The organism is Sphingomonas abaci (assembly GCF_014199625.1).
GTDB lineage: Bacteria > Pseudomonadota > Alphaproteobacteria > Sphingomonadales > Sphingomonadaceae > Sphingomonas > Sphingomonas abaci.
In genome coordinates this window covers 450697-912069 of record NZ_JACHNY010000001.1, presented here as the reverse complement: position 1 = coordinate 912069, position 461373 = coordinate 450697, and the positions used below count along the sequence as shown (strand labels likewise).

General features: G+C 69.5%; 404 protein-coding genes, 3 tRNA genes, 2 other RNA genes and 1 pseudogene (1 of these 410 only partly in view). 195 read left to right on the top strand and 215 right to left on the bottom strand.

Annotation, left to right across the window (positions count from 1 at the left end; translation table 11 throughout):
• The 5 genes from GGQ96_RS04070 to mmsB all read left to right on the top strand — a co-directional run.
• A protein-coding gene (locus GGQ96_RS04070) for a hypothetical protein (protein WP_184111722.1) crosses the window boundary here: on the top strand, window positions 1-251 show its 3' portion. Its footprint begins 262 nt before the window's first position; 251 of the gene's 513 nt are visible here — the last part of the coding sequence; the start codon falls outside the window, past its left edge; its stop codon occupies window positions 249-251.
• A 9-nt stretch (window positions 252-260) separates the two neighbouring features.
• Complete coding sequence (locus GGQ96_RS04065; protein ID WP_184111720.1) at window positions 261-1406, top strand: acyl-CoA dehydrogenase family protein; 1146 nt, start codon at window positions 261-263, stop codon at window positions 1404-1406.
• A gap of 220 nt (window positions 1407-1626) precedes the next feature.
• The gene (locus GGQ96_RS04060) at window positions 1627-2709 is read left to right on the top strand and encodes an enoyl-CoA hydratase/isomerase family protein (protein ID WP_184111718.1); all 1083 of its coding nucleotides are present in this window, start codon (window positions 1627-1629) and stop codon (window positions 2707-2709) included.
• The gene (locus GGQ96_RS04055; protein WP_184111716.1) at window positions 2702-3478 is read left to right on the top strand and encodes an enoyl-CoA hydratase; all 777 of its coding nucleotides are present in this window, start codon (window positions 2702-2704) and stop codon (window positions 3476-3478) included. Before GGQ96_RS04060 ends, GGQ96_RS04055 begins: the two co-directional genes overlap by 8 nt.
• A 247-nt stretch (window positions 3479-3725) precedes the next feature.
• Window positions 3726-4595: a 3-hydroxyisobutyrate dehydrogenase gene (gene mmsB / locus GGQ96_RS04050; RefSeq protein WP_184111714.1), complete on the top strand. Its 870-nt coding sequence runs from the start codon at window positions 3726-3728 to the stop codon at window positions 4593-4595.
• 39 nt (window positions 4596-4634) lie between these two features.
• Here the strand turns inward: mmsB and msrA are convergent, their stop codons facing one another.
• A complete protein-coding gene (msrA, locus tag GGQ96_RS04045) occupies window positions 4635-5171 on the bottom strand; it encodes a peptide-methionine (S)-S-oxide reductase MsrA (RefSeq protein ID WP_184111712.1) in 537 nt (178 codons plus the stop codon).
• A gap of 85 nt (window positions 5172-5256) precedes the next feature.
• Between msrA and galE the strand changes: the two genes are divergently transcribed.
• Together galE and GGQ96_RS04035 are read left to right on the top strand one after the other, a co-directional pair.
• Window positions 5257-6258, top strand: coding sequence for a UDP-glucose 4-epimerase GalE (gene galE, locus GGQ96_RS04040; protein ID WP_184111710.1), 1002 nt, complete (start codon window positions 5257-5259; stop codon window positions 6256-6258).
• Window positions 6255-7088, top strand: coding sequence for an HpcH/HpaI aldolase/citrate lyase family protein (locus GGQ96_RS04035; RefSeq protein ID WP_343058914.1), 834 nt, complete (start codon window positions 6255-6257; stop codon window positions 7086-7088). The genes galE and GGQ96_RS04035 overlap by 4 nt, the downstream gene beginning before the upstream one ends.
• On the opposite strand, the gene GGQ96_RS04030 is transcribed toward GGQ96_RS04035, so the two are convergent.
• On the bottom strand, window positions 7085-7750 hold the full coding sequence (locus GGQ96_RS04030; protein WP_221239756.1) for a phosphatase PAP2 family protein: 666 nt from the start codon (window positions 7748-7750) through the stop codon (window positions 7085-7087). The genes GGQ96_RS04035 and GGQ96_RS04030 overlap by 4 nt on opposite strands.
• A gap of 207 nt (window positions 7751-7957) precedes the next feature.
• On the opposite strand from GGQ96_RS04030, the gene GGQ96_RS04025 reads away from it, so the two are divergent.
• The gene (locus GGQ96_RS04025; protein ID WP_221239755.1) at window positions 7958-9304 is read left to right on the top strand and encodes a glycoside hydrolase 5 family protein; all 1347 of its coding nucleotides are present in this window, start codon (window positions 7958-7960) and stop codon (window positions 9302-9304) included.
• A 14-nt stretch (window positions 9305-9318) separates the two neighbouring features.
• Window positions 9319-10542, top strand: coding sequence for a glycoside hydrolase family 27 protein (locus GGQ96_RS04020; RefSeq protein WP_221239754.1), 1224 nt, complete (start codon window positions 9319-9321; stop codon window positions 10540-10542).
• 71 nt (window positions 10543-10613) lie between these two features.
• On the opposite strand, the gene GGQ96_RS04015 is transcribed toward GGQ96_RS04020, so the two are convergent.
• From GGQ96_RS04015 to GGQ96_RS04005, 3 genes are all read right to left on the bottom strand, one after another.
• On the bottom strand, window positions 10614-10910 hold the full coding sequence (locus GGQ96_RS04015; protein WP_184111708.1) for a hypothetical protein: 297 nt from the start codon (window positions 10908-10910) through the stop codon (window positions 10614-10616).
• Between the two features lie 55 nt (window positions 10911-10965).
• Window positions 10966-11169 carry a hypothetical protein gene (locus tag GGQ96_RS04010; protein WP_184111706.1) on the bottom strand — a complete coding sequence of 68 codons (204 nt, stop codon included), beginning with the start codon at window positions 11167-11169 and terminating at the stop codon, window positions 10966-10968.
• A 144-nt stretch (window positions 11170-11313) separates the two neighbouring features.
• Window positions 11314-11390 (bottom strand) — tRNA-Arg (locus GGQ96_RS04005).
• A 134-nt stretch (window positions 11391-11524) separates the two neighbouring features.
• Between GGQ96_RS04005 and cobS the strand changes: the two genes are divergently transcribed.
• The 5 genes from cobS to GGQ96_RS03980 all read left to right on the top strand — a co-directional run bounded on the left by cobS (window position 11525) and on the right by GGQ96_RS03980 (window position 17606).
• On the top strand, window positions 11525-12529 hold the full coding sequence (gene cobS, locus GGQ96_RS04000) for a cobaltochelatase subunit CobS (protein ID WP_184112237.1): 1005 nt from the start codon (window positions 11525-11527) through the stop codon (window positions 12527-12529).
• Between the two features lie 8 nt (window positions 12530-12537).
• A complete protein-coding gene (gene cobT, locus GGQ96_RS03995) occupies window positions 12538-14361 on the top strand; it encodes a cobaltochelatase subunit CobT (RefSeq protein WP_184111704.1) in 1824 nt (607 codons plus the stop codon).
• Between the two features lie 220 nt (window positions 14362-14581).
• Window positions 14582-15724, top strand: a complete 1143-nt coding sequence (locus GGQ96_RS03990) for an 8-amino-7-oxononanoate synthase (protein ID WP_184111700.1) — start codon at window positions 14582-14584, stop codon at window positions 15722-15724.
• Window positions 15721-16344 carry a dethiobiotin synthase gene (gene bioD, locus GGQ96_RS21300; protein ID WP_184111698.1) on the top strand — a complete coding sequence of 208 codons (624 nt, stop codon included), beginning with the start codon at window positions 15721-15723 and terminating at the stop codon, window positions 16342-16344. The genes GGQ96_RS03990 and bioD overlap by 4 nt, the downstream gene beginning before the upstream one ends.
• Window positions 16341-17606 (top strand): adenosylmethionine--8-amino-7-oxononanoate transaminase, encoded by a 1266-nt coding sequence (locus GGQ96_RS03980; RefSeq protein WP_184111696.1) that lies wholly within the window; start codon window positions 16341-16343, stop codon window positions 17604-17606. The genes bioD and GGQ96_RS03980 overlap by 4 nt, the downstream gene beginning before the upstream one ends.
• Here GGQ96_RS03980 and GGQ96_RS03975 read toward each other — a convergent pair.
• The 10 genes from GGQ96_RS03975 to GGQ96_RS03930 form a co-directional block, all read right to left on the bottom strand.
• Window positions 17590-19716, bottom strand: coding sequence for a TonB-dependent siderophore receptor (locus GGQ96_RS03975; RefSeq protein ID WP_246360025.1), 2127 nt, complete (start codon window positions 19714-19716; stop codon window positions 17590-17592). The genes GGQ96_RS03980 and GGQ96_RS03975 overlap by 17 nt on opposite strands.
• Window positions 19717-19802: 86 nt before the next feature.
• The gene (locus GGQ96_RS03970) at window positions 19803-22226 is read right to left on the bottom strand and encodes a hypothetical protein (protein ID WP_184111694.1); all 2424 of its coding nucleotides are present in this window, start codon (window positions 22224-22226) and stop codon (window positions 19803-19805) included.
• Window positions 22227-22451: 225 nt separating this feature from the next.
• On the bottom strand, window positions 22452-23159 hold the full coding sequence (locus tag GGQ96_RS03965) for a flagellar hook assembly protein FlgD (protein WP_184111692.1): 708 nt from the start codon (window positions 23157-23159) through the stop codon (window positions 22452-22454).
• A 12-nt stretch (window positions 23160-23171) separates the two neighbouring features.
• On the bottom strand, window positions 23172-25175 hold the full coding sequence (locus tag GGQ96_RS03960; protein ID WP_184111690.1) for a flagellar hook-length control protein FliK: 2004 nt from the start codon (window positions 25173-25175) through the stop codon (window positions 23172-23174).
• Between the two features lie 100 nt (window positions 25176-25275).
• Window positions 25276-27354 carry a flagellar biosynthesis protein FlhA gene (flhA, locus tag GGQ96_RS03955; RefSeq protein WP_184111688.1) on the bottom strand — a complete coding sequence of 693 codons (2079 nt, stop codon included), beginning with the start codon at window positions 27352-27354 and terminating at the stop codon, window positions 25276-25278.
• Window positions 27355-27368: 14 nt separating this feature from the next.
• The gene (locus GGQ96_RS03950; RefSeq protein ID WP_184111686.1) at window positions 27369-28658 is read right to left on the bottom strand and encodes a sigma-54-dependent transcriptional regulator; all 1290 of its coding nucleotides are present in this window, start codon (window positions 28656-28658) and stop codon (window positions 27369-27371) included.
• An 8-nt stretch (window positions 28659-28666) separates the two neighbouring features.
• Window positions 28667-29005 carry a flagellar motor switch protein FliN gene (fliN, locus tag GGQ96_RS03945; RefSeq protein WP_184112228.1) on the bottom strand — a complete coding sequence of 113 codons (339 nt, stop codon included), beginning with the start codon at window positions 29003-29005 and terminating at the stop codon, window positions 28667-28669.
• A 20-nt stretch (window positions 29006-29025) separates the two neighbouring features.
• Window positions 29026-30582, bottom strand: coding sequence for a flagellar basal-body MS-ring/collar protein FliF (gene fliF / locus GGQ96_RS03940; protein ID WP_184111684.1), 1557 nt, complete (start codon window positions 30580-30582; stop codon window positions 29026-29028).
• A 200-nt stretch (window positions 30583-30782) separates the two neighbouring features.
• On the bottom strand, window positions 30783-31466 hold the full coding sequence (locus GGQ96_RS03935; RefSeq protein ID WP_184111682.1) for a FliH/SctL family protein: 684 nt from the start codon (window positions 31464-31466) through the stop codon (window positions 30783-30785).
• Window positions 31467-31470: 4 nt separating this feature from the next.
• Complete coding sequence (locus tag GGQ96_RS03930; RefSeq protein ID WP_184111680.1) at window positions 31471-32496, bottom strand: flagellar motor switch protein FliG; 1026 nt, start codon at window positions 32494-32496, stop codon at window positions 31471-31473.
• A 100-nt stretch (window positions 32497-32596) separates the two neighbouring features.
• Here GGQ96_RS03930 and GGQ96_RS03925 point away from each other — a divergent pair, with 100 nt between their 5' ends.
• Both GGQ96_RS03925 and GGQ96_RS03920 read left to right on the top strand, forming a co-directional pair.
• Window positions 32597-35452, top strand: coding sequence for an NHL repeat-containing protein (locus GGQ96_RS03925; RefSeq protein WP_184111678.1), 2856 nt, complete (start codon window positions 32597-32599; stop codon window positions 35450-35452).
• 3 nt (window positions 35453-35455) lie between these two features.
• Entirely contained in the window at window positions 35456-35881 is a 426-nt protein-coding gene (locus tag GGQ96_RS03920; RefSeq protein ID WP_184111676.1) for a flagellar basal body protein, read from the top strand.
• Between the two features lie 73 nt (window positions 35882-35954).
• Here GGQ96_RS03920 and GGQ96_RS03915 read toward each other — a convergent pair whose 3' ends face one another.
• From GGQ96_RS03915 to GGQ96_RS03885, 7 genes are all read right to left on the bottom strand, one after another.
• Window positions 35955-37130, bottom strand: coding sequence for a helix-turn-helix domain-containing protein (locus GGQ96_RS03915; protein WP_221239752.1), 1176 nt, complete (start codon window positions 37128-37130; stop codon window positions 35955-35957).
• Window positions 37131-37222: 92 nt separating this feature from the next.
• The gene (locus GGQ96_RS03910; RefSeq protein WP_184111675.1) at window positions 37223-37735 is read right to left on the bottom strand and encodes a hypothetical protein; all 513 of its coding nucleotides are present in this window, start codon (window positions 37733-37735) and stop codon (window positions 37223-37225) included.
• 73 nt (window positions 37736-37808) lie between these two features.
• Window positions 37809-38705 (bottom strand): sigma-70 family RNA polymerase sigma factor, encoded by an 897-nt coding sequence (locus GGQ96_RS03905; RefSeq protein ID WP_184111673.1) that lies wholly within the window; start codon window positions 38703-38705, stop codon window positions 37809-37811.
• A 126-nt stretch (window positions 38706-38831) separates the two neighbouring features.
• Window positions 38832-39779: a peptidoglycan-binding protein gene (locus tag GGQ96_RS03900; protein WP_184111671.1), complete on the bottom strand. Its 948-nt coding sequence runs from the start codon at window positions 39777-39779 to the stop codon at window positions 38832-38834.
• Window positions 39776-40204 (bottom strand): hypothetical protein, encoded by a 429-nt coding sequence (locus GGQ96_RS03895; protein ID WP_184111669.1) that lies wholly within the window; start codon window positions 40202-40204, stop codon window positions 39776-39778. Before GGQ96_RS03895 ends, GGQ96_RS03900 begins: the two co-directional genes overlap by 4 nt.
• Entirely contained in the window at window positions 40201-41553 is a 1353-nt protein-coding gene (gene fliI, locus GGQ96_RS03890; RefSeq protein ID WP_184111667.1) for a flagellar protein export ATPase FliI, read from the bottom strand. Before fliI ends, GGQ96_RS03895 begins: the two co-directional genes overlap by 4 nt.
• Window positions 41553-41957, bottom strand: a complete 405-nt coding sequence (locus GGQ96_RS03885; RefSeq protein WP_184111665.1) for a flagellar biosynthesis repressor FlbT — start codon at window positions 41955-41957, stop codon at window positions 41553-41555. The genes fliI and GGQ96_RS03885 overlap by 1 nt, the downstream gene beginning before the upstream one ends.
• A gap of 207 nt (window positions 41958-42164) precedes the next feature.
• Here GGQ96_RS03885 and GGQ96_RS03880 point away from each other — a divergent pair, with 207 nt between their 5' ends.
• The 3 genes from GGQ96_RS03880 to GGQ96_RS03870 are packed head-to-tail and all read left to right on the top strand — an operon-like array spanning window position 42165 to window position 46501.
• The gene (locus tag GGQ96_RS03880) at window positions 42165-43460 is read left to right on the top strand and encodes a flagellar hook-basal body complex protein (protein WP_184111663.1); all 1296 of its coding nucleotides are present in this window, start codon (window positions 42165-42167) and stop codon (window positions 43458-43460) included.
• 17 nt (window positions 43461-43477) lie between these two features.
• Window positions 43478-45583: a FlgK family flagellar hook-associated protein gene (locus tag GGQ96_RS03875; protein WP_184111662.1), complete on the top strand. Its 2106-nt coding sequence runs from the start codon at window positions 43478-43480 to the stop codon at window positions 45581-45583.
• A 9-nt stretch (window positions 45584-45592) separates the two neighbouring features.
• On the top strand, window positions 45593-46501 hold the full coding sequence (locus tag GGQ96_RS03870; RefSeq protein ID WP_184111660.1) for a flagellin: 909 nt from the start codon (window positions 45593-45595) through the stop codon (window positions 46499-46501).
• A 227-nt stretch (window positions 46502-46728) separates the two neighbouring features.
• Here the strand turns inward: GGQ96_RS03870 and GGQ96_RS03865 are convergent, their stop codons facing one another.
• The 7 genes from GGQ96_RS03865 to GGQ96_RS03835 all read right to left on the bottom strand — a co-directional run bounded on the left by GGQ96_RS03865 (window position 46729) and on the right by GGQ96_RS03835 (window position 55006).
• A complete protein-coding gene (locus tag GGQ96_RS03865; RefSeq protein ID WP_184111658.1) occupies window positions 46729-49578 on the bottom strand; it encodes a M16 family metallopeptidase in 2850 nt (949 codons plus the stop codon).
• A 155-nt stretch (window positions 49579-49733) separates the two neighbouring features.
• Window positions 49734-49961, bottom strand: coding sequence for a hypothetical protein (locus tag GGQ96_RS03860; protein ID WP_184111656.1), 228 nt, complete (start codon window positions 49959-49961; stop codon window positions 49734-49736).
• A complete protein-coding gene (tgt, locus tag GGQ96_RS03855) occupies window positions 49958-51100 on the bottom strand; it encodes a tRNA guanosine(34) transglycosylase Tgt (protein WP_184111654.1) in 1143 nt (380 codons plus the stop codon). The genes GGQ96_RS03860 and tgt overlap by 4 nt, the downstream gene beginning before the upstream one ends.
• Complete coding sequence (locus GGQ96_RS03850) at window positions 51097-51627, bottom strand: EF-hand domain-containing protein (protein ID WP_184111652.1); 531 nt, start codon at window positions 51625-51627, stop codon at window positions 51097-51099. The genes tgt and GGQ96_RS03850 overlap by 4 nt, the downstream gene beginning before the upstream one ends.
• Window positions 51628-51636: 9 nt before the next feature.
• Window positions 51637-52662 carry a tRNA preQ1(34) S-adenosylmethionine ribosyltransferase-isomerase QueA gene (queA, locus tag GGQ96_RS03845; RefSeq protein ID WP_184111650.1) on the bottom strand — a complete coding sequence of 342 codons (1026 nt, stop codon included), beginning with the start codon at window positions 52660-52662 and terminating at the stop codon, window positions 51637-51639.
• Window positions 52659-53396 carry a peptidylprolyl isomerase gene (locus GGQ96_RS03840; protein WP_184111648.1) on the bottom strand — a complete coding sequence of 246 codons (738 nt, stop codon included), beginning with the start codon at window positions 53394-53396 and terminating at the stop codon, window positions 52659-52661. The genes queA and GGQ96_RS03840 overlap by 4 nt, the downstream gene beginning before the upstream one ends.
• Window positions 53397-53671: 275 nt before the next feature.
• Entirely contained in the window at window positions 53672-55006 is a 1335-nt protein-coding gene (locus GGQ96_RS03835; RefSeq protein ID WP_184111646.1) for a NupC/NupG family nucleoside CNT transporter, read from the bottom strand.
• Between the two features lie 194 nt (window positions 55007-55200).
• Between GGQ96_RS03835 and GGQ96_RS03830 the strand changes: the two genes are divergently transcribed.
• From GGQ96_RS03830 to GGQ96_RS03805, 6 genes are all read left to right on the top strand, one after another.
• Window positions 55201-55869, top strand: a complete 669-nt coding sequence (locus GGQ96_RS03830) for a queuosine precursor transporter (RefSeq protein ID WP_184111644.1) — start codon at window positions 55201-55203, stop codon at window positions 55867-55869.
• 57 nt (window positions 55870-55926) lie between these two features.
• Window positions 55927-56835: an acetylglutamate kinase gene (gene argB, locus GGQ96_RS03825; RefSeq protein WP_184111642.1), complete on the top strand. Its 909-nt coding sequence runs from the start codon at window positions 55927-55929 to the stop codon at window positions 56833-56835.
• Window positions 56836-56922: 87 nt separating this feature from the next.
• Window positions 56923-57228: a YggT family protein gene (locus GGQ96_RS03820; protein WP_184111640.1), complete on the top strand. Its 306-nt coding sequence runs from the start codon at window positions 56923-56925 to the stop codon at window positions 57226-57228.
• 13 nt (window positions 57229-57241) lie between these two features.
• Window positions 57242-57550: a DUF167 family protein gene (locus GGQ96_RS03815; RefSeq protein WP_343058912.1), complete on the top strand. Its 309-nt coding sequence runs from the start codon at window positions 57242-57244 to the stop codon at window positions 57548-57550.
• Window positions 57547-58413 (top strand): bifunctional methylenetetrahydrofolate dehydrogenase/methenyltetrahydrofolate cyclohydrolase FolD, encoded by an 867-nt coding sequence (folD, locus tag GGQ96_RS03810; protein WP_184111638.1) that lies wholly within the window; start codon window positions 57547-57549, stop codon window positions 58411-58413. The genes GGQ96_RS03815 and folD overlap by 4 nt, the downstream gene beginning before the upstream one ends.
• A 37-nt stretch (window positions 58414-58450) precedes the next feature.
• Window positions 58451-59074 (top strand): MarC family protein, encoded by a 624-nt coding sequence (locus tag GGQ96_RS03805; RefSeq protein ID WP_184111636.1) that lies wholly within the window; start codon window positions 58451-58453, stop codon window positions 59072-59074.
• Window positions 59075-59170: 96 nt separating this feature from the next.
• Here the strand turns inward: GGQ96_RS03805 and GGQ96_RS03800 are convergent, their stop codons facing one another.
• The gene (locus tag GGQ96_RS03800; protein WP_343058911.1) at window positions 59171-60955 is read right to left on the bottom strand and encodes a G protein-coupled receptor family protein; all 1785 of its coding nucleotides are present in this window, start codon (window positions 60953-60955) and stop codon (window positions 59171-59173) included.
• Window positions 60956-61293: 338 nt separating this feature from the next.
• Here GGQ96_RS03800 and GGQ96_RS03795 point away from each other — a divergent pair, with 338 nt between their 5' ends.
• Window positions 61294-61944, top strand: coding sequence for an Npun_F0296 family exosortase-dependent surface protein (locus GGQ96_RS03795; protein ID WP_184111634.1), 651 nt, complete (start codon window positions 61294-61296; stop codon window positions 61942-61944).
• A 446-nt stretch (window positions 61945-62390) separates the two neighbouring features.
• Here the strand turns inward: GGQ96_RS03795 and GGQ96_RS03790 are convergent, their stop codons facing one another.
• The 5 genes from GGQ96_RS03790 to rpmF form a co-directional block, all read right to left on the bottom strand.
• Window positions 62391-62798 carry a MerR family transcriptional regulator gene (locus GGQ96_RS03790; RefSeq protein WP_246360024.1) on the bottom strand — a complete coding sequence of 136 codons (408 nt, stop codon included), beginning with the start codon at window positions 62796-62798 and terminating at the stop codon, window positions 62391-62393.
• A gap of 19 nt (window positions 62799-62817) precedes the next feature.
• A complete protein-coding gene (locus tag GGQ96_RS03785; RefSeq protein WP_184111632.1) occupies window positions 62818-63126 on the bottom strand; it encodes an integration host factor subunit alpha in 309 nt (102 codons plus the stop codon).
• 95 nt (window positions 63127-63221) lie between these two features.
• Window positions 63222-64187, bottom strand: a complete 966-nt coding sequence (locus tag GGQ96_RS03780) for a beta-ketoacyl-ACP synthase III (RefSeq protein WP_184111630.1) — start codon at window positions 64185-64187, stop codon at window positions 63222-63224.
• Entirely contained in the window at window positions 64184-65209 is a 1026-nt protein-coding gene (plsX, locus tag GGQ96_RS03775; protein ID WP_184111628.1) for a phosphate acyltransferase PlsX, read from the bottom strand. The genes GGQ96_RS03780 and plsX overlap by 4 nt, the downstream gene beginning before the upstream one ends.
• A 25-nt stretch (window positions 65210-65234) precedes the next feature.
• On the bottom strand, window positions 65235-65414 hold the full coding sequence (gene rpmF, locus GGQ96_RS03770) for a 50S ribosomal protein L32 (protein WP_055841808.1): 180 nt from the start codon (window positions 65412-65414) through the stop codon (window positions 65235-65237).
• A gap of 160 nt (window positions 65415-65574) precedes the next feature.
• On the opposite strand from rpmF, the gene GGQ96_RS03765 reads away from it, so the two are divergent.
• Window positions 65575-67221 (top strand): M28 family peptidase, encoded by a 1647-nt coding sequence (locus GGQ96_RS03765; protein WP_246360023.1) that lies wholly within the window; start codon window positions 65575-65577, stop codon window positions 67219-67221.
• 165 nt (window positions 67222-67386) lie between these two features.
• Here GGQ96_RS03765 and GGQ96_RS03760 read toward each other — a convergent pair whose 3' ends face one another.
• From GGQ96_RS03760 to glmM, 11 genes are all read right to left on the bottom strand, one after another.
• Complete coding sequence (locus tag GGQ96_RS03760) at window positions 67387-68061, bottom strand: MBL fold metallo-hydrolase (RefSeq protein ID WP_184111624.1); 675 nt, start codon at window positions 68059-68061, stop codon at window positions 67387-67389.
• A gap of 30 nt (window positions 68062-68091) precedes the next feature.
• Window positions 68092-68976 carry a bestrophin family protein gene (locus GGQ96_RS03755; protein WP_184111622.1) on the bottom strand — a complete coding sequence of 295 codons (885 nt, stop codon included), beginning with the start codon at window positions 68974-68976 and terminating at the stop codon, window positions 68092-68094.
• A gap of 75 nt (window positions 68977-69051) precedes the next feature.
• On the bottom strand, window positions 69052-70131 hold the full coding sequence (gene folP / locus GGQ96_RS03750; RefSeq protein WP_343058910.1) for a dihydropteroate synthase: 1080 nt from the start codon (window positions 70129-70131) through the stop codon (window positions 69052-69054).
• Between the two features lie 72 nt (window positions 70132-70203).
• Window positions 70204-70872, bottom strand: coding sequence for a spermidine synthase (locus GGQ96_RS03745; RefSeq protein WP_184111619.1), 669 nt, complete (start codon window positions 70870-70872; stop codon window positions 70204-70206).
• Window positions 70873-70880: 8 nt separating this feature from the next.
• The gene (locus GGQ96_RS03740) at window positions 70881-71228 is read right to left on the bottom strand and encodes a DUF6481 family protein (protein WP_184111617.1); all 348 of its coding nucleotides are present in this window, start codon (window positions 71226-71228) and stop codon (window positions 70881-70883) included.
• 135 nt (window positions 71229-71363) lie between these two features.
• A complete protein-coding gene (locus GGQ96_RS03735) occupies window positions 71364-71570 on the bottom strand; it encodes a cold-shock protein (RefSeq protein WP_184111615.1) in 207 nt (68 codons plus the stop codon).
• Between the two features lie 322 nt (window positions 71571-71892).
• Window positions 71893-73041: a site-specific DNA-methyltransferase gene (locus GGQ96_RS03730; protein WP_184111613.1), complete on the bottom strand. Its 1149-nt coding sequence runs from the start codon at window positions 73039-73041 to the stop codon at window positions 71893-71895.
• Window positions 73042-73290: 249 nt separating this feature from the next.
• On the bottom strand, window positions 73291-73899 hold the full coding sequence (locus GGQ96_RS03725; RefSeq protein WP_184111611.1) for a ribonuclease HII: 609 nt from the start codon (window positions 73897-73899) through the stop codon (window positions 73291-73293).
• A complete protein-coding gene (gene thiD, locus GGQ96_RS03720) occupies window positions 73899-74756 on the bottom strand; it encodes a bifunctional hydroxymethylpyrimidine kinase/phosphomethylpyrimidine kinase (protein WP_343058909.1) in 858 nt (285 codons plus the stop codon). Before thiD ends, GGQ96_RS03725 begins: the two co-directional genes overlap by 1 nt.
• The gene (locus GGQ96_RS21295) at window positions 74753-74983 is read right to left on the bottom strand and encodes a DUF1272 domain-containing protein (RefSeq protein ID WP_246360022.1); all 231 of its coding nucleotides are present in this window, start codon (window positions 74981-74983) and stop codon (window positions 74753-74755) included. The genes thiD and GGQ96_RS21295 overlap by 4 nt, the downstream gene beginning before the upstream one ends.
• The gene (gene glmM / locus GGQ96_RS03715; RefSeq protein ID WP_184111608.1) at window positions 74983-76320 is read right to left on the bottom strand and encodes a phosphoglucosamine mutase; all 1338 of its coding nucleotides are present in this window, start codon (window positions 76318-76320) and stop codon (window positions 74983-74985) included. The genes GGQ96_RS21295 and glmM overlap by 1 nt, the downstream gene beginning before the upstream one ends.
• A gap of 66 nt (window positions 76321-76386) precedes the next feature.
• Between glmM and GGQ96_RS03710 the strand changes: the two genes are divergently transcribed.
• The gene (locus GGQ96_RS03710) at window positions 76387-77643 is read left to right on the top strand and encodes a dicarboxylate/amino acid:cation symporter (protein ID WP_184112216.1); all 1257 of its coding nucleotides are present in this window, start codon (window positions 76387-76389) and stop codon (window positions 77641-77643) included.
• Here GGQ96_RS03710 and GGQ96_RS03705 read toward each other — a convergent pair.
• Window positions 77621-78232 carry a flavin reductase family protein gene (locus GGQ96_RS03705; RefSeq protein ID WP_184111606.1) on the bottom strand — a complete coding sequence of 204 codons (612 nt, stop codon included), beginning with the start codon at window positions 78230-78232 and terminating at the stop codon, window positions 77621-77623. The genes GGQ96_RS03710 and GGQ96_RS03705 overlap by 23 nt on opposite strands.
• 26 nt (window positions 78233-78258) lie before the next feature.
• Here GGQ96_RS03705 and GGQ96_RS03700 point away from each other — a divergent pair, with 26 nt between their 5' ends.
• From GGQ96_RS03700 to GGQ96_RS03690, 3 genes are all read left to right on the top strand, one after another.
• Window positions 78259-78990 carry a cytochrome b/b6 domain-containing protein gene (locus GGQ96_RS03700; RefSeq protein ID WP_184111604.1) on the top strand — a complete coding sequence of 244 codons (732 nt, stop codon included), beginning with the start codon at window positions 78259-78261 and terminating at the stop codon, window positions 78988-78990.
• On the top strand, window positions 78987-79742 hold the full coding sequence (locus tag GGQ96_RS03695; protein ID WP_184111602.1) for a molybdopterin-dependent oxidoreductase: 756 nt from the start codon (window positions 78987-78989) through the stop codon (window positions 79740-79742). The genes GGQ96_RS03700 and GGQ96_RS03695 overlap by 4 nt, the downstream gene beginning before the upstream one ends.
• A 63-nt stretch (window positions 79743-79805) precedes the next feature.
• Window positions 79806-81032 (top strand): SAM-dependent methyltransferase, encoded by a 1227-nt coding sequence (locus tag GGQ96_RS03690; RefSeq protein ID WP_184111600.1) that lies wholly within the window; start codon window positions 79806-79808, stop codon window positions 81030-81032.
• 45 nt (window positions 81033-81077) lie between these two features.
• On the opposite strand, the gene GGQ96_RS03685 is transcribed toward GGQ96_RS03690, so the two are convergent.
• On the bottom strand, window positions 81078-81485 hold the full coding sequence (locus GGQ96_RS03685) for an EF-hand domain-containing protein (protein WP_184111598.1): 408 nt from the start codon (window positions 81483-81485) through the stop codon (window positions 81078-81080).
• A 112-nt stretch (window positions 81486-81597) separates the two neighbouring features.
• On the opposite strand from GGQ96_RS03685, the gene GGQ96_RS03680 reads away from it, so the two are divergent.
• From GGQ96_RS03680 to GGQ96_RS03670, 3 genes are all read left to right on the top strand, one after another.
• Window positions 81598-82827 carry an argininosuccinate synthase gene (locus tag GGQ96_RS03680; protein WP_184111597.1) on the top strand — a complete coding sequence of 410 codons (1230 nt, stop codon included), beginning with the start codon at window positions 81598-81600 and terminating at the stop codon, window positions 82825-82827.
• 84 nt (window positions 82828-82911) lie between these two features.
• Complete coding sequence (locus tag GGQ96_RS03675; RefSeq protein ID WP_343058907.1) at window positions 82912-83724, top strand: oxygenase MpaB family protein; 813 nt, start codon at window positions 82912-82914, stop codon at window positions 83722-83724.
• Between the two features lie 82 nt (window positions 83725-83806).
• Window positions 83807-85321: a sensor histidine kinase gene (locus GGQ96_RS03670; RefSeq protein ID WP_184111595.1), complete on the top strand. Its 1515-nt coding sequence runs from the start codon at window positions 83807-83809 to the stop codon at window positions 85319-85321.
• An 8-nt stretch (window positions 85322-85329) separates the two neighbouring features.
• Here GGQ96_RS03670 and GGQ96_RS03665 read toward each other — a convergent pair whose 3' ends face one another.
• Window positions 85330-86034 (bottom strand): hypothetical protein, encoded by a 705-nt coding sequence (locus tag GGQ96_RS03665; protein WP_184111590.1) that lies wholly within the window; start codon window positions 86032-86034, stop codon window positions 85330-85332.
• 10 nt (window positions 86035-86044) lie between these two features.
• On the bottom strand, window positions 86045-87262 hold the full coding sequence (locus tag GGQ96_RS03660) for a toxic anion resistance protein (RefSeq protein WP_184111588.1): 1218 nt from the start codon (window positions 87260-87262) through the stop codon (window positions 86045-86047).
• A gap of 214 nt (window positions 87263-87476) precedes the next feature.
• Here GGQ96_RS03660 and typA point away from each other — a divergent pair, with 214 nt between their 5' ends.
• Together typA and GGQ96_RS03650 are read left to right on the top strand one after the other, a co-directional pair.
• Window positions 87477-89315: a translational GTPase TypA gene (gene typA, locus GGQ96_RS03655; protein WP_184111586.1), complete on the top strand. Its 1839-nt coding sequence runs from the start codon at window positions 87477-87479 to the stop codon at window positions 89313-89315.
• A gap of 176 nt (window positions 89316-89491) precedes the next feature.
• Window positions 89492-89749, top strand: a complete 258-nt coding sequence (locus GGQ96_RS03650) for a hypothetical protein (protein WP_184111584.1) — start codon at window positions 89492-89494, stop codon at window positions 89747-89749.
• 329 nt (window positions 89750-90078) lie between these two features.
• Here GGQ96_RS03650 and treY read toward each other — a convergent pair whose 3' ends face one another.
• The 6 genes from treY to GGQ96_RS03620 form a co-directional block, all read right to left on the bottom strand.
• Entirely contained in the window at window positions 90079-92460 is a 2382-nt protein-coding gene (gene treY / locus GGQ96_RS03645; RefSeq protein WP_184111582.1) for a malto-oligosyltrehalose synthase, read from the bottom strand.
• Complete coding sequence (gene malQ / locus GGQ96_RS03640) at window positions 92457-94430, bottom strand: 4-alpha-glucanotransferase (protein WP_184111580.1); 1974 nt, start codon at window positions 94428-94430, stop codon at window positions 92457-92459. The genes treY and malQ overlap by 4 nt, the downstream gene beginning before the upstream one ends.
• Window positions 94427-96139: a malto-oligosyltrehalose trehalohydrolase gene (treZ, locus tag GGQ96_RS03635; protein ID WP_184111578.1), complete on the bottom strand. Its 1713-nt coding sequence runs from the start codon at window positions 96137-96139 to the stop codon at window positions 94427-94429. The genes malQ and treZ overlap by 4 nt, the downstream gene beginning before the upstream one ends.
• Window positions 96136-98256, bottom strand: coding sequence for a glycogen debranching protein GlgX (glgX, locus tag GGQ96_RS03630; protein ID WP_184111576.1), 2121 nt, complete (start codon window positions 98254-98256; stop codon window positions 96136-96138). The genes treZ and glgX overlap by 4 nt, the downstream gene beginning before the upstream one ends.
• Before the next feature lie 109 nt (window positions 98257-98365).
• Window positions 98366-99226, bottom strand: a complete 861-nt coding sequence (locus GGQ96_RS03625; RefSeq protein ID WP_184111575.1) for an alpha/beta hydrolase — start codon at window positions 99224-99226, stop codon at window positions 98366-98368.
• 22 nt (window positions 99227-99248) lie between these two features.
• Entirely contained in the window at window positions 99249-99860 is a 612-nt protein-coding gene (locus GGQ96_RS03620) for a class I SAM-dependent methyltransferase (protein ID WP_184111574.1), read from the bottom strand.
• A gap of 334 nt (window positions 99861-100194) precedes the next feature.
• Between GGQ96_RS03620 and GGQ96_RS03615 the strand changes: the two genes are divergently transcribed.
• Window positions 100195-100515 (top strand): antibiotic biosynthesis monooxygenase family protein, encoded by a 321-nt coding sequence (locus GGQ96_RS03615; protein WP_184111573.1) that lies wholly within the window; start codon window positions 100195-100197, stop codon window positions 100513-100515.
• Window positions 100512-101795: an MFS transporter gene (locus GGQ96_RS03610; protein ID WP_184111572.1), complete on the top strand. Its 1284-nt coding sequence runs from the start codon at window positions 100512-100514 to the stop codon at window positions 101793-101795. The genes GGQ96_RS03615 and GGQ96_RS03610 overlap by 4 nt, the downstream gene beginning before the upstream one ends.
• Before the next feature lie 57 nt (window positions 101796-101852).
• On the opposite strand, the gene GGQ96_RS03605 is transcribed toward GGQ96_RS03610, so the two are convergent.
• A complete protein-coding gene (locus GGQ96_RS03605) occupies window positions 101853-102308 on the bottom strand; it encodes a peptidylprolyl isomerase (RefSeq protein WP_184111571.1) in 456 nt (151 codons plus the stop codon).
• Between the two features lie 150 nt (window positions 102309-102458).
• On the opposite strand from GGQ96_RS03605, the gene mgtE reads away from it, so the two are divergent.
• Together mgtE and GGQ96_RS03595 are read left to right on the top strand one after the other, a co-directional pair.
• Entirely contained in the window at window positions 102459-103856 is a 1398-nt protein-coding gene (gene mgtE / locus GGQ96_RS03600; RefSeq protein WP_184111569.1) for a magnesium transporter, read from the top strand.
• 16 nt (window positions 103857-103872) lie between these two features.
• The gene (locus GGQ96_RS03595; RefSeq protein WP_184111567.1) at window positions 103873-104283 is read left to right on the top strand and encodes a DUF1489 family protein; all 411 of its coding nucleotides are present in this window, start codon (window positions 103873-103875) and stop codon (window positions 104281-104283) included.
• Here GGQ96_RS03595 and GGQ96_RS03590 read toward each other — a convergent pair whose 3' ends face one another.
• Complete coding sequence (locus tag GGQ96_RS03590) at window positions 104284-105021, bottom strand: TonB family protein (RefSeq protein ID WP_184111565.1); 738 nt, start codon at window positions 105019-105021, stop codon at window positions 104284-104286.
• Between the two features lie 91 nt (window positions 105022-105112).
• On the opposite strand from GGQ96_RS03590, the gene GGQ96_RS03585 reads away from it, so the two are divergent.
• A complete protein-coding gene (locus GGQ96_RS03585; protein ID WP_184111563.1) occupies window positions 105113-106972 on the top strand; it encodes an ABC-F family ATP-binding cassette domain-containing protein in 1860 nt (619 codons plus the stop codon).
• A gap of 174 nt (window positions 106973-107146) precedes the next feature.
• On the opposite strand, the gene GGQ96_RS03580 is transcribed toward GGQ96_RS03585, so the two are convergent.
• Window positions 107147-108184, bottom strand: a complete 1038-nt coding sequence (locus GGQ96_RS03580) for a mannose-1-phosphate guanylyltransferase/mannose-6-phosphate isomerase (RefSeq protein WP_281392614.1) — start codon at window positions 108182-108184, stop codon at window positions 107147-107149.
• Between the two features lie 51 nt (window positions 108185-108235).
• On the opposite strand from GGQ96_RS03580, the gene GGQ96_RS03575 reads away from it, so the two are divergent.
• Genes GGQ96_RS03575 through prsR form a run of 3 tightly spaced genes read left to right on the top strand, consistent with a single transcriptional unit; the run spans window position 108236 to window position 111838 of the window.
• Window positions 108236-108415 (top strand): hypothetical protein, encoded by a 180-nt coding sequence (locus GGQ96_RS03575; protein ID WP_184111559.1) that lies wholly within the window; start codon window positions 108236-108238, stop codon window positions 108413-108415.
• A 1-nt stretch (window position 108416) separates the two neighbouring features.
• Window positions 108417-110501 (top strand): XrtA/PEP-CTERM system histidine kinase PrsK, encoded by a 2085-nt coding sequence (gene prsK, locus GGQ96_RS03570; protein ID WP_184111558.1) that lies wholly within the window; start codon window positions 108417-108419, stop codon window positions 110499-110501.
• Window positions 110498-111838, top strand: coding sequence for a PEP-CTERM-box response regulator transcription factor (prsR, locus tag GGQ96_RS03565; protein ID WP_184111557.1), 1341 nt, complete (start codon window positions 110498-110500; stop codon window positions 111836-111838). Before prsK ends, prsR begins: the two co-directional genes overlap by 4 nt.
• A 216-nt stretch (window positions 111839-112054) precedes the next feature.
• Here the strand turns inward: prsR and recN are convergent, their stop codons facing one another.
• On the bottom strand, window positions 112055-113713 hold the full coding sequence (recN, locus tag GGQ96_RS03560) for a DNA repair protein RecN (protein WP_184111556.1): 1659 nt from the start codon (window positions 113711-113713) through the stop codon (window positions 112055-112057).
• Window positions 113714-113947: 234 nt separating this feature from the next.
• Complete coding sequence (locus tag GGQ96_RS03555) at window positions 113948-114922, bottom strand: outer membrane protein assembly factor BamD (RefSeq protein WP_184111555.1); 975 nt, start codon at window positions 114920-114922, stop codon at window positions 113948-113950.
• Between the two features lie 111 nt (window positions 114923-115033).
• On the opposite strand from GGQ96_RS03555, the gene GGQ96_RS03550 reads away from it, so the two are divergent.
• The 4 genes from GGQ96_RS03550 (at window position 115034) to GGQ96_RS03535 (ending at window position 118283) form a co-directional block, all read left to right on the top strand.
• Entirely contained in the window at window positions 115034-115858 is an 825-nt protein-coding gene (locus GGQ96_RS03550) for a class I mannose-6-phosphate isomerase (RefSeq protein ID WP_184111554.1), read from the top strand.
• Between the two features lie 91 nt (window positions 115859-115949).
• Complete coding sequence (pdxH, locus tag GGQ96_RS03545; RefSeq protein WP_246360021.1) at window positions 115950-116528, top strand: pyridoxamine 5'-phosphate oxidase; 579 nt, start codon at window positions 115950-115952, stop codon at window positions 116526-116528.
• The gene (locus GGQ96_RS03540; protein ID WP_184111550.1) at window positions 116525-117478 is read left to right on the top strand and encodes a cation diffusion facilitator family transporter; all 954 of its coding nucleotides are present in this window, start codon (window positions 116525-116527) and stop codon (window positions 117476-117478) included. The genes pdxH and GGQ96_RS03540 overlap by 4 nt, the downstream gene beginning before the upstream one ends.
• Before the next feature lie 4 nt (window positions 117479-117482).
• On the top strand, window positions 117483-118283 hold the full coding sequence (locus GGQ96_RS03535) for a PhzF family phenazine biosynthesis protein (protein ID WP_184111548.1): 801 nt from the start codon (window positions 117483-117485) through the stop codon (window positions 118281-118283).
• A gap of 148 nt (window positions 118284-118431) precedes the next feature.
• Here GGQ96_RS03535 and xylB read toward each other — a convergent pair whose 3' ends face one another.
• From xylB to GGQ96_RS03495, 8 genes are all read right to left on the bottom strand, one after another.
• Window positions 118432-119193 (bottom strand): D-xylose 1-dehydrogenase, encoded by a 762-nt coding sequence (gene xylB / locus GGQ96_RS03530; RefSeq protein ID WP_184111546.1) that lies wholly within the window; start codon window positions 119191-119193, stop codon window positions 118432-118434.
• Window positions 119190-120317, bottom strand: a complete 1128-nt coding sequence (locus GGQ96_RS03525; protein WP_184111544.1) for a fumarylacetoacetate hydrolase family protein — start codon at window positions 120315-120317, stop codon at window positions 119190-119192. The genes xylB and GGQ96_RS03525 overlap by 4 nt, the downstream gene beginning before the upstream one ends.
• Before the next feature lie 82 nt (window positions 120318-120399).
• Window positions 120400-120780 carry an SMU1112c/YaeR family gloxylase I-like metalloprotein gene (gloA2, locus tag GGQ96_RS03520; protein ID WP_184111542.1) on the bottom strand — a complete coding sequence of 127 codons (381 nt, stop codon included), beginning with the start codon at window positions 120778-120780 and terminating at the stop codon, window positions 120400-120402.
• A 17-nt stretch (window positions 120781-120797) separates the two neighbouring features.
• The gene (locus GGQ96_RS03515) at window positions 120798-121547 is read right to left on the bottom strand and encodes a nucleotidyltransferase family protein (RefSeq protein WP_184111540.1); all 750 of its coding nucleotides are present in this window, start codon (window positions 121545-121547) and stop codon (window positions 120798-120800) included.
• Window positions 121544-122422, bottom strand: coding sequence for a hypothetical protein (locus GGQ96_RS03510; RefSeq protein ID WP_184111538.1), 879 nt, complete (start codon window positions 122420-122422; stop codon window positions 121544-121546). Before GGQ96_RS03510 ends, GGQ96_RS03515 begins: the two co-directional genes overlap by 4 nt.
• Complete coding sequence (locus tag GGQ96_RS03505; protein ID WP_184111536.1) at window positions 122419-123435, bottom strand: diacylglycerol kinase family protein; 1017 nt, start codon at window positions 123433-123435, stop codon at window positions 122419-122421. The genes GGQ96_RS03510 and GGQ96_RS03505 overlap by 4 nt, the downstream gene beginning before the upstream one ends.
• Window positions 123436-123571: 136 nt before the next feature.
• A complete protein-coding gene (locus tag GGQ96_RS03500) occupies window positions 123572-124036 on the bottom strand; it encodes a DUF2141 domain-containing protein (protein WP_184111534.1) in 465 nt (154 codons plus the stop codon).
• 65 nt (window positions 124037-124101) lie between these two features.
• Window positions 124102-125433, bottom strand: coding sequence for a lipopolysaccharide biosynthesis protein (locus GGQ96_RS03495; protein ID WP_246360020.1), 1332 nt, complete (start codon window positions 125431-125433; stop codon window positions 124102-124104).
• Window positions 125434-125487: 54 nt separating this feature from the next.
• Here GGQ96_RS03495 and asnB point away from each other — a divergent pair, with 54 nt between their 5' ends.
• The gene (gene asnB / locus GGQ96_RS03490) at window positions 125488-127437 is read left to right on the top strand and encodes an asparagine synthase (glutamine-hydrolyzing) (protein ID WP_343058906.1); all 1950 of its coding nucleotides are present in this window, start codon (window positions 125488-125490) and stop codon (window positions 127435-127437) included.
• Here the strand turns inward: asnB and GGQ96_RS03485 are convergent.
• The 3 genes from GGQ96_RS03485 to GGQ96_RS03475 all read right to left on the bottom strand — a co-directional run bounded on the left by GGQ96_RS03485 (window position 127421) and on the right by GGQ96_RS03475 (window position 130459).
• Window positions 127421-128509: a CDP-alcohol phosphatidyltransferase family protein gene (locus tag GGQ96_RS03485; RefSeq protein WP_184111533.1), complete on the bottom strand. Its 1089-nt coding sequence runs from the start codon at window positions 128507-128509 to the stop codon at window positions 127421-127423. The genes asnB and GGQ96_RS03485 overlap by 17 nt on opposite strands.
• A 124-nt stretch (window positions 128510-128633) precedes the next feature.
• Window positions 128634-129743 carry a hypothetical protein gene (locus GGQ96_RS03480; protein ID WP_184111531.1) on the bottom strand — a complete coding sequence of 370 codons (1110 nt, stop codon included), beginning with the start codon at window positions 129741-129743 and terminating at the stop codon, window positions 128634-128636.
• Window positions 129740-130459 carry a phosphocholine cytidylyltransferase family protein gene (locus GGQ96_RS03475; protein ID WP_184111529.1) on the bottom strand — a complete coding sequence of 240 codons (720 nt, stop codon included), beginning with the start codon at window positions 130457-130459 and terminating at the stop codon, window positions 129740-129742. Before GGQ96_RS03475 ends, GGQ96_RS03480 begins: the two co-directional genes overlap by 4 nt.
• Window positions 130460-130637: 178 nt before the next feature.
• Here GGQ96_RS03475 and GGQ96_RS03470 point away from each other — a divergent pair, with 178 nt between their 5' ends.
• The 5 genes and pseudogenes from GGQ96_RS03470 to GGQ96_RS03450 all read left to right on the top strand — a co-directional run bounded on the left by GGQ96_RS03470 (window position 130638) and on the right by GGQ96_RS03450 (window position 137224).
• On the top strand, window positions 130638-133136 hold the full coding sequence (locus GGQ96_RS03470) for a penicillin-binding protein 1A (RefSeq protein ID WP_184111528.1): 2499 nt from the start codon (window positions 130638-130640) through the stop codon (window positions 133134-133136).
• Window positions 133137-133236: 100 nt separating this feature from the next.
• A complete protein-coding gene (gene prfB / locus GGQ96_RS03465; RefSeq protein ID WP_184111526.1) occupies window positions 133237-134364 on the top strand; it encodes a peptide chain release factor 2 in 1128 nt (375 codons plus the stop codon).
• Window positions 134364-135112 (top strand): annotated as a pseudogene (locus GGQ96_RS03460) (class I SAM-dependent methyltransferase). Before prfB ends, GGQ96_RS03460 begins: the two are co-directional and overlap by 1 nt.
• Before the next feature lie 75 nt (window positions 135113-135187).
• On the top strand, window positions 135188-136111 hold the full coding sequence (gene thyA / locus GGQ96_RS03455) for a thymidylate synthase (RefSeq protein ID WP_184111524.1): 924 nt from the start codon (window positions 135188-135190) through the stop codon (window positions 136109-136111).
• Window positions 136112-136156: 45 nt separating this feature from the next.
• Window positions 136157-137224 carry a GAF domain-containing protein gene (locus GGQ96_RS03450; protein ID WP_184111522.1) on the top strand — a complete coding sequence of 356 codons (1068 nt, stop codon included), beginning with the start codon at window positions 136157-136159 and terminating at the stop codon, window positions 137222-137224.
• A 12-nt stretch (window positions 137225-137236) separates the two neighbouring features.
• On the opposite strand, the gene GGQ96_RS03445 is transcribed toward GGQ96_RS03450, so the two are convergent.
• From GGQ96_RS03445 to GGQ96_RS03430, 4 genes are read right to left on the bottom strand one after another with little or no spacing between them, the layout of a single operon-like run.
• Entirely contained in the window at window positions 137237-138127 is an 891-nt protein-coding gene (locus tag GGQ96_RS03445) for an alpha/beta fold hydrolase (protein ID WP_184111520.1), read from the bottom strand.
• Window positions 138124-138594 carry an NUDIX hydrolase gene (locus GGQ96_RS03440; RefSeq protein WP_184111518.1) on the bottom strand — a complete coding sequence of 157 codons (471 nt, stop codon included), beginning with the start codon at window positions 138592-138594 and terminating at the stop codon, window positions 138124-138126. Before GGQ96_RS03440 ends, GGQ96_RS03445 begins: the two co-directional genes overlap by 4 nt.
• Before the next feature lie 2 nt (window positions 138595-138596).
• Window positions 138597-139331 carry a glutathione S-transferase gene (locus GGQ96_RS03435; protein WP_184111516.1) on the bottom strand — a complete coding sequence of 245 codons (735 nt, stop codon included), beginning with the start codon at window positions 139329-139331 and terminating at the stop codon, window positions 138597-138599.
• Window positions 139332-139619: a BolA family protein gene (locus GGQ96_RS03430; RefSeq protein WP_184111514.1), complete on the bottom strand. Its 288-nt coding sequence runs from the start codon at window positions 139617-139619 to the stop codon at window positions 139332-139334.
• Window positions 139620-139665: 46 nt separating this feature from the next.
• On the opposite strand from GGQ96_RS03430, the gene GGQ96_RS03425 reads away from it, so the two are divergent.
• Both GGQ96_RS03425 and GGQ96_RS03420 read left to right on the top strand, forming a co-directional pair.
• Complete coding sequence (locus GGQ96_RS03425) at window positions 139666-140271, top strand: DnaJ domain-containing protein (RefSeq protein WP_184111512.1); 606 nt, start codon at window positions 139666-139668, stop codon at window positions 140269-140271.
• Window positions 140272-140287: 16 nt separating this feature from the next.
• The gene (locus GGQ96_RS03420; RefSeq protein ID WP_184111510.1) at window positions 140288-141352 is read left to right on the top strand and encodes an NAD(P)H-dependent flavin oxidoreductase; all 1065 of its coding nucleotides are present in this window, start codon (window positions 140288-140290) and stop codon (window positions 141350-141352) included.
• A gap of 17 nt (window positions 141353-141369) precedes the next feature.
• On the opposite strand, the gene GGQ96_RS03415 is transcribed toward GGQ96_RS03420, so the two are convergent.
• Window positions 141370-143469 carry a RelA/SpoT family protein gene (locus tag GGQ96_RS03415; protein ID WP_184111508.1) on the bottom strand — a complete coding sequence of 700 codons (2100 nt, stop codon included), beginning with the start codon at window positions 143467-143469 and terminating at the stop codon, window positions 141370-141372.
• A gap of 272 nt (window positions 143470-143741) precedes the next feature.
• On the opposite strand from GGQ96_RS03415, the gene GGQ96_RS03410 reads away from it, so the two are divergent.
• Window positions 143742-146153, top strand: a complete 2412-nt coding sequence (locus tag GGQ96_RS03410; protein WP_184111506.1) for a bifunctional diguanylate cyclase/phosphodiesterase — start codon at window positions 143742-143744, stop codon at window positions 146151-146153.
• 4 nt (window positions 146154-146157) lie between these two features.
• Here GGQ96_RS03410 and GGQ96_RS03405 read toward each other — a convergent pair whose 3' ends face one another.
• Both GGQ96_RS03405 and GGQ96_RS03400 read right to left on the bottom strand, forming a co-directional pair.
• A complete protein-coding gene (locus GGQ96_RS03405; protein WP_184111504.1) occupies window positions 146158-146937 on the bottom strand; it encodes a sulfite exporter TauE/SafE family protein in 780 nt (259 codons plus the stop codon).
• 73 nt (window positions 146938-147010) lie between these two features.
• Window positions 147011-148219: an LL-diaminopimelate aminotransferase gene (locus GGQ96_RS03400; protein ID WP_184111502.1), complete on the bottom strand. Its 1209-nt coding sequence runs from the start codon at window positions 148217-148219 to the stop codon at window positions 147011-147013.
• Between the two features lie 157 nt (window positions 148220-148376).
• Here GGQ96_RS03400 and GGQ96_RS03395 point away from each other — a divergent pair, with 157 nt between their 5' ends.
• From GGQ96_RS03395 to clpS, 3 genes are all read left to right on the top strand, one after another.
• Window positions 148377-150068 carry a PHA/PHB synthase family protein gene (locus GGQ96_RS03395; RefSeq protein ID WP_184111500.1) on the top strand — a complete coding sequence of 564 codons (1692 nt, stop codon included), beginning with the start codon at window positions 148377-148379 and terminating at the stop codon, window positions 150066-150068.
• 93 nt (window positions 150069-150161) lie between these two features.
• Window positions 150162-151049, top strand: coding sequence for a phasin family protein (locus GGQ96_RS03390; RefSeq protein WP_246360019.1), 888 nt, complete (start codon window positions 150162-150164; stop codon window positions 151047-151049).
• A gap of 144 nt (window positions 151050-151193) precedes the next feature.
• Window positions 151194-151526, top strand: a complete 333-nt coding sequence (gene clpS, locus GGQ96_RS03385) for an ATP-dependent Clp protease adapter ClpS (RefSeq protein WP_125994753.1) — start codon at window positions 151194-151196, stop codon at window positions 151524-151526.
• A 206-nt stretch (window positions 151527-151732) separates the two neighbouring features.
• Here the strand turns inward: clpS and GGQ96_RS03380 are convergent, their stop codons facing one another.
• Window positions 151733-152458 carry a Crp/Fnr family transcriptional regulator gene (locus tag GGQ96_RS03380; RefSeq protein ID WP_343058905.1) on the bottom strand — a complete coding sequence of 242 codons (726 nt, stop codon included), beginning with the start codon at window positions 152456-152458 and terminating at the stop codon, window positions 151733-151735.
• Between the two features lie 130 nt (window positions 152459-152588).
• On the opposite strand from GGQ96_RS03380, the gene murA reads away from it, so the two are divergent.
• The 5 genes from murA to GGQ96_RS03355 all read left to right on the top strand — a co-directional run bounded on the left by murA (window position 152589) and on the right by GGQ96_RS03355 (window position 157893).
• Entirely contained in the window at window positions 152589-153872 is a 1284-nt protein-coding gene (murA, locus tag GGQ96_RS03375; protein WP_184111495.1) for a UDP-N-acetylglucosamine 1-carboxyvinyltransferase, read from the top strand.
• A gap of 65 nt (window positions 153873-153937) precedes the next feature.
• Entirely contained in the window at window positions 153938-154705 is a 768-nt protein-coding gene (locus tag GGQ96_RS03370; protein ID WP_184111493.1) for a hypothetical protein, read from the top strand.
• 216 nt (window positions 154706-154921) lie between these two features.
• Window positions 154922-155731: a glucose 1-dehydrogenase gene (locus tag GGQ96_RS03365; protein ID WP_184111491.1), complete on the top strand. Its 810-nt coding sequence runs from the start codon at window positions 154922-154924 to the stop codon at window positions 155729-155731.
• Window positions 155724-157556, top strand: coding sequence for a glycoside hydrolase family 15 protein (locus tag GGQ96_RS03360; protein ID WP_184111489.1), 1833 nt, complete (start codon window positions 155724-155726; stop codon window positions 157554-157556). The genes GGQ96_RS03365 and GGQ96_RS03360 overlap by 8 nt, the downstream gene beginning before the upstream one ends.
• Before the next feature lie 70 nt (window positions 157557-157626).
• Entirely contained in the window at window positions 157627-157893 is a 267-nt protein-coding gene (locus GGQ96_RS03355) for a hypothetical protein (protein WP_184111488.1), read from the top strand.
• Between the two features lies 1 nt (window position 157894).
• Here the strand turns inward: GGQ96_RS03355 and GGQ96_RS03350 are convergent, their stop codons facing one another.
• The 8 genes from GGQ96_RS03350 to GGQ96_RS03315 form a co-directional block, all read right to left on the bottom strand.
• Window positions 157895-159211, bottom strand: a complete 1317-nt coding sequence (locus tag GGQ96_RS03350; RefSeq protein ID WP_184111486.1) for a transporter — start codon at window positions 159209-159211, stop codon at window positions 157895-157897.
• Window positions 159208-159933, bottom strand: a complete 726-nt coding sequence (locus GGQ96_RS03345) for a hypothetical protein (RefSeq protein WP_184111484.1) — start codon at window positions 159931-159933, stop codon at window positions 159208-159210. Before GGQ96_RS03345 ends, GGQ96_RS03350 begins: the two co-directional genes overlap by 4 nt.
• A gap of 2 nt (window positions 159934-159935) precedes the next feature.
• Complete coding sequence (locus GGQ96_RS03340) at window positions 159936-160646, bottom strand: C39 family peptidase (RefSeq protein WP_184111482.1); 711 nt, start codon at window positions 160644-160646, stop codon at window positions 159936-159938.
• On the bottom strand, window positions 160643-160999 hold the full coding sequence (locus tag GGQ96_RS03335) for a hypothetical protein (protein ID WP_184111480.1): 357 nt from the start codon (window positions 160997-160999) through the stop codon (window positions 160643-160645). The genes GGQ96_RS03340 and GGQ96_RS03335 overlap by 4 nt, the downstream gene beginning before the upstream one ends.
• Before the next feature lie 82 nt (window positions 161000-161081).
• Window positions 161082-162599: a beta strand repeat-containing protein gene (locus GGQ96_RS03330; RefSeq protein ID WP_184111478.1), complete on the bottom strand. Its 1518-nt coding sequence runs from the start codon at window positions 162597-162599 to the stop codon at window positions 161082-161084.
• A 252-nt stretch (window positions 162600-162851) separates the two neighbouring features.
• Window positions 162852-163988, bottom strand: coding sequence for a helix-turn-helix transcriptional regulator (locus tag GGQ96_RS03325; RefSeq protein ID WP_184111476.1), 1137 nt, complete (start codon window positions 163986-163988; stop codon window positions 162852-162854).
• Window positions 163989-164228: 240 nt separating this feature from the next.
• On the bottom strand, window positions 164229-165281 hold the full coding sequence (locus GGQ96_RS03320; protein WP_184111474.1) for a 1,9-bis(guanidino)-5-aza-nonane synthase: 1053 nt from the start codon (window positions 165279-165281) through the stop codon (window positions 164229-164231).
• 190 nt (window positions 165282-165471) lie between these two features.
• Entirely contained in the window at window positions 165472-166707 is a 1236-nt protein-coding gene (locus GGQ96_RS03315) for a type III PLP-dependent enzyme domain-containing protein (RefSeq protein ID WP_184111472.1), read from the bottom strand.
• 139 nt (window positions 166708-166846) lie between these two features.
• Between GGQ96_RS03315 and GGQ96_RS03310 the strand changes: the two genes are divergently transcribed.
• Both GGQ96_RS03310 and GGQ96_RS03305 read left to right on the top strand, forming a co-directional pair.
• Window positions 166847-167821, top strand: coding sequence for a pyridoxal-phosphate dependent enzyme (locus GGQ96_RS03310; RefSeq protein ID WP_184111471.1), 975 nt, complete (start codon window positions 166847-166849; stop codon window positions 167819-167821).
• Entirely contained in the window at window positions 167818-167997 is a 180-nt protein-coding gene (locus tag GGQ96_RS03305; protein ID WP_184112282.1) for a hypothetical protein, read from the top strand. The genes GGQ96_RS03310 and GGQ96_RS03305 overlap by 4 nt, the downstream gene beginning before the upstream one ends.
• A 114-nt stretch (window positions 167998-168111) precedes the next feature.
• Here the strand turns inward: GGQ96_RS03305 and GGQ96_RS03300 are convergent, their stop codons facing one another.
• Window positions 168112-168768, bottom strand: coding sequence for an alpha/beta hydrolase (locus GGQ96_RS03300; RefSeq protein ID WP_184111470.1), 657 nt, complete (start codon window positions 168766-168768; stop codon window positions 168112-168114).
• A 129-nt stretch (window positions 168769-168897) separates the two neighbouring features.
• Between GGQ96_RS03300 and GGQ96_RS03295 the strand changes: the two genes are divergently transcribed.
• The 6 genes from GGQ96_RS03295 (at window position 168898) to ffs (ending at window position 172143) form a co-directional block, all read left to right on the top strand.
• On the top strand, window positions 168898-169917 hold the full coding sequence (locus GGQ96_RS03295) for a cysteine desulfurase family protein (RefSeq protein WP_246360123.1): 1020 nt from the start codon (window positions 168898-168900) through the stop codon (window positions 169915-169917).
• A complete protein-coding gene (locus GGQ96_RS03290; protein ID WP_184112208.1) occupies window positions 169914-170993 on the top strand; it encodes a cysteine desulfurase family protein in 1080 nt (359 codons plus the stop codon). The genes GGQ96_RS03295 and GGQ96_RS03290 overlap by 4 nt, the downstream gene beginning before the upstream one ends.
• Complete coding sequence (locus tag GGQ96_RS03285; RefSeq protein ID WP_184111468.1) at window positions 170990-171292, top strand: 2Fe-2S iron-sulfur cluster-binding protein; 303 nt, start codon at window positions 170990-170992, stop codon at window positions 171290-171292. Before GGQ96_RS03290 ends, GGQ96_RS03285 begins: the two co-directional genes overlap by 4 nt.
• Before the next feature lie 139 nt (window positions 171293-171431).
• Window positions 171432-171731, top strand: a complete 300-nt coding sequence (locus tag GGQ96_RS03280; RefSeq protein WP_184111467.1) for a hypothetical protein — start codon at window positions 171432-171434, stop codon at window positions 171729-171731.
• 24 nt (window positions 171732-171755) lie between these two features.
• Window positions 171756-171989 (top strand): hypothetical protein, encoded by a 234-nt coding sequence (locus GGQ96_RS03275; protein WP_184111466.1) that lies wholly within the window; start codon window positions 171756-171758, stop codon window positions 171987-171989.
• A 56-nt stretch (window positions 171990-172045) separates the two neighbouring features.
• Window positions 172046-172143, top strand: an RNA gene (gene ffs / locus GGQ96_RS03270) — signal recognition particle sRNA small type.
• Window positions 172144-172210: 67 nt separating this feature from the next.
• Here ffs and GGQ96_RS03265 read toward each other — a convergent pair.
• Window positions 172211-173017 (bottom strand): arginyltransferase, encoded by an 807-nt coding sequence (locus GGQ96_RS03265; protein ID WP_184111465.1) that lies wholly within the window; start codon window positions 173015-173017, stop codon window positions 172211-172213.
• Between the two features lie 177 nt (window positions 173018-173194).
• Here GGQ96_RS03265 and GGQ96_RS03260 point away from each other — a divergent pair, with 177 nt between their 5' ends.
• Complete coding sequence (locus GGQ96_RS03260) at window positions 173195-173440, top strand: hypothetical protein (RefSeq protein WP_184111464.1); 246 nt, start codon at window positions 173195-173197, stop codon at window positions 173438-173440.
• Window positions 173441-173517: 77 nt separating this feature from the next.
• Here the strand turns inward: GGQ96_RS03260 and GGQ96_RS03255 are convergent, their stop codons facing one another.
• Window positions 173518-174762, bottom strand: a complete 1245-nt coding sequence (locus GGQ96_RS03255) for a threonine ammonia-lyase (protein ID WP_184111462.1) — start codon at window positions 174760-174762, stop codon at window positions 173518-173520.
• 56 nt (window positions 174763-174818) lie between these two features.
• Between GGQ96_RS03255 and GGQ96_RS03250 the strand changes: the two genes are divergently transcribed.
• On the top strand, window positions 174819-176474 hold the full coding sequence (locus GGQ96_RS03250) for an amidohydrolase (RefSeq protein ID WP_184111461.1): 1656 nt from the start codon (window positions 174819-174821) through the stop codon (window positions 176472-176474).
• Window positions 176475-176687: 213 nt separating this feature from the next.
• Here GGQ96_RS03250 and ctrA read toward each other — a convergent pair whose 3' ends face one another.
• From ctrA to GGQ96_RS03235, 3 genes are all read right to left on the bottom strand, one after another.
• A complete protein-coding gene (ctrA, locus tag GGQ96_RS03245) occupies window positions 176688-177389 on the bottom strand; it encodes a response regulator transcription factor CtrA (protein WP_184111458.1) in 702 nt (233 codons plus the stop codon).
• A gap of 101 nt (window positions 177390-177490) precedes the next feature.
• On the bottom strand, window positions 177491-178630 hold the full coding sequence (locus GGQ96_RS03240) for an AI-2E family transporter (RefSeq protein ID WP_184111456.1): 1140 nt from the start codon (window positions 178628-178630) through the stop codon (window positions 177491-177493).
• A gap of 7 nt (window positions 178631-178637) precedes the next feature.
• The gene (locus tag GGQ96_RS03235; protein ID WP_184111454.1) at window positions 178638-179573 is read right to left on the bottom strand and encodes a LysR family transcriptional regulator; all 936 of its coding nucleotides are present in this window, start codon (window positions 179571-179573) and stop codon (window positions 178638-178640) included.
• 114 nt (window positions 179574-179687) lie between these two features.
• Here GGQ96_RS03235 and GGQ96_RS03230 point away from each other — a divergent pair, with 114 nt between their 5' ends.
• On the top strand, window positions 179688-180404 hold the full coding sequence (locus GGQ96_RS03230) for a pirin family protein (protein ID WP_184111452.1): 717 nt from the start codon (window positions 179688-179690) through the stop codon (window positions 180402-180404).
• A gap of 43 nt (window positions 180405-180447) precedes the next feature.
• Complete coding sequence (gene wrbA, locus GGQ96_RS03225) at window positions 180448-181050, top strand: NAD(P)H:quinone oxidoreductase (protein ID WP_184111450.1); 603 nt, start codon at window positions 180448-180450, stop codon at window positions 181048-181050.
• A gap of 234 nt (window positions 181051-181284) precedes the next feature.
• On the opposite strand, the gene rbfA is transcribed toward wrbA, so the two are convergent.
• The 6 genes from rbfA to rimP all read right to left on the bottom strand — a co-directional run bounded on the left by rbfA (window position 181285) and on the right by rimP (window position 187851).
• Window positions 181285-181680, bottom strand: coding sequence for a 30S ribosome-binding factor RbfA (gene rbfA / locus GGQ96_RS03220; protein ID WP_184111448.1), 396 nt, complete (start codon window positions 181678-181680; stop codon window positions 181285-181287).
• An 86-nt stretch (window positions 181681-181766) separates the two neighbouring features.
• Window positions 181767-184664 carry a translation initiation factor IF-2 gene (infB, locus tag GGQ96_RS03215; RefSeq protein ID WP_184111446.1) on the bottom strand — a complete coding sequence of 966 codons (2898 nt, stop codon included), beginning with the start codon at window positions 184662-184664 and terminating at the stop codon, window positions 181767-181769.
• Window positions 184661-185422, bottom strand: coding sequence for a DUF448 domain-containing protein (locus tag GGQ96_RS03210; RefSeq protein WP_184111444.1), 762 nt, complete (start codon window positions 185420-185422; stop codon window positions 184661-184663). Before GGQ96_RS03210 ends, infB begins: the two co-directional genes overlap by 4 nt.
• Window positions 185403-185627: a tautomerase family protein gene (locus GGQ96_RS03205; protein ID WP_184111443.1), complete on the bottom strand. Its 225-nt coding sequence runs from the start codon at window positions 185625-185627 to the stop codon at window positions 185403-185405. The genes GGQ96_RS03210 and GGQ96_RS03205 overlap by 20 nt, the downstream gene beginning before the upstream one ends.
• Window positions 185627-187279, bottom strand: a complete 1653-nt coding sequence (nusA, locus tag GGQ96_RS03200) for a transcription termination factor NusA (RefSeq protein WP_184111442.1) — start codon at window positions 187277-187279, stop codon at window positions 185627-185629. Before nusA ends, GGQ96_RS03205 begins: the two co-directional genes overlap by 1 nt.
• Window positions 187279-187851 carry a ribosome maturation protein RimP gene (gene rimP / locus GGQ96_RS03195; protein ID WP_246360018.1) on the bottom strand — a complete coding sequence of 191 codons (573 nt, stop codon included), beginning with the start codon at window positions 187849-187851 and terminating at the stop codon, window positions 187279-187281. Before rimP ends, nusA begins: the two co-directional genes overlap by 1 nt.
• A 181-nt stretch (window positions 187852-188032) precedes the next feature.
• On the opposite strand from rimP, the gene GGQ96_RS03190 reads away from it, so the two are divergent.
• A complete protein-coding gene (locus tag GGQ96_RS03190; RefSeq protein ID WP_184111440.1) occupies window positions 188033-189235 on the top strand; it encodes a PQQ-dependent sugar dehydrogenase in 1203 nt (400 codons plus the stop codon).
• Here GGQ96_RS03190 and GGQ96_RS03185 read toward each other — a convergent pair.
• The 9 genes from GGQ96_RS03185 to GGQ96_RS03145 form a co-directional block, all read right to left on the bottom strand.
• Window positions 189232-190551, bottom strand: coding sequence for a TadE/TadG family type IV pilus assembly protein (locus GGQ96_RS03185; RefSeq protein WP_184111439.1), 1320 nt, complete (start codon window positions 190549-190551; stop codon window positions 189232-189234). The two genes, GGQ96_RS03190 and GGQ96_RS03185, sit on opposite strands and share 4 nt — an antisense overlap.
• Window positions 190552-190562: 11 nt before the next feature.
• Window positions 190563-191108 (bottom strand): TadE/TadG family type IV pilus assembly protein, encoded by a 546-nt coding sequence (locus GGQ96_RS03180; protein ID WP_184111438.1) that lies wholly within the window; start codon window positions 191106-191108, stop codon window positions 190563-190565.
• A complete protein-coding gene (locus tag GGQ96_RS03175; RefSeq protein WP_184111436.1) occupies window positions 191105-191587 on the bottom strand; it encodes a TadE/TadG family type IV pilus assembly protein in 483 nt (160 codons plus the stop codon). The genes GGQ96_RS03180 and GGQ96_RS03175 overlap by 4 nt, the downstream gene beginning before the upstream one ends.
• A gap of 174 nt (window positions 191588-191761) precedes the next feature.
• Window positions 191762-192364, bottom strand: a complete 603-nt coding sequence (locus tag GGQ96_RS03170) for an SURF1 family cytochrome oxidase biogenesis protein (protein ID WP_184111434.1) — start codon at window positions 192362-192364, stop codon at window positions 191762-191764.
• Entirely contained in the window at window positions 192361-192753 is a 393-nt protein-coding gene (locus GGQ96_RS03165) for a DUF983 domain-containing protein (protein WP_184111432.1), read from the bottom strand. The genes GGQ96_RS03170 and GGQ96_RS03165 overlap by 4 nt, the downstream gene beginning before the upstream one ends.
• 22 nt (window positions 192754-192775) lie before the next feature.
• The gene (locus GGQ96_RS03160) at window positions 192776-193702 is read right to left on the bottom strand and encodes a cytochrome c oxidase subunit 3 (RefSeq protein WP_184111430.1); all 927 of its coding nucleotides are present in this window, start codon (window positions 193700-193702) and stop codon (window positions 192776-192778) included.
• Between the two features lie 282 nt (window positions 193703-193984).
• Window positions 193985-194530, bottom strand: coding sequence for a cytochrome c oxidase assembly protein (locus tag GGQ96_RS03155; RefSeq protein WP_184111428.1), 546 nt, complete (start codon window positions 194528-194530; stop codon window positions 193985-193987).
• Window positions 194527-194664: a hypothetical protein gene (locus GGQ96_RS03150; RefSeq protein ID WP_184111427.1), complete on the bottom strand. Its 138-nt coding sequence runs from the start codon at window positions 194662-194664 to the stop codon at window positions 194527-194529. Before GGQ96_RS03150 ends, GGQ96_RS03155 begins: the two co-directional genes overlap by 4 nt.
• Window positions 194661-195575, bottom strand: a complete 915-nt coding sequence (locus GGQ96_RS03145) for a heme o synthase (protein WP_184111425.1) — start codon at window positions 195573-195575, stop codon at window positions 194661-194663. Before GGQ96_RS03145 ends, GGQ96_RS03150 begins: the two co-directional genes overlap by 4 nt.
• A 169-nt stretch (window positions 195576-195744) precedes the next feature.
• Between GGQ96_RS03145 and GGQ96_RS03140 the strand changes: the two genes are divergently transcribed.
• From GGQ96_RS03140 to GGQ96_RS03130, 3 genes are read left to right on the top strand one after another with little or no spacing between them, the layout of a single operon-like run.
• Window positions 195745-196326, top strand: a complete 582-nt coding sequence (locus tag GGQ96_RS03140) for an SRPBCC family protein (protein ID WP_184111424.1) — start codon at window positions 195745-195747, stop codon at window positions 196324-196326.
• Complete coding sequence (locus GGQ96_RS03135) at window positions 196323-197507, top strand: alcohol dehydrogenase catalytic domain-containing protein (RefSeq protein WP_184111423.1); 1185 nt, start codon at window positions 196323-196325, stop codon at window positions 197505-197507. The genes GGQ96_RS03140 and GGQ96_RS03135 overlap by 4 nt, the downstream gene beginning before the upstream one ends.
• A gap of 15 nt (window positions 197508-197522) precedes the next feature.
• Window positions 197523-198308: an SDR family NAD(P)-dependent oxidoreductase gene (locus GGQ96_RS03130; RefSeq protein ID WP_184111422.1), complete on the top strand. Its 786-nt coding sequence runs from the start codon at window positions 197523-197525 to the stop codon at window positions 198306-198308.
• Between the two features lie 205 nt (window positions 198309-198513).
• Here the strand turns inward: GGQ96_RS03130 and GGQ96_RS03125 are convergent, their stop codons facing one another.
• The 5 genes from GGQ96_RS03125 to nusB form a co-directional block, all read right to left on the bottom strand.
• The gene (locus tag GGQ96_RS03125) at window positions 198514-200517 is read right to left on the bottom strand and encodes an alpha/beta hydrolase family protein (protein WP_184111421.1); all 2004 of its coding nucleotides are present in this window, start codon (window positions 200515-200517) and stop codon (window positions 198514-198516) included.
• Between the two features lie 104 nt (window positions 200518-200621).
• Window positions 200622-202775 carry a sodium-translocating pyrophosphatase gene (locus tag GGQ96_RS03120; RefSeq protein ID WP_184111420.1) on the bottom strand — a complete coding sequence of 718 codons (2154 nt, stop codon included), beginning with the start codon at window positions 202773-202775 and terminating at the stop codon, window positions 200622-200624.
• Between the two features lie 238 nt (window positions 202776-203013).
• The gene (gene thiL / locus GGQ96_RS03115) at window positions 203014-203931 is read right to left on the bottom strand and encodes a thiamine-phosphate kinase (protein WP_184111419.1); all 918 of its coding nucleotides are present in this window, start codon (window positions 203929-203931) and stop codon (window positions 203014-203016) included.
• A 22-nt stretch (window positions 203932-203953) separates the two neighbouring features.
• Entirely contained in the window at window positions 203954-204130 is a 177-nt protein-coding gene (locus GGQ96_RS03110) for a DUF4169 family protein (protein ID WP_184111418.1), read from the bottom strand.
• Window positions 204131-204133: 3 nt separating this feature from the next.
• A complete protein-coding gene (gene nusB / locus GGQ96_RS03105) occupies window positions 204134-204592 on the bottom strand; it encodes a transcription antitermination factor NusB (protein WP_184111416.1) in 459 nt (152 codons plus the stop codon).
• Between the two features lie 72 nt (window positions 204593-204664).
• On the opposite strand from nusB, the gene GGQ96_RS03100 reads away from it, so the two are divergent.
• Window positions 204665-205126 (top strand): hypothetical protein, encoded by a 462-nt coding sequence (locus GGQ96_RS03100; RefSeq protein ID WP_246360016.1) that lies wholly within the window; start codon window positions 204665-204667, stop codon window positions 205124-205126.
• Here GGQ96_RS03100 and GGQ96_RS03095 read toward each other — a convergent pair whose 3' ends face one another.
• Entirely contained in the window at window positions 205127-205960 is an 834-nt protein-coding gene (locus GGQ96_RS03095; RefSeq protein WP_184111412.1) for an SPOR domain-containing protein, read from the bottom strand.
• A 144-nt stretch (window positions 205961-206104) separates the two neighbouring features.
• On the opposite strand from GGQ96_RS03095, the gene GGQ96_RS03090 reads away from it, so the two are divergent.
• Window positions 206105-206311, top strand: a complete 207-nt coding sequence (locus tag GGQ96_RS03090) for a hypothetical protein (RefSeq protein WP_184112280.1) — start codon at window positions 206105-206107, stop codon at window positions 206309-206311.
• Between the two features lie 9 nt (window positions 206312-206320).
• Here the strand turns inward: GGQ96_RS03090 and GGQ96_RS03085 are convergent, their stop codons facing one another.
• Entirely contained in the window at window positions 206321-209683 is a 3363-nt protein-coding gene (locus GGQ96_RS03085) for a PAS domain S-box protein (protein ID WP_343058904.1), read from the bottom strand.
• A 201-nt stretch (window positions 209684-209884) separates the two neighbouring features.
• Between GGQ96_RS03085 and GGQ96_RS03080 the strand changes: the two genes are divergently transcribed.
• A complete protein-coding gene (locus tag GGQ96_RS03080) occupies window positions 209885-212386 on the top strand; it encodes a TonB-dependent receptor plug domain-containing protein (protein WP_184111410.1) in 2502 nt (833 codons plus the stop codon).
• A gap of 122 nt (window positions 212387-212508) precedes the next feature.
• Entirely contained in the window at window positions 212509-213723 is a 1215-nt protein-coding gene (locus GGQ96_RS21745; RefSeq protein WP_343058903.1) for a diguanylate cyclase domain-containing protein, read from the top strand.
• Between the two features lie 7 nt (window positions 213724-213730).
• On the opposite strand, the gene GGQ96_RS03070 is transcribed toward GGQ96_RS21745, so the two are convergent.
• From GGQ96_RS03070 to GGQ96_RS02995, 16 genes are all read right to left on the bottom strand, one after another.
• On the bottom strand, window positions 213731-214198 hold the full coding sequence (locus tag GGQ96_RS03070) for a helix-turn-helix domain-containing protein (RefSeq protein WP_184111408.1): 468 nt from the start codon (window positions 214196-214198) through the stop codon (window positions 213731-213733).
• A gap of 238 nt (window positions 214199-214436) precedes the next feature.
• A complete protein-coding gene (locus tag GGQ96_RS03065; RefSeq protein WP_184111407.1) occupies window positions 214437-215633 on the bottom strand; it encodes an HlyD family type I secretion periplasmic adaptor subunit in 1197 nt (398 codons plus the stop codon).
• A complete protein-coding gene (locus GGQ96_RS03060) occupies window positions 215630-217780 on the bottom strand; it encodes a type I secretion system permease/ATPase (RefSeq protein WP_184111406.1) in 2151 nt (716 codons plus the stop codon). The genes GGQ96_RS03065 and GGQ96_RS03060 overlap by 4 nt, the downstream gene beginning before the upstream one ends.
• Window positions 217777-219075: a TolC family protein gene (locus GGQ96_RS03055; RefSeq protein WP_184111405.1), complete on the bottom strand. Its 1299-nt coding sequence runs from the start codon at window positions 219073-219075 to the stop codon at window positions 217777-217779. The genes GGQ96_RS03060 and GGQ96_RS03055 overlap by 4 nt, the downstream gene beginning before the upstream one ends.
• A 188-nt stretch (window positions 219076-219263) precedes the next feature.
• Window positions 219264-226943, bottom strand: coding sequence for a BapA/Bap/LapF family large adhesin (locus tag GGQ96_RS03050; protein WP_184111404.1), 7680 nt, complete (start codon window positions 226941-226943; stop codon window positions 219264-219266).
• Between the two features lie 391 nt (window positions 226944-227334).
• Entirely contained in the window at window positions 227335-228204 is an 870-nt protein-coding gene (locus tag GGQ96_RS03045) for a hemerythrin domain-containing protein (RefSeq protein ID WP_184111401.1), read from the bottom strand.
• Between the two features lie 162 nt (window positions 228205-228366).
• Complete coding sequence (locus GGQ96_RS03040) at window positions 228367-229803, bottom strand: NAD-dependent succinate-semialdehyde dehydrogenase (RefSeq protein ID WP_184111400.1); 1437 nt, start codon at window positions 229801-229803, stop codon at window positions 228367-228369.
• A gap of 49 nt (window positions 229804-229852) precedes the next feature.
• On the bottom strand, window positions 229853-230941 hold the full coding sequence (locus GGQ96_RS03035) for a spore photoproduct lyase family protein (protein ID WP_184111399.1): 1089 nt from the start codon (window positions 230939-230941) through the stop codon (window positions 229853-229855).
• A gap of 251 nt (window positions 230942-231192) precedes the next feature.
• The gene (gene cobA, locus GGQ96_RS03030) at window positions 231193-231978 is read right to left on the bottom strand and encodes a uroporphyrinogen-III C-methyltransferase (protein ID WP_184111398.1); all 786 of its coding nucleotides are present in this window, start codon (window positions 231976-231978) and stop codon (window positions 231193-231195) included.
• Window positions 231968-234559: a molybdopterin-dependent oxidoreductase gene (locus GGQ96_RS03025; protein ID WP_184111397.1), complete on the bottom strand. Its 2592-nt coding sequence runs from the start codon at window positions 234557-234559 to the stop codon at window positions 231968-231970. Before GGQ96_RS03025 ends, cobA begins: the two co-directional genes overlap by 11 nt.
• Before the next feature lie 199 nt (window positions 234560-234758).
• Window positions 234759-235112 carry a nitrite reductase small subunit NirD gene (gene nirD / locus GGQ96_RS03020; protein ID WP_184111396.1) on the bottom strand — a complete coding sequence of 118 codons (354 nt, stop codon included), beginning with the start codon at window positions 235110-235112 and terminating at the stop codon, window positions 234759-234761.
• On the bottom strand, window positions 235109-237589 hold the full coding sequence (gene nirB / locus GGQ96_RS03015) for a nitrite reductase large subunit NirB (protein WP_184111395.1): 2481 nt from the start codon (window positions 237587-237589) through the stop codon (window positions 235109-235111). The genes nirD and nirB overlap by 4 nt, the downstream gene beginning before the upstream one ends.
• A 29-nt stretch (window positions 237590-237618) precedes the next feature.
• A complete protein-coding gene (locus GGQ96_RS03010; protein WP_184111393.1) occupies window positions 237619-238857 on the bottom strand; it encodes a nitrate/nitrite transporter in 1239 nt (412 codons plus the stop codon).
• 252 nt (window positions 238858-239109) lie between these two features.
• Window positions 239110-240429, bottom strand: a complete 1320-nt coding sequence (locus tag GGQ96_RS03005) for a hemolysin family protein (protein ID WP_184111391.1) — start codon at window positions 240427-240429, stop codon at window positions 239110-239112.
• Window positions 240430-240601: 172 nt separating this feature from the next.
• The gene (locus GGQ96_RS03000; protein ID WP_184111389.1) at window positions 240602-241813 is read right to left on the bottom strand and encodes an ABC transporter substrate-binding protein; all 1212 of its coding nucleotides are present in this window, start codon (window positions 241811-241813) and stop codon (window positions 240602-240604) included.
• Window positions 241813-242391: an ANTAR domain-containing protein gene (locus GGQ96_RS02995; RefSeq protein ID WP_184111387.1), complete on the bottom strand. Its 579-nt coding sequence runs from the start codon at window positions 242389-242391 to the stop codon at window positions 241813-241815. The genes GGQ96_RS03000 and GGQ96_RS02995 overlap by 1 nt, the downstream gene beginning before the upstream one ends.
• A gap of 136 nt (window positions 242392-242527) precedes the next feature.
• Here GGQ96_RS02995 and GGQ96_RS02990 point away from each other — a divergent pair, with 136 nt between their 5' ends.
• The 6 genes from GGQ96_RS02990 (at window position 242528) to grxD (ending at window position 247746) form a co-directional block, all read left to right on the top strand.
• Window positions 242528-244426 (top strand): copper resistance system multicopper oxidase, encoded by a 1899-nt coding sequence (locus GGQ96_RS02990; protein WP_184111385.1) that lies wholly within the window; start codon window positions 242528-242530, stop codon window positions 244424-244426.
• The gene (locus tag GGQ96_RS02985; protein ID WP_343058902.1) at window positions 244423-245349 is read left to right on the top strand and encodes a copper resistance protein B; all 927 of its coding nucleotides are present in this window, start codon (window positions 244423-244425) and stop codon (window positions 245347-245349) included. The genes GGQ96_RS02990 and GGQ96_RS02985 overlap by 4 nt, the downstream gene beginning before the upstream one ends.
• A 57-nt stretch (window positions 245350-245406) precedes the next feature.
• Window positions 245407-246747: an FAD/NAD(P)-binding protein gene (locus tag GGQ96_RS02980; protein WP_184111383.1), complete on the top strand. Its 1341-nt coding sequence runs from the start codon at window positions 245407-245409 to the stop codon at window positions 246745-246747.
• A gap of 104 nt (window positions 246748-246851) precedes the next feature.
• Entirely contained in the window at window positions 246852-247175 is a 324-nt protein-coding gene (locus GGQ96_RS02975; protein ID WP_184111381.1) for a DUF1476 domain-containing protein, read from the top strand.
• 2 nt (window positions 247176-247177) lie between these two features.
• Entirely contained in the window at window positions 247178-247408 is a 231-nt protein-coding gene (locus GGQ96_RS02970) for a BolA family protein (RefSeq protein ID WP_184111379.1), read from the top strand.
• A gap of 11 nt (window positions 247409-247419) precedes the next feature.
• Entirely contained in the window at window positions 247420-247746 is a 327-nt protein-coding gene (gene grxD, locus GGQ96_RS02965; RefSeq protein WP_184111377.1) for a Grx4 family monothiol glutaredoxin, read from the top strand.
• Between the two features lie 130 nt (window positions 247747-247876).
• Here the strand turns inward: grxD and GGQ96_RS02960 are convergent, their stop codons facing one another.
• The 4 genes from GGQ96_RS02960 to GGQ96_RS02945 form a co-directional block, all read right to left on the bottom strand.
• Window positions 247877-249574, bottom strand: coding sequence for a DEAD/DEAH box helicase (locus GGQ96_RS02960; RefSeq protein ID WP_184111375.1), 1698 nt, complete (start codon window positions 249572-249574; stop codon window positions 247877-247879).
• A gap of 64 nt (window positions 249575-249638) precedes the next feature.
• Window positions 249639-250799 carry an aminoacetone oxidase family FAD-binding enzyme gene (locus tag GGQ96_RS02955; RefSeq protein ID WP_184111373.1) on the bottom strand — a complete coding sequence of 387 codons (1161 nt, stop codon included), beginning with the start codon at window positions 250797-250799 and terminating at the stop codon, window positions 249639-249641.
• A 13-nt stretch (window positions 250800-250812) separates the two neighbouring features.
• Window positions 250813-250995 (bottom strand): hypothetical protein, encoded by a 183-nt coding sequence (locus GGQ96_RS02950; RefSeq protein ID WP_425506685.1) that lies wholly within the window; start codon window positions 250993-250995, stop codon window positions 250813-250815.
• A complete protein-coding gene (locus GGQ96_RS02945; RefSeq protein WP_184111370.1) occupies window positions 250992-251447 on the bottom strand; it encodes a GreA/GreB family elongation factor in 456 nt (151 codons plus the stop codon). Before GGQ96_RS02945 ends, GGQ96_RS02950 begins: the two co-directional genes overlap by 4 nt.
• A 120-nt stretch (window positions 251448-251567) precedes the next feature.
• Here GGQ96_RS02945 and GGQ96_RS02940 point away from each other — a divergent pair, with 120 nt between their 5' ends.
• Entirely contained in the window at window positions 251568-251957 is a 390-nt protein-coding gene (locus GGQ96_RS02940) for an acyl-CoA thioesterase (protein WP_184111368.1), read from the top strand.
• A gap of 213 nt (window positions 251958-252170) precedes the next feature.
• Here the strand turns inward: GGQ96_RS02940 and GGQ96_RS02935 are convergent, their stop codons facing one another.
• Window positions 252171-253055, bottom strand: coding sequence for a transglutaminase family protein (locus GGQ96_RS02935; RefSeq protein WP_184111366.1), 885 nt, complete (start codon window positions 253053-253055; stop codon window positions 252171-252173).
• Window positions 253052-255508, bottom strand: a complete 2457-nt coding sequence (locus tag GGQ96_RS02930; protein ID WP_184111364.1) for a circularly permuted type 2 ATP-grasp protein — start codon at window positions 255506-255508, stop codon at window positions 253052-253054. The genes GGQ96_RS02935 and GGQ96_RS02930 overlap by 4 nt, the downstream gene beginning before the upstream one ends.
• A 414-nt stretch (window positions 255509-255922) precedes the next feature.
• Here GGQ96_RS02930 and GGQ96_RS02925 point away from each other — a divergent pair, with 414 nt between their 5' ends.
• The 6 genes from GGQ96_RS02925 (at window position 255923) to GGQ96_RS02900 (ending at window position 260908) form a co-directional block, all read left to right on the top strand.
• Window positions 255923-257302: an MATE family efflux transporter gene (locus GGQ96_RS02925; RefSeq protein WP_184111362.1), complete on the top strand. Its 1380-nt coding sequence runs from the start codon at window positions 255923-255925 to the stop codon at window positions 257300-257302.
• Window positions 257303-257394: 92 nt separating this feature from the next.
• Entirely contained in the window at window positions 257395-257601 is a 207-nt protein-coding gene (locus GGQ96_RS02920) for a DUF5818 domain-containing protein (RefSeq protein WP_184111360.1), read from the top strand.
• 161 nt (window positions 257602-257762) lie between these two features.
• Window positions 257763-258050, top strand: coding sequence for a co-chaperone GroES (groES, locus tag GGQ96_RS02915; protein WP_125994968.1), 288 nt, complete (start codon window positions 257763-257765; stop codon window positions 258048-258050).
• A gap of 91 nt (window positions 258051-258141) precedes the next feature.
• Entirely contained in the window at window positions 258142-259785 is a 1644-nt protein-coding gene (groL, locus tag GGQ96_RS02910; protein WP_184111358.1) for a chaperonin GroEL, read from the top strand.
• Window positions 259786-259901: 116 nt separating this feature from the next.
• On the top strand, window positions 259902-260363 hold the full coding sequence (locus tag GGQ96_RS02905) for an SAM-dependent methyltransferase (protein WP_184111356.1): 462 nt from the start codon (window positions 259902-259904) through the stop codon (window positions 260361-260363).
• An 86-nt stretch (window positions 260364-260449) separates the two neighbouring features.
• On the top strand, window positions 260450-260908 hold the full coding sequence (locus GGQ96_RS02900) for a DUF3429 family protein (protein ID WP_184111354.1): 459 nt from the start codon (window positions 260450-260452) through the stop codon (window positions 260906-260908).
• Window positions 260909-260914: 6 nt separating this feature from the next.
• Here the strand turns inward: GGQ96_RS02900 and GGQ96_RS02895 are convergent, their stop codons facing one another.
• A complete protein-coding gene (locus GGQ96_RS02895) occupies window positions 260915-261475 on the bottom strand; it encodes a GNAT family N-acetyltransferase (protein ID WP_184111352.1) in 561 nt (186 codons plus the stop codon).
• Entirely contained in the window at window positions 261472-263427 is a 1956-nt protein-coding gene (gene sppA / locus GGQ96_RS02890) for a signal peptide peptidase SppA (protein ID WP_184111350.1), read from the bottom strand. The genes GGQ96_RS02895 and sppA overlap by 4 nt, the downstream gene beginning before the upstream one ends.
• Before the next feature lie 222 nt (window positions 263428-263649).
• Here sppA and GGQ96_RS02885 point away from each other — a divergent pair, with 222 nt between their 5' ends.
• From GGQ96_RS02885 to GGQ96_RS02835, 11 genes are all read left to right on the top strand, one after another.
• Entirely contained in the window at window positions 263650-263985 is a 336-nt protein-coding gene (locus tag GGQ96_RS02885) for an AtpZ/AtpI family protein (protein ID WP_184112201.1), read from the top strand.
• Window positions 263986-264054: 69 nt separating this feature from the next.
• Complete coding sequence (locus tag GGQ96_RS02880; RefSeq protein ID WP_184112199.1) at window positions 264055-264813, top strand: F0F1 ATP synthase subunit A; 759 nt, start codon at window positions 264055-264057, stop codon at window positions 264811-264813.
• A gap of 69 nt (window positions 264814-264882) precedes the next feature.
• Complete coding sequence (locus GGQ96_RS02875) at window positions 264883-265110, top strand: F0F1 ATP synthase subunit C (protein ID WP_184111348.1); 228 nt, start codon at window positions 264883-264885, stop codon at window positions 265108-265110.
• 55 nt (window positions 265111-265165) lie between these two features.
• The gene (locus tag GGQ96_RS02870; protein WP_184111346.1) at window positions 265166-265660 is read left to right on the top strand and encodes a F0F1 ATP synthase subunit B family protein; all 495 of its coding nucleotides are present in this window, start codon (window positions 265166-265168) and stop codon (window positions 265658-265660) included.
• On the top strand, window positions 265653-266273 hold the full coding sequence (locus tag GGQ96_RS02865) for a F0F1 ATP synthase subunit B family protein (protein WP_184111344.1): 621 nt from the start codon (window positions 265653-265655) through the stop codon (window positions 266271-266273). Before GGQ96_RS02870 ends, GGQ96_RS02865 begins: the two co-directional genes overlap by 8 nt.
• A 352-nt stretch (window positions 266274-266625) precedes the next feature.
• Window positions 266626-266946, top strand: a complete 321-nt coding sequence (locus tag GGQ96_RS02860; RefSeq protein ID WP_184111342.1) for a DMT family transporter — start codon at window positions 266626-266628, stop codon at window positions 266944-266946.
• Between the two features lie 58 nt (window positions 266947-267004).
• Entirely contained in the window at window positions 267005-268924 is a 1920-nt protein-coding gene (gene uvrC / locus GGQ96_RS02855) for an excinuclease ABC subunit UvrC (RefSeq protein WP_184111340.1), read from the top strand.
• A 78-nt stretch (window positions 268925-269002) separates the two neighbouring features.
• Entirely contained in the window at window positions 269003-271810 is a 2808-nt protein-coding gene (locus tag GGQ96_RS02850; protein ID WP_184111338.1) for a DUF3857 domain-containing protein, read from the top strand.
• A 59-nt stretch (window positions 271811-271869) separates the two neighbouring features.
• On the top strand, window positions 271870-272601 hold the full coding sequence (gene recO, locus GGQ96_RS02845; protein WP_184111336.1) for a DNA repair protein RecO: 732 nt from the start codon (window positions 271870-271872) through the stop codon (window positions 272599-272601).
• Between the two features lie 37 nt (window positions 272602-272638).
• Window positions 272639-273682 (top strand): 3-isopropylmalate dehydrogenase, encoded by a 1044-nt coding sequence (leuB, locus tag GGQ96_RS02840; protein WP_184111334.1) that lies wholly within the window; start codon window positions 272639-272641, stop codon window positions 273680-273682.
• A complete protein-coding gene (locus tag GGQ96_RS02835) occupies window positions 273682-274782 on the top strand; it encodes a glycosyltransferase (RefSeq protein WP_184111332.1) in 1101 nt (366 codons plus the stop codon). The genes leuB and GGQ96_RS02835 overlap by 1 nt, the downstream gene beginning before the upstream one ends.
• Before the next feature lie 7 nt (window positions 274783-274789).
• Here the strand turns inward: GGQ96_RS02835 and GGQ96_RS02830 are convergent, their stop codons facing one another.
• A complete protein-coding gene (locus tag GGQ96_RS02830; protein ID WP_184111330.1) occupies window positions 274790-276025 on the bottom strand; it encodes a phospholipid carrier-dependent glycosyltransferase in 1236 nt (411 codons plus the stop codon).
• Window positions 276026-276078: 53 nt separating this feature from the next.
• Between GGQ96_RS02830 and GGQ96_RS02825 the strand changes: the two genes are divergently transcribed.
• Genes GGQ96_RS02825 through GGQ96_RS02815 form a run of 3 tightly spaced genes read left to right on the top strand, consistent with a single transcriptional unit; the run spans window position 276079 to window position 278481 of the window.
• Window positions 276079-277287, top strand: coding sequence for a trans-sulfuration enzyme family protein (locus GGQ96_RS02825; RefSeq protein WP_184111322.1), 1209 nt, complete (start codon window positions 276079-276081; stop codon window positions 277285-277287).
• Window positions 277284-277682 (top strand): Co2+/Mg2+ efflux protein ApaG, encoded by a 399-nt coding sequence (gene apaG, locus GGQ96_RS02820; RefSeq protein ID WP_184111320.1) that lies wholly within the window; start codon window positions 277284-277286, stop codon window positions 277680-277682. The genes GGQ96_RS02825 and apaG overlap by 4 nt, the downstream gene beginning before the upstream one ends.
• A 10-nt stretch (window positions 277683-277692) precedes the next feature.
• Window positions 277693-278481, top strand: coding sequence for a LysR family transcriptional regulator (locus tag GGQ96_RS02815; protein ID WP_184111318.1), 789 nt, complete (start codon window positions 277693-277695; stop codon window positions 278479-278481).
• Between the two features lie 149 nt (window positions 278482-278630).
• Here the strand turns inward: GGQ96_RS02815 and argF are convergent, their stop codons facing one another.
• From argF to GGQ96_RS02800, 3 genes are all read right to left on the bottom strand, one after another.
• Window positions 278631-279548, bottom strand: coding sequence for an ornithine carbamoyltransferase (gene argF, locus GGQ96_RS02810; RefSeq protein ID WP_184111316.1), 918 nt, complete (start codon window positions 279546-279548; stop codon window positions 278631-278633).
• A gap of 92 nt (window positions 279549-279640) precedes the next feature.
• Complete coding sequence (locus tag GGQ96_RS02805; protein WP_184111314.1) at window positions 279641-280831, bottom strand: aspartate aminotransferase family protein; 1191 nt, start codon at window positions 280829-280831, stop codon at window positions 279641-279643.
• 165 nt (window positions 280832-280996) lie between these two features.
• Window positions 280997-281851 carry an ABC transporter permease gene (locus GGQ96_RS02800; protein WP_184111312.1) on the bottom strand — a complete coding sequence of 285 codons (855 nt, stop codon included), beginning with the start codon at window positions 281849-281851 and terminating at the stop codon, window positions 280997-280999.
• A 59-nt stretch (window positions 281852-281910) separates the two neighbouring features.
• On the opposite strand from GGQ96_RS02800, the gene GGQ96_RS02795 reads away from it, so the two are divergent.
• On the top strand, window positions 281911-282606 hold the full coding sequence (locus GGQ96_RS02795) for a GcrA family cell cycle regulator (RefSeq protein WP_184111310.1): 696 nt from the start codon (window positions 281911-281913) through the stop codon (window positions 282604-282606).
• 104 nt (window positions 282607-282710) lie between these two features.
• Here the strand turns inward: GGQ96_RS02795 and GGQ96_RS02790 are convergent, their stop codons facing one another.
• Window positions 282711-283562: an outer membrane protein gene (locus GGQ96_RS02790; protein ID WP_184111308.1), complete on the bottom strand. Its 852-nt coding sequence runs from the start codon at window positions 283560-283562 to the stop codon at window positions 282711-282713.
• A gap of 177 nt (window positions 283563-283739) precedes the next feature.
• On the opposite strand from GGQ96_RS02790, the gene parE reads away from it, so the two are divergent.
• The 4 genes from parE to queE all read left to right on the top strand — a co-directional run bounded on the left by parE (window position 283740) and on the right by queE (window position 288245).
• Entirely contained in the window at window positions 283740-285719 is a 1980-nt protein-coding gene (gene parE, locus GGQ96_RS02785; protein WP_184111306.1) for a DNA topoisomerase IV subunit B, read from the top strand.
• A gap of 122 nt (window positions 285720-285841) precedes the next feature.
• Entirely contained in the window at window positions 285842-286765 is a 924-nt protein-coding gene (gene hslO, locus GGQ96_RS02780; protein ID WP_184111304.1) for an Hsp33 family molecular chaperone HslO, read from the top strand.
• Between the two features lie 155 nt (window positions 286766-286920).
• Window positions 286921-287616, top strand: a complete 696-nt coding sequence (gene queC / locus GGQ96_RS02775; protein WP_184111302.1) for a 7-cyano-7-deazaguanine synthase QueC — start codon at window positions 286921-286923, stop codon at window positions 287614-287616.
• Window positions 287613-288245: a 7-carboxy-7-deazaguanine synthase gene (gene queE, locus GGQ96_RS02770; protein ID WP_184111294.1), complete on the top strand. Its 633-nt coding sequence runs from the start codon at window positions 287613-287615 to the stop codon at window positions 288243-288245. The genes queC and queE overlap by 4 nt, the downstream gene beginning before the upstream one ends.
• Window positions 288246-288369: 124 nt before the next feature.
• On the opposite strand, the gene GGQ96_RS02765 is transcribed toward queE, so the two are convergent.
• From GGQ96_RS02765 to lipB, 3 genes are all read right to left on the bottom strand, one after another.
• Complete coding sequence (locus GGQ96_RS02765) at window positions 288370-289065, bottom strand: hypothetical protein (RefSeq protein ID WP_184112197.1); 696 nt, start codon at window positions 289063-289065, stop codon at window positions 288370-288372.
• 246 nt (window positions 289066-289311) lie between these two features.
• Window positions 289312-289575 (bottom strand): hypothetical protein, encoded by a 264-nt coding sequence (locus GGQ96_RS02760; protein ID WP_184111292.1) that lies wholly within the window; start codon window positions 289573-289575, stop codon window positions 289312-289314.
• Between the two features lie 89 nt (window positions 289576-289664).
• Window positions 289665-290339 (bottom strand): lipoyl(octanoyl) transferase LipB, encoded by a 675-nt coding sequence (gene lipB, locus GGQ96_RS02755; RefSeq protein ID WP_184111290.1) that lies wholly within the window; start codon window positions 290337-290339, stop codon window positions 289665-289667.
• A 119-nt stretch (window positions 290340-290458) separates the two neighbouring features.
• Between lipB and GGQ96_RS02750 the strand changes: the two genes are divergently transcribed.
• Window positions 290459-291310 carry a hypothetical protein gene (locus GGQ96_RS02750; protein WP_184111288.1) on the top strand — a complete coding sequence of 284 codons (852 nt, stop codon included), beginning with the start codon at window positions 290459-290461 and terminating at the stop codon, window positions 291308-291310.
• Here GGQ96_RS02750 and GGQ96_RS02745 read toward each other — a convergent pair.
• From GGQ96_RS02745 to GGQ96_RS02730, 4 genes are all read right to left on the bottom strand, one after another.
• A complete protein-coding gene (locus GGQ96_RS02745) occupies window positions 291247-291873 on the bottom strand; it encodes a GNAT family N-acetyltransferase (protein ID WP_184111287.1) in 627 nt (208 codons plus the stop codon). The genes GGQ96_RS02750 and GGQ96_RS02745 overlap by 64 nt on opposite strands.
• Window positions 291864-292706 (bottom strand): oxygen-dependent coproporphyrinogen oxidase, encoded by an 843-nt coding sequence (gene hemF, locus GGQ96_RS02740; protein WP_184111285.1) that lies wholly within the window; start codon window positions 292704-292706, stop codon window positions 291864-291866. The genes GGQ96_RS02745 and hemF overlap by 10 nt, the downstream gene beginning before the upstream one ends.
• Before the next feature lie 58 nt (window positions 292707-292764).
• Complete coding sequence (locus tag GGQ96_RS02735; protein WP_184111283.1) at window positions 292765-293499, bottom strand: Crp/Fnr family transcriptional regulator; 735 nt, start codon at window positions 293497-293499, stop codon at window positions 292765-292767.
• Between the two features lie 136 nt (window positions 293500-293635).
• Window positions 293636-294073 (bottom strand): tRNA (cytidine(34)-2'-O)-methyltransferase, encoded by a 438-nt coding sequence (locus tag GGQ96_RS02730; RefSeq protein WP_184111281.1) that lies wholly within the window; start codon window positions 294071-294073, stop codon window positions 293636-293638.
• Window positions 294074-294261: 188 nt separating this feature from the next.
• Here GGQ96_RS02730 and petA point away from each other — a divergent pair, with 188 nt between their 5' ends.
• From petA to GGQ96_RS02705, 5 genes are all read left to right on the top strand, one after another.
• The gene (gene petA, locus GGQ96_RS02725; RefSeq protein ID WP_184111279.1) at window positions 294262-294846 is read left to right on the top strand and encodes a ubiquinol-cytochrome c reductase iron-sulfur subunit; all 585 of its coding nucleotides are present in this window, start codon (window positions 294262-294264) and stop codon (window positions 294844-294846) included.
• Window positions 294847-294857: 11 nt separating this feature from the next.
• Window positions 294858-296141 (top strand): cytochrome b, encoded by a 1284-nt coding sequence (locus tag GGQ96_RS02720; protein WP_184111277.1) that lies wholly within the window; start codon window positions 294858-294860, stop codon window positions 296139-296141.
• 27 nt (window positions 296142-296168) lie between these two features.
• Entirely contained in the window at window positions 296169-297011 is an 843-nt protein-coding gene (locus GGQ96_RS02715; protein ID WP_184111275.1) for a cytochrome c1, read from the top strand.
• Between the two features lie 153 nt (window positions 297012-297164).
• Entirely contained in the window at window positions 297165-297692 is a 528-nt protein-coding gene (locus tag GGQ96_RS02710; protein WP_184111273.1) for a hypothetical protein, read from the top strand.
• 175 nt (window positions 297693-297867) lie between these two features.
• The gene (locus tag GGQ96_RS02705; RefSeq protein ID WP_184111271.1) at window positions 297868-298050 is read left to right on the top strand and encodes a hypothetical protein; all 183 of its coding nucleotides are present in this window, start codon (window positions 297868-297870) and stop codon (window positions 298048-298050) included.
• 9 nt (window positions 298051-298059) lie between these two features.
• Here the strand turns inward: GGQ96_RS02705 and GGQ96_RS02700 are convergent, their stop codons facing one another.
• The 10 genes from GGQ96_RS02700 to GGQ96_RS02655 all read right to left on the bottom strand — a co-directional run bounded on the left by GGQ96_RS02700 (window position 298060) and on the right by GGQ96_RS02655 (window position 306431).
• Window positions 298060-298512: a MaoC family dehydratase gene (locus GGQ96_RS02700; protein WP_184111269.1), complete on the bottom strand. Its 453-nt coding sequence runs from the start codon at window positions 298510-298512 to the stop codon at window positions 298060-298062.
• Between the two features lie 51 nt (window positions 298513-298563).
• A complete protein-coding gene (locus GGQ96_RS02695) occupies window positions 298564-299853 on the bottom strand; it encodes an alkaline phosphatase family protein (protein ID WP_184111267.1) in 1290 nt (429 codons plus the stop codon).
• A 73-nt stretch (window positions 299854-299926) separates the two neighbouring features.
• The gene (locus GGQ96_RS02690) at window positions 299927-300628 is read right to left on the bottom strand and encodes an HAD family hydrolase (protein ID WP_184111265.1); all 702 of its coding nucleotides are present in this window, start codon (window positions 300626-300628) and stop codon (window positions 299927-299929) included.
• Window positions 300629-300946: 318 nt separating this feature from the next.
• The gene (ychF, locus tag GGQ96_RS02685; RefSeq protein ID WP_184111263.1) at window positions 300947-302047 is read right to left on the bottom strand and encodes a redox-regulated ATPase YchF; all 1101 of its coding nucleotides are present in this window, start codon (window positions 302045-302047) and stop codon (window positions 300947-300949) included.
• A 162-nt stretch (window positions 302048-302209) separates the two neighbouring features.
• Window positions 302210-302812, bottom strand: a complete 603-nt coding sequence (locus GGQ96_RS02680) for a TIGR02466 family protein (RefSeq protein WP_184111262.1) — start codon at window positions 302810-302812, stop codon at window positions 302210-302212.
• Between the two features lie 59 nt (window positions 302813-302871).
• Window positions 302872-303276: a hypothetical protein gene (locus tag GGQ96_RS02675; protein ID WP_184111260.1), complete on the bottom strand. Its 405-nt coding sequence runs from the start codon at window positions 303274-303276 to the stop codon at window positions 302872-302874.
• A 434-nt stretch (window positions 303277-303710) separates the two neighbouring features.
• Complete coding sequence (locus tag GGQ96_RS02670; RefSeq protein WP_184111258.1) at window positions 303711-303902, bottom strand: hypothetical protein; 192 nt, start codon at window positions 303900-303902, stop codon at window positions 303711-303713.
• A 201-nt stretch (window positions 303903-304103) separates the two neighbouring features.
• Entirely contained in the window at window positions 304104-304670 is a 567-nt protein-coding gene (pth, locus tag GGQ96_RS02665; RefSeq protein ID WP_184111256.1) for an aminoacyl-tRNA hydrolase, read from the bottom strand.
• A 95-nt stretch (window positions 304671-304765) separates the two neighbouring features.
• Window positions 304766-305392, bottom strand: a complete 627-nt coding sequence (locus tag GGQ96_RS02660) for a 50S ribosomal protein L25/general stress protein Ctc (RefSeq protein WP_184111254.1) — start codon at window positions 305390-305392, stop codon at window positions 304766-304768.
• A gap of 133 nt (window positions 305393-305525) precedes the next feature.
• Window positions 305526-306431, bottom strand: coding sequence for a TraB/GumN family protein (locus GGQ96_RS02655; RefSeq protein WP_184111252.1), 906 nt, complete (start codon window positions 306429-306431; stop codon window positions 305526-305528).
• A gap of 95 nt (window positions 306432-306526) precedes the next feature.
• Here GGQ96_RS02655 and GGQ96_RS02650 point away from each other — a divergent pair, with 95 nt between their 5' ends.
• From GGQ96_RS02650 to GGQ96_RS02635, 4 genes are all read left to right on the top strand, one after another.
• Window positions 306527-307366, top strand: coding sequence for a glycine--tRNA ligase subunit alpha (locus GGQ96_RS02650; RefSeq protein WP_184112195.1), 840 nt, complete (start codon window positions 306527-306529; stop codon window positions 307364-307366).
• 40 nt (window positions 307367-307406) lie between these two features.
• Window positions 307407-309617 (top strand): glycine--tRNA ligase subunit beta, encoded by a 2211-nt coding sequence (glyS, locus tag GGQ96_RS02645; RefSeq protein ID WP_184111250.1) that lies wholly within the window; start codon window positions 307407-307409, stop codon window positions 309615-309617.
• Between the two features lie 119 nt (window positions 309618-309736).
• Window positions 309737-312427 carry a pyruvate, phosphate dikinase gene (gene ppdK / locus GGQ96_RS02640; protein WP_184111248.1) on the top strand — a complete coding sequence of 897 codons (2691 nt, stop codon included), beginning with the start codon at window positions 309737-309739 and terminating at the stop codon, window positions 312425-312427.
• Window positions 312428-312669: 242 nt separating this feature from the next.
• A complete protein-coding gene (locus GGQ96_RS02635) occupies window positions 312670-313743 on the top strand; it encodes a mechanosensitive ion channel family protein (protein WP_184111246.1) in 1074 nt (357 codons plus the stop codon).
• Window positions 313744-313818: 75 nt separating this feature from the next.
• Here the strand turns inward: GGQ96_RS02635 and GGQ96_RS02630 are convergent, their stop codons facing one another.
• The 4 genes from GGQ96_RS02630 to GGQ96_RS02615 all read right to left on the bottom strand — a co-directional run bounded on the left by GGQ96_RS02630 (window position 313819) and on the right by GGQ96_RS02615 (window position 318884).
• Window positions 313819-315195, bottom strand: a complete 1377-nt coding sequence (locus GGQ96_RS02630; RefSeq protein ID WP_184111244.1) for an alpha,alpha-trehalose-phosphate synthase (UDP-forming) — start codon at window positions 315193-315195, stop codon at window positions 313819-313821.
• A complete protein-coding gene (gene otsB / locus GGQ96_RS02625; protein ID WP_184111242.1) occupies window positions 315192-315965 on the bottom strand; it encodes a trehalose-phosphatase in 774 nt (257 codons plus the stop codon). Before otsB ends, GGQ96_RS02630 begins: the two co-directional genes overlap by 4 nt.
• A 266-nt stretch (window positions 315966-316231) precedes the next feature.
• On the bottom strand, window positions 316232-317521 hold the full coding sequence (locus GGQ96_RS02620; protein WP_184111234.1) for a Gfo/Idh/MocA family protein: 1290 nt from the start codon (window positions 317519-317521) through the stop codon (window positions 316232-316234).
• A 16-nt stretch (window positions 317522-317537) separates the two neighbouring features.
• Window positions 317538-318884 carry a helix-turn-helix domain-containing protein gene (locus tag GGQ96_RS02615; protein WP_184111232.1) on the bottom strand — a complete coding sequence of 449 codons (1347 nt, stop codon included), beginning with the start codon at window positions 318882-318884 and terminating at the stop codon, window positions 317538-317540.
• Between the two features lie 114 nt (window positions 318885-318998).
• Between GGQ96_RS02615 and GGQ96_RS02610 the strand changes: the two genes are divergently transcribed.
• The 12 genes from GGQ96_RS02610 (at window position 318999) to GGQ96_RS02555 (ending at window position 333026) form a co-directional block, all read left to right on the top strand.
• Window positions 318999-320525 carry an acyl-CoA carboxylase subunit beta gene (locus GGQ96_RS02610; RefSeq protein ID WP_184111230.1) on the top strand — a complete coding sequence of 509 codons (1527 nt, stop codon included), beginning with the start codon at window positions 318999-319001 and terminating at the stop codon, window positions 320523-320525.
• 44 nt (window positions 320526-320569) lie between these two features.
• Window positions 320570-320860 carry a hypothetical protein gene (locus GGQ96_RS02605; protein WP_184111228.1) on the top strand — a complete coding sequence of 97 codons (291 nt, stop codon included), beginning with the start codon at window positions 320570-320572 and terminating at the stop codon, window positions 320858-320860.
• Window positions 320857-321087, top strand: a complete 231-nt coding sequence (locus tag GGQ96_RS02600; protein ID WP_184111226.1) for a hypothetical protein — start codon at window positions 320857-320859, stop codon at window positions 321085-321087. Before GGQ96_RS02605 ends, GGQ96_RS02600 begins: the two co-directional genes overlap by 4 nt.
• Complete coding sequence (gene mce, locus GGQ96_RS02595; RefSeq protein WP_184111224.1) at window positions 321084-321503, top strand: methylmalonyl-CoA epimerase; 420 nt, start codon at window positions 321084-321086, stop codon at window positions 321501-321503. Before GGQ96_RS02600 ends, mce begins: the two co-directional genes overlap by 4 nt.
• Window positions 321500-322282, top strand: a complete 783-nt coding sequence (locus GGQ96_RS02590) for an enoyl-CoA hydratase-related protein (RefSeq protein WP_184111222.1) — start codon at window positions 321500-321502, stop codon at window positions 322280-322282. Before mce ends, GGQ96_RS02590 begins: the two co-directional genes overlap by 4 nt.
• 40 nt (window positions 322283-322322) lie before the next feature.
• A complete protein-coding gene (scpA, locus tag GGQ96_RS02585) occupies window positions 322323-324539 on the top strand; it encodes a methylmalonyl-CoA mutase (RefSeq protein ID WP_246360015.1) in 2217 nt (738 codons plus the stop codon).
• A 47-nt stretch (window positions 324540-324586) separates the two neighbouring features.
• Window positions 324587-325624, top strand: a complete 1038-nt coding sequence (bioB, locus tag GGQ96_RS02580; RefSeq protein WP_184111220.1) for a biotin synthase BioB — start codon at window positions 324587-324589, stop codon at window positions 325622-325624.
• A 203-nt stretch (window positions 325625-325827) separates the two neighbouring features.
• A complete protein-coding gene (locus GGQ96_RS02575) occupies window positions 325828-327885 on the top strand; it encodes an ATP-binding protein (RefSeq protein WP_184111218.1) in 2058 nt (685 codons plus the stop codon).
• Window positions 327886-328075: 190 nt separating this feature from the next.
• Window positions 328076-329557 (top strand): efflux transporter outer membrane subunit, encoded by a 1482-nt coding sequence (locus tag GGQ96_RS02570; protein WP_343058899.1) that lies wholly within the window; start codon window positions 328076-328078, stop codon window positions 329555-329557.
• Complete coding sequence (locus tag GGQ96_RS02565; protein WP_184111216.1) at window positions 329557-330948, top strand: efflux RND transporter periplasmic adaptor subunit; 1392 nt, start codon at window positions 329557-329559, stop codon at window positions 330946-330948. The genes GGQ96_RS02570 and GGQ96_RS02565 overlap by 1 nt, the downstream gene beginning before the upstream one ends.
• On the top strand, window positions 330872-331660 hold the full coding sequence (locus GGQ96_RS02560) for an ABC transporter ATP-binding protein (RefSeq protein WP_246360014.1): 789 nt from the start codon (window positions 330872-330874) through the stop codon (window positions 331658-331660). Before GGQ96_RS02565 ends, GGQ96_RS02560 begins: the two co-directional genes overlap by 77 nt.
• A gap of 160 nt (window positions 331661-331820) precedes the next feature.
• Window positions 331821-333026 carry an ABC transporter permease gene (locus tag GGQ96_RS02555; protein WP_184111212.1) on the top strand — a complete coding sequence of 402 codons (1206 nt, stop codon included), beginning with the start codon at window positions 331821-331823 and terminating at the stop codon, window positions 333024-333026.
• Here GGQ96_RS02555 and GGQ96_RS02550 read toward each other — a convergent pair.
• From GGQ96_RS02550 to GGQ96_RS02530, 5 genes are read right to left on the bottom strand one after another with little or no spacing between them, the layout of a single operon-like run.
• Window positions 332995-333624 (bottom strand): nucleotidyltransferase family protein, encoded by a 630-nt coding sequence (locus tag GGQ96_RS02550; RefSeq protein ID WP_184111210.1) that lies wholly within the window; start codon window positions 333622-333624, stop codon window positions 332995-332997. The two genes, GGQ96_RS02555 and GGQ96_RS02550, sit on opposite strands and share 32 nt — an antisense overlap.
• Window positions 333621-334550, bottom strand: coding sequence for an XdhC family protein (locus GGQ96_RS02545; RefSeq protein WP_184111201.1), 930 nt, complete (start codon window positions 334548-334550; stop codon window positions 333621-333623). The genes GGQ96_RS02550 and GGQ96_RS02545 overlap by 4 nt, the downstream gene beginning before the upstream one ends.
• A gap of 24 nt (window positions 334551-334574) precedes the next feature.
• Window positions 334575-336818: a xanthine dehydrogenase family protein molybdopterin-binding subunit gene (locus GGQ96_RS02540; protein ID WP_184111199.1), complete on the bottom strand. Its 2244-nt coding sequence runs from the start codon at window positions 336816-336818 to the stop codon at window positions 334575-334577.
• A 1-nt stretch (window position 336819) separates the two neighbouring features.
• Complete coding sequence (locus tag GGQ96_RS02535; protein WP_184111197.1) at window positions 336820-337803, bottom strand: FAD binding domain-containing protein; 984 nt, start codon at window positions 337801-337803, stop codon at window positions 336820-336822.
• Window positions 337800-338336 (bottom strand): 2Fe-2S iron-sulfur cluster-binding protein, encoded by a 537-nt coding sequence (locus tag GGQ96_RS02530; protein WP_184111195.1) that lies wholly within the window; start codon window positions 338334-338336, stop codon window positions 337800-337802. The genes GGQ96_RS02535 and GGQ96_RS02530 overlap by 4 nt, the downstream gene beginning before the upstream one ends.
• A gap of 98 nt (window positions 338337-338434) precedes the next feature.
• Between GGQ96_RS02530 and GGQ96_RS02525 the strand changes: the two genes are divergently transcribed.
• Together GGQ96_RS02525 and GGQ96_RS02520 are read left to right on the top strand one after the other, a co-directional pair.
• Window positions 338435-339400: a glycerophosphodiester phosphodiesterase gene (locus GGQ96_RS02525; RefSeq protein ID WP_184111193.1), complete on the top strand. Its 966-nt coding sequence runs from the start codon at window positions 338435-338437 to the stop codon at window positions 339398-339400.
• Window positions 339393-339677, top strand: coding sequence for a hypothetical protein (locus tag GGQ96_RS02520; RefSeq protein WP_184111191.1), 285 nt, complete (start codon window positions 339393-339395; stop codon window positions 339675-339677). Before GGQ96_RS02525 ends, GGQ96_RS02520 begins: the two co-directional genes overlap by 8 nt.
• Here the strand turns inward: GGQ96_RS02520 and GGQ96_RS02515 are convergent.
• The 6 genes from GGQ96_RS02515 to GGQ96_RS02490 all read right to left on the bottom strand — a co-directional run bounded on the left by GGQ96_RS02515 (window position 339674) and on the right by GGQ96_RS02490 (window position 344276).
• Window positions 339674-340351 carry a TIGR02117 family protein gene (locus tag GGQ96_RS02515; protein ID WP_343058898.1) on the bottom strand — a complete coding sequence of 226 codons (678 nt, stop codon included), beginning with the start codon at window positions 340349-340351 and terminating at the stop codon, window positions 339674-339676. The genes GGQ96_RS02520 and GGQ96_RS02515 overlap by 4 nt on opposite strands.
• A gap of 188 nt (window positions 340352-340539) precedes the next feature.
• Window positions 340540-341469 (bottom strand): 50S ribosomal protein L11 methyltransferase, encoded by a 930-nt coding sequence (locus tag GGQ96_RS02510; protein WP_184111189.1) that lies wholly within the window; start codon window positions 341467-341469, stop codon window positions 340540-340542.
• Window positions 341459-342148, bottom strand: a complete 690-nt coding sequence (locus tag GGQ96_RS02505) for an SDR family NAD(P)-dependent oxidoreductase (protein WP_184111187.1) — start codon at window positions 342146-342148, stop codon at window positions 341459-341461. The genes GGQ96_RS02510 and GGQ96_RS02505 overlap by 11 nt, the downstream gene beginning before the upstream one ends.
• 32 nt (window positions 342149-342180) lie before the next feature.
• Complete coding sequence (locus GGQ96_RS21285) at window positions 342181-342393, bottom strand: helix-turn-helix domain-containing protein (RefSeq protein WP_184111185.1); 213 nt, start codon at window positions 342391-342393, stop codon at window positions 342181-342183.
• Window positions 342390-342821, bottom strand: a complete 432-nt coding sequence (locus tag GGQ96_RS02495; protein ID WP_184111183.1) for a hypothetical protein — start codon at window positions 342819-342821, stop codon at window positions 342390-342392. Before GGQ96_RS02495 ends, GGQ96_RS21285 begins: the two co-directional genes overlap by 4 nt.
• A 75-nt stretch (window positions 342822-342896) precedes the next feature.
• Entirely contained in the window at window positions 342897-344276 is a 1380-nt protein-coding gene (locus GGQ96_RS02490) for a methyl-accepting chemotaxis protein (protein ID WP_184111181.1), read from the bottom strand.
• A 252-nt stretch (window positions 344277-344528) separates the two neighbouring features.
• Between GGQ96_RS02490 and sdhC the strand changes: the two genes are divergently transcribed.
• Genes sdhC through GGQ96_RS02470 form a run of 4 tightly spaced genes read left to right on the top strand, consistent with a single transcriptional unit; the run spans window position 344529 to window position 347977 of the window.
• Complete coding sequence (gene sdhC / locus GGQ96_RS02485) at window positions 344529-344873, top strand: succinate dehydrogenase, cytochrome b556 subunit (RefSeq protein WP_425506687.1); 345 nt, start codon at window positions 344529-344531, stop codon at window positions 344871-344873.
• Window positions 344873-345250: a succinate dehydrogenase, hydrophobic membrane anchor protein gene (gene sdhD / locus GGQ96_RS02480; RefSeq protein WP_184111177.1), complete on the top strand. Its 378-nt coding sequence runs from the start codon at window positions 344873-344875 to the stop codon at window positions 345248-345250. Before sdhC ends, sdhD begins: the two co-directional genes overlap by 1 nt.
• Complete coding sequence (sdhA, locus tag GGQ96_RS02475) at window positions 345250-347052, top strand: succinate dehydrogenase flavoprotein subunit (RefSeq protein WP_184111175.1); 1803 nt, start codon at window positions 345250-345252, stop codon at window positions 347050-347052. Before sdhD ends, sdhA begins: the two co-directional genes overlap by 1 nt.
• A gap of 49 nt (window positions 347053-347101) precedes the next feature.
• Window positions 347102-347977, top strand: a complete 876-nt coding sequence (locus GGQ96_RS02470) for a M90 metallopeptidase family protein (protein ID WP_221239746.1) — start codon at window positions 347102-347104, stop codon at window positions 347975-347977.
• A gap of 180 nt (window positions 347978-348157) precedes the next feature.
• Here the strand turns inward: GGQ96_RS02470 and GGQ96_RS02465 are convergent, their stop codons facing one another.
• Window positions 348158-349165: an SDR family oxidoreductase gene (locus GGQ96_RS02465; protein WP_184111173.1), complete on the bottom strand. Its 1008-nt coding sequence runs from the start codon at window positions 349163-349165 to the stop codon at window positions 348158-348160.
• A gap of 112 nt (window positions 349166-349277) precedes the next feature.
• Between GGQ96_RS02465 and GGQ96_RS02460 the strand changes: the two genes are divergently transcribed.
• From GGQ96_RS02460 to GGQ96_RS02410, 11 genes are all read left to right on the top strand, one after another.
• Window positions 349278-349853 (top strand): ATP-dependent Clp protease proteolytic subunit, encoded by a 576-nt coding sequence (locus GGQ96_RS02460; RefSeq protein ID WP_184112186.1) that lies wholly within the window; start codon window positions 349278-349280, stop codon window positions 349851-349853.
• A gap of 89 nt (window positions 349854-349942) precedes the next feature.
• A complete protein-coding gene (locus GGQ96_RS02455; RefSeq protein ID WP_184111171.1) occupies window positions 349943-350734 on the top strand; it encodes a succinate dehydrogenase iron-sulfur subunit in 792 nt (263 codons plus the stop codon).
• A gap of 131 nt (window positions 350735-350865) precedes the next feature.
• Window positions 350866-351972 carry a cell division protein ZapE gene (zapE, locus tag GGQ96_RS02450; protein ID WP_184111169.1) on the top strand — a complete coding sequence of 369 codons (1107 nt, stop codon included), beginning with the start codon at window positions 350866-350868 and terminating at the stop codon, window positions 351970-351972.
• A 140-nt stretch (window positions 351973-352112) separates the two neighbouring features.
• Window positions 352113-353075 (top strand): malate dehydrogenase, encoded by a 963-nt coding sequence (mdh, locus tag GGQ96_RS02445; RefSeq protein WP_184111167.1) that lies wholly within the window; start codon window positions 352113-352115, stop codon window positions 353073-353075.
• Window positions 353076-353142: 67 nt separating this feature from the next.
• A complete protein-coding gene (locus tag GGQ96_RS02440) occupies window positions 353143-353439 on the top strand; it encodes a GIY-YIG nuclease family protein (protein ID WP_184111165.1) in 297 nt (98 codons plus the stop codon).
• Between the two features lie 55 nt (window positions 353440-353494).
• A complete protein-coding gene (gene sucD / locus GGQ96_RS02435) occupies window positions 353495-354379 on the top strand; it encodes a succinate--CoA ligase subunit alpha (protein WP_184111163.1) in 885 nt (294 codons plus the stop codon).
• Between the two features lie 108 nt (window positions 354380-354487).
• Window positions 354488-357451 (top strand): 2-oxoglutarate dehydrogenase E1 component, encoded by a 2964-nt coding sequence (locus tag GGQ96_RS02430; RefSeq protein WP_184111161.1) that lies wholly within the window; start codon window positions 354488-354490, stop codon window positions 357449-357451.
• 124 nt (window positions 357452-357575) lie between these two features.
• Window positions 357576-358781 carry a 2-oxoglutarate dehydrogenase complex dihydrolipoyllysine-residue succinyltransferase gene (gene odhB / locus GGQ96_RS02425; RefSeq protein WP_184111159.1) on the top strand — a complete coding sequence of 402 codons (1206 nt, stop codon included), beginning with the start codon at window positions 357576-357578 and terminating at the stop codon, window positions 358779-358781.
• A gap of 128 nt (window positions 358782-358909) precedes the next feature.
• On the top strand, window positions 358910-360313 hold the full coding sequence (gene lpdA, locus GGQ96_RS02420) for a dihydrolipoyl dehydrogenase (protein WP_184111157.1): 1404 nt from the start codon (window positions 358910-358912) through the stop codon (window positions 360311-360313).
• A 350-nt stretch (window positions 360314-360663) separates the two neighbouring features.
• A complete protein-coding gene (locus GGQ96_RS02415; protein ID WP_246360012.1) occupies window positions 360664-361533 on the top strand; it encodes a glycoside hydrolase family 16 protein in 870 nt (289 codons plus the stop codon).
• A 47-nt stretch (window positions 361534-361580) separates the two neighbouring features.
• Window positions 361581-361859 carry a GCN5-related N-acetyltransferase gene (locus GGQ96_RS02410; RefSeq protein WP_246360011.1) on the top strand — a complete coding sequence of 93 codons (279 nt, stop codon included), beginning with the start codon at window positions 361581-361583 and terminating at the stop codon, window positions 361857-361859.
• Here the strand turns inward: GGQ96_RS02410 and GGQ96_RS02405 are convergent.
• On the bottom strand, window positions 361835-365197 hold the full coding sequence (locus tag GGQ96_RS02405) for a class I SAM-dependent DNA methyltransferase (RefSeq protein WP_184111155.1): 3363 nt from the start codon (window positions 365195-365197) through the stop codon (window positions 361835-361837). The two genes, GGQ96_RS02410 and GGQ96_RS02405, sit on opposite strands and share 25 nt — an antisense overlap.
• A gap of 209 nt (window positions 365198-365406) precedes the next feature.
• The gene (radC, locus tag GGQ96_RS02400; RefSeq protein WP_184111153.1) at window positions 365407-366087 is read right to left on the bottom strand and encodes a RadC family protein; all 681 of its coding nucleotides are present in this window, start codon (window positions 366085-366087) and stop codon (window positions 365407-365409) included.
• A gap of 110 nt (window positions 366088-366197) precedes the next feature.
• Between radC and GGQ96_RS02395 the strand changes: the two genes are divergently transcribed.
• Genes GGQ96_RS02395 through GGQ96_RS02385 form a run of 3 tightly spaced genes read left to right on the top strand, consistent with a single transcriptional unit; the run spans window position 366198 to window position 369957 of the window.
• Window positions 366198-369374: an intermembrane phospholipid transport protein YdbH family protein gene (locus tag GGQ96_RS02395; protein ID WP_184111151.1), complete on the top strand. Its 3177-nt coding sequence runs from the start codon at window positions 366198-366200 to the stop codon at window positions 369372-369374.
• Window positions 369371-369577 carry a YnbE family lipoprotein gene (locus GGQ96_RS02390; RefSeq protein WP_425506684.1) on the top strand — a complete coding sequence of 69 codons (207 nt, stop codon included), beginning with the start codon at window positions 369371-369373 and terminating at the stop codon, window positions 369575-369577. The genes GGQ96_RS02395 and GGQ96_RS02390 overlap by 4 nt, the downstream gene beginning before the upstream one ends.
• An 8-nt stretch (window positions 369578-369585) precedes the next feature.
• Complete coding sequence (locus tag GGQ96_RS02385) at window positions 369586-369957, top strand: YdbL family probable chaperone protein (RefSeq protein WP_246360094.1); 372 nt, start codon at window positions 369586-369588, stop codon at window positions 369955-369957.
• 177 nt (window positions 369958-370134) lie between these two features.
• Here GGQ96_RS02385 and GGQ96_RS02380 read toward each other — a convergent pair whose 3' ends face one another.
• The 5 genes from GGQ96_RS02380 to yajC all read right to left on the bottom strand — a co-directional run bounded on the left by GGQ96_RS02380 (window position 370135) and on the right by yajC (window position 375021).
• Window positions 370135-371556 (bottom strand): S41 family peptidase, encoded by a 1422-nt coding sequence (locus GGQ96_RS02380; RefSeq protein ID WP_184112180.1) that lies wholly within the window; start codon window positions 371554-371556, stop codon window positions 370135-370137.
• Window positions 371557-371694: 138 nt separating this feature from the next.
• Window positions 371695-372069, bottom strand: coding sequence for an Mth938-like domain-containing protein (locus GGQ96_RS02375; RefSeq protein ID WP_184111147.1), 375 nt, complete (start codon window positions 372067-372069; stop codon window positions 371695-371697).
• A gap of 12 nt (window positions 372070-372081) precedes the next feature.
• A complete protein-coding gene (gene secF, locus GGQ96_RS02370; RefSeq protein ID WP_184111145.1) occupies window positions 372082-373062 on the bottom strand; it encodes a protein translocase subunit SecF in 981 nt (326 codons plus the stop codon).
• Between the two features lie 13 nt (window positions 373063-373075).
• Window positions 373076-374683, bottom strand: a complete 1608-nt coding sequence (gene secD, locus GGQ96_RS02365; protein WP_184111143.1) for a protein translocase subunit SecD — start codon at window positions 374681-374683, stop codon at window positions 373076-373078.
• Window positions 374683-375021 carry a preprotein translocase subunit YajC gene (gene yajC / locus GGQ96_RS02360; protein ID WP_184111141.1) on the bottom strand — a complete coding sequence of 113 codons (339 nt, stop codon included), beginning with the start codon at window positions 375019-375021 and terminating at the stop codon, window positions 374683-374685. Before yajC ends, secD begins: the two co-directional genes overlap by 1 nt.
• A gap of 148 nt (window positions 375022-375169) precedes the next feature.
• On the opposite strand from yajC, the gene GGQ96_RS02355 reads away from it, so the two are divergent.
• A tRNA-Pro gene (locus GGQ96_RS02355) sits at window positions 375170-375246 on the top strand.
• A gap of 92 nt (window positions 375247-375338) precedes the next feature.
• Here the strand turns inward: GGQ96_RS02355 and GGQ96_RS02350 are convergent.
• Window positions 375339-376343 carry an alpha/beta hydrolase gene (locus GGQ96_RS02350; RefSeq protein ID WP_184111139.1) on the bottom strand — a complete coding sequence of 335 codons (1005 nt, stop codon included), beginning with the start codon at window positions 376341-376343 and terminating at the stop codon, window positions 375339-375341.
• A gap of 114 nt (window positions 376344-376457) precedes the next feature.
• Window positions 376458-377084, bottom strand: coding sequence for a PEPxxWA-CTERM sorting domain-containing protein (locus GGQ96_RS02345; protein ID WP_184111137.1), 627 nt, complete (start codon window positions 377082-377084; stop codon window positions 376458-376460).
• A gap of 329 nt (window positions 377085-377413) precedes the next feature.
• Between GGQ96_RS02345 and GGQ96_RS02340 the strand changes: the two genes are divergently transcribed.
• The 3 genes from GGQ96_RS02340 to GGQ96_RS02330 all read left to right on the top strand — a co-directional run bounded on the left by GGQ96_RS02340 (window position 377414) and on the right by GGQ96_RS02330 (window position 383724).
• On the top strand, window positions 377414-380203 hold the full coding sequence (locus GGQ96_RS02340) for an endonuclease/exonuclease/phosphatase family protein (protein ID WP_343058897.1): 2790 nt from the start codon (window positions 377414-377416) through the stop codon (window positions 380201-380203).
• Between the two features lie 435 nt (window positions 380204-380638).
• Window positions 380639-382360 carry a type I secretion system permease/ATPase gene (locus GGQ96_RS02335; RefSeq protein WP_184112178.1) on the top strand — a complete coding sequence of 574 codons (1722 nt, stop codon included), beginning with the start codon at window positions 380639-380641 and terminating at the stop codon, window positions 382358-382360.
• Window positions 382357-383724, top strand: coding sequence for an HlyD family type I secretion periplasmic adaptor subunit (locus GGQ96_RS02330; protein ID WP_184111135.1), 1368 nt, complete (start codon window positions 382357-382359; stop codon window positions 383722-383724). Before GGQ96_RS02335 ends, GGQ96_RS02330 begins: the two co-directional genes overlap by 4 nt.
• 265 nt (window positions 383725-383989) lie before the next feature.
• Here GGQ96_RS02330 and ssrA read toward each other — a convergent pair.
• Window positions 383990-384356, bottom strand: a transfer-messenger RNA (tmRNA) gene (gene ssrA / locus GGQ96_RS02325).
• Between the two features lie 39 nt (window positions 384357-384395).
• Here ssrA and GGQ96_RS02320 point away from each other — a divergent pair.
• The 6 genes from GGQ96_RS02320 (at window position 384396) to GGQ96_RS02295 (ending at window position 390644) form a co-directional block, all read left to right on the top strand.
• Window positions 384396-384827, top strand: a complete 432-nt coding sequence (locus GGQ96_RS02320; RefSeq protein ID WP_184111133.1) for an RrF2 family transcriptional regulator — start codon at window positions 384396-384398, stop codon at window positions 384825-384827.
• A 49-nt stretch (window positions 384828-384876) separates the two neighbouring features.
• Window positions 384877-385464, top strand: coding sequence for a thymidine kinase (locus GGQ96_RS02315; protein ID WP_184111131.1), 588 nt, complete (start codon window positions 384877-384879; stop codon window positions 385462-385464).
• Between the two features lie 4 nt (window positions 385465-385468).
• Window positions 385469-386362, top strand: a complete 894-nt coding sequence (truB, locus tag GGQ96_RS02310; RefSeq protein WP_184111129.1) for a tRNA pseudouridine(55) synthase TruB — start codon at window positions 385469-385471, stop codon at window positions 386360-386362.
• Window positions 386363-386376: 14 nt separating this feature from the next.
• Window positions 386377-386646, top strand: a complete 270-nt coding sequence (gene rpsO, locus GGQ96_RS02305) for a 30S ribosomal protein S15 (protein WP_125995922.1) — start codon at window positions 386377-386379, stop codon at window positions 386644-386646.
• A gap of 159 nt (window positions 386647-386805) precedes the next feature.
• Window positions 386806-389172 (top strand): polyribonucleotide nucleotidyltransferase, encoded by a 2367-nt coding sequence (pnp, locus tag GGQ96_RS02300; protein ID WP_184111127.1) that lies wholly within the window; start codon window positions 386806-386808, stop codon window positions 389170-389172.
• A gap of 293 nt (window positions 389173-389465) precedes the next feature.
• Window positions 389466-390644 (top strand): GGDEF domain-containing protein, encoded by a 1179-nt coding sequence (locus GGQ96_RS02295; RefSeq protein WP_184111125.1) that lies wholly within the window; start codon window positions 389466-389468, stop codon window positions 390642-390644.
• Window positions 390645-390650: 6 nt separating this feature from the next.
• Here GGQ96_RS02295 and GGQ96_RS02290 read toward each other — a convergent pair whose 3' ends face one another.
• The 11 genes from GGQ96_RS02290 to GGQ96_RS02240 form a co-directional block, all read right to left on the bottom strand.
• Complete coding sequence (locus GGQ96_RS02290; RefSeq protein ID WP_184111123.1) at window positions 390651-392441, bottom strand: hypothetical protein; 1791 nt, start codon at window positions 392439-392441, stop codon at window positions 390651-390653.
• Complete coding sequence (locus tag GGQ96_RS02285; protein WP_281392602.1) at window positions 392438-393520, bottom strand: protein-glutamate methylesterase/protein-glutamine glutaminase; 1083 nt, start codon at window positions 393518-393520, stop codon at window positions 392438-392440. The genes GGQ96_RS02290 and GGQ96_RS02285 overlap by 4 nt, the downstream gene beginning before the upstream one ends.
• 3 nt (window positions 393521-393523) lie before the next feature.
• Window positions 393524-394372: a CheR family methyltransferase gene (locus GGQ96_RS02280; protein WP_184111121.1), complete on the bottom strand. Its 849-nt coding sequence runs from the start codon at window positions 394370-394372 to the stop codon at window positions 393524-393526.
• 190 nt (window positions 394373-394562) lie between these two features.
• Window positions 394563-395063: a chemotaxis protein CheW gene (locus GGQ96_RS02275; protein WP_184111119.1), complete on the bottom strand. Its 501-nt coding sequence runs from the start codon at window positions 395061-395063 to the stop codon at window positions 394563-394565.
• Window positions 395060-396763, bottom strand: coding sequence for a methyl-accepting chemotaxis protein (locus GGQ96_RS02270; protein WP_184111117.1), 1704 nt, complete (start codon window positions 396761-396763; stop codon window positions 395060-395062). Before GGQ96_RS02270 ends, GGQ96_RS02275 begins: the two co-directional genes overlap by 4 nt.
• Before the next feature lie 72 nt (window positions 396764-396835).
• Window positions 396836-398695, bottom strand: a complete 1860-nt coding sequence (locus GGQ96_RS02265; RefSeq protein WP_184111115.1) for a methyl-accepting chemotaxis protein — start codon at window positions 398693-398695, stop codon at window positions 396836-396838.
• Window positions 398696-398727: 32 nt separating this feature from the next.
• Entirely contained in the window at window positions 398728-399228 is a 501-nt protein-coding gene (locus tag GGQ96_RS02260) for a chemotaxis protein CheW (RefSeq protein ID WP_184112174.1), read from the bottom strand.
• Window positions 399229-399233: 5 nt separating this feature from the next.
• Window positions 399234-401222, bottom strand: coding sequence for a chemotaxis protein CheW (locus GGQ96_RS02255; protein WP_184111113.1), 1989 nt, complete (start codon window positions 401220-401222; stop codon window positions 399234-399236).
• Entirely contained in the window at window positions 401219-401587 is a 369-nt protein-coding gene (locus tag GGQ96_RS02250) for a response regulator (RefSeq protein WP_184111111.1), read from the bottom strand. Before GGQ96_RS02250 ends, GGQ96_RS02255 begins: the two co-directional genes overlap by 4 nt.
• A complete protein-coding gene (locus GGQ96_RS02245) occupies window positions 401584-401892 on the bottom strand; it encodes an STAS domain-containing protein (protein ID WP_184111109.1) in 309 nt (102 codons plus the stop codon). Before GGQ96_RS02245 ends, GGQ96_RS02250 begins: the two co-directional genes overlap by 4 nt.
• A 135-nt stretch (window positions 401893-402027) precedes the next feature.
• A complete protein-coding gene (locus tag GGQ96_RS02240) occupies window positions 402028-404523 on the bottom strand; it encodes a sulfite reductase flavoprotein subunit alpha (protein WP_184111107.1) in 2496 nt (831 codons plus the stop codon).
• A gap of 87 nt (window positions 404524-404610) precedes the next feature.
• Between GGQ96_RS02240 and GGQ96_RS02235 the strand changes: the two genes are divergently transcribed.
• Window positions 404611-406824: a TonB-dependent receptor gene (locus tag GGQ96_RS02235; protein ID WP_184111105.1), complete on the top strand. Its 2214-nt coding sequence runs from the start codon at window positions 404611-404613 to the stop codon at window positions 406822-406824.
• Window positions 406825-406854: 30 nt separating this feature from the next.
• On the opposite strand, the gene rarD is transcribed toward GGQ96_RS02235, so the two are convergent.
• Window positions 406855-407739 carry an EamA family transporter RarD gene (gene rarD / locus GGQ96_RS02230; protein WP_184111103.1) on the bottom strand — a complete coding sequence of 295 codons (885 nt, stop codon included), beginning with the start codon at window positions 407737-407739 and terminating at the stop codon, window positions 406855-406857.
• A 104-nt stretch (window positions 407740-407843) separates the two neighbouring features.
• On the opposite strand from rarD, the gene ligA reads away from it, so the two are divergent.
• The 4 genes from ligA to GGQ96_RS02210 all read left to right on the top strand — a co-directional run bounded on the left by ligA (window position 407844) and on the right by GGQ96_RS02210 (window position 415618).
• Window positions 407844-409988 (top strand): NAD-dependent DNA ligase LigA, encoded by a 2145-nt coding sequence (ligA, locus tag GGQ96_RS02225; protein ID WP_184111095.1) that lies wholly within the window; start codon window positions 407844-407846, stop codon window positions 409986-409988.
• 193 nt (window positions 409989-410181) lie between these two features.
• A complete protein-coding gene (locus tag GGQ96_RS02220) occupies window positions 410182-413568 on the top strand; it encodes a TonB-dependent receptor (protein ID WP_184111087.1) in 3387 nt (1128 codons plus the stop codon).
• Between the two features lie 113 nt (window positions 413569-413681).
• Entirely contained in the window at window positions 413682-414824 is a 1143-nt protein-coding gene (locus GGQ96_RS02215) for a sensor histidine kinase (RefSeq protein ID WP_184111085.1), read from the top strand.
• Window positions 414821-415618 carry a LytR/AlgR family response regulator transcription factor gene (locus GGQ96_RS02210; protein WP_125996570.1) on the top strand — a complete coding sequence of 266 codons (798 nt, stop codon included), beginning with the start codon at window positions 414821-414823 and terminating at the stop codon, window positions 415616-415618. The genes GGQ96_RS02215 and GGQ96_RS02210 overlap by 4 nt, the downstream gene beginning before the upstream one ends.
• A 33-nt stretch (window positions 415619-415651) precedes the next feature.
• Here GGQ96_RS02210 and GGQ96_RS02205 read toward each other — a convergent pair whose 3' ends face one another.
• The 4 genes from GGQ96_RS02205 to GGQ96_RS02190 all read right to left on the bottom strand — a co-directional run bounded on the left by GGQ96_RS02205 (window position 415652) and on the right by GGQ96_RS02190 (window position 420718).
• Window positions 415652-416302, bottom strand: coding sequence for a response regulator transcription factor (locus GGQ96_RS02205; protein ID WP_184111083.1), 651 nt, complete (start codon window positions 416300-416302; stop codon window positions 415652-415654).
• 60 nt (window positions 416303-416362) lie between these two features.
• Window positions 416363-416914, bottom strand: coding sequence for a phosphoribosyltransferase (locus tag GGQ96_RS02200; protein WP_343058896.1), 552 nt, complete (start codon window positions 416912-416914; stop codon window positions 416363-416365).
• Window positions 416915-417026: 112 nt separating this feature from the next.
• A complete protein-coding gene (locus tag GGQ96_RS02195; protein ID WP_184111079.1) occupies window positions 417027-418112 on the bottom strand; it encodes a purine nucleoside permease in 1086 nt (361 codons plus the stop codon).
• A 74-nt stretch (window positions 418113-418186) separates the two neighbouring features.
• Complete coding sequence (locus GGQ96_RS02190; protein ID WP_221239745.1) at window positions 418187-420718, bottom strand: TonB-dependent siderophore receptor; 2532 nt, start codon at window positions 420716-420718, stop codon at window positions 418187-418189.
• Between the two features lie 230 nt (window positions 420719-420948).
• Here GGQ96_RS02190 and GGQ96_RS02185 point away from each other — a divergent pair, with 230 nt between their 5' ends.
• A complete protein-coding gene (locus tag GGQ96_RS02185) occupies window positions 420949-421869 on the top strand; it encodes a LysR family transcriptional regulator (RefSeq protein WP_184111077.1) in 921 nt (306 codons plus the stop codon).
• On the opposite strand, the gene GGQ96_RS02180 is transcribed toward GGQ96_RS02185, so the two are convergent.
• The 6 genes from GGQ96_RS02180 to GGQ96_RS02155 are packed head-to-tail and all read right to left on the bottom strand — an operon-like array spanning window position 421848 to window position 430277.
• The gene (locus GGQ96_RS02180; protein WP_184111075.1) at window positions 421848-422963 is read right to left on the bottom strand and encodes a nucleoside hydrolase; all 1116 of its coding nucleotides are present in this window, start codon (window positions 422961-422963) and stop codon (window positions 421848-421850) included. The two genes, GGQ96_RS02185 and GGQ96_RS02180, sit on opposite strands and share 22 nt — an antisense overlap.
• Window positions 422963-424252 carry a guanine deaminase gene (gene guaD / locus GGQ96_RS02175; RefSeq protein ID WP_184111073.1) on the bottom strand — a complete coding sequence of 430 codons (1290 nt, stop codon included), beginning with the start codon at window positions 424250-424252 and terminating at the stop codon, window positions 422963-422965. The genes GGQ96_RS02180 and guaD overlap by 1 nt, the downstream gene beginning before the upstream one ends.
• Window positions 424249-425196, bottom strand: a complete 948-nt coding sequence (xdhC, locus tag GGQ96_RS02170; protein ID WP_184111071.1) for a xanthine dehydrogenase accessory protein XdhC — start codon at window positions 425194-425196, stop codon at window positions 424249-424251. Before xdhC ends, guaD begins: the two co-directional genes overlap by 4 nt.
• Window positions 425193-427511 (bottom strand): xanthine dehydrogenase molybdopterin binding subunit, encoded by a 2319-nt coding sequence (xdhB, locus tag GGQ96_RS02165; RefSeq protein ID WP_184111069.1) that lies wholly within the window; start codon window positions 427509-427511, stop codon window positions 425193-425195. Before xdhB ends, xdhC begins: the two co-directional genes overlap by 4 nt.
• Window positions 427511-428917: a xanthine dehydrogenase small subunit gene (xdhA, locus tag GGQ96_RS02160; protein ID WP_184111067.1), complete on the bottom strand. Its 1407-nt coding sequence runs from the start codon at window positions 428915-428917 to the stop codon at window positions 427511-427513. The genes xdhB and xdhA overlap by 1 nt, the downstream gene beginning before the upstream one ends.
• 4 nt (window positions 428918-428921) lie before the next feature.
• The gene (locus tag GGQ96_RS02155) at window positions 428922-430277 is read right to left on the bottom strand and encodes an NCS2 family permease (RefSeq protein WP_184111065.1); all 1356 of its coding nucleotides are present in this window, start codon (window positions 430275-430277) and stop codon (window positions 428922-428924) included.
• Window positions 430278-430557: 280 nt separating this feature from the next.
• Here GGQ96_RS02155 and GGQ96_RS02150 point away from each other — a divergent pair, with 280 nt between their 5' ends.
• The 11 genes from GGQ96_RS02150 (at window position 430558) to uraH (ending at window position 441309) form a co-directional block, all read left to right on the top strand.
• A complete protein-coding gene (locus GGQ96_RS02150) occupies window positions 430558-432054 on the top strand; it encodes an adenosine deaminase family protein (protein WP_184111063.1) in 1497 nt (498 codons plus the stop codon).
• Between the two features lie 148 nt (window positions 432055-432202).
• Complete coding sequence (locus tag GGQ96_RS02145) at window positions 432203-432367, top strand: hypothetical protein (RefSeq protein WP_184111061.1); 165 nt, start codon at window positions 432203-432205, stop codon at window positions 432365-432367.
• A complete protein-coding gene (locus GGQ96_RS02140) occupies window positions 432364-433722 on the top strand; it encodes an AtzE family amidohydrolase (protein ID WP_184111059.1) in 1359 nt (452 codons plus the stop codon). The genes GGQ96_RS02145 and GGQ96_RS02140 overlap by 4 nt, the downstream gene beginning before the upstream one ends.
• Window positions 433719-435302: a gamma-glutamyltransferase family protein gene (locus GGQ96_RS02135; RefSeq protein ID WP_281392601.1), complete on the top strand. Its 1584-nt coding sequence runs from the start codon at window positions 433719-433721 to the stop codon at window positions 435300-435302. Before GGQ96_RS02140 ends, GGQ96_RS02135 begins: the two co-directional genes overlap by 4 nt.
• Window positions 435296-436552, top strand: coding sequence for an allantoate amidohydrolase (locus tag GGQ96_RS02130; protein WP_184111057.1), 1257 nt, complete (start codon window positions 435296-435298; stop codon window positions 436550-436552). The genes GGQ96_RS02135 and GGQ96_RS02130 overlap by 7 nt, the downstream gene beginning before the upstream one ends.
• A gap of 37 nt (window positions 436553-436589) precedes the next feature.
• Window positions 436590-437771: a pyridoxal-phosphate-dependent aminotransferase family protein gene (locus GGQ96_RS02125; protein ID WP_221239790.1), complete on the top strand. Its 1182-nt coding sequence runs from the start codon at window positions 436590-436592 to the stop codon at window positions 437769-437771.
• Window positions 437768-438670 carry an allantoinase PuuE gene (gene puuE / locus GGQ96_RS02120; RefSeq protein ID WP_184111053.1) on the top strand — a complete coding sequence of 301 codons (903 nt, stop codon included), beginning with the start codon at window positions 437768-437770 and terminating at the stop codon, window positions 438668-438670. Before GGQ96_RS02125 ends, puuE begins: the two co-directional genes overlap by 4 nt.
• A gap of 8 nt (window positions 438671-438678) precedes the next feature.
• Entirely contained in the window at window positions 438679-439059 is a 381-nt protein-coding gene (gene hpxZ / locus GGQ96_RS02115) for an oxalurate catabolism protein HpxZ (RefSeq protein WP_221239789.1), read from the top strand.
• A complete protein-coding gene (uraD, locus tag GGQ96_RS02110; protein ID WP_184111049.1) occupies window positions 439056-439547 on the top strand; it encodes a 2-oxo-4-hydroxy-4-carboxy-5-ureidoimidazoline decarboxylase in 492 nt (163 codons plus the stop codon). Before hpxZ ends, uraD begins: the two co-directional genes overlap by 4 nt.
• The gene (locus GGQ96_RS02105; RefSeq protein WP_184111047.1) at window positions 439544-440971 is read left to right on the top strand and encodes an FAD/NAD(P)-binding protein; all 1428 of its coding nucleotides are present in this window, start codon (window positions 439544-439546) and stop codon (window positions 440969-440971) included. The genes uraD and GGQ96_RS02105 overlap by 4 nt, the downstream gene beginning before the upstream one ends.
• Window positions 440968-441309 carry a hydroxyisourate hydrolase gene (gene uraH / locus GGQ96_RS02100; protein WP_343058895.1) on the top strand — a complete coding sequence of 114 codons (342 nt, stop codon included), beginning with the start codon at window positions 440968-440970 and terminating at the stop codon, window positions 441307-441309. The genes GGQ96_RS02105 and uraH overlap by 4 nt, the downstream gene beginning before the upstream one ends.
• A 320-nt stretch (window positions 441310-441629) precedes the next feature.
• Here the strand turns inward: uraH and GGQ96_RS02095 are convergent, their stop codons facing one another.
• From GGQ96_RS02095 to GGQ96_RS02085, 3 genes are all read right to left on the bottom strand, one after another.
• The gene (locus GGQ96_RS02095) at window positions 441630-442508 is read right to left on the bottom strand and encodes an SDR family NAD(P)-dependent oxidoreductase (protein WP_184112169.1); all 879 of its coding nucleotides are present in this window, start codon (window positions 442506-442508) and stop codon (window positions 441630-441632) included.
• A 25-nt stretch (window positions 442509-442533) separates the two neighbouring features.
• Entirely contained in the window at window positions 442534-444060 is a 1527-nt protein-coding gene (locus GGQ96_RS02090; protein ID WP_343058894.1) for a class I adenylate-forming enzyme family protein, read from the bottom strand.
• 119 nt (window positions 444061-444179) lie between these two features.
• Complete coding sequence (locus tag GGQ96_RS02085) at window positions 444180-445115, bottom strand: LysR substrate-binding domain-containing protein (RefSeq protein ID WP_221239744.1); 936 nt, start codon at window positions 445113-445115, stop codon at window positions 444180-444182.
• 151 nt (window positions 445116-445266) lie between these two features.
• On the opposite strand from GGQ96_RS02085, the gene GGQ96_RS02080 reads away from it, so the two are divergent.
• The gene (locus GGQ96_RS02080; protein ID WP_184111043.1) at window positions 445267-448326 is read left to right on the top strand and encodes a TonB-dependent receptor; all 3060 of its coding nucleotides are present in this window, start codon (window positions 445267-445269) and stop codon (window positions 448324-448326) included.
• 15 nt (window positions 448327-448341) lie between these two features.
• Window positions 448342-449313: an alpha/beta hydrolase fold domain-containing protein gene (locus tag GGQ96_RS02075; protein ID WP_184111041.1), complete on the top strand. Its 972-nt coding sequence runs from the start codon at window positions 448342-448344 to the stop codon at window positions 449311-449313.
• 285 nt (window positions 449314-449598) lie between these two features.
• Here GGQ96_RS02075 and GGQ96_RS02070 read toward each other — a convergent pair whose 3' ends face one another.
• Window positions 449599-452121: a LuxR C-terminal-related transcriptional regulator gene (locus GGQ96_RS02070; protein WP_184111040.1), complete on the bottom strand. Its 2523-nt coding sequence runs from the start codon at window positions 452119-452121 to the stop codon at window positions 449599-449601.
• Window positions 452122-452385: 264 nt separating this feature from the next.
• Between GGQ96_RS02070 and GGQ96_RS02065 the strand changes: the two genes are divergently transcribed.
• Genes GGQ96_RS02065 through GGQ96_RS02040 form a run of 6 tightly spaced genes read left to right on the top strand, consistent with a single transcriptional unit; the run spans window position 452386 to window position 460453 of the window.
• Window positions 452386-454944: a TonB-dependent receptor gene (locus GGQ96_RS02065; protein WP_246360010.1), complete on the top strand. Its 2559-nt coding sequence runs from the start codon at window positions 452386-452388 to the stop codon at window positions 454942-454944.
• A gap of 3 nt (window positions 454945-454947) precedes the next feature.
• On the top strand, window positions 454948-455706 hold the full coding sequence (locus GGQ96_RS02060; RefSeq protein WP_184111038.1) for an SDR family oxidoreductase: 759 nt from the start codon (window positions 454948-454950) through the stop codon (window positions 455704-455706).
• A 13-nt stretch (window positions 455707-455719) separates the two neighbouring features.
• Window positions 455720-456523, top strand: a complete 804-nt coding sequence (locus GGQ96_RS02055) for an SDR family NAD(P)-dependent oxidoreductase (protein ID WP_184111036.1) — start codon at window positions 455720-455722, stop codon at window positions 456521-456523.
• A gap of 44 nt (window positions 456524-456567) precedes the next feature.
• Window positions 456568-457695 carry a DUF5938 domain-containing protein gene (locus GGQ96_RS02050; protein WP_184111034.1) on the top strand — a complete coding sequence of 376 codons (1128 nt, stop codon included), beginning with the start codon at window positions 456568-456570 and terminating at the stop codon, window positions 457693-457695.
• Between the two features lie 14 nt (window positions 457696-457709).
• The gene (locus GGQ96_RS02045; protein ID WP_184111032.1) at window positions 457710-459269 is read left to right on the top strand and encodes an AMP-binding protein; all 1560 of its coding nucleotides are present in this window, start codon (window positions 457710-457712) and stop codon (window positions 459267-459269) included.
• Entirely contained in the window at window positions 459266-460453 is a 1188-nt protein-coding gene (locus GGQ96_RS02040) for a lipid-transfer protein (protein WP_184111031.1), read from the top strand. The genes GGQ96_RS02045 and GGQ96_RS02040 overlap by 4 nt, the downstream gene beginning before the upstream one ends.
• 57 nt (window positions 460454-460510) lie before the next feature.
• Here GGQ96_RS02040 and GGQ96_RS02035 read toward each other — a convergent pair.
• Window positions 460511-460587: transfer RNA gene (locus GGQ96_RS02035), tRNA-Arg, on the bottom strand.
• Between the two features lie 60 nt (window positions 460588-460647).
• Here GGQ96_RS02035 and GGQ96_RS02030 point away from each other — a divergent pair.
• Window positions 460648-461367, top strand: a complete 720-nt coding sequence (locus tag GGQ96_RS02030) for a queuosine precursor transporter (protein ID WP_184111030.1) — start codon at window positions 460648-460650, stop codon at window positions 461365-461367.
• The last annotated feature ends 6 nt before the right edge of the window (window positions 461368-461373 follow it).

Below are 461373 nucleotides of genomic sequence, written 5' to 3'. Positions count from 1 at the left end.
GAGCGGACAAGGGCAAGCTGACCATCGCCGGCAACCGCCTGGCGTTCTTCGAATCGCGCGGCGATGCGACCAGGATCGTACAGACGCAGCCGACCCAGATCGCCTTCGACCTGCCGATGAGCGGCGAGGGGGCGAAATGGTCGGAGCGGACGACCCTGACCCTGCTGGAAGACGTCAAGATGCTGGTGCGCCAGAAGACGGTGCCGGGCGCGAAGCCAGAGACCATTCGCTACGTGCGCTGTCCCGCCTGAGAGATATCGATGCAAAATCAATTCGACCTGACCGACGACCAGCGCGAGATCCAGGACCTGGCGCGCCGCTTCACCGCCGACCGCATCACCCCCTTCGCGGCCGAATGGGACGAGAAGCACCTCTTCCCGCGCGACACGATCAAGGCGGCGGCCGAGCTGGGCTTCGCCGCCATCTACGTGTCCGAGGAATCGGGCGGCATCGCGCTCGGCCGGCTGGAGGCGGCGCTGATCATGGAGGCGATGGCCTATGGCTGTCCCTCGACCAGCGCGTTCATCTCGATCCACAACATGGCGTCGTGGATGATCGACGCGTTCGGGTCGGCGCGGGTGAAGGAGAAATATCTCCCGTCGCTGGTCACGATGGACCGGATCGCCAGCTATTGCCTGACCGAGCCTTCGTCCGGCTCCGACGCGGCGGCGCTGAAGACGCGCGCGGTGCGCGACGGGGACGGCTGGCGGGTGACCGGCACCAAACAGTTCATCTCCGGCGGTGGCGAGAACGATATCTATGTCGTCATGGTCCGCACCGGCGAGGAGAAGGCGCGCGGCATCTCGTGCCTGGTGATCGAGAAGGACATGGCCGGCGTCTCGTTCGGCGCGAACGAGCGCAAGCTTGGCTGGCATTCGCAACCGACCGCGCAGGTCATCCTGGAGGATGTGTTCGTGCCGGCCGAGAATCTGGTCGGTGCGGAGGGCGAGGGGTTCCGCATCGCCATGTCGGGGCTGGACGGCGGGCGGCTGAATATCGGCGCCTGCTCGCTGGGCGGCGCGCAACGCTGCCTGGACGAGACGATTGGCTATACGAAGGACCGGCAGCAGTTCGGCCAGCCGATCGCCGATTTCCAGAACACCCAGTTCACGCTGGCCGACATGGCGACCGATCTGGAGGCGTCCCGCGCGCTCCTCTACATGGCCGCCGCCAAGGTGACGGCGGGCGCGCCCGACAAGACCAAGTTCGCGGCGATGGCGAAGCGGCTGGCGACCGACAATGGCTCGGCGATCGTCGACCGTGCGCTCCAATTGCACGGCGGCTATGGCTATCTGATGGATTATCCGATCGAGCGCTTCTGGCGCGACCTGCGCGTCCATTCGATCCTGGAGGGCACCAACCAGGTGATGCGGATGATCATCGGTCGGGAGCTGACCCGGGCATGAGGGGGCAACCGCAAGCGGTGTCACCCTTTCACCGGCTGCCGAGGGGACGGTCGCGAAAGTCTCTACATCGACCCAGCCCCCGTATCACCCCGGCGAAGGCCGGGGTCCAGCTCCGGAGCGATCGTGATGATTCACTGGCGTCCCCCAACTGGACCCCGGCGTTCGCCGGGGTGGTCGGTTGGGTTGCGCAACAATCCCAGCCAGAGGGGGGGCGTGCGGCATGACCGGAGACCTGCTCGTCACCACCGAGCGCGCGGTCGGGCGGTTGCGGCTCAATCGGCCACAGGCGATCCACGCGCTCAATCGCGGCATGTGCGTCGCCATGCTGTCGGCGCTGGAGGCGTGGCGCGCGGATCTCAGCGTCGAGGCGATCATCCTCGACCATCTGCCCGCCCCCGATGGTGACCCGAAGCGGTCGCGGGGCTTCTGCGCGGGGGGCGACATCCGCCTGATCGCGGAGAGCGGCGCGGGCGACGGCGCGGCGGCGCGCGCCTTCTTCGCGACCGAGTACCGGCTGAACGCGCGGCTGTTCACCTATGCCAAGCCGATCGTCGCGGTGATGGACGGCATCACCATGGGCGGCGGCGTCGGCATCGCCATGCCCTGCCGCTATCGGATCGCGACCGAGAACACCCGGTTCGCGATGCCGGAGACGGGCATCGGCCTGTTCCCGGACGTCGGCGGCGGCTGGTATTTGTCGCGGCTGCCGGGGCATATCGGCGTCTATCTGGCGCTGACCGGCCACCGGCTGGACGGCGCGGAGGCCCATGCCCTGGGCCTCGCCACCCATTACCTGCCCGCCGCCGCGCTGGACGAGGCCAAGCGCCGCATCGTCGCCGCGCCGCAGGACATCGCGGCGATCCTGTCCGACCTGTCGGCCCCGCCGCCCGAGGCGCGCATCCTGGCCGACCGCGAGGCGATCGACCGGCTGTTCGCCGCCGACCGGATGGAGGAGATCGTCGCCGCGCTGGAGGCGGATGGCGGCGATTGGGCAAGAGCGCAGCTCGCCACGCTGGCCACCAAATCGCCCCAGGCGCTGAAGGTGTCGCTGAAGCTGGTGCGCGACGGCGTGACCATGCCGACCTTCGAGGACGAGATGGCCCAGGAATATGCGGTCGCGTCCCACGTCGTGCAGCGCCACGATCTGGTCGAGGGGGTGCGCGCGCTGATCGTCGACAAGGACCAGTCGCCGCGCTGGCAGCCGGCGACGCTCGACGGCGTCAGCGACCATCTGATCGACCAGATCTTCGCACCCCTGCCCGAGGCCGAGGCCTGGACCCCTTATGGAGACGATCATGGCTGAATATCAAACCCTGCTGGTCGAGCAGCGTGGCCCCGTCACCCTCGTCACGCTCAACCGGCCGGAGGCGCTGAACGCGCTCAACGCGCAGCTCCTGTCCGACCTGCTGGCGGCGATGGCGGTGTTCGAGGCGGATGCGACGCAGGGCTGCGCGGTGCTGACCGGCAGCGCCAAGGCGTTCGCGGCCGGCGCCGACATCAAGGAGATGCAGGCGCAGGGCTTCGCCGACATGTATGCGCACGATTTCTTCGCCGGCTGGGACCAGTTCACCCGCACGCGCAAGCCGGTGATCGCGGCGGTCGGCGGCTATGCGCTGGGCGGCGGCTGCGAAGTGGCGATGATGTGCGACTTCATCCTGGCGGCGGACAGCGCCAAGTTCGGCCAGCCCGAGATCAAACTGGGCGTGACGCCGGGGATGGGCGGGTCGCAGCGGCTGGCGCGCGCGGTCGGCAAGGCCAAGGCGATGGAGATGTGCCTGACCGGCCGGATGATGGACGCCGCCGAGGCGGAGCGCGCCGGGCTGGTCAGCCGCGTGATCCCCGCCGCCGATCTGGTCGAGGAAGCCGTCAAGACCGCCGCCACCATCGCCGGCATGGCGCCGCTCGCGATCCTGGCGAACAAGGAGATGGTCAACTACGCCTTCGAGACCGGACTGGCGGCGGGCGTGCAGTTCGAGCGGCGGCTGTTCCACGGCCTGTTCGGCTCGGCCGACCAGAAGGAGGGCATGACCGCATTCGTCGAGAAGCGCAGCGGGCAGTGGCGCGGGCGATGAGAGAGGCTTGAGGCACCCCTTCTTCCACCCCGGCGAAGGCGAGGCCTCTGCGAAAGCCCGTGACCACCATCGCGGCGAAGGCCGGGATTCAGGTAAGGGGCACTTGCACGTTATTCGGAACGTTCCGTGATTTGACCCTGGCCTTCGCCGGGGTGGTGCAAGGGCCGGGGCGGCGGTTCGTCCTGGCCCGCATATTCACATTGAAAGAGCCACCGCAACGACGGCGGCCGGAGAGAGGATCGACGACATGGCGCGCATCGCCTTTATCGGACTGGGCAATATGGGCGGCGGCATGGCCGCGAACCTGGCCGGGGCGGGGCATGAGGTCCACGCCTTCGACTTGTCGGCCGAGGCGCTCGCCCGCGCCGCACAGGCCGGCTGCCACCCCGCCGCCAGCGCGCGAGCGGCGGCGGACGGCGCGGAGGCGGTGGTGACGATGCTGCCCGCCGGCCGCCATGTCGAGACGGTGCAGGCGGAGATCCTGGGTGCGCTGGTCCCGGGCGCCTTGCTGATCGACTGTTCGACGATCGACGTCGCCACAGCCCGCAGCGTCGCCGAGGCCGCCGTCGCACGCGGCTTCATGGCGGTCGATGCGCCGGTGTCGGGCGGGATCGCGGCGGCGGCGGCGGGGACGCTGACCTTCATGGTCGGCGGCGCGCCGGACGCGTTCGAGCGCGCCCGGCCCTATCTGGCGGCGATGGGCAAGGCGGTGATCCATGCCGGCGGCAGCGGTGCCGGCCAGGCGGCGAAGATCTGCAACAACATGGTGCTGGGCGCGACGATGATCGCGACCTGCGAGGCGTTCCGGCTGGCGGAGAAACTGGGGCTGGAGGCGCAGGCCTTCTTCGACATCGCCTCGGTCAGTTCCGGGCAGAGCTGGTCGCTGACCAGTTATTGCCCGGTGCCGGGCGTCGGGCCGACCACGCCGGCCGACCATGATTATCAGGGCGGCTTCGCGGCGGCGCTGATGCTGAAGGATCTGCGCCTGGCGCGCGAGGCGGCGGCGCAGGTCGGCGCCGATACGCCGATGGGCGCCCGCGCCGCCGAGCGCTACGAGGCGTTCGTCGCGGCCCATCCGGATCCGATCGACTTCTCCGCCATCATCAAAAGCCTGTAACGGGGCGCGTCGTACGCGCCCCGCCCCGTCTTACCGCGTTCAGCCCGCCGCCGCGCGCGACCGGGCGGCGAAGCTCTTGCGCAGCTTCTGGAGCTTGGGCGGGATCACCGCCATGCAATAGGGATTGGACCGGCCCGAGGTCTCCCAATAATCCTGGTGATAGCCCTCGGCCGGATACCATTCGCTCATCGGCTCGATCGTGGTGACGATGCGGCCGTGATCCTCGCCGGCGCGCTCGATCGCCTCGCGCGCCTCGGCCGCCTGGGTCTCGTCGGCTGGGAAGATCGCCGAGCGATACTGCGTGCCGACGTCGTTGCCCTGGCGATTGAGCTGGGTGGGGTCGTGCGTCGCGAAGAAGATGTCGAGCAGGTCGGCATAGCGGATGCGGTCGGGATCGAAGCCGACGCGGATCGCCTCGGCATGGCCGGTATCGCCGCCGCAGACCTGCTTGTAGGTCGGGTTGGGCACCGTGCCGCCGATATAGCCGCTCTCGACGCTTTCGACGCCGATCACGTCCTTGAACACCGCCTCGGTGCACCAGAAGCAGCCTCCGGCCAGCGTCGCATATTCGGTCATGAAGATGGTCTCCTTTCCCCCCAGATAGGAACGCGCTAACGCCGCCGCAAAGGGCCCGTGCCCTTCAAGGCTCTGGAGGGAAGCGATGACGGTCGACGGCAAGGTGATGGTGACCGGCGGGGCCGGCTATATCGGCAGCCATGCGGTGCTGGCGCTGCTCGACGCCGGCTATGAGGTGGTGGTGCTCGACAACCTCGTCACCGGCTTCGATTGGGCGGTCGATCCCCGCGCGCCGCTGGTCCGGGCGGACGTCGCGGACGAGGTCGCGGTGCGCGCCGCGATCCGCGCGCACGGCGTGCGCGCGATCATGCATTTCGCCGGGTCGATCATCGTGCCGGAGTCGGTCGCCGACCCGCTCAAATATTACCGCAACAACACCGCCGCCTCGCGATCGCTGATCGAGAGTGCGGTGGTGGAGGGAGTGCCGCACTTCATCTTCTCCTCGACCGCCGCCACCTATGGCACGCCCGAGCGGATGCCGATCGCGGAGGACGATCCCAAGCGTCCGATCAACCCGTACGGCATGTCGAAGCTGATGACCGAGACGATGCTGGCCGATGTCGCGGCGGCGCATCCGATCAACTATTGCGCGCTGCGCTATTTCAACGTCGCGGGCGCGGACCCGGCCGGACGGTCGGGCCAGTCGACCGCGGGGGCCACGCACCTGATCAAGGTCGCGGTGGAGGCGGCGACCGGCAAGCGCGAGCATGTCGGCGTGTTCGGCACCGACTTCCCCACGCCCGACGGCACCGGCGTGCGCGACTATATCCATGTCACCGATCTCGCGGCGGCGCATGTCGCGGCGTTGCAGAAGCTGATCGACCGGCCGGGCGAGAGCCATGTTATGAATTGCGGCTATGGCCGGGGCTTTTCGGTCAACGAGGTGCTCGACGCGGTCGATCGGGTCACCAACCGGCGGATCGAGCGCCGCTATGAGGGGCGGCGCGCGGGCGATCCGGCGGAGCTGGTCGCCGACAATGCCAAGATCCTGGCGACGCTCGACTGGCGGCCAGCGCATGACGATCTTGCCGGGATCATCCGCGACGCGCTGGCCTGGGAACGGGCGCTGGCGGAGCGCGGGCGGTGACCTCGACGGGGACCTGGCGCTCGCTGCTGTTCGTGCCGGGCGACCGGCCGGAGCGGATGGCGAAGGCGGCCGGCTGCGGGGCGGACGCGCTGATCCTGGACCTGGAGGACTCGGTCGCCGCCAGCGCCAAGCCGGCGGCGCGCGAGGCGGTCGCGGCGTTTCTGCGGGAGCCCCGCGTGCTGCCGCTGGTCGTGCGGGTCAATCCGCTCGATTCCGGCCTGGTCGAGGACGACCTGGCTGCGGTGCTGCCGGCGCGGCCCGACGCGCTGATGCTGCCCAAGGCAGAGGGCGCGGCCTCGGTCGCGGCGCTGGCGACGCGCGCCGGCCTGCCGATCCTGCCGGTCGCGACCGAGACGCCGGCGGCGATCTTCCAGCTCGGCAGCTATGCCGGCGTGGCCCAGCATCTCGCCGGCCTGACCTGGGGCGCGGAGGACCTGCCCGCCGCGATCGGCGCGACGTCGGCGCGCGAGGCGGACGGCGGCTATACCGCGCCCTATCAGCTCGCTCGCGCGTTGACCCTGTTCGGCGCGCATGCGGCGGGCGTCGCGGCGATCGAGACGGTGTTTCCCGATTTCCGCGACCTGGACGCGCTCGCCGCCTATGCCGGGCGCGGGCGGCGCGACGGCTTCACGGGGATGATGGCGATCCATCCGGCCCAGGTGCCGGTCATCAACGCCACCTTCACCCCCAGCGACGCGGAGCGCGCGGCGGCGCAGGCGATCGTCGACCTGTTCGCGGCCAACCCGGGCGCGGGCGCGCTGCAGCTCGCCGGACGGATGGTCGACGCGCCGCACCTGAAACAGGCCCGGCGCATCCTGGGGCTGGCCTAGCGTTCGCCGCCGATCGTGGCGCGCATCCGGGCGGTCAGCCACCACCAGCCGAGCGCCCAGAGCGTGCCGAAGCTCCAGCCGGCGAGCACGTCCGACGGCCAGTGGACGCCCAGATAGACGCGGCTCGACCCGATCGCACCGGTCAGCAGGATCGCCGCGCCGAACAGATAGCGGCGGGTCGGCCGGTCGCGCACCACCTGCGCGGCGAGCGCGGCGAGGGTGAGATAGACGATCGCGCTGTTGGTCGCATGGCCGCTTGGGAAGCTGGCGTTGGAGACATCGACCAGGTGCGGCACCAGGTCGGGCCGGGCGCGGCCGATGGTCCGCTTGATCAGCCACACCATCTGCCCGCCGGTCGAGGTGGCCAGCACCAGCGCCAGCGCGGTCAGCCACAGCCGCTGCATCAGCAGGAAGCCGGCGACCAGCACCACCACCAGCGTCACCACCGTGCTGCCGCCCAGCGCGGTCAGGTCGACCGCCACGCCCGGCAGCCAGGCGGGGCCGCCCCAGGCGCGCAGGCCCTGGATGATCGAGCGGTCGAGCGCCAGCGGATCGGGCGCCAGCCAATGGCCGAACAGCAGGGCCAGCAGGGCGGCGATGGCGAGCAGCGAGATGGCGGCCAGCGGCTTGGGCAGCGGGCGGGTGGGGGGAGAAGAAGCCATGCCCTTGGTGTAGGCAGGGCGGGGGGCGGGCGCAAAAGGGAATGTCGCGTGGCGCCGGGCGTTTACGCCGCAAATACAACAAGCAACTTTCGGAAGTGCCGGCTATGCCTGTGATCATCGGATCACGGGATCACGGGATCACGGGATCACGGGATCACGGCACGGCCGGGTCGCGTGCATACCGGAAAGGCTGGAGAGGGGGCTGACATGAGCATGGGCAGGGGCATGGACCGTCGCGGCTTCCTGGGAGGCGCCACGCTGCTGGCGGGATGCGCCACCGTGCCGCGCGCGCCGGCGGCCGCGGCGCCCGGCTTCGTCCGGCGCGAGGGGATGCGGCTGATGCTGGGCGACCGGCCTTACCGCTTCGTCGGCGCGAACATGTGGTATGCGGCCTATCTCGGGGCCGACGCGCCCTATGGCGACCGGGCGCGGCTGGGGCGCGAGCTGGATACGCTGAAGGCGATGGGCGTCACCAACCTGCGCATCCTCGCCTCCGCCGAGGAAGGGCCGCTGCGCAACGCGATCAGGCCCGGCTTCCGCACCGCCACCACGACCAATGCGGCGCTGCTCGCCGGGCTGGACCATGCCCTGGCGGAGATGGCGAAGCGCGACATGCGCGTGGTGCTGTACCTGACCAATTTCTGGGAATGGTCGGGCGGGATGATGACCTACCTGTCCTGGGTCAATGGCGGCCGCTATCTGGACATGAACGATCCGGCGCATCCCTGGCCGGCCTTCGCCAATTTCAACGCGCAATTCTATGGCGATGCGCGCGCCACCGGCCTGTATCGCGACTGGATCCGGACGGTGGTGTCGCGGACCAGCAGCGCGACCGGTCGCCCTTATGCCGACGATCCGACGATCATGGCCTGGCAACTCGCCAACGAGCCGCGCCCGGCGGGCGACGTGGATCATGCCGATGTGGCGCAGTTCACCGCCTGGGTCCGCGACAGCGCCCGGCTGATCAAGTCGCTCGATCCCCACCATCTGGTCTGCACCGGATCGGAAGGGTTGAAGGGGACGCTGGAGCGGCCCGAGATCCTGCTCGCCGAACATGGCGTGGCGGAGATCGACTATCTGACCGCGCATATCTGGCCCAACAACTGGGACTGGGTCCGACAGACCGACCTTGCCGGCACCTATCAGCGCGGCGAGACGCTGACCCGGGATTATATCGCCAGCCATGTCCGCCTGGCCCGGCAAATGGACAAACCGCTGGTGATCGAGGAGTTCGGCTATCCCCGCGACGGCGGCAGCAACGATCCGAGGGTCGCCACCGGATACAAGGACCGGTTCTATCGGCTGATCTATGCGGCGGCGTTGCGCGACATGGGCGAAGGCGGGCCGATCGTGGGCACCAACTTCTGGGCGTGGAACGGCGAGGCGCGGGCCGAGCATTCCGACTATCGGTTCCGCGACGGTGACCGCCACTATATGGGCGACCCCCCGCACGAGCCGCAGGGCTGGTACGGCATCTTCACCGGCGACACGACGGTCCGCATCGTCGCCGACCATGCCGCCGCCGTCGCGCGATTGCCGCAGACCGTTCGGTAGAGGGAGGCTGCGCCATGCTCCGTGCCACGATGACGCTGGCAGCGCTGCTGCTCCAGACGGCGACGCCCGTGCTGGCGCAGGAAGTGCTGGACGCCGATCCCAACCTGCTCGCACCGTCCAAGGACCCAAGGCGCACCACCAACGGTCTGGCCCGGACTCCGCCCATGGGCTGGAACAGTTGGAATAAATTCGGCTGCAAGGTCGACGAGGCGGTGATCCGCCGCACCGCCGATGCGATTGCGGCGAACGGCATGAAGGAGGCGGGCTATGCGTATATCGTCATCGACGATTGCTGGCATGGCAGCCGCGACGCCGATGGCTTCATCACCGAAGATCGCCAGCGCTTCCCCGGCGGGCTCAAGGCGCTTGGCGACTATATCCATGGCAAGGGACTGAAGTTCGGCATCTATTCCGACGCCGGCACCAAGACGTGCGGCGGCCGGCCTGGCAGCCAGGGGCATGAATATCAGGACGCTTTGCGCTATGCGCGCTGGGGCGTCGACTATCTGAAATATGACTGGTGTTCGTCGGGCGTCCGCAATGCCGAGGACGCCTATGCGACCATGGCCGATGCGCTGCGCGCGACGGGGCGGCCGATCCTGTTCTCACTGTGCGAATGGGGCAATTCGAAACCGTGGCTGTGGGCGGCGAAGATCGGCAACATGTGGCGCACCACCGGCGACATCACCGACAAATGGGAAGGGAAGCACGGGCATAGCTGGGGCGTCGCGTCGATCGTCGACCTGAACGAACCGCTCTGGCCCTTCGCAGGCCCCGGCCACTGGAACGACCCTGACATGCTGGAGGTCGGCAATGGCGGGCTGAGCGACGCCGAATATCGCGCGCACTTCTCGCTCTGGGCGATGATGGCTGCGCCGCTGATCGCCGGCAACGATGTCGCCGCCATGTCGGACGCGACCCGCGCCATCCTGCTCAACCGCGCGGTGATCGCCGTCGACCAGGACCCGCTGGGCGCGCAGGGGCATCGGGTATGGCGGAGCGGCGCCCAGGAGGTCTGGGTCAAGCCGATGGCCGATGGCGGGCGCACGCTGCTGCTATGGAATCGCGGCGACGCCCCGGCACGGATCGCCGCCGACTGGCCCAGCCTGGGCCTGCCCGCGACGGTGCGGCTGCGCGGACGCGACCTGTGGGCGCACACGGATCTCGGCCGCCTGTCCGGCCGCTATGCAGCGGAGGTCGCGCCGCATGGCGTCGTGATGGTGCGGCTGGCGCCATGACGGCGGGGCGACAGGATCGTCGTTCCGCCTGCCACGACGGGGGCCGCGATGCCGCTATGGAATAAGGCGGCCTAATTCGTCCGATTGGCGATGTGTCGAGCGCCCGCCGCGAACAGGACAAGGCAAACTGCGCTACCCACGAATTGGACACTTCGAATGACGGCGTCGGGGCCGTGGGGTGAGCCGTTGAAGGAAAAATGACCGATCAGATATCCCAACCCCACGCAAAGCGCGGGAATGTCCTGTTTCTGTCCGGAGAGGAGAAATCTCAGGATCAGGCGAGCCAGAACAAGGATAAGGGCCGTTGTTGCCGCGGCGCCGACGAACGCCTGAAGATAGATCATCTCGACCACCGCTTTGATCGCCATTGGACCTGATTAAGTATGGCAGTTTGCTCAAGGTGATGGCTGGTGGTGAACGGCCTCAATCACGCTGGCGGAACGCGAAGTGCCGGGGATGATGTGCGGTCAGCACGAGCAACGCGGCCACGAACGGCGCCAAGCCGATCAGGGACGCCGCTTCAAAGCCAAGCCACCCGGCCAGATAGGCGACCGCCGTATATTGGCACCATTTGCCGATCACGACGCCCAAGGCGACGAACAGGATGGCATGAACGGACCGTCGCATAGCCTGTGCACTCTGATGCCGCTGGTTGCCGGAATATGCACGGGACGGAGCGGTGTTCAATCCCTGTTCAGAGATGGTCGCAGATCATCCGGCGATGCCTTGACCCAAGGCCATCTCCTCCGCGACAACCGCTGGTAAGGAAAATGGCGCGCCCGGAACGATTCGAACGTCCGACCCTCAGATTCGTAGTCTGATGCTCTATCCAGCTGAGCTACGGGCGCTTGGGAGGTGGCCCTCTAGTCCGGGGGCGATGGGCGCGCAAGCCCTTTGTTGCGGAAAAAATGCACGGGCCGCGCATGATCCAGCCGGTTGAGTAGGGAGCCGCGATCGGCTTAAGGCGTTTGTCGCCATGGCCATGACCGATATCCCCAACGCACAGCCCGACAGCCGGGACACCACCATCCTCGACGCCCCCGACAAGATGGTCGGCGTGCGCGAGATGTTCGGCATCGACCTCGACATGGAGGTCCCCGCCTTTTCCGAAGCGGACGAGCGGGTGCCCGATCTCGACCCCGCCTATGTCTTCGATCGCGACACGACGCTGGCGGTGCTGGCGGGCTTCGCGCACAACCGGCGCGTGATGGTCCAGGGCTATCACGGCACCGGCAAGTCGACCCATATCGAACAGGTCGCGGCGCGCCTGAAATGGCCGTGCATCCGCATCAACCTGGACGCGCATATCAGCCGCATCGACCTGATCGGCCGCGACGCGATCGTGCTGCGCGACGGTCAGCAGGTGACGGAGTTCCGCGAGGGGCTGCTGCCCTGGGCGCTGCAGACGCCGACCGCCTTGGTCTTCGACGAATATGACGCCGGCCGGCCCGACGTGATGTTCGTGATCCAGCGCGTGCTGGAGACGGAGGGCAAGCTGACGCTGCTCGACCAGAATCGCGTGATCCGCCCCAGCAAGTGGTTCCGCCTGTTCGCCACCGCCAACACGGTGGGCCTGGGCGACACCAGCGGCCTGTATCACGGCACGCAGCAGATCAACCAGGGCCAGATGGACCGCTGGAACATCGTCGTCACGCTCAACTACCTGCCCGCCGCGGTCGAGGCGCGGATCGTGCTCGCCAAGTCGGGCGAATATGACAAGCCCGACGGCAAGGCGGTGGTCGACAACATGGTCCGGGTCGCCGACCTGACCCGCAAGGGCTTCGTCAATGGCGACATCTCGACGGTGATGAGCCCGCGCACGGTCATCACCTGGGCGCAGAACGCCTTGATCTTCAACGATGTCGGCCTCGCCTTCCGCCTGTCCTTCCTGAACAAGTGCGACGAGGCGGAGCGGCCGCTGGTGGCGGAATATTACCAGCGCGTGTTCGGCAAGGACCTGCCCGAGAGCGTCGCGGCCAAGGCGTAACGCTGAAGGTGGCGAACGAAACCCCTCTCGACCGGTTCAAGGCGGTGCTGGGCGGCGCGGCCCGCGCGCTGGCCGACGCGCCCGATGTCGAGCTCGCCTATACCGCCGATGCGCCCAGTCAGTCGGGCAAGCATCTGAAGGTGCCGATGCCCGGCCGCACCCTGCCGCCCGAACAGGTGGCGGAGGCGCGCGGCTTCGCGGACGGCTATGCGCTGAAGCTGCGCCATCACGACGCCGGGCTGCATGCGCGCGGCGCACCGGTCGACCCGGTCGCGCGCGCGGTCTTCGACGCGGTCGAGACGGCGCGGGTCGAGGCGCTGGGCAGCCGGGGTTATGCCGGCATCGCCGCCAACCTGGACCAGGCGCTCGATCTGCGGATGCGATCCGATCCACTGACCCGCGCCCGCTCGCGCGCCGAAGTGCCGCTGTCGACCGCGCTCGGCCTGCTCGCCCGCGAGGCGCTGACCGGGCGCGAATCGCCGGCGGTCGCCCAGCCGGGACTGGCGCTGATCCGCGACTGGGTGGCGGCCAAGTCCGACCTGTCGGCGCTGGCGCTGGCGCTCGACGACCAGCGCGCCTTCCAGCAACTCGCCGCCCGGATGCTCGCCGACCTGGAGCTGGTCGAGGGCGAGCAGCAGCCCGACGAGGCGGACGAGGGCGAATCCGACGACGAGGGCAGCGACGAATCGCCCGACGAGGATGGCGACGAGGGCGACGAGCAGGGCGGCGAGGGCCAGGGCGAGGTCGAGGCGCGGGGCGAACAACGCGACTCGGACAGCGATGAGGGCGAGGGCCAGGAGATGGGCGAGGATTCGCCCGACGATCTCGACGGCGAACCCGGCGACGAGGGCGAGGAGGGGATGCAGCCCGTGCGCCCCAACCGGCCGTTCAGCGATTTCAGCCCGCAATTCGACTATAAGCCCTGGACGACCGAGTTCGACGAGGTGGTGACCGCGACCGAACTGTGCGACGCGGACGAGCTGGATCGGTTGCGGGGCTATCTGGACCAGCAACTCGCGCATCTGCAATCGGCGGTGTCGAAGCTCGCCAACCGGCTGCAGCGCCGGTTGATGGCGCAGCAGAACCGGAGCTGGGACTTCGACCAGGAAGAGGGGATGCTGGACGCCGCGCGGCTGGCGCGGGTCGTGGTCAGCCCCGGACAGTCGCTGTCCTATAAGGTCGAGCGCGACACCGAGTTCCGCGACACCGTGGTGACACTGCTGATCGACAATAGCGGGTCGATGCGCGGGCGGCCGATCTCGATCGCGGCGATCTCCGCCGATATCCTGGCCCGCACGCTGGAACGGTGCGGGGTGAAGACCGAGATACTGGGCTTCACCACCCGCGCGTGGAAGGGCGGGCAGGCGCGCGAGACCTGGCTGGCGGCGGGCCGGCCGCCACAGCCGGGGCGGCTCAACGACCTGCGCCACATCATCTACAAAAAGGCGGACGAGCCGTGGCGGCGCGCCCGGCAGAATCTCGGGCTGATGATGCGCGAGGGGCTGCTGAAGGAGAATATCGACGGCGAGGCGCTGCTCTGGGCGCACAATCGCCTGATCGCGCGGCCCGAGGAGCGGCGCATCCTGATGGTGATTTCGGACGGCGCGCCGGTCGATGATTCCACGCTGTCGGTCAATTCGGGCAGCTATCTGGAACGGCATCTGCGCCAGGTGATCGGCTGGATCGAGTCGAAGAGCCCGGTCGAACTGATCGCGATCGGCATCGGCCACGACGTGACCCGCTATTACGAGCGCGCGGTGACGATCATGGACGCCGAGCAGTTGGGCGGCACCATCATGGAGCAACTGGCGGCGCTGTTCGACGCGAAGTGACGGGGACGGGGGCACAACGGAGAGGGCCTTTCCCCCCACGCTCCACCCCGGCGAAGGCCGGGGTCCAGTGACGAAGCGGTGGTGGTAGCTAACCAGCGTCCCTAGACCGGATCCCTGCCGTCGCCGGAATGGTGCGGAATTCGCCTCGGAGTCTCGCGCCCCTGCGTGAGGCAGCCTCGACAATTCCCCTCAACCGGCATTTGCGCCTATGGCACGCGGCATGACGATCGAGCTTCTGTCCAATCCGCTCGCCGCGCAGCGCGCCGACCTGGCGGGCCTTGCCGAGCGGGCCCGGTTGCGCCGGCTGGCCCCGCGCGCCGGCGTGGATTTCGCCTCCAACGACTATCTGGGCCTGGCCGATTCGCCCCGCCTGCGCGCCGCCGTCGCGACGGCGCTGGACGAGGGGGTGCCGGTCGGCTCGGGCGGATCGCGGCTGCTGCGCGGCAATCATCCCGAGCACGAGGCGCTGGAGGCGGAAGCGGCGTCGTTCTTCGGGGCGGAGGCGGCGCTGTATTTCCCCACGGGCTTCGCCGCCAATGCCGCGCTGCTCGCGACGCTGCCGCAGCGGGGCGACCTGGTGGTGCATGACGCCCTGGTCCATGCCAGCGCGCATGACGGGATGCGCCAGGGGCGGGCCGCGCGGGTCGCGGCGGCGCACAATGATGCGCAAGGCTTCGACGATGCGATCCGCGACTGGCGACGCGCGGGCGGCACCGGCACTGCCTGGATCGCGGTGGAGAGCCTGTACAGTATGGACGGCGACCGCGCGCCGCTGGACGAACTCGCCGCCGTCGCCGACCGGCACGACGCGATGCTGCTGATCGACGAGGCGCATGCCACCGGCCTGTGGGGCGCGGGCGGGCGCGGCCTGTCCGCCGGACTGGAGGGGCGGCTGAACGTCGTCAGCCTGCACACCTGCGGGAAGGCGCTGGGCTGCGAGGGCGCGCTGGTCTGCGGGCCGGCGGTGGTGCGCGACTGCCTGGTCAATCGCGGCCGCGGCTTCATCTTCTCGACCGCGCCGTCGCCGCTGATGGCGCGCGCGGTGCGCGAGGCGTTGCGTATCGTCGTCGACGAACCGGCGCGCCGCGACCGCCTGTCCACGCTGATCGCCGCCGCCGGGGCCGCGCTCGCGCCGCACGGCGTCACGCCCAGCGGGTCGCAGATCCTGCCGCTGATCGTCGGCGAGGATGCGGCGACGATGCGGCTGGCGGCGGCGGTGCAGGCGGCGGGCTTCGACGTGCGCGGCATCCGCCCGCCCACCGTGCCCGCCGGCACCGCGCGGCTGCGCATCTCGCTGACGCTGAACGTGGACGAGGCCGATGTGCGGGCGCTTGCCGCAGTGTTGAGGGAGGCGCGGGCATGAGCCGCACGATCGTCGTCACCGGCACCGACACCGATGTCGGCAAGACCGTCTTCGCCGCCGCGCTGACCCGGGCGCTGGGCGCGCACTATTGGAAACCGGTCCAGGCCGGGCTGGATGGGGGCGGCGACGCGGACGGCGTCACCCGGCTGGGCGTGCCGCGCGAGCATTGCCTGCCCGAGGCCTATCGCCTGCGCACGCCCTGCTCGCCGCATCGCGCGGCGGAGATCGACGGCGTGATGATCGATCCGGCGCGGCTGACCCCGCCGGTCGTCGCAGGACCGCTGGTGGTCGAGGGCGCGGGCGGCGCGCTGGTGCCGGTGACGCGCACCCTGCTCTATGCGGACTTGTTCGCGCGCTGGCAGGCGCCGGTGGTGCTGGTCGCGCGCACCGCGCTCGGCACGATCAACCACAGCCTGCTCTCGATCGAGGCGTTGCGCGCGCGCGGCGTCTCGGTGCTGGGCATCGCGTTCATCGGCGAGAATGTCGAGGACAGCGAGGCGACCATCGCCGCGATCGGCGGGGTGCGCCGGCTGGGGCGGCTGCCGCGGCTCGATCCGCTGACGCCGGAGACCCTGGCGGCGGCGTTCCACGCGCAGTTCCGGCTGGAGGATTTCCGGTGAGCGGCTCGCCGGTCTGGCATCCCTTCACCCAGCATGGCCTGGGCGAGCCGATCCCCACGGTGGTCCGGGCCGAGGGCGCGGCGCTGCACACCGCGGACGGGCGGCGGGTGATCGATGCCATCTCCTCCTGGTGGGTGACGACGCATGGCCACAACCATCCGCGCATCGTCGCGGCGATCCGCGACCAGGCCGAGCGGCTGGACCAGATCATCTTCGCCGGCTGGACCCACGAACCCGCCGAGACGGTCGCACGCGACCTGGTGGCGCTCCTGCCGCCCGCGCTGACCCGGGTGTTCTTCTCCGATTCCGGTTCGACCAGCGTCGAGGTCGCGTTGAAGATGGCGCTGGGCTATTGGCTCAACCGGGACGAGCCGCGCCATCGCATCCTGGTGCTGGAGCATAGCTATCACGGCGACACGATCGGCGCGATGTCGGTCGGCGCGCGCGGCGTCTTCAACCAGGCCTATGCGCCGCTGCTGTTCGATGTCGGCACCATCCCCTTTCCCGCCCAGGGCCGCGAACAGGCGACGCTCGACGCGCTGGAGCGGGCCTGCGCGGCCGGCGACGTGGCCGCGTTCATCGTCGAGCCGCTGGTGCTGGGCGCGGGCGGGATGCTGATCTATCCGCCGCAGGTCCTTGGCCAGATGCGCGCCATCTGCATGCGCGCCGGCGTGCTGTTCATCGCCGACGAGGTGATGACCGGCTGGGGCCGCACCGGCACGTTGCTCGCCTGCGAACAGGCCGGGGTGGTGCCCGACATCCTCTGCCTGTCCAAGGGGCTGACCGGCGGCGCGGTGCCGCTGGCGGTGACGATGGCGACCGAGCCGATCTTCCAGGCCCATTATGGCCAGGACCGGGCGCGGATGTTCTTCCATTCGTCCAGCTACACCGCCAATCCGATCGCCTGCGCCGCCGCCGCCGCCAATCTGGCGATCTGGCGCGACGAGCCGGTGCTGGACCGCATCGCCGCCCTCGCGCGCCGCCAGGCCGAACGGTTGGCGCGCGTCGCGGATCGGCCGGGCTTCGCGGGCGCGCGATCGCTCGGCACCATCGCCGCGATCGATGTGGAGGGGCCGCCCGGCTATCTCTCGACGCTGGGGCCGCGTCTGCTCGAATATTTCCGCGCGCGCGACCTGCTGGTTCGGCCGCTCGGCAACACCGTCTATGTCATGCCGCCCTATTGCATCGACGATGCCGACCTGGACGCGGTGCACGACGCCATCGCCGCGGCGCCGGCCGCACTCCTCAATAATCGAGCGTGAGCGAGGCGCGCACCGTCCGGCCGAGCCCGGCATAGAGGGTGGTGCCGCCGGTCGCCCAATAGCGGGCATCGGTCAGGTTGTCGGCGTTGATCCGCGCGGTCATCGCTGGCCCGTCCCCCCGCCGCCAGCGGTAGCTCGCGCCCAGGCCGTAGGTCGTATAGGCGGGCAGCAGCGCGCGGTTCTGCGGGTCCGACCAGCGGCGGCCGGTATGATAGGCGCCGGCATTGACCGCGACGCCGGGCAGGAACGCCGGGCGATATTCCACGAAGGCGGAGCCGGCCCAGCGCGGCGTGTTCTCCACCTGCTTGCCGTTCTGCGCGGCGACGCCGGTGCGACGCTGCACCGCCTCCAGATACTGGCCCGACAGCAGCACCGAAAGGCCATGGCCCAGCCGACCCTGGAGCGACGCCTCCACGCCCCGGTGCAGCGCACGGCCATCGACCACCTGAACGTTGCGCAGGTCGGTATAGTCCAGCCCGCGATCGATCACGAAGCCGGCAAGCGAGGCGGTCGCGCCGGCGATCTCCAGTCGGCCGCCCAGTTCATATTGCCGGCTGACCACGGGGGGCAGGATGTCGCCGGCATTGGCGGTGCCGTCGGGCGCGGTGCCGGCGCTCTCCAGCCCCTCGATATAGGTGCCGTAGAGGCTGGATCGCGGGCCGGGGCGGAAGACCAGCCCGGCGGTCGGCGTCCAGGTGCGGATGGTGAAATCCGCCGGCGCGGCGCGCGTCGCGTAATCGACATGGCGCAGGCCGCCGATCGCCAGCCAGCGCGCGCCCAGATGCGCGATGTCCATGACATAGAGGCCGGTGTCGATATTGACGCCGCCTGGGCCGATCCGCATCGTCGAGGGGACGAGCGCGGCATAGTCGATGGTGCGCGGATCATAGAGGTTCTGCGCGACGTTGCGGAAGCTCTGCCGGTGCTGGTCGGACTGGAACTGGCGGTTGCGCGTATAGCCGAACAGCAATTCGTGGCGGATGCCGAGGGTCGCCACCGTGCCGGCCAGCTCGGCGCGGAGGTAGCCGTTCCGGTAATCCTGATCGGGCGTGTAGACGCTGACCAGCACGCCCGCGCCCGTCGCCAGGTCGATCTGGCCCAGATTGGATTGCGCACGCTGCCGCCGCGCCTGGGCGGTGCCGCCCTCCGCGCGCAGCGACCAGCCGCCGCCCAGCTCGTAATCGGCGCGCGCCAGCACGTTCCTGCCCCAGGTGATGTAGGGCGCGTCGCGGGGGGCCAGGCGCAGGCGCGGGTCCGGCACCGGCGGCAGCGTGATCGTGCCACCGATGCCGCGCACCGCGCCGACCGGCGCAGGCAGGCTGATGCCGCCCTGTTCGTCGGTGCTGCGGCGGTAATATTCGAGGTCCAGTTTCAGGACGAGGCGCGGCGTCGCCTGCCAGTCGAACGCACCCGCCGCCACCACCCGCCGGCCGTCGACGCCGTCGATCGGGAATGCCAGATGGCCGATCGCGCCGTTGATCCGCACGCCGAACGCCTGGGCCGCGCCGAACCGCCGGCCGATATCGACGCCGCCGCCGACGCCGCCCTCGGCATCGCCGGTGATCTGGAGCGAGGTGACCGGGCGCGGCCCGGCGCGCTTGGTGACGACGTTGACGATCCCCGAGGGCGTGCCGAGGCCGTAATAGAGCGCGGAGACGCCCTTCAGCATCTCGACGCGTTGCTTGTCCTCGATCGGGATGGGGGCCATGTTGACCACCTGCAGCCCGCCGTTCAGCCGGTAATTGGTGCGCGGGTTGAGGAAGATGCCGCGCGAGACGAAGCTGTTGGTGGTGATCGGACTGGTCGATTGCTGGGTGATCCCGGCGGCGTTGCGCAGCGCGTCGTCCAGTCCCTGCGCACCCTGCGCGTCGAGCAGGCTGCGCGTCATCACCGCCACCGTCGCCGGCGTGTCGAGCAGCGAGCGGTTGCGGAATGCGCCGACCTGCACGGTGTCGGCGCCGAAGGACGGCGCGCGGCGGCCGACGACCACCAGCTCCTCCCCGTCGAGCGCCACCTCGCCACGCTGCGCGTCCACGGCGGCCGGTGCCGGCTCCGCCGCGGGCGCGACGATCCCCCCGGCAGCCCAGGCCGCCAGTCCCACGATCATCATCCCGATATCCCCCGAACGACCGTTGCCCGGTCCGTTCGGCGGTGATACTAATGTTGAAAATCAATTGCAATAAGAAGTGATGTAGATCAGCCCGGCGCTGCCGGTCGGGTGGGACGATCCGGCCCGGTCGGCACGGTGGCGGTGGCGCGCTGGTCGGGCGCGTCGCGGAGCTGGACGACCAGCGTGCCGTCGCCGGGGGGCGGCACCTCGATCGCGCTGCCGGTGAAGCCGTCCGGCACCGGCACGCTGGCGCTGCCCGACTGGACCGAGGCCGCGAGATACAGGTCGCGCCCGGACAGTCGGCAGGGGCCGTCGGCGGCGCAGGTGAACCCGGTCAGCACCGGAAGGCGGACGAGCGTGCCGACCGGTAGCCAGTCGCTCGCCACCCCGTCCCTCACCACGCGCAGGCGCAACGGGCCATAGGCGGTGGGGCCGAGCAGCGCGCCCGGATGCAGGGTCACGATCGCGACCCGGTCCGATTGCAGGCTGAGCCCGCCATTCGCCGCGTCGAGCCGGACGGGCGGCCGGGCTTGCGCGGTCACGAGTTCGATCGTCTCGGTGCCGGCGAAGCCCGCCGCGCCCTCGGCGCGCAGCGACACGGTCAGCCGCGCGTCCTGCGCCACCGCATCGGCGCCGGCGAGCAGCAAGGGGACGGGGGCGGCCGGCCCGGTCCGCTCGGCGTTGCGCGCGATCACCATATAGGCGGGCCGCGCCGCCGTCACCGTGGCGCGGGTCGTCAGCGTGCGGCCGTCGACCAGGCGGACCCGCGCGGTCCTGGCCGCACCTTCGGTGAGCGAAGGCGCGGTATCGGTGGCGAGGTCAAGCTGGTCGCCGTCGCCGACCCGGCGCAAGCCCGCCGGGCGGAAGATCGTGCCGCCCAGGTCGAGCGTCGCCACCATGTCGAGCCGCGTGCCGCTCAGCACCCCCGTCCGGTCGCCGGCATGGAGCGTGAAGCCGTCGACCCGCCCCGCCTCGGCCAGCGCCTGGACGGCCAAGCGCTGCGGCTCAGCCTCGCCATAATGGCGGACCAGCAGGGTCAGCGCGCCCGGATCGACCCCGGCGAGCGGCAGCTTCACCGTCAGCCGGTCGGTGCCGGCCGCGTCCCAGGCCAGCGTCCGCGTCGCGCCGGAGGGCAGGCGGACCGAGACGTCGGCGACGCAAGGGCTCGCGCCGCCGGTCAGCGTGATCGCATTGTCGCGGCCGACCACCGCCGACCCGTCTTGCGCGATCCCCCAGGCCGCGCCGGCCTTGACCAGCCGGACGCGCGGACCGTCGAACGGCGTGAACCCCCAGACGCCGTGCAACACGCCCTCGCTCGCCGCGGCCAGGTCGGCGGTGGCCAGGCCGGTGCCGGCGACGACATAGCCACCCTGTTCCGGGTCGGCGGCGACCGGGATCTCCAGGTCGCGGCCGCTGCGATCCTTCAGCCGCAGCGCCATGTTGCGCGCATAGCCGGTGGAATAGATCAGCGGCGCCCCCTCCACCGGCAGCAACAGGCCGGGTCGGCCGGCGCACAGGGTCGCGCCCGGATCGGCGAGGCGCAGCGGCGGCGGCAGCGGCGTCTCGATCGGCGGCAGCGCCGCGACCATCACCGATTGCGGTTTGGCGAAGGAGGGCACGGCGTTGAGCAGCAACGCGATGCGATCGTCCTGATAGAGGCCGAGCGCGGGTATGTACTGGAATTGCGCGGTCTGGAACGCGCCCAGGATGCGCGCCACGTCGCGGACCACGCCGATATAGGGGCTGTAATAGCCATAGCCGCCCTGTGGCGTCGCGGCGACCTGCAGCGCCAGGTCGGTCGGCGTGCCGCTCAGCGTCTCCGCCAGCGAGGCGCTGTGGCCATCGGCGAGCACCAGCGAGTCGCGCCCCTGGGTCAGGCAGGCGGCCTGGAGATCGGGCTGCTTGAGCAGGCAGCCGCTGTCGAACTTGATCGCGAGGCTGCGCGCGAGAAGCGGCGAGACGGTGCTGAGCCGGTCAGGCCCGACGGCGTCGCCGCGCCGGATGCCGGCCAGGAACGCGTCGAGCCGCGACCGGTCGAGCGCCGCCTGGTTCAGGTCCTGCACCGCGCGGACGAAGGCGCCCGGCCGGCCGCGCACCGCGCCGGTCAGCGTCGCGAAGTCGCCGCCGGTCCGGGGGGCCAGGAACACCAGCGCCTGGCGCGCGCCCTTGGGCACGGTCAGCGTCAGCGTGTCGCGCTTGTTCTTCCACGTTTCGGCGCTGGTGAACCAGGCCTTGGGCGGCGGGTTGGTCGCGCCGCGCAGGAAGCCGCCGACCAGCAGATAATGGGTCGACTGATCGCCGGGCAGCGCGGCGGCGATGTGGAGCGTGTCGCCTGCCGCCAGGTCGGGCACCTGCGCGATCGGCAACGTCACGCCGCCGCGCGTCACCGTCACCTTCAGCACCGGCCCCTGCAGGTCGAAGGGTGCGGTCTCCGCCAGCACGGGGGACGCCGGGGCCAGCGCCACAAGGGCGAGGGACAAGAGGCGGGCGGCGACCGGACGCGGGAACATGGCCGCCGCTATAGGCGCGTGTCCCCCGGTCGCTCAACGGCCTCGCGCGGCATGGCTGGCGACGGTCCTGCGTGCGTGGCCGGCAATCGTCACAGCGGCCCAGGGCCCGCCCCATCCCAGTCGAGCGGGCCTTGGCGAACGTCGACGCGCCACTCCATCAGCGTCCACCCCCGGCGCGCGGCGGGGCCCTATGGTGGACATTGGCAGAGGTCCGGCGGACCAGGGTCAGCTCGATCCAGAGGTCGAACCGGACTGGGCGGCGGTCAGGCGGATCAGCGACGACATCGGCAGCTGCGCGCCGTTGATGCCGACGGTGACGACGCCGCCCTTCGATTGCACGTCGCCCACGGTGCCGATCGCGTTGATCGTCGCCGACACGGTCACGCCGCCGCTGTCCTGACCCTTCACGCTCAGCGTATAGGCGCCGTCCGCCGCCTGGCTGCCGTCGCTCTTCGTGCCGGTCCAGATCACTTCGCCCCTGCCGCTGTCGTCGTCGATCGTCTGGGTGGAGACGGTGCGGCCACTGGCGTCCTTGATCGTCGCGGTCAGCGGTCCGGTCATGCCGCTGTTGCTGTAGGTCCAGCGCGCCGGGCTCTTGCTGGTCAGCCCGACCGTGTCGCTGTCGAACGTCGCCTCGCGGCCGATCAGATTGGCGGCGGATGATAGGTCCTGCGTGCTGAAGCGCGACAGGATGTCCTTCAGCGTGCCGGTCTGTTGCAGCGACTGCTCGACCTGCGAAAACTGCGCGAGCTGCTGGGTATATTGGGTCGCATCGGTCGGATTCAGCGGGTCCTGGTTCTGCGCCTGGGTGGTCAGTAGCTTCAGGAACAGGTTGAAATCGGCCGAGGCCGTCTTGCCCGACGTCAGCGCGTCGGTGCCGGTGGCGGCGCCGGCCGCCTGGCCGGTGTTGGTGGTGGTGGTGGCTATGGTCATGGCGGTTGCTCCTCAGGCCATCAGGTCGACGCGACCGCGCGGCGACAGCATCGGGGTTTCGGCGGCCGGCTCGTCACCGGCGGTCAGCGTGGCGTACGGGCCAGCGGAAAAGGGGGTGCGGCGACCCTGGCCGCCGCCGCCGGATTGGCCCGGTGAGGCGAAGCCGCCCCCTGCGCCGCCGTCCGATCGGGTGTCGAAGCGCAGGCTGTCCGAATCGGCGCGCACCCCGGCGTCGCCAAGCGCGCGGACCAGCGAGTCGGTATCGCGGCGAAGCAGGTCGAGCGAGGCGGGCTGGTCGGCCGCCACCGTCGCGCGCAGCGTGCCGCCATCGTCGAACGCCAGCCGCACCTCGATCCGGCCGAGTTCGGCGGGCGCGATGCGGATGGTCAGCGACTCGCCGCCGTCCTGGGCGACATGGCGGGCGATGGCGATGGCGGTGTCGTGGCCGATATGGCTGGCCTGCGCGACCGGTACGGCGGCCGGCGCGGGCTGGCCAGTGGCGGATTGGGGGGGAACGGGCTTCGCCGCCGGCTGCACCGCGTCGACCTGCGCCCGGAACGAGGGCGCGGCCGGCGTCTGGTCTTTGGCCTCGCCCGTGGCGCGGTCGGGTGTCGCGGGTTCGGTCGTCACGGTCTTGGCGGCGGGTCTGGCGTCGCCGGCCATCGTGGCGCCATCGGCGGTCGCGGCGTCGGTCGCGTCGCCTGCGGCCGCGATCGGGGCGCTTGGGCCGGCGACCAACGCAGATGCCGGCAGGACCCGGGCGGCGGTGGACGGGCCGCCAGCCAGGCGCGTGCGCGCTTCCCGCTCCGGCATCGCGCCGTCATCGGCCGGGCTCCCGGCCTGTGGAGCAGGCACCATGCCGGCCGCGACGGGCGTACCCGGCGGCGGTACAAGCCCGGTTTCCGCCAGCAGGACCGGCGTGGCGGCGGACATGGCGTCCGCCCGTTTCGCCAGCCGCTCCTTGCGACCGGCGCTGGCGGTGTCCGCGTCCGGGCTGGAGACGGGTTCGGCGGGCTCCACGATCGCTGCCGGATCGGACAGCGCCGCCGGATCGGCCATCGCCGCCGGATCGGCCATCGCCGCCCGGGCGGTCACGAGCTGGCCGGCCGGGACGGCGACGCGACCGTTCGGCCGCGTCGTGGCCGCGACCCTGTCCCCGTTGCTGGTGCCGTTGCTGGCCCCATCGCTGGTCCTGTCGGTGGCGGGCGCGGGTGTCGCCCAGCCCGCATCCGACGCCGGAACCGGCGCGTCCGCGGGCGCGGCAGGGACCGCCATCGGATCGACGCCGTCGGACGGGGCGGCGGCCGCCGCCACCGCTGCGGTTGCGGCGATCATGACGGGTTGCACGTCCGCCGTCCCCCGGTCCGGCAGGCCGGCACCAACGACCGGCATTGTCTTCGGAACGAAGCCGCGCGGCGTGACGCCGTCCGCCGGCGGCGAGGCGATCGAGGTCAGCGGCAGGCGCAGCCCGGCCGTGTCGACGCCGCCGTTCGGTTTTGGGGCCGACGGCGTCGCCGGGGCACGGGCGAGCTCCGCCCGATCGGCGATGCTGGCGCTGCCATTCGGCGCCGTAGCGGGCGGCGTGGCCGCCGCGGGGGCCGCCGCGGGGGCCGCCACGGGGGGCGATGTGGGAGCCGGGGCCGGAACGAGCGTCGCCAATTCGGCGAGTCCGGCGCCGACGATCGGCTCCGCGGCCGGCGTCGCCGCCGATGTCGGGTCCGGCTCCGCCGTGACGGCGGTCCCGGTGCCGACGATCGCGGTCGAGACCAGGGGCGTCGCAAGGGCGGTGGCGGGCGGCGTCAACGGCTGGGCGACGCGCGGGGCCGGCGCGGCCGTCAGCATGGTGGCGACGGCACCGCTCGCCGACGTCGTCGCGGCCAGGCCCGCCGGCAGCCAGCCGGCAAAGCCGTCCAGGGCGGCCACCGTCTCGATCGGCGCGACCAGTCCGGCGCCCGCGACGGGCCGGCCCGCCGGCGCGGGGGCGATGAGCGTGGAGAATGGGCTGAGCGCGTTCATGCGGACCTCCTGGGGCGAGACGTGCCCGATTCATGTGCGGCGGAGCGGGGCAGGGGGGAGCGGGGCAGGGGGTAGCGGGGCCGGGCGGGGAGGGACCGGGTCATCCGACCGTCCCCAGCGAGCGGATGCGCGCCCGGGTATGAATTTCGGTCTGCGACAGCACGACGGTGGCCGGCCGGGCACGCTCGATGATCGAGCGGACGAAGGGTCGGATCGACGGGTTGGTGAGCAGGCAGGGGATCTCGCCGTCCTGCGCCAGCCGGTCGAACGTGTCGCGCACCGCCGCCAGGAAGGCGTGCAGGCGCGACGGAGCCATCGCGAGCTGCCGCTCGTCGCCATGCCCGACGATGCTTTCCGCGAACGCCTCGTCCCATTCGCCGGTCAGCGTGACGACCGGGATCACGCCGCCCCGCGCCTGTTGCGCCGAGATCTGGCGGGCCAGGCGGCTGCGGACATGTTCGGTGATCTGGGTCAGGTTGGTGGTGACCGGCGCGGCTTCCGCGATCCCCTCCATGATCGTCGGGATGTCGCGGATCGACACGCCCTCGGACAGGAGGTTCTGGAGGATGCGCTGGACGCCCGACACGCTGATCTTGGTCGGCACGATGTCGGCCACCAGCTTCTCGGACTCCTTGTGGACTTCGTTCAGCAGCTTCTGCGTCTCGGTATAGCTCAGCAGGTCGGCGATATTCTCCTTCACCAGCTCGGTCAGATGAGTGGTGATGATCGTGCCGCAATCGACCACGGTCAGGCCGCGCATCCCCGCCTCGTCGCGCAGGCCGCGGTCGATCCACAGCGCAGGCAGGCCGAACACCGGCTCGCGCGTCGGCTCGCCCGGCAGGGTCGGGCCATGGTCGTCGGGGTTGATGACCAGCAGCCGGTCGAGCCGGATGGTGCCGCGCGCCGCCTCCGTCTCCTTGATATGGACGACATATTCGTTGGGCTTGAGCGCGAGATTGTCGATGATCCGCACCGCCGGCAGCACGAAGCCGTAATCGGCCGCCATCTGCCGGCGCAGCGCGCGGACCTGGTCGTCGAGGCGCGGCTCGCGCTGCTCGTCGTTGATCATCGGCAGCAGGGCATAGCCGATCTCGATCCGAACCGCGTCGATCGCCAGCGTGCGGCTGATCGGTTCCTCCGGCGCGACCTCGGTGGCGGTGGCGGCGATCTCCTTGGCCCGGTCGGCCACGACCTTCGCCTTGGCGTCCTTGTCCAGCTTCCACGCCGCCCAACCGGTCAGCCCGGCGAAGATCGCGAAGGGCAGGAAGGGCAGGCCCGGGATCAGCGCCAGCCCGCCCAGCAGCACCGCGACGATGCCGAACGCCTTGGGATAGCGGCCGAGCTGATCGCCCAGCGCCGCGCCGGTCTTGCCGCTCGCGCCGCCTTTGGTGACCAGCAGGCCGGCGGCGATGGAGACGATCAGCGCGGGGATCTGGCTGACCAGGCCATCGCCGACGGTCAGCAGCGTATAGGTGTGGAACGCCTCGGCCAGCGGCACGCCGTGGACCAGCACGCCCATGATCAGCCCGACCAGCACGTTGATCGCGGTGATGAGGAGGGCGGCGACCGCGTCGCCCTTCACGAACTTCGACGCGCCGTCCATGGCGCCATAGAAGCCGCTTTCCTGCTCGACCTCGCTGCGCCGCTCGCGCGCCTGGGTCTCGTCGATCGTGCCGGCGTTCAGGTCGGCGTCGATCGCCATCTGCTTGCCGGGCATCGCGTCCAGGCTGAACCGCGCCGCGACTTCGGCGATGCGGCCCGCGCCCTTGGTGATGACGACGAAGTTGATGACGATCAGGATCATGAAGATCGTCAGGCCGATCACCGTCTCGCCGCCGATCAGGAACTCGCCGAACGCCGCGATCACGCCGCCGGCGGCATGCGCGCCCTCATGGCCGTGACCCAGGATCAGCCGGGTCGAGGCGAGGTTCAGGCCCAGCCGCAACATGGTCGAGATGAGCAGGATGGTCGGGAAGGCGGAGAGCTGGAGCGGCTTGTCGATGAACAATGAGGTCATCAGGATCATCACCGACAGGGTGATCGACAGGGCCAGGCCCAGATCGAGCATCCAGCCGGGCATCGGCAGGATGAGCATCCCGATGATCGCGACCACGCCGATCGCGAGCGCCATGTCGCGATTGGCGCCGATCCGCTGGAGAATATTGGTGAGGGCCGGCATCGTCTATCGTCCGGTCAGGCGGCGGGGACGGAAATGCCCGCCTCGATGAAGATCTTCAGCTTGTTGCGCATCGTCCGCACCGAGATGCCCAGGATGTTGGAGGCGGAGGTGCGATTGCCCCGGCACCGCTCCAGCGTCTTCAGGATCAGCGCGCGCTCCACCTCCTCGACGGTGCGGCCGACCAGCGGATCGATGCCGTCGGAGGGATCGGTCGCGGGCGACAGGCGGCTGCCGTCGGACAGCACCAGGTCCAGCGCGCCGATCCGCTCGTCGCGCGCCAGCACGGCGGCGCGGCGGACGACGTTCTCCAGTTCGCCGACATTGCCGGGCCAGCCGTGGCCGGCCAGCAGCGACAGCGCATCATCGGTCAGGGGGCGCATCGGCAATCCTTCGGTAGCGGCGACACGCGCGGCGAAATGATGGGCGAGAAGCGGGATGTCGGGCAGGCGCTCGGTAAGCGGCGGCAGCGCGATGCGCGCCGCGTCCAGCCGTGCCGCCAGGTCGGCGCGGAACCGCCCGTCCCGGACCAGGGCGGCCAGGTCGGCGGTGGTGGAGGCGATCAACCGGGTCGACGGCACCGAGGCCAGCGCCATGGCGAGCCGCGCCTGGAGGGCGGCGGGCAGCCAGTCGATGTCGCGCAGGAACAGCGTGCCGCCGCGCGCTTCGTCCAGCTTGCCGCAGCGATCGGCCACCGCTTCGGGGAACGCACCGGCCTGGTGCCCGAACAGGTCGGATTCGAGCACATCGGCCGGCACGCCCGCGCATTCGACCGTCAGCATCGGCCCCTGGCGCCCGGATTGCGCATGAATGGTGCGCGCCAGCAGCGCCTTGCCCGCGCCGACCGGGCCGGTCAGCAGCACCGGCATCCGCGCGGCCGCGATCGACCCGGCGAAGTCGACCGCGCGGCGAAGGGCGGCGTCCTGCCCGATGATGGTCGATCCCGGCCGCTCGGCGGCGGCGGCCAGCGCGGCGGCGATCATCGCCAGTTCGGGGGGCAGCGGCACATAGTCGTCGGCTCCGGCGCGGATCGCCGCCACCGCCAGCGCGGCCGGGGCATCGACGCCGCAGGCCAGCACCGGCACCGCGAACCGCTCGGCGCGGAGCTGGGCGATGAAGCCGGCGACATCCAGCGCGACGTCGATCATGACCAGAGCGACATGCGCCCGGCGCATCGTCGCCATCGCCGTGGTCTCGTCATGCGCCACCACCACCTCGGCACCGGCCTGGGCGGCGAGCGCGGCGGCCCGGTCCAGTTCGCTCGCCGGGCGGCCGATCAGCAGGATGCGGATCTCATGCGGGTCCATGCCGTGGCTCACTTCTCGGACTGCACGATTTCGGTGAGCGTCACGCCCAGCGATTCGTCGATCAGCACCACTTCGCCGCGCGCGATCAGGCGATCGTTGACGAAGATGTCGACCGGCTCGCCGACCTTGCGGTCCAGCTCGATCACCATGCCGGTCTGGAGCCGCAGCAGCTCGCCGATCGGCATCCGCGAGCGGCCCAGCACCGCCTGCACCCGGACGGGCACGTCGTGCACCGCCTCCAGCCCGTCGGCTAGGTCGCCCTCGCTCGAGGCCTGATCCAAATCCTCCAGATTCTCCAGGAAGTCCTGCGCCGAAGGATCGGCGACCATCGCGGTGTTGTCGGTCATGTCGGTCATTGCGGGCTCCATCACGCGTTCATCCACTGGCGGATGACGGCGGCGGCTTCGGGGGGCGAGGCGCCGACGGCATCGCCGACGCGTTGGAGGGAGGCGATCTTCACATCGCCATCGATATGGGCGAGGCCGGCATCGGCGGCGGGCAGGCGGGGCACGTCCGCACCGGCGGGCAGCTGGGGGACGCCTTCGAGCTCGGGCGCGGCGGGCGCGGCGGCCTCGGTGGCGGCGGCCGCCTTGTCGGCGCCGGGCGCGCGGATCATCTTCATCGCGACCAGGCCGACCGCCGCGATCAGCACCAGCTTGCCGAACCCGGCGAGCATGTCCACCGGCAGCTTCGACAACAGGCCGGGACCATCGTCCTCCAGCGTCTCGTCGGCGGCGAAGGCCATGCTTTCGATGACGACGCTGTCGCCGCGCTGCGTATCCGCGCCGACCGCATTCTCGACCAGCCGGGTCAGGCGCTGGATCTGGGGGGCGGGCAGGCCCTTGGCGCCGCCATCGACCATCACCGCGACGGTCAGGCGCTTGATCTTGCCCGGCCCCCGGGTGACGACGCTGTGCGTCTTGCTGTTCAGATAGGTGGTGTCCTCCGAGGTCTGGTCGTGCGCCTCGGTCTTGCCGTTGCCGTCACCGGTCTTGCCCTGCGCATCGGGCAGCTGGGTGGCGACGCTGGCGACCGCGGGAGCCGCGTTCGTCTCGTTCGACTGGTCCTTGCCGGCCACCGTCACGACATGCGCCACGACCTGCTTGTCGGGATCATAGACCTCGGATTCCTCCTGGGTCTGGTCGCGGTCGATCTCGGCCGACACTTCGGCGCGCACCTTGCCCTGGCCGACGATCGGCGACAGCAGTGCCTCGACCTCGTCGCGCATCCGGCCCTCGACCTGGGCCTGGCGCTCGTCCGTGGTGCTGGCGCCACCGGTCGCGGCGTCGCCGGCGCGGGCGAGCAGCGCGCCCGACTGGTCGACGATCGACACCGCCTCGGGCGAGAGTTCGGGGACGGAGGAGGAGACCAGATAGCGGATCGACTGCACCGCTTCGGCCGGCAGGCGGCTGCGCGTCTTCACGGTGACGGCGGCGGTCGCCTTGGTCGCGCTGGTCGCGAACATCGCCCGCTCGGGCATCACGATATGGACGCGCGCGCCGGTCACGTTCTGGAGGGTCTGGATCGAGCGCGACAACTCGCCCTCGATCGCGCGCGTCTCGTTCAGCTTGGCGCGGCTGGCGGAGACGCCGAACGGCTCCTCCTGGTCCAGCACCTCATAGCCGATCTTGCCGCCCAGCTTGTCGCCGGCCATCGCCATGCGCAGTTCGGCGAGCTTGCTCTCCGGGGCCATGATCGACGTGCCGTCGGCCGACAGCTGGAAGGGGATGCTCTGCCCCTTCAGCTTCTCCGCGATGCCCTGGGCCGACGAAGGGTCCAGGTCGGTGTAGAGGAACCCCATGCGCTCGTCGCCGCCGCGCAGGGCGACCATCGCCAGCACCGCAAGCATCGCTGCGGCGACGCCGCCCATCATCAGGAGGCGCTGGCGTCCGATCTGGGTCCAAAATGTTCTGACTTGATCCAAGATCCGTCCTGTCCGAGCCGGTGCCAATTGCTGGGTTCATTATAGGCGGGCAGGCGGTCGGCAGTTTGTGCCGGGCGGAAAAACTTGCCGTCGCGACGCATCAGACGGGCAGGCACTGCCGGGTGGCGGGAATGCGACGAGGCCCGCGGATCGCCGACGATCCACGGGCCTCGCAGGACGGAAAGGGGATAGGGGCGCGGTCAGCCGTCGTGCGGCGGCGGTCCAGACAACAGTCCGGCGAGCGCCTGACGGACGGCCTCGGCCCGCGCCGCGCCGTCCAGCACCACACCGCCGCGATCCCAATGGATATGCGCGTCGCCCTCCGCCAGCGTGGCGTCGCCGACCACGCTCAGCGCCAATCGTCGGCGATCGCCGGCCTGGCGCACCGCGATCAGCCGCTCGATCTCCGCGACCAGGCTCGGCGCGACCGAGACCTGGATTTCCTGCCCGCGCTGCACCTGTTGCAGCACGCGGCCGATCGCGGCATCGATCGCCGCGCCTGGCGCCTCGGCGATGGCGCGGGCGGCGAGCATCTCGGCGGCGGCATGGGCGACCTCGGCCGCCTCGCGCGTGCAGCGGTCGGCGATCGCGGACAGTTCGCCCTCGATCTCCTCGACGGTCGCATGGAGCGCATCGACGGCGGCGAGCAGCGCCGCCTCGCGCTCCAGCCGGGCGGCGGCGCGGCCGGCCTCATAGGCTTCGCCGCGCGCGTCGGTCAGCGCCGACTCGCGGTCCTGCCGCGCGACCACCAGATCGGCTTCGAGCACGGCGACGCGCAGGCGGAGCTCGTCCGCCGACAGCGCGTCGTTGCCGGACCCCGACGTGGGGGTCGCCTCGAACACGCGCTCGAACGCGAAGGGGCGGATGTGGAAACTATGGTCCATGGCGTCAGGCGATCATCGCATCGTCGTTCTTGGGATCGTTCAGCATGATCTCGCCGGAGTCGGCGAGCTGCTTGGCGAGACGGACGAGGCCGTTCTGCGCCTCTTCGCAGTCGCGCGCGCGGACCGGGCCCATGCCGGCCATGTCCTCGCGCATCAGCTTGGCGGAGCGTTCGGTCATCGTGCCCATGAACAGGTCGCGGATCCCGGTCGGCGCGCCCTTCAGCGCCAGCGCCATCTGCCGCTTGTCGGCGACGCGGACGATGGCGGCGATCGCGGTCGGCATCAGCTTGCCCAGATCCTCGAAGGTGAACATGAGCGAGCGGATCCGTTCGGCGCTGTCGGGCGAGGCATGGTCCAGCGCGCCGAGCATCGCCTCCTCGGTGGAGCGGTCCATGGCGTTGAACACCTCGGCCATCGCCTCGTGCGGGTCGCGGCGCTGGGCGCGCGACAGGTTGTTCATGAACTCGCTGCGCAGCGTCTGCTCGACCTGGAGCAGCACGTCCTTCTGCACCGTCTCCATGCGCAGCATCCGCTGCACCACGTCGACGGCATTGTCGCGCGGCAGCTTGCTGAGCACGCGCGCGGCATGGTCCGCCTTCAGCTTGGACAGGATGACCGCGACGGTCTGGGGATATTCGTTCTTCAGATAGCCGGCGAGCACCGTTTCGCTGACGTTGGACAGCTTGTCCCACATCGTCCGGCCGGCCGGGCCGCGGATATCCTCCATGATCTCGCGCACCTTCTCGCCGGGCAGCAGCCCTTCGAGCAGCCGCTCGGTCGTCTCGAACGAGCCGTGCAGCGAATTCATGCCGGACACTTCATTGGCGAAGGACCCCAGCAGATGCTCCGCGACCGAAGCGGGCACACGGCCGAGCGACGCCATCGCCGCCGACAGTTCCTTGATCTCCTCGACCGACAGATTGTCCCAGATTGGCGCGCCATGCTCCTTGCCGAGAACCAGCATCAACGTCGCCGCGCGTTCGATGCCGCTATAGCGTTTCAGCTCCGCCGGTTCGATCAGCATCGTCATGGTAACCTTCCCGTAAATTGCACCAGTTCGCGATCCCGAAAGGGCGAACCATCCTATTATAGGAGGGACCGGATCGACCGGGCGGGGGCGAGCGGAAATCATGGCCAACTACAGCGCGATGATCGGACTGGGGGTGCTGAGCGGCAATGCCGGCATCGCCAACAGCTTCGAGATGCCAAAGATCGAGACCAAGGCGCAGCGCCTCGCCAAGGCCGCCTTCACCACGCCGGTCATCACGGCGCCGTGGAAGGAGAAGCCATCGACCGCTTCGATCGGCATGCAAGTGTCGCAGATCAAGTCGATGAAATCTGTTGTCGATAAGCCGAGCGCCTTTATCGGCAAGATGCCTGACGATGTGAAAACCGTGTTCACGGCTTACAAGGCGAGCGAACGGTTGCGAATGCTGGCCGAGGCGGCAACCAAGCCCGGCGTTTCCGAGGCGGAACGCGCCGGGTTGCAAAAGGCGTTCGCCAAGGGACTTGCGGATATGAAGGCGTATCTGTCCTCGGCTCCCTCGGACAAAGTAGACCTGGCCTATGGCCGGGCGGCGCGGCAGGTGCAGAGCGTCGGTATTCAGACCTCGTCCACGCAATCCATGACCTCGGTCAAGGGCGAGCTCGTCGCCGACAGCGTCAACGCGCCGCTGTCGGGCTTGGTCGGCAACGAGAAATTCTCGATCACCCTCAAGCAATATGGCACGAAAGACACGGTGACGCTCGACCTGTCGAAGCTGCCGCAACCGCCCAGCCTGTCGGATGTGGTCAAGGCCGCCAATGCCGCAATCAGCGCAGTACCCAAGCTGAACGCGGACGGATCCGCCCTGACCGACAGTAAAGGCAACCAAGTATCGCGCTACGTCACCCGCTTCGCGACCTTGTATACGCCGACTCCGTCGAAAAGCCCGACCGCCACACAGGCGGAAAAGGATGCGGGACGCTACTCGCTGCAGATCCAGCAGGACGCCACGGAGTCGCTGACGATCGATCAGATCGGCGGTGACGATGCGGTGATGGTCGCGGCCGGGTTCACCGAGCGCACCATCAATACCGACACGAACCGCGACGGTACGCCCGTCAAGGTCGGCTCCACGACCAGCGCAGTTGCCGCCGCGCTGACCCGCTTCGACCGGGCCGGTAGCGATTTGGAGCGCCGCACCCTCACAACGCTGAACGCGACGGACCGCATCGCCACCGAGGGGGAGCAGCTCCGCCAGGAGAGCAGCGCCACCAGGACCAAGACCGGTACGAAGGACGCTACGGTGATGGCTGCGCTGACCACGCAGGCGATGGTCACCGATGCAGAGGGCAACAGCTATATCGTCGGCACCACCGCCGGCGACCTCGGCACGAATCGTGGGGACGGAAAAGACGATCTGGCGCTGATCAAGGTCAGCAGCGAGGGCAAGGTGCTCTGGCAGCGCACGTTGGGGACGGCCGGTTCGGCGCAGGGGGCCGCGATCACGCTGGCGCCGGACGGGGGGATCGTCGTCGCGGGCACGGTGACTGGCGGCGTGGATGCCGCCAACAGCGATGGCGACATGCTGGTGACCCGCTTCGATGCGGCGGGCGATAGCAGCTTCGAGACGGTGATCCGCTCCGGCGGCACCGATGTTGCGACGGCGCTGGCGGTCGCGGCCGATGGCAAGATCGTGGTTGGCGGTCGGCGCACCGGCAGCGACGGCAATGGCAATGGCTTCCTGGTCAGCCTGTCGGCGACGGGAGTGGAGCGTGGTCAGCGGACGATCGATGCAAAGGGCAGCGAAGCGGTGCGCTCGCTGGCGTTCGGGACCGATGGTTCGCTGGTCGCATTGACCAACGAATCCGGCCGTGCCGTGGTCCGCACGATCAATCTCACCTCGCTCGACACCGATCGGGCCAAGCTGGACCTGGGCATGGCCGATGCGCGCGCGCTGGCGGTGGCCAGCGACGGTACGATCGCAGTCGCCGGCGCGACCAGCGCCGAGGTTGCCGGCGGCAAGGTCAACACGATGGGGGGCGGGCGAGACGGTTTCCTGACCCGTATCGCTAGCGATCTGACCAGCGCCTCCACCAGTTATATCGGCACGAGCGGCAACGATCAGATCGACAGCGTGCGCTTCATGAACGGCGCCTTCTATGTGGGCGGGCGGACCGATGGCGATCTTGCCGGAAAGCGGAGCGGTAGCCTGGATGCCTTTGTGGCGAGGATAGGTGTCAGTGATGGCGCCATCGGTGCGACCCGGCAGTTCGGCAGTGAAAACCGGACCTATGAACCAGTGATCGTGTCGGCCGCTTCGGGCGGTTCGACCGTCTTGTCTGCGCTAGGCCTGCGACGCGGCACGTTGACCCCGGAAGACTCGACCGACCTGGAGGCGCAGACCGATATTCGGCCGGGCGACAGCTTCAAGGTCAAGGTCAATGGCGGCAGGGAGAAGGCGATCACGATCGCGGAGGGCGAGACGTTGTCCACCCTGACCGAGAAGGTCCGCAAGGCCACCGGCACCCGGTTCGCCACCGTGTCGATGAGCTATGCCGAGGGGGGGCGCGCATTGCGCATCGCCGCTCAACCAGGTCAGGAGATCGAGTTGATCGCCGGTTCCAATGGTCGCGACGCCCTGGCTAAATTGGGGTTGGACGCCCGCCGGATTACCGCACCCGCCACCGTAGCCAAAGGCGCGCCGCTGGTGACGCCAGGCGGCAGCTTCGGTCTTGATCTGAGCGACAGCCTGACGATCGCGACCAAGGACGATGCCAAGATTGCGCTCGCCCGCATGGAACAGGCGGTGTCCTACAGCCAGTCGGCTTATCGCTCGCTCTACTGGGACGACGCCAAGGCGGCGCGGGCGGATCCGCAGAAGAACAAGGGTGGTGGCGACGCCGCCGCTATCGCGCGGATCAACGCGCAGACCGCGAGCTATCAAGACGCGCTTGCTCGGCTGAGTTCCGCGTCCTCTTCCTCCTTTTCTTTCGGATTTTAAGCCATGGCCGACGGCATTCCCCCCATTCTTTCCGGCATCGCGCGCGAGATGCGGCATCTCGCCGAGCGGCAGAAGGTCGTGGCGCAGAACATCGCCAATTCCGAGACGGCCGGCTACAAGGCGCAGGACGTGGTCGCGCCCGATTTCTCGTCACTGCTCGACGTGCATTCGGGGCCGGCGACGATCGCCCGGCCGCAGGTCGCGCTGACCGCCGGGATGAGCGCGCTGGGCGCGCGACCGCTGCGCGGCAGCGGTTCGGTCATCATCGACCATGACGTCAGCGAGACCAAGCCCGACGGCAACAATGTGACGCTGGAGGACCAGCTGCTCAAGATGGGGCGCATCCAGTCGGACTTCGCCGCCATGACCAGCCTCTATCGCAAGCAGCAGGGCCTGCTGCGCACCGCGATCGGAAAGAGCGGCGGCTGAGCCCACGGACGCCAAGAGCGGGGACAGAATCCCGCGGGCGGCAACAGCGGAAGCTGATCCGCGCCGACCGCGGTCAGACGAACAGCGCCGCCACCACCGCCGCGACATGGCCCGGCGGCAGCGGGTCGAGCGCGATCTCGGTCTCCGGCACGACGCTGTACCCCCTCATCGCCCCATGGCGGTCGAGCGCCACCGACACCAGGCGATAGCCGCCCTCCACCTCGACCAGCGCCAGCCCGCCCGCCTGGGGATACCGGTCGGGATCGACGATCACCACCGACTGCCCGGGCAGGCCGCCGCCCAGCGTCGCCCGGCAGACACGCAGGGCGAAGGCGCGCGGGCCGGCGATGGCGGGGACCTCCGCGCGCATCCCCGTCGGCGTCATCGCGATCAGCCCGTCGGCCAGCGGCGCGCCGAACAGCGGCACCATGCGCTGGCCCGGCGCGACTGGAGGCGGCAACTGGCCGGGCGCGGCATCGACCGGGAAGGCGCCCGGCGTTCCGTCCGACAGCCGCGCCAGCTCCTGGCGGAGCGCCGCGATCCGCTGGCGGCTGCGCTCGTGGCGGCGCTGCGGCCCACCGATCGACGCCAGATAGGGCTCCAGCACGCCCTGCTCGTGCCAGGCGACCAGTTGCTTGCGCAAGGCGGCGTCATCGGCGACCTCGAACAGGCGGCACAGCGAATCGAGCGTCTGGCGGTTCCAGCGGTCCAGCCCCTTCTGCGCGTTCTCGATCCGCGACAGGATGACCGGCGGGATGTCATAGTCGCGGTCGAGCCGCGGCGCGCTGAGCCGCGGGTCGGTGGCGCGGCGGTGGCGCATCGCGGCGGCGAGCAGCAACGCCATCCGCGCCTCCGTCTCGTCGTCGCTCGCGGCTCCTTCGGCGAAGGGCGCGTACCAGCGCTCGATATCGAAATCAGGCGCGTCCATGTCGAGCAGCAGCGCGGTGGGCGGAACCTCCAGCGCGGCGGCGATCCGCACCAGTTCGTCGGCGCGCGCGAACACCTCGCCCCGCTCGATTTTCGACAGGCGGATATAGGGGATGTCGCGCAGCGTGGCGGCGAAGGGCAGCAGCTTCAGCTGGCCCCGCTCGATCCGCCGTTCGCGGATATGGTTGGGAAAGACGACGTTGCGGAAGCGATCGACCGGGATGGTGCCGGGCGGATGGACGGCGACGATCGGGTCGCCGCGACGGGTGCGCCGGCGACGCGGCGGTACATCGGCCTCGGCGGCCGAGCGGACAGGATCCATTTCCTACTTCCCAAGCTCAGACGGGCGCGCTGTCCCTTGCCAGGCCTGCATATCGGATGAACGCCGCTTTCGATAGGTGCGAAGCGGCACCGTCAGTGGAGCGTGGGGCGGTCCCTCGCCGCGAGCATCGGCCAGATGCCGTCGGTCGCCATCGGCAGGACGGGCAGGGCATGGCCGTCGCGGCCGGCCAGGCCGAGCAGCCAGGTCGGATCGCTCGTTGGCCGGTCATGGGTCAGCATCAGGCCGGTGCCGTCGGTCACCAGCGTGACCGCAGCCCCCATCCCAGGGGCGGTGGCGAGCCGGGCAAGCAACTGGCGCGCGGCGAGATCGAAGGCGACGACCGCCGGGCGCAGGACCGGGTCGCCGGTCAGCACGCGGGCGCGGTCCGGGCAGATGCGCGAGTCGGCGTTCCACAGCGTCAGCCGGCTGTCCGGCGTTCGTGCGAGCAGCGCGGCATCGCTGAGCGAGAGCAGGCCCCGCGCCACGACGATCAGGTCGCCGGCGGCTTGCTGGAAGTCGATGTCGACCAGCGCCATCAACGGGGCGATTCGCTTGTCCACCAGTTCGTCGCCCATCATCGATACGCTCTCCCGATCCGTGTTCATTCTAGGAGAGTTCCGCCCGTTCAGGGCGTAGGTCGCGGTTATTGCGATCGGGCGGCGGTGCGGCGGCACGGGATCAGCGGGCGGCGGCGGCGGCGGACTTGGTGATGCCGCGCGGCCGGGCAGGCAGGGCGGGGGTCCGGATGGCGTCGGCGAAGCGCGGCGTGCGCTGCGCTAGGTCGGCGATCGCCACCGCCGCCCGCTTCGCGACCTGGCGCGAGCGTTCGCGCGCCGCATCGTCGATCGTCGCGGGCGCGCCCTCGTCTTCGCCCAGGCCCAGCCGGCGCTCGATCGCCTCGCGATGGGTCGCGATCCGCTCCTCCAGCGCCCGCACCTCGGTGGGGTCGACCGGATAGAGGTCGGAGCGGAGGCGCGGGCCGGTGGTGGTGCCGGCGGCCGGAGCGCGGGTGCGGGCGCGGCGCTTGAGCTGGTCCATGCCGACGGTGCGCAGATGATCGACATATTCGCTGACCAGGCGGGTGCGCGTGGTGTCGGCCATATAGGAAGAGGCGCCCGATTCGGTCCGCTCCAGCGAGTCCTCGTCGAGCAGCATCGATTCCAGGCTGTTCTCCTCGCCCTCGCCGGTGGTGGAGACGGCATGGAGCGACACGGTGGTGGCGGCGACGCGCTTGGCCGAGGGGCGCTGGTCGGTCATCAGGCGGAAGCGCAGGCCCTGCAGCTCGCCGCGGATCTGCCAGTTCACGAAGGTGGTGAACTGCGCCTTGTCCGGGTCGTAGGCCTGGATGGCGCGGTGGACGCCGATCGCGCAGACCTGCTCGGCATCCTCCCAGTGCGCCAGCAGGCCGTACTGGCGGATGAAGTGGCGGATGCGCGGTGCGATCAGCTTCAGGATGGTCGCGAAGGCGCGCTCCGATTCGACGCGCTGCCGGTTCGTCTGCCGCTCGCCCTCGGCGGGCGTGGTGGCGATCACGGTGGCGACGGCGGCTTCCAGAGCGGCGGTGATCTTGGACATTGCAGGTTCCCCAAACCCAGGAGCGACGCTCGCTCCGTACGAGAACCTTAATGGCGGAGAATGGTTAACATCCTGTATGAATCCGTTAGGGATGTTTGTTATTCCTATAACGGAAGGTGGCGCGTTTCAGAGGGTTCGCGCGAAGCGCCCGGCGTCGATATGATGATCGACATAGCCGAGCAGCCAGTTGCGATGCGCGGCGGCGGCGGTGCCCGCCTGGGCGATTCGACGGCCACTGTCGCCGCTGCCGACCTGGGCATGGAGCAGGGTGCGGGCGCGATGCTCGTCCAGCCCGCCATGGCGCAGGAAGCGGATCGCGTCGCCCAGGCCCAGGTGATGCGCGAGATAGGCGAGGCGCGCCGTGCCCGATTCGGCCCGCTCGATGCTGACGCCGGCCCGTTGCAGCCCGTCGAGATTGCGGCGTGCGTAATCGGCGATACCGTTGATCGCGGCGGTGGGATCGTAGCGTAGCGCCAGCACCTGGGCACGCGCCCCGGCCAGCACCTGGCCACGTTCGCCCAGCCAGCCATTGGCGCCGGCGAGCGCGTTCAGCCAGGTGCCCGGAGTCTCGGCCATGCCTTCCCAGGTGCGGCTGAGGAACTGGCCGAGGCCGGCGGCGCTGGAACGGGGATTGCGGGACAGTGTCTGCCAGCGGCCGGACGAGTCCTTGCCCGCCTCCGCATCGACGATCGCGGCCAGCGCGGTGGCGGGTATGCCGGTGCGCGCGGCGGCGGTGCGCAACGCGGGCGCATAGACCTGGTTGGGGCCCAGCCCCTCGACCTCAATTGATTGCGTCGTCGGTGGCGCGGCGCTGGCCGCAGGCGTCGCCGGCGCGGCAGGGGTGGTGGGGGACTGGGGCCCCTCGCCGATCAGGGCGAGCAGCGAATCCAGATTGGCGCGGCGCGTGTCGCTGTCGAAGGACGGCAGGCGGCCGCCATCCTCCTGGTCGGACCGGCCGGCCGGCCCGAGCGCGGCGCGCCACAGGCGCTGCGACATTTCCGCCTGCGCCTCGCCATAGATCAGCGCCGCGCGCCGCGCGGGCGGCAGCGCCTGGAAGGCGAGGCGGTCGATCACGGCCGGGGACTGGCGCGGCGTAGCCGCCCGGCGCGTGCGCCGATGCGGTCGTCGGTCGCCATCTGCTCGGCAGTGGCCTCGACGCGCAGCGCTTCCTCGCGGAAGCTGTCGGCGGCATTCTCGATCGCGGTGCGCGAGCCATAGCAGTCCACCGCCTGGCGACGCAGGTCCTCCAGCTGCGCATGGGCCAGCGCCCGGCGTTCGCGCAGGCGCTGGCGGTCGGCGCGCGCGCGCACGAAGAAATGCTCGGTCAGCAGGCGATGGTCGCTGCCCGAAGCGGCGCTTTCGCGACGCATCGCGGCGTCGATCGCGCGCTGGGCCAGCTCGACGCGTTGCAGCTCCTCGATGGCGTGGCCGATCGCCGCCCGCACCTGGTCGAGTTGCCGGTCGGTGACGCGCAGCGCGGTGTCGTAGGGCGTCTTCATGCCGCTTCCACCAGCGTCGACGCGCCCTGGATCAGGGCGTTCAGGTCGGCGAAGATCTCATCGGCGCGGCCGCGGTCCTGCTTGCCCTGCTTCAGCAGCCCCTCGATCGTCGGCGCCAGGCGGATCGCGGTGTCCACGTCCGGGTTGGATCCGGGCTTGTAAACGCCGAGCTGCACCATCTCTTCCATGTCGCCGAAGGTCGACAACATGCGGCGCGCGGCCAGCCGCGTCTCGTTCTCGGCGGCGTCGTGGCAGTGCGGCAGCGTGCGCGACACGGATTTCAGCACGTCGATCGCCGGGTAGCGACCGCGCTCGGCGATCTTGCGGCTGATGACGACGTGGCCGTCCAGGATGCCGCGCACCGCATCGGCGACCGGCTCGTTATGATCGTCGCCGTCGACCAGCACGGTGAACAGGCCGGTGATCGATCCCTGACCCGCGCGGCCGGGGCCGGCGCGCTCCAGCAGGCGCGGCAGTTCGGCGAAGACGGTCGGCGTATAGCCCTTGGTCGCGGGCGGCTCGCCGCTGGCCAGGCCGATCTCGCGCTGCGCCATGGCGAAGCGGGTGACCGAGTCCATCAGGCACAGCACGTTGAGGCCCTGATCGCGGAAATGCTCGGCGATCGCCATCGTCGTCCAGGCGGCCTGGCGGCGCATCAGCGCGGGCTCGTCGCTGGTCGCGACGACCACGACGCTGCGCGCCAGGCCTTCCGGCCCCAGATCGTCCTCGACGAATTCCTGGACCTCGCGGCCGCGCTCGCCGATCAGGCCGATCACCGCCACGTCGCACTTGGTCCAGCGGGCCAGCATCGACAGAAGCACCGACTTGCCGACGCCGGATCCCGCGAACAGGCCGAGCCGCTGCCCGGTGCAGAGCGGTGCGAACACGTCGAGCGCGCGCACCCCCGTCTCCAGCTTGGCGCCGACCCGGGCGCGCTCGGCGGCGGGCGGGGGGGCGGCGCGGATCGGCCGCGCGACCAGGCCGGAGGGCAGGACGCCGCGGCCGTCGACCGGGCGGCCCAGACCGTCGACCATGCGGCCCAGCCAGGTCACGTCGGGGCGGACGTTGAACTGGCCGGCGGCCAGCACCGCGCGCGCGCCGGTGGCGATGCCATAGGGGTCGCTGAACGGCAGGCACTGGCACAGATCGCCTTCCAGGCCGGTCACCTCGGCCTCCAGCGTGCCCTTGTCATGGGCGATGCGCAGGCGCGATCCGATCGCGGCGGCGCCGGTCAGGCCGGCGACCTCGATCAGCGCGCCGCGCACCGACACGACGACACCGTAGCGGTCCTCGCGCGGCATGTCGCGCAAGGAAGCGGCGGCCATGGCGAAGGAGCTGTCCGGGCGCATCAGGCGGCCTCCCCCTGGATGCGGGCGAACACCGCCGCTTCATGGTCGATCAGCACGCGGCAAGTGCCGAGCGCGCGATAATAGTCGCTGACGGCGACGAAGCTGGCAAACTCCAGACAGGCGGTGCGTCCGCTCGGCGTCTCGAACACGCCCATCAGATCGGCGAGCATATCGACGACCTGAAGCCGATGGCCCGCGCGATTGGCCTCGTCGATATAGGCGAACATGGTCGCCAGATAGAGCCGACGGGCCGGGGTCGTGGCCTGGTCGGGATGCATCACCTCACGCGCGCGCAGCAGCGACACCTGATTTTCTATCAGCAACTCGGTGCGGCCTCGGGCTCGAAGGACCGCGCCGTTCACGATCATCTTCTCGCCATCGCGCAACGCAATCCGCAGGGTCATCGGTCGGCTCCATTCATGTGATGCCCGTCTTATAGGAAGCGTATGGGCAGGTTCGGGCGCGGCCCGGCAAATTTTGCCGTGGATCGGTCCGGGGGCGGCAAAACCGGCCCGGTGGCGACCGGACGCGACCGCCTCCCTCTATAACCGGTTAAGACGGGCATCGGCCCGCCGCTGTCCCCCGTCCTGTCCCGCATTGGAGACGCACAAGTGAGCCTTTATTCCGCCCTGTCGGCCGGCGTGTCCGGCCTCAACGCGCAGAGCAGCGCGATCGCGGCCGTCGCCGACAACATCACCAACATCAACACGATCGGCTACAAGGCCACCGAAACCCAGTTCAGCACGATGGTCGGCGAGGGGCGCGCGGGCGCGACCTATGTCGCCGGCGGCGTCAAGGCCGTCGCCCATTCGCTGATCAGCAAGGCGGGTCTGACCGTCTCGTCGAGCAACTCGACCGACCTGTCGATCGCCGGCGACGGCTTCTTCGTGACGCGCATGGGGTCCACCCCCGGCAGCTCGGTGTCGCTGACCCGCGCCGGCTCGTTCGCGCCGGACAAGAACGGCTATCTGGTCAACACCTCGGGCGCCTATCTGCAGGGCTGGCGGCTGGCGCCGGACGGCAGCTACACCAACACCGGCACGATGAACGGCCTGGGGCCGATCAAGCTCAGCGACCTCCAGGGCACCGCGAGCGCGACGACCACCATGACGATCAAGGCGAACTTTCCGACCACCACGGCGGCCTTCACTGGCGCCTATACCGCCGGGAACCTGGCCTCCGGCGCGGTGACGCCGGCCTTTACCCGGCCGATGGACGTGACCGACGCGCAAGGCGTGTCGCACCGCGTCAACTTCTCGGTGATCCGCACCGGCGTCAACACCTGGCAGGGCGAGATCTATGCATCGCCGGCCAGCGACGTGTCCGCCAGCGGCGGGCTGCTGGCGAGCGGCACGATCAAGTTCAACCCGGACGGCAGCCTGGACAAGGCGAATAGCAGCGCCGCGCTGTTCGGATCGATCACGCCGAGCTGGACCAACGGCTCGGGATCGTCGCCGATCGCGCTCAACCTGGGCGACAATGGCGGGGTGAACGGCCTGACCTCCTACGACACCGGCTATGCGGTGACGTCGACGGTCAATGGCGGCAAGCTGGGCACGATCGCCGCGATCGAGGTGAGCAAGGACGGCATCGTCAGCGCCAAGTTCGATGACGGCACCTCGCGCGCGGTGTTCAAGCTGCCGATCGCCACCGTCGCCAATCCCGACGGGCTGAACCGCACGCCGGGCAACGGCTTCACCGCCTCCAGCCTCTCGGGCGACTTCAAGATCGTCGCGCCGGGCGAGGGCGGCGGCAGCATCGCCTCCTATTCGCTGGAGGGCTCGACCTCCGACCTGGGCAAGGAGTTCACCGACATGATCCGCTTCCAGCGCGCCTACAGCGCCTCGTCGAAGATCATCACCACGGTGGACGACATGCTCCAGGAAGTCAGCAACCTGAAGCGCTAAGATAAGGAACGGACGCGGTGTCGCTCAGTCAGATCCTGTCATCGGCCCTGTCGGGCCTCAACGCGGCCCAGGCCGGCATCCGCACCGCGTCCAACAACATCGCCAACGTCAACACGACCGGCTATGCGCGCGAACGAGTGGCGCAGCAGACCGGCGTGGCCGGCGGCCGGACCAATGGCGTGGTGGTCGGCGAACCCGGCCGGGTCGCCGATCGCTATCTGGAGGATGCGGTGTACGCCCGGGCGGGCGATGCCGGCGCGGCGTCCACCGTGTCCGACTATCTGCAACGGCTGCAGGCGTTGCTGGGCGCGCCGGGGTCGGACTCGGCCCTGCCCGGCCGGTTGCAGGCGATCACCTCGACCACCACCGCGCTGGGCGGCACGACCGGCGGCACGACCTCGAGCACACAGGCCGCCGCCACCATGATCGGCTCGGTCGCCGATGCGGTGTCGACGATGCAGGCGCTGGGCAGCGACGTCGAGGCGATGCGCAGCGAGGTGGACCAGAATACCGCCCAGACCGTCGAGCGGATCAACACGCTGCTGCTAAATCTGCACGGGCTGAACGACGACGTCGCCCGCGCCGAGGCGCTGGGGCAAAGCTCGTCGGGCGCGGCCGACCGGCGCACCGCCGCGATCGCCGAATTGTCGGGCCTGATCGGCATCAACACGCAGCGCCTGTCCAATGGCCGCATCGAGATCGCGACCACGGCCGGCACCACGCTGCTGGACAAGATGCCACGCCAGTTGAGCTATGACAGCAACGGTTTCTCGACGATGCAGTCGGGCTATGCACCGATCTCGGTGCATTTCGCCGACCAGAACGGCAATATCACCGCCGCCACGGGCGAGACGCTGGACGGGCCGCAACTGGGCGGGACGCTGGGCGGCCTGATCGACATGCGCGACCGTCAGTTGCCGGCTTTCGCCGAGCGGCTGGGCTCGGTCTTCGCCGGCCTGGCCAAGGCGCTCAACGCCGCCAGCAATGCCGGTACGGCGGTGCCCGCGCCCAACCGGCTGGCGGGGCGGCCGACCCTGTTGTCGGGCAGCGACCGGCTGGGGTTCAGCGGCGGCATCACCGTCGCGGTCACCGGCAGCGACGGGACGCTGGTCAGCAAGGCCGCGATCAACCTGTCCGGCCTCTCCACCGTCGACGATGCGATCGCGGCGATCAACGCCGGGCTGGGCGGCACGGCGACCGCCAGCTTCAGCAATGGCACGCTGTCGATCGCGGCGGCGGGCAGCAGCAACGGCGTCGTCGTCGCGCAGGACGGCAGCAATCCCAGCGCGCGCGGCGGCGTGGGGTTCTCGCAATATTTCGGGCTGAACGACGTGGTGCGCAGCGACACGTCGCCGCTCGTCCCCTCCGGCTTCGTCGCCAGCGATGCGCATGGGCTGAACTTCTCCAGCGGCGGCACGGTGGAGATGGCGGTGCGCGACGCCAATGGCCGGATCGCGGCGACCTACAGCCTGACGGGCAGCGTCGGCGCCAAGGTCGGCGACCTGGTGACGGAGCTGAACGCCAGCCCGCTGGCGCGCTATGGGGCCTTCTCGCTCGACACCAATGGTCGCATCCGCTTCGCGGCCAGCACCGTGAATGCCGGCACCGAGGTGACGATCCGGCGCGACTCCACGACCCGCGGCACGACCGGCTTGGGTTTTTCCGCGATGGCCGGCTTCGGCGGGGCGGAAGCGGGGCTGGCCGGCGGCAGCGTCAGCGCGGCGATGGCGAGCGACGCGACGCGCGTGCCGCTGGCGCGGTTGCAGAATGTCGCGGTCGGGCAGAAGGCGCTGGGCATCGGCGATCGCTCGGGGGTCGAGGGGTTCGTCGATGCGCTGTCCACCGCCACCGATCTCGGCCGCGACGGGACCAGGAGCGTCCAGCAGCTCGCCACGGAGGTGATGGGCCAGGCGGCCGGCACCGCCAGTCGCGCCAAGGACCGCGCCGGCGAGACCGGCGACCGCCGCGATGACGCGGTGGCGCGACGCGACAGCTTCTCCGGCGTCAACCTGGACGAGGAACTCGGCCAGCTCGTCGTGCTCCAGAACAGCTATTCCGCCTCGGCCCGGATCGTCACGGTCGCGAACCAGATGTTCGATTCGCTGATCGGCATCATCAGATAAGGATTGGTCATGACCCGTATCGCCACCATCCCGCTTCAGCAGGCGCAGACGGCCGGCATGGCCCGCGCCACCGAAAAGCTGAACGACGTCCTCAACCAGCTCAGCTCGGGCAAGAAAGCGTCCGATCTCGCCGGACTGGGCAGCGACGCGGTCCGCTCGCTGTCGACGCGCAACATGCTGGCCCGCCAGGAGGCGCAGGGCAAGGCGGCGTCGCAGATCGGCACCACCCTGTCGCTCTACGCCACCAATATCGGCGCGATCGACGAGTCCGTGACCAGCCTGCGCACAGCATTGCTGACGGCCGCAGGCACGGGCAATGGCACAGGCGTGCAGGGCGCGATCACCAGTGCGTTCCAGCAGGTCCGCAACGCCCTGAACGCCAGCGACGGTGAAGTGTCGCTGTTCGCGGGCAGCCAAAGCCAGGGCGCGCCGTTCAAGCCGGTCACGCTGGCCGATACGGTCGGCGCGACCACCGCCACCGCCTTCGCCGATGACGGCGTGCGCGCCTCGGCGCGGGTCGGCGACGGGATCGAGATGACCTATGGCGTGTCGGCGCGGGATCTGGGCGGCGACCTGCTCCAGGCGTTCCGCACGCTGGCGGAGGCCGGTGACATCGGCAGCACGCCGACGGCGGCGCAGGTCACGGCGATGACGAGCGCGGCGGAGCAGATCCAGAAGGCGCTGGCCGGCGTACGATCGATCGACGGCGACAATGGCCGCAAACAGGCGCAGGTCGAATCGCTCGCGACCCGCGCCGACGAGCGCAGCACTCTGCTCAAGGGGGTGATTTCCGATGCCGAGGATGCCGATTACGCCCAGCTCTCCACCGAGCTGGACCAACAGCAGCAGGTGCTGAAGGCCAGCTACTCGGTGTTTAGCCAGGTATCGAAGCTGAGTCTGACCGATTATATCCGCTGATATGCCATGAGCTGGGTCCGGTCGCGAACCACCATTTCGGCGAAGGCGAAACCTTTGCAAGCGTCCGGGAAACGTGGTCGCGGAGACCTGGGCTCCCGCGAAGGCAGGAGCCCAGGGCCAGGCACGGCAACGTCTCGGGCTATGTGGAACCCAAGGCTCCTGCCTTCGCCGCAGCGGGACAGGGCGTTCCGCAAAGGCCCGGTACGGAGCCGCAGGGGATCCGTCCCCTATTTGGTCAGCGTCGCCCGGTCCAGGTCGAGCGATGCGGCCGGCACCACCTCCACCTTGGGATAGGCCTTGCGCAGCGGCTCCAGGAACTGCTTGGCGTCGCCGACCACGACGATGCTCGCCGCCTTGGGGTCGAGCAGCGCCGCCGCCGCCGACTGCACCGCCGCCGGATCGACGCCCTGCACCTCGCTGGTGTAGCGGCCCAGTTCGGTCAGCGGGAGCGCCTGCACGACATAGCCGCCGATCAGCCCGGCGATGCCGTCGGTCGTCTCCACGGTGCGGCCGAAATTGCCGACCAGCACCGCCTTGCGCGTGTCGAGTTCGTTCGACGGCACGGGTGCCTGGCCCATGCGCTGCATTTCGGCGGCGATCAGCGACACGACCTCGGCGGCGGTGGCGTTCTTGGTCTGGGTGCGCGCGGCGATCGCGCCCGGCTGGCGACCGGCGGCCAGGCTGCTGCCCGCGCCATAGGCCAGGCCCCGCTTGATGCGGATCTCCTGGTTCAGTCGCGACGAGAAGCCGCCGCCCAGCACCGTATTGGCGACCGCCAGCGGATAATAGCGCGGATCGGCGCGCGCGATCGCCGGGCGCGCGACCACGACTCCGGCCTGCCCGGCATCCGGCATGTCGACGACGATCACGCGCGGGGCCGGATAGCCGGCCTCGGCGGCCGCGGCGGTGGGGGCGTTGCCGGCCGGTCCGGTCCAGCCGCCGAACTGCCGCTGCGCCAGCGCCTGCGCGCGTGCCGGGGTGATGTCGCCGACTAGGATCAGCGCGGCGCGGGACGGGGCCCAGGTGCGCGCATAGGCGGCGGTCAGGTCCTGGCGGGTCAGCGCCTTGAGCGAGGCGGGCGTGCCCTCCAGCGGCGTGCCATAGGGCCGGTCGCCGAACACCGCGCGGCCGGCCACCAGTCCGGCGAGCTGGGCGGGATTCTTGTAGGCGACGGTGATGCCGTCGATCGCCTGGGCGCGGGCGCGCTCGATCTCCTCAGGGGAGAAGGCGGGATGCTGCGCCACATCGGCCAGGATGGTCATCGCCGGATCGATCTGGTCCGACTTCACCGTCAGATCGACCGAGGCGCCGTCGCGGGTGGCGTCGCTCTCGATCGCGCCGCCCAGCGACTCGACCGCGCGCGCGATCTCGGTGGCGGAACGGGTCGCGGTGCCCTTGGTCATCAGCGCGGCCGACAGGCTGGACGCGCCCGCCGCGCGCGCCGGATCGGTCGCCGCGCCACCGGTCGCGACCAGCGAGGCGGTGACCAGCGGCAGGTCGTGCCGCTCGACGGTGATGACGCGCAGGCCATTGGCCAGTCGCGTCTCGACCGGCCGGGGCAGGTCGGCGGCGACGGGCGCGGCGGGGGCGGGCGGCTGCACCCGCTGCCCCTCGGCTGCGGGGGTGAAGACGGTGATGTCGGCCGGCGCCTTGAGCGCGGCGACCTGCACGGTCGGGGCGATGCTGATCGGGTCGGCGGGCGCGTTCGTCGGCTTCTGCTCGGCCGGCAGATAGCGGATCGTCACGGCCTGCGCCTCGCCCAGATAGCGCCGCGCCACGCGCTGGACGTCGGCGGCGGTGACGCGCTGGATCGCCGCGAGCTGGCGATCGGCGGCGCGCGGATCGCCATCGATGATGACCGAAGAGGCGAGCGTCGATGCCTTGCCCTCCGCCGTCTCGCGCGCGCGGATCGCGCTGGTCAGGATCTGGTTCTTGGCTTCGGCCAGTTCGGCGGCCGACACGGGCGCATCGCGCAGCCGGGCGATCTCTTGCTTCAACGCCGCCTCGCCCTGCTCCACGGTCTTGCCGCCCGCCAGGATCGCATAGGCGACGAGGTTGCCGGTGCCCTGCTTGGTGTCGAAGAAGGTCTCCGCCGATTGGGCGAGCTGGTCGCGATAGACCAGGCTCTCATAGAGGCGCGAGCTTTCGCCGGTCGCCAGCACCGCGTTCAGCACCGACAGCGCGGCGATATCGGGATCGCGGTCGGCGGGAATGTGCCAGCTCATCAGCACGGCGGGCAGCGGCGTGTTCGCTTCATAGACGGTGCGAGCCACCGGCGCGGTGCGCGCCGGTTCGGTGACGGTCACGCGCGGGATCGGGGCGGTGGGCTTGGCAATCGGCGCGAAATACTGGTCGACCCAGCGGTCGAGCTGCTTGGGGTCGAAATTACCAGACACCACCAGCACCGCATTGTCCGGCCGGTAATAAGTGGCGTGGAAGGCGCGGACATCGTCGATCCCGGCCGACTGCAACTCTTCCAGGCTGCCGATGCCGGGCCGCGCATAGGGATGCCTGGTGTAGGACAGCTCGGGATAATAGATGGAGAACAGCTTGCCATAGGGCTGGGCAAGCGTGCGCTGGCGCAGCTCCTCCTTCACTACATCGCGTTCGGAGGCGAAGCTGACCGGCTCGACGACCAGGCTGGCCATCCGGTCCGCTTCCGCGAACAAGAGGCGTTGCAGGTGGTTGGCGGGCACCACCTCGAAATAATTGGTATAGTCGTCGTTGGTGGAGGCGTTGTTATAGCCGCCGACATCCTCGGTCAGCCGGTCCATCTGCTCCGGCACCAGATTGCGCGTCGCCTTGAACATCAGATGCTCGAACATGTGCGCGAAGCCCGAGCGGCCCTTGGGATCGTCCTTGGAGCCGACATCGTACCAGACCTGCACCGAGACGTTGGGCGTCGAGGTGTCGCGCATCGCATAGACGCGCAGGCCGTTGGGCAGGGTGCGCTCGGTGAAGTCGAGCGGCGTGACGCTGGCTGCGTTCGGGGTAGGCTTGGCGGGAGCCGCCTGCGCGAACAGGGGGGTGGGCAGCAGCGCGGCGCTCAGCAGCAGGCCGGCACGGATCAGACGCATTCGGGGCTCCGGGAACAGGGATGTGCGCCGGGAACCTTATATCATCGGCGTCCGCCGTCCAGCGGGATCGGGGGGTGTGAGCGGGGACCCTGCGAAACCCCCCTTACCCTCCCGGCGGGGGACGAGGCTTCGCAAAGGGCCTGCCCGGGCATCCTTCAGCCCTTATGCTTCGACCCCTTGCGGTCGGACGACTTGCCGCTCGACTGCGCATAGAGCACCGCCGCCGCGACGGCGGCCGAGCCGATGCCGACGCCCAGGCCGATCTTGGCGAGCGGCCAGTTGCGGGTCTTGGCGGCGACCGCGTCGGCGGCGGCCTCGGCATGGGCCTTCACCTCGGCGGCGGCGGCGAGGATCTCGTTCGGCTGGTCGGTGGTGTCGGTCATGCGGTCTCTCCTTTGCCAGCGCCGTCGTACAGCGCGCGGAAATCGGTCGCGAAGCGGGTCAGCCGGCCCTCCGCGATCGCCGCGCGCAGGTCGGCCATCAGCGTTTCATAGAACCAGATGTTATGTTCGGTCATCAGCATCGCGCCCAATATCTCGCCCGAACGCACGAGATGGTGGATATAGGCCCGGCTCCACGTCGCGCAGACCGGGCAGGGGCAGGTCGGGTCGAGCGGCCCCTGGTCCTCGCCGTGGCGGGCGTTGCGCAGGTTGAGCGGGCCGGTGCGCGTGAACGCCTGGCCCGTGCGGCCCGAGCGGGTCGGCATCACGCAGTCGAACATGTCGATACCGCGCTCCACCGCGCCGACGATGTCGGTCGGCTTGCCGACGCCCATCAGATAGCGCGGCTTGTCGGCGGGAAGCTGGTTCGGCGCGAAGTCGAGGCAGCCGAACATCGCCTCCTGCCCCTCGCCGACCGCCAGGCCTCCGACCGCATAGCCGTCAAAGCCGATATCGATCAGCGCATCGGCCGAGGCCTTGCGCAATCCCTCGTCCAGCGCGCCCTGCTGGATGCCGAAGATGGCGTTGTGCGCGGCATGGTCGCCGCCGTCGTCGAACGCGTCGCGCGACCGCTTGGCCCAGCGCATCGAGCGTTCCATCGCCGCCGCCTGCACCTCGCGCGTCGAGGTGGTCGGCACCAGTTCATCGAACGCCATGACGATGTTGGAGCCGAGCAGCCGCTGGATCTCGATCGAGCGCTCCGGGCTCAACAGATGGCGGGTGCCGTCGAGATGCGACTTGAACGCCACGCCCTCCTCGGACCGCTTGGTCAGGTCGGCGAGGCTCATCACCTGATAGCCGCCGCTGTCGGTCAGGATCGGCTTGTCCCAGCCCATGAAGCCGTGCAGCCCGCCCAGCCGGTGGACGCGCTCCGCGCCCGGCCGCAGCATCAGGTGATAGGTGTTGCCGAGCAGGATGTCCGCGCCCGAGGCGGCGACGTCGGCGGGCTTCATCGCCTTGACGGTGGCGGCGGTGCCGACCGGCATGAAGGCGGGGGTGCGGATCGTGCCGCGCTCCATCGCGATCGCGCCGGTGCGCGCGCGACCATCGGTGGCGGCAATTGTAAAGGTGAACCGGCTCATCGGCGGTCGCGCCGCTCCTTGCGGTCGCCGCGCCGGCCGGGCGCGGCGGGGTCTGGGACGGGGCCGTTGGCATCGGCCGCGGTGGTGCGGATCGTCAGCAGCTCGGCGCGGCTGAGCGCGCCGTCCTTGTTGCGGTCGAACCGGGTGAACAGGCGCGAGAAATGCGCCTGGAGCTCGTCGAGCGAAACCTGATTGTCGCCGTCGCGATCGACATCGAACGGGCTGGGCAGCGCGTTGCGGTCGCCCAGATAGCGCTCGGCCCAGTCGGCGAAGGGGAAATAGCGGAGCTGCCCGGTCTTGCCCGGGTCGAACGCCGCGAAGCTGCGCGCGACGCAGTCCTGCATCTCGGTCCGCGTCGTCTCGGCGTCGCCGTCCGCATCGCAGGCGGCCAGGAACATGCCGACCGGCTCGACCACCAACGTCGCGGGCGTCTGGCCGAACGCCTTGCCCGGCGCGGTGACGCGGATTTCGGGGGCGTCCTGCGGCGCGGGTGCGGCAGCCTGGAGCAGCAGGGCGAGGAACAGCATGGCGAACCCTCAGGGAATCAGCAGCGACGCGTCGCCATAGGAATAGAAGCGATAACCGCTCGCGATGGCATGGGCATAGGCGGCCTGCATCCGCTCGCGCCCCATCAGCGCCGAGACCAGCATGAACAGGGTCGAGCGCGGCAGGTGGAAGTTGGTCATCAGCCCGTCGATCGCGCGGAAGCGATAGCCGGGGGTGATGAAGATCGCCGTGTCGCCGGCGAACGGCGCGATCACGCCGTCCTCGCCAGTTGCGCTCTCCAGCAGGCGGAGCGAAGTGGTGCCGACCGCGATCACCCGGCCGCCGCGCCCGCGCACCGCGTTCAGCCGGTCGGCGACGACGGCGTCGATGCGGCCCCATTCGGCATGCATCTTGTGGTCGACGGTATCCTCGACCTTCACCGGCAGGAAGGTGCCCGCGCCGACATGCAGCGTCAGCGTCTCATGGCCGATCCCGGCCTCGGAGAGCGCCTCCATCAGTCGGGGCGTGAAGTGCAGCGCCGCCGTGGGCGCCGCCACCGCGCCCGGATCGGCGGCGAACATGGTCTGGTAATCCTCGGCGTCGCGCGCCTCGATCCCGCGCTTGGCGGCGATATAGGGCGGCAGCGGCATCCGCCCGGCGCGCTCCAGCAGCAGCTCGACCGGTTCGTCGCCGGCGAAGTCGAGCAGCCAGCTGCCATCCTCGCCACGCGCGGTGCTGGTCGCTTCGACGCCCGCGCCGAAATCGATCCGGTCGCCGTCGCGCAGGCGCTTGGCGCCCTTGACGAAGGCGCGCCAGCGGCGTGGCCCCTCGCGCTTGTGGAGCGTGGCGGCGATCCGGGCCTCGCCGCGCCGGCCCTCCAGCTGTGCCGGGATCACGCGCGTGTCGTTGAAGACCAGGCAGTCGCCGGGGCGCAAGGCCTGCGGCAGGTCGGCGACTGAGCGGTCGAGCGTCCGGTCGCCGTCGAGCACCAGCATCCGCGCCGCGTCGCGCGGGGCGGCGGGGTGCAGCGCGATCCGCTCGGGCGGCAGCGCGAAATCGAACAGATCGACGTTCAACGGGCGGGCGCAGCCTTGCGGGGGGCGGGGCGGGGCGCCGTCGCGCGGGCAGGCGCCGGCGCACGCTTCGGCGCGGCCGTGCCGGCGGGAGCGCCGGTGCCTGGAAGCGTCACCGGCGCGCCGAGCGCGGCGGGCGCGGGCGGCGGCGCGGGGACGTAGGCCGGCGGATTGTCGGCGGCGATATAGGCATGGACGATGCGGCTGGGATTCTGCGGCGGCTCGCCCCGCTCGATCGAGTCGACATATTGCATGCCGTCGATCACGCGGCCGAACACCGTGTACTTCTTGTCGAGCGCCAGGCGCGGCTGGAAGACGATGAAGAACTGGCTGTTGGCACTGTCATTGTCGTCGGCGCGCGCCGCCGATACTGCGCCGCGCACGTGCGGTAGATAGTTGAACTCCGCCTTGACGTTGGGCAGCGTCGAACCGCCGGTGCCGTCGCCCTTGGGATCGCCGCCCTGCGCCATGAAGCCGTCGATCACCCGGTGGAAGGTCAGGCCGTCATAGAAGTGCTGACGGGTCAGCGTCTTGATCCGCTCAACCATCTTCGGCGCGACATCGGGCCGCAGCCAGATCGTGACCCGGCCGCCGGTCGACAGGTCGAGCAGCCAGAGATTCTGCGGGTCGGTGACCGCCGCTGGCGCGGCGCGCGTCGTGGCGGCAGGCGCATCCTGCGCCAGGGCGGGAGCGGCGAGGCAGGCGGCGAACGCAAACAGACCGGCGAAAAGGCGCATGGACATCCACTCTTGGGTAATCGGCGCGGGCTGTAGAGCAATTGCCGGCTTGCGCCAAACTGAACATCGCCGTGCCCACAGGGTGTGAAGGGCGGCGATAGCGGGCGAGGGCGGCGAAATTGCGGCACGGCATGTCTCGGCCGCGCGCCTGCGGAGGCAGGAGCCCAGGAAGGCGCGCGCCGCTCTGCGCGGTGCCGTGATGGGCCCGGGGCTCCCGCGTCCGCGGGAGCACGGAAACGCGTCCTTCACCTCGGCAGGCGGCACGGGGGAAGGCTTTACCCGATCAGCAGTCCGGCCAGCGCCGCCGACATCAGGTTGGCCAGGCTTCCCGCCGCCAGCGCGCGCAGGCCAAGCCGGGCGATCATCGGCCGCTGGTTGGGGGCCAGGCTGCCCGTCACCGCCATCTGGATCGCGATCGACGAGAAGTTGGCGAAGCCGCACAGCGCGAAGGTGATGACCGCCACCGTGCGCGGCGAGAGCAGCGCCGCCTGCTTGCCGAGATCGATATAGGCGACGAATTCGTTCAGCACGATCTTCTCGCCGAACAGGCCGCCGGCGATCCCCGCCTCGTTCCAGGGCACGTTGAGCAGCACCATCACCGGCTGGAAGACATAGCCGAGCAGCGCCTGGAAGCTGAGGCCCGGCAGGCCGATCAGCCCGCCCAGGCTGCCGAGCAGGCCGTTGGCGAGCGCGACCAGAGCGACGAAGGCGAGCACCATCGCGCCCACCGCGACCGCCAGCCGGACGCCGGTCTGCGCACCCTGCGCCGCCGCCATGATCAGGTTGGCGGGCTTCTCCTCGTCGTGCGTCGCCTCGGGCAGCGGCTCGCCGGGGATCGCCTCGCTGGGCAGGGCGGCCGGGCCGGCGCCGCTCATCCGCGTCTCCGCGAGGGCGATCTGGCGCGTCTCGTCGGGCAGGTCGCCCAGCGGCAGCTCGCCCTCGGGGGGCACGCTGCGATCGGGCATGATGATCTTGGCCATCAGGATGCCGCCCGGCGCCGCCATGAAGCTGGCCGCCAGCAGATATTCGATGCGGATGCCCATCGAGGCATAGGCGGCCAGGATGGTGCCCGCGACGCCGGCCATGCCGCTGGTCATCACCGTGAATAGCTGCGGCGGGGTCAGCCCGGCCAGATAGGGGCGGATGACTAGCGGCGATTCGCTTTGCCCGACGAAGATGTTGGCCGCCGCGCACAGCGATTCGACCTTGGAGGTGCCGACCACCCACTCGATCGCGCCGCCGACCCAGCGCACGACGAGCTGCATCACGCCCAGATAATAGAGGATCGACACCAGGCTGGCGAAGAAGATGATCACCGGCAATGCCGCGATCGCGAAACTCTGCCCGCCCACCGCCGGGCTGGCGAGGTTGCCGAACAGGAACTCGGTGCCGCGCTGCGAATAGCCGAGCAGCGCCGCCACCCCGCCCGACGCGGTGGCCAGCGCCGCGCGGCCCGGCCCCCAATAGAGCACCACCACCGCGATCAGCGCCTGGAGCGCGAAGGCGGAGCCGACCACGCGCGGCCGGATCGCGCGCCTGTCGGTCGACAGCAGCACGGCAATCCCCAGGATCACAGCGATGCCCGCGATCCCGATCAACAGTCGTTCCATCAGCGCGACGCTCCGCAGACCATCCCGCCGTTCCTTGCCAAAGCCACGCCTTAATCCTTCTTGGGCAGGCGCAATCCGCGCCCGCATCCCATCCCCGGAACCGCGTGGTTCCGCCCATCGGGCCGTTCAAATCATAATTTCGGCACGGAGAACAGCCGATTGTGCAGGCGCGGTCGGTTCGCTAGCACTCCGCGATGGACTCTGCCCCCAACGATGCCCGTTCCCCTGTCGATGCAGGACGCGGCATATCCCGTTCGCTGTTCGGTTTCTCGATCTTCTATGGCGGCATGGTGTGCATCGCCGGCGTACTCGGCAACAAGCAGGTGGCGCTGGGGCCGCTGGCGGTGGAGGCGGGGATTTTCGCCTTCCTGCTGCTGGTCGTCACCTCCAGCGCAGTCGCCGAGCTGCATGGCCGCCAGATCGCCAACCGGCTGGTGCGGGTCGGTTTCGTGCCCCTGATCGTGTCGGTCCTGCTGTCGCTGGTGGTCCATGCGCTGCCCGCCTCGCCGGAGATGCAGCCGGTCAATCGCGACGCGATCCAGCTCGTGCTGGGCGGCACCTGGCGCATCTGGCTGGGCGGCATCGTCGCCTATGGCATCTCGCAGACACTGAACGTCACCATCTTCTCCTGGCTTAAGGGACGCGAGGGATCGACCCTGCTCTGGCTGCGCGCCGGGCTGGCCAGCATGTTGAGCCAGGTGGTCGATACCCTGCTGTTCGTCACCATCGCCTTTGCCGGCGTCTTCCCGATCGGCGAGCTGCTGCTCGGGCAGATGCTGGCCAAGGTGGTCCTGTCGGGGGTGCTGGTGCCGCCGGCCATCTATCTGTTCGTGGCGCTGGGCAGGCGGCTCGACCGCGGCTGATCCCGCGTCCGCGCGGGGGTCTGGCCTAGCCACCGCCACGACCCTATAGGCGCGCGCATGACCTATCACCGCCCCGACTCCGCCCTACTCGCCAAGGCGGAAACGCTGACCGAGGCGCTGCCCTATCTGCAGCGTTATGCCGGCAAGACCTTCGTGGTGAAATATGGCGGCCACGCCATGGGCGATCCCGAATTGCAGCGCGACTTCGCCGAGGATGTCGTGCTGCTCAAGCAGGTCGGCATCAACCCGGTGGTGGTGCATGGCGGCGGCCCGCAGATCGGCTCGATGCTGAAGCGGCTGGGCGTCGAGTCGCAGTTCGTCAACGGCCTGCGCGTGACCGATGCGGAGACCGCGAAGATCGCCGAGATGGTGCTGGCCGGATCGATCAACAAGGATATCGTCGGCTGGATCGGCCAGGCGGGCGGCCGCGCGGTCGGCATCTCCGGCAAGGATGCCGGTCTGGTGCTGGCGGAGAAGGTGGGGGTGCGCGATCCCGACCCGCTCCAGGGCATCGAACGGCATGTCGACCTCGGCTTCGTCGGCGAGCCGGTGGCGGTCGACCGCCGCATCCTCGACACGCTGTCGGCGGCGGACATCATCCCGGTGGTGGCGCCCGTCGGCATCGGCGCGGACGGCCAGACCTACAACATCAACGCCGACACCATGGCCGGCGCGATCGCCTCGGCGATGGGGGCGTCGCGCTTCTTCCTGCTCACCGACGTGGCCGGCGTGCTCGACAAGCAGGGTGACCTGATGAGCGACCTGTCGCCGGCCGACGTGCTGCGCCTGCAACGCGACGGCACCATCACCGGCGGCATGATCCCCAAGGTGCAGACCTGCGTCGCGGCGGTGCAGTCGGGCGTCGACGCGGCGGTGATCCTGGACGGCCGCATCCCGCATGCGATGCTGCTCGAAATCTTTACCCGCCAGGGTGCAGGAACGCTGGTCAGCGCCAGGGGGCGCTGAGGCCGGCGGGGCGGCAGGGGCCCGAAGGGGTTCTTTCCGGGCCGCGGGCTTCCTATAAGATCGGGTCTAGCCACCGGAGTTCCTGCCTTGCTTGCTGTCCTTCAGATCATCCAGCTGCTGCTCAACCTGCTATGGTGGGTGATCGTCATCCAGGCGATCCTGTCGTGGCTGATCGCGTTCAACATCATCAACACCTATAACGACTTCGTCCGGTCGGTCTGGAACGCGCTGCAACGGATCACCGAGCCGCTCTATCGCCCGATCCGCCGCATCCTGCCCGATTTCGGCGCGCTCGACCTGTCGCCGCTGATCGTGCTGCTGCTGATCTACATCCTGTCGAGCATCGTGCTGCCCAATATCGCGGCCAGTCTCGTCTACGGCCCGACCGTCTGACCGGGCCGATGGCGTGACCGACCGTCCGTGGCGCGCGGCGAAGGACGGACTGCTGGTGTCGGTCCGGGTCACGCCACGCGGCGGGCGGGACGCCTGGGGGGCGGGGGCGCCTGAGCATTTCGCCGTCCGCGTGGCCGCCGCGCCGACCGACGGCTCCGCCAATGACGCCGTCCGCCTTCTCGCCGCCCGATGCTTCGCCGTGGCGCGCGGCGCCGTCACGATTCACAGCGGCGAAACGGCGCGGATCAAGCGGCTGCACGTCGCGGGCGACCCGCAGATGCTGGCGGAACGCGCGGCGGCGCTTTATGAGGCGGCGCTATGACCGCTAGCATCATCGACGGCAAGGCCGTGGCCGCCACCCTGCGTTCCCAAGTGGCCGAGGGGGTCGCGACGTTCCAGGCGCAGACCGGCCGTGCGCCGGGCCTCGCCGTGGTGCTGGTCGGCGAGGACGCCGCCTCCTCCGTCTATGTCCGCTCCAAGGGCAAGGCGACGGTGGCGGCCGGCATGATCAGCGTCGAGCACCGGCTGCCCGCCGATGCCGAACAGGCGGCGCTGATGGCGCTGGTCGCCGCGCTGAACGCCGATCCGGCGATTGACGGCATTTTGGTCCAGTTGCCGCTGCCGTCGCACATGGATGCGCAGGCGGTGATCTCGGCGATCGACCCGAACAAGGATGTCGACGGCTTCCACCCCGCCAATGCCGGGCGACTGGCGACCGGTCTGCCGGCGCTGGTGCCGTGCACCCCGCTCGGCTGCCTGATGCTGCTCCGGTCGGTCCATCCCAGCCTGTCCGGGCTGGATGCGGTCGTCGTCGGTCGCTCCAACATCGTTGGCAAGCCGATGGCGCAACTGCTGCTCGGCGAAAGCTGCACGGTGACGATCGCGCACAGCCGCACCCGCGACCTGCCCGCCCGGCTGCGCGCAGCCGATATCGTGGTCGCGGCGGTCGGCATCCCGCAGATGATCCAGGGCGACTGGATCAAGCCGGGCGCGACCGTGATCGACGTCGGCATCAATCGGACCGCAGCCGGGCTGGTCGGCGATGTCGACTTCGCCGGCGCGGTGGAGGTCGCGGGCGCGATCACCCCGGTGCCGGGCGGGGTCGGGCCGATGACCATCGCCTGCCTGCTGCGCAACACGCTGGAGGCGGCGTGCCGGCGCGACGGCGTGGCCTTCCCGCTGTGAGCCGGGCGCGCCATCGTCGGGCCGGGGGGCGGACGGCATGATCGAGCTGTTCGTCTCCTCGCTCATCACCTTCTTCGTGGTGATCGACCCGCCGGGCTGCGCGCCCATCTATGCCGGCCTGTCGGCGGGCGCGACCTCCACCGTCAAGCGGGCGATGGCGGTCCGCGCCGTGGGCGTGGCCGCGCTGATCCTGTTCGTGTTCGCGCTGTTCGGCGAAGCGCTGCTGCGCGGCTTGGGCATCAGCCTGTCCAGCTTCCGCATCGCCGGCGGCATCATGCTGTTCCTGATCGCGCTGGAGATGGTGTTCGAGAAGCGCACCCAGCGTCGCGAGGATCGCGCCGCCAAGGTCGTGGCCGATCACGAGGTCGACGACGTCTCGATCTTCCCCATGGCGATGCCGATGATCGCGGGGCCGGGATCGATCGCCTCGGTGATGCTGCTGATGGGCCGCAACGAGGGGCTGGAACGGTCGCTGGTGGTGCTCGCCGCGATGGCGACGATCCTGCTGCTGACCTTGGTCGCGCTGCTTGCGGCGGGGCCGATCATGCGCGTGCTCGGCGCGAAGATCGAGGCGGTGATCACTCGCCTGCTCGGCGTGCTGCTGGCGGCACTGGCGGTCCAGTTCGTGATCGACGGCATCACCGTGACGCTGCGCGGATAGTCGTTTCGATCAAGGTTCCGGCTGGGCGATCCGCCGCCATGCGCCTGCGTTCGCAAGAGCACGGCGCCTCCACGTGAATTCCCGTGGCGCCCCAGATCACGAAATCCGGAACATGCGATAGGGCGATCCCCTGACCAGCGGCACCGGGGTCAGCCAGTCGAACGTCGCACCATGCGCCAGCCGGTCGTAGAAGCCGCCCGGGTTGCGTGCGCGGTAGATGGTGGCCTCCGCCATGTTGGGGCAGACCAGCAGCAGCGTCGCGCCGTGCCGCTTCATGATCGCGCGCGCCTCGGCCGGGTTGCGGCCGAAGGCGTGCTGCACGTCGAGGATCGCATCGCCGTTGCGGTGATAGGGTCCGGCGATCGCGTCATGATGGGTGATGGTGATGAGGCGCGGCCCCAGATCGACAAAGGTGAAGACAGTCGCCGCCGGCACCCGATTCAGCGTCAGCAGGCGCGAGGTGCGCAGGCACTCGCCGGTCGCGGCGTTGACGCGGCGGGTATAGGCGTTCGGCCGGTCGATCGGCAGCCACCGGATCGCCAGCCCGGCGAACATGCCGGTCAGCACCACGAACGCCGCCACCGGCCCGCCGACGCGCACCAGGGGCGAGCGATGGTTGAGCAGCCAGGGCAGGATCATCGCCGCCAGCGCGACCGCGCCCGGCACCGCCAGCATCTGCGCCGCCGGCCCGGCGCGCGCCTGCCACGCCAGCATCGCGACGGCGAAGCTGGTGAACAGCGCCACGGCGGTCCAGCCCACCGCGCTCGACCGGTGGCGGGCTTGCCAGGCAGCGACCAGCGCGCCGATCAGCCCGATCACCGGCAGCGTCGCGATCGGAAAGGCGACGCGGAACGGGTGCTTGTAGAGCGGCTTGGCCTCGCGGACATTGTCCAGCCAGGTGCGCGCCAGTTCGGGGCTGACCTGTTCGGGCCTTCCCAGGCATTGCGGGAAGAGCAGCGCGAAGCCGACCGCGATCACCGCGCCCGCCGCCACCGCCAGCCCCAGCCGCACCGCCAGCGACCGCGGCGACCAGAGCGCCATCGCCAGCAGCAAGGCGCCCGCCACCACCAGCACGCTCAGCCACACCGGGGTCAGCGCGTCGCAGCGCATCGCGCGGTTGGCATAGGACGCGAAGAGCAGGAAGCCCAGGCCGCCACCGCCACCCAGGGTCAGCGCATAGATCGCCAGCCGCTTCGCCTCGCCCGGCGTCCAGATCCAGCGCAGCGTGATGATCGCGCCGGCCATGGCGGCATAGGGCAGCATCTCCAGCCCGATCGACAAGGACACCGCGCTTGCCAGCCCGACCTGCAGGCCGCCGCGCCCCTGGCGCGGGTCGCAGAGCCCGGCCACTGTCACCGCCAGGCAGGCGAGCTGCCAGTTGTGGTGGTCGATCCGCTCCGGCATGAACATCAGCATCGTCGCGTTGCAGCTCGTCACCAGCACGATCAGCGCCAGCGGCCAAGCGATCGGCGCGACCAGCCGGCGGACGGTGGCGGCCAGCGCCAGCATCACCACCGACAAGGGCAGCAGCGGCGCGATGCCGCAGGCCAGCCGCTCCGCCCAGCTGGGCGACACGAACTGGCGGAAGAACAGGATCAGCCCGGCGATCGGCAGGTCGACGATGCGGCTCCAATGGATGTCGAAGCCGGCGGGCGGGTTCATCCGATACTGGCGCAGATCGTACCAGCCCTGTCCGCCCAGCCAGGCGCGAACCTGCATCAGCCGCATATTGTCGTCGGTGTCGCCCAGCGACAGCCAGCGGATCGCGGTCCAGCGCTCGTGCAGGAACCAGGCGGCGACCGCCAGCCAGGCGATCAGGACCAGCGTGACCCAGCGCTGCTCCAGATCCCGGCGCAGCCCCGTCGAACCGGTTGCGATCACGTGTCCGTCCTTCCCTGACGCCGAGCGAACGGCAAAGTCGAGCGCTTAGTGGCGGCGACCGCCAGCGGCAATGGGGCAGGGGCGCAGACGGCATCAGGCGCGCCGCACGGCGTCCATGCGGAGCGATCTTGCGCAGGCGCACGGCCCCAGGTCGCTTCCCTTGACATGGATCAGCATTGGTCGATCCTCTGTCCCAATTTGAGCATCAGACCGGAACTATTTGGAATTTACGAGTTATTAAGCGAAATTTATATCTGAGCTTCCACCAAGGACGACGATGCGACGATATGACCGGGGGGTCCGGTGTGGTCGGCGGCATCGCGGAAAAAGGGGTTGCCATGATCAAGAAAATCGCCGCGGTCGCGACCGCGCTCACCGTCATTGCCTCGCCGGCCTATGCTGTGACCTTCACCAGCCAGCTCGGTAGCAGCGCGACCTTTGCGGCGCCGACCGGCGGCACCGTGATCGACTTCAACAACGGCACGAACGTTCCGGCGGGCTTCACGCTGACCGGCAACGGCTACATCGTCAGCAATGCCGAGTCCGCTTCGACCGGCGCGCGTCCGGCCTTCAGCGACGGTTCGGCCTATCTGTCCGTCCTGGGTGGCGGCGCCGCCACGCTGGCGAGCACCGGCGCGGGCTTCCAGTCGATCAGCCTGTTCCTGGGTTCGATCGACGCGTACAACACCGTCCGCGTGCTGAGCACGACCGGTGCGGTGCTCGCGACCTACACCGGTTCTCAGTTCGTCGTGCCGGCTGACGGCAACCAGGACGTGCCGCGCACCAACCGCCGTGTGACCTTCTTCGCGGGCGCCGGCGAGTCGCTGGGTGGCCTGACGCTCAGCAGCGGCAGCAACTCGCTGGAAACCGACAATGTCGTGTTCAGCGTTCCGGAGCCGTCGACCTGGGCGCTGATGCTGATCGGTTTCGGCATGGTCGGTGGCGCCGCGCGCTACCGCCGTCGCAAGACCGCCGCGGCCTTCGCCTGAAGCGGTCCAGGCCGGCCGCGCGGCAGGCGTCGCGCGATCAGTCGGTCGGGAAAGCCGTCGTTCCCTACGGGGAGCGGCGGCTTTTGCGTGTCCGGGGCGCCGGATCGCGGATGGGGCCGGGCGAACCATCATCGCCATCGCTCGCCAATGATCGAAGACCCTCTGCGTGCAGGGGGGGGCTTGTGGCGCAGTTCCACCGCCCGTCCCAATGCATCACCCGGGTGACGGCGGAAGGATCGCGGAACCTGTCATCCCGCCAGCCGCCGGGACTTCAAAGGGGCGCGCCCGTCAATCGAAACCTATTGTAACCACGACCCAGCCCTCCGCCGGGGTGGAGGCGCGGGAGCGTGGAACGTCGACTCTGGCGGCGGCCCCGCCTCCAACGGGGGCGACAGGTTGCGTCATCGTCCCTGGCAGGGGCGGAATGCCAGGATCGGCGCTCCTGCCTAGCGACGAGCCTCGTCGGCGGCGAGGGCGGCCGAGAGCCGGTCCCGGATCGACAGCATCACCTGCAAGGGCCTGTCCTCGACCAGGCGTGGCATGGCCGGCTCCGCGACGACGGGTTGCGGCGGCTGCGGCGGTTCGCGCGACTCCAGCAAGTGGCGGACGCCGCGCAGCGTATAGCCCTGCTCATGCAGCAGCGCGTTGATCCGCTTGACCAGCGCGACATGTTCGGGGCGGTAATAGCGGCGGTTGCCCGCCCGCGTGACCGGTCGCAACTGGTCGAACCGGGTCTCCCAATAGCGCAGGACATGATGGGGGATGCCGGTCTCCGCCGACAATTCGCCGATCGACTTCAGGGTCAGGCCGTTGCCGGCGGCCGTCATGGTCGATGTGGTGCGGGGCCTTGCCATGATCGATCCCCGGGATCGTTCAGGCGAGGGCCGAGGCTTCGACGATGCGGTCCCGCATCATCTGGCTGGCGCGGAAGGTCAGCACCCGGCGCGGGGCGATCGGCACCTCGACCCCGGTCTTGGGATTGCGGCCGATCCGCTCGCCCTTGTCGCGCAGCACGAAGGTGCCGAAGCCGGAGATCTTGACGTTCTGCCCCTCGCTCAGCGCCTCGCACATCTCCTTCAGGATCTGCTCGACGATGCGGGCCGAATCGGCACGGCTCAGGCCCACCTGATGGTGCAGGGCCTCGGCCAGGTCAGCGCGTGTCAATGTGCCTGCTTCATGCATACGGTATTCCCCCAACACGTGCCGGGCGAATATCAGAAGCCGATCCAGAGCAAAAGACTTTTATGCTCTAGGTTATGCAAACGTCCGCAAGTGTCTCAGAAGCGGACAATTGCCGCGCCCCAGGTGAAGCCGCCGCCCATCGCCTCCAGAACCACGATGTCGCCCTGCCGGACGCGGCCGTCGCGCACCGCCACGTCGAGCGCCAGCGGCACCGAGGCGGCGGAGGTGTTGGCATGCCGGTCGACGGTGACGATCACCTTCTCGGCGGCCAACGACAGCTTGCGCGCCGTGGCGTCGAGAATGCGGGCATTGGCCTGGTGCGGCACCACCCAATCGACATCCTCGGTCTTCAGCCCGGCGACCGCCAGCGCCTCGCCCATCACCGCCGCCAGGTTGGTGACGGCGTGGCGGAACACCTCGCGCCCCTTCATCCGCAGCTTGCCGACGGTGCCGGTGGTGGAGGGGCCACCATCGACATAGAGCAGCTCGTTGTGACGGCCATCGGCATGGAGCCGGGTGGCGAGGATGCCGCGCCCGTCTTCGGCCACGTCCTGCGCCTCCAGCACGATCGCGCCGGCGCCGTCGCCGAACAGGACGCAGGTGGTGCGGTCCTCCCAGTCGAGGATGCGGCTGAACGTCTCCGCGCCGATCACCAGCGCGCGCCGGTGGACGCCGGCGCGCAGCATCGAGTCGGCGACCTGCACCGCATAGAGGAAGCCGGAGCAGACCGCCGCCACGTCGAACGCGACGCAGTCGTCGATGCCCAGCATCGCCTGCACCTTGGTGGCGGTGGCGGGGAAGGTCTGGTCGGGCGTGGCGGTGGCCAGCACGATCAGGTCGATGTCCTGCGCGGCATGGCCGCCCGCCGCCAGCGCCGCACGCGCGGCATCGGCGGCCAGCGTCGCGGTCGTCTCATCGGGGCCGGCGAGGTGGCGGAAGCGGATGCCGGTGCGCTCGACGATCCATTCGTCGCTGGTGTCGACCTGCTCGGCCAGTTCCGCATTGGAAACCCGCCGGGCGGGCAGGGCGGAACCGGTGCCGGAGACGACCGAACGGATCATGCGACATGCTCCAGGCCGAGATCCTCGGCGATGCGGCGGGTGAGATCGGCGCGCGCCATCTTGGCGGCATTGGCGATCGCGGTGGCGACGCCCAGCTCGTTGGCGCCGCCATGGCTCTTCATCACGATGCCCTTCAGCCCCAGGAAGACCGCGCCATTATGGTTGTTGGGGTCGAGATGGTCGCGCAGCAACTGGGTCGCCGGGCGCGAGATCAGGAAGCCGAGCTTCGAGCGGACCGAGCTGGTGAAGGCGCGCTTCAGCAGGTCGCCGACGAAGCGGGCGGTGCCCTCGGCGGTCTTGAGCGCGATGTTGCCGGCGAAGCCGTCGCAGACGATCACGTCGACATGGCCGCGCGCCAGCTTGTCGCCTTCGACGAAGCCGGTGAAATCCAGGGGCAGGTGGGTGGCGGCGCGCAGTTCGGCGGCGGCCTCGCGAATCCAGTCGGTGCCCTTCTGGTCCTCCGACCCGATGTTCAGCAGCGCGACGCGCGGCCGGTCGAGATCGAGGATGACGCGGGCATAAGCGGCGCCCATCACCGCGAACTGGACGAGGTTGCGTGCATCGACCTCGGTATTCGCACCCAGGTCGAGCATCACCACGTCATTGTCGCCGAGCGTGGGCAGCGGCGCCGCCAGCGCCGGACGGTCGATGCCCGGCAACATGCGCAGCGACAGCTTCGCCATCGCCATCAGCGCGCCGGTATTGCCCGACGACACCATGGCGGCGGCGCGACCCTGTTTCACCAGGTCGATGGCGATGCCCATCGAGGTCACCTTGGACCGGCGAATCGCCTGACTGGGCTTTTCGCTGGACCCGACGACTTCGGGGGCGTGGACGATCTCGGAATTGGCGGACAGATTCGGGTGGCTGTGCAGCCCGGCCCGAATCCGGGCCTCGTCGCCCACCAGGTAGAAATGCAGGCCTTCGAAGCGACGACGAGCCCGGGCGACGCCCGCAAGCATCACCTCCAGCCCCTCGTCGCCGCCCATCGCATCGACGGCGATCCAGGGCTGGTCGGTCATCCGGTTACTCCGATCGATCCGGCGATCAGGCCTCGACCGACACGACCTCGCGGCCGTTATAGTGGCCGCATGCACCGCACAGCACGTGCGGACGCTTCAGCTCGCCGCAGTTCGGGCATTCCTGGAACGCCGCGACGGTCAGCGAGTCGTGGCCACGGCGCATGCCGCGCTTGGAGGGCGAAGTCTTTCTCTTGGGGACGGCCATTGCGGCACCTTATTCGACGTGGAACAGATTGGAATGCGCACGACATGCCGGTCCGGCCCCATGAGGCCGCCCCGATATGCCGGACGCATCGCGAAGCGTGGCGCTATAGCGATTTCGGCCATTGTTGCAAGTATCCCGACGGGCGGGCAGGGTCATGCCCATGAAAATCCTGTCACCCGCCACGCTTGCCCTGACCCCGCTGCTGATCGCCGCCGCGCCTGCCGCGCCTACCGGGTCGCCCATCTCGCCCGATCGCCTGTCCGCCGACGTTCGGACGCTGGCGTCCGAGTCGTTCCAGGGCCGGGCGCCGGGCACGCCGGGCGAGGCGAAGACGATCGACTGGCTCGTCGCGCAGTTCCAGGCGATGGGCCTGCGACCCGGCGGCCGGGACGGACAATGGACGCAGGCGGTGCCGCTGGTCCGCACCCGGATCGGCGAAGGCCCGGTCAGCGCCAACGGGGTCGCCTGGACGCAGGGGCGCGACGTGTACCTGAGCAGCGTGCGGCCGGATGCGCGCGAGACGGTGAGGGGCGCGCCGCTGGTCTTCGTCGGCTATGGCGTCGCCGCGCCGGAGCGGAAGTGGGACGATTTCAAGGGCGTCGACCTGAAGGGCAAGGTCGCCGTGTTCCTGGTCAACGACCCCGATTTCGAGGCGGCGGCGGGGGACGATTCGGTCGGTCGATTCGGCGGGCGGCGCATGACCTATTATGGTCGCTGGACCTACAAGTTCGAGGAGGCGGCGCGGCGCGGCGCGGTGGCGGCGCTGATCGTCCACGACACGCCAGGCGCGGGCTATGGCTGGGCCACGGTCACCGCCCCGGCCGGCGAGAATTACGACGTCGCCCGGCCGCCCGTGCCGCGCGTGGCCCTGCAGGGCTGGATCGAGGGCGCCGCCGCCGAGCGGCTGTTCCAGGCGGCGGGGCTGGACCTGCCGACGCTGCGCCGGGCGGCGCGGCGCAGCGATTTCCGCCCCGTGCCGATCCCGGGCGCTGGCTTCTCCGCCGACCTGCCGGTCACGGTGAGCCGGGCCGAAAGCCGCAACGTGCTGGCCAAGCTGCCCGGCCGGACGCGGCCGGACGAGGTGGTGATGTACGGCGCGCATTGGGACGCCTATGGCGTCGGCGCCCCGGATGCCCAGGGGCGGACGATCCGGCCCGGCGCCAACGACGATGCGCTGGGCGTCGCCGGCGTGCTGGAGATCGCACGCGCCGCCGCCCGGGCTCCGCAACCCGCCCGCAGCCAGGTCTTCGCGCTCTGGACCGGCGAGGAGCGCGGCCTCTTGGGGTCCGAGACCTATGCCGCCGACCCGATCTATCCGGCGGCGACCACGGTCGCCAATCTGACGCTCGACATCCTCCAGACCGCCGGGCCGTCGCGCGACGTGCTGCTGGTCGGGCAGGGACAGAATGCGCTGGAGGACCGGCTGGCGGCGGCGGCGCGGGCGCAGGGGCGGGTGGTGACGCCCGAGGCGTTGCCGGAGCGCGGCCTCTTCTATCGCGCCGACCATTTCTCGCTGGCGCGGCGCGGCGTGCCGACGCTGCTGCTGATGGCGATCAGCGGCGCGCCGGATCTGGTCGCGGGTGGACGGACGGCGGGGCAGGCGTGGCTGGACGGCTATATGCGCTGCTACCACCAGAGCTGCGATGCCTGGTCGAAGGACTGGGACCTGCGCGGAGCGGCGGCGGACGTCGACCTGATCGCCCGGGTCGGGTTCGACCTGGCGCGGGGCGGCGACTGGCCGGAATGGCGCCAGGGGTCCGAGTTCCGCGCGGTGCGGGCGGAGAGCGCGGCGGCGCGGGGGCGGTAACGCGGAACTGCAACTCTCTTTTCCGTTCCCCGGCGAAGGCCGGGGCCCAGTTGGAAAGGCCTTGGTAACGGACCGCTGCCCGTCGTCATGATCGCCCCCCAACTGGGCCCCGGCCTCCGCCGGGGAACAGGTAGAACGGTTATGCCAACCCAGCAGGTAGAGCTATTATCCCAATCCCAGCACCGCATCCCCGACGAACGGGTTGGTGCGCCGCTCATGCGCGAAGGTGCTGGCGGGGCCGTGGCCGGGCACGAAGGCGACATCGCCGAGCGGCCATAATTTCTCGCGGACCGAGCGGATCAGCGCGTCATGGCTGCCGAGCGGGAAGTCGGTGCGGCCGATCGATCCCTGGAACAGCACGTCGCCGACCTGCGCGAAGCGGGACGGCGCGTGGTGGAAGATCACATGGCCGGGCGTGTGGCCGGGGGTGAGGTACACGTCCAGCGTCAGGTCGCCGATCGTCACGGTGTCGCCATCGTCCAGCCAGCGGTCCGGCTCGAACACCACGCCGCGGATGCCATAGGCGCGGCCGTCCTCGTCCAGCCGCGCGATCCAGAACCGGTCCGCCTCGTGCGGCCCCTCGATCGGGACGCCCAGTTCGTCGGCCAGCGGCTTGGCCTCGCCGGCATGATCGATATGGCCGTGGGTGAGGAGGATCTTTTCCACCGTCACGCCCGCGCGGGCGATCGCGTCGCGGATGCGCGGCAGGTCGCCGCCGGGATCGACCACCGCCGCCTTCATCGTGGCCGTGCACCAGATCAGCGTGCAATTCTGCTGGAGCGGGGTGACGGGGATGATGGCGGCGCGCAACGGCATGGCGTCGGGGGGCGTATCGGTCATGGGTCCGTCCTTACGCGCCCCGGCCGGCCGTCACCAGAGGATGCCGTCGACCGGCGTCTTCGCCTCGGGCGCCTCGTCGCCGATCGCCTGGAGCAGGTCGATCTCGATCGTCCGGCACATGGCGGTCAGCGGCACGTCGTGAATGGTGTTGGCGAAGGGGTCGACGAGGTCGTCGCCGATCTGGAGGATGGCGAGGAACATGAGCCCCGCGATGGTCGAGCCGATCGGCGTCGCGAAGCCCAGCGTCTCGACCAGCCCGATCGGCAGCAGGATGCAGAACAGCCGCGTGAAGAAGGCGGGGAAGAAGCGATACTGATTGGGCAGCGGGGTGTTCTTCAGCCGCTCCATGCCGCCTTGCGCATTGGCGATGTCGACCAGGATCCGCTCCAGCGACGCCTGCTGGATGGTGTCGATCCAGCCCTTCTTGCGCGCGTCCTCGATCCGCCGGCCGGTGCCGTCGAGCAGGCCGTTGGCGGTGTTGACGCGCGCCAGCGCCGGCTCCGCCTCGCCGCGCGACAGATAGTGGAGCACCTCGCCGTCCTTGGGCTGGCGGCGCAGCTGGCAGCGCAGCGCGTTCACATAGGCGATCTGGCGCAGCACGATCGACCGCTTCAGGTCGCGCGCTTCCGGGTCGGGCAGGAAGTTGCGGGCGGCGCGGGCCAGGTTGCGCGAGGCGTTGATCATCGCCCCCCACAGCACGCGACCCTCCCACCAGCGCTGATAGGCGCTGTTGTCGCGGAAACCCAGGAACAGCGCCAAGGCCGAGCCGAACAACGTCAGCGGCAGGGACGGCGCCTTGAACGGCAGCACGAAATAGGTGACGGTGACGATGCAGTCCCAGACGAACAGACCGAGCAACGGGCGCCAGACTTCCGAGATGATGATCTTCAGGCGGGGGGTGGCGTCGACGATCAACAATCGGCTCCTTGGTTACAGGGGTAGGTCCGCTCGGAACGTAACGTGGTATCGCCGCGCGGGTTCACGCGATTCTCATTCGGAGCCGCGTCCGGGACGGGTGAGCGCCTGGTCGCGCAAGCCCCGCCAGACCTTCAGCGCCTGCACGGTCTCCGGCACGTCATGGACTCGGAGCAACTGCACGCCTGCCTCCGCGCCCTTCAGCGCCAGCGCCACGCTGCCGCCCAGCCGACGGTCGGCCGGCGCCTCGTCGGACAAGGCGCCGATCAGTCGCTTGCGGCTGGCGCCCAGCATGATCGGGCAGCCGAGGCCGTGGAACGTGGCCAGGCCGTTGATGAGCGCCAGATTGTCCGCCAGCGACTTGCCGAAGCCGATGCCGGGGTCGACCAGGATGCGCGCCCGGTCGACGCCGGCGGCGACGCAGGCGTCGATCCGCGCCTCCAGCCAGGCGAACACCTCCGCCACCACGTCCCGATAGGCGACGCGGCCATGGCCGCCCTGTTTGGGATCGGGCGAATGCATCAGGATGACCGGGCAGCCGGCGCGCGCCACCACCGGCATCGCGCGGTCGTCCCACAACAGGGCCGACACGTCGTTGACGATGGCGGCGCCGGCCGCCAGCGCCGCCTCCATCACCAGCGCCTTGCGGGTGTCGATCGACACCAGGGCACCCGCCGCCGCCAGCCGCTCGACGACCGGGCGGACGCGCGCGGCCTCCTCCTCTTCCCAGACCAGGGCCGCGCCCGGCCGGGTCGATTCGCCGCCCAGGTCGATCAACGCCGCGCCGGCGGCGAGCTGGTCGATGCCGGCGGCGGCCGCTGCGGCAGGGTCGCCGGCATGGCGGCCGCCGTCCGAGAAACTGTCGGGCGTGACGTTGAGGATGGCGGCGACCTGCGGCTGGTCGAAGCGTAGGGTGCGCGCGCCCAGCGCCAGGGGCGGGCGGGGCGCGATGATCCGGTCGTGCAGCCGCCGCGCTCGCGCGCCCAGCGACGGCAGTTCCGCGACGGGCACGATGCGTCGGCCGTCCGGTCCGGTCACCTCATAGGCGGCGAACCACTGCATCCCCCCGGCGAGCCGCGCGACGCTGCCCTCGGGCGCGCCGACCGGCGTGTCGACGAACTGGACGGGGCGGAGGAGAAGGATCGGATCGGCCACGGCCCAGCTCCACCCGCTCGCGCGCGCCGGGTCAAGGGGGCGTGGGTCGGAGACGGGGTGGTCGGTGTCCGTTCAGGGCTTGCGCGCGAACCAGATGACGTGGCGCGCGCCCTTTCCGTTCGAGCGGGCGCGGACCGCGACCTCGTCGGTGTCGAAGCCGGCATTGCGCAACCGCCGCGCGAAAGCCGTGTCGGGCGCGGCCGACCAGACGGCCAGGATGCCCCCGGGCCGCAGCGCCAGCTTGGCGCTGGCCAGCCCGCGCGCCGAATAGAGGCCGTCATTGCCGGCGCGGGTCAGTCCGTCCGGACCGTTGTCGACATCGAGCAGGATCGCGTCGTAATCGCCCCGCGCGATCTCGATCGTCCGCGCCACGTCGCCCATCACCAGATGGACGCGCGGGTCGTCCAGCCCGCCCGCGGTCAGCGCCGCCATCGGCCCGCGCGCCCAGGCGATGATCTCCGGCACCAGCTCGGCGACGGTGACCCGCGCGTCGGCGGGCAGGACGCCGAGCGCCGCGCGCAGCGTGAAGCCCATGCCATAGCCGCCGATCAGCAGCCGGGGCGCGGGTACGCCCAGCCGCTCGCAGGACATGGTCGCCAGCGCTTCCTCGGACCCGCTCATGCGGCTGTTCATCAGTTCGTTGCGGTCGAGCACGATCATGTAATCGTCGCCGCGCCGGAACAGGCGCAGATCCTCGCCACCGGGCACGGCGGCGGTGTCGATCAGTTCGCGGGGCGTCATCTGCCGGTTTACTTGCCCGATTTGCGCTGCTTGCGGGCGGCGTAGCGCGCGTCGCGCAGCGCCTTCTGCTCCTCGGGGGTCAGCACCGGCTTCACCTTGGCGGCGGCGGCGGCGGCCTGTTCGGCGGCCTCGGCGGCGCGGGCGCGCTTCGCCTCGGCGGCCTGTTCGCGCTCCTGGCGCTGCGCCTCGCGCTTGGCGGCCGCGGCGGCCTCCTTTTCCTGGCGCTTGGCGGCGCGCGCGGCGACGGCGGCCTCGTCGACCGGCGGCTTGTCGCGCAGCTTGGCGAGCGCCGCGCTCTTCGCCTTGGCGGCGGCGGCCTGACGGTCCTGGAAGGTCGGAAGTTTGAATGCTGCCATAAGGCTCGTGATTAACCTGTCTTTGAAGGTGCGAGTCGAATCGGTCGCAGCATAGGCGCTTCCGACGACGACGGCACGTCTGTGTTGGAGGAGGGGGTGGCCCGCCCCGCCGGCGGCGCGGCGGGCCGGCGGCGATCAGGCCTGCTGGAGGTTGACCGCCGAGGTCTTGCCGCGACGATCGGTCTCCAGCTCATAGGAGACGCGCTGGTCGCGGTCGAGCGTGGCCATGCCGGCACGCTCCACCGCCGAGATGTGGACGAACGCGTCCGCGCCGCCGGTTTCCGGTGCGATGAAGCCATAGCCCTTGTCGGCGTTGAAGAATTTGACGGTTCCGGTGATCATATGGGCATCCTTCGTCCCAGGGAGGACGGGCATGCGCCAACAGCGGCGCATCCCGGCAATGGCGAGGCGAGAAAGGGACAAAGGGGAGAGCCGAAGCGGCCCGATATCCGTCGCATGCGACGTCAGCGGGACGGGTTATACACCAGGGCGGCGGATTTTTGAAGGGGGGTGGCGCGGGGGAGGCGACCGGGCGCCCGGCCGGACGGTGTGAGCGTCGCCATGCCGTGCTCCTGCGCAGGTAGGAGGCCAGGGTCGGGCAGGATCGCGGGGCGTTGTCTTGCTCGGCCCTGCGCTCCGGCTCCCGCCGGAGCGCAGCAGCACCCTATGGCTGGGTCGCCAGGATATAGGTCTGGCGCAGCGTGTCGATCGGCTTGAGCGCGCCCTGCTCCTCATGGTGCCAGAAGGTCCAGCCATTGCAGGCTGGCGACTGGCGCAGCAGCGAGCCGAGCTTGTGGATCGAGCCGGTCAGCCCGCACGGGCTGGCAAGCGAGCCGTCGGCGCGGACCACCGCGCGGAAGCGGCGCTTGTCGTCGACCAGCACGGCGCCGGGGGCGAGATAGCCGATCTCGACCAGCTTGCCGAACGGCACCTTGGGTTGCTGGCGCGGGCTCATCATCGTCGCCAGCGCCGACTCGTCGAGCGGCAGCGCCGCCTCGATCCGCTCGGCGGCGGCGGCGCAGTAACCGGGCTCGCGCTCGATGCCGATCCAGTGACGCTTCAGCCGCTTGGCCACCGCGCCCGTCGTGCCGGTGCCGAAGAACGGGTCGAGCACCACGTCGCCCGGCTTGGTGCAGGCGAGCAGGATGCGATAGAGCAGCGCCTCCGGCTTCTGCGTCGGATGGACCTTCTGCCCCGCCTTCTTCAGCCGCTCCTGGCCCCCGCAGATCGGGAATTCCCAGTCGGAGCGCATCTGCAGCTCGTCGTTCAGCGTCTTCATCGCGCGGTAGTTGAAGGTGTATTTCGCCTTCTCGCCCTTCGATGCCCAGATCAGCGTCTCGTGCGCGTTGGTGAAGCGCGTGCCGCGGAAGTTGGGCATCGGATTGGCCTTGCGCCAGACGATGTCGTTCAGGATCCAGAAGCCCAGGTCCTGCACCGCCGTGCCGACGCGGAAGATGTTGTGGTAGCTGCCGATCACCCAGAGCGTGCCATGGTCCTTCAGCACCCGGTGCGCCTCCGCCATCCAGGCGCGGGTGAAGGCGTCGTAGGCGGCGAAGGTGTCGAACTTGTCCCAGTCGTCGGTGACCGCGTCGACATGGCTGCCATCGGGCCGGAACAGCTCGCCGCCGAGCTGGAGGTTGTAGGGCGGGTCGGCGAAGACCATGTCGACCGACTTGGCCGGCAGCGAGCGCATCGCGGCGATGCAATCGGCCATCAGGATGGTGTCGAGCGGGGCGACGTCCGTCGCGGGGACCAGCGTCTCCGAGGCCTTGGCCCTGGCGCGTGGCCGCGCGATCGTCTGAATAGCCCCCATCTCAATCCCCTTGTGCGGCCCTTAAAGTGACCGAGGGACGGAATCCGTCAAGTCTCTCCGAGTCGAGACCTTGACTCGCGGATTCCCGCGAGTCGCTTGGAACAAATCAGGGGTGGGTCAAGATATGGGGTTCGATCGAATCCGCCGACTCAAGCCGTGGTGGGTGTGATGCGAAAGACTCGGTCCCGAGCGGGCATGATGCAGATGGAAAAAAAGCGGTCAATCGAGCGCGCGGGACGATGAATCGGCCTAGAGCGGTAGGCCGAACTGCGCGCAGGCACGGGCGACGGGGGCGAAACTGCGCCGGTGAATCGGCGTCGGTCCATGGTCGCGCAGCGCCGCCAGGTGGCGCGGGCAGCCATAGCCCTTGTTCGAATGCCAGTGATATTGGGGATGCGCCTCGGCCAGTTCGATCATCATCCGGTCGCGCGTCTGCTTGGCGATGATCGAGGCGGCGGCGATCGACGCGCTCTTGCCGTCGCCGCCGACCAGCGCGGTCGCCGCATAGGTCCAGCGCGGCAGGCGGTTGCCGTCGACCAGAACATGGCCGGGATCGACGCCCAGCGCCTCGACCGCCAGGGTCATCGCCTTCATGGTCGCCCAATAGATGTTGAGCCGGTCGATCTCGTCGGGCTCGACGATGCCGACACCGATCCTGGCGCAATCCTGCAACCGGCCGAACAGCCGCTCGCGTTCGGAGGCGGAGAGCTTCTTGGAATCGTCCAGGCCGCGCGGCACGCCTTTCGCCGGCAGGATCACCGCCGCCGCGACCACCGGCCCAGCGAGTGGCCCGCGCCCCGCCTCGTCCACGCCCGCGACCGGGGGCAGGCACAGCTTCTCATGCTTCAGGCCGGGCATCAGCGCCAACGGGCCGCAAACGCAGCGGCATCCCAGCCCCCTGGATCGGCCGCCGCCTTGAGATGGTGGAAGGGAACGGTCCCCAGCGCATGCCCCATTGGCCCATGGCCGCTGCCCAGCTCCGGTGCCGCGGCGAGTGCCGCCTGGACGAACGCGATCGCTTGGTCGACGGCGGTGTCCAAGCCGGCCCCGGCCGCCAGCCCCGCCGCGATCCCGCTCGCCAATGTACAGCCGGTGCCATGGGTGTGGCGGGTGTCGATTCGCGCATGGGTCCAGGTGGTCACTGGGCCACCCACCTCAACCAGCCGGTCGGTCACCACCGCGCCGTCTGCGTGGCCGCCTTTGACCAGCACCGCCGCATCGGTGTCGGCCACCAAATCGAACGCTGCGTCCAGCGCCTCGGCATCCCTCCCCACCGACCGGCCACCCAGCGCCGCCAGCTCGGGCAGGTTGGGCGTGACGACGGTGGCGATCCGCATCAGCCGGCGAAAGGCCGCCACCGTTGCATCGTCCGCCAGCATCGCGCCGGAGGTGGAGATCATCACCGGATCGAACACGATCGGCACGTCCAGCGGTTCGAGCAGGTCGGCGACCGTCTCGGCGATGGCGGCCGATCCGATCATGCCGATCTTGACCGCGTCCACGCCGATATCGCCCAGCACGCTCGTCATCTGCTGCGCGACCATTGCGGGGGGCACCGGATGCACGCCCTGCACCCCCAGCGTGTTCTGCGCGGTGATCGCGGTGACCGCGGTCATGGCGTGGCCGCCCAGCATCGTCACCGCGCGGATATCCGCCTGGATGCCCGCGCCGCCGCCCGAATCGGATCCGGCGATGATCAGGATGCGCGGGATCACGGCTCGGCCTTGTAGCGGCGCTCCGTGTCGGCCGGATGCCGACGCAGCGCCTGGCCGGTGCGGGTCGGCCGGTCGAGCAGTTCGCCGCCACAGTTCGGGCAGCGTTCGTCCAGCGCGTCGGCGCATTCGGCGCAGAAGGTGCATTCCAGCGAGCAGATGAACGCGCCGCCCGCCTGCGGGGGCAGGTCGGCGCCGCAACGCTCGCAATCGGGGCGCATCGCGAGCATCAGGCCGCCGCCCGCACCGCGTCGCAGATGGAGTCGACCAGCCGCTCGACCTGCGCGGCATCGTCGCCCTCCGCCATCACCCGGATCACGGGCTCGGTGCCCGAGGGTCGGATGACCAGCCGGCCGCGACCCGTCAATTCGGCCTCGGCCGCGGCGATCACCGCCCGGACGCTGTCGGCCTCGAGCGGCCTGCCCCCGGCGAAGCGGACATTCTTGAGCAGCTGCGGCAGCGGATCGAAGCGGTGCAGCACCTCGCTCGCCGGGGCGCCCGCGCGCTTCACCTCGGCCAGCACCTGGAGCGCGGCGATCAGGCCGTCGCCGGTGGTGGCGTAGTCGGCCATGATGATATGGCCCGATTGTTCGCCGCCGACATTATAGCCGCGCGCGCGCATCGCCTCCAGCACATGGCGGTCACCCACCTTGGTGCGGATCAGGCCCAGGCCCTGCGCCGCCAGATGCCGCTCCAGTCCCAGGTTGGACATCACGGTGGCGACCAGCCCGCCGCCCGCCAGCCGTCCGCGTCGCGCCCAGCCGGCGGCGATCGTCGCCATCAGCTGGTCGCCGTCGATCACCCGGCCCTTCTCGTCGACGACGATCAGCCGGTCGGCATCGCCGTCCAGCGCGATGCCGATGTCCGCGCCGCTGGCGACCACCGTCTCCGACAGCGTCTCGGGCGCGGTGGAGCCGACCCGGTCGTTGATGTTGGTGCCATTGGGGGTCACGCCGATCGCGATCACCTCCGCGCCCAGTTCCCACAGCGCGTCGGGCGCGACCTTGTAGCCGGCGCCGTTCGCGCAATCGATCACCACCTTCATCCCGTCGAGCCGCAGATCGCTGGGGAAGGTCGCCTTGGCGAAATGGATATAGCGGCCGGCGGCGTCGTCGATGCGCCGCGCGCGGCCGATCTGCGCGGAGGGGACCAGCGGCACGTCGCCGTCGATCAGCGCCTCGATCGCCTCCTCGTCCGCATCGGACAGCTTGTAGCCGTCCGGGCCGAACAGCTTGATACCATTGTCGGCGAAGGGATTGTGGCTGGCGGAGATCATCACGCCCAAATCGGCGCGCATCGTCTGGGTCAGCATCGCGATGGCGGGGGTCGGCAGCGGCCCGGTCATCACCACGTCCATGCCGACCGCGGTGAAGCCCGCGACCAGCGCCGATTCCAGCATATAGCCGGACAGGCGCGTGTCCTTGCCGATCACGACACGGTGCTTGTGATGCCCGCGCAGGAAGTGGCTGCCCGCCGCCATGCCGACCTTCATCGCCATCGCCGCGGTCATCGCGCCCTGGTTGGTCGCGCCACGGATGCCGTCGGTGCCGAAATATTTCCTTGCCATGCTGCCGTCTTCGCTCGCCTATCAATCCGTCGCGCCGGATAGCGCATGGGAGATCATAGCGCGAGCATGTCGCAGGCCAGCCGTATTCTTCTCAGCCTCGTCGCCGGGCTGCTGCTCGGCATCGGCCTCGCCGCGTGGCGGCCGGACCAGGCGGTGGCGCTGACCGCCGTCACCCAGCCGCTCGGCACCGCCTGGCTGCACGCCCTCCAGATGGTGATCGTGCCGCTGATCGTCGGCCTGCTCGTGACCGGCGTCGCCGCGGCAGCGGAGGCCGCGCGGGCGGGACGGATCGCCGCGCGCGCGATCCTGATCTTCATCGCCATCCTGTGGGCGGACACGCTGTTGTCGGCGCTGGTCATGCCGGCGCTGCTGCGGCTGTGGCCCTTGCCGCCGGGCTGGGGCGAGTCGCTGCGCGCCGCCCTCGCCGGGGCGGCGCCCGTCGGCGAGGTGCCGACGCTGGCCCGCTTCTTCGACACGCTGGTGCCGACCAACGCGGTCGCCGCCGCCGCCGCGGACGCGTTCCTGCCGCTCACCGTCTTCACGCTCGCCTTCGCCTTCGCCGTGGCGCGGCTGCCCGAGGCGCAGCGGACCCGGCTGGTCGAGCTGTTCCAGGCGATCGTGGACGCGATGCTGGTCATCATCACCTGGGTGCTGATGCTGGCGCCGATCGGCGTCTTCGCGCTGGCGTACGGGGTCGGCGCGCGGACCGGGGCGGCGGCGTTCGGCGCGCTGGCGCATTACATCGCCTCGGTCTCCGCGATCGGCCTCCTGGTGCTGGTCGCCGCCTATCCGCTCGCCTGGATCGCCGGCGGGATCGCGCCTGGCCGCTTCGCGCGTGCGGTCGCGCCGGCCCAGGCGGTGGCGCTGTCGACGCAAAGCTCGCTCGCCAGCCTGCCAGAGATGCTGCGCGCCAGCCAGGCGCTGGGCGCGCCGGCCGCCACCGCCGGCATCGTCCTGCCGATCGCGGTCGCGATCTTCCGCGCCACCAGCCCGGCGATGAACCTGGCGGTGGCGCTCTATGTCGCGCATCTGGTCGGCGCGTCGATCGGGCCGGGCGCGCTCGCCGCCGGGGTGGCGACGGCGGCGATCACCACCATGGGCTCGGTCAGCCTGCCCGGCACGGTCAGCTTCATCGCCTCGGTCGCGCCGGTCGCGCTGGCGATGGGCGTGCCGATCGAGGCGCTGGGCCTCTTCGTCGCGGTGGAGACGATCCCCGACCTGTTCCGCACGGTCGGCAACGTCACCATGGACGTCGCCGTCACCCGCATCGTCGCGCGCTGGGGCGGCGCGCCCGAGCCGGTCAGCCCGGACGCCGCATCCTGAACAACGCGGCCTCGTTCGTCTCGAAATAATCGGCGGGGCCGCCGCCCCGGCTGATCGGGCGGGCCCGCGCGGTCTGGTAGATCCCGTCCTCCAGCAATCCGCCGGCGATATGGATGCCGACCGCCTCGCCGATCACGAGCCACTGGTCGAGCGCGCGGCCCTCCTTGGTCTCCAGCCGAACGATCTGGCTGACCCGGCATTCGAAGCTGACCGGGCTGGCGGCGACGCGCGGGGTGGCGACGACGCGCGACGGCGCCTTGGCCAGGCCGGCACGGTCGAACTCGTCGACCTTGTCAGGCGTCGCGGTGGCGTTCATCGCCTCGGCCAGGTCGCGGGTGGCCAGGTTCCAGACGAACTCGCCCGACGCGTCCGCATTGGCGACCGAATCCTTCCACCCCATCGACGAAAAGCCGAGCAGCGGCGGGCTGTAGTTGAGCAGGTTGAAGAAGCTGTACGGCGCCAGGTTGGCGCGTCCGTCCGCCGCCAGCGTGGAGATCCAGCCGATCGGGCGCGGCGCGACGATCGCGTTCAGCGGATCATGCGGCAGGCCATGGCCCTTGGCCGGTTCGTAGAAATGCCATTCGTTCATGTCCGCTTCCCTGCTACAGATCAGCCATGGATGCACGTTTCCGATCCGGGGCCGGCGAAACGCCGCCGCCCGGCACCCCGATCCACCGCCATAGGCTGGCGACGCGGCTGTGGCATTGGGTGAATGCGGTCGCGGTCATCATCCTGCTGGGATCGGGGTTGGGCATCTCCAACGCGCACCCCCGTCTCTATTGGGGGCGGTACGGCGCGAATTTCGATCCGGCCTGGCTGCAACTGCCGCGCTTCCCCGCGTGGATCACCATCCCGGCGAGCTACAACCTGGCGATCTCGCGGCGCTGGCACTTGTTCTTCGCGCTGGTGCTGGGTTTCGGCCTGCTCGCGCATCTGCTCTGGAGCCTCGCCAACCGCCATATCCAGCGCGACCTGCGTGTCCGCCGGTCGGACGTGACGCCCGCGCATCTCTGGGCGGACCTGCGCGCGCACTGGAACTTCCGCTTCCACGATCCGGAGCGGCCGCGTGCGTACAACGCCTTCCAGAAGCTGTCCTATGTCGCGATCCTGTTCGTCGCGCTGCCGCTGGCGATCCTGACCGGGCTGGCGCTGTCGCCGGCGATGGACGCCGCCTGGCCATGGTTGCTCGACCTGTTCGGCGGGCGGCAATCGGCCCGCTCGATCCATTTCCTCGCCGCGACCGGCATCGCGCTGTTCACCATCGTCCATCTGGCGTTGGTGATCCTGGCGGGGCCGGTCAACGAGGTCCGGTCGATGCTGACCGGCTGGTGGAGGGTGCCCGAATGATCGCGCGGCGCACCCTGATCACCGGGGGGATCACCGGGGGCGCGGGACTGCTGCTCGCCGGCTGCGACCGGGTGGTGCAGATTCCCGCGGCCCGCAAAATTCTGTTCGCGGGCGAGGACATGCAGCGCGGGCTGCAACGCGCGCTGATGGACCGGGGGGCGCTCGCGCCCGAGTACCGGCCCGATCAGCGGTCGCCGATCTTCCGCGCCAACGGCACCTATGACCCCGGCACGGCAGCGTATAAAGCGCTTGCCGCCGGCGGCTTCGCCGACTGGCGGCTGGCGGTCGGCGGGCTGGTCGAACGGCCGCTCCGGCTTTCGCTCGCCGACCTGCGCGCGCTGCCCAATCGGAGCCAGATCACCCGCCACGACTGCGTCGAGGGGTGGAGCGCGATCGGGCAATGGACCGGGCCGATGCTGGGCAATGTGCTGAAGGCGGCCGGGCTGCGCCGGGCGGCGCGCTACATCGTCTTCACCTGCGCCGACCTCTATGGCGGCGCGCCCTATTACGAGTCGATCGACCTCGTCGACGCCTTCCATCCGCAGACGATCCTCGCCTGGGCGATGAACGGTCGGCCGCTGGACGTGCCGCACGGCGCGCCCTGCCGCCTGCGGGTCGAACGGCAACTGGGCTACAAGCATGCCAAATACCTGATGCGGATCGATGCCGTCGCCACTCTTTCTGGGATCGGCCGCGGCAAGGGCGGCTATTGGGAGGACAATGTCGATTACGACTGGTATGCCGGCATCTGACGATCGTTGCCGCCGCAACTTACGCTATGGTAACCGGTCCCATGAAGGCGTAGCAGGGCCGCCATGGCGCTGATCGATCGTTTTCTCGCTGCCCAGATCACCCATGGGCAACTCTCCGTCACCTATGCCGATGGCACGACCAAGCGCTTCGGCACGCCCGATCCCCGGTTCCGTGACGTCGCGATCCGCTTCACCGATGGCGCCACGCCGGGGCGGATCGTCCGCCACCCGTCGCTGGGCGCGGCGGAGGCGTTCATGGACGGGCGGCTGGTGATCGACCGGGGCGACATCCGCGACCTGGTCAACCTGCTGAAGGGCAACAATCCCTGGGAAGCGGGCGGGGTGGAGAAGCCGGCGCTGCCGATCCGGCTGGCGGGGCAGGTGATCCATCGCGTCGACCGGATCAACATGCAGCGCCGCTCCAAGCGCAACGTCGCGCATCATTACGATCTGTCGGACCGGCTCTACGACCTCTTCCTCGATGCCGACCGGCAATATAGCTGCGCCTATTTCACCGACCCGGGCAACAGCCTGGAGCGCGCGCAGGCCGACAAGAAGGCGCACATCGCCGCCAAGCTGCTGCTGCGTCCCGGCATGAAGGTGCTCGACATCGGCTGCGGCTGGGGCGGCATGGCGCTGTTCCTGCACCGTACGACGGGTGCGGAGGTGCTGGGCGTCACCCTGTCGGAGGAACAGCTGAAGGTCGCGCGTCGCCGCGCCGCGGAGGCGGGCGTCGCCGACAAGGTGCGCTTTGAGCTGATCGATTACCGGGACGTCACCGGACAGTTCGACCGGATCGTGTCGGTCGGCATGTTCGAGCATGTCGGCCCGCCGCATTACGGCCAGTTCTTCCGCAAATGCCGCGACCTGCTGACCGAGGACGGCGTCATGCTGCTCCACACGATCGGGCGGATGGGCGGGCCGGGGGTCACCGATACCTTCACCACCAAATACATCTTTCCCGGCGGCTACAATCCCGCCTTGTCGGAGATCGTGCGCGGCTATGAGGGGACGCGGCTGTTTCCTACCGATGTCGAGGTGCTGCGCGTCCATTACGCGATGACGATCGACCATTGGTACGACCGCACCGTCGCCGCGCGCGACCAGATCGTCGCGCTTTACGACGAGCGTTTCTACAATATGTGGACCTTCTACCTCGCCGGCGCGGCGGCGGCGTTCCGCACGGGCGGCATGTGCAACTACCAGATCCAGTTGTCCAAGAGCCGGCTGACCGTGCCGCTGACCCGCGACTATATCGAAGCCGACGAACGCCGCCTGCGCGGGGCGTGAGGGCAGGCTCCGTGCGCCGGTGTCGCCGGCGCACGGCGGGCAGGCCTACCGCCCCGACTTCGCCGCGCCGGCCGCGGCCGCGCGTTCCTCGGGGCTGATCTTGCCGTCGCCGTCGCGGTCGTAGCGGCGGAAGGTCGCCGCCAGCAGCGCCTGCGCTTCCTTCTGGGTCACCTTGCCGTCCTTGTTGACGTCGGCGCGGTCGAACCACAGATCGGCCAGCCGCTTGGCATGGACGGGATCGATCCGGCCGCGACCCGCGGCCATGTTGGTGATGCGCGCCTGCACCTCGTCGCGGGTCAGCGCTCCGTCCTTGTTGGTGTCGGTGGCGGCGAATTCCTTGGCGAACTTGGCGGCGGCGGACTGGGCCGTATCCTGCGCGGCGGCGGCCGAGAAGGCGGCGCCGGCCATGAGGGGCAGCAGCGCGGCGCCAAGACGCAGAGGGGCGAAACGCATGAAGGTCTCCTGATGGGAATCTGCGCGCGCCTTGCCGAAAATCGGCTGCACCGAGGCTGAACATGGGCGCCGGGTGTTGCGGAGCGGGCGAGCAGCGCATATCGGCGCGCGCATGACCGACTCCACCCGCCCCGCCGTCAACAAGGTCGTCCTCGCCTATTCGGGCGGACTGGACACCAGCGTCATCCTCAAATGGCTCCAGCAGGAGTATCAGTGCGAGGTGGTGACCTTCACCGCCGACCTGGGCCAGGGCGAGGAGCTGGAGCCGGCCCGCGCCAAGGCCGAGCTGATGGGCGTCAAGCCCGAGCATATCTTCATCGACGACCTGCGCGAAGAATTCGTGAAGGACTATGTCTTCCCGATGATGCGCGCCAACGCGCTCTACGAGGGGCTGTATCTGCTCGGCACCTCGATCGCGCGTCCGCTGATCGCCAAGCGCCAGATCGAGATCGCCAAAATGGTCGGCGCCGACGCGGTGTCGCACGGCGCGACCGGCAAGGGCAACGACCAGGTCCGCTTCGAGCTGGGCTATTACGCGCTTGCGCCCGACATCCGCGTAATCGCGCCGTGGCGCGAATGGGACCTGACCAGCCGCAGCCGCCTGATCGAATTCGCCGAATCGCACCAGATTCCGGTGTCGAAGGACAAGCGCGGCGAAGCACCCTTCTCGACCGACGCGAACCTGCTGCACACCTCGTCCGAGGGCAAGGTGCTGGAGGACCCGTGGGACGAGGTGCCCGATTACGTCTATTCGCGCACCGTCAATCCCGAGGACGCGCCCGACCAGCCGGAGACGATCACGATCGATTTCGAGCGTGGCGACGGCGTCGCGCTGAACGGCGTGGCGATGAGCCCGGCGACGCTGCTGGCGGCGCTCAACGATCTCGGCCGCAAGCACGGCATCGGCCGGCTCGACCTGGTCGAGAACCGCTTCGTCGGCATGAAGAGCCGCGGCATGTACGAGACGCCGGGCGGCACCATCTATGCGCTGGCGCATCGCGGCATCGAACAGATCACGCTCGATCGCGGCGCCGCGCATCTGAAGGACGAGCTGGCCCCACGCTATGCCGAGCTGGTCTATAACGGCTTCTGGTTCTCGCCGGAGCGCGAGATGCTGCAGGCCGCGGTCAACTACAGCCAGGAGAAGGTGACCGGCACCGTCCGGCTGAAGCTGTACAAGGGCAGCTGCAACGTCACCGGTCGCAAGTCGCCGCATTCGCTCTATTCGGAGAAGGTCGTGACCTTCGAGGACGATCAGGGTGCGTACGACCAGCGCGACGCCGCCGGCTTCATCAAGCTCAACGCGCTGCGGCTGCGCCTGCTCGGCCGCCGCGACCGCTGATCGGGACGGGACGGGACGGGGCCGTTCGCGCCGTCCCAACCCCCTGAAAATTCAGGCCCGCCGCCCTATCTCCTGAGCATGGACATGCGACAGGCAATCGGCGGGCGGGTGCGGGACCTGGTGGGCAGCGGCGAGATCGACCTCACCCGCCCGCCCGGCGACGACGGGTTGTTCGGCCCGGGCTCGGTCACCTGGGCCGTGCATGGCGACTTCACCAGCATGATGATCGGCGGCGTCGCGTCGCTGCTGGTCCAGATGCTCCACCCCGCCGCGCTCGCCGGCGTGTGGGACCATAGCGACTACCGCCACGACACGCTCGGCCGGCTGCGCCGCACCGCGCAGTTCATCTCCGTCACCACCTATGGCGCGACCGCGGCGGCCGAGACGATGATCGCACGCGTCCGCCGCATCCACGACCGCGTCGCCGGCACGCTGCCCGACGGGCGGCCCTATGCCGCCAATGATCCCGAACTGCTGCTCTGGGTCCATGCGGTCGAGGTCGACAGTTTCCTGCGCGCCTGCCGCCGCTATCGCGAGCCCGACATGCCGGTGGCGCGGCAGGATGCCTATGTCCGCGAGATGGCGGTGATCGCCGAGCGGCTCGGCGCGCGCGACGTGCCGACCAGCCGCGCCGCGCTCACCGCCTATCTGGATGCGATGCGGCCGGCGCTGCGGGTCGACCACCGCACCCGCCAGGTCGCGCGCCACCTCGTCCAGCAACCCAGTCCCAGTCGGCTGAACGCACCCATTAACCATGTCATGATGCAGGCCGGGATCGATCTGCTGCCCGACTGGGCCGCAGGATTGCATGGCTTTGTCAGACCAGAGATTGGCAAACCTGTGTTGCGCCTGGGCGCTTTGGGGGTAGGCCGGTTAATGCAATGGGCGCTCCACTAACGGCGGTTGCCGTCTATATTGTTGCAATATAGCTCCATTTCTTGTTCTATCTCCCGACATACAGGGGGACATCGGACCGATCATGGCCTCGCAGGAAGCGCCATCGCCCGACCGCATCCCGGCCGGCGGCGGCGGGGGGATGCATCATGCCTTGCGGCTGCGCCATGCCGATCGCCTGTTCGAGGGGCTGGCGGAGGGAATGCTGGTGGCGCAGCTGGTCCGCGACGCAGACGGGCGCGCGGTCGACTGGCTGATCCTGGACGTCAACGCCGCCTTCGCCAGCCTCGACCCGCGCGGGCCGGGTGCGATGATCGGCCGCACCATTCGCGCCATCATTCCGGGGTTCGAGACGGCGCTGATCGACGAGACGGCGGAGATGGTGGCGCAGCGTACCTCCACCACCTTCACCTGCCATGTCGCCACGCTGGGCCGCGATTTCGAGGGGCGGGCGCTGCATCTGGAGGACGACAGCTTCGCGGTGCTGCTGCTCGACGTGACCGAGCGGATCCGTGAACTCCGCCAGCAGGAGGCGCTGCTGCTGCTGGGTGACCAGCTCCGCGAGCAGGATGACGCCGCGCAGATGACGCGCACCGCCGCGCGGATCGTTGGCGAGACGCTGGACGTGGTGCGCGCCGGCTTCGGGCATATCGATCCGCTGGAGGGAACGCTCGACATCCAGGCAGACTGGACGGTGCCGGGCGTTCCCAGCATCGCCGGGCGGCACCGCTATGCCGATTTCGGCGACCTGCCGGAGCATCTCGCCCGGTCGGAACCGCTGGTGGTCGAGGATGTGCGCCGCGACCCGCGCATGGCCGCCCGGGCCGAAGCGTCGCTGGCCATCGATGTCCAGGCGCTGGTCAACATGCCCGTGCGCGGCGAGCATGGCGGCGCAGTGGCGGCGGTGTTCGTCCACGACCGCCGCGCGCGCCGCTGGAGCGACAGCGAGCTGGCCTTCCTGCGCAAGGTCGCCGACCGGGTGGAGGCGGGCGTGGCGCGCGCACAGGCGGAGGCGCAGCAGCGCGTGCTCAACCTGGAATTGTCGCACCGGCTGAAGAACACGCTGACCATGGTGCAGGCGGTCGCGACCCAGACGCTGCGCCGCGCCACCGACCGGCCGGCGGTGGAGGCGTTCGAGCGGCGGCTGGGCGCGCTCGCCACGGCGCACGATGTGCTGCTGGGCCGCAACTGGGCGAGCGCCGACCTGGCCACCGTGACGCACGACGTGCTGGCGGTGCTGGCGGCGCCGGGCCGGTGCCGGATCGAGGGGCCGCCGGTCGCGCTGGGACCGCGCGCGGCGCTGTCGACCTCGCTGCTGGTGCATGAACTTGGCACCAATGCGGTGAAATATGGCGCGTTGTCGACCGAACAGGGCGTTCTGGTCGTCAGCTGGCGGATCGACTCGACCGGCGCCGGCGACCAATTGGTGTTCGAATGGCGGGAGGATGGGGGACCGCCCGCCGCGCCGCCGACCCGTCTGGGCTTCGGCTCCCGCCTCATCGAGCGCGGGCTGATCGGCGGCGGCGGAGTGGAGAGTCGTTACCTGGCGACCGGCTTCGCCACGACGATGCGCGCGCTGCTCGCCGACCTGCGGTTATAGGACGCCGCTCAGCTCTCCCCGCCGTAGCGTGTCTCCAGATAGCGGCCACGCGTCTGCAGGCTGTCGAGATCGTCCTGCGCCAGCCGGCTGGACATCGCGGCGATCTCGCGCTCGATTACCGACAGGCCATCGACCAGCGCCCCGTCGGGCGTGCGGCCGTTGCGCTCGACCCGGCGCAGCGGCTCGGGCACGCGACCGTAATCGGTGACGAAGGCGGGCAGTTGCTCGCCCACCAGCCGGCGGATCTCGCCGGCCAGTTCGCCCTCGGGCTCGACCCGGCCGAGCTGCGGCGACAGCGTGTCGAGCCGGTCGCCGATCCGGTCGAGCAGATGCTGCGCCGGCGCGGGCAGGGCGGGGCGCTGTGCGTCCAGCCAGCGGCCGGTCTGCGCCGGCAGCGCCTTGAGGTCGACGGTGCGCAATTTGTCGGGCGGCGGCGCGACGGCGTTCTCCGGCGGCCACACCGCGAACAGGACGGTCGCCGCGACCAGCAACAGCATCACGAACAGCGCGCCCATGATCCCCAGCGGCATCACCATGCCGACGACGAGCGCCGCCAGCAGGATCGCCGCATCAGCGACCACGATCCGCTTCAGCCGGCGGCCGAGCGGCTGGTTGCGGCGCACCGGCCGGCGGACCGGCGCGCCGCCCTCGGCCGCGCTGATCCGCGACCAGGAGGCGCGCGCCGCCGCGATCGCATCGTCGACCTCGCTCATGCCGTCCGCCTCACAGCGACTCGAGGCGGAACGCGTCGCCGGGTCCGCGGAGTTGGCCCTGCGTCGCGCCTTCGGCCCGCGCGATATAGCCGCGCGACTTCTCCACCTCGTTCCCGAGCGTGTTGACCGTGGTCTTCATCGAATCGAGCGCCTTCAGCTTGAAGCTGTCGATCGCGTCCATCGTGTCGTAGATGTTCTGGAAGGCGCGTTGCAGCGTCTCCAGCGGGATGGTCGCGCTCGAGGCTTGTTCGTGGATGCGCGCGGTGTTTTCCTTCAGCAGCTTGCCGGTCGAATCGATGATGTTCGCCGTGGTGGTGTTGAGCTGGGTGATCTGTTCCAGCACCAGCCGCTGGTTGGTCATCGCCTGCGCCACGGTGACCGCGGTGCGCAGCGCCGCGACCGTGGTGGTGGAGGCGCGGTCGACGCCCTTCACCAGCTCGACATTGTTCTTCTTGACCAGGTCGAGCGCCAGATAGCCCTGCACCGTCACCGCCATCTGGGTCAGCAGGTCCTGGGTGCGCTGGCGGGTGTAGAACAGCGCCGTCTCGCGGATCGCCTTGGCCTTGGCGGGATCGCTGTGGTCCAGCTCGTTCGCCTTGTCCTCCAGCTTCTGGTCCATGCTGCGCGACAGATGGATCATCTGCTCCAGCCGGCCCATCGCCGCCCACAGATTGGCGCGTTCGGTGTCGATTGCGGCATTGTCCATCAACAGCTCGTCCTTGCCGGACGCCAGGCTCTTCAGGATCGCGCTGATATGCGATTGAGACGAGCGATAGCCGTCGAAATAGTCGCGCATCTTGTTGCCGAACGGGATCACGCCGAACAGCTTGCGGGGGCCGGACAGCGCGCCTTTCCGGCCCGGGTCCAGTTCCTCGACGATGCGGCGCAGTTCGGTCAGGTCCTTGCCGACGCCGGTGTCGCGGTCCATCGCCTTGACCGGCCGGTCGAGGAAGCGGTTCGAATGGTTCGCCGCCTCACGGATCTCCTTGGCGCCCATCGCGGTGATCGCGTCGACGCGCTTGCCGAATTCGGGGCTGTTGACGTCCTGCGCGACGAGATCGGCGATGAAGCCGTCGACGCGCTGGTCGAGCTGCGACTTCTTGCCCTCCTCGACCGGCACCAGCCCGGCGGCCTGCTCCGCCGCGACGGTCGGCACGGGATCGGGCGGGGTCAGCACCAGCCCGGCCGCGCCCTTTTCGCTGGTGATCGTGTCCGCCGTGGTCGCCATCCTGTTCCTCCAACTGCGGTATCCGCCTGCACCCTAGACTAGTGCGCCGCCGCCGTAACTCAACTGTATTGTATGTATAAGACGGTGGGTGTCCTGACAAGGAATCCGACGGTGGCAAGGTTGCCCGGCGAGCAGATTAGGACGGACCCTTCCCGCGACGCACCATTTAGGCTATGGCGCGCGCCAACTTCGCTCCAGACATCCAGGATTCCCCATGAGCCTCCGCAACGTGGCGATCATCGCGCACGTCGACCACGGCAAAACGACCCTCGTCGACCAGCTTTTCCGCCAGTCGGGCACCTTCCGCGACAACCAGCGCGTCGAAGAGCGCGCGATGGACTCCAACGACCTCGAAAAGGAACGCGGGATCACCATCCTGGCGAAGCCGACCTCGGTCGAGTGGACGCCGCCCGGCGCGACCGAGGGTGTGCGCATCAACATCGTCGACACGCCCGGCCACGCCGATTTCGGCGGCGAGGTGGAGCGCATCCTGTCGATGGTCGACGGCGTCGTCCTCTTGGTCGATTCGTCGGAAGGCGCGATGCCGCAGACGAAGTTCGTCACCGGCAAGGCGCTGGCGCTGGGCCTGAAGCCGATCGTCGTCGTCAACAAGGTCGATCGCGCCGACGCCCGCATCCAGGAGGTGCTGGACGAGGTGTTCGACCTGTTCGTCTCGCTCGACGCGAATGACGAGCAGCTCGACTTCCCCGTGCTCTACGCCTCGGGCCGCAACGGCTATGCCTCGACCGACATGGACGCGCGCGAAGGCACGCTGATCCCGATGTTCGAGACGATCGTGCGTCACGTGCCCGAGCCGAAGGTCGATGTCGATGCGCCCTTCACCTTCCTGGTGACGCTGCTCGACCGCGACAACTTCCTTGGCCGCATCCTGACCGGCCGCGTCACCTCGGGCACGGTCAAGCTCAACCAGCCGATCCACGCGCTCGACATGGCCGGCAACGTCATCGAGACCGGCCGCGCGTCGAAGATCATGGCGTTCCGCGGCCTGGACCGCGTGCCGGTCGAGGAGGCCAAGGCGGGCGACATCATCAGCCTGGCGGGCCTGACCGTCGCGACCGTGGCGAACACCATCGCCGACATCGCGGTCAGCGAGCCGATCCAGGCGCAGCCGATCGATCCGCCGACGCTGTCGATGCGCTTCGCCGTCAACGACTCGCCGATGGCGGGCCGCGAGGGCTCGAAGGTGACGAGCCGCATGATCCGCGACCGCCTGCTGCGCGAAGCCGAGTCGAACGTCGCCATCAAGGTGACCGAGAGCGACGACCGCGACAGCTTCGAGGTCGCCGGCCGCGGCGAACTCCAGCTCGGCGTGCTGATCGAGACGATGCGCCGCGAGGGCTTCGAGCTGGGCATCAGCCGCCCGCGCGTGCTGTTCGGCGAGGACGAGGACGGCAAGAAGACCGAGCCGTACGAGACCGTCGTGATCGACGTGGACGATGAATTCTCGGGCACGGTCGTCGACAAGATGAACCAGCGCAAGGCCGAGATGACCGACATGCGTCCGTCCGGCGGCGGCAAGACGCGCATCACCTTCTCCGCCCCGTCGCGCGGCCTGATCGGCTATCATGGCGAGTTCCTGTCCGACACGCGCGGCACCGGCATCATGAACCGGCTGTTCGAGAAGTACGGGCCGCACAAGGGCGCGATCGAAGGCCGCAAGAACGGCGTGCTGATCTCCAACGGCGCGGGCGAGGCGCAATCCTATGCGCTGGGTCCCCTCGAGGAGCGCGGCATCCTGTTCGTCGGCCATGGCGAGGCGCTCTATGAAGGCATGATCATCGGCGAGAACGCTAAGACGGATGACCTGGAGGTCAATCCGATGAAGGCGAAGCAGCTGACCAACTTCCGCGCGAGCGGAGGCAAGGACGACGCGATCCGCCTGACCCCGCCGAAGAAGATGACGCTGGAGCAGGCGATCGCGTACATCGACGACGACGAGATGGTCGAGGTCACGCCCAAGTCGATCCGGCTGCGCAAGCGCCACCTGGACCCGCACGAGCGCAAGCGCGCCGCGCGCAGCAAGGCGGCGTAAAGCTTTCGGGCTTGGGATGAGGAAGGGGTCGGGCGGCAACGTCCGGCCCTTTTTCGTTGCCGACGGGGCAGCAGCCGAGGCACTGACGGGTCGGCCATCGCCTTCGGCCCGCATCGATCGATATGCCTCGAAGCGACCAAAGGACAGGCTATGCTCCCATTCAAAGGATTGGCGCCGTGTCGTTCTTGATCGTCTTCGATCTGGTAATCGCATGTCCGATATTGCTTCTGACCATGTCGCGATTTTGGCTGCTGGTGGCGGTGCCGTGCGGCCTGGTCGGGTTGTCCGACCTTTGCACTGCGGCGATGGGTGACGATCCCGGCCCTGCGGGCCTGTTGATCCTTGGCAGTTTCGCCGTCGTGGTCTGGATCAATGCCAGTGCGCTCATCTTGCGTCTGGCCTATGACTATATACGGATGATGAAGGCCGCTTAGTCGTGCGGTCGGAAGATGGCGGCTGGCAACGACAGCGCGTGCATCGATGATGAAACGGTGGCGCGCACATTCAGGTCGATCTGCCGGATCGAAGCCGTCGGCGAGCCGCGAAGCGAATCCTTGAGGCCGGTGTTGGATCGGCAAGCCGGGTGCGGGTGGACCGGCGCGAGACCGTCGTAGCGGCCGGTCCACCCTGCTGAAAGCGCTGAGGCTTCGGCTGGCCCTGTCCTAGCAGGGCACGTGCCAAGCCGGAAAAGGCGCGGGGACGCGTCGTTGCGCTGGTTAACGCGCCCGCCGCCCCCTTCCGGCGTGTAAAATTCCCCGACAGGTCAGAGCAGGCGCACCACGACGGAGCGATCGGCGAACAGCGTGGCGAGCGGCATCGCCTCGTCCGCCACGGTCACCGCCGCCTCGCCCCAGCCGTCCGCCGGCATGCGCAGCGCCACCGCGACCAGCAGGCGGACGTCGCCGGCCACGCGCAGAAAGGCGACGACCCTCTCCGCGCCCTGGCCCGAGACGGGCAGCGGGTGATAGCTGCCGTCGGCGAAGACGCCCGCATGGTCGCGGCGCAGCGCCAGGATCTCGGCGAGCAGCGCCAGCTTGGGCGCGCTGCCATCCGCCAGCGCGCGTTCGCGCGCGGCGTAATCGACCGGGCGGCGATTGTCGGGATCGACCAGGCTGTAATCGGGCAGTTCGGTGCCCTGATAGGTGTCGGGCACGCCCGGCACGGTCAGCCGCAGCGCCAGTTGCGCGAGCATCGCCGCCTCGGCCGCCGGGGCCGTCTCCTCAAGGAAGGCGGCGAGATCGGCGAGGAAGGTCCGGCCCTGGCCGGGATCGAGCAACGCGGCGATCAGCGCCTTGACCTGCCCCTCATACGCCTCGGCAGGGGCTTCCCAGGAGGAACGGAGCTTGCCCTCGCGCAGCGCCTTTTCCTGCCAGGCCGACAGCCGCTCGGCGAAATCGGTGAGACCGTCCGCATCGTCGGCCCGCAAACCCTGGGGCCACGCGCCGTAGATCATCTGGAGCAGCATGTATCGGTCGGCCGGGTCCACATCCGGGGCCAGCCGCACGGCCTCCGCGTCCCAGCCCTCGACCGCCGCCAGCCAGCGGTCGGGGATCTGGCTCAGCACCGCCAGTCGGGCGCGGACATCCTCGCCGCGCTTGTGGTCGTGCGTCGCGGTGGCGAGCAGCGCGCGCGGCCAATCGGCGGCGCGCGCCTGCATCCGGTCGTGGAACTCGGCCACGTCGCCCGCGAAGCGGGTGGCGTCGAAGCCGACATCGTTGCGCGAGAGCAGGCGGCCATAGCGGTAGAAGGCGGTGTCCTCGACGCCCTTGGCGGCGACCGGGGCGGAGAGCTGCTGGAAGCGACGAACGGCTTCGTGCGCCAGTTCGGTGTCGCCCGGCCCTTCGCCCGCCAGCCATGCCATGATGGCGTCGGTGACGAAATCCTCGCCTGGCGGAATCAGCGACTGCACGCGTGCGCGTGCTTCGGCCCGGATCGCGGCGTCCGCCCCGGGCGCGGAATCGCCAAGGCCATAGGTGCGATAGACCGGGAAGACCCAGAGCAGCCGCACGATCGCCCGGCGCAGCATCTCGGGCGTGATCGCCGCACTTTGCGGGTCAGACGCGGCGAGCGCGGCGAAGGCGCGGATGCAGCCGTTGAGCTGTCCCTCGAACGCCCAGGCGAGCACGTCCTGGCGCGCCTGCAACTCCTCCGGCGGGAAGTCGGCGGCGCGGCCGCTGATCCGCGCCCAGGCCTCGGCCAGCGGCGCTTCGCCGGCGGGATCGTGGAGCAGCAGGTTGACCTCCTCCATGAAGTCGTAGCCGCTGGTGCCGTCGATGCCCCAGTCCCGGGCCAGAGGCTCGCCCGCGCCCAAAATCTTCTCGACCCAAATGATCGCGGGGGTGCCGTCGTCGCGCGGCATCGACTCGAAGCGGGCGCGCAGGCGGCGGCAATAGCCGGCCGGGTCCGTCAGTCCGTCGACATGGTCGATGCGGACACCGTCGATCAGCCCCTCCTGCCACAACCGGAAATAGAGCGCGTGGGTGCGTTCGAACACCGGCTCCTGCCCGATGCGGACGCCGGCCAGTTCGTTGACGGTGAAGAAACGCCGCCAGTTGAGTTCGTCGTCGGCGGTCCGCCACCAGGCGAGACGGTAATGCTGGCGGTCGAGCAACTCGGCCAGCGCCTCGCCGGTCACCGCGCCGACGGCGCGGTCCTCGGGGCGCAGGGGGAAGCGATGTTCGCCATAAGCGACGATCTCCGCGCCCTCGACCGCGATCGCGCCCTGTTCCAGCGCCTGGGGCAGGGGATCACCCAGCACCGGCAGCACGATCGGGCGGCTATAATCGATGTCGAAGACATTGGCATATTCGCTCGCTTCGCCCCGCGCCAGCACGTCGTTCCACCAGGCGTTCTCGCCGCCCGCGACGCCCATGTGATTGGGGACGATATCGATGATGACGCCCAGCCCGTGCGCCCGCGCGGTCGCGACCAGCGCGCGGTATCCTTCCTCGCCGCCCAGTTCGGGATTGATCGCGGTCGGGTCGACCACGTCATAGCCGTGCGTCGAGCCCTTGGCGGCGGTGGTGATCGGCGAGAGATAGAGGTGGCTGATCCCCAGCCGCTCCAGATAGGGGACGATGGCCTCCGCCGCCTGGAACGGGAAGTCCTTGTGCATCTGGAGGCGATAGGTGGCGCGAAGGGTCATGCGGTTCTCGCTTCGTTGAGGATCGCGACGTGCCGGGCGACCTCGGGCCGCTGGAGCAGCGCATCGGTCGCGTCGGGCATGCGCCGTCGCCAATTGGGATGTTCGTCGGTGGTGCCGGGCAGGTTGGGCTGTTCGACCAGCCCGACCACATCCTCCAGCGGCAGGATGGCGAGTTCGCTGGGGGTGCCGGCAACGAAGCCGAGCGCGGCATCGACCACGGCCTCCGGCTGGTCGGGGGCGGGGGCCGTGCCCTCGACCAGCCCGGCGGCCCGGAAGCTGCGCCACCAGCCGGCGCGCTCGCGGTCGCGCGTCGCCTCGGCATCGTCGGGTACGGCGCGGCCAAGCCTGCGGTTCCAGGCGATGTCGTTGCCCTGCCACCAGCCGGCCATGGTCGGCAGGTCGTGGGTGCCGGTCATCGCCGCGGCCTGCGCGTCATAGGCCTGGGGCGGCGCCAGGTCGTCGCCGCGGGTTTCGAACGGCATCACCCGCATCCCGAAGATGCCGCGCGCCTCGGACGCGGGGCGGAAGCCCTCGGGCACCGTGCCCAGATCCTCGCCGATCACCACCGCCTTCGCGGCATGGCTCTCGATCGCCAGGATGCGCAGCATGTCGGGCAGGGGATAGGAAAGGTAGGCGCCGTCCTTCGACGTCTTGCCGTGCGGCACCACCCACAGCCGGGACAGGCCCATGGCATGGTCGATGCGGATGCCGCCCGCCCGCGCACCGTCCTGTCCGAGCGCCGCGCGGACGGTGGCGATGAAGGGCGCGAAGCCTTCGCGGCGCAGCGCCTGGGGCGCGAAGCCGGTGATGCCCCAATTCTGTCCCTCGGGACCCAGGATATCGGGCGGCGCACCGATCGACAGGCCGTTGATCAGGTCGTCGCGCCGGCTCCAGGCATGGCTGCCGCCGCCGTCCATGCCCACCGCCAGATCGGCGATCAGGCCGAGCGCCATGCCGGCGTCCTTCGCGGCGGTCTGCGCCTCGGCCAGCCCGCGATCGGCCAGCCATTGGGCGAACAGGTAGAAATCAACCTCTGCCGCATGGGTGCGGGCGAATGCGGCGACCGCGTCGCCCGCCGGGTCGTGATAGGCGCTCGGCCAGTCCTGCCAGCCCCGCGCGCCCTTGTCGAAGAAATGCGCGTGCAGCGCATCGAACCGGGCATGGCGCCGCAGTTCGTCGCCGCCATCCTGTGCGAACCGCGCCACCGCGTCGCGGATCGGCGGCGTCGCCGCGTCATAGGCGGCGCGGAGCGCGGCCATGCGGCGCGGGATGGCGCTGGCCCAATCGATCAGATCGGGTGCGTCCTCCGGCGGCAGGCTATGTCCGACCAGGCCGGGATCGGCGTAGAAGATGTTGAGGAACAGCCGGCTGGACGGCGCATAGGGGCTGAAGCGCGACGGATCGGCGGGGAACAGCGCATGGAGCGGGCTGATCGCCAGCGTTTCCGCGCCCGCCTGTCCGAAGGCGGCGGCGGTGTGCGCGAGGCTGGCGAAATCGCCGAAGCCGGTCTGGCGATGATCGCGCAACGCCGGGATCTGCACCGCCGGTCCCCAGAGCCGCCGGCCGGGCGCCGCATCCGCCACGCCGAAGCAGCGCAGCGGCGCGACCGCGACCACCATCTCGCCATCGTCCGTCACCAGCCGGTGATAGCCGGGCTCGTCGATCGCTGGCAGCGCGCCGTCCACCGCGACCGTGCCGCCGCCGGCCAGGTGCAGCGTGCCGCGCGGCCGGGCATCCACGACCGTGGCCACGCCCTGGTCGACCGAAACGAAGCCCGCCTGGTCGCTGCCCTGCTCCGCCGCCAATTGTTCGCGTGATTCGGCGATGGCGGCGTCGCTGTCCGCCGCCAGGCCGAGCGCGCCCAGCACATCGACCAGCGCATCGTCGGACACGCGCTTGGCCTGGCCGCTGGCGTCGGTCCAATCGACTTGCAGTCCCGCTGCCTCGGCGAGCGCGCGCAGCCCGGTCATGCCAGCCAGACGCGGCACGAGGCGGGGGGCAGGCCGGCGGCATCGGCGGGCCCGGCCGCGAACAGCGGCGCATCGGTCGGCAGGTCGGCAGGCACCGTCTCGTCCCCCAGGTTGATCGCAATCGTCAGGAAGCTGTCGTCCTTCATCCGCCAGCGCGCGATCACCGCCGCCGCGCCGATCGCCTCGGCCGATACGCCCTGGGCATTCTCCAGCACCGGCACGATCCGCTCGGCCCGCAGGGCGAGCAGGCGACGATAGAGATCGCGCCAGCTTTCCGCGTCCGGCCCGTCCTTGGGGCGCGAGGCGTCGAAGGTCGATAGGGCATTGGGATCGGGGATGCTCTCGCGATCCTTCTCGGAGTCGAAGCCGGGATGGCCCTTGAACTCGCGTCGCCGGCCCTCGCGCACCGCATCCGCCAGTTCGTCATGGAAGTCGGTGAAGAACAGGTACGGCGTCTCCGAGCCGGTCGCGTCGCCCATGAACAGCAGCGGGATCTGCGGCGACAACGCCCAAAGCACGGTCGCCGCCGCCAGCTTCGCCGGATCGGCCAGCACCGTCAGCCGCTCGCCCAGGGCGCGGTTGCCGATCTGGTCGTGGTTCTGGAGGAAGGAGACGAAGCGGGTCGCAGGCAGGTGGCCCGACGGTTTGCCGCGCGGCTTTCCGTCGTGGTTGGGCGATCCTTCGCCCTGATAGATGAAGCCGTCGCGCAGGCAGCGCGCCAGCCGCTCGGCCGGGCGTTCGGCGAAGTCGCGGTAATAGGCATGGTCCTCGCCGGTCAGCAGGACGTGCAGGACATTGTGGAAATCGTCGTTCCACTGCGCGTCATAGACACCGGGCACCAGCCGGTCGGCGTCGTTGCTCTCATTCTCCAGCACCAGATGCACAGGCCGGTCGACCGCGGCGCGCAACTCGGCCGCCATCGCGTCGAGAAAGCCGTTGTCGTTGATCGCGTGGACCGCATCGAAGCGCAGGCCGTCGATGCGGAACTCGCGCAGCCACATCAGCGCATTGTCGATGAAGAAGCGGCGCACCGGTTCCTTGTCCACCGCCACCGCGCCGCCCCAGGGGGTCTCCACCTCCGGATGGAAGAAGCCCGAGGCGTACGCGCCCAGGTAATTCCCGTCAGGGCCGAAATGGTTGTAGACCACGTCCAGGAACACGCTCATCCCCAGGCCATGCGCGTCGTCGACCAGCGCCCGCAACTCGTCGGGCGTGCCGTAGCTTTCGGCCGGGGCATAGGGCAGCACGCCGTCATAGCCCCAGTTGCGCGTGCCGCCGAACGCGTTGACCGGCATCAGCTCGATCGCAGTAACGCCCAGTTCGGCGAGCATCGGCAAGCGCCTGGCGACGCCCTCGAAGCCGCCGAGCAGGCCGGCATGGACCTCCTCGATCACCATCGCTTCCCAGGGGCGACCGGCCCAGTCGCCGTGCCGCCAGCGATAGGCGTCCGGGTCGACGACCAGACTCCAGCCATTAACGCCGCCCGTCTGCGCCCGCGACGCCGGGTCGGGGACCGCCATGTCGCCGATCCGGAAGCGATAGCGCGCGCCGGCCCCGACGGGCGCGGTGGCGGTGAACCAGCCGTCGCCGGCGGGCACCATCGCCTGGGGTTCGCGTCCATCGATCTCCAGCGACACCGCGTCCCGGTCGGGTGCCCAGAGGCGGAAGCGGGTGCCGTCCGCGCCGGTCACCGGTCCCCACCCGGTCATGCCGCGTCCGACTCCAGATCGGCCGCCGCGATCGTCCAGGCGACCAGCGCCGCGCCGTGCGCGCCGAGTTCGTAATCCTGCCCGAACGCTGCGTCCTTCACGGCCGGATCGGTGCTGTCCACCAGCACGGTCCGCTGGGCGTCCTCGGGCGGCGGCAGCTTGAAGCTGATCGCATTCTCCGACCCGTTGAGCAGCAGCGTCACCGCCTCGACATCGCCATTGTCCAGCTTCACCGCCCGGCGCATCACCAGGGCGCGGCCTTCGGGATTGTTCCAGTCGTCGGCCGACAGGCGCTCGCCGCGCTCGTCCCACCACTCGATGTCGTTGACGCCCGCGCCCGGCGAATCCTGGCCGTAGAGGAAGACGGGCGCGCGCAGCACCGAATAGCGGCGGCGCAGTTCGGTGAGCCGTGCGGTGAAGGCGAACAATGCCTTGCCTTCCGGCGTCTCCGCCCGCTTCCAGTCGAGCCAGCTGATTTCGTCATCCTGGCAATAGGCGTTGTTGTTGCCGCCCTGAGTCCGTCCGAACTCGTCGCCCGCGACCAGCATCGGCGTGCCGAGAGAGGCGAACAGGGTGGTCAGCATCGATCGCTGGACGGTGGCGCGGGTGGCCTTGATCCCCGCGTCGTCGGTCTCGCCTTCCGCGCCCCAGTTGCGCGAGTAGTTCTCGCTATGGCCGTCGCGATTGTCCTCCTTGTTCGCCTCGTTGTGGCGCTGCTCATAGGCGACGGTGTCGTAGAGCGTGTAGCCGTCATGCGCCGCCAGCAGGTTGACGCTGGCCCAGGGGCGCCGTGCCCGCCGGTCGAACAGATCGGCCGAGCCGGACAGGCGGGCGGCCAGGTCGCCGCGCTGCGACGGGTCGCCGCGCCAGAACTTGCGCACCGTGTCGCGATACTTGTCGTTCCACTCGGCGAAGCCCGGCGGGAAATTGCCGAGCTGATAGCCGCCGGGTCCGATATCCCAAGGCTCGGTCGACAGCTTCAGCCGGCCAAGGATCGGGTCCTGGCGCAGCACGTCGAAGAACGCATGGCCGGGATCGAAGCCCGTTTCCGTCCGCCCCAGCGTCAGCCCCAGGTCGAAGCGGAAGCCGTCGACGCCGAAGCTGGTCGCCCAGTAGCGGAGCGAATCGGCGATCATCTGGATGACCCGCGCCTTGTCGGTGTTGATCGTGTTGCCGGTGCCGGTATCGTTGATCGCATAGCGTGGCTGGTCTTTGACCAGCCGGTAATAGGTGGCGTTGTCCAGCCCGCGCCACGACAGGGTCGGGCCCTTTTCCGACCCCTCGCAGGTGTGGTTGTAGACCACGTCCAGGATCACCTCGATCCCCGCCTTGTGCAGCTTGCGCACGGCCCGGCGCAGCTCGTCATGGCTGTCGCCGGCGAAATAGCGCTGCTCGGGCGCGAAGAAGGACAGGGTGTTGTAACCCCAATAGTTGCTCAGCCCCTTCTCGGTCAGGAAGCGGTCCTGGGTGAAGGCGTGGATCGGCATCAGTTCGAGCGCAGTGACGCCCAGCCGGCGCAAATGATCGATCACCTTGGGATGGCCGAGCGCCGCATAGGTGCCGCGTTCGCGGGGGGGGGCCAGCTCGAACAGCTTGGTCAGTCCCTTCACATGCGCCTCATAGACGACCGTATCGGCCCAGGGGGTGTTGGGACGGCGGTCCTGCGACCAGTCGAAATGATCCTCGGTCACCACGCCCTTGGGCATGGCGGGCGCGCTGTCGCGCTTGTCGAAGGACAGGTCTTCCTTCTTCGAGCGGACCTGGTAGCCGTGCAGGGCGTCGGTCCACTTGATGCTGCCGTGCAGGCGGCGCGCATAGGGATCAAGCAGCAGCTTGTTAGGGTTGAAGCGGTGCCCCGCCTCCGGGTCATAAGGGCCATAGGCGCGGTACCCATAACGCAGGCCCGGCCCGGCATCGGGCAGATAGCCGTGCCACACCTCGTCGGTGCATTCGGGCAGGGGATAGCGTTTCAGCTCGCGCTTGCCCTGGTCGTCGAACAGGCAGAGCTCGATTCCTTCCGCATTGGCGGAGAAGACGGCGAAGTTGATGCCGCCCTCCACGCAGGTCGCACCGAGCGGATAGGGCGAGCCGGCTTCGAGCCGGTCGGGCAGTGACATCAAGGCGGACCCCCAGATTGCGATGAACCGCCTGTGAATGCCCGCCTCGGGGTGGAGGTTCCGTGGCGCGTGCCGCGTCGCGGCAATCGATTGATCGAAAGCAGTCCGGTTATGGTCGGTCCGTCACCTGCCTGGCGAAGCGGACCATATCGGTCAGCACCGGCGCGCGACCGCGCAACGGGCGGGCGATGGCGGTGAGGATGCCGACATGGCCGATCCCGGCATAGCGTCGCCGCTCGACCGGCACGCCCAATCCAGCCAGCCGCTCGGCCAGCCGATCGCTGTTGCGCGGGCGGACCAGCGTATCGTCGTCGCCCGTGGCGAGCAGCGCGGGCGGGGATCCGGCGCTGGCGACCAGCAGCGGCTGGGTCGCGCGAAGGTCGGGCGCGCCGCCGAACGCGGCCTCCGTCACCGGCTGGTCGAGCGGCAGGAAGTCGTAGGGACCCGCCAGGCCGATCCAGCCGCGCACTGCCCTGCGGTCCGCGCCCAGCCACTCTGGGTCGAGCGCCAGCATCGCCGCGCCGTAGGCGCCCGCTGAATGGCCGGCGAGCACCAGTCGATCGGGATCGCCATGCAGCGTCGCGGCATGGGCGCGGACCCAGCGCAGGGCGGCGGCATGGTCGCGCAGGAAATCGGGAAAGCGGACCTCGGGCACCAGCCGGTAATCGGGGATGGCGACGACGAAGCCCTGCGCCGCCAGCGCCCGGCCGACGAACGCATATCCCTGTTTCGTGCCGCTGTTCCACGATCCGCCATAGAGAAAGACGATGATCGGGTGGGGGCCGGGGGCCTTGGGCGCATAGACGTCGAGCGTGCCGCGTGGTCCGGGCGCGAAAGCGGCGTCATGGACCAGGCGGACGGTGCCGCCATCCTTGGGCGTCAGGCCGTTGAAGAGCAGCAGTGGCGAACAGGCGGCGGTCGCCAGCGCGAGCACCGCGCCGATCGCGCCACGCCGGCCGAGCTTGCGCATCAGCGCCGGCCGGCGACCGGGATCACTCCTTCCACGCCCAATAGAGCTGGGCCGGGGGGACGTTCCACCATTCCATGTCATGGTCGATCGACGACCAGTGCGGGACCAGGAAGTCCTTCACCTTGGGGCTGAACTGATAGACCAGGAACGCGCCGTCGGTGCGCAGCGCGCGGTGCGTCGCGGCGGCGATCGCCGGGCCGACGCCCGGCGGCAGAGTGGAGAAGGGTAGGCCCGACAGGATGTAATCGGCGTGGGCGAAGCCGCGCTCGGCGATGATCCGCTCGACATCGGCCGCCGACCCCTCGACCGCGACGAAACGGCTGTCGGTGATGGTCGCGTCCAGATAGCGGATGAAGTCGGCATTGGTGTCGATCGCGATCAGCGTCGCGTCGGGCGCCATCCGCTCCAGGATCGGCCGGCAGAACGTGCCGACGCCCGGGCCATATTCGACGAACAGCTTGCAGTTCTGCCAGTCGACCGGTGCCAGCATCTTGCGGATCAGCTTGTCGGACGAAGGGATGATCGAGCCGACCATCACCGGGTGCTTCAGGAATCCCTGGAAGAACATCTGCGCCGGGGATGGAATCCCGGCGGGACGGCGCGCGCGGCGAGCGGCTGAAGACGAACTGGCCATCTGAATCCTGTCGATCGTGGTCCCCACACGAACGGCGAGGAAGCCCCTCCGTCGCACAAGTCCCGAACGAGTTGCAAGCCATAGGGTTGCAACCTGCGCTTAGCCGAGGGGGAAGGGGGCGCGGTCACTCCATTCCTATCCGGCAAGGAAAGGGGGACCATGCGCGGCATGGCGGAGGGGTATCGCCGGTCGCGAGGGCAAGGAAGCTCGCAACCGGTGTCACCCCTCCGTCACGCCCGTCGGCCTGTCCCCTCCCCGTGCAGGGGAGGATTTCGGAGGTTCCCGTTCGGTACCCTGTCGATCTACAGCCAACCCGTATCAAGGGAGCGGGAGCATGACGGACCGGACCGGGCAATATGCGGTCATCTTCCTGTCGCAACGCAGCGCGGGGGATGATGAAGGCTATACGGCGGCGGCCGCGGCGATGGACGCGCTCGCCGCCCGGCAGCCGGGCTATCGCGGCGTCGACAGCGCGCGCGGTGCGGACGGGTTCGGCATCACGGTGAGCTGGTGGGCCGACGCCGAATCGGCGCAGGCGTGGCGCGCGCATCCGGACCATGAAGCGATGCGCGCGCGTGGCCGCGCCATCTGGTACGAGCGTCACGAGGTCGCGGCGGGGGTCGTCGATCGCGCCTATGGCTGGTCGCGCGCATGAACCCGGTGGCGACCCGGCGCGACCGCGACTTCCTGCTGATGTTCACGGTCATGCTGACCATCGCCGCCGGCAATACCGCGCTGCAATCGGTGCTCCCGGCGCTCGGTCGATCGCTGGGGGTAAAGGACTCGGCGGTGGCGCTGGCCTTCTCGGTCTCGGCCTTGCTGTGGGTGGTGGCCGCGCCGCTCTGGGCCAATCGCTCCGACCGGCATGGCCACCGGGCGATGATCCTGCTCGGCCTGGGCGGCTATGTGCTGTCGCTGCTGCTGTGCGGCGCGTTCCTGGCGGCGGGGATCAACGGGCTTGTCGGCGGCACCACCGCCTTCGCGCTCTTCGTGATCGGGCGGATGCTCTATGGCGGCCTGGGATCGGCCGCGCCGCCCGCGGTGCAGGCGCTGGTCGCCGGCCATACCACGCGCGAGGAGCGGACGCGCGCGCTGACCCTGCTCGCCTCCGCGTTCGGCCTGGGCACCATATTGGGGCCGGCGATCGCGCCCTATCTGCTGCTCGGCCAAGTCGCGCGCTACGAGATCGGGCTGGCCGGCCCCGCCTTCCTCTTCGCGCTGTTCGGGGCGCTGGTCTGGGCGGCGGTGCGGGCGCTGCTGCCCGACGACCGGCCGGTGCCGGGCGAGGCGGCGGGGGCGTCGTCCGCCTATCCGTCGATCGGCAGCGCCCCGACCGGAGCCAGCGTGCGCGCCGCGACCGAAAGCCATGTCGAGCGCGTCGGCTATGCCGATCCCCGCATCCGCCTCTGGATGGTGATCGGCCTGGTCACCGGCCATGCCCAGGCGATGGTCAGCCAGGCGATCGGCTTTCTGGTCATCGACCGGCTCCATGTCGCACCCGCCGCCGCGCTCGAGCCGACCGGGCTTGTGCTGATGATGGGCGCGGGCGCGGCGCTGCTGGTGCAATGGGGGCTGATTCCGCTGCTCAACCTGTCGCCGCGCCGGCTGGTGCTGGTCGGCTCGGCCCTGGCGGCGGCGGGGTGCGCGCTGACCGGCCTGGCGCCGTCGCTCTATGGCATCGCGCTTGCCTATGCGCTGGCGAGCCTGGGCTTCGGCTTCACCCGGCCGGGCTTCACCGCCGGCGCGTCGCTGGCGGTGGGGTCGGGGGCGCAAGGATCGGTGGCGGGCAAGGTTACCAGCGTCAACGGCGCCAGCTTCGTGCTCGGCCCTTCGATCGGCATCGCGCTCTACGAGGCGTGGCGGCCCTTGCCCTATCTGGTCGCGGGCGGGGCGCTGGCGCTGCTGGCGATCGGTTTGCTGCTCCGCCGCCGATAGGAAAAGGGGCGCCGCCGGTGGTCCGGCGACGCCCCCGTCTTCGCGCAGGCGCTCGGATCAGGCGGTGCGCGCCTTGACGATCTTGCCCGGCTCGCGCGGCGGCTCGCCCTTGGGCAGCGCGTCGATCAACTCCATGCCGTCGGTCACTTCGCCCCAGACGGTGTACTGGCCATCAAGGAAGCGGGCGTCGTCGAAGCAGATGAAGAACTGCGAGTTGGCCGAGTTCGGGTCGTTGGTCCGGGCCATCGAGCAGACGCCGCGCACATGCGGCTCCTTGGAGAACTCCTGCTTCAGGTTCGGCTTCTTCGAGCCGTGCATGCCGGTGCCGGTGGGGTCGCCGCCCTGCGCCATGAAGCCCGGGATGACGCGGTGGAACACGACGCCGTCGTAGAAGCCCTCGTCGGCCAGTTCGGCGATGCGCTTGACATGCTCGGGAGCGAGATCGGGGCGCAGCTTGATGGTGACGTCGCCGCCGTCCAGCGTCAGGATCAGCGTCTCGGGGGTATCGGCCATGAGTAAGCTCCAGATTTGAAGCGTGGCAGATAGGGACGCAGGCTGCGACTGGCAAATGCCGGCGCTGGAAAAGCGGCTTGCGGCGCGATAGGGCACGCCGGAGTCGCCCGTGCGGCATTGCACCACCGTCCGGATCAGGGAGCCCCAGCGATGAGCGACACCGAGCTTCCCGAGGTCGAACCCGATACCGAGCTGGACGAGGACGACCGGCTGCGTCCCGAATTCGTCCGCGCCGTGCAGGAGGCGGTGGCGGAGGGCGATGTCGACGAAGCGCGGGCGCTGGTCGAACCGCTCCATCCCGCCGACATCGCCGACCTGTTCGAGCTGATCCCGCACGAGGATCGCGCCTCGCTGGCCAAGGCGGTGTCCGACTTGCTCGACGCCGACGTGTTCGCCGAGATGAACGATTATGTCCGCGAGGACCTGATCGACGCGCTCGAACCGCATCAGGTCGCCGACCTCGCCGCCGAGCTCGACACCGACGACGCGGTCGCGATCATCGAGGACCTGGACGAGGACGACCAGCGCGCGGTGCTGCGCGCGCTCGACCCGGACGATCGCGCCGCGATCGAGGAGGCGCTGTCCTATCCCGAGGAGTCCGCCGGCCGCCTGATGCAGCGCGACCTGGTCGCGGTGCCGGAGCATTGGACGGTGGGCGACGTGCTCGGCTATCTGCGCGGCCAGGAGGACCTGACCACCGATTTCTGGGAAGTGTTCGTGGTCGATCCCGGCCACCATCCGGTCGGCACCTGCGCCCTGTCCTGGATCCTGCGCACGCCGCACTGGGTGCCGGTCGCCGATGTGATGCAGCGCGAGCAGACGCTGATCGAGGTCGACATGGACCAGGAGGAGGTGGCGCTCCGCTTCCAGAAATACGCGCTGATCTCCGCGGCGGTGGTCGATGGCGAGGGGCGGCTGGTCGGCATGATCACCGTCGACGACGTCGTCCACATCATCCAGCAGGAGGCGGGCGAAGACGTGCTGCGCCTGTCGGGCGCGGGCGAGGGCGACATCAACGAGCCGGTCCGGCTGACCGTGCGCACGCGGCTGTTCTGGCTGGTCGTCAATCTGGGCACGGCGATGCTGGCCGCCTCGGTGGTCGGGCTGTTCCAGGGCGAGATCGCCAAGTTCGCGCTGCTCGCGGTGCTGATGCCGATCGTGTCGGGGATGGGCGGCAATGCCGGCACCCAGACGCTGGCGGTGGTGGTGCGCGCGCTCGCCACCAACCAGCTCACCTCGTCCAACACGGTGCGGATGGTGACGCGCGAGCTGACCATCTCGATCTGCAACGGCGTGTCGCTGGCGGTGCTGATCGGGCTCGGCACCTTCCTGATCTTCGGCAATCGCGACCTGTCGATCGTGATCGGGATGGCGATGATCATCAACAACCTGATCGCGGGGCTGGGCGGCGTCCTGGTGCCCGTGACGCTGGACCGGATGAACGTCGATCCCGCCGTGTCGTCGGCGGTTTTCGTCACCACCATGACCGATGTCGGGGGATTCCTGTCGTTTCTGGGGCTTGCCACCTTGTGGGGACTGGGCGGCTGACCCACATCGCCGATCCATGCTGCATCTGACGAAAGTGGCGTTCGGCGCGACCAGCGTCGAGCAACTGGCCGACCGCATCGCAATCCGCCGCGCCGAGGGCGGGCTGGTGCTGACCACCCGTTACCTGCCCAAGCGGCACGAGGAGATGGTCGGCCATCCCGACAGTTCGCTGTTCTGGATCGTCAAGCACCAGCTGGTCGCCCGCTCGCCGATCCTGCGCTTCGGCGAGGCGGAAGCCGGGCGGATCGCGATCCATCTTCGACCCGAACTGGTGCTGGTCCAGGCGCGGCCCAAGCGCGCCCACCAGGGTTGGCGCTATCTGGAACAGGCCGACGCGCCCGCCGATCTGGGCGGCGGCGACGCCAGCGGCCTGACCGCGCTGCCGCCGGCCCTGATGGGCAAGCTGGCGGAACTGGCGCTGATCTGATTAACGTTCGGCCGGCTCGCGTTCCACGATCCAGTCGTGGTCGACCACCACGATCGAGCGGACCGGGCGACCATCCGCATCGCGCGACGGGTCGTAGCGGAAGCGCTTTTCGATCAGCCGGCAAGTGGTGGCGTCGAGCAGGGCGCTGCCGCTGCTGTGCGTGACCCGGCAACCGGTGGCGCGGCCGTCGACCTCGACATAATAGCGGACCGACACGGTGCCGCCGGCCCCGGCCTCCGCCGCCGCGTCCGGATAGTCCGAGTCCTTCAGCCGCCCGCGCAGCAGCCGGGGCGGTGTCTCGTCGTCGCCATAACCGTTGCCGTCGCCATAGCCGCCGCTGCCCGTGCCGTTGCCTATCCCGCCCGCGCCGCTGCCGGGGCCGGGACGCGCCGCCGCGCCCGCGCTGGGATCCGCGCCCGTGCCCGCGACCGGCGCGGCGACGACTGGCACGGGCGGGGGCAGCACCGGCGGGGGCGCGACGACCGGCGTCGCCTGGGAACGCAGGTTCGGCGGCGCCGCAGCGCCGCGCGGGCGGTGGGTGGCGACCTTCTTCGGCACGACCCGTATGGGATCGGGGGACGGTGGGGCCACGTCGAAGGTGGCGATGGCCGCATCCCGCGCCGTGGAATTCGTCCAAGTCAGCCCCGCGACCAGCGCATAGCCGATCAGCGCCACCACCGCCGCCGTGGGCAACGCGGCGCGCAGGCGTTCGGTCGGGGTCGGTGGAGCGAGCGGCATCGCCCCTAGCTGGGAAGCACCAGCGGCGGTGCAAGAGGGGCGAGATGACGATGGTGCTTGGCTGCACCGCAGCAATCGTTATTGAGGCGGGATGCTCAATCTGAATGGCATCACCGTGCGCCTGGGCGGCCGCACGATCATCGACGGCGCGTCCGCGGCGCTGCCGCCCGGCAGCCGGGTCGGCCTGATCGGCCGCAACGGCGCGGGCAAGTCGACCCTGGTGCGGGTGATCGCGGGGATGCTCGAACCCGATGACGGCGCCGCCGAGATGCCCAAGGGCAGCCGGCTGGGCTATATCGCGCAGGAGGCCCCGGACGGCGAGGCGACGCCGTTCGACACGGTGCTGGCCGCCGATGTCGAACGCGCCGCGCTGATGATCCGGAGCGAGACCGAGGAGGACCCGGACAAGCTGGGCGACATCTATGAGCGGCTGATCGCGATCGACGCCTATACCGCGCCGGCGCGCGCCGCCAGCATCCTGCAAGGGCTGGGCTTCGACGAGGCGATGCAGGCGCGTCCGCTCAAGAGCTTCTCGGGCGGGTGGAAGATGCGCGTCGCGCTCGCCGCCCTGCTGTTCTCCGCCCCCGACGTGCTGCTGCTCGACGAGCCGTCGAACCATCTCGACCTGGAAGCGGTGATGTGGCTGGAGGATTTCCTCAAATCCTATCGCGCCACCATCCTTCTGGTCAGCCACGAGCGCGACTTCCTGAACAATGTCGTCGACCATATCCTGCACCTGCAGGGCGGCAAGGTGACGCTCTACCCCGGCGGCTACGACTCGTTCGAGCGGCAGCGGGCCGAGCGGATGGCGCAGCTCGCCGCCGCCAAGGCCAACCAGGAGGCGCAGCGCGCCAAGTTGCAGGACTATATCGCCCGCAACTCGGCCCGCGCGTCGACCGCCAAACAGGCGCAGAGCCGGCAGAAGATGCTGTCGAAGCTGCAACCGATCGCCGAGATGGCGAACGACCCGACATTGTCGTTCGGCTTCCCCGATCCCGACGCGTTGCGCCCGCCGCTGATCACGCTCGACATGGCGAGCGTCGGCTATGCCGAGACGCCGATCCTGAAGCGGCTGAACCTGCGCATCGACCCGGATGACCGGATCGCGCTCCTGGGTCGCAACGGCAACGGCAAGACGACGCTGGCCCGGCTGCTGGCGGCGCAGCTCACCCCGATGGACGGCGACATGGGCTCGTCGGGCAAGATGCGCGTCGGCTATTTCACCCAATATCAGGTCGAGGAGCTCGACGCGGACGACACGCCGCTCGAACACATGACCCGGATCATGCGCGGCGCGACCCCGGCAGCGGTGCGCGCGCAGCTCGGCCGGTTCGGCTTTTCGGGCGACAAGGCGACCACCAAGGTCGGCCGGCTGTCGGGCGGCGAGCGCGCCCGCCTGGCGCTGGCGCTGATCACGCGCGAGGCGCCGCACCTCCTGATCCTCGACGAGCCGACCAACCACCTCGACGTCGATGCGCGCGAGGCGCTGGTCCAGGCCCTCAACGCCTATACCGGCGCGGTGGTGCTGGTCAGCCACGACCGCCACATGCTGGAGATGACGGCGGACCGCCTGGTGCTGGTCGACGACGGCACCGCGCGCGAGTTCGACGGGACGCTGGACGATTACATCGCCTTCGTCCTCAAGGGCGATGCCGGCTCGGGCGATGGCCAGTCCAAGGCGGAGCGCAAGGCGGCGAAGAAGACCGCGCTCGCCCGAGACGCGGAAAAGGCGCTGCGCAAGGAGGCGCGCGACGCCGAGGCGGAGACGGCGCGCTGGTCGGCCGAGGTCGCCAAGCTGGACGCGGCGATGGCCGATCCCAAACGCGCCGAACCGGCGCTGGCGCGGCTGTCGATGACCGAGCTGATGAAGCGCCGCGCCGACGCGGCGGCGAAGCTGGAGACGGCGGAGGCGCGCTGGCTGGAGGCGAGCGAGGGGCTGGAGACGGCGTAGCCCCAGGGTTCACTCGGGCCGGGTCGGGTGCCGTACGCGTTTGCCGACTTCAGCCAGCCGTCCCGGCTTCCGCCGGGGTGATACAGGAATGCGCGCTGCTCGACCTGTTCCAGGTCGGGCACTGCGCAGCAGGCCAGCGGGCAGGGCGCCGCCTTCGCGCCCCGCCCCCCTCCATCACCGCTTCATCGCCTCGATCAGCTTCTTGATCTCCTGGCTGCGGCCGCGCGGCAGGATCAGCACATCGTTGCCGCTCGCCACCACGACCAGGTCGGAGACTCCGACCGCCGCGATCCGCACCCCGTCGGACCGGAGCAGGCAGTTGCTGGTGTCGAGCGCGATCACCTCGCCCCGGTGGCAATTGCCGTCGCCGTCGCGCTCGCTGATGGCGTGCAGCGCGTCCCAGCTCCCGACGTCGGACCAGCCCATGGCCACCGGCACCACCGCCACGCGGTCGGCCTTTTCCATCACGGCATAGTCGATCGAATCGGCGGGCGACGCGCCGAACGCCTCGGCATCGGGCAGGATGCGCGTGCCCTCGCGGGTGGCGGCGTCCATCGCGCGCTGGGCACAGCGCAGCATCTCCGGCGCGTGGCTGGCCAGCGCGCCCAGGAAGATGTCGGCGCGGAACAGGAAGATGCCGCCGTTCCAGGCATGGCCGCCGGCGGCCAGCATCGCCTCGGCCCGGTCGCGCGGCGGCTTCTCGACGAAGCGGGCGACGCGGTGGACGCCGGGGGCGATCTCGTCGCCGGTCTGGATCCAGCCATAGCCGGTCTCCGGCGCGTCGGGCTCGATGCCGAAGGTGACCAGCCAGCCGTCATTGACCAGCGGCAGCGCGGCGGTGATCGCGGCGTGGAAGGCGTCGACATCGGCGATGACATGGTCGGACGGCATGACCAGCAGCGCATCGTCCGGCTTGGGCGCGGCTAGCGCGGCAAGCGCGATGGCGGGCGCGGTGTTGCGCGCCGCCGGCTCCAGGATCACCGCTTCGGCCGCGATGCCGGCGGCCTCGAGCTGCGTCTCCACCATCTCCGCATGGCTGGCATTGGCGACCACGATCGGCGCGCCGAACCGCTCGCCGCGCGCACGACGCGCGGTGAGCTGGAGCATGGTGTCGTCGGCGGTCAGGGGCAGGAATTGCTTGGGACGTTCCGGACGGGACATCGGCCAGAGTCGGGTTCCCGAACCACCCGACAGGATCACTGGTACGATCATTCCACCGGTCATGCTTCCTCCTGTTTCCGCGCGCGATAAAGGACGCTCGGGATGAACGCCATTCAGGGTTTATTGGTAAATTCAATGCCAGAATGGTGCCATGTCGGGATCGGGCACCAGCGCCACAACGGGACAGGCGGCGGTATGATCCATCGTTACGCTAATAAAACCAATCATTACCGCTTTGTCATGGCGCGGTCGGCTGGCGCGGTGCAGGGCGGGGCGGACTGAGATGGACGGCACGCTGATCCTGTGGGGGCACGCGCTGGCGGCGCTGCTGTTCGGCACGCTCGCCCTAGCGGCGGCGCGACGGACCGGCCGCCACTGGCCGCGCCGCGGCCTGGTCGCCGCGCTGGCCGTCACCAGCCTGTGGGCGCTGGTCGTGGCCGGGATCGATGCGCGCGATCCCGTCGCCCGCCTGCTGCTCGGCGCGCGCAACATGGCATGGCTGGGCCTGCTGGTGCTGCTGATCCGCCGGTCCGCCGGCGCGGGGGGAAGCAGTCGGGCGCTGACGGCCTTGTGCGCGGTGGTCGCGCTGGTCACGCTGCTGGCGGCCGGACTGGCGATCGGGCAGGGGATCGCCGCGCCGCTCGGCCTGCCGGCGTCGCTGGCCACGGCGATGGAGCGGACCCGACTGGCGCTGGTGATGATGGCGGCGCTCGGCGCGCTGGTGCTGGTCCAGCATCTTGCCGACGCGCAAAGGCGTGCGCAGGGTGGCCTCCGCCTCGCGCTGGCGGCCTTGGGCGGAATGTGGGCACTGGACCTGCTGCTGGCGGCGGCCGCCTATGCGCAAGGCTGGTCCGCGGCGCTGGTCGCGCTGCGCGGCTTCGCGATGGCGGGTGTCGCCGGCCTGCTGGCGGCGGCGGGCAGCCGCGCCGACGATGCCGCCCCGCCCGCCCTGTCGCGCACCGCCGCGATGCGATCGCTGGCGAGCGTCGCGGTGCTGATCTATGCCGGGGCGGCCGCGCTGGTCGCGCATCTGGCGGCGGCGTTCGGCGGCAGCCATGGCCGGATCTACGAAACGGCGGTGGTGTGCGGCGCGGCGGCGGCGCTGCTGGCGCTCGCCTCGACCCCCTGGCTGCGGGCCTGGACGCGGGTGAAGGTCGCCAAGCACCTGTTCCGCCACCGCTACGACTATCGCACCGAATGGCAGCGCTTCACCGCGACGCTGGGCCATCCGGGTCCTGGCGGCGATCCGCTGGGCGTGCGCATCGTGCGCGCCGTGGCGGACCTGACCGATTCGCCCGCCGGGCTGTTGCTGGCGATGGCGGAGGACGAGCGGATGATCCCGGCGGCGGCGTGGAATTGCGACCCGCAGGACCCGGACCCCGCCGACCAGGCCCTCGTCCGGCACCTGGCGACCGGTCGGATCGTCGCGCTGGATGCGATCCGGGCCGACCCGCACGGCGCGGAGGCGGCGTGCATCCCGGCCGCCGTGCTGGCCGATCCGCTTGCCTGGGTGGTGGTGCCGCTCCTGCACGGCGAGCGGCTGGCCGGGGCGATCGTGCTGGCCCGTCCGCCGGTCGACCGTGCGCTGGACTGGGAGGACCTCGACCTGCTGCGCGTCGCCGGGCGGCAGGCGGCGAGCTATCTCGCCGAGGACCGGGCGCATGCCGCCCTGGCCGATGCCGCGCGCTTTGACGAGTTCAACCGGCGCTTCGCCTTCCTGCTCCACGACATCAAGAACGTCGCCAGCCAGGTCGCCCTGGTCGCGCGCAACGCCGAACGCCATGCCGACAACGCCGATTTCCGCGCCGACATGATCGCGACCCTGCGCGAATCCGCGGCGCGGATGACCACGCTGCTCGCCCGGCTCGGCCAGCATGACGCGTCGCGGTCCGAGCCGCTCCGCCCGGTCGATGCCGCCGCGCTGGTCGCCAGCACCGCCGCGATCCGCCGCGCGCAGCATCCGATCGAGGTCGATGTCGGGCCGGCGGACGTTCCCCCCGTCCTGGCGGCGCAGGCGCGGCTGGCGCAGGTGCTGGACCATCTGGTCCAGAATGCGGTCGAGGCGAGCGGCCCGGGGGTGGCGGTGCGGCTGCGCATCGCGGCGGTCGACGGGCAGGTGGCGATCGAGGTGATCGACCGGGGTTGCGGGATGAGTCCGGGCTTCGTCCGCGACCAGCTGTTCCGGCCGTTCGTCTCGACCAAGCCGGCGGGGTTCGGGATCGGCGCCTATGAGGCGCGGGAATTGGTGAGGGCGATGGACGGCAGGCTGGACGTGATGAGCCGCGAGGGCGAAGGCACGCGCTTCCGCATCCTGTTGCCGGCGGCACCGCCGGTACGGGGGGCGGCGACGCTGGAGGCCGCGGCATGAGCCGGCCGGTGCTGCTCGTGGTCGAGGACGATGCCGCGCTCGCGCGTCAGTTGCGCTGGGCCTATGAGGCCTATGAGGTGGTGGTGGCGGGCGACCGGGCCGCCGCGCTCGACGCGTTGCGGCTGCACGAACCGGCGGTGGTGACGCTCGACTTGGGCCTGCCGCCCGACCCGGACGGCACCAGCGAGGGCTTCGCGACCCTGCGCGACGTGCTGGCGGCCGCGCCCGCGACCAAGGTGATCGTGGCGTCCGGCCATGGCGAACGCGCCAGCGCGCTCCAGGCGATCGGCGACGGCGCCTGGGACTTCTACGCCAAGCCGATCGATATCGATGCGCTGGGCCTGATCGTCGCCCGCGCCTTCCACGTCCATGCCCTGGAGGCGGAGAACCGCCGGCTGGCGGCGCGTGCCGTGCCGAGCGGCTTCGGCGGCCTGCTCTATGCCTCGCCGGAAATGGCGCAGGTCGCGCGCCAGCTCGAACGCGTGGCCCCCGCCGACGTCTCGGTGATGCTGCTAGGCGCGAGCGGGACGGGCAAGGAGCTGCTGGCGCGGGGACTGCACGAGGCGTCGCCGCGCGCCCGAGGGCGGTTCGTCGCGATCAACTGCGCCGCCATCCCCGAGACGTTGCTGGAGGCCGAGCTGTTCGGTCACGAGAAGGGGGCGTTCACCGGCGCGGTCAAGACGACCGAGGGCAAGATCGAGCAGGCGGCGGGTGGCACGCTGTTCCTGGACGAGATCGGCGACGTGCCGCTCTCCCTGCAGGTCAAGCTGCTGCGCTTCCTCCAGGAACGGGTGATCGAGCGGATCGGCGGGCGCCGGGCGATCCCGGTCGACACGCGGATCGTCTGCGCGACGCATCAGGACGTCGACGCGATGGTCGCCGACGGGCGGTTCCGCGAGGACCTCTATTACCGGCTGGCGGAGATCGTGGTGCGTATCCCGGCGCTGGCGGCGCGGACCGGCGACGCCGGGCTGATCGCGCGGCATTTCGTCCAGCATTATGCGCGCACGCTCAACCCCGTCGTCACCGGCCTCGCCGCCGATGCGCGCGCCGCGGTGGATGGCTGGACCTGGCCCGGAAATGTCCGCGAGCTGGAGAACCGGGTGAAGCGCGCGGTGATCATGGCGGAGGGCAAGCTGGTGACCGCCGCCGATCTCGACCTGGGGACGGCAAGCGCCGACCTCAACCTGCGCACCGCGCGAGAGGCCGCCGATCGGCGCGCGATCGGCCGGGCGCTGGTCCAGGCCGACGGCAACGTCTCCGCCGCCGCGCGGCTCCTGGGGATCAGCCGGCCGACGCTCTACGACCTGCTCAAGGCCTATGATCTGCAGGGGTGAGGGCGCAATTCTTCCAATCAGGGGTCGTTGTCGAAGATTCATTTCGCCCAGCGACGTACGCCACCCCGGCGCAGGCCGGGGGCCAGCTTTGGAGCGGCCGTCATACCCGATCAACGTCTCCCGACGGGATTCCGGCCTGCGCCGGGATGGCATGACGCGCTTTGCAAAGGTCCCTGGGCATCGAGGGAGTGACAGGCGCCCCGCGCCGTCGATCCGTCACGCCGTCTCCAGCAACCGCTCCGCCTGGGCGCGCGCCTCGTCGGTGACGGTCGCCCCGGACAGCATCCGGGCGATCTCCTCGCGCCGTTCGGCCTCCGACAATTGCCGCACGCCGGTTCTGGTGACGGTGCCGTCATTGGCCTTGGCGATCAGCAGGTGCGCGGCCCCCCGCGCCGCGACCTGCGGGCTGTGGGTCACCACCAGCAACTGGGTGCGTCGCGCCAGTCGCGCCAGCCGCTCGCCGATCGCCGAGGCCACCGCGCCGCCGACGCCGCGATCGATCTCGTCGAACACCATCGTCTCCGCACCGCCCGTCTCCGCCAGCGCGACCTTGAGGGCGAGCAGGAAGCGCGACAATTCGCCGCCCGAGGCGATCTTGGCGAGCGGGGCGAAGGGCGCGCCGGGATTGGTCGCGATCTCGAACTCCACCCGGTCCTTGCCCGCCCCAGACCACCCGTCCGGGCCGAGCGGCGCGATCACGGTGCGGAAGCGCGCGGCATCCAGCTTCAGCGGCGGCAATTCGGTCGCCACCGCCCCGTCGAGCCGCGCCGCCGCCGCCAGCCGGCGCTCGGACAGCGCCGCCGCCGCCTGGTCATAGGCGGCGCGGGTTGACGCCACCGTCGCCTCCAGCTTGGCGATGCCGCCTTCGCCGGCGTCCAGCCGCTGGAGCCGGCCGGCCAGATCCTCGGTCAGCGCGGCGAGGTCGTCGGGCTGGACCCGGTGCTTGCGGGCCATGGCGCGCAGGTCGAACAGCCGCGACTCGTCCTCCTCCAGCGCGCGCGGGTCGAAGGCGAGCGCATGGCGCGCCTCGCGCAGCCGTTCCTCGGCGGCGGAGGCCTCGATCACCGCGCGGTCGACCGCCGCCAGCGCCTCGGCCAGCGATTCATGGTCGGGCGCGACCCGCTCCAGCACGCGCGCGGCCTGGCGCAGCCGGGCGAGGCCTCCGTCCGATCCCTCCAGATGATCCTCGATCGCGGACAGGTCGTCGGCGATCTTCTCGGCGCGCTGCATCGAGCGGCGCTTGTCGGCGAGCGACTCCTCCTCGCCCGGCTCTGCGCCCAGTGCCTGGAGCTCGGCGACGCTATGCTCCAGCCATTCGCGATCGCGCGCCGCCGTCTCGATCTCCGCGCGGGCGGCGGCCAGCACCGCCTCCGCCTGACGATAGGCGGTCCAGCAGCGCGCCGTCTCGGCCGGATCGACCTTGCCGAACGCGTCGAGCATGGCCCGGTGGCCACGCGGGTTGAGCAGGCCGCGATCGTCATGCTGGCCGTGGATCTCGACCAGGCGCGGCGCGATCTCGCGCAGCAACGTCGCGGAAACAGGCTGGGTGTTGACGAAGGCCCGGCTGCCGCCATCCGCCTTCACCACGCGGCGGATCAGCAGCGGCTCGCCCGGCTCCACCTCGACGCCATTGTCGTCGAGCAGCGCGGCGAGCGGGGCGGAGGGCGCGTCGAAGCTGGCGGTCACCACCGCCTGGGTCGCGCCGTGGCGCACCAGGCCGCTATCGCCGCGCCCGCCGAGCGCCAGCCCCAGGGCATCGAGCAGGATCGACTTGCCCGCGCCCGTCTCGCCGGTCAGCACGCCCAGACCCTCGCCGAAGTCGAGGTCGAGCGCTTCGATCAGCACCACGTCGCGGATGGACAGCGCGGTCAGCATAGGGCGCCGATGTAGACCGGGTGGGGGGCGATTTGAACCGCTTATGTTCCGGGGGTGCGAATTAAAGCGGGAGATGCGGTCAAATCCTCCCCCGGCGGGAGGTGGCAGGCCGCAGGCCTGACGGAGGGGTGTCACCGGTCGTGAGGTTCCGCCCGATCACGACCGGCGAACACCCCTCCACCATTCTGCGGATGGTCCCCGCCCCCCCCGCCGGGGGAGGGATTAATAGACGCCTTACTGCCGCGGGATGCCGGTGCTGCTGTTCGGGCCGACGGTGGAGCCGCCGCCGCCCGCCGCGCCGGCATTGCCGGCCGGCTGCGCATCGCGCGGCACGCCCGAAGCACTGCCCGAATCGCCGGGCAGCGAGTGCGCCTTGGCGCCCGGCGTGCCGTCCGGGATGATCGGCTGGCCTGGCGGAACCAGCGGCGCTTCCTGCACCGGATGGTCCTTCATCAGCTTGTAGGCATGGGCGTACCAGTCGCTGCCCGGATAGTTGCGGCCGAGCACCGCCGCGGCCTTCTGCGCCTCGACCGGCACGCCCAGGTTCAGATAGGTCTCGGTCAGCCGCATCAGCGCCTCGGGCGCATGGGTGGTGGTCTGATATTGCTCGATCACCCGCTTGAAGCGCATGTTCGCCGCCAGCCACTGCCCGCGCGCCTCGTAGAAGCGGCCGACCTCCATCTCCTTGCCGGCGAGGTGGTCGTTAACCAGGTCGATCTTCAGCCGCGCGTCCGAGGCGTAGCGGGTGTTGGGATAGCGGCGCATCAGCTCGCCCAGCGCGTCCAGCGCCTGGCGGGTGATCTTCTGGTCGCGGGTCACGTCCGTGATCTGCTCGTAATAGCCGAGCGCCACCAGATAATAGGCATAGGCCGCGTCGCGATTGCCCGGATGGACCGAGATGAAGCGCTGCGCCGACTGGATCGACTGGGTATAGTCGCGCGCCAGATAATAGCTGAACGCGCTCATCAGCTGCGCGCGGCGCGCCCAGATCGAATAGGGGTGCTGGCGCTCCACCTCGTCGAACAGGATCGCCGCCTCCTTGTAGCGGCCCTGGTCGAGCCGGTTCTTGGCGGTCGTGTACAGCGTGCCGACGTCGCGCGCGACATAAGGCACGTCGCCCTTGCCGGCATTGCGCGCGCAGGCGCCCAGCGGAAGCACGACGGCGGCGATCATCGCGACGCCAAGCGCGCGGGAACGGGGGATACGCATCGGCCTCGCCTGTAGCGCAGCGTGGCCCCGGGAAACAATAGGCTGGACGCACCGGATCGTCGCGATAGGGGAAGGCGTTCGACCGGCCGGATACGATCAGAGGAGCCCCCGATGCCCGCCACCAAGCTGCACACCCATCGCGTCGAGAAGCCCTGGGGGCGCACCGACCTCTGGCCCGGCTTTCCCGATCAGCCGGCGGGCGGCGCGCCGGTGGGCGAGGTCTGGTTCCAGGAGCCCGGCGACACCAAGCCGGACCTGCTGATCAAATATCTGTTCACCGGCGAGAAGCTGTCGGTGCAGGTCCATCCCGACGACGCGGAGGCGCACAAGCGCGGCCTGCCGCGCGGCAAGGACGAATGCTGGACGATCTTGGCCGCCGCGCCGGACTCGACGATCGCGCTCGGGCCGAAACAGCCGATGACGGCCGAGGACCTGCGCGATTCGGCGCTGGACGGTTCGATCGAGGACAAGCTGGACTGGGTGCCGATCCGGGCCGGCGACTTCTATTACGCGCCATCGGGCACCATCCACGCGATCGGCGCCGGGCTGACGCTGATCGAGGTGCAGCAGAACAGCGAAACCACCTATCGCCTCTATGATTATGGCCGCCCGCGCGAGCTGCATCTGGAGGACGGCGTGGCGGTCGCGCATCTGACGCCGTACCAGGCGATCCCGTCGCCCGGCCGCGTCGATGACGAGCGGACCATCCTGGTCGAGGGGCCGAAATTTGTGCTGGAGCGCTGGACCGGCGGCGCCCATGCCATCGCCTTCCCCGACGAGCGGACCGGCTGGATCGTGCCGATCACCGGCGGCGGCTCGGTGGCCGATGTCCGCTTCCAGGCCGGCGAGTGCGTAACCATGAAGGGCCGCGAAACGGTGACGCTGGACGATGGCGCCGACGTGCTGTTCGCCTATCCGGGCACGCGGCGGCTCTGACCGACCGGACGGCGGCGGCAGTTCCGGAGACGGATCGAACCGCCGCCGCACACCGCTCGACTTGATCAAGGTGGAGGCGTATCGGACGGCGATGGCTGACGATCCCTTCACCCTGTTCGACGCCTGGTATGCCGAGGCGCGCGCGAGCGAAATCAACGATTCGAATGCGATGGCGCTCGCCACCGCCGATGCCGCCGGGCGACCTTCGGTGCGCATGGTGCTGCTGAAGGGGCATGGTCCCGATGGCTTCGTGTTCTACACCAATCGCGAGGGGCGCAAGGCCGCCGATCTCGCCGCCAACCCCCAGGCGGCGCTGCTCTTCCACTGGAAGTCGCTGCGCCGCCAGATTCGCATCGAAGGCGCGGTCGGCCGCGCCACCGATGCCGAGTCGGACGCCTATTTCGCCAGCCGCAGCCGCGACTCGCAGCTCGGCGCCTGGGCCTCGGACCAGTCACGCCCGCTCGCCGACCGCGCGACGTTCGAGACCCGGTTCGCGGGGATGAAGGCGCGGTTCGAGGGGCAGGACGTGCCGCGTCCGCCCTTCTGGGGCGGCTACCGCGTCACCCCGGACGTGATCGAATTCTGGCAGGACCGCGCCCACCGCCTGCACGAGCGTCGCCTGTTCACGCGGGTGGAAGGCGGCTGGAGCGAAGGGCTGCTGTTCCCATGACGCACGACGAACGCCGTCGCATCATTCCCCATGCCACCCGTGCGGCGCTGGCCAGCGTCGCGATGGCGACCTTCCTGCTCGCGCTCAAGGGTTTCGCCGCCTGGCATACCGGATCGATCGCGATGCTGGGGTCGCTGGCGGACACCGCGCTCGACCTGCTCGCCAGTCTGGTGACGCTATACGGCGTGCGGCTGGCGGCGACGCCGGCGGATCACGACCACCGGTTCGGCCATGGGAAGGCGGAGGCGCTGGCGGCGCTGTTCCAGGTCGCGCTGATCACCGCCTCGGCCGCCGGGATCGGCTGGCGGGCGATCCAGGCGCTGGGCGCGCCCAATGCGACCACCGATGCGGAATTCGGCATCGGCGTGTCGGTTATCGCTATTTTGGCGACGATCGTGCTGCTCGCCTATCAGCGCATGGTGATCCGCAGGACCGGGTCGGTGGCGATCCTGGCGGACAATGTCCATTACCAGTCGGACGTGCTGCTCAACGGATCGGTGATCGCGGCGCTGGTGCTCGACCAGTATCTGGGCTGGCACGGCGCGGATGCGATCTTCGGCATCGCCATCGCCGCCTGGCTGCTCTGGGGGGCGTTCCAGGCGTCGTCGACCGCGATCGACCAGTTGATGGACAAGGAATGGCCCGACGACCAGCGCGCCGCCTTCCTCGACGTGGCGGCGCGCCAGCCGGGCCTGCGCGGCATCCACGATTTCCGCACCCGTCGCTCCGGCAGCCACGACTTCGCGCAGTTCCACATGGAGGTCGCGCGCGACCTGACCGTCGCCGAGGCGCACGACCTGGTCGAGGGCGTGGAGCGCAACCTGAAGCGCGCCTTCCCCAAGGTGGAGGTGCTGATCCATCTCGATCCCGAGGGGCATGTCGACACCGACAATCCGCTGGTCGAGGCGGATGTGACGCCGCACTGGTTCGGCAAGCGCGTGGGGCACTGAGACGATGCGGATCCCCTTCACCCAGGTCGACGCCTTTGCCGACCGGCCCTTCGCTGGCAATCCGGCGGCGGTGATGCCGCTGGCCGAATGGCCGGACGACACGCTGCTCCAGCACATTGCGGCGGAGAACAACCTGTCGGAGACCGCGTTCCTGGTGCCGCTGACCGGCGATACCGAGGCGGCGTTCGAACTGCGCTGGTTCACCCCCACCGCCGAGGTGGCGCTGTGCGGCCATGCGACGCTGGCGAGCGGCCATGTCGTGCTGTCGAGCGACAATGCGATCGACCGGGTGGCGTTCCGCACCCGCCGCTCGGGGGTGCTGGCGGTGGCCCGGCAGGACAGCGGCTATGCGCTCGACCTGCCGGCCTGGGCGCCGGCCCCGCGGGGGCTGGATGCGATCGTCGCGGCGCTGGGCGTGGACGGGGTGGTCGACACGCTGTGGCACGAGAGGGCCTATGCCCTGGTCGTCGTGGACGATGCGGCGACGGTGCGGAACGCACGTCCCGATTTCCGCGCGCTGGCGGCGGCGGAGCCGTGCGTCGCGATCCTGGCGGCGCGGGGGCAGGAGACGGACATCGTGTCGCGCGTGTTCGTGCCCGCCTATGGGATCGACGAGGACCCAGTGACCGGATCGGCCCATGCGGTGATGGCGCCCTATTTCGCGGAGATGCTCGGCCGGACCCGGATGACGGCGTTCCAGGCCAGCGCGCGCGGTGGACGGCTGACGTGTCGGCTCGCGGGCGACCGGGTGATGCTGGGCGGACAATGCGTCACGGTGATCGAGGGCAGTTTCCTGCTGCCGTGACGGGACAGCGGGATAGCGTCCCTATGTGCCAGCATGATGCCCGGCGAGGGCCGGGGCCCAGTCGGGGGACGATCGCGACGACGCGCGGCGCTTCGTCACAGCAACCTTCCCAACTGGACCCCGGCCTTCGCCGGGGAACAGAAGGGCGTTACCGCCAGCCGGCATCCACGAAATAGTCGTGGCCGGTGCACATCCGGGCGTCGTCGGAGGCCAGGAACAGCGCCAGCGCAGCGACGTCGGCGGGCTGGATGCGACCGTCCAGGCATTGCGCCGCGACGATCTCGGCCTCGCCTTCGGGCGTGTACCAGCGTTCCTGGCGGGGCGTCTGGACGTTGCCGGGCACGATGGTGTTGACCCGGATGCCGTCGCGCCCAAGGTCGCGGGCCAGGCTGCGCGTCAGTCCCTCGATCGCCGCCTTGCAGGTCTGGTAGAGGACCAGGTCGGGCAAGGCGAGGTGCCAGCTGATCGAGCCGAAGTTCAGGATCGCGCCGCCGCCGGCGCGCTTCATCGCCGGGATCACCGCCTTGGCGGCGAAGAACTGGTGGCGCAGATTGACCGCGAACCGCTCGTCCCAATAGGCCGGAGTGACGTCCTCGACCGAATGGCGGTCGTCGCTGGCGGCATTGTTGACCAGGATGTCGACTCCGCCAAGCGCCTGTTCCAGTTCGGCGAAGACGGTCGCCAGCTGGTCGAGATCGGTCAGGTCGCAGCGCCGGAAGAGGGGGGCATGCGCCGCCGTCTCGTTCAGCTTCGCCGCCAATGCCTGGCCATCGGCCTCGGCGATGTCGACGAACGCCACCGCCGATCCTTGCGCCACGAACGCCTCGACCAGGCCGGCGCCGATGCCGCTGGCGCCGCCGGTGACGATCACGCGCTTGCCGGCCAGCGAGGGATAGCGGGCCGCCATCACTTCGCCCCCAGCAGGCCGCGGCCTGCCAGATTCGTCATCAGCGCGCCGATGCCCATCGTCCAGGCCGGTGCATCGCGCGAAGTGGTGACCGGATTGACCAAGGTGCCCAGCCGCTCGCTGCGGATCGCCACCGTATCGCCGACCTTGTGGGTGAAGCCCTTGCCGGGCTCGTCGCGGTCCTGGGTCGGGGCGAACAGGGTGCCGCAGAACAGCACCAGCCCATCCGGATAATGATGCTCGCTCAGCGCCTGGCGGAGCAGCTCCTCCGGATCGCGGCTGATCTCCTGCATCGTGCTGTGGCCGTTCAGGACATAATCGTCGGTGCCGGTGATGGTCAGCGACACGTCGGCGGCGCGGACATCCTCCATCGCATAGCCGTCGTCGAACAGCCGGATCAGCGGACCGAGCGAGCAGGAGGCGGTATTGTCCTTGGCCTTGCCGAGCAGCAGCGCCGAGCGGCCCTCGAAGTCGCGCAGATTGACGTCATTGCCCAGCGTCGCGCCGACCGCGATGCCGTGCGCGTCGGCGACCAGCACCACCTCCGGCTCCGGATTGTTCCAGGTGGAATCCGAGCGGACGCCGACGGGCGCGTTGAGGCCGACCGTGGAGAGCACCGGCGACTTGGTGAAGATCTCCGCATCCGGGCCGATCGCGACCTCCAGATATTGCGACCACAGACCATCGGCGATCAGCGCGTCCTTCAGCGCCGCCGCCTCGGCGGTGCCGGGGATCACCGAGCGGATGCTGCCGCCCAGCGCCTCTTCCAGCCGGCCGCGCAGTTCGGCGGCCTTGTTGTGATCGCCGCGCGCGCGCTCCTCGATCACCCGTTCCAGCGCCGACACGGCGAAGGTCACGCCCGCCGCCTTCACGCATTGCAGATCGATGGGGCTGAGCAGGAGCGCCAGGTCGAGCGTGTCGAGATCGCCGAGCGGCTCGCCGCCGTCGAACAGCCGGTCGGCGATCAGCGCCGAGACCGTCGGCGCGACCCGCGCCATGTCATAGGCCACGCCGCCCCGGACCAGGATCGGCGACGGGCCGGCCTCGGTCTGGATGCGGCCCAGCAACATACCGTCGCGCCAATCGGCGGGCAAAGCCTCGGCCCAGGTCGAAACGCGTGTCACCATCATCCCCTCCAATTATGGTAGCGGTATCTTATATGCGGGAGGGGGCGTCAAGCGCGGCTTGCCGCCGATCCGGGGCCGATCGTCAGGCCTCGTAGAGTTCGAGCGGCAGCGCATCCGGGTCCTCGAAGAAGGTGAAGCGGCGGCCGGTATAGGGGTCGATCCGCACCGGCTCCACCGCAACGCCCGCCGCGACCAGCCGGGCGACGGCGGCGTCGAGATTCTCGACCGCGAAGGCCAGGTGACGCAGCCCGCGCGCTTCGGGCCGGCTGACCCGTGCCGGTGGGTCGGGAAAGGAGAAGAGCTCGATCTGCGCCGCGCCTACGGCCAGGTCGCATTTCCACGACTGACGCTCCGCACGATAGACTTCGAACAGCACGGGCAAGCCGAGCAGCTCGCTGTAGAAGCGTTTCGATACCGTATAGTCGGAACAGATGATCGCGACATGATGGAGCGATCGGATCATGGGCGGCCTTTCAGGAATCACGAGCCGATGAGCGTGCGGACCAGGTCGAGATCGGCGGGCTTGTCGACATCGATCGCCGCCAGGCCGAAGGGGCTGGGCACCACCGCCGTCGTCACGCCGGCCCGCCGGCCGAGATGCCGCACCGCCGCCGCCAGGGTCAGCCGGCCGAACAGGTAGCGCAGCAGCAGCGCCGGTCCCAGTCGCCAGACGATCCGCCACGGCCGCTTGCGATCCGCCTCGACCTGGCTCCACAGGCCGATCGCCAAGGCCGCTTCGGGCGTGGCGAGCCAGAAGAGGTTGCAGCCCGACCAGTCGCCGTCGGCGAAGCGCAGCCAGGTCCGCCGGGTCGCGGGCGCGGCCGCCTCCACCACGTCGCGCCGGGCGAGCAGGGTCGCGACGTCGGCATCGGTCGGCACATCGGCCAGGAAGCGTGCGATCCAGGCGCCGTCGAGCAGCGCGTGATCGGCGGTCGTCACCAGCAGGGGCGTGCCGAGCACGGTCAGCGCGGCGGCGACGCTGGCGCTCGGGCCGCTCGCGGGGGGCAACACCTCAAGCCCCAGCCGCATCGCCTCCACCACCACCGCCGGGTCCGATGCGGAGACGGCGACCCGGGTCGCGCCGGCGGCGCGCACCGCCGCCGCGACCCGGGCGAGCAGGGTCGCGCCCTCCAGCCGGATCAGTGCCTTGTGCGAGACGCCGGCATAGGTGGCGACCGGATCGGTCGCGCCGGGGCGGGAGCCCGCCAGGATCAGGGCCGACCAGGTCATCGTCGCCGCCACACCTGCCACAGCACGGCGGGCGCGGCCAGTACCGGGTGGCGCCTCCGCCACGGTGTCAGCGTCACCGCCACGCCGGTGTGCCGCTCCACCTTCCACGCGCCGTAGGCGGCCGCGCCCTCGAAGGTGAAGGCGGCGCGGATCAGCCGGGCGATGTTGAGCGGCTTGCCCAGCCGCCGCCGCCGCCGCCACGCGCGGCGGACGCGGTCGGCCTGGGGCAGGCGGGGCGCCAGGCGCTCGCCGTTCCGGGCGAAGGCGATGCCGGCCGCCGTCCAGGCGAGCGGCAGCAGCGCCTCGTAGCGGCCCGCGCCATGCGCGATGATCTGCTCCTCGCGGCCCGGTCGCTCGACGCGCAGTTCGGCGGCATAGGTCTGGCGGAACAGCGCGCGCCAAAAGTCCGCCGGGCCGCCCTCCGCCGGCCCCAGCGCGGCGGCGAAGCGCGATGCGGTGACCGCCGCCGCGGCGACGCCGTCGATCACCGCATCGCGGGCCGCCTCGTCGCGGACCCAGGCGAGCGCGGCGGGTTGGACGAAACGGGTCCAGATGGTGGTGTCGACCAGTGCGCCGCCGGCGGCGGCGCGGAAGGTGGCGGCGCGCATCGTCGCGATCTTGGCGCGCAGCACCTGCCCGCCCATCGGCCACTCGCGGTAGCTGACCGTCGGCCACAGCCCGCGTTCGGCCGGCCCCTCGGTCAGCACGTAGAAGTCGAGCACCCCGTCCAGCGACCGGGTGCGCAGGTTGGAGCCGTAGAACAGCACCGCCACGGCGTCGCCGTCGCCGGCAAGCCGCGCCGCGACCGCGCGCACCGGCTCCGCCACCACCGCGTCCAGTCCCGCCGCGACATAGGCGCGAAGCGGGTCGGTCATGGCGCGACGAAGGCGAGGGCCGGTCCCTGCCGCACGGTCAGCGCGCCGCCGGGGAAATGCTCGCCGTCCAGGATGAAGCCTTCGTCCAGCTCCACCTCGAACCGCGGAGCGGCGACATGGTGATAGCCTGCACGCGCCAGCCATGGCGCGACCGATCCGGCGAGCAGCGCCGGCGTCGCCAGCATCATCCGGCGCGGCGGCGCGTCGATCACGAGCAGGCGGATGCCGTCGCGCGACGGGCCGAACGGCTTCAGTCCCATCGGCAGTCGGTCGAGCGTCGAGGCGAGCAGCAGGTAGCGCGCGCGCGTCTCCGCCGGCCGGCCGGGCCAGGCGAGGCGCATCGCGCTGCCGGCGCGCCAGGCGCTCTTCGCCGAGCCGAACAGGGTCTGCGCCACGCCCCAGCCCAGCGCCAGCCCGACCGCCAGATTGTTGAAGGCGCCCGCGCGGTGGGTATGCTGCGCCAGTTCGGTCGCCTTGGCAAAGGCGCCTGCCCCGAACAGGAAGCCGCGCGCCGGCGGCGCGGCGTCGCCGGTGCGGGCGATCTCCAGCGGCCGCCGCTCGACCGTCATGCCGCGCCGGGCGGCGTCGAGCGCGTCGGTCAGCGCCCAATCGGCGGGTAGGCCCAGGTCGATCGCCAGCGCATTGGTCTTGCCCGAGGGGATGACGGCGACGCGGGGCCAGGCGTCCGCCCAGATATCGGCGGCGGCGGTCAGCACGTCGCGCACCGTGCCGTCGCCGCCATCGATCACCAGCAGGTCGATGCGGCGCGCCGCGAAATCAACCAGCGTCTCCGCCAGTGCGGCGCGGGTGCGCGGGGCGGCGACGATCAGGCTGTCGGCGCCGGCCACGCCCGCCTCATAGGCCGCGCCGTGGTTGCGATGGCTCTTGGGATTGCAGACGATCCCGACGCGCAGCGGACCGAGCACGCCCAGGCCCGGCATCGGCTTCGCCGGTGCGGGGGCGTCGACCGGGGCGGCGCAGAAGGGAAGGGATGCAGACAGAACCGTGGACACCAAGCCTCCGCTACCCGCCGGATGACCCGGCGGCTACAGGATTATGACGTAAACGTAAGACGATGACTTTGTGACCTGAAAATGACGCGATCCAAGTCATGTCGGTCGATTTTCACCGCCGGCGGGCCGGCCGGGACTAGCGCCGGTAGCGCATCGCCATGCGGATCGTCGTGCCACCGGCTGGAACCGCGAAGCGGGCGCTGGCGAATGCGGGCAGCCCGATCGAGGTCGGCGCGTCGTTGGAGAAGCCGAATCCTTCCTTGGGCGTCCAGAGCGTGCGATTGAAATCGTGATCGGCATTGGCGTCGTGATATTGCGCGATCGCGTAGAAGCCGGGCCGCACCCAGAAACAGCCGGTCGTCACCGGCGCATGGGCCGGCGTGCGGACCCGCAGCAGCTTGCCGCCCTTGGCCAGGAAGCGCCGCTTGTCGTCGGGATAGAGGGTGAAGGCGACCTCGCCCCTAGCATCGCGCAGGCCGGTCGCCTGCACCGTCAGCTTCACCATGCCGGCGCCGGCCATCCCGGCGCACTCTTGCGCCAGGGCTGGCGCGGCGAACAGGGTCGTTGAAGAAATGGCGAGCGTAAACAGCAACTTGGTCATGAAAATCGTCCTGGCGCTTTTGGCATGGACTGGGCCTGAATCACGGCCGCACGATGGCGGCCCCCTCAGCCGCGGCGCGATAGGCGCAGCGCCGCCGCCGCCATCAGCAGGGCGACGACGAGCGAGCCGGCGGTGACCGCCATCGCCACGCCGGTCGCGGCGTACCAGGGCATGAGCGCGAAAGCGGCGGCGAACATCACGGCCACGCCGACGACGCGGATCGCGAAGACGGTGCCGGCGCGTTGCAGCGCGGTCATCACCGTGTCGACGCCGACCGTCGTCAGGTCCAGGCACCCCGCCACCGCCAGCCACAACAGCACTGGCCAGGCATGGCGGAAGTCGCGGCCGCCGACCAGGCTCAGCACCGGCTTCCCCGCCAGCGCGACGATCGCCATGATGCCCAGGGCCGCGACCCCGCTGCCCAGGAACAGGCGCGACAGCATCCGTCCCAGGCGTCGGGGGCTGGCCGTTTGGACCGACTTGACCACCTCGGGAAAGGCGGCGCGCGACAGGAGCTGCGACACCTTGGCCAGCGCCTGCGCCAGCTGTGCCGCCAGCCGGAACACGCCCGCCGCCGCCGGGCCGACCACCGCGCCGACCAAGAGCAGCGGCACCTGCTTGCTCGACAGGCCGAGCGTCGAGCTGGCATTGGTCGACAGCGCGAAGCGGACGATGCCGGGATGCTCGCGCGGCAGATGGCGGACGCCGCGTCCGCGCCGCATCAGCGCCAGATCGCCCTGCTGCGCGACCATGATCCAGTAAGCGGCGGCGGTCAGCACCTCCGCCAGTCCCCAGACGAACAGGAAGCCCTGCACGGTCGGATGGACCAGCCAGACCGCGATCGCGCCCAGGAAGCGCGCGACCGGCGTCACGCTGTCGGCCAGCGCGGCGAGCGCGAAGCGGTCGTTCAGCCGCAGGATGCCGAGCGGGGTCGAGCGGACCGTGACGAGCTGGACGATGGCGAAGATCAGCGTCGCCCGTTTCAGGGTTTCGCCGATGCCCAGCGCCTCGCCCCAGATCTCCAGGATCAGCCAGGCCAGCCCCACGCCGATCAGCGCGGTGGCCGCGTCGAGCAGCGCGACGCCGCGATAGAGCCGGCCGAGCGCGGGCGCGTCGCCCGACGCCCGCGCGCCGACGCCATATTGCACCACCACCTGCCAGCTCTGGAAGGCGACCAATGTCGCCAGCGTCTGCGCCGCGCCGGTGATGAGGGCGAAGCGGCCGAAACCGGTGACGCCCAGCGAGCGCGTCGCGATGCCCAGGTAGAAGAGCGACAGGATGGCGAGCACGCTGCGGCTGGCGAGCATCCAGCCGAGATTGCGCATCGCTGCCCGGAACATCCCGCGCGGAGCCGGCGACGGCGCGGGGGCGGTCTGGTCGAGGGAAGAGCCGGTCATGCGTGCCGCCAGCCCTAAGCACCCGAGAAACCACGGGCAAGTCCCGGCGCCACCGTGACAGGCCGGGATGGGCCGGATAATGGGACGGCTTTCACGGGAGTTAGGATCATCTGCGGCATCGTCGGTCTGCTGGCCCGGGGCGAGGGCGATCCGGTCGCGGCGGTGCGCCGGCAATGCGACTCGATCGTCCATCGCGGCCCCGACGACGAGGGCCTCTATGGCGAGCCGGGCTTCGCCTTCGGGATGCGGCGGCTGTCGATCCTGGACATCGCCGGCGGGCACCAGCCCTTCCGCTCGCCGGATGACCGGTTCGTGCTGATGTTCAACGGCGAGATCTATAATTTCGCTGCTCTGCGGGCCGAGCTGGCGGCGGCGGGCCGGGTCTTCCGCAGCAGCGGCGATGCCGAGGTGATCCTGGCCGGATACGAACGCTGGGGCGCGGAGGTGTTCGGCCGGCTCGACGGCATGTTCGCGGTGGCGATCTGGGACCGGCAGGCCAGACGGCTGGTGCTGGCGCGCGATCCCGTCGGCATCAAGCCGCTCTATTACAGCGACCAGCCGGCGGGCTTCGCCTTCGCCTCCGAACTCCAGGCGCTGACCTTGCTGCCCGGCTTCCACTGGACGACCGACCCGCGCGCACAGCTCGACTATTTCCGCTTTGGCCATGTCCGCACGCCGCGCACCATCCATGCCGAGGCGCGAACGCTGCCGCCGGGGCATATCCTGACCGTCACGCGCGGCGCGGAGCCGGAACTGACGGCCTATTGGACGCCGCGCTACACGCCTGCGCCGCCGCTGCCGCCAGAAGAATGGGTGGAGCGGTTCCGTCGGACATGGCTCGATACGGTGGCCGAGCAGATGGTCGCGGATGTCGAGGTCGGCGCCTTCCTGTCGGGTGGGATTGATTCCTCCGCGGTGGTCGCGGCGATGACGCGCGTATCCGACCGGCCGGTGCGCAGCTTCACCATCGGCTTTCCCGACCCACGATATGACGAAAGCCGTCATGCAGAGGCGGTCGCGGCGGCGCTTGGCACCGTCCACACCACGCGCACGCTCGACCTGGTCGGCGCGCAGGACCTGCTGCCGACCGTGGCGGCCAGCTATGCCGAGCCGTTCGCCGACCCGTCGATGGTGCCGACCTGGTATGTCAGCCGGGTCGCGGCCGAACAGGTGAAGGTGGCGCTGTCGGGCGATGGCGGCGACGAACTGTTCTTCGGCTACAAGCGCCACGCGACCGAGCGGCGGGTGGGGGCGCTGCCCGCGCCGTTGCGCCACGCTGCGCGCGCGATCGGCGCGGTACCGACGCTGCCCTGGCGGCGCGCCAACGAGACGGTGCAGCGCTGGACCCGGACCGCGGCCAGCGCCGGCCTGCCCTGCGGCGTGTCGCGCTTCTTCGCCAAGCTCCAGATCACCTCGCCGGGGTTGCGCGCGCAGGTGTTCGCGCCCGAGTTCCTGGCGATGGACGGCGATCCGCGCGGCGAGATCGCGCGGCTGCGGGCGGAATATTTTCCCAACTCGACGGCGCTGTCGGCGGATACGCTGGAGCAGTTCGCGCTCTGCGATCTGGCGCTCAACCTGCCCGGCGCGATGCTGACCAAGGTCGACCGGGCCAGCATGGCGCATTCGCTGGAGGTACGGGTGCCGATGCTGGGGCAGAAGATGGTCGAGCTGGCGCTGGCGATGCCCGCCGCGATGAAGCTGGACGGCACGACGGGCAAGAAGGTGGTGCGTCAGGCGATCGCCCCCTGGCTGCCCGCCGGGCTGTTCGACCGCCGCAAACAGGGCTTCCAGATGCCGCTATCGGCCTGGTTCGCGGGCGATTTCGGCCGCTATGCCGAGATGCTGTGGCGGGAGAGCGGCGCGCGCGACGAGGGGATCTGGCGGCGCTCGGCGGTCGACGGGCTGTTCGCCGACCACCGCGCGGGCAAACGCGACCATAGCCGCTTCCTCTACGCGCTGGCGGTCTATTGCCTGTGGAAGGCGCGGGTTAGGCCAGCCAGCTGACCACGGGTTCGCCGCGCCGCTTGACCCCCATCGCCTGGAACAGCCGGACGAGATGGACGACCAGCGAAATGGCGGTCCAGCCGGCGACCGCGACGATGCCCCAGTCGGGCCGGCCGGCGACCAGGCTGGCGAACAGGATCACCATGTTCGGATTACGGCGCGCCGTGACCAGCCGGAAGTCGCTGTCGAACGGTCGCCAGACATGGATGTGCATTCCAAAGCGGACGATGAACGCCCCCTCGATCAGCCGCTGCGCGACATAGCCGAACAGCATCGTGCCGATCACGATCCAGAAGGTCTGGTCGCTGAGCGGGCGGCCATAGACGGCGCAGCCGCTGGCCCAGGCCCACCACCAGATCGGCGGATGGACCAGATCGATGCCATGGTCCCAGATGTCGCCCAGCCGGGAGGAGGTGATGGTGCAGCGGGCCAGCTTGCCGTCCACCGTGTCCAGCACCATGAAGACCAGGCCGGTCAGCAGTCCGGTCCAGAACCAGCCCTGCCAGAAGGCGACCGTCGCGACGATGCACAGGCCCGTGCCGATCGCGGTGACGTTATTGGGCGAGAGACCCCAGCGCGCGGCGAGCTGGGTCAGGCGGAACGCCCATTCCGGCCACAGATATTTGGTCAGCAGGTCGGTGACGCCCTTGTAGGCGCCCTTGTAGCTCAGCCGCTCGATCTGGGGGACGGTGGCCATCACCAGCGGCTCGACGAACGGCCGCTCGCGCTTGCGCAGCGCTTCGTTGAAGATGCCGGCCTCGTCCTCGGCCTCGATCTCTCGCAGGCCGGGCAGCGGCGCGCCCGCCAGCATCAGCGCGGCCGCCTCCGCCATCTCGATCCGTCCGACATGCGCCAGCACCGGCCGGCCGCCGCGGGTGACGACGGTGCCGGGCTTGTCCTTCAGATAGCGGGTCCAGACGGGGTCGAAGGCATAATCGAGATGGGCCAGCACCACGGTCTCGCCCTCGGGCGCGAAGCCCTGCGACACGCCGATCCGGCGCACCCGCTCCGCATTGGTCATGCCCCATAGGCGAGTCGTGTTGTCGCCGATCGCGTGTAAGGAAACGGTCATCCGCGCCCGTTACCGCATCGGGCGCGATTGTCGAACCGGGTTCGGGGACGGATCGTCCGCGTTTTGCGGCGCTTGGGCGGGGACGACCGAGGGGGCGGCGCGGCTTTCGGTGAATGCCGGCCGATCACCGACCAGCCTTGGCGAGGAAGGCGCGGATCGCCGCCGCCGCCTGCGCCGGGGCATCGCCGCTGGCGTCGCCCAGCGACTCGGTCGCGAACCGAGCCTGAACCGCCGCATAAGCGTCGTGACCAGCCGGCGCGGCGGTGAGGGCGGGGATCAGGTCGTCGAGATGGTCGAGCACCGGCCCGCACGTCCATTGCGCATAGGCGGGGTCGTTCGCCCAGGCCACGTTCGCCGGGTTCAGGAACACGCAGGGGCGCGGGCGCATCAGGAATTCGATCACCTGGCTCGACGTGTCGCCGAGATAGAGGTCGGCGGCCGCGGTGTAGCTGCCGTCGACCATCGCGAAGCCGTCCGCGTCGCAATGGACGTTGGGGTGACCGTCGAGCGTCGCCATCAGCGCACGGATTTCCGGCGCGCCCTCCAACAATCTTTGGTGCGGGGCGAAGATCAGATTCCAGCGACCGTCATCGACGATCCGGCGCACCACCGCCTCGCCCCAGTCCCACCAGGACGAGCGGTGCCGCTGCCAGTGCGGCGCATAGAGGATGGTCGGGCGCGAATCGGCGAAGGGCAGGCGGGTGACGGTCCGCTGCCGAAACCCGGCCTTGACGTAGCCGGTGGCGACGATCCGGGGCGGATCGAAGCCGCGCGTCAGATAGGTGGCGCGCTCCCGCTCGCTCGGCACCAGGGTCAGCGCGGCGGCGCGACGGCGCGGATCGTCGCGCGCGCTCATCGACCCGACGCCGTGCGAGGTCTTGATGAAGGGCAGGCCGAGCCAGGGGAAAAGACGCGGCAGCCACAGGCTGGTCTGCTCGGCGCAGACCACCGCGCGGGCGGACCGCAGGCGGGGCAGGAGGCGCAGCAGGACCGGGATCTTGGCGGGCAGCGGCGGATTGCGCCCCGCCGGCCCGTCCACCTGGCGGAAGCCCGGCGCACGGCGGATGCGGACCGGCAGGCCCGTGCTCCACTTGGTCAGCAGCGCCTCGTGCACCGAGGTCGCGACCCAGGCGTCGACCGGCACACCCGCTCTCGCCAGCGCTTCCGCGATCGGCCAGAGATGCGGGATCAGCAGCGTCTCGCCCAGGAAGAGGAACGCGACCGGCCGGATCATGCGATCGGGTCCGGCCAGCGGGCGATGTCCTCGGGCCGATCGACCTCCTGCCAAGCCAGGCCGGACGGCAGCGCCAGCGCCGCGACAGCGTCGTCGCGCGCCAGCCGGTCGAGGATCGCATGGTGGAAGGCGTGGATGCCCTCCGGGCCGCCGATCACCGCTTCGAGCGCCGCGGCATAGCCCGACCCCGCGCGCGCCACGACGACGCCGAGCGACCGGTGCGAGGCCAGCGCGGGACCCAACGTCTTGGCGACGGCCGTGACCCGGCTTCCCGCCACCGTGACCAGCATGTCGTCGGGCTCGGCCGGCCCATCCAGCGGATCGACCAGCAGGGACACGCCGGCACCGGCGTGCGCCGCCGCGAAGCGCAGCGCATCGGGGTCGAAGACCGTGTCGCCGTTCATCAGCAGGAAGGCGTCGCCCAGCAGGTCGCGCGCCGCCCAGACGCTGCCGATGCTGCTCGCCACCGCCCAGAAGGGGTTGAGGACCAGCCGGACGGGCAGTGCGTCGGAAGGCCGGGCGGCGAGGTGCGCGGCGATCTGCGCGATGCGATAGCCGCCGATCACCACCGCCTCCTCCACCCCGGCCGCGGCGCAGGCGTCCAGCTGATGGTCGAGGATCGCGCGGCCGCCGACCGGCACCAGGCATTTCGGCCGCTCCAGCGTCAGCGGCAGCAGCCGCGACCCCTGTCCGGCCGCGAGCAGGATCGCCTTCATCGCCGCATCTCTTCGCACATATCTTTCCCGAACATGGGCTTGGCCGCTAATCCGCGAAGATGGTCGCAATGCGGCGGCGGACGGGCTGCAGCGCCGCTCGACCGGACGGGTCGGGGGCGGCGCCGGATATTCGGAGATTTCGCGCGCGCCCCTTTTGCGTTAGATGGCGGTCCCCATCATGGCGTCCGCTTCTCCCCCCGCACCGCAAACCCCGCCCCCTCGCCTCGGCGAACGGCTGGCGCGCGCCTGGGGACGGTGGTGGGTGAAGGCGCTGGCGGTGCTCGCGCTGCTGGCCGCGATCGGCTGGGCCCTGCTATGGCTGCTGGTGATCCGCCAGCTTCCCTCGGTCGACCAGCTTCGCGCCTATGAGCCGCCGCTGCCGACCAATGTGCGGGGAATCGATGGCGCGCCGATCCAGTCCTATGCGCGCGAGCGGCGCGTGCAGCTCTCCTATGCCGAATATCCGCCGCTTCTGGTCAAGGCGTTCCTGGCGGCGGAGGACCGGACCTTTTTCGAGCATCACGGCGTCGACTATCCCGGCCTGGCCGGCGCGGTGGTCGACTATGCGGCTAAGTTCGGCACCGGCCGGCGCGCCAAGGGCGGCTCCACCATCACCCAGCAGGTCGCCAAGAACCTGCTGATCGGCAACGAATATTCGCCGACGCGCAAGCTGCGCGAGGCGATCCTGGCGTATAAGATTGAGGATACGCTGTCGAAACAGCAGATCCTCGAACTCTATCTCAACCAGATTCCGCTCGGCCGCAACGCGTTCGGCGTCGAGGCGGCGGCGCACGCCTATTTCGACAAGGAACTGAACGCGCTGGACCTGCCGCAGCTCGCCTATCTGGCGATCCTGCCCAAGGGTCCGTCCAACTATGATCCGATCCGCCATCCCGACCGGGCGCTGGCCCGGCGCAACTATGTGCTGCGCGAGATGGTGCGCAACGGCTTCATCACCCAGGCGCAGTTCGCACAGGCCAATGCCGCGCCGCTCGGCACGGTGCGGCGGCGCACGCCCAAGTTCGAGGCGGTCGGCGGTTACTTCGTCGAGGCGGTGCGGCGCGAACTGATCGACCGGTTCGGCGAGACGGCGAAGGCCAGCCCGAACAGCGTCTATGAGGGCGGGCTGTGGGTGCGCACCTCGCTCGATACCCGGCTTCAGGACCTGGCGGCGCAGGCGCTGCGCGATGGGCTGATCCGCTACGAGAGCGGCCGCGGCTGGTCGGGGCCGCTGCGCCATGTCGATCTGGACGGCGACAATTGGCAGCAGCCGCTGCTCAACACCAATATTGCGCTCGACTATCAGGACTGGCGCGCCGGGATCGTGATCGGGCGCGAGGGCGATGCGTGGCGGCTGGGCTTCGCCAACGGTGCGACCGGCCTGCTGCCGCGTTGGGCCGCGCAGAGCCCCAAGCGGGGCACCGCGACCCCGGCCTTCGGCACGCTCAAGCCCGGCGACATCATTGCGGTCGCGCCGTCGGGCAGCGGTTTCGCGCTGCGCTCGGTGCCGCGGGTGTCGGGCGGCTTCGTGGTGGAGGAGCCGGCGACCGGCCGCGTGCTGGCGATGCAGGGCGGCTTCGACGCGCGGCTGCAGGCGTTCAACCGCGCGGTGCAGGCGATGCGTCAGCCCGGCTCGACCATCAAGCCCCTGGTCTATTCGGCGGCGCTGGAGAACGGCATGACGCCCGCGTCGATCATCGTCGATGGGCCGTTCTGCGTCGACCAGGGCGCGCGGCTGGGTCAGAAATGCTTTCGCAACTTCGCCAATATGCGCTCGGCCGGCCCCAAGACGATGCGCTGGGGCATCGAGCAGTCGCGCAACCTGATGACGGTGCGGATGGCGGCGACCACGGGGATGCCCAAGCTGGTCGACACGCTGAAGCGGATGGGGGTGGGCGATTATCCGCCCTATCTGTCGATCGCGCTGGGGGCCGGCGAAACGACGGTGCTGCGCATGGTCAACGCCTATGCGACGCTGGTCAACCAGGGGCGCGGGCATGAGCCGACCCTGATCGACTTCGTCCAGGACCGCCATGGCAAGGTCGTGCTGCCGGAAAACTGGCGGCCGTGCGATGGGTGCAACGCACCCGACTGGACCGGCGGGCCGATGCCGCGCCCGGCGCTGCGCCAGAAGCAGGTGATCGACGCGATGACCGCCTATCAGATGGTCCACATCACCGAGGGCGTGGTCCAGCGCGGCACCGCCACCGTGTTGCGCGACCTCGACCGGCCGATGATGGGCAAGACCGGCACCACCACCGGGCCGACCGACGTCTGGTTCATTGGCGGCACGCCGCAGTTCATCGGCGGCCTCTATATCGGTTACGACCATCCCCGGAACCTGGGCGGCGTCGAGGGCGGCACCTTCGCCGCGCCGGTGTTCAAGGAATTCGCGGTCAAGGCCTATGACGGGCTGGACAAGCTGCCGTTCCGCGCGCCGCCGGGCATCCGCATGGTGCGGATCGACCGGATGAGCGGCCGGCCGGTGTTCGGCACCTGGCCCGATCCCGACGATCCGCGCGCCGCCGTGATCTGGGAAGCGTTCAAGCCGGAGAGCGAGCCGCGCCGCGCCCGCCGCCGGGGCGATGCCGCCACGCCCGCCGCCGCGCCCGCGCCGACCGCGGCGCCGACCCCGCGCGACAGCGATTTCTTGCAAAGGGAAGGCGGAATCTACTAGCCGCCATGCCTATATCACTGATGGTTTCCGGCGGGCCCGACCGGTCCCGCCACAAGACTGCCCGGATCGCCGGGCATGTCGGTCCTGATTGGAGAAGAATATGCGCGCCGAAGCGCAGGCTCATGTTGACAGCATCCGCGACGCGCTGGCGCTGCTCCGCCGGTTCCTCAACTGGGATCAGGCGCTGCGCCGGCTCGACGAACTCAACGCGCGGGTCGAGGACCAGGCGCTGTGGAACGATCCCAAGGCCGCGCAGGAGGTGATGCGGGAGCGTCGCCGCCTGGACGAGGCGGTGACCGCGACGCGGGCGATCGAATCGGAGTTGGACGGCACGGTCGAGCTGATCGAGCTGGCCGAGGCGGAAGGCGATGAGGAACTGGCGGCCGAGGGCACGCAGAGCCTGGCCGAACTCGCCACCCGCGCGCAACAGGACAAGGTGAAGGCGCTGCTGGCCGGCGAGGCCGACGCCAACGACACCTATATCGAGGTGAATGCCGGCGCCGGCGGCACCGAGAGCCAGGACTGGGCCGGGATGCTCAGCCGCATGTACACGCGCTGGGCCGAGCGGCACGGGCTGAAGGTCGAGCTGATCGACAGCCATGCCGGCGAGCAGGCGGGGCTGAAATCGGCGACGCTGCTGCTGAAGGGCGAGAACGCCTATGGCTATGCCAAGACCGAATCGGGCGTGCACCGGCTGGTGCGGATCAGCCCGTACGATTCGGCGGCGCGACGGCATACCTCGTTCGCCAGCGTCTGGGTCTATCCGGTCGTCGATGACAATATCGAGGTCGACTATAACGAAAGCGATCTGCGCATCGACACGTACCGCGCCTCGGGCGCGGGCGGACAGCACATCAACACGACCGACTCGGCGGTGCGCATCACGCACATCCCGACCGGCATCGTCGTGCAGTGCCAGAACCAGCGGTCGCAGCACAAGAACAAGGCCGAGGCCTATAACCAGCTGCGCGCGCGCCTGTACGAGCTGGAATTGCAGAAGCGCGAACAGGCCGCCAATGCCGAGAACGCCACCAAGACGGACATCGGCTGGGGTCACCAGATCCGCTCCTATGTCCTTCAGCCCTATCAGCTGGTAAAGGACCTGCGCACCGGCGTCACCTCGACCGCACCCGGCGACGTGCTGGACGGCGATCTCGATCCGTTCATGGCGGCGGCGCTGTCGCAGCGCGTCACCGGCGAGAAGGTCGCGGTGGAGGACGTGGATTGATGAACGCGCGCGCCCTGCTGCCCGCGCTCCTGCTGCTGACGGCGTGCGACGGATCGCAGCCGCTCATCAAGCATGAGCCGAAGCAGCCGGGGCCGTTCCCCGCGGCGGATCGCCCGGTCGCGGCGATCGTCTCGTCGCGCTGGTCGAACGAGGAGGCGCGCGACCGGCTGCGCGAGGCCGAGCAGGGATGGACAAGGCGGCGATCCGTCCCGGCATGACCGTCGCCGATATCGGCGCGGGCGAGGGCTATTACACCATCCGCCTGGCGGCCCGTGTCGGTGAGCGGGGCCGGGTGCTGGCCGAGGACATCTTCGAGCCGATCCGCGACGCGCTGGCCGAACGCGTGTCGCGCGAGCGGCTGGAGAATGTCAGCGTGCGGCTGGGCCTGGCCAACGATCCGCGCCTGCCGGACAAGAGCTTCGACCGGGTGATGATGGTGCACATGTACCATGAGATCGCCCAGCCTTATGAGTTTCTGTGGCATTTGCGCCCGTCGCTGAAGCCGGACGGGTTGGTGGTGGTGGTCGATGCCGATCGCACCACGCGCAACCACGGGACGCCGCCGGCGCTCCTCACCTGCGAATTCGCGGCGGTCGGCTTCCAGCGCGTGTCGCTGGAGCCGATGGCGAGCGCGGGCGGTTATCTCGCCGCCTTCCGGGCGGTCGGGCCGCGTCCGGAGCCGGCGGACATCCGCCCCTGCCGCATGGCCCCGGCCGGCGCGGCGACGGGACAGGGACACAGGCCCTGACCCGTCGATTTCGCGCCGGCGGACCGGGAAGACTAGGAGTGGTGTCTGCCGACCGCCCCGCCTAAAAGCCGCGGCATGACCGATCATTACGAAGCCCAGTATCTCGACCTGCTCGCCCGCGTGTGGGAGACGGGCGACGAGCGGCGGGATCGCACCGGGGTGGGCACGCGCTCGCTGTTCGGGCCGACCTTGCGCTTCGACCTGACGGACGACCGGGTGCCGCTTCTCACCACCAAGCGGGTGGCGTGGAAGACGGCGGCGCGCGAGATGCTGTGGTTCCTGACCGGCGACACCAATATCCGGTCGCTGGTCGCGCAGAAGGTGCATATCTGGACCGACTGGCCGCTCGCCCGCTACCGCCGCGAGACGGGCGAGGCGATCGACCGCGACGCGTTCGAGGCGCGCATCCTGACTGATGACGAATTCGCCGCCGCCTGGGGCGATCTCGGGCCGGTCTATGGCAAGCAATGGGTCGACTGGGACACGTACGAACCGGCGGGCGACGGCCTGTACCGGCGCGGCCCCGGCATCAACCAGATCGCCGAGCTGGTCCGGATGATCCGCCAGGACCCGGGCTCGCGCCGGCTGATCTTCACTGGCTGGAACGTCGCGCAGCTCGGCGGCATGGCGCTGCCGCCCTGCCACATGACCTATCAGTTCCATGTCGCGGGCGGCCGGCTGTCGGGCATGTTGTGGCAGCGGTCGTGCGACCTGGGGCTGGGCTTTGCCTTCAACGCCTTCTCCGCCGCGCTGCTGATCCGGATGCTGGCGCAGCAATGCGACTTGGAGGCGGGCGAACTGGTGTGGAGCGCGGGCGACGCGCATGTCTATCTGAACCACGCGCATCTGGTCGAGCAGCAGCTCGCCCGCACCCCGCGCGGCAGCCCCCGTCTGCGGCTGAACCGGCGGCCGGACTCAATCTTCGACTACCGGATCGAGGATTTCGCGATCGAGGCGTACGACCCGCATCCGGCGATCGCCGCACCCGTGGCGGTCTGACGGCGGCTCTTCCGGATCGCGGGGCAACCGGTATACGGTTGCGTCATGGACGATCGCGATCCGCATGACGCATCTCGCCGGCCCGGCGGGCGGGGCGAGATGGATGGCCTGATCCGTCGACTCGACTGGTCGGCGACGCCGGTCGGCGCGCGGTCGGACTGGCCGCCGGCCTTGCACCGGGCGGTCGAGGACATGCTGGCATCGTCCCGGCCGATGATCCTGTGGTGGGGCGAGTCGCTGATCCCGTTCTACAACGACGCGTATCGCGAATTGCTGGGGCCGCGCCTGCACCCGTGGCTGCTCGGCGGAAGCGGTCGCGCTGACGATCGGGTGGCGTGGGGACCGACCGGATCGCAGGTCGACGCGGTGATGCGCGACGGCCGCTCGGTCCGGCAGCGTGACGTTCGCGTGCCGGTCTGCCGCTTCGGGGTGGAGGAGGAGGCATGGTGGGATGTCCATTACGCGCCGATCGGGGATCAGGCCGCGCCGGGCCGGGTGGCCGGCGTGCTGGTCGCCTGCGACGACGTGACCGGGCGGCGACTGGACGCCGCCGCGCAGCGTCGCGCCGCCGCCCATCGGCAGTTCCTGGCCGCGCTGGACCGGGCGCTGCACCACGGTGTCGACGAAGCGGTGCTGCTCGACACAACCAACCGGATGCTCGGCGAATATCTGGGCGCGAACCGCGTCGGCTTCGCCGAGGATCGCGGCGACGGCAGCGCCTGTTCGGCGCGCAAATATGTCTGCGACGTCGTGCGGGGCACCGGGCGTCTGGTCTATCGCGACTTCCCGCCCGATGCCCACGCCGCCTTGCTGGCGGGGCGGACGGTGCATCGGGGCGATGTGCGCGGCGACCTGACGTTGAGCGACGCCTATCGCGAAGCCCACCGGGCGATCGGCGTCCGCGCGATGATCAACGTGCCGATCCTGCGCGGGGCCCGGCTGACCGCGACGCTCTACGTCCACTGGCGAAAGGCCCGCCCGATCCGCACCGACGAGATCGCGCTGGTCGAAACCGTCGCCCGGCGCGGCTGGGTGGCGGTGGAACTGGCGCGGTCGCAGTTGGTCCGGTCGCAGGCGCTGCTGGCGGCCAGCGACGCGCATCCCGGCCGTTGACGGATCGCGCGATCAGGCGACGGCCGTTCCCTCCCACGCGCGGAACGCGGCGATCACGGCCTCGGGCGCCTGCCAGGGGACGAAATGGCCCGCCTCGACCATGCGCACGGTCAGATCGGGGACGAAGGGCGGCAACTGCTCGACCTGGATCGGCAGCAAAGCTTTGTCCGCCGCGCCCCAGACGACGAGCACCGGCTGCGTCACCGGCGGGAAGGGCGCGTCCAGAAAGGCCGGGCGCTCGGGCGTCGCATCCGGCGCGGGCACGACGATGGGCGAGGCGCGATACCAGTTGAGCATCGCGGTCAGCGCGCCGGGCTGGCCCCATTCGTCGAGATAGGCGGCCTTGTCGGCACCGGCGACCGCGCTGGTCACATGCTGGGCGAAGCTGGTGGCGAAGAACCATTCCAGCCCTTTGCCCAGGATATGCTGGTCGAGGGCGGTGTCGCGGAACCGGGTGATATACTGGCTGGCGGCGCGCTGCGCGGGGTCGTCGAACAGCGAGCGCTGGAAGACGAAGGGGTGCGGCGCGTTGACGATCGCCAGCCGCGCGATCCGCTCGGGATGGCGGAGCGCCGCCATCCAGGCGACCGCGCCGCCCCAGTCATGGCCGACCAGCGTGAACCGCTCGATCCCCAGCGCCTCGGCGAGCGCGATCAGGTCGCCGACGATGCGGTCGGGCGCATATGCCGCGACCCCCTCCGGCTTGGACGAGCGGGCATAGCCGCGCTGGTCGGGCGCGACGACGAAATGGTCGCGCGCCAGGTCGGGCACGATGGCGCGCCAGGTGCGATGCGATTCGGGAAAGCCGTGGAGCAGGATCACCGGCGGCGCATCGCGTGGGCCGGCGAGCTGCACGTCCAGTTCGATGCCGGTCGAAAGCGCGATACGGGTCAGTCCGGTCATGATACGGGCTCCACTGGGTCGGTCTCGGTCAGCATGGCGAGCAGGTCCAGCGGATAGATCGGCTCGGGCCAGGCGGCGATCTCGGCGCGGGTGAACCAGCGCCACGACTGCATCACGCGCCGCTCCAGCTCGGTATGGCCGGCGGGATCGACCGTGCAGCCGTCCAGGTCGATCCGGAAATAGCGTTCGTCCGCGTCCACCGCGACCCCCTCGATGGTGACGAACGCCACCAGCCGGGCGGCGACCTGCGCGCCGCAGTCCCGGTCCAGCCCGACCTCTTCGCGCAATTCGCGCCGCGCCGCCTGTTCATAGCTCTCGCCAGGATCAACCGCGCCGCCCGGCGTCACCCAGAAAGGCGGCCGGTCGTCGGGGGTGAAGCGGAACAGCAGGACCCGGCCGCCCGGGGCGTCGCCGGAGCGGTCGACCAGCAGGATGCGCGCGGCGGGACGCCTGGCCCGGACGCCCATGATCAGTCGCCGTCCAGCTCGGGATAGTGGCGGAAGATGCCGTCCTGGTTGAACGGCTGCCGCCGCCCGCTCGCCAGATAGGCCTTGATGCCGGGCAGTCGCGCGACCTGGTCGTGCAGCCGGACCAGGTCGGGATAGTCCGGCTCCAGCGTCGCCATGCGGCGCGGGAACATGTATCGCAGCCCCTGGACGAGCTGGAACAGCGAGGTGTCGACATAGGTCCAGCGGTGATCGATCGTCCAGTCGCCGTCGTTGCAGGCGATGACCTGGGTGAAATAATCCAGGAATTTCGGGAGCCGTTCGTCGCGGAACGGCGTCGCGGCGCGCGCCGCCTCCGCCATCTGGTCCTCGTAATAGGCGCCGGTGCCGACCGGATGGTGAACATCGTGCACTTCGGAGACCAGGTCGGCGATGGTCAACTGTACCTGGTTCAGCCACAGCCGGTCGGCCATGCCCGAGGGGGCGAGGTCGTGGCGCTCGCCCAGGAACATCAGGATGTTGGCGACCTGCGCGATGGCCAGCCCGTCGCTCGCCAGATAAGGCGGAGCGAAGGGCATGCGACCTTGGCGACCGGCCCCCTGGCGGCTGGACATGTCGGCGAGCAGCGCCGCCGCGCCCTCCTCGTCTCCGAGCTCACGGGCGCGGTCGCGATAGGCGATGCCGCCCGCCTCGAGCGCCAGGCGCACGAACTCGCCCCGCCCCTGGATGCCGGGCCAGTACCACAGGTCGTACGCCATTCAGCGCTCTCCGGGGGCGCGGGCGCGGATCGCCAGCGCGTGTATCCGAGAGGCCAACAGATCGGCGAGCGCTTGGTTCACCAGCCGCTGGCGTGCGACGCGGGATAGGCCGGCGAAGGCGGGGCTTTCGACATCGACACTGAAATGCGTCTCGCCGGTGCCGTCATCGCCCAGATGGCCACGATGCTGCGCGCTGTCGTTCGACACGGACAGACGGGTGGGGGACAGGGCGGTCCGTAGCCGGTCGGCGATGATCTGGTCGAGCGGGGTGGTGGCGGTGATGGTCATCGCGGCTATATAGCCCGCTTTGGCGCAAGGACGAAGTGACGACGACGTGGCGGGATCGACGGAGAGGAAGGAGCGGCCGGGAACGCGGTTCCATGGCCGGGTGGAAGCCAACGGACGGGTCTGCGTCGCGCCCGGCTGCACCGAACCGGGCGAATTCCGTGCGCCGCCGCTGGAAGGGCCGTCCGACGGCAATGGTCCGCCGGCCTTTCGCTGGATGTGCCTGGAGCATGTCCGCGCCTTCAATGCGGGCTATAATTTTTTCGACGGCATGACCGCCGACGAGATCCACCACGCTCAACGCCCGATGGCCGGCTGGGAGGCGGAATCGCGCAGCTTCGCGCGTGCGGGGGCCGGGCAGGGGCCGCGCTGGGCCGATTTTACCGACCCGCTCGACGCGATCGCCGCGCGCTTCCGGCGCGAACCCGCGCCCGAGCGGAGCGACGGCAAGCCGCTGTCGGGCGAGGATCGCGCCAGCCTGAAGGTGCTCGGCCTGCCGGCGGATGCCGACCGGGGCGCGCTTCGCAAACGCTACTCGGAACTGGTGCGGCGCTACCATCCCGACCGCAATGGCGGCGACCGCAGCCAGGAGGCGATGCTCCAGAAGGTGATCGGCGCGTACCAGCAGCTGCGCCAGGCGCCGGCCTTCGCCTGAAGGGGGATGGAGGACCATGGCCTTACTCGAACGGCTGGGCATCACGATCCCCTTGATCCAGGCACCGATGGCGGGCGTGTCGACGCCAGCGCTGGCGGCTGCGGTGTCGAATGCCGGCGCGCTCGGCTCGATCGGCGTGGGCGCGACCGATGCCGATGGCGCGCGGGCGATGATCGCGGCCGTTCGCGAGGCGACCGAATTGCCGTTCAACGTCAACCTCTTCGTTCATGCCACGCCCCGCCCGGACCCGGTGCGCGAGGCCGCGTGGATCACTGCGCTCACCCCGCATTTTCACCGGTTCGGGGCGGTGCCCCCGGCGTCGCTTCGCACGATCTACACCAGCTTCGCTGATGATCCCGACATGCTGGCCCTGCTGCTCGATGTCGCGCCGCCGGTGGTCAGCTTTCATTTCGGCCTGCCCTCACCCGAAGCGGTCGCGGCGCTCCGCGCACGTGGCGTCACGATGCTGGCGACCGCTACCAGCCTGGACGAAGCGCAGGCCATCGCGGCGGCGGGGGTCGATGCGGTGGTGGCGCAGGGAATCGAGGCGGGCGGCCATCGTGGCATGTTCGATCCCCTCGCGCCGGACGATGCGCTGGGTACGGTCGCGCTGACGCGCCTTCTCGTTCGCAGGGGCACTCTGCCGGTGATCGCGGCGGGCGGCATCATGGACGGCGCAGGGGTCGCGGCGGCGCTCGACCTGGGCGCGGTGGCGGCGCAGCTCGGCACGGCCTTCATCGCCTGCCCGGAAAGCGGAGCGGATGCGGCCTATCGTGCCGCGCTGAACGGGCCGGGGGCTTGGCATACGCGGCTGACCCGGTCGATCTCGGGCCGCCCGGCCCGCGCGCTTGCCAACCGCTTCACTGGGCTGGCGGAGGAACTGGGTGATTGCGCGCCGCCCGATTACCCGATCGCCTATGATGCCGGCAAAGCGCTGCATGCGGCGGCGCAGCGCAGCGGCGAGCACGGCTATGCCGCACAATGGGCCGGGCAAGGAGCGCCGCTGTCACGGGCGATGCCAGCGGCCGATCTGGTCCGCCTCCTCGACCAGGAGAGGCAGCAGGTCCGCCGCAACGCCTGATCGACGCCGCCCGGTGGCTACACCCGCTCCACCGCGTTGACCGAGTCCACCGCACGCAAGGCCGCGATCAGGCGCATAAGCTGCTGCACGTCGTGCACCTCGACGTCGATCATGTTGGTGTGGAAGCGGCTGTCGCGCGTGTCGAGGCGCAGGTTGATGATGTTCGCCTTGTGCTGGCCGATCACCGTCGCCAGCACGCCGAGCGCGCCGGGTTCGTTCTTCACGGTCACCGCGATCCGCGCCACCGCGCCCTCGGTCGCGTCGCCCCAGGACACGTCGACCCAGTCGGTTTCCTCCTCCGACCGGTCGGCCAACTCGGTCAGCACGGCGCAGTCGATCGCATGGACCTCGATCCCCGCATCCGGCCGGCGCAGGCCGACGATGCGGTCGCCTGGCACCGGGTGGCAGCATTGCGCCAGTTCATAGGCGACGCCCGGTTTCAGCCCCTTGATCGAGATCGCGCCCGATTGCGGCGGCAGCGCGGCGACGTCCGCCCCGGCCGAGCCCGGCATCAGCGCCTCCATCACCGCCGCGTCGGACAGCGTCCGCCGGGCGATCGCGACCATCAGCGCCGCTTCGTCGGGCAGCTTCAGCCGCTTGAGCGCATGGCCGAGCGCGTCCGCGCCGATCTGGGCCGGCAGGCGGCGGACGATATCGTCATAGAGCTTGCGGCCCAGCGCCATCTGCTCGGCCCGCTCGGTCTGGCGCATATGGCGGCGCACTGCCGCTTGCGCCTTGCCGGTGACCGCGACCGACAGCCAGGCGGGCTGCGGGGTCTGCCCGGCGGAGCGCAGAATCTGCACTTGGTCGCCATTCTCGATCACCGTCGACAGCGGCACGACGCGGCCGTTGATCTTCGCGCCGACCGACTGGTCGCCGAGGTCGGTATGCACCGCATAGGCGAAGTCGATCGGCGTCGCGCCCTTGGGCAGCTGGATCAGCTCGCCCTTGGGGGTGAAGGCGAAGATGCGATCCTGGTACATCGCCATCTTGGTATGTTCGAGCAGTTCTTCGGGGCTGTCGGCGGTGTCGAGGATTTCGACCAGGTCGCGAATCCAGCTCACCTGCGCGTCGTGGCGGCTTGCCTGTTTGTAGGTCCAGTGCGCCGCCAGGCCGAAATCCGCCTCGGCATGCATGGCCGGGGTGCGGATCTGGATTTCGACGCGGTTCTGGTCGCTGGTGATGATGGTGGTGTGCAGCGAGCGATAGCCGTTGCGCTTGGGCGTCGAGATATAGTCCTTGAACCGGCCCGGCACCATCGGCCAGCGGCGGTGAATGACCCCCAGCGCACGGTAGCAATCCTCCTCGGTCGGCACGATCGCGCGGAACGCCATCACGTCGGAGAGCTGCTCGAAGCTGATGTGCCGCTCGGCCATCTTGCGCCAGATCGAATAGGGATGCTTCTCGCGCCCCGTCACCTCCGCCTCGATACCGGCGCGCGACAGCAGGAGCTTCAGGCCCGAGGCGATGCGCGCGATCCGGTCGCCGCCGCCGATCTTGAGCTGCTCGAGCCGGCGCTGGATGCTCTCATAGGCCTCCGGCTCGATCTGCTGGAAGGCGAGCGTCTGCATCTCCTTCATGAACTCGTACATGCCCACGCGCTCGGCGAGGGGGGCATAGATGTCCATCGTCTCCTTGGCGATGCGCCGCCGCTTCTCGGGCTTGGCGATATGGTGCAGCGTGCGCATGTTGTGCAGCCGGTCGGCCAGCTTGACCAGCAGCACGCGGATATCGTCCGACATGGCGAGCAGGAACTTGCGCAGATTCTCCGCCGCGCGCTCGTTCTCGGTCTGCGCCTCGATCTTCGACAGCTTGGTGACGCCGTCGACCAGCCGCGCGACATTGGGCCCGAACAGCCGCGTGATCTCCTCGGGCGTGGCCACCGTGTCCTCGATCGTGTCGTGGAGGATCGCGGTGGCGATCGTCTCGTCGTCCAGCCGCAGGTCGGTCAGGATGCCCGCCACCTCGATCGGGTGGCTGAAATAAGGGTCGCCGCTGGCGCGCTTCTGGCTGCCATGGGCGTGCATCGAAAAGACATAGGCGCGGTTCAGCAGCGCCTCGTCGGCGTCCGGATCATATTCCAGGACACGGTCCACCAGTTCATATTGCCGCAGCACAGCGCCTAGATGGCGCGGACACCCGCTGCTTTGCAATAGGCTTGGCGACCGGCGCGCGCGCAGGATCGCGCAGTCCGTGCGCACGAAGGGGCGACTCCGGCGTCGGCGGCCCGGTTCGGGCCGTCCGGCGCGGGACCTTAAAAAATGTTGGTGTAAAAAGTGAAGACCGGCCAGCGACTTGGCCGGTCGAACCACCATGCATCGAAAATTCGGGTGGCCAGCGCATGCCGGACGCGCAAATCTCTATCCTATGATAGGGCGGGGGGCGCCGAATGTCGCAGATCTTGTCTTGCCTGTTGGAACAGCATGCGTGGTATCTCGTCCTGCTTGCGGTCATACTCTGTGGGTTCGCCAGCACGGGCATGTACCTGTTGCGGCGCCGGGCGGAGGAATGCGCGACCCACCGCCGACGGGGCTGGCGGATCGCGGCCGCGACGGTCGGCGGTCTAGGATTTTGGGAAACGCATTTCCTGGCGATGCTGGGCCATCGGGGCACCGGCCATCTGAGCTATGCGCCGGGGCTGACCTTGATCTCGGCGACCCTGGTCATCGCCGTGCTGTGGGCGGCGTTCGGCCTGCGCGAGCGCATACCGGGCGTACGCGGCGCGGTCGTGGTCGGGGGACTGTCTACGCTGGGCGTCGCCGGCATGCACTTCGTTGGCATGGCGGCGGTTCGCACGGCCATGCCGATCACCTATGACGCGGCGACCGTCGCGCTGGCCGTGACGCTGGCCGCGGTGCTGCTGACGATCGCGTCCTGGTCGTTCGTCCGGCTGAAGGGGCAGCGGCGGCGGATCATGGTCCCCGCCACCCTGGCGACGCTGGCGATCGGGGTGCTGCATTTCGGCGCCATGATCGGCACGACGATCCCGCCGACCGCGCACGCGGCGGGCGCCGGACGCGGCGACATGCTGATGATCGTGGGCGTGGCGCTGGTCAGTTTCGTGATCATCCTGGGCGTGGTCGCGATCGCCTTCGTCGACCGGATGCTGACCGACCTGCGCGGGCTGACGGCGGCGGCGCTGGAGGGACTGGTGATCGTGCAGGACGACCGGATCATCGAGGCGAACGACATCTTCGCCGCGCTGGTCGGCCATACGGTCGAGGATCTGCGCGGCAGCCTGCCCGACCGATGGCTGACCCCGGTCGACGGGCAGGACCTGCGCGGCGGACGCGTCGTGCCATTCGAAGCGCGGATCGCCGGCCCCGACCGGCTGTGCGAGGTGGCGGTCCACACCGTCGAATATCGCGGGCGGCGCAGCGAGGTGCTGGCGGTGCGCGACGTGACCGAAAGCCGGCGCGCGCGCGACCGGATTGCCTATCTGGCCGGGCATGATGCGCTGACCGGACTGGCCAACCGCGCCAGCCTGCGCGACTCGCTGGTCGAGGCGGAGCGGCGCACGGCGGCCGGCCAACAGGTCGCGCTGCTCGCGATCGATCTCGACCGGTTCAAGGCGATCAACGACCTGTTCGGCCATGCGGCGGGCGACGAGGTGCTGTGCCAGGTCGCCGACATCCTGCGCCGCGCCGCGGCGCCCGGCGACGCCGTGGTGCGGATGGGCGGCGACGAATTCATGATCCTGCAATGGGACCAGCCGCAGCCGCAGGGCGCGCAGGCGCTTGCCGGGCGGATCATGGACAGTTTCGCCGAGCAGATGGATGTGGCGCGCAATCCGCTGGCGGTGCGGGCCAGCATCGGCGTCGCGCTGATGCCGGACGACGGCGCGGTCGGCGAGACATTGTGCCACCATGCCGACCTGGCGCTCTACCGCGCCAAGGAGGCCGGACGGGGCACCTGCTGCTTCTTCGACGGCGACATGGACCGGGCGGTGCAGGCGCGCCGGCAGCTCGAACAGGACCTGCGCCACACGCTGATCCGCAACCAGCTCTATCTGGTCTACCAGCCCCTGGTGTGCAGCCAATCGCGGCGCGTCGCCGGTTACGAGGCGCTGGTGCGCTGGAAGCATCCGGAACGCGGCGAGGTGTCGCCCGGCGACTTCATCCCGCTGGCCGAGGAAAGCGGCTTCATCATCCAGCTCGGCGAATGGGTGATCCGCGAGGCGTGCCGCGCGGCGAGCCAGTGGCCGGATCACATCACCCTGGCGGTCAACGTGTCGGCGGTGCAGTTCCAGGTCGATACGCTGCCCGGCATCGTGCGCGACGCGCTGGCGGCAAGCGGGTTCGATCCGCGCCGGCTGGAGATCGAGATCACGGAGAGCGTGCTGATGCGCGACCGCGACGCGGCGCTGGCGACGCTCCACCGGCTGAAGGCCGACGGCGTGCGGATCGCGATGGACGATTTCGGCACCGGCTATTCGTCGCTCAGCAACCTCCAGGCCTTCCCATTCGACAAGATCAAGATCGACCGCAGCTTCGTGTCCTCGCTCGACAGCGACGACGCCGCCCGCTCGATCATCCGTGCGATCGTCGGCCTGGGGCGCGGCCTCAACCTGCCGGTGGTGGCGGAGGGCGTCGAGACCGAAGCGCAGCACCGCATGGTGGCGGAGGAGGGGTGCGCCCAGGCGCAGGGCTATCTGTTCGGGCGGCCCAGCCGCGACCTGGCGGAGGGCATGGGCCAGGCGGCGGCGCCCGTGCCCTCCGTCGCGCCCATCCTTGTCGCCGCGCCCGCCGCCGCTTCGCCGGCCATGGCTCCCGCCGCCGCCGGAATCCGACGTGTCGCCTGACCGCTCAGACGAGCAGGCGGATACCGACCACGGTCAGGGTGGCGGCCAGCACCGGGGCGAGCACCCGGTCCGACACGCGGCTGGCGATCAGGCTGGCCAGGATGATGCCGGGGATCGACCCGACCAGCAGCGCGCCGAGCAGGCCGATATCCACCTCGCCCATCGACCAGTGGCCGATCCCGGCGATCAGCGTCAGCGGCACGGCATGGGCGATGTCCGATCCGACCAGCCGCGACACCGGGCTGCGCGGATAGAGGACGAGCAAGGCGGTCATCCCCAGCGCGCCCGCGCCGACCGAGGTCAGCGACACCAGCACGCCCAGCACGGCGCCCAGCGCCACCGTCCAGCCGGCGATGCGCGTGCCGTCGATGCCGGAGAACCCCGCCGACAGCGCCTGCACGATCCGTTCGCGGAACAGCGTGGCGATACCGGTCAGGACCAGCGCCGCGCCCAGCACCACCGAGATCAGCCCGCCGACATTCTGCGCGCGCTCCTTGGCGATGGCCAGCGCGGCGAGCGTCAGCAGCGTCGCCGGCACGCTGCCCAGCGCCAGGCGGCGGACGATCCGCCAGTCGACCGTACCGCGCCAGCCATGGACGGCGGTGCCGGCCGTCTTGGTGGCGGCGGCATAGAGCAGGTCCGTGCCCACCGCCGTGGTCGGGTGGAAGCCGAACAGCAGGACCAGGAGCGGCGTCATCAGCGATCCGCCGCCGACCCCGGTCAACCCGACCAGCAGCCCGACGAACAGCCCCGCCACGGAGTAGAGCGGATCGAAATGGCTCATCGCCGTCCCCGATCCCCGCCCCGGCTCCCGCCGGCTTCGCCCCCACGCGCCGTCCCCGGCGCGGCGATGCCGCTCAACCGGCCCGCGAGGCGGGCGTGTTGACGCCCATGGACTGCAGATACTTCTTCACGTTGCGCGCCGCCTGGCGCAACCTCTGCTCGTTCTCGACCATCGCGATCCGCACGTAGCCTTCTCCATTTTCGCCGTAACCGACCCCTGGCGCGACCGCGACCTTGGCGCACGTCAGCAATTGTTTGGAGAACTCAAGACTGCCTAGGTGGCGGAGCGCCGGGGGCAGCGGGGCCCAGGCGAACATCGAGGCGCGTGGAGAGGGGATGTCCCAGCCGGCGCGGCCGAAGCTCTCGACCAGCACGTCGCGCCGCTTGTGATAGAGCTGGCGGTTCTTCTCGACGATATCCTGCGGACCGTTGAGCGCGGCGCAGGCCGCCGCCTGGATCGGCGTGAACGCGCCGTAGTCCAGATAGGATTTCACCCGTGTCATCGCCGCGATCAGCTTGCGGTTGCCGACGCCGAAGCCCATCCGCCAGCCCGCCATCGAATAGGTCTTGCTGAGCGAGGTGAATTCGATCGCCACGTCCTTGGCGCCCTTGACCTGCAGGATCGAGGGCGTCGGGCAGCCGTCATAGTAGAGCTCTGAATAGGCGAGGTCGGAGATCACCCACAGCTCGTGCTTCTTGGCGAAGGCGACGACGCGTTCGTAGAAGGCGAGGTCGACCACCTCGGCGGTCGGGTTGGACGGGTAGCCCATCACCAGCACGCTGGGGCGAGGCACGGTGAAGGCCATGGCCCGCTCCAGGCTCTCGAAATAGGCCTCGTCGGGCGTGGTCGGGACCGCGCGGATCGTGGCGCCGGCGATGATGAAGCCGAAGGTGTGGATGGGATAGCTGGGATTGGGCGCCAGGATCACGTCGCCCGGCGCGGTGATCGCGGTCGCGAGGCTGGCCAGCCCCTCCTTGGACCCCATGGTCACGACCACCTCGGTCTCGGGATCGATGTCGACGCCGAAGCGGCGGCCGTAATAATGGGCCTGGGCGCGGCGCAGGCCGGGGATGCCCCTGGACTGAGAATAGCCATGCGCGCTCGGCTTGCGCGCGACCTCGACCAGCTTGTCGATGACATGGTCGGGCGGCGGCAGGTCGGGATTGCCCATGCCCAGATCGATGATGTCCTCGCCGCCCGCGCGCGCCGCGGCCCGCATCGCGTTGACTTCAGCGATGACATAGGGCGGCAGGCGCTTGATGCGGTAGAACTCGTCGGACATGATCTCACGAACCTTCGTGTTGCGGAGCGCGCATCCTAGGCCTTCCCTCACGGCCTCGAAACCCGCTTTATTCGGGCGAAGCGGCGAAACCGCCGCCAAGCCGCTTCCGCCAGCCTGCCCGCGGGGATAGAAGGACGGCAGGACGATAGAGGATGCCATGGCCGACCCAACCCGCGCCGCCGACCCTGCCGCTTCGTCGGCATCCCCGGCCGATCCGTCGCCGCTGGCGGCGCCCTGGCCGGTGGTGCCCGGCCTCAATGATCCCGAGACGCTGACCCGCGCCTGCGCAATGTGGATGGAGACGCTGTCGCTGTGGCAGCGCGCGCTCGATCCCCATGGCGCGCGCGCCGCCGCCGACGAAGCGCCCGACCGGGCGCGCGACAAGCGCTTCCGCGATCCCGTCTGGCGCGACAATCCGGTCTTCGACTGGATCCGGCGCAGCTATCTCGACTTCTCCGACCGGCTGCTCGCCGGGGTCGACACGATGGAGAGCCTGTCCCCGCGCGAGCAGGAGCGGCTGCGCTTCGCGACGCGCAACTTCGTGCAGGCGATCAGCCCGACCAACTTCCCGCTCACCAACCCCAAGGTGCTGGAGGAGACGGTCAAGACCGGCGGCGAGAATCTGGTGCGCGGCATGGAGCGGCTGATGGCCGATCTGGGCCGCGGCCAGATCACCCATAGCGAGGCCGGCCGGTTCGAGATCGGCCGCAACATCGCCACCACGCCAGGCCAGGTCGTGCATCGCACCCCCCTGTACGAGCTGATCCAGTACAGCCCGGCGACCGAGCGGGTGATGACCACGCCGCTGGTCATCTTCCCGCCCTGGATCAACCGTTTCTACATCCTCGACCTCTCGGCGGAGAAGAGCTTCATCCGTTGGGCGGTGGAGCAGGGCATCACCGTGTTCGTGGTGTCGTGGAAGTCGGCCGATGCGTCGATGAAGGACGTGGTGTGGGACGATTATGTCGCCGCGCAGATCGATGCGATCGACACGATCCGCGCGGGTCTGGACGTGCCGTCGGTCCATGCGATCGGCTATTGCGTTGCGGGGACGACGCTGGCGGCGACGCTGTCGGTGCTTGCCGCGACCGGCGGGGCCGAGCGGGTGGCGAGCGCCACCTTCTTCACGGCGCAGGTCGATTTCAGCAAGGCGGGCGAGCTGCTCCATTTCGTCGATGACGACCAGTTGGCGATGCTGGAGCGGCTGTCGGCCGACGGATATCTCGACGGGCGCTATATGGCGGCGACCTTCAACCTGCTGCGCGCCAACGACCTGATCTGGAACTACGTCACCAACAATTATCTGTTGGGGCAGGATTACGCCGCGTTCGACCTGCTGCACTGGAACGGCGACACCACCAACCTGCCGGGCAAATGGCATCAATCCTATCTGCGTGACCTGTACCGCGACAATCTGCTGGTCCAGCCCGGCGCCTTGTCGGTCGGGGGCACGCCGATCGACCTGACGCGGGTGACGACTCCCGCTTATGTCCAGGCGGGGCGCGAGGATCATATCGCGCCGGCGGAGAGCGTGTGGGAGATCACCCGTCATTTCCGCGGCCCGTTGCGCTTCGTGCTGGCGGGATCGGGTCATATCGCCGGCGTCGTCAACCCGCCCGCTTCGGGCAAGTATCAATATTGGGTCAATCCCAGGGCGGGTGAAGCGACCAGCCTGGCCGAGTTCGTCGCGGGGGCCCAGGAGACGCGCGGCAGCTGGTGGCCGGACTGGCTGAACTGGTTGCGCGAGCGCGACGGCAGCACCGTTGCAGCGACCGGCGCGCGCGTGCCGGGCGAGGGGACGCTGGCGGCGATCGAGCCAGCGCCGGGAACCTACGTCAAAGCCAAATAAGCCAAATCACTTTTTTGTTGTGCGCTGCACAAAATGTCGTTGACTTGCGGCCGATGCGATACCATTTGTGCGCTGCAACAACGGAGGCGCAGAATGGCGACCGGTGGACGCAGGACGGGACGACGGAAATTGCCGGAGGCGGTGTTGCCGCCGATCGCGCCGAGCGACTCGGCTCTGGTGGTTCCGGATCCGGTCTCGGCGATCCCGCCTGCGCTGGCCGCGTCCGGCAAGGCGCGGCGCGTCGTGCGCCCCCGGCCAGTGACGGCGGCCTCGACCCTGGCCGAGGCGGCGGTGCTGCAGGTCGAGCCAGTCGCGCTTTCGCCGGTAGAAACCGTGCCCGAGGCGGCTCCGGTCGAAGTCGAAGCGGCCCCCGTCGAGGCGGCCGCCGCGGCCCGGCCGATGCCCGAACCCGTCGTCGCGCCGACTCTGGAACCGACCGTTTCGGCGCAGCCGGACCCGGTGGCCGCCGCACCGGCACCCGTTGAACAATTTCCGATCATCGAAACCCCGGCCGCCCAGGCCGTCATCCCAGCGAAGGACAGCATCATGGACGTGACCAACGACACCACCCAGAAGGCCCAAACGATGTTCGCCGACCTGACCGCCCGCAGCCAGGGCGCGGTCGAGAAGAGCCAGAAGATGTTCGGCGAGATCGCCGAGTTCAACAAGGGCAATGTCGAGGCGTTCGTCGAGTCGTCGCGCATCGCGGCACGGGGTTTCGAGACGATGGGCCAGGACGCGGTCGCCTATGCCAAGTCGTCGTTCGAGGGCATGACCCAGGCGCTGAAGACGCTGTCGACCGTCAAGTCGCCGACCGAGTTCATGAAGCTCCAGGCCGATTACGCCCGCTCGGCGTTCGACGCGATGGTCGCGCAGACCTCCAAGTCGACCGAAGCGACGCTGAAGCTGGCCGGCGAGGTCGCGCAGCCGATCTCGAACCGCGTCGCGGTCGCTTCGGACAAGATGAAGGTCTCGGCCTGATCCGATCGCGCCGGCTGGTCCGCCGGCGTGGCTGGAGGCAAAGGGGCGGTCGCGGCGACGCGATCGCCCTTTTCCTGTTCAACGGCTCTTGCCGATCACCGGTCGAGTGCCATATTTCGAGCCGACATGCGAAGCGATATCCTCATGGCCGAACGCCGCGACAATGATGCGGGCGGCGACGATTCCGGTGTCGGCGTCGCCACCAAGACGCGCAGCAAGACCAAGCAGCCGACGCCCTATCGCGTTCTGATGCTGAACGACGACTATACTCCGATGGAGTTTGTCGTGCTGTGCCTGCAGCGTTTCTTCCGCATGGACATGGAGCAGGCGACGCGTGTCATGCTGCACGTCCACCAGCGTGGGGTCGGGGTGTGCGGCATCTTTTCCTACGAGGTGGCGGAGACAAAGGTCGGGCAGGTGATCGACTTCGCCCGCCAGAACCAGCATCCGCTGCAGTGCACGCTGGAAAAGGCCTGATCGCAAGCCTTTACTGATGGGATCAAGCATGCCGCTGATCCCCCTCCAGCCGGCGGCGGCCGAGATCCCGGTACAAAGCGGTTCGAACGACGTGCATGCGCTTCCCTATTGGGCTCCCGCCATTGCCGGGACGGCCGGGCGCTCGTGCTCGGGTCTTTTCGCCAGGATGGCGTGGCAGGATTCGCAACTACCCCGAGGCCGCCAATTCAGGCGGCGGGCGGCATCCAGCTCAGGTCGACCCGTGCTGTCCGGTCGATATATTGGCCGGCGCGCATCAGCCGCTGCTCGTTGACTACGCTGATCCGGCCATTGTCGCGCGCGATGAGCTTCTCGTCTTCCAGCTGCCGCAGCATCCGGTTGACGTGCACGGCGGTCAGGCCGGTGGCGTCGCCAATCTCTTCCTGAGTCACGCCGGGGGTGAAGCTGCCGTCCTTGGCGGGCGCGGTCCGGGCGCGCAGTTCGAGCAGCAGCGCCGCGACCCGCGCCTTGGCGGAGGTGCGGCCGACCGCCGCCAGTCGGTCGTTGAGATTGACGCGCGAAATCTGGTCGAGCGCCATCAGCGCCATGCCGATGCGCGGATGCCGCGCCACCAGTTCCGCCATATGACTGCGTTCGAACGGGCAGACGACGGACTCGGTCACGGCCATGATCGTCTCCTGCGATTTGGCGAAGGCGAGGCCCGCCAGGCCCATCAGGTCGCCCGGGAAATGGAAACGCAGGATCTGGCGGCTGCCATCGTCCAGGATCATGTAGCTCATCATCAGCCCGCGCTTCAGCACGAACATCTCGGTCAACCGTTCATTCTCGCGCATCACCATGGCGTTGCGGCGGATGGGGCGTTCGCGCTCCTCCAGCCGGGCGATGGCGGCCTGTTCCTCTGCCGTCAGGGGGATAAGGGTGGCGATGCGGTCCGCGAAGCAATGATCCGACACGTGTTCCCTGATCTCCCAAGTGCGAGCGAACCGTCTGGCGGTAGCGCTCTCAGTCCGCATTAAATTCGATCATGTGAGACACTTACGGGCACTCTCTTGCGTCCGTCGCCGGGCGCGATAGGGGAGGGGGATGGATCGGATTCTCATTCGCGGCGGCCACCGCCTGACCGGACGCCTGCCCATTTCGGGGGCCAAGAACGCGGCGCTGACGCTGATGCCCTGTGCGCTGCTGACCGACGAGCCGCTGACGCTGCGCAACCTGCCGCGCCTGGCGGATGTCGACGGCTTCGGCCATCTGCTCAACCAGCTCGGAGCCTCCACCGCGATCGAGGGGACGCGGCCGGAGGATTTCGGCCGGGTGATGACGATCCGCGCCGGCAAGCTGACCTCGACCGAGGCGCCCTATGACATCGTGCGCAAAATGCGCGCGTCGATCCTGGTGCTGGGCCCGGTGCTGGCGCGCGCGGGCGAGGCGCGGGTGTCGCTGCCCGGCGGCTGTGCGATCGGCAACCGCCCGATCGACCTGCACTTGAAGGCGCTGGAGGCGATCGGCGCGGAGCTGGAGATGGCCAGCGGTTACGTGAAGGCGACCGCTCCCGGCGGCCGGTTGAGCGGCGGGCGCTATCGCTTCCCCGTCGTGTCGGTCGGCGCGACCGAGAATGTGGTGATGGCCGCTGTGCTGGCGCGCGGACCCAGCGTGATCGAGAATGCCGCGCGCGAGCCGGAGATCGTCGACCTCTGCCGCTGCCTGGTGGCGATGGGCGCGCGGATCGAGGGGATCGGCACCGACCGGCTGGAGATCGAAGGCGTCGACCGGCTGCACGGTGCGACCTATGCGGTGATGCCCGACCGGATCGAGGCGGGCAGCTATGCCTGCGCCGCCGCGATCACCGGTGGCGACCTGGAACTGGTCAATGTCGATGCGCAGGATATGGGCGCGACCCTGTCGGCGCTGCGCGACGCGGGCGTGACCGTCGAGACGGGCAAGGACACGATCCGCGTCGCCGCCGCCGACCGACTGGGCCCGATCAACCTGTCGACCGCGCCCTTCCCGGGCTTCGCCACCGACATGCAGGCGCAGTTCATGGCGATGCTCTGCCTGGCGGACGGGGCCAGCGTGCTGACCGAGACGATCTTCGAGAACCGCTACATGCACGTGCCCGAACTGGCGCGGATGGGCGCGGACATCCTGGTCCAGGGCCGCACCGCCGTGGTGCGCGGCGTGCCCAAACTGACCGGCGCGCAGGTGATGGCGACGGACTTGCGCGCGTCGATGAGCCTGATCCTCGCCGGCTTGGCGGCGGAGGGCGAGACCCAGGTCAGCCGCGTCTATCACCTGGATCGCGGTTACGAGCGACTGGAGGAGAAACTGTCGGCGGTCGGCGCGGACATCGAGCGGGTCGGCGACGGCTGATCAGGTGCTGACCTCCCGCCGCGATTAGCGTCTGGAAAGATGCGCGTGTCCGGTTAGGATACGCCATGGGGGACGCGATCATGGCGCAAGACGACAGGCCGGGGATGATCGGCGCGACGCGGTTCGAGCGGCGCGAGCGGAGCTGGACGATCCATGCCGGATCGCTGCGTTTCGGCCTGTCGACGGTCGATTACCGCGCGGCAATGATCGCGCCGCCCTCCTATGCCTGCGCGCCGGACGATACGCCGCGCCCGCGTCGCATCGCCCGGCTGGCGGGTGCGATGCTGGCGACGATCGGCGCGGGTACGATCGTCGGCATCGCCGTCCAGGCCGGCAGCGTGGCGGCGCGTCCGGCCTATGTGGTCAGCGTGCCGTTGCCCCTGCCGGCGGTCGCCGAGCGTGTCGATGCGGGGGAGGCGTCACCGCTCGCCCGACACCGGTCCGAGGCGCGGACTGCCGCGCGGATCGACGAAGCCGCGCCGCTGCCCCGGCCGATATCCCGGTCGCCTCTCCGGCTGACACCGGGTTCGGGCGCATCTCCGACCCCGGTCGTCGTCCCGCCCGCCGCGCCGCTGACGCCCGACGCGGACGCAGCCGACACGGACGCACCGCTGTCCAGCATGGCGCAGGCGATCGCGGCGGCGAGCGCGAGTGGGCAGTTGCAGCAATGGTCGGATGCCCGGGGCCTGGATCACGGCTTCGTCGTGGCGGGGCCGGCCGAGGGCGGCTGCCGCAGCCTGTCGGTGCTGATCCGTCGGCCGGGCAGTGACGACCGGGTCGAGCAGCGGCAGGCCTGTCGCGACAATGTGGCGGGGTCGGGCTCGCCGTCCTGATCGCGGCCGGCTCAGGGCCGGCAGATCTTCGACACCGTCGCGGCCGTGTCCGAGGGTGGAAGCAAGTGGACGTGGATCGTCGACGGGGCAGAGGCTCTGCCTTCGCCGGGCCGGACCCCGCGGCGCGGGGATGGTCGCGGGAGGGTCTGCGGTGCGCCAAGCCCCGGCCCTCCCCCGGCGGGGAACGGCAGGACGGGCTCGCGCGTCTCCCTGGGCATGACTGACATCTCCGCGGGCCAGGGCCCCGTCGCCATCGTCACCGGCGCCAGTTCGGGAATCGGCCAGGCCGTGGCGCGCCGCCTGGGCCTGGCCGGCACGGCCGTCACCATCAACTATCACTCGCAAGCCGAGCCAGCCGAGGCGCTCGCGGAAGAGGTTCGCGCCGCCGGTGGCCGCGCCGTCGCGGTGCGGGCCGACGTGTCGAAGGAAGCGGATGTCGCCGCGCTGTTCGACCGCACCGTCGAGGCGTTCGGGCGAGTCGACATCCTGGTCGCCAATTCGGGCGCGCAAAAGGATGCGCCGGTCGCCGAGTTGTCGCTGGAGGACTGGCAGAAGGTGATCGATGTCGACCTGACCGGGCAGTTTCTCTGCTGCCGCGAGGCGGTCCGCCGTTTCCGCCGCCAGCCGGCGGAAGGGCGGCCGTCCCGCGCCGCTGGGGTCATTCTGTCCATGTCGTCGGTCCACGACGTCATCCCCTGGGCCGGGCATATCAATTATGCCGCGTCAAAGGGGGGCGTCGCGATGATGGTCAAGACGTTGGCGCAGGAGGTGGCGGCCGATCGCATCCGCGTCAACGCGCTGTCGCCCGGCGCCATCGCCACGCCGATCAACGAGGATGTGTGGCGCGATCCCGCCAAGCGCGACGCTTTGCTCAAGCTGATCCCCTATGGCCGGATCGGCGACACCGACGACGTGGCTGAGGCTGCCGCCTGGCTGGTGTCGGATGCGGCCGATTACGTCACCGGCACCACTCTTTATGTCGATGGCGGCATGACGCTCTATCCCGGCTTCCGCGACAATGGGTGAGGGGCCGGGCGCGTCGCCCAACCCGGTGCCCGGCCGCACGATCGGCGAACATGGCATCATCGGCAATCTCGACACCGCCGCTTTGGTCGCCAGCGACGGGACGATCGATTTCCTGTGCTGGCCGCATCTCGACAGCCCGACGATCTTTGCCGCGCTGCTCGATCCGGATACGGGCGGCGAATTCACGCTGGCGCCGGAGCTGGCGGGTGCGCGGACGCTGCAATTCTATCATCCCGACACCAATGTGCTTGTCACGCGCTGGCTGGCGGAGGATGGCAGCGCCGAGCTGACCGACCTGATGCCGCATCCCGAGGTGCACGGCGCGGTGCATTGCGCGCTGATCCGCCGGGTCACGGTGACGCGCGGCACCGTCTCCTTTGCGATGCGCTGCCGCCCGCGACCCGATTACGCGCGGGTCGTGCCGGACATGCAGGTGGCCGATCCAGGCATTACTATCGCACTGCCGGACGGGCAATCGATGCGCCTGTCCGCCTCGGTGCCGCTGATCCTGGGGGACGGCGAGGTGACCGCGCGCTTTACGCTCGGCTTTGGCGAGACGGCACAGATCGTCCTGGGCGAGGCGCAGCAGCCGGTGCCCGATGCCGACCAGGTCGACCATGCCATCACGCGGACGATCGACGCGTGGCAGGACTGGTCGCGCAAGTCCACCTATCGTGGCCGTTGGCGCGAGCAGGTGATGCGATCGGCGCTGGCGCTGAAGCTGCTGACCTCGCACCGCCACGGCTCGATCGCCGCCGCCGCCACCTTCGGCCTTCCCGAAGCGACGGGAGCGGAACGCAATTGGGACTATCGCGCCACCTGGATCCGCGACGCCTCTTTCACCGTCTACGCGTTCCTGCGCCTAGGCTATGTCGAGGAAGCGGAGCATTTCCGGCGCTGGATGAGCCAGCTGGTGATCGACGACGACCGGCCGGGGCATCTGCACGTCATGTACGCGCTGGACGGCGGCGCGGCGGCGGACGAGTCGGTCCTCGACCATCTTGCCGGCTATGCCCATTCGCGGCCGGTGCGGATCGGCAATGCCGCCCGCCACCAGAGCCAGCTCGATATCTTCGGCGAGCTGCTCGACAGCGTCTACCTGTCCAACCGCTATGCCACCGCGTCCAGCCATGCGAGTTGGGAGCGGATCACCGCGATGGTCGAGCATGTCCACCGGCATTGGCGCGACAAGGATGCCGGTATCTGGGAGCTGCGGGGCGCGGAGCGCCACCTCACCCATTCGCGGCTGATGTGCTGGGTTGCGGTGGACCGCGCGCTTCGGCTGGCGCGCAAGCGGTCACTGCCGGTGCCGCTGACCCGCTGGACGCGGCTGCGCGACCGGATCGCGCGCGACCTGTGGGACAATTTCCGCCATCCGGAGCATGGCTATTTCGTTCAGGACGAACATGGCACGCACCTGGACGCGGCCTTGCTGATGATGCCGCTGGTCCGCTTCGTCTCCGCGACCGACCCGGTCTGGCTCGCGACCCTCGACGCGATCAAGCGCGAGCTGGCCGATGACGGCATGATCTATCGCTATCGCAACGACGACGGGCTGGAGGGGGGCGAGGGGGCGTTCACGACCTGCACCTTCTGGTATGTCGAATGCCTGGCCCGCGCCGGCCGACTGAGCGAGGCGCAGGTGGTGATGGAGAAGGGGCTGGCCTATGCCAATCATCTCGGCCTCTTTTCCGAGGAACTGGACGTGCGCGGTCTGCCGCTGGGCAATTTCCCGCAGGCGCTGACGCATCTGGCGTTCATCAGCGCGGCGCACTTTCTCGATCGGCGGCTCGACAGCCCCAATGGCGGCGAGTGGCAGCCGTGATGCCGGGTTGAACGGTGAAGCCGGGCCACGCGTTGTGCCGCCAACCGAATGTGAATCGAAAGGCTCGACGATGACCGCTCCCGATCCTCGATCCTCCCCGCCCCCGCCCGAACGGTTGCCGCCGCTGGCGCGGACCGGTCGGCATCTGGGGCTGTTCCTGACCGGATTGGGCGTCGGCATCATCCTGTTCGCCTGGACCATGCCGGTCGACATGGCGGGGCCGGCCGGCTGGTATCCGGTCGTAGCGCTCATGCAGCAGCGCGATGCGCTCACCATCGTCGGGGCGGCCGGGCTGATGCTGGGCCTCTACCTGATGCTGCGCCGCCGGACGCGCTAGATCACTTCGGCATGATCAGGATGAGCGGCAGGCGCAATACGCTGCGCACGTCGGCGGCGTCGTCGGTCGCGCCGACCTCGACCGACCAGTTGATGCTCGCCCGGTCAGTCGCGCGATAGGTCACGCCGAACAGCAACCGTCCGAGTTGCAGGTCGCGCGACGTGCTCTCGACGAAATCCGGGTCCATCGGGCCGGGGTCGAGCAGCGAAGTGCGGGTGCGCGTGCCGAACGCCCAGGTGTGCGCATAGCCCAGGTTGAGCGAGGTCCGCTCGTTGAGCGCGATGCCGATCCCGGCGCTGAACGACAGCGCATCGCCCGGCTTCACATAGGTGATCCGCACCGGCGTGATCACCGTATCGACGGCGCGGCCGAAATTGCGGGTATAGCCGATCGTGCCGAACAGCACCGCCGGGTCGCTGGGCAGGATTGCGGTGACGCTGGGCGACACGCCCCAGAAGCCCGCGCCGGTGGCCGCCCGGGTCGCCTCGCCGGTCGCCAGACGGCGGATGCTGAACGGATCGCTGCCGGTCGGCGCCACGACCTGCAGGTTGCCGACCAGATAGGGCAGGCCGCGCCGCCCGGTCAGGATCTGGTAGCGTGCTGACATCTCGATATCGCCGATGCCGTTGCCCTGGGTGGAGCTGTCGATCTCACGGGCGGCGTCGTTGTTGGTGCTGCCTTGCACCGGCACCAGCACCGACGTGTCCCAGCGCTGCACGAAAGGCAGGCGCACGCCCAGCTCCAGCCGGTCGGTCAGGCCATAGCGCAGCGCGGCCGATGCGGTGATGATGTCCTGGCGGCTCTCGTTGATGTTGAACTCGCCGACCAGCACCGACTCGACGATTTCGATGCCGCGGAACAGCGCACGGTTGCGGTCGGCGCGGGCATAGTCGAACTGGAGCTCGCCGGTGAGCTGGCCCTTGCGGGTGACGACGCTGCCCTCGCTGCCCAGCACCGCGACCTCGGGCGGGCGGTCGCGCTCCGCCGGCCGCGCGCCGACGCTCTCGACCGGGGTGGACGGCACGGACGCGACCATCGTCGCCGGATCGCCGGGCGTGGCGGCGGCGCTGGCCTGCGCGACGGCCGCAGCGGGCTGGGTGGGCGGCGGCGCGGCGGCGAGGGTGCCCATTCGCGCCTCCAGCGCGCGAAGCCGCGCCTCCTGCTGTTCGATCTGGCGGCGTTGCGCGGCGATCTCGGCCCGCGCCTGGGCCAGTTCGGCGCGGAGACCGGTCGGCGGCGTCTGTGCGGCGGCGGCCGGGGGCACCAGCGCGGTCGCGGCGATCAGCGCCGCGCCCCAAGATCCACGACGGGCCGTCAACGCACCATCCCCCTCGAAGCATCCGCCGCCAGCGCGTCGACTTTCATCGCCGCCGATCCCATCGCCAGCGCGGCGGCGTCGTGCAGGTCGATGCCGATCGTCGTCACCGTGTCGATCGTCCGATCGTTGCCCGCGTTCAGGATCGCGGTGGCGACGGTCGGACCGACCAGATGGGCGATGCCGATCTGGTCGCCGGCCAGCGACACCTGGGTGCCGCCCGCCAGCGTGGCGACTGAGACCAGCCCGTCGGGCGTCCGCACCGCCGGTCCGCCCGCCGCGACCGCGATCGGCGTCAGGCCCGGTTCCGCCGCGCCCGCGCCGGCCGCGCCGATGCCGCCGACGCGGATCGTGCTGACCGTGGGCGGCACGATCTGCGCGCCCGAACGGCGGTCGAACAGCACCGACGCGCCGCTGGTCAGCACCGGCGCCGCCGGAGCCGCGCCGGCGGCGGTAGGGGGCGCAGAGGCGCTTCCGTCCGATCGGCCATAGACCTGCACGCGCGACCCCTGGTCGACGGTCAGCACCGTGCGCAGCACCAGCGCGCCGTTCAGCATCGTGTCGCTGGTCACCGACAGGGCCAGCGATCCGCCGCCCGGCAGGATGAACTTGCCGGTGATCGTGGCCAGTTCCGCATCGGCCAGCGGCTCGCCAAGATCCTGGGCGGGCAGCGGCGCGGCGGCGGCGAGGGCGAGCAGGGCGGCAAGCGGCAAGGGGCGACGCATGGTCAGAAATCCCGGTAGAAGGGGGCGCTCAGCGTCAGCGCCTGGACGCTCAGCGGGTCGAGAAAGGGCTGGCCGACCGGCGCGCGGGCGATCGGCTGCCACTGGCGCGGGCCGTTGAAGTTGCTGGTCCCGACCTGCGGGGCCGAGGTCAGCACGAAATAAATGCCGTTCCACATCGACTGGAACTGCGCGCGCGGCACCGCCTTCAGTCCCAGCGACGGATCGCCGAGCAGCACGTGCTCGGCGGTGATCCCCTTCACCACGACGAAGTGGCGATAGCCCTTGAACGTGATCAGAGCGATGCCGGGCAGCCTGCGCCCCGCGATCGCATCGAGCGTGACCTTGTAGCCGTCGGCGCGAAGCTGGTGGTCGGCCAGGTAGCGTTTCATGTCGAGCAGCGAGAAGCCGACGCGGCGGATCTGCGCCTGGTCGCCCTGCCGCCACATGCCGGTGAACACGTCCGTCTCCGACCGGGGCAGGCCGTAATGATAGCGCAGCAGCGTGGCGAGCGCCGCCGATCCGCAGCTGAAATCATATTGCTGGCGGATCACGGTGGCGAATTTCCGCGCCAGCATCGAGGCGACCGGGACCTGATAGTCGGCGATCGGCCCGGACGCCGCCGCGAAGCGCGGATCGGCGGGCCGGATCTGCGCCGCACACCCCCCCGCGCCGAGGCCCAGGGCCAGGATCGTCAGGGTGCGGGCCGTCGTCATTGCGGCGCCAGGTTGATGACGACGTTCATCGCCGAATTGATCGCGACATTGTTGCCACTGTTGGCGCTGATCACCGCCAGGCCCGACAGGTTCGAAAAGGCCTGTCCATCGATGGTGACGGTGCCGGTGACCGAGTTGCCGACGACCGAATTGTTCTGGACGGTGTTTCGCTGGTCGGCCTGGGCAATCAGGGTGCCGCGATCCTCGCGGCCGGCGATGGCGCCGAGATCGGCTTCGCTGAGCGCCACCCCCTGCGTGAAGGCGGTGCCCGGTTGCGGCTCCTGGTCCTGCGCCATGACGGGCGTGGCGGCGAGGCCGATGGCCAGTCCGGCGGCGCGGATGATGGTGCGCATGACGATCCCCTCTGTTGGACAAGGACTTGGGGCAAAAAGCGAGGCGGGCCGCCCCTGTCGCCGGCCCGCCCCGTCAGGACGGTCAGCGGGTAATGTCGCCCGTCGTGACCGCCACGCTGACATTGGCGTTCTGCGACGCGCCGGCCCCGGTGTTGAGGTTGAGCGCCTGCATCCCGGCGAAGTTCTGGAACGCGGTGTCGCCCGTCGTCAGGCTGTTGTCCGTGGTGCTGGACTCGCCTGCGGACCCCGCGAAGCTGACCTTCACGCCACTGACATAGTTGGACAGCGCCGAACTGGCGACCACCGCGCTGTCGGCGAAGGTGCTGCTGGGCGACACGGTCGAGTCGCCGGCCGTCTCCGTCGTCGTCGTGGTGTAGGCCAGCGACGAATTGTCGGTGTTGTAGGTCTGGTTGTTGTTGTTCGTCGTGTTGTTGCTGTCGTTGGTCGACGAGTCGGTGTTGTAGGTCTGATTGTTGTTGGCGACGCTCGTGGTGTTGCCGCTGTCGTTGGTCGAAGCGTCGGTGGTGTAGGTCTGGTTGTTGTTGTTGGTCGTGGTGTTGGTGGCGGTGTTGTAGCTGTCGCTGGTGTTGCCGCCGTTGTAGCTGCTGTTGGTCGAGCTGTTCGAATTCTGGCTGTCGGCGATCGAGGTGTTGCCGCCGTTGTTGCTGTCGTTGGTCGAGCTGTTCGCGTTCTGGCTGTTCGCCAGCGACGTGTTGCCGCCATTATAGCTGTCGTTGGTCGAGCTGTTGGTGGCGATGTCGCCCACCGTCGACGACGCATCGGTGTTGGTCGTCGTGCTGGTGTTGGTGGTGGAGGCGTAGCTGGTGTTGGTGCTGGTGTTGCCGCCATTGTTGCTGTCGGCGACCGAGGTGTTGCTCGTCGTGCTGGTGTTGCCGCCGTTGTAGCTGCCGTTCACCGAATTGTTGGTGTTGTCGGTTTGCGCGGTGTTGGTGTTTCCGCCATTGTTGCTGTCCGCGACCGATGTGTTGGTGCTGGTATTGGTCGTGTTGACGGTCGAGGTGTTGCCACCATTGTTGCTGTCGGCGACCGAGGTGTTCGACGTGTTGTCGGTGGTCGTGTTGCCGCCATTGTAGCTGCCGTTGACCGAGTTGTTGGTGTTGTCGGTCTGGGCGGTGTTGGTGGCGGTGTTGCCGCCGTTATAGCTGTCGTTCGTCGAGCTGTTGGTCGCGATGTCGCCGACCGTCGAGGACGAGTCGGTGTTCGTCGTGGTGTTGGTGGCGGTGTTGCCGCCATTATAGCTGTCGTTCGTCGAGCTGTTGGTCGCGGTCGACACATCGCCCACGGTCGACGACGAGTCGCTGTTGCTCGTCGTCGTCGAGGTCGAGGCGGTGTTGTAGCTGTCCGCGATCGAATTGTCGGTATTGACGGTGGTGACGGGATTGTTGCTGTCGTTGATCGAGCGGTTCGAACTGTCGGTCGTGACGATGTTGCCGGAATCGGCGATGTCGCCAGTGGCGAGGCTGCCGTCGCGGGCGGCCGCGGTGCCGGCGGAATTGTTGCCGTCCTGCGCGCTGGCGACCGATGCGGTGGCGGCGAGCAGCGCCGCGACCGAAGTGCTGATGATCAGGCTCGTTTTCATCCCCGTTATCCTCTCTTGCGGATCAAGAAGCGGTGTCCCCGATCCCGAGGATGCATCGCCCGTCCCATTGGACCGGTGGTTAACTAGATGTTCATCTTGGCCGGCCGCCCCCTCCAGCCGGGGAAAATCGCGTACCCGGCTGGGGGAAATCGTTCCCCCCGGATGGGGGGAGGACCAGGGTGGCGGGCACGAAAATGGCCGCCGCCCCGGGGGCGACGGCCGTTGAGGGCGATCTTGCCCGGATCGGGGCGGTCAGGCCGATTCGAACAGGAAGTCGCCGCGCACCGCCCTTTGGTAACGCAACATCAGTTGCAGCAGGTCGCTTTGCCGGTGCGTGTCGGTCTTGGCGAAGACCTGCTTCAGATAGGTGCGGGCGGTATCCGGTTTGATGCGCATCTGCGCGGCGGTCTCGACCAGTGGCAGGCCGCTGACCAGGTGCGAGACCAGTTGCGTCTCGACCGGCGACAGGCCGTGGAGCTGGCAGATCGCCTCCAGCCCCTGCGCGACGCTGCATTCGGGCCGCATCAGATAGACGATCGCGGCCGCCTCGCCCTGGTCGCCGCCGTCCATGCCGCCATCGGCCCCCTCGCATCCCGTGGGGGCGATCACCGCGATCAGCGGGCGCTGCGCGCTGCTCCGTTCCAACAGCATCATCAGGCTGCGGCTGCGGCCGGGCTTGGCATGGAGCGGCGGGGCGATCACCGCGTCGAGCGCCGCCTGGAAGCGGATCACGTCCTGGTAGCGTTCGGGGCGTAGCAGGTTGCGGCGCAGCTCCATTCCGTCCGCCACGTTCAGGATCGCCTGGGCGGCGGGGTTGGCGAACAGCACGCTATGGTCGGCGCGGACCAGCACCGTGCCGCACTCGCTCTGCCGCAAGGCCGCCGCCAGTGCGCGGTGGCGGCGTTCGGCGAGCGCCAGGTCGACCGTGACCTCGTGCATCGCGCCCGCCATTGCGCCCAGCCCCGGGGCCAGCGCCAGCACCTGGACGATCACCGCCTCCTCCTCCAGCTGGTCGCAGGCGAAGAGCAGCAGCAGATGGCCCGCGCCATGCTGCATCGGCGTTTCCACCGCCAAGCCGCAATAGTCGGGCGCGCCGGCGTCGCGCACCCAGCCATAGCCGCGCCGCGACAGCTCCACCTCGACGCGCAGCAGGACGCGCAAGGCGGCCCGCGCCTCGTCGTTGCGCGCGGTGAAGCCGCAGGGGCGGATGATCGCACCCATCGCGCGATCGTCATGCGGGATCAGGCAGCCGGCGAGCGCGCCGACCGTGCGGCAGATGCCGTCGAGGAACCGGTCCAGCGTATCACGGCTCTCCGGCGCGCGGTTCGGGCCGGGCGGCCGGGCGACCAGCGTTATAGGGTCGGCGATGTCCGAGTCGCTGCCTAGCATCAAACTCTCCTGTTCGTCGCATCCTGCCCCGGATACCGGCTGTTTGCGGGTCGAGCCCCGATATCGTTCGCCGATCATCCTTATGGCGCAGGATGTTAGGTCCGATCCGTAACTTATGTGAAGGATGTTAAATATTTATTCATAATGGTGGGGTCGGGGCCAAGACCCTCCGCAACGCAAGGCGCCCCCGCCGCTGGTCGAGCGACGGGGGCGCAGAGTACTTGCCGATGGACGGGGGGATCAGCCGAAGATGGCGCCCCACTTGCGGACCGGACGGTCCTTCCACAGGCCGCGATGATAGGCGTCGGAGGCCAGCAGCGGCATCACCGAGCCGGCCTCGGCGAACACCATCTGCTCGATGCCGGTGTTCACCTTGCCCCAGCTCGCCGCTTCCTGCAGCGTCGAGGAGGAGCAGGCGCCGTCGCGCACGTCGGCGACGGTGATCTGCACCGCGTACTTATGCACCTGCACGTCCTCATGGCCCAGGATCTCGGCGCAGACGACCGTGTCCTGGATGAAGTTCTTCGGCACGCCGCCGCCGATCATCAGCAGGCCGGTGGTGCCCGCCTGGATCTTGATCTCGGTCAGCTCGCGGAAGTCCGCGACCGCGTCGATCATCAGGTACGGCTTGCCCGCTTTGGCCTGGTCGACCTGGTGCTTGACCAGACCGAAGCCGGCCGAGGAATCGACGAACGCCGGGCAGAAGATCGGCACGTCATGCTCATAGGCGAGCTTGACCAGGCTGTTCTCCTTCTTGCCGTGCTCGACCAGATACTTGCCCATCGCCCGGATGAACTCGCGGCTGGAATAGGCGCGCGGCTCCAGCTCGTTCGCGATCTTGTTGATCGTGAAGTCGCAGTCCTGGAGCTGCTCCTCGTCGATGTACGTGTCGTAGATGCGGTCGATGTAGAGCGAGCGCAGCGTGTCGTCGTCCGGCACCTCCAGCGCCTGGTAATGCTTGTGGCCCAGGCCCTCGAAGAAATCCATGTCGACGATCGACGCGCCGGTCGCGACGATGCCGTCGACCATGTTGTTGCGCACCAGCTCGGCATAGAGGTCCATGCAGCCGCCGGCCGAGGTCGAGCCGGCGATCACCAGGAAGATCGAGCAGTCCCTGTCCGCCAGCATCTGGTTGTAGATGTCGGTGGCGCGGCCCAGGTCGCGGCTGGTGAAGCTCATCTTCTTCATCGCGTCGACGATCGGGCGCGCGTCGAACGAAGTGATGTCGATATGCTCGACCTGGGTCGAGAGCAGCTCGGCCTTGCGGGTGTCGTTGATCGGAGAATCGGTCATGATGGTTCCATCATCATCGAGAAGCCGCCGTCGTTAAGGGGACGCGGGAACCCGGCAGTGCCGCCCGCGACAAACGCGCGAACGGGGTTGGTGGACGGTGTCGGCGCGGTAGCGCGGCCGACGCCGCAATGCCACCCCGCCCCCCGTCCGCCGGGGCGGGTGGGGGGAAGGGCGGGATAGGGTGATCGGGTTACAGCTTGACGACGTTGCTCGCGCGGGCCGCCACGGCCGGGGCCGCATAGACCGACAGCATCGGCTCGTCGTCGGTGACGACGGTCTCGCCGGTGCCGAAGCCGTTGAAACCGGTCCGCATCGCGACGCCGTAGGCCCCCAGCATCCCGATCTCGACATAGTCGCCCGTGTTGGTGTCGGCCGGCAACGGGAACGGACCCTTCATATAGTCCAGATCGTCGCAGGTCGGGCCCCAGAAGCTGAAGTCCATGTCGCGTGCGTCCGACTCCGGCTTGCGCAGGAGCTGGACCGGATATTTCCAGCCGATATGCGCCGCATCGAACAGCGTGCCATAGGCACCGTCGTTGATGAACAGCTCATCGCCGCGGCGACGCTCGACGCGCACCACGACCGAGCTGTACTCGGCGCACAGCGCCCGGCCCGGCTCCGCCCACAGCTCGGCCGAATAGGACACAGGCAGGCTCTCGAACGCGCGATGGATCGTCTCGAAGAAACGCTCCAGCGGCGGCGGGGTCATGCCCGGATAGGCCGAGGGGAAGCCGCCGCCGACATCGATGACGTCGACCGTCACCGCTGCCGCGACGATCGCCGCGCGCACCCGCTCCATCGCGTTGCTGTACGCGTCGGGCGACATGGTCTGGCTGCCGACATGGAAGCAGATGCCGAGCGCGTCGGCGACCTGGCGGGTCGCCATCAGCAGCTCCGCCGCCTCCGCCGGGTCGACGCCGAACTTCGAGCCCAGGCTCAGCTTGGCGAACTCGGAGGACACGCGCATCCGCACGCACAGCGTCAGGTCGGTGGCGCCGTCGGTGCCACGGACGATCTTCGCCAGCTCTTCCATGCTGTCAAGGGAGAAGGTCCGCACGCCATGGACGAAATACGCCTCGGCGATCGCTTCCTCGGACTTGACCGGATGCATGAAGCAGCAGGTCGCCTCCGGCAGGGTCGACTTCACCAGACGCACTTCGGCGATCGACGCCGTGTCGTAGAAGGTGATGCCGTTGTCCCACAGGACACGGAGCAGATCGGGAGACGGATTCGCCTTGACCGCATACATCGACCGGCCCGGAAACCTCTCGACGAAGAATCGGGCGGCCCGTGCCGCGGCATGGGGGCGAACGAGCGTGACCGGTTCGACCGGCTTCCGCTTGGCGATATCGATGCCGCGCTCCAGGACGGAGGAAACGGCGGTCGTACGGGCCGCTAGCCCCAGCGCGCTATGATGCTTGTGCAACTCAAGGGACCTCCAATTGCCTTGCGGCATACGGTGACAAAAGCTGCCTTGCGGTTGGAAGTCCCATGGGGCAGCGGAGGCGCGATCTATGGTCGCCGAACCCACATGTAAAGTGGTTGAATCGAGGGAGCGGTAAAAAGTGACAATCCTGCGACAGCCGACCCGCGCCGGGGTGCGCGACGCTGCGGAAAAGCTGGCGCGGGTGGTGCCGCCGACACCGCTCTACACGGCGGAGATTCGCGGCCGGACCGTGTTCCTGAAGGCCGAATCATTGCAGCCCATGGGGGCGTTCAAGCTGCGCGGGGCGTGGCACCGGCTGACCGCGCTGGACGAGGGGCAGCGGCGACGCGGCGTCGTCGCCTTCTCGTCGGGCAATCACGCGCAAGGGGTGGCCTGGGCGGCGAAGCGACTCGGCATCGCGGCCACCATCGTCATGCCGGCCGATGCGCCGCGCGCGAAGCGGGAGGGGACGCTGGCGCTGGGCGCGGAGGTGGTCGCCTATGACCGCGCGACGCAGAGCCGCGAGGCGATCGCCGCCGCGCTGGCGGAGGCGCGCGGCGCGGTGCTGGTGCCCAGCTTCGACGATCCCTGGATCATCGAGGGACAGGGGAGTTGCGGGGTCGAGGCGGCGGCGCAGATGCAGGCGCTGGGCGTCGGCGCGCCCGTTCAGGCGGTGGTGCCGTGCGGCGGCGGCGGGCTGGCGGCGGGGATGGCGCTCGCCCTGCCCGAGGCGCGGATCACGGTGGTCGAGCCAGAGGGCTGGGACGACATGCGCCGCAGCCTGGAGGCGGGCTGGATCGAGCCGGTCGGCGACGCGCCGCCGCCGACCGCCTGCGATGCGCTGCAGACGCCGCGCGTATCGCCCCTGACCTTCGACGTGCTGGCGCGGCGCGGGGCGGAAGGGTTGGCGGTCAGCGAGGCCGCGATCGGGCGCGCGCAAGCCTGGGCGGCGGAGCGGCTGCGGCTGGTGATCGAGCCGGGCGGCGCGGTGGCGCTGGCGGCGGTGCTGACCGGGCAGGTGGCGCCGGCGGACGGCACGCTCGTGGTGCTGTCGGGCGGCAATGTCGACTTGGCCGCCTATGCGCGCGCGCTGGCGGCGGCGGGCACCGCGTGACCGGGCCGCTCGGCGGCATCGCGGCGGCCGCGCCGAGCCTGGCGATGCTGGCCTGCTTCGCTTGCCTGATCGGCGGCGTGCGGCTGATCCGGGGGCGGCGCGACCGGCGCAAGGGCGTGTTGATGATCGTGCTGGCGGCGGTGCTGCTGGGGAACGTGGTGATCTGGTCGATATAGCACGGCAGGCGGATTTCGCGCTCTGCCCGGCGTTCCAGGCGCCCGTCCCAACACGAAGCCCGCCGGTCGAGCGACCAGCGGGCTTCATCCGCGATCACGCCGAAGCGGTCGCGATCACTTGATCGGCGAGCGCGGGTCCAGGCGCATGTCGAGATAGCGGTCCACCGACCCCATCAGCTCGGGCATCTCATGCTCGAAGAAATGGTTCGCCTTGGGAATCGTGTCGTGGTGGATGGTGATGTGCTTCTGGGTGCGCAGCTTGTCGACCAGCTTCTGCACCGCGCCGGGCGTCACCACCTCGTCCTGCTCGCCCTGGATGATGATGCCCGAGGAGGGGCAGGGGGCGAGGAAGGTGAAGTCGAACATGTTGGCGGGCGGCGCAATCGAGATGAAGCCGCGGATCTCCGGCCGGCGCATCAGCAGTTGCATGCCGATCCACGCGCCGAAGCCGAAGCCCGCCACCCAGGTCGTCGACGCTTCCGGATGGAAGCTCTGCACCCAGTCGAGCGCCGAGGCGGCGTCGGACAGCTCGCCGATGCCGTTGTCGAACACGCCCTGGCTCTTGCCGACCCCGCGGAAGTTGAAGCGCAGCGTGGCGAAACCGCGCCGCTGGAACGTCTTGTAGAGTTCCTGCACGATGCGGTTGTTCATCGTGCCCCCGGAGGAAGGATGCGGGTGCAGGATCATGGCGACGGGCGCGCGCGGCCGGGGGGCGGGGGCGAAACGCCCCTCCAGGCGACCCTCGGGTCCGGGAAAGATGACTTCGGGCATCGGAAAACTCGGGCTAGGCCCCAGGGTGGAGCGGGAGATATGGGGCGCTATATAAGCCTCACGCCTCCTTCCGCAATCGAAACGGCCCCGGCTTTGCGCACCTATCTCGATCATGCCGCCACCACGATGATGACCGACGCCGCCCGTGCGGCTGTCCTGGAGGGGATGGCGCGCTGGGCCAATCCGTCCAGCCCGCACGCCGAAGGGCGGGCGGCGAAAGCGGCGCTGGAGGATGCGCGGGGCGCGGTGGCCGCCGCCTATGGCTGGCGGCACGAACTGCTGTTCACCAGCGGGGCGAGCGAGGCGCTGGCGATCGCGCTCGGCCGCTTCCAGCCGGCGGGGCGCATCCATGTCAGCGCGGTCGAGCATGACGCGGTGCTGCGCGTGCGCGCCGATGCGCGGACGCTGCCGGTGGGCGCGGACGGGCTGGTCGATCCGGCTGCGCTGCGGCCGGCGCCGGGCGACCTGGTCGCGGTGCAATGGGCGAATAGCGAGACGGGCCTGCGCCAGCCGATCGCGGCGATCGCGGAGGCGGTCCATGCGGCGCGCGCGCACCTGCTGGTTGATGCCGCGCAGATGCCGGCAGGCGCGGACCCGGCGCTGGCCGGCCATGCCGACCTGATCGCCCTGTCGGCGCACAAGCGCGGCGGGCCGCCGGGGATCGGCGCGCTGCTGGTCCGGGACCTGGCGCTGCTGAGCCCCAGCGGTGGACAGGAGCGCGGCTATCGGCCGGGCACCGAGAACCTGCCGGGGGCGCTCGGCTATGCCGCCGCGCTCGCCGAGCCGGAGCCGGATCATGCGGAGCTGCGCGCGATGCTCGATGACCGGATCACGCGTTCGGGCGGCATCGCCGTCGCGGCGGGCGGCTGGCGGCATCCCGCGATCGGCGCCTATCGGCTGCCCGGCGTCGCCGCGACGACCCAGCTGATCCGCCTCGACCTGGCAGGCTTCGCGGTGTCGGCCGGCAGCGCCTGCGCCAGCGGCAGCATGAAGCCCAGCCACGTGCTGGCGGCGATGGGCTGGCGCGCCGAGGACAGCCGCGAGGTGATCCGCGTCAGCTTCGGTCGCACCACAACGGTGGCGCAGGTTGAGGCGTTCGTCGTCGCGTGGCGCGCGATGGCGCGGGCGACCGGCCGGTTCGCGGCATGACCTATCTCGACTACCAGGCGACGACGCCGCTCGCGCCCGAGGCCCTGGCGGCGATGCTGCCCTGGTTCACCGACCAGCATGGCAATCCGCACAGCGCGCATCGCGCCGGGCGCCTGGCGCGGGCGGGGGTCGAGGTGGCGCGCGATTCGGTCGCCGCGCTGCTGCCGGCGGGCGGGCGGCTGGCCTTCACCGGCGGCGCGACCGAGTCGATCAACTGGGCGATCAAGGGAAGCGAGGGCGGCATCGTCACGATCGCCACCGAACATGCGGCCGTGCTCGACAGCGTCGCGGCCGAGGCGGCGCACGGGCGCGACGTCACGATCCTGCCGGTCGGCGCGGATGGGCTGGTCGACCTGGCCGCGGCGCGCGCGGCGATCCGCCCGGGCGTCGGGTTGGTCGCGGCGATGCTGGTCAACAACGAGATCGGGGTGATCCAGCCGGTCGCCGACCTGGCTGCGCTGGCGCACGCGGTCGGTGCGACGATGCTGTGCGACGCGGTGCAGGGCTATGGCCGTGTCGCCATGCCCGAAGGCGTCGACTGGATCGCGTTGTCGGCGCACAAGGTCCATGGTCCCAAGGGGATCGGCGGCTTGTGGATGCGGAACGGGGCGCCGGCGACGCTGCTGCACGGCGGCGACCAGGAGGGCGGCCGGTCGGGCACGCTCAGCCCGGCGCTGTGCGCGGGATTCGGCGCGGCGGCGACGCTGATGCGCGAGCAGGCGGCCGTGGATACGGCGCATGTCGAACACCTGTGGCAGGCGGCGCGCGCGACCCTGTCGCCGGCGCGCGGCTGGACGCTGAACGGCGATTCGGCGCGGCGATACCATGGCAATGTCAATGTGCGGCGGCCCGGCCTGGATGTCGCGCGGCTGATGAGCGATTGCCGCGACCTGGCCTTTTCCGCCGGATCGGCCTGCGCCAGCGGTTCGGGGCGGTCCAGCCATGTGCTGCGCGCGATCGGCTTGTCGGAGGCGGCGGCGCGGTCGTCGATCCGCATCGGCTTCGGCCGCGACACGTCGGAAGTCGCGCTGGTCGCCGCGCTGGAGCGGATCGCCGACGCGGCGGCGGCGCAATGATCCCGCTGGTCTTCGAGCATCGCGGCGGGCGCGTGGCTGTCGAGGCAGACGTCGGGGCGCGGCTGCTCGACGTGGCGCAGGCGGCGGGGATGCCGCTGGAGGGGACGTGCGGTGGCCAGCTCGCCTGCGCGACCTGTCATGTCGTCATCGCCGCCGAGGATGCCGACCGCCTGCCGCCACCGAGCGAGGCGGAGGAGGACATGCTCGACCTGGTGCCCGCCGCGACGCGCACCAGCCGGCTGGCCTGTCAGGTGCGCCTGACCATGGCGCAGGCGGGCATGATCGTACGCGTGACATAAATTGTTACAAACGCAATCGTTTTCGGTTGACATTCCTGACAGCGCGACAACGGCGGGTTCAGCCGTGATCCATCGCCATGGTCGTAATCCTCTGGTCATACCCGCTTCATCCGGCGGGTGCGTAACGGAGTATCGAGCCATGAAGATTGCAGCACTGATCGGTGCCGGCCTGCTCGCCACCGGAACCCTGGCCGCCCTGCCGGCCGAGGCGCAGCGGTGGGACCATCGCGGACCCGGCTGGGATCGGGGCCCCGGCTGGGAGCGCGGGCCGGGCCGGCATTACGGCCATGGCTATGGCTGGCGTGACGATCGCGGACCTCGGTGGCAGGGCGGCCATCGCTGGGATCGCGGGCCGCGTTGGGCCCATGGCCGGGATCGCGGCCGGTTGATCTGCGAGCGCGGCTATTACGGCCGGCAATGCTATCGCGTCTATCGTTAAGCCCTCGACGAAAAGGATAAGATCATGACCATCAAGACCTTCATGGCGGCCGGCCTGGTCGCGCTCACCGGCCTGTCGCCGATCGCCCTCGCCACCCCCGCAGCGGCGCAGCGCACCGTCGTCCACGAGCGCACCGTGGTCCGCCACGATGCACGCCCCCACCACCGTCAGCGCGTCACGACCCGCAAGGTCTGCACCAACCGCTGGGTCCATGGTCATCGCGAGCGGGTGTGCCGCACCGTGCGCCGCTATCGCTGATCGACCGGCCGGGCGGGAGAGGGCTTGATCCCGCCGCCCGGCTCCGCCATAGGGCGCGCGGGAGTCGGGCGGACGTGGTCGTCGCCAACCCGGTCAGATCCGGAAGGAAGCAGCCGCAACGATTTCGCCGCGGGTCGTTCCGGCTCCCACCGCATGACATAGGGCCAGAGACGCGGATGCGTCCTGGCCCTTGTCGTATCCGCCATCCTGTCGAGTTGGACTCAGACCGGCTTGCCGACCGCGGCGCCGGTCTGCGGATAGCCGGTCTCTGCCGCATCCTCGTCGCGCAGCAACCGCCAGCCCGACGGCCCCAGCACCTCCAGGGGCCGGTAGCGCGTCTTGTACGCCATGCGCGCCGAACCCTTCACCCAATAGCCCAGGTAGAGATAGGGCAGGCCCGCCTCCCGCGCCCGCATGATGTGATCCATGATGATCAGATTGCCCAGGCCCGGCCGGATCGGCGAATCACCGCCATCCCCGTCGGTCGCGAAGAAGCTGTAGATCATTGACAGCCCGTCAGCCTGGCGGTCGGTCAGGCAGGCGCCCACCAGCTTGCCGCGTCGGCCGTTCACCGGCGGCTCGCGATATTCGACGATCAGCGAATCGACCGGCGAATGTTCGACCATGTCGGCGAAGTCGTCCTCGTCCATATTGGCCATGCCGCCGCCCGGATGGCGATGGCCAAGATAGCGGCGGAGCAGTTGGTACTGCTCGTCGGTCGCCCAGGCGCGGCACGCGACCACTTCCAAATCCGCGTTGCGTCGCAGCAACTTGCGCTGCGTCGCATTGGGCACGAAGTCGGCATTGATCACCCGCACGGATACGCAAGCGGTGCAGCCGGTGCAGGACGGGCGATAGGCCACGCCCTGGCTGCGGCGGAAGCCGATGCGGCTGAGCGCGTCGTTCAGCTCGCTGGCATGGGGGCCCGTCAACTCCGTAAACACCTTTCGTTCCTGCCGTCCCGGAAGGTACGGGCAGGGCGACGGCGTCGTGACGAAGAAGCGCGGAAAACGAAAAGGCGCGGTCACCGCCGAAAAACCCCCACAAAAGTCGTTACGCTGTTATATGTCGGTAGCGACTGGATCTGAAAAGGAGGTTTACCATCAAATTGTGTCAACGGCGTCACAGAGGCCGGATACACGATATCGGGTGGGGAACGTCCTGATCCTAGTTGCGTTGCCGAATTTCCCAATGGGAGGATTTTTATGAAGAAGTTCACCTCTGCCGTCGCCCTTCTCGCCGCGTCGGCGATCTCGGTCCCCGCAATGGCCGCGCCCGCCAATCCGGCGTCGTCGCTGTCGGTCGCCAAGTCGGTGCGCGCCAGCGCGCCGTCGGCGAAGGCCAACAAGGCGGCCGGTGGCGGCGCGCTGCTCGGTGCGCTGATCGCGGCCGGCGTCGTGGCGATCGGCGTTGTCGCCGTCGTCAAGGACGACAACTCGGACAGCAACTAATCGTGCTGCGCGGCGGGAAGGGCTTCGGCCTTTCCCGCCGTTTCCCCTTTCCCGCCGTTTCCCTTGCCATTAGATGTTCAGGCCAGTTCGACCTGGCTGGTTTCATAACCGGCATCGCGCAAGCCCGCGATCAGCCGGTCCAGATGCGCCCGGTCGCGCGTCTCGCACTCGATATCGGTGATCAGCCCCTTGGCGGGCAGTGTCGTGAAGACGCGCTGATGGTAGACCTCAATGATGTTCACGCGTTCCTGATCGAAGATCCGGGCGACGTGGAACAAGGCGCCGGGGCGATCCTGCAACCGGATGCGCAAGCGGGCCAGCCGGCCGGACCGCGCCAGGTCGCGCAGCAGCACATTGGCCAGCAGCCGCGTATCGATATTGCCGCCGCACAGCACAACGCCGACCGTCCGCCCCCGGAACCGGTCCGGATGGGCAAGCAGCGCCGCCAGACCGGCCGCGCCCGCGCCCTCCACCACCGTCTTCTCGATCTGGAGCAACAGGCTGACCGCCTGTTCCAGCTGCCGCTCGCCGACCAGCACCAGATCGTCGACCAGCGCGGCGACGATCCGCGCGGTGATCCCGCCCGGCTCCTTGACCGCGATCCCCTCCGCCAGCGTATCGCCGGCGCAGGGCAGGTCGGTGCCATGGATGCGGTTGTACATCGACGGATAGAGTTCGGCCTGGACGCCGACCACCTCGACCGGCCGGTCGGCGGCGTGCGCGACGGTCGCCAGGCCCGAGATCAGGCCCCCGCCGCCGATCGGCACGATGAACGTGTCGATATCGGGCGCATCCTCCAGCATCTCCAGCGCCAGCGTGCCCTGGCCGGCGATGATGCGCGGATCGTCGAACGGATGGACGAAGGTATAGCCGCGCTCGCCTTCCAGCACCCGGGCATGGGCATAGGCGGCGTCGAACGTCTCGCCCTCCAGCACCACGGTCGCGCCATGCCCCTCGGTCTGCACCACCTTCACGGTCGGCGTGTTGCGCGGCATCACGATCGTAGCGGGCACGCCCAGCCGGTTGGCGTGATAGGCCAGGCCTTGCGCGTGATTGCCGGCCGAGGCGGCGATCACGCCCTGCGCCTTCGCCGCGTCGCTGAGCTGGAGCAGCGTGTTGAGCGCGCCGCGCTCCTTGTACGCGGCGGTGAACTGCAGATTCTCGAACTTCAGATAGACGGTCGCGCCGGTCAGTTGCGACAGGGTGCGGCTGACCAGGGTCGGCGTGCGGACGATCGCATCGCGAATGCGCGCATGGGCGGCCCGGACATCGTCGATGGAAACGGGCAGTGTAGCCGTGGGCGCATTCACCTGAGTTGTCATCGGGCGTCGTTAGACCGTCTGGTGCGGCGTGGAAACACCGCTTATGCGCCGATGTCATGCAAGGATATGCAATCAAGGGCCTGGTCGCCCTGTCGCTGATCGCCTGGCCCGTGGCGGCGAGCGCGGACGCGTTGGTCGACAATGTCACGGGCATCACGCTGGACGCGGATGGCAAGGTCGTCCGCTTCACCGGCCTGCTGATGTCGCTCGACGGCAAGGTCACCAAATTGCTGTCGGCGAAGGACAAGCGGCCCGATAAGCTCGACTGGCGCGCGGACATGAAGGGGCGGGTGCTGATCCCCGGCTTCGTCGATTCGCATGGCCATGTGCTGGAGCTCGGCTTCCGCCAGCTCGAACTCGACCTGTCGGGCGCGCGTACGCTGGCCGAGGCGCAGGCGCGCATCCGCGCCTATGCCGCCGCCAATCCCGACCGCAAGTGGATCCTGGGCGGCGGCTGGAACCAGGAGGCCTGGGGACTGGGCCGCTTCCCCACCGCCGCCGACCTGGATGCGGCGGTGCCAGACCGGCCGGTCTGGCTGGCCCGCGCCGATGGCCATGCCGGCTGGGCGAACAGCGTCGCGCTGCGCGAGGCGGGGGTGACCGCCAAGACCGTGTCGCCGGCCGGCGGACGGATCGAGAAGAGCGGCGGCCAGCCGTCCGGCGTGTTCGTCGACGCCGCGCAGGCGCTGGTCCAGAAAGTGGTGCCGCAGCCCTTGCCCAAGGAGCGCGACCTCGCCTTTCTCAAGGCGCAGGCGCTGCTGCTGGCGAACGGCGTCACCGCCACCGCCGACATGGGCACCAGCGTCGACGACTGGCTGACCTATCGCCGCATGGGCGATATCGGCAACCTGCGCATCCGCGTGATCAGCTATGGCGCCGGCATCGAGGATACGGTGCGGATCGGCGGCAAGGGGCCGACCCCCTGGCTCTATCAGGACCGGCTGCGGCTGGCGGGCGTGAAGCTGTACGGCGATGGCGCACTGGGCTCGCGCGGCGCTTGGCTGAAGGCGCCCTACGCCGATGCGCCGCGCGAATCGGGGCTGGGCTTCCTGTCCGACACGGTGCTGCGCAACCTGATGAGCCGCGCGGCGATGGACGGCTACCAGGTCGCGGTCCATGCGATCGGCGACGCCACCAATGCCGAGGTGCTGGGCGCGATCGACGAGCTGTCGGAGACCTACAAGGGCGACCGACGCTGGCGGATCGAACATGCCCAGATCGTCGACCCGGCCGACCTGAAGCGGTTTGGCCAGCATGGCACGATCGCGTCGATGCAGCCGGTCCATGCGACCAGCGACCGGGTGATGGCGGAGGCGCGACTGGGGCCGGCGCGGCTGGCCGGGGCCTATGCGTGGCGGACGATGCTGGCGAACGGCGTGCCGCTGGCCTTCGGTTCCGACTATCCGGTGGAGAGTCCCGATCCCTTCGCCGGCTGGGCCGCCGCCATCTCGCGCGAGGATGCGCAGGGGCAGCCGCCCGGCGGCTGGCGGCCCGAAGAGGCGGTCACGCGCGAACAGGCCTGGCGGGCCTTCACCCAGGGCGGTGCCTATGCCGCCTTCGCCGAGACCAAGTTCGGGCGGTTGGCGCCGGGCCAGCGCGCGGATTTCCTGATCGTCGACCGCGACCCGACCGCCGCCTCGCCCGCCGAGCTCCGCACCACCCAGGTGCAGGAGACCTGGGTCGGCGGCGAGAAGATGTGGTCGCGGAAATAGGGCATGCCCCCCGATAGTGGAGGCGTGGTTGAAGCCTCGCGGGGGTCGCCTGGTGGAGCGGAGTCGATCGCCGCCGGTGACACCCTCGGTCAGGCCGCGGCCTGAAACCTCCCTTGTCAGGAGCGAGTAGCGGGCTCCACCACCCGCCAACATGAAAAGCCGCGCGTCCCCAGAGAGAACGCGCGGCGATCAACCCCCCACGGGTGAACCTGTTCAGGCGACGGCGTTGATCTCCGCATCCTCCGAGTCGCGCAGCACATAGCCGCGGCCCCAGACGGTCTCGATATAGTTGTCGCCCTCACACGCCAGCGACAGCTTCTTGCGCAGCTTGCAGATGAAGACGTCGATGATCTTCAGTTCGGGCTCGTCCATGCCGCCATAGAGATGGTTCAGGAACATCTCCTTGGTGAGCGTCGTGCCCTTGCGAAGCGACAACAGCTCCAGCATCGCATATTCCTTGCCGGTCAGGTGCACGCGTGCGCCATCGACCTCGACCGTCTTGGCGTCGAGATTGACGGCGAGCTTGCCGGTGCGGATCACCGACTGGCTATGCCCCTTCGACCGGCGGACCACGGCATGGATGCGCGCGATCAGTTCCTCGCGATGGAACGGCTTGGTGACGTAATCGTCGGCGCCGAAGCCGAAGCTGCGCACCTTCGAGTCCATCTCGTTGACGCCCGACAGGATCAGCACCGGGGTCGTCACCCGCGCCACCCGCAGCTTCTTCAGCACGTCATAACCGTGCATGTCCGGCAGATTCAGGTCGAGCAGGATGATGTCGTAATCATACAGCTTGCCCAGATCCAGGCCTTCCTCGCCCAGGTCGGTCGTGTAGCAGTTGAAGCCCTCGGTGGAGAGCATGAGCTCGATGGCCTTCGCCGTGGTCGGCTCGTCCTCGATCAGCAGCACGCGCATCAGCCAGTCCCCTGTCACGAGCCGGCAATTCCATCCCACGGAATCGGTCGGCCCGGATTCATTAACCAAAGAACCTCTGAAGGCAAAAGGTTAATTTCTGGTTAGAGACGATCGGAAAACGCTTGCCGTTCCATCTTCGCTTCATTTTTCTGAACGTCCGATGGATGGACGACGCGCGGGATCGGCTCGCCCAGCACTTCGCGCAGGTACAGGCTGCGAATCAGGGTGAAGAACACCACCAGCAGCGCCGCCGAGAAGAACAGGCCGAAGATTCCGAAGACCACGCCGATGCCGATGATCGCGAAAACGGTGATGGCGGGCGGGATCGAGATCACGCGTTGCTGAACATAAGGGGTAATGAAGTTGGTCTGGATCAGCCGCACGATCGCATAGGTCGCCAGCGTCCCGACGACGGGCCCGGTGCCGTGGATCGCCGCCAGCCCGAGCGCGGGCAGCATCGCGGCGGTCGGACCGACATAGGGGATGAATTCCGACAGGCCCGCCAGCAGGCCGAGCGCAGCGGCGGAGGGCACGCCCGACAGCGCCAGGCCGATGCCGACCAGCACCCCCATCGTCGTCATCAGGATCAGCGACGATCGCAGCCACAGGCGCAGTGTCACCGCCACGTCGACCAGCGCATCCTCCACCGCCGGGCGGTGCTTGGGCGGCACCAGCAGCAACAGGCCGCGCTCATAGACCTTGGGATCGCCCGCGAAGAAGAAGGCGCCGACCAGCAGGAGCAGCGCGTTCAGGATCAGCTCGCCCGTGCCCTGCGCCAGTCCGCCGATATCCTGCGCGACGCGGCTGCCGGCAAAGGCGGCGCGCACCGCATCGACGATCTTGGCGCCCACCGGCGACTGGCTGGCCCAGCGCGCGAACTGGTCGATCAGGCCGGGCAGCGCGGTGACGAGCGCGTTGAGCTGCTGGCGGAAGGCGACGCCGAACAGCCAGACCAGGAAGGCGATCGCCGCCAGCACGGTCGCCATCGCCGCGCCCAGCGCCGCCTTGCCCGGCATCTTGAGGCGGCGGCCATAGAGATCGGCAAAGGCATGGATCACGGTCGCGCCCAGCACCGAGCCGAAGGCGAGGATCAGGAGGTCGCTCGCCCGCCACAGCGCCAGCACCACCGCCGCCAGCACCACCAGGATGACGGTGCGGCGGATGAACCGGCCGTCCGACTCGTCGGGGGCCAGGCGACCGGCGGGCGGGTCGGGCCGGATCGCGGGATCGTCGAAGCTCATGCGCCGATCATGGCAGAGCTTGGCCGCCCGCGACAGGTCTTGTCGCGGCGGCGCAAGGATCGCGCAGATGCTCGGCGAGAAAGGCGATCAGCGCCTCGACCCGCACCGGGCGCAGGGGGCTGGGCGGGGTGAGCAGGTGCAACCCGATCGCCGGCGGCGTCCAGTCCGGCAGAATCGCGACCAATGCGCCACTGGCCAGATGCGGTCCGACGATGAAGCCGGGCAGCCGTGCAATGCCCAGTCCCTGGAGCAGCGCCGGCACCAGCGCGTCGCCGCTATTGGCGGTCAGCGGCCCATCGACGCGCACCGTCAACACCGTCCCCTCCGCATCGGCGAACCGCCAGGGTCCGGGGGCATTGGCGTAGCCGAGCAGCCGGTGGCCGGTCAGGTCGCCCGGATGCGCGGGCGCGCCGGCGGCGGCCAGATAGGCGGGGGCGGCGACGATATGGCTGGCGATGCCGCACAGCCGGCGGGCGCGCAGCGAACTGTCGGCCAGGTCGCCGATGCGCAGCGCCACGTCGAAGCCCTCGGCGACGATGTCGATACGGGCGTCCGACAAGTGCAGGTCGATCTCCACGCCCGGATGCTGCGCCAGGAAACGCGCGACCAGGGGCGCGACATTGGCGATGCCGAAGCTCATCGGCACGGCGAGCCGTACCCGGCCGGCGGGGGAGGCGGCGGCGTCGTGCGCGGCCTCCTCGGCGGCGCGCGCCTCCGCCAGCAGGCGCGCGGCATGATCGGCGAGCGGCCGCCCCGCCTCGGTCAGCGCCAAGCGCCGCGAGGTGCGATGGAACAGCGACTGGCCGATCTGCGCCTCCAGCCGCGACACCGCCTTGGACACGGTCGCCTTGCTGAGGCCGATCGCGGCGGCCGCGCCGCTGAACGAGCGATGCTCCGCCACTGCGGCGAAGATCGCCCAGGCTTCCAAATCCGGCAGACGCATGGCGGCAGTGCTCCTTCGCGGGATGCTTATCTCCGGAAACGATCGGTTTCCACCGTTTCCGTTTACGCGACCCGCCAAGCGCTTATCTTGGCGGCATCACAGGAGTTCGACATCATGTCCGACACGATCACGACCATCGACCGCCGCGCCTTCGCCACGCTGGGCCATGCGAACCATGGCTGGCTCGACGCGCGGCATCATTTCTCCTTCGCCGGCTATCATGATCCCGAGCGGATGGGCTGGGGCGCGATCCGGGTGTGGAACGACGATGTCATCGCGCCGCAGAGCGGCTTCCCGCCGCATCCGCACCGCGACATGGAGATCGTCACCTATGTCCGCAGCGGCGCGATCACCCACCAGGACTCGCTGGGCAACACGGGCCGCACCGCCGCCGGCGACGTGCAGGTGATGAGCGCCGGATCGGGCGTCCGTCATGCGGAATATAATCTGGAGGACGAGCCGACCACGCTGTTCCAGATCTGGATCGAGCCGACCAGCCGGGGCGGCGAGCCGCATTGGGGCGCCAAGCCGTTTCCCAGGGGCGAGCGTTCGGGCCGGTTCGTGACGCTGGCCTCCGGTTTCGCCGAGGATGCGGATGCGCTGCCGATCCTGGCCAGGGCGCGGGTGATGGGCGCGACGCTGAAGGCGGGCGAGGCGACCAGCCATATCGTGGAGCCCGGCCGCCACGCCTATCTGGTGCCCGCCACCGGGCGGATCACGATCGACGGCCAGACGTTCGACGCCCGCGACGGCGCGGCGCTGTCGGGCGGCCGCACCTATCAGATTGCGGCCACCGAGGACGCCGAGATCGTCTTGGTCGACGCCGAATGATCCTCAGCCGGGATCGCTGAACTGTTTCGAGAAGGAGTGACCGATGACCAAGGTTCTGGTGCTATACTATTCGTCCTATGGCCATATCGAGCAGATGGCCGATGCCGTCGCCGAGGGCGCGCGTGAAGCCGGCGCGCAGGTCGATATCCGTCGCGTCGCCGAGACCGCGCCGCAGGCGGTGGTCGAGGCCGCGCATTTCAAGACCGACACCGCCCACCCGCTGATCGAAGGGCCGGACGCGCTGGCGGACTATGACGCGATCATCGTCGGCGCGCCGACCCGCTATGGCCGGATGCCCAGCCAGATGGCGGCCTTCTGGGACACGACCGGCGGCCTGTGGTTTCAGGGCAAGCTGATCGGCAAGGTCGGCGGCGCGTTCACCTCGACCGCCAGCCAGCATGGCGGGCAGGAGACGACGCTGTTTTCCATCATCACCAACCTGCTGCACCATGGCATGACGATCGTCGGCCTGGATTATGGCTTCCAGGGCCAGATGGGCGTCGCCGAGGTGCTGGGCGGCTCGCCGTATGGCGCGACGACGATCGCGGATGGCGACGGCAGCCGCCAGCCGCATGCCGAGGAGCTGGCCGGCGCGCGCTATCAGGGCAAGCGGATTGCCGAGACGGCGGCGAAGCTGTTCGGTTGATTGGGAAGCGGGGTGTCGGCGAAAGCTGACGCCCCGCGACCGGTTCGTGAGGCGTGACCGCTCGCGAACTTATAGGTTCTTGTTCCCCGGCGAAGGCCGGGGTCCAGTTCGGGGACGCTTGTGATGACGCGCAGCGCTCCGGTACAGCCACCTTCCCAATCGTTACCCGGCCTTCGTCGGGGAACACATTGGCGGACAGGTTTGGCTTAACCTATCTGCCGGACGGGGCTGCGATCACTCCTCGCCCAGGTCCCGCGCCACCTGCGGCGCGCGCAGCAGCTGGTCGATATGGCTGCCCTCGTCGAAGCTCTCGTCCGCCAGGAACTTGAGCTTCGCGGCATATTTCATCTTGATCCGCGTCGCGACCTCGCGCTGCAGATAGGCGGTGTTGGTGCGCAGCGCCTTCAGCACCGCCGCCTCGTCCTTGCCGAGCAACGGCTTCACGAACACCGTGGCGTGACGCAGATCGGGCGACATGCGCACCTCGGTCACTGACACCATATGCTTGGACAGCACGTCGTCATGCACGTCGCCGCGCTGCAGGATTTCGGACAGGATATGCCGCACCTGCTCGCCGACGCGCAGCGTGCGGACGGACTTTTCGGGGGCGGCGTCGCTTTGATGTTTCATGGTCGTCCTGCACCGCCGGTCTGCGGGCGGCGAAAAAATCCGGGGGCGACCGGCGGCGGCAAGGCCGCCACCGGTCGCGCGCCCGCTTATAGGGTGCGCTCGCGCAGCTCGACCTCGAAGGTTTCGAGATAGTCGCCGGAGCGGATATCCACGAAATTGTTCGAGAAGGTCACGCCGCACTCCAGGCCGGCGCGCACTTCAGCGACATCGTCCTTGAAGCGGCGCAGCGACGCGATCTCACCCTGATAGATGATGACGTCGTTGCGCATGATGCGCGCCTTGAGCGCCTTGCGGATGACGCCGTCGACGACCAGCAGACCAGCCGCCTTGCCATGCTTGCCCGCGGAGAAGACCTCGCGGATCTCGGCGCGGCCGACCACCGTCTCGAACGCCTCCGGCCCGAGCTGCCCGGCCATGCCGGCGCGAATCTCGTCAATCAGGTCGTAGATGACGTCGTAATATTTCAACGCCACCTTCTGCCGCTCGGCGATCTCGCGCGCCTTGGCATTGGCGCGGACATTGAAGCCGACGATCGGCGCGCCCGACGCGCCCGCCAGCGTCACGTCGCTCTCGGTGATGCCACCGACGCCCGAATGCAGGATGCGGGCGCGGATCAGATCGGTCGAGATCTTGTTGATCGACGCCACGATCGCCTCGACCGTGCCTTGCGTATCCGCCTTCACCACCAGCGGATATTCCGCCGCCTGGTTCTGGCGCAGCGCCGAGAACATCGACTCCAGGCTGGCCGGGGCCGAGGTGGTGCGCTTCTGGGTCAGCACGCCCTGGCGATATTCCGCCACTTCGCGCGCCCGCGCCTCGTTCTCGACCACCTGCAGCGGGTCGCCCGCCGACGGTACGCCCGACAGGCCGAGCACCTCGACCGGCATGGACGGGCCCGCTTCCTTGATCTGGCGACCCTTGTCGTCGACCAGCGCGCGGACGCGACCGCTCTCCGCGCCGACAACGAACACGTCGCCGACCTTCAGCGTGCCGCGATTGACCAGGATGGTCGCGACCGGGCCACGGCCCTTGTCCAGCTTGGCCTCGATCACCGTGCCGTCGGCCGGGCGGTTCGGGTTGGCGGACAGCTCCATCAGCTCGGCCTGGAGCTGGATCTTCTCGATCAGCGTATCCAGCCCGATCTTCTTGAGCGCCGACACCTCGACGTCCTGGACGTCGCCGCCCATCTCCTCGACCACCACTTCCTCGCTCAGCAGGCGCTCGCGCACCTTCTGGGCATTGGCCTCGTGCTTGTCGATCTTGTTGATCGCCACGATCATCGGCACGCCGGCCGCCTTGGTGTGGTTGATCGCCTCGATCGTCTGCGGCATCAGCCCGTCATCGGCCGCAACCACCAGCACCACGATATCCGTGACGTCGGCACCGCGCGCGCGCATCTGGGTGAAGGCCTCGTGGCCGGGCGTGTCGAGGAAGGTGACCTTCGACTTGTCCTTTAGCGTGACCTGATAGGCGCCGATATGCTGGGTGATGCCGCCGGCCTCGCCGCGCACCACATCGGTGCCGCGCAGCGCGTCGAGCAACGAGGTCTTGCCATGGTCGACATGGCCCATGATCGTGACCACGGGGGGACGCGGGCGCAGCGCCTCGGCCGCATCCTCGGCGGTGTCGACCGCCAGGTCGACGTCGCTGTCGGAAACGCGGACGATGTTGTGCCCGAACTCGGTCACCAGCAGCTCGGCCGTATCCTGGTCGATCGTCTGCGTCATGGTGACGGGCATGCCCATCTTGAACAGCGTCTTGACCAGGTCCGCACCCTTTTCGGCCATGCGGTTGGCGAGTTCCTGCACGGTGATCGCCTCGGGCACCTGCACGTCGCGGACCTGCTTGACCTGCGGCTCGCGCGGGCCGCCGAAGGAACGCTTCTCCTTCTCGCGCGCGCGCTTCAACGCGGCGAGAGAACGGGCGCGCGCGCCATCGTCGTTGCCGAGCGCACGGTTGACGGTCAGCTTGCCGCCACGACGCTCGTCACCGCGACGGTCGCGCTGCTGCGGCCGCGTGGCGGGAGCCCCGGCGCGCGGCGTCGCCGCACCCGAGGTGAAGCTGCGCGGCTGGGCCGTCGACGATTCGGCTGGCTTTGCAGCCGGGGTCGGCGCGGCGGCGGCGGCAGGCTTCTCGGCCGGCTTGGGCGCGGGCGGCGGAGGACGCTCGGGCCGCGCGACCGGCGAGAAGCGGCGCGGGGCCGGCATCGACGGATCGCGCGCCAGCTCGACCACCGGACGCGCCGGGGTGGGTGCCGGGGCCGGGGCCGGACGCGCCGCCACAGGGGCGGGGGCCGGCGTGGGAGCCGGTGCCGGTGCGGGAGCCGGCGCGGGCGCCGGCGTGTCTGCCTTGGGGGCGGGGGCCGGGATTACCGGCCGCTCGACCGGACGGAAGCCACGACCGGCCGGCGTCGCCACCGTGATCGGCGGGGCGGGGGGCGCGGGCGGCGCGGCCACGACCTGGGGGGCGACCGGTGCGGGCGCGGGGGCCGGCTCCGACGCCGGAGCCGGCGTCGGGGCGGGGGCCGGCTCGGCCGCCTTGGCGGCAGCCTCTGCCGCGGCCTGCGCCCGTTCGGCGGCGCGCTGGCGCTCCTCCTCGGCGGCGCGGGCGCGCTCCTGGTCCTCGCGGCGACGCGCGTCTTCCAGCGCGTGCATCCGCTGCTCTTCCGCCTCGCGCAGCAGGCGGGCCTGCCGCTCCTGCGGGGTCTCGTTGGCCGGTGCCGGGCGCGGGGCCGGCGCGGGGGGCGCGGCCGGCGTCGGGGCCGCGACCGCCACTTCGGCGGCCGGGGCCGGCGTCGTCGCCTCGCCCGCAGGCGCGGCTTCCCCGGGGCGACGGAACGTCCGCGCCTTCTTGGTCTCGACGATCACCGTGTTCGAGCGGCCGTGGCTGAAGCTCTGCTTCACCTTGCCGGTCTCCACCGTGCGGCGAAGTCCCAGCGGCGCGCGCATGCCCAGCTTCGGCTTGTCGTTGTCGGTTTCGCTCACTCAAATTCCTCGCGTACGTCTACGGCCGGAGACGCCGGGTCTGAACCGGGCGCCGATGCGCCTTGCGGGGCCGTTCCGCAAGGGGCCGATAAGGATTCGGATCCGATGAAATGCAGCCATCGGTCGAGCGCTTCGCTCACCCGCTTCGCTGCGTGCCGGTCGGTCAGGGCGATGTGTACCACATTTTCGCGGCCCAGCGCCAACGACAATATGGTGCGTTCGACCGGTAACGCCAAGCCCCTGAGATCGGAACCTTCACGATCGCTGCCGACGCGCCAGGCCTGGGCCAGCTTGCGCCGCCCGTCCTCACGCGCATCGGCGGCATGATAGAGCGCCTGGAGCTGCCCGGAGCGCGCCGCCGTTTCGATCCGGTCGGATCCGGTGACCAGCGTGCCCGCCTTCGCCTCCAGCCCCAGCCGGTCGAGCGCGTTGCGCTCCAGCGCGGACTCGATCAGCTGCGGCAGATCGTCGGGGATGGTCAAAGCGCCGGTCTTGAACGCGCGTGACAAGGCGCCGCGCAACCGGCCCTTGGCCAGCGCCACTTCCAGCTCGGCGCGATCGACGCCGATCCACGCGCCCCGGCCCGGAGCCTTGGCGCGCACATCTGGCAGGATCACGCCGTCGGGCGACAGGGCGAGCCGGATCAGCGCGGTGGGCGAGGCGCGATCCTGCGACAGGATGCACTTGCGGACCGGACCGTCGATGTCGGCTTGCGCGCGCTGGTTTAGCGAACGGGTCTCATTGCGAGGGGACCGCATCAGCGTCTCCCTTCGCGGCGTCGCGGTCGGCGAGCAACAGCCCGCCGGCCCCGTAGTTTTCGGTCGGCACTTCCTCGATCACGATCTGGACGGCGGCCGGGTTCTTGCCCAGCCGCTGCACCAGCGAGTCGGTGACATCGGCGACGATCGCGGCCTTCTGGTCGCGCGTCGCCGTGCCGGAAATGCGGATGCTGACGAACGGCATCAGGCCTGATGATCCTCCGTCGCGTCATCGCCGCCGGCCACGCCCTGCGCCTCGTCCGACGACTCGGCGGCCGGAGCCTCCTCCTCTTCGTCGGCGAACCAGTGGGCGCGCGCGGCCATGATGATCTCGTTGCCCTGCTCGTCGCTCAGGCCATATTCGGCCAGGATGCCGCCCTTGGGCTCCGGACGCTTGCCGTCGTCGTTGCGGCGGCGCGGCTCGGCGCGCTTCTTCTCGACCAGCTCGTCGGTCGCCAGGTCGGCGAGGTCGTCGAGCGTCTTGATGCCCGCCTTGCCCAGGGTGACCAGCATCGCCTCGGTCAGGTACGGCATGTCGATCAGCGCATCCTCGACCCCCAGCGCACGGCGCTGCTCGCGATTGTTCTGCTCGCGCCGGTCGAGCGCCTCCTGCGCGCGGCTCTGCAGCTCCTGCGCCAGATCGTCGTCGAAGCCCTCGATCGCCGCCAGCTCGTCGATCTCGACATAGGCGACCTCTTCGAGGTTGGTGAAGCCCTCGGCCACCAGCAGCTGCGCCAGCGTCTCGTCCACGTCCAGCTCCTGCTGGAACAGGTCGGAATTGGCGACGAACTCCTTCTGGCGCTTTTCGGAGGCATCGGCCTCGGTCAGGATGTCGATCGCCTTGCCGGTGAGCTGCGAGGCGAGCCGGACATTCTGGCCGCGACGGCCGATCGCCAGCGACAGCTGGTCGTCGGGCACCACCACCTCGATCCGCTCCTCCTCCTCGTCGATCACGACGCGGCTGACCGAGGCCGGCTGGAGCGCGTTGACGACGAAGGTGGCGATATCCGGCGACCAGGGGATGATGTCGATCTTCTCGCCCTGCATCTCCTGCACCACCGCCTGGACGCGGCTGCCCTTCATGCCGACGCACGCGCCGACCGGGTCGATGGAGCTGTCGCGGCTGATCACGCCGATCTTCGCGCGCGAACCAGGATCGCGAGCCGCCGCCTGGATGGTGATGATGCCGTCGTAGATTTCGGGCACTTCCTGCGCGAACAGCTTCTTCATGAAGTCGGGATGCGCGCGGCTCAGGAAGATCTGCGGTCCGCGATTCTCGCGCACCACCTTCAGGATCAGCGACCGGATGCGATCGTTGACGCGCACTACTTCGCGCGGAATCTGCTGGTCGCGGCGGATCACGCCCTCGGCGCGACCCAGATCGACGACGATATGGCCGAACTCGACGCGCTTGACGACGCCGGTGATGATTTCGCCCTGGCGGTCCTTGAACTCTTCATATTGCCGCTCGCGCTCGGCATCGCGGACCTTCTGGAAGATGACCTGCTTCGACGCCTGCGCCTGGATGCGGCCGAATTCGATGGGGGGCAGCGGATCGACCAGGAAGTCGCCGACGACGGCGCCCTTCTTCAGCTTCTGCGCGTCCTTCTCGGACACCTGCTTGTAGAGGTCGTCGACCAGCTCGACCACCTCGACGACGCGCCACAGGCGCAGGTCGCCGCTGTTCGGGTCCAGCTTCGCGCGGATATCCATTTCCTGGCCGTAGCGGGTCCGGGCGGCGCGCTGGATCGCGTCCTCCATCGCCTCGATCACGATCGCGCGATCGATCATCTTCTCAGACGCGACCGAGTTGGCGATCGCGATCAGTTCGGCGCGGTTGGCGGTGGCCGTGGCCATCAGTGGATATCCTCTGCTGATACGGGCGCCTCGTCAGGCGCATCTTCGAATTCGTCGGCGCCGTCCATCGACAGCGGCGCGGTGGCGGCGATGAGCCGGTCGGTCATCACCAGCTTGGCATGGTCGATCTGGTCGAAGCCGATCGTGGCGATGCCGTGCTGGCCCAGGTCGATCGAGATGCGGTCGCCCTCGACCCCCGCGATGTCGCCGGTCAGCTGCTTGCGGCCGTCCACCGCCTCGGTCAGGCGGACGCGCGCCTCATGACCCGTCCAGTCGCGATAGTCGGATAGCCGGGTCAGCGGCCGGTCGATGCCGGGACTGGACACCTCCAGCCGGTACGCCTCGGCGATAGGGTCGCGGCCGGCCGCCTCCAGCGCGTCGAGCCGATCGGAGATGCGGTGCGACAGGGCGGTGCAATCCTCGATCGTCAGCTGACGCGTGTCGGGCCGCTCGGCCATCACCTGGAGCGTCGGGTCCGACTTGCCGCCGGTCATCTTCACGCGCACCAATGCGAAACCCAGCGCGCGCGCTTCGGGTTCGATCAGGGCGGTCAGGGCAGCGATATCGGTCAAGCGGAACTCCATGCGAGGGCGCCGCCGCGGAGCGGGGCCCCGCAGCCTCCGCATCTGGCGATGTAGAGAAAGCGACGCGGATATATGCGAATCGCCACCATTCCACAAGCCTTGCCGATCGATGTTGCATCCAAGGCGGATATCGGCACGTTGCATCCCCGATCAACGGGAGAGGTCGGTCATGAAGAGCAACGGTCGTGTGGTCCTGCTGGCGGCGTTGCCGGCCGCGCTTCTGGCTTGTTCGGGCAACGCCGCGCCGGGAGGTGACGCCGCGGCCCCGCTGGTGGCCGATGCGCCGTCGCCGAGCCCCAGCGCCACGGCGGCCGCTACGCCCCCGCCGGCTGGTGCCGAGCCGTTCGTGAAGACGGTGGTCGCCGACTTCGACGCGCCCTGGGCGATGACCTTCCTGCCCGATGGCCGGATGCTGGTGACCGAGAAGGACGGGCGGATGCTGCTGGTCTCCGCCGATGGCCGCAGCCGGTCGACCGTGGCGACGATCACCGTGGACCCGGCCGGGCAGGGCGGGCTGATGGACGTGGTGCTCGCGCCCGACTTCGCGCAGAGCCGACGCGTCTATTTCAGCTATTCGGCGGCGGGCGAGGGCGGCAAGGGCGTGGTGCTGGCGCGCGGCCGGTTGCGCGCGGATGACGCGGGCGGCGTGCGGCTGGGCGAGATCGAGGCGCTGTTCCGCGCCCGGCCGTTCGTGTCGGGTGACGGCCATTATTCGGGTCGCATCGCCTTCTCGCCCGACGGGCGCTACCTGTTCTTCACCAATGGCGAGCGGCAGGCCTTCACGCCCGCGCAGAACAAGACCGGCACGCTGGGCAAGGTGCTGCGCCTGACCCCGGACGGCCAGCCCGCGCCCGGCAACCCGCTGGCCGCGCAGGGCTTCCAGCCCGAAGTGTGGAGCTACGGCCATCGCAACCTGCTGGGGGTCGCCTTCGACGCGCAGGGACGATTGTGGGAGCAGGAGATGGGGCCGAAGGGCGGCGACGAGATCAACCTGATCCTGCCCGGCCGCAACTATGGCTGGCCCAATGCCTCGAACGGCAGCCATTATGACGGGCGCGACATTCCCGACCATCGTCCGGGCGATGGCTACGAGGCGCCCAAGGTCTGGTGGAACCCGTCCATCTCGCCGGCCGGGCTGATGATCTATTCGGGCGCGATGTTCCCGGAATGGCGTGGCGACGCCTTTGTCGGCGGCCTGTCGAGCAAGGCGCTGCTTCGAGTCCACCTGTCCGGCGACCAGGCGAGCAAGGGCGACCAATGGGCCATGGACGCCCGCATCCGCGAGGTGGAGCAGGGACCCGATGGCGCGATCTGGCTGCTGGAGGATGGCGGCGGGTCGCAGGGCCGGCTGATCCGGCTGAGCCGGGGCTAGTCGGTCAGGCGCGAGGTCGCGATCACCTTTTGGAACAGCGCGTTGAGCGCGGCGGAGATATCGCCGTCGGTGCCGACCTCGAACATCAGGTCGCCGCTGGCGCATTGCTGCAAGGCCGGGCGCAGCATCGGCGATAGCGCGACGGCATTGTTCTTCGACCAGTCGTCGTAACCGATCGCTTCCTCCTGATAGGTGGTGTAGAGGATCGCGATCTTGATCCGGCGGCCCTTCATGATCGTGCAGGCGTCCTGGATGATCTTGCCCATCTGCTGTCCGTTGCGGCTCTCGTTGCGCATCCCATCCGTGATGAGGATCAGATAGGCTTGCGGCGTGTCGCCGGTCTGGCCGCTGCCCGTGCCGGCCATGGCGGGCATCAGCGTCAATTGCTGCCGCAGCGAGTCGTCATGCTCGGTCTGCGTGTTCCAGTTGCTGTCGTTGGTGTTGACCGCGACGATGTCGAGCTTCGCGGCGCCGGCCTTGGCCAGACCGTAGTCGTCGGTCAGCGACGCGACGTTGCGGAAATTGGCGGCGCGATCGAAGCTGGCGATGGAAAAGCGATAGGTCGCCCCGTTGACGGCGCTTTCGCGCTGCGCGTCACCCAGCAGGTCGGCGATCGCGTGCTGGCCAGCGTCGATGCGCAGCTCGACGCCATTGTTGTGCGCCAGTGCGTAATAGTCGATCTTGTTGCCGTCCTTGTCGACAACCTTCGGATTGGTGGGATTGGTCTGGTGGCAGGCGAAGGCGCAGCCGTCGGGATTCCAGACCGAATCGGTCCGCACCGTGTTCGACTTCATCCAGCGGATGCCCGCACTGGTGGTCGGCAGCGCCATGGAGCTAGACGTATCGAGCATCACGTAGAAATCGATGTCCGGCGCGCGCTTGGCCTGCGAGCCGACCGATCCGGTCACCGCCAGCTCCCTTACGCCCAGGATGCCGCCGAAATAATTGCTCGACTCGCCACTGAAGCTCAGCGTGGCGCGGCGGAACTGACCGTTGCCGTGATCGTCGCTGACGTTGATCGCCAGGTCGCTTTCCGCATCAGGGTCGAGGCGCAGGCCCGGGATCAAACCCGCCGTCGCACGGAACACGTCGCGCGCGCGCTGCTCGGCGACGCTGCCGGGCGCGTCCATGAGCGTCCGGCTGGTCGCCGCCAGCACCGCGGCATCGGCGGCGGCCAGCAGGCGGGTGCGGATGCGCATCGCATTGGCATAATCCAGGCTCATGCCCACCGCGCAGATCAGCACGGGCAGCGCCAGCGCGAAGATCATCAGCACCGCGCCCCGGCGGCACCGCGTCAGGGCGGACAGGGTGCGCATGACCTTGCCGCTCAACCGGTGGACAGGGTGACGCTGCGCGACCGACGCGGCATCATGATGATCGACTGGCGCAGTCGGATCGGACCGGGCAGCCAGCGCCCCGGATCATAATCGTAGGCCACGTCGCTGTAGATCAGCGATGTGCCCGGCACCCGCAGCGCCGGCGGGATCTCGCTGCGGCTCATCGCCCGCCCGACCGTGTCGGGCCGGCGGCCGGCCGCGGCATCGCTCCAGACGATGCGGGCGGCGCGATCGTCGTCGATCGTCACCTGGGACACGCGGATCGTCGCGGCGCTGGCATCGCAGGGGGCGATCATCTGGCCGGAGGCGGCCAGGATCGTGTCCAGCGTCGCGGGCGGCAGCAGCGCATATTGCGACACCAGATCAGCCATGGCCCGCGCGGTGATCGTCGCCCGGCGGTCGCAGGCGGCGGCCGACACCAGTTGGACGATGGTCAGGTAGACCATCACCATCACCGGCAGCACCAGCGCGAATTCGACCAGCACCGCGCCGCGTCGGTCGGCCCGGATGCCGGCAGGGGCGATCTGACGGATCATGCGAAGGGCTCGGCCTTGAACAACTGGGTGCCGACCAGCAGGCGCTGGCCCACGCCGCTATCCGCCAGCGAAAAGCCCAGCGGCCCACCCGGGACCGGCCAGCGATAGAGGACGCGCAGCACCACCACGTCGCCCGGCGCGACCCGTTCGAACCGCCAGGCATTGGTGACCCGGCCGCGATCGTCGAAGGTCAGCGTCGGCGCGCCTGGATCGGCGTCGGCAAACGCATCGGCGCGGCGCAGGTCGATCATCAGCCGCGCACAGGACAGGAAGGAGGGCAGGCGATCGCAGGCCTGCCGCCGGAAACCGTCCGCATCCACGCCGGCGACCTGCGTCTTGCCGGTCAGCACCTGGCGCGCCATCTGGTCGGCGACGGTCTGGATCACCTGCTGCGCGAACAGCGTCAGCCCGGTCGCCAGGATCGCGATCAGCAACGCCAGGAAGGCCGAGCCGCACAAGGCGAACTCGATCGTCGCCACGCCGCGTCGGTCCCGCGTCAGGGCGGACCATGGACGATCGCGGCGGGGAGGAAGGCGGGCGGGTCGCATCACCCCGTCCTGCCGTCGGTCGATGAAACACAGGTTAAGAACGAGGCGGGCGATGGTCCGGTTTGGAGGGTATCTTAGTTAGGCTATTGATGCTGGCCGGAAAGTTTATTTCGCGCGCGGTGACCGCCGGCGCAGCGCCAGGGCGTAGATCACCACCGCCACGCCCGCGAACAAGAACCATTGCACCGCATAGGCGAGATGGTTGTTCGGCACCGAATCGAGATCGGGGGCCGGATTGGGAGCGAGCCCGGCGAGCGGCGTGGCGGCGACCAGCATCAGCCGGGGCGGCTGCGGGTGCAGCGCCGCGCCGATCAGCGACTGGCCGTTGGGCGCATGGCCGATCGTGCCGCTGACCGCGCCGCCGCTCCAGACGGGGCGGGCATTGGGGTCGCGGGTGGTGCCGAGTTGCACCAGCATCGGCGTCGCGCCGCCGCCACAGGTCGCGATCGCACGGAAGCCCATTGCGCCGGCCCCGGCGAGTCGCACCGTCACCGGCGGCGCGCAGCGGCCGGTGGCGCGGCGGAACAGCCAGCGCTCGTCGGTCCGATCGGGGAAGGGGATGGCGGGTCGCGCCGGATTGGCGGCGAGCTGCTGGAGAAAGGCGCGCTTCTGCGGCAGTCGGTCGAGCAGTTGCCACAGGCCGAGCGCGATCATCGCCGCCACCGCCAGCGCGACCAGCAGCGTGGAGATCAGGGGTAGGCGCCTCACGGCTCGATCCGCCCCTCGCGCGCGGCGTTGCGATATTCGGCCCAGAGCAGCATCGCCTTGGCGACGCGCAGCGACGCGATCGTCGCGACCGTCATGAACGGCACCCAGATCAGCCCATGCACCCACCAGGGCGGCGCGACCTTCACCTGCAACCAGATCGCCAGCCCGACGACCAGCGCGCCCAGGATCAGCGTCAGGAAGGCGGCGGGACCGTCGCCGACGTTGAAGCGGGTCAGGTCCAGGCCGCAGGCGGCGCAGCGGTCGCGGAAGCGCAGCAGTCCGGCATACAGGCTTGCCGCGCCGCAGCGCGGGCACAGGCCTTTCAGGCCGGCCTGGACGATGCTCGGCGCGTCGTCCCGTCGCGGCGGCGGGGCGGGATCGTCGGACATCGCGCCCGCCCCTCGTCCGGCCTCAGCCGCCGTGGACCGGCGCGCCCCAGCCGCCCCAGACATAGATGGTGACGAACAGGAACAGCCAGACGACGTCGACGAAATGCCAGTACCAGGCCGCCGCCTCGAAGCCGAAATGCTGGCGTGGCGTGAAGTCGCCCTTGTAGGCGCGCACCAGGCAGACGATCAGGAAGATCGTGCCGATCAGCACGTGGAAGCCGTGGAAGCCGGTCGCCATGAAGAAGGACGCACCATAGTTGATCCCCTTGAAGGGGAAGGGCGCGTGGGCGTATTCATAGGCCTGGATCGCGCTGAACAGCAGGCCCAGCGCCACGGTCAGCCACAGGCCCTTGAGCACGCCGTCGCGATTGCCGACGCCGAGCACGCCCCACAGCCCGGTCTTCTCGCCGCCGCGCTGGTTGTGGATCAGGGCATGGTGCGCCCAGGTGACGGTGGTGCCCGAGGTCAGCAGGATCAGCGTGTTGAGCAGCGGCAATTCGAACGCGTTGATCACCTCCAGTCCCTTGGGCGGCCATTGCGCGGCGATCGCGGTCGCGCCCTCGGCGGCGCGCTCGACCTGGCCGTCGATGACGCTCATCGCGGTCGGGAACAGCGCGAAGTCGAAATAGGCCCAGAACCAGCCGACGAAGAACATGACCTCGGAGGCGATGAACAGGATCATGCCGTAGCGGAAATGGAGCTGGACGACGGGGCTATGGTCGCCGGCATGCGCCTCGCGGATTACCTGGCCCCACCAGCTGTACAGAGCGAACAGCACCGCGATCAGACCCATGATGAAGATCCAGCCGCCGCCATTGGGCTTGTCGACATGGCCGCCATGCATCCACATGATCGCGCCCGCCGCCATCGCCAGCGCCGAGAAGGACGTGAACAAGGGCAGGATGCTAGGCGGAAGGATATGATAATCGTGGTTCTTGGCGCCTGCCATAATCCTGTCCCCGTCTATCTTTTGCCGGCATCCTAGGATCGTCGGCGGGTCAGAACAATAGGGGATTAGGAGGAGCGGTGTTGGTCGACCGGACGATGTCTGCGCAACTCCTACCCTACAAGGGCAGGGGGCCGGGGGGGGCAGGGGGCAGGGGGCAGCCCTGACGAAGGAGCGTCACCGCTGGCAAGCGCAACGGCGGCCGCGACCGGGGACACCTCATCGCTATCCTGCGGATGCTTCTCCTTTCTTAAACGAAGAGGAATTCCGGACGTCCGGTCGGGCTCAGCCCGCGCTTTTCCCCTGCTCGGCCGGATAGAAGGTGTAGGACAGGGTGATGGTCTGGATGTCGGCGGCGTCCGGATCGGTCAGCATCGCCGGGTCGATGTAGAAGATCACCGGCATCCGCGCCGTCTCGCCGGGTTTCAGCGTCTGCTCGGTGAAGCAGAAGCACTGGATCTTCTTGAAATACTTGCCGGCCTGGGCCGGCTGGACGTTGAAGGTGGCGGTGCCGGTCAGCGGCCGGCCGCTGGTGTTGGTCGCCTTGAAGAAGGCCATGTCGCGCGCGCCGACCGCCACCGTGTCGAACCGGCTTTCGGGCACGAAGCGCCAGGCCAGCTTCGGGCTGACATTGGTGTCGAAATCGACGCGCACCTGCCGGTCGACCGCGCCCGGCGCGGCGAGGCCGCGACCGGTGGTGCCGTTCAGCCCGGTCGCCTGGCAGAACAGGCGGTAGAGCGGCACGCTGGCCCAGGCGAGGCCGGTCATGAAGGCGATGCCCAGCACCGCCAGCAGCGCGGTGCGGCGCGTGCGGGCGGCGGGACCGCTCAATGCGGCATTCCCGCCTGGATCTTGGCGATCGAGATGCCGAACACCAGCAGCACGAAGGCGAAGAGCAGCACCGCCATCACGATCGCGCGCGACCGCTGGCGACGGCGGACCAGATCCTGTTCGTCGGGGGTCATGCGCTTCCTCCTGCCAGCAGCCAGCGATCGGCGACCAGCGCGCCGAAGATCACGAATAGATAGAGGATCGAATAGCTGAACAGCCGCTTCTCCGGCGTCATCTTGTCCTCCGCGCCGGTGTGGCGCAGCGCTACGTGCGCGGCGAACAGCGCGAACACGGCGGTGGTGAGGCTCGCCGTCCAGCCATAGATCGCGCCGGTCAGCCCCAGCGGCCAGGGCAGCACCGCCGCCACGGCCATCGGAATCGTGTAGAGGCCGATCTGGGTGCGCGTCGCCCGCTCGCCCGCGACGACCGGCAGCATCGGCACGCCGGCATTGGCATAGTCGGTCTTCACGAACAGCGCGAGCGCCCAGAAATGCGGCGGCGTCCACAGGAAGACGAGCATGAACATCAGGAACGGCAGCAATGCGACCTGACCGGTCGCCGCCGCCCAGCCGATCAGCGGCGGAAACGCGCCCGCCGCGCCGCCGATCACGATGTTCTGCGGCGTCCGCCGCTTCAGCCAGACGGTGTAGATCAGCACATAGAAGAGGATCGATACCGCCAGGATCGCCGCCGCCGTCCAGTTGACCGCGACGAACATCAGGATGACCGAGAAGCTGGCCAGGCCGACGCCGAAATGCAGCGCCGACTGGCGGTCCATCCGCCCGGCGGGCAGCGGCCGCTTCTGCGTGCGGCGCATGATCGCGTCGATATCCGCCTCATACCATTGGTTGAGCGCCCCCGCCGCGCCCGCGCCCAGCGCGATGCACAGGATCGCGGTGAAGCCCAGCACCGGATGGATGCCGACCGGCGCGGCCAGCATCCCGCACAATCCGGTGAAGACGACCAGCGTCATGACCCGGGGCTTGGTCAGCGCCAGGAAGTCGCGCCAGTCGGCCGGCGGCAGCAGGGGGGTCGCGGTGCTCATCTCTCCCGAGCGGATATAGGCCAGCGGGCGGGCGCGGCAAAGCCTTCGCCGATCCCTGGTTGCCGCTTTGACATGCATCAGTCAAATCCATGGTTTTCATCAGGTTAGGCCGGAACCGCCACGGCGGAGATGCGCTTCTGGGACCATCCCAACAAAAGAGGCACCCGTTATGGCTGACGAAAGCGTGAGGGACGATGCCCCGGCGGCCACCGCCAAGTCTGGCGATGCGTCCCGGCAATTCGCTCAGGAGCTGCCGGAGGCAAAGGGCGATCAGGTGGTCGCGCGGTCGGTGACGATCAATCGGCCCGTCGGCGAGCTGTTCACCTTCTTCCGCGACTTTTCCAACCTGCCGAGCTTCATGGAGAATGTCGTCCGCATCGACATCCTCGACGAAAAGCGCTCGCACTGGGTGGTCAAGGCGCCGGGCGGCGGCACGGTGGAATGGACCGCGCGGATCACCGACGAGGCGCCCAACACCCTGATCGCCTGGATCTCGGAGGAGGGGGCGGACGTGCCGAACAGCGGCCATGTCACCTTTCGCGACGCCGGCGCGCGCGGCACGGTGGTGTCCGCCACCATCCTCTACGATCCGCCCGCCGGCTTCATCGGCAAGATCGTCGCCAAGATGTTCCAGCGCGAACCCGCCATCCAGGCGCGCCGCGACCTGCGCCGCTTCAAGCAGCTGATGGAGACCGGCGAGATCGCCACCCCGGCGATGAACCCCAAGCAGTTCGAGGAGATGGGGCTGTGAAAGCACTGGCCTGGCACGGCAAGCACGACGTCCGCATGGACACGGTGGACGATCCCGAGATCGTCAACCCCCGCGACGCCATCATCAAGGTCACCTCGACCGCGATCTGCGGCTCGGATCTCCACCTCTATGACGGCTATATCCCGACGATGAAGGCGGGCGACATCCTGGGCCATGAGTTCATGGGCGAGGTGGTCGAGGTGGGCGCCAAGTCGACGCTGAAGAAGGGGCAGCGCGTGGTGGTGCCCTTCACCATCGCCTGCGGCAGCTGCTATCATTGCGGCAAGCATCAATATTCAGCCTGCGACAACGGCTTGCCCGCCGACAACCAGGATATCGCGCAGACGCTGTACGGTCAGCCTATGTCGGGCCTGTTCGGCTATAGCCACATGACCGGCGGCTATGCGGGCGGACAGGCGGAATATGTCCGCGTGCCGTTCAGCGACGTCGGCCCGATCGTGATCCCGGACGGGGTCGACGACGACAAGGTGCTGTTCCTGTCCGACATCCTGCCGACCGGCTGGCAGGCGGCGGAATATGCGCAGATCGAACCGGGCGACACGGTCGCGGTCTGGGGCTGCGGCCCGGTCGGCCTGTTCGCGGTCCAGTCCGCCTTCCTGATGGGCGCGGAGCGGGTGATCGCGATCGACCATTTCCCCAACCGGCTGGCGCTTGCCAAGCGGTTCGGCGCGGAGACGATCAACTTCGAGGAAACCGCGACCTACGAGGCGTTGATGGAGATGACCGGCGGGATCGGCCCCGATGCGGTGATCGATGCGGTCGGGCTGGAGGCGCACGGACTGTTCGTCGACAATGTCATCGACCAGATCAAGGCCTCGACCTTCCTGGGCACCGACCGGCCGCATTCGATCCGTCAGGCGATCATCGCCTGCCGGAAGGGCGGCCGCGTGTCGATGCCGGCGGTTTACGGCGGCTTTGTCGACAAGTTCCCGCTGGGCGCGTTCATGGAAAAAGGACTGACGCTCAAGACCGGCCAGACCCATGTGCAGCATTACCTGCCCGGCCTGCTCAACGCGATCATGGAGGGCAAGATCGACACCGAATTCCTGATCTCGCACCGCATGCCGCTGATGGACGCGCCCAAGGGCTACAAGATGTTCCACGACCAGCAGAACGAAGTGACCAAGATCGTGCTGAAGCCCGGCATGGCGCAAGGGTAACAAGGAGAGATCGACATGGCTGACAAATTCGCGATCGTCACCGGCGCCTCGACCGGCATCGGCTTCGAACTGGCGACGCTCGCCGCCAAGGACGGCTACGACCTGCTGATCGTCGCCGACGAGAACCTGATCCAGTCCGCCGCGCAGGACCTGCGCCAGTTCGGCACGGAGGTGCAGGCGGTGGAGGCGGACCTGTCGACGCTGGAGGGCGTCGACGCGCTGCTCGCCGCCGCCGGCGGGCGGCAGATCGACATCCTGTGCGCCAATGCTGGCCGGGGTCTCGGCCATGGCTTTCTCGACCAGGCGGTCGAGGACTGGCGCAAGGTGATCGACACCAACATCACCGGCACGCTCTATCTGCTCCAGAAGGTGCTGAAGCCGATGGTGGCGCGCAACGAAGGCAAGGTGCTGATCACCGGATCGATCGCCGGCTATATCCCTGGCGCGTTCCAGGCGGTGTACAATTCGTCCAAGTCGTTCATCGACTATTTCAGCGACGCGATCCGCAACGAGCTGAAGGAGTCGGAGGACGTCACCATCACCACGCTGAAGCCGGGTCCCGTCGACACCGAATTCTTCGCGCGCGGCGACATGCTCGACACCTCGGTCGGCCAGTCGGAGAGCAAGAGCGATCCGGTCGACGTCGCCAAGGACGGCTGGAGCGCGCTGATGAAGGGCGAGGCGTCGATCTTCTCCGGCTGGAAGACGAAGCTGCAGGGCGCGCTCGCCAATGTGACGCCGGCCAGCGTATTGGCCGAACAGCACCGCAAGATGGCCGAGCCGGGTAGCGGCAAGGAGTAAGCCGCCCGGTCAGCCGACGCTTTTGCAGCGGCTTGCACCATCCCGGCGAAGGCCGGGATCCAGAGGGGGACGTTCGTACCCTATTCGAGACGTTGCGTAACTGGACCCCGGCCTTCGCCGGGGTGGTATGGAACGGGGAGCGTCACACTCTAAGTGACCAGGGCCTCTGCCGCGATGATGTTAGCGCGGAAGGCTCTTTTCCCCTTCAGGCCGGGTTGTGCTGATCCAGGAACGCCTTCATCCGCTGGAGGAAGGTCAGCCGGTCCTCGCTGCGGGTGAAATGATGGTCGGCGAGCGGCTGTTCGAGATATTCGAACGGCTTGCCGGCATCCGCCAGCGCGCTGGCCATCATCCGCGACTGTTTGACCGGCACGCGCTTGTCGGCTTTGCCATGGACCAGCAGGATCGGCACCGCGAAGTCCGCCGCGCCGAAACGCGGGCTGACGCTGCGGAAGTCCGGGGCCTGTTTCTTCAGCCAGTCGCCGCGCGTCCGCCCATAGAGGAACTGCCCGTCATAGGCGCGCATCGCCGCCAGGTCCGATACGCCCGCATAGGAGATGGCGCAGCGGTACAGCCCGCCGCCACGCTGCGCCGCGCGCATCGCCGCATAGCCGCCATAAGAGGCCCCGACCATGCAGGCGCGCTTCGGATCGGCGATGCCCTGCTTCACCGCCCAGGCGAGCGCGTCGTCCAGATCGTCCTGCATCTTCAGGCCCCACTGCCCTTCGCCCTTCTTGGCGAACTCGCGGCCATAGCCGGAGGAGCCACGATAATTGGGCTGGATCACCGCATAGCCCGACTCCGCCAGATATTGCGTCCACCAGTCCCAGCTCTCGTCGTCGCGAGCGAACGGGCCGCCATGCGGCAGGACAATGATCGGCAGCGCCTTGGCCGCCCGGCCGCGCGGCAGGGTCAGCACCGCCTCGATCTGGGTGCCGTCGCGCGCCGGATAGCGGATGGTGCGGACCGGCGACAGCACGCGTCCCTGCAACTTGGGGTTCGTCCAGGACAGGCGCTGCATCCGGCCATCGGCGATGTCGTAATAATAGATCATGCCCGCCTGGGACGCGCTGCCCACCTCGACCAGCAGCTTGGTGCGATCGGCGCTCCACGACAGGATGCGCGCATGCCGGCCGCCGCCGATCGCCTTGTCCATCGCTGCCTGCACCTCGCGCATCGCGGGGTCGATCCATTCGGTGCGGTAATATTGTTCGTCGACGCCGTACCCCGCGACATCGTCGCCCGCCGGGTTGGCGATGACCGATGCGATGTCATAGCCCGGCGTCGCGAACAGCTTCCTGCCCAGCTTCAGGTCGGGCAGCGACATCTCATAGGCGGTGTCGTGCCCCTCGCTGTCGTCGACACCGATCGCGCTGCCGTCGGCGCGGAACAAGCTGGGCGTGACGAAGCTCTCGTTGTTCTTGCGGTCGGCGCGTGCGATGGTGCGGAACGTGTCGGCGTTGCTGGCGCGGTAGAGCAGGGTCGCCTTGCGCGAACTGTCGTCCAGGCGATAGCCGATGCGGACGTTGCCGGCGCCATCGGCATACCAGTCCCACACATTGGCGACGCCCGTGACGATCCGTCGCCCGCGCCCGGTCGACAGGTCATATTCGTACACGCTGGGCCAGAAATCCATCTCCGAGGCGATGCCGGTCTGCTTGGCGAGCAGGATGCGCGGGCTACCGTCGCGAGCGGTCCACAGCACGTCGTCGGCACGGACGCCGCTATGCTCCCAATCCAGCCGTTTCATGACCTTGGCGTCTGCCGACAGGCCGATCACCCGCGTGACGTAGATCTCGGTGCCGTAGACCATGTCCTGCGAGCCCAGGCCGACCGCCAGCCAGCCATCGCCGACCCAGCGCCACCAGTTGATGTCGACGGTCGGCCCGACCTTCACGACCGAGGGCTTGGTGCCGGGGCCGCCGGTGACCTGGACGATCATCAGATATTGCGTGCCGTCGATCGCCATCTTGCCGGCGACGCGGGTGCCGTCGGGCGACAATTGCGGGGCGTCGATCACCGGCAGGGCGGCGAAGGATTCGACCGGGATCGGCCCATCCTTCGCGCCAATATCCTTGGTGCTCGTATCCTTCGTGGCGACGTCCTTGCGCTCGGCCTGTTCCTGCGCGGCGCCGGCCGCACCGCCCGCACCCACCGACGACGCCAACAGCCACGCCAGACACGCGACGCCCCGACCGATCACCCTCATCATCATCCCCCCAGACCGGGCCCCCGCCCGGCGTGACGGAACGCTAACCTATGATCGGCCGGACTGGCAAGTTGGCCCGAAGTACATCCATGACGGACGAATGGTCATCCGCCTCGCGCCGCCAGCACCGCCAGCAGCAGCAACGCGACGATATTGGTGATCTTGATCATCGGGTTGACCGCTGGGCCGGCGGTATCCTTGTACGGATCGCCGACCGTGTCGCCGGTCACCGCCGCCTTGTGCGCCTCCGATCCCTTGCCGCCATGATGGCCGTCCTCGATATATTTCTTGGCATTGTCCCACGCGCCGCCGCCCGAGGTCATCGACAGGGCGACGAACAGCCCCGACACGATCACGCCGAGCAGCATCGCGCCCAGCGCCGCGAAGCCATTGGCCTGGCCCGCCACCAGCCGCACGATCGCATAGACCGCGATCGGCGACAGCACCGGCAGCAGCGACGGCACGATCATCTCGCGGATCGCGGCGCGGGTGACGAGGTCGACGGTGCGGCCGTAGCGCGGCCGGCTGGTCCCCTGCATGATGCCGGGATCGTCGCGGAACTGCCCGCGCACCTCCTCGACCACCGCGCCGGCCGCACGGCCGACCGCGGTCATGCCGAACGCGCCGAACAGGTACGGGAGCAGCGCGCCGAGCAGCAGGCCGACGATGACATAGGGGTTGGACAGGCTGAAATCGACCTCCACCTCCGGGAAATAGGTCGAAAGGTCGGTCGTATAGGCGCCGAACAGCACCAGTGCCGCCAGCCCGGCCGAACCGATCGCATAGCCCTTGGTCACCGCCTTGGTGGTGTTGCCGACCGCGTCGAGCGCGTCGGTGCGCTGGCGCACTTCGTCGGGCAGCGCCGCCATCTCGGCGATGCCGCCGGCATTGTCGGTGACCGGGCCATAGGCATCGAGCGCCACGACCATGCCGGCCAGCGCCAGCATCGCGGTGGCGGCGAAGGCGATGCCGATGACCCCGGCAAGCTGATAGGTGGCGATCACCGCGACGACGATCACCAGCGTCGGCAGCGCCGTCGCCTCCAGGCTGATCGCCAGGCCCTGGATCACGTTGGTGCCGTGCCCCGTCTCGCTGGCGCGCGCGATCGAGCGCACCGGGCGATAGGCGGTGCCGGTGTAATATTCGGTGATCCACACGATCAGCCCGGTCACGCCCAACCCGATCACCATGCACCAGACCAGGTCCATGCCGGTGAAGCCGGAGCCGGCGGCCGCGCCCCCTTGCGTCAGGTCGTCGCTGACCGCGTCGAGGAAGCCGGCATTGCCGATCACCGCGTTCAGGTCGCCAAGCGTATAGTGCGCGGCGGCGAAGATCGCCGGCACCGCCAGCAGCGCCGAGGTCCAGAACCCCTTGTAGAGCGCGCCCATGATCGAGCCGCTCCGCCCCAGGCGGACCATATAGGTGCCGATGATGCTGGTCAGGATGCAGACGCCGCCGACGATCAGCGGCAGGCTCATCAGCCGCAACAGTTCGCCCGCATCGGCGCGGACCAGCAAGGCGATCGAGATCATCGTCACGCCCAGCGTCACCACATAGGTCTCGAACAGATCGGCGGCCATGCCGGCGCAGTCGCCGACATTGTCGCCGACATTGTCCGCGATCACCGCCGGGTTGCGCGGATCGTCCTCGGGAATGCCGGCCTCGACCTTGCCGACCAGATCCGCGCCGACATCGGCGGCCTTGGTGAAGATGCCGCCGCCCAGCCGCGCGAAGATCGAGATCAGCGACGCGCCGAACGCCAGCGCGGTCAGCGCCTCGACGATGAGGCGGTCGTTGGGGGCATGGCCGGCGGGGCCGACCAGATACCAGAAGAAGACGGCGATCGCGAGCAGGCCCAGCCCCGCCACCAGCATCCCGGTCACCGCGCCGGAGCGGAAGGCGGTGGTCAGCCCCGCCTGGAGCGAGGTGCGCGCGGCTTCCGCCGTGCGGACATTGGCGCGCACCGAGATGGTCATGCCGACATAGCCGGCGACCCCCGACAAGACCGCGCCGATCGCGAAACCCAGGGTCGACAGCCAGCCGAGCGTCACCGCCAGCACCACGGCGACGACAAGGCCGACCACGGCGATGGTGGTATATTGGCGGCCCAGATAGGCCTTGGCGCCTTCCTGGATGGCGCCGGCGATGTCCTGCATCCGGGCGTCGCCCGGCGATTGGCGGAGCACTTGCCCGCTGGTGACGATGCCATAAAGAACGGCGATGCCGCCGCAGATCATGGCGAGATAGACTGCCGTCATGCTCGTCCCTCCTGATCGCGGGCGCACCGTCATGGGCCGCCCGTCATGGGCAAAGCTACGCCGATTGACGCGGCGCGCAACCGTGCTTTGGCCGTCCGGGGACAGGGGGCGTTACGAAACATCCTTCCGTGCCCGTCGATAGCCGGAGCACGACCAATGCACGTGGACGTTCAGCAATGTTTCTCAGAACCATAGGCGAAGCACGCCGAACGGCTGCAAGATGCGCCTCCGGGTGACCTCAATCCGCCACGCCCGCGCCGCCATCATGCTCCCAGCCCAATCGACCAGGGAGGGGCAGCGACTCGCCAGCGTCGGTCAGCGTCATGCCTTCGCCGGCTGCGAACGCGCCGACCCAGGTCGCGGCCACCGGCGGTGCGACCCCGGCGGGCAGGGCGAAGAGCAGTTCGTAATCGTCCCCCGCCGTCACGGCCGACAGCCGTGCCGCACGATCGGCACCCTTCACCGCCATATAAGCCCCGGAGAGCGGCACCGCCTCCAACCGGACCGTGACGGCCAGGCCGCTCGCCGCTGCCATGCGCGCCGCGTCGATCAGCAGTCCGTCCGACACGTCCGCCATCGCCGTCACCACTTGGCCGAGCGCACGACCCTCCGCTAGCCGGGGACGGGGGCGGCGATAAGCGTCGCGCAGGTCCGGGCTGTCGATCTCGCCCCGCGCCGCCGCCAGGCCGGGGCCGGCATCGCCGATCGTGCCCGTCACCCAGAGCTGATCCCCGGGCCTCGCCCCACTCCGCGCCGGCGCACGAGCGCTACGGCCGATCGCGGTGCAGGTCAGGACGCGCGGCGCTCCCCCAGGCAGCGACACGGTGTCGCCGCCGATCAGGCGCGTCCCGAACGCCGCCAGCGCCGCCGCCAGCCCGGCGAGGAAGGCGCGGTCCCATCCATCCTCGCTCAGCGGCAGGTTGAGCAGCACCCCCTCCGGCACCGCTCCCTTGGCGGCCAGGTCGGACAGGTTCACCGCCAGCAGCTTCCACGCCACGTCCCCGGCCGGGTCGGTCGGCAGGAAATGCACGTCCTCGACCAACGTGTCGGTGGTCAGCACCAGCTCGCCCAGCGTCGCGGCATCGTCGCGCAGGTCGCGCGCGCCGGGATGGAGCGGCAGCGCGCGCAGCGTCGCCAGGAACTCGGCCTCGGTCATCGCCGGATGGGGGCAGGGCGGCTCAATGGTCCAGCTTCGCGCCGTCGAGCGCCCGCGCCTGGCGCTCCGCCTCGTCCTTCGCCGCGCGTTTCTCCGCGCCGGTGCGGCCGAAGGCGACGCGGTTGGCGGCGGCCGTCGCCTGCGCCGCCGCCCTGGCCCTGGCCTTGCGCGCACGGTTCAGGTTGACGACCTCCGCCATGGTTCAGGCGCGCGCGCCCGATTTCGCGATCGCGTCGAGCAGGCCGTTGACGAAGCCCGCCTCGCGCCGCTCGTAGAACGCATGGGCGACATCGACATATTCGCTGATCACCGCGGCGGTCGGCACATCCTTGCGCGCGAGCAGTTCATAGGTGCCGGCGCGCAGGATCGCCTTCATCGGCTTGTCGAGTCGCGCCAGCGTCCAGCCGCTGGCCAGCTTCGCCTCGATCAGGAGGTCGATCTCGCCGGCGCGCGCCTGGGCGCCCTTGACCAGGTCGTCGAAGAAATCGACCCCGGCATCGGCATATTCCACATCCTCGATCACCGCGCCCAGGCGGTGCTGGTGGAATTCGTGCAGCAGCACGGGGATGGCCGTGCCCTCCATCTCGTGCTGATAGAGCGCCTGGACGGCGGCGAGACGCGCGGCGGCGCGGGCCTTGGTGCGGTTCGAGTTGCGGGACATAAGCGCCGCCCTGTACGCCGCCCGGCGACCGATGTCAGCCCCGTTGCGGCGGCGTGTGATGGAAGAGGAATGATGGACGAGAGTTGGGGACGCAAACCGGCGATGCTGCGGGTACGGGCGAACGACCGCGACGCCGCGCGGGCCGTCGATCGCGAACGCCGGGCGCAGGAGCGCGCCGCCGCCGCCGAGGCACGGACCGAGGCGCGGGCCGCGGCGCGGGACGCGGCCTCGCAGGCGCGCGAGGCGGCGCGCACCGCCCGCCGTGTCGAGGAGGAGGCGCGCGCCGCGGTCCGGCGCGAGGCGGTCGCGACCGTCGCCGCGGAGGAGCCGGCCGCGCCGCGTCGCCGTCGCTCGACCGGGGCGATCGCGCGGACGGGGATGCCGACCGAGGAACGCGACACGCGCGCCTATCGCACCGTCGTCGACGAGGATCGCATCCGCGCGCTCGCCAAGCGCGGCACGTCGGTTGCTGGCATCGCGGGCGCGTTCGGCCTCAGCGTCGCGGACATCGAGGCGGTGCTGGCCGCCGGCTGATCAGCGGCGGGCGGCCCCGAGCGGAAGGCAGTCGAAGCCGCCTGCCGCCGCTGCCGCGCACATCGCCACCGCGCCCGCCCGGTCGGCCGCCGGCCCGATCTGGACGCGGACCAGCGGGCTGTTGGGCACGGGGTCGAAGCGCGGCTGGAACTTGGCCAATGACGGTGCCCGGTCGCGGGCCAAAGCCCAGGCGGCTTCCGCCCGCGCCTGGCCGGTGAACGCGCCGATCTGGATGCGCCAGTCGCCCGCCGGCAGCGGTTCGGCGGCAGCGGCAGGCGCGGCGGCCATGCGCACGGCCGGCGGCGGCGGGGCGAGCAGCGCCGCCTCCAGCCGCGCCAGCGCCGGTCCCGCCGCGGCCGCCAGCGCATCGGCGGGCAGCCCCGTCATCTCGGTCGCGACCGCCGCCGCGGCCGGGCAGAAATTCGTCTGCGCCCCCGGTCGCGCGAAGTAATTGTAGAGCACGGTCATATGGTGGTCGAGGCCGCCCGGTGCGGCGTCGAACCGCTGCTGCTCGTCGCGATAGGCGGCGGCGAGGACCGTCTTACGCTGCACCAGCAGGCGGTTGTAATCGGGCGTCAGCGTCGCTCCCGAGGCGGTCCGCCCGCAACTGAGCGCCGCGACGTTGAGCGCGGCGCGGACATGCCACAGCGCCTCCTGTTCACCCAGATGGCTGTTGATCGTCTCCGGCGGCGGCGGTGGGGGAGCAGGGGCGGGCGTCGGGGCGGGCGCGGGCGGCGGCGGAGCCGGCTCGGCCGCTTGGCGATGCGCGCACCCCGCCAGCAGCAGCGCGGTCGTTGTCGTGGCGCCCAGCCATCCGAACCGCTGTCCGATCATCCGTTCCTCCGTGCCGTGTCATCCGTGCCTAGCGCTCGCGGCCATCGCCGGTAAAGCCCGGCCCCGCCGCAGCGTCACCAAGCTGTCGCAAGGCGCGGCACCTTTCGCGCGTCCGTCGGTTTGTCGCCTTGAAAGGAGCAGCCAGTGGCGGAAAAGATTGTCGCGATCGGACTATTGACCCAGCGCGACCTGGACGTGCTCGGCACCGGATTCAAGCGCGTGTTTCCGGTGGAGCAGGATGACAGCTTCGCCGACCTGATCGATCGCCTCGACGCGATCGGCGCGCCGGGTGGCGCGTCCGGTGGCGGATCGGGCACGTCGGCGTCCGGCGCACCGAAACAGGGTCGCTGACCGCACCGATCAGGCGGCCTTGCGACCTTGTGCGATCAGCTCGCCGACTCGCGTCAGCAGCTTGTCGATCGCGAACGGCTTGGTCATGATCTCGATGCCCGGGGCGCGCAGGCCGTTGCCGACCACCGAATGCTCGGCATAGCCGGTGATGAACAGGGTCGGCAGCCCCGGACGATGGGCCTGCGCCGCTTCCGCCATCTGGCGGCCGTTCATCCCGCCCGGCAGGCCTATATCGCTGATCAGCAGATCGATCCGCAAGTCCGATTGCAGCACGCGCAGGCCCGATATGCCGTCCGCCGCCTCGACCACTCCATAGCCCAGATCCTCCAGCACATCGGCGAGGAGCAGGCGGACGGTCGGCTCGTCGTCGACGACCAGGATCGTCTCGCCGCCGCCTGCCCGACTGCTGATCCGCGTGCCGTCATGGTCGACACTGGGCATCAGATCGCCATCGTAGCGCGGCAGGTAGAGGCGCACGACCGTGCCGACATCGACCTGGGACTGGATCCGGACCTGCCCGCCCGACTGCTTGGCGAAGCCGTAGATCATCGACAGGCCCAGCCCGGTGCCCTGGCCCATCGGCTTGGTCGTGAAAAAGGGTTCGAATACCCGCTCGATCACATCGGCGCTCATGCCGGTGCCGCTATCGGTCACCGACAGTGACAGATACGACCCCTCCGGCATGTCGTGGGCGCGGGCGGTTTCGCGATCAAGCCAGGTATTGGCCGTCTCGATCATGATCCGGCCGCCCGCCGGCATCGCGTCGCGCGCGTTGATGCACAGGTTGAGCAGCGCGTTCTCCAGTTGCCCGGCATCGACCAGCGTCGTCCATAGCCCGACCGTCTCGCTGGTCTCCACCGTGACGGCGGGGCCCACCGTGCGCCGGATCAACTCGATCATCCCGGCGATCAGCGCGTTGACGTCGGTCGGTTTGGGATCGAGCGTCTGGCGGCGCGAGAAGGCGAGCAGCCGGTGAGTGAGCGCGGCGGCGCGACGCACCGCGCCCTGCGCCGCGTCCAAATAGCGGTCGACATCGCCCAGCCGCCCCTGGCCCAAGCGCGTGCCGATCATCTCCAGCGCGCCAGACATTCCGGCGAGCAGATTGTTGAAGTCGTGCGCCAGCCCGCCGGTGAGCTGGCCGACCGCCTCCATCTTCTGCGCCTGACGCAGCTGCTCCTCGGTCTTCATCAGCTCGGCGCTGCGTTCGGCGACGCGCTGTTCCAACGTCTCGGTCAGCGCCCGCAGCGCTGCGGTGGTGCGATCCAGCTCCTTCTCGACCGCGCGCCGTTCCTCGACGTCGATCAGCACGCCTGGAAAGCGGAGAGGCGTGCCGTCGGCATCGTGATCGACCCGGCCGTTCGCCTCGATCCAGTAATAGCGGCCATCGGCGCGGCGCACGCGATACTGGTGCGCATAGGGGCCGCCGCGCGCGATCGCCGCGTCGATCGCCTCGGCCAACCCTGCCTGGTCATCGGGATGGACGGTGGCGACGACCTGAGCCCGGCTCAACCCGTCGCGGCCGAGCGCCGGGTCCAGGCCGAAGGCGGCGGCGAAGACCTCGTCCACGGTGAACCGGTCGGTCGGCAGGTGCCAGAACCAGGTGCCGATGATCGCGCCGGCCGCCAGGGCGAGCTGCACCCGCTCGATATTCTCGCGCGCCAGCGCCTCGCTCGCCCGCAGCGCAGCCTCCGACGCCTTGCGCGCATCGATGTCGCGGAACATCACCGACACCTGGCGGCGGCTGGCCGGTTCGACCCGTGCCGCCGACACCTCGATATGGCGGCCGGCCTGTTCGAAATAGCGTTCGAAGCGGATCGGCTCGCCGGTGCGCAGCACCGTGCCATAGAGCGCGATCCAATCGTCGGCCTGGTCGGGGGCGAGGTCGCGCAGCGTCCGGCCGACGATCTCGGCGATGCCCGAATGGCGCTGATAGCCGGCATTGGCCTCGACATGGACATAGTCGCTCAGTGGGCCGTGCGGTCCGTCGAAGAACTCGATGATGCAGAAGCCGTCGTCGAACGCCTCGAACAGCGCGCGATAGCGTTGCTCGTTACCTGCCAAGATGTCCGTCGCCACGCGCCGTTCGGTCACGTCCTGCACCATGCCGGCGATGCGGAAGGCGCCGGTCTCGCCGTCGATCAGCCGCTCGCCGCGATGCGCGATCCAGCGCACCACGCCGTCCCCGGCCCGGCGGATGCGATATTCCAGCTCGCGTACGCCGGCCCCGTCGCCGAGGCCGTCGGCCGTCCAGAGCGGTGCGGCGTGTTCGCGATCCTCGGGCAGGATCAGCGACTCGATCGTCGCGGCCGGCAGCGTCGCGGCCGGAGCCAGGCCGAACAGTCGGCAGAATTCGGGCGTGGCGTGGAGGATGGCGTCCGCGCCGAGCTGGAACAGGCCCAGCCGCCCGGCCTGTTGGGCCCAGCGCTGCCCCTGTTCCGCGACCTTCAGCGCGGTGCCGACCCGGTGTTGCTCGCTGCGATCGCGCAGTATTAGCACATAGCCGAGCTGCCGACCGTCGCGCCCCGTCAGCGGGGTCACCTCGACGCTGCACCAGAGGCGCCGACCCGTTCGGCAAAGATGCCAGCGGTCGGCGCGCGCGCGGCCGTCGCGATCGGCCGCGACCATGTCCTGGTGCAACCGGCCCACGGCGCGGTCCTCGGGCGTGAAGAGGAAGCCGGCATGCCGGCCGATCGCCGCCGCCTTGTCCCAGCCGAACACATGGTCGGCGCCCGTTCCCCATTCCACCACCATGCCGTCGCGGTCGATGGCGACGATCGCCAGGTCGATGGCGTTGTCGACGATCGCGCGCTGCCGCGCCTCCGCCAGCGCCGCCTGGCGGCTGGCCAGCCCGTGTTCCAGTTGCGCCATCACATGCTGCGCCAGTACGCGCAGCGTCCGGACCTGCACATCGGAGAGGGTGCGGGTGCGATAGTCGAGCACGCAGACCGTCCCGATCGCCACGCCCTCCGGCGTCCGCAGCAGCGCGCCGGCATAGAAGCGCAAATAGGGGGCACCGGTGACCAGCGGATTGCAGGCGAAGCGCGCGTCCTGGGTGGTGTCGGGCACCAGCAGGAATTCGTCCTCGAGCAAAGCGTGCGCGCAGAGTGAGGTCTCGAGCGGCGTGCCGTCGACGCCCAGCCCGACTTCCGCCTTGAAGAACTGCCGGTCACGGTCGATGAAGTTGATGACGGCGATCGGCGCCTCGCACACGCTGGCGGCGAGTTCGGCGATCCCGTCGAACACCGCCTCGCGCGCGCTATCCACGATCCTATACTTGGCCAGCGCCGCCGCGCGGATCATGGCGCCGTCTTCGTCCAGCGCGGTCGGCGGGTCGCGAAGTTCGGCTGGCGAGGAATGGGGGAGGCCGGTCACGCCATCGTTCCTATATGCCGCCGATAGGTTCGCAAGACTCATTTGCATGAAGCCGTGGCACCGGTTCCATTTTGGGCCGCAGACTCTGCCTCGGCGCGTAGAAGTTTTTCTTGGCGGCAGACGGCGGCCCGGCGCGGTACAGAAACAGTCTGCCTGCCCGTTATCGGCGGCGGCAATTCCAATATGTCAAAAGGGAATCCCATGATCAGCGAACTGCTGCTCAGCACAGCGGCGATCGTTGCGCCCGCCGCGTCGACGCCCCCCGCTTCAGCCCAGCAGGCCCAGACCGGGCAGGGTCAAGCCGGAGAGGCCCAGGCGGAGCAGGCCCAGGCCGCGCCCGTGGCCGATGCCGCGACCACCGGGGACGAGGGCGGCGACATCATCGTCACCGGCACCCGGGTCGAAGGGCGCAGCCGGCTGGACAGCGTATCGCCGGTCGACGTGCTGAGCGGCGCCAGCCTTCAGCGGCAGGGGACGACCGAACTGGGCGCGGCGCTGTCCGCGATCGCGCCGTCGATCGACTTCCCGCGCCCCTCCGCCAATGACGCGACCGACGCGATCCGTCCGGCGACGCTGCGCGGCCTGGCTCCCGACCAGACGCTGGTTCTGATCAACGGCATCCGCGGCCACACCTCCGCCAATCTCAACACCAACGGTACGGTCGGGCGCGGCTCGGCGGCGGTCGACCTCAACACCATCCCGACGGTCGCGCTCGACCGGATCGAGGTGCTGCGCGACGGCGCGTCGGCGCAATATGGCTCGGACGCGATCGCGGGCGTCGTCAACCTGCGGCTGCGCGAGGCGCGCTCGGGCGGCGGCGCGCAGGTCGTCTACGGCTTCTACGACACGCAGGTCGACACCGCCAACAACCGCCGCCACGTGACCGGCGAGCCGACCGTCACCGTCTCCGCCTGGCAGGGCATCGGCTTCGGCAGCGACGGCTTCCTGACCGTCTCGGGCGAGTATCTGAAGCGCCAACCGACCAACCGCGCCGACATCGACACGCGCGTCACCCCGCGCCGCGTCACCGGCCGCTATGGCGATCCCGAGACCGAGCAATATACCGGCTATGTCAACGCCGGCACCTCGCTGACGGATAATATCAGCCTCTATGCGTTCGGCGGCTATCAGGACCGCGACAGCCGCGGCGCGGCCTTCCCGCGCATCCGCACCACCGCCTCGGCGCCGCTGCTCGACCGGGCCGGCCTGTCGAACGGCTTCCTGCCGATCATCAACACCCGGTCGAAGGACATCAACTCGGCGGCCGGCCTGCGCGGCGACCTGGGCGGGTTCAACGTCGACCTGTCGTTGAGCTATGGCCGCAACACGGTCGACTTCCGCACGCTCGATTCGACCAACTACGCCTATGGATCGGCGAGCCCGCGCGACTTTCGCGACGGCTCGGTCGCCTATGACCAGTATGTCGCCGGGCTGGACGTGACGCGCAAGTTCGACGTCTTCCAGTCGCTCAACCTCGCCTTCGGCATCGAGGGGCGGCGCGAGGGCTACAAGATCAGTGCGGGCGAGCCGGCCTCCTATGGCTATGCGCCGGCCGGCACCGTCACCGGCATCCCGGCTGGCACGACCGTTGCGCCGGGCGCCCAGGGCTTCGGCGGCTTTTCGCCGCTCAACGAGGTCAAGCGCAGCCGCCGCAACGGCAGCATCTATGTCGATGTCGAGGCGCAGATGACCGACAAGCTGCTGCTCGGCCTGGCGGGACGGGCGGAGGATTATTCCGACTTCGGCACCACCGCGACCGGTAAATTCTCCGCCCGCTACGACCTGGCCGACTGGATCGCGCTGCGCGGCACCGCCTCCACCGGCTTCCGCGCGCCGTCGCTCCAGCAGCAATATTTCACCCAGATCGCCTCGGTGGTGACCAACGGCGTGCCGGTGCTGACCGGCACCTTCCCCTCAACCAGCACGGTCGGCGCGGCGCTGGGCGGCCTGCCGCTGGAGCCGGAGAAGTCGACCAACCTGTCGGCGGGCACGGTGATCCGCGCCGGCGGCTTCGACCTGACGCTGGACGCCTATCGCATCCATATCCGCAACCAGATCGGCCTGTCGGAGAACATCTCCGCCTCGGGCTCGACCGCGGCGGTGAACGCGCAGATCGCGCAACTGCTCGCCGCCACCAATACGGGGGCGAGCGCCGCCCGCTTCTTCATCAACGGGCTGGCGACGACCACCAAGGGCATCGACCTAGTCGCCCATTATCGCTGGCGGACCGCGGAGGCGGGCGCGTTCGACTTCACGCTGGCCGGCAACATCAACGACGTGAAGGTCACGCGCGTGCCGACCTCCACCGCGACGCTGAACCCCGCGCCGACGCTGTTCGCGCGCAGCCGCATCCTGACGCTGGAGGACGGCACGCCGCAGCAGAAGGTGACCGGCACCGTCGACTGGTCGCTGGAGCGGCTGGGGGCGCTGGCGCGCGTCACCTATTATGGCGACGTCAACCAGCCGGGCACCACGCCCGCCGCCGACGTCCATACCGGCCGCCACGCGATCACCGATATCGAGCTGCGCTATGCCGCGCCCAAGGGCGCGCAGATCGGGCTCGGCGTCAGCAACCTGTTCGACGTCTATCCCGACCGCACGATCCCGGCGAACAACTCGACCGGCGTGCTGGGCTTCCCCTATTACTCGCCCTTCGGCTTCAACGGCCGCTATCTCTATGCGCGGGTCGGCCTGAACTGGTGAGCGATGGACCGGGGTGTCCGTCCGTCCCGACGGAGACCCCGGTAATGAAAAGCGCCCTTGCGCTGGATCAGTGACGCCGGATCGTTACCGATCGTTTACGAACTGGGGCGTAGCGTCCGGCCGTGCCCCAGGACCTCTCCGCCACCGCACCCGGCCGCCTGCCGGATGCCACCTATGTCGAACTGGTGTCCAGCCTGTTCGCCACCCGCGCGCCCACCGTCATCATGAGCCTGTTGTTCCTGATGGCGGGCATGCTGGTGGCGCACCGGACCCAGGACCCGCTGGTGACGGGGCTGGTCGAGCTGGGCACGGTCTCCAGCATGATCCGGATCGCCCTGCTGTTCAGCGGCCGGATGCGCCACGATGCCGGTGCGATCGATCATCAGGCGGCGGTCGCGATCGAGCGCCGCTTCGCGGTCAGCTATGTCGCCTTCGCGATCATCCTGGGGCTGTTCGTGGCGCGGACCATGCAGTTGCCCGATGCGCCCCTGCACACGCTCGCGGGCATATTGTTGGTCGGCTATGCCGCCGGCGTCGCGGCGGGTACGGCGCTGCGCCCACGCATCGCGGTCGCCAGCCTGCTGGTCGCGGTGCTGCCGCCTGTCGCGGTGCTGTTCGTCCAGAGCGAGCCGGCCGACATCGCCTCGGCCGTCGCCCTGGGTGGTTTCCTGGCGGGCGGGATGCGCAGCCTGTTGCGTCGCTACCGCACCGAATCGGCATCGACCGCCAAGCGCCACGGCTTCGCGGCGCTGGCCCGGCGCGACCATCTGACCGGACTGGCCAACCGGTTGGAACTGGCGGAGCGGTTCGACCGCCTTTGCACCGAGGGCCTGCGGACCAAGCGCGTCGCGATCCACTATCTCGACCTGGACGATTTCAAGCCGGTCAACGACCGGCTCGGCCACCCGACCGGCGACGCCTTGCTGCGGGCGGTGGCGGGGCGGCTGCGCGATCACATCCGCGGCGACGACATCGCCGCGCGGCTGGGCGGCGACGAATTCGTCGTCGTGCAGACGGCGGTGCGCGACGAGGACGAGGTGGCGGCGATGGCGCGTCGGCTGGAACGCGACCTGGCCGAACCCTATGCAATTGACGGGCGCGAGATCGTGATCGGCGCGAGCGTCGGCTGGTGCCTGGACGACACCGCCGAGCCGCTGCTCGACCCGCTGCTGGAACGGGCCGACGACGCGCTGCGCCGACGCAAGGCGGAGCGCAAGGCGGAAGGACGCGCGCCGGTCGGGGCACCGACCGCACCCTCGGGTTCCATGGCGGGCTCGCCGCCGGGTTCGACGGTGGTGTCGCTGCCCGGCTATGATTGGCTGCGACAGAGCGCCTGAGCGCATCTCAATTGCTCAGGCCGGGGAGATAGGCGGGGTGGAAGCCTTGGGGCGCCGCGCCGGTCCGGACCGGCCGGTCGCCCGTGACAAACAGACTGCGCAGCATCGCCGCCATCGCGTCATGCCCCTTGACCGTCAGCGTCACCGACACGCGGCGATGGTCGGCCGGATCGACCCGGCGCGCCATCAGTCCGGCCGCTTCCAGCCGGTCGATCCGGCGCAGCGCGCTGGTCGAGGTCTCGCCGGAAACCAGGATGACCTGCTTGACGCACAGGTTTCGGCCCTCCTCGCCGGCGACGAACGTCTCCAGCATCATGTCCCAGGCGGAATCGCGGAAGATGTCGCGCGGGAAGAAGGCGGCGACGGTGGCGCGCATCGTCTGCGTCTGGCGCGCCATGTCGAGCAGCGTGCGCGGGGCGCCCGTCGAGGGGGTGCCGAGCCGCGCCAGGGTATCGACGGCAAGCGGGGTGGACATGAAGTTCGACCCTAAAACCTTGGTTGTGTTAAGGATTTTTTGTCGGAAAATGCTTTCCGAAACCTTACCTGGGGCCTGACTATCACATCCAGTTTGACTATACTTCAATACCTTAGCGGGTTCATCTTGCATCGGCGCGTTGCCGTGAGCGCGGCGACACGCGGGACGCCCCGGATTGCTTCGCCGCGCTGACGATGCCCTATCCGGTCCGGATCGGCGTCATGCGATGCCCCCGGGATCACCGCTCGCGCATCGCCTCGCGCGCCCGGTTCAGCGGCTTGAGCAGATATTGCAGCACCGTCTTGGTGCCGGTGTGGACATCGACCGTGGCGATCATGCCCGGCACGATCGGGAAGCGCCGCCCCGCCGTGTTGACCAGCGCATCCGACTTGGTGCGCACGAAGACGCGGTAATAATAAAGGTCCGGGTTCACCTCGTCGCGGATCGTGTCGGGCGAGATGCTGCTCACCTCGCCCTCCAATCCGCCGAAGATCGCATAGTCATAGGCGGTGACCTTGACGCTGGCGCGTTGGCCCGGCCGGATGAAGGCGATGTCGCGGGGCGCCATGCGCGCCTCGATCAGCAGCCGGTCGTCGAGCGGCACGATCTCCATCACCTTGCCGCCCGGCGCGATGACGCCGCCCACCGTCGACACCTCGATGTTCTTGACCACGCCGCGCACCGGCGAGCGCAGGGTCAGCCGCTGCACCGTGTCCGAGCGGCCGCGCACCACCGGGGCCAGTGCCTCCACCTCCTCGCTGACCTTGGCCAGGTCCTGCCGCGCCTCCACCAGATATTGCGATTGCAGGTCCGATTTCTTCAGGTCGAGATCGGCGCGCTGCCGCTTCAGCCGAAGCACCTCGACCTGGCTCGCCGCGCCAACCGCGATCAGCGACTCGCCGATCCCCTCCTCGCGCCGGATCAGCGCCAGCGACTGGTCGATCAGCCCGGTCGAGGCGGACAGGCTGGCGCGGCGCGTCTCGAACAAGCGCTGCTGCTCGGCTTTCAGCGCGGGAAAGCCGTTGAGCTCGGCGGGAAAGCGGAGGCCCGTGCCGTTCACCTCCGCCTGGAGCCGCGCCTGGCTGGCCAGTGCGGCGCGGTACTTGGCGGCGCTTTCCTCCACGGTCGATCCGGCCTGGGTCGGATCGAGTTGCGCCAGCACCTGACCGGGCTTCACGATATCGTCCTGGTGGACCAGCATCCGCTTCAGGATGCCGCCCTCCAGCGATTGCAGCACCTGGTCGTGGCTGGTCGGCACGACCCGGCCCTGACCGGTCGCGACCTCGTCCAGCGTCGCCGCCCAGGCCCAGAGCAGGGCGACGACGAACATCGCCGCGACGATCCAGGTCAGGCGCCGCGCCGCGCGCAGGCGCTGCCCGCCATCGTCGTCGAGGGAGAAGGCGGGGGCGGGGGCGGCGGGGGACAGGCTGGTCATGCGGCGCTACTCCGCGCGGCGGCGCGCATCGCGTCGAGCGCGGCGGCCTTGGGTTGGTCGAGCAGGATGCGGCCCTCGTCGATCACGATCACGCGATCGACCAGGTCGAGCACGCGCATCCGGTGGGTGGCGACGACGAGCGTCCGGTCGCGGCTGGTCTCGCGCAGCGATTCGATGAAGCGGCGCTCGGCCATCTCGTCCATCGCCGCGGTCGGCTCGTCGAGCAGCAGCACGCGCGGATCGCGCAGCAGCAGCCGGGCGAGCAGCAGTGCCTGCACCTGCCCGCCGGACAGGCCGCGCCCGCCCTCCAGGATCTGGTGGTCCAGCCCCTCGCGCAGCCGCCGGACGAAGTCGGTCGCGCCGACCATCGCCAGCGTCTGCAGGATCGCCGCATCGGTCGCGTGCGGCGCGCCCATCGTCAGGTTCTCGCGCAAGGTGCCGTGGAACAGCCGGCTGGTCTGGGTCAGCAGCGCCACGTCGCGGCGGATGTCCGCGGGATCGACCTGGTGCAGCGCCAGGCCGTCGACCAGCACTTCGCCGGACATGGGCGGCATCATCCCGGACAGCGCCTGGAGCAATGTCGACTTGCCCGCGCCGTTGCGGCCGAGCAGCGCGATCTTCTCGCCTGGTGCGATCTCCAGCCGCGCCACCGACAGGGCCGGCGGGGCGGGCGGATCGGCATAGCCGAAGGCGGCGCCGGTCAGCAGGAAGCCGCCACGCACCACGGGCAGGGGGATGCGATGCTCCGCCTCGGGATGGTCGACGGGCAGCGCCATGATCTGGTTCAGGCTCTGCGCGGCGACCTTGGCATGTTGATAGCGGCCGAGCAGGTGCGACACCTGGCCCATCGGCGCCATCATCCGGCTGGCCAGCATCGAGGTCGCGACCAGCGCGCCGGTGGTGATGTCGCCGGCGATCACCAATGGCGCTCCGACCAGGATGACCCCGGCATAGACCAGGTTCTGCACGCTTTGCGCCCAGGTCGACAGGCTGGCGGTCAGGCCGCGCAGGCGGAGCTGCGCCTCGCCCGCGACCGCGTTGCAATGGTTCCATTGGCGCTGGAAGCGCTCCTCGGCCTGGAGCGTCTTGATGTCCTCGATGCCCTGCACCGCCTCGACCAGCAGGGCGTTGCGCAGCGAGGTCTCGCGCATCGACTCGGTGGCGTGGGCGCGCAGCCGCCGCTGCGCCAGCAGGCTGGGTGCGAGCAGCAGGACCAGCGCGACCACCGGCACCAGCGCCAGCACGCCGCCGATCATGCAGAGCAAGGCGAGGAACACGAGGAAGAAGGGCAGGTCCGCCACCGCCGCGACCGTGGTCGAGGTCAGCATGTCGCGCACCTGCTCCAGGTCCCGAAGTTGGGCGATGAAGGTGCCGGTGGAGGTCGGCCGCGCCTTGTTGCGGACGCGCAGGGCGTGACCGAACACCTGGTCCGACAGGCGCAGGTCGGTGCGCTTGCCCAACAGGTCGGTGATCGACACGCGCATCCGCCGCAGCAGGAAATCGAATCCCGTCGCCAGCAGCACGCCCAGGAACAGGATCGTCAGCGTCGGGATCGACTGGGCTGGGATCACCCGATCATAGACCTGCATCGAGAACAGCACGCCCGCCAGCCCCAGGCAGTTGGTGACGATCGAGGCGATCGCGACCGGGACATAGCCGCGCGCATCCTGCAACAGCGTGGCGCGCAGCCAATGCTCGCGGTACGGGCGGATATAGGTGTCGACCCGCACGTCCTGGGCCGAGCGGGCGGGGCGGGGAACGACGATCCGCTCCGCCGCCGCCAGCAGTTCGGACAACGGCCGCGCGGCGGACAGGCCGCCTTCGCCCGCGACCGAGAAATGCGCGTGTCCCTCGCCATCGATCGCCGTGACCAGCGCCAGTTCGCCGCCCGCAAGCGCCAGGATCACCGGTAGCCGCCAGCTCGACAGCTTGGCCGCTTGCGGCGCCACGAAGCGGACCGACAGGCCGGCGGCGCGCGCCACCGTGGCGATGCGCGCCTCCTCGTCCGCGGTGCCGTGCCACAGGCCGGCGAGCCGCGCACGCTGTTCGGGCAGGGGGATGCGGTAATGGCGCGCGACCTGCCCCAGCAGGTCGATCCAGGCATGGAGGCCGGTATGCGTGTCGTCGATGCGAAAGGGCGCGGTCACAGCGTCACTCCCCGGAAGCTGGTGCCGGTCAGCGCGAACGCGTCGCGCGAGCGGCCGGAATAGTAGAGGCAGTCGAGCTGCAGCCGGCGCAGGTCGTGCGCGGTGTTGACCGAGTCGAACCGGGCCTGCTGCAATTCCTGTTCGGCGTTGAGCAGGTCGACCAGCGTGCGCGTGCCCATGTCGAGATATTGCAGGCGATAGAGCTTGCCCGTCTCCACCATGTCGCCCTGGCGCGCGGACAGCGTGTCGAGCAACGCGGTGAGGCTGACGATCTGCTGCTGCGCCTCGGCCAGCCGCTGGCCCGTCTCCAGCCGCGCCTGGCGCGCGCCTGCCTCCGCGGCGCTGACGGCGGCGCTCGCCCCGCGCACGCGGGCGCGCACCGCGTTGCCGCCGAACACGTCGCTGGTGACGCTGAGGCCGAAGCTATAGGCGCTGCGGCTGGTGAAGGGGCCGGACGGGTCAGTGGCGGCGTCGCCGGCCAGCGCGACCGTCGGCAAGCGGGCGGCGCGGTTGCGGCGCAGGTCGGCATCGGCCTGGGACCGCTGCGCCTCGGCGCGCATCACCGCGGGCACCGCGTCCCAATCGATCGCGGCGTCGTCGCAGCTGTGCGCCAGCCATTCGGGCATGTCGGTGTCGATCGCGGCCGGCGGCGCATCGCGGCCGAGCAGGAAGGCGAGGTTGCTGGCCCAGCGACGTTCCTCGGCATCGATCCGCGCCAGCGTCGCCTCCGCCGCCGCGACGCGCGACTGCGCCTGGAGCGCGTCGGACCGGGTGGTCGCGCCTTTCGCGAAACGGTTGCCGACCAGGTCGCTGATCGCGCGGATGCGCTCAAGCTGCTCGTTGGCGACCGTGCGCAGCGCGACATTGCGTTGCAGCTCGACCACCGCATAGCCGGTCTCGCGGATCAGCCCGTCCACCGCCAGCAACAGGTCGGCGCGGCCGATCCGGGTGCCGGCGCGCGCGGCATCGACCGCGCTCGACACCTTGCCGAAATCGAACAGCATCTGCGATGCGGAGACCTGCGGGCGCGGCCGCCAGCTCGACCCCAGCCGGTTGTCGTAGCCGCTGCCGACCCCGGCGCTGATCCGCGGCAGATAGCCGGCGCGCGCGACCTCCACCTCGGCGTCGCGCGCATCGATCGTGGCGGCGGCCTGGGCGATGCCCGGATGCCAGGCCAGCATTTCGCGCATCGCGCCCGGCAGGGTCACCGGCTCGGTCGTCGCGGCGGCGTGCCCGATCGACGCCAGGGACAGGATCGCGACCGCCGTACCGGCCCATCGCTGCCATCGAAACATGTCGTCCAAAACCCTTTCCCGTGGTGCGGAAAAGATCGCCGAACATGCTTAAAATCCGGGAAAGAATTGCCGTTTGTCAGGGGGTTGCGCCCCGCTATCGACTCCGTTTGCGGACCGGATCCTCCAGCAAGGCCGCTGCGAAAGGACCACCCCGGCCTGCGCCGGGGCGGTCCATGGCGCGGCGGGCGTCACACGCTGTGCAGCGCCGTCAGCCGCTCGTCCTCATGCACCAGCGGCACCGCCAGATAGGCGAGCGGATCGTCCACCGGCACCGGCGCGCTTGTCACGTCCGCCGCGACCGTCACCGTGGACGCCTCATGGCCGGTCGTGCCGGCCGACCCTTGCGCATCCAGATAGTGACCGAGCAGATCGTCGACGCTGCCCTGGCTCGCCAGGGTGTCGAAGCCGAGTGTCGCCTGCGCCAGATGATGGTCGGTGGTCGCGGCGGCGTCGGTGCGATGCGCCGCCGTCAGCGACAGCGAGACGACATCCTGTTCCGGCGCCAGCACCATGAAGCTGACGGCGGCGGCGGGCACAACCGGGACCGCGCCGTTGTTGATGTCGACCGCCACGTCGAGCCGCGCCGTCGACACCTGCCCGTCCGGCTGGACGAGCTGGTAGCTGAAGCTGTCGACCGGATCGACCGCCGCATAGCCCAGGGTCGCGCTCGGCTGGTAGGAATAGTGGCCGGTCTCGTCGATCGTCAGCGTGCCATGCGCGCCGGCGATGGTCAGCGGCGTCTCGCCGACCTCGACATAGGCGCCGGCCGACAGGATCTTCACCCCCAGGAAACTGCTGCCCAGCACGTCGTTGCCGAGCAGCTCGCCCTGTACGGGCGTCGCGCCGGTCAGCACATAGCGGTCGAGATGGGTCACCGTCTCCGCGACATAGACGTTGGTGCCATAACCCAGGCCCAGCGTGTTGGGGCTGGTGACGGTATAGCTGTAGGTGCCCGACGGCAGCCCGGTCATGGTCAGCGTCACGCCGCTGCCCAGCAGCCCGGTCAGCGCCACGCCCTGTACCCGGCCCACCTCGACGCCCGCCGCATTGGTGACGCTGATCGTGTAGCTGGGCAGCACGCTCAGCCCAGGGGCCACCACCGCCGACAGGGTGACGGTGGCGGTGGCGTTCGGCTCGACCGTGAAGCTGTCGGTGACGCGGCCGGTCTGCGTCCCCAGCACCGCGCCCGGCGTGGTGAAGCTGGAGTCGATCGCCGCCGGGATGGTGGTGACCAGGTTGGCGAAGCTCGCCGTCGCCACCGCGCTGTCGTGGACCGCCAGCGGCGCGCCGAACACGTCCGGGCTGCCGATGCGGACCGACAGGGTCGCGCTTTCCGTCTCGCCATCGCTGGCGTCGAGCAGCGTATAGGTGAACCGGTCGGTCCGGCCGATCGCGCCGGCATCGGCATTCGGCGTATAGGTGTAGCTGCCGTCGCGATCGATCACCAGCCGGCCCCATTGCCCGACCACCACCGTGTCGTCGCCGCCGACCAGCGTGGTCGTGCCGCCGATCGTGACGCTGCGCACGCTGGTCTGCGGGCTGGCGCGGTCGACCGCGCCGTCCGGACCCGGATCGGTGATGACGTTGCCGCTGGTGGCTGCGGGCACCACCGCCCCGACATCGGTGAAGTCGCGGTCGGCCCCGCTGACCGACAGGCCGCCGAGCAGTCCGACGCCGAGCGTATTGTCGAAGGTGACGAAGGCGCGGTAGGTGCCCGGTCCCAGGTCGCTCGCCCCGGCGACCAGATTGCCGTTCAGCAATCCCAGCTCCAGCAGCGAGCTGTTGCCCGTCGCACCCGGCAGCGCCACCCAATTGGCGCCGTCGAACCGCTGCACCACCACCGAATAGCCGCTGGCGACGCCCAGGTTGAGCGTGGCGTCATAGGTGAAGCTGGCGTCCAGCCGATGGCCCGCCTGCACGGTGAACTGGACATTGGGGATGGCCAGCACCTGCGCGTTGAGGTTGACCAGGCCGAGCGACGCCAGTGCGGTGTAGTTGGCGCTGCCCAGCGCGCGCTGGGTTTCCACCGGTACCAGGTCGATCGCGGCGGTGGCGCTATTGTCGAAGGCGACGATGTCGAACGGCGCGGTGATCGCCACGCCGGGCGAGCCGTTGCCGGCCGGATCATGCTGGCTGACGGTCAGCGCCTCGCCCGACTGCTGCGCGCTGGCGAGGGTGATCGAATAGCCGCCGCCCGCGCCGACCACCCCGCTGCCGATCACGATGCCGCCGGCATTGCGCACCTCGACCGTCGCGCCCGGCTCGCCGCTGCCCGCGATCACGGTCCCGGCCGGGTTGATCGTGGCGGTGGGCGCGGCTGGCGCCGTGATGTCGGGCGCGGTGACGCGGATGTCGGGCGAGGCGTTGCCCGCCGCATCGCTCTGCACGACGCCCAGCGACTGCCCGTTCGCCTGCGGCGTGGTGAGCGTCGCGGTGTAGAGGCCGTCGCCGCCGACCAGGGCGGTGCCGATCACCGCGCCGGCGGGATCGGTGATCCGCACGGTCGCGCCCGCCTCGCCGCTGCCCGACACGGTGGTGCCGGTGGCATCGACCGTGGCGGTCGGGGCGACCGGCGCGATCAGGTCGGGCGCTGGCGCGGGGACCGGCGCGGAGACATTGCCCGCCACGTCGCCCTGCGTGACGTGCAGGACCTGCCCATTGGCCTGCGGGGCGGCGAGCAGCGCCGACCAGCTGCCGTTGGACGCCACCATGGCGGTGCCGATCACGGTGCCGCCGGGATCGCGCACGCTGACCAGCGCGCCGACCTCGCCGGTGCCGGAGACCAGCGTGCCATTGGCGTTGACCGTGGCGGTCAGGCCGGTCGGAGCGGTGATGTCGGGCGCGACCGCCTGGCCGGCGGGGGAGACATTGCCGGCCGCATCCGCCTGGGTCAGCGTCAGCGTCTGGCCATTGGCCTGGGGGATGCCGAGCGTCGCGACGAAGCGGCCATCGCCCGCCACCGTCGCGGTGCCGAGCGTCAGCCCGGCGGCGCTGGTGATGGTGACGACCGCGCCGGGCTCGCCGGTGCCGGTCAGCTGCGCGCCGTCGCCGGACACCTGGCCGAGCGGCGCGGGCGGCGCGGTGAAGTCGGGCGCGGTGGCGGTGATGGCGGGCCCGGCATTGCCCGCCACATCCGCCTGGCTGACCTGCAACCGTTCGCCATTGCCTTGCGGCGAGGCGAGCGCCACCACGAACCGGCCGTCGCTGCCGACCGTCGCGATGCCGAGCAGCGCGCCCGCCGGGTCGCGGACGGATATGGTCGCGCCCGCCTCGCCGGTGCCGGTCACCAGCGTCCCGCTGGCATCGACGCTCGCCAGGGGAGCGGGCGGCGGCGTGGTGTCGGGCGCGACGATGCCGGTCGCGGGCGAGACATTGCCGTCGGCGTCGCTCTGGTCCAGGACCAGCGGTTCGCCATTGCGCTGCGCGGTGGCGAGCGTCGCGGTGAAGCGGCCGTCGTCCGCGACCAGGGCGGTGCCGAGCGTCGCGCCACCGGCGTCGCGCACCGAGACGGTCGCACCCGCTTCGCCGGTGCCGGTGACGCTCAGGCCATCGGCCGCGACGGCGCCGAGCGGCGCGGGCGGGGCGGTCAGGTCGGGCGCGGTCACGATCGCGGGCGCCGAGGGGTTGTCGCTGGCGTCGACCTGGACGACGGACAGCGTCTCGCCGTCGCGCTGCGGAACGCCCAGGACGACGATATAGTCGCCGCCCGGCTGCACGGTCGCGCTGCCCAGCGGATGGCCGGCCGCGTCGCGCACCGTCACGGTCGCGCCCGCCTCGCCGACGCCGGTCACCACCAGGCCGGCGGCATCGATCGCGGCCGTCGGGGCGAGCGGACCAGTCAAGTCGGGCGCGGTTGCGGTGGCGGGGGGCGACACATCGCCCTGGGCATCCGCCTGGACGACGTGCAGCGTCTCGCCGTTCACCTGCGCGGCGGCGAGCGGCGCGACGTAATGGCCGAGCGGATCGACGGTCGTGGTGCCGATCACCGCGCCACCCGGGCCATAGACGGTGATCGTCGCGCCCGCCTGTCCGGTGCCGAACACGACCAGTCCATCGACCGTGACGCTCGCGGTCGGGGCGGCCGGCGAATCGTTGACGAGGGTGTCGGGCGCCGGCGCCAGGCTCTCCGGCGAGACGTTGCCGGCGATATCGGCCTGGGTCAGCACCAGCAGCTGCCCGTTGATCTGGGGGGTGGCCAGGGTGACCAGGAAACGGCCGTCGGCGGCGACCACGTCGCTGCCCAGCACCCGCCCGACCGGGTCGAGAACGGTGACGGTCGCGCCGGCCTCGCCGGTGCCGGCGACGGTCTCGCCATCCGCGCTGACGCTGCCGAGCGGCGCGGCTGGCGGCGTCAGGTCGGGCGCGGTCAGCGGCGTCGCGGGCGAGGGATTGCCGGCGGCATCGGCCTGGACGACGGAGAGCGGCTGGCGATCGATCTGCGGCGTCGCCAGCGTGATCGCGTACGCGCCATCGGCATCGACCAGCCCGCTGCCGAACGAATTGCCCAGCGCGTCGCGCACCGTGACCGTCGCGCCGGGCTCGCCGGTGCCGGTGACGACCGCGCCGGTCGCGTCGAGCGCCGCGAGCGGGGCGGCGGGCGCGGTGATGTCGGGCGCGGCGAGCGTCGCCGGCAGCGAGACGTTGCCGGCGGCGTCCGCCTGGGTCGCGCTGACCAGGCCGCCATCGGCCTGGGGCGGGGTGAGCGTCGCGGTATAGACGCCATTGGCGCCCACGACCGCGCGGCCGATCTCGGTCCCGGCCGCATCGCGCAGGATGACGGTCGCGCCGATCTCGCCGGCGCCGCTCGCCTCGGTGCCGCCGGCGTTCAGGCTAAGGCCCGGCGCAGCCGGCGCGGTCAGGTCGGGGGCCAGGGCGGGGGCGGGGCCGGATTGGTTGCCGGCGGCGTCCGCCTGCGTCACCTGCACCGTCTCGCCATTGGTCTGGGGCACGGTCAGCACCACCGCATAGGCGCCGTTGGCGGCGGCGACGGCCGTGCCGATCGCCGCGCCCGCGGAGTCGCGCACGGTGACGGTCGCGCCCGCCTCCGCTTCGCCCAGGACGATCGTGCCATTGGCGTTGACGGCGGCGGTCAGACCGATCGGCGCGCTGGTGTCGGCGGCGATGAGCGGCGTCGCGGCCGAGACATTGCCCGCCGCATCCGCCTGGGTGACGCTCAGCGTCTCGCCATTGGTCTGCGGCACGGCGAGCGCGGCGACATAGCGTCCGTCCGCGCCGACCACCGCGCTGCCCAGCGGGCTGCCGTCGCGTCCAAGCACCACCACGAGCGCGCCGATTTCGCCGGTGCCGGTGACGCTCGCGCCGTCCGCCGCCAGCACCGCGACCGGGGCGGCGGGGGCGGTCAGGTCGGGTGCCACCGGGGCGGCAGGCGCGGAGACATTGCCGGCGGCATCGGCCTGGGTCACCTGCAGGACCTGCCCATCGCGCTGCGCCGGGGTGAGCGGCGCGACATAGGTGCCGTCCGCCCCGACCGACGCGGTCCCGATCGGCGCGCCGGCGGGATCGCGCACGGTGACGGTCGCGCCAGCCTCGCCAACGCCGGTCACCAGCGTGCCGTCGGCGCTGACCAGCGCGACCAGGCCCAGCGGCGCGCTGATGTCGGCGGCCACCACCTGCACGGCCGGCGAGACATTGCCGGCCGCATCCGCCTGGTCGAAGCGGAGCGTCTGGCCATTCACCTGCGCGCCCGGCAGCGGCACGGCGAAGCCGCCGTCCGCCGTCACCATCGCGCTGCCCAGCACGCTGCCGTCGGCGGCGCGCACCGTCACGGTCGCGCCGGGTTCGCCCGTGCCGGTCAGGATCGTGCCGTCCACCGCCAGCGTGCCGGTGGGCGCCGACGGTGGCGTGATGTCGGGCGCGGTCACCGCGACCGGCGCGGCGGCGTTGCCGGCGGCGTCGGCCTGGGTCACCTGCAGCGTCTCGCCATTGGTCTGGGCGGGGGACAGGGGCGCGACATAGCGACCGTCGGCGCCGACGATGGCGGCGCCGATCACCGCGCCGGCGGGGTCGCGCACCGCGACGCTCGCGCCTGCCTCGCCGGCGCCGCTGACGGTCGCGCCGCCATCGCCGATCGTCGCGGTCAGGCCGGCCGGCGGGGTCATGTCGGGGACCGTGACCGGGGTGTCGGCGGAGGTGTTGCCGGCCGCATCGCGCTGGTCGACGCTCAGCGTCTCGCCCGCCAACCGGGGCGTGGGCAGGGTGACGGTCCAGTCGCCGTCCGCCCCGACCCGGCCGGTGCCGATCACCGCACCGACGGAATCGTGGATGATGACGGTCGCGCCCGGCTCGCCGGTGCCCGACAGGGTGGCGGCATCCAGGCCGAACGTCGCGACCGGGGTGGGCGGCGCGACCAGGTCGGGCGTGGCGGCAGCGGTGGCGGGCGAGATGTTGTCCGCGCCGTCACGCTGCATCACCGCCAGGACCTGGCCGTCCGACACGCCCGCCGGCAGCGTCGCGCTGTAGCGGCCGTCCGCCGCGACGCTCGCGGTGGCGAGCGGCTGGCCGGTCGCGCCGACGATGGTCACCGTCGCGCCGGCCTCTCCCGTGCCGATGACGGTGGTGCCGTCGCTGCTGACGCTGGCGGTGGGCGCGGCGGGAGCGGTGGTGTCGGGCGCGACGACCGACGTCGCCGGGGAGACGTTGCCGGCGGTGTCGCGCTGCGTGACGGTCAGCGTCTCGCCATTGGCCTGCGGCGTCGCGAGAGTCGCGGTATACGTGCCCTGGACGCCGACCGCGGCGCTGCCGATCGGCTGGCCCGCCGCGTCGCGCACGGTGACGGTCGCGCCGGCCTCGCCGGTGCCGATGACGGTCGCGCCGCCATTCCCGATGCTGGCGGTGGGCACGGCAGGCGCGGTGATGTCCAGCACGACGAGCGACGTCGCCGGGGAGATGTTGCCGGCGACGTCGCTCTGCGTCACGGTCAGCGTGCCGCCATTGGCCTGGGGCGCGGCGAGCACCGCGTTGAAATTGCCTTGCGCATCGACCGTGACGGTCGCGAGCGTCTGACCCGCCGCGTCGCGCACGGTGATGGTCGCGCCCGCCTCGCCGGTGCCGGCGACGGTCAGGCCGCCAGCCTGGAGGCTGGCGGTCGGCGCGGGCGGGGCGGTGATGTCTGGGGCGGTCACGGTCGCGGCCGGCGAGACATTGCCGGCGGCATCGCTCTGCGCGACGGTGACTGTCTGGCCATTGGCCTGGGGCTGGGTCAACGGTACGGTGAAGCGGCCGTCGCCCCCCACGGTCGCGGTGCCGACGATGGCACCGTCCGCCCCGCGCACCTGCACGGTCGCGCCCGCCTCGCCCATGCCCGACAGGCTGGCGCCATTGGCGGCGAAGGTCGCGGTGGGACGGCCGGGGGCTTGGGTGTCGGCCAACGGCAGCGGCGGGGACACATCGCCATCGTCACCGCCGCCGCCGCCGCCGGATGCCGCCGCGGCCGCGCCGCCGGCCCCGGCCAGCCCCAGCACCGCCGGCAACACGAAGCCGCCGCCGGCCCCTGCCGCGGCCGCACCGCCCGCTGCGACCAACCCTTCCACCTCGCCCAGCTCGCCCAGCAGCGTGAAGCGGCCGGCCCCGGCCACCTCCGGATGTGCCAGCCACATCCGTTGCGCGCCGTCACGCAGCACCAGGTCGCTGGAGACGCCGTTCTTCTGGACGAAATAATCCTCGATGCGGACCGCCTGGCCGTCGTTCATCTGCACGACCAGATCGTCGCCGGTGCGCGCCAGATCGGCGACCTGGCTCTGATCCACGTCCAGCCGCACGACGCTGGGCGCGTCCAGGTCGATGCTGCTGCTGGTGCTGGCGACTTCGCTTGCCTTGCCGGTGGCCTTGACGATGATCTCGGCAGCCATGACTGTCCTCCTGTCGCGAATTACCGTATCGCGATAATAAACATCAGGCGAAGCGCTGGCGGAACCGTAACGACTGTACTGGCCGACCTGGCGCTTTGCTTTGAGGAGGACTCAACCGCATCCAGGTTTACGAGATACTACATTTCCGTTTTCGGAGTGGATCGGGTTTAGTGGGGGCACCGGTCTGACCTGGTCCGGCGGGGTACAGCGAAAGCGTTGCTCAAGGCCGATTCGGGGGGGGCTGCGCGGGCACGAGCCCGGTCGACGGCCGGGACAAGCCCGGCAGCGTCGCAACGGTCCCGAACGGGAGAGGGGCGGAGTGGTGCCGTCGGAGCCGCGCATCAACGATGCCGGGTGCCGCGCCTTCGTCAGGGATCGGCCCCGGAGTGCGTCAGGCCAGCTTCAGCCCCTCGCGGTGCATCAATCGGGTGAGGTGGCGGTTCTGCTCGCCGGTCAGCTTCTCGCGCATCCGGGGGAACAGATCCTCCTCCTCCTCGCGCATATGCGTCTCGATCATCGACCGGAACGCGCGCAGCTTGGGCAGCCAGGCGGGATCGTCGCGCGGCATCTCGCCCAGGTCGAAGAAATACTGTTTCACATAGCCATGTTCGTGATTGAGATGATCGGCCGCCTCGGTCATCTGCAGGTCGCGCATCATCGCATAGATGCTGTTCTCTTCCTGGAAGGCGTGCTTGCCGATCGCGTGCTTCAACTGCGTCAGCAGCAGCGTGCGCCGGGCCACGTCGTTCTCGTCGGTCTGTTCGATCAGGTCGAAGATCGCCAGCGCGGCGCGGTGCTCGGCGGCCAGCGCCTTGTCCCAGCGGCCGGCGAGCGCGGTTGGCGCCTGCACCGCCGCCTTGCGCAGCAGATTGGCGAGCAGGCCGACGCCGACGCCCAGGGCCGCGCCGATCACCACCTGGCGCGTGGTCGAGGATGATTCGTCGGCAACCGGGCCGGGGCCAGGGCCGGGGTTGGGGGTCGGGTGCGCGGCAGGGATCGCGACGGGCGCGGAACCCTTCTCCGGCCGATCGTCCGCCTGCGGCACAGCGCGCCCGACCGGCCGGTCGCTTTCGGCGAAGGCGACGCCCGAGGTCTCCTCCACCGTCACCACCTTGCCGTCCGCCAGCGCGACCGGATGGGCATAGCTGTGCTCGGTCGGCGCTTGCTGGTCGGGGGCCAGGGTGTGGCCGGCCTTGCCCTGCTTGCTCTCCGCCTCCGGGGCGGTGCCGTAGAGATGGGGGCTGTCCGATCGGTCGCTCATTGCGCGTCTCCCAGGCGGGAAGACCCCGCTTTCGCTGCGCGCAACCTGTGCGGACGGTCGCCGGTTCCTGCGAGTTTACGCAGTTGAATCAGATAGATGGAGCCTGATGCCCATCACTCCTCCCCGTGCGGGGAGGAGTGCGCGACGTCGGGCCTCGACCGATCAGCTCATATGCACGGTCTTGGTGACCAGGTGCGCCATGATGCCCTCGGGCCCGTCCTCGCTGCCATGGCCGCTGTCCTTGATCCCGCCGAACGGGCTGTCGGGATAGCTGAGCCGGACGTTGTTGATGGCGATCATCCCGGCCTCGATCGCATCGCCGAGGCGATTCTGGCGGCGGCCATTCTCGGTGAAGCAATAGGCGGCCAGGCCGAAGGGCAGTCGGTTGGCCTCGGCGATCGCGTCCTCCTCGCTGCCGAAGCGGCTGAGCAGCGCGATCGGGCCGAACGGCTCCTCGTTCATCGCGCGCGCGGCGGTCGGCACGTCGGCGAGCACGGTCGGCTGGAAGAAAAAGCCGCCTTCGCCCCCGCGTTCGCCACCCGCCAACAGGCGCGCGCCATGCCCGGTCGCGTCGCCGACCAGCTCGGCGATCGCTTCGGGGCGGCGGGCATTGGCCATCGGACCCATCTGGCTTGCCGCATCCAGGCCGTCGCCCATCCGCAGGGCGCGCGTCCGCTCGGCGAAGGCGGCGGCGAAACGGTCGTAGATGCCGTCCTGCACATGGAAGCGAGTCGGCGCGATGCATACCTGGCCGGCGTTGCGGAACTTGTGCGCGACCAGCGTCTCGACCGTCCGGTCCAGGTCGCAATCGTCGAACACCAGCACCGGGCCGTGCCCGCCTAGCTCCATGGTGGTGCGCATCATCGTGTCCGCCGCCAGCTTCATCAGCTGCTTGCCCACCGGCACCGAGCCGGTGAAGCTCAGCTTGCGGGTGATTGGCGAGGCGAGCAGGTGGCGCGACACCATGTCGGGCACGCCGAACACGCATTGCGCGACGTCGCCGGGCAGGCCGGCATCCTGGAAGCAGCGCATCACCTCCACCGCGCTGCCCGCCGTCTCCTCGGACGGCTTGATGATGATCGAACAGCCCGCCGCGACCGCCGGCGCGATCTTGCGCACCACGTTCATGATCGGGAAGTTCCAGGCGCAGAAGGCCGCGACCGGCCCGACCGGCTGGTGCAGCACCAGGCTGCGGCTGCCCGATGGGCGCGGCAGCACCCGGCCATAGACACGCTGCCCCTCGGCGGCGTGGAAGTCGAGCAGCGCGGCGGCGAAGGCGACCTCGCCCTTGGCCTCGGCCTGGATCTTGCCCTGTTCCAGCGTCGCGATGCGGGCGATCCGGTCGCCACGCTCGCGCAGCAGTTGCGCGGTGCGGGTCAGGATCGCGGCGCGCTTCTCGGGCGCGGTCGCGCGCCACGACAGGAAACCGCGCTGGCTCGCCTCCAGCGCGCGGTCCAGATCGGCGGCCGTGGCCAGCGGCAGCGCCGCCTGCCCCTGGCCGGTCGCGGGATTGAGCACGTCGCGCGTCTCACGCCCTTCAGTTCCCAGCCATTCTCCGGCGATATACAGGCCAAGGCGCGCGTCGTAGGATGCGGTCATCGCAATCGTCTCCTTTGAACTTCGCCGCCGTCTAGCCGATCCGATGCGGTCAGGTCCAATAGAGCAAGCGCGCCATCGGCAGCGAGCGGCCGAGCCGTTCCTCGAAGACGCTGCGCAGGTCGCGCATCGTCGCGGCGTCGTACACCTGCTTTTCGGTGCCGAACTTGGTGCGCTTGGTGGTGCGGTTGGCGGGCGTCATGTCGAGCGAGGAGCCGGGATACCAACTGTTTAGCACCGCCTTGGACCCGGTGGTGAAGCGGTGCGTGATGCATTCGATGGTCAGGTCCAGGTCGGGCAGATCGGCGAGCCGTGCCGCCGCCTGGTCGATCAGCTCGGCATACGCCTGTTCCCAGCCCGGCGCGGCGATGATCGGCGCGATCGTCAGCCCGACCGGATAGCCGGCCAGCGCCATCGCGCGCAGCGCCGCCAGCCGGGCCGCGACAGGCGCGGTGCCGCCCTCGAACCGGGCGAAGGCGCTCGGGTTGATCGAGGCGCGCATCCGCGTGCGGCCCTGATGATCGAGGCCGGTCAGTGACGAGACATCGGCGAACTTGCTGGTGAAGCGGAGCTGGGCGGGCGCTTGCCACCGACCGAACCAAGCGATCGCCGCCGACAGCGACCCGGTCAGCGCCTCCAGCGCCAGCGGATCGGTGTAGCAGGACGCCTCGAACGTCGTGCCTTCGGCCGCGCGGTCGCGGTTGCGGCTGGTGATCTGGCCCTGGCCCAGATAGGCCGGCAGGGCATCCAGGATCTCGTCCAGATTGGCGTAGACGCGGGTGATCGGCGGCCCCTTGAGAGATCCGGCGAGATAGCAATAGCTGCAATGCGCCGGGCAGCCTTCGGCCAGGTCGACGCGCCAGTCGGCGCTGGGCGCGATCGGCTGCAACCGGCGCTTGGAGGGCGGGGCGACGACCAGTGCGACGGTCGCCTTGGCTTGCGCGTAAGCGCGGCGCGGGTCATCGGGCAGGTCGAGCGCCACCCGGTCGGCGGGGAGCTCGACGATCTCGACGCCCAGCGCGGCGGCCCGCGCCATGACATGGCGGCCATGGTCGAACCCACGTGCGCTGCGGGTGACCAGCAGGCGACGCGGCAGCCAGGCGCGAAGAGGCTTGGCGTCAAGGGCTTGGGCGGATTCCACCCGTGCCGAACGAGCGGGCGGGTGCGTGGTTCATCGCAGGCCGGTCGCAACTCCCGCCAAGGCGAAAGGTTGGCGAAAGTCTAGGCTCCACTCCCACTATCCCACCCCGGCGGAGGCCGGGGTCCAGCTGGGGCACGATCATGACGACGCGCACGGCCAAAAAACTACAGCCTTTCCAACCGGACCCCGGCCTTCGCCGGGGTGGCATGGGGGGGGCGTGGTCGCGCAAAGACCGAGGTGCAGGACCTGCCCTACACCGCCAGCGGCTGGAGCGTCGCGATCCGGTCGGCGGCTTGGGGCGCGCTCACTCCCATCGCCTGACCGATCAGCAGCAGCGCAGGGTCGCCGTCGCTGATCGCCTCCACCAGGAACGCCATGGCGTCGAGCCGGCCCCGGATCAGCCGCTCGCCCGGCAGCGAGACGTTGACCGCGACCATCACCGGCGTGTCCGGCGCCAAGCCCGCCGACATCAGTTCGGCGGCAACCTGCCCGGCGGCGGCGCGGCCCATATAGACGGCCAGCGTCGCATCGGGCGCGGCGAGCGCCGACCAGTCGAGGTCGAGCGGCTCGCCCGCGCGGGCATGGGCGGTCACCAAGGTCAGCCGCCGCTCCAGCCCGCGCAGCGTCAGCGAGGCGAGTCCGGAGGCGGCGGCGGCGCTGGCGGCGGTGATGCCGGGGCAGATGCGGACCGGAATGCCCGCCGCACGACACGCGTCGATCTCCTCGGTCGACCGGCCGAAGATCGACGGGTCGCCGCCCTTCAGTCGCACGACCCGGTGGCCCGCCAGCGCGGCGGCGACGATCAGCGAATCGATCGTGCCTTGGTCCTTGGAATGGCGGCCCGATCGCTTGCCGACGCCGACCCGCTCGGTGCCGGGCGGGATCCGGTCGAGCACCCCCGGACCGACCAGCGCGTCGTAGAAGACGATGTCGGCGGCCTCGATCAGGCGCACCGCCTTCATCGTCAGGAGTTCCGGATCGCCCGGCCCCGCGCCGACCAGCCAGACCGAGGCGGCGGGGAAATCGTCAGGCTGCATGAATGGTCTCCTCCGCCAGCAGGCGGGCCAGGGCGGGGCGGCACGAGCCGCAATTGGTGCCGGCGCCGATCGCCGCGCCGATCGCGGCGACATCGGCGAGCTGCCGGTCGCGGATCGCGGCCAGGATCGTCTTCACGCCCAGGTCGAAACAGATGCACAGGATCGCGCCGCGATCGACCGCCGCGCCCGGTGCGCGGCCGGCGAGCAGGGTGGGGGCGGCCTGCGGTTCGGACAGTTGCGCGATCAGCCAGTCGCGGGTCGGCAACTGCCCCGTCTCGGTGACGAACAGCGCTGCGGCCAGCCGCCCACCGGACAGGATCGCGACGCGGCGGGTGCCGCGCGCGGCATCGACCGCCTCGATCCGCTCGCCCGCCGGCAGCAGCCGGTCGAGCGCGGCGGCATCGCCGTCGCCGGCGAGTTCCCACAGCGTGCCGGCCGGCACCGCGATCCGCGTCGCCCACAGGCAGTCGGGACGCCGCGCCGCTTCGTGGCCCAGGATCAGGAAGCCGCGCCAACGGGTGGCCACCGGGGCGATCCGCACCGGACTCGCCTTGAAGCCGGGCTGGCCCGAATAGGGGTCGGTCAGCGGGCGGGGCAACCGGCCGGTGCGACCGCCGGTGGCGGTGCGGTCGGTCCAGTGGATCGGCACGAACAGCTCGCCCGGCCGCTGGCTGGCGACGACGGAGACGCGGTACAGGCTCTCGCCCTGCGGCGTGCCGACGCGCGCCAAGCTGCCATCGGAGAGCATCAGGCGCGCCGCATCGTCGGGATTCACCTCGACCAGCGGTTCCTCCCGATGCCGCGCCAGCTTGGGCGCGAGGCCGGTCCGGGTCATCGTATGCCAGTGGTCGCGGTAGCGGCCGGTGTTGAGCGTCATCGGCCAGTCGCGCAACGGGGCCGGGATCGCCTTCTGCGCGACCGGCACCAGCCGGGCGCGCCCGTCCGGCGTCGGGAAGCGGCCGTCGGCGAAGGGCGCGTCGCCCCAGCGGAACGGCTGCATCGCGTCATAATCGGCATTGCCGCCGCTCGACCGGCCGGGCAGCGCGAACAGGCGACGGCCGTCATTCTCGTAGGTGGACAGGCGGCAATGCTCGCGCCAGATCTCGGCCGGACGGTCATAGGCGAAGGCCGTCGCCCAGCCCATGCGGCGGCCGACCTCCTTGACGATCCACCAGTCGGGTTTCGCCTCGCCCGGCAGCGGGAACAGCGCACGCTGGCGGCTGATCGTGCGGTCGGAATTGGTCACGGTGCCGTCCTTCTCGCCCCAGGCGGCAGCCGGCAGGCGGACATGGGCATGGGCGGACGTATCCGTCTCGGCGATCACGTCGCTGACCACGACGAACGGGCAGGCGGCGAGCGCGTCGCGCACGGACCCGGCATCGGGCATCGACACCGCGGGGTTGGTCGCCATGATCCACAGCGCCTTGATCCGGCCCTGGCCCAGTTCGCGGAACAGGTCGACCGCCTTCAGCCCCGGCTTGGCCGCGATCGCGGGCGCGGCCCAGAAGCGCTGCACGCGCGCGCGGTTGTCGGGCGCGAAATCCATATGCGCGGCCAGAGTCGAGGCGAGGCCGCCGACCTCGCGGCCGCCCATCGCATTGGGCTGGCCGGTGATCGAGAAGGGGGCTGCCCCCGGCTTGCCGATCCGCCCCGTCGCGAGGTGGAGGTTGAGGATCGCGTTGACCTGGTCGGTGCCGGCGGTCGACTGGTTGATGCCCTGGCTGAACAGCGTGACGGTGCGTGGAATCGCGGCGAACCATTCGTAGAAGCGGCGCAGGTCGGCGGGCGCGACGTCGCAGGTCTTCGCCACCGACCAGAGGTCATAACCCTCTTCCACCGTCGCCCAGAAGTCCGCCGGCACCGCGACCGAGGCGGCGAGGAACTCCTCGTCCACCGCGCCCGCGGCGCGGACCCAGGCGAGCGCGCCGTTCATCAGCGCGACGTCGCTGCCGGGTCGGATCGCCAGGTGCAGGTCGGCCTGTTCCGCCGTCTCCGTCCGGCGCGGGTCGATCACGACCAGTTTCGCGCCGGCGTCGCACCGCGCGCGGATGCGCTGATAGACGATCGGGTGGCACCAGGCGGTGTTGCTGCCGACCAGCACGATCAGGTCGGCGGCGTCGATGTCGTCGTACGTGGCGGGCACCACGTCCTCGCCGAACGCGCGATTGTGCCCGGCGACCGCGCTCGCCATGCACAGCCGCGAATTGGTGTCGATATTGGCGGAGCCGATGAATCCCTTCATCAGCTTGTTGGCGACGTAGTAATCCTCGGTGAGCAACTGACCCGACACGTAGAAGGCGACGCTGTCCGGCCCGTGCTGCGCGATGGTGTCGCGGAAGCGCCGGGCGACCAGGTCGAGCGCCTTGTCCCAGCTCGCCCGCCGCCGGCCGATCATCGGATGGAGCAGGCGACCCTCCAGCCCGACCGTCTCGCCCAGATGCGTGCCCTTGGAGCAGAGCCGGCCGCGATTGGCGGGATGGTCGGGATCGCCCTCGATCCGCACCTGCCGCGCGCCGGTCACGGTCGCGCGGATGCCGCAGCCGACGCCGCAATAGGCGCAGGTGGTGTTGATGGAAGCCACTCAATTCCTCCCCTGCAAGGGGATCATGGCCCAACCCATCATGCCACTCCGGCGAAGGCCGGGGTCCAGTTGGGGGACGCCGCTGCGGTATCACGATCGCTCCGTGACTGGACCCTGGCCTCCGCCGGGGTGGTGCAGGCGATTTGGCGATGTGGAGATGTTTGCGCTGATCGCCGTGCGACGAGGATTTGGGTCGACATCACGCAGCCGCCTTCAGCGTCGAGGCGCGGCAGATCAGCACGCGACCGCCGCTGATCTTGACCGGCACCACCGGCGTGCAGCCCTTGTCCTCGCCCAGGGCCTCGCCCGTGCTGAGCGAAATGCGCCAATTGTGCAGCGGGCAGGCCACCGCGCCGCCATGGACGATGCCCTGGCTGAGGCGTCCGTGCTTGTGCGGGCAGCGGTCGAGCAGCGCGAAGACCCTGTTCTCGCCGGTGCGGAACACGGCGATGTCGTCGCCGCCCTCGACCTGCACCGTGCGGGCGCCGCGCACCGGAATTTCATTCACCCAGCCGATGTCGAGCCACTCGCCTGCCAAAATCTGGGGGGTCATGCCATTTCCTCCTGGGGGGTGAAGCGCGCCATCGGCGCATGCATCTCGCGCTCCTCGCCCGCCACGCGCGCCGCCCAGGGATCGCCTTGCGAGAAGCTCTGCGAATGGAAGAAGCGACGGGCGAGCTCGGCGCGCGCCTCGGCGTCGGGCAGCAGCCGCGACTGGACATAGGCCAGGCCGACCCGCTCGATCCACGGCGCGGTCCGCTCCAGATAGCGCGCCTCCTCGCGATAGAGCTGGATGAAGGCGGCGCACATCTCCATCGCCTCGGCCTCGGTCGCGACTTTGCCGAGCAGGTCGGTGGCGCGGACCTTGATGCCGCCGTTACCGCCGACATGGAGCTCGTAGCCCGAATCGACGCAGACCACGCCGAAATCCTTGATCGTCGCCTCGGCGCAGTTGCGCGGGCAGCCGGACACCGCGATCTTGAACTTGTGCGGCATCCACGATCCCCAGGTCGCGCGCTCCAGCTTGACGCCCAGGCCGGTCGAATCCTGCGTGCCGAAGCGGCACCATTCGGAGCCGACACAGGTCTTCACCGTGCGCAGGCTCTTCCCATAGGCATGGCCGCTGACCATCCCGGCCGCGTTCAGGTCGGCCCACACGGCGGGCAGATCCTCCTTCCGGATGCCGAAGATGTCGAGCCGCTGGCCGCCCGTCACCTTGACCATCGGCGCGTTGAACTTCTCGACCACATCGGCGATCGCGCGCAGTTCCTTGGGGCTGGTGATCCCGCCCCACATGCGCGGCACGACCGAATAGGTGCCGTCCTTCTGGATGTTGGCGTGCATCCGCTCGTTGACGAAGCGGCTCTGCTGATCATCGACATATTCGCCGGGAAGCGCGCAGAGCAGATAGTAATTGAGCGCCGGGCGGCAGGAGGAACAGCCGTCCGGGGTCGACCAGTGCAGCTTCTGCATGACTTCCGGGATCGAGCGCATGTCCTGCGCGACGATCTCGCGGCGGACATCGTCGTGGCCGAAGCTGGTGCATTTGCACATCGTCTTCGGTCCCGCCTCGACCTCGTCGCCCAAGGTGAGCGCGAGCAGCGTCTCGACCAGCCCGGTGCATGATCCGCAACTCGCCGATGCCTTGCAGGTGGCGCGGACGGCATCGAGGCTGTGCGCGCCCTTGCCGATGCAGGACACGACCTGGCCTTTGGTGACGCCGTTGCAGCCGCAGATCTCCGCCGTGTCGGAGAGCGCCGCAACGGCCGCCTTAGGGTCCGTCTGCCCCCCTCCCGAGGCGAAGGCCTGGCCGAAGATCAGCGCGTCGCGAATGTCGGCGATGGGCTCGCCCTTCTTCAACAGGTCGAAATACCAGTTGCCGTCGGCGGTGTCGCCGTACAGCACCGCGCCGACGATGCGGTCGTCCCGGACCACGACGCGCTTGTAGATGCCGCGCGCCGCATCGCGCAGCACGATGTCCTCCGCGCCGTCGCCGCCGCCGAAATCGCCGGCCGAGAAGACGTCGAGCCCGGCGACCTTCAGCTTGGTCGCGGTCGCGGTGGGGCGATAGCCGGACGGGCTGCCGGTCAGCGCATCGGCGAGGCTGCGGCACATGTCCCAGAGCGGCGCGACCAGGCCGTAGACCTGTCCGTCATGCTCGACGCACTCGCCGACCGCCAGGATGCGTGGGTCGGAGGTGACCATATGGTCGTCCACCTTGATCCCGCGCCCGACCTCCAGGCCGGCGGCGCGGGCGAGCGCGACGGAGGGGCGGATGCCGACCGCCATCACCACCAGGTCGGCGGCGATCTCGCGCCCGTCCTTCAGGCGGATCGCCTCCACCCTGCCGTCGCCCAGGATCGCGGCGGTGTCGGCTCCGGTCAGCACGGTCTGGCCGCGCGCCTCCAGCGCCTGCTTCAGCAGCCAGCCGGCCGCCTCGTCGAGCTGCCGCTCCATCAGCGTCGGCATCAGATGGAGGACGGTGACGGTCATGCCCCGAAGCGACAGGCCGTGCGCCGCCTCCAGCCCGAGCAGGCCGCCGCCGATCACCACCGCGCTGCCGCCCCGTTCAGCAGCGGCGAGCATGTGCTCGACATCCTGCATGTCGCGGAAGCTGATGACGCCGGGCAGGTCGTGGCCGGGCACCGGGATGATGAACGGGTCGGAGCCGGTCGCGATCAGCAGCCGGTCGTAACCGGTGACGAGACCGCCGCGGGTGGCGACGGTGCGCGCGTCGCGGTCGATCGCCGTCACCGGATCGCCGCTGACCAGCGCGATGCCGTTGTCGGCATACCAGTCATGGCCGTTGATGACGATCTCGTCGAAGGTCTTCTCGCCCGCCAGCACCGGCGACAGCATGATCCGGTTGTAGTTCACCAGCGGCTCCGCGCCGAAGATGGTGATGCGGTAGCGGCCGGGATCGCGCGCCAGCAATTCCTCGACGGCGCGGCAGCCGGCCATGCCGTTGCCGATCACGACCAGATGCTCTCGGGTGTCGGTCGTGGCGGGGGTCAGGACTTCGTGTTTCATCGGTTCGGTCCGTGAAGAAGGGGAAGGCATCAGATCCGCACGCCCTGGGCGGTGCCCCAGCGACGCCGCCACTGGCCTTTGACCAGCGTCAGGCCGGTCAGCGCCACCAGCGCCAGGCCTGCGAAGATCAGGAAGCCGCCGGAGAAGCTGCCGGTCCATTGCTTGGCGAGGCCGAGCGAGGAGGCGAGGTAGAAGCCGCCGACGCCGCCGGCCATGCCGACCAGGCCGGTCATCACGCCGATCTCGGCGGCGAAACGCTGCGGCACCAGCTGGAACACCGATCCGTTGCCGACCCCCAGCGCCAGCATCGACAGGACGAAGAGGGCGAGCGAGGCGGCGAAGCCATCGGCCATCGCTACGCCGGTCAGGGTCGCCGCGGCGGCGGCGAAGACCGCCATCAGTGCCTTCACCCCGCCGATCGCATCGGCCAGCGCCCCGCCCATCGGCCGCACCAGCGAGCCGGCGAACACGCAGGCCGCGGTGGCATAGCCGGCCTGCACCGTGGTCAGCCCGAACCGCTCGGTGAAATAGAGCGGCAGGCTGGCCGCCAGCCCCACGAACCCGCCGAAGGTCACGGCGTAGAAGCCCATCAGCCACCAGGCATCGGCCTGGCGCAGCGGTTGCAGATATTCGCCGAGCCGGCGCGGCGCGGGGGCGCCCGGCGCGTCCTTGGCCAGGATCATGTACAGGACGAACACGAGGGTCAGCGGGATGCAGGCCAGGCCCAGCACCGCGTTCCAGCCGAACAGCTTGGCGAGCGCGGGGGCGAACAGCGCCGCCAGCACCGTACCCGAATTGCCCATCCCGGCGAGGCCCATCGCCTTGCCCTGATGCTCGGGCGGATACCAGCGGCTGGCGAGCGGCAGCGCGATCGCGAAGCTGGCCCCGGCAAAGCCCAGGATCACGCCCAGGGCCAGCGTGCCGGCAAAGCTGGTGACGCCCAGCATCCAGGCGCTGGCCAGGCCGGCGATGACGATGATCTGGCTGATCGCGCCCGACCGCTTGGGCCCGATCCGGTCGACCAGCAGGCCGTTGACGACACGCAGCACCGCGCCGGCCAGCGTCGGCACCGCGACCATCAGCCCCTTCTGCGCCGGGGTCAGCGCCAGCGCCTTGGCGATGTCGGGCGCGAGCGGCCCGAGCAGCACCCAGACCATGAAGGCCAGATCGAAATAGAGAAAGGCGGCGATCAGCGTCGGCGTATGGCCGCTCGCCCAGAAACCGTCCGCCGGTTTGTCCTTCGCATCGTTCCACATCGCCGTCGCCATGCTGTCCCCCTCGGCCGCCAGGGCCGGAAATGAAAAAAGCCGCCAGGACGGCGACCCTTGCGGGATCACGTCCTGGCGGCTTCGTTGCCTCCATCCGGGTGCGGGGCCATGAAGGCTCCGGTCCGGTCAGCGGGAGCCCCCCCGGCGCTGGAGAGGCGGTTCGCTGCTATTTCGTGTCCGACGTCATTGCCGGACCGACCTAGGTTGCCTGATTCGCGAAAACCTCGCAAGCCCCTTTTCGCAGGCGCAGCATCAGTCCTCGGCGGCGTCCGGGTCGAGCGGCGTCGCCTTCAGTTGCGCGATCCGGCGGCCGTCCAGCGCCATGATCTCGAACCGCCAGCCATTATGCTCGAACGTCTCGCCCGGCACCGGCAGGTGCGTCAGCCGGGCCAGCGCGAAGCCCGCCATGGTATGGTAATCGGCATCGGTCGGCTCGTCGCGCCATTGCAGCAGGCGATAGCCGTCATGCGCGGAGACCAGCCCGTCGATCAGCAGCGACCCGTCGTCCTGGCGGAGGATCGCGGGATCGGGGGCGTGCTCGTCCTCCGCCAGTTCGCCGGCCAGCGCTTCCAGCAGGTCGGTCTGCGTCACCAGACCCTCGACGCTGCCATATTCGTTGATGATGACGGCGAGGCGCACGGGCGAGCGCTTGAACTGCTCCAGCACGCGGACGATGGGCGTCGCCTCATGGACGATCAGCGGCTTCCGCACCACCGCCAGCGGATCGATCGCGCCGCCGTCCAGCGCCTGGTCGAGCAGGTCCTTCTTCAGGATCATGCCGCGCAGCTCGTCCAGATCGGCCTGGCCGACCAGCAACTGCTCGTGCGTCGAGCGGCGCACCGCCTGGAGCAGCATCTCCGGCCCGGCATCGGCGTCGATCCAGTCGATGTCGCGGCGTGGCGTCATGATGTCGACGATCCGCCGGTCGCCCAGCGTGAAGACCCGCTCCGCCACCTCCTGCTGCGCCTCGTTGAGCAAGCCGGCCTCGTGGCTGGCGGCGACCAGCAGCTTCAGCTCCTCGGGCGAGTGCAGCGCCTCCTCGCCGGTGCCGGGGCGCAGGCCGAACAGCCGCAGCACCAGATTGCCCAGGCCGTTGAGCGCGCCGATCGCCGGACGCAGCACGAACAGGAAGACGGAGAGCGGCCGCACCACCCAGAGCGCGGTCTTCTCGCTGCGCTGGAGCGCCAGGCTCTTGGGCGCGAGTTCGCCCAGCACGATGTGGAGCGCGGTGATGACGGTGAAGGAGATCGCCACCGCCACCGCGTGCGAACCGCCCGAGGCGAGGCCGGCGGGCAGGCCGGCGAGCAATGGCTCGACCAGATGCGCCAGCGCCGGCTCGCCGATCCAGCCGAGCGCCAGCGACGAGATGGTGATGCCGAGTTGCGTCGCGGCGAGATTGGCGTCGAGCTGGTCGACCGCGCGTTGCAGGGCCTTGGCGTTCATCCGCCCGGCATTGACCAGCTCCGCCACCCGGCTGCGCCGCACCGCGACCAGCGAGAATTCCGAGGCGACGAAGAAACCGTTGGCGATGACGAGCACCAGCACCGCGGCCAGTCCGAGAAACGGCGACATAAGCTCCTTACCCCGCGGGTCGAGGTCCGACCTGCGTCATGATGCCCGGCGGTCGGCGGCGGGCGCGCCTCGTGCGCGGGTGTGGCACAGCGGCGCCGGCTTGGGGAGGGCGGATCGTGATGACCGGGGTCATGCCATCGGATTCCCTGCCCCGGCAAGAGGAGCAATCCCGTCAGGGCAGCCCCGCCAGATAGCCCGGCATGTCGTCGGGATCGAAGGCCCGGCCATCGAAGAAGCGGTCGTTGCCCAGCACCAGCCGCCCCTGCGTGGAGCCGGCGGCGATCGGCTCGCCCAGCGCGCCTTCCAGCTTGGAGCTGGCGCCGGGCAGCACCGCGCCCGATCCGGCCAGCGCGGCCCGGTACAGGTCGGGGCGGAAGGTCGCCATCGCCGCCGCCGCCTCGGCCGCGTCGAAGGGCCGGCCTTCCCAGCGGACCATCTGGGTGTAGAGCCAGGCCGCCTGGCTGCGCCACGGGAAGTTCGCCGCCTCGCGGTACTGGAACATGAAGTCGGGGTAATGGATCGGCGCGCCGCCCGGCACCAGGCGGATGCGATCGGTGATCGCGCGCAGGATCGCATCGACCGGCGCGTCCAGATATTCGGGCCGCGCCAGGATCGCCGCGCTGTCCCCGGCGGTGCCGGGGGCGACGAAATGCGCGGCGGCGGTGTGGAGCGCGCGGACGAGGGCCGCGACCGCGTCCGGCCGCTCGGTCGCGGTCGCGGCGGTCAGCGCCAGCACCTTCTCGACCCCGCGCCGCCACACCTGGGCGCTGGCCAGCGCGATGCGGCCAACGCCGCGATCGACCGCGATCGAGTTCCACGGCTCGCCGACGCAGATCCCGTCGATTTCGCCCGCCGCCAGCGCGTCGGCGGCGAAGGGCGGGCTGGTCACCGCGATCTCCACATCCTCGTCCGGGCGGATGCCGACCTGCGCCAGCCAGTAGCGGAGCATATAGTTGTGGCTGGAATAGCGATGCACCACGCCCAGCCGCAGCCGCCGCCCGCCCGCGCGCCGCTCCGCCGCCACCTGCTTCAGCGCCGCGCCCAGCGCGACCGGATCGCCCAGGCCCTCGCCCAACCCGCACGCCTCGCCCAGCGGGATCGAGAAGGTGATGGCATTGCCGTTCAGCCCCAGCACGAACGGCACCGACAGCGACACGGGCGGGCGTCCGCGCCCCAGCGTCGTCGCGATCGCCAGCGGCGCGACCAGGTGCGCGGCATCGGTGTGGCCATAGAGCAGCCGGTCGCGCACCGTCGCCCAGGTCAGGTCGCGGACCGGCTGGATGGCCACCCCCTCCGCCGCCGCGAAACCCAGTTCGTGCGCCAGGATCGGCAGCGCCGCATCGACCAGCGGCAGAAAGCCGATCCGGAACGTCTCGCTTCCCATCACAGGCCCCCCATCACGGCGTCGCTGGTGACGATCGCCTCCGCCACCTCGGCGATGCGCCGGTTGGACTGCATGGCATGGCCGCGCAGCAACGCATAGGCGGCCGGCTCGTCCAAGCCCCGCCGCTTCATCAGGATCGCCTTGGCGCGGTCAATCACCTGCCGGTCGGCGAGTGCGGTCTTCGCCTCGGCCAGTTCGGCCTGGAGCCGGGAAAAGGCCTGGAAGCGGCGGATGGCCAGTTCCAGGATCGGCTGGATGCGCTGTTTCGCCAAGCCGTCGACGACATAGGCGGAGACGCCGGCATCGACCGCCGCCATCGTCGCGGCCGCATCGGACTGGTCGACGAACATCGCTATCGGCCGCGCCAGCGCCCGCGACATGGCGAAGAAATCCTCCAGCAGGTCGCGGCTCGGATTCTCCAGGTTGATGAGCACGACCTCGGGCGCGGCGGCCTCGACCTGCGCGACCAGCGGCCCGGCGGGATCGATCACCGCCAGGTCGGTCAGCCCCGCCTCGCGCAGCCCCTCCGAGATGATCGCGGCGCGCGTGGTGCTGGTGTCGATGATCGCGATTCGCACGGACGACGATCTACAATCCGGGGCCGGACCGGGCCAGTCTCTATCGAACGCCGCCATGATGTGGCATGGCCGCGCGCGGGCAGGCCGGGCAGGGGGCAGGCGCTGCCGGTTCGCGTACCGAGGATCGATCCGTCCGATGACCCTGTTTTCCCGTCGTCATTTCCTGCGCGATGCCGGCTTGGCTGGCGGAGCGGCGATGGTGCCCGGCTGGGCGCGCGCCGTTTCCGCCGGCTTGCCCTCGCCGCTGGCCCGCCTGTCGGGCGAGACGATCGCGCTGCGCGTCGAGCATCTCCACGGGATGATCGACGGGCGGCCCGCGCACCGGATCGGCATCAATGGCGGCTCACCCGCGCCGCTCATCCGCCTGCGCGAGGGGCAGCGGGTGCGGATCGCCGTCACCAACGCGCTGGCGGAGGAGACTTCGATCCACTGGCACGGGCTGCTGCTGCCGTTCCAGATGGACGGCGTGCCGGGGATCAGCTTTCCCGGCATCCCGGCGGGCGCGACCTTCACCTATGACTTTCCGGTGATCCAGTCGGGCACCTATTGGTATCACAGCCATAGCGGGTTGCAGGAGCAGATGGGGCATTACGGCCCGATCGTGATCGATCCCGCCGGGCCCGATCCGATCGCAAGCGACCGCGAGCATGTCGTCGTGCTGTCCGATCATAGCGCGATGCATCCGCACCGCATCTTCGCCAAGATGAAGCAGCAGGGCGGCTATTTCAATTACCAGAAGCAGACGCTCGCCGGTCTGCTGGCCGGGCGCGACCAGCCATTGAAGGAACGGATCGACTGGGGCCGGATGCGGATGGACCCCAGCGACGTGTCCGACGTGACCGGATCGACCTATACCTATCTGGTCAACGGCCATGGCCCGGCGGACAACTGGACCGGCCTGTTCGCGCCCGGCGAGACGGTGCGGCTGCGACTGGTCAACGCCTCGGCGATGACCAACTTCAACGTCCGGCTGCCGGGCCTGGCGATGACGGTGGTGCAGGCAGACGGGCAGAATGTCCGGCCGGTGACGGTCGACGAGCTGCAGATCGCGGTGGCGGAAACCTATGACGTGCTGGTCCATACGGCCGAGCCGCGCGCCTATGCGCTGGTCGCCGAGGCTTGGGACCGGTCGGGCATGGCGCGCGCGACGCTGGCCCCGCGTGCCGGCATGGTCGCGCCGGTACCGCCGCTCCGCCGCCGGCCGATCGCCACCATGGCCGATATGGGGATGGGGACGATGGCCGGGATGGACCATGGGACCATGGACCATGGGGCCATGGACCATGGGGCCATGGACCATGGGGCCATGGACCACGGAGCCATGAACCGGGGGGCCATGAACCACGGGGCCATGGATCATGGCGCGATGACGCATGACGGGCCGACCGCCGCCGACTGCCCGCCCGAACATGCGGCCATGGGCCATTGCACCCCGGCCGCCGCCGCTGGGGGCGGGGCGATGCCGGCGATGAGTCACAAGATGCGCGACTTCGCCAATGCGCCCGGCCTGCCCAGGACGGTGGTCGTGCAGACCGTGTCGCCGATGCCGATGGACCGGATGGGCGATCCGCCCCAGGGGCTGGCGGATGCCGGGCACCGCGTGCTGGTCTATACCGACCTGGTCGCGCTGGACCGCAACCCGGACGTTCGCGCGCCGTCGCGCCAGCTCCAGATCCATCTGACCGGCAATATGGAACGTTATATGTGGGCGTTCGACGGGGTGAAGATGAACGCCGTCACCGCCCCCATCCCCTTTCGCCAGGGCGAGCGGGTGCGCGTCACGCTGGTCAACGACACGATGATGGCGCATCCCATCCATCTGCACGGCCATTTCTTCGAACTGGTGACGGGACATGGCGACCATGCCCCGCGCAAGCACACGATCAATGTCGCGCCGGGTGGCACCGCCACCTTCGACCTGACCGCCGATGCGGCCGGCGACTGGGCGTTCCACTGCCATCTCCTCTACCACATGCATGCCGGGATGATGCAGGTCGTGACCGTGCGCCCCGAAGCGGCGGGAGCGGCGGCGTGATCGGGGCGATGCTTCTCCTCGCCGCCCTGCCGCAGCATGACATGCAGGCGATGCCCGGCATGGCGGCGCCCAAGCGCGCCGCCGCCGATCCGTCCTGCCCGCCCGAACATGAAGCGATGGGCCATTGCACGCCAAGGGCCGCGCCACCGAAGGAGGATGCGCCCGCCGGCACCGACCAGCCGGCGGGCGACGCAGCCCCGCCGCCCGCGCCGACCGACCGCGCCGCCGACCGCTTCTACGACCCGGCCGCCATGGCCGCCGCCGACCGGGCGATGCGGCGCGAGCATGGCGGCATGGCCTTCCGCCAGATCCTGTTCAACCTGGCGGAGGTCGCGCCGCGCGCCGGCCGCGACACCTATCGCTGGGACGGCGAGGGCTGGTTCGGCGGGGACATTAACCGGCTGGTGGTGCGCAGCGAGGGCGAGGGGACGTTCGGCGGCCGGGTCGGCACGGCTGAGGTGCAGGCGCTCTATGCGCGCGGTCTCGATCCCTATTGGAACCTGCAGGCCGGCCTGCGCCAGGACCTGGGCAGCGGCGCGCGGCGGACCTATGCGGTGATCGGCGTCGAGGGGCTGGCGCCCTATTGGTTCGATGTGGAGGGGGCGCTGTTCCTGTCGGATCGCGGCGACCTGCTCGGCCGCGTCGAGGGCTGGTACGACCAGCGGCTGACGCAGCGGCTCATCCTCCAGCCGCGCGTCGAGTTCAACCTCGCCGCGCAGGACATGCCGGCCAGCCGCATCGGCGCCGGCCTGTCGAGCGCCGAGGCGGGCCTGCGCCTGCGCTACGAGATCGCGCGCGAGTTCGCGCCCTATGTCGGGGTGAACTGGGAGCGCCGCACCGGGGCCACCGCCCGATATGCGCGCGCACGGGGCGAGGAGGCGGGCGGCGCGGCGCTGGTGCTGGGCGTCCGCGCCTGGTTCTGACGCCCCGCGCGTCCCGCCGGTTCGACACGCCCGTCCCGATCGCCTAGACGCCGGCGCATGACAGAGCATGTCGCGATCGTCGGCGGCGGGTTCAGCGGCACGCTGCTCGCGATCAACCTGCTGCGCTTCGGGGGACCCTCGGCGACGCTGATCGACCGATCGGCGGCGCGCATCGCCCGCGGCGTCGCCTATAGCGCGACCGAGCCGGCGCATCTGCTGAACGTCCGCGCCGCCGGCATGAGCGCCTTTCCCGACGATGCCGACCACTTCGTCCGCTGGCTGGCGGCCCGGCATGGCGGCACGCCCGCCAGCTTCGTGCCGCGCCGCCTCTACGGCGAATATCTGGCGGAGACGCTGGCGGCGGTGCGCGACGACCGACTGACCCTGTGCACCGGCGACGTGCGCGCGGTGACGGATGCGGGCGTGCGGCTCACCGACGGGCGTGACATCGCGGCGGATTTGGTGGTGCTGGCGACGGGCAATCTGCCGCCGCACACGCCGCCGGGCATCGACCCGGCGGCATTGCCCGGGGGGCGCTACATCGACGATCCATGGCGCGCCGATCCGGCCCGGGGGCTGGGGGCGGGGGACGGGGTGCTGCTGCTCGGCACCGGGCTGACCGCGATCGACCTGGCGCTGCAATTGGATGCGGGGGGCTTTGCGGGCGGCATCGTCGCGCTGTCGCGGCGCGGCCTGCGGCCGCATCGTCACGTCGAGGGCGGCGCACCGGTGCAGGGGCGGACCGACCTGCCGGGGGTCCCCCTGTCGGGCCTGGTGCGCGAGCTGCGCGCAGAGGCGACGGAGGCGCCGGGCGGCTGGCGCGCGGCGGTCGACAGCCTGCGCCCGGTCACGCAGCGCCTGTGGGGCGCGAGCGACCGGGCGACGCGCGCGCGCTTCCTGCGCCATCTCCGCCCCTTCTGGGACGTGCATCGCCACCGGCTGGCCCCGGCGGTCGCCGATCGGATCGATGCGATGGTCGCCGAAGGCCGGCTGCGCTTCGTCGCCGGCAAGGTGGCGGGGGCGACGGCGACGCCGGCGGGCGTCGACCTGACCTGGCGGCCGCGCCATCGCGATGCGACCGAGCGGATGGCGGTGGCGCGGATCGTCAACTGCACCGGGCCGCAGGGTGACCTGACCCGCACCGATGACCCGTTGCTCGCGGGACTGGCGGCGGCGGGCGCGATCCGCCCCGATGCGCTGCGGCTCGGGATCGATGTGGATGCGCAGTCGCGGGTGATCGATTCAGGTGGACAGGCGCGCGATGCGCTCTGCTGCATCGGTCCGATGACGCGCGGCGGCCTGTGGGAAGTGGTCGCGGTGCCCGACCTGCGCCGCCAGGCCTGGGACCTGGCCCGCCGCCTGTCGCATGCCCAATGGGTCGGCGGCGAGGGGCTGTAGGTCCCGCCACCTTCGCCCCGGCGCAGATTGCCCGGCGTTGCGCGCCGCCCCCTGCGCGCCTATCTCCGCCAGGAACAGTGCCTGGCTTGGGGGAATGAGCGGAAATGACCAGCTTCGACGATCGCGAGCGTGCCTTTGAGGCGACGTTCGCCCGGGACCAGGAGATGGCGTTCCGCATCACCGCGCGGCGCAACCGCCTGCTCGGCCAGTGGGCGGCGGCGTTGATGAAGCTGACCCCGGAGGAGACGGACTCCTATGCCAAGGGGGTGGTGCAGGCCGATTTCGAGGAAGCGGGCGACGAGGACGTCATCCGCAAGCTGGTCGGCGACCTGACCGCCGCCGGGGTCGAGACCGACGAGGCCACGGTGCGCCGCGCGCTCGACGAACGGCTGGTCGAGGCGCGCCGCCAGTTGATGGAGGCGCAGTAACCATGCCGATGGCCGCCGACGAGATCGCGGAGATGATCCGCGCCGCCATTCCCGATGCGACGGTCGAGATCACCGACCTCGCCGGGGATGGCGATCATTATGCCGCCCGCGTGGTGTCGCCCAGCTTCGCCGGAATGCCCCGCGTGAAGCAGCACCAGCAGGTCTATGCCGCTTTGGGTGGTCGGATGGGGGGCGTGCTCCACGCGCTCCAGCTCACCACCGCCGCTTCGTGAAGGAAGAGATGATGACCCAGGACGTGAATGCGCGCATCGACGCGCTGGTGAAGGGCAATGACGCCGTGCTGTTCATGAAGGGCAGCCCGCTCTTCCCGCAATGTGGCTTTTCCAGCCGCGCGGTGGCGATCCTCGACCATCTCGGCGCGACCTATGAGAGCGTCGACGTGCTCCAGGACCAGGAGATCCGCCAGGGCATCAAGGCCTATTCGGACTGGCCGACCATCCCGCAGCTCTATGTGAAGGGCGAGTTCGTCGGCGGCTCGGACATCATGATGGAGATGTACGAGAGCGGCGAGCTGGCGGCGCTGTTCGGCGGCGAGCAGCCGGCGGCGTGATCGGACGCTGACACCTCTACGCAACCACCCCGGCGAAGGCCGAGGTGGTGCTTGCGATGGGTGGCAGGCAAAAAAAGGGCGCGGATCGTATCGCACGATCCGCGCCCTTTTTGTCGCAAGCGACGCGCCGTCAGGTGCGGCGCGGCTTGGTCGGCTTGGCGCGGTAGGGCGCGCGGCCGCCCAGGCCGGCGGCGTTCGACGGACGGCGGCCGTGCGAGGCGCCGCGCGGCGGCGGACCGTCGGCGGGGACGATCATCAGGTCACCCTCGTCGCCATCCTTGCCGGCGGTCTTCTGCACCGACGCCTGGAAGCGGCCGGCGATCGCGCGCGGGATCTGCACCAGCGTCTCCGCCGGGCCGATGCGGATCGCGCCGATCTCGTCGCGCGTCACATGGCCGCGACGGCAGAGCAGCGGCAGGATCCAGCGCGGGTCGGCATTCTGCCGCCGGCCGATGTCGAGCCGGAACCACACCGTGTCCTCGAAGCCGGCGCGATGCTCGGTCTCGCGCTGCGGCCGGTCGTTCGGGCTCGATTCGGCGAGCTCCTCGGGCGCGGGCTGGCTGGCGCGCAGCGCGCGGACCAGCATCGCCGCGACCTCGCCCGGCGCGCGGGTTTCGAGCAGGCGGGCGCCCAGCGCGACATCCTCTTCCTCGAACTCCACCGGCTCGGCCAGCTTGGCGAGCAGACGCTCGCGATCGGCGTCGCGGATCGCCTCAGCGGTCGGCACCGGATGCCAGGCGAAGGCGATCCGCGCGCCCTTCAGCATCATCTCGACCCGGCGGCGGCGCGGATAGGGGACGATCAGGATCGCGGTGCCCTTGCGCCCGGCGCGGCCGGTGCGACCCGAGCGGTGCTGCAACGTCTCCGCATCGCGGGGCAGCTCGACATGCACGACCAGGCTGAGGCCGGGCAGGTCGATGCCGCGCGCTGCCACGTCGGTGGCGACGCAGACGCGGGCGCGGCCGTCGCGCAGCGCCTGGAGCGCCTGGTTGCGCTCGTTCTGCGAATGCTCGCCCGACAGCGCCACGGCCGCGAAGCCGCGCTCGACCAGGCTGGCGTGGAGATGCCGCACATTGTCGCGCGTGGCGCAGAACAGGATCGCGGTCTCCGCCTCGTGGAAGCGGAGCAGGTTGACCACCGAATGCTCGATGTCCGACGGCGCCACCGCGACCGCCTGGTAATCGATATCGCCGTGCCCGCGATCCTCGCCCACCGTCGAGATGCGGAACGCATCCTTCTGATAGGTGCGAGCCAACGCCACGATCGGGCGCGGCAGCGTCGCGGAGAACAGCAACGTGCGCCGCTCGGCCGGGGTGCCGTCGAGAATCTGCTCCAGATCGTCGCGGAAGCCCATGTCGAGCATCTCGTCCGCCTCGTCGAGCACGGCGGCCTTGAGGTTCTGGAGCTTCAGCGCGCCGCGCTCCAGATGGTCGCGCAGCCGGCCGGGGGTGCCGACGACGATATGCGCGCCGTGGTTGAGCGTGCGCCGCTCGCGCACCGCGTCCATGCCGCCGACGCAGGTGGCGATGCGGGCGCCGGCATAGAGCCATTCCAGCTCGCGGCTGACCTGCAGCGCCAGTTCGCGGGTCGGCGCGATCACCAGCGCCAGCGGCGGACCGGCAGGCGGCAGCGCGCCATCGATCAGCAGGTCATCGGCCATGGCCAGGCCGAAGGCGACCGTCTTGCCCGAGCCGGTCTGGGCGGACACGAGCAGGTCGCGCCCCTGCGCCTCGTCGGCGATGACCGAGGCCTGGACAGGGGTGAGGGTTTCATAACCACGCGCGGCGAGCGCCGCCGAGAGTGGGGCGGGAAGCGTATCAGGAAGCATGTGGCTCCAATATGGGGACGCCGACACCCATAGGCCAGCATCATAAGCATAGGGGTCCATCCCCCTATATCGCGTGGCCTGTAGCCGATCCGCTCGCCCATGCCCATTGAAAATTATAGCCGCCCAGCCATCCCGTCACATCGACCGCCTCGCCGATCGCATGAAGGCCGGGAACGCGACGCGATTCCATGGTCTTGGAAGACAGTTCGGCGGTGCTGATGCCGCCCACCGTGACCTCCGCCTTGGCATAGCCCTCCGTGCCGCTGGGACGGAAGGTCCAGGCGCCGAGTCGCTCGCCCGCCGCGCGCAGCGCCTTGTCGGTCGCATCCGCCAGCCGATCGATGCCCAGCCGCTCCGCCAGCGCTTCGGCAAGCCGTTCGGGCAAGGGGAGCAGCTTGCGCAGGGACGCGCGCGGCTGTGCGCGTTTCGCCGCGACCAGCCAGTCGGGCATGCGGTCGGGCAGGAAGTCGATCCGCACCGTCTCGCCCGATCGCCAATAGGAGGAGGCCTGGAGGATGGCGGGGCCGGACAGGCCGCGATGCGTGAACAGCGCCGCCTCGCGGAAACCGGGGCCGGCGGCGGTGGCGCGCACCTCGGTCGCGACACCCGCGAGTTCGCGGAACAGCGCCTCGTCCGGGCCCAGCGTCAGCGGCACCAGCGCCGGCCGCGGCTCGACGAGCTTCAGCCCGAACTGCTTGGCGAGCCGGTAGGAGAAGTCGCTCGCGCCGATCTTGGGGATGGAGGGGCCGCCGGTGGCGATCACCAGCCGCTGGGCGGTGTCGCTGCGGGTGGCGGAGGCGACGCGGAACCGCGTGCCGTCATGCTCCACCGTCACCGCCTGGCCCATCGCCCAGTCGACGCTTCCGAGCTCGCACTCGCCGACCAGCAGGTCGACGATCTGCCGCGCGCTGCCGTCGCAGAAGAGCTGGCCCAGCGTCTTCTCGTGCCAGGCGATGCCGTGCCGCTCGACCAGTTCGAGGAAATCGGCGGGCGTGTAGCGGCCGAGCGCGGATTTCGCGAAATGCGGATTGGCCGACAGGAAACGATCGGGCGCGGTGTCGCGATTGGTGAAGTTGCACCGGCCGCCGCCCGAGATCAGAATCTTGGCGCCGGGCCGCGGCGCATGGTCGACCAGCAGCACGCGCCGGCCGCGCTGGCCCGCAACGGCGGCGCACATCATCCCCGCCGCGCCGGCCCCCAGCACGATCGCGTCATAATCGCTCACGGACGGTGCGGCCCTAGCGCAGCTTGGCGATCGACAGGCCGTCGGCCTTGGCCCGGTCCTTGACCGATTCCTCGCTGCGGGTCAGCGCCTTGGCGATCGCCTTCAGCGCCATCCCCTTCTTGGCGAGCTGATGCAGCTTCTGCACCTCATCGGGCTTCCAGGGCTGGCGGTGACGTTCGAACTTCTCGGCCATCATCGGCGCTCCACATCGAGGACCTGGATCGCATCGTCGCGACCCTGGAAGGGCAGCCAGTCGCCCGCGCCCGCGCCCATCAGCGCGCGGGCGAGCGGCGCGGCATAGGCGATGCGCGCGTCAGCATCCGCCTCGTCATGGCCGACGATCGTGATCGTGCGGGTCGCGCCGTTCAGGCGGAAGGTGACGGTGCTGCCGATCCCCGCCTCGTCGGGCGCGGGCGCGGGCGCGATGACGGCGGTGGCGACGCGGGTGCGCCAGTAGCGGAGTTCGCGCAGCAGCGGATCGCGTGCCTCCCCCTCGGTGGCGGCGAGCTGCGCCTCGATCGCAGCGGCGCGCGCGGCGAGCAGCGCCGGGCCGGCGGCGGTGACCAGATTGGGGCCGGGCGGGATCGGCAGCTCGAACTTCGGCTCCAGATGCTCCTCGTCGCTCTCGCGGCGGAAGGCGACGCTCATGATGGCATGTCCATTCCCGGCACATAGGGACGGCGGGGCGGCTGCGAAAGCGGGCGCGGATACGGTGAATCGAGGGGGCATCCGTTTCGCATCGGCGGCCGCGCGTGCTATATGGAGGATATGACGGCGCTCCCCCATCAATATCCGATCGCGGTCGACCCCGCCGACATCGACTTCATGGGGCATGTCAACAATGCCAGCTACCTGAAATGGGTGCAGCATGCGGTGGTCAGCCATTGGGAGAAGCTCGCCCCGGCCGAGGCGGTGGCCGAGCATCTCTGGGTCGCGCTGAAGCACGAGATCACCTATCGCAAGCCGGCCTTCCTGAACGACGAAGTGATCGCCACCGTCATCCTGGAAAAGGTGCAGGGCGCCCGCGCCTTCTACGAGACGGTGATCCGCCGGGGCGAGGAAGTGCTGGCCGAGGTCAAGTCGAGCTGGTGCTGCCTGGACGCCGAGACGCTGCGCCCGGCGCGGCTGGCGAAGAATGTGGTGGACCGGTTTTTCTGAGGGGTTGGTGCGAAGGGGTCGGGGTCGAATAATCCGCCCTTCCCTTTCTCTTGTTCCCCGGCGGAGGCCGGGGCCCAGTCGGGAGACGATGGTGATGGAGCACAGCGCTTCGTTACTCAGGCCTTCCCAACTGGGCCCCGGGCTCCGCCGGGGAACATGTAGAGGGAACAAAGAAATACCATCGTCGCGTCCCCCGAACCGTCATGCGAACCCTCACCCCTCCACCGGCGCGACATCGACGCTGACGTCCATCGCCTGCGCGCCCGAGCCCAGCACGACGCCATCGACCGGCGCGATCTCCGCATAGTCGCGGCCGACCGCCATGACGATATGGTCGCTCGCCATCCAGATGCCGTTGGTGGGGTCCAGCCCGACCCAGCCGCGAGTCGGCCCGCACCACAGCAACACCCAGGCATGGGTCGCGTCCGCGCCGACCAGCCTGGCCTGGCCCGGCGGCGGGATGGTGCGGATATAGCCCGAGGCATAGGCGGCGGGCAGCCCCGCGCCGCGCAAGCCGGCGATCATGATCTGCGCGAAGTCCTGGCACACCCCGCGCCGCTGGCGGAACGCCTGGGCCGGGGGCGTGTCGACCAGCGTCGCGGTGGCGTCGAACTGGAATTCGCGCTGGATGCGCAGCGCCAGCGCGATCCCCGCCTCCAGGCTGCCGCGGTCCGGATCGAGGTCGGGCGCGCACCAGGCGGCGATGTCGCGGTCGAGCGGAATCAGCGGGGAGGGATAGAGATAAGCCGCCGGCCCCGCCGCCGACAGGTCGCGGCTGGTCCGGGCGAGCGCCGCGATCTCGGCCAGCGTCGGGTCGTCGGCGGCGGGGACCGGCACCAGTCGGTCGACGGTCACCCGCGCGACGCTTTCGATCGTCAGCGTCCGCACCGGTCGGTCGACCACCAGCCGGGTGACATTGGCCAGGCCCGCCTCGGCCCGCGCCGCCGACAGGCGACCGGTCGGCTCGGCGGAGAGGCCGTAGGATTCCAGCGTCTGGCCCGGCCAGTCGATCGGCTTCAGCCGCAGATTGCAGCGCGCGAACTTGACCTGCGCGCCGTAATCGAAGCGGGTGCGGTGGCGGATGTCGTAGGTGGTCATGCCAGCGTCAGCCCGGTCGCGCGCAGCGGCTCCGCGCCCTGCAGGAAATAGCGGCGGGCGACCGCATCGGCGAGCATCCCCAGCCGCCGCTCGATATCGCCCAGCCTGTCGGCGTCGAGCGTCGCCGCCTCGGCGGTGACGACGATGGCGTGGAGCGCGGTCGCCTGCGCCTGTTGCGGCTCGGCCATCTCGTCGTCGCTCAGCACCGGCAGCTCGGCGAGCCGCGCGCCGATCCGCTCGGTCTGGAAGGCGATGCTGCGCGGGTTGCCGGGGTCGAGCGCGACCAAGTCGACCACCGCGACCCGGGCGATCCCGGTCGGATAGCGCTGGCGATAGCTGATCTGGCTGTCGGCGAGGTCGAGCAGCGTCGACAGGTCGTCGATGCTCGCCCCCGCCATGCCGAACAGCCGGACCGCCCGCGCGATGCCCATCGCCCGTTCGATCCGCCGGCCCAGATCGTGGAAGCGCCAGGCGGAGGTGCGGACCATATGCTCCGCCGACAGACCGGCGATCGCGGCATAGCGGCGCTGGAGCGAGCCGGCGCGCTCGAGCATCCCGCGCTGGCTGGGGAAGGGCGCCTCCAGCAGCCGCACCATGTCCGCCGACAGCCGGTCGCGCGAGCCTTCGCCGATGGTGCGGGCATGACGGTTGATCCGCGCGACCGAGTGATAGCCCTCGTCCTCCATTGCCTGTTTGGCGAAGGCGGTGAGCGCGGCGCGCGACAGGGTGGCGGGATGGGCCGCGGCGCCCGCGCCCTCGATCGCGCCGACCAGCTGGCCGAGCGTCGCCGGCGGCAGCACCGCGCCCGCCTCCACATCGATCGAATGGCCGAGCAGCACGCGGATCGCGCCGAGCAGCGCCTCGCCTCGCTCCAGATAGCGGCCGAGCCAGAAGAAATTGTCCGCCACCCGGCTGGGCAAGGTGCCGGGGTTGCGGCGGACGTGAAGCGAATCGGGCGCGGTCAGCAGCGAGACCGGCGCGACCGGCTCGGGCCCATGGATGCAGACATCGGCGGACCACAGCCCCTCGCCGATCACCGAAGCGGTGGCTTCCGGATGCTCGCCGATCCGGCCGAAGCCGCCGGGCATCACCACCCAGCCGCCATCGCCGCCGCGCGCCAGGAAGACGCGCAAGGTGAAGGGCCGCGCCTCCAGCCGGTCGCCGATCACCACCGGCATGGTCGACAGCCGCACCTGTTCCTGCCCGACATAATCCTGCGGCCGGCGCGCCAGGTCGGCCAGCAGCGCGGCGCGCGGCGCATCCTCCGCCAGGCCGAAGGGCAGATGCTGGAAGGCGGGGCCGATCGTCAACGTGTCGAGGTTCGCGGCGACATGCGCGCGTTCCGCCTCGCCGCCGCACCACCAGGTGGCGATGGTCGGCAGGCGCAGCGGCTCGCCCAGCACCGCCTGCGCCAGCGCCGGCATGAAGGCGTGGAAGGCGGGGGTTTCGAGCACGCCCGCGCCCGGCGCGTTGGCGAGCACGACATTGCCGGCGGCATAGGCGTCGATCAGGCCGGGGACGCCGATCTGCGAATGGGTGTCGAAGGCGAGCGGGTCGAGCAGGCGCGGATCGAGCCGCCGCCACAAGGCGTCGATCCGCTTCAGCCCGCCGATGGTGCGGACATAGACCTGGTCCTCCAGTGCCGCCAGGTCGGCGCCCTCCACCAGCAGCAGCCCCAGATAGCGGGCGAGATGCGCTTGCTCGGGATAGGAGGGATTGTAGCGGCCGGGCGTCAGCAGGCCGATGCGCGGGTCCGTCCGCCGGCACAGAGCGGCCAGACCGGCGCGCCATGCGGCGAAGAAGGGGGCGTGGCGCTGCACGTTGAGCTTGGCCTGCAACCCGCCCAGCGTCCGCCCGACCGCCAGCCGGTTCTCCAGCGCATAGCCGGCACCCGCCGGCGCGCGCAGATGGTCGGCGAGCACGCGCCATTCGCCGCTCGGCCCCCGCGCCAGGTCGAAGGCGATGAAGTGCAGATGCAGCCCGCCCGGTGGCGTCAGCCCGACCATCGGCCGCAGGAACAGTGGACTGCCGGTGACCAAAGCGGCGGGCAGCACGCCGTCGGCCACCAGCCGCCCCTCACCATAGAGGTCCGCGACGACCTGTTCGAGCAGTTCGGCGCGCTGGACCACGCCGGCGGCGATGCCGGCCCATTCGCCCGTGTCGATCAGCAGCGGCACGGGCGAGACGGGCCAGGGCCGCTCCTCCGCCTCGCCGATGATGCGGAAGCCGGTGCCCATGTCGGCGGCGTGGCGCTGCACCCGCTCGCGTGCATGGCCGAGATCGTCGGAGGCGACGGCGGCCAGTTCCTCGAACATCGCGCGCCAGGGCGCGGGGCTGCCGGCGCGCAGCATGTCGGCCGCGGGCGCGCGCACGCAATAATCGTCGATCCAGCGCCGGGCATGAAGGCCGGCGTCGAAGAGCGGCGCGGACGGGGGGGCGGCTTCGGTCGCCATGGGGAGCAGGCGGTCTCCAGCGAAGGGGCGGGCCGGGGCAGGTGTCACGGATCGATGCGGCCGTGCAACAGCAATCTGCTGAGCGTCGCCATTCGCCTGGAACGAATGGGGATTCTCGAAAGCTCGGCCCTGCGGAGGCGCGTTCGTGACGAGCCCGCGTGCACCGTCCCAGGACGAGCAGGACCTTGGCAAGGGCAACCATTCCGACCCGGCGCGGGCCGGAGTTCAGGAACGGAACGTTTCCCGTGACTTGCCGCGCCCCGCCCCTGCGTCCCCGCTTCCGCCGGGATGGGCGGACGGGACAAGCAACCAACCTGAATGTACGCCGCTCCCCCTGCATGGAAGGCGTGTGGTGTCTGCGACCCGGCCGGCGCGCCATTCCCTTGTCGCGCGGTTGCGCCTAGAGCGCGCGGCATGTCGACGGACTCTCTCGGCCAGGCGCCTGCCGATTGGCGAGGCGAAGCGTGCGCGCTGGCGCGGCTGGCGGGGCCGCTGGTCGCGGCGAACCTGCTCCAGATGGCGGTGTTCGCGGTCGACGTGATCTTTGTCGCGCGACTGGGCGCGGTGCCGTTTGCGGCGGCGACGCTGGGCGTGTTCCTGTTCCACATCCTGGGCTTCGGGCTGGTCGGGCTGGTCGGCGCGGCCGAGCCGCTGATCGCCGCCGCGATCGGCCGGCGGGTCGGCGCGGTGCGGCAGGTGCGGCGTTCGTTCCGCATGGGCTTGTGGCTGGCGGTGGCGGGCGGGCTGGCGGTGATGCTGGTGCTGAATCTCGCCGGACCGCTGCTGCGCCTGGCCGGGCAGGACGCGGCGGTCGCGGGTCAGGCCGGGCAGTTCTGCCGCATCCTGTCGCTGGCGGTGATCCCCGCCGTGCTGTCGGCGCTGATGCGGATGACGGCGGCGGCGCTGGGCCGGCCGGGCTGGGCGCTGCTGGTGACGGCGGCCAGCCTGGTCGTCGGCGTGCTCGCCAATTACGCCCTGGTCTTCGGTCATTTCGGCCTGCCGGCGCTTGGCCTGCTCGGCTCGGCGCTGGCCAGCGTCACCGTCTCCGTCACCGCGACCTTCGCCTATGCCCTGATCCTGTGGCGCGACCGGCGGCTGCGGCGCTTCCACCTGTTCGGGCGCTGGTGGCGGCCGGAAGGGCCTCGCATGGTCGAGATCGCGAGGCTTGGCGCGCCGATCGCGCTGGGCTGGATGGCGGAGGGCGGGCTGTTCGGATGCGCCGGCCTGCTCATGGGGCGCATCTCGGTCACCGCGATCGACGCTCATGCCGTCGCGCTCAACATCGCCGCGATCGCCTTCCAGATCCCGTTCGGCATCGCGCAGGCGGCGACGATCCGGGTCGGTTTCGCCTATGGTGCCAGGGATGCCGCCTGGGTGGCGCGGGCGGGTCGCGTGGCGATCGTCAGCGGCATCGGCGTGATGGCCGCCACCGCCGGCCTGCTCTGGGCGGCGCCGGGATGGCTGGTGCGCCTCTATGTCGATCCGGCGACGCAAGCGGCGGAGGCGACGCTGGCGATCGAGCTGCTCGGCGTGGCGGCCTTGTTCCAGCTCTTCGACGGCGCGCAGGCGGTGGCGGCAGGGGTGCTGCGCGGCGTCCAGGACACGCGCGTGCCGATGATGCTCCAGATCCTGGGTTATTGGGCGGTCGGTTTCGTCGTCGCCGCGCTGCTCGCCTTTCCGCTGCGCATGGGGCCGATCGGCGTCTGGTGGGGGCTGGCGGCGGGGCTGGGCGTGGTGTCGGCGCTGCTGCTGTGGCGCTGGCAGGGCCGGCGGACCAACATCTCCGTATCATAGATCAATCAGATCACGGGATTTTATACGGAAGAGAATATGATCGCGCCGCGCGGCATCTTCCCCCGCCCGGTCCGTCTGATATGATCGCCGGCATGTTGGGTGTGGGTGCCAAGATCGACGAGACCGGAACGCTGATCCGGGAAGGGGGCGCCTTCTACCTGCGCCGGGACCTGGGCGGCCGCTACGAACTGGAGCTTCACCGCACGCCGGTCGACCTGGTCGAGAAGCGCGTCCGGCTGGTCGGCACGCTGGTCGGGCCGGCGCTGGTCAATGCCGACGGGGTCGCGCCCGCGGAGTAACATCGGTCAGCGGCGGCAATGCCGCGCCGCGCCCTCGGTTCCGAAAAATTTCCGCCCGCCCCGTTGACGGTCGATGGGGGGCGTCACATATCCCGGTCGTTGGCACTCGCGCAGGCAGAGTGCCAGAAATTTGTAACACTGACCAAAAGGGACACCTAGCAATGAACTTTCGTCCGTTGCACGACCGCGTCCTCGTTCGCCGCGTCGAGGCGGAAGAGAAGACGGCTGGCGGGATTATCATCCCCGACACCGCCAAGGAAAAGCCGCAGGAAGGCGAAGTCGTCGCCGCCGGCTCGGGCGCGAAGGCCGAGGACGGCAAGGTCACCCCGCTGGACGTGAAGGCCGGCGACCGCGTGCTGTTCGGCAAGTGGTCGGGCACCGAGGTCAAGGTGAATGGTGAGGATCTCCTCATCATGAAGGAATCCGACATCCTCGGGATCGTCGGCTGATCCCAGTCGCTGCCCCGGCCGCATGACGGCCGGGTCTCTTCCCGCATTCTTCCGGCATCTGCCGGACACATTCGATTGAAAGGTCAGCCAAATGGCAGCCAAGGACGTGAAATTCAGCCGCGACGCGCGTGAGCGCATCCTGCGCGGCGTCGACATCCTCGCCGACGCGGTGAAGGTGACGCTCGGCCCCAAGGGCCGCAACGTCGTGATCGACAAGAGCTTCGGCGCGCCCCGCATCACCAAGGACGGTGTGTCGGTCGCCAAGGAGATCGAGCTCAAGGACAAGTTCGAGAACATGGGCGCGCAGATGGTGCGCGAAGTGGCCTCGAAGACCAACGACATCGCGGGTGACGGCACCACCACCGCCACCGTGCTGGCGCAGGCGATCGTCCGCGAGGGCATGAAGTCGGTCGCGGCCGGCATGAACCCGATGGACCTGAAGCGCGGCATCGACCTGGCGGTCGTCAAGGTCGTCGAGGACCTGAAGACCCGCTCCAAGCCGGTCGCCGGTTCGCAGGAAGTCGCCCAGGTCGGCATCATCTCCGCCAATGGCGACCGTGAGGTCGGCGAGAAGATCGCGGAAGCGATGGAGAAGGTCGGCAAGGAAGGCGTCATTACCGTCGAGGAGGCCAAGGGTCTCGAGTTCGAGCTGGACGTCGTCGAGGGCATGCAGTTCGACCGCGGCTATCTGTCGCCCTATTTCATCACCAACCCGGAGAAGATGACGGTCGAGCTGAACGATCCGTACATCCTGATCCACGAGAAGAAGCTGTCGAACCTGCAGGCGATGCTCCCGATCCTGGAAGCGGTCGTCCAGTCGGGCCGTCCGCTCCTGATCATCGCCGAGGACATCGAGGGCGAGGCGCTGGCCACGCTGGTGGTCAACAAGCTGCGCGGCGGCCTGAAGGTCGCGGCCGTCAAGGCGCCGGGCTTCGGCGATCGCCGCAAGGCGATGCTCGAGGACATCGCGATCCTGACCAAGGGCGAGGTGATCTCCGAGGATCTGGGCATCAAGCTCGAGAGCGTCACGCTGGGCATGCTCGGCACCGCCAAGCGCGTCACCATCGACAAGGACAACACCACCATCGTCGACGGTGCGGGTGAAGCCGAGTCGATCAAGGGCCGCACCGACGCGATCCGTCAGCAGATCGAGGTCACGACCTCGGACTATGACCGCGAGAAGCTCCAGGAGCGTCTGGCGAAGCTGGCCGGCGGCGTCGCCGTCATCAAGGTCGGCGGCTCGACCGAGGTCGAGGTGAAGGAGCGCAAGGACCGCGTCGACGACGCGCTGCACGCGACCCGCGCGGCGGTCGAAGAGGGCATCGTCCCCGGTGGCGGCACGGCGCTGCTCTACTCGACCAAGGCGATCGACGGCCTGACCGGCGCGAACGAGGACCAGACCCGCGGCGTCGACATCGTGCGTCGCTCGCTGACCGCGCTGGTCCGCCAGATCGCGCAGAATGCCGGCCATGACGGCGCCGTCGTGTCGGGCAAGCTGCTCGATCAGTCGGACAGTTCGTTCGGCTTCAACGCGGCGACCGACACCTATGAGAACCTGGTCGCGGCCGGCGTGATCGACCCCACCAAGGTCGTCCGCACCGCGCTCCAGAACGCGGCCTCGGTCGCCGGCCTGCTCATCACGACCGAAGCGGCCGTGAGCGAGCTGCCGGAAGACAAGCCGGCGGCCCCCGCGATGGGCGGCGGCATGGGCGGCATGGGCGGCATGGACTTCTAAGCCGCTGCCGGGGGACCGGATCGGCGAAGGCCGGCCCGGTCGCCCGGACGCTCTGTCCAGATACGAAGAAGCCGGGGAGGGCGACCTCCCCGGCTTTTTCAATGTATAATGCCGTCATGACTTACATGGTGGATGCCATCGGACATGTGCGCGGTGGCAGGAGCGAGCCGACCGATGACGACTGGGGCCACAACGCCAGTCTGATCGAACTGGACAGCCGCCGCTTCGGCCCAGAAGCGTTCGCCGGCCTTGAAGGTTTCAGTCATGTCGACGTGCTTTTCCTGTTCGATCGTGTGCCGTTGGATCGAAGCGAAGACGGCGCACGGCATCCCCGCGGCAGGACGGATTGGCCTCTGACCGGGATTTTTGCGCAGCGTGGCAAGAATCGGCCAAATCGCTTGGGCGTGACGGCGTGCCGAATTGTCGCTATCGAGCATATTCGACTTCATGTCTCGGGGCTCGATGCCATCGATGGAACGCCTGTGCTCGACATCAAGCCTGTGATGCGGGAGTTCCTGCCGCGCGACGAGGTCCGCCAGCCGCCCTGGGTCGCCGAAATGATGGCCGGCTATTGGTAGTCTGCGCGTACCAGACGCATTGTCCGGGAAACCGGAAAGGCACAGGTCCCGAGCAACCACCCGGTCCGGTCGGCGTTTCCCGCGCCATGAGCCGCCCCGACGATCCCCGCATCCCCCTCAACAGCATCGTCTTCGGCTTCGGGCCGATGCTGCCGCTCGCCGCCGCGGCCCTGGGGGCGTGGCTATTGCCACCGCCCTGGCCGGTGCTGGCGGTGCGGCTGGCGATCATCTGGGGGGCGCTGATCCTGGTGTTCGTCGCGGGCGTGCGACGCGGTTTCGGCTTTGGCAACCCACGCGCCTCGACCGCGGTCGAGATCGCGACCATGCTCGCTTATTTCGTGCCGGCTGGACTGGCGCTGGTGGTGCCGTCGGTGCGGGTGGCGCTCGCCCTGTTGCTGCTGGGCTATGTGCTGGTGCCGACGCTCGATACCCGCGCGGCCCGCGCCGGCAACGCGCCCGCCCATTTCGCGCGCTTGCGCTGGCCACAGATGGCGATCGCGCTTGTGTCGATCGTGGCGCTGATGCTGTTCGTCCTGCGCGGCTGACGCCCGTCAGCCCCGGCGCACGCCGATCGCGGCGAAGGGCAGGGGTTCGCGCGGCGGCGTCGCGGGTTCCGCCAACTCGCATTGCCACAGGCCGACATCGATCCAGCGGCCATGCTTGTAGCCGACCTCGCGCTGCACGCCCGCGCGGCGGAAGCCGACCGCCTCGTGCAGGGCGATCGAGCCGTCATTGGGCAGCGCGATCCGCGCCACCGCTTGGGTGAAGCCCTGCGCCCGCAACGTCTCGACCAGGGCGCCGTACAGCAGCCGCCCCGCCCCGCGCCGCTGGGCGGCATCGGCGACGTAGATGGTCGTCTCCACAGTCCAGCGATAGGCGGCGCGCGGGTGGAAGGCGCTGGCATAGGCATAGGCGAGCACGCCGCGCTGGTCCTCGCCCTGGGTCGCGACCATCCAGGGGTAGAGGTCGGCGCTCGCCGCCATGCGCGCGGCGATCATGTCGGCGTCGGGCGCCGCCTCCTCGAACGAGGCTGCGCCGATCAGCACGTGCGGCGCATAGATGGCCGCGATCGCCCCGGCATCCGCCGGCGTGGCGGCGCGGATCGCGATCATAGGCCGACCCGCGCCAGGATCAGGTCGAGCAGTCGCGCATCCTGCGCCTGGGCCAGGTTGGGGCCGATGCCGCCGCATTCCAGGCAGCGCGCCTGCACCGACCCGCCCGTCGCCAGCCGTCGGGCATCGCCCAGCGCCTGCGCGACCAGCGCACGGCGCTCGGCGGCGATCCGCGCGAAGCTGTCGCCGGCCGGGCTGCTGCTGTCGTCCTCGCGGTCCGCGACCGACCCGGCGAAGCGGGCGAGCCAGCCGGGCTCCTTCTCGAGATAGACGGCATGCACCTTGGCGGGGTCGAGCTTGGCCTGTCGCGCCGCATAGGCGATCGCATCGGACAGGCCGCCGAACTGGTCGACCAGGCCGATCTGCCGCGCGGTGCCGCCATCCCACACCCGGCCCTGGCCGATCGCGTCGACCCGCGCCGGGGTCATGTGCCGGGCCTGGGCGACGCGGCCGATGAATTCGCGATAGCCATTTTCGATATTGGCCTGGAGGATCGCGTCGAGCGTCGGCGTGGTGCCGCCGAACAGGTCGGGCTGGCCCGACAGCGGCGTGGTGCGCACGCCGTCGGTGGTGACGCCGATCTTGGCGAGCGCCGATTCGAAGGTCGGCAGGATCGCGAAGATGCCGATCGAGCCGGTGATCGTGTTCGGCTCGGCGAAGATGTGGTCGCCCACGGTCGACACCCAATAGCCGCCCGAGGCGGCGACGCCGCCCATCGAGACGGTGACCGGCAGGCCGCGCCGCTTGGCCTCCAGCACCGCCTGACGGATCTGCTCCGACGCCATGGCCGAACCGCCGGGCGAATCGACGCGCACGACCACGGCCTTCAGGTTCTTGGTGGCCAGACCGTCGAGCATCGCCTTGGACACGGTGTCGCCGGCCGCGGTGCCGGGACCGGCCTTGCCGTCGACGATGTCGCCCGCAACCGTCAACACGCCGATCGCGTCGCCATTGGTCGGCAGCGGATTGGCGCCGACCCAGGCGTCATAGCCGATGGCGCGGAAGCTGCCGATCGGCTTGCCACTCTCGGTACCGACGAGCTTGGCGACGCGCTGGCCAAAGGCAAAGCGGTCGCCCAGCTTGTCGACGATGCCGGCGCGCAGATTGGCCTGGGCGATATTGCCGTTGGCCGCGGCGACCAGCGCCTGCGGATTGCCGAGGAAGGCGGCAATCTGCGCCTTGGGCCGGGTGCGCGTGATGCCGCCGATCCACTGGTCGAGCAGCGAGCCGTAAAGCGCCTGCGACGCGGCGCGGGCGTCGGGGCTCTGGTCGGTGCGGGTATAGGGTTCGACGAACGACTTGTAGCGGCCGACGCGATAGACATGGACGTTGACGCCCAGCTTGTCGATCAGCTCCTTGTAGTAGAGCTGCGTGCCGCCGGGACCGGCGAACAGCGCGCCGCCTTGCGGATTGAGCCACACCTCGCTGGCGGCGGCGGCCAGGCGGTAGCTGGCATCGGTATAGCCGGTGGCATAGGCGAGCACGGGCTTGCCCGCCTGGCGAACGCGCACCAGCGCGTCGGCGATCTCGCCGAGCGGGGCGGGATAGGCGCCGCCGAACCGGTCGAGATCGAGCACCACCGCCTTGACCCGGGCGTCGGTGCGGGCCGCGTCGATCGCGCGGATCACGTCGCGCAAGCGATACTGGCGCGGCGCCTCCTGGCCCGACAAGGCGGCGAAGGCGGCGGGCTCGGCCGGCTGTTCGACGATCGCGCCGTCGAAATCGAGCAGCAGCGCGCCCGGCGCGATCGCCTTGGTGCCCGGCCGGGCGTTGAGCGCCGCGAAGATCAGGCCGAAGAACAGCAGCATCGCGACCAGGACCAGCCCGTCCTTCACCGCGACCAGCAATTTCCACACGCCGCGCACCAGGCGCCAGCCGGTGCGCCGCCGCCGGGGGCGGCCGTCGGTGAAGGAGGGAGCGCCGCTGGCGGCCGGGGCGGTGGTATCGATCATGGGGCAAGGGCTAATCGAAGCATCGCGCCGTGGCAACGGCCCGCCGGGCCGGCGACGGGAGCGGGGACAGGGTTGGGGGCCGGGCTTCCATGGCGGAGACTTCATCACCTGTTAACACGTCCGTCACGGCCGGTTGACTTGGGCCCCACCCCCCCGTAAACGGACCGCGCCTTGGCGGGAATGCTCGCCGTTTGCGCGCTTCCCCCTGGCCAATATCGCAAGATGTTCAGAGGATGGCACGTGGCGGAAAGTGAACCCGGACAGGACTTCGACGATGCGGAGGACCCGCGGCTGGCGGCGCTCGACGAGCGGCTGCGTCAGGCCAGGGGCCGGGAAGCGTCGCGATCGGGGGTGAAGCAGGACACGGACCGGGGCTATTCCCAGGGTAACCGCGTCATCTCGGCCTTGATTGGAAGTCTCGTCGGCAGCGCGCTGATCGGCTGGCTCATCGACCGCTGGTTCGGCACGACGCCCTGGGGACTGATCGTGATGCTGTTCCTGGGAATAGCGGTCGCGTTCAGGCAGATTATTCGTATCGGCAACGAGCGCCCGGAGTAATCCGAGCGCTTTTTCGTAGGTTGGAGCTAGAGAGCAGTGGCGGCAGCGGAAGGCGGCAAGATCGACCCCATGCACCAGTTCCTGATCGAGCCCGTGCTCGGTCGGCACTGGATCGTCGGGGGCTATGATCTGTCCTTCACCAATTCGGCGCTGTGGATGGTGGTGACCCTCGCCAGCCTGTGGCTGTTCATGCTGGGTGGCATGAAGCGCGAGCTGGTGCCGGGGCGCTGGCAGGCGGCGGTGGAGGGCTTCACCGGCTTCGTCTCCTCGATGCTCACTTCGAACGTGGGGCCGGAGGGCAAGCGCTTCGTGCCCTATGTCTTCTCGCTGTTCATGTTCATCCTGTTCGCCAACATCCTGGGCCTGCTGCCGTTCGGCATCGTGCCGGGCGTGCATCCCTTCACCGTGACCAGCCATCTGACGGTCACCGGCGTCCTGGCGATCATTTCGTTCTCGATCGTGCTGATCGTCGGCTTCGGTCGCCACGGCTTCCACTTCTTCTCGCTCTTCGTGCCGCACGGCACGCCGCCGCTGATGATCCCGTTGATCTTCGTGGTCGAGCTGATGAGCTTCCTGGTCCGCCCGTTCAGCCTCGGCCTGCGACTGTTCGTCGCGATGACCGCCGGCCATATCCTGCTCAAGGTGCTGGCCGCGTTCGTCGTCAACGGCCTGAACCTGGGTGGCGGCTATATCGCGATCGTGACGCTGCCCAGCTTCCTGCTGATGATCGGCATCACGCTGCTGGAGCTGCTGGTGGCGGCGATCCAGGCCTATGTCTTCGCGCTGCTGACCTCGGTCTATCTCAACGATGCGGTGAACCTGCACTGAGGACCCGAGGGCGCGCCCGCTCCGATTTCGACTTTCCCTTGAACGTGTGTTTTTGAACTGGAGAATATGATGGATCCGCAAGCTGCAAAGATGATCGGCGCCGGTCTGGCCGCGATCGGCATGGGCATCGCCGCGCTGGGCGTGGGCAATGTGTTCGCGAAGTTCCTCGAAGGCGCGCTGCGCAATCCGGGCGCGGCCGACAGCCAGCAGGGTCGCCTGTTCATCGGTTTCGCGGGCGCCGAGCTGCTCGGCCTGCTCGCCTTCGTGACGATGATCATCCTGGTGTTCGTCGCCTAAAACGCGATTCCCCGGCCGGCCGCCACCCGCGGCCGGCCGGCATCAGAGGACGCCCATGCCCCAGATTTCCCAGATCGCCGCGACCTATGCCTCGCAGATCTTCTGGCTGCTCATCACCTTCGGCCTGCTGTATTTCGTGGTGGGCAAGGGGATGGTGACCAAGATCGTGTCGACGGTCGACGCGCGCGAACAGCGCATCACCGGCGATCTCGCCGCGGCGGAGGCGGCGCGCGCCCAGGCGGACCGCGTCGAAGAGGCGTGGCGCATCGAGATGGACGCCGCGCGCAACGCCGCGATGGCGGAGACCGCCAGCGCCAAGGCGCAGGCGGTGCAATCGGCCGAACAGCAGGTCAAGGCGGCGGATGCCGACCTGGCCGAGCGGATCGGCCATCATGAACTTGCGATCGCCAACGCCAAGGCGGAGGCGTTGGCCACGCTGGAGACGGTGGCGGCCGAGGCCGCGCGCGACCTGGTCGCCAAACTGTCCGGCGTCGGCGTGACGATCGACCAGGCCGCCCATGCGGTGCGGGAGGTGCGGGCCCATGGCTAATCACGGCAATACGCCAGCGGCGGCGGCGGTCGAGCAGACCGACCTCAGCCAGCGGCCGATCAAGGGCGCCGACGGCATGACCGGCGAAGCCACGGCGGGCACCGAGCAGCATGTCGCCTCGCCGACCGCCCTGGGTCTCGATTCCACCGGCTGGGTGGCGGTGGCGGCGATCGTCGTGATCGCGCTGATGCTGTGGAAGCGGGTGCCGGCGCTGATCGGCGGCATGCTCGACGCGCGCATCGCGGCGATCCGCACCCAGCTCGACGAGGCGGGCAAGCTGCGCGCCGAGGCCGAGGCGCTGCGCGCCGAATACGAGGCCAAGGCGCGCGCCGCGCATGAGGATGCGGAGCAGATGCGCCGCCACGCGCATCAGGAGGCGCATGCGATCGTGGTTAAGGCCAAGGCGGATGCCGAGGCGCTGATGGAACGCCGCGCCAAGATGGCCGATGACAAGATCGCCGCCGCCGAGCGGGCCGCGATCGCCGAGGTCCGCGCGCGGGCGGCGGATGCGGCGGCCAAGGCAGCCGGCCTGCTGATCGCCGAGCATCACGGCATCGACTCCGACCGGATGATGGTCAACCGCGCCATCGCGGGGCTGGGCCGGCCGAACTGATCCGGGGCGCCGCGGCGCTTCGGACGGGCGACAAAGGGGCGGCCTGCGGGTCGCCCTTTTTCGTTGGCGAAGTCGTGTCGATCGGACGGGTTGAATGTCCTCCGGCGCGCCGATTGTACATGGCTTTCGGGAGTGTAGATCCGATTGCCAAAGTCCTGACCGCCCCGGCGGGGGCCGGGGTCCGGTTACGGAACATGTGGACTGGCTTACCGGCTTCCCCCTACTGGATTCCGGCCTTAGCCGGGATGGTGTAGTGGGTTTGGCGAGGGATGTTTCCTCACTCAAGCGGCAGGCCGATACTCTGGTGGACGGCCAGACCCTTCCCCCCCCCACACACCCGAAAGGAACCCGCATGTCCTGGCTGATCCTGGCGATCGCCGTCTGCACCGAGGTCGCCTGGGCGCTGAGCCTGAAATGGGCGACCAATATCGGCACCTGGGCAGCCGGCAGCGTGCCGATCGTGCTGAGCTTCGCCACCATGGGCATGCTGGCGCTGGCGATGCGCGGGTTGCCGGCGGGCACCGCCTATTCGGTGTGGAGCGGGCTGGGTGCGGTCGGCGTCATCCTGGGCGGGGTGGTGCTGTTCGGCGACCGGGTCAGCCTGGCCCAGGCCGGATTCATGGCCCTGACCGTGGTCGGCGTCGTCGGCACCAAGCTGCTGTCGCCGCACTGATTCCCGGCTGACCGATCACCCTAGCGATGGAGTCGCCGCGCCCCTAAATCAGCCGGTGATGTCCCAGCCCACCACCGACCGCTTCAATGAGGAAAAAGCCACTTTCGCGATCCGGGGCGCCGATACGCCCGATCTGGAGGCGGGGGTGGCGGCGATCCGCAACGTGCTGAAGACGCTGCCGCAGCGCTCCGGCGTGTACCGGATGCACGATTCGCGCGGCGACATCCTCTATATCGGCAAGGCGCGGTCGTTGAAGCAGCGCGTCGCCAACTACACGCAGATCAACGGCCTGCCCAAGCGCTTGCAGCGCATGGTGTCGCAGACCCGGTCGATGACGATCGTCACCACCAACAACGAGGCGGAGGCGCTGCTGCTGGAGGCGCAGCTCATCAAGCGCTACCGCCCCGCCTACAACGTGCTGCTGCGCGACGATAAGAGCTTTCCCTTCATCCTGCTGCGCGCCGACACCGATTTTCCGCGCGTGCAGAAGCATCGCGGCGCCCGGCGGGCGGTGGGCAATTACTACGGCCCGTTCGCCAGCGCAGGCTCGGTGAACAACACGCTGAACGCGCTACAGAAGCTGTTCCTGCTGCGCTCCTGCACCGACGGCTTCTTCAAGACTCGCGACCGGCCCTGCCTGCTCTACCAGATCAAGCGTTGCTCGGCGCCGTGCGTCGGCCGGATCGACAAGGCCGGCTATGCCGAGCTGGTCTCCGACGCCAAGGACTTCCTGGCGGGCAAGTCGACCCAGGTGCAGGCCAAGCTGGGCGCGCAGATGCAGGCGGCGGCCGAGGCGATGGATTTCGAACTGGCGGCGCTGTTGCGCGACCGGCTGCGTGCGCTGACCTTCGTGCAGGGCACCCAGGCGATCAACGCGGAAGGCGTGGGCGATGCCGACGTCTTCGCGCTGGCGTGCCAGGACGGGGTGATCGGCATCCAGGCCTTCTTCATCCGCGGCGGCCAGAATTGGGGACACCGCAGCTTCTTTCCGACCCACACCAACGAGGTGCCGGAGGAGGAGGTCTTCGTCAGCTTCCTGACCCAATTCTACGAGGAGGTGCCGCCCGCGCGCACCATCCTGCTCGACCGCGAGCTGGCGGAGGGCGAGCTGCTGGGACAGGCGCTGGGCGAGGCGGCGGGGTACAAGGTCGCGCTGTCGGTGCCGCAGCGCGGCGACCGCCGCCGGCTGATGGATCAGGCCAAGCGCAACGCGGTCGAGGCGCTGGAGCGGCGGCTGGCGGAGAGCACGACGCAGGCGAAGCTGCTGCGCGAGGTCGCCGACCTGTTCGAGCTGCCCGAGCCGCCGGCGCGGATCGAAATCTACGACAACAGCCATATCCAGGGTACGCACGCGCTGGGCGCGATGGTGGTCGCCGGGCCGGAGGGCTTTCGCAAGGGCGAGTACCGCAAATTCAACATCCGCAACAAGGACACGGTGCCCGGCGACGATTTCGGCATGATGCGCGAGGTGTTCACCCGCCGTTTCGGCCGCGCCCAGGCGGAGGACCCGGACCGCGACGGCGGCACCTGGCCCGACCTGGTGCTGATCGACGGCGGTCGCGGGCAGCTCAACGCGGCGCGCGCGGTGCTGGAGGATCTGGGGATCGAGGATGTCTGCCTGGTCGGCGTCGCCAAGGGGCCCCATCACGGCCGCGACGGGCGCGAGGTGTTCCACCTGCTCGACGGGCGCGAGCTGACGCTGCCGGTCAATGCGCCAGTGCTGTTCTATCTCCAGCGGCTGCGCGACGAGGTCCACCGCTTCGCGATCGGCGCGCACCGGGAGAAGCGCGCCAAGGCGATCGGCGCGAGCCCGCTGGACGAGGTGCCCGGCATCGGCCCGGCGCGCAAGAAGGCGCTGCTGATGCATTTCGGCACCGCCCGCGCCGTGCGCAATGCCAGCCTGGAGGATCTGAAGCGCGCGCCCGGCGTGTCGCAAGGGGTCGCGCAGCAGGTCTACGACTTCTTCCACGCGCGCTGAACCGAAAAGCCGCCGCCGCGCCATTGCTCCTGCACCAACCCCGGCTACAAGGATGGCCGGGATCACGGGGGGACGGGGATGCGACGGATGATGGCGGCGGCGCTGGGGGCGCTGCTGACGGGGACGGCCTGGGCGGGCGAGGCGCCGCTGTACCAGCCGGTGCCCGACTGGGTCACGCCCGCGCCGCCGGTCGGTCCGGTCGGTCCGGTCGGCCCGTCCACCGCGGCGCCGGTCGCGATCCTGTTCGACACGCAGCAGCGGCTGAAGGACGGGCAGGTCTGGAGCTATGTCGATACCGCCACGCGCATGGCCTCGGCCGAGATCCTGCAACAGGCCGGCACGCTCAGCATCCCGTGGCAGCCGGACCATGGCGACCTGATCGTCCACCGGCTGGAGATCGTGCGCGGACCCGAGCATATCGACCTGCTGGCGCCGGGGGCCAAGCGCTTCACCGTGCTGCGCCGCGAACAGCAGCTCGAACAACGGCAGGTCAACGGCATCCTGACCGCGACCCTGCCGATCGAGGGCCTGCGGATCGGCGACGTGGTGCATTTCACCTTCTCCGTCACCAGCCGCGACACGGCGCTGAAGGGGCAGGTGCAGACCGTCGCGCCCTTGCCGGCGTCACCGGCGCGGTTCGGCTTCGTGCGCACGCGCCTGTTGTGGCCGGCGACCGACGCGATCCACTGGAAGACCTATGTCGAGGGGGTGAAGCCGGTCGAACGCACGGTCGCGGGCCTGCATGAATGGGTGGTCGAGGGCGTGTTGCCCAAACAGCCCGAATGGCCCGGCGACATGCCGGTGCGCTTCAACCATCCGGTGGTGGTCGAGGCGTCGAGCTATGCCGGCTGGGCCGATGTCTCCAAGTCGATCGCGCCGCTGTTCGCCACCGCCGGCCTGATCCCGGCGGGCAGTCCGCTGGCGGCGGAGGTGGCGCGGATCGCGGCGGCGGAGAGCGACCCGGTGAAGCGCGCCGCGCTGGCGCTCGCGCTGGTCCAAGACAAGGTCCGCTATCTCTACAACGGCCTGAACGGCGGCGGTTACCGGCCGCAGGCACCGGCCGAGACCTGGTCGCTGCGCTATGGCGACTGCAAGGCCAAGACGCTGCTCCTGCTGGCCCTGCTCCACGGCCTGGGGATCGAGGCGGAAGCCGTGCTGGCCCCGGCGGGGCTGGGCGACGTGGTCGACGATCGGCTGCCGCTGCCCGGCGCGTTCGACCATGTGGTGGTGCGCGCGACCATCGGCGGCGAATCGCTGTGGCTGGACGGGACGATGAGCGGCACGCGGCTGGCCGATATCCGCGACGTGCCGAGCTTTCGCCGGGTATTGCCGCTGCGGGCGGACGGCGCGGCGCTGATGGAGATCCCGTTCCGCGCCAATGCCCGACCGGATGCCGAGATCGCCCTGACGCTGGACCAGAGCGCGGGCATCCGCCTGCCGACGCTGATGACGGCGCGCATCCAGTTCCGGGGGCAAGCCGCCGCGATGATGGGGCTGGTCGCCGACCAGGCGACGGCGGAGCAGCGGCGCGACATGGTGCAGGGGATCATCGCCAAGCTGGTGGGCGAGGTGCGACTGGACGACGAGACGCTCGCCTATGATCCCGCCACCGGAGTCGCGGTGGTGACGGCGACCGGGACGCTGAGCTCCGGCTGGAGCTTCGAGCGGGAACGGCGCCGCTACGGGCTCGACCGGACGATCGGGCAGATCGAATTCGCCCCCGATCGGGCGCGCCAAGCCTGGCGGGCGCTGCCGGTGGCGGTGAATGGCCTGGAACGGACGATCTACCGCACCCGGCTGATCCTGCCCAAGGGCATGGACGGCTTCACGTTGGGCGGCGACACCGCGCTGGCCGAGACGATCGCCGGCCGCACGATCACGCGGCGCGCCGGGCTGGCGGACGGCGCGGTGGTGGTCGAGGACGAGGTTGTCGGCGCGGCGCGCGAGATCGCACCCGACAAGGTGGCGGCGGCGCGCGCGCGCGTCGCGCTGGCCAGGACGCGGGCGCTGGAGGTGGTCGCGCCCGGTGGGCAGGCGTCGCTGTACGCCAATGTCGTCGCGGCGCGGCGGACGGGCGCGCTCAAGCCGCTGCTGGCGGCCTATGCCCGCTCGATCGCGCATGACCCCGAGGATCGCGAGGTATATCTCAACCGCGCGCGCTTCCTGGCCGGCGTCTATGACTTTGCGGGCGCGATCCCGGACATCAGCAAGGCGCTGTCGATCGAGCCGGACGTGGAAACCTATCTGTGGCGGGCCGGGCTGTACGCCACGATCGGCGACGAGACCAAGCGCAAGGCCGATCTGGACGAGGCGATGGCGCTGGACCCGGCAGGGATGGCGACGGTTGTGGCGATGGCGAATTACCGCATGTCGGCGGGCGAGAAGGACGCGGCGCTGGCGCTGGTGCAGGAGCATGTCGACGCGGGCGGCAAGGAGGCGATCCAGTATCTGGCCGAGAAGGCCGAGCTTCTGGGCATGGCGGGGCGCACCGACGAGGCGCTGGCGGCGATGGACGAGGTGGTGGCGCAGTCCCCCAACGACTCCAACCTGCTCAACCAGCGCTGCTGGCTGAAGGCGACGCTGAACGTCCAGCTCGATTCGGCGCTGAAGGATTGCACGCGCGCCATCGAACTCAGCGAAAGCCGGCTGGCCGCCTTGGATAGCCGGGCGATGGTCCATTACCGCATGGGGCATCTGGACCAGGCGATGGTCGATATCGAGGAGGTGCTCAAGACCGAACCGGACGAGGCCGCCACGCTCTACCTGCGCGGCATCATCCGCAATCGCCAGGGCAAGACGGCCGAGGCCAAGGCCGACCTGGCGGCGGCGCGCACCATGTGGCCCCAGATCGACCGGGACTATGGCCGCTGGGGGATCAGGGCCTGATCGTGCCGGTCGGCCGCTGACCCCTCGCGGGGGCGGGGCGGGGCGCCTATATCGCGGCGATGCACCTGATCGCCGATGCCGTCCTGCTCGCCGCCCGCCAGCATGGCGAGCATGGCGCGGTCGCGCGCGCGCTGACGCGGGAGTACGGGGTGCAGCCCGGCTATGTGCGGGGCGGGCGGTCGCGGATGCTGCGGCCGGTGCTCCAGCCCGGCAACCTGCTGCGCGGCGAGTGGCGGGCGCGGACGGCGGAGCAACTGCCGGCGCTGACCGTGGAGATGCTGCACAGCCGCGCCGCGCTCCATGCCGAGCCGCTGGCGGCGGCCGCCATCGCCTGGGTCACCGCGCTGACCGCGATCGCCCTGCCGGAGGCGCAACCCTATCCGCATCTCTATGACGGGCTGGACGGCGTGCTGACCGCGATCGAATCGGCACCGTCGGCCAGGCTGTGGGCGGGGGCGGTGGTGCGGTTCGAATTGCTGCTGCTCGCCGAACTGGGCTTCGGCCTGGACCTGGAGCGGTGCGTGGTGACCGGGCGGGCGGACGACCTGGCCTATGTCAGCCCCCGCAGCGGCGGCGCGGTGTCGCGCGCCGCCGCATTGGGTTATGAAAGCAAGTTGTTGCGATTGCCGGACTTTCTTTTGAAGGGAGGCCAGCCGGACGGGAGCGCGATCGGGCAGGGGTTCGCGCTCACCGGCCATTTCCTGACCCGCGACATCCTGACCGAGCGGCGGGCCGAGCCGCTCCCGGCGCGTGCGCGGCTGGTCGATGCGGTGAAGAGGGCGGTTGCGTGACGCCGCGCCGCCCGGCAAGGCGGCGGCGGAGGTAGTCATGTCCCTGATCGCAGTGCTCGCCGGCGACGGCATCGGTCCCGAAGTCACCCAGGCCGCGCGCCAGGTGCTGGAGTCGCTGGACCTCGACCTGCGCTTCGAGGAGGCGCCGGTGGGCGGCGCGGCCTACCGGGCGGCGGGTCATCCGCTGCCGGCCGAGACGCTGGCGCTGGCGGCGCGCGCCGATGCGATCCTGTTCGGCGCGGTCGGCGATCCGGCCTTCGACACGCTGGAGCGGTCGCTGCGCCCCGAACAGGCGATCCTCGGGCTGCGCAAGGAACTGGCCCTGTTCGCCAATCTGCGGCCGGCGCGGCTGTTCGCCGGGTTGGAGGACGCCTCGGCGCTGAAGCCCGAGATCGCGCGGCGCATCGACCTGGTGATCGTGCGCGAGTTGAACGGCGATGTCTATTTCGGCGAGAAGAGCCGGGGCACGACGGAGGCGGGACTGCGCGAGGGCCGCGACCTGATGCGCTATGACGAGGCGGAGGTGGCGCGCATCGCCCGCGTCGGCTTCGAGACCGCGCGCACCCGTCGCAGCCGGCTCTGCTCGGTCGACAAGGCGAATGTGCTGGAAACCTCGCAGCTCTGGCGCGACGTCGTGGTGGAGGTGGCGCGCGACTATCCCGATGTCGCGCTGTCGCACATGTATGTCGACAATGCCGCGATGCAGCTGGTGCGCGATCCCGGCCAGTTCGACGTGATCGTCACCGGCAACCTGTTCGGCGACATCCTGTCGGACCAGGCGTCGATGTGCGCCGGATCGATCGGGATGCTGCCCTCTTCCGCGCTGGATGATGCGGGCAAGGGGCTGTACGAGCCGATCCACGGCTCCGCCCCCGATATCGCCGGGCAGGGCAAGGCCAATCCCTGCGCCGCGATCCTGTCGGCGGCGATGATGCTGCGCCACACGCTGGATCGGCCCGAGGCTGCCGACCGGATCGAGGCGGCGGTGGCCGCCGCGATCGCGGCCGGCGCCCGCACCGCCGATCTCGGCGGGACGTTGTCGACGCAGGGCATGACCGACGCGGTGCTCGCCGCCCTGTAATGGAGCGCTCGCTCGAACTGGCGGTCGTCATCCCGACCTTCAACGAGCGCGGCAATGTCGCGGCCCTGGTCGAGCGGCTGGACGCGGCGCTGGCGGGACGATGCTGGGAGGTGGTGTTCGTCGACGACGACAGCGCCGACGGCACGGCGGACGCGGCCCGCGCGCTGGCCCGGCAGGACCGCCGCGTCCGGGTGATCCAGCGGATCGGCCGGCGCGGCCTGTCGAGCGCGTGCATCGAGGGGATGTGCGCCACCGCCGCCCCGCTGGTCGCGGTGATGGACGGCGACCTGCAGCACGACGAGGCGCTGCTGCCGCGGATGGCCGACCGGCTGGCGGCGGACGCGGATCTCGACCTGGTGGTCGGCTCGCGCTTCGTGCCCGGCGGCGGCACGGGGGACTGGGACCGCGACCGGGTGGCCAAGTCGGCCTTCGCCACGCGGCTGTCGCGGGCGGTGCTGCGCGTCGACCTGCGCGATCCGATGAGTGGCTTCTTCATGATCCGCACCGACGTCGCGCGCGCGCTGGCGCCCCGACTGCGCGCGATCGGCTTCAAGATCCTGCTCGACATCCTGACCGCCGCGCCCGCACCCTTGCGCTTCGCCGAGCTGCCCTATGTCTTCCGCCTGCGCACCGAGGGGGAAAGCAAGCTCGACCATGTCGTCGCGATGGAGTTCCTGATCGCACTCTATGACCGCCGGTTCGGGCGGGTCGTGCCGGTGCGCTTCGCCATGTTCGCCGCGATCGGCGCGATCGGCGTGGTGCTGCACATGGGCGTGCTGATCCTGCTGCATCTGGGGCTGGGCACCGGCTTCCTCGCCGCGCAGATCGTCGCCACGGTGGCGGCGATGACGGGCAATTTCTTCCTCAACAACGCGCTGACCTATCGCGACCGCCGTCTGCGGGGCGCGCGCGCGCTGTTCGGCGGCTGGGTGTCCTTCTGCCTGGTCTGCGGGATCGGGGCCTTCGCCAATGTCGGGGTCGCCGCCTTCCTGCACGATGCGCGGACCGACACCTGGGCGGTGTCGGCGCTGGCCGGCGTGCTGGTGGGGGCGGTGTGGAATTACGCGCTGTCGCGGCGCTTCGTCTGGGGCCGCTACTGAGGCGCGGTCAGGCCCAGCTCCGCAACCACATCCAGCGGGTGAAGGCCCCCGGTCCGGGCAGGGCGGCGGCGGACAGGATCGGGTAGAAGTGCAGGAACAGCCCGATCGCCACGAGCAGCACCGCCTCGTCCCAATAGCGCAGCCGGTCGCGCCAATGGTCGAGCGCCACCGCCAGCACCACCGCCAGCCAGATGCTGGGCAGATAGTAATAATAGAAGAAGCCGAGCGACTTGGGGATGAGCGGCCAGATCGCGATGCTGGCGATCCACAGCCCCGCCGCCACGCCCGGCCCGGTCGCGCGGGTGCGCAGCCACGCGACCGCGCATGCCGCCACCGCGACCAGTCCGCCCCACAGCACCGCCGGATTGCCGAGCAGCAGCACGCCGCGTTGCGCCCCGTCGACCGGCTCGTACAGATACCAGATCGGCCGCCAGTCGAACGGCCATGTGTACCAGGCCGATTGATAGGTATGGGCCGGCAGCACCTGGGTCTGTTGCAGGTACATGGTCCATTGGAACGGCAGCACGGTGGCCAGTGTCAGCGGCTCCCGCGCATAGAGGAAGGCGGGCGCGAAGGTCAGGAAATAGGTGGCGACGCTCGCCCCGCCGAGCAGCGCCAGCGCTTTAAGGGGGCCGAGGCCGGGCCAGCGATCCGGCCGTCCGCGCCGTAGCAACAGGAAGGCGACCGCGGCGAAGGCGACATAGGGGGCGGCGGTCCATTTGCAGGCGGTGGCCAGCCCCAGCAGCACTGCGCCCAGGCACCAGCGGCGGCGGACCTGGGCCGGCGCGCCCCGCATCGCCCATGCGAGGCTCGCCGCGCCCAGCACCACGAAGGCCGCCATGAACCCGTCGAGCATCGCGATCCGCGCCTGGACGAAGACGGTGAAGTTGACGGTCGTCAGCACCGCCGCAACCACCGCCGGCCGCCGCCGCCCGGTTCCCAGCCACATCAGCGCGAACACCCCCGCCACCACCGCGGCGGCGGCGATCGTCGACAGCGCCCGCCAGCCCAGCGGATCGTCGCCGAACAGCCAGATACCCAGCGCGATGAGTTCCTTGGCGAGCAGGGGATGCTCGATATTCGCCGGCTGCGCCAGGGCCAGCAGCGTCCGCGCGGCGGGCACATAATGGACTTCGTCGAAGAACGGCTTGGACGGGATCGTCACCCGCCAAGCGAAGAGCAGCTCCGCCAGTCCCGCGATCAGCAGGGCGAGCGGCAGGGGGCGGCGAAGGAAGTGTGGCACGATCCTGCTTGTCCCTGCTTGCGGGCGCGGGAGCAAGACGGCAAAGCGGGGGCATGAAGCGCAAGACTGGCCAGGACCGTTCGATCACCACCCGCTGGCGCCCCGCCACCCAGGCGATCCGGGGCGGCACCGCCCGTTCCGAATATGGCGAAACCTCGGAGGCGTTGTTCCTGACCTCCGGCTATGCCTATGACTGCGCGGGCGACGCCGCCGCGCGCTTCGCCGGCGAGCAGGACGGGATGACCTATTCCCGCCTCCAGAACCCGACCGTGCAGATGCTGGAGGAGCGGATCGCGCTGCTCGAGGGGGCGGAGGCCTGCCGCACCATGGCGTCCGGCATGGCGGCGATGACCGCGGTGCTGCTCAGCCAGTTGCAGGCGGGCGACCATCTGGTCGGCGGCCGCGCCGCTTTCGGTTCGTGCCGCTGGCTGACGGACACGCTGCTGCCCAAATTCGGCATCGGCACCACCGTGGTCGACGCCCGCGATCCCCAGGCGTTCCTGGACGCGGTGAGGCCGGAAACCAAGGTGTTCTTCTTCGAGACGCCGGCCAACCCCACGATGGACATCGCCGACCTGTCGGCGATCTGCGCGATCGCGCGCGAGCGGGGGATCACGACGGTGGTGGACAATGCCTTCGCCACGCCCGCGCTTCAGCGACCGATGGATTTCGGCGCGGACGTGACCGCCTATTCCGCCACCAAGATGATGGACGGGCAGGGCCGGGTGCTGGCCGGCGCGGTCTGCGGCACGCAGGACTTCATCGACAACACGCTCCTGCCCTTCACCCGCAACACCGGTCCGACCCTGTCGCCGTTCAATGCCTGGGTGGTGCTGAAGGGGCTGGAGACGCTGGACCTGCGCATCCGCCGCCAGTCGGAGAACTCGCTGAAGGTCGGCGCCTTCCTGGAGGGACGCGTGCCGCGCGTGCTGCATCCCGGCCTGCCCAGCCATCCGCAGCACGAACTGGCGATGCGCCAGATGTCGGCGGCCGGGCCGATCTTCGCCTTCGAGCTGGATGGCGGCCGCACCCAGGCGCATGGCCTGCTCGACGCGTTGGAATTGATCGACATCTCCAACAATATCGGTGACTCGCGCTCGCTGATGACGCATCCCGCCTCCACCACGCATAGCAGCGTCGCCGAGGAGAAGCGGCTGGAGATGGGGATTTCGGAGGGCATGATCCGGCTGAACGTCGGGCTGGAGGACGCCGACGACCTGATCGAGGACCTCGACCGGGCGTTGCGGGCCGTCGGCCTATGAAGGCGCTGTTCCCGCATGCGGAGACGACGCGCGGCGTGACCGTCCGCGTCTCGGTCAGCTATCTGCCCGAACAGTCGGAGCCGACGCGGGGACGCTGGTTCTGGGCCTATCATATCCGGCTGGAGAATGCGGGCGAGCGCACCGTGCAATTGCTGTCGCGCCACTGGATCATCACCGATGGGCGCGGCGCGCGCCATACGGTGGAGGGCGAGGGCGTGGTCGGCGAACAGCCGCTGATCGAGCCGGGCGCCAGCTTCGATTATGTGTCGGGCTGCCCGCTCGCCACCTCGACCGGCGCGATGCAGGGCAGCTTTCGCATGGTCGACGACAGCGGCCAGACCTTCGACGTCGCCATTCCCCGCTTCGCGCTGCATGCGCCGGCCGTGACGCAATAAGGGGCCGGGCATGAAGCGAACGCATCTGCCGCTCAACGGCCTGCGCGTGCTCGACGCGGCGGCGCGGCACCTGTCCTTCACCCGCGCCGCCGACGAATTGGCGGTGACCCCCGCGGCGGTCGGGCAGCAGATTCGCGCGCTGGAGGATACCCTGGGCGTCGTGCTGTTCCGCCGCACCACGCGCGGGCTGGAGCTGACCCCGGAGGCGGAGGCAGGCCTGGCCCCTTTACGCGACGGGTTCCTCCAGTTCGAGGAGGCGGTGCGGGCGATGCAGGCGGGCCAGTCGTCCAAGTCGCTGACCATCGCCGCGCCGCGCGACCTGACCGAAAAATGGCTGATGCCGCGCCTGGCCGACATTGCCGCGGCGGATGCCGACCTGCGCTTCGTGCTGATCGCGGCCGATGGCGAGGTGGACTTCACCCAGGCCAATCTCGACCTCGCGATCCGCTGGGGCGAGGGGCCGGGCGAGCATGAGGGCGAGGCGATCGAGTCGGAGGGCATGGTGACGGTCGCCGCGCCCGGCGGGGGCCATGAGGCGGCGATCGCCTGGCCCGGCGCGCCGGACGAGGCGGGCGCGCTGGTGCGGGTCGACGATGCAGGCCTGGCGATCGATGCGGCGGCGGCGGGGCTGGGCCGCGCGACGGTGCCGGAAATCCTGGCGGCGGCGGACCTGGCGAGCGGCCGGGTCGTCGCGCTCGGCGCGCCCCGCGCCTCGCGGCTGGGCTATTGGCTGGTCGCGCCGCTGCCGCAATGGCGGCAGAAGAAGGTCAGGCTGCTGGTCGAGGCGCTGGGCGGATAGGGGGGTAGGGTTCGGGCTTCTGGTCGAAGTCCTCCCGTGCAAGGGGAGGGGGGCCAGCGAAGCTGGTGGAGGGGCGTCGCGGGCCGTGATGTCGGTTGCCCTTCGCGACCGGTGGCACTCCTCCGTCAGGCTTGGACCGCGCCCACCCCTCAGCCGATCTGCCCGAAGCACCAGCGCAGGATCGACTTCTGCGCGTGGAGCCGGTTCTCCGCCTCCGGCCAGATCAGCGATTGCGGCCCGTCGATCACGTCGGCGGTCACTTCCTCGCCGCGATGCGCGGGCAGGCAGTGGAGGAACTTCGCATCCGGCTTGGCCAGCGCCATGAAGCTGGCATCGACCTGATAGGGGCCGAGCGCGTGCAGCTTCTGCTCGGCATGGGCCTGACCCATCGAGATCCAGGTGTCGGTGACGACGATGTCCGCATCCGTCACCGCTTCGCGCGGGTCGTGGACGACTCGGGCGCGGCCGGAGGCGGCGACGATCGCCTCCTCTTCCGGCGCATAGCCGGGTGGGCAGGCGGCGACGACGTCGAACTCCATCAGCCCCGCCGCCTCGACGATCGAGGACAGCACGTTGTTGCCGTCGCCCAGCCATGCGACCTTCAGGCCGGGCAGCGCCTTGCCGCTCTCGATGATGGTCAGCAGGTCCGCCATGATCTGGCAGGGATGCGACGCGTCGGTCAGCCCGTTGATGACCGGCACGCTGGCATAATGGGCCATCTCCTCGACCTTTTCATGGTCGTCGGTGCGGATCATGATCGCGTCGACATAAGCGGACAGGACGCGGGCGGTGTCGGCGATGCTCTCGCCCCGGCCGAGCTGCATCGTGCCGGCGTCGAGCACGATCGAGCTGCCGCCGAGCTGGCGGATCGCCATGTCGAAGCTGACGCGGGTGCGGGTCGAGTTCTTCTCGAACACGCAGGCGAGCACATGGCCGGCGAGCGGGGCGTCGGCGTCGGCGCGGCCCTTGGGCCAGCCGGCGCGCGCCGCCTTGCGGTCGATCGCGTCGGCCAGGATCGCGGCGACGCCCGATGCGCCGGCATCGGCCAGGTTCAGGAAATGGCGCATGATGTCAGTCCCTCTTTGTCGCGATCACATGGCGGTGTGTCGCCCCCGCCATGCGTCGCCGCCCCCTCTCCACGCCGGGAGAGGAGTCGGTATCAGTCGTCGGCAGCGGGCACATAGACCCGCGCGGCCGCCGACAGCTTCTGCGTGAATTCCTCGATATGGCTTTCGTCGATGACGAGCGGCGGCAGCACGCGCACGACATTCTCGCCCGCCGAAACGGTGAGCAGCTGGTGCTCGTCGCGCAGGAAGCCGACGAAGCGGCGGCTGTCGGTCTTGAGCTTCAGGCCCAGCATCAGCCCCTTGCCGCGCACCTCCGTGAAGAGATGATCGTGATTGGGGATCATCTGCTCCAGCCGGCTGCGCAGCCGCTCGCCCATCGCGGCGACATGGTCGAGGAACCCGTCCTCCAGCAGCACGTCGAGCACCGCCTCGCCTGCCGCCATCGCCAGCGGGTTGCCGCCATAGGTCGAGCCGTGGGTGCCGAACACCATGCCCTTCGCCGCCTCGGCGGTCGCCAGGCAGGCGCCGAGCGGGAAGCCGCCGCCAATCCCCTTGGCCACCGCCATGATGTCGGGCGTGATGCCGTAATGCTCGTGTGCGAAGAACTTGCCGGTGCGGCCATAGCCCGCCTGGACCTCGTCCAGCACCAGCATCAGGCCGTGCGCGTCACACGCCTTGCGCAATCCCTGCAGGAATTCCGGTGTCGCGGTGGCCAGGCCGCCTTCGCCCTGGATCGGTTCGACCAGGAAACCGGCGGTCTCGTCGTCGATCAGCGCCAGCGCGGCGTCCAGGTCGTTGAACGCGGTATAGGCGAAGCCGGGCAGCAGCGGCTCGAACCCGTCGCGCATCTTGGGCTGGTCGGTCGCCGAGATCGCGCCCAGCGTGCGGCCGTGGAACGCGTTGCGGAAGGTGATCAGCTTGTGCCGCTGCGGGTTGCCGTTGGCGAAATGGTAGCGACGCGCGGTCTTGATCGCGCACTCCACCGCCTCCGCGCCCGAATTGGTGAAGAACACCGTATCGGCGAAGGTCGCATCGACCAGCCGCTGCGCCAGATGCTCGCCCTGCGGCGAGCCGTAGAGGTTGGAGACGTGCATCAGCGTCGCCGCCTGGTCGGCGATCGCCTTGGTCAGCCCCGGATGGCCATGGCCCAGCGCGTTGACCGCGATGCCCGCGGCGAAATCGAGATAGCGCGTGCCGTCCTCGCCATAGAGGTACACGCCCTCGCCTCGCACCGGTCGCACCCCGCACCGGGGGTAGACGGGCATAAGCGCTGGCATCGACATGGCGAAGCTCCTTCCAAACGACAAAAGGCGACCCAAGCGGCCGCCCGAGCCGTGTCAATAGGGAAGCGGGAAGGGCGACGCAACCGAGTCGCTGGGATTGAACCGGCCTGCACCGGTTCCCCGGCGGAGGCCGCCGGGCAAGGTCATGAAGTTCCCGTCCTTTCGTCAGTTCTTCAATCGCCAGCCTCGCTTGAGCAGCAGATAGCAGGCTAGCCCCAGCGCCACGTCGATCCCCAGCACCACCAACGAACCGAGCGCGATCGGCGAATCGGCGACGCCGAGGAAGCCGTAACGAAAGCCGGAGATGATGTAGAAGAACGGATTGGCATGGCTGAACGCGCGGAAGGCGGGAGCCAGCCGGTCGACCGAATAGAAGGTGCCCGACAGGAGCGCGAGCGGCGTCACCACGAAATTGGTGACCGCGGCGGCATGGTCGAACTTCTCCGCCCAGATCGAGGTCAGCACGCCCAGGAACGACAGGAAGAGCGTGCCGAGCAGCCCGAACCAGAGGATGGCGAGCGGCGCGTGCGGCGTGACATGGACGCCGGGATAGGCCACCATCGCCAGCCATACCACGAACCCGACGATCGCCGCGCGCGTCACCGCGCCGCCGACCAGCGCGGTCAGCAATTCCATCGTCGACAGGGGCGGTTGCAGATAGTCGACGATGGTCCCCTGGATTTTGCCGACCAGCAGCGAGAAGCTGGCATTGGCGAAGGCCGGGCCCATCATCCCCTGGCTGATGATCAGGCCGGGGGCGATGAAGTCGGCGAAGGTCACCGTCTCGCCGCCGACCAGCACCGGGCGCTTGGCCCCGGTGGCGACGGTGAAGACGATCAGGAACAGCAGCGTCGTGATCGCCGGTGCCCAGATGGTCTGGAGCTGCACCTTGAAGAAACGGCGCACCTCCTTGATATAGAGCGTACGAAGGCCGCCCCAGTTGATGTTCCGGATTACGGGCACGCCGGGGGCGTTCCTGATTCGGGAATGAATTTGACCGATCGGGGGTTGGCTGCTCATCGCCCGCTCGGGTACTCGCTGCCGCCGCCGCCCGCAACGGCGCAAGATAAGGAAACTGCATGTCCTGGACCGACGAGCGGATCGAAACGCTCAAGACGATGTGGGAAGGGGGCCAGACGGCCAGCCAGATCGCCGATGCGCTGGGCGGCGTCAGCCGCAACGCGGTGATCGGCAAGGCGCACCGACTCGGTCTTCAGGCCCGCCCGTCGCCGGTGAAGTCGCATGATGCGGCGACCGCGACGGCGACGGCGACGGCGACGAGCGAACCGGCGCCGACCCCGGTCGAGCCAGTGGTCGTCGCGCCGCCACCGCCGCCTGCGCCGACCCCGGCGCCCGCACCCGAACCGGTCGCGGTGGAGGAGGATGCGGAGGAGCAGGACGAGCCCGCGCCCGCGCCCGAGCGGGTCGCCGCGCCGCAACCGGTGCTGCGCTCGGTCGGCCCCGGTGGCTTCGTCCGCCAGTCGCCCGGCGAGCAGCAGCCGCCCGCCACGCCCGCGCCGCCGCGGCGGCTGGTCCCGGCCAAGCCGTCGCCGGAGATGGCGGGCAAGACCAGCCTGCTCGATTTGAACGACCGCATCTGCAAATGGCCGCTCGGCCATCCGGGCGAGCCCGACTTCCACTTCTGCGGCGAGAAGGTGAATCCGGGCTTTCCCTATTGCGTCGAGCATTGCGGCCATGCCTATCAGGCGCAGATGCCGCGCCGCGACCGCCGCCCGCCGCCGCCACTGCCCTTTGGCGGCCCGCGCGTCCGCTGATCGCCGGTAGCGTCCACGAAAATACCCCCGCCAGCCCATCGGCCGGCGGGGGTTTTCCGTTATGCGGCCCGCGCGGGAGAGCATGGTGCCCCCGCGCCCTCGCCTCAGAAGCGCAGCGCGGCGGTCGCCCGGATGCTGTGCCAGCGGAATTTCTCGTCGGTGCGGCGGAAGTCGGTGCCATTGGTGGTGCCGCCGTTCGCCGCATTGGTGAAGGGCGTGCCCGCCGGGCCGGCCGCCCGGACGCGGTAATCGTCGTCCTGATACTGGTGGTACATATATTCCATGCCCACCGAGACGTTCCGCGTGATCTTCTGCTCGATGCCGCCGCCGCCCAGGAAACCGAACTGGTTGCGCTTGCCCGAGCCGGTGAAGCTGTTGGTGGCGTTGGTCGAGGCGAAGCTGCGATCGATCCGCGCATAGCCGGGGCCGAACGTGCCGTAGAACAGCGTGGTCCCCGCCGCATAGCCGGCGCGGGCGCGCACCGACGCTTCCCAGTCGATGTTGCGATACATCACGTAGCTGGCGGGCGTGGAGGAGAAGGCGGTGACATTGTCGCTGATCTCGGTCTTGCCGAACTCGCCGACCACGCCGACGACGATGTTGCCGCGCTGCGTATCCGCGCCGACCCGGCCGTAATAGGCCCAGCCATCCTTGTCGTTGCGGCACGATCCGCCATTGGCCGGCGACAGCTGCGACCGCGCCGCGCCGTTGCAGAAGCCGGGCGCGAAGGCGTTGGCGCCGGTGCCGGTCAGCACCGTGTCGCCGAACCGGCCGTCCAGATTGCGGTCGAAGGCAATGCCCGAACCGACATCGTTGGGCTGCACGTCATAGCCGCCGGCCGCGCCGATATAGACGCCGGAGAAGGGCTGGTCCTCGGTCATCTCCTGCGCGGTGGCGGGGGCCGCGAGGGCGAGCAGGGTCGTGCCGGCCAGCGCGGCCGTAAGGATGTGACGCATCATGTAACTCCCGGTAATGACGCGCCTAGAAACGGAATGCCGACGCGTCCGTATCCTCCAGGCGCAAATTTCCGCCTGATTTGTGTCTATTCGGTCACAGGGCGGCGATGCCGTGTTCGCGATCCGTTCACGCCCGCACTGGTCATACTCCCTAGGCTGCGCTAGGGAAGGCGGGCCATGGCCCAAGACCTTTTCGCCTCCCCGGGAGGCCAGCCCGAAAGCTACGACGCCTCGTCGATCGAGGTGCTGGAGGGGCTGGAGCCGGTCCGCCGCCGGCCCGGCATGTATATCGGCGGCACCGACGAGCGCGCGCTCCACCACCTCGCCGCCGAAGTGCTCGACAATGCGATGGACGAGGCGGTGGCGGGCCATGCGACCCGGATCGAGGTGTCGTTGGATGTCGGCAACCGGCTGACCATCGTTGACAATGGCCGGGGCATCCCGGTCGATCCGCATCCGAAATTCCCGGACAAGTCGGCGCTGGAAGTGATCCTGTCGACGCTCCATTCGGGCGGCAAGTTCACCGGCAAGGCCTATGCGACCTCGGGCGGCCTGCACGGCGTCGGCATCTCGGTGGTGAACGCCCTGTCCAGCGACACGGTGGTCGAGGTGGCGCGCGACCGCCAGCTCTATCGCCAGCGCTTCGCGCGCGGCGCGACGCTGGGACCGCTGGAACAGGTCGGCGCGGCGCCCAACCGGCGCGGCACCTCGGTCGCCTTCACCCCCGATGTCGAGATCTTCGGGCCGGAGCTCGCCTTCAAGCCGGCGCGGCTCTACAAGCTGGTGCGGTCCAAGGCCTATCTGTTCGCGGGCGTCGAGATCCGGTGGAAATGCGCGGCGAGCCTGCTGACGGACGGGACGCCGGCCGAGGCGGTGTTCCAGTTCCCCGGCGGCCTTGCCGATCACCTGCGCGAGCAATTGGGCGGGCGCGAATGCGCCACCGCCGATTTCTTCGCGGGGCGGCAGGATTTTCCGGGCGATCAGGGGCGGGTCGAATGGGCGGTCGCCTTCCCCCTGTGGAGCGAGGGCAGCTATAGCTGGTATTGCAACACCATCCCGACCCCCGATGGCGGCACGCACGAACAGGGCCTGCGTCAGGCGCTGGTCCGGGGGCTGCGCGCGTTCGGCGATCTGGTCAACAACAAGAAGGCCAAGGAAATCACCGCCGACGACGTGATGGTCGGCAGCGAGCTGATGCTCTCCGTCTTCATCCGCGACCCGCAGTTCCAGAGCCAGACCAAGGACCGGCTGACCAGCCCGGAGGCGGCGGGGCTGGTCGAGCGGGCGATGCGCGACCATTTCGACCATTGGCTCGGCCACAATATGGAGCGCGGCAAGGCGCTGCTCGGCTATGTGCTGGAGCGACTGGACGAACGGCTGCGTCGCAAGGCGGAGCGCGAGGTCAAGCGCAAGACCGCCACCTCGTCGCGCAAGCTGCGCCTGCCGGGCAAGTTGACCGACTGTTCGGCCGACGATCCCGCCGGCACCGAATTGTTCATCGTCGAGGGCGATTCGGCCGGCGGCTCGGCCAAGCAGGCGCGCGACCGCAAGACCCAGGCGATCCTGCCGATCCGTGGCAAGATTCTGAACGTCGCCTCCGCGACCAGCGCCAAGATCCTGGCCAACCAGGAGATCGCCGACCTGGTCCAGGCATTGGGCTGCGGCACGCGCAAGGACTGCCGACCCGATGCGCTGCGCTACGAACGGGTGGTCATCATGACCGACGCCGATGTCGACGGCGCGCATATCGCGACGTTGCTGATGACCTTCTTCTTCCAGGAAATGCCCGACCTGGTGCGACGGGGGCATCTCTATCTGGCGCAGCCGCCGCTCTACCGGCTGACGGCGGGCACCAAGTCGCTCTACGCGCGCGACGATGCGCACCGCGCCGAACTGGAACGCACCGCCTTTCGCGGCAAGAAGGTCGAGGTCGCGCGGTTCAAGGGGCTGGGCGAGATGAACCCGCAGCAACTGCGCGAGACGACGATGGACCCGGCGAAGCGCAGCATGATCCGCATCACCCTTCCTCAGGAATATGAAGGGCGGGCGGGGGTGAAGGACCTGGTCGACCGGCTGATGGGCAACAATCCCGCGCATCGCTTCGCCTTCATCCAGGAGAATGCCGCGCGACTGGACGAGGAAGCGCTGGACGCGTGAGCGCAAAGGGGGTGCCCGAGCCGAGTTGCCAATCGCATCGCCGCATCCCAAATAGCCGTCTTCCCCGCCTTATCGTTGCGGCATCACTCCCCGGCCGACCGCCGGGGCGAGGAGCTACGCCCATGACCGATCCGATCACCCCCGCCTCCGTCACCGACCAGACCCTCGGCTTCACCATTCCGGCGCGCCATGCGCGCGGTCGCATCGTGCGGCTGGGGCCGGTGCTGGACCGGGTGCTGGCCGCCCATCGCTATCCGCCCGCCATCGCCGCGCTGCTGGCCGAGGCGCTGACGCTCTGCGCCCTGATGGGATCGACGCTGAAGGATGCGGCGGGCCAGCTCACCATGCAGACGCGTACGGAAGCCGGCGTGGTGCAGCTCCTGGTCTGCGATTATCGTGGCGGCGAGCTGCGCGGCTATATCGAATATGACGCCGACCGGCTGGCCGAGGCGCCCGAGACCCCGTCGCTGTTCGCGCTGTTCGGCCAGGGCTATCTGGCGATCACCTTCGACCTGGCGACGACCGGCGAACGCTATCAGGGCATCGTGCCGCTCGACGGCGATACGCTGACCGACGCGGCGGAGCGCTACTTCGTCCAGTCCGAGCAGATCCCGACGCTGCTGCGCGTCGGCGCGGTCCGCCAGCCGGACGGGTCGTTGGTGTCGGGCGGCCTGCTGCTCCAGCATCTGCCCGACGGCGAGGAGGGGCGCGAGCGGTTGCACGTGCGACTCGACCATCCGGAATGGGAGCATGTCGCGACCCTCGGTGGCACGATCGGCGTGGACGAGCTGGCCGATCCGACGCTGCCGCTGGAGACCGTGGTGTGGCGGCTGTTCAACGAGGAAAGCGAAGTGCGCGTGCTGCCCGGCAGCGGCCTGACCCGAGGCTGCCGCTGCACGCCCGAGCATATCCTGGGCGTGCTTGCCAAGTTCGGCGTCGAGGAGCGGCGCGAGATGGCCGATGAGCACGGCATCATCGCGGTCGATTGCGCCTTCTGCTCGACCAACTTCCCGGTCGATGCCGAGAAATTGGAACCGGTCCGTTAACCCTATATTGAGGGTTGCCGGGGTAAAAGGCGTGTGTGTTCGGGTGATCGACACGCTTTTCTCCCTTGATGGCTCCGGCCATGCCTTTCAGGGCCGCGGTTTTTCACCGTGGCCCTTTCTTTTTGGGCGCGAAAGGCGTAGCGGGCGGCACCATCATGGCATCCAAAACCCCTGCGGTCGTCCTGGTTTCGGGCGGCCTCGACTCGATGGTGTCCGCCGCGCGCGCGCGCGAGGACGGCCACCCCATCCTCGCTTTGTCGATCGACTATAACCAGCGCCACAAGGTGGAGCTGGCCGCGGCGGCGCGCGTGGCGCGATCGCTCGGCGCGATCCGGCACATCGTGCTGCCGATGGACCTGTCGGCCTTTGGCGGATCGGCGCTGACCGCTGATATCGCCGTGCCCAAGGACGGTCTCGGCACCGAGGACGGCGGCGGCATCCCCGTCACCTACGTGCCCGCGCGCAACACCATCTTCCTGTCGCTGGCGCTCGGCTGGGCGGAGGCGGCGGGCGCGCGCGACCTGTATATCGGCGTCAATGCACTCGATTATTCCGGCTATCCCGATTGCCGGCCGGAGTTCATCCGCGCCTTCGAAGGGCTGGCGGAACTGGCGACCAAGGCGGGCGTGGAGGGCAGCCCCTTCCGCATCCAGGCACCGCTCCAGGACATGACCAAGGCCGACATCGTGCGTGAGGGCACGCGGCTGGGCCTCGACCTGGGGCTGAGCTGGTCCTGCTACGACCCGGTCGGCGAGGCGCATTGCGGGCTGTGCGACAGTTGCCGCCTGCGTGCGCGCGGCTTCGAGGAGGCGGGCATCGCCGATCCCACCCGCTACGCGCAGAAGCCGTGACCTATTCGGTCAAGGAAATGTTCCTCACGCTTCAGGGCGAGGGGGTGAATGCGGGCGCGCGGGCGGTATTCGTGCGCTTCGCAGGCTGCAACCTATGGAGCGGGCGCGAGCAGGACCGGGCGAGCGCGATCTGCCGCTTCTGCGACACCGATTTCGTCGGCACCGACGGCCTGGGCGGCGGCAAGTTCGCCGACGCGGCGGCGCTGGTCGCGGCGGTCGAGGGCTTCTGGGGCGCGGCGGCCGAGCGCCGATTCGTAGTGCTGACCGGCGGCGAGCCGATGCTTCAGGTCGACGACGCGCTGGTCGCGGCGCTGCATGGCCGTGGCTTTCGGATCGCGATCGAGAGCAACGGCACGCTGGCGGCGCATCCGGGCATCGACTGGGTGTGCATCAGCCCCAAGGCGGGCAGCGCGGTCGTCCAGCGCTCGGGCGACGAGCTGAAGCTGGTCTGGCCGCAGACGGGGATCGATCCGGTGGCGCTGGAGGACTGGGACTTCGCCCATCACCTCCTCCAGCCGCTCGACGACCCCCAGGCGGCCGCGAACCAGGCGGCCTGTATCGACATGGTGATGGCGCGGCCGAGATGGCGGCTATCGCTCCAGACGCACAAGATGCTGGGGCTGCGATAGAAAGGCAGGGCCCCTGATGACGCGGGGGCCCTGGGTCGAGGATGCTGTCAGGTATCGCCTTGCGCAATCCTGGGCTCCTGCGTTCGCAGGAGCCGGCTGAGTCCGGGCCTGTCCGCCCGCGACCTTATTGCGCGGCGGCGACGGCGGCGCCGGCGGGAGGCCAGCCGATCGAGCCGCACTTCTTGACCTGCCACTCGCCCTTCTTGCCCCAGCACATGGCGTCGAGGCGGGGCAGGGTGGCGCGGTCGAAGCCGATATAGCGCGAGAAGCGCTGCTCGCCATAAGGCACCAGGCTGTTGCGCAGCTCGCGCATCCGGGTCTGGGCCAGCTGCGCCAGGCTGCCGCGCGGCATGAACAGCGCCTCGCGGCCGATCGAAGAGGCGGTGCGGCAGAAGCCATATTGCGAGGCGACGGTCGCGAAGCTGGAATAGGTGCGGGTGCCGAACGCGTCGATCGCCGCCTCGCCACCCTTTGCAGACTTGGCGGTGCGCGCGAAATACTTCATCAGCGTCGTCCAGGTGTTCTTCAACTCCTCCTGATGATCGAGCAGGATGGCGTTGTAGTTGCCGACGGTCAGCAGCGAGGGTTCGAACTGGCATTGCAGCGCCGCGACGTTGAGCGCCGACCGCATCGTCCAGACCAAAGCCGCCGTCTTCTCGGTCGGGGTGGCATCGGGCAGGGTCTGCATGATGCCGGGCTCGTCACCCTGCACCGGCGCGCCCGAATAGTCATAGTTTTTGAGGAAAAACTGCGCCGAAGCGGGGGCCGCCGACAGACCGGCCGCCACTACCCCCAACGCGCACGCACCACGCCACACCATCTTCACCGTAGAGCCTCCCCGGGCAACATCTCTGAACGGAAACTTAAAGCATTTCGCCCGGTCCTGCACCCGCTTTTACGGGAAATCCATGGTCGGGCGTGGCCGCGATGCGACCAACCGTCGGTCGCAGCCGGAACGATCGTCCGACCGGCACTCCGGCCGCGGCGGTCCACGCCTCATGCGAAAGGGCCGCCCGGTCGCCCGGACGGCCCTTCGTCACGCAGTGATTTTCCGTTTTACGGGAAATTACATCGCGTTGTTGGTCATGGTGTCGTTCGACATCATCGTGTCGTTCGCCATCATGCTGTCGTTGGCCATCATGCCACCGTTCATGCCACCGTCCACGGCGGTCATGTTGTCGGTCATGGTGTCCATGCCCTCGGTCGAGTTCATGTCGGTGACCATCGTGTTGTCGGTCGTGGTCTCGGTCTTCGGACCGCAGGCCGACACGGCCAGAGCGGCGCCGGCGATCATCGAACCGGTCAGGACCTTGGAGATGAGTGCACGCATTGGAAGCTCCCTAGATAGAGGATTTGGTTGGCTTGGTCGCCCTTTATCACCCAAATCGGAGTAGACATTAATCTGATCGGCCCTCGCCCTCAAGACTCGTTTTCCCGGGCGCCGGAAAGAGTTTGGAGGAAGCGCGGGAACCTGAACGCCAGGGCTGCGTCAAAAGTTTCCATGGAGCCAGAGGCCCCTAGCGTCTCTAGGCTGGTCACCGGGAAGGTCGGAAGGCCGCAGGGCACGATGCCCCCGAAGTGGGACAGGTCGGGCGAGACGTTGACCGAGAAGCCGTGCATCGTCACCCAGCGCTTCACCCGCACGCCGATCGCGCCGACCTTCGCCTCGCGGCCCGCACGGTCGAACGTCCAGATGCCGACCCGCCCCTCGGCCCGAAACGCCTCGACCCCCAGGTCGCCGAGCGCGGCGATCACCCAGCCCTCCAGCGCATGGACGTAGCAGCGCACGTCGCGGCCGCGCCGGTTGAGGTCCAGCACCAGATAGCCGATCCGCTGGCCCGGCCCGTGATAGGTGTACTTGCCGCCACGCCCGGTCGCGATAACGGGAAAGCGCGGATCGATCAGCTCGCGCGGGTCGGCGCTGGTGCCGGCGGTATAGACGGGCGGATGTTCGAGCAGCCAGGCCAGCTCGCCGCCGCCCGCTTGCTCGCCGCCACTCGACACGGCGGCGGCGCGCGCCTCCATCGTGGCCAGCGCCGCGTCATAGGGCGTCAGGCCAGGCGTGACGCGCCATTCGGGGTCGGGAAGGGTCATGATGGCTTCGCATCTGGCAAGTGCGGGTTCCTAGCGCAAGCCGCGCGCAGCCACTGGCGAGCGGCGGTCGCCTCCGCTATCTCCCCCAGGCGACGCGGATAGACAGGGGTGAGACGCTGATGGTCAGGATGGGCGATGTCTGGGATCGCGCGGTCGAGGTGCTGCGCGGACGATCCTCCATCCTGGGCTCGATCGCGCTGGGTGCGATCTTCGTGCCGACGCTGGTCGGCAATGCGGTCAGCGCCTTCCTGACGCCGGCAGCGGCCGGGGCCGGGGCGGCGCCGAGCACCGGCGCGCTCGGTGCCGTGCTGGCGCTGGCGGTGCTGCTGGCGGGCATCTGGGGCCAGCTGGCGATGCTTGCCGTGTCCAGCGACCCCGCCACCACCCGCGCCGATGCGGCCCGCCAGGCGACGCAGCGGCTGTTGCCGGCGCTGGGCATCGTCCTGCTGCTGGGGTTGGTCTTCACCCTGGCGTTCGTGCCGCTGATCGTCATCCTGATGCGGGCGGGCGTCGACTTCACCTCCGCCACTGCGGTGCAGAGCGTGTCGGCCGGCACGGCGGGGTCGGCCTCGCTCTATATCCTGGTGCTGCTGGTGCTGGGCCTGGTCGTCGGCGCCCGCCTGCTGCTGCTCAACGCGGTGATCGTGAACGAGCGGCGCGGGATCGGTTCGATCCTGCGTTCGGTGCGGCTGACCCGGGGGATGACGGGACGGATCGTCGGCCTGATGCTGCTGTTCGCGCTGGTTTTGCTGATACCGACGATCGCCGTCCAGTCGGTGGTCGGGCTGATCGCGCGGCTGGTGCTGGGCGGCGATGCGCCGGGCCTGGTCGCCTTCCTCGCCGGCGCGGCGGGGGCGGTGGTGACGACGATCTTCTCGGTCGTCGCCGCCGCCTTCACCGCGCAGCTCTATGTCGCGGCGGTCGCCGACAAGGACGGATCCGCCGGCACGGGGGCGAGCATCGGAATCTGAGGCGCCGTCTCCGGCGGCAGCAGCCCCAGGACACGGGGGTCGGGAAAGGTCTCGATCGTCCGGCCGATCGGGACGAAGCCCGAGCGGCGGTAGAAGCCGAGCGCGGCGGGATGGTCGAGCGTGCAGGTATGGACCCAGACGCGGGCGACGCCGGGCGTCCAGGCGCGCATCAGCGCCTCCGCCATCAGCCAGCCGCCATGGCCCTGGCCGGCCAGCTCGGGCACCAGCCCGACATAGGACAGCTCGCACTCGCCAGCGCGGCGATGGTCGAGTTCGAGCATTCCGACCTCGATCCCCTTCGGGTCGGCGACCGCGAACACCGACACGGCGGGATCGTGGATGATCTTGGTCAGCGCCGCATCGTCCAGCGTCAGTCGCGAGAACCACAGCCAGGGGCCGCCGACCCGCCGGAACAGCTGGCGATAGCGCGCCGGATCGGCCGGCTTCCACGCCACCAGCCGAAAGGGGGAGGGCGGCATCGGGCGCAGCGGCGGCCGTCGGCGCATCTCAAGCGTGGTGACGATCGTCGCGAGCTGGTCGGCGGGGACGGAAGTCAGGCCCATGTCGCGACCGGCGGCAGGCTCATGAGGATCGCGTCGATATTGCCGCCGGTCTTCAGCCCGAATAGCGTGCCGCGGTCGTAGACCAGGTTGAACTCGGCATAGCGGCCGCGCCAGACCTGCATCGCCGCCACGTCCTCCGAAGTGAAGGGCTCGTCCATCCGCCGCCGGACGATCGCCGGGAAGATGTCGAGAAAGGCGAGGCCGACATCGCGCGTGAACGCGAAGTCGGCGTCGAAATCGCCCTCCAGATGATCGTAGAAGATGCCGCCGACGCCGCGATGCACCTGGCGGTGCGGGATGTAGAAATAATCGTCGGCCCAGGCCTTGAAGCGCGGGTAATAGGCCGGGTCGTGTGCGTCGCAGGCGGCACGCAGCCGGTCGTGGAAGGCGGTCGTATCCTCGGCGACCGGCAGCGGCGGATTGAGATCCGCGCCCCCGCCGAACCAGCGCCTGGTGGTGCACAGGAAGCGCGTGTTCATGTGCACGGCGGGGACATGCGGATTGGCCATATGCGCGACCAGGCTGATGCCGGTGGCGAAGAAGCGCGGGTCCTCGCCCGCGCCGTGGATCGAGCGGGCGAAATCCCCCTCGAACCGGCCGCCGACCGTCGAGACGTTGACGCCGACCTTCTCGAACACCCGGCCCTTCATCACTCCCCGGACGCCGCCGCCGCCCGGTGCGCCGTCCGGATCGGTGCGATCCCAGGGCGTATAGGTGAAGCGCGCGGCCGATCCCGCCTCCGCCTCGATCGCTTCGAAGGCCGCGCAGATCCGGTCGCGCAGCGACTCGAACCAGGTGCGGGCGGCGGCTTGCTGTTCGTCGAGCTGGATCATCGCCCGCTCCCCTAGCAAGCGGGAGGGGCGACGCGAAAGGGGGCGGAAGCGGGCGAGTTCAGCCGATGGCCTCGTCAAGGTGCAGATAAAGCTCGCTGAAATCGCCGACTTCGCGCAACTCCTTGATATGCGGGAAGCCGATGAGCCGGCCCTTGCGGGTGATCAACCCTTCCTGCGACAGCGCCTTAATCGAACGGTTGACGTGGACCGAGGTGAGTCCCAGCGCGTCGCCGATCTGCTCCTGCGTCATCGGCAGCGCATAGCCATCGGGCTCGCTCAACCCAATAATGTCCATCCGGCAGGCGAATTCACACAGCAGATGCGCCAGCCGCGCCCGGGCGTTGCGGCGACCGATATTGACGATCCATTCGCGCAGGATCGATGCCTCGATCAACAGGTCCATCAGCACCGCGCGCGCCACCAGCGGCCGAGTGGTGACCAGCTCGCGCATCGCCGCGATCGGCACCACTGCGAGATCGGCGCGGGTCAGCGTCTGGGCGTTATGGTCGGCATAGCGCAGATAGAGGCTCTGGAAGTCGAGCGCGTCGCCCGGCAGATGCAACGAGACGATCTGGCGCGCACCGCTTTCCACGATCTTGTGTCGGAAGGCGAAGCCCGACAGCAGGACGACGCAGCTGGTTGGCGGCTCGCCCTCGCGGACCAGATAGGTGGCGGGGGGCACGCTGCGGCCATGGGCGGGCAGGGCGAGCACGGCGCGCCGGTCCGCCTCCGGTAGCGGAGTATGGCGCTCCAATTTGCGGAGTAGCAGTTCTAGGGTATCAGTATCGGCCATCGACGCTCCCGGACATGCGGCGGGAGTCGCCCTCGCTCTGTCGCCCGACCCGGCCTATCGTGAGCCCATGAGCCTGCCATAACATCTAGGTTAAAGTGTATGGCAACATAAGTTACCCAATATGCCAACAACATTTCTACCGAAGCTGCCGCCTGGCCTCGGCCAGGGCGATGCCGCCGGCGACCGCGACGTTGAGCGAGCGGAGCCCTGCCCGCATCGGGATCAGCACACGGGCATCGGCGCGGTCATGAACGTGGTCGGGCACGCCGGCGCCCTCCGAGCCGAGCAGCAGTGCGTCATCGGGCCGAAACGCCAGGTCCCAGAGCGGCTGCGCGCCGCGGGTGGTCAGCAGCACGATGCGGCCGGCGACGGTCCGTTCAAATGCCGTCCAGTCGGCATGGCGCGTGATCGCGGCGCGTTCCGCATAATCCATCGCGGCGCGCGCCAACGCCCGCTCGCCAAAGGGAAAGCCCATCGGCTCGATCAGATCGAGGCTCGCCTCGAAACAGGCGGCGGTGCGGATCAACGTGCCGACATTGCCGGCGATATCGGGTTCGAACAGGGCGAGGCGCATGGCCGATCCTAACCCGGATCGGGCAGCCTCGCCAAAGTATTAACGAACCAAAATGCTGTTGGCAAAGCCGCCATGCCTTGTCTAACAAAGGCTGGGGTGCGTCGCGGGAACGGCGGCCCCCTCATTCGGGAACACCCGGAAAAGGATCAATCGGGAAAACCCGAACATAACAGGCTGAGGGTAGGTGAATGGCGACAGTGGACGATAGGCTTCCTCCCGGCGAAGACCCGGCGCTGCTCGCCGAGGAGGTGCATGATCCGCGCCGTCGCGACTTCATCAACATCGCCGCCGTGTCGTTCGCCGGGGTCGGCCTGGTCGCGGTGGTGCTGCCGCTGATCAACCAGATGAACCCCTCCGCCGACGTGCTGGCCCAGTCCACGACCGAGGTCGACCTGTCCAAGATCCAGCCCGGCCAGGCGATCAAGACCAGCTTCCGCAAGCAGCCGCTGTTCGTGCGCAACCTGACCCCGGCGGAGATCGCCGCGGCCAATGCCGTGCCGGTCAACACCCTGCGCGACCCCCAGACCCTCGCCGAGCGGACCAAGGCGGGACATGAGAACTGGCTGATCACGCTGGGCGTCTGCACCCATCTCGGCTGCGTGCCGCTGGGCGCGGGCGAGGGCGAGAACAAGGGTCCGTTCGGCGGCTATTTCTGCCCCTGCCACGGCTCCGCCTATGACACCGCCGCGCGCATCCGTCAGGGTCCGGCCCCGAAGAACCTCGTGGTGCCCGACTATACCTTCAACTCCCCCACGACCGTGACGGTCGGCTGAGGAGACGCGCGATGAGCTTTCCCTGGGCCAAGCATTATGAGCCGAAACAGCCGCTGATGCGGTGGCTGGACGAAAAGCTGCCGCTGCCGCGGCTCGTCTACAATGCGGTCGGCGCCGGCTATCCGGTGCCGCGCAACCTCAATTACTTTTGGAACTTCGGTGTGCTCGCCGGCGCCGCGTTGGCGATCCAGATCGTCACCGGCATCGTGCTGGCGATGCATTTCGCCGCCAATGCCGGCGTCGCTTTCGGCTCGGTCGAGAGCATCATGCGCGACGTCAATGCCGGCTGGTTCCTGCGCTACGCCCACGCCAACGGCGCGTCGATGTTTTTGCTTGTGGTCTACATCCATATCGGGCGCGGTCTCTATTATGGGTCGTACAAGGCGCCGCGCGAAATGGTGTGGCTGCTCGGCGTGGTCATTTTCCTCCTCATGATGGCCACCGCCTTCATGGGCTATGTGCTGCCCTGGGGGCAGATGAGCTTCTGGGGGGCGCAGGTCATCACCGGCTTCTTCTCGGCCATCCCGTTGGTCGGCGAGTCGATTCGGGTCTGGCTGCTGGGCGGCTTCGCGCCGGACAACGCGACTCTCAACCGCTTCTTCTCGCTTCACTACCTGCTGCCGTTCGTGATCGCGGGCGTGATCGTCCTGCACATCTGGGCGCTGCACATCCCCGGCTCCAACAACCCGACCGGCGTCGATGTGAAGGGCGAGCAGGACACCGTGCCCTTCCACCCCTATTACACCGCCAAGGACGCGGTCGGGCTGGGCGTATTCCTGCTGGTCTTCGCGCTCCTCATCTTCTTCTCGCCCAACCTGCTCGGCCATCCGGACAATTATATCGAGGCCAACCCGCTCTCGACTCCGGCGCATATCGTGCCCGAATGGTATTTCCTGCCCTTCTACGCGATCCTGAAGAGCTTCACCGCCGACTTCATCCTGCCGGCCAAGCTGTGGGGCGTGCTGGCGATGTTCGGCTCGATCCTGTTGCTGTTCTTCCTCCCCTGGCTGGACAGTTCGCCGGTGCGCTCGGCCAATTACCGGCCGACCTATCGCATCTTCCTGATCGTGCTGCTGCTGGACGTACTGGTCCTCGGCTATGTCGGCGGGGCGGAGCCGATCGCGCGCAACGTGGTGCTGGGACAGATCGCGGCGGCCTATTATTTCGCGCATTTCCTGATCATCCTGCCGCTGGTCGCCGCATCCGAACGGCCGCGCCCGCTGCCCGGATCGATCACGGAGGCGGTGCTGGCCAAACATGGCGGCACCAGCCCGGCCAAGACCGCGATCGCCTGACGAACCGACGAGAGGATAGAACAGACCATGGTTCGCTTGATCTCCCTATTGGTCGGGGCCGCCTTTGTCGGCGTGCTGGCGATCGCGCTGTTCGGGACGGTGGCCACCGCCATCTCCGACCCTGCGCCGGAAACGGCGGAGGCGAAATACCACCAGCATCCCGAGAATATCGGCCTGGCGTCGAACGGCTTCTTCGGTCGCTTCGACCGCCGCCAACTCCAGCGCGGCTTCCAGGTGTACAAGGAGGTCTGCTCGGCCTGCCACAGCCTGAAATATGTCGCGTTCCGCGACCTTGCCGACCTGGGCTATAGCGAGGGCGAGGTGAAGGCGATCGCCACCCAATGGGCGATCGAGCAGCCCAGCGTGAACCCGGAGACGGGCGAGGCGACGACGCGCAAGAACATCCCCTCGGACCGGTTCCCCTCGCCCTTCGCCAACGAAGTCGCGGCGCGCGCGGCGAACAACAACGCGCTGCCGCCGGACCTGTCGCTGATGGCCAAGGCGCGGCACGACGGCACCAACTACATCCATGCGCTGCTGATGGGCTATCGCGCCCAGCCGGCCGCGCTGCTGAAGGAATTCCCCGGCACCAAGACGCCGACCGGGCTGCACTATAATCCCTGGTTCGCGAACCTGAACATCGCGATGCCGCCGCCGCTCACCTCGGACGGGCAGGTGCCCTATGCCGATGGCACGCGCGCGACCAAGGACCAGATGGCGCGCGACGTCGCCGCCTTCCTGACCTGGACCGCCGAACCCAAGCTGGAGCGTCGCCACGCCGCGGGCCTGGCCTCGGTGGTGTTCCTGCTAATCTTCTGCTTCCTGGCCTGGGGCGCCTATCAGAATGTCTGGCGCGACGTGAAGCACTGATCCACGAGGCGGATTTCGGCATTCTGGGGGCGGGGCCGCTGGCCTCGCCCTTTCTGTCGGGGGAACAGGCGTGGAACCCGCAGCCGCTCCGCCGGATTATATCCCGACTGGCGGTGCGTCCGAACCGCGAGCCTCATGTATCGGAGGTTCCCGATGATCCTGAAATCCTCGTGCCTGACGGCGTTGCTCGTCGGGCTCGGCTTGTCCGTGGCCGGTTGCGCGGACGGTTATGGCTATGGCGGCCTGGATGCCGGCTATGGTGGCGGGTACGGCCCGGGCTATGGTTATGCCGGTGGGCTCTATGGTCCGGGCTACGGCTATGCGCCGGGCTATTACGGTTGGTACGACAATTTCTACTATCCCGGCACCGGCGCCTATGTCTTCGACCGGGATCGCCGCGCCTATCGCTGGAACGGCCGCCAGCAACGCTATTGGCAGGATCGCCGCCGCGCCTGGTACGACCAGGGCCGCCGCCAGGGCTGGGGCCGCAACGGCGCCTGGGGGCAGGGACGCCGGCCACGCGCCGACTGGGGCGGTTTCGCCCAGCCTGGCGGGGTGCGGCCGCCCGGCGTGGTCGCGCCTGGCGGCGGTTATCGTCCCCCGACGGTCCGGGGGCCGCGTCCCGAGGGCGTCCGGGGACCGCGCGGCGGTGGCGGTCGCCCGGGGCGCGACCGGCGCTGAACCAACCCCCGGCATCCGTGATGCAAGCGGCGGCCGGACGCCCCGGGGCTGCGACCGCAGGGGGACGGTCGGGATCAACTATTGATGCCCGTGAAGGAAATCATGGCTGTGCCAGCGCATAACAGGCTTGGCGAAAAGCCCAGTACAGCGTGAGACATCCACCAAGGATCGAACGATGAGGGACGACAAAGCCTATTACCATGCCCGCGCCGAGGCCGAATTGCGCATGGCGCGATCCTCGACGGAAGCCTCCGCGACCAAGGCGCACTATACGCTGGCCGGCTATTATCTCGACCGCGCCTTTGGCGGCGAGCATCGCGGCCATGTCGAGCGATTGTCGGGCGTCGCCCGGATCTGATCCGCTCCGTCACCCGCCGGCCGGGCGGGTGCGGATCATTCCATTGGCGACGAAGGTCAGCACCGCCACGCCGTCCTGGTTGAAGGTGGTGGTGCGCGACTTGGTGAGACCAAGGCCGGGCCGACTGGCGGACGGCCGCTTCTCCAGCAACTCCGTCTCCACCCGCAGCCGATCGCCGGGATGGACGGGCCGCAGCCATTTCAGTTCGTCCAGCCCCGGCGAACCTAGCGACGCTTCCGCTGTCTCGCTCATCTGCGCGACCAGCATCGCCATGGTCATCGCCGCCGTATGCCAGCCCGACGCCGCCAGCCGCCCGAAATGCGTCGCGGCGGCGGCGTCGTCGTCGAGGTGGAAGGGCTGGGGGTCGAAGCGGCGGGCGAAGTCCAGCACCTCCTCGCGCGTGACCGCATAGTCGCCGAAGCGGGCGACGGTGCCGACCACCAGATCCTCGAAATAGCGCATCCCACTCTCCTCCGGCTGTCCGTCTTTGCGGACATTGTGAGAGGGATCGGGTCAGCGGTCCAGTGGCTGGCGGCGGAGCACGGCCCGGAACGGTCGGTCGGTGCCGTCCAGCCCCTGGCCCGGGGGCAGGCCGATCAGGTCGCGCAACAGCGGCGCGACATCGACATTGTCGAACGGCGCCAGCCGCCGACCGGACCGAAAAGCCGGACCCGTCGCCAGGAACAAGGCGCGCATCGCCGGGTCGCGTGGGTCATAGCCATGGTCACCGCGCACATAGGCCGATGGCTTGTCGGCGAAGCTCCAGCCGATATCGGCCAGGCAGACCAGCGGCGGGACGCGCGGATTGCGGCCATAGTGGAAGCGGGCGGGCAGGGCCTCCCGCCGCCAGCATCGATCGTGCGCATGGCGGCCGACCGCCGCGTCGAGCACACGCGGGTCGACGCCGTCGCGCGGATAGATGCCGAGCAGCGGCCCTCCCCCCAGGGTGCGGGTGGTGGCGGGGGGCGCGATCCCGGCGGGATCGATCCGCTGCGCGATCGGCACCGGAGCCATGCCATGATCCGACACGATCACCAGATTGACCGGTCGGCCAATCGCAGCGAGCCCGGCCCGGAGCGCGCCGATCTGCGCATCGACATCGCGGATCGCGGCGGTTTTCTGGGGGGCGTAGAAGCCGTCGTGATGCGCGGTCTTGTCGACCGTGTCGAAATAGAGGGTGACGAAGCCCGGCCGCGCCCCGGCCGGACGCCGCAGCCAGTCGAGCACGGTGCGGACCCGCTGGGCGCTGGTATAGTCGGGATCGTAGAGCAGCCAATCCTGCGGCCGCATGCCCCGGATCGGCAGGTCGGAGCCCGGCCAGAACATGGTCGCGGACCGGATGCCGGCGCGCTCCGCCGTGACCCAAAGGGGTTCGGCCTGATTCCACCAGTCGGGGTCGTGCGTGACCTTGCTGTCGCTGAGCTGGAACAGCGCGCCGGGCTTGGCCGGGTCCTCCATGGTGTTGGAGACGATGCCGTTGCGGTCGGGGCGCAGGCCGGTGACCAGGGTATAATGGTTGGGAAAGGTGATCGACGGAAAGGAGGGGTACATGCTGCCCGAGACGCCCGCCGCGGCAATGGCGTCGAGATGCGGCGTGTCGCCATGGCGGAGATAGTCGGGGCGGAAGCCGTCGATCGAGACCAGGATGGTGGTCGGGCGGTCGGGCACGGCCGGCGCTGGCGGGGGCGTTGCGCCGGTTGCGGTCGCCCGGGCCGGCGCGGTGACGGGCGGCAGGGCGGGCGGGCTCGCCGGCAAGGCGCAGGCCGACAGCAGCAAGGCGGCGAAGAAAGGCAACCGGGGCATCGAGAGGATCCTGTTCACAATGGACCCATCTATCGCCGGTGCATGACGCTGTCGTGGCGTTTCGGCCGCGATCTCAATCGCTACCGATCCGGTCGATCCAGCCGGGCAGGTCCGCCAGCGTTTCCAGCCGGCGGAAGCGCGGGTGATCCTCGGGGACCGCCGCCTGTTCGTGGCTCCAGGCGAGCGGTTGTGGGACATAGGCGGCCCAGGCGCCGGCGGCGAGGGCGGGGTGGATGTCGGAGCGCAGCGAATCGCCCGCCATCACCGCCTCGTGCGGGGCGACGCCGTGGCGTTCGAACAGGCGGTGGAAGGTGGCCGGGGTCTTGTCGCTGACGATCTCGATCGCGGCGAAATGGTCGCCCAGCCCCGATGCGGCGATCTTCGCCTCCTGGTGGAACAGGTCGCCCTTGGTCACCAGCACCAGGGCACCGCGCGCGTGGAGCGCGGCCAGCGTCTCGCCGATTCCGTCGAGCAGTTCGACCGGATGCGCCAGCAACCGCCGCCCCGCCGCCAGAATGTCGGCGACCACCGACACCGACAGGCGGTCGCCACCCAGCTCCAGCGCGGTCTCGATCATCGACAGGGTGAAGCTCTTTGCGCCGTATCCATATTGGGCCAGGTTGCGGATCTCGCACGCCTCCAGCGCCGCCCGCGCCGCCGGGCCATCGGCGAAGGGCGCAAGCATCGCCGCCAGCGCCGCCTCCGTCTCCTGGAAGAAGCGCATATTGTGCCAGAGCGTGTCGTCGGCATCCAGGCAGATCAGGCGGATCGTCATGCGCGGGGGGGTATGGCAGCAGGGGCGGGGCGGCAAGGCCTCTCCACGATCGGCGTTCAGCCGAAGCGATCCAAATTCCTCCCTGCAAGGGGAGGTGGCATCGCGTGGCGCCGACCGAGCGGTGTCACTGCTTGCGAGGGTTCGCCGTCCCTACGATCCGCGACACCCCGCCACCATGCTGGGCATGTGTGCGAACGTTGACGTGCCGGGGCAGGTCGACGTTCGCACGCCCCCCCCTTTGCAGGGGAGAAATCCGGAGGATGTCGGCCCGACCCGTCGGTACCTGGATAAGGCAAGGGCCGCAGCCCCCGCCCCCGGTCACACGTTGAAGCGGAACAGCATCACGTCGCCGTCCTGCACGACATACTCCTTGCCCTCGGACCGCAGCTTGCCGGCGTCGCGGGCGCCGCTTTCGCCGCCCAGCGTGACATAGTCGTCATAGGCGATGGTCTCGGCGCGGATGAAGCCGCGTTCGAAATCGGTGTGGATCTCGCCCGCCGCCTGCGGCGCCTTGGCCCCGACCGCGACGGTCCAGGCGCGCGCCTCCTTGGGGCCGACCGTGAAGAAGGTCAGCAGGTTGAGGAGCGTGTAGCCGGCGCGGATCACGCGGGCGAGCCCGGTCTCGGTCAGGCCCAGCTCCGACAGGAACTCGCCGCGCTCCTCGGGCGGCATGGTCGCGATCTCCGCCTCGATCGCCGCCGAGACGACCACCGCCTGCGCGCCCTCGGCCGCCGCCTTCTCGAACACGCGCGCGCTGTGCGCGTTGCCGTTGGCCGCATCGCCTTCGTCGACGTTGCAGACATAGAGGACGGGCTTGCCGGTCAGGAGCTGCGCCTGCGCCAGCGCGCGTTCCTCGTCGGCGTCGTTCGCGACGGTCAGGCGCGCGGGCTTGCCGTCGCGCAGCAGGTCGAGCGCGCGGCCGAGCACGACGGCGGCGGACTTGGCCTCCTTGTCGCCCTGCTGGCCCTTCTTGACCAGGTTGGGGACGCGCTTCTCCAGGCTCTCCAGATCGGCGAGCATCAGCTCGGTCTCGACCGTCTCGGCATCGGCGATCGGATCGACCTTGCCCTCGACATGGGTGACGTCGCCATCCTCGAAGCAGCGCAGGACATGGACGATCGCATCCACCTCGCGGATATTGCCCAGGAACTGGTTGCCCAGCCCCTCGCCCTTGGACGCGCCGCGAACCAGCCCGGCGATGTCCACAAAGGCGAGCTGCGTCTCGATGATCTTGGCGGAGCCGGCGGTCGCGGCCAGTTTCTGCAACCGGTCGTCGGGCACGGCGACGTTGCCGACATTCGGCTCGATCGTGCAGAAGGGATAGTTGGCGGCCTGCGCCGCCGCCGTCTCGGTCAGCGCGTTGAAGAGGGTGGACTTGCCGACATTGGGCAGGCCCACGATGCCGCAGCGGAAACCCATGCGTCGCGTCCTGTGATAAGGGGAATATGCTGCGCCGATACGCGCGCCGTGGCCAAAAGGCCAGAGTCGCGACCAATAAGGGCGCGATCCGGCGAAGCCGGAAGATCGCGGCGCCAGCCCGCCTCCGCCAGACCGGCCCCCGGTCCGTTGCGCGGAAAGCGCTTACCGGTAATTGAAGCTGACGCTGATCCGGTCGCCCTTGGCGGCATTGTCGACCACGGCATGGCGCAGCCAGCTTTCCCAGAGCAGCACCGTGCCGGGCGTGGGGCTGACCGTCTCGAACGTCCGCATCCCCTCGGCCGCGTCGACCCGGCGGGGCGGGGCGGCCATCAGCATCGGCAGGCGCGGGTCCTCCAGCTTCAGCCCGCCCGCACCCGGCGGCATCGCGACGTAGAGCGTGCCCGACACGACGCTGTGCGGATGGATGTGCGCGGCGTGATGGCCGCCGGGTTTCAACAGATTGACCCACAGGCTGTCCAGCTTGAGCTTGCGGCCGGCCAGGTCGAAGGCGCAGGCCTCGGCGAAGCGGGCGACATGCTTGTCCAGCTTGCGCTTCAGGTCGGCGAAGACGGGATCCCGCATCGGCAGGTCGTCCAGCGACGCATAGCTGGTATAGCCCCGGTAGCCATGCTCCTTGCACCAGCGGCGACCGGCGCGGTCGTCCTCCGCCAGCGCGCGGACGCTATGCTCCAGTTCGTCGATCAGCCCGGCATCGCCGAGATCGTCCTGGTAGAGCAGGGTGGGGAAGAGCGTGCGGATCGTCATGCCGACCCGCTTGAGGGGAAGCGCGGTGCTTCGTCAATCGCCCTTCCCGCCCGGCGAGGTCAGTCGAGCGCGACGAAGCCCAAGCCGACGACGCGGACCATCGCCGCGATGATACGGCGGGCGCTGGCCTCGTCGACCAGCCCGGCCGCGGCGGCGCGGGCAGTGGCGATCCGGTCGGCGCGGACGAGGCGCCACAGGCCGAGCACCACGGCCTCCGTCTCCGAAACGGTCGAGTGGCAGGGGCGCTCGAACACCAGCGTGTCGGTCGAGCCCTGGTCGAAGTCGCGCATCAGCGCGTCGAAGCTGCGAGCGGCCGGCGCGCCGCCATGATCCGCGAAGCCCGATGGCGTGGCCGGAGCGGACCCGGCCAGCGTCAGTGCATGGACCCACCGCCTGGTCTCTGCGAGAACCACCTGCTCGAAACGGGGCAGGTCGGCGACGGGGCGGTCGATCAGATCGTACATGCACGCACTCGCTAATGAGAATGCCTCTTAGTAATAGAAATGGGTGAGGGAGTCAAATGGCGGCCAGCGGCGGCCGGACGCAGGAGCGGGGCGGTTGGGCTGATGATTCAGCGCCTTCCGGGTTTCTCGTCCCGGCGAAGGACAGACCTTCGCGACGCTCCCGATACCCTCTGCAGCAGGCTCGGGCCGGCTTGGCGAGCGCTTGACGGTTACTCGAAACGGTCGTCCACCCAAGTCCGACCTCGGCGGGGAGAGGGGCCATTGAACGCGAAGCATCGGGTCCGGCAAGGGCCCGTCGCCGCCCGCGTGATGCATGCCGCGACGCGGCCGCGATCCTCCGCCGCGCTGCTCCACCAAATTCGCCGCACACAGCAAAAGGCCGGCCGCGACGGTGGTCGCGACCGGCCTTTGCCTTCAGCCAGAAGGGTGCCGGATCAGGCCGCCACCGCCTCGAAATGGCCGCACCAGTCATTCGCCTCGACCTTCGGCCAGACGCCGGCGGTGTCGCCGCTCGGCTGGCTGATCGGCGGGTTGTAGCGGCAAAGGCCGAGCTGCTCGCCCGAGGCCTCCGAGTCGAAGAACTTGCACTTGGCGCAGGCGGCGGCGCCGGCAGTGGTGAGAGCCATGATGAGTCTCCTCTGTGAATGTTGAAGGGTCGTTGTCTGCTGAAACGGCGATTACGCCCGCAAAGTTCCCAAATCAACCTAAATCAACAGTTGCGAAACACTCTCACTGGCTTTGCAAGTAACTCTCAAATCAAACTTCAAGATGCAATTCGCTCGCAGATGCTTTTATGCTTTTCTGCGAGCGACTATCATTTGCGGGCTTCACGCCAACCGGAGCGCGACATCGTTCATGAAGCGGACGTCGTTCCCATCGGCCAGCCGTCCCGCCTCCGCCGCCACCGCCCCAAGCAGGTCGGACAATGCGTCCATCTCCGCCTTGGCGAAATTGCCCAGCACATGGCCGGTCACCCGGTCCTTGTGGCCGGGATGGCCGATGCCCAGCCGCACCCGGCGATAGTCCTGGCCCAGATGCTGGTCGGTCGAGCGCAGGCCGTTATGTCCCGCCGCGCCGCCGCCGGTCTTCACCTTGACCTTGAACGGCGCGAGGTCGAGCTCGTCGTGGAAAACGGTCAGCGCCGCCAGGTCGAGCTTGTAGAAGCGCAATGCCTCGCCGATCGCGCGACCGCTGTCGTTCATGAAGGTTCCGGGCTTGAGCAGCAGGATCTTGTGGCCGGCGATCCGGCCTTCCTGCGTCCAGCCCTGGAACTGTTTCTTCACCGGGCCGAAATCATGCAGCGCGGCGATCGCATCCATCGCCATGAAACCGATATTATGCCGGTGCAGCGCATATTGCGCGCCGGGATTGCCCAGCCCCGCCCAGATCTGCATCGCCCGTCTCCCAAGAATCCATGCGCCCGAAATGAAAAGGGGCAGGGAAGCGTCGCCGCCGCCCTGCCCCCGAAAGCGTCGATGTGGGGAAGGGCTCAGCCCTCCGCACCACCCTCGCTGACGCCGACGCCGGCCTCGGCGTCCGCGGCCTCGTCGGCGGCGGTCGGCACGGTCGGCGGCACGATCGTGGCGATCGCGAAGTCACGATCCTCGATCGCCGGCTGCGCGCCCTGGGGCAGCGTCACGTCGGAGATGTGGATCGAGTCGCCGATCTCGCGGCCCTTGAGCGACACGGTCAGCTCGGTCGGGATGTTGGCGGCATCGACCACCAGCTCGACCTCGTGACGGGTGATGTTGAGCACGCCGCCCTGCTTCAGGCCCCGGCTCTCCTCCTCGTCCGCGAACACGACGGGCACGGCGACCGTGACGGTCGAATGCTCGGCGATGCGCAGGAAGTCGACATGCGTCGGGCGATCGGTGACGGGATGGAACGCCACGTCCTTGGCCAGCGTGCGCTGACCGTCGACCATGATGACCGAGGTGAAGAAGTGGCCGGTCATCAGCGCCTTGGTCAGGGCCTTCTCCTCGAGATGGATCGAGGTCGGCTCCTTGTTCAGGCCATAGACGACGGCGGGGACGCGGCCGTCACGACGCAGCGCACGAGAGGCTCCCTTGCCAACCCGGTCACGCGTCTCGGCAGCGAGCGTGATGGTGTCGCTCATTGTTAATCTCCAAGAACAGTTGTCTTCCGCGCCACGCCTCCAGGGATGACCATGGCCGGAAGCGGGCGCGCTTAGCCGGACACGCCGTAAAAGGCAAGATCGGGGCGCCGCTGGCCGTGTCCACCTTTCCCGGTCAGTAGCGGACGCGCCGCGCCTTGATCCCCAGCCGCGCGAGCTGCGCCTGCACCGAGTCGGGGCCGGCCAGATGCCCCGCACCGACCGCGATGAACACCGTGCCGGGTTTCGCCATGCGATCCTTGATCCACCGCGCCCAACGCGCGTTGCGATCGACCAGCAGCACCTTCGCGACCTCGGGCGAGTCCTTCAGGCTGTCGTTCATCTCGGCGGCCAGCGCCTCGGGCTTGCCGCCGGCCCAGTCGCCGACCATCCGCTGCATCTGGTCGGCGACGGTCGGCAGTTCGTCGACGGTGCTCTCCAAAAACCGGATCTGCGCCGTGTCCGACAGGCCGCTGAAATAGCCGAGCTGCTGTTCCGCCGTCTCCAGCCCGGTGACGGGCTTGTGCGCGGCCTTGGCCGCCTCGGTCAGCACCGTCTCCGGCCCGTTCGCCGAGTCGTAGCCGAGCTTGGAGAGCGGCGCGATCGACAGTTGGGTCGCCGCCAGCCACGGCTTGTAGCGGTCGAGCGCGTCGGCGGGCAGGCCGAGATCGGTGACGGCGCGGCGGAACGCGGCCTGCTTGGCGGCGGGCAGCCGCTCGCTGAGCGGCGGCGTGCCCGGCGCGGCGGTGCCGGTCGCCTGGACCAGCGAGGCCATCGCCGCCGGATCGGGCATCACCAGCTCCAGCTTCAGCTCCTGCGAGCGGTCGAATGCCGCCTTCACCGCCTCGTCGAACCAGGTGAGGCCGGGCTTGAGCACATGGATGGTGCCGAACAGATAGATGGTGGTGTCCCGGTCCTTGACCACCCACAGCGCGGGGTCGGCATCCTGCGCGGCGGCAGGAGCCTTGGGCGCTTGCGCACAGGCGGGCAGCGACAAAGCGAGGGCGATCGCGCTCAGCGCGGTGGCGAGGGTCCGTAGCATCGTGCCGGCTATCTAGACGCCTATGCTGCTGCTTGCCAGACCACGCCCCATTCGCCACAGACGCGGGCGTGACCCAGCCTCTATCCTTCCAGCGGATGATCCTCGCGCTTCATGACTATTGGAGTGAGCGGGGGTGCGTGATCCTTCAGCCTTATGACATGGAAATGGGAGCCGGCACCTTCCACCCCGCCACCACGCTGCGCGCGCTGGGGCCGGACCGGTGGAATGCCGCTTTCGTCCAGCCCTGTCGCCGGCCGACCGATGGCCGCTATGGCGAGAATCCCAACCGGCTCCAGCATTATTACCAGTATCAGGTGATCCTGAAGCCCAGTCCGCCCGATCTCCAGGACCTGTATCTGGGCAGCCTCGCCGCGATCGGCGTGGACATGACGAAACACGACATCCGCTTCGTCGAGGACGATTGGGAGTCGCCGACACTGGGCGCCTGGGGCCTCGGCTGGGAGGTCTGGTGCGACGGGATGGAGGTGACCCAGTTCACCTATTTCCAGCAGATGGGCGGGTTCGACATGAAGCCGGTCGCGGGCGAGCTGACCTACGGGCTCGAACGCCTGGCGATGTACATCCAGGACGTCGACAATGTGTACGACCTGCGGTTCAACGACGCCGGCGTGAGCTATGGCGACGTGTTCCTGGAGAACGAGCGCCAGATGTCGGCGTGGAACTTCGAGGTCGCCGATACCGACACGCTGTTCGACTCGTTCCGCAAGGCGGCGGCGGAATGCGAGCGCAGCCTGGCGGCCAAACTGCCGCTCGCGGCCTATGAACAGGCGATCAAGGCCAGCCACACCTTCAACCTGCTCCAGGCGCGCGGCGTGATCTCGGTCGCCGAGCGCCAGGCCTATATCGGCCGCGTCCGCGACCTCGCCAAGGCGAGCTGCGCCGCATGGATGGAGAAGAACGGATGGGCGGCGTGATGACCCTTCCGCGCGACCTCAAGATAGTGATCCGGACAGCATGACCGACTTCCTTCTCGAACTCCGCTCCGAGGAAATCCCCGCGCGGATGCAGGCCAAGGCGCGCGAGGACTTGGCGCGGCTGTTCGCGGCCGAACTGGCCAAGGCGGGCCTGTCCGCCGGCGCGCTCGTCACCTATGCGACGCCGCGCCGCCTGGCGCTGATCGCGCGCGACCTGCCGCTGGCGACCGAGGCGGTGTCCGAGGAGGTGAAGGGCCCGCGCGCCTCCGCCCCGCCCCAGGCGCTGGAGGGCTTCCTGCGCAAGACCGGCCTTTCCCGCGAGCAACTGGTCGAGCGCGACGGCGTGCTCTTCGCGGTCACCCAGCGGCCCGGCCGCGCCACGGCCGAGGTGCTGGCCGAGGCGATCCCGGCGATCATCCGGGCCTTTCCCTGGCCCAAATCGATGCGCTGGGGCGACGCCTCGCTCTCGACCGAGAGCCTGCGCTGGGTGCGGCCGCTGCACGGCATCGTCGCGCTGTTCGGCGAAGACATCATTTCCACCGAGATCGCCGACATCGCCTCGGGTGCGACCACCTACGGCCACCGCTTCCACCATCCGGGGCCGATCACGATCGGCTCGGCGAACGACTATGTCGAGAAGCTGCGTGCCTGCCATGTGCTGGTCGACCAGGACGAACGCGCCGCGATCATCCGCGGCCGCGCCGCCGCGCTGGCCGTCGAGGCCGGGCTGGAACTCATCGAGGACGATGGGCTGGTCGCGGAGAATGCCGGGCTGACCGAATGGCCGGTGCCGCTGCTCGGCCGGTTCGACGCCGATTACCTGTCGGTGCCGCCCGAGGTGATCCAGCTCACCGCGCGCGTGAACCAGAAATATTTCGTCTGCCGCGACGCCTCGACCGGCGCGCTCGCCAACGCGTTCGTCTGCACCGCCAATATCGAGGCGAGCGACGGCGGTGCGAAGATCGTCGAGGGCAACCGCAAGGTCCTGGCGGCGCGGCTGTCGGACGCGCGCTTCTTCTACGACACCGACCTGAAGGTGCCGCTGGCCGACCAGACCGCGAAGCTGGAGCGCATCGTCTTCCACGAGAAGCTGGGCAGCGTCGCCGACAAGGTCGACCGGGTGGCGAAGCTGGCGCGCTGGCTGGTGGAGGAGGGCGTGGTCGGCACGCCCGACCTGGCCGACCGGGCGGAGCGCGCGGCGCGGCTGGCCAAGGCCGATCTGGTGACCGGCATGGTCGGCGAGTTCCCCGAGCTTCAGGGGCTGATGGGCGGCTATTATGCCGCCGCCCAGGGCGAGGATGCGGCGGTCGCGGCGGCGGTGCGCGATCACTACAAGCCGGTTGGGCAGGGCGACGACGTGCCGACGGAGCCGGTGACGGTGGCGGTGGCGCTCGCCGACAAGCTGGACACGATCGCGAGTTTCTTCGCAATTAATTTGGAGCCAACCGGTTCAAGGGACCCGTTCGCAATAAGACGAGCTGCGCTCGGAGTAATCGCTCTCGTTGTCGATAATCATCTGCGCCTCGTTATTAGGCAGGCTTCAATGTCCGTTATTTTAAAGCAGGTCATTGAAGATTTAGGGCGGCCTGCGTCGGAAACTGCAAAGCGCCTGAGGGATTCTGTCAGTGATTTTGGTGGCGAAGCGGTGTATGCGGTTGCTAACAAAATGATTGAAGAAGCCGCAGGGGCTATGAGGGAGCTTAGGAAGGACGTTCTCAAAATTGCCGTTCTTATTTCTATGAATCTAACGGGATTTTTTGCTGAGCGTCTTAAAGTCCAGCAAAAGGAAGCTGGGGTTCGGCACGATCTAATTGACGCAGTTTTTGCATTAGGCGGCGAGTTGGATATTGTCTTGCTGTTAGCCCGTGTCCGCTCGCTCCAGGGCTTTATTGGCACTGAGGACGGCGCGAACCTGCTCGCCGGCTACAAGCGCGCCGCCAACATCCTGAAGAAGGAAGGGCATGCGGCACTGACCGGTGCCGCCATGGCCTATACGCCCGAGCCGGCCGAGGCGGCGCTGCTCGCCGCACTCGCCGCCGCCGAGCCGGCCGCCGCGCGTGCGGTGGCGGCGGAGGATTTCGAGGCGGCGATGGCCGCGCTCGCGACGCTTCGCGCGCCGATCGACGGCTTCTTCGAATCGGTGACGGTCAACGACAGCGATCCGGCGAAGCGCGCCGCCCGGCTCGACCTGCTCGCGCGGGTGCGCGCCGCCGTCCACACCGTCGCCGATTTCGGGAAAATCGAAGGCTGATCCCGGCCATGGGCGATGGGACCGATACCATCGCCCATCGGCTTCGAAACGGGAGCTAATCGCTCTTGTCACCGTTACCCCTGTCTGCAATGCATACGTATGCAAAGAGGGATGTGACGATGGCCACCGCGTTGAAGCCGACTGTTGACGACCGTTACGTGTATCGCTTCGGCGGCGGCGTGTCCGATGGCGGGTCGGGGGACAAGAACCTGCTGGGCGGCAAGGGCGCCAACCTGGCCGAGATGGCCTCGATCGGCCTGCCGGTGCCGCCGGGGTTCACCATCTCCACCGCCATGTGCACGCGCTATTATGACGAGGGGCAGAAATTCCCCCAGTCGTTGCGCGACGAGGTGGCCGAGGGACTCGCCCATATCGAGGCGATCACCGGCAAGGTGTTCGGCGACCATGACAATCCGCTGCTGGTCTCGGTCCGCTCGGGCGCGCGGGTGTCGATGCCCGGCATGATGGACACGGTGCTGAACCTCGGCCTCAACGACCAGACGGTCGAGGGGCTGGCCCGCGCCGCCGAGGACGAGCGCTTCGCCTGGGACAGCTATCGCCGCTTCATCCAGATGTATGCCGATGTGGTGTTGGAGCTGGATCACGGTGCGTTCGAGGAAGCGCTGGAGATCGCCAAGGAGGATCAGGGCTTCACGCTCGACACCGAGTTGACCGCCACCGATCTCAAGGCGCTGGTCGTCGAATATAAAAAGCTGGTTCGCGCGCAATGGGGCAAGGACTTCCCCCAGGATGTCCACGACCAGCTCTGGGGCGCGGTCGGCGCGGTGTTCGGCTCGTGGCAGTCGGAGCGCGCCAAGGTCTATCGCCGGCTGAACGACATCCCGGCGAGCTGGGGCACCGCCGTCAACGTGCAGGCGATGGTGTTCGGCAACATGGGCGAAACCTCGGCCACCGGCGTCGCCTTCACCCGCGATCCCTCCAAAGGCGACCGCGCCTATTATGGCGAGTTCCTGATCAACGCGCAGGGCGAGGATGTCGTCGCCGGCATCCGCACGCCGCAATATCTGACCCGGGCGGCGCGCGAGGAGGCGGGGGCCAAGCCGCTGTCGATGGAAGAGGCCATGCCGGACGTGTACGGCGAGCTGGCCAACGTCTTCGACACGCTGGAGACGCATTATCGCGACATGCAGGACATCGAGTTCACGGTCGAGAAGGCCAAGCTCTGGATGCTCCAGACCCGCTCGGGCAAGCGCACCGCCAAGGCGGCGCTGAAGATCGCGGTCGACATGGCCAATGAAGGCCTCATCACCGAGGAGGAGGCGGTGGCGCGGGTCGATCCGGCGGCGCTCGACCAGCTGCTCCATCCGACGCTCGATCCCCAGGCCAAGCGCGACGTGATCGCCAAGGGCCTGCCGGCCTCGCCCGGCGCGGCCTCGGGCCAGGCGGTGTTCGATGCCGACACCGCCGAGAAGCGCAACGCGGCGGGCGAGGCGGTGATCCTGATCCGCACCGAGACCAGCCCGGAGGACATCCACGGCATGCACGCGGCGCGCGGCATCCTGACCGCGCGCGGCGGCATGACCAGCCACGCCGCCGTGGTCGCGCGCGGCATGGGCCGCCCCTGCGTGTCCGGCGCGGGCAGCATCGCCATCTCCGCCAAGGACAAGGTGATGCGCGTCGGCGGCCGCGAAATCCGCGAGGGCGACGTGCTGACCATCGACGGCGCGACCGGCGAGGTGATGGCGGGCGAGGTCGCGACCGTGCAGCCCGAGCTGGCCGGCGACTTCGCGACGCTGATGGTCTGGGCGGACAAGGTGCGTCGCCTGAAGGTCCGCGCCAATGCGGAGACGCCGCTCGACTGCAAGACCGCGCGCGAGTTCGGCGCGGAGGGCGTCGGTCTGTGCCGCACCGAGCATATGTTCTTCGACGCCGGCCGGATCACCGCGGTGCGCCAGATGATCCTGGCCTCGGACGAGGCCGGCCGCCGCGCCGCGCTCGACCGGCTGCTGCCCGAGCAACGCAGCGACTTCGCCGAGATCTTCGCGGTGATGGCGGGGCTGCCGGTGACGATCCGGCTGCTCGACCCGCCGCTCCACGAGTTCCTGCCGCACGAGGAGGCGGAGTTCGCCGAGGTGGCGCAGGCGGCCGGGATCGATGTCGACACGCTGAAGCGCCGCGCCAACGAGCTGCACGAGTTCAATCCGATGCTGGGCCATCGCGGCTGCCGGCTGGGCGTGACCTATCCCGAGATCTACGAGATGCAGGCGCGCGCCATCTTCGAGGCGGCGCTGGACGTCGCCGCCGAGAGTGGGGCCGCACCGATTCCGGAGGTAATGATCCCGCTGGTCGCCACCAAGCGCGAGCTGGACCTGATGAAGGCGGTCGTCGACCGCGCCGCCCAGGCCGTGTTCGCCGAGCGGGGCACGGAGGTCGAGTATCTCGTCGGCACCATGATCGAGCTGCCGCGCGCCGCGCTGAAGGCGGGCGAAATCGCCGAGACGGGCGAGTTCTTCTCCTTTGGCACCAACGATCTGACCCAGACCACGCTGGGCGTCAGCCGCGACGATGCGGCCCGCTTCCTGGGCGCTTATGTCGAGCAGGGCATCTATCCCAAGGACCCGTTCGTCAGCCTGGACGTGGACGGGGTGGGCGAGCTCGTCCGCCTCGCCGCCGAGCGGGGTCGCGCGACCCGGCCCGACATCAAGCTGGGCATCTGCGGCGAGCATGGCGGCGACCCGGCTTCGATCGGCTTCTGCGAGCAGGTCGGGCTGGATTACGTCTCCGCCTCGCCGTACCGTGTGCCGATCGCGCGGCTGGCGGCGGCGCAGGCGGCACTGAAGGCGCGTTAAGGGAGCGTTCGCGCGAAGGGGCGGCGTCTCGGAGCGTGGCCCCGACACGCAAGCTGTTCCCCGGCAAGGCCGGGGCCCAGCTGGGGGACGCCGATGATGGAGCATAGCGCTCCGTTACACCGGCCTTCCCAACTGGGCCCCGACCTCCGCCGGGGAACAGGAAGAAGAATCATCCGGGTCCGCGCGCAAAGCCATGCTGCATTGCAGCGGAACCGCGCTCGCAAATGGTGGTTGGGCCGGGCATGACCCTGATCCATTCGCTCCGCTTGCCGCCCGACTGGGCCTGGCTGCAAAGCGTCATGGCCGTGTCGGTAGCGGTGCTGATCGCGCTGGTCGCGCATGCGCTGGTCGTGCGGCTGGTGGTGCGCGCCGGCACCCGGCTGCGGCGGGAAGCGCGGGCGCTGGTGGTCGCGCAGGTGCGCCGGCCGCTGCAATGGCTGTTCGTGGCCATCGCCGTCAGCTTCGTGGCGCGCGCCCTGCCGATGGACCGCGACCTGCGCGACCTGTGGGAGCGGCTGCTCGGCTTCGGCTTTCCGGCGCTGATGGGCTGGACCGCGGCGGGCCTGCTCGAAGCGGCGCAGCGGCTGGTCGAGCTGCGCGCCGATATCAGCGTCGAGGACAATCTCGCCGCGCGCCGCAAGCGCACCCGTGCGACCATCCTGGGGCGGATCGGCAGCTTCGCCATCGCCTTCGTCACCATCTGCCTGATGCTGCTGAGCGTGCCTGGCATCCGCTCGATCGGCGTGACGCTGATGGCCTCGGCGGGCATTGCCGGCCTGGTGGTCGGCGCCGCCGCGCAACCCGCGCTCAAGAACCTGATCGCCGGCGTGCAGATGGCCTTCACCGAGCCGATCCGGCTCGATGACGTGGTGATCGTCGGCGGTGAATGGGGCCGGATCGAGGAAATCCGGCTGACCTTCGTCGTCATCAAGCTGTGGGACGAGCGCCGGCTGGTGGTGCCGGTGTCGAAGTTCCTGGAGGAGAGTTTCCAGAACTGGACCCGCGAGACCAGCCAGTTGCTCGGCTCGGTCTTCTGGTATGTCGATCCGGGCGCGGACGTGGCGCGTATCCGCGCCGCGGTGGGCCGAGCGGTCGAGGCGAGCGACCTGTGGGACAAGAGATTCTGGAACTGTCAGGTGACCGACGTGAAGCCCGACGCGATCGAAATCCGCGGGCTGATGACGGCGCGCAACGCCTCGGTCGCCTTCGACTTGCGCTGCGAGGTGCGGGAGGCGGTGCTCGACCATATCCGCCGCGAGATGCCCGAGGCGATGCCGCGCACCCGCGTGGAATTGCCCGGACGCGCGGGCGGGTGATCCCGCTTCCCCCGCCACCTCCGGTGGGTGCCGGGCCGTGCCGCTGCTTTCGCAGGAGCACGGCCGACGCCGATCCTACTCGCTGGCGTCCTCCAGCGTGTCGAGGAACAGCCGGCACCACCAGAACACATCCTCCCGCCGGACGCCGTCGATCAGCGCCTGCCAGCGGCGGATCCGCTCCTCGCGTGGCATCGCGAGCGCGGTGACGATCGCGTCGGCCATCTCCTCGGCGCTGTAGGGATTGACCAGCACCGCCTCGCGCATCTGCGCCGCCGCGCCCGCGAACACCGACAGGACCAGCACGCCAGGATCGTTCGGGTCCTGCGCCGCGACATATTCCTTCGCGACCAGATTCATGCCGTCGCGCAAGGGCGTGACCAGCGCGATGTGCGCGGCGCGGTAGATGCCGGCCAGCTCCTCGCGCGGATAGCCGCGATTGACGTAGCGGATCGGCGTCCAGTCGATATCGGCATATTCGCCGTTGATCCGCCCCGACAGCGCGTCGAGATCGGCCCGGATCTCCTGATAGGTGTCGACCTTCTCGCGGCTGGGCGGGGCGATCTGGAGGAAGCTGGTCAGGCCCCGCCGGTCGGGATGGCTGGCGAGGAACCGGTCATAGCCCAGGAACCGTTCGCGCAGCCCCTTGGAATAGTCGAGCCGGTCGACGCCGACCATCAGGCTGCGGCCGGTCGCCGACATGTACATGCGGTCGCGCGCGAAATTGGCTTCGTCGGAGCGCGCCGCCGCCTCGAACTCGGCGGTGTCGATGCCGATCGGCGCGACGATCGCGCGGATCGTGCGCCCGCCCGCCGACACGATGTCGCCATCCACCGTGCCGCCCATCATACTGGTGACATAATGCTGGAAACTGTCCAGCCAGTCCTCGGTATGGAAGCCGACCACGTCATAGGCGAAGAGCGAGTCGACCAGCTTGCGATGGCTGGGCAGCGCGGTCAGCAGCCGGGTGGGCGGCCAGGGGGTGTGGAGGAAGAAGCCGATGCGGTTGCGCATCCCGCGCCGCCGCAACTTCTGACCGAGCGGGATCAGGTGATAGTCATGGACCCAGACCAGGTCCGGCTCCTCGACCAACGGCATGACCGTATCGGCGAAACGGTCGTTGACGCGTTGGTAGCCACCTTCGAAATCCCGTTCAAATTCGGTCAGGTCGATCCGGTAATGGAACAGCGGCCAGAGCGTGCGGTTGGCGAAGCCGTTGTAATATTCGTCGATATCCTGTTCTTCGAGATCGATCGTGGCGGTGTTGACGCCATCGCCCTCGGCCCGGTGGATAGTGCCGTCGAACGTCTCGCACGTCTCGCCCGACCAGCCGAACCACAGGCCGCCATGCTCGCGGAGCGCCGATTGCAGCGCCACCGCCAGACCGCCCTGGTTGGCGCTGGCCCCCTTTTTCGGCACGGCGACGCGGTTGGAGATGACGATCAGCCGGCTCATGCCCGGATCCTCCGCGACTGTCCCGCCTCGGCGCGGTCTGCGAGGGCGGCGAGCCAGTCGCGCAGCGCCGCCACCCCGTCCAGCCGGTAGCGGGCGGCCGTCTCGCGCGGGGCGTCGACCAGCACGCCTGCGCCGCCCAGACCTTGCGCGGCGGCGAAGCCGTCCTCGTCGGTCCGGTCGTCGCCGAAGAACCAGGGGATGGAGTCTTGCATCGCCGGGTCGGACAGCAGCGTCCGCACCGCTTTGCCCTTGTCGCCGGGCAGGCGGACCTCGACCATCATCTTGCCGCGATTGGCGTGGAGGCCGTATTGCTGCGCGACCCGCTCCGCCATCGCCACCGCGTCGCCCTCGCGCTCGGGATGCTGGCGGAAGTGGAGCGACGCGCCGAGCGACTTGGCCTCGAACAGCAGTCCCTCCAGATCGGCGAAGGCGCGCAGTTCGGCGCAGGCGGCCTCCAAGGCCTCCGAACGCGGCGGCGTGATATGGCCGGCGGCGGGGGTGCGCCGTTCCGCGCCGTGGCTGCCGGCCACCGCGACCTGGTCGAGATGCCGCGCGAGGAACCCATCGAGTTGCGCGATCGAACGGCCGCTGACGATCGCGATGCGGCCCGGCATGGCGGTCGCCAGCCGGCCGAGCAGCGTGCCGAGCGCCGCGTCGACCACCACCGCATCGGGGGTGGGGGCCAAGTCGACCAGCGTGCCGTCGAAATCGAGGAAGAGGCTGACGGCGGCGGGGTCCGGCAGCGGCGGTGGGGCAAGTTCATTGACCATGGGGCACGAACCCGCCGCGATGGGGGCGTGTTCCGGGCGGTGCCGGGTTCCTTGGTCCTGGGTTCATACGAACCCGGGAAGCCACGAAGAAGGAAGGATTTCGCTTCGAAGGTGCGGCGACGATAATCCGCCGCTTGCGTGGGACCGTTGCGACAGCCGGCCATCCTTCCTTCCACAGACCACCCGGCGGCGGCCGGGGTGGTGCGGTACGTCTTGCCACGATTGGCGTGCAGAGGAGGCGTTTCACTGCCTCGCGAACCGAGTTCCTACGCCTGGGCCGGCGGCATCGGCCCCCTGAAGGCATCCTTGCCCGGAACGGCCGCCAGCTTTACCGGCTTGCCGGTCCGCGCGCTCTCGTAGATCGCCTCCATGATGACATGGTCCTGCACGCCTTCCTCGCCCGGCGTGCGGGGCTTGCGATCGGCGAGGATGCAGTCGGCCATATGGTCGATCTCCGCGGCGAACTGGTTCTTCGGGGGGATGTTGACCTGCTGGCGCTCGTCCAATTCGCCCTGGTTCTGCGCGATATACATCTGTTGGCCGCGATACTGATACGCCTTGGGCATCTCCAGTGTCGCGCGGGCGAAGTTCAGCGTCTGCGCCTTGTTGTCGCGCGCGCCATAGCTGGTCAGGCATTGCACGAAGGTTTCCCCCGGGAAGCGTAAGGTGAACGCAACCGTTTCCTCCACCTCTGCGTAGCGCGGGTCGCCCGGTGGCGAATATTGATGCGCGACGACTTCGACCGGCTCCTGCGCGGTCAGGAAGCGGGCGGTGTTGATGCAGTAGAGGCCGATATCGGGCAGCGAGCCGCCGCCCGACTGCACGCGCTTGTGCCGCCACTGCTTCGCGCCGTCGGGGGCCACGGTCTGGGTATTGGTCATCGACGCGGCGACCAGCCGTCCGAAAGTCCCGTCCTGCACGAAGCGGCGGGCGCGCTGGTTGTACGGCTCATATTGGATGCGATAGGCGATCATCAACTTGACGCCGGCCGTGTCGCAGGCGGCAACCATCGCCCGCGCGTCCTTTGCGGAGGTCGCCATCGGCTTCTCGCACAGCACATGCTTGCCGGCACGGGCGGCGCGTTCGGTGTATTCGCGGTGCATGCCGTTGGGTAGGACGATATAGACGGCCTTCACCGACGGATCGTCGCGGATGCGGTCGAAATCGGCATAGTCATAGCAATGATCCGGCCCGATGCCATACTGCGCGGCGACGGTGCGCAGCTTCTCCGGGCTGCCGGAGACGAGCGCGGTGACCTTCGCCTTCTGGCACTCGGCGAAGGCGGGCAGGATCTCCTCCAGCGACAGCCGGCCGAGCGCGACGATCGCGAAGCCCACGCGCTGCTCGGGCGGCATCGGCGCGGGGGGCGGCGCCGATTTGGGATCGGCGTCGCCGCGCCATTCGGGGAAGACCACCTTGCCGTTCTCCACCCGCCCGCGATCGACGTCGGACGGCGGGGGAAGCTGTTGCGCGTCGGCGGCGCGCGCGCTCAGCACCAGCCCGGCGGCGGCGCCGCCCATCTTCAGCATCACGCGGCGGTCGATTGGATCGGGCATCGGTGAACTTCCCTGTTCAGACAATGCGATAGGGAACGACCCGGCGCGTATCCGGCTCCACCGAAATGCGCCGGTCCGCCGGCGGAAAGGCGCGCTGGTCGCAATCGGGGCGGGGGCAGAGCCGGCAGGAGATACCGATCGGGGTGGCGGCCCCCGTGCGATCCACCGCATCGGCATAGACGAAGTCGGCGGCGTGGCCCGCTTCGCACCCCAGCACCACCGCGTATCGGCGTGGCGCGCGGGCGAAGCGGCCAGACGGCTTGACCAGCCCCTTGGCCATGGAGACGTAGCGGACGCCGTCCGGCGTCTCGGCGAGTTGCACCAGGATGCGGTCGGGGATCGCGACCGCCTCGTGCACATGCCACAGGGGACAGGCGCCGCCGAAGCGGGCGAATTGCAGCCGGGTCGCCGAGTGCCGCTTGGTGATGTTGCCCGCCATGTCGACCCGGCAGAAGTAGAAGGGCACGCCCTCCGCCCCTGGCCGCTGCAAGGTGGAGAGGCGATGACAGGCCTGTTCGAAGCTGACCCCGAAGGCGCGCGACAATTGATCGATATCGTGGCGCAGCCGCCGCGCCTCGGCCCGGAACCGCTCATAGGGCATCAGGATCGCGCCGGCCGCGTAATTGGCGAGGCCGATGGCGAGCAGGCGTCGCGCCTCCGGGCTTTCCAGCCCCGAACCGCCGACGATCGCCGCGACCGGTTCGGCGAGCGCCACCGCCGCCAGCCGGTGCGCGACCTGGAAGCGGCGGCTTTCCGGCGGCAGCGCGGCGTTCAGCACCAGATCGCCGCCGGCCATGCGCGCGATCGGCGATTCCGGGTCGGGATCGGTGCGGACCGTCACGCCATAGGCGGCCAGCGCCGTCTCGACATCGCCGGCCTGTGCCTCTCCCGCGCGGTCGAGCAGGTCGATATAGTTGCCCGCCTCGTGGAACCAGTCGCGCACCGCCTCCCAAGGCAGGCGGGTCGAGCCGCCGGCGGTCAGCGTCTCCTCGGCGAGCGCCAGCCGTTCCTCGGCGGCGCGCTTGGCGGCGTGGAGCGCGATCAGCCGGTCGGCGATCTCCGGCCGCTCCGCCGCCAGCCGCGCCGTCGCCTCGGCCTCCAGGGGCGGCAGGGCGGGGTCGGCGAGCGCCGCGCCCAGCGCCGCCAGCCGCCGCGCCGGCTCGGCACCTTCGATCGCCGCCAACGCCTGCGGATAATGGCGGGCGAGCGCGGCGCTGACCGCGGCGGTCAGCGGTCGCTCGCCGTTTTCGAGCTGCGACAGATAGCTGACCGACAGGCCGAGCCGCGTCGCCATCGCCCGCTGGTTGAGCCCGGCGGCGCGGCGGACGCTGCGCAACTGGTCGCCGGCATAGAGTCTGGCCATGGCTTCGCCGTAGTTCGCAAGCCGATCCTTCGCAACTTCGCAACTTCACATTTGCGCGGGGGGACCTGGCGCGGCACAAGGTCGGTCGCCGCGTCCGCAACGAGAGGAACCGCCATGACGTCGACCATCGCAATGCTGGAGGCGAAGCGCGCGGCGGCGAAGCTGGGCGGCGGCGAGAAGCGCATCGCCGCCCAGCACGCCAAGGGCAAGCTGACCGCGCGCGAGCGGCTCGACGTGCTGCTGGACGAAGGCAGCTTCGAAGAGCTCGACATGTTCGTCGAGCACAATTGCACCGACTTCGGGATGCAGGACCAGCGGGTCCCCGGCGACGGCGTGGTCACCGGATCGGGCACGATCAACGGCCGGCTGGTCTTCGTGTTCAGCCAGGACTTCACCGTGTTCGGCGGTTCGCTGTCGGAACGGCACGCGCAGAAGATCTGCAAGATCATGGATATGGCGCTGAAGGTCGGCGCGCCGGTGGTCGGGCTGAACGATTCGGGCGGTGCGCGCATCCAGGAGGGCGTCGCCTCACTCGGGGGCTATGCCGAGGTGTTCCAGCGCAACGTGCTGGCGTCGGGCGTGGTGCCGCAGCTCTCGCTGATCATGGGTCCGTGCGCGGGCGGCGCGGTGTACAGCCCGGCGATGACCGACTTCATCTTCATGGTGAAGGATTCGAGCTATATGTTCGTCACCGGCCCCGACGTGGTGAAGACGGTGACCAACGAGGTGGTGACGCAGGAGGCGCTGGGCGGCGCGATTACCCATACCACCAAGACCAGCGTCGCCGATGTCGCATTCGAGAATGATATCGAGGCGTTGCTGGCGGCGCGCGACTTCATCGACTTCCTGCCGCTGTCGAACCGCGAGCCCGTGCCCGAGCGGCCGAGCGCCGATCCCTGGGACCGGATCGAGCCGAGCCTCGACACGCTGATCCCGGCGAGCGCCAACCAGCCGTACGACATGCACGAGTTGATCCGGAAGGTCGTCGACGAGGGCGACTTTTTCGAGGTGCAGCCGGCCCACGCCGCCAACATCCTGTGCGGCTTCGGCCGGATCGAGGGGCGCACGGTCGGCATCGTCGCCAACCAGCCGATGGTGCTGGCCGGCGTGCTCGACATCAACAGTTCCAAGAAGGCGGCGCGCTTCGTGCGCTTCTGCGACGCGTTCGAGATCCCGATCGTGACCTTCGTCGACGTGCCCGGTTTCCTGCCCGGCACCGCGCAGGAGCATAACGGCATCATCAAGCATGGCGCCAAGCTGCTCTTCGCCTATGCCGAGGCGACCGTGCCCAAGATCACCGTCATCACCCGCAAGGCCTATGGCGGCGCGTACGACGTGATGGCGTCGAAGCATCTGCGCGGCGACCTCAATTATGCCTGGCCGACCGCCGAGATCGCGGTGATGGGGGCCAAGGGCGCGGTGGAGATCATCTTCCGCGGGCGGACGCCGGACGAGATCGCCGAGCGCACGGCGGAATACGAGGCGCGCTTCGCCAATCCTTTCGTCGCGGCGGGCAAGGGCTTCATCGACGAGGTGATCCAGCCGCATTCTACTCGGCGGCGCATCGCGTTGGCGCTGCGCAAGCTGAAGAACAAGACGCTGGAGAATCCCTGGAAGAAGCATGACAACATCCCGTTGTGACCATTTCACATGATCATTATAAGGACATGTGAAGGAGGCGGTGGATGCAGACGGAACGCGTGACCTTTCTGACGACGCCGGGGCATAAGGCGGCCCTGGATGCCTTCGCGCGGGAGAGCGGCATGTCGGTCGGACATGTCGTGCGGGAGGCGACGAGCCGCTATGTGGCGGAGACGGCTTTCGAAGACGAAGAAGAGGCGCTCGCCGCGCTGGTCGCCGAAGTGAACCTCTCGTTGCCGAAGATCCACGAGGCGATCGACTCGATGATCGATACGCTCGATCGGACGCACGCAAAGGTGGACGCCGCCCTGCGCACCATGGGGGTGCGGCCGTGAGCGTTTTCGGGGACGCCATCGCAGCGCTGCGCCAGGTGGTGCTGATCCAGTCGCGGCTCGATCAGCTCGACCAGCGGATCAGCCGCATGGGTGACGATGTCGGCGGGCTCGCCGATGCGACCCTGGCCTTGCGGGACCGCATCTCCCGCCTGGAGGGCGTGATTGAAGGCGCGGCAATGGCCGCAGCGGGTGCGGCGGCGAATCGCCAACGGCGCATCGCGGAATGACCCTCGGTCGCCTCAACCATGTCGGCATCGCGACGCCGTCGATCGACGCGTCGATCGCGACCTATCGCACCCTGCTCGGCGCGAGCGCGATCGGGGTGCCGTTCGACCTGCCGGCGCAGGGCGTGCGGGTGTGCTTCATCGATGCGCCCAATACCCAGGTCGAGCTGATCCAGCCTTATGACGATGCGTCGCCCATCGCCGGTTTCTTGCGCAAGAACCCGGCCGGCGGGCAGCATCATCTCTGTTTCGAGGTGGCCGATATCCACGCAGCCGTCGCCGCGCTGACCGCGAAGGGCGCGACCGTGCTGGGCCAGCCGCGCATCGGCGCGCATGGCACGCCGATCGTCTTCGTCCATCCGCGCGACATGGGCGGGGTGCTGGTCGAACTGATGGAAACGCCGAAGGAGCATGGATGACCGACGCGATGATCCGCACCGACCGGCAGGGCGACGTGTTCTGCCTGACGCTTGACCGACCAGACCGACTGAACGCCGCGCCCCCGGCGATGTTCGAGGCGATCACCGCCGCGCTCGACGGGGTGGAGGATGCGCGGGCCGTGCTGATCCAGGGCGCGGGTCGCGCCTTTTGCGCCGGGGCGGATGTCGGCGGTGGCGCGCTGAACGCCGCGAACCCGGGCGAGGCGACCTTCGCGGCGCTGACCCGCAGCTACAACCCGGCGCTGGCGCGGATCGCGGCGCTCGACGTGCCGGTGGTCAGCGCAGTGCGGGGCGCGGCGGCCGGGATCGGGTGCAGCCTGGCGCTGGCCGCCGATTTCTGCCTGGCCAGCGACACCGCCTATTTCCTCCAGGCCTTCGTCAATATCGGGCTGGTCCCGGACGGCGGCGCGTCGTGGATGCTGCCGCGCCTGATCGGCAAGGCGCGCGCCACCGAGATGATGATGCTCGGCGAGCGGGTGTTGGCGGCGAAGGCCTTCGAATGGGGCATGATCCACCGCATCGTCGCCGACGACATGCTGGAGCGCGAGGCCCTGTCGCTGGCGCAGCGGCTCGCCGCCGGGCCGACACGCGCCTACGGCGCGATCCGTCGCCAGCTGCTCGCCGCCTATGAAAGCGACTATGCCGCCGCCATGGCGCTGGAGGCGGAGAACCAGCGCGCGATGCGGGGCACCGCCGACGCGACCGAGGGGGGGCGGGCGTTCCTTGAAAAGCGTGCGCCCGTGTTTCGCGGCGCCTGACCGTCATCTTCCCTTCTGATCCCGTCGACCGGAACCCCGCATGACCGACCCCACGCCCCCGATCGACACCAACACCGGTGAGGATGCCGGCGTCGCGCCGCCGAAGCGCGACCTGCCCGAGCCGACGCCTGCGCAGACGCTGGGCGCTTGGGCGGCGGCGGCGGCGCGCGAGGTGAAGGGGCGCGACCTCGACTGGACGACGCCCGAGGGGATCGTGGTCAAGCCGCTCTACACCGCCGAGGATGTCACCACCGACCCCGGCCTGCCGGGCTTCGCGCCGTTCACGCGCGGCGTGCGCGCCTCCATGTATGCCGGCCGGCCCTGGACGATCCGCCAATATGCCGGCTTCTCCACCGCCGAGGAGTCGAACGCCTTCTATCGCCGCAACCTGGCGGCGGGGCAGAAGGGGCTGTCGGTCGCCTTCGACCTCGCCACGCATCGCGGCTATGACAGCGACCATCCCCGCGTCGTGGGCGATGTCGGCAAGGCGGGGGTCGCGATCGATACGGTCGAGGATATGAAGATCCTGTTCGACGGCATTCCGCTCGACCAGATGTCGGTGTCGATGACGATGAACGGCGCGGTGATCCCGATCCTCGCCTTCTTCATCGTCGCGGGCGAGGAGCAGGGCGTTGATCGCAAGGCGCTCGACGGGACCATCCAGAACGACATCCTGAAGGAGTTCATGGTCCGCAACACCTATATCTACCCGCCCGAACCCTCGATGCGCATCATTTCCGACATCTTCGCCTATACCAGTGCCGAGATGCCGAAGTTCAACAGCATCTCGATCAGCGGCTATCACATGCAGGAGGCGGGGGCGACGCAGCTCCAGGAGCTGGCCTTCACCATCGCCGACGGCATGGAATATGTGAAATACGGCGTCGCCTCCGGTCTCGACATCGACAAATTCGCCGGCCGGTTGTCCTTCTTCTTCGCGATCGGCATGAACTTCTTCATGGAGGTGGCCAAGCTGCGCGCCGCGCGGGTGCTGTGGCATCGGGTGATGACGCAACTGGGCGCGAAGGACGAACGGTCCAAGATGCTGCGCACCCACTGCCAGACCTCGGGCGTGTCGCTGACCGAGCAGGACCCGTACAACAACGTCATGCGCACCACGATCGAGGCGATGGCGGCGATGCTGGGCGGCACCCAGTCGCTCCACACCAACGCGCTGGACGAGGCGATCGCGCTTCCCACCGATTTCTCCGCCCGGATCGCGCGCAACACCCAGATCGTGCTGCAGGAGGAGACGGGGATGACCAAGGTCGTCGATCCGCTCGGCGGCAGCTATTATGTCGAAAGCCTGACCCAGCAGCTGGTCGATGGCGCCTGGGACATCATCCAGCGGGTCGAGCGCGAGGGCGGCATGGCGCGCGCGGTCGCGGCCGGCTGGCCCAAGGCGATGATCGAGGAAGCGGCGGCGGCGCGCCAGGCGCGGGTCGACCGCGGCGAGGACGTGATCGTCGGCGTCAACAAATACCGGCTGAAGGACGAGGATGCGATCGACATCCTCGACGTCGACAATCATGCGGTGCGCGAGGCGCAGATCCGCCGCATCCGTCAGGTGAAGGCGGCGCGCGACGAGGCGGCGTGCCAGGCCGCGCTGGGCGCGCTGCGCGACGGGGCGATGGGCAGAGCCAACCTCCTGGCGCTGGCGGTAGAGGCGGCGCGGGCGCGCGCGACGCTGGGCGAGATCTCGGCGGCGATGGAGGTGGCGTTCGATCGCTACGGCACCCAGCCCTCGCCAGTGCGCGGCATCTATGGCGGCGCATACCGGGACGATGCGCGCTGGGCGCGGCTGGAGGCGGGGGTCGCCGCGACCGAACGACGGCTGGGTCGGCGACCCCGGATGCTGGTCGCCAAGATGGGGCAGGACGGGCATGACCGCGGCGCCAATCTGGTCAGCTCGATGTTCGGCGATCTGGGGTTCGAGGTGGTGCCCGGCCCCTTGTTCCAGACCCCGGCCGAGGCGGCGACGCTGGCGCTGGCGGAGGATGTCGACGTGGTCGGCGCATCCAGCCTGGCGGCCGGGCACAAGACGCTGATCCCCGAGCTGATCGGCCATCTGCGCGCGGCCGGCCGCGCCGATATCAAGGTCATCGCCGGCGGCGTTATCCCGGCTCAGGACTACCAGGCGCTGCGCGACGCGGGGGTGCAGGCGATCTTCGGCCCCGGTACCAACCTGGTCAAGGCGGCGGAGGAGGTGCTGCGGCTGCTCGGCCACAATATGCCGCCCGAGGATGCGGCGGCGTGACGGCGCTTGCAGGCGCGCCCGTGCGCGGACAAGGAGCGCAGCCGATGATGGAAAGGCTAGATGTGACGACGGTAACCGAAGCGACGACGCGCAACGACTGGACGCGGGGCGAGATCGCCGCGCTGTTCGAGCTGCCGTTCGACGAGCTCATGTTCCGGGCGCAGACGGTGCACCGGGCCCACCATGCGCCTTCGCAGGTGCAGATGTGCACGCTCCTGTCGATCAAGACCGGCGGTTGTCCGGAGGATTGCGGCTATTGCTCGCAGTCGGTGGCGGCGGACAGCGGGGTCAAGGCGACCAAGCTGATGGAGGTGCAGTCGGTGCTGCAACGCGCCGCTGAGGCGCGCGACGCCGGCTCGCAGCGCTTCTGCATGGGCGCGGCGTGGCGCAACCCCAAGGATCGCGACATGCCCGCGATCATCCAGATGATCCAGGGCGTGCGCGGCATGGGGATGGAGACGTGCATGACGCTGGGGATGCTGACCCCGGCCCAGGCCGCGCAGCTCGCCGAGGCGGGGCTGGATTACTACAACCACAATATCGACACCTCGCCCGAGCGTTACGGCGAGGTCATCACCACGCGCACCTTCGGCGAGCGGCTGGATACGCTGGAGAATGTACGACAGGCGGGGATCAACGTCTGTTGCGGCGGCATCGTCGGCATGGGCGAGACGCGGGAGGACCGGGTCGGCTTCGTCCATGCGCTCGCCACTTTGCAGCGCCATCCGGAAAGCGTGCCGGTCAACGCGCTGGTGCCGGTGAAGGGCACGGTGCTGGGCGACATGCTCGCCGACACGCCGCTCGCGAAGATCGACGAGATCGAGTTCGTCCGCACCGTGGCGGTCGCGCGCATCACCATGCCGATGAGCATGGTGCGGCTGTCGGCGGGGCGGGAGAGCATGTCGGAATCGACCCAGGCGCTGTGCTTCATGGCCGGGGCCAATTCGATCTTCACCGGCGACAAGCTGCTGACCGCCGGCAATCGCGGCGACAGCGCCGACGCCGCGTTGTTCGCCAAGCTGGGCGTCCGGCCGATGGTGGCGGAGGAGCCGATGCGCCAGCGGATGTGCGAGGCGGCGGAATGAGGATGCGGCGCATCGTCCTGATCGCGTTGCTCTCCAAAGCGCCCTGATAACAGCAACCACCCCGGCGACGGCCGGGATCCGGTTGGGGGACGTTTGTAACTTTTTCGAAGCGCTTCGTAACTGGACCCCCGCCTTCGCCGGGGTGGCGGTGAAGGATAATGAAGTGCCGATTTCGGCAAGGGCGTCGTCTCTGCCGCGATGACATGACAAGACATTGGGAGAGGGCCGTGTTCAAGAAGATCCTGGTCGCCAATCGCGGCGAGATCGCATGTCGGGTGATGCGGACGGCGAAGCGGATGGGGATCGCGACGGTCGCGGTCTATTCGGATGCCGACGCGCGCAGCCCGCACGTGCTGATGGCCGACGAAGCGGTGCGGCTGGGGCCGGCGCCGGCGGCGGAGAGCTATCTGAAGGCGGAACTGATCCTGCTCGCCGCCAAGGAGACGGGCGCGGATTGCATCCATCCCGGCTATGGCTTCCTGTCCGAGCGCGAGAGCTTCGCGCGCGCCTGCGCCGAGGCGGGGATCGCCTTTGTCGGGCCGCCGCCGAACGCGATCGCGGCGATGGGCGACAAGATCGAATCGAAGAAGCTGGCCAAGGCGGCCGGCGTCAACGTCGTGCCCGGCTATCTCGGTGAGATCGCCGACACCGACGAGGCGGTGCGGATCGCCTCCGAGATCGGCTATCCCGTGATGATGAAGGCCTCGGCCGGCGGCGGCGGCAAGGGGATGCGGCTGGCGTGGAGCGAGGCGGATGTCCGCGAGGGCTTCGAGGCGACCAAGCGCGAGGGGTTGGCGAGCTTCGGCGACGACCGCGTCTTCATCGAGAAGTTCATCGAAAGCCCGCGCCACATCGAGATCCAGGTGCTGGGCGATCAGCATGGCACGATCGTCTATCTGGGCGAGCGCGAATGTTCGGTGCAGCGTCGCCACCAGAAGGTCGTCGAGGAAGCGCCGTCCCCCTTCGTCAGCCCGGAGATGCGCCGCAAGATGGGCGAGCAGGCGGTCGCGCTGGCGCGCGCGGTCGGCTATTTCTCGGCGGGCACGGTCGAGCTGATCGTGTCGGGCGCGGATCGGAGCGGCGACGGCTTCTACTTCCTGGAAATGAATACGCGGCTCCAGGTCGAGCATCCCGTGACCGAGGCGATCACCGGGCTGGACCTGGTCGAGCAGATGATCCGCGTCGCCGCGGGCGAGCCGCTCGGCTTCGCGCAATCCGATGTGCGCCTCACCGGCTGGGCGATCGAGAATCGCGTCTATGCCGAGGACCCGTATCGCGGCTTCCTGCCGAGCATCGGCCGGCTCGTCCGCTATGCGCCGCCCGCCGACGCGCCCACGCCCTACACCGCCACGCCCTTCGCCGACATGGACGAGGAGGGCGAGACCTATGTCCGCGTCGATGACGGCGTCGTCGAGGGCGGCGAGGTCAGCATGTTCTACGACCCGATGATCGCCAAGCTGGTCACCTGGGCGCCGACGCGCGCGGCGGCGATCGACGCGCAGGTCGCGGCGCTGGATGCGTTCGTGATCGAGGGGCCGGGCACCAATCTCGATTTCCTGTCGGCGCTGATGCAGCATCCGCGCTTCCGCTCGGGCGCCTTGACCACCGGCTTCATCGCCGAGGAATATCCGGAGGGCTTCACCGGCGCGCCCGCCACGCCCGAGCTGCTCGGCATCCTTGCCGCCACCGCCGCCTTCGCCGCCACCGCGCAGGCCGACCGGGCGCGACGGATCGACGGCCAGCTGGGCAGCCGCCTGCGCCCGCCGGCGGACTGGGTGGTGCGGATCGGCGGTGCCGACCATGCGGTGTCGGTGTCGACCGACGGCATCCTGGTCGACGGCGCGGATATCGACTTCGCGATGGAATATACGCCCGGCGACCGGCTGGTGCAGGTGGAGGCGGGCGACACCGCGCTTGCGGTGCGCATCGAGCCGGTGCGCAGCGGCTTCCGGCTGGGCGCCCGCGGCGCATCGCATGTCGCGCGCGTGCTGCCGGCGCGGATCGCGCCCTATGCCGCGCACCTGATCGAGAAGGTGCCGCCCGACCTGTCGCGTTTCCTGATCGCGCCCATGCCGGGGTTGCTGGTGCGGCTGGACGTCGCGGCGGGCGACCGGGTCGAGATGGGCCAGCCGCTGGCGGTGGTCGAGGCGATGAAGATGGAGAATATCCTGCGCGCGGGCAAGGCGGGCACGGTCAAGGCGATCGCGGCCGTGGCGGGCGACAGCCTGGCGGTGGATCAGGTGATCCTGGAGCTGGAGTGACACCCCCACATCCTGCCCCGTCAGGAATTCATTGCCATGTCCATCGTACCACTCCGGCGCGGGCCGGGGTGGTGGGCGAGGGAAGGACCTGCCCGCACCCGCCAATGTCGCGGCGGGCCGGGGATATGACCGTCGCGACAATCTGCGACACAAAGGCGCTGGACAGGGCCGGGGGTGTTGGCCATCCCCTATGAATATGCCGCGTTTCCGCGACCTTGCTCCGATCGTCCTGCTCGCCGCCACGGCGCTTTCCGGCTGTTCGGTCGGGCCCGACTACACGCCGCGCACCGCCGCCGATCTCGGCGTGCCGGACGCTTATTCGGTCACCGCCCCGCCGACGCGTGAGGACCTGACGCGGTGGTGGACGCGCTTCAACGACCCGCTGCTCGGGGCGCTGGTGGAGCGGGGCGCGGCGGCGAACACCGACGTCGCCCAGGCGATCGGCCGGCTGCGCCAGGCGCGCGAGGCGCTGGTGCAGAGCCGCGCGACGCTCCTGCCCACCGTCTCGGGTTCGACCGGGTACCAGCGCAACGAGAATCTGCGCGGCGGCGGTCGCTCGTTCACGCTGCCCGACGGCACGGTGGTCGATACCGGCGGCGGGGGCACCAACAATTTCTCGGTCGGCCTGTCCGCCAGCTATCAGGTCGGGCTGTTCGGCGAGATCCGCCGCACCGTCGAGGCGAGCCGCGCGCAGTATGAGGCCTCGGGCTTCGACTATGCGACGGTGCTGCTGTCGGTCGAAAGCGAGATCGCGCGCAACTATGTGCTGGCCCGCGCCTATCAGGCGCAGCTTGCCAATGCGCGGGCCTCGCTGGCGATCCAGGACGACAATCTGGAGATCGCGGGCTTCCGGGTGCAGGCGGGGCTGGTGTCGAGCCTGGACCAGGAACAGGCGCGCAGTCAGCGGGCGCAGACGGCCGCGACCATTCCCCAGCTCGAACAGCAATATAACGCCGCCGTGTCGCGGGTCGGCGTGCTGACCGGGCAGGCGCCCGGCGCGCTCAAGGCGCAACTGGCGGCGGTGCGGCCGATCCCGGTCGCGGCGGCCGCCACCGGCGTCGGCATCCCCGCTGACGCGCTGCGCCAGCGGCCCGACATCCGTTCGGCCGAACGCGCGCTGGCGGCGGCGACCGCGCGGATCGGGGTGGCCAAGGCGGCGCTCTATCCGGCGCTGGCGATCACCGGCAACATCAACACCAATTCCACCTCGATCAGCGGGATCGGCGATGCGATCACTGGTGGGCTGTTCGCCGGCCTGACCCAGGCAATCTTCAACGGCGGCCGGCTGCGCAGCCAGGTGCGCGCGCAGGAGGCGGCGACCGATGTCGCGCTGGCCAATTACCGGGGCACGGTGCTGCTGGCGCTGGAGGATATCGAGAACGCCATCGCGGCGCTGCAATCGGCGGAGGCGCGGACGCGCGAGTTCACCATCGCGCTGGACGCCGCCAACACGTCCGCGATCCTCAGCCGCAGCCAGTATCGCTCGGGCCTGACCGATTTCACCACGCTCAACCAGCAGGAGGCGGCGTTGCTGTCGGCGCGCAACGGCCTGACCCAGGCCCGCGCCGACGCCGCCGCCGCGCAGATCGCGCTGTACGTCGCGCTCGGCGGCGGCTGGGACGCGACCACCATTCCAGAGGCGCCGCCGCGCGCCGGTAGCGAGGCGCGCTGATGGCCGACCAGACGACCGACGAATTCCTGGGCGTGAAGCCGGTCGCGCCGTGGCGGCGCTTCGTGAAGTGGATCGCGGTGGCGATCGGCGTGGTGCTGCTCGCCTTGCTGCTGAAAAGCTGTTTCGGCGCAAAGGACGCACCGACCTATTCGACGCAGGCCGCGAAGCGCGGTAACCTGACCGTCAGCGTGTCGGCGACGGGCAAGCTGGCGCCGACCAACCAGGTGACGGTCGGCTCGCAGCTGTCGGGCCTGGTGACCAAGGTGGTGGTCGACGTCAACGACCGCGTGCGCGCGGGCGAGGCGCTGGCGCTGATCGACCCTGAGCAGATCGACGACCAGATCCGCGCCGGCCAGGCGCAGCTCGCCGCCAACCAGGCGCAGGTCGCCCAGGCGCGCGCCACCGTGTCGGAGGCGAACGCCCAGCTCGCCCGGCTGGAGGACGTGTACAAGCTGTCCAACGGCCGCGTGCCCTCGGCCACCGAGCTCCAGACCGGCCGCGCCAATGCGCAGCGCGCGGTCGCGGCGCTGCGCACCGCACAGGCCAATGTGCAGGCGGCGCAGGCGCAGCTCGCCCAATCGCAGACGCAGCGCAGTCGCGCGATCATCCGCAGCCCGGTGTCGGGCGTGGTGCTGGCGCGGCAGGTCGATCCGGGCCAGACCGTCGCCGCCTCGTTCAACACGCCGACCCTGTTCGTGATCGCCGAGGACCTGACCCGCATGAAGCTGGAAGTCGCGATCGACGAGGCGGATGTCGGCGCGGTCAAGCTGGGCCAGAAGGCGAGCTTCACGGTCGACGCCTATCCGGGCCAGACCTTTCCGGCGCAGATCACCCGCGTCGACCTGGGATCGAACCTTACGGTCAGCAATGCCACCTCGTCGAGCACGACCGCCAGCACCACCGCGACGACGGGGCAGGTGGTCAGCTATGCCGCCGACCTGACCGTGGCCAATCCGCAGCTCATCCTTCGCCCAGGCATGACCGCGACCGCCGATATCGTCACGTCGGACAAGCGGAACGTGCTGCTGGTGCCGAACGCGGCGCTGCGCTTCAAGCCGCAGGCGGCGGGCAGCGGCGGCGGCGGTGGCGGCATCGCCGGCTCGCTCACCTTCCGCCCGCGCCGTGACCGGCCGGAACGAACCGCGCGGGTCAGCCGGGGCGCGACGCAGACCGTCTATGTGAAGGGCGCGGACGGCCAGCCGCAGCCGGTGCCAATCACCACCGGCGATACCGATGGCACGATGACCGAGGTGCTGGGCGGCGACCTGAAGCCGGGCGCGCAAGTGATCACCGGGCAGCTGGCGGCGGGCGACGATGCGAAGGGTGGCGGGCGCAGCGGCGGCAGCGGCAGCGGCGGTCGCCGGCGCGGAGGGGGCGGGGGTGGCCAGTAATCCCCCGCTCATCCAGTTGCGCGGCGTCCGCAAGGTCTATGGCGCCGGCGCGACCCAGTTCCAGGCGCTGAAGGGCGTCGACCTGGATATCGCCCAGGGCGATTTCGTCGCGGTGATGGGCCCGTCGGGCTCGGGCAAGTCGACGACGATGAACATCCTGGGCTGTCTCGACGTGCCCTCGGCCGGCGAGTTCCTGTTCCGGGGCCATCATATCGAGACGTTGGACCGCGACCAGCGCGCGCTGCTGCGGCGCAAATATCTCGGCTTCGTCTTCCAGGGGTTTAACCTCCTGTCGCGCACCACCGCGCTGGAGAATGTCGAGCTGCCGCTCCTCTATCGCGGCGAAAGCAAGGCGCGACGGCGCGAGCTGGGCATGGCGGCGCTGGCCAAGGTCGGGCTGGACCGCTGGTGGGACCATACGCCGGCGGAACTGTCGGGCGGGCAGCAGCAGCGCGTCGCCATCGCCCGCGCGATCGTCACCGAGCCCGACGTGTTGCTGGCCGACGAGCCGACCGGCAACCTCGATTCCGAACGCTCGGTGGAGATCATGGAGCTGCTCACCAGCCTCAACCGCGAGGCGGGGATCACCGTGCTGATGGTCACCCACGAACCCGACATGGCGGCCTTCGCGCGCACCGTGGTGCACTTCAAGGACGGACTGGTCGAGCGGATCGAGACGCAGCACCGGCAGGGCGCGGCGGTGGAGGCATGAGCTTGGCCACTTCCGCTTCCTCCTTTCTTGGTTCCCCGGCGAAGGCCGGGGCCCAGTTGGGGGACATGCGTGATGGTGGGCAGCGCTCCGTTGCCACGACCTTCCCAACTGGGCCCCGGCCTTCGCCGGGGAACAGTAGCGTAGGGGAGGCCCGCGCCTGATGTTCGGCACGACCCTCGTCCTCGCGCTGCGCTCGATCCGCCGGCACCTGTTGCGATCGTTCCTGACCATATTGGGCATCGTCATCGGCGTTGGCGCGGTGGTGACGATGGTGACATTGGGCAAGGCGACCACCGCCGCGGTGCAGGCGTCGATCTCCGCGCTCGGCACCAACGTGCTCCAGATCCGGCCCGGCCAAGGGTTCGGGCGCGGCGGCGGTGGCCCGCGTCCGCCCGACTTCAAGCCCGAGGACGTGACCGCGATCGCCAACCAGATCGCCGGCGTCACCGCCGTCGCTCCCCAGGCGAGCGCCAGCGCCACCGCCATCTATGAGGGGGCGAACTGGTCGACCACGATCAACGGCACGACCAGCGCCTTCCTGACCGTGCAGCCCTGGCCGCTGGCGGCGGGACGCTACTGGACCCCGGCGGAGGAGGAGGCGGGCAAGGCGGTGTGCCTGATCGGCAATACCGTGCGCCAGAACCTGTTCCGCACCGACGATCCGGTCGGCAAGCGGATGCGGCTGGGCGCCATCACCTGCGACGTGGTCGGCGTGCTGACCACGCGCGGACAGGGCGGGTTCGGCGATCAGGACGATGTGGTGGTGATGCCGATCAAGGCGGTGCAGCGCCGCTTCACCGGCACGCGCGACATCCGGCTGATGCTGGTCGGGGTCGACCAGGCCTATTCGACCGCGACCGTGCAGGCGGCGATCACCGACCTGCTGCGCGAACGGCGGCACATCACCGGCGGCAAGGACGACGATTTCAACATCTTCGACACCAAGCAGATCAGCGATACGCTGACCAGCACCACGACGATGCTGACCCGGATCGTGGCCGCCGTGGCCGCCATCTCGCTGGTGGTGGGCGGCATCGGCATCATGAACATCATGCTGGTGTCGGTGACCGAGCGGACGCGCGAGATCGGCATCCGCCTGGCGATCGGCGCGGTGGCGAACGAGGTGCTGATGCAGTTCCTGGTCGAGGCGGTGGCGCTGTCGTGCCTGGGCGGGCTGATCGGGCTGGCGCTGGCGCAGCTCGTCATCCTGGCGCTGGTGCCGCTGATGCAGGTGCCGTGGACGTTCGATCCGCAGATCAACCTGATCGCCTTCGCCATCTCGGCGGTGATCGGCGTGGTGTTCGGCTATTTCCCGGCGCGGCGCGCGGCGGCGCTCAACCCGATCGATGCGCTCCGGCATGAATGATGGTGTGTGCAGCGGGGTCATGGACCAGCGCGCGTAGCTGTTCCAGCTCCTCCGCCGTGTCGACGTCGATCAGTTCGGCCGGGGTGGTGACAACGTGGCGCCCGCGCCGCACCATCTCGGCGGCGCCCCGCTCGCCGGTCAGCGTCATCAGGTAATCGAAACAGTCGCGGCCGAACAGGGCCGGGGGCTTGGGCTCGACCCCGTCGCTCGACGCCACCACCGCGCCCGGTCCGTCGACCGCCTCGAACATGCGATGGATATGCGCGGCGGTGACGCGCGGCATGTCGGCCAGCGCGATCAGCACGGCCTGCGCCCCCTGTTCGCGGGCGCGGGCGACGCCCAGGCGGACCGAGCGCGACATGCCGTCGCCCGGATCGTCGTTATGGATGACGGTGAAACCGTGCGGGCGATAGTCCAGCGCGCTGCCGTTGACGATCGCCAACCGCTCCTGGAACGGCATCGATTCCAACGCGACCGCGACGTGCAGGCCGAGCGGTCGGCCCAGGAACTCCTGGTCCAGCTTCGAGCCGATATCGCCGAAGCGGCGCGACCGGCCGGCGGCGAGCAGGATCAGGACGGTGTTCTCGACGCGGATCATGGCTTGGGCGTGTCGTGAAAGGCGCCGACCATCGCCGCGGCGATCGACAGCGCGATCTCCGACGGTCCGATCGCGCCGATGTCGATGCCGACCGGGCCATCGACCCGGTCGATCGCCTCTGCCGAAAGCCCCGCTGCCGCCAGCCGCTCGCGCCGCGCCGCATGGCTGCGCCGGCTGCCGAGCGCGCCGACATAGCCGGCCTCGCTGCCCAAGGCCGCGATCAGCGCCGGATCGTCGATCTTGATATCGTGGCTGAGCGTCACGACGGCGGTGGCCGGGCCGGGGCGATAGGCGGCGACCGCCTCGTCCGGCCAGCGATCGTCGAGCGTGACGCCGGGAAAGCGTTCCTCGGTCAGGAAGCGCGCGCGCGGGTCGATCACCACCACCTCGATGCCGAGCGTACGGGCGAGCGCGGCGAGGCTCTGCGCGATCTGCACCGCGCCGACGATCAGCAATCGGCGCGGCGGGTCGTAGCGGTTGATGAAGACCTCGCCCGTCTCCAGCGGCCGCTCGCTCGAATGGCCCGTGTCCAGATCGGTATGGACGGTAAGCGAGTCGCCTTGTTCGCGCGCACCGGCGATGCGATCGAACAATTCGGGGTCGAACCCCTCGGCCGACACCGGCTGCACCATCACCGCGATCTCGCCACCGCAGGGGAGGCCGACTTCCCAAGCGGCGGCGTCCGCGACGCCGTAGCGGCGAAGCTGGAACGGCGCGCCCGCGATCACCTCCGCGGCGGTCTGGAGGATGTCGCTCTCGACGCAGCCGCCCGACACCGATCCCTCGAACCGGCCATCCCGATGCACCAGCATATGGCTGCCGCGCGGCCGGGGGGCCGAGCCCCAGGTCGACACCACGGTAGCAAGGGCGAGCGGTTCGCCCGCCCAGGTCCGCGCCGCCGCCAGGACGCTGTCATTCTCCGCCATGTCGGCCCTTTCCCGGAACCGGGCTCATAGCGCGGGCAGGCCGTCCAGCAACTTGTCGCAGGTGATCGGGAATTCGCGCACCCGCACGCCGCAGGCATTGTAGACCGCGTTCGCCACTGCCGGAGCCGCGCCGGAAATGCCCAGCTCGCCGATCCCCTTGGCGTGGATGGGGTTGGCGTAGATGTCGCGCTCGTCGAGGAAATGCACTTCGAGCTGTGGCACGTCGGCGTTCACCGGCACGTGATATTCGGCGAGATCGCGGTTCACCAGCTTGCCGTTGCGCTGGTCGTGGATCAAATCCTCGGTCAGCGCCGCGCCGATGCCGAAAGTCATGCCGCCCAGGCATTGCGAGCGCGCCGTCTTGGCGTTGAGCACGCGGCCGGCGGCGAATACGCCCAGCATCCGGCGCACGCGCACCTCGCCGGTCACGGCATTGACCGCGACCTCGGCGAAATGCGCGCCGTAGGACGCCTGGGTCATCGCCTTTTCCATCTTGCCCGGCTTGATCTCGCCGGTCGCCTCCATGCCCTGGCCGACCAGCTCGCCGAGCGGGACCGAGCGATTGGCGCCGATCGCCTGGCCGTCCTTCAACGTCAGTTCGCCGGGGTCCACGTCCATCGCCTTGGCCAGCTTGTCGCGCAGCAACTCGCAGGCGAGATAGACCGCCGATCCAGCCGAGGTCGCGCCCCAGGAGCCGCCCGAGCCCGCCGCTGGCGGATCGTTGGTGTCGCCCAGCGACATGCGGATCTTCTCGACCGGGATGCCCAGGATCTCGCCCGCGATCTGCGCCAGGATCGTGTAGCTGCCGGTGCCAATATCGGTCATCGCCGACGACACGGTGGCGCTGCCGTCGGCATGGATTTCCACCTTGGCCGAGCTTTGTTGCAGCATGTTGGAGCGCGCGGCGGAGGCCACGCCCATGCCGATCAGCCACTCGCCCTCGCGCCTCTGCGCTGGACGCGGATTGCGCTGGTCCCAGCCGAACTTCTCCGCGCCCACTTGCAACGCGCGGCTGAGCTGGCGCGAGGAGAAGGGGATGTCCTTCTCCGGATCGGCGTCGATGTCGTTCGCCTTGCGCAGGTCGATCGGGTCGAAGCCCAGCTTCTCCGCCAATTCGTCCATCGCGCATTCCAGCCCGATCATCCCCACCGCTTCGCCCGGCGCGCGCATCGAGCCGGAGAGCAGCAGGTTCAGCGGCACCATGTCGTGCGTGATCGAGCGGTTCTCGCCGCGATAGAGGAAATGGGTGCCGATGCCGACGGGCTCGAAATAATCCTCGCCCGGCAGGTTGGAGGTGAGCGAGTCGTGCCCGATCGCGGTCAGCTTCCCGTCCTTGCCGGCGGCGAGGCGCAGCCGCTGCTCGGTGTTGGAGCGACGCACCGTGGCGTCGAACACCTGCGTGCGTGCCATCACCGCCTTGACCGGGCGGCCGAGCCGCTTCGCCGCGATCGCCGCCGCGACGCTTTCAGGCGCAATGCCGAGCTTCGAGCCGAAGCCGCCGCCGATGTAGCGGGCGATGATCCGCACCTTCTTCTCGCTGATGCCGAGCGACTTGGCGAGTTGCTGCGCGTCCGAGGTCGGCATCTGGTAGGAGCCGTAGAGCGTCAACGCGTCGTCGTTCCACACCGCGATCGAGGCGTGCGGCTCCATCGCCGCCGAATTCTGGCTGGGGGTGACATAGGTGGCCTCGACGGTCACCGGCGCCTGGGTCATCGCCTTGTCGACATTCCCTTGCGTGTAGTGCGCCGGAATCTGCGAGGCGGGGGGCGTCTCGCTCTGGTCGCGATTGGCGTCGAAGTCATAGGCGCCGGCGGCATAGTCGTATTCGATGTGCAGCCGTTGCGCCGCGTCGCGCGCGACCTCGAAGCTCTCCGCCAGCACGATCGCGACGATCTGGCCGAAATAGCCGACCTCTTTCACGCCCTGCGTCGGCGCGGTCGTCTCGCCACCCTGCTGGGGGTTGCGGATGAACGTGTCGTAGTCGGTGATGACGTCGATCACGCCGGGCATCGCCTTGACCGCCGATGCATCGATGGCCGTGACCGTGCCATGGCCTATCTTGGCGCCGACCAGCACGCCATGGGCAAGGTTGTCGATCTGGTACTCGGCGGCATAGGTGGCGGTGCCGGATACCTTGAACGGCCCGTCGACCCGGTCGAGCGGGCGCGAGATGACCCCTTGCACGCTCGTGTCGAGCAGGCTGTCGGGGTGCGGCTTGTCCATCGTCAGGCTGTTGCGGTCGCCCTGGCCGAAGATCGCGTCGAGCATCTTACTTCCCCGTCAGTTCGCGGAGCGACGCGATCAGCGTGCGCCGGGCGAGCGGAATCTTGAAATCGTTGCTGCCCTGGCCCTTGGCGTCGGCCAGCAGCGCATCGGCGGCGGCGGCGAAGTTCGCGTCGGTCGCCGGCTTGCCGACGATCGCCGCCTCGACGGCCGGGTTGCGCCACGGCATCGGCGCCAGACCGCCAAAGGCGAGCGAGGCGGAGGCGACCACATCGCCGTCCATCCGCACCACGCCCGCCACCGACACCAGGGCAAAGGCATAGGAGGCGCGGTCGCGCACCTTGCGGTACAGGTGCCGCGCGCCCTCCACCTTCGGCGGCAGCTCGACGGCAGTGATCAGCTCGCCCGGCTCCAGCACCGTCTCGATCTGCGGCGTGTCGCCTGGCAGGCGGTAGAAGTCGCCGATCGCGATGCGGCGGCGGTCGCCGTCCGGTTTCTGCGTGACGATCGTCGCGTCGAGCGCGCGCATCGCCACCGCCATGTCGGAGGGATGCGTGGCGATGCACTTCTCCGACGTGCCGAGCACCGCCAGAATGCGGTTGACGCCGCCGATCGCGGAACAACCGCTGCCCGGCTCGCGCTTGTTGCAGGGCGTGGCGGTGTCATAGAAATAATAGCAGCGGGTGCGCTGGAGCAGATTGCCGCCGGTCGTCGCCTTGTTGCGCAACTGGCCCGATGCGCCGGCCAGCAGCGCGCGGCTCAGCACCTCATAGTCGGCGATGATGCGCGGATCGGCGGCCAGGTCGCTGTTCGGGACCAGAGCGCCGATCGACACGCCGCCCTCGTCGCGCGGGGTGATGCCGCCGAGCGGCAGGCGGGTGATGTCGACCAGCTTGGCAGGGGTCTCGATCTGCAGCTTCATCAGGTCGAGCAGGTTGGTGCCGCCGGCGATGAAGCGCGCCTGGGGGGCAAGGGCTTCGGCGACCGCCTGGTCGGCATCGCCGGCGCGCGCATAGGCGAAGGGTTTCATGCGCCGATCTCCCGCGCGGCTTCCAGCACCGGCTGGCGATCGCCCTTGCCGGCGACCTCGCGGATGGCGTCGACGATGTTGGGATAGGCGGCGCAGCGGCACAGATTGCCGCTCATCCGCTCGCTGATCTCCGCATCGCTCAGCTCGACCGCGGTCAGATCGGCCGAGGCATGGCTGGGCCAGCCCTTCTCGACTTCACCGAGCATCCCGACCGCCGAGCAGATCTGGCCCGGCGTGCAATAGCCGCACTGGTAGCCGTCGTGGCGGACGAACGCGTCCTGCATCGGGTGAAGGTCGCCGACCTGGCCCAGCCCCTCGATCGTCACGATTTCGCTATCCTCGTGCATGACGGCAAGCGTCAGGCAGCTGTTGATGCGGCGGCCATCGACCAGCATCGTGCACGCCCCGCACTGGCCATGGTCGCACCCCTTCTTGGAGCCGGTCAGCCCCAGATGTTCGCGACACAGGTCGAGAAGCGAGGTACGGACATCGACCTCCGCGTCATGGGTCTTGCCGTTGATGTTGAATTTCATGCCACCGCCTCGTCACGAATCCGTGTCTGAACGCGGACTTGCGCCTGCGGCTCCCGTTGCGAGCGGTTCTCATGACATGAATCAGGGTTCGCGATCACATGGATAACCATCCCACCGCGCGACCGATCGTGATCGCGCATCGCGGATGCAGCGGCGAACGGCCCGAACATACGCTCGCCGCCTATGAACGCGCGATCGACCAAGGCGCGGACGTCATCGAGCCCGATTTGGTGCCGACGCGCGACGGTGTGCTGGTCGCGCGGCACGAGAACGAAATCGGCGGCACCACCGATGTCGCGCGCCATGCCGGCTTCGCGCGCCGGCGGACCACGAAGACGATTGACGGGCAGGAGGTCACCGGCTGGTTCGTCGAGGATTTCACGCTCGCCGAATTGAAGACGCTGCGCGCGCGCGAACGCCTGCCCGACCTGCGCCCGGCGAACACCGCGTTCGACGGTCGGTTCGAGATTCCAACGCTGGGGGAGATCATCGCGCTCGCCAAGGCGCGGGGCGTCGGTCTCTATCCGGAGACCAAGCATCCGACCTACTTCGCGGCGATCGGGCTCGGGACGGACGCCCCCCTGGTCGCCGCGCTCCATGCCGCCGGGTGGAGCGGGCCGGACGATCCCGTCTTCATCCAGTCGTTCGAGGTGGGCAATCTTCGGCGCATCGCGGGGATGACGCGGCTGCGGCTGATCCAGCTCATGGACGCGCAGGGCGGGCCGGCGGACGGCGCGGTGCCCAGCTACCAGATGATGGCGACGCCGGGTGGCCTGCGCGCGGTCGCCGCCTATGCCTATGGCATCGGGCCGAACAAGGCCCAGCTCGGACAGGGCGGTCTGGTCCGCGATGCCCATGCGGCGGGCCTGCGCGTCCATCCCTGGACGTTCCGGGCGGAAAACCGGTTTCTCGCCGCACCTTTCCAGCGGGCGGGGGCGACGGGCGATCTGGCGGGTGAGATCGCCGCGGCGCTCCGCCTCGGAATCGACGGATTCTTCACCGACTATCCGCTAATCGGCGTCCAGACCCGTGACGCCGTCGCCAAGGAATCCCGTGATGCGTAAGCCCCTGCCGCTTCTTGTCCTCCTGCCGCTGGCGACGGCCGGCTGCGTCAGCACCGCGACGGCGATCGTCAAGGCACCGTTCCAGGTGGCCGGCAAGGCGGTGGACTGGACGACGACCAGCCAGGAAGAGGCGGACCGCAACTACGGCCGCAAGATGCGCAAGGAGGAAGCGCGCGAGGGCAAGGAGCGCCGCGAATTCGACAAGCGCTGCCGCCGCGACCCTGACCGCGACGAATGCCGACAGGGCTATCAGGGCTTCCAGGCGGGGCGGCGCTAGAGCGACCAGAGCAGCGTGGCGGGGAAGGGTGTCCAGCGCCCGACCCGCACGCCGGCGTGGCGCAGCGCGTCGCCCGTCCAGGCGTTGCAGGTCCGCAGCGCGGAATACCGGCCGTTGGATTCGTAGAACACGTCATCGCGACCATAGCCGGGGTAGCGGGCCGCGTCGCGTGCGCGCGCGCCGCGGATGAAGGCGGCGAGCCGGCGATATTCGGCCGGCCGCAGCAGGATGCGCCGCACGTCCGGCGCCGCGATGGGGCGGGGGACATGCTCGACATGGAGCAGCGTGCGCCGGCTGCCCAGCGCCGCCGCCAGGATGGTGGCGGGACGCACATCGGCCCAGTGCGGCGTCTCCAGGTAGAAGGTCCGCTCACCCCAACCGATCGCGAGATGGTCCCAGCCGCCGAAGCGCGGGTCGGCGAGGTCCCCGGCTGGGAAAAGCGCGCGCCAGTCGACGCCCGCCGCCCGCTTGGGGACGACCAGGCCGGTATGGACGCCGTTCGACACGACGAAGATTTCGACACGACCGGCTGGCGGCGGCGGCGGGCGCCAGTCCGGGTGGGCGGGCAGCGCGCCGCCGGCCAGCCCGGCCACGCCATAGCCGATCAGGATCGCCGCCAGCGTCGCGGCCAGCCAGCCCATCCACCGGGCGATGCGCGATGTTCCTCGTCCCACGTCGCCATGCTAGAGGATCGCCAGGGCAGAGGGAACGCCGGTTCTCGCCCGCCCACCGGAGCGACGGCTGGATCGCCCGGTGGCGGAGATCGTGCCGGGCGGCATGGTGCTGACCCATGGCATTCGGACGTCCGCACGGAGCCGCCGGACCCCGGGCTCCGGCATTTGCCGGAACCCGGGATCGCGCATCACAGATCCAGCGCCCAGCCGTCGCGGCCCTTTGGGTCGAACGGTCCCGCCGGCACGAAGCGGTCCGGGCCCGCCGTCAGGCGCAGCACGCTCCAGTCGCCGCGCCGGTCGACCGCCTCCAGCGTGCAGCCGCAGGCCGCATAGGCGGCCACCACCTCGGCACGCTGCGTCTCCAACAGGCCGGCGAGCACGATCGTCGCCGAGGGGCCGGCGATCGCCGCGAGTTCGGGCGCCATCGAGACCAGCGGTCCCGCCAGGATATTGGCGATCACCAGGTCATAGGGGGCGCGGTCGGTGACCGGATCGGCCAGCGCGCCGTCGGCGACGATCAGTTCGATGCCGTTGACCGCGTTGAGGGCGGCATTCTCCGCCGTCACCTCGATCGCGACCGGATCGATATCGGTCGCGACGATCCGCGCGTCGGGCCAGAGATGCGCGACCGCGAAGGCGAGCAGGCCGGTGCCCGTGCCAACATCGATCGCGCTGGCGACATCGCGGTCCGCCAGGCCGTCGAGCATCGCCAGGCAGCCGCTGGTCGTCTCGTGATGCCCGGTGCCGAAGGCGCGGCCGGCGGGGATGTGGAAGGCGCGGACGCCCGCCGGTACTTCGGCCGCGCCGCTATGCACGAAGAAGCGGCCGACCGACAGCGGCGCCAGCCCCGCCTGGCTCAGCGTCACCCAATCCTCGGGCGGCAGGTGGGTGATCGTCGCCGCGCGCGCGCCGGCGCTCGGCACCAGGGCGCGGACCTGCGCGACCAGCGCCGCATCGGGCTCCGCCTCGACATAGGCGTCTAGTCGCCACTGTTCGCGGTCGTCCTCCACCTCCTCGGTGGTCATGAGGACCGCGCCGGCGATCAACTCGTCGGCCATGTCGATCGCCTCCGCCTCGGCGCGGGTGCAGGGCAGGCTGATCTTCCAGCTATCGGACATAGCTGGCTCCGTTCACGTCGAGCACCGCACCGGTCATCGACGGCGGCGCCTCCAGCGCCAGGAAGCGGACCGTGGTCGCGACCTCCGCCGGGTCGGCGACGCGGCCGAGCGGGATGTCGGCGAGCAGCCTGTCGCCGCCCCGGCTGGCCAGATAGTCCTCGGCCATGCCGGTCATGGTGAAGCCGGGGCAGACCGCGAAGGCGAGGATGCCCTGCGCCGCGTAGCCGCGCGCGATCGTCTTGGTCATCGCCACCATGCCGGCCTTGGACGCGGCATAATGCCAGTGGGCGGGCGAGTCGCCGCGATAGGCGGCGCGACTGGCGACGTTGACGATCCGCCCGCCGACGCCGCGTTCCTGCCAGTGCAGCACCGCCAGTCGGCAGAGCTCGGCCGAGGCGGTGAGGTTGATCCGCATCGTCCGTTCCCAGCCCGCCAGCCAGTCGGGATCGTCCAGCGGATTGGCCTCGAACACGCCGGCATTGTTGACGAGCACGTCGATCGCGCCGCCGGCTTCGTCCAGCGCGGCGCGCCACAGCGCGGTGGCCGCATGCGGTTCGTCGAAATCGGCGGGGATGCCGCTGGCGGTGCCATGGCCGATCACGGCCTGTCCGTCGGCGCGCAGCCGCTCGGCGATCGCCGCGCCGATGCCGCGGCTCGATCCGGTGAGGAGTATGGTCATGCCCGGCGGCTTAGCGCGGGCGGCGGGCTTGGTCATCCCGCCACTTGACCGGCCGAGGGGCTGACGAACACATCCTCGATCCGGCAGGCGAACAGCTCGGCGATGCGGAAGGCGAGGGGAAGCGACGGATCATAGCGGCCCGTCTCGATCGCGATCACGCTCTGGCGCGAGATGTCCAGATTCTCGGCCAGCGTCTGCTGGCTCCAGCCGCGGGTCCCGCGCAGCTCCTTCAGCCGGTTGTTCACAGGCCGGCCTGCCTCCGGCCGATCAGCATCCTGCCGCGCTCGATCAGGCGATTGAGGACCCCGCCGATCGCCAACCCGGCGATCCACACGATCGGCCAGACATAGCCGACAAGGTGCGGCAGCAGCTCGAACCCCTCCAGGAACCCCCAGATCGTCGCGGCGCTGAGCGCGATGCCGGTCGCGAACAGCAACTGGCGGACCTGGAGCATCCGCAGATACTCGTCGCTCTCCTCGACGAGATAGACGGCCATCATCCAGAAGAAGCCGCACACCGCCAGCGCCGGCAGGATGCCGACGACATAGGCCAGCGGCCCCGCGACCAAGTGGCGCGACAGTAGATAGACGGCGGCGAACAGCAGCGCCGTATAGACGAGGCTCAGGATCAGGACGCGCCGGTTGTAGCGACGCTGCGCAGGCGAAAACGGCATGTAAAGCCTCCTTCAAGATGTAAAGGATACTTTACATATAAAAGACGCTTTACGTCAAGCGTGCTTGACAGGAGGTCACGCCGCGACCTTCGCGACGAAATCCCCGGCGCTGGCCTTCAGCGTGCCCAGCCGGCCATCGAGCGAGTCGAAGCCGCGGCCGACGCCGTCGATCTCGGAGGCGACGGTCTCGGTGTCTTCGCGGATTGCGGCGATGGTGCTCGACATCGAGTCGGCGGCGAGCGCGGTCTCGTCGACGGCGGCGGTGATCGCGGTCACGGTCTGCGCCTGCGCCTCCATCGCGAAGCGGATGCGGTCGGCGCTTTCCTGCACCTCGTGCACGGTCGACTTGATCGAGGCGTTGGTCTCGACGGTGCCGCGCGTCGCCGACTGGATCGCGGCGATCTTGGCGGCGATGTCGTCGGTGGCGCGCGCGGTCTGGCTGGCGAGGCTCTTGACCTCCTGCGCCACCACCGCGAAGCCGCGCCCGGCGTCGCCCGCGCGGGCCGCCTCGATCGTGGCGTTGAGCGCGAGCAGGTTGGTCTGCCCGGCGATGTCGCGGATCAGGCCCAGGATCGATTCGATCGACTTGGCATGGTCGGACAGCGCCTCCGACATGCCGACCGCCTGGCCCGCCTGGGCGGAGGCGCGGGTGGCGATCTCGGCGGCGGCCTCGACCTCGATGCGGGCATCCTCGATCGCGCGGATCAGCCCGGCGGCGGTCTGCGCCGCCTCGCGCATCGCCACGGCCGATTGTTCGGCGGCGGCGGCCACCTCGGACGCCTTGCCCAGCATCCCGCGCGCGAGCAGCGACGCCTTGTCGCTCTGCTGGCGCAGGTGCGAGCTGCTCTGGCTCGCCTCCTCCACGGTCTCGCCGATATTCTCGCGGAACTCGCCCGCCAGCCGTGCGCGCGTGCCCTGCGCCGCATGGTCGATGAAGCCGGCATAGAGCGCGACGGTCAACTCGGTCTCCAGCGCGAACAGCCGCATCAGCGTATCGGTCATGCGGGCGCGGTCGGGATGATCCGCGTCGAGCCGCGCCATCAGCGCCTTGAGCGCGGCGCGGTCGCTGGCGCAGGACATGGCGAGCATGTCCATGGTGCCGACCCCGGCGCCATAGGCGGCCGCGACCGAGCGTTCGAGCGATTCGATCCAGGCGAGCCCGGCCAGGTCGCAGAAGCGGTTGCGCAGATAGGCGCGGCCGGCCTCCAGCAGACGCGAATGGTCGAGCGGCCTCCACTCGGCGGCCCCCGGATTGGCGACGCGGTAATGCGACCAATAGGCCATGACGATCGCGTCCAGATCGCCCTCGATGATCGCGTAGAGCGCGCGCGCATCGGCGACGAGGGCGCCATCGCCGCCGTCGAAGGCGCGGATGCGCGCGGCCATGTCGATGCCGGCCGCGATCGTGCCGGGCACGGGAAGGTCGATCGCGCTGCTGGCGCCGCTGGTGGTCATGCCGAAGATGTCCCCTGAAACTCGTGGCATCATCGCTAGCCCCCTTGGGTTAACGTCAAGTTAGAAAAAGGGACGGGAGCGGCCGCATTCCGGCATCCCATGTCACATCGGCTTCACCCTTGGCTTGCATCGTGGCCCCGTGCGCCTCATAGGGCGGCGGAATTGCATCGATCGAGGACCGTCGCCTTGGCTTCCCGTAATCCCGCCCGGCCGCTGAGCCCGCATCTCCAGATCTGGCGCTGGGGCCCGCACATGCTGGTCTCCATCCTTCACCGCGTGACCGGCAGCGGCATGGCGACGGTGGGGTCGCTGCTGCTCGTCTGGTGGCTGGCGGCGCTTGCCGGCGGCGCGGAGAGCTACGCCACGTTCCAGGGCGTGTTCACGACCGACAGCGGCGCGCTGAACGTGTTCGGCGTCATCATCGGCGTCGGGCTGACGCTGTCGCTGTTCCAGCACATGATGTCGGGCATCCGCCACCTCTTCCTCGACACCGGCGCCGGGTTCGAACTGAAGACCAACAAGACCTTCGCCATGCTGACCATGGTCGCGTCGGTGACGCTGACCGCGGTCTTCTGGCTCTATCTGGGGATGAAGTGATGCGCTCGTCGCTCGGTCGTGTCCGGGGCCTCGGCTCCGCCAAGGAAGGTACGCATCACTGGTGGTATCATCGCCTGACGGCGGGATCGAATCTGGTGCTGATGCTGTGGCTGCTGATCGCGATCGCGCGCCAGCCATCCTATGACTATGCCACGCTGCACGCGTGGATGCAGAGCGCCTGGGTGGCGGTGCCGATGGCGCTGTTGATCCTGTCGGTCTTCTATCATTTCCGCCTGGGCCTGCAGGTGGTGATCGAAGACTATCAGCATGACGAGAGTCGCGTCGTGCTGCTGGTCCTGCTCAACTTCTTCGTGGTGGCGCTCGGCGCCACCGCCATCTTCTCGATCCTGAAGATCGCCTTCGGAGCCGCCGCCTGATGTCCGCTGCCTACAAGATCATCGACCATACCTATGACGCGGTCGTCGTCGGGGCGGGCGGGTCCGGCCTGCGCGCGACCATGGGGATCGCCGAGGCGGGACTGAAGACCGCCTGCATCACCAAGGTGTTCCCGACCCGCAGCCACACGGTTGCGGCGCAGGGCGGGATCGCCGCCTCGCTCGGCAACAACACGCCGGACCATTGGTCCTGGCACATGTACGATACCGTCAAGGGGTCGGACTGGCTGGGCGACCAGGACGCGATCGAATATCTCTGCCGCGAGGCGCCGCAGGCGGTGTACGAGCTGGAACATGCCGGCGTGCCGTTCAGCCGCAACGCCGACGGCACCATCTACCAGCGCCCGTTCGGCGGCCACATGCAGAATATGGGCGACGGCCCGCCGGTGCAGCGCACCTGCGCCGCCGCCGACCGCACCGGTCACGCCATGCTGCACGCGCTCTACCAGCAGTCGCTGAAGTACGACGCGGACTTCTACGTCGAATATTTCGCGCTCGACCTGATCATGGAGAACGGCGTCTGCCGGGGCGTGATCGCCCTGTGCATGGAAGACGGCTCGATCCACCGCTTCCGCGCGCACAACGTCGTGTTGGCGACCGGCGGCTATGGCCGCTGCTATTTCTCCGCCACCTCGGCGCACACCTGCACCGGCGACGGCAATGCGATGGTGCTGCGCGCCGGCCTGCCGCTGCAGGACATGGAGTTCGTGCAGTTCCACCCGACCGGCATCTACGGGGCGGGCGTGCTGATCACCGAGGGCGCGCGCGGCGAGGGCGGGTACCTGACCAATTCCGAGGGCGAGCGCTTCATGGAGCGCTATGCCCCCTCCGCCAAGGACCTGGCGTCGCGCGACGTCGTGTCGCGTTCGATGGCGATGGAGATGCGCGAGGGTCGCGGCGTCGGCGAGCACAAGGATCATATCTACCTGCACCTGGATCATATCGATCCCAAGGTGCTGGCGGAGCGGCTGCCCGGCATCACCGAGACCGGCAAGATCTTCGCCGGCGTCGACCTGACGCGCCAGGCGCTGCCGGTGACGCCCACCGTGCACTACAACATGGGCGGCATCCCGACCAACTATCATGGCGAGGTCGTCTGCCTGAAGGATGGCAATCCCGATCACGTCGTGCCCGGCCTGTTCGCGGTGGGCGAGGCGGCGTGCGTGTCGGTGCACGGCGCCAACCGGCTGGGCTCCAACTCGCTGATCGACCTGGTCGTGTTCGGCCGCGCCACCGGACTGCGGATCAAGGACCAGCTGAAGCCCGGCACGCCGCACAACCCGCTGCCCAAGGGATCGGAGGAACTGGCGCTCAGCCGGCTCGACCGGTTCCGCAACGCGAACGGCGGCACGCCGACCGCGAAGCTGCGCACCGAAATGCAGCGTACCATGCAGAAGCATTGCGCGGTGTTCCGCGATTCGGCGCTGCTGACCGAGGGCGTGGCAAAGATGAAGGACATCTATGCCGGGATGCAGGACGTGTCGGTCAAGGACCGCTCGCTGATCTGGAACACCGACATGGTCGAGACGCTGGAGCTCGACAATCTGATGGCGCAGGCGACGGTGACGATCCAGGCGGCCGAGAACCGCAAGGAATCGCGCGGCGCGCACATGCACGAGGACTTCCCCGAGCGCGACGACGCGGACTGGATGAAGCACACGCTGACCAGCTTCCAAGGTTGGGGCGGCCAGGGCGGCGGCGTCGCGATCGACTATCGCCCGGTGCACGACTATACGATGACCGACGATATCGCGTACATCAAGCCGAAGAAGCGCGTCTATTGACGATGCTCCGGGCCCGGCGGCGGCTGATCCGCCGCCGGGCCTGACGATCATGCGGACGCTGTTCGGCCTTCTCGCCCTGCTGATCGCGACGCCGGGCTTCGCTCAGCCCGGCGCGCCGGTAGTGTCCGCGCCGCCGGCCGTCTACGCCACCGATCCCTTCTATGCCCGCTATGTCGATGCGGGCGGCATTCCCATCCTGTCCTCGTCGCGCACGCCCGACCGCGCGTTGCTGCTGGCGCGTGAGATCGTGCTGTCGCTGTTGGCCAAGCGCCCCGACATCGCCGCCGAACTGCGCCGCGAAGGTCTGCGCGTGGCGATCATGGCGCCCGACGAGTCGACGCTCGACATCCCCGAGCAGCGCGACTGGAAGAAGCCAGCGATCGACGATCCACGCCTGACCCGGTGCGAGCGGAAACATTATCAGGAACGGATCGGCCGGCTGACCGATCGGCAATATTGGGATTATCGCGCGCGCGGCATGGGCGGGCTGCTGACCAGCGCGGCCGCGGAGAACCTGCTCGCCGGCCCCAATGACCGGTATCACGGCCAGAACACCTTCGTGCACGAGTTCAGCCATGCGATCTTTCGGGCGGCGGCCCGGATCGATCCGGCGTTCTTCCGCCGGGTGGAGAAGGCCTATTTCCACGCCCGCAAGACAGGCCTGTGGACAAACGAATATGCCGCGACCACGATCGAGGAATATTGGGCGGTCGGCACGCAATTCTGGTTCAACTCCGCGCCGCTCGCCAGCTTCGGGTCGGTCAAGGTGCTGTCGGACGGGGATTTGAAGGCGTACGACCCGCGCCTTCATGCGGTACTGGCGGAGGTCTATGCCGGGCACCAGGCGGCGGGCGACCTGTTCTGGCAGCATCCCGACCGCGTGCCCAAGGGACCGGTCCCGGAATTCACCGCGGAGGTGTGTTGAGGCGGATCATCGAGAATGCGCGCCATCGCCTGCGAATTTGGCACCACCCCGGCGGAGGCCGGGTTCCAGTGACGGAGCGATTGTCGTCGCTCATCGGAGTCCCCCAACTGGATCCCGGCCTTCGCCGGGATGGTGAAGCGGGGAGGGAGGCGATGATGGCTTTCTCGAGCCGGGGGTAGCTCAGGACGGCCGTCTGCCCGCCCACCACCAGGCGACCGCCGACCCGGCGAGGCCAGCGATGATCGCGCTGGTCGTGCCCGGATTCAGCGCCGCGCTGGTATAGAGGCTGGTCCGCCGCGCATGGGGATGTTCGCCCGACCGTATCCGGCCGGCCCCGACACCCCATTTCAGGTTGCTCGGCTCCGGCTGCGCCTTGCGCGGATCGGTGAAGGTCTTGGCCCCGATCGGCGCGATTTTCTCGAACAGGGTCGGGAAGTGGTTGGCGAACAGCACCTGGGCCAGCCCGCCGCCGCCGACCGTGATCGTGCGGCGCGGCCTCACCGCACAGGCCAGGATCGCATCGGCGACCAGTTGCGGGTCGTAGATCGGCGGCGGAATCTGGCCCTCGCCGCGTTCGTGATTGGGGGCGTGCTGGCCAATCGGCGTGTCGATGCCCGACGGCTTGACCAACGTCACCGCAATCGGCGCGCCCGCCGCCCGCAACTCCATCCGCAGCGCCGCGACATAGGCCTTGATCGCGTGCTTGGACGCGGCATAGGCCCCCATGATCGGGCTGGGCATGTCCGACACGATCGAGCCCACCGTGATCAGCGCGCCGCCCTGTTTCAGCAGATGCGGCACCGCCGCCTTGCAGCCATGGACGACGCCGAAGTAATTGGTGCGGAACAGCCGTTCATGCTCGTCGTCCGGCGTCTCCATCAGCTTGGCGTAAAGGGCCACGCCGGCATCGTTGACCCAGGTGTCAATCCGCCCGAAGACCTCCACCGCATAGTCCGCCGCCGCCTGCACGCCCGCGGCGTCGCCGACATCGGCGGCCTTGGCCTCGACCCGCAAGCCCTCGGCCTGCCACTGGGCGACCAGGCCGCGCAGCACATCCTCCGATCGTGCGACCATCAAGACCTGGGCGCCCGCCTCGGCAGCGGTCCGGGCGGTTGCCAGACCGATGCCGGAACTCGCGCCGGTGATGACAATGGCTTGTTCTTTCAATGGCTTGAGGCGGATCGCCATGCTGTTGCTCCTGCTGGTCGGCCGCTCCAACCGGGCGAGGGGGACCGGGGTTCCCGCAAATAAACCCGCCGCGCCCCGGAACCCCGCGCCCTCGGTCCCGGTTAGCCGCGCCATGACCGACCAGCCCAACACCGCCCTGCGCTATCCGCTGCTCGCGGTGCCGCATATCCAGCTCTACGGCACCGTGGACGAGACGATGTATGCCAGCTTCAAGCAGCAATATGCCGAAGCCCCCGCCGAGGGACCGCTGGTCGTGTCGATCACGACCCTGGGCGGCGATCCGGAGATGGCGCGTGCGATGGGCGACTCGATCCGGCTGCTGCGCGATTATACGGGGCGCGAGGCGCTGTTCCTGGGCAAGGTCGCGGTCTATTCGGCGGGCGCGACGTTCATGTCCGCCTTTCCCGTGAACTGCCGCTTCCTGACGCGCGGCACCCGGCTGATGATCCATGAGCGATCGCTGACCTCGACCGTCCAGCTCAGCGGGCCGTTGTCGACGCTGCCCGACATATTGAAGGCCAAGCTGCACGAGATAGAGCATTCGATGCGCATCCAAGACGAGGGCTTCGCCGCGATCGTCGACGGATCGAACGTGACGCTGGACGATCTGAAGGGCCGCGCGACCGCCAACTGGTATGTCGATGCGGCCGAGGCGCTGGCGCTGGGGCTGGTGCTGGACGTGATATAAAGCACCGTAAGGGGCGAACGGACCATCACGGGGTTGCGCCGCCGCCGCTAAGGGCATAGCGGGAACGTAATCAGAGATCGGGACGTATCATGGCCGAATTCGCCCTTCCCAAGAACAGCAAGATCACCAAGGGGCAGCATCACGCCGCCCCCGTACCCTCGTCCGACCGCAAGCGGATGAAGGCGTTCAAGATCTACCGCTACGATCCGGACAGCGGCCAGAACCCGCGCTACGACACGTTTGAGGTCAATCTGGACGAGTGCGGGCCGATGGTGCTCGACGCGCTGATCAAGATGAAAAGCGAGCAGGACAGCTCGCTGACCTTCCGCCGCTCGTGCCGCGAGGGCATTTGCGGCTCGTGCGCGATGAACATCGACGGGCGCAACGGTCTGGCCTGCACCACCGCGATCGAGGATGTGAAGGGCGAGGTCCGGATCACGCCGCTGCCGCACATGGACGTGGTCAAGGACCTGGTGCCGGACTTCACGCATTTCTATGCGCAGTACAGCTCGATCAAGCCCTGGCTGCAGACCGTGACGCCGCCGCCTTCGGGCAAGGAGCGGCTTCAGGCGCCCGAGGATCGCGCCAAGCTGGACGGGTTGTATGAGTGCATCCTGTGCGCCTGCTGCTCGACGAGCTGCCCCAGCTATTGGTGGAATAGCGACAAGTTCCTGGGCCCGGCGATCCTGCTCCAGGCCTATCGCTGGCTCGCCGACAGCCGCGACGAGATGACCGGCGAGCGGCTCGACGCGCTGGAGGACCCGTTCCGACTCTATCGCTGCCACACGATCATGAACTGCGCGAATGTCTGCCCCAAGGGCCTGAACCCCGCCAAGGCGATCGCCGAGATCAAGAAGATGGAAGCCGAGCGGATCGTTTGATCGCGTTTGTGTGCCAAGCGACCGGCGGCGTGGCGGTCTCGCCCCGCCGGTCGTTCCGCCCTTTTTACAGGGCTTGACCCAGGGCGCCCGCCCGGCCCGCGCGGGGAACGACCCGCCGGCTGGAAGCCCCGATGACCGTCCTTACCGCCTATAATGCGCTGCTCGCCGCCGGCGAGCTTCGCCCCGATCCCGAACAGGCCGCCGCCGCCGCCCGGCTCGACCGGCTGGCCGGCCAGCTCCAGGCCGCGCCGCGGCGCGGCTCGCTGCTGTGGCGGCTGGCGGGGCGCAAGCCGCAGAGCCCGCGCGGGCTTTACCTGTGGGGCGGGGTGGGACGCGGCAAGTCGATGCTGATGGACCTGTTCTTCGCGCAGGTGCCGATCGAGCGGAAGCGCCGCGTCCACTTCTCCGAGTTCATGCTCGAGGTCCATGCCCGCATCAACGACGAGCGGCGCAAGGAGCAGGGCGACCCGATCCCGCCGGTCGCGGCGGCGCTGCGGGACGAGGCGCGGCTGCTCGCCTTCGACGAGATGATGGTGACCAATAGCCCGGATGCGATGATCCTGTCGCGGCTGTTCACCGCGCTGATCGAGGCGGGGGTGACGGTGGTGACCACCTCCAATCGCGCGCCGGCCGACCTCTACAAGAACGGTCTCAACCGCGAGCATTTCCTGCCCTTCATCGCGCTGATCGAGCAGCGGCTGGACGTGCTGGCGCTGAATGGCCCGGTCGACTACCGGCGCGACCGGTTGGGGTCGCAGGACACCTGGCTGGTGCCGAACGGGCCCGAGGCGACGGCCGACCTGTCCGCCGCCTTCTTCCGCCTGACCGACCACGAAGTGAGCGAGCCGATCCCCGCGGACGACCTGATCGTGCAGGGGCGGACGCTGCATGTGCCCAAGGCGCTGAAGGGTGTGGCGGTCTTCTCGTTCAAAAAGCTGTGCGGCGAGGCACGGGGCGCGGCGGATTATCTGGCGGTGGCGCGGCGCTACCATACGGTGATCCTGGTCGGCATTCCGCGCCTGGGGCCGGAGAACCGCAACGAGGCGGCGCGGTTCGTTGCGCTGATCGACGCGCTCTACGAGCATAAGGTGAAGCTGCTCGCCGCCGCCGATGCACAGCCCGACCGGCTCTATGAAACCGGCGACGGGGCGTTCGAATTCCAGCGAACGGTCAGCCGGTTGGAAGAGATGCGGTCCGACGATTATCTGTCGGCCGGCCACGGATCGGACCCCGCCTGACCAGCCGATGAATGGCTTATTGATCGTGCGAACCATTATCAGAACTAATCCTTAAGTCTTGCGCTTTAGCGGTTGCCCTCGGCCCATGATGGGCGTAGGCGGCGTGACCAATCGCTCGCCTCAGGACGGAGATGGATTGGATGGCCCGTAAGAAGATCGCGCTGATCGGCGCCGGTAATATCGGCGGCACGCTCGCGCACCTCGCAGCGCTCAAGGGTCTGGGCGATATCGTCCTGTTCGACGTGGTCGAGGGCGTTCCCCAGGGCAAGGCGCTCGACCTGTCGCAGTGCGGCCCGGTCGAAGGCTTCGACGCCACGATCACGGGCACCAACGACTATGCCGACATCGCCGGCGCGGACGTCATCATCGTCACCGCCGGTGTCGCGCGCAAGCCCGGCATGAGCCGCGACGATCTGCTCGGCATCAACCTGAAGGTGATGAAGGCGGTAGGCGAGGGCATCAAGGCCAATGCGCCCGACGCCTTCGTGATCTGCATCACCAACCCGCTCGACGCGATGGTCTGGGCGCTGCGTGAATTCTCCGGCCTGCCCGCCCATAAGGTGGTCGGCATGGCTGGCGTGCTCGACTCGGCGCGCTTCAGCCACTTCCTCGCCGAGGAGTTCGGCGTGTCGGTGAAGGATGTGAATACCTTCGTGCTCGGCGGCCACGGCGACACGATGGTGCCGGTGCTGGAATATTCGACCGTCAGCGGCATCCCGGTCAGCGACCTGATCGCAATGGGCTTCTCCACGCAGGAGAAGGTCGATGCGATCGTCAAGCGCACGCGTGGCGGCGGCGGCGAGATCGTCGCGCTGCTCAAGACCGGCTCGGCCTATTATGCGCCCGCGACGAGCGGCATCGCGATGGCGGAAGCCTATCTGTACGACCAGAAGCGCATCCTGCCGGCGGCCGCGCACCTGTCGGGCGAGTATGGCATCGACAATCTGTATGTCGGCGTACCGGTGGTGATCGGCGCCGGCGGCGTCGAGAAGGTCGTCGAGGTCAAGCTGACCGACGAGGCCAAGCAGAACCTGCAGGTGTCGGTCGACGCCGTGAAGGAGCTGCTGGTCGCCTGCAAGGGCATCGACGGGACGCTGGCGTAAGGACAGGCTGTCGATGTGAACCCTGGTTCCCCGGCGAAGGCCGGGGCCCAGTTGGGGAGGTCCCGAGGTGGAAAAGCCGGGCTATGTCTACAGCATGGCAAGCCAACGAAACGGCACCATCTATGTCGGGGTGACCAGCGATCTGGTCCGACGGGTGCATCAGCAGCGTTCGGCGATGATCGACGGGTTCACGAAGACGCATGATTGCAAGCGCTTGGTCTGGTACGAGGCGCATGACGGTATCGAAGCGGCTCGGCAGCGCGAGTTGCAGATGAAGAAATGGAAGCGGTCCTGGAAGCTGCGAGAGATTGAAGGGTTCAATCCCGACTGGGATGATCTGTTCGACCGCATCGTAGAAGCCTGACCGTTTCCCAACTGGGCCCCGGCCTTCGCCGGGGAACAAGAGGGAAGAGAAACGGATGAGCATCCTCGTCGACCGGAATACCAAGGTCATCACCCAGGGCATGACCGGCGAGACCGGCAGCTTCCACACCAAGGCGGCGCTGGACTACGGCACGCAGATGGTCGGCGGCGTCACGCCCGGCAAGGGCGGCACCGAGCATCTCGGCCTGCCCGTGTTCAACACGGTGGCGGAAGCCAAGTCGAAGACCGGCGCCGATGCGTCGGTCATCTACGTGCCGCCGCCCTTCGCCGCGGATTCGATCCTGGAGGCGATCGACGCCGAGATCCCGCTGATCGTCGCGATTACCGAGGGTATCCCGGTGCTCGACATGGTCAAGGTGAAGCGCGCGCTGTCGGGCAGCAAGTCGCGGCTGATCGGCCCGAACTGCCCCGGCGTGCTGACCCCGGGCCAGTGCAAGATCGGCATCATGCCCGGGTCGATCTTCAAGGAGGGCTCGGTGGGCGTCGTGTCGCGGTCGGGCACGCTGACCTATGAGGCGGTGTTCCAGACCTCGAACGCAGGCCTGGGCCAGACCACGGCGGTCGGCATCGGCGGCGACCCGGTCAACGGCACCAACTTCATCGACGTGCTGGAGCTGTTCCTGGCCGACGAGGCGACCAAGTCGATCATCATGATCGGCGAGATCGGCGGTTCGGCCGAAGAGGAAGCGGCGCAGTTCCTGCGCGACGAGGCCAAGCGTGGCCGCAAGAAGCCCATGGCGGGCTTCATCGCCGGCCGCACCGCGCCCCCGGGCCGTCGCATGGGCCATGCCGGCGCGATCGTGTCGGGCGGCCAGGGCGGCGCCGAGGACAAGATCGCGGCGATGGAAGCGGCCGGCATCAAGGTCGCGGCGAGCCCCAGCGAACTCGGCTCGACGCTGCTGTCGGTGCTGAACGGTTAAGCAAATAGCCGCCAGGCCGACGCGGGTCGGCCTTTCGGTCCGGTCGGGCAGGTCGCCCGGGCGGGCCGGGACCCCCGATGGGTCCGGGGTGGCGGAGGAGATGGTAAGATGGGCTACGAAGGTCAGGATTTCAGCGACGTCGCATCGGGCGTCAGCCCCGCGTTCATCGAGGCGCTCTACGCCAAATACCAGGCGTCCCCATCGGAGGTGGAGCCGGGTTGGCGCGCCTTCTTCGAAGGGCTGGAAGCCGGACCCTCGCAGCCGAGCTGGCGGAGCAGTCGCTGGCCGCTGACCACCACCGATGATCTGACCGCCGGGCTCGACCCGACGCAGATGGAGCCTGCGCCCAAGCCGGCGCGTGGCGGCAAGCCCGCCCCCGCGGCGGCCGCGGCTCCGGCGGCGACCCAGGCCGATATCGTCAAGGCGGCCGGCGACGCGATCCGCGCGCAGCTGCTGATCCGCACCTATCGAGTCCGCGGCCACCTGGCCGCCAACCTCGACCCGCTGGGCCTCGCCAAGCGCGAGATGCCCGAGGACCTGCGCACCGAATATCACGGCTTCAGCGATGCCGACCTGGACCGGCCGGTCTATCTGGGCGGCACGATGGGCTTCGAATGGGCGACCATCCGTCAGCTCGTCGACACGCTGCGCAAGAATTACTGCGGCAATGTCGGCCTCGAATATATGCACATCGTCGATGTCGAGGAGCGCCGTTTCCTGCAGGAGCGCATGGAAGGCCAGGACAAGGCGATCGAGTTCACCCAGGACGGCAAGAAGGCGATCCTGAACAAGGTGATCGAGGCCGAGCAGTGGGAGAAGTTCCTGGGCCGCAAATATGTCGGCACCAAGCGCTTCGGGCTGGACGGCGGCGAGTCCATGATCCCCGCGCTCGAGTCGGTCATCAAATATGGCGGCCAGATGGGCGTGCGCGAGATCGTGTTCGGCATGGCGCATCGCGGTCGCCTGAACGTGCTCGCCAACGTCATGGCGAAGCCGCTGCGCGTGATCTTCCATGAGTTCGCCGGCGGTTCGGCCAACCCCGACGACATCGGCGGCTCGGGCGACGTGAAGTATCACCTGGGCACCTCGACCGACCGCGAGTTCGACGGTCACACCGTCCATATGTCGCTGGTCGCCAATCCCTCGCACCTCGAGGCGGCGGACCCGGTGGTGCTGGGCAAGACCCGCGCGATCCAGACGATCGCCGGCGACCTGACCGACCACAGCGCCTCGCTGCCGGTGCTGATCCATGGCGACGCGGCGTTCGCGGGCCAGGGCATTGTCTGGGAGTGCCTCGGCTTCTCCGGCATTCGCGGCTATAACACGGGCGGTTGCGTCCACTTCATCATCAACAACCAGGTGGGCTTCACCACCAGCCCGCAATTCGCGCGCTCCTCGCCCTATCCGTCGGATGTGGCCAAGGGCGTCCAGGCGCCGGTCTTCCACGTCAATGGCGACGATCCGGAGGCGGTGACCTTCGCGACCAAGATGGCGATGGAATTCCGCCAGAAGTTCCACCGCGACATCGTCATCGACATGTGGTGCTATCGCCGGTTCGGTCACAACGAGGGCGACGAGCCGGGCTTCACCCAGCCGCTGATGTACAAGGCGATCAAGGATCACCCGCCGGTCAGCGCCATCTATGCCAAGCGGCTCGCCGCCGAGGGCGTGGTCGATCAGGCCTGGGTCGACGACAATGTCGGCCAGTATGTGACGCGTCTGGAGGGCGAGTTCGAGGCGGGGGCCAGCTACAAGCCGAACCGCGCCGACTGGTTCGCCGGCCGCTGGACCGGCCTGTCCGCCCCGACCGAGGGAGAGGCCGCGCGCCGCACCGCCGAGACCGGCATCACCCCCAAGCTGTTCGACAGCCTGGGCCGCACGCTGACCTCGGTTCCTGACAGCATCCAGATCCACAAGACGCTGTCGCGCGTCATCGACGCCAAGAAGCAGATGTTCGCAACCGGCGCCAATTTCGACTGGGCGACGGGCGAGGCCCTGGCCTTCGGCTCGCTGATGTCGGAAGGGTATGGCGTCCGCCTGTCGGGCCAGGATTCCGGCCGCGGCACCTTCTCGCAGCGTCACGCCGTCTGGGTCGACCAGACCGACGAGCATAAATATGTGCCGCTCTCGACCGTCGAGCATGGCCGGTTCGAGGTGCTGGACTCGCCGCTCAGCGAATATGGCGTGCTTGGCTTCGAATATGGCTATGCGCTCGCGGATCCGAAGACGCTGGTGATGTGGGAGGCGCAGTTCGGCGACTTCGTCAACGGCGCGCAGATCATGATCGACCAGTTCATCGCCAGCGGTGAAGCCAAGTGGCTGCGCGCCAACGGCCTGGTGATGCTGCTGCCCCATGGTTACGAGGGGCAGGGGCCGGAGCACAGCTCGGCACGGCCCGAGCGGTTCCTGCAGCTGTGCGCGGGCGACAACATGCAGGTCGCCAACTGCACCACGCCGGCCAATTATTTCCACCTGCTGCGCCGGCAGATGCATCGCAGCTTCCGCAAGCCGCTGATCGTGTTCACGCCCAAGTCGCTGCTGCGCCACAAGCTGGCCACCTCGACCGCGGCGGAGTTCCAGGGCGACTCGCACTTCAAGCGCATCCTGTCCGACACCAATGGCGCGCCGGACGGCGAGACGAAGCGCGTCGTGCTGTGCACCGGCAAGGTCGCCTATGACCTGATCGAGGCGCGCGACGCGGCGAACGACACCGGCACGCAGATCATCCGCATCGAGCAGCTCTACCCCTTCCCGGGTGAGCCGCTGGCCGCGCGGCTGGCGCGGATGCCGCAGCTCGAGGAGGTGGTCTGGGCACAGGAAGAGCCGCGCAACCAGGGCTATTGGTTCTTCGTCGAACCACTGGTCGAAGAGGCGCTGGCCAAGGTGAACGGCGCGGTCAAGCGGGCGCGCTATGCCGGCCGCGCGGCGGCGGCGTCGCCCGCCACCGGCCTGATGAAGCGCCACCAGACCGAGCAGGGCGCGCTGATCGCCGATGCGCTCGGCCATAATGTGCGCGACGAGATCCGTCGCGGCCGCGAGACCGACCGCAAGGCCGGCAAGGCGGCGTCCTGACGATCCGGCCGGTCGGGCCATGATGCCCGGCCGGCCCTTTATCTAATCCCGCGTAACGCCCGTGTTCGACGGCGTTTGCGCCACTGGACCCGGAGCCTCAGCCGGGTGGAAGGAAGCAGCGAAGATGGCCACCGAAGTTCTCGTCCCCGTGCTGGGCGAATCGATCACCGAAGCCACGGTCGGCGAATGGCTGAAGCAGCCTGGCGACAAGGTCGCCGCCGATGAGCCGATCGCCAGCCTGGAGACCGACAAGGTGTCGGTCGAGGTGCCCTCGCCGGTCGCGGGCGTGATGGGCGAACATGCCGTGAAGGTCGGCGACACGGTGCAGGTCGGCGCGCTGCTCGCCACCGTCGACGCCGGTGGCGCCGCCACCGCCGCGCCGACGCCGGCGCCGCAGCCCGCCGTCACCGAAACGCCCGCCGCCGCCCCGGCCAGTGCCGCCGCCGCGCTGTCGCCGTCGGTGCGCCGCGCCGTGCTGGAGCATGGCGTCGATCCCTCGACGGTCACCGGCACCGGCAAGGACGGCCGCCTGACCAAGGAAGACGTGGCCGCCGCCGCGTCGTCCAAGCCGGCCGCCGCTGCCGCTCCGGCGCCCGCCGCGACGCCTGCCGCCGCCCCGTCGGCCGGTGGCCGCAAGGAGGAGCGCGTCAAGATGACGCGCCTGCGCCAGACGATCGCCCGCCGCCTGAAGGAGGCGCAGAACACCGCCGCGATGCTGACGACGTTCAACGACGTCGACATGTCCGCGGTGATTGCCGCGCGCGCCAAGTACAAGGACCTGTTCGAGAAGAAGCACGGCGTCCGCCTGGGCTTCATGGGCTTCTTCGTGAAGGCCGCGACCATGGCGCTGAAGGACGTGCCGGCGGTCAACGCCTCGATCGAGGGCGACGAGATCGTCTATCACGACTATGCCGATATTTCGGTCGCGGTCAGCGCGCCGAATGGCCTGGTCGTGCCGGTGATCCGCGACGCGCAGAACCTGTCGGTCGCCGGCATCGAGAAGACGATCGGCGATTTCGGCAAGCGCGCCAAGGACGGCACGCTGAAGATGGACGAGATGAAGGGCGGCACCTTCACCATCTCCAATGGCGGCGTGTTCGGCTCGCTGATGTCGACCCCGATCATCAACCCGCCCCAGTCGGCGGTGCTGGGTCTGCACCGCATCGAGGAGCGGCCGGTCGTGGTCGACGGTCAGATCGTGGTGCGCCCGATGATGTACCTCGCGGTCAGCTACGACCATCGCCTGATCGACGGTCGCGAGGCGGTGACCTTCCTGGTCGCGCTGAAGAACGCGATCGAGGACCCGACCCGCATCCTGATCGATCTTTGATCGAAGCCCAACGTACCACCCCGGCGAAGGCCGGGGTCCAGTTGGGATGGCAGATGAAACCGGGGCCGCGTTCACCCATATCCGCCCCGTAACTGGACCCCGGCCGTCGCCGGGGTGGAGACAAGACCATGGCTGACGAACAGCAGTACGACTATGACGTCCTCGTGATCGGCGCCGGCCCCGGCGGCTATGTCGCGGCGATCCGCGCCGCGCAGCTCGGCCTGCGCACCGCCTGCGCCGAGAGCCGCGAGACGCTGGGCGGCACCTGCCTGAACGTGGGCTGCATCCCGTCCAAGGCGCTGCTGCACGCGTCCGAACTCTACGAGGAGGCGACCGGCGGCCACCTGGCCAAGTTCGGCGTCAACTTCCAGGGCGTCAGCCTCGACCTGGACCAGATGCACGCGGAGAAGGCCAAGGCGGTCAAGGAACTGACCGGCGGCATCGAATTCCTGTTCAAGAAGAACAAGGTGACCTGGCTTAAGGGCCGCGCCGCCTTCCAGGACGCGCACCGCGTCGAGGTCGGCGGGCAGGTCGTCACCGCCAAGGACATCGTGATCGCCACGGGTTCGTCGGTGACGCCGCTGCCGGGCGTCGCGATCGACCAGAAGGTGGTGGTCGACTCGACCGGCGCGCTGGCGCTGCCCAAGGTGCCCGAGCATCTGGTAGTGATCGGCGGTGGCGTGATCGGGCTGGAGCTGGGCTCGGTCTGGCGGCGGCTGGGCGCCAAGGTGACGGTGGTCGAGTATCTCGACCAGATCCTGCCCGGCTTCGACGGCGAGGTCCGCAAGGAATCGGCCAAGCTGTTCAAGAAGCAGGGCATGGACCTGCTGACCGGCACCAAGGTGACCGGCGTGACCGTCGAGGGCGACCGCGCGCAGGTGCAGGTCGAGCCGGCGGCCGGCGGCGAGGCCCAGGTGCTGGCGGCGGACGCGGTGCTGGTCGCGATCGGCCGCAAGCCGAACATCGACGGCCTCAACCTGGAGGCGGCGGGCGTGGCGCTCACCGAGCGCGGCCAGGTCGGCATCGACCATGACTTCCGCACCAACGTTCCCGGAATCTGGGCGATCGGCGACGTCGCCCCCGGCCTGATGCTCGCGCACAAGGCGGAGGACGAGGGCGTCGCGGTGGCCGAGAATATCGCCGGCCAGACCGGCATCGTGAACCACGACGTCATCCCCTCGGTCGTCTACACCATGCCGGAAATCGCCGGCGTCGGCCTGTCCGAAGAGGCCGCCAAGGCCAAGGGCGAGGTGAAGGTCGGCAAGTTCCCGTTCATGGCGAACAGCCGCGCCAAGACGAACCGCGACACCGACGGCTTCGTCAAGATCATCGCCGACGCCAACACCGACCGCGTGCTGGGCGTGTGGATCGTCTCGTCGCTGGCGGGCACGATGATCGCCCAGGCGGCGCAGGCGATGGAATTCGGCGCGACCAGCGAGGACATCGCCTATACCTGCCATGCGCACCCGACCCATTCGGAAGCGGTGAAGGAAGCGGCGATGGCGGTGCAGGGCAAGCCGATCCACATCTGATCCGCTGATCCCGAGCCTCTTCGAGGGGTGTCGCCGGCGCGGGCCGGCGGCACCCCTTGTCGTTCTGGGGTCGCCGCGCGTGCGGAAACCGGCCCCATCGGCGGAGGCGGGGATGCCGCCCGCCCGATCGCTTCCCCCAGGCGAAGGTGAGACGGTCGCCGAGCCGACCCGATCATCCCGGCCTGCGTCCGGGAGGGGCTGGCGGCAGTGGAACGTCGACGTGCGCATCGGTCGCGCCGTCGTCCGCCTGGCACGTCCGGGATCATGGGCCCTGGCGCCGAACCGCCTGCACGCTTCCCGCGACTCTGCAAGCCATTGCCTGATCGGGACAATCATGGCCTATTGCGGCGATGCGCATCCGCTTCCGCCTCGCCGCCCTCGCGCTTCCCGTTCTGGCCGGCGCGATGGACGATCCGCCCGCGGGGCTCGGCGCGAGCAACTACCAGGTCGATGCGCCGCTCGTGCGGCCGGCGCACGCGGCCCTCGTCTGGTCGGACGAGTTCGACGGCGACCGGCTCGATTCCGCCAAGTGGCGCTACGACAGCAGCCGCAATCGCCAGGGCTGGTATAATCACGAACGCCAATATTATGCCGCCGACCGGCCTGAGAACCTGCGCGTCGCCGGTGGCCAGCTCGTCATCACCGCGCGCCGCGAGCGGGTGACGACGGCGGCCGATTATGGCGGGCAGGCCTACAGCTCCGCCAGGATCGACACGGCCGGCAAGGCGGGCTGGACCTATGGCTTCTATGAAATTCGCGCCAGGCTGCCCTGCGGGCGCGGTACCTGGCCGGCGATCTGGATGATGCCTGATGCGTCGGCACCCTGGCCCAAGGCCGGCGAGATCGACATCATGGAGGCGGTCGGATGGCAGCCGGAGGTGGTCCACGCCACGCTGCATTCCGAACTGTTCGTCCACACCAAGGGCACGCAGCGCGGCGCGCAGCGGCCGTTGCCAACCGCCTGCTCCGCCTTTCACCGCTATCAGCTCGACTGGCGGCCCGACTCGATCACGATCGGCGTCGACGACCGCGCCTATATGCGGGTGCGCAACGACCAGCCCGGCGGGCGCGGCGCCTGGCCGTTCGACCGGCCGTTCCACCTGATCCTCAATCTCGCGATCGGCGGCGACTGGGGCGGGGCGCGGGGGATCGACGACGCGGCGCTGCCCCAGACGATGGCCGTCGATTATGTCCGCGTCTGGCAGGAGCGCCGGCGATAGCCGACCCGTCCGCCGACCGCCGCGCGCTGGAGACCCGGTGGCTGGCGTTGACCCGCGACGCATTGCCGGCCCTGGCGGCGACGCGCGGCTGGCCGGTGCGCGCCGACCATTGCTTCCAGCGCATCCTGCTCGACCAGGCCTGTGGCGGCTGCTGGTACGACCGCATCGCTGGGCGACCGGCCTATGCCCATGCCGATGACGCGGTGCTGGCCCGTGCGGTCGCGCTGGCGGAGGCGGCGCGCGACGGGGCGGCCGACCTGCCGGCGATGAACCGCCAGTCGCTGGCCTGGCGCGGCAAGGGTCAGGCGATCCGCCGCAGCCGGTAACCGCTCCGCTCGACCGAGACATGGCCGAGCCGGACCAGCGCCTCCAGAGTCGCCTGGACCCGCCGCTCGATCCGTCGCCCTTGCGCGAAGCCGCTGGCGATGGACGCCGCATCCATCTCGCCGCCACCGCGCAATGCCGCCAGCACGAACGCGGTCTGGCCGATCGCGTCGCGGGGAAAGGCGGGCCTGGGCGAACGGGGCGCGGCCGGTCGAACGGCCCCGGTCTCTGGCGACACCAAGTGCAGGGAGGGGATCGCGACGGCCGCTTCGTCCCGCTGCCAGTCGGGGCGGAGCCAACGCACCTGACCGCGCGCCTCCTCGGCCAGCCGCTCGCCGTTCAGCGCCACCAGCCGCGCGACCATCGCCCGGTCGTCGAGATCGCCGGGCCAGCCATAGGCGGCGGCGACCGCGCGATCGAGCCGGTCGTGCAACTCCATCAGGATGTCGACGCGGCCGCGCTGGCGGCGATCCTGTTCCGGCCGGGTCAGCGTCGCGCCCAGCATCAGCTTTTCGCGCAGGTTGTAGAGGCCGGTGAGCGTCAGGTCGGCATGGCCTGCGACCACCTCGCGCCGCATGGCGTCGATCTCTTCCGCCAGCGCGGCGATGGCGGCATCCGCCGCCTCGTCGTCGGGCGGGAAGGGGAAGGGGTCGAAGCTGCTGGTCTTGGCATAGACCGCGGGCCGGTCGTACACGCCCATCATCCCCGCATTGGCCAGATACCAGGCGCGGTGGATGCGCGATTGCAGGACGCCCAAATGACATGCGCGGTCCGTGGCGATGCAGATCAGCTTGTTGTCGGGCAGGATGCCGGCGTCCAGGAACTGGAAGAGGCGGTGCTTCGCCGTCTCCACCGTGACGATATAGCGCGGGAGATCCGCCAGCGCGGGGCGGAGCGCCCGGCGCGGCTCGCCGAAGCTCCACCACCGGTCGCGGTAGCTCGCGCGGCGGTTGCCCGCGCGCTCGGGGCGCACGGTGCGCAGCAGATGCTGGTAGACCTCCGGAAAGCGTCGCCGCGCTTCGTCATCCTCCAGCTCGAACAGGTCGATCGCCCACAGGTCGCGCGAGACGCCGGTCAGGTCGCGGCCGTTGCGATAGGGGCGGATATGCCGTTCCAGGCCCGCCCGACGGCCGAGGCCCAGCCCGACCGCCTCGTCATGGGTGACGAGGAAACCTGCGCCGTGCAGCGACATGCCGCGCGAGCACAGCGCGTCGTTGGCGCGTAGGGGGCGGGCGGCGGTCAGGTCGGTGCCGATCGTCAGGTCCGCGTTGATCCGCCCGCGCGTCCCGCCCAGGGCGATCCGGGGCGTATCGCTGTCCAGCGCCGCCTCCGCCAGCACGGCGAGCAGCACCCCCTCCGGCCGCCCCGCCTGCGCCACGGTCATCGCGATGCGGACGGCGGCGGCGTCGGGCGTCGCCTGGGTCCAGGCATGGTCGGCGATCGCCAGCACCAGACCGACCGGCGGATCGGCGGCCATGCGCCGCTCGATCACGCGGCGGCTGAACGCCTGGGTGATTGAATTGGTGGTGACGAAGCCGAAGCGGTGCAGCCGCGTGCCCGGTGCGGTCAGCAGCGCCGCCGCCCGGTCCCACCAGTACATGACGAAATCGGCGGACGGGTTCATGTGCGGATGCGCCTGCCACAAGGCGGTGGCATAGGCGTCGCCCAGCCGTACGCGCAGGTCCTTGCCGCCGATGAAGGGCGGGTTGCCGACGATATAGTCCGCCGCCGGCCAGTCGGGGCGGCGCGGCTGACGGGCCTCCGGTGGCCCGTCCCAGGCGAGCACGGCATCCATCGCGACGATATTGTCCAGCCGCTCCAGCACCGGATCGGCGATCGTGCCGCGATTGCGCAGCTGCCATTGCAGATAGCCCAGCCACAGCACCAGTTCGGCGATGGCGGCGGCGCGCGGGTTGAGCTCCAGCCCCAGGAACTGGCGCGGATGGACGGTGGCGGTCTCCAGCGCCAGCGCCTCCTGTCCGCCGAGGTCGGCGAGCACCTCGAGCACATCGCCCTCCAGCCGCTTCATCAGCTCGAGCGCGACATAGAGGAAATTGCCGGTGCCGCAGGCCGGATCGAGCACCCGGAGGTTGGCCAGAACCTCGTGGAAATCATGCACGGCGCGGATCGCGGCCTGCGGCTCGGTGAGGCGCAGCCGCTCGACCGTGCCCAGCACCTGCATCTCCCAGGTGTCGCGCAGCGGCTGGAGGATCGTCGCGGTGACGAGCTGCTCGACATAGGCGCGGGGCGTGTAGTGCGCGCCGAGCCGCCGCCGTTCGTCCGGGTCCAGCGCCTGTTCGAGCAACGTGCCGAAGATCGCCGGCTCCACGTCGCGCCAGTCATGGCGGGCGGCGGCGTGGAGTTCGCCGACCTCGGCCGAGGTCAGCGGGATGGCGCGGCCACGGGCGAACAGGCCGCCGTTGAACCGCCGAATCTTCTTGCGCACCGCAAGCAAATAGGTGCCCGCGTCCATCGCCGCCCATAATTCCTCCAGCAGGGTGGGCAGGAAATCGGGCACGGCGATCGAGCCGGCGAGCAGGCCGGAGAAGCTGCCCCTGGCGAGCAGCTGGTGACCCTCGGCGAACATCGTGAACAGGCAGCGCATCAGGAAATGCGCGACCGGCTCGGCGGCATGGCCGCGTTTCTCCAGCGAGCGGCTGACGCTGGCCAGCCGGCCGGCGATGTCGCGGGTGACGCGTGCGGCGCGGCGGGTCGGGTCGAGCGAGAGGGGATCGAGCCACAATGCGCGCAGTCGCTCGCGGATCGCGGGCGTCTTCAGATCGTCCAGATAGATGCGGAACCCGGCGCGGTCGGGGAATTGCCGGTAATGTTTCCCCTGGCCCGAAAAGTCGGCGAATAGCTCGATCGCATGGCCGACATCGACCACCAGCAGGAAGGGCGGCCAACCATGGTCGGTCGGCAGGCAGCGGGCATAGAGCTCAGCCTGTTCGCGGGCGTTGCGCATCAGCACGTCCCAGCCGCGATGCGCGCTGCGCCGGCCGCGCGGCGGCTCGATACCGGGCAGCGACGCCTGCGCCGAGTCGAGCGGAACCTCCTTGGCGCCGCCCCGCTCGCGGCTCTGTTTGGCCTCCAGCACGAAACAGCCGCGGCGATAGAGGTCGATGCGGCGGTGGCGGACCGATCCGTCGGGCGCGATCTCGTCGACCGCGCGCTCGAAGACATAGTCGTTGCGCGCGCGGGTGGCATCGGCCGGGTCGGGCGGCGGCAGGTCGAGCAGCGCGCATAATTCGGTCAGGAACAGCGGGAAGTTGGCACGCTCGGCGCCGCCCTCGTTGCGCCGCCAGCGCTCGATGAAGCGTTCGATCACGGTATCGGTCATCGCACCCGCCTCCCGGTCCGGGGCGGCGGTGGTGGTGGACGCGGGTCAGCGGCGCGAGCGGGAATGGCTCCGTTCCGGCGCGGCCGAGGCCAGGCAAGCCGGTTTCGCCTCCATCCCGGACGCATCGACCGGGCCGGGACGGTGTGGAGCGACCATCGTGCATCCTGCCCCGCGCTCCCGACGCAGCAGCCCTTGCTCGCCTGCGACCCTCAGATCAGCCCCAGCGCGCGCAGCGAGGCATGGCCGTGCGCGCCGATGATCAGATGGTCGTGGACGGCGATGTTGAGCGGCTTGCCCGCGTCGACGATCCGGCGCGTGATCTCGATATCGGCGCGGCTGGGGGCGGGATCGCCGCTTGGATGATTGTGGACCAGGATGATTGCCGCCGATTGCAGCTCCAGCGCGCGGCGGATCACCTCGCGGACATGGACGGGGGCCTGGTCGACCGTGCCCTGGTTCATGATCTCGTCGCGGATCAGGACGTTGCGGGTGTTGAGGTGGAGGACGCGGAACAGCTCGACGCCGCGATGCGCCATGTCGGCGCGCAGATAGTCGAGCAGCGCCTGCCAGTTGGCCAGCATCGGCCGGTCGGCGACCTGGGCATGGAGCAGTCGCAGCGCCGATCCTTGCGCGATGCGGATCGCGGCGGCCGCGGCGTCGCCCATGCCGTCGACGCGCATCATCGCCTCCGGCTCGGCCGTCAGCAGGGCGCCGATCCCCCCGAACTCGGCGAGCAGCGCCTTGGCCAGCGGCTTGGTGTCGCGGCGGGGAATGGCGAGCGCGAGCAGATATTCCACCAGCTCATGATCGAGCAGCCCGGCCGGATCGGCGAGCAGCCGCTGGCGCAGACGTGCCCGGTGACCGGCATGATCGGGAAGGGGATCGGCCATCCGCCCGTCCTATCCGCGCGCGCGCCGGGATCAAGGACGGTATACGTCTGCCCCAGATAAGCGCTTCAACTCCGGTCATCCGGTCCGTAAGAAGCGCTCTCGGCAGGAGGATGACGCGCGCGGTGGAGGAGGAGCAGCATATCCAGCCGAATCGCCGCCCCTATAGCCGTCGCCGGCGCGCCGCCCTGGCCGGGGCCGCAGCGCTGGTCGTCGCCGGCACCAGCCTGTGGATCGAGCGCCGGCCGATCCTGCGTCATTTCGTCACCGACACGCTGGTCCGTCGCGGCGTGCCCGCGACCTATGACATCGCCGATCTGGGGCTGGGGCGGCAGCGGTTGACCCATGTCGTGATCGGCGATCCCGCCCGGCCGGACCTGGTCGCCGACTGGATCGAGACGCGTACCGATATCGGCCTGTCGGGTGTGTCGGTGCAGCAGGTGCGCGCCGGCCATGTCCGGCTGCGCGCCGAGCTTCGCGACGGCAAATTGCGGCTGGGGGCGCTCGACCGGCTGATGCCGCCATCGTCGGGCAACCAGCCCTTCGCGCTGCCCCGGCTGTCGGTCGACGTGGCCGATGCCCGCGTCCGGCTGATGACGCCGGCGGGGCTGGTCGGGCTGAAGCTGCGCGGCAAGGGCCGGCTGGACGACGGTTTCCGTGGCAGCCTGGCGGCGGTCGGGCCCGGCCTGGCGCTGGCGGGATGCACGCTGGCCGGCGTGTCGGCGGCGGTGGACGTGCGAATCGATCGTGCGCGCCCGGAGCTGGACGGGCCGGTGCGCATCGAGCGGCTGGCCTGCGCCGGGCTGCGCGCCGCGGCGCTGCGTGCCGACTTGTCGGTCGATCTCTCCGCCGCCCTCGACCGGTGGCAGGGGGATGCCCGGCTGGCGACCGGCGCGGTGCGGGGCGGCGGCGTCACCCTCGCCGCGACGCGCGGCCGGGTCGATTTCACCGGCGCCGCCTCCGGCACTGGCGGGCGGGCCGACCTGCACGGCAGCGGCTTGCGCGCGTCCCAGGGCGGAGCGGAAGCGCTGCGACTCTACGCGCGCTATGCGGTCGCGCCCGGCGGGGTGAAGGCCAGGGGCGTACTCGACGCGCAAGGGGCGGGGCTGGCCCCGGCGATGCTTTCCGGGCTGGACGGCGTGCCAGCCCTTGCCGGCACGCCGATGGCGCCGCTGCGCGACCGGCTGGTGACCGCAAGCCGGGCGGCGGCGCGACGGTTCGCCCTGCACCTGCCATTCGAGGCGGACGTGCATGGCGGCACCGGTGCGGTGACGCTGGGCGAGGGACGTGTCGACGCCGCGACCGGCGCACGGCTGGCGCTGACCGAGGGCACGCTGGGCTATCGCTGGCCGGCGGGGGGGCTGCACCTCGATGGTCGGATGACGGCCGGCGGCGGCGGCCTGCCCGATCTCGTGGTCGCGACGCGGCGACGCGACAGCGACGGGCGGCTGACCGGCACCGTGACCCTGGCCACGCCCTACGCGGCGGGCCAGGCCAGCCTTGCCGCCACGCCGCTCCGCTTCGCCCTGGGCGGGCGGGACGAGACGCGGCTGACCACCACGCTTCGCCTGACCGGGCCGCTCGGCGGCAACGGACAGGTCGAGGATCTGCGGCTGCCGCTCGCGGTCCGCCGGACGCGCGGCGGCTGGCGCGTGGAGCCGGGCTGCGTGCCCGTGGGCTGGCAGCGGCTGAGCGTTTCCAGCCTGACGCTCGACCCGGCGCGGCTGACGCTGTGTCCCGCCGGCGGCACGCTGCTGGCGGCAACGGAGGGGCGCGTCGCCGGCGAAGCGCGGCTGGGCGCGACCGCGCTGCGCGGGCGGATCGGCCGGACGCCGCTCGCCGTCGATGCGGCGGGTGCGCGCTTCGACGTCGCGACGCTGGGCTTCGTGCTGGACGGCGTGAAGGCGCGGCTCGGCGCGCCCGACCGCGCGACCCGGATCGATGCCGCGACGCTGACCGGGCGGATCGTCGATGGGGGCGCGGCCGGGCGGTTCACCGGCGGCGCGGGACAGATCGGCGCGGTGCCGCTGCTCTTGTCGGACGCCATGGGCGACTGGCGATTCCGGCGCGGCACGCTCGACGTGGGGGGGGCGCTGACCGTCACCGACGCACAGACCGGCGCTCCCCGTTTCAAGCCGATGGCGGGGCGCGGCGTCACCCTGACGCTGGCGGGCAACCGCATCGATGCCGCGGGCACGCTCCACGAGCCGACAACGGGCACGGCGGTCGCCAATGTCGCGCTGCATCATCTGCTGGGCGACGGCACCGGGGCGGCGGACCTGACCGTGCCGGGGCTGATCTTCACCAAGGCGTTCCAGCCCGATCTGCTGACCCCGCTGACCTTCGGCGTGATCGCCGATGTGCGGGGCAAGGTGACCGGCGCCGGCCATATCGCCTGGGGCGAGCGGGTGACGAGCACGGGCGCCTTCGCCAGCGAGGGCCTCGACCTCGCCGCCGCGTTCGGCCCCGCGACCGGCATCGCCGGCACGATCCGCTTCGACGACCTGCTCGCGCTGCATACGCCGCCGGGGCAGGTCGTGACGGTGAAGACGGTGAATCCTGGCGTCGCCGTCAACGACGGGGTGATCCGGTTCCAGCTCCTGGGCGGCGTACGCGTTCAGGTCGAGGATGCGCGCTGGCCCTTCGCGGGCGGCGCGCTGACGCTCGACCCGACGCTGCTGGACTTCGCCGCCGATCGGGCGCGGCACATGACCTTCCACGTCACCGGCGCGCGCGCCGACCAGTTCCTCCAGCAGTTCGACTTCCCCAATCTCGACGCCACCGGCATCTTCGACGGCACGCTGCCGATGATCTTCGACTCGCTTGGCGGGCGGATCGAGGGCGGACGGCTGGCGGTGCGCGACGGTGGCGGCACGATCGCCTATGTCGGGGTCCTGGGACAGAAGCAGCTCGGCACCTGGGGCAATCTGGCGTTCCAGGCGCTGAAATCGCTGCGCTATCGCAGCCTGACGGTCAACATGGACGGGCCGCTGGGCGGCGACATGGTGACCGCGGTCCGCTTCACGGGGGTCAAGCAGGGCGAGGGCGCCAAGACCAATTTCATCCTGCGCCGGCTGCAACGGCTGCCCTTCGTCTTCAACATCCGCATCCGCGCGCCGTTTCGCGGCCTGCTCGATTCGGTCTCGTCCTTCTACGATCCCAAGCGGCTGGTCGAACGGAACCTGCCCGCCTTGATCGAGGCGCAGAACCGCGCTGCGCAGCCCCCCGCGCCGGCGCCCGCGACGCCGCCCCTTTCCATTCAGACCCCCGTAAGCGAGAATCGGCGATGAAGCGTTCCAGGTTGACGACGATGCGAGCGATCACGATCTGTACGATGGCGATCCTGACCGGGGCGACCGGCGGCTGCATCAATGTGAACGCGCCGACCAAGCCGATCGAGATCAACCTGAACATCAATGTCACGCAGGAAGTGGTGTACCGCCTCGACAATGAGGCCAAGTCGCTGATCCAGCAGAATCCGGGGATTTTCTGATGAAGACCATGGCGAAGATGACGATGGCCGGCCTGCTGGCCTTGGCCAGCCTGTCGACCGCCGCCTGGGCGCAGCGCGACCCGGCCTATGCGGCGGCGCGCGCGGCGGGCGAGGTTGGCGAGCAGCCCGACGGCTATCTGGGCGTGGTCGGCAGCGGCTCGGCGGAGCTACGCGCGCTGGTCAATGCGATCAACATCCAGCGCAAGGCGGCCTATACGCAAAAGGCGCAGGCGACCGGCGCGACGGTGGAGCAGCTCGCCTTCACCAGCGGCTGCAACCTGATCGCGCAGACCAGGCCGGGCGAAAAATACCGTGCCCCCGATGGTAGCTGGAAGACGCGGACCAGCGCCCCGCCGGAACGCGACCCGCGCTGCGTTTGAGGGGGACGGCGTCGCTTCATGTAAGGACGACGCCGCGCCAGCCTACGGGGCTGGGCGCCGGGGCCACGCGCCATACGATCGGGGGCGCTGACCGGCGTCCCCCGACGGGGGCCGGGCCTCCACCGGGTGGCGTCGGGTGCGACGATCCTCCCTGAAGGTGGGACGCCGACACCCGGTTCAGAACAGTCCCGGCACCTCGCGCTGCGCCGCGCTCGGCCGGGCCGCGCGCACTAGTTCGCGATCCGCGGCGAAGGCGGTCGCATCGCCGCCGCGTGCGGTGATCGCGGTGCAGCTCCGCCCCGCGAGGAAATCGAGCGCGGCGCGGGTCGAGGCCTCGGCCGGATCGCCCATCGGCCGGCTCAGATCGTCGCTTGCCTGACAGGTCGTGCCGAGCGTGGAGGCGAGGCCGGTATAATAGCCGCCCTGGCGCGCGCTGTTCTGCGTGGCGAAGGCGATGACGCGCAGCCGGTCGTCGCACTGCGCGCGATCCAGCGCGATCTGCCCGACCGGCTTGCCATAGGTGTTGGTGCCGACCAGCGCCATGGCGCCGTTCAGATAGGGCGACATGGCATTGATCAGCAGCTCGCTCGCCGAGGCGGTGCCGCGCGTGCCGATGAAGGCGATGCGGGTCGGCGCGATCGATTGGGACTGCGGCCGGAAATAGCGGGTCTCGTTGTTCGCGGATTTCTCCGGACGGAAGGTCGTGTAGCTGAACACGTCCGATGCCTGGCGATTGCCGCCGAGCAGGTCGCCGGCCAGCTCCGCCGTGTCGACCAGGCCGCCGCCATTGTAGCGCAGGTCGATGATGACCCGGGTGATGCCCTGCTGGCGAAAGCCGTCAAAGGCGGAGCGGAGCTGCGCGTCGGCGGTGGTGATGAAGGTGCGCAGGTTGATATAGCCGACCTTTTGGTCGCCATCGTTGATGATCTGCACGCCGTAGCGGCTGGAGATCGGAGTCAGCGTATAGACCGCCTTGGCGACGCTGACGTCGCGCGTGCCGCCATTCGCCGTCTGGAGCCGGAAGACGCGGGTGGTGCCGGTCGTGTCGGGCCCCAGGGCATTGCCGATGCCATAGGTCGGGTCGGCGGCGGTGATCGCGGCGATGCTGCGTACGTCGCTGCTGGTGGTGCCGATGCCGACGATCTGCGCGCCGCGGTCGATCCCCGCGGCGAGCGCGGGCGCACCCTCGAAGCTTTCGGTGACGGTCAGCGCGCTGTTGCCGCTGCCGATGCTGATCCGGAAGCCGAAGCCGGCGCTCTCGCCCGAATCATAATAGGCATTCTCCTCCTTGATCGAGGCGAGATGCGTGAAATACCGATCCTTGGACTGGTCGCGCGCGGTCTTGGTCAGCGCGTCGATATAGTCGTCGACGGTCGAATAGGCGGCCGGGCTGAGGCTGGCGGGGAGCGTTTCGGGGAAGAGATACCATTCGCGCAACTGCGCCGCCGCCCAGTCCTGCCGCTCGCGCAGCGAGCAGCCGCTGGCGGTGGGCGCGGGGGTCGAGGCGGTGCCCCCGCCCGAGCTGCTGCCGTTCGCGGTGCTGGCGCTTGATCCGCCATCGCCGCCGCATCCCGCCAGCATCGCCGCCAATGCCAGCATCGCCCCGAACCGCTCGTGTCTCACGCAATACCTCACCTGATCAGGGATAAGGCTATTGCGGCGGCACGCCCTTGTCACTCGCAATCGGCTATCGAACCGGGGCAAAATCCAGCCTGGTCGATCAGGGCCTGCCGCCGTTCAGGCGTCGGTGGGATAGAGCGCCGCCGCCAGCCGCCGGCCCTCGGCCCGCAGCACGCCCCAGGCCCGCGCGGCGGCGCGGCTATCCATCGTCTCGACCCCGATGCCGCGCGCATCGAGCGCCTGGACCAGCGCGCGGGGCGGGCGGGCCAGCCGCGCGCCGGTGCCGATCAGCAGGAACTCGGGCAGCGGATCGAGCAGCGGCTCGATCGCCTCGACGGTCAGCTCGGCAAGGGCGGGTGGGGTCCAGTCCATCGCCTTGTCCGCCGTCAGCAACAGCGCGGTCGCGACCGTCACATCGTCCAGCCGGTAGCCATTGCCCGAAAAGCCCCGGATTTCCGGCCCGGTAACCGGCTGGCCGCGATCCATGCGCATGATGCCGGTCCCTTAGCGCTGACGCGGGACGATGCGCTCGGCATCGTCGATCTTGGTCTTGTCGGTCGTGCCCGGCTTCTCGCGGTTCGGCTCGGCGCGAAGGCCCAGCGCGATCAGCAGCGAGGACGACACGTAGATCGACGAATAGGTGCCGACCACGATGCCCAGGATCATCGCCGCGGTGAAGCCACGCAGCACATGGCCGCCCAGCAGCAGCATCGCGAGCAGCGCCAGCAGGATGGTGACCGAGGTCATCACCGTGCGCGGCAGCGTCTCGTTGACCGACAGGTTGATGATGTCGCGCATCTCCATCTTGCGATAGCGGCGCATGTTCTCGCGGATGCGGTCGTCGATGACGATCTTGTCGTTGATCGAATAGCCGATGATGGTCAGCACCGCCGCAACGATGTTCAGGTCGAACTCGAACCGGGTCAGCGCGAAGAAGCCCAGCGTCATCAACAGATCGTGGACGATGGCGACGATGGTCGACACGCCGAACTGCCATTCGAAGCGGAAGATGGCGAACAGGCCGATGCCCAGCACCGCCAGCACCACCGCCAGGATGCCGTGCTGGACCAACTCGCCCGACACCTTGCCCGACACGGTGGAGTAGCGACTGAAGGTCGCGCCGGGAAAAGCCTGGCCCAGTGCGGACTCGACCTTGCGGACGACGCGGTTGGTGGCGCCGTCATCCGCACCCTGCTGCACCGGCAGGCGGATCGAGAGCGCGCGCGGGTCCCCGACCTGCTGGAGCGACGCCTCGCCGACGCCCAGCCCGTCGATCACCTGGCGGACGCGGTTCTGGTCGGGCGGGGTGGGGAAGCGTTCCTCGATCATCAGGCCGCCGACGAAGTCGACGCCCATGTTGAGGCCGCGCGTGAAGACCAGCCCGACCGCCAGCAGCGACAAGGCCAGCGTCAGGCCAAACGCCCAGGTCCGCAGGCGGACGAAGTCGATATTGGTATCGTCAGGGACGAGCTTAAGGAGTTTCATGGGTCTGCTCGCCTCAGATGTTGATCGTCTTGGGCTTGGTGCGGCGAATCCACTGCGCCACCAGCATCCGGGTGAAAGTGACGGCGGTGAAGACCGAGGTGACGATGCCGATCAGCAGCACCACCGCGAAGCCCTTCACCGGTCCGGAGCCCAGCACCAGCATGATGAGGCCGGAAATCGCGTGGGTCACGTTCGCCTCGAAGATGGTGCGGCTGGCCTCCTTATAGCCCAGCTCGACCGACTGGACGACGCTGCGCCCGCGTCGCCGTTCCTCGCGGATGCGCTCGTTGATCAGCACGTTGGCGTCGACCGCCGTGCCGATGGTCAGCACGAAGCCGGCGATACCCGGCAGGGTCAGCGTGCCGCCCAGCACCGCCAGCACGCCGACGATGACGAACACGTTGATGACCACCGCCAGATTCGCATAGACGCCGAACCGGCCATAGGTCACCAGCATGAACACCACGACCAGCGCGACCGCGATCGCCGAGGCGAGCAGGCCGGCGCGGATCGAATCGGCGCCCAGGTCGGGGCCGACGGTCGATTCCTCGATCACCTTCAGATTGACCGGCAGCTTGCCCGAGCGGAGCGCGATGGCGAGCTGGTTGGCCGAATCGACGGTGAAATTGCCCTGGATATAGCCGCGCCCGCCCAGGATCGGCGTGTTGATGCTGGGGGCCGAGATCACCTGATTGTCGAGGATGATGGCGAAGCGCTTGCCGACATTGTCGGTCGTCGTCTTGGCGAATCGGCGGCCGCCCTGGCCGTCGAAGGTGAAGTTGACGATCGGCGCGTTGGTCTGCGGATCATAGCCCTGCGTCGCGTCGACCAGCTGGTCGCCGGAAATGACGGTCGAGCGCTTCACCGCGATGCGCGCGTTCGGCCCGCCATCGACATAGGTCAGGATCTGCGCGCCCAGCGGCGCTCGATTGGCGGCGAGATCGGCCGGGGAGACATTCTCCTCGACCATCTTGAATTCGAGCTTGGCGGTCTTGCCGAGCAGGTCCTTCAACGCCTGGGGATTCTGCAGGCCGGGAACCTGGACCAAGATTCGGTTGGTGCCCTGGCGGACGATGGTCGGCTCGCGCGTGCCGAGTTCGTCGATGCGGCGGCGCACGACTTCGGTCGCGTCGCCCATCGCGGTGTTGATCGCCTCGTCAAGGCCCGCCTGGGTCGGCTTCAGCACGAAGCGGCTGGAATCGACGACCTGGATGTCCCATTCGCGCTGTCCGGTCATGCCGGCGCCGCCGCCGGCGATCGACAACAGCCGCTCGCGCGCCGCGTCGACCTGGGATGGATCGCGAAGCATGAAGGAGAGCTGGCCGTTCCGCGTCGAGATGTCGCCGATCGCGATGCGCGGACTGCCGCGCTTCATTTCGGCCGCGATCTGGTCGCGCATCGTCTCGAGCCGGCTATTGGCCAGGTCGTTCGTATCGGCCTCCAGCAGCAGATAGCTGCCGCCGGCCAGGTCGAGGCCCAGATTGATGCGGGGCTTCGCCGGCAGGTGCGCGGCGAGATTGCTCGGCAGGATGCCCGACAGGACGCTCGGCATGGCGAGCGCGACGAGCGCCGCCAGCACCGCATAGATCGACCAGACCTTCCAGCGCGGGAAATCCAGCATCAGTCGTTCGCCGGCTTGGCGAGCGGATTAACCACCTCGGCGATCGTCGCCTTGACGACCCGGACGCGCGTGTTGGCGGCGATCTCCGCCTCGACATAGGCGTCCTCGACCTTGGTGACGCGACCGACGATGCCGCCGGCGGTGACGATCTGGTCCCCCTTCTTCACCGCCTGGATTGCCATCTGCAACTGCTTCACGCGGCGCTGCTGGGGGCGGATCATGAGGAAATAGAAGATGATGAAGACCAGGAACAGCGGCGCGAGGCTGAGAAAGCTCGCAATGCCGCTCGCGCCGGCGGCGCCGCCCGCGGTCTGGGCGTAAGCAGAGGGAATGAACATCGGACCCGTCATGGCTGGTCGGCGGGGGAACGCCCCCGCGCATGAAGCGCCGCCGCTACCATCCGGCGCGATTTATGGCAATCGTCGTGGGAACCGCCTCAAGCCGCTTGCATCCTGCGCCGACCGCGCGTAGAGGCCGCCCTCCGGTCGGGACGTAGCGCAGCCTGGTAGCGCATCACACTGGGGGTGTGGGGGTCGCAGGTTCGAATCCTGTCGTCCCGACCAAATTCTCTCCACATCGCCAGCCCATGCGGTGGCGAGTCGCGCGTTCGGCGACCGGTCGTCCGCCGACCTGCGCCGGCGGACGGGCGCGGCGTTCAGCCCGGCAGCAATCCGAGCTGCGTGGCATAGCCGGCGAACAGCGTCGGCCAGGCGGCGGTGGCGACATTGGCCTTCAGGCGAACGCCGAAGCCATGGCCGCCCTGGTCGAAGGCGTGGAGCGCCGCCGGTCGCTTGGCCGCCAGCATCGCCTGGTAGAGCGCCAGGCTGTTGGCGATCGGCACCAGCCCGTCGTCGCTGGCATGGGTCAGGAAGATCGGCGGCGTCTCCACCGTCACCAGCCGCTCGACCGAGCCGCGCTGGCGGGCGGCGAGGTCCGAATCGGGGCCGAGCAGATTGTCGCGCGAGCCTTCATGGGTGAAAGGCTCGGCCAGCGACACCACCGGATAGATCAGCCCGGTCAGGTCGGGGCGCGCCGATAGACGGTCCGCCGCGTCCACGGGCGCATAGGTCCGCTCGCCATGGCGGGTGGCGAGGCTGCCCGCCAGGTGCCCGCCGGCCGAAAAGCCCAGGATCATGACGCGCGCCGGATCGACCCGGTCCTGGCCAGCGCGGGCGCGGATCATGCGCAGGCCGCGCTGCGCATCCTGGAGCGGGACGGTGGCGCGGTTCGCCCAGCCCTCGCCGGGCAGGCGATAGAGCAGGATATAGGCGGTAACGCCGCGCGCGTTCAGCCAGCGCGCCTGCTCCTCGCCCTCATTGTCCCACGCCAGGAAGCCATAGCCGCCGCCGGGGATCAGCATCACCGCGCTGCCATTGGGCGTGGCCGGGCGGCGCACGACCAGGGCGGGGCGGTCGATCCCGGTCACCCAGCGATCGTCGAAGCCGGGCGAGGTGGAACGCTGCTCGATCTTGAGCGCCGGCGTGCGCGACGGGTGGCCGGGGGCGAGACCGGGCCAGAGCGGCACCACCTCGCCCGCCTGCGGGCCGGTCGCGCCGGTTGCAGCCTGTCCAGGGGCGGCGGTGGCGAGCAGCGGCGCTGCGGCCAGCCCCGCCAGCAAGGCCCGACGGCCGAGCGCGGGCGGCGGGTCGAAATCAGTCATAAGTGCCTCTCCAGTAGCGAAATTCGCCCCAGCATAGCGCCCGTCCCCAAACAGCAAAGGGGCGGCGGTCCCCCGGACCGCCGCCCCCGATCGCCTGTCCGTCGCGAGATGCGCTCAGTGGTAGCGCAGTACCGTGGCGCGGCGGCGATAGCGGGCCGCGCCGCCAACCAGCGCGAAGCCGGTGAGCATCAGCGCCCAGCTGGCCGGCTCAGGAACCGCTGCGATCGGCTGCACGCTGTAGCGGAAGTTGGCGTCGCAGCGGTTGCTGCCGGCGACGCAGGCCGCGTCGCTGTTCGAACGGCGGGTCAACGCGCCCTGTGCATACGCATCGCTTGCATTGTTATAGCCGAGCGCCAGGCTGCTGCTGTCGGAGCTCAGCACGGCGCGATAGGTCGTGCCCGCCGTGAGCGCGACCGATCCGGCGAACACGTCGACGAAGCCGCCCAAGGTGCGGAAGGTCAGGCCGCTCAGATTCGTCGTCTGGCTGGCAAGCGCGGTGTCCCCATTCTGGGTGAATAGCGAGAAGGTCACGGTGCTGGTCGTCGCGGTGCGGTTCGTCGTCGCGAAGGTGAAGGCGAAATTGGTCAGCAGCCCCGCATTCGCGACGAAGCTCTGCTCGAACGGGCCGCTGCTGGCGAAGCTGGCGGCGGCGGTGCCGCCCTGCACCGGCGTGAACTCGGCGGCCTGGGCGGCCGTGCCGGCGAGGGCGGCGGCGAGCGCGGCGACGATGAAACGCTTCATTAGGACTTCCCCCTTATGGATCGATGCTGGACCCGTCGTTGCCAGCGCTATGTTGCAGTCCCAAGACGTTAGGACAGCCGGTCCGCGACGAAATCCATGATCCTTCATGACGCCTGGGTCATTTTGGCACAAGCGTCGATGGTGTATTCGATTGCTGCGCCAGGCCTCTGAAAAACAAGCGAATAAAAAATTCGCGTCTGGTGGTTCGCGGGGGTTTGCCACGGCTCTGTCACATGGGCAGATTAACGACCTGTTAGGGGCGTCGAGCGGCGCTCATCCGCGGTCCGGGGGAATGCCGGGGCGGACCATCGCGACAGGGGGTAGAGGACGTGAGCACGAATTACTGGAATCTGGCCGGCGGCGACCTGTTTCAGGACTGGTCCGACACCAACCTGATCCGCAGCAACGACGACTGGTCGAACGTGCCGTCGATCATGGGCTTCATCGGCAAGGACGCATCGACCACCCGGGCGGGCGTCGACCCGCGCACCATCACGCTCGACCCCGAACCGGAAGTCGACGTCAACGCCAACCAGACCAGGCCGGACACCTACACGACCGGCGGCGTGACCGAGTTCCAGATCAGCAACCCCACCGTCGCGATCAAGGGGTCTGGCACGGCGGATGCGCCCTATCTGGCGCTGTACCTGGACGCCACCGGGCGACAGGGCGTCACCGTGTCGTTCAACCTGCGCGACCTGGACAACAGCGCCAACGACACGGCGCAGCAGATCGCGGTGCAGTATCGGCTGAGCGAAAGCGGTGCGTGGGCCAATGTACCGGGCGGCTATGTCGCCGATGCCAGTGCGCCGGCGAGTACGCCCGGTCTCGTGACGCCGGTCTCGGTCGTGCTGCCCGACGATGCCAACAACGCCGCGACGCTGCAGGTGCGCATCATCACCACCAACGCCCCCGGCAACGACGAATGGATCGGCATCGACGACATTCGCGTCACCACCAGCGGCGGCGGCGCGGCGCTGCCCGGCACGCTCAGCATCGCCGACGCCTCGGTGACCGAGGGCAATGCCGGCACGCAGATGATCGACTTCACCGTCACCCGCGTCGGCGGCGCGAGCGGCGCGGTCGAGGCTGCCTATGCGATCACGCTGCCGGGCGGCCAAGGCGGCGCGGATGCGGGCGACTTCGCGGCGATCGCGCTGACCGGCACCGTCCGCTTCGCCGATGGCCAGACTAGCGCCATCATCTCGCTGCCGGTGCTCGGCGACCGCGCGCCGGAGCCGAACGAAAGCTTCTCCATTACCCTGTCGAACGCGACCGGCGGGGCGACGATCGACCGGGCGACGGCGACCGGCACGATCCTGAACGACGATATCCTGCCGCTCAAGATCGGCCAGATCCAGGGCGAGGGCCATGCTTCCGCCTTTGTCGGGCAGACGGTGGTCACGCGCGGCGTGGTGACGGCGGTGGACAGCAACGGCTTCTATCTGCAGGACCTGGGCGACGGCAACGCTCGAACCTCCGACGCCATCTTCGTCTACACCAACAGCGCGCCGGATTTCTTCGTCGGCGACGCGGTGAGCGTGCAGGGTGCGGTGAGTGAATATCGCGCCGGCACCGGCGGCCTGACCGTCACCCAGATCACCGGACCGAGCGTGACGCTGGAGGGCTGGGACCAGGTGCTGCCCGACGCGGTGCGGATCGGCCAGGGCGGGCTGACTTCGCCGACCAGCGTGATCGACGATGACGGGCTGACGCGCTACGACCCGGCCACGGACGGCATCGACTTCTGGGAATCGCTGGAGGGGATGCGGGTCACGATCGACAATCCGCTCGTCGTCTCCAACACCACGGCCGACAGCTACCGGGAGACCGACGTGGTCGCCTCGGGCGGCGCGGGCGCGACCGGCGTCAACGATCGCGGCGGCATCACGATCAGCAAGGGGGACTTCAACCCGGAGAAGATCCAGCTCCAGGGCAAGGCCGCCGTCTATGACGGGTTCGCACCCGATTATTCGGTCGGCGACCGGCTCAGCAGCGTCACCGGCATCGTCAACTATGCCGCCGCCCGATATGAGGTGATCGTCACGGAGGCGGTGACGGTGACCCAGGACGTGACGCTCCAGAAGGAGGTGTCGGCGCTGGCCGGCGACGCCACGCACCTGTCGCTCGCCACCTACAATGTCGAGAACCTCGATGCGTCGGACAACAAGTACGACGTGCTGGCGGCGGACATCGTCTACAATCTGCGCGCGCCCGACATCCTGGCGGTGCAGGAGATCCAGGACGCCAATGGCGCGCAGTCCGGCGGCACGCTGTCGGGCGTGCAGACCGCGCAGGGGCTGATCGACGCGATCGCCAGGATCAACGGTGGCCGCTACGGCTATGTCGAGATCGCGCCGACCACCGCCAATTCGACCGGCGGCGAGCCGAACGGCAACATCCGCAACGGCTATCTCTACAATCTGGACCGGGTCAGCTATGTCGAGGGCAGCGCCGAGCTGATCACCGGCGCGGCCTATAACAACAGCCGCAAGCCGCTGGTCGCGCAGTTCCAGTTCGGGGCCGAGACGATCACCGCGATCAACGTCCACCTCACCTCGCGCGGCGGTAGCGACCCGCTCTGGGGCGCGACCCAGCCGCCCGCCGATGCCGGCGATGCCGCCCGCACCGCCCAGGCGGCGGGCGTCAAGGCGTGGATCCAGGAGCATCTGGCCGACGATCCCCAGCTCAACATCGCGGTAATGGGCGACTGGAACGGCTTCGCCTGGGAAGATGCGCAGACCCAGCTGACCGATCCGGCCAAGGGCGGGATGCTGACCGACCTGGCGACCGCGCTGCTGTCGCCCGAGGAGCGGTACAGCTATCTGTTCGAGGGCAATGCCCAGGCGCTGGACCATATCCTGGTCACCGGCGGGCTGTTGACGGACGCGCGCTATGATGCGGTGCACCTGAACTCGCAGTTCAGCGGCGACCGGCCGACCGACCATGACCCGCAACTGGCGCTGTTCAGCTTCGGGGGCGCGCCGGCGCAGGCCGAGGCGGTGGCGCAGGTCGAGGCGGTCGGGGCGTCCGACGATGCGACCCACGACCTGGGCTATGCGCATCATGGCGGCTGGGGCTTCATGCCGACGCTGGCGGACGGGATGCACCTGGCCTGAAGCGGTGCCGATCCTGTAAGGGGATCGTTGCGCGAGGCCTTTCGGTGCACCCGCGCAGGCGGGAGTCCCGGGGGGCACGTGCCATAAGGTATTGGTTTGCCTGGCACGGAGCTTCTGACTGCGCGGGAGCAGGGTGGGGCCGCCAATGCAGGGTTGGCGATCTTGCGACGATCCCCCGTACGGAAAGGCAGCCCGCCGCAGACCGGATGGAGGGTGACGCCGATGGCCAGGACGGCCCTCCTCGCGACAGGTGGCGCCGCTTCCACCATGCCGCGCGCACCCTCCCCTTGCAGGGGAGGGATTTCAGGCGTCGATCCGACGTGGTTGACGGTGGTAAGACGCCCTTTGTCGAGGACAGGCTGGGCGGAGGCGACGTGAAGGGTGGGTATGCGTAGGACCAGCGGGACCGGGGGGCTCCATCTGCCGCAGGGGCCGATGCGGGCCGCGCTGGAGCGGTGCCGCCGCCATCTGATCGGCGCGGCGGGGTTCAGCGCGCTGGTCAACCTGCTCTATATCGTGCCGACGCTCTACATGCTCCAGGTCTATGACCGGGTGGTGCCGACGCAGGGCGTGCAGACGCTCGGCTTCCTCACGCTGGTGCTGCTGTTCGCGCTCGCCTGCCTCTCGCTGCTCGACCGGGTGCGCAGCCGGTTGCTGGTGCGCGCCGGCGTCCGGCTGGACGCCGATCTCGCGCCCTTGCTGCTCGATGCGACCATGGCGCGGCCGGAGGCGCCGGCGGCGCGCGCGGCGATGCGCGACTTCGACGCGATGCGCGGCGTGCTGACCGGGCCGGGGATGCTGGCGCTGTTCGATGCACCCTGGACGCCGCTCTATGTGCTGGTCTGTTTCCTGGTCCATCCCTGGATCGGGCTGGTCGCGCTGGCCGGCGGTGCGATCCTGCCGGCCATCGCCTGGCGCAACGAGGTGGCGACCCGGAGCGGCATGGCGCGCGCGCAGGAGGTCGCGACCCGGACCTATGCCGCGCAGGACGCAATGCTGGCGGCGGCCGAAAACGTGCGCGCCTTGGGCATGCGCCGCGCGCTGGTCGCACGCCAGCTGCGCCAGCGCGAGGCGATGCTGGTCGCGCAGACCGAGGCGGGGTTTCGCGCCGGCGGCTATTTCACCGCGACCAAGTTCGTGCGGCTGGCGTTGCAATCGCTGGCGCTGGGCCTGGGCGCGCTGCTGGCGGTGGACAACAAGATCTCGGGCGGCGCGATCTTCGCTTCCTCCTTCCTGATCGCGCGGGCGCTGGCCCCGGTCGAACTGCTGATCGGCAGTTGGAAGGGGATCGCCCAGGCCCATGCCAGCTATCGCGGCCTGGATGCGCTGCTCGCCGCCGCGCCGGTCGCCGCCGACGTCACCCAGTTGCCCGCCCCGCGCGGGAGCCTGCAATTGGAGGGCGTGACGCTGCTCAACGCCACGCGCGACGCGACCCTGCTCAACGCCGTGTCCTTCGCGGTCGCGCCCGGCGAGGTGGTGGCGATCGTCGGTCCGTCGGGAGCGGGCAAGTCGACGCTGGTGCGCGCGATCGCCGGCGCGCTGCCGATCGATCGGGGCCATGTCCGCATCGATTCGGCCGACCTGAACGACTGGGACGCCGAGCGGCTGGCCCGGCATATCGGCTATCTGCCGCAGGATTCGGTGTTGTTCGAGGGGACGGTGAAGGAGAATATCGCGCGCTTCGACACGGAAGCCGCGGCGGATCGCGCCACCATCGACGCGCAGGTGGTCCAGGCGGCGGAGATGGTCGGCGCGCAAGACCTGATCCTGCGGCTGCCGGGCGGCTTCGACCACCGGCTGGGCTTGGGCGGGCGCGGTGTCTCGGCCGGTCAGGCGCAGCGGATCGCGCTGGCGCGGGCGGTCTATGGCGATCCGGCGCTCTACATCCTGGACGAGCCCAACGCGCATCTGGATGCGGAGGGCGACGCGGCGCTCAACGCGGCGATCGCGCGGTTGAAGGCGGCGGGCAAGACGATCCTGATCGTCTCCCACAAGCTCGGCGTGTTGCCGGTGGTCGACAAGATCCTGGTGCTGCGCGACGGGCGGGCGGAGCTGTTCGGGCCGCGCGACGAGATCCTGGCGAAGATCGCGCCGCCCGGCGTCCGCCGGATGACGCCGCCCGCCACCGGCGCGGTCGCCCGGGGAGGCGCGGCATGAGCGCGCCCCTGGTCCTCGCGCCCGGTGACGAGCGGCGGCCCGATCCGGCGATCGCGGCGCTGGCCGATCCGGCGCGCGACATCCGCGTCGGGCTGGTCGTGGCGTCTTTGTTCTTCCTGCTCTTCCTGGGCTGGGCGGCGTTCGCGCGGCTCGATGCGGCCGCCTATGCCTCGGGCGTGCTGGAGGTGTCGGGCCAGCGCCAGGCGGTGCAGCATCGCGAAGGCGGGGTGGTCGGCGACCTGCTGGTGCGCGAGGGGCAGCGGGTTCGGCGCGGGCAGTTGCTGATCCGCCTGGTCGCCGCCGATGTGCGCGCGCAGGAGCGGGCGCTGGCGGCGCAGGCGATCCGGCTGCTGGCGCAGCGCGCCCGGCTGGAGGCGGAGCAGATGGGCGCGGCCCGCCTGTCGCCGCCGCGCGAGTTCGCCGCGTTGCCGGACGAGGACCGGACGGCGGCGGCGCTGGCGCTGAAGCTGCAACAGAGCGAACTGGACGCACGCCGGGCCACGCTGTCGGCGCAGCGCGGCGCGCTGGGCCAGCGGGTCGCGCAATCGGCGCAGCAGGGGCGCGGCTATGGTACGCAGGTGACCTCCGCCGAGGAACAGTTGCGGCTGGTCGACCAGCAGCTCGCGGCGCTGCGCCCGGTGGCGGAGAAGGGGTTCGTCTCGCAGACAAGGCTGCGCGAGCTGGAGCGGCTGCGCGCCGAACTGATGGGCCAGCGCGGTCAATATGCCGCCAGCGTCGCCCAGACGCGCGAGGCGGCGCGCGAGAGCGAGATCGGCGCGCTGGAGGCGGAGCGCAGCTTTCGCGAGCGGACCGCCGCCGACCTGCGCGATGTCGACACGCGGCTGGGTGACCTGCTCCCCAAGCTGGCGGCGGCGCGCGACCAGCTCGCCCGCACCGCTATCCGCGCGCCGGCGACGGGGGCGGTGATCGGGCTGTCCGTCTTCACCCGCGGCGGCGTGATCGCGCCGGGCCAGACGCTGATGAGCATCGTGCCCGAACGCGTGCCGCTGCGTATCCAGGCGCGGATCGGGCTCGACGATGCCGATGATCTCCGCACCGGGCAGCGCGCGCTGGTCAAGTTCCCCAGCCTGCACGATCGCACCTTGCCCGACCTGGAGGGGGTGATCACCCGCCTGTCGGCCGATGCGGTGACCGACGAGAAGACGGGGGCGGGCTATTTCACCGCCGAGGTGACTGTGCCGCGCGACCAGCTTCGCCGGCTGAACGTCGTGCGGGGCCGGGACTTCGAGCTGCGCGCGGGCATGCCGGTGCAGGTGCTGATCCCGTTGCGCAAACGCACGGCGCTCGATTACGCGCTGGAGCCACTGGTGGGCGCGTTCTGGTCGTCGTTCCGGGAGCATTGAGCCTGCTGCTCCACACTCTGGTCCCCCGGCGCAGGCCGGGGCGCAATCGGGAAAGCTTCAGTAATGGAGTGTTGCGCTTCGTTGAGAGGCACGGAGCGCGACGATTTCTCGAATGGCATCCCCCGACCGGGCCCCGGGCATCGCCGGGGAACAAGGAGTAGGAAGACGTGCGGCATCGGCGGGCGCTTCGCGGCGTCGCGCGATCATCGACCAGACCGGAATGAAGGTCCGGGAGGTTCTGTTGCCCGGCCCTCCCGGTTGCCGCTGGAATCCCCTTCTGTTGCCCGGTGGGGTCCGACCGCGCTATTTTGGTGTAACGTCAGGCCGTTAGGCCATCAGTTACGCCGCAATCGCGAGTGCTTCGTTATCGTTGGCACTTGTGTAATGGGCCGTTGCGGTGGTCCCATTCCGAGCGAAAACAGCGCCTTTCAACACACGTCGATCCTAGTTCGGCCCCGTCATTCCGGTCGCCCGACCCATGGCTGAAAGCCATGGTCGACCGGCCCGAATGGTGGAGCCGCCGGGTACCGCCCCCGGGTCCGCTGCGTCTATTCTACGCCGCAGTTTATCGCCATAGCCGGCCGAAGCCGACGCCGACCGATATAGGGCGTGCGTCGCCACATGCAAACGCCTTTCGCTCGCCACAAATCAGGGCCATATCGGCCCGCATCATGTTGACCCAGCGTTCCCGTTACGCCCTGCGTTCCCTGCTGTTCCTGGCCACCGCCCCGGCCGGCAGCGCGCCGATCCCGATGACGCGGATCGCGGCCGAGGCGAATGTGCCGCGCAAGTTCCTGGAGCTGATCCTGGCCGACCTGCGCGAGGCGGGGCTGGTGCTCAGCCATCGCGGGAAACATGGCGGCTATCTGCTGGCGCGACCGGCGCACCTGATCTCGCTGGGCGACATCATCCGCACCATCGAGGGGCCGCTGGCGCTGGTCCCGTGCGTGAGCCGCACCGCCTATCGTCGCTGCGCCGACTGCAAGGACGAGGCCGCCTGCGCGATCCGCCAGGCCATGGCGCGGGTGCGCGACGAGACCGCGCGCATCCTGGACGGCACCAGCCTGGCCGACGCCACCGCCGAGCGACTGGTCGCGGCGTAAAGCGGGAAGGGGCCTTCCGCCCGCCCGACAAGCTGGTAACGGGACGGCGATGGCCAAGCTCTATTTCTATTATGCGTCGATGAACGCGGGCAAGTCGACCAACCTGTTGCAGGCCGACTTCAACTATCGCGAGCGCGGCATGGCGACGATGCTGTTCACCGCCGCGATCGACGACCGGTTCGAGGCGGGGACGATCGCCTCGCGCATCGGCCTGGCCGCGCCGGCTACCCCCTTCGGTCCCGCCACCGACCTTTATGGGTGCATCGACGACCGCCATGCCGAGACGCCCCTGTCCTGCGTGCTGGTCGACGAGGCGCAATTTCTGAGCGGCGGGCAGGTCGACCAGCTCGCCCGGGTCTGCGACCGGCTGGGCGTGCCGGTGCTGGCCTATGGTCTGCGCACCGACTTCCAAGGCGTGCTGTTCGAGGGATCGGCGCGGCTGCTGGCGTTGGCCGACGAGCTGACCGAGATCAAGTCGGTCTGCGTCTGTGGGCGCAAGGCGACGATGAACCTGCGCGTCGATGCCGACGGTGCTCCGGTGGCGCGGGGGTCGCAGACCGAGATCGGCGGCAACGACCGCTATACCGCGCTGTGTCGCCGGCACCACGCCGAGGCGCTGATCCAGGCGGAAGGATAAGGCGATGCACGGCTGGATCATCCTCGACAAGCCGCTGGGCCTGGGCTCGACCCAAGGCGTCGCCGCGGTCAAGCGCGTGCTGCGCCAGGCGGGGCATGGCAAGGTGAAGGTCGGCCATGGCGGCACGCTCGATCCGCTGGCGACCGGCGTGCTGCCGATCGCGGTTGGCGAGGCGACGAAGCTGGCGGGGCGGATGCTCGACAGCGACAAGGTCTATGCCTTCACCATCCGCTTCGGCGAGCAGACCGATACGCTGGACGCCGAGGGGCCGGTGATCGCGACCAGCCCGGTGCGGCCGACGCGCAGCGCGCTCGCCACGGTGCTGCCGCGCTTCACCGGGCCGATCGCGCAGGTGCCGCCGGCCTATTCGGCGCTCAAGGTCGATGGCGAGCGCGCCTATGACCTGGCGCGGGCCGGCGAGGACGTGGTGCTGAAGAGCCGCGACGTGGTGATCCACGCGCTCTCGATCGATGCGGCCGCAGAGGACGGGCCGCTCGACGCGGCGACCCTGGTCGCGCATGTCTCCAAGGGCACCTATATCCGCAGCCTGGCGCGCGACATCGCGCTGGCGCTCGGCACGGTCGGCCATGTCACCATGCTGCGCCGGCTCAAGGCGGGTCCCTTCGACCTGTCCGGCGCGATATCGCTGGACAATTTGAACGAAATGGGGCAGGCGCGCACCCTTGAACAGATACTCCTGCCGTTGAGGGCGGGGCTGGACGACATCCCGGCTCTTGCTCTCTCTCCCGACCAGGCAGGGGCGCTCCGTCAGGGGCGTGTGTTGGTCGGGGTGCATGCCGATGACGGCGCGGCCTTCGCGATGCTCGACTCCGCCCCTGTGGCGCTGGTCGACGTGGTCGCGGGCGAGGTCCGGGTCGTTCGCGGCTTCAACCTCTGATTGAAAGGATGACGATGTCGATCACGGCAGAGCGCAAGCAGGCGCTGATCAAGGAACATGCCCGCGAAGAGGGCGACACGGGGTCTCCCGAGGTGCAGGTCGCGATCCTGACCGACCGCATCAAGAACCTGACCGAGCATTTCAAGGGCCACGCCAAGGATAACCATTCCCGCCGCGGCCTGCTGATGCTGGTGAACAAGCGTCGTTCGCTGCTGGATTATCTCCGCAAGAAGGACGGCGACCGGTATCTGGCACTGATCGCGAAGCTCGGCCTTCGCAAGTAATTCGGAAGGGCGCCCTCGCGGCGCCCTTCTCGTATCTGCCCGCCCGCAATCCGGCGCGGCGGGCATGGGGGCGACGAAGCGTCCCACGCCGCCGCGGGCCGGTTAGCCCGCATCATAGGCCCCCGGCGCGATCGGCGCGGCGGGAGTGAAGGAAGCGATATGTTCGATACCAAGAAAGTGCAGATCGAGTGGGGCGGCAAGACCCTGACCCTCGAGACGGGCAAGGTCGCCCGCCAGGCCGACGGCGCGGTGATCGCGACGCTCGGCGAGACGGTCGTTCTGTGCGCCGTCACGGCTGCCAAGACGGTCAAGGAAGGGCAGGATTTCTTCCCGCTCACCGTCCATTACCAGGAGAAGTTCTCCGCCAGCGGCCGCATCCCCGGCGGCTTCTTCAAGCGCGAGCGTGGCGCGACCGAGCGGGAGACGCTGGTCAGCCGCCTGATCGACCGTCCGATCCGCCCGCTGTTCCCCGAGGGCTTCTACAACGAGATCAACTGCATCGCGCAGGTGCTGTCCTATGACGGCGAGAACGAGCCCGACATCGTCGCGATGATCGCGGCCTCGGCGGCGCTGACCATCTCGGGCGTGCCGTTCATGGGCCCGATCGGCTGCGCGCGCGTCGGCTACAAGAATGGCGAGTACCAGCTCAACCCGACCGATGCCGAGGTGCTGGACGGCGACCTGGACCTGGTCGTCGCGGCGACGCACGACGCGGTGATGATGGTCGAATCCGAAGCCAAGGAGCTGTCGGAAGACGTCATGCTGGGCGCCGTGGTGTTCGCGCACAAGGCATCGCGCCAGATCATCGACGCGATCATCGACCTTGCCGAGCAGGCCGCCAAGGACCCCTGGGAGCTGAAGCAGGGCGACGACCAGAAGGCGGTCAAGGCCGAGCTGAAGAAGCTGGTCGGCAAGGACATCACCGCCGCCTACAAGCTGACCGACAAGCAGCAGCGCCAGACCGCGTTGGGCGAGGCGCGCGCCAAGGCGAAGGCGGCGATGGCCGACCGCACGCCGCAGGAGCAGCTCGCCGCCGCCAAGCTGGTCAAGAAGCTGGAGGCGGAGATCGTCCGCACCGCGATCCTGAAGGACGGCCGCCGCATCGATGGTCGCACCACCACGCAGATCCGTCCGATCGAAGCCGAGGTCCACTTCCTGCCGCGCTCGCACGGCTCGGCGCTGTTCACGCGCGGCGAGACCCAGACGATCGCGACCACGACGTTGGGCACTCGCGACGCCGAGCAGATGATCGACGGTCTGAACGGCCTGTCCTACCAGCACTTCATGCTGCACTATAACTTCCCGCCCTATTCGGTCGGCGAAGTGGGCCGCTTCGGCGCGCCGGGGCGTCGCGAGGTCGGCCACGGCAAGCTGGCGTGGCGTGCGCTGCACCCGGTGCTGCCGACCAAGGAGGAATTCCCCTACACGATCCGCGTCACCAGCGACATCACCGAGTCGAACGGCTCGTCGTCGATGGCGACGGTCTGCGGCGGCTCGCTGTCGCTGATGGATGCGGGCGTGCCGATCAAGCGCCCCGTCTCGGGTATCGCGATGGGCCTGATCCTGGAGGGCAAGGACTTCGCCGTCCTGTCCGACATCCTGGGTGACGAGGATCACCTGGGCGACATGGACTTCAAGGTCGCCGGCACCAGCGAGGGCATCACCAGCCTCCAGATGGACATCAAGATCGCCGGCATCACCGAGGAGATCATGAAGGTCGCGCTGGCCCAGGCGCATGAGGGCCGCGCCCATATCCTGGGCGAGATGGCCAAGGCGCTGGATTCGACCCGCACCGAGCTGTCGGCGCATGCGCCGCGCATCGAGACCTTCACGATCGACAAGTCGAAGATCCGCGAAGTGATTGGCACCGGCGGCAAGGTGATCCGCGAGATCGTCGCCACCACCGGCGCCAAGGTCGACATTGACGACGAGGGCGTCATCAAGGTGTCGTCGTCCGACCAGAGCCAGATCGAGGCCGCGGTCAAGTGGATCAAGGGCCTGGTCGAAGAGGCCGAGGTCGGCAAGATCTATGACGGCAAGGTCGTCAACCTGGTCGATTTCGGCGCGTTCGTGAACTTCATGGGCGGCAAGGACGGTCTCGTCCACGTCTCGGAGATCAAGAACGAGCGGGTCGAGAAGGTGTCGGACGCGCTGTCCGAGGGCCAGGCCGTCAAGGTCAAGGTGCTCGAGATCGATCCGCGCGGCAAGGTGCGCCTGTCGATGCGCGTCGTCGACCAGGAGACCGGCGCCGAGCTGGAGGACACCCGTCCGGCGCGCGAACCGCGCGGCGACCGGGGTGATCGCGGCGACCGTGGCCCGCGCGGCGGCGGCGGCGGCGGCGGCGACCGCGGTCCGCGTCGGGACGGCGGCGAAGGTCGTGGCGGTCCGCGTCGCGATCGTGGCGACCGGGGCGGCGAGCGTTCCGGCGAGCGGGGCGAGGGCCGTGGCCCGCGTCGCGAGCGCGAGGGCGGCGAGGACGGCCCGGCGCCGTTCGCGCCGGCCTTCCTGACCGGTGATCGCGACTGATCATCCCCGGCTCCCTCCCGAAGGCCGGGTGACCGCGCCTTCGGGTCAGGATCAGGACGAAACGACCGTGCGGGCTGCCCGCGCGGTCGTTTTTTCGTTCCGGACGATGGCCATCTTCTCCCGTCCTTTCCACCGAAATGAAGGTAAATTACGATACAATTGCCGTTGCAACAATTTGGCGGCTGTATTAGCCAACACTTGGCTTCGAATGTTCCAAGCGTGTCGTGCTTTCCCTCTCAAGTTCCTGTCCGGATTGCCGATCCATGGTGCCGCAAGCTGTTCTGCCGTTGCTGATGAACATGCTGACGGCGTTGCTGTTCGGGATCAGCTTCGTGGTCATCGCCTGCCTCAATCCCGGCGCACGCCGGATCGGCTGGATGGCGGTGAGCTATGGCTTCGGCGTGCTCGAGCCAGCCTCGCACCTGATCGTCGCGGCGGGGGGCGATGCGCAGGTGATGAATCGCCTGGGGCCGAGCGGCTTCTTGATCGGCCTGACGCTGATGGCCCCGGCCCTCTCCCTCTTCCACCAGCGCCGGCCGATGTGGCTCGGATGCGCGCTGATCGTCGGCCCGGGCGTGACCTATTTCACGCTGCGGCCTTTGGGCGGGGACGGGGTGGAGCAACGGCTGGTCGTGCAGTGCTTCTTCGCGGCGAGCATGATCCTGTGCGCCGCGACCGCCTGGCGCGATGCGCCGCGCTCGGCGATGAACCGGGTGCTGGTGGCCGTGTTCCTCGTCACCGGCCTGCATTTCCTGGCGAAACCGTTCCTGGCCGCCCCACTGGGGTTCGGCAGCGAGCGGGATTATCTCGGCTCGATCTACGGCGTCGTGTCGCAGGCGAGCACGGGCGTGCTGCTGGTCGCGGCGGGCCTCCTGATCCTGATCGCGGTGCTGCAATCGCTCGTGAAGACGCATCACGACCAGGCCCGCATCGACCCCCTGACCGGGCTGCCGAACCGCCGGGCGCTGGAGGAAGCGTTCGATCGGCGGGTCGATCCCGCACAGCACCGGATCGGCCGGGTGGTCATGGCGATCGCGATCCTCGACCTCGACCATTTCAAGAGCATCAACGACCGGCTTGGCCATGACGGCGGCGACGCGGTGCTGCGGCGGGTCGCGCAGTGCCTGGACACGGTGCGCCCGGCGCTGGGGGTGGCGGCGCGGCTGGGCGGCGAGGAATTCGTGCTGCTGATGCCCGATCAGGACCTGGAGGCGGCGCATCCGGTCTGCGAGCGCATCCGCGTCAGCGTGGCCGCCCTGACCCTGCCCGACCTGCCCGACCTGCCGGGCCTGTCGGTCAGCATCGGACTGACCGACCTGGCGGCCGGGGAAACGTTGACCGCCGCGCTCCGCCGCGCCGACCGGGCGCTGTACGAGGCCAAGGCGGCCGGCCGGAACCGCTGCATCCTGGTCAGGGGCCGGTCGCCGACGTCGACGCGGCCCCCCCTGTCGGCGGTGGGGGCGCGGGCGTAACGACGCTCAGAACAGCGCGTCGTCGAACAGATCGTCATCCGAATCGGAGCCGGGCGAGGCCGTTGCGGCGGCGGCGATCGGCTGGCCGGTGACGGCGGCGTGGACCTCGCGTTCACGCGCCATGGTGTAGCTGGCGACGAGCCGGTCGAGCAACGTCGCATGGAGACGCGCCGCCTCGGGCGGCAGTTCGGCCTGCTCGCCCCGTTCGGCGATCTGGGCCAGTTCGCCCGCCAACCGCCAGAGCGGCGCCCGCATCGCGTCGTTGCAGTCGACGCGTTCGATCGTCTCCTCCAGCACCACCAGCGACTGGGCGGCATCGTCGCCGACCTTGGCCAGTTCGGCGTCGATATGCGCGGCGCCCTCGTCGATCGTCCGGAGCGCGTCCGACAGCGCCTCGCCGGCGTCCGTGCCCGCCTGGCCGCGCAGCTCGCCGAGCCGCGTCGCACCGGCCGACAGCGTGCCGATCAGCGCGTCGATCTGGTCGACCTGGCGGTCCAGCACGTTGGCGCAATCATGGATATGCGCGGTGACGATCGTCAGCGGCCGGCTGTTGACGCCGGCCCGCATGCTGCGGAAGCCGGCGTTGAGCGCCATGAGTTGCACGTCGCGGCGGGCGCGGCGCATCTGCGCCAGCCGACAGACCATGCCATCCGCCGCCTCCGAGGTCGCCGCCGCGATCCGGTCGATCTGCAGGTCGGCCTCCCGCAGCCGGCCGGTCAGCGTCGCCATCTCCGCGATCCCGTGCTTCAGCTGGTGGAGGAAGGTCTGGCCGCCCGCATCGCCCTGGTCCGCCGGACCCGTGGCGGCGATGGTGCGGCTCATGTCCAGCAGCTGCTTCGCCTCGGGCAGGATGCGGCGCAGGCTGCCGACCAGCCGGTCGGTCTCGCTCTGGAACTGGTCGGTGGTGTCGCTGATCTGCGCGGCGAGCAGCGCGGCCATGCGCCGCTCGACCAGCACGGCGTCCGCGCCTGCCGGCAGCTCGGCGACCCGTCGCGCGGCGGCGGCGAGATGCTCCAGCCGCTGTCGCGCGATGTCGCCGACCTGCAGCGCGCCGATCGCCTCGGCGACATGGCCGCGCACGCTCCGCGCCGATGCGGCGATCCGGTCCGCCTGCACCAGCAGCCCGGCCTGGAAGTCGCGCAGCGCCCCGGCCTCGCGGATCAGCCGTTCGGGCACCATCGGCAGCACCTTGGCGAACTCGGAAACCAGGTTCTGCTCGGCCTGGCGGGCGGCGGGCAGGGCGGCGTTCATCGCCTTCAGCGCCACGCCCAGCGCGGCGACATGGCTGTCGCTATGCTCGATCTTGTGGGTCATCTGGTTGGCGAAGTCGGTGAAGCCACCGCTGTCCGCCGCCACCACCTGCACGTTCAGGCCATAGACGCGCAGCAGGTCCAGCGTCTTGCGGACATCGTCCAGCACGCTGATCAGGCCATGGCCGTTGCGGCCGATCGCGTCCAGCTCGGCATTGCGGCCGCGTTGCAGCGCCGGTAGCTGGGTCAGCGACCGGGCGACCTCCAGCAGCCGGGCGATGGCGAGCTGGCCGCCCGACCCGTTCATCGCCGAGGTCATGCCCTCCAGCGCCGCGATCAGTTGCTCGACCATCTGATATTCGAGGCCGAGCGCGTTGCCGGCGGCGACGAAGCGCATGTCGAGCCCGGCGGCGAGTTCGTCGAGCGTGTCGGCGATGCGACCAAGCGGCGGCTGGTCCGCCGGGTCTGGCAGGACCGTGTCCAGACCCTGGATGTCGGCGGCGGCGACGGGCGCGCCGGTGGCCGGCTGCGGAAAGGGGGCGGTCATCGCGTGCTGGCCGTCAGCAGGGCACGGGCGATCTGGTCGAGCGGCACGACCCGTTCGGCGGCGCCGCGCGCGATCGCCTCCTTGGGCATGCCGAACACGATCGAACTCGCCTCGTCCTGCGCCACGGTGCGTGCGCCCGCCTCGCGCATCTCCAGCAGGCCGCGCGCGCCGTCATCCCCCATGCCCGTCATGATGATCCCTACCGCATTGGACCCCGCCGACCGCGCGGCGGAGCGGAACAGCACATCGACCGACGGCCGATGGCGCGACACCAGCGGCCCCTCGCGCACCGACACGCAATAACGCGCGCCCTGGCGCTCCAGCAGCGTGTGGCGCAGGCCGCCCGGCGCGATCAGCACATGGCCGCGCATCACCGTGTCGCCGTCCTCCGCCTCCTTCACGTCGACCTCGCAGATCGCGTTGAGACGGCGGGCGAAGGCGCGGGTGAAGCTTTCGGGCATGTGCTGGACGATGACGATGCCGGGCGCATTGGCGGGCAGCGCCTCCAGCACCTCGCGCAGCGCCTCGGTGCCGCCGGTCGAGGCGCCGATGCAGACGACCATCTCGGTCGTGCGGCTCATCGCCCGGCCGGCGGGCGGCGGCGGCAACATGGCGTCGGCGGTCAGCTTGGGCGCCGGGCCGGCCTGCACGCGCGGCCGCCGGGCCGAGACGCGGGCAAGGGCCGCCCCCTTGACCGTGTCGCAGATCATCTGATGCGCTTCGTTCAGATGTTCGGTGACGCCGACACGCGGCTTCAGGATGATGTCGACGGCCCCGGCCTCCAGCGCCTGGAGCAGCGTGTCCGATCCCTCCTCGACCAGCGAGGAGCACATGACCACCGGCACCGGGCATTGCTGCATCAGCTTGCGCAGGAAGGTGATGCCGTCCATTCGCGGCATCTCCACGTCCAGCGTGATGACGTCGGGCACGGCATCCTGGATGTAGCGCGCGGCGGCGAAGGGGTCGGCGGCGGCGGCGATCACCTCGATCTGCGGATCGGCGGAGAGGATCGCGGTCATCGCCTGGCGCACGCTGGCGCTGTCGTCGATGACCAGCACGCGGATCTTGGGCAGCGGCATGGATCAGACTTTCTGGAAAACGGTGCCGGCCACGGTGCGGACCGGAAGGTCCATGCCCGCGATCGTTTCCGAATGGCCGAGGAACAGGTGACCGCCCGGGAGCAGACAGTCGAGCAGACGGCGGATCACCTTCTCCTGGGTCTCCTGGTCGAAATAGATCAGGACGTTGCGGCAGAAGATGACGTGCATGGGGTCGCCCACGCCGTAGCGTGGGTCCATGAAGTTGAGCTGGCCGAAGCCGATCGCGGCGCGCAGTTCCGGGACCATGCGGACCTCGGCCCGGTCGCCGCGCGCCGTCATCAGGTAACGGCGGCGGAGCAGCGCCGGCACCGGCTCGACCATCGGGGCCGGATAGATGCCGCGCCGCGCCGTCTCCAGCACCTCGGTGTCGATGTCGGTGGCGAGGATGCCATAGCCGCACGCCTGGCTCATGCAGAACTGGTCGAGCAGCATGGCCAGCGTATAGGGCTCCGCGCCGGTCGAGCAGCCCGCGCTCCAGATCCGCAGCCGGCGTTCCCCCGCCGCGACCAACGCCGGCAGCACGGTGGCGGTCAGATAATCGAAATGCTTCGGCTCCCGGAAGAAGTCGGTCTTGTTGGTGGTCAGCGCATTGACCAGCAGTTCCGCCTCTGTCGCGAGGCTGGCCGGATCGGCGAAGACATGGTCGCAATATTCGGCGACGGAGGCGAAGCCGCTCGCGCGCGCGCGACGCCGCAGCCGGCCCTCGACGAGCAGGCGCTTGCTGGGCGGCGTCTTGATGCCGCTATGCTGTTCGATGAACGCGGCGACGCGTTTGAAGTCCTGCGCGTTCAGCTCGCTGCCGGGAGCGGCAATGGGTTGATAGGCCGTCATGGTGCGTCTCGATGCTTCTCAGGGAGAGGACGGGGACAGGGCGGTGCGTTCTGCGCGCCCGGGGACCGGGGGATGTCAGGGCGGCGTGCGCGCCGCGAAGGATGGTCGCGCCGGGCCGACCGGCGAGGATGGTTCGGGCGGAAGATGGGACGCCATGGGGAAGAGCCTGTTGCCGGAGCGTCGGAAAGGGCTAGGCCGCCGCCGCGACAGGGGAGGCGGGAGCCGGGGCGGCCAGATCCTCCGCTGCGAACAGCCGCGCCGGGTCGAGCAGCGCGACGAAGCCATCGTCGCGCCGCACGAAGCCGGTCAGATACTCGACCCGCCAGCGAACCCCGATCTCTGGCGTCTCGCCGATCTCGGAGGCGGCGAAGCTGACCACGTCCATCACCCGATCGACCACCAGCCCCATCGTGACCGACCGCTCGTCGGCCTGTTTCACCTCCACCACCAGGATGCAGCTCGACACGGTCGGCGCCACGGCGGGGAAGCCCAGCCGGACGTGGAGGTCGACCATCGGCACCGCGGCGCCGCGCACGTCGAGCAGGCCGAGCAGCCAGGCCGGCCCCTCCGGCACGCGCGAGGCGGGACGATGCTCCAGGATTTCGCGGACCATCGTCACCGGAATAGCGAAGGTCTCCGACCCCAGCGCGAACACGACCGCCTGCACGGCCTCCATGGCACGGCCGGTCATGCCGCACGTCCGAAGGCGTCGTCGTCGCTGTCCGGGCCGCCCTTGCTCAGGTCGAGCGCGAAGCCTTGCGCCAGCGCCTGCTGGTGCGCGACGGTGCCGGTGCGAACGGCCGGCTTGGCCAGGGCGGCCCGCCTGGCCGTCGCCTTGGCCTTCGCGGCCGGGTTGGGCCGGGGCTTGGCGACGGCGCGGGGCCGCGCGCCGGCCGGCGTGTCGCCGATGCGGAAATAGGCGATGCTCGCCTGCAGCTCCTCGGCCTGGCTGGCCAGCGTCTCCGAGGTGGCGCTGATCTGCTCGGAGGCCGAGGCGTTCTGCTGCGTGACCTGGTCGAGCTGCTGGATCGCCTCGTTGATCTGCGACGCGCCTATATCCTGCTCGCGGCACGCGGCGCTGATCTCCGACACCAGTTCGGCGGTGCGGCGGATGTCGGGCACCAGCTTGGTCAGCATGTCGCCGGCCTGGGTGGCGGCGGCGACCGTGTCGCTGGACACCGCGCCGATCTCGGCGGCCGCGACCTGGCTGCGTTCCGCCAGCTTGCGGACCTCGGAGGCGACGACCGCAAATCCGCGGCCATGTTCGCCGGCGCGCGCCGCCTCGACCGCCGCGTTCAGCGCGAGCAGGTCGGTCTGCCGCGCGATCTCCTGCACGATGCCGATCTTGTCGGCGATGGTGCGCATCGCCACGACCGCCTTGTTGACCGCGACGCCGCTTTCCTCCGCGTCGCGCGAGGACTGGCGCGCGATCTTCTCGGTCTGGGCGGCGTTGTCGGCGTTCTGCTTGATGTTGGCGGCCATCTCTTCCATCGAGGCCGAGGCTTCTTCGGCGGCGGCGGCCTGTTCGGTCGCGCCCTGCGACACCTGTTCCGACGAGGAGGAGAGCTGCTGGCTGCCCGCCGCGACGCTGGCGCCGGCCTCGGTCACGTCGCCCAGCACGGTGCGCAGCCGATCGGTCATCGCGTTCAACCCGGCGATCAGGTCGGCGATCTCGTCATTGCTCGCAACATGCACATCGGTCTGCAGGTCGCCGCCGGCGATCGTGTCGATCGCGTGGCGCGCGACGCGCAAGCCCCGGCTGACCAGCAGCGAAATCCACACGGCGCTGCCGATCGCCAGCAGCATCGCGCCGGCCGCGATCGTCAGCAGCGTCGCGCGGGCGGTGCGGAAGGTCGCCTCCGCCTCCGCGGTTGCGGCCGCCATCTGCCGCTTGTTCAGGTCGGCGATGCCTTCGGTGATCGTCGCCATCGCCTGCGCGTTCGATCGGGCTTCACCAATTGTGATCGCCGTCGCCGTCTCGCGATCACCCGCCGCGACGGCGGCGCGAAGCCGGTCGTTCAGGCCCAGATAGGTTTGGAAATCCTGTTGCAGCCGGGCCCATTTCGGGCGACCGGCGGGGCTGGCGCCTTCCACGCCCTGCGCGATCATCTCCTGCGCTTCGCCGCGCAACCGCATCATCTTGGCATCGAGCGTGGCGGTGAACGTCGGGTCGCGGCTCAGCACCAGGTTCTTCTCGAGCCGGATGATCATGCCGATCTTGGAGTCGATGCCCTGCGACCGGCTCAGTCGCGCTGCCGGACCGCTCAACACCTGGTTCATCGACATGTTGAGGATGTTCATCCGGCTGACGCCGACGGCGACGATCGCCAGCATCATGGCAACCAGCAGGGCAAAGGTGATGCCCAGCTTCATCTTGATGGTAGCGCGCATCACACGGCTCCTTGTTCGGTCATTCGAAGGAAGGGGAGGGGGGAAGGGGGGGGCGGACGGCGGGGCGCCATGTCAGGCCGCTTTGCCGAACTCCGCATCCTCGGCGTCCGGACCACCCGACGCCAAGTCGAGGGCGAAGCCGCGCACGCGGGCCTGTTGCTGGGCGACGGTCGCTTTCGGCGAGGCCTTGGCGGGCGCCTTGACCGCGGTCTTGGCCTTTTTCGGCTTGGCGACCGCGGCGGGGGCGGCAGCGGGCTTGCTCGACGTGGTGGCGCCGGGCGCCCGGGTCACCGTCCGGGCCGGGCCGCGCACCGCCGCGCGCTGGCCGTCGACGCGGAAATAGGCGATGCTCGACTGCAGCTCCTCGGCCTGGCTGGCCAGCGTCTCCGAAGTGGCGCTGATCTGCTCGGAGGCCGAGGCGTTCTGCTGCGTGACCTGGTCGAGCTGCTGGATCGCCTCGTTGATCTGCGACGCGCCGACATCCTGCTCGCGGCACGCGGCGCTGATCTCGGCGACCAGTTCGGCGGTGCGGCGGATGTCGGGCACCAACCTGGTCAGCATGTCGCCGGCCTGGGTGGCGGCGGCGACCGTGTCGCTGGACACTGCGCCGATCTCGGCGGCCGCGCTCTGGCTGCGTTCCGCCAGCTTGCGCACCTCGGAGGCGACGACCGCGAAGCCCTTGCCATGCTCGCCGGCGCGCGCTGCCTCGACCGCCGCGTTCAGCGCGAGCAGATCGGTCTGGCGCGCGATCTCCTGCACGATGCCGATCTTGTCGGCGATGGTGCGCATCGCCACGACCGCCTTGTTGACCGCGACGCCACTTTCCTCAGCATCGCGCGACGACTGGCGCGCGATCTTCTCGGTCTGGGCGGCGTTGTCGGCGTTCTGCTTGATGTTGGCGGCCATCTCTTCCATCGAGGCCGAGGCTTCTTCGGCGGCGGCGGCCTGTTCGGTCGCGCCCTGCGACACCTGTTCCGAGGAGGAGGAGAGCTGCTGGCTGCCCGCCGCGACGCTGTTCGCCGCCTCGGTCGCATCGCCGACCACGCTGCGCAGCCGCTCGACCATCGACACCAGCGCATGGCCCAGCTTGTCGCGGTCCGACAACGGTTGGTGGTCGACGGTCAGGTCGCCCTCGGCGATGGTCTCGGCCAATGTGGCGGAGGCGCGGAGATTTTCGGTCATGCGGTTGACGGTGCCGACCAGATCGCGGATTTCGTCATTGGTCCTGACCGTCACCTCCTGGTCGAGATCGCCGATGGCCACCGCGTCCAGCGCCTCGCCGATCCGGCTCAGGCCGCGCGACACGACCAGCGACACCCAGACCGCCCCGGCCACCGCGATCAGAAGCGCGACGATCGCGATCGTGACGAGCAGCGAGCGGGCATCGGCGTAGAGCGCGTTGGTGTCGGCATCGGCCTTCTGCATCTTGGCTTGTTGCAGGGCGACCAGGTCCTGCATGGTCGTGGCGACCGCGAGGCTGGCGGTCCGCGCCGCGCCCAACGACAGGGCGGCGGCCTCCTGGTTGCGGTTGGCCAGGCCAAGTAGCCGGATCCGCTCGTTCAGCACCTTGTAGGTCGCCCAGGATTTGCGGACCGACGTCCAACGCTGGCGGGTGTCGTCGGTCGCCAGACCGAGGCCACTCACCAGGAGAGCATCGACGCGAGCGCGCTGTTCGAGCATGCGGTCGCTGAAATCGCGCATCGCCGCGGCATCGTCGGTCAGCGCCAGGTTCTTCTCGTTGCGCCCGATGCGCCCCAGTTCGGCGTCAACTGCCTGCGCATATTCCAGCTGCTTGGCGGAGACGTTGATGACGCGGGTGATCGCGTCGTTCAACTCGCCCAAGCGCGTGATGCCGATGCCGACAGTGGCGATCATCAGCAGCAGCACGACCGCGAAGGTCGCGGCCAATTTCATTTTGATCGTGAAACGCATCGAGAAATTCTCCCCCCAAAACCTCAGGGCCATCAATGGACCGTCTGCTCGCCCCCCCGGGCGATCAGCATGTTGAACAGCGCCGGCAGGTCCGGCAGCACGACCAGGTCGCCGCCTTGGCGGACGAGGCAGCGGATATGGTCGCGCGGCCAGCGCATCCCGATCGCGGGCGGGGCCTCGGCCGCGTCGCGCAGCAGTGTCGCGACTTCGTTGACCCGGTCGGTCTTCAGGCCGATCAGCACCGGCTCGTCGTCCAGCACCAGTTCGATCACGACGATGCGACTCTCGCTGGTGTCTGCCTGCGGGATCATCCCAAAGGCGATCCGCAGGTCGGCGAGCGGGATGATCCGGCCGCGAAAATTGATGACGCTGGCGGCGAGCCGGTCGGCGCCGGGCACCCGCGTTTCGGGCATCAGGTCCAGGATTTCGCGGACCAGCACGGCCTCGAGCGCGAAGGTCTCGCCGCCCAGGCCAAAGGTCAGCACCTCCAGCGCGCCGTCGTCGGTCCAAGCGGTCGTGTTGCGATGAGGCATGGCGATCACGCGGCGCGCAGCCGCTCCTCCCGGGGTTGGGCCAGCGCGACGAGCTGGGCGATGTCGAGGATCAGGGCGACGCTGCCGTCGCCCAAGATGGTCGCGCCGGTGAACGAGCCGACCTGGCGGTGCAGCGGCGACATGGACTTGATGACGGTCTGGTGGTTGCCGATGATCTGGTCGACGACCAGGCCGACGCGGTCATTGCCGGTGGCGACGACGACGATCTTCTGGTGCGGATCGGCAGGCGTGCCGGTCGCGAACGCCTCCCGCAGCCGCAGGAACGGCACCAGCCGGTCGCGCAGCGTGATCAGGCTGCGGCCCTGCGAGCGCCGGTCGTCCTCGGCCGACAGTTCCAGGCATTCCTCGACCGCTGCGAGCGGGATGACGTAGTCGCCCGATCCCACCCGGACGAGCAGCCCGTCGATGATCGCCAGCGTCAGCGGGATGCGCAGCGTGATGGTCGACCCGCCACCGTCGATGCTGGCGATCTCGATCGTGCCGCGCAGGCTTTCGATGGTGCGCTTGACCACGTCCATGCCGACGCCGCGTCCCGACAGGTTCGTCACCTGCGCTGCGGTCGAGAAGCCGGGCGCGAAGATCAGTTGCAGCAGGTCCTGGTCGGCGAGCAGCTGGTCGGGCTGGATCAGGCCGTTGGCTTCCGCCTTGGCGCGGACGCGGGCCCGGTCGATGCCGCGGCCATCGTCGCGGATCGTGATCAGCACCTCGCCACCGGCCTGGTGCGCCGACAGATGTACGGTGCCGGTCGCCGACTTGCCGGCGGCGACGCGGTCCTCGGCCGGCTCCAGGCCATGGTCGCAGCTGTTGCGGATGATATGGACCAGTGGATCGAACAGCCGCTCAATGACCGTCTTGTCGACCTCGGTCGTCTCGCCCGTGGTGACCAGATCGATCGCCTTGCCCGTGTCGCGCGCCAGGTCGTGGACCAGGCGGCGGAACCGGCCGAACAGGCTGGCGACGGGCATCATGCGCAGCACCATCATCGTATCGCGCAGCTCGCCGGCCAGTCTCTCGATCTCCTCGGAGACGGAGCGGAGGGCAAGGCCGCCTTCCTGATGCGCGATCTGCGACAGGCGGCTCTGCGCAATCACCAGTTCGCCGACCCGGTCCATCAGCTCGTCCAGCCGCTCGGCGGGGACGCGGACATGTTCGGCGGCCTTGACGGCGGCTGGCGGCGGCGGAGGCGGGGGCGGGGGCGGGGGCGGGGGCGGCGGCGGGGGGGCCGCCGCTGGCATGGCTGCGGCGGGCGTGGCGGCGTCGGGCGCCGCCGGAGCCTCGTCCGCCTCGACCGCGAGCGGCGTAATCGCCAATTCCATATCGTCCATCACGAAGATGAACACATCCTCGACCGCGCCGGCCGGTTCGTCGGTCTCGACCGTCACGTCCCAGCCGATATGGCAATGGGTCGGCGTGAGCGCATCGAGCGTGGGCAGCCGGTCGGTCAGGGCGACGACGCGGCACGGGCCCAGCTCGCGCAGCTCGTCGAGCAGCATCAATGGGTTGGTGCCGTTGGCCATGCAGTCGGCCGGCAGGCGGAAGACGACGTGCCAGCCCTGTCCGGCGGGCGTGGCGGCGGCAGCGGGGGGCGGCGCGCCCGCCGCATGGGCGATCGCATCCTCCAGCGCGGCGAGGATGTCGCCGCCGGCCGCCTCGCCGCCGGTGGCGCGACCGTCGAGCAATGCACGCATATGGTCCTGCGCCGACAGGATCACCGCGACCAGTTGCGCGGTGGCGGGGACCACGCCCTTGCGCACCTTGTCGAAGGCGCTTTCGCAATGATGGGTAAACTGGGCCAGCGCGTCGAAGCCGAACATCGCGCCCGACCCCTTCAGCGTATGCAGTCCCCGGAACACGGCGTTGACCAGGTCCATGTCGCCGAGGCGATGCTCCATGTCGAGCAGCGCCTGTTCGACCTCGTCGAGCAGCTCGCCGCCCTCGACGCGGAAGGCGGCGACGGGATCCGTCGCGCTCACTTGCCCAGGACCTTCTTGGCGATCCTGATGAGCTGGTCCGGCACGAACGGCTTGACCAGCCAGCCCGTGGCGCCGGCGGCGCGCGCCTGCGCCTTGATGTCGGCGTCGGATTCTGTGGTCAGGAAGATGATCGGCGTGCCGGCGTGCCGCGCATCCTTGCGCAGCTCGCGGATCATGGTCAGGCCGTCCATGTTGGGCATGTTGAGGTCGGTGACGATCATGTCGTACTTGCCCGCATTGGCCTTGGTCATGCCGTCGACGCCGTCGACCGCCTCCGTCACCGCATAGCCCGCGCCGGTCAGCGCCAGGCGGATGGCCAGGCGCAGGCTGGTCGAATCGTCTACCGTCAGGATGGATGCCGTCATGGCTGGCGATCTCCGTGAAACCAGAATTGAAGGTCGTCCGCCGTCGCGGCGGCGAGGAAGCCGGCGCGCTCCAGCACGGCGGCCACGGCCGGATTCGCGCGCGCACGCAGCTGCACCGCGCCGCCACGGGCGGCCATGTCGCGGCGCGTCACCTCGATGAGCTGGAGCAGGCTGAGATCGGCTTCGACGACGGCGTCGGCATCGATGGTCAGCGTCGCGTCGGCGCGGGCCATCCCGTCCGACAATTGCGCGGCCAGGATAGCCGCCTCCCTGACGGTGGCCGACTGGTCCAGGGTGATGAGCATGGGAACCTGTCCGTTGTATGTCCGCTAACCATTATAGGCGGCGGTCATCGGCTGCGGACGGCGTCCTGGGATATCTTGGCGGGACGGCGGAAGCTTTCCGGGCGGTGCGCCTGCAACCGCCCGGATCGTCAGGATTCAGTAGATGTCGCGCCGGTAGCGACCGTTCGCCAGCATGGTCTCCAGCACCGCGTCGCCCAGGATGGCCGCGAGCGCGGCATGGACGCCCGGGGCCATGCCGGTGACGCTGCCACAGACCAGGATGGCGGCGCCCGCCGCCACCGCCTCTCGCACCAGATCGGCCTGCCCGGCGACCGCATCCTGGACATAGCGGGGCCCATGGCCCAGCCGCGACCAGGCGGGAATGGTGCGGGTCAGCACCCCGTCGGCGGCAAGAGCGGCGCGCTCGACCGACAGAAAGTCGTCCTGCGCCGGGTGCCGCTCGCCGAAGAAGAGGGTGGCCGGGCCGTGCGCGCCCCCGACGGCGGCGCGCGCGCGGAGATGCGCCATCAGCCCTGCGAGGCCGGTGCCGTTGCCGATCAGGATCAGCGGCGTCGCCGGATCGGCGGGGGCGTGGAAGGCGGGATTGCGGCGGATGCGCGCGCGGACCACGCCGTCCAGCGGCGCGCCCTGGGTCAGCCAGCCCGATCCCAGCCCGGCGAACCCATCCGCCGCGCGGCATTGCCGCACGATCAATTCGACCTGTCCCGCCGAGGCGATGGATGCGATGGAATATTCACGGTGCGGCAAGGGCTTGAGGGCGTCGAGGGCGGAGGCACCATCCGCCTCGGTGGGCAGGATGCAGGTCATCAGCGTGGCCCGCAGCGCGTCGTCGCTTGCCCGGCCCACCCGGGCCAGGAACGCGTCGACGCGCGCAGGATCCTGCTCGGGCAGGATTTCGACGATGTCGCCAGCCTGCCAGTCCAGGACGGCGGGATCGGTGGGCGCCAGCGCGACATGCCAGGCACCGTCGCCTTGGCTGCCGGGATTGAGCAGCCGGCGCTCGACCAGCCGCCACGCGGTCATCGGCGCCGGGGCCCAGTCGGGTTGGTCGGTCCGCGCGCCGAGCCCTGCCAGTTGCTGCTGCCACTGGCGTTGCGCGTCGGCATCCTCGCCGTCCATCTCGACCGGGTCGTACAGCCGCGTCGCGCCGCCCGCGTGCAACCAGCGATCGACCCGGTGGCCGAAGGCGCAGAAATCCGCATATTCGCTGTCGCCGAGCGCGAGGACGGCATAGCGGAGGTGCGACAGGTCGTCGGGGGCCTGCGCCATCCGGCGGGCGAAGGCGCGGGCGGCGTCGGGCGGCTCGCCCTCGCCATAGGTGCTGGCGACCACGAACAGGCAGCGCGCCCGCGCCAGCGTTCCGGCGTCGAGCGCGGCAAGCGGCAGCGCGGCGGCATCGGGCAGGGCTCGGGCGGTCAGCCGGGCGATGCGTTCCGCGGCGCCGGTCTGGCTGGCATAGGCGACCAGCGTGGTCGCGTTTGCCGCCCCGCCGGTCGCGGGCGCGTCGGCCATGACCTGCGCTAGTGCCGCCTTGCGCCGCCTCCGCCCGAGATAGAGCAGGACGCCGGTGACGGTGAACAGGGGCATCGCCAGGCTGGCGAGCATGATGCCGACCCGGCCGATGATGCCGAAATAGGCGCCGCGGTGGATCTCGTAGACGCTGGTGACGATGTCCGCGCCGATCGGGCGGTCGGCGTAGCGCGCCTTGGACAGCACCGCGCCGGTGCGGCTGTCGATCGACAGTTCGTCGGAGACGCGGTCGTGCCGCGCGTTCGGCAGCTTGGCCCGGAACTGTACCGCGGTGCCGTCGCGCGCGCTGGCGGTGACGCTGTCATAGGCCCGGCCGCCCGTGGCCGTGGTGAAGCCGGTCCAGGCGCGCGCCCAGTCGACCGGGGTCTCGTCGCGGTCCGCCTTGCCGGGCTTGCCGGGCGAGTCGTGGCGGGGGGACTCGATGGCGAGCAGATGCTGCACGCCGTCGCGATACCAGCCATAGGACCACCATAGGCCGGTGCCCGCGCTGACCAGGTAGAAGACCAGCACCCAGCCGCCGACCACCGCATGCAGCGCGCGGTAGAAGTTGCGGCCGGTCATCCGCCCGTCGATCACCAGCCAGCTGCGCCAGTCGAGCGGTCGGCGCGGCCAGCGCAGATAGAGGCCCGACAGCGCGAAATAGAGGAGCGACAGGCAGGCGAAGCCGGTGACCTGCCGACCCCAGCCATTGCCGTGGCCGGGCAGCGCCAGCCAGCGGTGCAGATCCTCCACCACCGCGAAGACGCCCGAGCCGCGGGCCGGAGCCAGCAGCCGGCCGGTTGCGGGATCGAGATAGCGGCGCTGCGGCTCCTTCGATCCTTCCGGCGTGTAGCTGATCGCGGTCGCGCGGGTCGGGTCGCGCGAGACGATCACGCGGACGATCCGCCCCGGGGGCAATTGCGCGCGGGCGCGGTCGATCAGGGCGGGGGCGGGCAGGGGCGGCGCTCCACGCGGGGCGACGGTGACGATGCCCGGATTGATGGCGGCCAGGATTTCCGGCTCGAAGCTCATCAGCCCGCCGGTCACGCCCATGACGGCCAGAACGAGGCCGGCGGTGATGCCGAGGAACCAGTGGATCTGGAAAAGGATCGTCCGCGTCATCGCCCCATCGATTTATCTTGTTATTGATAGTCACTCGCGTTAGCCGGCGCGCCGCATAGGGTCAATGATTACGGCAGGGAAACGATCATGAGTATCGCGTGGGGCGTGGCGCTGGCGGGGTTGGCGGTGGTGCAGCAGGCGCCGGTGCAACCGCCGGCCAGCACGGCGGACGATGCGGCCGGGGCGGGGGCGGCGACCGACACGGCGGCGGGCGGGGAGACGATCGTCGTCACCGCCGCGCGCACCGTGCTGCCGCCCAACGCCCTGCCGCTGACGATCGACATCATCGACAAGCCGGTGCTGGACCAGCAGATCGCGATCTCCGGCAGCATCACCGACGCGGTCGCGGCGCTGACCCCCAGCTTCTCGCCGACGCGTGGCAAGCTGTCGGGCGCGGGCGAGACGCTGCGCGGCCGCTCGCCGCTCTATGCGATCAACGGCATCCCGCAGACCACGCCGCTGCGCGACGGCGGCCGCGACGGCTTCACCATCGACGGCTTCTTCATCGACCGGGTCGAGCTGATCTACGGCTCCAACGCCTTGCAGGGCGTGGGCGGCACCGGCGGCATCGTCAACCAGGTGACGGTCGGCCCGCCGCGCAGCGAGGGCGTCACCGGCCGCATGCTGGTGCAGGGCAGTGCCGCCGACCGGTTCGAGGGCGACTCGTTCGGCGGCAAGGCGGCGGGGCTGGTCCAGTACAAGGCCGGCATCTTCGACGCGACGGTCGGCGCCTCCTATGAGAAGCGGGGCGCCTTCTACGATGCGCGGGGACGGCGGATCGGCGTCAACCTGACCCAGGGCGAGACGCAGGACTCGCGCGCGCTCGACCTGTTCGGGCGGTTCGGGCTGGCGGTGCGGCCGACCGGGCGGCTCGACCTGATCGTCAACCGCTTCGCCTTGAACGGCGACGGCGATGATGTCGCGCTCGCCGGCAACCGGTCGCGCGGGATCCCGACCAGTGCGGTGCGGGGATCGCCGGGCGGCAAGCCCGCCGCCAATCGCGCCGAGGCGGCGTCGCTCTCCTATACCGACAGCGACGTGGCCGGCGGGAACCTGACCGCGCAGCTCTTCTTCAATCGCACGCACGACACGTTCGGGCGCGAGCTGACGCCGCTCGCGACCTTCCAGGATCCCGCGATCGCGCCGCTGGGCACGCTGCTCGACCAGTCGGAGAACCGCTCGCGCAAGCTGGGCGCTCGCGCCAGTTATGAACGCGCGGTGCCGGGCTGGGACGCGCTGATCGCGACGATCGGCTTCGACAGCCTGTTCGACCGGACGGAGCAGCGGCTGATCGGCACCAACCGCATCTGGGTGCCGCCCTCCGATTTCCAGAGCCTGGCACCCTTCGTTCAGGCGAACCTGAAACTGGCGGACGGGCTGGTGCGGCTGGCCGGCGGGCTGCGCTGGGAGAATGTGAAGGTCCGGATCGACGACTATCACACGCTCGCCTCCACCACCTATGACGGCAGGAACGCGACGACCTATGGCGGCGTGTCGGTGAAGGGTGGCGCGCCCGGCTTCGACCAACTGCTGAAGAATGGCGGCATGATCGTTGAGCCGGCCCAGGGCATCCGCGCCTATGTCAGCTATGCCGAGGGCTTCACCATGGCCGATATCGGCCGCATCACCCGCGCGGTCGATACGCCCGGCACCGACCTGAGCAACTTTCGCGCGATCGACCCCGTCATCTCCAACAATCGCGAGGTCGGCGTCGAGGTGAAGCGCGGCCCGCTGGACGCCAGCGCCACCTATTTCTGGTCGTCGAGCGACAAGGGGCAGCTCCTGATCGCGCTCAGCAACGAGAATTTCCAAGTGCAGCGCCAGCGCGTCGAGATCGAGGGGCTGGAGATCAATCTGGCGGTGCGGATGCCGGTCGACGGGCTGCGGCTGTCGACCGGCTATGCGCATATCGTCGGGCGCTACGACAGCGACGCCCGCGCGCCGGACGGAGTGGTCGACACCGATCTGGACGGAACCAACATCTCGCCCGACCGGCTGAACGCCGCCGCCGACTTCGCCCGCGGCCCGCTCACCGCGCGGGTGCAGACCCAGGTCTATTTCGCCCGCACCTTCCACGGCAAAGCGAACCCGGACCCGCGCAACGATTTCGGCGGCTATACGGTCACCGACGCGTCGCTCCGCTATCAGACCAGGATCGGCGGCATCTATCTGACCGCACAGAACATCTTCAACCGCTTCTACATCGACTACAACAGCGACACACGCCTGCCGAACGACAATCTCGCCTATTTCGCCGGGCGGGGGCGGTCGTTCACCCTAGGCTGGGACAAGCGGTTCTGACGGCCTCGCCTGAACCGATCCCGGCGGGCATCACCGCTCCTCGCGTGCCTGTTTCAGGCTGTCGGCGGCGTAGAGGGCGCAGCCGGTCCAGATCAGGCCGAAGGTGACGATATGGACCGGGCGGAGCGGCTCGCCGAACAGCAGCACCGCCTGCGCGAACTGGAGCGTCGGCGCGATATATTGGAGCAGGCCGAGCGTGGCGTAGCGCATCCGCTTCGCCGCGGCCGCGAACAGCAGGAGCGGCAGGGTGGTGATCGCGCCCGCCGCCATCAGCAGCAGGTCGGTGCGGGTGCCCGTGCCGAACGCCTGGGACCCCGCCACCTGCGCCTGCGCCAGCACCGCCGCGGCGGGCAGCGCCAACAACAGCGTCTCGACGGTCAGGCCGCCCAGCGCATCGATCGCCGCCACCTTGCGGACCAGGCCATAAAGGCCGAAGCTGAGCGCCAGCACGAGGGAGATCCACAAGGCGCCGCCGCCGGCCATCGCCATCACCGCGACGCCCAGCGCGGCGACGCCCACCGCGACGGTCTGGCGACGCGACACCCGCTCGCGCAGCACCACCACGCCGAGCAGCACGTTGAGCAGCGGATTGATGAAATAGCCAAGACTCGCCTCCAGCACATGCGCGTGCTGCGTCGCCCAGATATAGACCAGCCAGTTGATCGCGATCAGCGTCGCCGAGGCGCAAAGCAGCAGCAGCGTCCGCCCCCGCGCCGCCGCCCGCAGCGCGCCGACGCGGCGGCGCGTGACCACCACGACGCCCAGCAACAGCACCGACCATAGCACCCGGTGCGCCAGGATCTGCAGCGCGGGCACCCCCTCCAGCAACTTGAAGTAAAAGGGCAGGATTCCCCACAGGATATAGGCGGCGATGCCGAGCTTCAGCCCGTCTGTCTGCGTGTCCCGATCGGTCATGCCGGCGTCTGTCGCGGATGCGGACGGGGCCCGCAACCTGCTTTGGGTTGGCCGGGGGCAAGCCATGGCTTGCGGGGCCGGCTTCCGCTTCCTAACCCCAGGCCATGGACCCCTTGCCCGAATCCCTGCCGGCCGACCCGACGACCGCCGCCGCCGAGTTGGCCGAGCTGGCGCAGGCGATCGCGCGCGCCAACCGCCTCTATCATACCGAGGACGCGCCCGAGATCAGCGACGCCGCCTACGACGCGCTGGTCCGGCGCAACGCGGCGCTGGAGGCAGCCTTTCCCGACCTGGTCCGCGCCGATTCCCCCAGCCGCCAGGTCGGGGCGGCCCCCGCCGCGCACCTCGCCAAGGTCGCCCATGCGCGGCCGATGACCAGCTTGGACAACGGCTTCGCCGACGAGGACATCGTCGAATTCGTCGCCCGCGTCCGTCGTTTCCTGCGCCTGTCGGACGACGAACCGGTAGCGCTGACCGCAGAGCCGAAGATCGACGGCCTGTCGTGTTCGCTCCGCTACGAGGACGGGCGGCTGGTCCAGGCGCTGACCCGCGGCGACGGCGCGATCGGCGAAGACGTGACCGAGAATGTCCGCACCATCGCCGACATTCCCCAGGCCCTGCACGGCGATGCACCCGCGATCTTCGAGGTTCGTGGCGAGGTGTACATGTCCAAGGCGGATTTCGCCGCGCTCAATGCCCGGCTGCTTGCCGAGGCGGCGGCGGCGGGCAAGGAGGCGCGCCAGTTCGCCAATCCGCGCAACGCCGCCGCCGGGTCGCTGCGCCAGAAGGACCCGGCCGTCACCGCCGGTCGGCCGCTCCGCTTCCTGGCGCATGGCTGGGGCGAGGCGAGCGCGATGACGGCGACGACCCAGGCCGAGTTGGTCGCGCAGATCCGCGCCTGGGGCTTTCCGGTCGCCAAGGCCTTCGCGCGCGTCGAGGACGTGGCCGGTGCGCTCGCCGTGTATCGCGCGATCGAGGCGGAGCGGGCGGACCTGCCGTTCGACATCGACGGCGTGGTCTACAAGCTCGACCGGCTCGACTGGCAGGCGCGGCTGGGCATTGTCGGCCGGACGCCACGCTGGGCGATCGCGCACAAATTTCCGGCCGAGCGCGCGCAGACGACGCTGGGCGCGATCGACATCCAGGTCGGGCGGACGGGCGCGCTGACCCCGGTCGCGCGGCTGGAGGCGGTAACGGTGGGCGGCGTCGTCGTCACCAACGCAACGCTGCACAATGCCGACGAGATCGAACGACTGGGGGTGCGGCCCGGCGACCGGGTGGTGGTGCAGCGCGCCGGCGACGTGATCCCGCAGATCGTCGAGAACCTGACCCGCGACGCCGATCGGCCGGCCTTCGTCTTCCCCGACCATTGCCCGGACTGCGGATCGCTGGCGACGCGCGGCGAGGACGAGGTGGTGGTGCGCTGCACCGGCGGGCTGATCTGCCCGGCGCAGCGGGTCGAGCGGCTGATCCATTTCGTGTCGCGCCACGCCTTCGACATCACCGGTCTGGGGCTGGTGCGGGTGGAGGATTTCTTCCGTGACGGGCTGATCGCCTCGCCCGCCGACATCTTCCGCCTGCATCGCCACCGCGCGGCGCTGGTCGCGCGCGAGCGCATGTCGGAGCTGGTGGTCGACAAGCTGCTGGCGGCGATCGACGAGCGGCGCGCGATTCCGCTCGACCGTTTCCTCTTCGCGCTCGGCATCCGTCATGTCGGCGCGATCACCGCGCGCGACCTGGCGCGACGGTTCGTCTCGGCGCGAGGGTTCGCGACGATGATCCGCCAGGCGCTGCGCCTGCGCCGGGCGACCGTGCCGGCGATCGGCGAGACCGAGCGCAAGTTCGTGCTGCGCCGCGCCCGCGCGCTGGTCGGCGCGATCAACACCGCCGGCATCGGCCCCGAGGTCGCCGACGCGCTGCTCGACTTCTTCGCCGAGCGGCACAATCGCGCCGTCGTCGCCGACCTGCTGCGCGAGGTCCGGCCGACCGACGTCGTCCACGAGACGCGCCTGTCGGACGTGTCAGGAAAGACCGTGGTCTTCACCGGCTCGCTCGAGACGATGAGCCGCGACGAGGCCAAGGCCCAGGCCGAGGCGCTGGGCGCGCATGTCTCCGGATCGGTGTCGAAGAAGACCGATCTGGTGGTCGCCGGGCCGGGCGCGGGCTCGAAGTTGAAAAAGGCGTCGGATCTGGGGGTTAGGGTGATCGACGAGGCGCAATGGGCAGCGATCGTGGCCGCCGCGGAGTAGCGGGCGGGGCAGGGGGGCTGACACAATCCCGCCGTAAATCCGTTGCGTATTTGCCACGCGCCGCAACGGATTGATCGGGTACGCGGAACCATCTCGAGTCTGTAACAGAACCGACATATTGTCCCGGCAGGGCGCGATCGTCCGGCCGCAGAGCCGTAAGTGTCCGAGCAAGAAAAGCTCAAAGGGGAATATGATGCGGAACAACCTTTTCCTGGGCGTGGCTGCGGTCGCGCTGATCGCGCCTGCGGCGGCGATGGCGCAGGAGACGACGTCGACGATCCGCGGCACCGTCACCGCCAATGGCGCGCCGGTCGCCGGCGCCGCCGTGACCGTCGTCAACGTGCCGTCGGGCACGACCTCGAACGTCACCACCGACGCCGACGGCAACTTCAACGCGGCCGGCCTGCGCGCGGGCGGCCCCTACACGGTCAGCGTCGCCGCACCGGGCTATACCAACGCCCAGGTCACCGACATCAACACGGTCGTCGCCCAGTCGTTTGACCTGCCGATCGAGCTGGTGCCGGAGACGGCGGGCGGCGAGGAGATCGTCGTTACCGCGTCCAAGCTGCCCAACGCGCGCACCATCTCGCAGGGGCCGACCACGGTCCTGAACGCCGCGCAGATCGCCAACATCGCCACGGTCAACCGCGACATCCGCGACCTGGAGCGGCGCGATCCGTTCGCGCGTCTGGACGACACCCCGACCGGCGGCCGCGCCGTGTCGTTCGCCGGCCAGAACGCCCGCTACAACCGCTTCACCGTCGACGGCGTGCCGATCACCGACAATTTCGGCCTCAACACCGATGGTCTGCCCAGCCGGCGCTCGCCCATCCCGCTCGACGCGATCGGCCAGTTCCAGGCGCAGGTCGCCCCCTATGACGTGCGCCAGGGCAATTTCCAGGGCGGCGCGATCAACATCGTGCTGAAGTCGGGCACCAACAATTTCCACGGCACCGGCTTCTACTCGCGGTCGGGCGACGAATTCGTCGGCAAGCGCACCAAGGACACGCGCGTCGTGGTGCCGAACTTCAAGGTCGACAATTTCGGCGTCGAGCTGGACGGCCCGATCATCCGCGACAAGGTGTTCTTCATGGTCGCCGGCGAGCGTCTGCGCGGCGGCCGTCCGATTGCGGAAGGTCCCACCGACAACAATGTCGGCCTGGGCATCCCCGGCGTCACCCAGGCGCTGGTCGACCAGGTCAGCGCGATCGCCAAGTCGGTCTATAATTACGATACCGGCGGCGTGCTGCGCAACCTGGGCGACAAGGATGACCGCGTCGTCGCCAAGATCGACGCCAACATTTCCGACACCCAGCGTCTGGCGCTGACCTACACCTATGCCAACGACGCCATCAACCTGCTGAACAACACCTTCGCCAACGCGCCGACGGGCCTGGGCCTGGCGTCGAACGCCTATGTCTCGGGCAACCGGCTGCACACCGGCGTCGCTCAGCTGAACTCGGACTGGTCGGATAACTTCTCGACCGAAATCCGCGGCTTCTACAAGAACTACACCCGCATCGCCGATCCGCTGCTGGGGCGTGGCTTTGCTCAGTTCCGCGTCTGCACCAACCCGACCAACCCGACCGGCGGCAGCCTGACTGGATGCGACGGCGGCGCCGGCGTCATCTCCTTCGGTCCGGACAACTCGCGCCAGACCAACCAGCTGAACACTGAGACCTGGGGCGGCCTGGTCCAGGCGCGGCTGACCATGAACGACCACGACCTGCGGGTCTTCACCGAAGTCGCGGCGGTCAAGGTGTTCAACTCGTTCCTGCAGAACAGCTCGGGCAACTATTATTTCGACTCGCTGGCGGATTTCACCAATCGCCAGGCGAACCAGGTGACCTATGGCAACGCGATCCCGTCGCTGGTGCCGGACGATGCCGCGGCAAACTTCCACTATCAGAGCTACACCTTCGGCATCATGGATGCGTGGAAGGTCACGCCGACGCTGAACGTCAATTACGGCATGCGCTACGACCTGTATGCGATGCATGACATGCCGGCCCTCAGCACCGCCTATCTGAACCGCTATGCCAATGGCGCGATCGTCAATGGCGAGCGCAAGATCATCGGTGGCAACACCGCGAACATCTCGGGCTACAACCTGTTCCAGCCGCGCGTCGGCATCGACTGGCACCCGACCCGCCGGATCAGCATCCGCGGCGGCGGCGGCATCTTCGGCGGTGGCACGCCCGACGTCTATGTGTCGAACAGCTTCTCGAACACCGGCGTGCTGACCAACTCGGTCTCGGTCAACCGCACGGCCACCGGCTTCAGCGGCGCGACCACCAACGCCGCGATCGGCGCGGCGGTGCTGAACAATGTGCCGGGCAACACCATCCCGGGCGCGCTCAACAACCTGGTCACGAATGCATCCGTTTCGACGCTGTCAAACGTCAACGCGATCGACCCGAACTTCAAGGTGCCGTCGCAGTGGCGCGCCACCATCTCGGGCGAATATACCGCCAACCTCGGCCCGCTCGGCGACAACTGGGTGTTCGGGGCGGACTTCCTCTACTCGAAGGTTCGCAACCAGGTCTATTTCACCGACATCCGTTCGCAGCCGATCATCGGTGGTGCGAATGCTCTCACGCCGGATGGCCGTCAGCGCTACTATAATATCGCCGATCCGACGGGCGCGGCGAGCACCAACACCAACACTGACATCCTGCTGACCAATACCAAGCAGGGCCGCGCCTACATCGCCGTCGCCCGCCTCGACAAGTCGTGGGACTTCGGCCTGAACATCAACGGCAGCTTCACCTATCAGGACGTCAAGGATGCCGCCCCGGCGACCTCCTCGACCGCCGGCTCGAACTATTCGAACGGCGCGTTCATCGATCCGAACAATGTCGCCTATGGCATCTCGAACGATCAGGTGAAGTACTTCTTCAAGTACGGCGTCAACTACGATCATGCCTTCTTCGGCGATTACAAGACCACGCTGGCGCTGTTCGGCGAGTCGCGGATCGGGCATCCGTTCAGCTACACGTTCCAGGATTTCGGTGGCACGCGTTCGGCGGTGTTCGGCACCACCGGCGTCAGCTCCGGCACGGGCACGGGCGGCAACCGCTATCTGATGTACGTGCCGACGACCAACGATCCGCTGGTGTCGTACAGCTCGGCGGCGGTCCGCAATGCCGTCAACGCGTTCATCGACGCGTCGGGCCTGGGCAAGTACCGGGGCCAGGTCGCGCCGCGCAACGCCTTCCACTCCAAGTGGTTCACGCGCATCGACCTGCACGTCGCCCAGGAACTCCCGACCTTCATTGGCAAGTCGCGGATCACCGTGTTCGCGGACATCGAGAACTTCACCAACTTCCTGAACCGGAAGTGGGGCCAGCAGCGTGAGTACACCTTCCCGTACAACGCCGCCGTCGTCCGGGTGCAGTGCCTGACCACCGCCGGCAATGCCGATGGCGCGGGCACGGTGGCGACCAGCGCGGCGCAGTCCTGCGCCCAGTATCGCTACTCGCCGGCGAGCAACGCCACGACGTTCACCGCGCCGACCGACCAGCTCTATGTGAACCAGTCGCTCTACTCGATGCGCATCGGCGCCAAGTTCTCCTTCTGATCGAACGTCCTTCGGGACCGATGATCGGGCCGCCATCCCCCGGGATGGCGGCCCTTCTTTTTTTGCGGCGCTTTTGCGTGGGGCGGGCGAGGCGTATATGCGTCGCCACGACGATGGCTACGCTACCCGCCCCCGCTTCCCCGAGCCCCAGCACCGCCGAACGCCGGCTCGCGCTCAACGTCCGCCCCTTTTTCGAGGACAAGGCGCGCGCCTTCTGGACGCTTCAGGCGGTCGGCTGGGCCGGATACCTGGTGCTGCGCGCAGTGTCGGGCCTGTCCAACGGCTTTTCGCTGGAGATCATCATTCCCGCGATCGTCTCGGCGATCGTCGGCTATTGCATCACGCTGCTGCTCTCGACGCTCTACGGCGCCTATCGCCGCTTTCCGCGCCTGATCGGCGTGGTGCTGGCGCTGGTCACGCTGGCTGCCGCCACCGCGCTCTATGCGACGCTGGAGGCCTATACCTGGTCGTTCCTCAATTCCGCCAAGCCCAGCGTGTCGCTGGCCAAGGTGATCGGCTATTCCTTCTTCAACCTGACCGTGCTGGCGGGCTGGTCCGCGCTCTATTTTGGCATCAACTTCTACCTGATCGTCGAGCAGCAGATCGACGAGATGCGGATGCTGGAGCTGCAGGCATCGACCGCGCAACTCGCCATGCTGCGTTACCAGCTCAACCCGCACTTCCTGTTCAACACGCTCAATTCCATCTCGACGCTCGTCCTGCTGAAGCAGACCGAGCGGGCCAATGCGATGCTCAGCCGGCTGTCCTCCTTCCTTCGCTACACGCTCGCCAACGAGCCGACCGCACATGTCACCGTCGCGCAAGAGGTTGAAACGCTGAAGCTCTACCTCGAAATCGAGAAGATGCGGTTCGAGGATCGGATGCGGCCCAAATTCGACATCGACCCGCGCGCCGAACGCGCGCGGCTGCCATCGCTGCTGCTCCAGCCCTTGGTCGAGAATGCGATCAAATATGCGGTGACGCCGCAGGAGGAGGGCGCGGAAATCTGCATCGCCGTGCGCTTCGCCGGGGATCGGGTGCAGATCGCCGTATCCGACACCGGGCCCGGCTTGCATGAGGCGCGGGTTACGCCAAGCCTTTCAACCGGCGTGGGGCTCGCCAATATCAGGGAACGTCTGGTGCAGGCCTATGGCCCGGACCAGCGTTTCGAAACGCGCTCCATGCCCGCTGGGGGATTCTCGGTCGAGATCGAGATCCCGTTCCAGCTGGAAGATGTGAACAGAGAGGCCGCATGACCATCCGTACCATCCTCGTCGACGACGAGCCGCTCGCGATCCAGGGGCTCGAACTGCGTCTCCAGGCGCACGAGGACGTTGAGATCATCGAGAAATGCTCGAACGGCCGCGAGGCGATCCGGGCCATCAAGACCCACAAGCCCGACCTAGTCTTCCTCGACATCCAGATGCCCGGTTTCGACGGCTTCTCCGTCGTGCAGGGGCTGATGGAGGTGGAGCCACCTTTGTTCGTGTTCGTCACCGCCTATTCCGACCACGCCCTGCGCGCGTTCGAGGCGCAGGCGGTCGACTATCTGATGAAGCCGGTCGAGGAGAGCCGGCTGGGCGACACGCTCGACCGGGTGCGGCAAAGGCTTGCGGAAAAACGCGGCGCGGGCGAGGCCGACCGGCTGAAGGAAGTGCTGGCGGAGGTCGCGCCCGAGGCGGTGGACGACATCGCCGATGGCGGCGACCATGCCGCCAACCGGTTCGAGAAGCTCATCAACATCAAGGATCGCGGCCAGATCTTCCGAGTCGATGTCGACACGATCGAGCGGATCGACGCGGCCGGCGATTACATGTGCATCTACACGGGCGACAATACGCTGATCCTGCGCGAGACGATGAAGGACCTGGAGAAGCGGCTCGACCCGCGCCGCTTCCAGCGCATCCACCGCTCGACCATCGTCAATCTCGACCTGGTCAAGCAGGTCAAGCCGCACACCAATGGCGAATGCTTCCTGGTGCTGGGATCGGGCGCGCAGGTGAAGGTCAGCCGCTCCTATCGCGACGTGGTGGCGCGCTTCGTCCACTGAGGCGCGGCGCGGGGGCTGCGGGCCGCTCCCAGCTTAGGCCGCCAGCCCGTGCGACGGCGGGCTGGCGATGTCCTCCATCTTCGTCGCCAGGTCGGAACTGGTCCGCGTCGCCATCTTGCGCGGCACGCTGATCCGCTGGCTCTTCACCGTGCTCTCCGCCTTGGCCAGGCGCCGGGCGATGACCGTGTTGCGCATCCCCCGCGCCAGCAGCGGCGCCAGCGTCGGCTCCGCCGGGGAGAGGCTCCCGAAGGCGCGGCGATTGGCCTGGGCGTCGGCGGCGCGGGCGGCGGCGGCGCGGGCGGCGGCGGCACGCGTCAGGCCCTGCTCGACCGTGTGGATGAGGATGCGCGGCGGCACCGGCTTGACCAGGAAATCCATCGCGCCCGCCTTCATCGCGGCCAGCGCGTCCGCCACCTCTGCGGTGGCGCTGGCGAAGACGATGGTCAGTGCGGGACGGGCGGCGACCATCGCCTGAAGGGCGAGGCCGCTGCGCCCGCGCAATCGTATGTCGAGCAGCAACAGGCCGTCGGGCGCGGGCACCTGCGCCAGGAACGCCTCCGCCCCCGCGAAATCCTGCACCCGGTGGCCGCGCGCCGCCAGCAACGCGGCGGTCGCCCGGCGGAAATCGTCGCAGGCATCGACGATATAGACGGGCAGCGGCGGGGCGGAAGCGTGGCGGTCCATAGGTCTTTATAGGAAGGCACGACGAGGACCGGTCCGATGATCGCCGGCTGGCAGCCGGCCTCAGCGCAGGATGATATCGGCCCCATGTTTGTGCGCGCGGATTTCCGCCTCGGTCAGCCCGTTGATCTCGTGGGGGAAGATGAGCCAGTCATTGGTCTGATGCACGAAATAGTCGGGCTTCAGGTCGGTCACGTTGCGCGAGGGTTTGTAGTAGACGGTGGCGACCTTCACCACGTCCGGGATGTTGTTGCGGCATCGCTCCTGCAATTCCTTCAGCACCGCGCGGATCGAACGGCCCGAATCGAACACGTCGTCGATCAGCAGCAGCCGGTCCTCCGGGTTGAGGACGTCGACCAGATAGCCCAGGCCGTAGATCCGCACCTGCGGGTCCTGCTGGTCGATGCCGACATAGGAGGCGGTGCGGATCGCGATATGGTCGCTCTGGACGCCGCGATATTCGAGCAGTTCCTGGACGGCGATGCCCACCGGCGCCCCGCCGCGCCAGATGCCGACGATATGGGTCGGGCGAAAGCCGGAGTCGAAGACCAGGTTGGCGAGCCGGAAGGAATCCTCGAGCAGGCGATCGGCGGACAGATAGACTTTGGGGACCACGGAACTTCCATCATCGTTGCAGGGCTGGCGGACGGGGACGTCCATGCGCACGTCCGCTGATACCGTCCTATCCGCGCGGCCGGAAGGGGCGGTGGCGGCCCCGGCGACCGCGTCAGTCGGGCGGGGTCCGCTCGTAGCGGTCCCAGTGGGCGAGCAATTCGGTGACGACCCGGTCGCCGACCCGGTAGAGGTTCTCGACCGAGGCGGCGAGACCGGCATAGCCCTCATTCTCGCGCAGCAGATAGTCAGCCGCCGTCACCCCCGGCGGCGGCAGGGTATAGTTGCTGCCCGCGCGCAGGACGAGCACCCGATCCTTGTCGACGCGCCCGATCCGGGCGAGATAGGCGATCGCCTGCAACGTGCCCGTCTCTTCCATGGCGCTGGTGACGAACTGCCCCTTGCCTTGGGTGAAATAGCGGGTGTGGTCGTTGGCCCAGCGGTTGAGCAGCGCGCCGTGCCAGAAGGTCATGGCCGAGAACTGGTCCCCGATCAGCACGAAGGGCGGCTTTCGCGCATGGGGATGGTCGGTGTAGCGGACGCGTTCACGAGCGATGCGCGGATCGTCGGGCAGCGGCGTGTCGCGGGTCAGCCGATAGGCCCATTCCGCCAGCCGGGGATTGAGCGCGAAGACCTCGCCGCCATCCTGGCGGGGCGGCGCGGGGTCGTCCGGCCCCTTGCGGTCGATCGGGAAATAGCCGGTGCTCCAGCCGGCGGGGATCTCCCGCGCGTCGATCTCATGCGCCAGATCACCGTCGACGACATAGCGGGCCCAGGCCGCCGAGCCGATCGACGCGTCCTCGGGATCGATGCCGGCGATCCCGGCGACCAGCCAGTAGGCATGCGACAGGTCGAGCCGGGCGTCGAGGCCGACCGCCGTGATCGCCGCGGCCGCCCGTACCGAGCCGACGCCGGTGACGATGCCCAGCATTTGCGTGTCGGGATTGTAGTAGAGGTCGTGATAGCCGTTGGGGAAAGGGATGCGCTGGTGCAGGTTGCGCCGCGTCTTCCAGAGCTGGAACTCGCCGGCGGTGTCGCCCTCGTCCCGGCCGATCTCGAACATGGTCACGATCACCATCCGCACCGGCAGCGGGCGGGCGCAGGGCGCGGCGATCGCGCACGGCGCGAGCGGGGTGGCGGCGGCCGGCACGGCGGGGGCCGCGGCGGCGGCGAGCAGCAGGCCGGGCAGGAAAGCGGGCATGATCGATACTCCGGCGCGGTGGGGCAGGATGGGATGGGGGCGCGGGGCAGTCGTTCGGGGACCCGCGCCCACCATCAGAATCTGTAGACGGCAGAGGCGAGGAAGCTGCGCGGCCGTTCGGGCAGGACGATCGTGCTGCCGAACAATTCGGTGAAGTTGGCCCGGAAGTAGCGCGCGTTGGTCGCGTTCTTGACGACCAGGCGGAACAGCCACGGTCCGGTCTGGTACGATGTCGAGAGATCGACCAGCGTGTAGCCGGGCAGGCGCACCGCCTGCGACTGGCCGGAAAAGACCGAGTCCACCTTCACGACGCTGCCGCTGACCGACAGGCCGTTGTCGAAGCCATAGGTGGCGGTGGCGGAATAGAGGTTGGCGGGGATGCCGGCGCGGCGGGCCTGATCGCGGTTGGCGATCGGCACCAGGCCGATCGGCTGCCCGCCCAGATACAGCGTCGGGTCGGAGACGTTGACCAGGTCCTCGATGCCGAAGAAGCTGAACAGCGAGCCGGCCTGCAGGCCGGTCAGGTTGACGACCTCCGTATGGGTATAGGCCCCGGTCACCAGCAGGTGGCGGTCGACCGCCCAGCGGGCCTCGGCCTCCACGCCCTTGGTTTCGACCGCCTGGTTGACGGTGATCGACTGGATGTTGAAGTCGGTGCGGTTCTGCTTGTAGACCGACAGCGCCGCATAAAGCCGCTCGCCCAGCCAGCTTCCCTTGATGCCGCCCTCGTACAGACGAGAGGTCGACATGAAGCCCGATGCCACCGCCTCCGGCAGGACCTCGGCGCCCTGGCCCACCACGATCGTCGATTGCTGCGAAGCGGTGGCATAGGGGATGAGCCCGAAGGGCAGCTTGTACGAGGCGCTGGCGGTCCACGACCAGCCGTCGTCGTTGCCCTTGGCCGCATCGAGCGTCGGCACCCGTCCCATCACCGCCGTGTCGTAGCGCGACGAAGCGTCGACCGTATCGTAGCGGCCACCCAGCAGCAGATCGAGCCCGAAGCTGAAGTCGAGGTCGACCAGCGCGGCGATGCCATAGTCGGTCGTGTGGCCGAAGACGCGGTCGGTATAGCCGCAATTGCATTCGGTCGCCAGCAGTCGGTTCGAGGCTGGCGTATAGCCCTGCGTCAGGTCGACACGTGAGAAATATTCATAGTCGAAATCGTCGCCATAGTCGAAATGGACGTAGCGTACGGACGGTGAGAGCTGGCCCGAGAATGTTCCGATGCCGGTGTCGATCGACTTGGCGACGACGATCTTGTCCTCGATGACGTAGGATCTGACGCGCTGCGAGAAGCCGTAATCGTTGTTGTTGATATTGCGGGTATGATCGAAGAACAGTTGGTTCTTGACGGTCAGCTTGCCCGGTCCGTCGAAGGTGACGTCGTAGTAGAGCGTCGTCTGCTGGTTGTGCAGCTTGTCGTTCACGCCGGTCAGGACGTCGCGGCGGCTGAGCGTGGTGGTGCCGGTATCGACCAGGTTGAGCTGCGGATAGGTCCGGGTGAAGCAGGCATTGGTGAAGCCGCTGGCGAAGGGGCTGAACGTGCTGTCGGGGCAGGAGAAATTGCCGAAGATCGACAGGCCGCCGGGGATCGATGCGTTGATCTCCCCTTGCGAGATCTGGCCGTCGCCATTGGTGTCCAGCGGCTTGGCGGTGCCGGTGATATAGGTGCCGTCGTCGACCAGCTTCTGGGTCAGGCGGTTCCAGCCGCCATTCTGCTGACCCTTGAAATTCTGGTACTGGCCGCCGAACTCGATCCGGACCCGGTCGGTCAACTGATGGTCGAATGCGCCTTGCAGGATCGTCTGCTTGGTCGACATGTTGCGGTAATAGCTGCCCGAGTCCTCGACCTCCGCATAGAGGCTGTAGCCGAGATCGGCGCCCGGCAGGTGCAGCGGCCCGCGCACCTCGGCGCGCAGATTGTTGCGGTCCCAACTGCCGCCGGTGTAGCCGACCTCGCCCCTCGGACCGCTGAGCAGCGCGCCGCCCGCGACCCGCGCCGATTTCGGCACGAAGTTGAGATAGCCACCGGTCTTGGATGGGCCATAGATGGGCGAGGCGGGGCCGCGCACGATATCGATCCGGTCGGCCGCCGCGATCGGGGTCGGATAGTTGCCGGCATTGTCGAGCCGGCGGACGCCGCGGAAATAGGTCTCGCCCGGCGTGCCGCGAATGTCGAGCGCGCCGCCGACGCCGAAGAAGGAGTTGGTGAAGGTGCCGGGCGACTGGGCGACGAGATCGTAGATGTCGGTGATGCCGAACCGCTCGATCTGTTCGACGCTGATCGTCGAGGCGGAGCGCGGCGTTTCCACCAGCGTCTTGTCGAAGCCGAATACCGAACCGACATCCTTGACCGGCAGGGCGCCGAGCGCGCCCGTGACGACGATCTCGTCACCCGCCTGGGGTTCGGCTTCGGTCGACGCGGGGGTCGGCGTCGGGACGAGTGTCGTCGCGGGGGACGTCGTCGCGGCGGGCGCGTCCTGGGCGGAGGCGGGCGTAGTCATCGCCGTACCGCACAGCAGCGACAGGATCATGGCCAGGCCGGCGCGGCGCACCGGCTGCGCGTCGTGTCGGTCGGTCGAGACCGGGCAAGCAAGCGTCATCATCGTCAGCCCCCTTGTGACGGCCGATCCATTCCCCGGGACCGGTCCATCGCGCGTGTTCCTGCCTCTCCCCCCATGTCCGTGCCGGTGCATGATCGCCGTCGCCACGGCCGTCGCGATGCGGGCTGACGCTGGGTAGCCAGGGTGGATGTCTGACCTGGTGATTGACCTAGGTCGCGTGATCGTTGCATTCAAACGCAATGATGACGATGATCCGTTGCGAAAATTAGCGCATGCCGGCGCTGTCGCGATTCATCCGCTATTTCATGGCGGTCGGGCGGCTCGGGTCGATCCGGCGCGCGGCCGACGAGCTGTCGGTGTCCGCCTCCGCCATCGACCGCCAGATCCTGAATGCCGAGGCGCGGCTGGGCGTGCAGCTGTTCGAGCGGCTGCCGACCGGCCTGCGGCTGACGGCGGCGGGCGAGGTGATGATGGCGGCGGGCGGGCGCTGGCAGAAGCAGCTCGTCGATACCCTGTCGCAGATCGAGGATCTGCGCGGTCTGAAGCGCGGCCATGTCGACGTCGCGGTGATCGACGCGCTGGCCAAGGGCTATATGCCCGCCGCCCTCCATGCGATCCAGCGGAGCCATCCCGGCATCACGATCGGGGTGCATGTGCTGGGCAACGAACAGGTGCGCCGCGCGATCGCCGCCAATGACGTCGATTTCGGCATCCTGTTCGACCCGCAATCCTATCAGGATCTGACGGTACGGGCCTTTGTCGACGTGGTCCTGGGCATCGTCGCGCCGCCCGGCCATCCGCTGGCGGGCAAGGCCAGCGTCCGATTCTCCGAATGCGACGGCCAGTCGGTCATCCTGCCCGCCGCGCCGCTGGCGGTGCACCAGCAGGTCGCGGTCCTGGAGGCGACCTCGGGCGTCACGCTGCACCGAAGGGTGACGTCCGACAACATCCAGATGATCGCCTCGTTGATCCAGGAGGGGGACAGCGTCGGCATCCTGACCTCGCTGGACGTCTCCACGGAAGTTCGCGCCGGGACGCTGGCGTTCGCCAGGATCGAGGACAAGGTGCTGCGCCCGATGACGCTGGCGCTGTGCACCGCGACCGCCCGCACGCCCTCCTATGCCGCGGCGATGGTGCTGCGCGAGATCGAGGCAGGCTTCACCCGCTTCGCCTATAGTCCGCCGGACGCCTGACGCCCGGCGGGACGGGCCAGCAGACGCCGCATCAGCGCTTCGAGCCGGGCCGGGTCGATCGTGCGGATCAGTTCTGCGCGCTGCTCGCCGATGCCCGGCTGATAGCCCGCAGGCCAGGAGAGCATGTCGCCATAGTTCGGCCCGAACTGGGTGTCGTAATCGACAAAGGCGGTGTCGCGCGCGGTGACGATCGACGGGTCGAGCCACACGCCCACGGCGATCTCGTCCCACATCGGAAAGCCGGGTTCGAGCGCCCCGATCCACGCCGCGAGGGCGGGCGGGGCCACCGCGCGCAGTCGTGCGATCAGCGCCGGGGTCAGTTCGGTCGCGGTCGACGGATCGGTGGGGATGACGGTGATGTGCCGCCACGGACTGCGCGAGACGATGCTGGCCGCCTCGGGATCGAAGCGGGCGTTGAACTCGCGGCGTGGGGAGTGGATGAACTCCCGCGCGAACTGGGTGGCCGAGACGCTGCCGAGCACCTGCCGGGGATTGAGGCTGCCGCCCATATAGACCAGCTCCTTCGCCAGCCCCGCAAAGGCGGGATCGAGCCGCTGCGCCAAGGCGAGGTTGGTGAGCGGGCCCATCGCGATGATCGTCACCTGCCCGGGATGTTCGTGCACCATCCGCAGCAGGAAGTTGGCGGCGATTTCAGGCGAGGGGCGGGTGGTCGGATTGCCGTCGGGCAGGTCGACGGGATCGTCGGGGCGGTGATAGTCCGGGGTGCTCTGCTGCGTCGGCTCGACCCATTGCCGCATGAACGCGCCCTTCCAGATCAGCTTGCCGTACAGCGCCTCCCAGCGTTCGGTCAGCGCTTCCGAATTGACCAGCGGATAGGTCGCGCCCTGCACCACGGGGACGGTCCGCCCCATCCGCTCCACGCCCTTCAATGCCATGGCGGTGGCGCGGTTGGCCCAGACATTGCCGGTGACGGTGGTGATGCCCAGCACCTCGACGTCGGGGGCATCGAGCAGCATCGCATGGCTGAGCCCGAAGCCTTCGTCATCGATGACGACCAATCGGCGTGCCTGCTGAGCCTGCGCCGGCACGGCGGCGGCGAGCAGGGCCATCAGGCCCAGAAACAGCGTGCGCATCATTTCGTCCCCCGATCCCAGGCGCAATCGCCCATCACATAGGTCCGCGCCACGGTGCGGTCGTCACCCAGCACCTGCATGGCGAACAGCCGGGCCGCCAGATCGGCGCCGGCGGTCCGGCGGGCGAGGAGCGGCGTCGCCGCGTCGTCCAGCACGACGAAATCGGCCTCCTGTCCCGGTAGCAGCGCACCGACCCGGTCGGCGATGCCGAGCAGCGACGCGCTGCCCGCCGTGGCAAGATGCAGTGCGCGGAAGGGATCGAGCCGTACCTCCCGGGCGAGGGCGGCCTGATAGGCGACGCCGCCGGTGTGCAGCATGGAGAAGGACGTGCCCGCGCCGATATCCGTGCCCAGGCCCAGCCGCAGGCGGTGCGCATCGGCCTGCCCGAAATCGAAAAATCCCGAGCCGAGGAACAGGTTGGAGGTGGGACAGATGGCGATCCCGGCTCCGGCCTCCGCAAGCCGCGCGCAACTGCGATCGGTCAGGTGGATGCCGTGTGCGAAGACCGAGCGCGGGCCGACCAGCCCGAACCGGTCATAGACGTCGAGATAGTCGTGCGCCTGGGGGAAGCGTTCGGCGACGGCGGCGCATTCGTGCCGGTTCTCGGCCAGATGGGTGTGGAGCAGGACGTCGGGGTTCGCGTCGAGCAGCGCGGCGGCCTGTCGCATCTGTTCGTCGGACGAGGTCAGCACGAAACGCGGCGTCACCGCATAGCCCAGCCGTCCGCGCCCGCGCCACCGGCGGATCAGCGCCTCGCTGTCGCTCCGCGCGGTCTCGGCCGTGTCGCGCAGGCCGTCGGGGCCGAGGTCCATCAGCACCTTGCCCGACAGGATCCGCATCCGCCGGTCGAGCGCGGCATCGAACAGGGCGTCGACCGATCCGGGATGCACGGTCGGGAAGACCAGCGCGCTGGTCGTGCCGTGGCGGAGCAATTCCGCCAGGAACGCCTCGGCGACGGCGGCGGCGTGCGACGGATCGGCGAACGCCATCTCGGCGGGGAAGATATGGCGCTCGAGCCAGTCGAGCAGTTGCTCGCCATGGGAGGCGATCCGGTCCATCTGCGGATAGTGGACGTGCGCGTCGACGAAGCCGGGGACGACGAGCCCGGGGAGACGCTCGACCGGCAGGCCGGCGAAGCGGGGCGCCAGCGTCGCGTGACTCCCGCGTGCCACGACCAGCCCGTCCTCGACCGCGAGCAGGCCGTCCGGCTCGTGCCGGATCGCGCCCGGATCGTCGCGGGGATCGGCCGACACAGACAGGAGTTCGGCGCGGAACAGGCGTAGCGTCATGGATGGTCCGGCGTTGTGGCAGCGGCGCCGCCGCCGAGGGCGAGAAGCTGGGCGAGGACGGACAGCGCGATGACCTCGGGTTCCTTGCCGGCGATCGCCGCTAGTCCGATCGGACAGGTCAGCCGGGCGCGCGCTTCGACCGGCACCTCGTCGCGGGTCAGCCGGGCGAGGAAGCGCGCGCGCTTGGTCGCCGAGCCGATCAGCCCGACAAAGGCGAGCGGTCGCGTCAACGCAGCCCGGGTGAGCCGATAGTCGAGGCCATGGTCGTGCGTCAGGATCAGGACGGCCGCCTTGTCGGGCGCATCCGCGAGACAGGCGGGCAGGCGATCCTCGTCGACGATCGTGACGCCGGCGAATCCGGCCATGGCCGGGCGGCTGTCAAACCAGGCGAGCCGCACGGGCAGGCCCGCGATCCGGCGAGCGATGGCCTGGCCGACATGCCCGGCCCCGAACAGGTAGAGCGGCCGCTGCCACTGGCCGCAGCGCTCGGTCCATTGCGCCCCGACGCCGGGGCGATCGTCGCGGGCCGATAGCGGGACGATCGCGGCCGCCGGCGAGATCGCGCGCGCGACATGGCCCGAATGCAGCATGGTCGTCAGCGTCGCGCCGGCCGCCGCCGCCTCGATCCAGTCGAGCGCGGCGGGATCGACCCGCTCGATCAGCAGGCGCACCCGGCCGCCGCAACATTGGCCGAGCAGCGGTCCGAGCGGATAATCCTGGATGCGCCATGTACCCGGCGGATGCGCGAGGATCGCGCGCGCCTGCTCGGTCGCCTGATGCTCGAGCGCGCCGCCGCCGATCGTGTCGAACGATGCGTCGCCCGCGACCAGCATCCGCGTGCCGGCGCCGCGCGGGGCGGAGCCTTCGGTGGCGAGGACCGTGACCAGCGCGAGCGGTTCGTCGGGCGCGACGGTGCGCAGCCGCGCCAGCCATGGCTCGGTCATGCGCGGTGCGCGGCGATCGCGCGCAGGATCGCCTCCGGCGTGGCCGGCGCGTCGAGCGGCGGGAAGGCGCGCCGGTCGGGCGCGGTCGCGGCGATCGCCTCGCCCAGCGCCGACAGGACGCATTGGGCGAGCATGAAGGGGGGCTCGCCGACGGCTTTCGACCGGTTGATGGTCGGCTCGACATTCTCGCCGTCCCACAATGCGATCGACAGGCGGGCGGGGCGGTCGGCGGCGGTGGGGATCTTGTAGGTGGCGGGCGAGTGGGTCAGCAGCCGGCCGTCGTCGGCGAACACCAGTTCCTCCGTGGTCAGCCAGCCCTGGCCCTGCAGGAACCCGCCCTCGATCTGGCCCAGGTCGATCGCCGGGTTGAGCGAGCGGCCGACGTCATGAAGGATGTCGACGGCGAGCACCCGATGCTCGCCGGTCAGCGTGTCGACCACCACCTCGGCACAGGCCGCGCCGTACGCGAAATAATAAAAGGGCCGGCCACGATGCGCCGCGCGGTCATAGGCGATGCCGGGCGTCGCGTAGAAGCCGGTCGACGACAGCGACACCCGCGCCAGATGCGCCTTGCGGCAGAGGGTGGCGAAGGGGATCGTCTCCGCGCCTGCGACGATGCCGGCCGGGGTGAAACGGACGTGGCTTGGCTCGCAGCCGCCGATCGATGCCGCGACGCCGGCCAGCCGGTCGCGGATGGTGCGCGCCGCCTCGAACGCCGCCATGCCGTTCAGATCGGCGCCGGACGAGGCGGCGGTGGCGGAGGTATTGGGCACCTTGTCGGTGCGGGTCGCGGTGATGCGGACGGCGCTGGCCGGCACGGCGAAGACGTCGGCGACGACCTGCGCGACCTTGATGTAGAGGCCCTGGCCCATCTCCGTGCCGCCATGGTTCACCTGGATGCTGCCGTCGGCATAGACGTGCACCAGCGCGCCGGCCTGGTTGAGATGGGTGGTGGTGAAGCTGATGCCGAACTTGACCGGGGCGAGCGCGATCCCCTTCTTCAGCACCGCGTGGCCCGCATTGAACGCGCCGACGGCGGCGCGGCGCGCATCATAGTCGCAGTCGTGGCGCAACCGGGCGATCAGCGCCGGCGCGATATTGTCGGCGATCGTCATGCCATAGGGCGTCACGTCCCGCCCCGGGCCGTACAGATTGGCGATGCGGACCTCCAGCGGGTCGCGCCCCAGCGCGGCGGCGACGACATCGATCACCCGCTCGATCGCCAACATCCCCTGCGGCCCGCCGAAACCGCGAAAGGCGGTGGCGGAGACCGTGTGCGTCTTCAGCCGTTCCGACAGGATTTCCACCGCCGGCAGCCAATAGCTGTTGTCGGCATGGAACATCGCCCGGTCGTTGATCGCCGGCGACAGGTCCACCGTCGCGCCGCATCGCGACGCCAACCGCAATTTGAGGCCGAGGATATGGCCGTCCGCGTCGAAGCCGACGTCATAGCCGATCTCGAAATCATGGCGTTTGCCGGTCAGGACCATGTCGTCGTCGCGGTCGCAGCAGAATTTGGCGGGACGCCCGGTCTTCGCCGCGACCAGCGCGGCGGCGGCGGCGAAGGGAGCCGCCTGCGTTTCCTTGCCCCCGAACGCGCCGCCCATGCGGCGGACCTCGACCGTGACGTCGGCAGAGCCGACGCCGAGCAGGTCGGCGACGAGATGCTGGACCTCGCTGGGGTGCTGGGTGGAGCTGGCGATATGAACCTGTCCGTCCTCGCCGGGGCGGGCGAGCGCGACCTGACCCTCGAGATAGAAATGGTCCTGCCCGCCCATCGCGAAGCGGCCGGAGCGGCGATGCGGCGCGGCTTCGAGCGCGGCGGCCGCGTTCCCGCGCGCCATGCGCTGCGTGGGTTCGATCAGCGACGCGGCGGCACGCGCGCCCGCGATCGTCAGCAGCGCGGGGCGTGGGGCATAATCGATCCTGCCGAGCCGCGCTGCGCGCCGCGCCGCGCCCCGGCTGATCGCCGCGACCAGGAAGACCGGCTGGCCGCGATAGATCACCTCGCCATCGGCCAGCAGCCGGTCGTCATGCGCGACGGGGCTGACATCGTTCTGGCCTGGAATGTCGGCCGCGGTGAAGACCGCGACGACCCCCGGCGCGGCGCGGACCGCCGATAGGTCGATGGCGACGATCGCGGCATGGGTCTCGCTCGACTGGCCGAAGGCCAGGTGCAGCAGGTCGGCGGGTTCGGGTTCGTCGTCGACATAGCGCGCGGCCCCGGTGACGTGGAGGAGCGCGCTGTCGTGCGGCAGCGACGGCTTCGCGGCCGGCAGGGTCGCGACGGGCAAGGGGTCGGGACGGTCGGCCATCAGACCAGTTCGCGCACCGAGACCGGCTCGCCCCGTTCGCGATGCCACAGCCGCCAGAGGAGGTTGCCCGCCGCCTCGTGCCGGTAGCCGGCACTGCCGCGCACATCGGTCAGCGGTGCGAAATCCTCGCGCAATGCTGCGATGGCACCGGCGATCGTCGCTTCGGAGAAGGGCGCGTTGGTCAGCGCCGCCTCACAGGCGGGGGCGCGGCGCGGGGTGGCGGCCATGCCGCCGAACGCGACCCGTGCGGTCTCGACGACCCCGCCCCTTACCGTCAGGTGGAACGCGCCGCAGACGGCGGAGATGTCGCTGTCGAAGCGACGCGACAGCTTGGCGATATGGATGATCGCGTCGGCGGCGGGGCGGGGGATGTGGATGCGCTCGACGAACTCGCCCGGCGCGCGATCCTGACGGCCATAATCGAGGAAATACGCCTCCAGCGGCAGCGTCCGCCGCGTGTCGCCCCGGCGCAGGGTCACGCGTGCGCCGAGCGCGATCAGGGCCGGCGGCCCGTCGCCGATCGGCGAGCCATTGGCGATGTTGCCGCCGATCGTGCCGGCGTTGCGGACCTGCAAGCCGCCGATCCGCCGCACCAGCTCGCCCAGGTCGGGATGAAGCCGGGCGAGCGCGTCATGCGCCTCGGCATAGCGGACCGCCGCGCCCAGCGTCACCCCGGCGGCATCCTCCGCGATCGTGCGCAGTTCGGGTACGTCGCCGATGAACACCGGCGTGTCGATGGCGCGCAGGCCCTTGGTCACCCACAGGCCGACATCGGTGGCCCCGGCGATCAGCCGCGCGTCGGGGCGGTCGAGCAGCAGCGCGGCGAGCGCGTCCACCGAGCGGGGCGCGAACCAGGCGGGCGACGCGTCAGGGGCCTGCGCCGTGCGCAGGTCGCGCAGCACGGCGGCCAGCGCCGCATCGTCGCGGTCGATCGATGGCACCGCTTGCGCGGCGTCGAGGATCGGGCCGTAGCCGGTGCAGCGACACAGGTTGCCGGCGATCACGTCGGCGACGGGCAGCGCGTGCCCCGCCGCGCCGATCGCGCGACCATAGAGCGACATGACGAAGCCCGGCGTGCAGAAACCGCATTGCGAACTGCCGTTGCGCGCCATGCAGGACTGGAGCGGGGTCGGCGTGCCGCCCGGCGACAGGCTTTCCACCGTCAGCACCGCCTTGCCGTCGATCATCGGCAGGAACAGGATGCAGGCATTGACCGCGCGCCACGCGACCCCGTCGGCGACGGGCTCGCCGACCAGCACGGTGCAGGCGCCGCAATCCCCCTCCGCGCAGCCTTCCTTGGTGCCGGTGCGGCGCAGGCGGTAGCGGAGATGATCGAGCAGGGTCGCGGTCGGCGCGGCATCGGCGACCTCGACGACCGCATCGTCGAGCAGGAAACGGATCGTCATCGCCTCACGCTCCGCCCATCCAGACGAAGCGGGCGACGAACAGCCCGGCGAGCAGGAACAGGAACCCGTCGGCGCGCGTCGCCTGTCCGCGAATCGCCTTCAGCACGGCATGGGCGGTGATGCCGAACGCCAGCCCGTTGGCGATGGAGAAGGTCAGCGGGATCATCGCCACCGTCAGGAAGGCGGGGATCGCCGCCATCGGATCGTCCCATTGCACCTCGACCAGCGGCAGCAGCATCAGGCCGCCGACGACGATCAGCGCGGGAGCGGTCGCGGCGAGCGGCACGAGCTGTGCGTAGGGAGCGACGAACAGGGTGGCGAGGAACAGCAGGCCGGTGACGATGGCGGTCAAGCCGGTGCGCCCGCCCGCCTGCACCCCCGCCGCGCTCTCGACATAGCTGGTCACGGTGCTGGTTCCGGCGACCGCGCCGACGATGGTGGCGACCGCGTCGGTCAGCAGGATGCGGTTCAGCCGGGGAATGCGGCCGGCCGCGTCGATCAGCCCGGCGCGCTTCGTCACGGCGACCAGGGTCCCGATATTGTCGAACAGGTCGACGAACAGGAACACGAACAGGATCTCGAACAGACCCAGGCCGTGCCGTCCGCCCGCGCCGAACACGCCCGCCAGATCGACCCGGAACGCGGTCTCGGTCAACATGGTCAGGCTATAGGGTCGGGGCGTCATCGCGACCTGCCCGGTGGCCCAGGCGATGGCAGTGGTGGCGACGATGCCGATCAGCATCGCGCCGCGCACGTTCCAGATGCTGAGCACCGCGATCAGCAGCAGGCCGAGCAGCGCCAGCGCCGCGCCGGGGGCCGTCAGCGGGCCGAGCGCCACGAGCGTCGCCGGACTGGCGACGACGATGCCGGCATTCTTCAGCCCGACAAAGCCGATGAACAGGCCGATCCCGCCCGCCACCGCCGCGAACAGATGCGGCGGGATGACCGACACGATCAACTGCCGCACGCCGGTCAGCGTCAGCACCAGGAAGCAGACCCCGGAGATCAGCACGCAGCCCAGCGCCACCGGCCACGGAATGCCCATCTGCTGGACGACGGTGAAGCTGAAATAGGCGTTCAGGCCCATGCCCGGCGCCAGCGCGAGCGGCACGTTGGCGACCATGCCCATCAGGATCGACGCGAAGGCGGCGGCGAAGCAGGTGGCGGCGGCGACCGCCGCGACCGGCATTCCTGCCTGGCCCAGGATCGCCGGGTTGACCAGCACGATATAGGCCATGGTGAGGAAGGTCGTGGTGCCGGCGAGTATCTCGGTCCGGACCGACGTGCCCCGCTCGGCGAGCCGGAAACGGCGTTCCAGCGCGGCCGCCGCCGGTCCGTCCATCGCTGCCGTATCGCTCATGCCGTCCCCCGGAACCCAGCCTGCCGCCCCTCATGCCAGCGGGCAGTTGCGCGATCTACAGCAATCAATGGCATCGATCGTTGCGGAAATGAGCGCACCCCCCGCCGCCATTCCGGCAACGCCACGTGCCGGATATTGCGATGGGCGCGCTGCGATGCGGCCGGTAGACGGCGGGGCAGGGGCCTGCGCCGCGATCCGCGGGCATCATGGGGGGAAGCGGATGAGCGCCCGTTGCAACGACGGTGGCCGACGCGCGCGCGCCGGCGGAAGAGGGGCGACGATGATGCTGTTCGCGGCGGCGATGCTCGGCGGCGCGACAACGCCGCGCGGCACGATGACGCCCGAAGCCCGCACGGCCGCCTATCTGGACAGCATCGCCGACAGCCCGCCGCGGCTTCGCCTGTTCCTGCGCGCCATGCCGAAGGGGGGCGACCTGCACAATCATGCCGGCGGCGCGATCTATGCCGAGGACATGCTGGCCTGGGCGGCGGCGGAGGGGCTATGTCTGTCGACCGCGCCGGCCCGGGTCGCGCCATCGCCATGCGATGCGCCCGGCCGGGTCGCGGCGGCGGACCTCGTCCGCGACTATCCGCGCTACGCCGCCTTCGTCGACGCCTTCTCGACGCGGGGGTTCGAGGCCGGAACCGGCGATCCGCGGGTGTCCGGCTATGATCGCTTCTTCTCGACGTTCGACGCCTTCTGGCCGATCGCCGCCCGGCATGGCGGCAAGGTGATTGCCACCGCGCGTCAGCAGGCCGCCGCCGATGGCGTCTCCTATGCCGAGTTGAGCGTCGGTTCGGCCGCGACGCAGTCCTTGCTGGCGAAGGTCGGCGCCGGCGACGGCGATGGGGTAGACCTGGCGGCGCTCTACGCCAGGATCGCGCCCGACCTGCCCGACGCGGTGCGGGCGACCCGGACGCAATATGACGCCTATGAAGCGGAGATGGCCGCGATCGACGGCTGCGCCACGCCCGCCCCGAAGCCGGCCTGCGCGACCGACATCCGCTATCACTACGCCGCCATCCGCACCCGGCCGCCGGCGCAGGTGTTCGCCGAACTCGCGCTGGGATTCGCCCTGGCCCAGGCCGATCCACGCTTCGTCGGGGTCAACATCGTCGCGCCCGAACATGATCCGGTCGCGCGGCGGGACTATGCCCTGCACATGCGGATGCTGCATTTCCTGACGATCCGCCACCCCGGGGTTCCGCTGTCGCTGCACGCGGGCGAACTGACGCTGGGGCTGGTGCCGCCACGCGACCTGGCCTTCCACATCCAGGACGCGGTCGCGGTCGCCGGTGCGCGACGCATCGGGCACGGGGTCGCCATCGCCTATGAGACCGACGCGCGCGCACTGCTGGCGCGCATGGCCCGCGACCGGGTGGCGGTGGAGATCAACCTGACCAGCAACGCGGTGATTCTGGGGATCAAGGGACGCGATCACCCGCTGTCGCTCTATCGCCAGGCGGGCGTGCCAGTAGTGCTGTCGACCGATGACGAAGGCGTGTCACGCAGCGACATGACCAACGAATATCTCCGCGCGGTGACCGAGCAGCGGCTGCGCTATCGCGACCTGAAGCAGATGGCGCGGGATTCGCTCCATTATGCGTTCCTGCCGGGGACAAGCATCTGGCAGGATCGCGCCGGCGGCCCGCGCGTGGCGGCGTGTCGCGACGTCGATGCGGCGGCATGCCGCGCTCTTGCCGCCGCCCATCCGAAAGCACGGCTCGAAGCCCGGCTCGAGCGCGACTTCCGGCGCTTCGAGCGGCAGGGCTATTGACCGGCATCGATCCAGGGGGGGGGGGTGCGCGCAATTTGCGCACGCTCGAAGCGGAATATTGCGCTTCTGTAGTGCGCGTCGCCGACGCTAACACCGGGGGACTGGCAGCGCCCGGGGCCGGCGGCCGGACCCGTGGGGAGACGACGACATGACCCAAGCGACCGACGACGAGCGCCGCCTCCTCCTGATCGAGGCCGAGCGCCTGGGGCTAATCGTGCCGCCGGCCGCGATCGCCGGCGTCGTCGCCAACCAGCGCCTGCTGGCGCGCCATTACGACGTGGTGCACGGAGCGTTGGCGGACGAGGCGCCATGATCCGTGTGCCGGATACGGCGAGCGCCATCGCCGCCGGGGTTCGCGATGGCCGGCTGTCCGCTCAAGGGATCGCACTTGACACGCTCGACCGCATCGCGCGACACGATGGTCTGAACGCGGTCACCCGGCTGTTGGGGCAACGGGCGCTGGCCGATGCGGCGCGGGTCGATGCCGCCGTCGCAGTCGGGCGCGATCCCGGCCCGCTCGCCGGCGTGCCCTTCGCGGTCAAGGATCTGTTCGACGTGGCCGGCGAGACGACCAGCGCGGGCGCGCGGCAACGGGCTGGCGCGCCGGCGGCAGGCCAGGACGCCGAAGTCGTCGCGCGGCTGTGCGCGGCGGGGGCGGTGCTGGTCGCGACGACCAACATGGACGAATTCGCCTATGGCTTCTCGACCGAGAACGCGCATCACGGCACCACCCGCAACCCGCACGATCCGGAACGGTTGGCGGGGGGATCGTCGGGCGGGTCGGCGGCGCTGGTCGGGGCGGGGCTGGTCCCGCTGGCGCTGGGTTCGGATACCAACGGCTCGATCCGCGTACCCGCCAGCCTGTGCGGTCTGTTCGGGCTGCGGCCGACCTTCGGCGCGGTGTCGGTCGCGGGTGTCTATCCCTTTGTCGAGCGGCTCGACACGGTCGGATGTTTCGCCCGGTCGCCCCAGGATCTGGCGATCGCCCATGCGGTGATGCTCGGCCAGGCGCTGACGCCGGCCGCGGGCGGACGCCCGCGCGTCGCGGTGCTGGGCGGATGGTTCGCGGGGCGGGCCGCTGCCGGCGTGCTGGCGGGGATCGATCGGATCGCCGCGCATCTGGAGGCGGGGCCGCCGGTCGTGCTGCGGTCCGCCGCCGCGGCGCGGTCCGCGGGCTTCCTGCTGACCGGGGCGGAGGGCGGGCATCGCCACCTGTCCGCGCTCCGCCGCGATGCCATGGCGTTCGATCCGGTCACGCGCGACCGGTTGATCGCGGGCGCGCTCCAGCCCGTGGCCGCGGTGCGGGACGCCGAGCGGATCGCCCGGCGTTTCGTCGACGAGGTCGCCGACGCGCTTGTCGACCACGACCTGTTGCTGGCCCCCGCCACGCCGATGTCGGCGCCCCGCATCGATGCGACGACGATCGTCGTGGACGGCCAGACGCTGTCTGCCCGCGCCGATCTCGGTCTCCATACCCAGCCGCTGAGCCTCGCGGGCGTGCCGATCCTGTCGGCGCCGCTCCGCCAGCCAGACGGCACGATGCCGATTGGCGTGCAGCTGATCGCCGGGCCGGGGCGCGAGACCTTGTTGTTCGAGACGGCGGCTTCGCTGGTCGCGGCGGGTTTGGTCGCCTGTTCGCCCGCACCGGTGCGGGCGGAGGCGGCATGATGCGGGCGACCCCCTGTTCCCTGCGCGGCATGGTCAGCGCGCCGCACCACCTGGCCGCGCAGGCCGGGCGCGACGTGCTGGCCGATGGCGGCAGCGCGGTCGAGGCGGCGGTGGCCACCGCCGCCTGCCTGGCGGTCGTCTATCCGCACATGACCGGCATCGGCGGCGACGGTTTCTGGCTCGTCGCCGAACCCGACGGGCGAAGCTGGGCGATCGATGGCAGCGGCGCGGCGGCGATGGCGGCGGATCGCGACCTGTACCGCGATCACGCGACGATCCCGTGGCGCGGGCCGCTGGCGGCGAACACGGTGGCGGGGACGGTCGCGGGATGGCAGGCGGCGTTGCGGCGGAGCGGCGCCACCCTGCCGCTTGGCCGGCTGTTGCGCGATGCGATCCATCATGCGCGGACCGGGGTGGTCGTCACCGCGGGCGGGGCGCAAGTCGCGGCCGCCGTGTCCGGCGCGCTCCGCCCCTTGCCTGGCGACTATGCCCGCATCTTCGAACCTCTGGGCCGACCGCTTGCCCAGGGCGACATGCTGCGCCAGCCGGCGCTGGCGGCGACGCTGGAGCGGCTGGCGGGCGATGGATTGGACGGCTTCTATCGCGGTGCGCTGGCGCAGGCGATCGCCGGCGATCTCGCCGCGCTGGGCAGTCCGCTGGCGGCGGCCGACCTTGCCGCGTTCGATGCGCGGCCGGTCGCGCCGCTCGCGGTGGGGATCGCGGGCGCGCGGCTGCTCAACCTGCCGCCACCGACGCAAGGGGTCGCGTCGCTGCTGATCCTCGCCCTTTTCGACCGGTTAAGCGCGACCGAACCCGACGGGTTCGACCATGTCCACCGGCTGGTCGAGGCGACGAAACAGGCATTCCGCTGGCGCGACGCGCATGTCGGCGATCCCGCGACGATGACGGCGGACGCCCAGACGCTGCTCGACGATGCCGCCAGGCTCGATCGCATGGCCGGCGCGGTCGATCTCGCCCACGCGGCGCCTTGGCCGCATCCGCCGGCCTTGGGCGACACGACCTGGTTCGGCGCGGCCGATGCGCGCGGCCAGGTCGTCAGCTGCATCCAGAGCACCTATTTCGAGTTCGGATCGGGCATCGTGCTGCCGCGCACCGGCATCGTCTGGCAGAACCGGGGCTGCTCGTTCGCGCTGGGTGGCGACGGTCCCAACCGGCTGCGGCCCGGCGCCCGCCCGTTCCATACGCTGAACCCGGCGCTGGCGCGGTTCGACGATGGCCGGGTCATGGCCTATGGCACCATGGGCGGCGAGGGGCAGCCGCAGACCCAGGCGACGCTCTTCACCCGCTACGCGCTGTTCGGCCAGTCCTTGCAGGCGGCGGTGGATGCGCCGCGCTGGCTGCTCGGGCGGACCTGGGGCGACCCGAGCACCACGCTGAAGATCGAGACGGGGTTCGATCCGGCGCTATACGCGACGCTGGCGGCGGCGGGCCATGCGGTCGAACGCGTGCCGGCCTGGTCGTCGATGATGGGCCATGCCGGCGCTGTCGTGCGCCATGCGGACGGCAGGATCGAGGGCGCCACCGACCCGCGCAGCGACGGGATGGTCGCGACATGGTGACCGAGGGCGCGTCCGGCGCACGCGCCGCCGCGCGCTGCCGCGAATTGTCGCGCGCGCCATATAGCGACCGGGCCGACCGGCTGTTCCGTGGCTGGCTGACGCCGGCGCACCGCGCCACGATCGAGCGGGTCGGCGCGTGGATGGAGCAGGCGGGCATGGAGGTGCGCCGCGACGCCGCGATCAACCTGATCGGGCGGTACGAAGCCGCGCGCCCGGACGCCCCCGCGCTGGTGATCGGCAGCCATCTCGACAGCGTATGCGACGGCGGCGCCTATGACGGGCCGCTGGGAGTGATGCTGGGCATCGAATGCGTCGCGGCGCTCCACGCGCAAGAGCGACGCCTGCCCTTCGCGATCGAGGTGATCGGGTTCGGCGACGAGGAGGGATCGCGCTTTCCCGCCGCGATGCTGGGCAGTCGCGCGGTCGCGGGCACGCTGGCGGCGGGGGCGGCCGACATGGTCGATGCGGACGGGATCAGCGTCGATGCGGCGCTGCGGGCCTTCGGCAGCGCGGCGGCCTGGCTAACCGGTGCGCACCGTCCGCCGGGCACGATGCTCGCCTATCTGGAGGCGCATATCGAACAGGGACCGGTGCTGGAGGCCGAGGGGCTGGCGCTCGCCACCGTCACCGGCATCGCCGCGCAACTACGCTGGGACGTGACGGTGACCGGCGTCGCCGGCCATGCCGGGACGGTGACCATGGGCCTGCGCCGCGACGCGGTGGCCGCCGCCGCACGGATGGTGTCGGCGATCGAGGACATCGCGCTTTCCGACGCGTCCGAACTGGTCGCGACCGTCGGGCGGATCGCGGTCGCGCCGGGCGCGGCCAATGTGATCGCGGGCGACGTTCGGTTCACCGTCGATATTCGCGCGGGCACCGCCGATCGCCGCGACCGCGCCGCCGCCGCGATCCGCACGGGGCTCCACGCCATCGCCGACGCGCGTGGCGTCCGGATCGCCATCGCGACGGTCCACGACCTGCCGCCATGCCCCTGCGACCCCCGGCTCATGGAGCGGCTCGACGCGGCGATCGTCGCCACCGGGCAGCCGGCGCGCCGGCTGATGTCGGGGGCGGGGCACGACGCGATGGCGATGGCCGCGCTGGGACCAGTCGCGATGCTGTTCGTGCGCTGCGCCGGGGGGGTCAGCCATCATCCGGCGGAACAGGTCGATCCCGCCGATGCCGACGCCGCCTTCGCCGCGATGCGCGGCTTCATCGATCGATTGGGAGACGAGCATCGTGACGCCTGACCTGTTCGGCGAGATCGACCCGCCGCAGCGGCTGCTGATGGGGCCGGGCCCGGTCAATGCCCATCCCCGCGTGCTGCGAGCGATGAGCGCGGATCTGCTCGGCCAGTTCGATCCGGAAATGACCGGCTATATGAACCAGGTGATGGCGCTTTATCGCCCGGTCTTCGGCACGGACAATCACTGGACCTTCCTGATCGACGGCACCGCGCGCGCCGCCATCGAGGCGTCCTTGGTGTCGCTGCTGGCGCCCGGCGACCGGCTGCTGGTGATCGATTTCGGCCGGTTCGGGCTGTTGCTGCAGGAGATCGGCGATCGCATCGGCGCGCAGGTCGAACGGCTCTCGGCGCCCTGGGGCCAGACGGTGCCGCTCGACGCCATCGCCGATGCGATCGCGCGCACCGCGCCGATGGTCGTCGCCTGCGTCCATGGCGATACCTCGACCACCATGGCGCAGCCGCTCGACGGGGTCGGCGAACTGGCCCGAGCGGCGGGGGCCTATCTCTATGTCGATGCGACCGCGACGATCGGGGGAATGGAAGTCGCCACCGACCGCTGGGGTGCGGACGTGGTGACCGGCGGCTTGCAGAAATGCCTGGGCGGGCCGTCGGGCTCGGCGCCGATCACCGTCTCGCCGCGCGCTGCCGAGCGCATCCTGGGCCGGCGGCATGTCGAGAAGGGCTTACGCCGCGACGATCTGCGCGACGCGGGCGGGGTGCGGATCGGCACCAATTATTTCGATCTCGCCATGGTCATGGATTACTGGTCGGAGAAGCGGCTCAATCACCATACCGAGGCGACCACCATGCTCTACGGCGCGCGCGAATGCGCCCGCGTCGCGCTGGGCGAGGGGTTGCCCGCCCGGTTCGCTCGGCATGCGGCGGCGGGGCGGGCGGTGGTGGCGGGGGCGCGTGCGCTGGGGCTGGAGGTGTTCGGCGACGATCGCTTCCGCATGACCAACGTCACCGGCCTCCTGATCCCGCCCGGCGTCGACGGTGAGCGGGTCCGCGCCCGGATGCGCGAGGAATTCGAGATCGAGATCGGCACCGCCTTTGGCCCCTTGCAGGGCAAGGTCTGGCGGATCGGCGCGATGGGCTACAACGCCATGAAGCACAAGGTGCTGCTGACGCTGGCGGCGCTGGAGGCGGTGCTGCGCGCCGAGGGACTGACGCTGCCCGCCGGGGCCGGGGTCGATGCCGCGCTCGAAAGCTATGCCGCATGAGCGCCGCTCGCGACTTGATCGGCTATGGGGCGTCGCCGCCCGATCCGCGCTGGCCCGGCGGCGCGCGCGTCGCCGTCCAGTTCGTCGTCAATGTGGAGGAGGGGGCGGAGAACTGCATCCTGAACGGCGATGCCGGGTCCGAGGCGTTCCTGTCGGAGATGGTCGGCGCGGCGAGCCATCCCGCGCGCGCCATGGCGATGGAGAGCCTGTACGAATATGGCGCGCGAGCCGGGTTCTGGCGGCTGCACCGATTGTTCGCCGAGCGGCAGGCGCCGGTGACGGCGTTCGCGGTCGCGACCGCCATCGCCGCCAACCCGGCAATGGTCGATGCGATGCTGTCCGCCGATTGGGAGATCGCCAGCCACGGCCTTCGATGGATCGATTACCAATATGTCCCACCCGAGGTGGAGCGCGCGCATATCGCCGAGGCGATCGCGCTGCACGCCCGCCTGACCGGTGCGCGACCGCTCGGCTGGTATCAGGGACGCACCTCGCCCGCGACCGCAGCGCTGGTCGCGGCTGAGGGCGGGTTCGTCTACGACGCCGACAGCTATGCCGACGACCTGCCCTATTGGGATCGTCGCCATGCGGAGGTGAACGGCGGTCGCGCGCAGCTGATCGTGCCTTATACGCTCGACGCCAACGATATGAAGTTCGTCGCCTATAACGGCTTCGCCGATGGCGAGCCGTTCTTCCGCTATCTGCGCGACACGTTCGAGCAGTTGCGCCGCGAGGGCGGGCGGATGATGTCGGTGGGCCTGCATGGCCGCATCGCCGGCCGGCCGGCCCGCGCGGCGGCGCTGGCCCGCTTCGTCGACCATGTGATCGCGAGCGGCGACGCGTGGATCGCCCGCCGCATCGATATCGCCAGACACTGGCAGCAGGTGCACCCGGCATGACGCCCGAGATGACGATCGACGATCCCGACGTCGTGGCGGAGGTGACCGCCGCCTTCATGGCTTACGAGGCGGCGCTGATGGCCGACGACGTGCCGGCGATGGACCGGCTGTTCCACGACCATCCGACCACCATTCGCTATGGCGTCGGCGAGGTGCTGTACGGCGCCGACGCGATCCGCGCCTTCCGCAAGGGACGCGGCGGGTCGCCGCAGCGCCGGCTTGGCACGGTCGCGATCCACAGCTTCGGCCGCGACCACGCCACCGCCCATGCCGAATTCGTCCGCAAGGGCGACCGTCGGCGCGGGCGGCAGAGCCAGATGTGGGTCCGGTTCGCCGATGGCTGGAAGGTCGTCGCCGCGCATGTCTCGATCGAGGGAGCGGGATCATGAGCGGCATCGATTTCAACACGCTGCCGCATCAGGCCTTCGTCGCACGTTATGCCGGCGTGGTCGAACATTCGCCCTGGGTGGTGGAGCGCGCGGCGGCGCGGCGGCCCTTTGCCGATCTGGCGGCGGGCATCGCGGCGGTGCTGGCGGATGCGACCCCCGACGAGCGCCTGTCTGTGATCCGCGCCCATCCCGAGCTGGCCGGGCGCGCGGCGGTGGCCGGCACGCTCACCGCGGAGTCGCGGAGCGAACAGGCCTCGGCCGGGCTCGACCGGATGGAGGCGGAAGCGGTCGAACGCTTCCACGCGCTCAACGCCGCCTATCGCGCGCGGTTCGACTTCCCCTTCATCATCTGCGTCCGGCGGACCGACCGGTCGGGCATCCTGCGCGCGATGGCCGAGCGGCTGACCCATGATCGCGCAACCGAGGTGGCGACCGCGCTGGACGAGATCGGCCATATCATCCGCCTGCGCCTGGAGACCCTGGCATGACCCGCCCCATCGGCCTCGCCGCCCTGGCCGAACAGGTCGCGACCGACCTGGAACGCCTTGCTTATGGCGGACCTGCCTGGACGGTGCCGCAGACGCATGACGACAGCCATGTGCACGACGTGATCATCGTCGGCGGCGGCCAGAGCGGCCTGGGTGCGGCGTTCGGGCTGCTGCGCGAGCGTGTGTCCGACATCCTGGTCCTCGACGAGAACCCGGCAGGCTATGAGGGGCCATGGGACACGTATGCGCGGATGATGACGCTGCGCACGCCCAAGCATCTGACCGCGATCGACATGGGGCTGCCGTCGCTGACCTTCCGCGCCTTCTGGGAGGCGCAGCATGGCCGTGCAGGATGGGACGCGCTGGACAAGATCCCGCGCCGCGACTGGATGGCCTATCTGCGCTGGTACCGGGCCGTGCTCGACCTGCCGGTCCGCAACGAGGCGCGGGTGACGCTGATCGAGCCGCTGCACGGCCGGTTCCGCGTCCATCTGGCCGGCGGCGCACCACTGCTCGCGCGCAAGGTCGTGCTCGCGACCGGCATCCAGGGCGGCGGCAACTGGCACGTCCCACCGCTGGTGCGCGACCGATTGCCGCCAACGCGCTATGCCCACACCTCCGCGGCGATCGACTATGCGGCGCTGGCTGGCAAGCGGATCGCGCTGCTGGGGGCGGGGGCGTCGGCGTTCGACAATGCCCATGCCGCGCTGTCCGCCGGGGTGGCGGAAGCGCATGTGTTCGTCCGGCGTCCGGCGCTGCCGCAGGTGAATCCGATCCGCCACATGGAGCGCAGCGGCATCATCGGACGCTTCGCCGCGCTGGACGATGCCGCGAAATACCGGATGATGGTTGCGTTTTTCGATCGCAGCCAGCCGCCAACCAACGACACGTTCGCGCGGGCGTCGGCGTTGCCCGGTTTCCACCTGCATCTCGGCGCGCCATGGCTGGATGTGGCCGACGCCGGAGACGGCGTCGTGGTCACCACAGCGGGCGGGGCGGAGCGGTTCGATTTCCTGGTCCTCTCCACCGGACTGGTCACCGATCCGTCGCTCAGGCCCGAACTGGCGCTGGTCGCCGAGCGCATCGCGCGCTGGTCGGATCGATACCGCCCGGCGGACGGGGCCGGCGTCCATCCGCTGATCGATGCGCATCCCTATCTCGGGCCGAACTTCCAGTTGCTGCCGCGCGATCCGGGCGATGCGGCGGCCCTGCACGGGCTTTTCGCATTCAACTATTCGGGTCTCATCAGCCTGGGCCTCTCGGCATCGGCGCTGTCGGGGCTGCGACATGCGCTGCCCCGGCTGGTCGCGGGGGTGGCCGACCAGTTGTTCCTCGACGACCGCGACGCGATGATCGCCGCCTATCTCGACTATGACGAACCGGAGTTCACCGGATCATGGCCGCGCGTAGAGGTGGTGGCGTGAGCGCGACGCTGTCCACCCATGTGCTCGACACGGCCCATGGCCGGCCGGCCGGCGGGATCGCCGTCACCCTGCTCGACGGCGGCGGTGTCGCGATGTTCGAGGGCGTGACCGATGCGGATGGGCGATGTCCCGCGTTGGCCGCGCTGCGCCTGCCGCCCGGCCGCCACGCGCTGCGCTTTGCGGTGGCCGATTATTTCCACGGCCAGGGTGTGGCGCTGGCCGATCCGCCCTTCCTCGACCGGGTGACGGTCGACTTTGGGATCGCGCGGGATGGCGGCCATTATCATGTGCCGCTGCTGGTATCCCCCTATGGCTATTCGACCTATCGGGGCAGTTGATCGACTGCCGGCGCGCGATCGCCCGATCGGTCGTTGGATAGGGATGCGACGATCGGCTTTCCTGTCCCCCGGTCTTGGAAGCTGGCCGTCGGTTTCGGGCGATCACCAGCCGCGCGCACCCGGACTTCCGTTGGGTCACAGGGGGAGCGGCAACGTTCCGGAATAGGGATGACGGGCGCATCCTGGATTTGGATGATGAACCCTGGGGCGACGTGGACTGGTTGATCCGCAGGGACGGGGAGGTCAACCATGTCCGCCACCCCGGTCGTCCGGCTGGTCACAGCGGCTCCCCAGGCGGCGTCCCGCATGAGCGGATGGCCTCAACCGATATTCTTGGCCTTCGCCGCCGCGATCAGTTCCTGTTGGATCTGCGCGCCGCCGGCCGCCGGCACCGTCTCGACCCCACGATCGCCGATCGCGTCCCAGCGCTTGACCACCTGTTCGGCCGCATCCTCGCCGTCTCCGATATAGGCGCCGCCGGTCAGCGTGACATAGGCGCGCTCGAAATGGCCCGCGCCGCCCGCCAGGATCGCGCGGGTCGGCGCATCCTTGCTGACCAGCGTGATCAGGCCCGGGCTGACATGTTCCGGTTGCAGAAGCGCCTTCATCGGCGGCGGCAGAAGACTGTCGGTCATCGCGGTCGCCGCCGTCGGTGCGAGGCAATTGACGCGAATATTGTTCTTCGCGCCCTCGATGGCGAGCGTCTGCATCAGCCCGACCAGCGCCATCTTGGCGGCGCCGTAGTTCGACTGGCCGAAATTGCCGAACAGGCCGGATGACGACGTCGTCATGACGATCCGGCCGTAATTCTGGTCGCGCATCAGGCCCCATACGGCCTTGGTGCAGAGGACCGCGCCCATCAGGTGCACCTCGACGACGAGGCGGAAGTCGTCGACGGACATCTTCGCGAACGATGCGTCGCGCAGGATGCCGGCATTGTTGACCAGGATGTGCACCGTGCCGAACGCGTCGCGGGCGGCGTCGACCATGGCGTCGACCTGCTTCGCGTCGGTGACCGACCCCGTCACCGCGATCGCCTCGCCACCCGCGGCGCGGATGTCCTCGGCGACCCGAGCGGCGCCGTCGCCCAGATCGTTGACCACGACCCTGGCGCCGTGGCGGGCGAGCAGAAGGGCATGGGCGCGGCCAAGGCCGCCACCCGCGCCCGTCACGATGGCGACGCGTCCGTCCAGTAACATCATCCTGTCCTTTCCTTCCGTCGGTTCAGGCCGCGATACGGTTGCGAAGCTCGCGCTTCAGCACCTTGCCGATGGTGCTGCGCGGCAGTTCGTCGATCGCTTCCGCCCCCCCCAGTCGCTGTGTCTTGCCCAGCCGCGCATTCGCCCAGGCCATGATGTCGGCCGGTGCGATGGCGGGGTCCGACGACACGTAGAAGGCATAAGGCGTCTCGCCCCAGGTCTCGGACGGGATGCCGATCACGGCCGCGTCGCTGACCGCTGGATGCGCGAGCAGCACCGCTTCGAGGTCCGGCGGATAGATGTTGAAGCCGCCGCTGATGATCATGTCCTTCGACCGGCCGAGCAGGGTCAGGAAGCCGTCGTCGTCGAAGCGGCCGATGTCGCCGTGCCGGATGTAGCGGTTGCCCTCGGCATCGTGCCAAGCGGCCTCGTCCGTCGCCTTGTCGCGACCGTGATAGCCCTTCATCATGAAGGTCGACCGCCCGACGATCTCACCGACCTCGCCGTGCGGGACTTCCCGACCCGCATCGTCGATCAGGCGGATGTCGCTCCCGATCGCCGGTTGCCCAACCGTGTGCAGTTTGGCCGGATGCATGTTGGCGTAGAGAAGGCAGGTGCCGCCCCCTTCGGTCATGCCATAGATTTCGACGAGCTGCCCGGGCCATCGCCGAACCACGTCCGCCTTCAGATCGGCGGCGAAGGGCGCGCTGGTCGCGAACTTGATGCGGAACGACGACAGATCGAAGCGGTCGAAATCCGGCACGGCCATGATGCGTTGGTATTGGACCGGAACCAGCATCGTATGGGTCGCGCGTTCCCGCTCGGCGACCTCGAGAAAGCGGTGCGCGTCGAACTTGCCGAGGAGGATTGCGGTGCCGCCGAAGATCAGCGTGGGGATCAGCGTCGTCAGCGTGGTGTTGGAGTAGAGCGGCGTGGCGACCATCATGGTCGCTTCGGCGAAGCCGACCGCTTTCCAGGCCAGGGCCTGGGTCCAGCGCACGCCATGGGTATGCACGATGCCCTTGGGCGTCCCCGTCGTTCCTGACGAATAGATGATGTGGAAGGGCGCGTCCGGCACCGCCGACCAGGGCTCGGGCTTCGCACCGACCGGGGCCAGCCATGCGTCAAGATCGTTCAGGGCCACGACGTCGATGTCGAGCTCCGGCGGGTCGATGGCGGCAGCCGCATCGACAAAGACGATCTTCGCATCGCAGTCGGCGATCATGGCGGCAAGTTGAAGAGCCGTGGAAGACGGCGCGAGCGGCACCGGAACGGCGCCGGCGCGCTGGGCGCCGAGGTAGATGCAGGTCGCCGGGATCGTCATTCCGCCGACGATGGCGATGGAATCGCCGGGCTGCACTCCGGCGGCTTGCAGTCGCGAGGCGATCCGGTCCAACCGTGCGTCCAGCTCGGCATAGGTCAGCTGGTCATCGTCATGCACAAGCGCACGGCGGTCGGGATCGCTGGTCGCATGAACCGCGATCATGTCCGACATCGTCGCGAACTTGCGCGACAGCAGTTCCTCGGCGCCGATCACGTCGCGCTCCTTCACCCATCCTCGTCCTGGGCTTAGCTCTATCGCTTCGATGTGATCCAGCAAGCTGCGTATATCGGACTTCTGCGTTCCATAGTTGAAACGATTGGCCGCGTGCCGGTCCAAGCGACTCTGCCCTATGCCGCCCGGGCCTTGGCGCGTTCGATGAGCCGGCATGCGAAGTCGAGGAACACCTTCAGCTTGGGGGCGATCGCCGACCGTTCGGTGAAGAGGGCGTAGATCGCCGGTGGATCGTGGATCTCCCAATCCGGCATCACCCGGATCAACTCGCCGGAGCGGAGTTCGGCCATGATCAGCCCTGCGGCGATGGGTGCGATGGCGATCCCGGCGTGGACGAGGCTCAGCATCATCGACTGGTTGTTCGAGGCGAACCGGCTCCAGATCGGGACCGTCACCTTTTCCCGGCGTCTCACCAGCTCGAGCACCGGCACGCGGGCGGGAAGGCGACCGGCGTCCGAGGCGACCGGATCGAGATAGAAGTTGCCGAGGACGCGGTGGTTCGACAAATCGTCGACGCCCTGGGGAACGCCGTGCCGGTCGGCATAGTGGCGGCTGGCCACCAGAACGGTCGGAACGTCCGCGAGCTTCCGGACGATGAGGCGGGAATTGGCCAGCCAACCGGCGTGGAGGACGACGTCGATGGAGTTCGGCTCTGGCAGGAGCCGGTCGCCGATGCGAAGCCGCAGGTCGATATCCGGATACCGCTCGAGGAACTCGGGCACGCCATCGCCGATCAGGCTGCGCGCCACGTCGGCGGAGCAGCCGACGCGCAACAGGCCGGCATGCAGGCCGCGATGGGCGGCGATCTCGGCATCGGCTTCGTGCAGTTCGTCGAGAATGCGGACGCAGTGCCGATGGAGCATATGCCCGACTTCCGTCAGGCGAAGGCGGCGCTTGGTGCGATCGAGAAGCTGCACGCCGTAGTTCGACTCCAGACGCGATACCGCCCGGCTGACATTGGCCTTGGGCAGGCCCAGCGCGCGCGCTGCGCCAGAAATCGACTCCAGTTCGCCGACCTTGGCGAAAATCGCGAACACGTCAGCATGATCCACATTGCTTCTCCGTTCCAGTTATGGAACCCAACGGCCCACTACCATCGACTATACGACACGACCGATAGCTGCGAGCATCTTCATCAAGGACCGGCGCCGACCGAGCGCGGCCTGTCGGGCAGCGCGATGATGGCGCGGGGAGAGGATGGACATGAAGGCAAGTCTGCGTTGCGAAACTGCGCTGGGGTCGTTGATGGTGTCGGCGATGCTCGGATGGGCCACCCCCGCGTCCGCTCAGGCGATCCCGCCGCAAGGGGGCGATGCGAAAGCGGCCGGGACGGCGACGCCCGCCTCATCCAGCCCGTCTGCGACAGCCGCCGCCGCGCAGACGGCGCCCGCCGCGACGGCGGAACCGATCGGCGACATCATCGTCACGGCGCAGCGCCGGTCGGAATCGCTCCAGCGTGTGCCGATCGCAGTGACCGCCTTCACCGCCGGGGCGTTGCAGGCCCAGCAGATCAAGAACAGCAGCGACCTGCAACTCAGCCTGCCGAACGTGACCTTCACCAAGACCAACTTCTCCGGCGCGAGCTTCACCATCCGCGGCATCGGCGACCTGTGCGTGGGCACCAGCTGCGACCAGGCCACCGCGATCCACGTCAACGACATGCCGCTGCTCCAGTCGCGCCTGTTCGAGAACGAATTCTTCGATCTGGAACGGATCGAGGTGCTGCGCGGCCCGCAGGGCACGCTGTTCGGCCGCAACGCGACCGCCGGCGTAATCAACTTCATCACCGCCCGCCCCGAACTGGACGGGGTCCATGCCGACGGGCAGATCGAATATGGCAATTATGATTCGCGCAAGCTGACCGGCATGTTCAACCTGCCGATCAGCGATGCCGTCGGTATCCGCGTCGCGGGCACCTATCTCAGGCGCGACGGCTATACCCGCAACCTCTTCAACGATACCCGCATCGACGGGCGCGATCTCTATGCGCTGCGCGGGACGCTGCGGATCAAGCCGACCGACAGCACCACGCTCGACATCATCGGCTCCTATTTCCACGAGCGCGACGACCGGATGCGCTTCCAGAAGCAACTGTGCGGCGCCGACACCACCGGCGTCCTTGGCTGCCGGCCGGACCGGCTCGACTATGGGACGAGCAATCCCAGCGCCGGCTTCGGAACGCTGCTCTCCTCGCAGGAGACGATCAACCTGGTGACCAGGGGCAATCCCCTGTTCGCCAATCTGGGGTTGAACAGCATCTACGCGCCCACCGCGGTTCCGGCCGATGCGAACCCGGCCGACCCGCGGGCGGTTCGGGTCGACTTCAGGCCGCGCTACTATGCGAAGAACGCCTATGTCATGGCCCGGCTGGAGCAGCGGCTGGGCGATGCCCTGGCGCTGACCGTGACCGGCGGCTACAACCATGACCAGACCGACCTGCGGGCCGACATGACCAACCGGGTCGCCGCGTCGCTGGTCGGCAACACCGGCATCAACCGCCTGGCCGCGCTGGCGGCGGCGCCCGGCGCGGCGTTCCCGGGCGGCAGCAACCCGTTCGCCCCGGCCGCCGCCGCGCTCTTCCCCAATGGTCCGACGCGCTTCTGCGTGTCCGAACCGACCGACGCGCTGACCGGCATCTATGGCGGGAACGTCGCCGGCTGCGCCGCCAATGGCGGGGATTTCGATGCGTCGCGGACCAAGGCCAGGCAATATTCGATCGAGGCGCATGTCGACAGCAAGTTCGATGGTCCGTTCAACTTCCTGCTGGGCGGCATCTATCTCGACGACCAAGTCACCAACAACTATTTCGCCAACGGCTTCTTGATCGATTACGCTTCGGGGATCCTGGGCGCGGCGACGACCCTAGGCCAGCGCTCGACGGGTAATGCCAGCTATCCCAACGTCTTCCTCGCGCCGCCCTTCTTCGACGGCGAGGTCTCCAGCTACCGGCTGAAGAGCTACGGACTGTTTGGCGAGCTGTACGTGCAGGCGACCGACCGGCTGAAGCTGACCGGCGGACTGCGCTATTCGAACGATCGCAAGCGCCAGATCGCCCGCAATCTGACGCTGTCCTTCCCGGTGCCCTATGGCATCACCGACGCGGCGCAATCGCCCTATATCGGCACCTATGACGCCGACTCGTCGGTGGCCGGCATCCAGCCCGTGGCCGACACCCGCGCGACCTCCGATGCGCTGACCGGTCGCTTCGTCGTGGATTTCCAGCTGAACCCGCGCACGATGGTCTATGCCTCCTATGCGCGCGGCTACAAGTCGGCCGGGATCAACCCGCCGGTCCCGGCCATCTTCCAGGTGCCGAGCACCTTCGCGCCGGAATCGGTCGACGCCTTCGAGCTCGGCGCCAAGGCCACCATGCTCGGCGGCACCCTCCGGCTGAACACGAGCGCTTTCTACTATCGATACAAGAATTTGCAGATCAGCCGCCTGGTCGCGCGCACCTCGGTCAACGACAACACCAACGCCGACATCTACGGCGCGGAAGCCGAAGCCGTCATCAGCCCCACCCGCCGCTTCCAGGTCAATCTGTCAGCCAGCTACCTGCACACCCGGATCAAGGACCTGTCGCTGATCGACCCGCGCGATCCGTCCGGCGGCCGCACCGATACGGTGATCCTGAAAGACATCTCGACCGGATCCAATTGCGTCGTGCGGCCGACCACGCCCGGCAATGCGGCCGGCGCCAACCTGCTGGTGACGGCGTTCAACCGGAGCCTCGGCCTGCGCGCGCCGGTCGCGGTGCCCGGCACCAACACCACCGGCGCCTTCAGCGTGTGCAGCGCGCTGGCGGGTACGATCGCCAATCCGCCCTCGGCCCTGCGCGCCCTTTTCGCCACGCCGAGCGGGGCGCTGCCCTTCACGGTGTCGGACGGCGTGGCGGTCAACCTGCGCGGGAACGCGCTGCCGCAATCGCCCACCTATAAATTCTCCGCCGGCGCGCAGTACAAGATCGACCTGGGCGGCGGCATGACGCTCGTGCCGCGCGCGGACCTGACCTATACGGGCGGCTTCTACGGCCGCGTGTTCAACACGAACATCGACCGCGTTCAGGGCTATGAGATCGTCAACGCGCAGATCCAGTGGAATGGGCCCGAGAACCGCTATTTCGTGCGCGGCTTCATCCAGAACCTTACCGGCAACAACGCGATCACCGGCCAGTTCCTGGCGGACCAGGCCGCCGGCTTGACCACGAACGTGTTCCTGCTCGAACCCCGGCGCTATGGGATCGCCGCCGGTTTCCACTTCTAGTCGAGGACAAAAGTCATGAAGCGAGGGCTCGCACTTCTAGCGGCGGCAGCCGTCATCCCGCTGGCCGGGCTGCTCGCGCGCGGATGGTCGCGCTCGCCGGGCGCCAGTCTGCCGATGCGGTCGGCGGCCCTCATCGTGAAGGCGCGCGGCAATCGACTTGCCGATCCGGAGCGGTTTCGCGCCGCCATCCTCGCGCGCAGCTACCCGACCGTACCGAACCTGCCGGCCGCCATGCACACGCGTTTCAACGTGCGCGAGGAGGAAGTGGCGGGGCGGCGCACCGTCATGGTCGCGCCGCGGGCGGATGCGAGCCGATGGGTCATCCTCTACAATCACGGCGGCGCCTATGTGAACGAACTCGTCGAGCCACATTGGGCCATCGTGCAGGCGCTGGTGGAGGCAACGGGTGCGACCGTGGTCGTGCCGATCTACCCCCTGTCGCCCGAAAGCGACAACCGGGCGGCATTTCCGTATCTCATGGCGGTCTACCGGCATATCCTGGAGACGACGGATGCCAAACACGTCGTCTTGGCGGGCGACTCGGCCGGCGGCGGCCTAGCTCTGGGCGAGGCCATCGAATTCCGGCGCCTCGGTCTGCCGACGCCCGGACGGATCATTCTCTTCTCCCCTTGGCTGGACCTGACGCTGGCCGATCGCGCGGCACGCGACGTGGAGAAGCACGACGTGATGCTGGGCATCGATGCCCTGCGCCTCTGTGGGCAATGGTGGGCGGGCGGCGACGACCCGAAATCCCCTCGGCTCAGTCCGCTCTATGCCGACCTTGCCGGCATGCCGCCGATCGACATCTATCAGGGAACGGCGGATCTGCTCGTGGTGGACGTGCGATCGTTCGTGTCGAAGGCGCGCGAAGCCGGCGTGCTCGGCGACTATGGCGAGTATCCGGATGCCTTCCATGTCTTTGTCGGTGCCACGTTCACGCCGGAGGCTCGGGACGTCTTCAAGCGGATCGGGCAAACCCTGATCTAGCAGGTGGCGGCGCGGGACGAAGCTCGGATATTCCGCCGGCCGGCCTGTTGCGGGCCGGGTCGGCACGGCCGGAACTTGCGGTGGCGGCCCGCACCGACGGGGCGAGCGGCGCCGCGCCTGATCGACGCGGCTTGGTGCTGGTCACCGGCGGGTCCTGCCCGCGATCGCCGCCCGGTCCGCTGACCGGCGTCGCCGTACGCTGAACGGAATTGGCGCACCCGGGGTGAAAGCGATGGGCACTCGGATTATTGGGAAATCTGCCTTCCGCACAGATAGAGAAGCGTATCAACCACGCTCAATGACCGGGAGGCCGAGCATCATGGCGTTGCTCACCACTTCCTCGCGATTGCTGGCGCGAAGTTTTCGCATCAAGCTCTTCATGTGCCATTTTACCGTTTCCGGCGTCAGGCTGAGCGATCGCGCGATCTCCTTGTTCGTCTCGCCAGCGCCCAGTGCCTCGACAATCTCCAGTTCGCGCGCGGTGAACAGGGAAAACGCCGACCCCGCGCTTCCCCCATTGTTCGCGGGTTGCAGCCCATAGGGACGGCTGAGGCGGAGCAGGGCTAGGAACGAGCCAACCGAATATTCGGTGCGATTGAAATCCTGTGACGTGCGAACTCCCGTGATCTCGAGCAGATCGACCATCGGGCGGACGAAGCCGTTGCTGGCGGCACGGTTGAGCGCTTGAACCGTGTCCATTTCGATGAGCCGATCACATCGACCGCTGAGTTGCGGCAGCACGTTGAAGAGGCTGCCGATGATCCGCCACTCGGCATGGTCAGAGCGTTCGGCCAAGTCGATCAGCCGCATGGCGACGACGGTCAGGCGCGGGCGATCCAGCTGGGTTATCGCTTCGAACACGCGCGCTTCGGACAGCAGTACGAACAGCGCCGCATTGTCGGCGGCGGGATCGGCGATCGCCTCCGCTTCCCCGTCGGGCGGCAGGATGTCGTCCAGCGGCGTCGCCAGCGGGATATGGAGGCGCATGCGCTCCACCGCGCCGAGTGCGGTCAGGAGCGGCATCGCCCGGTCGCGCGCAATGGCTTCGGCGGCTTCGATCAGTGCCAGCGCCTCGGTCATGCGTCCAGCCGCGGCGGCGATCCGGATCGCAACCCGGTAACCACGCGCCAGCAGTCCGGCGAGCGCGGCGCCACGGAGAAGGGGCAGGAATTCGTCGGCCAGCCGCCCTGCCGCCGCCATGTCGTTCCGCATGTAGCGCATGTCGGCGAGCGCGATGGCGAGCACCGCCACCGTATCCGAGCGCCGCGCCACCCCGGCGGCGAGCCTGGCCATCGCGTCTTGCAACAGCGCCTCGGCATCGGCCGGACGCCCCTCGGCCCGGTGGAGATCGCTCATCACGACCGTGGCCAGCGCCTCCGCATAGCCGATCCCGTCGCTCCGCGCCGGAAGGAGGATGGGATGCAGCGTGGCGACGGCCGCCCGTCGGTCACCCGTCGCCAGCTGCGCTTGCGCTTCGGCAATCCGTCGCACGATCGCAAGCGGTTCGGCCCCGCCGCCGCGCGTCGCGACATTACCCGACAGCGCCTGCACGTCGTCCGACAACTTCTGGAGCGCAGGGCGGTCGGCGACGGTGGCACGCGGGAGCCTTGCCAAGGCATCGGCGATCATGCCTGGGCCGGAGCGGAACAGTTGCGTGCGCCCGTGGTCGACCAGCAAGGTGGCCATGACGGGCTCGAGCCCGAACGCGCCGGCGATCGCCAGCGCATGGTCGATCTCTCCCGCCGCCACATGCCAGTTGATCGCCATGGCCGCCTGCACTGAATCGCGATGCGTCACCATCAACGCCGCTCGGAGAGCGGGATGGAGGGCATAACGGTCCCGCTGGCCGGCAATGGCGGTGACGAAGGGTGTCGAGCGGGTGAGTGCGTGCAGCACGTCCGACGCCGCCTCGTCGCCGGACAGTCGGATGGCGAGCGATCCCGAGGCGATAGGCGTAATCGCGCAGTGTTCGAGTGTGGCACGGTGCTGCGTTGGCATCGCTGCCAGCAGGTCGCCGAACAGCGGCGCGATGGCCGACCCGCAGCGGGTTGCCCAGTCCACGGTGCCGACCTGCCATCCCTCGTCCCGCAGCGCGGCGGAGACGTGATGCAGGGCACCCCACCAGCCATCGAGAACGGCATTGAGCGCGCGGGCGGGAGCAAGGCCGATCGGCCGCCCGACCCGCTCGAAATATTCCGTCACCTCCGCATCCCGCGCGCGCAGGGTGCCGCGGCCCGCCCGCAGCACGGTGCCGCGATGCTCGCGCAGCGACCGCGGCAGCCGTGCCTCGTCCCGGCAGGTGCATAGCAGGTGGAAATTGGCGGGGGCATGGTCGACGAGATCGCCAAGGAAGCCAATAGCATCCGGATCGTCGATCAGGTCCGCATCGTCCAGACACAGTAGGACTGGTTTGCCCAAGCCATGGAGATGATTGGCCAGTGTCAGGGGATCGGTCGCGGTCGCGTGGGCACTGTCGCTGCGAAGCGCCTCGACGATATGGTCGATGATGCGGGCGCTGGCGATGCCCGAACAGGACACCCAGCCGGACAGGAAGCCTGAGTCGACCGCTTCGGCATGGATCAGCGCGGCGAAGACGGTCTTGCCGTACCGCAGCGGCGCGGTGACCAGCGTGACGTCGTGAGCCTCCACCTGGTCTAGCCAGCGACGGAAACGACCACCGGCCACCAGCGGCGTCGGCAGGCGCGGCGGCGTGAGCTTGGCGCGGGCGACGGGCGGTGCCCCGCCACCAACGGGTATCCCGTCGCGCGTGGCCAGTGTCGCGACAATGCCTGTGGGCGTCATCGTCATCCGCTACCTCCTAACCTTCGGCGTCTGACGGCCGATCCGGTTCCCGAACGCTACGCCCGCAGGGCCGAGGTGACAACGCCACCCTGACCCGCCCCCCACCATGCCCCCCGCCGACTCCCCTCGCCGGATCGGTCCGTCCGCGCCTAGCCTTCGCAGATCAGGCAACCGCCGGCGGCACCATAGGGCCGACACGGAGGTGCCGGGTGGAGAGGGACCTGAACGATGCGGACGGAGCAGATACTTGCCGGATGGTTATCGACGACGATGCTCGTCGCAGCAATGCCGGCTCTTGCCCAAGATGCGAATCCCGGCGCATCCAACGGGACGCAGGCGCAGGCGACGGACAATCAGATCGGAGACATCATCGTCACCGCCCAGCGCCGCGAGCAGCGATTGCAGGACGTGCCGGCTGCCGTCTCGGCCATCAGTGCCGATGCTCTCAAGGCGAAGGGCATTTCCGACACCATGAACCTCATGGGGTCGATTCCCAGCCTGCAGGTCACTACGCCCTATGGCCGGACGCAGCCGAATTTCGCGCTGCGCGGTATTTCGGTCGCGAACGAATTCTCAGCCAGCACGGCCTCGCCGGTCGGCGTCTATGTCGACGAGGTCTATCAGAGCTTCCGCGCCAGCCACGGCCAGCAGTTGTACGATATCGATCGGGTCGAAGTGCTGCGTGGGCCGCAGGGTACGCTGTACGGTCGCAATACCACGGGCGGCGCGATCAGTTTCTTCACGCGTAAGCCGAGCCTGGAGGCCAACGAAGGCTTCGTGACCGTCGGGTACGGCAATTACGCCACGAAGCAGGCGCAGGGTGCCTATGAAGCGACGCTGGTCCCCGACGTGCTTGGCGTGCGAATCGCGGGCACTTGGGCGGACGGCAACGGGTGGCAGTATAATCCGACGCAGAAGCGCTCGGTCGGGACGACCAATTCGGTCGGCGGACGCGTGGCGCTGCGCTGGCGGCCGTCAAACACGCTGGACATCAACCTGAAGGCCTATATCGCACGCGACAATCCGCTCGGCGCCAACGCCTATGCCAATGGCCAGTTGGCCGGCGGGCGCGACGCGCTGGGCTATTCGCGGTTCGATCCCGCGCAGAATGGCGGCCGGGCGCTGGGACGCGACGAGGTGGCGGCGGATACCGGCGGGCGGCTGTACACCAAATCCTATGGCTTCGCGGCGAACGTCAAGCTCGACCTCAGCGACGGGCTGACGCTGACCTCGATCACCGGATACGACGTCGGTCGCTATATCAATGCGCCGACCGACTGCGACGGATCGCCCAACGATCTGTGCGCGATCCGCTACGATTCGCGTAGCTACAATTTCAATCAGGATCTGCGCGTCGATTACAAGCAGGGGGGGCTGAACCTGATCGCCGGCCTCTATTACGGGATCGATACCGTCCGCACGCACAACCAGCCCGATTTCTTCGGGGTGCTGCGCCCGATCCTGCTGGGCGCGGGCGTGCCGGGCAGCTTCAACAACGCCGCGATCGGTACGCCGGACGCGATCCGGGTGCTGCCGGCCTTCGCGGTCAACCCCGCGCTGACCCCCGGCACCCCCGGCTTCTGCGCGCCGGTGGTCGTCAATCCCAACGGCTTCCTCGACGCTCGCTCGCTGGTGGCGCTGCAGACCGATATCGCGTTGACCAACAGCGGTGGCGGCGGGTTCGGCGGCGCCTATTCCGCCGGGTGCCGCAGCGCGGGGGCGCCGCCCTTTTCCCCGATCCTCGGCGACCAGCGCTACACGGTGCAGCGTCCGTCGAAGGCGATCTATGCGGACATGAGCTACGAAGCGCTGCCGGGATTCACCGTCACCGCGGGGCTGCGCTACACTTGGGACCAGGTGAAGTTCTACGACGGCGTCACGACGCTGCGCGACCTGTCGGGCCAGAACATCGTCGCTGGGCTAATCCCCTACAGCAATCCCTACAACGCCGCGCTGCCGCCGCTGCGTCAGACCGAAGGCGCCAATCGCCTGACCGGGCGATTCAACCTCAGCTATCAGTTCGCGCCCGATATCATGGGCTATGCGCAATATAGCCGCGGCTATCGCAGCGGCAGTTTCAACGGCCTCGCCTATCAGGGGGTCAACCAGGTCTATTATATCCAGCCTGAGCAGGTGAACGCCTACGAAGCGGGCGTGAAGACCCGGCTGTTCGATCGCCGCGTGCAGCTCAACCTCGCCGGCTTCTATTACGACTATAGCAACCAGCAGTTCACGCAGGTGGTCGGTGCGACCACGTTCACCCGCTCGGGCAACGGCCGCCTGTACGGCGGCGAGGCCGAGCTGACGGTGCAGGCGGCACGGACGCTGCGGTTCGATGCCGCGTTGGGCCTGCTCAACACGCGCTACACAGGCAATGTCGCCAATCCTGCCGATCCCAGCAGCGCGACGCTGCCGATCAACGGCAATCCCTTCCCCAACGCGCCGGGCGTGACCGCCACGCTGGGTGCCGATTGGGACGTGGTGAAGACCGGGCGCGACAAGGTGACGCTGCACGGCGACACCGCCTATATGGGCAAATATTATTTCGACCCCTTCAAAAACTACGGGCAGTCGCCCTGCGGCAAGCCCGCGCCCGGCTTCAACATTCTTCAGGCAGGTCCAGCGATCGCCTGCGGCAATCCGGGCTATTGGTTGGTCAACGGCCGGCTGACCTGGCAGCGCGGCAACTTCACCGCCGCCGCCTGGGTCAAGAACGCAACGAACAAATTCTATTACACCTACGGTCTGAACATCAACGTTTTCGGGCTGGACTATCTCAACCGCGGGATGCCGCGAACCTTCGGCGTCGATGCCACGGTGAGGTTCTGACCCATGGCACGCTTTACCAACAAGGTCGTCCTGATCACCGGCGCGGCACGCGGGATCGGCCGTGCCGCCGCCACCGCCTTCGCCCGTGAAGGCGCGATCGTCCACGCCACCGATATCGACGTCACGGAGTTGGCCACCATGCGCGCCGACCTCGCGGCGGAGGGCCTTGCGGTCGCCACCCACCGCCAGGATGTCGGCGTCGAGGCGGAGTGGAACGCGATATTCGCCGCGATCGGCCGCATCGACGTCTTGGTCAACAACGCCGGCTGGGGTTTCCTGAAGACGATCGAGGATACCAGCCTCGACGAATGGCGACGGCTGATGGCGATCAACGTCGAAAGCGTCTTCCTGGGCATGAAGGTCGCAATCCCTGCGATGCGCGAAAGCGGTGGCGTGATCGTCAACGTCGCGTCAATCGCGGCCAACGTCGCCGAGCCGATGTTCCCCGCCTACAACGCCACCAAGGGCGCCGTGTCGATGCTGACGAAGGCGGCGGCGGTCGATTGCGCGCGCAAACGCTGGCCGGTTCGCATCAACTCGCTCCATCCCGGCTATTGCGACACCAAGCTGGTGCGGGACGCCATCGGTGCGCTGGGCGACGGGGCGGGCGACTTCGCCAGCGCGGTCGCGGCCGCGATCCCGCTCGGCCGGCTCGCCGAACCGCATGAGATAGCGGCGCCGCTGTTGTTCCTGGCGAGCGAGGACGCGGCGTACATGATCGGCGCCGAGCTGGTGGTCGACGGCGGCTACATCGCGGTCTGAACGAGGAGGGGCTATGGACAATCATCATCTGAACGGCCGCAGGGCGCTCATCACCGGCGGCGCAAGCGGGATCGGCGCGGCGACGGCGGAGGCCTTGGCTCGCGCAGGCGCCGACGTGGCGATCGCCGACATCGATGCGATCGCCGGACAGGCGACGGCGGCGGCACTGCGCGCGCACGGCGTCGCCACCACCTTCGTCCCGCTCGACGTCGCAGACGAGGCCGACTGGGAGCGTGCGGTCGCGACGGTCATCGAAACGCTCGGCGGGCTCGACGTCCTCGTCAACAATGCCGGGATCGAACGGTCGTCGCTGTTGATCGATCAGCCGATCGAGGACCTGCGTCGGATGTTCGACGTCAACGTGATCGGCACGACGCTGGGCATCAAGCATGCGTTTCGGGTGATGAAGCCCGGTGGCCCGGCTGGCCAGGGCGGTGCGATCGTGAATATCGCCTCGGTCGCCGCCACGATCGTGTTCCCCGGCATCGCCGGCTATTCCGCCACCAAGTCGGCAGTCGACCGCATCACTCGCATTGCCGCGGCGGAGGCGGGCAAGCTCGGCTATGGCGTCCGCGTCAATTGCGTCTGCCCGGGGCTGGTGCCGACCGCCATGGGCATGAAGCTGGCGGTCGATTGTGCTGCCATGGGGCTGTTTCCGTCCCCAGAAGAGGCCGTGGCCGGCGTCGTCCAGCTCACCCCTTCCGGACGCCTCGGCGCGGTCGCCGACATCGCCGAGGCCATCCTGTTCCTGTGCGGCGATGGCGCGCGCTTCGTCAACGGCACCAGCCTGTCGGTCGACGGCGGCATGGGCAGCTGAGCCCCGATCATTCCCTTCATCACGATTTCAAGAGGATGCCTCGCATGACCGACACCAAGAAACCCGTCATCGTCTATGGCGCGTCAGGCTATACCGGCCGCCTGATCTGCGAATATCTGCGCGAATTGGGCATCCCCTTCATCGCCGCCGGTCGCGACGCGCAGCGCGTGCGCGACGTGGTGGAGCGGATCCCCGGCATCGAAAACGCGGATTACGAAGTGGTTGAGGTCGACCATGATGTCGCGTCGCTCACCGACCTGTTCCGCGGGGCGAAGGTGGTCTGCAACACGGTCGGCCCGTTCATCAAATTCGGGCCGCAGACGGTCGAGGCCTGTCTGGCGGCGGGCGTCCATTACCTCGATACGACCGGCGAGCAGGACTGGATGATGCTCGCGCAGGAGAAATGGGGACCGGCGTTCGCGGACAAGGGGCTGCTGCTGTCGCCGTGCGTCGCGCAGATGTACACCACCGGCGAGATCGCGGCGAACATCGCGCTGGAGACGATGCCGGGCCTCGACACGCTCGACATGCTGGTGCTGTGGAAAGGATTTCCGACCTACGCCTCGGTGCAGACGATCTTCACGATCCTGAAGGCCGACTGGTACTTCCTGGAAAATAACCAGTATGTCCAATGGCCGACGATGACCGCGACCGAGTGCCATGTCCCCGGCCAGCACGCGACGGCGCTGACGCTGCCTTGGGGCGGCACCTCGCACCCCATATGGTTCAAGTCCGATCCGCGCGTCGCGACGGTCAAGGTCTATGGCGGCGTGTTCGCGCGCGAGGTGATGGACAATGTCGTCGCCATGACCAAGATGATCGACACCGACATCAAGCCATTGCCCTTCGAGGAGCAGGAGGCCGCTTTGTCGAAGATGGCGGAATCGGTGCAGGGCGCGATGCCGCCGCGCGAAAATCCGCGGCTGAACACCAGCATCGACTCAGTTTATGCCTCCGGTCCGCTGGGCCGGGTCCACGTCCTGCTGCACGGCAATTGCAACTACAAGCAGACCGGGCTGCTCCAGGCGTTCTGCGCGATGAGCTTGCTGCAACAGCCGCCGCGCCGCGCCGGCTTCGCCTCCGCCTGCCAGGCGTTCGGGCATCAGGCGCTCTACGGCGCGATGCGCCAGTTCGGGCTGGTGCTGAAGCCGATCGTCACGGTCCACGATTGAAGGGCGCAGGCGCGATGCGGTTGATCGATTATCTCGACAAAGGGGCGTCGCTTGGCGGCGACGCCCCCTGCCTGACCACCGAGGGACGGACGCTGTCGTATGCCGAGGTTCAGCGACACAGTCATCGCGTCGCGCGCGCGCTGTCGCGGGACAGAATCGCGCCCGGCGAGCATGTCGCGGTGCTCTCCGGTAACGATCCGATCGCCTTCGCTACCGTCTTCGCCATTTCGCGCGCGGCGTGCGTCTGGTGCCCGATCAACCCGCGCAACGAGGCGGCGGAGAACGGCTTCGTGCTCGACGCGTTCGACTGCGTGGCGTTGTTCTTCGAGGCGAAGTTCGCTGCGCTGGTCGACGGCTTGCGCGCCGCGCTGCCCCGGCTGCGGCTGCTGGTCTGCCTCGACGCCGAACAGCCTTTCGCGCCGGCGCTGGAGGGCTGGCTGGCGGGTGTTTCGAACGCGCCTTTCCACGCGGATACCGTGAGCGACCTCGCGATGCTTCCGGGCACCGGGGGCACGACCGGCCAACCCAAGGGGGTGATGCTGTCGCACCGCAACCTGGAGACGATGACCGCGCTGACGCTGATGGGCTATCCGTTCGTTGGACGGCCGGTCTACCTTGCAATGGCGCCGCTGACCCATGCGGCGGGCGTGCTGGCGTTGCCGATCCTGTGCCACGGCGGCGAAATCGTCATCATGGCGCATCCCGATATCGGTGACTTCTTGCGGCTTGCCGAGCGGCACCGCGTCACCCACAGCTTCCTGCCGCCGACACTGATCTACATGCTGCTCGATCACCCCGATCTGCCCGCGACCGATCTTTCGGCGTTGCAATGCTTCTGGTACGGCGCAGCACCGATCTCGGCCGCGCGGTTGGAAGAGGCACTGACCCGGATCGGGCCGGTGATGGCGCAGTTGTTCGGTCAGACCGAAGCACCGATGATGATATCTATGATGGCGCCCGAGGATCATTTCGACACGACCGGCGCGGTCGCGCGTCACCGCCTGTCCTCGGCGGGACGGCCGGGGCCGCTGGTGCAGGTCGCGATCCTCGATGGCGAGGGTCGCGAGCATCCGCGCGGCGGCCACGGCGAGATCGTCGTGCGCTCCAGCCTGGTGATGGATGGCTATTACAAGAACCCCGCCGCCACCGCCGAGGCGACCATCGATGGCTGGCATCGCACCGGCGACATCGGCTATCTGGACGAGGACAATTTCCTCTTCATCGTCGACCGGGCCAAGGACATGATCATCACCGGCGGCTTCAACGTCTATTCGGCAGAAGTCGAGCAGGCGCTGATGACACATCCGGCGGTGCAGGATGCTGCCGTCTTCGGCCTTCCCGACGAGAAATGGGGTGAGCGGGTCTGTGCGGCGGTGCAGCTACGCGCCGGACAGGCGACCGACGCCGCGGCGATCATCGCGCACGTCAAGGCCATGATCGGCAGCGTCAAGACGCCCAAGACGGTCGAGATCTGCGTCGACCTGCCCCGATCCAAGGTCGGCAAGGTGCTGAAGAAGGACATCCGCGCACGCCATCTGGTCGAACTCGCGGCAGCGTCGGGAACCCGTACATGAGTAATGATCGCTCCACCTATGTCGCTGGCGTCGGCATGGTACCGTTCGTCAAGCCGGGACGGGGCGCCTCATACGACGTCATGGCACGGGCTGCTGTCGCCGATGCGCTCAAAGATGCGGGGATCGACTATACGGCGGTGGAGCAGGCCCATGTCGGCTATGTCTATGCCGACAGCTGTGCCGGGCAGCGTGCGCTGTACGGCGTGGGGATGACCGGCATCCCGATCTTCAACGTCAACAACAATTGCGCGACCGGATCGACCGCACTATTCCTGGCGCGGCAGGCGATCACGAGTGGCGCTGCGGAGTGCGTGCTCGCGCTGGGGTTCGAAGAGATGATGCCCGGCGCGATCGGGGCGATGTTCGACGATCGCGTCAGCCCGTTCGCGGATTTCGATGCGCTGTGCGACGACCTCGTTGACGTCGACCTGCCGCTGGCGCTGCGCTATTTCGGCGGCGCGGGAAAGGCGCATATGGAACGCTACGGCACCACGCTGGCGGACTTCGCACAGGTGCGCGCCAAGGCCAGCCGCCACGCCGCCGCCAACCCGCTGTCGGTCTTCCGCACCGTGATGACCGAGGAGGAGGTGCTGGCCGCGCCCCTGCTGTGGCCTGGCGTGATGACGCGCCCCATGGCCTGTCCCCCGACCTGCGGCGCGGCGGCGGCACTGCTGGTCTCGGACGATTTTGCCCGCCGCCACGGCCTGTCCCGAACCGTACGAATCGCCGCGCAGGCGATGGTCACCGATCGTCCCGTCGCCTTTGCGGCACGCGACATGATGGAACTGGTCGGCGCGGACATGACCCGTCGCGCCGCGCACATCGTTTACGAGCAGGCAGGCGTCGGTCCCGACGACCTGCGTGTCGTCGAGTTGCACGACTGTTTCGCACATAACGAGGTCATTACCTATGAAGGGCTGGGACTGTGCCCGCCCGGCGCCGCGGCCGGGTTCATCGCGGATGGTGACAACACCTATGGCGGACGCGTGGTCACCAATCCGTCGGGCGGATTGCTGTCGAAGGGGCACCCGCTCGGTGCGACAGGGCTGGCGCAGTGTTTTGAGCTGACCCATCACCTGCGCGGCACGGCAGGCTCGCGACAGGTGGAGGGCGTACGCCACGGCCTGCAACATAATCTCGGCCTGGGCGGAGCCTGTGTGGTGACGCTCTACGCCCGTGTGTGACCGTTTTCCGACTTGTCGGGGCATCCAGTGCCCACAGCATTTCAGTCGGGTTGATTTTGGCGCGCCCGGCTGGATTCGAACCAGCGACCACAAGCTTAGAAGGCTCGTGCTCTATCCAACTGAGCTACGGGCGCGCGACGGGTCGCTCGTAGCGCGGATTGTGTCGGGGTGGAACCGGGATCATAACACGGGCCATGGATCAGGGGGCGACACGCGGCGGACAGGCCTTCCGCTTTTACGACATGGTGATGGCGGCCTTCGTCGCCATCCTGTTGCTGTCCAACGTCATCGGCGCGGGCAAGGTGGCGGTCATCCATCTGCCGGTGCTCGGCGACTGGCCGTTCGGCGCGGGCATCCTGTTCTTCCCCTTGAGCTATGTCATCGGCGACGTGCTGACCGAGGTCTATGGCTATGCCCGCGCCCGGCGGGTGATCTGGGCGGGGACCGCCGCGGTGCTGTTCCTGGCGTTCATGAGCTGGGTAGTCGTCGCGCTGCCGCCGGCGCCCAACTGGACCAACCAGGCGGCCTATGATGTGATCTTCGGGCAGGTGCCGCGCATCGTGCTGGCCAGCATCTGCGCCTTCTGGGCGGGGGAGTTCGTCAACGCCTATGTCATGGCGCGGATGAAGCTGTGGACCGAGGGGCGGCATCTGTGGACGCGGACGATCGGGTCGACCCTGGTTGGGCAGGGGGTCGACAGCCTGATCTTCTATCCGCTCGCCTTCTGGGGCGCGGCCGGCTGGACGACCGATCTGGTCGTCACCGTGCTGTTCACCCAATGGGCGCTGAAAGTGGGATGGGAGGTGCTGCTGACACCGGTCACCTATGGGGTGGTGGGTGCGCTCAAGCGGGCGGAGGGGGTCGACATGTTCGACCGCGATACCGACTTCACACCGTTCCGGGCGCGGGTTTGACGGGCA

Coding starts and splice junctions, on each gene's coding strand:
- GGQ96_RS03850 (WP_184111652.1), bottom strand. CDS start 51,627: ATGCTGTTCCTCGCCCTGCTGCTCCAGGCTGCCGCACCCGCGCCGCAG.
- GGQ96_RS03420 (WP_184111510.1), top strand. CDS start 140,288: ATGGCCTTACTCGAACGGCTGGGCATCACGATCCCCTTGATCCAGGCA.
- GGQ96_RS02660 (WP_184111254.1), bottom strand. CDS start 305,392: ATGAGCGACACCATCACGCTCGCTGCCGAGACGCGTGACCGGGTTGGC.
- GGQ96_RS03255 (WP_184111462.1), bottom strand. CDS start 174,762: ATGACAACTCAGGTGAATGCGCCCACGGCTACACTGCCCGTTTCCATC.
- GGQ96_RS02835 (WP_184111332.1), top strand. CDS start 273,682: ATGGAGCGCTCGCTCGAACTGGCGGTCGTCATCCCGACCTTCAACGAG.
- GGQ96_RS02335 (WP_184112178.1), top strand. CDS start 380,639: ATGCGGGCCGCGCTGGAGCGGTGCCGCCGCCATCTGATCGGCGCGGCG.
- queC (WP_184111302.1), top strand. CDS start 286,921: ATGGCATCCAAAACCCCTGCGGTCGTCCTGGTTTCGGGCGGCCTCGAC.
- GGQ96_RS21295 (WP_246360022.1), bottom strand. CDS start 74,983: ATGCTCGCGATGCGCCCCGATTGCGAGCGTTGCGGCGCCGACCTGCCC.
- GGQ96_RS02345 (WP_184111137.1), bottom strand. CDS start 377,084: ATGAAGCGTTTCATCGTCGCCGCGCTCGCCGCCGCCCTCGCCGGCACG.
- GGQ96_RS02615 (WP_184111232.1), bottom strand. CDS start 318,884: ATGGCCAGACTCTATGCCGGCGACCAGTTGCGCAGCGTCCGCCGCGCC.
- glyS (WP_184111250.1), top strand. CDS start 307,407: ATGACCGACTTCCTTCTCGAACTCCGCTCCGAGGAAATCCCCGCGCGG.
- GGQ96_RS02655 (WP_184111252.1), bottom strand. CDS start 306,431: ATGCTACGGACCCTCGCCACCGCGCTGAGCGCGATCGCCCTCGCTTTG.
- GGQ96_RS02220 (WP_184111087.1), top strand. CDS start 410,182: ATGCGGAACAACCTTTTCCTGGGCGTGGCTGCGGTCGCGCTGATCGCG.
- GGQ96_RS02050 (WP_184111034.1), top strand. CDS start 456,568: ATGACCGACACCAAGAAACCCGTCATCGTCTATGGCGCGTCAGGCTAT.
- GGQ96_RS02280 (WP_184111121.1), bottom strand. CDS start 394,372: ATGACGGCCTATCAACCCATTGCCGCTCCCGGCAGCGAGCTGAACGCG.
- GGQ96_RS03180 (WP_184111438.1), bottom strand. CDS start 191,108: ATGATCCGTCAGATCGCCCCTGCCGGCATCCGGGCCGACCGACGCGGC.
- hpxZ (WP_221239789.1), top strand. CDS start 438,679: ATGACGATCGACGATCCCGACGTCGTGGCGGAGGTGACCGCCGCCTTC.
- malQ (WP_184111580.1), bottom strand. CDS start 94,430: ATGACCGGGCTGCGCGCGCTCGCCGAGGCAGCGGGACTGCAAGTCGAT.
- GGQ96_RS02715 (WP_184111275.1), top strand. CDS start 296,169: ATGGTTCGCTTGATCTCCCTATTGGTCGGGGCCGCCTTTGTCGGCGTG.
- odhB (WP_184111159.1), top strand. CDS start 357,576: ATGGCCACCGAAGTTCTCGTCCCCGTGCTGGGCGAATCGATCACCGAA.
- grxD (WP_184111377.1), top strand. CDS start 247,420: ATGACCCAGGACGTGAATGCGCGCATCGACGCGCTGGTGAAGGGCAAT.
- GGQ96_RS03250 (WP_184111461.1), top strand. CDS start 174,819: ATGCAAGGATATGCAATCAAGGGCCTGGTCGCCCTGTCGCTGATCGCC.
- xdhB (WP_184111069.1), bottom strand. CDS start 427,511: ATGGCCGACCGTCCCGACCCCTTGCCCGTCGCGACCCTGCCGGCCGCG.
- GGQ96_RS02205 (WP_184111083.1), bottom strand. CDS start 416,302: ATGGACCGCCACGCTTCCGCCCCGCCGCTGCCCGTCTATATCGTCGAT.
- GGQ96_RS03585 (WP_184111563.1), top strand. CDS start 105,113: ATGCTCAATCTGAATGGCATCACCGTGCGCCTGGGCGGCCGCACGATC.
- GGQ96_RS04065 (WP_184111720.1), top strand. CDS start 261: ATGCAAAATCAATTCGACCTGACCGACGACCAGCGCGAGATCCAGGAC.
- GGQ96_RS02250 (WP_184111111.1), bottom strand. CDS start 401,587: ATGACGGCATCCATCCTGACGGTAGACGATTCGACCAGCCTGCGCCTG.
- GGQ96_RS03745 (WP_184111619.1), bottom strand. CDS start 70,872: ATGACGCCCCGCGAACTGATCGACACCGCCGCCGTGCCCGGTGGCGAG.
- GGQ96_RS02720 (WP_184111277.1), top strand. CDS start 294,858: ATGAGCTTTCCCTGGGCCAAGCATTATGAGCCGAAACAGCCGCTGATG.
- GGQ96_RS02980 (WP_184111383.1), top strand. CDS start 245,407: ATGACAGAGCATGTCGCGATCGTCGGCGGCGGGTTCAGCGGCACGCTG.
- GGQ96_RS03080 (WP_184111410.1), top strand. CDS start 209,885: ATGATCAGCGAACTGCTGCTCAGCACAGCGGCGATCGTTGCGCCCGCC.
- GGQ96_RS02065 (WP_246360010.1), top strand. CDS start 452,386: ATGCTCGTCGCAGCAATGCCGGCTCTTGCCCAAGATGCGAATCCCGGC.
- GGQ96_RS03785 (WP_184111632.1), bottom strand. CDS start 63,126: ATGCATGAAGCAGGCACATTGACACGCGCTGACCTGGCCGAGGCCCTG.
- galE (WP_184111710.1), top strand. CDS start 5,257: ATGACGGTCGACGGCAAGGTGATGGTGACCGGCGGGGCCGGCTATATC.
- GGQ96_RS02555 (WP_184111212.1), top strand. CDS start 331,821: ATGTTCGGCACGACCCTCGTCCTCGCGCTGCGCTCGATCCGCCGGCAC.
- GGQ96_RS02060 (WP_184111038.1), top strand. CDS start 454,948: ATGGCACGCTTTACCAACAAGGTCGTCCTGATCACCGGCGCGGCACGC.
- recO (WP_184111336.1), top strand. CDS start 271,870: ATGCACCTGATCGCCGATGCCGTCCTGCTCGCCGCCCGCCAGCATGGC.
- GGQ96_RS02235 (WP_184111105.1), top strand. CDS start 404,611: ATGAGTATCGCGTGGGGCGTGGCGCTGGCGGGGTTGGCGGTGGTGCAG.
- GGQ96_RS03325 (WP_184111476.1), bottom strand. CDS start 163,988: ATGCTAGGCAGCGACTCGGACATCGCCGACCCTATAACGCTGGTCGCC.
- GGQ96_RS03345 (WP_184111484.1), bottom strand. CDS start 159,933: ATGCGTCGCCCCTTGCCGCTTGCCGCCCTGCTCGCCCTCGCCGCCGCC.
- GGQ96_RS03905 (WP_184111673.1), bottom strand. CDS start 38,705: ATGTCCAAGATCACCGCCGCTCTGGAAGCCGCCGTCGCCACCGTGATC.
- GGQ96_RS02940 (WP_184111368.1), top strand. CDS start 251,568: ATGACGGCGCTCCCCCATCAATATCCGATCGCGGTCGACCCCGCCGAC.
- GGQ96_RS03390 (WP_246360019.1), top strand. CDS start 150,162: ATGGCGACCGGTGGACGCAGGACGGGACGACGGAAATTGCCGGAGGCG.
- GGQ96_RS02030 (WP_184111030.1), top strand. CDS start 460,648: ATGGATCAGGGGGCGACACGCGGCGGACAGGCCTTCCGCTTTTACGAC.
- GGQ96_RS02385 (WP_246360094.1), top strand. CDS start 369,586: ATGGCGAAGATGACGATGGCCGGCCTGCTGGCCTTGGCCAGCCTGTCG.
- GGQ96_RS02145 (WP_184111061.1), top strand. CDS start 432,203: ATGACCCAAGCGACCGACGACGAGCGCCGCCTCCTCCTGATCGAGGCC.
- GGQ96_RS02545 (WP_184111201.1), bottom strand. CDS start 334,550: ATGGCGGAGAATGACAGCGTCCTGGCGGCGGCGCGGACCTGGGCGGGC.
- GGQ96_RS03620 (WP_184111574.1), bottom strand. CDS start 99,860: ATGGCCAGTTCGTCTTCAGCCGCTCGCCGCGCGCGCCGTCCCGCCGGG.
- uraD (WP_184111049.1), top strand. CDS start 439,056: ATGAGCGGCATCGATTTCAACACGCTGCCGCATCAGGCCTTCGTCGCA.
- GGQ96_RS03470 (WP_184111528.1), top strand. CDS start 130,638: ATGGCGTCCGCTTCTCCCCCCGCACCGCAAACCCCGCCCCCTCGCCTC.
- GGQ96_RS03430 (WP_184111514.1), bottom strand. CDS start 139,619: ATGACCATCACCGCCACCACCCCGCTCGACCAGATCATCGCCGACCGG.
- GGQ96_RS02670 (WP_184111258.1), bottom strand. CDS start 303,902: ATGGCTCTCACCACTGCCGGCGCCGCCGCCTGCGCCAAGTGCAAGTTC.
- GGQ96_RS02070 (WP_184111040.1), bottom strand. CDS start 452,121: ATGACGATGACGCCCACAGGCATTGTCGCGACACTGGCCACGCGCGAC.
- flhA (WP_184111688.1), bottom strand. CDS start 27,354: ATGCCGGCCCTCACCAATATTCTCCAGCGGATCGGCGCCAATCGCGAC.
- GGQ96_RS02185 (WP_184111077.1), top strand. CDS start 420,949: ATGCCGGCGCTGTCGCGATTCATCCGCTATTTCATGGCGGTCGGGCGG.
- clpS (WP_125994753.1), top strand. CDS start 151,194: ATGGCCGAACGCCGCGACAATGATGCGGGCGGCGACGATTCCGGTGTC.
- GGQ96_RS02795 (WP_184111310.1), top strand. CDS start 281,911: ATGTCCTGGACCGACGAGCGGATCGAAACGCTCAAGACGATGTGGGAA.
- GGQ96_RS03805 (WP_184111636.1), top strand. CDS start 58,451: ATGATCGAGCTGTTCGTCTCCTCGCTCATCACCTTCTTCGTGGTGATC.
- secF (WP_184111145.1), bottom strand. CDS start 373,062: ATGAAACTCCTTAAGCTCGTCCCTGACGATACCAATATCGACTTCGTC.
- pth (WP_184111256.1), bottom strand. CDS start 304,670: ATGCAGATCTGGGCGGGGCTGGGCAATCCCGGCGCGCAATATGCGCTG.
- GGQ96_RS03355 (WP_184111488.1), top strand. CDS start 157,627: ATGACCGCTCCCGATCCTCGATCCTCCCCGCCCCCGCCCGAACGGTTG.
- GGQ96_RS02885 (WP_184112201.1), top strand. CDS start 263,650: ATGTTCAGAGGATGGCACGTGGCGGAAAGTGAACCCGGACAGGACTTC.
- cobS (WP_184112237.1), top strand. CDS start 11,525: ATGACCGATATCCCCAACGCACAGCCCGACAGCCGGGACACCACCATC.
- GGQ96_RS03280 (WP_184111467.1), top strand. CDS start 171,432: ATGAAGATTGCAGCACTGATCGGTGCCGGCCTGCTCGCCACCGGAACC.
- GGQ96_RS02270 (WP_184111117.1), bottom strand. CDS start 396,763: ATGCGCGCTACCATCAAGATGAAGCTGGGCATCACCTTTGCCCTGCTG.
- GGQ96_RS03990 (WP_184111700.1), top strand. CDS start 14,582: ATGACGATCGAGCTTCTGTCCAATCCGCTCGCCGCGCAGCGCGCCGAC.
- GGQ96_RS03885 (WP_184111665.1), bottom strand. CDS start 41,957: ATGACCCTGCGGATTGCGTTGCGCGATGGCGAGAAGATGATCGTGAAC.
- nirB (WP_184111395.1), bottom strand. CDS start 237,589: ATGAAACACGAAGTCCTGACCCCCGCCACGACCGACACCCGAGAGCAT.
- GGQ96_RS03680 (WP_184111597.1), top strand. CDS start 81,598: ATGACCGACTCCACCCGCCCCGCCGTCAACAAGGTCGTCCTCGCCTAT.
- GGQ96_RS02455 (WP_184111171.1), top strand. CDS start 349,943: ATGGCCGAATTCGCCCTTCCCAAGAACAGCAAGATCACCAAGGGGCAG.
- GGQ96_RS04010 (WP_184111706.1), bottom strand. CDS start 11,169: ATGCGACGGTCCGTTCATGCCATCCTGTTCGTCGCCTTGGGCGTCGTG.
- GGQ96_RS03395 (WP_184111500.1), top strand. CDS start 148,377: ATGGCCGACCCAACCCGCGCCGCCGACCCTGCCGCTTCGTCGGCATCC.
- GGQ96_RS02040 (WP_184111031.1), top strand. CDS start 459,266: ATGAGTAATGATCGCTCCACCTATGTCGCTGGCGTCGGCATGGTACCG.
- GGQ96_RS03300 (WP_184111470.1), bottom strand. CDS start 168,768: ATGCCCGAAGTCATCTTTCCCGGACCCGAGGGTCGCCTGGAGGGGCGT.
- GGQ96_RS02935 (WP_184111366.1), bottom strand. CDS start 253,055: ATGACCACCTACGACATCCGCCACCGCACCCGCTTCGATTACGGCGCG.
- GGQ96_RS03590 (WP_184111565.1), bottom strand. CDS start 105,021: ATGCCGCTCGCTCCACCGACCCCGACCGAACGCCTGCGCGCCGCGTTG.
- GGQ96_RS03910 (WP_184111675.1), bottom strand. CDS start 37,735: ATGAACACGGATCGGGAGAGCGTATCGATGATGGGCGACGAACTGGTG.
- GGQ96_RS02495 (WP_184111183.1), bottom strand. CDS start 342,821: ATGCCGTTTTCGCCTGCGCAGCGTCGCTACAACCGGCGCGTCCTGATC.
- GGQ96_RS02245 (WP_184111109.1), bottom strand. CDS start 401,892: ATGCTCATCACCCTGGACCAGTCGGCCACCGTCAGGGAGGCGGCTATC.
- GGQ96_RS03535 (WP_184111548.1), top strand. CDS start 117,483: ATGCGGATCCCCTTCACCCAGGTCGACGCCTTTGCCGACCGGCCCTTC.
- GGQ96_RS03595 (WP_184111567.1), top strand. CDS start 103,873: ATGCTGCATCTGACGAAAGTGGCGTTCGGCGCGACCAGCGTCGAGCAA.
- GGQ96_RS03140 (WP_184111424.1), top strand. CDS start 195,745: ATGGCTGACGAAAGCGTGAGGGACGATGCCCCGGCGGCCACCGCCAAG.
- GGQ96_RS03665 (WP_184111590.1), bottom strand. CDS start 86,034: ATGAGCGAGGTCGACGATGCGATCGCGGCGGCGCGCGCCTCCTGGTCG.
- GGQ96_RS02970 (WP_184111379.1), top strand. CDS start 247,178: ATGCCGATGGCCGCCGACGAGATCGCGGAGATGATCCGCGCCGCCATT.
- ligA (WP_184111095.1), top strand. CDS start 407,844: ATGGACCCCTTGCCCGAATCCCTGCCGGCCGACCCGACGACCGCCGCC.
- GGQ96_RS03840 (WP_184111648.1), bottom strand. CDS start 53,396: ATGCGCCTTTTCGCCGGTCTGTTTGCGTTCGCCGCCTGCCTCGCCGCT.
- GGQ96_RS03190 (WP_184111440.1), top strand. CDS start 188,033: ATGAAGAGCAACGGTCGTGTGGTCCTGCTGGCGGCGTTGCCGGCCGCG.
- GGQ96_RS02880 (WP_184112199.1), top strand. CDS start 264,055: ATGCACCAGTTCCTGATCGAGCCCGTGCTCGGTCGGCACTGGATCGTC.
- thyA (WP_184111524.1), top strand. CDS start 135,188: ATGACCGATCATTACGAAGCCCAGTATCTCGACCTGCTCGCCCGCGTG.
- GGQ96_RS02960 (WP_184111375.1), bottom strand. CDS start 249,574: ATGCTTCCTGATACGCTTCCCGCCCCACTCTCGGCGGCGCTCGCCGCG.
- GGQ96_RS02610 (WP_184111230.1), top strand. CDS start 318,999: ATGACGTCGACCATCGCAATGCTGGAGGCGAAGCGCGCGGCGGCGAAG.
- GGQ96_RS02865 (WP_184111344.1), top strand. CDS start 265,653: ATGGCTAATCACGGCAATACGCCAGCGGCGGCGGCGGTCGAGCAGACC.
- GGQ96_RS02590 (WP_184111222.1), top strand. CDS start 321,500: ATGACCGACGCGATGATCCGCACCGACCGGCAGGGCGACGTGTTCTGC.
- GGQ96_RS03575 (WP_184111559.1), top strand. CDS start 108,236: ATGAACGCCATTCAGGGTTTATTGGTAAATTCAATGCCAGAATGGTGC.
- GGQ96_RS03495 (WP_246360020.1), bottom strand. CDS start 125,433: ATGACCGGCTCTTCCCTCGACCAGACCGCCCCCGCGCCGTCGCCGGCT.
- GGQ96_RS02575 (WP_184111218.1), top strand. CDS start 325,828: ATGACAAGACATTGGGAGAGGGCCGTGTTCAAGAAGATCCTGGTCGCC.
- GGQ96_RS03710 (WP_184112216.1), top strand. CDS start 76,387: ATGTCGCAGGCCAGCCGTATTCTTCTCAGCCTCGTCGCCGGGCTGCTG.
- GGQ96_RS02650 (WP_184112195.1), top strand. CDS start 306,527: ATGATCCTCGCGCTTCATGACTATTGGAGTGAGCGGGGGTGCGTGATC.
- GGQ96_RS03110 (WP_184111418.1), bottom strand. CDS start 204,130: ATGGCGGAGGTCGTCAACCTGAACCGTGCGCGCAAGGCCAGGGCCAGG.
- GGQ96_RS02465 (WP_184111173.1), bottom strand. CDS start 349,165: ATGGCGATCCGCCTCAAGCCATTGAAAGAACAAGCCATTGTCATCACC.
- GGQ96_RS02135 (WP_281392601.1), top strand. CDS start 433,719: ATGATGCGGGCGACCCCCTGTTCCCTGCGCGGCATGGTCAGCGCGCCG.
- GGQ96_RS02350 (WP_184111139.1), bottom strand. CDS start 376,343: ATGACTGATTTCGACCCGCCGCCCGCGCTCGGCCGTCGGGCCTTGCTG.
- GGQ96_RS03830 (WP_184111644.1), top strand. CDS start 55,201: ATGGACTCTGCCCCCAACGATGCCCGTTCCCCTGTCGATGCAGGACGC.
- GGQ96_RS03975 (WP_246360025.1), bottom strand. CDS start 19,716: ATGATGATCGTGGGACTGGCGGCCTGGGCTGCCGGGGGGATCGTCGCG.
- ychF (WP_184111263.1), bottom strand. CDS start 302,047: ATGGGTTTCCGCTGCGGCATCGTGGGCCTGCCCAATGTCGGCAAGTCC.
- yajC (WP_184111141.1), bottom strand. CDS start 375,021: ATGTTCATTCCCTCTGCTTACGCCCAGACCGCGGGCGGCGCCGCCGGC.
- GGQ96_RS02490 (WP_184111181.1), bottom strand. CDS start 344,276: ATGACCACCAGCGGCGCCAGCAGCGCGATCGACCTTCCCGTGCCCGGC.
- GGQ96_RS03685 (WP_184111598.1), bottom strand. CDS start 81,485: ATGCGTTTCGCCCCTCTGCGTCTTGGCGCCGCGCTGCTGCCCCTCATG.
- GGQ96_RS02195 (WP_184111079.1), bottom strand. CDS start 418,112: ATGCCCGCTTTCCTGCCCGGCCTGCTGCTCGCCGCCGCCGCGGCCCCC.
- GGQ96_RS02045 (WP_184111032.1), top strand. CDS start 457,710: ATGCGGTTGATCGATTATCTCGACAAAGGGGCGTCGCTTGGCGGCGAC.
- GGQ96_RS02620 (WP_184111234.1), bottom strand. CDS start 317,521: ATGCCCGATCCAATCGACCGCCGCGTGATGCTGAAGATGGGCGGCGCC.
- GGQ96_RS02375 (WP_184111147.1), bottom strand. CDS start 372,069: ATGCGCATGGATCGCGGCCAGCCGGTTACCGGGCCGGAAATCCGGGGC.
- GGQ96_RS02920 (WP_184111360.1), top strand. CDS start 257,395: ATGTTGGGTGTGGGTGCCAAGATCGACGAGACCGGAACGCTGATCCGG.
- GGQ96_RS02675 (WP_184111260.1), bottom strand. CDS start 303,276: ATGTACGATCTGATCGACCGCCCCGTCGCCGACCTGCCCCGTTTCGAG.
- GGQ96_RS02710 (WP_184111273.1), top strand. CDS start 297,165: ATGATCCTGAAATCCTCGTGCCTGACGGCGTTGCTCGTCGGGCTCGGC.
- GGQ96_RS03540 (WP_184111550.1), top strand. CDS start 116,525: ATGACGCACGACGAACGCCGTCGCATCATTCCCCATGCCACCCGTGCG.
- plsX (WP_184111628.1), bottom strand. CDS start 65,209: ATGACCGACCAGCCCTGGATCGCCGTCGATGCGATGGGCGGCGACGAG.
- GGQ96_RS02535 (WP_184111197.1), bottom strand. CDS start 337,803: ATGAAACCCTTCGCCTATGCGCGCGCCGGCGATGCCGACCAGGCGGTC.
- rbfA (WP_184111448.1), bottom strand. CDS start 181,680: ATGAAACATCAAAGCGACGCCGCCCCCGAAAAGTCCGTCCGCACGCTG.
- fliN (WP_184112228.1), bottom strand. CDS start 29,005: ATGACCGACAACACCGCGATGGTCGCCGATCCTTCGGCGCAGGACTTC.
- GGQ96_RS03970 (WP_184111694.1), bottom strand. CDS start 22,226: ATGTTCCCGCGTCCGGTCGCCGCCCGCCTCTTGTCCCTCGCCCTTGTG.
- GGQ96_RS03660 (WP_184111588.1), bottom strand. CDS start 87,262: ATGGCGACCACGGCGGACACGATCACCAGCGAAAAGGGCGCGGCCGGG.
- GGQ96_RS02430 (WP_184111161.1), top strand. CDS start 354,488: ATGGGCTACGAAGGTCAGGATTTCAGCGACGTCGCATCGGGCGTCAGC.
- secD (WP_184111143.1), bottom strand. CDS start 374,683: ATGCTGGATTTCCCGCGCTGGAAGGTCTGGTCGATCTATGCGGTGCTG.
- mce (WP_184111224.1), top strand. CDS start 321,084: ATGACCCTCGGTCGCCTCAACCATGTCGGCATCGCGACGCCGTCGATC.
- GGQ96_RS03335 (WP_184111480.1), bottom strand. CDS start 160,999: ATGCGCACCATCATCCGCGCCGCCGGACTGGCCATCGGCCTCGCCGCC.
- GGQ96_RS03965 (WP_184111692.1), bottom strand. CDS start 23,159: ATGACCATAGCCACCACCACCACCAACACCGGCCAGGCGGCCGGCGCC.
- GGQ96_RS03915 (WP_221239752.1), bottom strand. CDS start 37,130: ATGGATCCTGTCCGCTCGGCCGCCGAGGCCGATGTACCGCCGCGTCGC.
- GGQ96_RS04060 (WP_184111718.1), top strand. CDS start 1,627: ATGACCGGAGACCTGCTCGTCACCACCGAGCGCGCGGTCGGGCGGTTG.
- hemF (WP_184111285.1), bottom strand. CDS start 292,706: ATGATCCAGCTCGACGAACAGCAAGCCGCCGCCCGCACCTGGTTCGAG.
- GGQ96_RS03145 (WP_184111425.1), bottom strand. CDS start 195,575: ATGAGCACCGCGACCCCCCTGCTGCCGCCGGCCGACTGGCGCGACTTC.
- GGQ96_RS02505 (WP_184111187.1), bottom strand. CDS start 342,148: ATGACCATACTCCTCACCGGATCGAGCCGCGGCATCGGCGCGGCGATC.
- GGQ96_RS03065 (WP_184111407.1), bottom strand. CDS start 215,633: ATGACCAGCCTGTCCCCCGCCGCCCCCGCCCCCGCCTTCTCCCTCGAC.
- wrbA (WP_184111450.1), top strand. CDS start 180,448: ATGACCAAGGTTCTGGTGCTATACTATTCGTCCTATGGCCATATCGAG.
- GGQ96_RS03695 (WP_184111602.1), top strand. CDS start 78,987: ATGATCGCGCGGCGCACCCTGATCACCGGGGGGATCACCGGGGGCGCG.
- msrA (WP_184111712.1), bottom strand. CDS start 5,171: ATGACCGAATATGCGACGCTGGCCGGAGGCTGCTTCTGGTGCACCGAG.
- leuB (WP_184111334.1), top strand. CDS start 272,639: ATGTCCCTGATCGCAGTGCTCGCCGGCGACGGCATCGGTCCCGAAGTC.
- GGQ96_RS02380 (WP_184112180.1), bottom strand. CDS start 371,556: ATGCTGGCATTGGCGGCGATGCTGGCGGGATGCGGCGGCGATGGCGGA.
- zapE (WP_184111169.1), top strand. CDS start 350,866: ATGACCGTCCTTACCGCCTATAATGCGCTGCTCGCCGCCGGCGAGCTT.
- treY (WP_184111582.1), bottom strand. CDS start 92,460: ATGACCCTTCGCGCCACCTATCGCCTCCAGATGCACAAGGACTTCCCG.
- GGQ96_RS03095 (WP_184111412.1), bottom strand. CDS start 205,960: ATGATCGGACAGCGGTTCGGATGGCTGGGCGCCACGACAACGACCGCG.
- pdxH (WP_246360021.1), top strand. CDS start 115,950: ATGGCTGACGATCCCTTCACCCTGTTCGACGCCTGGTATGCCGAGGCG.
- GGQ96_RS02130 (WP_184111057.1), top strand. CDS start 435,296: ATGGTGACCGAGGGCGCGTCCGGCGCACGCGCCGCCGCGCGCTGCCGC.
- GGQ96_RS02730 (WP_184111281.1), bottom strand. CDS start 294,073: ATGCGCCTCGCCCTGTTCGAACCCGATATCGCCGGCAATGTCGGCACG.
- petA (WP_184111279.1), top strand. CDS start 294,262: ATGGCGACAGTGGACGATAGGCTTCCTCCCGGCGAAGACCCGGCGCTG.
- gloA2 (WP_184111542.1), bottom strand. CDS start 120,780: ATGATCCGATCGCTCCATCATGTCGCGATCATCTGTTCCGACTATACG.
- GGQ96_RS02765 (WP_184112197.1), bottom strand. CDS start 289,065: ATGGTGTGGCGTGGTGCGTGCGCGTTGGGGGTAGTGGCGGCCGGTCTG.
- GGQ96_RS02680 (WP_184111262.1), bottom strand. CDS start 302,812: ATGACGATCCGCACGCTCTTCCCCACCCTGCTCTACCAGGACGATCTC.
- GGQ96_RS03550 (WP_184111554.1), top strand. CDS start 115,034: ATGCCCGCCACCAAGCTGCACACCCATCGCGTCGAGAAGCCCTGGGGG.
- GGQ96_RS02055 (WP_184111036.1), top strand. CDS start 455,720: ATGGACAATCATCATCTGAACGGCCGCAGGGCGCTCATCACCGGCGGC.
- GGQ96_RS03480 (WP_184111531.1), bottom strand. CDS start 129,743: ATGATCCGGCCGGTCGCGTTCCTCTTCCTGGGCGAGACGCTGCTGATC.
- GGQ96_RS04020 (WP_221239754.1), top strand. CDS start 9,319: ATGCTCCGTGCCACGATGACGCTGGCAGCGCTGCTGCTCCAGACGGCG.
- ctrA (WP_184111458.1), bottom strand. CDS start 177,389: ATGCGCGTGCTGCTGATCGAGGACGAGCCGACCACGGCGAAGGCCATC.
- GGQ96_RS02700 (WP_184111269.1), bottom strand. CDS start 298,512: ATGCGCTATTTCGAGGATCTGGTGGTCGGCACCGTCGCCCGCTTCGGC.
- GGQ96_RS03100 (WP_246360016.1), top strand. CDS start 204,665: ATGGACGAGAGTTGGGGACGCAAACCGGCGATGCTGCGGGTACGGGCG.
- GGQ96_RS02695 (WP_184111267.1), bottom strand. CDS start 299,853: ATGCCCCGGTTGCCTTTCTTCGCCGCCTTGCTGCTGTCGGCCTGCGCC.
- GGQ96_RS03485 (WP_184111533.1), bottom strand. CDS start 128,509: ATGACCGTTTCCTTACACGCGATCGGCGACAACACGACTCGCCTATGG.
- GGQ96_RS03865 (WP_184111658.1), bottom strand. CDS start 49,578: ATGCGTCTGATCCGTGCCGGCCTGCTGCTGAGCGCCGCGCTGCTGCCC.
- prsK (WP_184111558.1), top strand. CDS start 108,417: ATGGACGGCACGCTGATCCTGTGGGGGCACGCGCTGGCGGCGCTGCTG.
- rpmF (WP_055841808.1), bottom strand. CDS start 65,414: ATGGCCGTCCCCAAGAGAAAGACTTCGCCCTCCAAGCGCGGCATGCGC.
- folD (WP_184111638.1), top strand. CDS start 57,547: ATGACCGCTAGCATCATCGACGGCAAGGCCGTGGCCGCCACCCTGCGT.
- GGQ96_RS03235 (WP_184111454.1), bottom strand. CDS start 179,573: ATGCGTCTGCCGGATTTGGAAGCCTGGGCGATCTTCGCCGCAGTGGCG.
- GGQ96_RS03260 (WP_184111464.1), top strand. CDS start 173,195: ATGAAGAAGTTCACCTCTGCCGTCGCCCTTCTCGCCGCGTCGGCGATC.
- GGQ96_RS02635 (WP_184111246.1), top strand. CDS start 312,670: ATGACCCTGATCCATTCGCTCCGCTTGCCGCCCGACTGGGCCTGGCTG.
- GGQ96_RS02735 (WP_184111283.1), bottom strand. CDS start 293,499: ATGGCCGATACTGATACCCTAGAACTGCTACTCCGCAAATTGGAGCGC.
- glgX (WP_184111576.1), bottom strand. CDS start 98,256: ATGTCACTGCCCGACCGGCTCGAAGCCGGCTCGCCCTATCCGCTCGGT.
- guaD (WP_184111073.1), bottom strand. CDS start 424,252: ATGACGCTACGCCTGTTCCGCGCCGAACTCCTGTCTGTGTCGGCCGAT.
- GGQ96_RS02240 (WP_184111107.1), bottom strand. CDS start 404,523: ATGACGCGGACGATCCTTTTCCAGATCCACTGGTTCCTCGGCATCACC.
- GGQ96_RS02560 (WP_246360014.1), top strand. CDS start 330,872: ATGCGAAGGGTGGCGGGCGCAGCGGCGGCAGCGGCAGCGGCGGTCGCC.
- mmsB (WP_184111714.1), top strand. CDS start 3,726: ATGGCGCGCATCGCCTTTATCGGACTGGGCAATATGGGCGGCGGCATG.
- GGQ96_RS03690 (WP_184111600.1), top strand. CDS start 79,806: ATGGCGCTGATCGATCGTTTTCTCGCTGCCCAGATCACCCATGGGCAA.
- GGQ96_RS02095 (WP_184112169.1), bottom strand. CDS start 442,508: ATGTTACTGGACGGACGCGTCGCCATCGTGACGGGCGCGGGTGGCGGC.
- GGQ96_RS02150 (WP_184111063.1), top strand. CDS start 430,558: ATGATGCTGTTCGCGGCGGCGATGCTCGGCGGCGCGACAACGCCGCGC.
- bioB (WP_184111220.1), top strand. CDS start 324,587: ATGGAAAGGCTAGATGTGACGACGGTAACCGAAGCGACGACGCGCAAC.
- GGQ96_RS03070 (WP_184111408.1), bottom strand. CDS start 214,198: ATGTCCACCCCGCTTGCCGTCGATACCCTGGCGCGGCTCGGCACCCCC.
- GGQ96_RS02470 (WP_221239746.1), top strand. CDS start 347,102: ATGCGGACGCTGTTCGGCCTTCTCGCCCTGCTGATCGCGACGCCGGGC.
- GGQ96_RS04055 (WP_184111716.1), top strand. CDS start 2,702: ATGGCTGAATATCAAACCCTGCTGGTCGAGCAGCGTGGCCCCGTCACC.
- GGQ96_RS03230 (WP_184111452.1), top strand. CDS start 179,688: ATGTCCGACACGATCACGACCATCGACCGCCGCGCCTTCGCCACGCTG.
- fliI (WP_184111667.1), bottom strand. CDS start 41,553: ATGCGCCCGGACAGCTCCTTCGCCATGGCCGCCGCTTCCTTGCGCGAC.
- GGQ96_RS02860 (WP_184111342.1), top strand. CDS start 266,626: ATGTCCTGGCTGATCCTGGCGATCGCCGTCTGCACCGAGGTCGCCTGG.
- GGQ96_RS02390 (WP_425506684.1), top strand. CDS start 369,371: ATGAAGCGTTCCAGGTTGACGACGATGCGAGCGATCACGATCTGTACG.
- rpsO (WP_125995922.1), top strand. CDS start 386,377: ATGTCGATCACGGCAGAGCGCAAGCAGGCGCTGATCAAGGAACATGCC.
- GGQ96_RS03475 (WP_184111529.1), bottom strand. CDS start 130,459: ATGAAGGCGATCCTGCTCGCGGCCGGACAGGGGTCGCGGCTGCTGCCG.
- glmM (WP_184111608.1), bottom strand. CDS start 76,320: ATGGCAAGGAAATATTTCGGCACCGACGGCATCCGTGGCGCGACCAAC.
- GGQ96_RS02570 (WP_343058899.1), top strand. CDS start 328,076: ATGAATATGCCGCGTTTCCGCGACCTTGCTCCGATCGTCCTGCTCGCC.
- GGQ96_RS03860 (WP_184111656.1), bottom strand. CDS start 49,961: ATGACCGACACCACCGACCAGCCGAACGAGATCCTCGCCGCCGCCGCC.
- GGQ96_RS02870 (WP_184111346.1), top strand. CDS start 265,166: ATGCCCCAGATTTCCCAGATCGCCGCGACCTATGCCTCGCAGATCTTC.
- recN (WP_184111556.1), bottom strand. CDS start 113,713: ATGCTGACCGCGCTGTCCATCCGCGACGTGGTGCTGATCGAAGCGCTC.
- GGQ96_RS03510 (WP_184111538.1), bottom strand. CDS start 122,422: ATGACCGACCCGCTTCGCGCCTATGTCGCGGCGGGACTGGACGCGGTG.
- GGQ96_RS03365 (WP_184111491.1), top strand. CDS start 154,922: ATGACTGACATCTCCGCGGGCCAGGGCCCCGTCGCCATCGTCACCGGC.
- groL (WP_184111358.1), top strand. CDS start 258,142: ATGGCAGCCAAGGACGTGAAATTCAGCCGCGACGCGCGTGAGCGCATC.
- GGQ96_RS03895 (WP_184111669.1), bottom strand. CDS start 40,204: ATGAAGACGCCCTACGACACCGCGCTGCGCGTCACCGACCGGCAACTC.
- GGQ96_RS03605 (WP_184111571.1), bottom strand. CDS start 102,308: ATGGCCGATACCCCCGAGACGCTGATCCTGACGCTGGACGGCGGCGAC.
- sppA (WP_184111350.1), bottom strand. CDS start 263,427: ATGATCGATACCACCGCCCCGGCCGCCAGCGGCGCTCCCTCCTTCACC.
- GGQ96_RS02950 (WP_425506685.1), bottom strand. CDS start 250,995: ATGATGGCCGAGAAGTTCGAACGTCACCGCCAGCCCTGGAAGCCCGAT.
- xdhC (WP_184111071.1), bottom strand. CDS start 425,196: ATGACCGAGCCATGGCTGGCGCGGCTGCGCACCGTCGCGCCCGACGAA.
- sucD (WP_184111163.1), top strand. CDS start 353,495: ATGAGCATCCTCGTCGACCGGAATACCAAGGTCATCACCCAGGGCATG.
- GGQ96_RS02790 (WP_184111308.1), bottom strand. CDS start 283,562: ATGCGTCACATCCTTACGGCCGCGCTGGCCGGCACGACCCTGCTCGCC.
- GGQ96_RS02750 (WP_184111288.1), top strand. CDS start 290,459: ATGGTCAGGATGGGCGATGTCTGGGATCGCGCGGTCGAGGTGCTGCGC.
- lpdA (WP_184111157.1), top strand. CDS start 358,910: ATGGCTGACGAACAGCAGTACGACTATGACGTCCTCGTGATCGGCGCC.
- GGQ96_RS02690 (WP_184111265.1), bottom strand. CDS start 300,628: ATGACGATCCGCCTGATCTGCCTGGATGCCGACGACACGCTCTGGCAC.
- sdhC (WP_425506687.1), top strand. CDS start 344,529: ATGCTGGTCTCCATCCTTCACCGCGTGACCGGCAGCGGCATGGCGACG.
- GGQ96_RS02260 (WP_184112174.1), bottom strand. CDS start 399,228: ATGCCTCATCGCAACACGACCGCTTGGACCGACGACGGCGCGCTGGAG.
- GGQ96_RS02705 (WP_184111271.1), top strand. CDS start 297,868: ATGAGGGACGACAAAGCCTATTACCATGCCCGCGCCGAGGCCGAATTG.
- GGQ96_RS02930 (WP_184111364.1), bottom strand. CDS start 255,508: ATGGCGACCGAAGCCGCCCCCCCGTCCGCGCCGCTCTTCGACGCCGGC.
- sdhD (WP_184111177.1), top strand. CDS start 344,873: ATGCGCTCGTCGCTCGGTCGTGTCCGGGGCCTCGGCTCCGCCAAGGAA.
- GGQ96_RS02295 (WP_184111125.1), top strand. CDS start 389,466: ATGAACATGCTGACGGCGTTGCTGTTCGGGATCAGCTTCGTGGTCATC.
- GGQ96_RS03580 (WP_281392614.1), bottom strand. CDS start 108,184: ATGATCGTACCAGTGATCCTGTCGGGTGGTTCGGGAACCCGACTCTGG.
- xdhA (WP_184111067.1), bottom strand. CDS start 428,917: ATGACGATCCGTTTCCTGCTCGACGATGCGGTCGTCGAGGTCGCCGAT.
- GGQ96_RS03525 (WP_184111544.1), bottom strand. CDS start 120,317: ATGGTGACACGCGTTTCGACCTGGGCCGAGGCTTTGCCCGCCGATTGG.
- GGQ96_RS02315 (WP_184111131.1), top strand. CDS start 384,877: ATGGCCAAGCTCTATTTCTATTATGCGTCGATGAACGCGGGCAAGTCG.
- GGQ96_RS04015 (WP_184111708.1), bottom strand. CDS start 10,910: ATGGCGATCAAAGCGGTGGTCGAGATGATCTATCTTCAGGCGTTCGTC.
- GGQ96_RS03725 (WP_184111611.1), bottom strand. CDS start 73,899: ATGCCCGGCCTGAAGCATGAGAAGCTGTGCCTGCCCCCGGTCGCGGGC.
- parE (WP_184111306.1), top strand. CDS start 283,740: ATGGCCCAAGACCTTTTCGCCTCCCCGGGAGGCCAGCCCGAAAGCTAC.
- GGQ96_RS03000 (WP_184111389.1), bottom strand. CDS start 241,813: ATGGGAAGCGAGACGTTCCGGATCGGCTTTCTGCCGCTGGTCGATGCG.
- hslO (WP_184111304.1), top strand. CDS start 285,842: ATGACCGATCCGATCACCCCCGCCTCCGTCACCGACCAGACCCTCGGC.
- GGQ96_RS02875 (WP_184111348.1), top strand. CDS start 264,883: ATGGATCCGCAAGCTGCAAAGATGATCGGCGCCGGTCTGGCCGCGATC.
- argB (WP_184111642.1), top strand. CDS start 55,927: ATGACCTATCACCGCCCCGACTCCGCCCTACTCGCCAAGGCGGAAACG.
- GGQ96_RS02080 (WP_184111043.1), top strand. CDS start 445,267: ATGAAGGCAAGTCTGCGTTGCGAAACTGCGCTGGGGTCGTTGATGGTG.
- groES (WP_125994968.1), top strand. CDS start 257,763: ATGAACTTTCGTCCGTTGCACGACCGCGTCCTCGTTCGCCGCGTCGAG.
- GGQ96_RS02945 (WP_184111370.1), bottom strand. CDS start 251,447: ATGAGCGTCGCCTTCCGCCGCGAGAGCGACGAGGAGCATCTGGAGCCG.
- GGQ96_RS02140 (WP_184111059.1), top strand. CDS start 432,364: ATGATCCGTGTGCCGGATACGGCGAGCGCCATCGCCGCCGGGGTTCGC.
- GGQ96_RS02975 (WP_184111381.1), top strand. CDS start 246,852: ATGACCAGCTTCGACGATCGCGAGCGTGCCTTTGAGGCGACGTTCGCC.
- GGQ96_RS02530 (WP_184111195.1), bottom strand. CDS start 338,336: ATGAAATTCAACATCAACGGCAAGACCCATGACGCGGAGGTCGATGTC.
- sdhA (WP_184111175.1), top strand. CDS start 345,250: ATGTCCGCTGCCTACAAGATCATCGACCATACCTATGACGCGGTCGTC.
- GGQ96_RS04030 (WP_221239756.1), bottom strand. CDS start 7,750: ATGGCTTCTTCTCCCCCCACCCGCCCGCTGCCCAAGCCGCTGGCCGCC.
- GGQ96_RS02265 (WP_184111115.1), bottom strand. CDS start 398,695: ATGCGTTTCACGATCAAAATGAAATTGGCCGCGACCTTCGCGGTCGTG.
- GGQ96_RS03780 (WP_184111630.1), bottom strand. CDS start 64,187: ATGATCCGTTCGGTCGTCTCCGGCACCGGTTCCGCCCTGCCCGCCCGG.
- GGQ96_RS03730 (WP_184111613.1), bottom strand. CDS start 73,041: ATGGGGGCTATTCAGACGATCGCGCGGCCACGCGCCAGGGCCAAGGCC.
- GGQ96_RS03405 (WP_184111504.1), bottom strand. CDS start 146,937: ATGAGCCATTTCGATCCGCTCTACTCCGTGGCGGGGCTGTTCGTCGGG.
- GGQ96_RS02460 (WP_184112186.1), top strand. CDS start 349,278: ATGACCGACCAGCCCAACACCGCCCTGCGCTATCCGCTGCTCGCGGTG.
- GGQ96_RS02760 (WP_184111292.1), bottom strand. CDS start 289,575: ATGCGTGCACTCATCTCCAAGGTCCTGACCGGTTCGATGATCGCCGGC.
- GGQ96_RS03150 (WP_184111427.1), bottom strand. CDS start 194,664: ATGACCCCCGACGAACAGGATCTGGTCCGCCGTCGCCAGCGGTCGCGC.
- GGQ96_RS02525 (WP_184111193.1), top strand. CDS start 338,435: ATGGATAACCATCCCACCGCGCGACCGATCGTGATCGCGCATCGCGGA.
- treZ (WP_184111578.1), bottom strand. CDS start 96,139: ATGACCGGGTGGGGACCGGTGACCGGCGCGGACGGCACCCGCTTCCGC.
- GGQ96_RS03435 (WP_184111516.1), bottom strand. CDS start 139,331: ATGGCGTACGACCTGTGGTACTGGCCCGGCATCCAGGGGCGGGGCGAG.
- GGQ96_RS02190 (WP_221239745.1), bottom strand. CDS start 420,718: ATGATGACGCTTGCTTGCCCGGTCTCGACCGACCGACACGACGCGCAG.
- GGQ96_RS02105 (WP_184111047.1), top strand. CDS start 439,544: ATGACCCGCCCCATCGGCCTCGCCGCCCTGGCCGAACAGGTCGCGACC.
- GGQ96_RS02155 (WP_184111065.1), bottom strand. CDS start 430,277: ATGAGCGATACGGCAGCGATGGACGGACCGGCGGCGGCCGCGCTGGAA.
- nusB (WP_184111416.1), bottom strand. CDS start 204,592: ATGTCCCGCAACTCGAACCGCACCAAGGCCCGCGCCGCCGCGCGTCTC.
- GGQ96_RS03320 (WP_184111474.1), bottom strand. CDS start 165,281: ATGACCGATTCTCCGATCAACGACACCCGCAAGGCCGAGCTGCTCTCG.
- apaG (WP_184111320.1), top strand. CDS start 277,284: ATGAAGGCGCTGTTCCCGCATGCGGAGACGACGCGCGGCGTGACCGTC.
- GGQ96_RS03125 (WP_184111421.1), bottom strand. CDS start 200,517: ATGAGGGTGATCGGTCGGGGCGTCGCGTGTCTGGCGTGGCTGTTGGCG.
- GGQ96_RS03615 (WP_184111573.1), top strand. CDS start 100,195: ATGACGGACCGGACCGGGCAATATGCGGTCATCTTCCTGTCGCAACGC.
- GGQ96_RS03010 (WP_184111393.1), bottom strand. CDS start 238,857: ATGGCGACGGCGATGTGGAACGATGCGAAGGACAAACCGGCGGACGGT.
- GGQ96_RS03045 (WP_184111401.1), bottom strand. CDS start 228,204: ATGAGCGACCGATCGGACAGCCCCCATCTCTACGGCACCGCCCCGGAG.
- GGQ96_RS03120 (WP_184111420.1), bottom strand. CDS start 202,775: ATGACGGCAGTCTATCTCGCCATGATCTGCGGCGGCATCGCCGTTCTT.
- GGQ96_RS03920 (WP_184111676.1), top strand. CDS start 35,456: ATGGCCGACGGCATTCCCCCCATTCTTTCCGGCATCGCGCGCGAGATG.
- GGQ96_RS03205 (WP_184111443.1), bottom strand. CDS start 185,627: ATGCCGTTCGTCAGCATCCGCATTTCCGGCACGGCGACGCGCGACCAG.
- GGQ96_RS02215 (WP_184111085.1), top strand. CDS start 413,682: ATGGCTACGCTACCCGCCCCCGCTTCCCCGAGCCCCAGCACCGCCGAA.
- lipB (WP_184111290.1), bottom strand. CDS start 290,339: ATGACCCTTCCCGACCCCGAATGGCGCGTCACGCCTGGCCTGACGCCC.
- GGQ96_RS02540 (WP_184111199.1), bottom strand. CDS start 336,818: ATGCTCGACGCGATCTTCGGCCAGGGCGACCGCAACAGCCTGACGATG.
- GGQ96_RS03760 (WP_184111624.1), bottom strand. CDS start 68,061: ATGACCGATACGCCCCCCGACGCCATGCCGTTGCGCGCCGCCATCATC.
- GGQ96_RS03835 (WP_184111646.1), bottom strand. CDS start 55,006: ATGGAACGACTGTTGATCGGGATCGCGGGCATCGCTGTGATCCTGGGG.
- nusA (WP_184111442.1), bottom strand. CDS start 187,279: ATGGCCACGGCCACCGCCAACCGCGCCGAACTGATCGCGATCGCCAAC.
- GGQ96_RS02605 (WP_184111228.1), top strand. CDS start 320,570: ATGCAGACGGAACGCGTGACCTTTCTGACGACGCCGGGGCATAAGGCG.
- GGQ96_RS03670 (WP_184111595.1), top strand. CDS start 83,807: ATGGCCTCGCAGGAAGCGCCATCGCCCGACCGCATCCCGGCCGGCGGC.
- GGQ96_RS02850 (WP_184111338.1), top strand. CDS start 269,003: ATGCGACGGATGATGGCGGCGGCGCTGGGGGCGCTGCTGACGGGGACG.
- GGQ96_RS02800 (WP_184111312.1), bottom strand. CDS start 281,851: ATGAGCAGCCAACCCCCGATCGGTCAAATTCATTCCCGAATCAGGAAC.
- GGQ96_RS02180 (WP_184111075.1), bottom strand. CDS start 422,963: ATGCGCACGCTGTTTCTGGGCCTGATGGCCCTGCTCGCCGCCGCCGTG.
- GGQ96_RS03360 (WP_184111489.1), top strand. CDS start 155,724: ATGGGTGAGGGGCCGGGCGCGTCGCCCAACCCGGTGCCCGGCCGCACG.
- mgtE (WP_184111569.1), top strand. CDS start 102,459: ATGAGCGACACCGAGCTTCCCGAGGTCGAACCCGATACCGAGCTGGAC.
- GGQ96_RS03930 (WP_184111680.1), bottom strand. CDS start 32,496: ATGACGATGCTGATCGAACCGGCGGAGCTGAAACGCTATAGCGGCATC.
- GGQ96_RS03005 (WP_184111391.1), bottom strand. CDS start 240,429: ATGTCGCCGTTTCTCGGACTGGCCGCGGTGCTGGTGCTCGTCATCGCC.
- GGQ96_RS02745 (WP_184111287.1), bottom strand. CDS start 291,873: ATGGGCCTGACTTCCGTCCCCGCCGACCAGCTCGCGACGATCGTCACC.
- murA (WP_184111495.1), top strand. CDS start 152,589: ATGGATCGGATTCTCATTCGCGGCGGCCACCGCCTGACCGGACGCCTG.
- radC (WP_184111153.1), bottom strand. CDS start 366,087: ATGGCCGATCCCCTTCCCGATCATGCCGGTCACCGGGCACGTCTGCGC.
- mdh (WP_184111167.1), top strand. CDS start 352,113: ATGGCCCGTAAGAAGATCGCGCTGATCGGCGCCGGTAATATCGGCGGC.
- GGQ96_RS03960 (WP_184111690.1), bottom strand. CDS start 25,175: ATGAACGCGCTCAGCCCATTCTCCACGCTCATCGCCCCCGCGCCGGCG.
- GGQ96_RS02210 (WP_125996570.1), top strand. CDS start 414,821: ATGACCATCCGTACCATCCTCGTCGACGACGAGCCGCTCGCGATCCAG.
- GGQ96_RS03285 (WP_184111468.1), top strand. CDS start 170,990: ATGATCCCGCTGGTCTTCGAGCATCGCGGCGGGCGCGTGGCTGTCGAG.
- GGQ96_RS02125 (WP_221239790.1), top strand. CDS start 436,590: ATGGGGCCGGGCCCGGTCAATGCCCATCCCCGCGTGCTGCGAGCGATG.
- GGQ96_RS02900 (WP_184111354.1), top strand. CDS start 260,450: ATGAGCCGCCCCGACGATCCCCGCATCCCCCTCAACAGCATCGTCTTC.
- argF (WP_184111316.1), bottom strand. CDS start 279,548: ATGCGCCATTTCCTGAACCTGGCCGATGCCGGCGCATCGGGCGTCGCC.
- GGQ96_RS02275 (WP_184111119.1), bottom strand. CDS start 395,063: ATGACCGGCCGTGCCATGGAGGCCGTGCAGGCGGTCGTGTTCGCGCTG.
- pnp (WP_184111127.1), top strand. CDS start 386,806: ATGTTCGATACCAAGAAAGTGCAGATCGAGTGGGGCGGCAAGACCCTG.
- GGQ96_RS03870 (WP_184111660.1), top strand. CDS start 45,593: ATGACCCGTATCGCCACCATCCCGCTTCAGCAGGCGCAGACGGCCGGC.
- GGQ96_RS03410 (WP_184111506.1), top strand. CDS start 143,742: ATGTCGCAGATCTTGTCTTGCCTGTTGGAACAGCATGCGTGGTATCTC.
- thiL (WP_184111419.1), bottom strand. CDS start 203,931: ATGACCGAGGCCGAGTTCCTGGCGACGCTGCGCGCGCTGCCGCTCCAT.
- scpA (WP_246360015.1), top strand. CDS start 322,323: ATGACCGACCCCACGCCCCCGATCGACACCAACACCGGTGAGGATGCC.
- tgt (WP_184111654.1), bottom strand. CDS start 51,100: ATGAGCCGGTTCACCTTTACAATTGCCGCCACCGATGGTCGCGCGCGC.
- GGQ96_RS03050 (WP_184111404.1), bottom strand. CDS start 226,943: ATGGCTGCCGAGATCATCGTCAAGGCCACCGGCAAGGCAAGCGAAGTC.
- GGQ96_RS02405 (WP_184111155.1), bottom strand. CDS start 365,197: ATGACCGATACCGTGATCGAACGCTTCATCGAGCGCTGGCGGCGCAAC.
- GGQ96_RS03515 (WP_184111540.1), bottom strand. CDS start 121,547: ATGACCTGGTCGGCCCTGATCCTGGCGGGCTCCCGCCCCGGCGCGACC.
- GGQ96_RS04025 (WP_221239755.1), top strand. CDS start 7,958: ATGAGCATGGGCAGGGGCATGGACCGTCGCGGCTTCCTGGGAGGCGCC.
- GGQ96_RS03935 (WP_184111682.1), bottom strand. CDS start 31,466: ATGGACCATAGTTTCCACATCCGCCCCTTCGCGTTCGAGCGCGTGTTC.
- GGQ96_RS03625 (WP_184111575.1), bottom strand. CDS start 99,226: ATGCGCAAGCTCGGCCGGCGTGGCGCGATCGGCGCGGTGCTCGCGCTG.
- GGQ96_RS02630 (WP_184111244.1), bottom strand. CDS start 315,195: ATGAGCCGGCTGATCGTCATCTCCAACCGCGTCGCCGTGCCGAAAAAG.
- GGQ96_RS02330 (WP_184111135.1), top strand. CDS start 382,357: ATGAGCGCGCCCCTGGTCCTCGCGCCCGGTGACGAGCGGCGGCCCGAT.
- GGQ96_RS03330 (WP_184111478.1), bottom strand. CDS start 162,599: ATGAAAACGAGCCTGATCATCAGCACTTCGGTCGCGGCGCTGCTCGCC.
- GGQ96_RS03440 (WP_184111518.1), bottom strand. CDS start 138,594: ATGGGCGTCCGGGCCAGGCGTCCCGCCGCGCGCATCCTGCTGGTCGAC.
- GGQ96_RS02550 (WP_184111210.1), bottom strand. CDS start 333,624: ATGATCCGCGTCGAGAACACCGTCCTGATCCTGCTCGCCGCCGGCCGG.
- GGQ96_RS02905 (WP_184111356.1), top strand. CDS start 259,902: ATGACTTACATGGTGGATGCCATCGGACATGTGCGCGGTGGCAGGAGC.
- GGQ96_RS03370 (WP_184111493.1), top strand. CDS start 153,938: ATGGGGGACGCGATCATGGCGCAAGACGACAGGCCGGGGATGATCGGC.
- GGQ96_RS03210 (WP_184111444.1), bottom strand. CDS start 185,422: ATGCGGTCCCCTCGCAATGAGACCCGTTCGCTAAACCAGCGCGCGCAA.
- GGQ96_RS03765 (WP_246360023.1), top strand. CDS start 65,575: ATGAAAATCCTGTCACCCGCCACGCTTGCCCTGACCCCGCTGCTGATC.
- GGQ96_RS02925 (WP_184111362.1), top strand. CDS start 255,923: ATGTCGACGGACTCTCTCGGCCAGGCGCCTGCCGATTGGCGAGGCGAA.
- GGQ96_RS02895 (WP_184111352.1), bottom strand. CDS start 261,475: ATGATCGCGATCCGCGCCGCCACGCCGGCGGATGCCGGGGCGATCGCG.
- GGQ96_RS02075 (WP_184111041.1), top strand. CDS start 448,342: ATGAAGCGAGGGCTCGCACTTCTAGCGGCGGCAGCCGTCATCCCGCTG.
- GGQ96_RS03795 (WP_184111634.1), top strand. CDS start 61,294: ATGATCAAGAAAATCGCCGCGGTCGCGACCGCGCTCACCGTCATTGCC.
- prsR (WP_184111557.1), top strand. CDS start 110,498: ATGAGCCGGCCGGTGCTGCTCGTGGTCGAGGACGATGCCGCGCTCGCG.
- GGQ96_RS03925 (WP_184111678.1), top strand. CDS start 32,597: ATGGCCAACTACAGCGCGATGATCGGACTGGGGGTGCTGAGCGGCAAT.
- typA (WP_184111586.1), top strand. CDS start 87,477: ATGAGCCTCCGCAACGTGGCGATCATCGCGCACGTCGACCACGGCAAA.
- GGQ96_RS03950 (WP_184111686.1), bottom strand. CDS start 28,658: ATGGACCCGCATGAGATCCGCATCCTGCTGATCGGCCGCCCGGCGAGC.
- GGQ96_RS02320 (WP_184111133.1), top strand. CDS start 384,396: ATGTTGACCCAGCGTTCCCGTTACGCCCTGCGTTCCCTGCTGTTCCTG.
- GGQ96_RS03040 (WP_184111400.1), bottom strand. CDS start 229,803: ATGACCGCATCCTACGACGCGCGCCTTGGCCTGTATATCGCCGGAGAA.
- GGQ96_RS02815 (WP_184111318.1), top strand. CDS start 277,693: ATGAAGCGAACGCATCTGCCGCTCAACGGCCTGCGCGTGCTCGACGCG.
- GGQ96_RS03610 (WP_184111572.1), top strand. CDS start 100,512: ATGAACCCGGTGGCGACCCGGCGCGACCGCGACTTCCTGCTGATGTTC.
- GGQ96_RS03675 (WP_343058907.1), top strand. CDS start 82,912: ATGCGACAGGCAATCGGCGGGCGGGTGCGGGACCTGGTGGGCAGCGGC.
- GGQ96_RS03450 (WP_184111522.1), top strand. CDS start 136,157: ATGGACGATCGCGATCCGCATGACGCATCTCGCCGGCCCGGCGGGCGG.
- GGQ96_RS02565 (WP_184111216.1), top strand. CDS start 329,557: ATGGCCGACCAGACGACCGACGAATTCCTGGGCGTGAAGCCGGTCGCG.
- GGQ96_RS03500 (WP_184111534.1), bottom strand. CDS start 124,036: ATGACCAAGTTGCTGTTTACGCTCGCCATTTCTTCAACGACCCTGTTC.
- GGQ96_RS03700 (WP_184111604.1), top strand. CDS start 78,259: ATGGATGCACGTTTCCGATCCGGGGCCGGCGAAACGCCGCCGCCCGGC.
- cobA (WP_184111398.1), bottom strand. CDS start 231,978: ATGCAGCCTGACGATTTCCCCGCCGCCTCGGTCTGGCTGGTCGGCGCG.
- prfB (WP_184111526.1), top strand. CDS start 133,237: ATGCGCGCCGAAGCGCAGGCTCATGTTGACAGCATCCGCGACGCGCTG.
- GGQ96_RS03740 (WP_184111617.1), bottom strand. CDS start 71,228: ATGGCAGCATTCAAACTTCCGACCTTCCAGGACCGTCAGGCCGCCGCC.
- GGQ96_RS03790 (WP_246360024.1), bottom strand. CDS start 62,798: ATGGCAAGGCCCCGCACCACATCGACCATGACGGCCGCCGGCAACGGC.
- GGQ96_RS02990 (WP_184111385.1), top strand. CDS start 242,528: ATGACCCTGTTTTCCCGTCGTCATTTCCTGCGCGATGCCGGCTTGGCT.
- ppdK (WP_184111248.1), top strand. CDS start 309,737: ATGGCCACCGCGTTGAAGCCGACTGTTGACGACCGTTACGTGTATCGC.
- GGQ96_RS02290 (WP_184111123.1), bottom strand. CDS start 392,441: ATGACCGCCCCCTTTCCGCAGCCGGCCACCGGCGCGCCCGTCGCCGCC.
- bioD (WP_184111698.1), top strand. CDS start 15,721: ATGAGCCGCACGATCGTCGTCACCGGCACCGACACCGATGTCGGCAAG.
- GGQ96_RS03735 (WP_184111615.1), bottom strand. CDS start 71,570: ATGATCACCGGAACCGTCAAATTCTTCAACGCCGACAAGGGCTATGGC.
- GGQ96_RS03705 (WP_184111606.1), bottom strand. CDS start 78,232: ATGAACGAATGGCATTTCTACGAACCGGCCAAGGGCCATGGCCTGCCG.
- GGQ96_RS03185 (WP_184111439.1), bottom strand. CDS start 190,551: ATGCGCACCCTGTCCGCCCTGACGCGGTGCCGCCGGGGCGCGGTGCTG.
- GGQ96_RS02285 (WP_281392602.1), bottom strand. CDS start 393,520: ATGCCGCTGCCCAAGATCCGCGTGCTGGTCATCGACGACAGCGCCAGC.
- rarD (WP_184111103.1), bottom strand. CDS start 407,739: ATGACCGATCGGGACACGCAGACAGACGGGCTGAAGCTCGGCATCGCC.
- GGQ96_RS03340 (WP_184111482.1), bottom strand. CDS start 160,646: ATGACGACGGCCCGCACCCTGACGATCCTGGCCCTGGGCCTCGGCGCG.
- GGQ96_RS02825 (WP_184111322.1), top strand. CDS start 276,079: ATGAAGCGCAAGACTGGCCAGGACCGTTCGATCACCACCCGCTGGCGC.
- GGQ96_RS03445 (WP_184111520.1), bottom strand. CDS start 138,127: ATGACCGGACTGACCCGTATCGCGCTTTCGACCGGCATCGAACTGGAC.
- uvrC (WP_184111340.1), top strand. CDS start 267,005: ATGTCCCAGCCCACCACCGACCGCTTCAATGAGGAAAAAGCCACTTTC.
- GGQ96_RS03400 (WP_184111502.1), bottom strand. CDS start 148,219: ATGTCCGACGAGTTCTACCGCATCAAGCGCCTGCCGCCCTATGTCATC.
- GGQ96_RS02415 (WP_246360012.1), top strand. CDS start 360,664: ATGCGCATCCGCTTCCGCCTCGCCGCCCTCGCGCTTCCCGTTCTGGCC.
- GGQ96_RS03165 (WP_184111432.1), bottom strand. CDS start 192,753: ATGTCCGACGATCCCGCCCCGCCGCCGCGACGGGACGACGCGCCGAGC.
- GGQ96_RS03130 (WP_184111422.1), top strand. CDS start 197,523: ATGGCTGACAAATTCGCGATCGTCACCGGCGCCTCGACCGGCATCGGC.
- GGQ96_RS03555 (WP_184111555.1), bottom strand. CDS start 114,922: ATGCGTATCCCCCGTTCCCGCGCGCTTGGCGTCGCGATGATCGCCGCC.
- nirD (WP_184111396.1), bottom strand. CDS start 235,112: ATGACCCCCCAGATTTTGGCAGGCGAGTGGCTCGACATCGGCTGGGTG.
- GGQ96_RS03275 (WP_184111466.1), top strand. CDS start 171,756: ATGACCATCAAGACCTTCATGGCGGCCGGCCTGGTCGCGCTCACCGGC.
- truB (WP_184111129.1), top strand. CDS start 385,469: ATGCACGGCTGGATCATCCTCGACAAGCCGCTGGGCCTGGGCTCGACC.
- puuE (WP_184111053.1), top strand. CDS start 437,768: ATGAGCGCCGCTCGCGACTTGATCGGCTATGGGGCGTCGCCGCCCGAT.
- GGQ96_RS03290 (WP_184112208.1), top strand. CDS start 169,914: ATGACCTATCTCGACTACCAGGCGACGACGCCGCTCGCGCCCGAGGCC.
- GGQ96_RS02805 (WP_184111314.1), bottom strand. CDS start 280,831: ATGTCGATGCCAGCGCTTATGCCCGTCTACCCCCGGTGCGGGGTGCGA.
- GGQ96_RS02510 (WP_184111189.1), bottom strand. CDS start 341,469: ATGTCCGATAGCTGGAAGATCAGCCTGCCCTGCACCCGCGCCGAGGCG.
- GGQ96_RS02520 (WP_184111191.1), top strand. CDS start 339,393: ATGCGTAAGCCCCTGCCGCTTCTTGTCCTCCTGCCGCTGGCGACGGCC.
- GGQ96_RS02395 (WP_184111151.1), top strand. CDS start 366,198: ATGACGCGCGCGGTGGAGGAGGAGCAGCATATCCAGCCGAATCGCCGC.
- GGQ96_RS03240 (WP_184111456.1), bottom strand. CDS start 178,630: ATGAGCTTCGACGATCCCGCGATCCGGCCCGACCCGCCCGCCGGTCGC.
- GGQ96_RS03160 (WP_184111430.1), bottom strand. CDS start 193,702: ATGGCAGGCGCCAAGAACCACGATTATCATATCCTTCCGCCTAGCATC.
- GGQ96_RS03295 (WP_246360123.1), top strand. CDS start 168,898: ATGACCGACGCCGCCCGTGCGGCTGTCCTGGAGGGGATGGCGCGCTGG.
- GGQ96_RS03055 (WP_184111405.1), bottom strand. CDS start 219,075: ATGTTTCGATGGCAGCGATGGGCCGGTACGGCGGTCGCGATCCTGTCC.
- otsB (WP_184111242.1), bottom strand. CDS start 315,965: ATGGTCAATGAACTTGCCCCACCGCCGCTGCCGGACCCCGCCGCCGTC.